The 461,373-nt window shown below is 42.0% G+C and carries 398 protein-coding genes, 1 tRNA gene, 5 pseudogenes and 2 riboswitches (2 of these 406 only partly in view); of the genes and pseudogenes, 273 read left to right on the top strand and 131 right to left on the bottom strand.

What is annotated here, in order from left to right; translation table 11 throughout:
- Together CHJ_RS19385 and CHJ_RS19390 are read right to left on the bottom strand one after the other, a co-directional pair.
- A protein-coding gene (locus tag CHJ_RS19385; RefSeq protein WP_317918686.1) for a D-amino-acid transaminase crosses the window boundary here: on the bottom strand, positions 1-761 show its 5' portion. It extends 97 nt beyond the left edge of the window; the window shows 761 of its 858 coding nt (coding positions 1-761); the start codon lies at positions 759-761; its stop codon lies off the left edge, out of view.
- Positions 762-818: 57 nt separating this feature from the next.
- The gene (locus CHJ_RS19390; RefSeq protein ID WP_317918687.1) at positions 819-1,982 is read right to left on the bottom strand and encodes a benzoate/H(+) symporter BenE family transporter; all 1,164 of its coding nucleotides are present in this window, start codon (positions 1,980-1,982) and stop codon (positions 819-821) included.
- A 99-nt stretch (positions 1,983-2,081) separates the two neighbouring features.
- Between CHJ_RS19390 and CHJ_RS19395 the strand changes: the two genes are divergently transcribed.
- Both CHJ_RS19395 and CHJ_RS19400 read left to right on the top strand, forming a co-directional pair.
- Positions 2,082-2,621 carry a helix-turn-helix domain-containing protein gene (locus CHJ_RS19395; RefSeq protein WP_171751688.1) on the top strand — a complete coding sequence of 180 codons (540 nt, stop codon included), beginning with the start codon at positions 2,082-2,084 and terminating at the stop codon, positions 2,619-2,621.
- A gap of 35 nt (positions 2,622-2,656) precedes the next feature.
- Positions 2,657-2,884: a DUF3820 family protein gene (locus CHJ_RS19400; protein WP_317918688.1), complete on the top strand. Its 228-nt coding sequence runs from the start codon at positions 2,657-2,659 to the stop codon at positions 2,882-2,884.
- Positions 2,885-2,964: 80 nt separating this feature from the next.
- Here CHJ_RS19400 and CHJ_RS19405 read toward each other — a convergent pair whose 3' ends face one another.
- The gene (locus tag CHJ_RS19405; RefSeq protein ID WP_317918689.1) at positions 2,965-3,903 is read right to left on the bottom strand and encodes a LysR substrate-binding domain-containing protein; all 939 of its coding nucleotides are present in this window, start codon (positions 3,901-3,903) and stop codon (positions 2,965-2,967) included.
- A 374-nt stretch (positions 3,904-4,277) separates the two neighbouring features.
- Here CHJ_RS19405 and CHJ_RS19410 point away from each other — a divergent pair, with 374 nt between their 5' ends.
- From CHJ_RS19410 to CHJ_RS19425, 4 genes are all read left to right on the top strand, one after another.
- Complete coding sequence (locus CHJ_RS19410; RefSeq protein WP_317918690.1) at positions 4,278-5,477, top strand: MFS transporter; 1,200 nt, start codon at positions 4,278-4,280, stop codon at positions 5,475-5,477.
- 54 nt (positions 5,478-5,531) lie between these two features.
- A complete protein-coding gene (locus tag CHJ_RS19415) occupies positions 5,532-5,879 on the top strand; it encodes a hypothetical protein (protein WP_317918691.1) in 348 nt (115 codons plus the stop codon).
- Between the two features lie 127 nt (positions 5,880-6,006).
- Positions 6,007-6,651: a HupE/UreJ family protein gene (locus CHJ_RS19420; RefSeq protein ID WP_411861591.1), complete on the top strand. Its 645-nt coding sequence runs from the start codon at positions 6,007-6,009 to the stop codon at positions 6,649-6,651.
- Positions 6,652-6,664: 13 nt separating this feature from the next.
- Positions 6,665-7,315 carry a transmembrane anchor protein gene (locus CHJ_RS19425; protein WP_317918693.1) on the top strand — a complete coding sequence of 217 codons (651 nt, stop codon included), beginning with the start codon at positions 6,665-6,667 and terminating at the stop codon, positions 7,313-7,315.
- A gap of 109 nt (positions 7,316-7,424) precedes the next feature.
- On the opposite strand, the gene CHJ_RS19430 is transcribed toward CHJ_RS19425, so the two are convergent.
- The 6 genes from CHJ_RS19430 to CHJ_RS19455 form a co-directional block, all read right to left on the bottom strand.
- Positions 7,425-8,267 carry a helix-turn-helix domain-containing protein gene (locus CHJ_RS19430; RefSeq protein ID WP_317918694.1) on the bottom strand — a complete coding sequence of 281 codons (843 nt, stop codon included), beginning with the start codon at positions 8,265-8,267 and terminating at the stop codon, positions 7,425-7,427.
- 105 nt (positions 8,268-8,372) lie between these two features.
- Positions 8,373-9,194, bottom strand: coding sequence for a GNAT family N-acetyltransferase (locus tag CHJ_RS19435; protein ID WP_317918695.1), 822 nt, complete (start codon positions 9,192-9,194; stop codon positions 8,373-8,375).
- 579 nt (positions 9,195-9,773) lie between these two features.
- Entirely contained in the window at positions 9,774-10,670 is an 897-nt protein-coding gene (gene pdxY / locus CHJ_RS19440) for a pyridoxal kinase PdxY (protein WP_317918696.1), read from the bottom strand.
- Position 10,671: 1 nt separating this feature from the next.
- Positions 10,672-11,865 (bottom strand): aromatic amino acid transport family protein, encoded by a 1,194-nt coding sequence (locus CHJ_RS19445; RefSeq protein ID WP_171751694.1) that lies wholly within the window; start codon positions 11,863-11,865, stop codon positions 10,672-10,674.
- 85 nt (positions 11,866-11,950) lie between these two features.
- Positions 11,951-13,333, bottom strand: a complete 1,383-nt coding sequence (locus CHJ_RS19450) for a tyrosine phenol-lyase (protein ID WP_171751695.1) — start codon at positions 13,331-13,333, stop codon at positions 11,951-11,953.
- 1,011 nt (positions 13,334-14,344) lie between these two features.
- Entirely contained in the window at positions 14,345-14,554 is a 210-nt protein-coding gene (locus tag CHJ_RS19455) for a cold-shock protein (protein ID WP_171751696.1), read from the bottom strand.
- A gap of 462 nt (positions 14,555-15,016) precedes the next feature.
- Between CHJ_RS19455 and CHJ_RS19460 the strand changes: the two genes are divergently transcribed.
- The 13 genes from CHJ_RS19460 (at position 15,017) to CHJ_RS19520 (ending at position 27,191) form a co-directional block, all read left to right on the top strand.
- Positions 15,017-15,262 (top strand): Rho-binding antiterminator, encoded by a 246-nt coding sequence (locus tag CHJ_RS19460; RefSeq protein WP_317919215.1) that lies wholly within the window; start codon positions 15,017-15,019, stop codon positions 15,260-15,262.
- A 376-nt stretch (positions 15,263-15,638) separates the two neighbouring features.
- Positions 15,639-17,381 carry a gamma-glutamyltransferase gene (gene ggt / locus CHJ_RS19465; protein WP_317918697.1) on the top strand — a complete coding sequence of 581 codons (1,743 nt, stop codon included), beginning with the start codon at positions 15,639-15,641 and terminating at the stop codon, positions 17,379-17,381.
- Between the two features lie 196 nt (positions 17,382-17,577).
- Complete coding sequence (locus tag CHJ_RS19470) at positions 17,578-19,125, top strand: Fic family protein (RefSeq protein WP_317918698.1); 1,548 nt, start codon at positions 17,578-17,580, stop codon at positions 19,123-19,125.
- Between the two features lie 127 nt (positions 19,126-19,252).
- Positions 19,253-19,477: a ParD-like family protein gene (locus CHJ_RS19475; protein WP_171751699.1), complete on the top strand. Its 225-nt coding sequence runs from the start codon at positions 19,253-19,255 to the stop codon at positions 19,475-19,477.
- On the top strand, positions 19,470-20,252 hold the full coding sequence (gene map, locus CHJ_RS19480; RefSeq protein ID WP_317918699.1) for a type I methionyl aminopeptidase: 783 nt from the start codon (positions 19,470-19,472) through the stop codon (positions 20,250-20,252). Before CHJ_RS19475 ends, map begins: the two co-directional genes overlap by 8 nt.
- Before the next feature lie 329 nt (positions 20,253-20,581).
- The gene (locus tag CHJ_RS19485; protein WP_317918700.1) at positions 20,582-20,917 is read left to right on the top strand and encodes a helix-turn-helix domain-containing protein; all 336 of its coding nucleotides are present in this window, start codon (positions 20,582-20,584) and stop codon (positions 20,915-20,917) included.
- Positions 20,910-22,316, top strand: a complete 1,407-nt coding sequence (locus CHJ_RS19490) for a HipA domain-containing protein (protein WP_317918701.1) — start codon at positions 20,910-20,912, stop codon at positions 22,314-22,316. The genes CHJ_RS19485 and CHJ_RS19490 overlap by 8 nt, the downstream gene beginning before the upstream one ends.
- A 106-nt stretch (positions 22,317-22,422) precedes the next feature.
- Positions 22,423-23,016: a TetR/AcrR family transcriptional regulator gene (locus CHJ_RS19495; RefSeq protein ID WP_317918702.1), complete on the top strand. Its 594-nt coding sequence runs from the start codon at positions 22,423-22,425 to the stop codon at positions 23,014-23,016.
- Positions 23,006-23,281: a hypothetical protein gene (locus tag CHJ_RS19500; RefSeq protein WP_317918703.1), complete on the top strand. Its 276-nt coding sequence runs from the start codon at positions 23,006-23,008 to the stop codon at positions 23,279-23,281. The genes CHJ_RS19495 and CHJ_RS19500 overlap by 11 nt, the downstream gene beginning before the upstream one ends.
- Positions 23,282-23,295: 14 nt before the next feature.
- Positions 23,296-24,507, top strand: coding sequence for a B12-binding domain-containing radical SAM protein (locus CHJ_RS19505; RefSeq protein ID WP_317918704.1), 1,212 nt, complete (start codon positions 23,296-23,298; stop codon positions 24,505-24,507).
- A 203-nt stretch (positions 24,508-24,710) separates the two neighbouring features.
- Positions 24,711-25,373: an HAD family hydrolase gene (locus CHJ_RS19510; protein ID WP_317918705.1), complete on the top strand. Its 663-nt coding sequence runs from the start codon at positions 24,711-24,713 to the stop codon at positions 25,371-25,373.
- 528 nt (positions 25,374-25,901) lie between these two features.
- Complete coding sequence (locus tag CHJ_RS19515; protein ID WP_317918706.1) at positions 25,902-26,348, top strand: hypothetical protein; 447 nt, start codon at positions 25,902-25,904, stop codon at positions 26,346-26,348.
- A gap of 144 nt (positions 26,349-26,492) precedes the next feature.
- On the top strand, positions 26,493-27,191 hold the full coding sequence (locus CHJ_RS19520; protein ID WP_317918707.1) for a hypothetical protein: 699 nt from the start codon (positions 26,493-26,495) through the stop codon (positions 27,189-27,191).
- Between the two features lie 457 nt (positions 27,192-27,648).
- Here CHJ_RS19520 and CHJ_RS19525 read toward each other — a convergent pair whose 3' ends face one another.
- Together CHJ_RS19525 and CHJ_RS19530 are read right to left on the bottom strand one after the other, a co-directional pair.
- Positions 27,649-28,305 (bottom strand): hypothetical protein, encoded by a 657-nt coding sequence (locus CHJ_RS19525; RefSeq protein WP_317918708.1) that lies wholly within the window; start codon positions 28,303-28,305, stop codon positions 27,649-27,651.
- A gap of 6 nt (positions 28,306-28,311) precedes the next feature.
- A complete protein-coding gene (locus tag CHJ_RS19530) occupies positions 28,312-29,121 on the bottom strand; it encodes a hypothetical protein (RefSeq protein ID WP_317918709.1) in 810 nt (269 codons plus the stop codon).
- Positions 29,122-29,456: 335 nt separating this feature from the next.
- On the opposite strand from CHJ_RS19530, the gene CHJ_RS19535 reads away from it, so the two are divergent.
- The 4 genes from CHJ_RS19535 to CHJ_RS19550 all read left to right on the top strand — a co-directional run bounded on the left by CHJ_RS19535 (position 29,457) and on the right by CHJ_RS19550 (position 36,076).
- Complete coding sequence (locus tag CHJ_RS19535; protein WP_317918710.1) at positions 29,457-33,632, top strand: esterase/lipase family protein; 4,176 nt, start codon at positions 29,457-29,459, stop codon at positions 33,630-33,632.
- Between the two features lie 530 nt (positions 33,633-34,162).
- Positions 34,163-34,327 carry a hypothetical protein gene (locus tag CHJ_RS19540; RefSeq protein WP_317918711.1) on the top strand — a complete coding sequence of 55 codons (165 nt, stop codon included), beginning with the start codon at positions 34,163-34,165 and terminating at the stop codon, positions 34,325-34,327.
- Positions 34,328-34,855: 528 nt separating this feature from the next.
- Positions 34,856-35,158: a hypothetical protein gene (locus CHJ_RS19545; RefSeq protein WP_317918712.1), complete on the top strand. Its 303-nt coding sequence runs from the start codon at positions 34,856-34,858 to the stop codon at positions 35,156-35,158.
- A gap of 588 nt (positions 35,159-35,746) precedes the next feature.
- Positions 35,747-36,076 (top strand): hypothetical protein, encoded by a 330-nt coding sequence (locus CHJ_RS19550; RefSeq protein WP_317918713.1) that lies wholly within the window; start codon positions 35,747-35,749, stop codon positions 36,074-36,076.
- 284 nt (positions 36,077-36,360) lie between these two features.
- On the opposite strand, the gene CHJ_RS19555 is transcribed toward CHJ_RS19550, so the two are convergent.
- The gene (locus tag CHJ_RS19555; protein ID WP_317918714.1) at positions 36,361-37,263 is read right to left on the bottom strand and encodes a DUF2569 domain-containing protein; all 903 of its coding nucleotides are present in this window, start codon (positions 37,261-37,263) and stop codon (positions 36,361-36,363) included.
- Positions 37,264-37,598: 335 nt separating this feature from the next.
- A pseudogene (locus CHJ_RS19560) lies at positions 37,599-37,799 on the bottom strand (IS110 family transposase); the annotation flags it as partial.
- 99 nt (positions 37,800-37,898) lie between these two features.
- Here CHJ_RS19560 and CHJ_RS19565 point away from each other — a divergent pair.
- Together CHJ_RS19565 and CHJ_RS19570 are read left to right on the top strand one after the other, a co-directional pair.
- Positions 37,899-38,681: a phosphotransferase family protein gene (locus CHJ_RS19565; protein WP_317918715.1), complete on the top strand. Its 783-nt coding sequence runs from the start codon at positions 37,899-37,901 to the stop codon at positions 38,679-38,681.
- 521 nt (positions 38,682-39,202) lie between these two features.
- Complete coding sequence (locus CHJ_RS19570; protein ID WP_317918716.1) at positions 39,203-39,370, top strand: hypothetical protein; 168 nt, start codon at positions 39,203-39,205, stop codon at positions 39,368-39,370.
- Positions 39,371-39,506: 136 nt separating this feature from the next.
- On the opposite strand, the gene CHJ_RS19575 is transcribed toward CHJ_RS19570, so the two are convergent.
- Together CHJ_RS19575 and CHJ_RS19580 are read right to left on the bottom strand one after the other, a co-directional pair.
- Entirely contained in the window at positions 39,507-40,274 is a 768-nt protein-coding gene (locus CHJ_RS19575) for a DUF4344 domain-containing metallopeptidase (protein WP_317918717.1), read from the bottom strand.
- A 313-nt stretch (positions 40,275-40,587) separates the two neighbouring features.
- The gene (locus CHJ_RS19580) at positions 40,588-43,185 is read right to left on the bottom strand and encodes an ExeM/NucH family extracellular endonuclease (protein ID WP_411861573.1); all 2,598 of its coding nucleotides are present in this window, start codon (positions 43,183-43,185) and stop codon (positions 40,588-40,590) included.
- 427 nt (positions 43,186-43,612) lie between these two features.
- Between CHJ_RS19580 and CHJ_RS19585 the strand changes: the two genes are divergently transcribed.
- The 3 genes from CHJ_RS19585 to CHJ_RS19595 are packed head-to-tail and all read left to right on the top strand — an operon-like array spanning position 43,613 to position 45,464.
- Entirely contained in the window at positions 43,613-44,320 is a 708-nt protein-coding gene (locus CHJ_RS19585) for a type 1 glutamine amidotransferase (protein WP_317918718.1), read from the top strand.
- 41 nt (positions 44,321-44,361) lie between these two features.
- Positions 44,362-44,553 (top strand): hypothetical protein, encoded by a 192-nt coding sequence (locus tag CHJ_RS19590; RefSeq protein ID WP_171751715.1) that lies wholly within the window; start codon positions 44,362-44,364, stop codon positions 44,551-44,553.
- The gene (locus CHJ_RS19595; protein WP_317918719.1) at positions 44,550-45,464 is read left to right on the top strand and encodes a M14 family metallocarboxypeptidase; all 915 of its coding nucleotides are present in this window, start codon (positions 44,550-44,552) and stop codon (positions 45,462-45,464) included. Before CHJ_RS19590 ends, CHJ_RS19595 begins: the two co-directional genes overlap by 4 nt.
- A gap of 25 nt (positions 45,465-45,489) precedes the next feature.
- Here the strand turns inward: CHJ_RS19595 and CHJ_RS19600 are convergent, their stop codons facing one another.
- On the bottom strand, positions 45,490-45,831 hold the full coding sequence (locus CHJ_RS19600) for a rhodanese-like domain-containing protein (protein WP_171751781.1): 342 nt from the start codon (positions 45,829-45,831) through the stop codon (positions 45,490-45,492).
- 201 nt (positions 45,832-46,032) lie between these two features.
- Complete coding sequence (locus CHJ_RS19605) at positions 46,033-48,084, bottom strand: alpha-amylase (protein ID WP_317919216.1); 2,052 nt, start codon at positions 48,082-48,084, stop codon at positions 46,033-46,035.
- A 138-nt stretch (positions 48,085-48,222) separates the two neighbouring features.
- Between CHJ_RS19605 and CHJ_RS19610 the strand changes: the two genes are divergently transcribed.
- Positions 48,223-48,837, top strand: coding sequence for a hypothetical protein (locus tag CHJ_RS19610; RefSeq protein ID WP_317918720.1), 615 nt, complete (start codon positions 48,223-48,225; stop codon positions 48,835-48,837).
- A 197-nt stretch (positions 48,838-49,034) separates the two neighbouring features.
- Positions 49,035-49,430 carry a VF530 family DNA-binding protein gene (locus CHJ_RS19615; protein WP_171751718.1) on the top strand — a complete coding sequence of 132 codons (396 nt, stop codon included), beginning with the start codon at positions 49,035-49,037 and terminating at the stop codon, positions 49,428-49,430.
- A gap of 20 nt (positions 49,431-49,450) precedes the next feature.
- Here the strand turns inward: CHJ_RS19615 and CHJ_RS19620 are convergent, their stop codons facing one another.
- On the bottom strand, positions 49,451-51,148 hold the full coding sequence (locus CHJ_RS19620; RefSeq protein ID WP_216613310.1) for a GGDEF and EAL domain-containing protein: 1,698 nt from the start codon (positions 51,146-51,148) through the stop codon (positions 49,451-49,453).
- A 133-nt stretch (positions 51,149-51,281) separates the two neighbouring features.
- A complete protein-coding gene (locus CHJ_RS19625) occupies positions 51,282-52,181 on the bottom strand; it encodes a DMT family transporter (protein WP_171751719.1) in 900 nt (299 codons plus the stop codon).
- 282 nt (positions 52,182-52,463) lie between these two features.
- On the opposite strand from CHJ_RS19625, the gene CHJ_RS19630 reads away from it, so the two are divergent.
- Positions 52,464-53,264, top strand: a complete 801-nt coding sequence (locus CHJ_RS19630; RefSeq protein WP_317918721.1) for an HAD family hydrolase — start codon at positions 52,464-52,466, stop codon at positions 53,262-53,264.
- Positions 53,265-53,349: 85 nt separating this feature from the next.
- On the opposite strand, the gene CHJ_RS19635 is transcribed toward CHJ_RS19630, so the two are convergent.
- Positions 53,350-54,720 (bottom strand): L-serine ammonia-lyase, encoded by a 1,371-nt coding sequence (locus CHJ_RS19635; RefSeq protein ID WP_317918722.1) that lies wholly within the window; start codon positions 54,718-54,720, stop codon positions 53,350-53,352.
- Between the two features lie 12 nt (positions 54,721-54,732).
- Complete coding sequence (locus tag CHJ_RS19640; protein ID WP_317918723.1) at positions 54,733-56,289, bottom strand: sodium:solute symporter family transporter; 1,557 nt, start codon at positions 56,287-56,289, stop codon at positions 54,733-54,735.
- 345 nt (positions 56,290-56,634) lie between these two features.
- Between CHJ_RS19640 and CHJ_RS19645 the strand changes: the two genes are divergently transcribed.
- From CHJ_RS19645 to CHJ_RS19655, 3 genes are all read left to right on the top strand, one after another.
- The gene (locus CHJ_RS19645; protein WP_317918724.1) at positions 56,635-57,933 is read left to right on the top strand and encodes an MFS transporter; all 1,299 of its coding nucleotides are present in this window, start codon (positions 56,635-56,637) and stop codon (positions 57,931-57,933) included.
- Between the two features lie 83 nt (positions 57,934-58,016).
- Complete coding sequence (locus CHJ_RS19650; RefSeq protein ID WP_317918725.1) at positions 58,017-59,033, top strand: nuclear transport factor 2 family protein; 1,017 nt, start codon at positions 58,017-58,019, stop codon at positions 59,031-59,033.
- Between the two features lie 142 nt (positions 59,034-59,175).
- Positions 59,176-60,177 (top strand): LacI family DNA-binding transcriptional regulator, encoded by a 1,002-nt coding sequence (locus CHJ_RS19655; protein WP_317918726.1) that lies wholly within the window; start codon positions 59,176-59,178, stop codon positions 60,175-60,177.
- A 59-nt stretch (positions 60,178-60,236) separates the two neighbouring features.
- Here the strand turns inward: CHJ_RS19655 and CHJ_RS19660 are convergent, their stop codons facing one another.
- Positions 60,237-60,632, bottom strand: a complete 396-nt coding sequence (locus CHJ_RS19660; protein WP_317918727.1) for a helix-turn-helix domain-containing protein — start codon at positions 60,630-60,632, stop codon at positions 60,237-60,239.
- A 105-nt stretch (positions 60,633-60,737) separates the two neighbouring features.
- Between CHJ_RS19660 and CHJ_RS19665 the strand changes: the two genes are divergently transcribed.
- Both CHJ_RS19665 and CHJ_RS19670 read left to right on the top strand, forming a co-directional pair.
- Positions 60,738-61,646 carry an aldo/keto reductase family oxidoreductase gene (locus CHJ_RS19665; RefSeq protein ID WP_317918728.1) on the top strand — a complete coding sequence of 303 codons (909 nt, stop codon included), beginning with the start codon at positions 60,738-60,740 and terminating at the stop codon, positions 61,644-61,646.
- 323 nt (positions 61,647-61,969) lie between these two features.
- Positions 61,970-63,874, top strand: coding sequence for a methyl-accepting chemotaxis protein (locus CHJ_RS19670; protein ID WP_317918729.1), 1,905 nt, complete (start codon positions 61,970-61,972; stop codon positions 63,872-63,874).
- 91 nt (positions 63,875-63,965) lie between these two features.
- On the opposite strand, the gene CHJ_RS19675 is transcribed toward CHJ_RS19670, so the two are convergent.
- Positions 63,966-65,075, bottom strand: coding sequence for an HD-GYP domain-containing protein (locus CHJ_RS19675; RefSeq protein ID WP_171751727.1), 1,110 nt, complete (start codon positions 65,073-65,075; stop codon positions 63,966-63,968).
- Positions 65,076-65,364: 289 nt separating this feature from the next.
- On the opposite strand from CHJ_RS19675, the gene CHJ_RS19680 reads away from it, so the two are divergent.
- Complete coding sequence (locus tag CHJ_RS19680) at positions 65,365-66,510, top strand: efflux RND transporter periplasmic adaptor subunit (RefSeq protein ID WP_317918730.1); 1,146 nt, start codon at positions 65,365-65,367, stop codon at positions 66,508-66,510.
- Position 66,511: 1 nt separating this feature from the next.
- Complete coding sequence (locus tag CHJ_RS19685; RefSeq protein ID WP_317918731.1) at positions 66,512-69,667, top strand: efflux RND transporter permease subunit; 3,156 nt, start codon at positions 66,512-66,514, stop codon at positions 69,665-69,667.
- A 59-nt stretch (positions 69,668-69,726) separates the two neighbouring features.
- Here the strand turns inward: CHJ_RS19685 and CHJ_RS19690 are convergent, their stop codons facing one another.
- Positions 69,727-70,629, bottom strand: a complete 903-nt coding sequence (locus tag CHJ_RS19690; RefSeq protein ID WP_171751730.1) for a chemotaxis protein — start codon at positions 70,627-70,629, stop codon at positions 69,727-69,729.
- Between the two features lie 226 nt (positions 70,630-70,855).
- On the opposite strand from CHJ_RS19690, the gene ppiC reads away from it, so the two are divergent.
- On the top strand, positions 70,856-71,134 hold the full coding sequence (ppiC, locus tag CHJ_RS19695) for a peptidylprolyl isomerase PpiC (protein WP_171751731.1): 279 nt from the start codon (positions 70,856-70,858) through the stop codon (positions 71,132-71,134).
- 104 nt (positions 71,135-71,238) lie between these two features.
- On the opposite strand, the gene CHJ_RS19700 is transcribed toward ppiC, so the two are convergent.
- From CHJ_RS19700 to CHJ_RS19715, 4 genes are all read right to left on the bottom strand, one after another.
- Positions 71,239-71,796: a hypothetical protein gene (locus CHJ_RS19700; protein ID WP_317918732.1), complete on the bottom strand. Its 558-nt coding sequence runs from the start codon at positions 71,794-71,796 to the stop codon at positions 71,239-71,241.
- Positions 71,797-71,802: 6 nt separating this feature from the next.
- Positions 71,803-72,336, bottom strand: a complete 534-nt coding sequence (locus CHJ_RS19705; RefSeq protein WP_317918733.1) for a YaeQ family protein — start codon at positions 72,334-72,336, stop codon at positions 71,803-71,805.
- A gap of 167 nt (positions 72,337-72,503) precedes the next feature.
- A complete protein-coding gene (locus CHJ_RS19710; RefSeq protein ID WP_171751734.1) occupies positions 72,504-72,713 on the bottom strand; it encodes a cold-shock protein in 210 nt (69 codons plus the stop codon).
- Positions 72,714-73,446: 733 nt separating this feature from the next.
- Positions 73,447-73,598: riboswitch (cobalamin riboswitch) on the top strand.
- Between the two features lie 164 nt (positions 73,599-73,762).
- Entirely contained in the window at positions 73,763-73,945 is a 183-nt protein-coding gene (locus tag CHJ_RS19715) for a hypothetical protein (RefSeq protein ID WP_317918734.1), read from the bottom strand.
- A gap of 30 nt (positions 73,946-73,975) precedes the next feature.
- Between CHJ_RS19715 and CHJ_RS19720 the strand changes: the two genes are divergently transcribed.
- The 12 genes from CHJ_RS19720 to CHJ_RS19775 are packed head-to-tail and all read left to right on the top strand — an operon-like array spanning position 73,976 to position 86,245.
- Positions 73,976-75,118 carry a cobalt-precorrin-5B (C(1))-methyltransferase gene (locus CHJ_RS19720; protein ID WP_317918735.1) on the top strand — a complete coding sequence of 381 codons (1,143 nt, stop codon included), beginning with the start codon at positions 73,976-73,978 and terminating at the stop codon, positions 75,116-75,118.
- A gap of 46 nt (positions 75,119-75,164) precedes the next feature.
- The gene (locus CHJ_RS19725; protein WP_171751736.1) at positions 75,165-75,818 is read left to right on the top strand and encodes a precorrin-8X methylmutase; all 654 of its coding nucleotides are present in this window, start codon (positions 75,165-75,167) and stop codon (positions 75,816-75,818) included.
- Complete coding sequence (gene cbiE, locus CHJ_RS19730) at positions 75,815-77,074, top strand: precorrin-6y C5,15-methyltransferase (decarboxylating) subunit CbiE (RefSeq protein ID WP_317918736.1); 1,260 nt, start codon at positions 75,815-75,817, stop codon at positions 77,072-77,074. The genes CHJ_RS19725 and cbiE overlap by 4 nt, the downstream gene beginning before the upstream one ends.
- Positions 77,075-77,100: 26 nt before the next feature.
- Positions 77,101-77,883: a precorrin-2 C(20)-methyltransferase gene (cobI, locus tag CHJ_RS19735; protein WP_317918737.1), complete on the top strand. Its 783-nt coding sequence runs from the start codon at positions 77,101-77,103 to the stop codon at positions 77,881-77,883.
- Position 77,884: 1 nt separating this feature from the next.
- Entirely contained in the window at positions 77,885-79,579 is a 1,695-nt protein-coding gene (locus tag CHJ_RS19740) for a cobalamin biosynthesis protein (protein ID WP_317918738.1), read from the top strand.
- A complete protein-coding gene (gene cobJ, locus CHJ_RS19745; RefSeq protein ID WP_171751739.1) occupies positions 79,572-80,396 on the top strand; it encodes a precorrin-3B C(17)-methyltransferase in 825 nt (274 codons plus the stop codon). The genes CHJ_RS19740 and cobJ overlap by 8 nt, the downstream gene beginning before the upstream one ends.
- On the top strand, positions 80,393-81,193 hold the full coding sequence (gene cobM / locus CHJ_RS19750) for a precorrin-4 C(11)-methyltransferase (protein WP_171751740.1): 801 nt from the start codon (positions 80,393-80,395) through the stop codon (positions 81,191-81,193). Before cobJ ends, cobM begins: the two co-directional genes overlap by 4 nt.
- Positions 81,186-82,583: a uroporphyrinogen-III C-methyltransferase gene (gene cobA / locus CHJ_RS19755; RefSeq protein WP_171751741.1), complete on the top strand. Its 1,398-nt coding sequence runs from the start codon at positions 81,186-81,188 to the stop codon at positions 82,581-82,583. The genes cobM and cobA overlap by 8 nt, the downstream gene beginning before the upstream one ends.
- Positions 82,573-83,550 carry an adenosylcobinamide-phosphate synthase CbiB gene (gene cbiB / locus CHJ_RS19760; protein ID WP_253822019.1) on the top strand — a complete coding sequence of 326 codons (978 nt, stop codon included), beginning with the start codon at positions 82,573-82,575 and terminating at the stop codon, positions 83,548-83,550. The genes cobA and cbiB overlap by 11 nt, the downstream gene beginning before the upstream one ends.
- A complete protein-coding gene (locus tag CHJ_RS19765) occupies positions 83,551-84,660 on the top strand; it encodes a threonine-phosphate decarboxylase (protein WP_317918739.1) in 1,110 nt (369 codons plus the stop codon).
- Positions 84,661-85,233, top strand: coding sequence for a bifunctional adenosylcobinamide kinase/adenosylcobinamide-phosphate guanylyltransferase (gene cobU, locus CHJ_RS19770; RefSeq protein WP_317918740.1), 573 nt, complete (start codon positions 84,661-84,663; stop codon positions 85,231-85,233). It abuts the gene before it with no gap.
- 4 nt (positions 85,234-85,237) lie between these two features.
- Complete coding sequence (locus CHJ_RS19775) at positions 85,238-86,245, top strand: hypothetical protein (protein WP_317918741.1); 1,008 nt, start codon at positions 85,238-85,240, stop codon at positions 86,243-86,245.
- Positions 86,246-86,336: 91 nt separating this feature from the next.
- Here the strand turns inward: CHJ_RS19775 and CHJ_RS19780 are convergent, their stop codons facing one another.
- Positions 86,337-87,224 (bottom strand): LysR family transcriptional regulator, encoded by an 888-nt coding sequence (locus CHJ_RS19780; protein ID WP_317918742.1) that lies wholly within the window; start codon positions 87,222-87,224, stop codon positions 86,337-86,339.
- Between the two features lie 152 nt (positions 87,225-87,376).
- Here CHJ_RS19780 and CHJ_RS19785 point away from each other — a divergent pair, with 152 nt between their 5' ends.
- The 4 genes from CHJ_RS19785 to CHJ_RS19800 all read left to right on the top strand — a co-directional run bounded on the left by CHJ_RS19785 (position 87,377) and on the right by CHJ_RS19800 (position 90,704).
- A complete protein-coding gene (locus CHJ_RS19785; RefSeq protein WP_171751746.1) occupies positions 87,377-88,762 on the top strand; it encodes a reductive dehalogenase in 1,386 nt (461 codons plus the stop codon).
- 15 nt (positions 88,763-88,777) lie between these two features.
- Entirely contained in the window at positions 88,778-89,059 is a 282-nt protein-coding gene (locus CHJ_RS19790) for a tetrachloroethene dehalogenase (RefSeq protein ID WP_171751747.1), read from the top strand.
- 135 nt (positions 89,060-89,194) lie between these two features.
- Positions 89,195-89,980, top strand: a complete 786-nt coding sequence (locus tag CHJ_RS19795; protein WP_171751748.1) for a tetratricopeptide repeat protein — start codon at positions 89,195-89,197, stop codon at positions 89,978-89,980.
- Complete coding sequence (locus CHJ_RS19800) at positions 89,961-90,704, top strand: helix-turn-helix transcriptional regulator (RefSeq protein ID WP_171751749.1); 744 nt, start codon at positions 89,961-89,963, stop codon at positions 90,702-90,704. Before CHJ_RS19795 ends, CHJ_RS19800 begins: the two co-directional genes overlap by 20 nt.
- A 108-nt stretch (positions 90,705-90,812) precedes the next feature.
- Here the strand turns inward: CHJ_RS19800 and fucP are convergent, their stop codons facing one another.
- Complete coding sequence (gene fucP, locus CHJ_RS19805) at positions 90,813-92,111, bottom strand: L-fucose:H+ symporter permease (protein ID WP_317918743.1); 1,299 nt, start codon at positions 92,109-92,111, stop codon at positions 90,813-90,815.
- An 80-nt stretch (positions 92,112-92,191) separates the two neighbouring features.
- Positions 92,192-92,881, bottom strand: coding sequence for a DeoR/GlpR family DNA-binding transcription regulator (locus CHJ_RS19810; protein ID WP_171751751.1), 690 nt, complete (start codon positions 92,879-92,881; stop codon positions 92,192-92,194).
- Positions 92,882-93,284: 403 nt separating this feature from the next.
- Between CHJ_RS19810 and CHJ_RS19815 the strand changes: the two genes are divergently transcribed.
- From CHJ_RS19815 to CHJ_RS19945, 27 genes are all read left to right on the top strand, one after another.
- The gene (locus CHJ_RS19815) at positions 93,285-94,025 is read left to right on the top strand and encodes a DeoR/GlpR family DNA-binding transcription regulator (RefSeq protein ID WP_171751752.1); all 741 of its coding nucleotides are present in this window, start codon (positions 93,285-93,287) and stop codon (positions 94,023-94,025) included.
- Positions 94,026-94,204: 179 nt separating this feature from the next.
- Positions 94,205-95,704, top strand: coding sequence for a sugar ABC transporter ATP-binding protein (locus CHJ_RS19820; RefSeq protein ID WP_317918744.1), 1,500 nt, complete (start codon positions 94,205-94,207; stop codon positions 95,702-95,704).
- A 4-nt stretch (positions 95,705-95,708) separates the two neighbouring features.
- Positions 95,709-96,689, top strand: a complete 981-nt coding sequence (locus tag CHJ_RS19825; RefSeq protein WP_171751754.1) for an ABC transporter permease — start codon at positions 95,709-95,711, stop codon at positions 96,687-96,689.
- Positions 96,690-96,731: 42 nt separating this feature from the next.
- Positions 96,732-97,685: an ABC transporter substrate-binding protein gene (locus tag CHJ_RS19830; RefSeq protein ID WP_171751755.1), complete on the top strand. Its 954-nt coding sequence runs from the start codon at positions 96,732-96,734 to the stop codon at positions 97,683-97,685.
- Positions 97,686-97,904: 219 nt separating this feature from the next.
- Entirely contained in the window at positions 97,905-99,653 is a 1,749-nt protein-coding gene (locus CHJ_RS19835) for an L-fucose isomerase (protein WP_171751756.1), read from the top strand.
- Positions 99,654-99,697: 44 nt separating this feature from the next.
- Positions 99,698-101,113 carry an L-fuculokinase gene (gene fucK / locus CHJ_RS19840; protein ID WP_317918745.1) on the top strand — a complete coding sequence of 472 codons (1,416 nt, stop codon included), beginning with the start codon at positions 99,698-99,700 and terminating at the stop codon, positions 101,111-101,113.
- Between the two features lie 64 nt (positions 101,114-101,177).
- Positions 101,178-101,615 (top strand): L-fucose mutarotase, encoded by a 438-nt coding sequence (gene fucU / locus CHJ_RS19845; protein WP_317918746.1) that lies wholly within the window; start codon positions 101,178-101,180, stop codon positions 101,613-101,615.
- A 2-nt stretch (positions 101,616-101,617) separates the two neighbouring features.
- Positions 101,618-102,268 (top strand): L-fuculose-phosphate aldolase, encoded by a 651-nt coding sequence (locus tag CHJ_RS19850; protein WP_171751759.1) that lies wholly within the window; start codon positions 101,618-101,620, stop codon positions 102,266-102,268.
- Positions 102,269-102,282: 14 nt separating this feature from the next.
- Entirely contained in the window at positions 102,283-103,431 is a 1,149-nt protein-coding gene (gene fucO, locus CHJ_RS19855; RefSeq protein WP_317918747.1) for a lactaldehyde reductase, read from the top strand.
- 280 nt (positions 103,432-103,711) lie between these two features.
- Positions 103,712-104,821, top strand: coding sequence for a [citrate (pro-3S)-lyase] ligase (gene citC / locus CHJ_RS19860; RefSeq protein ID WP_171751761.1), 1,110 nt, complete (start codon positions 103,712-103,714; stop codon positions 104,819-104,821).
- 149 nt (positions 104,822-104,970) lie between these two features.
- Positions 104,971-105,068, top strand: a riboswitch (TPP riboswitch).
- 99 nt (positions 105,069-105,167) lie between these two features.
- Positions 105,168-105,887 (top strand): thiamine phosphate synthase, encoded by a 720-nt coding sequence (gene thiE, locus CHJ_RS19865; protein ID WP_317918748.1) that lies wholly within the window; start codon positions 105,168-105,170, stop codon positions 105,885-105,887.
- Positions 105,874-106,692 carry a HesA/MoeB/ThiF family protein gene (locus tag CHJ_RS19870; protein WP_411861574.1) on the top strand — a complete coding sequence of 273 codons (819 nt, stop codon included), beginning with the start codon at positions 105,874-105,876 and terminating at the stop codon, positions 106,690-106,692. Before thiE ends, CHJ_RS19870 begins: the two co-directional genes overlap by 14 nt.
- Positions 106,680-106,889, top strand: a complete 210-nt coding sequence (gene thiS, locus CHJ_RS19875) for a sulfur carrier protein ThiS (RefSeq protein ID WP_216613312.1) — start codon at positions 106,680-106,682, stop codon at positions 106,887-106,889. The genes CHJ_RS19870 and thiS overlap by 13 nt, the downstream gene beginning before the upstream one ends.
- A gap of 2 nt (positions 106,890-106,891) precedes the next feature.
- Complete coding sequence (locus tag CHJ_RS19880; protein ID WP_171751764.1) at positions 106,892-107,653, top strand: thiazole synthase; 762 nt, start codon at positions 106,892-106,894, stop codon at positions 107,651-107,653.
- A 10-nt stretch (positions 107,654-107,663) separates the two neighbouring features.
- Positions 107,664-108,779, top strand: a complete 1,116-nt coding sequence (gene thiH / locus CHJ_RS19885; RefSeq protein WP_317918749.1) for a 2-iminoacetate synthase ThiH — start codon at positions 107,664-107,666, stop codon at positions 108,777-108,779.
- Between the two features lie 470 nt (positions 108,780-109,249).
- Positions 109,250-109,732: a TadE/TadG family type IV pilus assembly protein gene (locus tag CHJ_RS19890; RefSeq protein ID WP_317919218.1), complete on the top strand. Its 483-nt coding sequence runs from the start codon at positions 109,250-109,252 to the stop codon at positions 109,730-109,732.
- Positions 109,733-109,743: 11 nt separating this feature from the next.
- On the top strand, positions 109,744-110,298 hold the full coding sequence (locus CHJ_RS19895) for a TadE/TadG family type IV pilus assembly protein (protein WP_317918750.1): 555 nt from the start codon (positions 109,744-109,746) through the stop codon (positions 110,296-110,298).
- Positions 110,299-110,347: 49 nt separating this feature from the next.
- Positions 110,348-111,826, top strand: a complete 1,479-nt coding sequence (locus CHJ_RS19900; protein WP_317918751.1) for a vWA domain-containing protein — start codon at positions 110,348-110,350, stop codon at positions 111,824-111,826.
- Positions 111,827-112,230: 404 nt separating this feature from the next.
- A complete protein-coding gene (locus CHJ_RS19905) occupies positions 112,231-113,691 on the top strand; it encodes a cobyric acid synthase (protein WP_317919219.1) in 1,461 nt (486 codons plus the stop codon).
- Positions 113,681-115,030, top strand: coding sequence for a cobyrinate a,c-diamide synthase (locus CHJ_RS19910; protein ID WP_317918752.1), 1,350 nt, complete (start codon positions 113,681-113,683; stop codon positions 115,028-115,030). Before CHJ_RS19905 ends, CHJ_RS19910 begins: the two co-directional genes overlap by 11 nt.
- On the top strand, positions 115,027-115,620 hold the full coding sequence (locus CHJ_RS19915) for a histidine phosphatase family protein (RefSeq protein WP_317918753.1): 594 nt from the start codon (positions 115,027-115,029) through the stop codon (positions 115,618-115,620). The genes CHJ_RS19910 and CHJ_RS19915 overlap by 4 nt, the downstream gene beginning before the upstream one ends.
- Complete coding sequence (locus CHJ_RS19920) at positions 115,602-116,207, top strand: histidine phosphatase family protein (RefSeq protein ID WP_317918754.1); 606 nt, start codon at positions 115,602-115,604, stop codon at positions 116,205-116,207. The genes CHJ_RS19915 and CHJ_RS19920 overlap by 19 nt, the downstream gene beginning before the upstream one ends.
- Positions 116,208-116,219: 12 nt before the next feature.
- The gene (locus tag CHJ_RS19925; RefSeq protein WP_317918755.1) at positions 116,220-116,981 is read left to right on the top strand and encodes an adenosylcobinamide-GDP ribazoletransferase; all 762 of its coding nucleotides are present in this window, start codon (positions 116,220-116,222) and stop codon (positions 116,979-116,981) included.
- 245 nt (positions 116,982-117,226) lie between these two features.
- The gene (locus CHJ_RS19930; RefSeq protein WP_171751774.1) at positions 117,227-118,429 is read left to right on the top strand and encodes a DEAD/DEAH box helicase; all 1,203 of its coding nucleotides are present in this window, start codon (positions 117,227-117,229) and stop codon (positions 118,427-118,429) included.
- A gap of 223 nt (positions 118,430-118,652) precedes the next feature.
- A complete protein-coding gene (locus CHJ_RS19935) occupies positions 118,653-120,248 on the top strand; it encodes an ABC-F family ATPase (protein ID WP_171751775.1) in 1,596 nt (531 codons plus the stop codon).
- Positions 120,249-120,791: 543 nt separating this feature from the next.
- Entirely contained in the window at positions 120,792-122,231 is a 1,440-nt protein-coding gene (locus CHJ_RS19940; RefSeq protein WP_171751776.1) for a glyceraldehyde-3-phosphate dehydrogenase, read from the top strand.
- A gap of 253 nt (positions 122,232-122,484) precedes the next feature.
- Entirely contained in the window at positions 122,485-122,907 is a 423-nt protein-coding gene (locus tag CHJ_RS19945; protein ID WP_317918756.1) for a hypothetical protein, read from the top strand.
- 154 nt (positions 122,908-123,061) lie between these two features.
- Here CHJ_RS19945 and CHJ_RS19950 read toward each other — a convergent pair whose 3' ends face one another.
- Entirely contained in the window at positions 123,062-123,208 is a 147-nt protein-coding gene (locus CHJ_RS19950) for a hypothetical protein (protein ID WP_317918757.1), read from the bottom strand.
- 690 nt (positions 123,209-123,898) lie between these two features.
- On the opposite strand from CHJ_RS19950, the gene CHJ_RS19955 reads away from it, so the two are divergent.
- The 6 genes from CHJ_RS19955 to CHJ_RS19980 all read left to right on the top strand — a co-directional run bounded on the left by CHJ_RS19955 (position 123,899) and on the right by CHJ_RS19980 (position 127,360).
- On the top strand, positions 123,899-124,432 hold the full coding sequence (locus CHJ_RS19955) for a hypothetical protein (RefSeq protein WP_317918758.1): 534 nt from the start codon (positions 123,899-123,901) through the stop codon (positions 124,430-124,432).
- A gap of 272 nt (positions 124,433-124,704) precedes the next feature.
- Positions 124,705-125,007: a hypothetical protein gene (locus CHJ_RS19960; RefSeq protein ID WP_317918759.1), complete on the top strand. Its 303-nt coding sequence runs from the start codon at positions 124,705-124,707 to the stop codon at positions 125,005-125,007.
- Positions 125,008-125,041: 34 nt separating this feature from the next.
- A complete protein-coding gene (locus CHJ_RS19965) occupies positions 125,042-125,518 on the top strand; it encodes a hypothetical protein (protein WP_317918760.1) in 477 nt (158 codons plus the stop codon).
- Positions 125,519-125,634: 116 nt separating this feature from the next.
- The gene (locus CHJ_RS19970; RefSeq protein WP_317918761.1) at positions 125,635-125,901 is read left to right on the top strand and encodes a hypothetical protein; all 267 of its coding nucleotides are present in this window, start codon (positions 125,635-125,637) and stop codon (positions 125,899-125,901) included.
- Between the two features lie 107 nt (positions 125,902-126,008).
- Positions 126,009-126,449 carry a hypothetical protein gene (locus CHJ_RS19975; protein WP_317918762.1) on the top strand — a complete coding sequence of 147 codons (441 nt, stop codon included), beginning with the start codon at positions 126,009-126,011 and terminating at the stop codon, positions 126,447-126,449.
- A 143-nt stretch (positions 126,450-126,592) separates the two neighbouring features.
- Positions 126,593-127,360 carry an FRG domain-containing protein gene (locus CHJ_RS19980; protein WP_317918763.1) on the top strand — a complete coding sequence of 256 codons (768 nt, stop codon included), beginning with the start codon at positions 126,593-126,595 and terminating at the stop codon, positions 127,358-127,360.
- 311 nt (positions 127,361-127,671) lie between these two features.
- Here the strand turns inward: CHJ_RS19980 and CHJ_RS19985 are convergent, their stop codons facing one another.
- Positions 127,672-128,313 (bottom strand): NAD(P)-dependent oxidoreductase, encoded by a 642-nt coding sequence (locus CHJ_RS19985; RefSeq protein ID WP_317918764.1) that lies wholly within the window; start codon positions 128,311-128,313, stop codon positions 127,672-127,674.
- Positions 128,314-128,444: 131 nt separating this feature from the next.
- On the opposite strand from CHJ_RS19985, the gene CHJ_RS19990 reads away from it, so the two are divergent.
- The 7 genes from CHJ_RS19990 (at position 128,445) to CHJ_RS20020 (ending at position 133,707) form a co-directional block, all read left to right on the top strand.
- Positions 128,445-129,389 (top strand): LysR family transcriptional regulator, encoded by a 945-nt coding sequence (locus tag CHJ_RS19990; RefSeq protein WP_317918765.1) that lies wholly within the window; start codon positions 128,445-128,447, stop codon positions 129,387-129,389.
- Positions 129,389-129,898: a hypothetical protein gene (locus CHJ_RS19995; protein ID WP_317918766.1), complete on the top strand. Its 510-nt coding sequence runs from the start codon at positions 129,389-129,391 to the stop codon at positions 129,896-129,898. The genes CHJ_RS19990 and CHJ_RS19995 overlap by 1 nt, the downstream gene beginning before the upstream one ends.
- Before the next feature lie 24 nt (positions 129,899-129,922).
- Positions 129,923-130,174 (top strand): hypothetical protein, encoded by a 252-nt coding sequence (locus CHJ_RS20000; RefSeq protein ID WP_171753922.1) that lies wholly within the window; start codon positions 129,923-129,925, stop codon positions 130,172-130,174.
- Between the two features lie 514 nt (positions 130,175-130,688).
- The gene (locus CHJ_RS20005) at positions 130,689-131,432 is read left to right on the top strand and encodes a hypothetical protein (protein ID WP_317918767.1); all 744 of its coding nucleotides are present in this window, start codon (positions 130,689-130,691) and stop codon (positions 131,430-131,432) included.
- 794 nt (positions 131,433-132,226) lie between these two features.
- Entirely contained in the window at positions 132,227-132,853 is a 627-nt protein-coding gene (locus CHJ_RS20010) for a hypothetical protein (protein ID WP_317918768.1), read from the top strand.
- A 131-nt stretch (positions 132,854-132,984) separates the two neighbouring features.
- Positions 132,985-133,386 (top strand): hypothetical protein, encoded by a 402-nt coding sequence (locus CHJ_RS20015; protein ID WP_317918769.1) that lies wholly within the window; start codon positions 132,985-132,987, stop codon positions 133,384-133,386.
- A 27-nt stretch (positions 133,387-133,413) separates the two neighbouring features.
- Positions 133,414-133,707, top strand: a complete 294-nt coding sequence (locus tag CHJ_RS20020; RefSeq protein ID WP_317918770.1) for a hypothetical protein — start codon at positions 133,414-133,416, stop codon at positions 133,705-133,707.
- A gap of 22 nt (positions 133,708-133,729) precedes the next feature.
- Here the strand turns inward: CHJ_RS20020 and CHJ_RS20025 are convergent.
- From CHJ_RS20025 to CHJ_RS20045, 5 genes and pseudogenes are all read right to left on the bottom strand, one after another.
- Positions 133,730-133,881 (bottom strand): annotated as a pseudogene (locus CHJ_RS20025) (IS110 family transposase); the annotation flags it as partial.
- A gap of 80 nt (positions 133,882-133,961) precedes the next feature.
- Positions 133,962-134,108: a hypothetical protein gene (locus CHJ_RS20030; RefSeq protein WP_171753923.1), complete on the bottom strand. Its 147-nt coding sequence runs from the start codon at positions 134,106-134,108 to the stop codon at positions 133,962-133,964.
- Between the two features lie 450 nt (positions 134,109-134,558).
- Complete coding sequence (locus tag CHJ_RS20035; RefSeq protein WP_317918771.1) at positions 134,559-135,527, bottom strand: DUF2860 domain-containing protein; 969 nt, start codon at positions 135,525-135,527, stop codon at positions 134,559-134,561.
- 189 nt (positions 135,528-135,716) lie between these two features.
- Positions 135,717-136,607, bottom strand: coding sequence for a LysR substrate-binding domain-containing protein (locus tag CHJ_RS20040; RefSeq protein WP_317919220.1), 891 nt, complete (start codon positions 136,605-136,607; stop codon positions 135,717-135,719).
- A gap of 15 nt (positions 136,608-136,622) precedes the next feature.
- Positions 136,623-136,967 (bottom strand): YajD family HNH nuclease, encoded by a 345-nt coding sequence (locus tag CHJ_RS20045; RefSeq protein ID WP_171753929.1) that lies wholly within the window; start codon positions 136,965-136,967, stop codon positions 136,623-136,625.
- A gap of 215 nt (positions 136,968-137,182) precedes the next feature.
- On the opposite strand from CHJ_RS20045, the gene CHJ_RS20050 reads away from it, so the two are divergent.
- On the top strand, positions 137,183-139,276 hold the full coding sequence (locus tag CHJ_RS20050) for a methyl-accepting chemotaxis protein (protein WP_317918772.1): 2,094 nt from the start codon (positions 137,183-137,185) through the stop codon (positions 139,274-139,276).
- A gap of 53 nt (positions 139,277-139,329) precedes the next feature.
- On the opposite strand, the gene CHJ_RS20055 is transcribed toward CHJ_RS20050, so the two are convergent.
- On the bottom strand, positions 139,330-141,342 hold the full coding sequence (locus CHJ_RS20055; protein ID WP_317918773.1) for a hypothetical protein: 2,013 nt from the start codon (positions 141,340-141,342) through the stop codon (positions 139,330-139,332).
- A gap of 163 nt (positions 141,343-141,505) precedes the next feature.
- Between CHJ_RS20055 and CHJ_RS20060 the strand changes: the two genes are divergently transcribed.
- Genes CHJ_RS20060 through dsbD form a run of 18 tightly spaced genes read left to right on the top strand, consistent with a single transcriptional unit; the run spans position 141,506 to position 161,703 of the window.
- Positions 141,506-146,377 (top strand): DUF1566 domain-containing protein, encoded by a 4,872-nt coding sequence (locus tag CHJ_RS20060; protein ID WP_317918774.1) that lies wholly within the window; start codon positions 141,506-141,508, stop codon positions 146,375-146,377.
- 50 nt (positions 146,378-146,427) lie between these two features.
- Positions 146,428-146,607 (top strand): Flp family type IVb pilin, encoded by a 180-nt coding sequence (locus tag CHJ_RS20065; protein WP_317918776.1) that lies wholly within the window; start codon positions 146,428-146,430, stop codon positions 146,605-146,607.
- 51 nt (positions 146,608-146,658) lie between these two features.
- Positions 146,659-147,540 carry a Flp pilus assembly protein CpaB gene (cpaB, locus tag CHJ_RS20070; RefSeq protein WP_317918778.1) on the top strand — a complete coding sequence of 294 codons (882 nt, stop codon included), beginning with the start codon at positions 146,659-146,661 and terminating at the stop codon, positions 147,538-147,540.
- A complete protein-coding gene (locus CHJ_RS20075; RefSeq protein ID WP_317918779.1) occupies positions 147,533-148,930 on the top strand; it encodes a type II and III secretion system protein family protein in 1,398 nt (465 codons plus the stop codon). Before cpaB ends, CHJ_RS20075 begins: the two co-directional genes overlap by 8 nt.
- A gap of 7 nt (positions 148,931-148,937) precedes the next feature.
- Positions 148,938-149,561: a CpaD family pilus assembly lipoprotein gene (locus tag CHJ_RS20080; RefSeq protein ID WP_317918780.1), complete on the top strand. Its 624-nt coding sequence runs from the start codon at positions 148,938-148,940 to the stop codon at positions 149,559-149,561.
- The gene (locus CHJ_RS20085; protein WP_317918781.1) at positions 149,558-150,715 is read left to right on the top strand and encodes a CpaE family protein; all 1,158 of its coding nucleotides are present in this window, start codon (positions 149,558-149,560) and stop codon (positions 150,713-150,715) included. The genes CHJ_RS20080 and CHJ_RS20085 overlap by 4 nt, the downstream gene beginning before the upstream one ends.
- A complete protein-coding gene (locus tag CHJ_RS20090; protein WP_171753937.1) occupies positions 150,715-152,058 on the top strand; it encodes a CpaF family protein in 1,344 nt (447 codons plus the stop codon). The genes CHJ_RS20085 and CHJ_RS20090 overlap by 1 nt, the downstream gene beginning before the upstream one ends.
- The gene (locus CHJ_RS20095) at positions 152,058-152,972 is read left to right on the top strand and encodes a type II secretion system F family protein (RefSeq protein WP_411861592.1); all 915 of its coding nucleotides are present in this window, start codon (positions 152,058-152,060) and stop codon (positions 152,970-152,972) included. Before CHJ_RS20090 ends, CHJ_RS20095 begins: the two co-directional genes overlap by 1 nt.
- Positions 152,969-153,820 carry a type II secretion system F family protein gene (locus CHJ_RS20100; RefSeq protein WP_317918783.1) on the top strand — a complete coding sequence of 284 codons (852 nt, stop codon included), beginning with the start codon at positions 152,969-152,971 and terminating at the stop codon, positions 153,818-153,820. Before CHJ_RS20095 ends, CHJ_RS20100 begins: the two co-directional genes overlap by 4 nt.
- Positions 153,817-154,560 (top strand): tetratricopeptide repeat protein, encoded by a 744-nt coding sequence (locus tag CHJ_RS20105; protein ID WP_317918784.1) that lies wholly within the window; start codon positions 153,817-153,819, stop codon positions 154,558-154,560. Before CHJ_RS20100 ends, CHJ_RS20105 begins: the two co-directional genes overlap by 4 nt.
- Complete coding sequence (locus CHJ_RS20110; protein WP_317918785.1) at positions 154,557-155,003, top strand: TadE/TadG family type IV pilus assembly protein; 447 nt, start codon at positions 154,557-154,559, stop codon at positions 155,001-155,003. The genes CHJ_RS20105 and CHJ_RS20110 overlap by 4 nt, the downstream gene beginning before the upstream one ends.
- Positions 154,990-155,595, top strand: coding sequence for a tight adherence pilus pseudopilin TadF (tadF, locus tag CHJ_RS20115; protein WP_317918787.1), 606 nt, complete (start codon positions 154,990-154,992; stop codon positions 155,593-155,595). The genes CHJ_RS20110 and tadF overlap by 14 nt, the downstream gene beginning before the upstream one ends.
- The gene (locus CHJ_RS20120) at positions 155,592-156,812 is read left to right on the top strand and encodes a Tad domain-containing protein (RefSeq protein ID WP_317918788.1); all 1,221 of its coding nucleotides are present in this window, start codon (positions 155,592-155,594) and stop codon (positions 156,810-156,812) included. The genes tadF and CHJ_RS20120 overlap by 4 nt, the downstream gene beginning before the upstream one ends.
- 31 nt (positions 156,813-156,843) lie before the next feature.
- Complete coding sequence (locus CHJ_RS20125) at positions 156,844-157,308, top strand: TlpA family protein disulfide reductase (RefSeq protein ID WP_317918789.1); 465 nt, start codon at positions 156,844-156,846, stop codon at positions 157,306-157,308.
- Positions 157,308-157,784 carry a DUF4266 domain-containing protein gene (locus CHJ_RS20130; RefSeq protein ID WP_317918790.1) on the top strand — a complete coding sequence of 159 codons (477 nt, stop codon included), beginning with the start codon at positions 157,308-157,310 and terminating at the stop codon, positions 157,782-157,784. The genes CHJ_RS20125 and CHJ_RS20130 overlap by 1 nt, the downstream gene beginning before the upstream one ends.
- Positions 157,785-157,818: 34 nt before the next feature.
- Positions 157,819-159,042 (top strand): DUF3570 domain-containing protein, encoded by a 1,224-nt coding sequence (locus CHJ_RS20135; RefSeq protein ID WP_171753942.1) that lies wholly within the window; start codon positions 157,819-157,821, stop codon positions 159,040-159,042.
- On the top strand, positions 159,032-159,928 hold the full coding sequence (locus CHJ_RS20140) for an FAD:protein FMN transferase (protein ID WP_317918791.1): 897 nt from the start codon (positions 159,032-159,034) through the stop codon (positions 159,926-159,928). Before CHJ_RS20135 ends, CHJ_RS20140 begins: the two co-directional genes overlap by 11 nt.
- Positions 159,925-161,703 carry a protein-disulfide reductase DsbD gene (gene dsbD / locus CHJ_RS20145; protein WP_317918792.1) on the top strand — a complete coding sequence of 593 codons (1,779 nt, stop codon included), beginning with the start codon at positions 159,925-159,927 and terminating at the stop codon, positions 161,701-161,703. Before CHJ_RS20140 ends, dsbD begins: the two co-directional genes overlap by 4 nt.
- 102 nt (positions 161,704-161,805) lie before the next feature.
- Here the strand turns inward: dsbD and CHJ_RS20150 are convergent, their stop codons facing one another.
- On the bottom strand, positions 161,806-163,752 hold the full coding sequence (locus CHJ_RS20150; protein ID WP_317918793.1) for an ATP-binding cassette domain-containing protein: 1,947 nt from the start codon (positions 163,750-163,752) through the stop codon (positions 161,806-161,808).
- Positions 163,753-164,413: 661 nt separating this feature from the next.
- On the opposite strand from CHJ_RS20150, the gene CHJ_RS20155 reads away from it, so the two are divergent.
- The 6 genes from CHJ_RS20155 to CHJ_RS20180 all read left to right on the top strand — a co-directional run bounded on the left by CHJ_RS20155 (position 164,414) and on the right by CHJ_RS20180 (position 200,118).
- Positions 164,414-194,482 carry an Ig-like domain-containing protein gene (locus CHJ_RS20155; RefSeq protein ID WP_317918794.1) on the top strand — a complete coding sequence of 10,023 codons (30,069 nt, stop codon included), beginning with the start codon at positions 164,414-164,416 and terminating at the stop codon, positions 194,480-194,482.
- 125 nt (positions 194,483-194,607) lie between these two features.
- Positions 194,608-196,014: a TolC family protein gene (locus tag CHJ_RS20160; protein ID WP_317918795.1), complete on the top strand. Its 1,407-nt coding sequence runs from the start codon at positions 194,608-194,610 to the stop codon at positions 196,012-196,014.
- A gap of 29 nt (positions 196,015-196,043) precedes the next feature.
- Positions 196,044-197,288: an HlyD family efflux transporter periplasmic adaptor subunit gene (locus CHJ_RS20165; protein WP_171753948.1), complete on the top strand. Its 1,245-nt coding sequence runs from the start codon at positions 196,044-196,046 to the stop codon at positions 197,286-197,288.
- Complete coding sequence (locus tag CHJ_RS20170; protein WP_171753949.1) at positions 197,289-197,723, top strand: hypothetical protein; 435 nt, start codon at positions 197,289-197,291, stop codon at positions 197,721-197,723. It abuts the gene before it with no gap.
- Complete coding sequence (locus CHJ_RS20175; protein ID WP_171753950.1) at positions 197,716-198,159, top strand: hypothetical protein; 444 nt, start codon at positions 197,716-197,718, stop codon at positions 198,157-198,159. The genes CHJ_RS20170 and CHJ_RS20175 overlap by 8 nt, the downstream gene beginning before the upstream one ends.
- Complete coding sequence (locus CHJ_RS20180; protein ID WP_171753951.1) at positions 198,160-200,118, top strand: EAL domain-containing protein; 1,959 nt, start codon at positions 198,160-198,162, stop codon at positions 200,116-200,118. It abuts the gene before it with no gap.
- Positions 200,119-200,238: 120 nt separating this feature from the next.
- Here CHJ_RS20180 and CHJ_RS20185 read toward each other — a convergent pair whose 3' ends face one another.
- The 21 genes from CHJ_RS20185 to CHJ_RS20285 all read right to left on the bottom strand — a co-directional run bounded on the left by CHJ_RS20185 (position 200,239) and on the right by CHJ_RS20285 (position 225,594).
- Positions 200,239-201,039, bottom strand: a complete 801-nt coding sequence (locus tag CHJ_RS20185) for a hypothetical protein (RefSeq protein ID WP_317918796.1) — start codon at positions 201,037-201,039, stop codon at positions 200,239-200,241.
- Positions 201,040-201,285: 246 nt separating this feature from the next.
- The gene (locus CHJ_RS20190; RefSeq protein ID WP_317918797.1) at positions 201,286-201,720 is read right to left on the bottom strand and encodes a hypothetical protein; all 435 of its coding nucleotides are present in this window, start codon (positions 201,718-201,720) and stop codon (positions 201,286-201,288) included.
- 9 nt (positions 201,721-201,729) lie between these two features.
- A complete protein-coding gene (locus CHJ_RS20195; protein ID WP_317918798.1) occupies positions 201,730-203,838 on the bottom strand; it encodes an LruC domain-containing protein in 2,109 nt (702 codons plus the stop codon).
- Positions 203,838-205,097, bottom strand: a complete 1,260-nt coding sequence (locus CHJ_RS20200; RefSeq protein ID WP_317918799.1) for a glycosyltransferase — start codon at positions 205,095-205,097, stop codon at positions 203,838-203,840. Before CHJ_RS20200 ends, CHJ_RS20195 begins: the two co-directional genes overlap by 1 nt.
- Before the next feature lies 1 nt (position 205,098).
- On the bottom strand, positions 205,099-205,737 hold the full coding sequence (locus CHJ_RS20205; protein ID WP_317918800.1) for a sugar transferase: 639 nt from the start codon (positions 205,735-205,737) through the stop codon (positions 205,099-205,101).
- Between the two features lie 12 nt (positions 205,738-205,749).
- On the bottom strand, positions 205,750-206,937 hold the full coding sequence (locus CHJ_RS20210) for a glycosyltransferase family 2 protein (RefSeq protein ID WP_317918801.1): 1,188 nt from the start codon (positions 206,935-206,937) through the stop codon (positions 205,750-205,752).
- Positions 206,934-208,040 carry a glycosyltransferase gene (locus tag CHJ_RS20215; RefSeq protein ID WP_317919221.1) on the bottom strand — a complete coding sequence of 369 codons (1,107 nt, stop codon included), beginning with the start codon at positions 208,038-208,040 and terminating at the stop codon, positions 206,934-206,936. Before CHJ_RS20215 ends, CHJ_RS20210 begins: the two co-directional genes overlap by 4 nt.
- Before the next feature lie 243 nt (positions 208,041-208,283).
- Positions 208,284-209,717: a GumC family protein gene (locus CHJ_RS20220; RefSeq protein ID WP_317918802.1), complete on the bottom strand. Its 1,434-nt coding sequence runs from the start codon at positions 209,715-209,717 to the stop codon at positions 208,284-208,286.
- Positions 209,714-210,841 carry a glycosyltransferase gene (locus tag CHJ_RS20225; protein ID WP_317918803.1) on the bottom strand — a complete coding sequence of 376 codons (1,128 nt, stop codon included), beginning with the start codon at positions 210,839-210,841 and terminating at the stop codon, positions 209,714-209,716. Before CHJ_RS20225 ends, CHJ_RS20220 begins: the two co-directional genes overlap by 4 nt.
- Positions 210,838-211,569 carry an acyltransferase gene (locus CHJ_RS20230; RefSeq protein ID WP_317918804.1) on the bottom strand — a complete coding sequence of 244 codons (732 nt, stop codon included), beginning with the start codon at positions 211,567-211,569 and terminating at the stop codon, positions 210,838-210,840. Before CHJ_RS20230 ends, CHJ_RS20225 begins: the two co-directional genes overlap by 4 nt.
- A 107-nt stretch (positions 211,570-211,676) precedes the next feature.
- On the bottom strand, positions 211,677-213,050 hold the full coding sequence (locus tag CHJ_RS20235) for an O-antigen ligase family protein (protein WP_317918805.1): 1,374 nt from the start codon (positions 213,048-213,050) through the stop codon (positions 211,677-211,679).
- Positions 213,047-214,510, bottom strand: a complete 1,464-nt coding sequence (locus CHJ_RS20240) for a lipopolysaccharide biosynthesis protein (RefSeq protein WP_317918806.1) — start codon at positions 214,508-214,510, stop codon at positions 213,047-213,049. The genes CHJ_RS20235 and CHJ_RS20240 overlap by 4 nt, the downstream gene beginning before the upstream one ends.
- Positions 214,507-215,742, bottom strand: a complete 1,236-nt coding sequence (locus CHJ_RS20245; RefSeq protein ID WP_317918807.1) for a glycosyltransferase family 4 protein — start codon at positions 215,740-215,742, stop codon at positions 214,507-214,509. The genes CHJ_RS20240 and CHJ_RS20245 overlap by 4 nt, the downstream gene beginning before the upstream one ends.
- Before the next feature lie 170 nt (positions 215,743-215,912).
- Positions 215,913-216,953 (bottom strand): glycosyltransferase, encoded by a 1,041-nt coding sequence (locus CHJ_RS20250; protein ID WP_317918808.1) that lies wholly within the window; start codon positions 216,951-216,953, stop codon positions 215,913-215,915.
- A 1-nt stretch (position 216,954) separates the two neighbouring features.
- Complete coding sequence (locus tag CHJ_RS20255; protein ID WP_317918809.1) at positions 216,955-218,421, bottom strand: sigma-54-dependent transcriptional regulator; 1,467 nt, start codon at positions 218,419-218,421, stop codon at positions 216,955-216,957.
- Positions 218,422-218,423: 2 nt separating this feature from the next.
- The gene (locus CHJ_RS20260; RefSeq protein ID WP_317918810.1) at positions 218,424-220,754 is read right to left on the bottom strand and encodes an ATP-binding protein; all 2,331 of its coding nucleotides are present in this window, start codon (positions 220,752-220,754) and stop codon (positions 218,424-218,426) included.
- An 11-nt stretch (positions 220,755-220,765) separates the two neighbouring features.
- The gene (locus tag CHJ_RS20265) at positions 220,766-221,572 is read right to left on the bottom strand and encodes a PhnD/SsuA/transferrin family substrate-binding protein (protein ID WP_317918811.1); all 807 of its coding nucleotides are present in this window, start codon (positions 221,570-221,572) and stop codon (positions 220,766-220,768) included.
- Between the two features lie 90 nt (positions 221,573-221,662).
- Positions 221,663-222,355: a chromosome partitioning protein ParA gene (locus CHJ_RS20270; protein WP_317918812.1), complete on the bottom strand. Its 693-nt coding sequence runs from the start codon at positions 222,353-222,355 to the stop codon at positions 221,663-221,665.
- Complete coding sequence (locus tag CHJ_RS20275) at positions 222,352-224,445, bottom strand: SLBB domain-containing protein (protein ID WP_317918813.1); 2,094 nt, start codon at positions 224,443-224,445, stop codon at positions 222,352-222,354. Before CHJ_RS20275 ends, CHJ_RS20270 begins: the two co-directional genes overlap by 4 nt.
- Positions 224,442-225,251 carry an OmpA family protein gene (locus tag CHJ_RS20280; RefSeq protein ID WP_317918814.1) on the bottom strand — a complete coding sequence of 270 codons (810 nt, stop codon included), beginning with the start codon at positions 225,249-225,251 and terminating at the stop codon, positions 224,442-224,444. The genes CHJ_RS20275 and CHJ_RS20280 overlap by 4 nt, the downstream gene beginning before the upstream one ends.
- Positions 225,252-225,276: 25 nt before the next feature.
- A complete protein-coding gene (locus CHJ_RS20285; RefSeq protein WP_317918815.1) occupies positions 225,277-225,594 on the bottom strand; it encodes an STAS domain-containing protein in 318 nt (105 codons plus the stop codon).
- A gap of 327 nt (positions 225,595-225,921) precedes the next feature.
- On the opposite strand from CHJ_RS20285, the gene CHJ_RS20290 reads away from it, so the two are divergent.
- The 5 genes from CHJ_RS20290 (at position 225,922) to CHJ_RS20310 (ending at position 233,428) form a co-directional block, all read left to right on the top strand.
- Positions 225,922-226,461: a heme NO-binding domain-containing protein gene (locus CHJ_RS20290; RefSeq protein WP_317918816.1), complete on the top strand. Its 540-nt coding sequence runs from the start codon at positions 225,922-225,924 to the stop codon at positions 226,459-226,461.
- Positions 226,462-226,467: 6 nt separating this feature from the next.
- Positions 226,468-228,168 carry a response regulator gene (locus CHJ_RS20295; protein WP_317918817.1) on the top strand — a complete coding sequence of 567 codons (1,701 nt, stop codon included), beginning with the start codon at positions 226,468-226,470 and terminating at the stop codon, positions 228,166-228,168.
- 430 nt (positions 228,169-228,598) lie between these two features.
- Entirely contained in the window at positions 228,599-228,742 is a 144-nt protein-coding gene (locus tag CHJ_RS20300; protein ID WP_171753953.1) for a hypothetical protein, read from the top strand.
- A gap of 532 nt (positions 228,743-229,274) precedes the next feature.
- Positions 229,275-232,028: a cation-translocating P-type ATPase gene (locus CHJ_RS20305; RefSeq protein WP_171753698.1), complete on the top strand. Its 2,754-nt coding sequence runs from the start codon at positions 229,275-229,277 to the stop codon at positions 232,026-232,028.
- A 224-nt stretch (positions 232,029-232,252) separates the two neighbouring features.
- The gene (locus CHJ_RS20310; protein WP_171753697.1) at positions 232,253-233,428 is read left to right on the top strand and encodes a sodium:proton antiporter; all 1,176 of its coding nucleotides are present in this window, start codon (positions 232,253-232,255) and stop codon (positions 233,426-233,428) included.
- A 146-nt stretch (positions 233,429-233,574) separates the two neighbouring features.
- On the opposite strand, the gene CHJ_RS20315 is transcribed toward CHJ_RS20310, so the two are convergent.
- On the bottom strand, positions 233,575-233,949 hold the full coding sequence (locus CHJ_RS20315; protein WP_171753693.1) for a helix-turn-helix domain-containing protein: 375 nt from the start codon (positions 233,947-233,949) through the stop codon (positions 233,575-233,577).
- 89 nt (positions 233,950-234,038) lie between these two features.
- Between CHJ_RS20315 and CHJ_RS20320 the strand changes: the two genes are divergently transcribed.
- On the top strand, positions 234,039-234,521 hold the full coding sequence (locus CHJ_RS20320; RefSeq protein WP_317918818.1) for a DUF2938 domain-containing protein: 483 nt from the start codon (positions 234,039-234,041) through the stop codon (positions 234,519-234,521).
- 234 nt (positions 234,522-234,755) lie between these two features.
- On the opposite strand, the gene CHJ_RS20325 is transcribed toward CHJ_RS20320, so the two are convergent.
- Positions 234,756-235,715: a nitrilase family protein gene (locus CHJ_RS20325; protein ID WP_317918819.1), complete on the bottom strand. Its 960-nt coding sequence runs from the start codon at positions 235,713-235,715 to the stop codon at positions 234,756-234,758.
- 99 nt (positions 235,716-235,814) lie between these two features.
- Between CHJ_RS20325 and CHJ_RS20330 the strand changes: the two genes are divergently transcribed.
- The 4 genes from CHJ_RS20330 (at position 235,815) to CHJ_RS20345 (ending at position 239,426) form a co-directional block, all read left to right on the top strand.
- A complete protein-coding gene (locus CHJ_RS20330; protein WP_317918820.1) occupies positions 235,815-236,675 on the top strand; it encodes a LysR family transcriptional regulator in 861 nt (286 codons plus the stop codon).
- A 546-nt stretch (positions 236,676-237,221) separates the two neighbouring features.
- Positions 237,222-237,512: a hypothetical protein gene (locus tag CHJ_RS20335; RefSeq protein WP_317918821.1), complete on the top strand. Its 291-nt coding sequence runs from the start codon at positions 237,222-237,224 to the stop codon at positions 237,510-237,512.
- Between the two features lie 318 nt (positions 237,513-237,830).
- Positions 237,831-238,499: a hypothetical protein gene (locus CHJ_RS20340; protein ID WP_317918822.1), complete on the top strand. Its 669-nt coding sequence runs from the start codon at positions 237,831-237,833 to the stop codon at positions 238,497-238,499.
- A gap of 240 nt (positions 238,500-238,739) precedes the next feature.
- The gene (locus CHJ_RS20345) at positions 238,740-239,426 is read left to right on the top strand and encodes a hypothetical protein (RefSeq protein WP_317918823.1); all 687 of its coding nucleotides are present in this window, start codon (positions 238,740-238,742) and stop codon (positions 239,424-239,426) included.
- A gap of 297 nt (positions 239,427-239,723) precedes the next feature.
- On the opposite strand, the gene CHJ_RS20350 is transcribed toward CHJ_RS20345, so the two are convergent.
- On the bottom strand, positions 239,724-240,788 hold the full coding sequence (locus CHJ_RS20350; RefSeq protein WP_317918824.1) for a lipase family protein: 1,065 nt from the start codon (positions 240,786-240,788) through the stop codon (positions 239,724-239,726).
- 335 nt (positions 240,789-241,123) lie between these two features.
- Between CHJ_RS20350 and CHJ_RS20355 the strand changes: the two genes are divergently transcribed.
- Positions 241,124-241,498 carry a hypothetical protein gene (locus tag CHJ_RS20355; RefSeq protein ID WP_317918825.1) on the top strand — a complete coding sequence of 125 codons (375 nt, stop codon included), beginning with the start codon at positions 241,124-241,126 and terminating at the stop codon, positions 241,496-241,498.
- Between the two features lie 358 nt (positions 241,499-241,856).
- Here CHJ_RS20355 and CHJ_RS20360 read toward each other — a convergent pair whose 3' ends face one another.
- Positions 241,857-242,591, bottom strand: coding sequence for an alpha/beta hydrolase (locus CHJ_RS20360; protein ID WP_317918826.1), 735 nt, complete (start codon positions 242,589-242,591; stop codon positions 241,857-241,859).
- 439 nt (positions 242,592-243,030) lie between these two features.
- On the opposite strand from CHJ_RS20360, the gene hxsD reads away from it, so the two are divergent.
- From hxsD to citC (CHJ_RS20415), 11 genes and pseudogenes are all read left to right on the top strand, one after another.
- Positions 243,031-243,324, top strand: a complete 294-nt coding sequence (hxsD, locus tag CHJ_RS20365) for a His-Xaa-Ser system protein HxsD (RefSeq protein ID WP_317918827.1) — start codon at positions 243,031-243,033, stop codon at positions 243,322-243,324.
- On the top strand, positions 243,317-244,807 hold the full coding sequence (gene hxsB, locus CHJ_RS20370) for a His-Xaa-Ser system radical SAM maturase HxsB (protein WP_317918828.1): 1,491 nt from the start codon (positions 243,317-243,319) through the stop codon (positions 244,805-244,807). The genes hxsD and hxsB overlap by 8 nt, the downstream gene beginning before the upstream one ends.
- Positions 244,804-246,015, top strand: a complete 1,212-nt coding sequence (hxsC, locus tag CHJ_RS20375) for a His-Xaa-Ser system radical SAM maturase HxsC (RefSeq protein ID WP_317918829.1) — start codon at positions 244,804-244,806, stop codon at positions 246,013-246,015. Before hxsB ends, hxsC begins: the two co-directional genes overlap by 4 nt.
- A complete protein-coding gene (gene hxsA, locus CHJ_RS20380) occupies positions 245,993-246,586 on the top strand; it encodes a His-Xaa-Ser repeat protein HxsA (RefSeq protein ID WP_317918830.1) in 594 nt (197 codons plus the stop codon). Before hxsC ends, hxsA begins: the two co-directional genes overlap by 23 nt.
- A gap of 178 nt (positions 246,587-246,764) precedes the next feature.
- Positions 246,765-248,264 carry an HD domain-containing protein gene (locus tag CHJ_RS20385; RefSeq protein WP_317918831.1) on the top strand — a complete coding sequence of 500 codons (1,500 nt, stop codon included), beginning with the start codon at positions 246,765-246,767 and terminating at the stop codon, positions 248,262-248,264.
- A gap of 158 nt (positions 248,265-248,422) precedes the next feature.
- Complete coding sequence (locus CHJ_RS20390; protein WP_317918832.1) at positions 248,423-249,259, top strand: HNH endonuclease; 837 nt, start codon at positions 248,423-248,425, stop codon at positions 249,257-249,259.
- A gap of 425 nt (positions 249,260-249,684) precedes the next feature.
- Positions 249,685-249,855: a hypothetical protein gene (locus tag CHJ_RS20395; RefSeq protein ID WP_317918833.1), complete on the top strand. Its 171-nt coding sequence runs from the start codon at positions 249,685-249,687 to the stop codon at positions 249,853-249,855.
- Between the two features lie 321 nt (positions 249,856-250,176).
- On the top strand, positions 250,177-251,169 hold the full coding sequence (locus tag CHJ_RS20400) for a Bug family tripartite tricarboxylate transporter substrate binding protein (RefSeq protein ID WP_171753688.1): 993 nt from the start codon (positions 250,177-250,179) through the stop codon (positions 251,167-251,169).
- 104 nt (positions 251,170-251,273) lie between these two features.
- The gene (locus CHJ_RS20405) at positions 251,274-251,768 is read left to right on the top strand and encodes a tripartite tricarboxylate transporter TctB family protein (protein WP_171753687.1); all 495 of its coding nucleotides are present in this window, start codon (positions 251,274-251,276) and stop codon (positions 251,766-251,768) included.
- A gap of 11 nt (positions 251,769-251,779) precedes the next feature.
- On the top strand, positions 251,780-253,285 hold the full coding sequence (locus tag CHJ_RS20410) for a tripartite tricarboxylate transporter permease (protein WP_171753686.1): 1,506 nt from the start codon (positions 251,780-251,782) through the stop codon (positions 253,283-253,285).
- A 206-nt stretch (positions 253,286-253,491) separates the two neighbouring features.
- A pseudogene (gene citC / locus CHJ_RS20415) lies at positions 253,492-254,582 on the top strand ([citrate (pro-3S)-lyase] ligase).
- A 104-nt stretch (positions 254,583-254,686) separates the two neighbouring features.
- Here citC (CHJ_RS20415) and CHJ_RS20420 read toward each other — a convergent pair.
- Positions 254,687-255,223, bottom strand: coding sequence for a citrate lyase holo-[acyl-carrier protein] synthase (locus CHJ_RS20420; protein WP_317918834.1), 537 nt, complete (start codon positions 255,221-255,223; stop codon positions 254,687-254,689).
- A 255-nt stretch (positions 255,224-255,478) separates the two neighbouring features.
- Between CHJ_RS20420 and CHJ_RS20425 the strand changes: the two genes are divergently transcribed.
- The 4 genes from CHJ_RS20425 (at position 255,479) to CHJ_RS20440 (ending at position 260,765) form a co-directional block, all read left to right on the top strand.
- On the top strand, positions 255,479-255,730 hold the full coding sequence (locus tag CHJ_RS20425; protein WP_171753683.1) for an OadG family protein: 252 nt from the start codon (positions 255,479-255,481) through the stop codon (positions 255,728-255,730).
- Positions 255,731-255,748: 18 nt separating this feature from the next.
- Positions 255,749-257,533, top strand: coding sequence for a sodium-extruding oxaloacetate decarboxylase subunit alpha (oadA, locus tag CHJ_RS20430; protein ID WP_317918835.1), 1,785 nt, complete (start codon positions 255,749-255,751; stop codon positions 257,531-257,533).
- Between the two features lie 9 nt (positions 257,534-257,542).
- Positions 257,543-258,847: a sodium ion-translocating decarboxylase subunit beta gene (locus CHJ_RS20435; RefSeq protein WP_317918836.1), complete on the top strand. Its 1,305-nt coding sequence runs from the start codon at positions 257,543-257,545 to the stop codon at positions 258,845-258,847.
- Between the two features lie 292 nt (positions 258,848-259,139).
- The gene (locus CHJ_RS20440; RefSeq protein WP_317918837.1) at positions 259,140-260,765 is read left to right on the top strand and encodes a sensor histidine kinase; all 1,626 of its coding nucleotides are present in this window, start codon (positions 259,140-259,142) and stop codon (positions 260,763-260,765) included.
- A 90-nt stretch (positions 260,766-260,855) separates the two neighbouring features.
- Here the strand turns inward: CHJ_RS20440 and CHJ_RS20445 are convergent, their stop codons facing one another.
- From CHJ_RS20445 to CHJ_RS20460, 4 genes are all read right to left on the bottom strand, one after another.
- Positions 260,856-262,283 carry a ricin-type beta-trefoil lectin domain protein gene (locus CHJ_RS20445; RefSeq protein WP_171753679.1) on the bottom strand — a complete coding sequence of 476 codons (1,428 nt, stop codon included), beginning with the start codon at positions 262,281-262,283 and terminating at the stop codon, positions 260,856-260,858.
- A gap of 97 nt (positions 262,284-262,380) precedes the next feature.
- Entirely contained in the window at positions 262,381-263,211 is an 831-nt protein-coding gene (locus tag CHJ_RS20450) for a phosphatidylinositol-specific phospholipase C domain-containing protein (RefSeq protein WP_317918838.1), read from the bottom strand.
- Between the two features lie 89 nt (positions 263,212-263,300).
- Entirely contained in the window at positions 263,301-264,698 is a 1,398-nt protein-coding gene (locus CHJ_RS20455; protein ID WP_171753677.1) for an MFS transporter, read from the bottom strand.
- A 138-nt stretch (positions 264,699-264,836) separates the two neighbouring features.
- Positions 264,837-265,622, bottom strand: a complete 786-nt coding sequence (locus CHJ_RS20460; protein WP_317918839.1) for an inositol monophosphatase family protein — start codon at positions 265,620-265,622, stop codon at positions 264,837-264,839.
- Positions 265,623-265,878: 256 nt separating this feature from the next.
- Between CHJ_RS20460 and CHJ_RS20465 the strand changes: the two genes are divergently transcribed.
- Positions 265,879-266,703: a MurR/RpiR family transcriptional regulator gene (locus tag CHJ_RS20465; RefSeq protein ID WP_171753675.1), complete on the top strand. Its 825-nt coding sequence runs from the start codon at positions 265,879-265,881 to the stop codon at positions 266,701-266,703.
- 90 nt (positions 266,704-266,793) lie between these two features.
- Here CHJ_RS20465 and CHJ_RS20470 read toward each other — a convergent pair whose 3' ends face one another.
- Entirely contained in the window at positions 266,794-267,960 is a 1,167-nt protein-coding gene (locus tag CHJ_RS20470; protein WP_171753674.1) for an iron-containing alcohol dehydrogenase, read from the bottom strand.
- A gap of 363 nt (positions 267,961-268,323) precedes the next feature.
- On the opposite strand from CHJ_RS20470, the gene CHJ_RS20475 reads away from it, so the two are divergent.
- From CHJ_RS20475 to CHJ_RS20575, 22 genes and pseudogenes are all read left to right on the top strand, one after another.
- On the top strand, positions 268,324-269,697 hold the full coding sequence (locus CHJ_RS20475; protein WP_171753673.1) for a GntP family permease: 1,374 nt from the start codon (positions 268,324-268,326) through the stop codon (positions 269,695-269,697).
- A 168-nt stretch (positions 269,698-269,865) separates the two neighbouring features.
- Positions 269,866-271,773 carry a bifunctional 5-dehydro-2-deoxygluconokinase/5-dehydro-2-deoxyphosphogluconate aldolase gene (locus tag CHJ_RS20480; protein WP_317918840.1) on the top strand — a complete coding sequence of 636 codons (1,908 nt, stop codon included), beginning with the start codon at positions 269,866-269,868 and terminating at the stop codon, positions 271,771-271,773.
- A gap of 19 nt (positions 271,774-271,792) precedes the next feature.
- Entirely contained in the window at positions 271,793-272,683 is an 891-nt protein-coding gene (gene iolE, locus CHJ_RS20485) for a myo-inosose-2 dehydratase (protein ID WP_171753671.1), read from the top strand.
- 77 nt (positions 272,684-272,760) lie between these two features.
- Positions 272,761-274,695, top strand: a complete 1,935-nt coding sequence (iolD, locus tag CHJ_RS20490) for a 3D-(3,5/4)-trihydroxycyclohexane-1,2-dione acylhydrolase (decyclizing) (protein ID WP_171753670.1) — start codon at positions 272,761-272,763, stop codon at positions 274,693-274,695.
- A 174-nt stretch (positions 274,696-274,869) separates the two neighbouring features.
- Positions 274,870-275,697, top strand: coding sequence for a 5-deoxy-glucuronate isomerase (gene iolB, locus CHJ_RS20495; RefSeq protein ID WP_317918841.1), 828 nt, complete (start codon positions 274,870-274,872; stop codon positions 275,695-275,697).
- 38 nt (positions 275,698-275,735) lie between these two features.
- Entirely contained in the window at positions 275,736-276,722 is a 987-nt protein-coding gene (gene iolG, locus CHJ_RS20500) for an inositol 2-dehydrogenase (RefSeq protein ID WP_171753668.1), read from the top strand.
- A gap of 632 nt (positions 276,723-277,354) precedes the next feature.
- On the top strand, positions 277,355-278,986 hold the full coding sequence (locus CHJ_RS20505; RefSeq protein WP_171753667.1) for a sensor histidine kinase: 1,632 nt from the start codon (positions 277,355-277,357) through the stop codon (positions 278,984-278,986).
- Entirely contained in the window at positions 278,987-279,679 is a 693-nt protein-coding gene (locus CHJ_RS20510; RefSeq protein WP_171753666.1) for a response regulator, read from the top strand. It begins immediately after the preceding gene.
- A 439-nt stretch (positions 279,680-280,118) separates the two neighbouring features.
- Positions 280,119-280,412 (top strand): citrate lyase acyl carrier protein, encoded by a 294-nt coding sequence (gene citD / locus CHJ_RS20515; protein ID WP_317918842.1) that lies wholly within the window; start codon positions 280,119-280,121, stop codon positions 280,410-280,412.
- Entirely contained in the window at positions 280,412-281,287 is an 876-nt protein-coding gene (citE, locus tag CHJ_RS20520; protein ID WP_317918843.1) for a citrate (pro-3S)-lyase subunit beta, read from the top strand. The genes citD and citE overlap by 1 nt, the downstream gene beginning before the upstream one ends.
- Before the next feature lie 9 nt (positions 281,288-281,296).
- Positions 281,297-282,829: a citrate lyase subunit alpha gene (gene citF / locus CHJ_RS20525; RefSeq protein WP_411861575.1), complete on the top strand. Its 1,533-nt coding sequence runs from the start codon at positions 281,297-281,299 to the stop codon at positions 282,827-282,829.
- Positions 282,830-282,889: 60 nt separating this feature from the next.
- The gene (gene citX, locus CHJ_RS20530) at positions 282,890-283,378 is read left to right on the top strand and encodes a citrate lyase holo-[acyl-carrier protein] synthase (protein ID WP_317918844.1); all 489 of its coding nucleotides are present in this window, start codon (positions 282,890-282,892) and stop codon (positions 283,376-283,378) included.
- A complete protein-coding gene (gene citG / locus CHJ_RS20535; RefSeq protein WP_317918845.1) occupies positions 283,341-284,273 on the top strand; it encodes a triphosphoribosyl-dephospho-CoA synthase CitG in 933 nt (310 codons plus the stop codon). The genes citX and citG overlap by 38 nt, the downstream gene beginning before the upstream one ends.
- 75 nt (positions 284,274-284,348) lie before the next feature.
- Positions 284,349-285,131: a DUF5718 family protein gene (locus tag CHJ_RS20540; RefSeq protein ID WP_317918846.1), complete on the top strand. Its 783-nt coding sequence runs from the start codon at positions 284,349-284,351 to the stop codon at positions 285,129-285,131.
- A 66-nt stretch (positions 285,132-285,197) separates the two neighbouring features.
- On the top strand, positions 285,198-285,353 hold the full coding sequence (locus CHJ_RS20545; protein WP_411861576.1) for a hypothetical protein: 156 nt from the start codon (positions 285,198-285,200) through the stop codon (positions 285,351-285,353).
- 327 nt (positions 285,354-285,680) lie between these two features.
- Entirely contained in the window at positions 285,681-287,174 is a 1,494-nt protein-coding gene (locus CHJ_RS20550; protein ID WP_317918847.1) for a bifunctional metallophosphatase/5'-nucleotidase, read from the top strand.
- An 11-nt stretch (positions 287,175-287,185) separates the two neighbouring features.
- Positions 287,186-288,895, top strand: coding sequence for a GGDEF domain-containing protein (locus tag CHJ_RS20555; RefSeq protein ID WP_317918848.1), 1,710 nt, complete (start codon positions 287,186-287,188; stop codon positions 288,893-288,895).
- Between the two features lie 27 nt (positions 288,896-288,922).
- A pseudogene (locus CHJ_RS24160) lies at positions 288,923-289,048 on the top strand (ankyrin repeat domain-containing protein); the annotation flags it as partial.
- A 182-nt stretch (positions 289,049-289,230) separates the two neighbouring features.
- On the top strand, positions 289,231-290,757 hold the full coding sequence (locus CHJ_RS20560) for a PTS transporter subunit EIIC (RefSeq protein ID WP_317918849.1): 1,527 nt from the start codon (positions 289,231-289,233) through the stop codon (positions 290,755-290,757).
- A 287-nt stretch (positions 290,758-291,044) separates the two neighbouring features.
- On the top strand, positions 291,045-291,749 hold the full coding sequence (locus tag CHJ_RS20565; RefSeq protein ID WP_171753651.1) for a response regulator transcription factor: 705 nt from the start codon (positions 291,045-291,047) through the stop codon (positions 291,747-291,749).
- The gene (locus CHJ_RS20570) at positions 291,739-293,178 is read left to right on the top strand and encodes an ATP-binding protein (RefSeq protein WP_317918850.1); all 1,440 of its coding nucleotides are present in this window, start codon (positions 291,739-291,741) and stop codon (positions 293,176-293,178) included. Before CHJ_RS20565 ends, CHJ_RS20570 begins: the two co-directional genes overlap by 11 nt.
- 1 nt (position 293,179) lies before the next feature.
- The gene (locus CHJ_RS20575) at positions 293,180-294,418 is read left to right on the top strand and encodes an ABC transporter substrate-binding protein (RefSeq protein WP_317918851.1); all 1,239 of its coding nucleotides are present in this window, start codon (positions 293,180-293,182) and stop codon (positions 294,416-294,418) included.
- A 278-nt stretch (positions 294,419-294,696) separates the two neighbouring features.
- Here CHJ_RS20575 and CHJ_RS20580 read toward each other — a convergent pair whose 3' ends face one another.
- The 7 genes from CHJ_RS20580 to CHJ_RS20610 all read right to left on the bottom strand — a co-directional run bounded on the left by CHJ_RS20580 (position 294,697) and on the right by CHJ_RS20610 (position 303,720).
- Positions 294,697-295,428 (bottom strand): helix-turn-helix transcriptional regulator, encoded by a 732-nt coding sequence (locus CHJ_RS20580; RefSeq protein WP_317918852.1) that lies wholly within the window; start codon positions 295,426-295,428, stop codon positions 294,697-294,699.
- Positions 295,429-295,730: 302 nt separating this feature from the next.
- Positions 295,731-296,045: a hypothetical protein gene (locus CHJ_RS20585; RefSeq protein ID WP_317918853.1), complete on the bottom strand. Its 315-nt coding sequence runs from the start codon at positions 296,043-296,045 to the stop codon at positions 295,731-295,733.
- Positions 296,045-297,658 (bottom strand): 4Fe-4S dicluster domain-containing protein, encoded by a 1,614-nt coding sequence (locus CHJ_RS20590; RefSeq protein WP_317918854.1) that lies wholly within the window; start codon positions 297,656-297,658, stop codon positions 296,045-296,047. The genes CHJ_RS20585 and CHJ_RS20590 overlap by 1 nt, the downstream gene beginning before the upstream one ends.
- A gap of 455 nt (positions 297,659-298,113) precedes the next feature.
- On the bottom strand, positions 298,114-298,611 hold the full coding sequence (locus tag CHJ_RS20595) for a flavodoxin (RefSeq protein WP_317918855.1): 498 nt from the start codon (positions 298,609-298,611) through the stop codon (positions 298,114-298,116).
- A 27-nt stretch (positions 298,612-298,638) separates the two neighbouring features.
- A complete protein-coding gene (nifJ, locus tag CHJ_RS20600; protein ID WP_317918856.1) occupies positions 298,639-302,196 on the bottom strand; it encodes a pyruvate:ferredoxin (flavodoxin) oxidoreductase in 3,558 nt (1,185 codons plus the stop codon).
- Between the two features lie 46 nt (positions 302,197-302,242).
- Positions 302,243-302,464, bottom strand: a complete 222-nt coding sequence (locus CHJ_RS20605; protein WP_317918857.1) for a hypothetical protein — start codon at positions 302,462-302,464, stop codon at positions 302,243-302,245.
- Positions 302,461-303,720: an FMN-binding protein gene (locus tag CHJ_RS20610; protein WP_317918858.1), complete on the bottom strand. Its 1,260-nt coding sequence runs from the start codon at positions 303,718-303,720 to the stop codon at positions 302,461-302,463. The genes CHJ_RS20605 and CHJ_RS20610 overlap by 4 nt, the downstream gene beginning before the upstream one ends.
- Before the next feature lie 238 nt (positions 303,721-303,958).
- Between CHJ_RS20610 and CHJ_RS20615 the strand changes: the two genes are divergently transcribed.
- The 5 genes from CHJ_RS20615 (at position 303,959) to CHJ_RS20635 (ending at position 309,220) form a co-directional block, all read left to right on the top strand.
- Entirely contained in the window at positions 303,959-305,095 is a 1,137-nt protein-coding gene (locus CHJ_RS20615) for a tetratricopeptide repeat protein (RefSeq protein WP_317918859.1), read from the top strand.
- 66 nt (positions 305,096-305,161) lie between these two features.
- Positions 305,162-306,019, top strand: a complete 858-nt coding sequence (locus CHJ_RS20620; RefSeq protein ID WP_317918860.1) for a helix-turn-helix domain-containing protein — start codon at positions 305,162-305,164, stop codon at positions 306,017-306,019.
- Between the two features lie 226 nt (positions 306,020-306,245).
- On the top strand, positions 306,246-307,382 hold the full coding sequence (locus CHJ_RS20625; RefSeq protein ID WP_317919223.1) for a hypothetical protein: 1,137 nt from the start codon (positions 306,246-306,248) through the stop codon (positions 307,380-307,382).
- A 15-nt stretch (positions 307,383-307,397) separates the two neighbouring features.
- On the top strand, positions 307,398-308,912 hold the full coding sequence (locus CHJ_RS20630) for a reductive dehalogenase (protein WP_317918861.1): 1,515 nt from the start codon (positions 307,398-307,400) through the stop codon (positions 308,910-308,912).
- On the top strand, positions 308,912-309,220 hold the full coding sequence (locus CHJ_RS20635; RefSeq protein WP_317918862.1) for a hypothetical protein: 309 nt from the start codon (positions 308,912-308,914) through the stop codon (positions 309,218-309,220). Before CHJ_RS20630 ends, CHJ_RS20635 begins: the two co-directional genes overlap by 1 nt.
- 603 nt (positions 309,221-309,823) lie before the next feature.
- Here CHJ_RS20635 and CHJ_RS20645 read toward each other — a convergent pair.
- Together CHJ_RS20645 and CHJ_RS20650 are read right to left on the bottom strand one after the other, a co-directional pair.
- Positions 309,824-309,898 (bottom strand) — tRNA-Gly (locus tag CHJ_RS20645).
- 250 nt (positions 309,899-310,148) lie between these two features.
- A complete protein-coding gene (locus CHJ_RS20650; protein ID WP_317918863.1) occupies positions 310,149-311,381 on the bottom strand; it encodes a serine/threonine protein kinase in 1,233 nt (410 codons plus the stop codon).
- Positions 311,382-311,827: 446 nt separating this feature from the next.
- Here CHJ_RS20650 and CHJ_RS20655 point away from each other — a divergent pair, with 446 nt between their 5' ends.
- Positions 311,828-312,748, top strand: a complete 921-nt coding sequence (locus CHJ_RS20655) for a helix-turn-helix domain-containing protein (protein ID WP_317918864.1) — start codon at positions 311,828-311,830, stop codon at positions 312,746-312,748.
- 197 nt (positions 312,749-312,945) lie between these two features.
- On the opposite strand, the gene CHJ_RS20660 is transcribed toward CHJ_RS20655, so the two are convergent.
- The 6 genes from CHJ_RS20660 to CHJ_RS20685 form a co-directional block, all read right to left on the bottom strand.
- Positions 312,946-314,406, bottom strand: a complete 1,461-nt coding sequence (locus tag CHJ_RS20660; protein ID WP_171753646.1) for a sodium:solute symporter — start codon at positions 314,404-314,406, stop codon at positions 312,946-312,948.
- Between the two features lie 14 nt (positions 314,407-314,420).
- Positions 314,421-315,362 carry a DMT family transporter gene (locus CHJ_RS20665; protein ID WP_171753645.1) on the bottom strand — a complete coding sequence of 314 codons (942 nt, stop codon included), beginning with the start codon at positions 315,360-315,362 and terminating at the stop codon, positions 314,421-314,423.
- A gap of 3 nt (positions 315,363-315,365) precedes the next feature.
- A complete protein-coding gene (locus CHJ_RS20670) occupies positions 315,366-315,512 on the bottom strand; it encodes a hypothetical protein (RefSeq protein WP_171753644.1) in 147 nt (48 codons plus the stop codon).
- Between the two features lie 709 nt (positions 315,513-316,221).
- Complete coding sequence (locus tag CHJ_RS20675; RefSeq protein WP_171753643.1) at positions 316,222-316,599, bottom strand: RidA family protein; 378 nt, start codon at positions 316,597-316,599, stop codon at positions 316,222-316,224.
- An 80-nt stretch (positions 316,600-316,679) separates the two neighbouring features.
- Positions 316,680-317,975: a serine dehydratase subunit alpha family protein gene (locus tag CHJ_RS20680; RefSeq protein WP_171753642.1), complete on the bottom strand. Its 1,296-nt coding sequence runs from the start codon at positions 317,973-317,975 to the stop codon at positions 316,680-316,682.
- Positions 317,976-318,246: 271 nt separating this feature from the next.
- The gene (locus CHJ_RS20685) at positions 318,247-319,272 is read right to left on the bottom strand and encodes an HD-GYP domain-containing protein (RefSeq protein WP_317918865.1); all 1,026 of its coding nucleotides are present in this window, start codon (positions 319,270-319,272) and stop codon (positions 318,247-318,249) included.
- A gap of 524 nt (positions 319,273-319,796) precedes the next feature.
- Between CHJ_RS20685 and CHJ_RS20690 the strand changes: the two genes are divergently transcribed.
- Together CHJ_RS20690 and CHJ_RS20695 are read left to right on the top strand one after the other, a co-directional pair.
- Positions 319,797-323,498, top strand: a complete 3,702-nt coding sequence (locus tag CHJ_RS20690) for an ATP-binding protein (RefSeq protein WP_317918866.1) — start codon at positions 319,797-319,799, stop codon at positions 323,496-323,498.
- A 36-nt stretch (positions 323,499-323,534) separates the two neighbouring features.
- Positions 323,535-324,149 carry a response regulator transcription factor gene (locus tag CHJ_RS20695; protein ID WP_171753639.1) on the top strand — a complete coding sequence of 205 codons (615 nt, stop codon included), beginning with the start codon at positions 323,535-323,537 and terminating at the stop codon, positions 324,147-324,149.
- 135 nt (positions 324,150-324,284) lie between these two features.
- Here CHJ_RS20695 and CHJ_RS20700 read toward each other — a convergent pair whose 3' ends face one another.
- Positions 324,285-325,973, bottom strand: a complete 1,689-nt coding sequence (locus CHJ_RS20700) for an NAD-dependent malic enzyme (protein WP_171753638.1) — start codon at positions 325,971-325,973, stop codon at positions 324,285-324,287.
- A 546-nt stretch (positions 325,974-326,519) separates the two neighbouring features.
- Here CHJ_RS20700 and CHJ_RS20705 point away from each other — a divergent pair.
- The 11 genes from CHJ_RS20705 (at position 326,520) to CHJ_RS20755 (ending at position 342,168) form a co-directional block, all read left to right on the top strand.
- On the top strand, positions 326,520-327,899 hold the full coding sequence (locus tag CHJ_RS20705) for an SLC13 family permease (RefSeq protein WP_317918867.1): 1,380 nt from the start codon (positions 326,520-326,522) through the stop codon (positions 327,897-327,899).
- A gap of 222 nt (positions 327,900-328,121) precedes the next feature.
- Positions 328,122-329,024: a LysR family transcriptional regulator gene (locus CHJ_RS20710; protein WP_171753636.1), complete on the top strand. Its 903-nt coding sequence runs from the start codon at positions 328,122-328,124 to the stop codon at positions 329,022-329,024.
- 536 nt (positions 329,025-329,560) lie between these two features.
- Positions 329,561-331,051 carry a DASS family sodium-coupled anion symporter gene (locus tag CHJ_RS20715; protein WP_171753635.1) on the top strand — a complete coding sequence of 497 codons (1,491 nt, stop codon included), beginning with the start codon at positions 329,561-329,563 and terminating at the stop codon, positions 331,049-331,051.
- Positions 331,052-331,229: 178 nt separating this feature from the next.
- Positions 331,230-333,074, top strand: coding sequence for a fumarate reductase (quinol) flavoprotein subunit (gene frdA, locus CHJ_RS20720; RefSeq protein ID WP_171755329.1), 1,845 nt, complete (start codon positions 331,230-331,232; stop codon positions 333,072-333,074).
- Positions 333,074-333,814, top strand: coding sequence for a succinate dehydrogenase/fumarate reductase iron-sulfur subunit (locus tag CHJ_RS20725; RefSeq protein WP_171755328.1), 741 nt, complete (start codon positions 333,074-333,076; stop codon positions 333,812-333,814). Before frdA ends, CHJ_RS20725 begins: the two co-directional genes overlap by 1 nt.
- A 3-nt stretch (positions 333,815-333,817) precedes the next feature.
- Complete coding sequence (frdC, locus tag CHJ_RS20730; RefSeq protein WP_171755327.1) at positions 333,818-334,201, top strand: fumarate reductase subunit FrdC; 384 nt, start codon at positions 333,818-333,820, stop codon at positions 334,199-334,201.
- Positions 334,202-334,211: 10 nt separating this feature from the next.
- Positions 334,212-334,574 (top strand): fumarate reductase subunit FrdD, encoded by a 363-nt coding sequence (frdD, locus tag CHJ_RS20735; protein WP_317918868.1) that lies wholly within the window; start codon positions 334,212-334,214, stop codon positions 334,572-334,574.
- 510 nt (positions 334,575-335,084) lie between these two features.
- Positions 335,085-336,530, top strand: coding sequence for an adenylosuccinate lyase family protein (locus tag CHJ_RS20740; RefSeq protein ID WP_317918869.1), 1,446 nt, complete (start codon positions 335,085-335,087; stop codon positions 336,528-336,530).
- A 141-nt stretch (positions 336,531-336,671) separates the two neighbouring features.
- Positions 336,672-338,171 carry a tripartite tricarboxylate transporter permease gene (locus tag CHJ_RS20745; RefSeq protein ID WP_317918870.1) on the top strand — a complete coding sequence of 500 codons (1,500 nt, stop codon included), beginning with the start codon at positions 336,672-336,674 and terminating at the stop codon, positions 338,169-338,171.
- A 196-nt stretch (positions 338,172-338,367) separates the two neighbouring features.
- A complete protein-coding gene (locus CHJ_RS20750; protein WP_317918871.1) occupies positions 338,368-340,068 on the top strand; it encodes a GGDEF domain-containing phosphodiesterase in 1,701 nt (566 codons plus the stop codon).
- A gap of 192 nt (positions 340,069-340,260) precedes the next feature.
- A complete protein-coding gene (locus CHJ_RS20755) occupies positions 340,261-342,168 on the top strand; it encodes a methyl-accepting chemotaxis protein (protein ID WP_317918872.1) in 1,908 nt (635 codons plus the stop codon).
- A gap of 411 nt (positions 342,169-342,579) precedes the next feature.
- Here the strand turns inward: CHJ_RS20755 and CHJ_RS20760 are convergent, their stop codons facing one another.
- Complete coding sequence (locus CHJ_RS20760; RefSeq protein WP_171755154.1) at positions 342,580-343,116, bottom strand: hypothetical protein; 537 nt, start codon at positions 343,114-343,116, stop codon at positions 342,580-342,582.
- A gap of 421 nt (positions 343,117-343,537) precedes the next feature.
- Between CHJ_RS20760 and modA the strand changes: the two genes are divergently transcribed.
- Genes modA through modC form a run of 3 tightly spaced genes read left to right on the top strand, consistent with a single transcriptional unit; the run spans position 343,538 to position 346,133 of the window.
- Entirely contained in the window at positions 343,538-344,290 is a 753-nt protein-coding gene (gene modA / locus CHJ_RS20765; protein WP_171755155.1) for a molybdate ABC transporter substrate-binding protein, read from the top strand.
- A 32-nt stretch (positions 344,291-344,322) separates the two neighbouring features.
- Complete coding sequence (gene modB, locus CHJ_RS20770; RefSeq protein ID WP_317918873.1) at positions 344,323-345,018, top strand: molybdate ABC transporter permease subunit; 696 nt, start codon at positions 344,323-344,325, stop codon at positions 345,016-345,018.
- Complete coding sequence (gene modC, locus CHJ_RS20775; protein WP_317918874.1) at positions 345,015-346,133, top strand: molybdenum ABC transporter ATP-binding protein ModC; 1,119 nt, start codon at positions 345,015-345,017, stop codon at positions 346,131-346,133. Before modB ends, modC begins: the two co-directional genes overlap by 4 nt.
- A 46-nt stretch (positions 346,134-346,179) precedes the next feature.
- Here the strand turns inward: modC and trxC are convergent, their stop codons facing one another.
- On the bottom strand, positions 346,180-346,614 hold the full coding sequence (gene trxC, locus CHJ_RS20780) for a thioredoxin TrxC (RefSeq protein WP_317918875.1): 435 nt from the start codon (positions 346,612-346,614) through the stop codon (positions 346,180-346,182).
- 409 nt (positions 346,615-347,023) lie between these two features.
- Here trxC and CHJ_RS20785 point away from each other — a divergent pair, with 409 nt between their 5' ends.
- Positions 347,024-348,118, top strand: coding sequence for a ketoacyl-ACP synthase III (locus tag CHJ_RS20785; protein ID WP_171755159.1), 1,095 nt, complete (start codon positions 347,024-347,026; stop codon positions 348,116-348,118).
- Positions 348,119-348,247: 129 nt separating this feature from the next.
- On the opposite strand, the gene CHJ_RS20790 is transcribed toward CHJ_RS20785, so the two are convergent.
- The 5 genes from CHJ_RS20790 to CHJ_RS20810 all read right to left on the bottom strand — a co-directional run bounded on the left by CHJ_RS20790 (position 348,248) and on the right by CHJ_RS20810 (position 352,791).
- Positions 348,248-349,669, bottom strand: a complete 1,422-nt coding sequence (locus tag CHJ_RS20790) for a DUF1501 domain-containing protein (RefSeq protein ID WP_317918876.1) — start codon at positions 349,667-349,669, stop codon at positions 348,248-348,250.
- Positions 349,670-349,671: 2 nt separating this feature from the next.
- The gene (locus CHJ_RS20795) at positions 349,672-351,444 is read right to left on the bottom strand and encodes a DUF1800 family protein (RefSeq protein ID WP_317918877.1); all 1,773 of its coding nucleotides are present in this window, start codon (positions 351,442-351,444) and stop codon (positions 349,672-349,674) included.
- 158 nt (positions 351,445-351,602) lie between these two features.
- The gene (locus CHJ_RS20800) at positions 351,603-351,938 is read right to left on the bottom strand and encodes an SMR family transporter (protein WP_171755162.1); all 336 of its coding nucleotides are present in this window, start codon (positions 351,936-351,938) and stop codon (positions 351,603-351,605) included.
- A gap of 2 nt (positions 351,939-351,940) precedes the next feature.
- Positions 351,941-352,453: a GyrI-like domain-containing protein gene (locus tag CHJ_RS20805; protein WP_317919224.1), complete on the bottom strand. Its 513-nt coding sequence runs from the start codon at positions 352,451-352,453 to the stop codon at positions 351,941-351,943.
- Positions 352,351-352,791, bottom strand: a complete 441-nt coding sequence (locus tag CHJ_RS20810; protein WP_317918878.1) for a hypothetical protein — start codon at positions 352,789-352,791, stop codon at positions 352,351-352,353. Before CHJ_RS20810 ends, CHJ_RS20805 begins: the two co-directional genes overlap by 103 nt.
- Before the next feature lie 137 nt (positions 352,792-352,928).
- Between CHJ_RS20810 and CHJ_RS20815 the strand changes: the two genes are divergently transcribed.
- The 3 genes from CHJ_RS20815 to CHJ_RS20825 all read left to right on the top strand — a co-directional run bounded on the left by CHJ_RS20815 (position 352,929) and on the right by CHJ_RS20825 (position 357,489).
- Complete coding sequence (locus CHJ_RS20815) at positions 352,929-353,546, top strand: DsbA family protein (protein WP_317918879.1); 618 nt, start codon at positions 352,929-352,931, stop codon at positions 353,544-353,546.
- Between the two features lie 229 nt (positions 353,547-353,775).
- Entirely contained in the window at positions 353,776-355,326 is a 1,551-nt protein-coding gene (locus CHJ_RS20820) for a PAS domain-containing methyl-accepting chemotaxis protein (protein ID WP_317918880.1), read from the top strand.
- Between the two features lie 273 nt (positions 355,327-355,599).
- Positions 355,600-357,489, top strand: coding sequence for an HD domain-containing phosphohydrolase (locus CHJ_RS20825; RefSeq protein WP_317918881.1), 1,890 nt, complete (start codon positions 355,600-355,602; stop codon positions 357,487-357,489).
- A gap of 7 nt (positions 357,490-357,496) precedes the next feature.
- On the opposite strand, the gene sigZ is transcribed toward CHJ_RS20825, so the two are convergent.
- Together sigZ and CHJ_RS20835 are read right to left on the bottom strand one after the other, a co-directional pair.
- Positions 357,497-358,039, bottom strand: coding sequence for an RNA polymerase sigma factor SigZ (gene sigZ / locus CHJ_RS20830; protein ID WP_317918882.1), 543 nt, complete (start codon positions 358,037-358,039; stop codon positions 357,497-357,499).
- A gap of 76 nt (positions 358,040-358,115) precedes the next feature.
- Positions 358,116-358,811, bottom strand: a complete 696-nt coding sequence (locus tag CHJ_RS20835) for a glutathione S-transferase family protein (RefSeq protein WP_317918883.1) — start codon at positions 358,809-358,811, stop codon at positions 358,116-358,118.
- A 190-nt stretch (positions 358,812-359,001) separates the two neighbouring features.
- On the opposite strand from CHJ_RS20835, the gene CHJ_RS20840 reads away from it, so the two are divergent.
- The gene (locus CHJ_RS20840) at positions 359,002-359,433 is read left to right on the top strand and encodes a DUF3010 family protein (protein WP_317918884.1); all 432 of its coding nucleotides are present in this window, start codon (positions 359,002-359,004) and stop codon (positions 359,431-359,433) included.
- A 62-nt stretch (positions 359,434-359,495) separates the two neighbouring features.
- Here the strand turns inward: CHJ_RS20840 and CHJ_RS20845 are convergent, their stop codons facing one another.
- Both CHJ_RS20845 and CHJ_RS20850 read right to left on the bottom strand, forming a co-directional pair.
- On the bottom strand, positions 359,496-361,199 hold the full coding sequence (locus CHJ_RS20845; protein ID WP_171753553.1) for an FAD-dependent oxidoreductase: 1,704 nt from the start codon (positions 361,197-361,199) through the stop codon (positions 359,496-359,498).
- Between the two features lie 111 nt (positions 361,200-361,310).
- Entirely contained in the window at positions 361,311-361,499 is a 189-nt protein-coding gene (locus CHJ_RS20850; protein WP_171753554.1) for a DUF2892 domain-containing protein, read from the bottom strand.
- Positions 361,500-361,657: 158 nt separating this feature from the next.
- Between CHJ_RS20850 and CHJ_RS20855 the strand changes: the two genes are divergently transcribed.
- The 4 genes from CHJ_RS20855 to agaR (CHJ_RS20870) all read left to right on the top strand — a co-directional run bounded on the left by CHJ_RS20855 (position 361,658) and on the right by agaR (CHJ_RS20870) (position 367,493).
- Positions 361,658-361,966: an ArsR/SmtB family transcription factor gene (locus CHJ_RS20855; protein ID WP_317918885.1), complete on the top strand. Its 309-nt coding sequence runs from the start codon at positions 361,658-361,660 to the stop codon at positions 361,964-361,966.
- A 334-nt stretch (positions 361,967-362,300) separates the two neighbouring features.
- The gene (locus CHJ_RS20860) at positions 362,301-365,618 is read left to right on the top strand and encodes an efflux RND transporter permease subunit (RefSeq protein WP_317918886.1); all 3,318 of its coding nucleotides are present in this window, start codon (positions 362,301-362,303) and stop codon (positions 365,616-365,618) included.
- Entirely contained in the window at positions 365,618-366,670 is a 1,053-nt protein-coding gene (locus tag CHJ_RS20865; RefSeq protein WP_317918887.1) for an efflux RND transporter periplasmic adaptor subunit, read from the top strand. Before CHJ_RS20860 ends, CHJ_RS20865 begins: the two co-directional genes overlap by 1 nt.
- A gap of 55 nt (positions 366,671-366,725) precedes the next feature.
- Positions 366,726-367,493, top strand: coding sequence for a transcriptional repressor AgaR (agaR, locus tag CHJ_RS20870; protein WP_171753631.1), 768 nt, complete (start codon positions 366,726-366,728; stop codon positions 367,491-367,493).
- A 16-nt stretch (positions 367,494-367,509) separates the two neighbouring features.
- On the opposite strand, the gene CHJ_RS20875 is transcribed toward agaR (CHJ_RS20870), so the two are convergent.
- The 3 genes from CHJ_RS20875 to CHJ_RS20885 all read right to left on the bottom strand — a co-directional run bounded on the left by CHJ_RS20875 (position 367,510) and on the right by CHJ_RS20885 (position 370,809).
- Positions 367,510-368,739, bottom strand: a complete 1,230-nt coding sequence (locus CHJ_RS20875) for a DEAD/DEAH box helicase (RefSeq protein ID WP_317918888.1) — start codon at positions 368,737-368,739, stop codon at positions 367,510-367,512.
- Between the two features lie 35 nt (positions 368,740-368,774).
- Positions 368,775-369,251 (bottom strand): DUF1456 family protein, encoded by a 477-nt coding sequence (locus CHJ_RS20880; RefSeq protein WP_317918889.1) that lies wholly within the window; start codon positions 369,249-369,251, stop codon positions 368,775-368,777.
- A 226-nt stretch (positions 369,252-369,477) separates the two neighbouring features.
- Positions 369,478-370,809, bottom strand: coding sequence for an MFS transporter (locus CHJ_RS20885; protein WP_317918890.1), 1,332 nt, complete (start codon positions 370,807-370,809; stop codon positions 369,478-369,480).
- A gap of 213 nt (positions 370,810-371,022) precedes the next feature.
- Here CHJ_RS20885 and CHJ_RS20890 point away from each other — a divergent pair, with 213 nt between their 5' ends.
- The 45 genes and pseudogenes from CHJ_RS20890 to CHJ_RS21105 all read left to right on the top strand — a co-directional run bounded on the left by CHJ_RS20890 (position 371,023) and on the right by CHJ_RS21105 (position 405,641).
- A complete protein-coding gene (locus tag CHJ_RS20890; protein WP_317918891.1) occupies positions 371,023-371,922 on the top strand; it encodes an oxidoreductase in 900 nt (299 codons plus the stop codon).
- A 148-nt stretch (positions 371,923-372,070) separates the two neighbouring features.
- The gene (locus tag CHJ_RS20895) at positions 372,071-372,973 is read left to right on the top strand and encodes a helix-turn-helix domain-containing protein (RefSeq protein WP_317918892.1); all 903 of its coding nucleotides are present in this window, start codon (positions 372,071-372,073) and stop codon (positions 372,971-372,973) included.
- A gap of 105 nt (positions 372,974-373,078) precedes the next feature.
- A complete protein-coding gene (locus CHJ_RS20900) occupies positions 373,079-373,990 on the top strand; it encodes a patatin-like phospholipase family protein (protein WP_317918893.1) in 912 nt (303 codons plus the stop codon).
- A 195-nt stretch (positions 373,991-374,185) separates the two neighbouring features.
- Positions 374,186-375,571, top strand: coding sequence for an MATE family efflux transporter (locus CHJ_RS20905; RefSeq protein WP_317918894.1), 1,386 nt, complete (start codon positions 374,186-374,188; stop codon positions 375,569-375,571).
- Positions 375,572-375,645: 74 nt separating this feature from the next.
- Positions 375,646-376,194, top strand: a complete 549-nt coding sequence (locus CHJ_RS20910) for a DUF2975 domain-containing protein (protein ID WP_317918895.1) — start codon at positions 375,646-375,648, stop codon at positions 376,192-376,194.
- 9 nt (positions 376,195-376,203) lie between these two features.
- The gene (locus CHJ_RS20915) at positions 376,204-376,437 is read left to right on the top strand and encodes a helix-turn-helix domain-containing protein (protein WP_317918896.1); all 234 of its coding nucleotides are present in this window, start codon (positions 376,204-376,206) and stop codon (positions 376,435-376,437) included.
- 92 nt (positions 376,438-376,529) lie between these two features.
- Entirely contained in the window at positions 376,530-376,967 is a 438-nt protein-coding gene (gene soxR, locus CHJ_RS20920; protein ID WP_317918897.1) for a redox-sensitive transcriptional activator SoxR, read from the top strand.
- Positions 376,968-377,513: 546 nt separating this feature from the next.
- Positions 377,514-378,302, top strand: coding sequence for a transcriptional repressor AgaR (gene agaR / locus CHJ_RS20925; protein ID WP_317918898.1), 789 nt, complete (start codon positions 377,514-377,516; stop codon positions 378,300-378,302).
- On the top strand, positions 378,299-379,606 hold the full coding sequence (locus tag CHJ_RS20930) for a D-tagatose-bisphosphate aldolase, class II, non-catalytic subunit (protein WP_317918899.1): 1,308 nt from the start codon (positions 378,299-378,301) through the stop codon (positions 379,604-379,606). The genes agaR (CHJ_RS20925) and CHJ_RS20930 overlap by 4 nt, the downstream gene beginning before the upstream one ends.
- Positions 379,603-380,763: an SIS domain-containing protein gene (locus CHJ_RS20935; RefSeq protein ID WP_317918900.1), complete on the top strand. Its 1,161-nt coding sequence runs from the start codon at positions 379,603-379,605 to the stop codon at positions 380,761-380,763. Before CHJ_RS20930 ends, CHJ_RS20935 begins: the two co-directional genes overlap by 4 nt.
- 25 nt (positions 380,764-380,788) lie before the next feature.
- Complete coding sequence (gene agaV, locus CHJ_RS20940) at positions 380,789-381,262, top strand: PTS N-acetylgalactosamine transporter subunit IIB (RefSeq protein WP_171753566.1); 474 nt, start codon at positions 380,789-380,791, stop codon at positions 381,260-381,262.
- Between the two features lie 17 nt (positions 381,263-381,279).
- Positions 381,280-382,056: a PTS N-acetylgalactosamine transporter subunit IIC gene (agaW, locus tag CHJ_RS20945; RefSeq protein WP_171753567.1), complete on the top strand. Its 777-nt coding sequence runs from the start codon at positions 381,280-381,282 to the stop codon at positions 382,054-382,056.
- Entirely contained in the window at positions 382,046-382,930 is an 885-nt protein-coding gene (gene agaE, locus CHJ_RS20950; RefSeq protein ID WP_171753568.1) for a PTS N-acetylgalactosamine transporter subunit IID, read from the top strand. Before agaW ends, agaE begins: the two co-directional genes overlap by 11 nt.
- A gap of 48 nt (positions 382,931-382,978) precedes the next feature.
- On the top strand, positions 382,979-383,413 hold the full coding sequence (agaF, locus tag CHJ_RS20955; RefSeq protein WP_171753569.1) for a PTS galactosamine/N-acetylgalactosamine transporter subunit IIA: 435 nt from the start codon (positions 382,979-382,981) through the stop codon (positions 383,411-383,413).
- Complete coding sequence (gene nagA / locus CHJ_RS20960) at positions 383,403-384,593, top strand: N-acetylglucosamine-6-phosphate deacetylase (protein ID WP_317918901.1); 1,191 nt, start codon at positions 383,403-383,405, stop codon at positions 384,591-384,593. The genes agaF and nagA overlap by 11 nt, the downstream gene beginning before the upstream one ends.
- On the top strand, positions 384,584-385,438 hold the full coding sequence (locus tag CHJ_RS20965) for a tagatose bisphosphate family class II aldolase (RefSeq protein ID WP_171753571.1): 855 nt from the start codon (positions 384,584-384,586) through the stop codon (positions 385,436-385,438). Before nagA ends, CHJ_RS20965 begins: the two co-directional genes overlap by 10 nt.
- Before the next feature lie 616 nt (positions 385,439-386,054).
- Positions 386,055-388,175 carry an anaerobic ribonucleoside-triphosphate reductase gene (gene nrdD / locus CHJ_RS20970; protein ID WP_171753572.1) on the top strand — a complete coding sequence of 707 codons (2,121 nt, stop codon included), beginning with the start codon at positions 386,055-386,057 and terminating at the stop codon, positions 388,173-388,175.
- A 5-nt stretch (positions 388,176-388,180) separates the two neighbouring features.
- Positions 388,181-388,651, top strand: coding sequence for an anaerobic ribonucleoside-triphosphate reductase-activating protein (nrdG, locus tag CHJ_RS20975; protein WP_317918902.1), 471 nt, complete (start codon positions 388,181-388,183; stop codon positions 388,649-388,651).
- 385 nt (positions 388,652-389,036) lie between these two features.
- Positions 389,037-389,726 (top strand): tetratricopeptide repeat protein, encoded by a 690-nt coding sequence (locus tag CHJ_RS20980; protein ID WP_317918903.1) that lies wholly within the window; start codon positions 389,037-389,039, stop codon positions 389,724-389,726.
- A gap of 182 nt (positions 389,727-389,908) precedes the next feature.
- Positions 389,909-390,268 (top strand): hypothetical protein, encoded by a 360-nt coding sequence (locus tag CHJ_RS20985; RefSeq protein ID WP_317918904.1) that lies wholly within the window; start codon positions 389,909-389,911, stop codon positions 390,266-390,268.
- Between the two features lie 191 nt (positions 390,269-390,459).
- On the top strand, positions 390,460-390,930 hold the full coding sequence (locus CHJ_RS20990; RefSeq protein WP_317918905.1) for an SMI1/KNR4 family protein: 471 nt from the start codon (positions 390,460-390,462) through the stop codon (positions 390,928-390,930).
- A gap of 396 nt (positions 390,931-391,326) precedes the next feature.
- Positions 391,327-391,638 (top strand): IS66 family insertion sequence element accessory protein TnpA, encoded by a 312-nt coding sequence (gene tnpA, locus CHJ_RS20995; RefSeq protein ID WP_317918906.1) that lies wholly within the window; start codon positions 391,327-391,329, stop codon positions 391,636-391,638.
- Positions 391,635-391,988, top strand: a complete 354-nt coding sequence (tnpB, locus tag CHJ_RS21000) for an IS66 family insertion sequence element accessory protein TnpB (protein ID WP_317918907.1) — start codon at positions 391,635-391,637, stop codon at positions 391,986-391,988. The genes tnpA and tnpB overlap by 4 nt, the downstream gene beginning before the upstream one ends.
- 59 nt (positions 391,989-392,047) lie before the next feature.
- Complete coding sequence (tnpC, locus tag CHJ_RS21005; RefSeq protein ID WP_317918908.1) at positions 392,048-393,574, top strand: IS66 family transposase; 1,527 nt, start codon at positions 392,048-392,050, stop codon at positions 393,572-393,574.
- Between the two features lie 119 nt (positions 393,575-393,693).
- Positions 393,694-394,035: a polymorphic toxin type 15 domain-containing protein gene (locus tag CHJ_RS21010; RefSeq protein WP_317918909.1), complete on the top strand. Its 342-nt coding sequence runs from the start codon at positions 393,694-393,696 to the stop codon at positions 394,033-394,035.
- Between the two features lie 4 nt (positions 394,036-394,039).
- Positions 394,040-394,669 carry a GAD-like domain-containing protein gene (locus CHJ_RS21015; RefSeq protein ID WP_317918910.1) on the top strand — a complete coding sequence of 210 codons (630 nt, stop codon included), beginning with the start codon at positions 394,040-394,042 and terminating at the stop codon, positions 394,667-394,669.
- Positions 394,670-394,985: 316 nt separating this feature from the next.
- Entirely contained in the window at positions 394,986-395,291 is a 306-nt protein-coding gene (locus CHJ_RS21020) for a hypothetical protein (protein WP_317918911.1), read from the top strand.
- Positions 395,284-395,814, top strand: a complete 531-nt coding sequence (locus tag CHJ_RS21025; protein ID WP_171753581.1) for a suppressor of fused domain protein — start codon at positions 395,284-395,286, stop codon at positions 395,812-395,814. Before CHJ_RS21020 ends, CHJ_RS21025 begins: the two co-directional genes overlap by 8 nt.
- Positions 395,815-396,316: 502 nt before the next feature.
- A complete protein-coding gene (locus tag CHJ_RS21030) occupies positions 396,317-396,628 on the top strand; it encodes a hypothetical protein (RefSeq protein WP_317918912.1) in 312 nt (103 codons plus the stop codon).
- A 423-nt stretch (positions 396,629-397,051) separates the two neighbouring features.
- Positions 397,052-397,462: a hypothetical protein gene (locus tag CHJ_RS21035; RefSeq protein ID WP_317919225.1), complete on the top strand. Its 411-nt coding sequence runs from the start codon at positions 397,052-397,054 to the stop codon at positions 397,460-397,462.
- On the top strand, positions 397,459-397,926 hold the full coding sequence (locus tag CHJ_RS21040) for a hypothetical protein (RefSeq protein WP_317918913.1): 468 nt from the start codon (positions 397,459-397,461) through the stop codon (positions 397,924-397,926). The genes CHJ_RS21035 and CHJ_RS21040 overlap by 4 nt, the downstream gene beginning before the upstream one ends.
- 197 nt (positions 397,927-398,123) lie before the next feature.
- A pseudogene (locus CHJ_RS24165) lies at positions 398,124-398,222 on the top strand (toxin C-terminal domain-containing protein); the annotation flags it as partial.
- Positions 398,223-398,225: 3 nt separating this feature from the next.
- Positions 398,226-398,648, top strand: a complete 423-nt coding sequence (locus CHJ_RS21045; RefSeq protein ID WP_317918914.1) for a hypothetical protein — start codon at positions 398,226-398,228, stop codon at positions 398,646-398,648.
- The gene (locus tag CHJ_RS21050) at positions 398,641-398,835 is read left to right on the top strand and encodes a hypothetical protein (RefSeq protein WP_317918915.1); all 195 of its coding nucleotides are present in this window, start codon (positions 398,641-398,643) and stop codon (positions 398,833-398,835) included. Before CHJ_RS21045 ends, CHJ_RS21050 begins: the two co-directional genes overlap by 8 nt.
- 96 nt (positions 398,836-398,931) lie before the next feature.
- Entirely contained in the window at positions 398,932-399,891 is a 960-nt protein-coding gene (locus tag CHJ_RS21055) for a transposase (protein ID WP_317918916.1), read from the top strand.
- 466 nt (positions 399,892-400,357) lie between these two features.
- A complete protein-coding gene (locus CHJ_RS21060) occupies positions 400,358-400,795 on the top strand; it encodes an RES family NAD+ phosphorylase (protein WP_317918917.1) in 438 nt (145 codons plus the stop codon).
- The gene (locus CHJ_RS21065) at positions 400,788-401,087 is read left to right on the top strand and encodes an antitoxin Xre/MbcA/ParS toxin-binding domain-containing protein (RefSeq protein ID WP_317918918.1); all 300 of its coding nucleotides are present in this window, start codon (positions 400,788-400,790) and stop codon (positions 401,085-401,087) included. The genes CHJ_RS21060 and CHJ_RS21065 overlap by 8 nt, the downstream gene beginning before the upstream one ends.
- A 464-nt stretch (positions 401,088-401,551) precedes the next feature.
- Positions 401,552-402,481: an RNase A-like domain-containing protein gene (locus CHJ_RS21070; protein ID WP_317918919.1), complete on the top strand. Its 930-nt coding sequence runs from the start codon at positions 401,552-401,554 to the stop codon at positions 402,479-402,481.
- 9 nt (positions 402,482-402,490) lie between these two features.
- Positions 402,491-402,781 (top strand): contact-dependent growth inhibition system immunity protein, encoded by a 291-nt coding sequence (locus tag CHJ_RS21075; RefSeq protein ID WP_317918920.1) that lies wholly within the window; start codon positions 402,491-402,493, stop codon positions 402,779-402,781.
- Between the two features lie 16 nt (positions 402,782-402,797).
- Positions 402,798-402,995 (top strand): hypothetical protein, encoded by a 198-nt coding sequence (locus tag CHJ_RS21080; protein ID WP_317918921.1) that lies wholly within the window; start codon positions 402,798-402,800, stop codon positions 402,993-402,995.
- 133 nt (positions 402,996-403,128) lie between these two features.
- Positions 403,129-403,473 (top strand): hypothetical protein, encoded by a 345-nt coding sequence (locus CHJ_RS21085; RefSeq protein ID WP_317918922.1) that lies wholly within the window; start codon positions 403,129-403,131, stop codon positions 403,471-403,473.
- Positions 403,474-403,795: 322 nt separating this feature from the next.
- Positions 403,796-404,086 (top strand): contact-dependent growth inhibition system immunity protein, encoded by a 291-nt coding sequence (locus CHJ_RS21090; protein WP_317918923.1) that lies wholly within the window; start codon positions 403,796-403,798, stop codon positions 404,084-404,086.
- A 16-nt stretch (positions 404,087-404,102) separates the two neighbouring features.
- The gene (locus tag CHJ_RS21095) at positions 404,103-404,366 is read left to right on the top strand and encodes a hypothetical protein (protein ID WP_317918924.1); all 264 of its coding nucleotides are present in this window, start codon (positions 404,103-404,105) and stop codon (positions 404,364-404,366) included.
- A 172-nt stretch (positions 404,367-404,538) separates the two neighbouring features.
- Positions 404,539-404,802, top strand: coding sequence for a hypothetical protein (locus CHJ_RS21100; RefSeq protein ID WP_317918925.1), 264 nt, complete (start codon positions 404,539-404,541; stop codon positions 404,800-404,802).
- 536 nt (positions 404,803-405,338) lie between these two features.
- Positions 405,339-405,641: a hypothetical protein gene (locus tag CHJ_RS21105; RefSeq protein WP_317918926.1), complete on the top strand. Its 303-nt coding sequence runs from the start codon at positions 405,339-405,341 to the stop codon at positions 405,639-405,641.
- A gap of 275 nt (positions 405,642-405,916) precedes the next feature.
- Here the strand turns inward: CHJ_RS21105 and CHJ_RS21110 are convergent, their stop codons facing one another.
- Entirely contained in the window at positions 405,917-406,063 is a 147-nt protein-coding gene (locus CHJ_RS21110) for a hypothetical protein (protein ID WP_317918927.1), read from the bottom strand.
- A 225-nt stretch (positions 406,064-406,288) separates the two neighbouring features.
- On the opposite strand from CHJ_RS21110, the gene CHJ_RS21115 reads away from it, so the two are divergent.
- Positions 406,289-406,510, top strand: a complete 222-nt coding sequence (locus tag CHJ_RS21115; RefSeq protein ID WP_317918928.1) for a hypothetical protein — start codon at positions 406,289-406,291, stop codon at positions 406,508-406,510.
- A gap of 144 nt (positions 406,511-406,654) precedes the next feature.
- A complete protein-coding gene (locus tag CHJ_RS21120) occupies positions 406,655-408,451 on the top strand; it encodes an ABC transporter ATP-binding protein/permease (RefSeq protein ID WP_317918929.1) in 1,797 nt (598 codons plus the stop codon).
- A gap of 71 nt (positions 408,452-408,522) precedes the next feature.
- Here the strand turns inward: CHJ_RS21120 and CHJ_RS21125 are convergent, their stop codons facing one another.
- The 6 genes from CHJ_RS21125 to CHJ_RS21150 all read right to left on the bottom strand — a co-directional run bounded on the left by CHJ_RS21125 (position 408,523) and on the right by CHJ_RS21150 (position 416,019).
- Positions 408,523-409,827, bottom strand: a complete 1,305-nt coding sequence (locus CHJ_RS21125; RefSeq protein WP_317918930.1) for a TRAP transporter large permease — start codon at positions 409,825-409,827, stop codon at positions 408,523-408,525.
- A 1-nt stretch (position 409,828) separates the two neighbouring features.
- The gene (locus tag CHJ_RS21130) at positions 409,829-410,320 is read right to left on the bottom strand and encodes a TRAP transporter small permease (RefSeq protein WP_171753632.1); all 492 of its coding nucleotides are present in this window, start codon (positions 410,318-410,320) and stop codon (positions 409,829-409,831) included.
- A gap of 82 nt (positions 410,321-410,402) precedes the next feature.
- The gene (locus CHJ_RS21135; protein ID WP_171753587.1) at positions 410,403-411,362 is read right to left on the bottom strand and encodes a TRAP transporter substrate-binding protein; all 960 of its coding nucleotides are present in this window, start codon (positions 411,360-411,362) and stop codon (positions 410,403-410,405) included.
- Between the two features lie 480 nt (positions 411,363-411,842).
- Positions 411,843-412,583 (bottom strand): DNA-binding transcriptional regulator YciT, encoded by a 741-nt coding sequence (locus CHJ_RS21140; protein ID WP_317918931.1) that lies wholly within the window; start codon positions 412,581-412,583, stop codon positions 411,843-411,845.
- 110 nt (positions 412,584-412,693) lie between these two features.
- The gene (locus CHJ_RS21145; protein WP_317918932.1) at positions 412,694-415,117 is read right to left on the bottom strand and encodes a formate C-acetyltransferase/glycerol dehydratase family glycyl radical enzyme; all 2,424 of its coding nucleotides are present in this window, start codon (positions 415,115-415,117) and stop codon (positions 412,694-412,696) included.
- A gap of 2 nt (positions 415,118-415,119) precedes the next feature.
- Complete coding sequence (locus CHJ_RS21150) at positions 415,120-416,019, bottom strand: glycyl-radical enzyme activating protein (RefSeq protein WP_317918933.1); 900 nt, start codon at positions 416,017-416,019, stop codon at positions 415,120-415,122.
- A gap of 201 nt (positions 416,020-416,220) precedes the next feature.
- On the opposite strand from CHJ_RS21150, the gene CHJ_RS21155 reads away from it, so the two are divergent.
- The 3 genes from CHJ_RS21155 to CHJ_RS21165 all read left to right on the top strand — a co-directional run bounded on the left by CHJ_RS21155 (position 416,221) and on the right by CHJ_RS21165 (position 418,959).
- Positions 416,221-416,895, top strand: coding sequence for a fructose-6-phosphate aldolase (locus CHJ_RS21155; RefSeq protein WP_317918934.1), 675 nt, complete (start codon positions 416,221-416,223; stop codon positions 416,893-416,895).
- A 203-nt stretch (positions 416,896-417,098) separates the two neighbouring features.
- The gene (locus CHJ_RS21160; protein ID WP_317918935.1) at positions 417,099-418,280 is read left to right on the top strand and encodes an amino acid aminotransferase; all 1,182 of its coding nucleotides are present in this window, start codon (positions 417,099-417,101) and stop codon (positions 418,278-418,280) included.
- 28 nt (positions 418,281-418,308) lie between these two features.
- A complete protein-coding gene (locus tag CHJ_RS21165; protein ID WP_317918936.1) occupies positions 418,309-418,959 on the top strand; it encodes an ATP-dependent zinc protease in 651 nt (216 codons plus the stop codon).
- 43 nt (positions 418,960-419,002) lie between these two features.
- On the opposite strand, the gene CHJ_RS21170 is transcribed toward CHJ_RS21165, so the two are convergent.
- From CHJ_RS21170 to CHJ_RS21180, 3 genes are all read right to left on the bottom strand, one after another.
- Entirely contained in the window at positions 419,003-419,608 is a 606-nt protein-coding gene (locus tag CHJ_RS21170; protein WP_317918937.1) for a DUF2238 domain-containing protein, read from the bottom strand.
- Positions 419,609-419,785: 177 nt separating this feature from the next.
- Positions 419,786-421,432 (bottom strand): ABC-ATPase domain-containing protein, encoded by a 1,647-nt coding sequence (locus tag CHJ_RS21175; RefSeq protein ID WP_317918938.1) that lies wholly within the window; start codon positions 421,430-421,432, stop codon positions 419,786-419,788.
- A gap of 122 nt (positions 421,433-421,554) precedes the next feature.
- A complete protein-coding gene (locus CHJ_RS21180; RefSeq protein WP_317918939.1) occupies positions 421,555-423,426 on the bottom strand; it encodes a bifunctional diguanylate cyclase/phosphodiesterase in 1,872 nt (623 codons plus the stop codon).
- A gap of 436 nt (positions 423,427-423,862) precedes the next feature.
- Between CHJ_RS21180 and CHJ_RS21185 the strand changes: the two genes are divergently transcribed.
- The gene (locus CHJ_RS21185) at positions 423,863-425,320 is read left to right on the top strand and encodes an aminoacyl-histidine dipeptidase (protein ID WP_317918940.1); all 1,458 of its coding nucleotides are present in this window, start codon (positions 423,863-423,865) and stop codon (positions 425,318-425,320) included.
- A 66-nt stretch (positions 425,321-425,386) separates the two neighbouring features.
- Here the strand turns inward: CHJ_RS21185 and fabV are convergent, their stop codons facing one another.
- The gene (fabV, locus tag CHJ_RS21190) at positions 425,387-426,583 is read right to left on the bottom strand and encodes an enoyl-ACP reductase FabV (RefSeq protein ID WP_317918941.1); all 1,197 of its coding nucleotides are present in this window, start codon (positions 426,581-426,583) and stop codon (positions 425,387-425,389) included.
- A 107-nt stretch (positions 426,584-426,690) separates the two neighbouring features.
- Positions 426,691-427,290, bottom strand: a complete 600-nt coding sequence (gene tesA, locus CHJ_RS21195; RefSeq protein WP_317918942.1) for a multifunctional acyl-CoA thioesterase I/protease I/lysophospholipase L1 — start codon at positions 427,288-427,290, stop codon at positions 426,691-426,693.
- Here tesA and CHJ_RS21200 point away from each other — a divergent pair.
- Both CHJ_RS21200 and CHJ_RS21205 read left to right on the top strand, forming a co-directional pair.
- Complete coding sequence (locus CHJ_RS21200) at positions 427,289-427,963, top strand: ABC transporter ATP-binding protein (protein WP_317918943.1); 675 nt, start codon at positions 427,289-427,291, stop codon at positions 427,961-427,963. The genes tesA and CHJ_RS21200 overlap by 2 nt on opposite strands.
- Positions 427,963-430,407 (top strand): ABC transporter permease, encoded by a 2,445-nt coding sequence (locus CHJ_RS21205; RefSeq protein ID WP_411861577.1) that lies wholly within the window; start codon positions 427,963-427,965, stop codon positions 430,405-430,407. The genes CHJ_RS21200 and CHJ_RS21205 overlap by 1 nt, the downstream gene beginning before the upstream one ends.
- Positions 430,408-430,509: 102 nt before the next feature.
- Here the strand turns inward: CHJ_RS21205 and CHJ_RS21210 are convergent, their stop codons facing one another.
- The 5 genes from CHJ_RS21210 to CHJ_RS21230 form a co-directional block, all read right to left on the bottom strand.
- Positions 430,510-430,824 (bottom strand): hypothetical protein, encoded by a 315-nt coding sequence (locus tag CHJ_RS21210; protein WP_171753601.1) that lies wholly within the window; start codon positions 430,822-430,824, stop codon positions 430,510-430,512.
- A 682-nt stretch (positions 430,825-431,506) separates the two neighbouring features.
- Entirely contained in the window at positions 431,507-432,433 is a 927-nt protein-coding gene (locus tag CHJ_RS21215) for a biotin-dependent carboxyltransferase family protein (RefSeq protein ID WP_317918944.1), read from the bottom strand.
- Positions 432,421-433,125 (bottom strand): 5-oxoprolinase subunit B family protein, encoded by a 705-nt coding sequence (locus CHJ_RS21220; RefSeq protein ID WP_171753603.1) that lies wholly within the window; start codon positions 433,123-433,125, stop codon positions 432,421-432,423. Before CHJ_RS21220 ends, CHJ_RS21215 begins: the two co-directional genes overlap by 13 nt.
- Positions 433,126-433,132: 7 nt before the next feature.
- Positions 433,133-433,876, bottom strand: a complete 744-nt coding sequence (locus CHJ_RS21225; protein WP_317918945.1) for a 5-oxoprolinase subunit PxpA — start codon at positions 433,874-433,876, stop codon at positions 433,133-433,135.
- Between the two features lie 558 nt (positions 433,877-434,434).
- Complete coding sequence (locus CHJ_RS21230) at positions 434,435-437,101, bottom strand: GNAT family N-acetyltransferase (protein ID WP_317918946.1); 2,667 nt, start codon at positions 437,099-437,101, stop codon at positions 434,435-434,437.
- Positions 437,102-437,307: 206 nt separating this feature from the next.
- On the opposite strand from CHJ_RS21230, the gene CHJ_RS21235 reads away from it, so the two are divergent.
- Both CHJ_RS21235 and CHJ_RS21240 read left to right on the top strand, forming a co-directional pair.
- The gene (locus CHJ_RS21235; RefSeq protein ID WP_317918947.1) at positions 437,308-437,880 is read left to right on the top strand and encodes an SPOR domain-containing protein; all 573 of its coding nucleotides are present in this window, start codon (positions 437,308-437,310) and stop codon (positions 437,878-437,880) included.
- A gap of 149 nt (positions 437,881-438,029) precedes the next feature.
- A complete protein-coding gene (locus tag CHJ_RS21240) occupies positions 438,030-439,031 on the top strand; it encodes a D-alanine--D-alanine ligase (protein WP_317918948.1) in 1,002 nt (333 codons plus the stop codon).
- Here CHJ_RS21240 and CHJ_RS21245 read toward each other — a convergent pair.
- Positions 439,015-439,977 (bottom strand): tyrosine-type recombinase/integrase, encoded by a 963-nt coding sequence (locus CHJ_RS21245; RefSeq protein ID WP_317918949.1) that lies wholly within the window; start codon positions 439,975-439,977, stop codon positions 439,015-439,017. The two genes, CHJ_RS21240 and CHJ_RS21245, sit on opposite strands and share 17 nt — an antisense overlap.
- A 105-nt stretch (positions 439,978-440,082) precedes the next feature.
- Here CHJ_RS21245 and CHJ_RS21250 point away from each other — a divergent pair, with 105 nt between their 5' ends.
- The 8 genes from CHJ_RS21250 (at position 440,083) to CHJ_RS21285 (ending at position 443,584) form a co-directional block, all read left to right on the top strand.
- Positions 440,083-440,439, top strand: a complete 357-nt coding sequence (locus CHJ_RS21250) for a DUF3319 domain-containing protein (protein WP_171753609.1) — start codon at positions 440,083-440,085, stop codon at positions 440,437-440,439.
- Positions 440,436-440,747: a stress response translation initiation inhibitor YciH gene (gene yciH / locus CHJ_RS21255; protein ID WP_317918950.1), complete on the top strand. Its 312-nt coding sequence runs from the start codon at positions 440,436-440,438 to the stop codon at positions 440,745-440,747. The genes CHJ_RS21250 and yciH overlap by 4 nt, the downstream gene beginning before the upstream one ends.
- Positions 440,748-441,065: 318 nt before the next feature.
- Positions 441,066-441,941, top strand: a complete 876-nt coding sequence (locus CHJ_RS21260) for an endonuclease/exonuclease/phosphatase family protein (RefSeq protein ID WP_317918951.1) — start codon at positions 441,066-441,068, stop codon at positions 441,939-441,941.
- Positions 441,942-442,096: 155 nt separating this feature from the next.
- Positions 442,097-442,240, top strand: coding sequence for a hypothetical protein (locus CHJ_RS21265; RefSeq protein ID WP_317918952.1), 144 nt, complete (start codon positions 442,097-442,099; stop codon positions 442,238-442,240).
- Positions 442,241-442,243: 3 nt separating this feature from the next.
- Positions 442,244-442,411: a hypothetical protein gene (locus CHJ_RS21270; RefSeq protein WP_317918953.1), complete on the top strand. Its 168-nt coding sequence runs from the start codon at positions 442,244-442,246 to the stop codon at positions 442,409-442,411.
- A gap of 68 nt (positions 442,412-442,479) precedes the next feature.
- Positions 442,480-442,764: a hypothetical protein gene (locus CHJ_RS21275; protein WP_317918954.1), complete on the top strand. Its 285-nt coding sequence runs from the start codon at positions 442,480-442,482 to the stop codon at positions 442,762-442,764.
- A 66-nt stretch (positions 442,765-442,830) separates the two neighbouring features.
- Positions 442,831-443,073, top strand: a complete 243-nt coding sequence (locus tag CHJ_RS21280; RefSeq protein WP_317918955.1) for a hypothetical protein — start codon at positions 442,831-442,833, stop codon at positions 443,071-443,073.
- Between the two features lies 1 nt (position 443,074).
- A complete protein-coding gene (locus CHJ_RS21285) occupies positions 443,075-443,584 on the top strand; it encodes a hypothetical protein (RefSeq protein WP_317918956.1) in 510 nt (169 codons plus the stop codon).
- 43 nt (positions 443,585-443,627) lie between these two features.
- Here CHJ_RS21285 and CHJ_RS24170 read toward each other — a convergent pair whose 3' ends face one another.
- Both CHJ_RS24170 and CHJ_RS21290 read right to left on the bottom strand, forming a co-directional pair.
- Positions 443,628-443,792, bottom strand: coding sequence for a DUF3653 domain-containing protein (locus CHJ_RS24170; protein WP_411861578.1), 165 nt, complete (start codon positions 443,790-443,792; stop codon positions 443,628-443,630).
- 298 nt (positions 443,793-444,090) lie between these two features.
- Positions 444,091-444,459, bottom strand: a complete 369-nt coding sequence (locus tag CHJ_RS21290; protein WP_317918957.1) for a DUF3693 domain-containing protein — start codon at positions 444,457-444,459, stop codon at positions 444,091-444,093.
- A 174-nt stretch (positions 444,460-444,633) separates the two neighbouring features.
- Here CHJ_RS21290 and CHJ_RS21295 point away from each other — a divergent pair, with 174 nt between their 5' ends.
- From CHJ_RS21295 to CHJ_RS21340, 10 genes are all read left to right on the top strand, one after another.
- Positions 444,634-444,990, top strand: coding sequence for a helix-turn-helix transcriptional regulator (locus CHJ_RS21295; protein WP_317918958.1), 357 nt, complete (start codon positions 444,634-444,636; stop codon positions 444,988-444,990).
- A 2-nt stretch (positions 444,991-444,992) separates the two neighbouring features.
- The gene (locus CHJ_RS21300; protein ID WP_317918959.1) at positions 444,993-445,199 is read left to right on the top strand and encodes a hypothetical protein; all 207 of its coding nucleotides are present in this window, start codon (positions 444,993-444,995) and stop codon (positions 445,197-445,199) included.
- Positions 445,199-446,350 carry a replication initiation factor domain-containing protein gene (locus CHJ_RS21305; protein WP_317918960.1) on the top strand — a complete coding sequence of 384 codons (1,152 nt, stop codon included), beginning with the start codon at positions 445,199-445,201 and terminating at the stop codon, positions 446,348-446,350. The genes CHJ_RS21300 and CHJ_RS21305 overlap by 1 nt, the downstream gene beginning before the upstream one ends.
- Complete coding sequence (locus CHJ_RS21310) at positions 446,351-446,698, top strand: DUF1293 family protein (RefSeq protein WP_317919227.1); 348 nt, start codon at positions 446,351-446,353, stop codon at positions 446,696-446,698.
- 130 nt (positions 446,699-446,828) lie between these two features.
- Positions 446,829-447,239 (top strand): hypothetical protein, encoded by a 411-nt coding sequence (locus tag CHJ_RS21315; protein ID WP_317918961.1) that lies wholly within the window; start codon positions 446,829-446,831, stop codon positions 447,237-447,239.
- Between the two features lie 8 nt (positions 447,240-447,247).
- Positions 447,248-447,454: a hypothetical protein gene (locus CHJ_RS21320; protein ID WP_317918962.1), complete on the top strand. Its 207-nt coding sequence runs from the start codon at positions 447,248-447,250 to the stop codon at positions 447,452-447,454.
- Between the two features lie 123 nt (positions 447,455-447,577).
- Complete coding sequence (locus CHJ_RS21325; protein ID WP_317918963.1) at positions 447,578-449,245, top strand: APA family fibronectin-binding glycoprotein; 1,668 nt, start codon at positions 447,578-447,580, stop codon at positions 449,243-449,245.
- 1 nt (position 449,246) lies between these two features.
- Entirely contained in the window at positions 449,247-449,591 is a 345-nt protein-coding gene (locus tag CHJ_RS21330; protein WP_317918964.1) for a DUF2523 domain-containing protein, read from the top strand.
- Between the two features lie 3 nt (positions 449,592-449,594).
- Positions 449,595-450,980 carry a zonular occludens toxin domain-containing protein gene (locus CHJ_RS21335; protein ID WP_317918965.1) on the top strand — a complete coding sequence of 462 codons (1,386 nt, stop codon included), beginning with the start codon at positions 449,595-449,597 and terminating at the stop codon, positions 450,978-450,980.
- A gap of 99 nt (positions 450,981-451,079) precedes the next feature.
- Complete coding sequence (locus tag CHJ_RS21340) at positions 451,080-451,271, top strand: hypothetical protein (RefSeq protein WP_317918966.1); 192 nt, start codon at positions 451,080-451,082, stop codon at positions 451,269-451,271.
- Positions 451,272-451,539: 268 nt separating this feature from the next.
- Here CHJ_RS21340 and CHJ_RS21345 read toward each other — a convergent pair whose 3' ends face one another.
- From CHJ_RS21345 to pntA, 10 genes are all read right to left on the bottom strand, one after another.
- Entirely contained in the window at positions 451,540-451,911 is a 372-nt protein-coding gene (locus CHJ_RS21345) for a regulator (protein ID WP_317918967.1), read from the bottom strand.
- 151 nt (positions 451,912-452,062) lie between these two features.
- The gene (locus CHJ_RS21350) at positions 452,063-452,863 is read right to left on the bottom strand and encodes a substrate-binding periplasmic protein (RefSeq protein WP_317918968.1); all 801 of its coding nucleotides are present in this window, start codon (positions 452,861-452,863) and stop codon (positions 452,063-452,065) included.
- Positions 452,864-453,045: 182 nt separating this feature from the next.
- Positions 453,046-453,402 (bottom strand): c-type cytochrome, encoded by a 357-nt coding sequence (locus CHJ_RS21355; protein ID WP_317918969.1) that lies wholly within the window; start codon positions 453,400-453,402, stop codon positions 453,046-453,048.
- 571 nt (positions 453,403-453,973) lie between these two features.
- Complete coding sequence (locus CHJ_RS21360) at positions 453,974-454,123, bottom strand: YoaH family protein (protein WP_171753614.1); 150 nt, start codon at positions 454,121-454,123, stop codon at positions 453,974-453,976.
- 41 nt (positions 454,124-454,164) lie between these two features.
- Positions 454,165-455,373 (bottom strand): conjugal transfer protein TraF, encoded by a 1,209-nt coding sequence (locus CHJ_RS21365; RefSeq protein ID WP_317918970.1) that lies wholly within the window; start codon positions 455,371-455,373, stop codon positions 454,165-454,167.
- 63 nt (positions 455,374-455,436) lie between these two features.
- Positions 455,437-456,300, bottom strand: a complete 864-nt coding sequence (locus tag CHJ_RS21370) for a DUF2861 family protein (protein WP_317918971.1) — start codon at positions 456,298-456,300, stop codon at positions 455,437-455,439.
- Positions 456,300-456,962, bottom strand: a complete 663-nt coding sequence (gene vxrB, locus CHJ_RS21375; RefSeq protein ID WP_171753617.1) for a response regulator transcription factor VxrB — start codon at positions 456,960-456,962, stop codon at positions 456,300-456,302. Before vxrB ends, CHJ_RS21370 begins: the two co-directional genes overlap by 1 nt.
- A complete protein-coding gene (gene vxrA / locus CHJ_RS21380) occupies positions 456,937-458,382 on the bottom strand; it encodes a sensor histidine kinase VxrA (protein ID WP_171753618.1) in 1,446 nt (481 codons plus the stop codon). The genes vxrB and vxrA overlap by 26 nt, the downstream gene beginning before the upstream one ends.
- Before the next feature lie 355 nt (positions 458,383-458,737).
- Entirely contained in the window at positions 458,738-460,114 is a 1,377-nt protein-coding gene (gene pntB / locus CHJ_RS21385; RefSeq protein WP_171753619.1) for a Re/Si-specific NAD(P)(+) transhydrogenase subunit beta, read from the bottom strand.
- 10 nt (positions 460,115-460,124) lie between these two features.
- A protein-coding gene (pntA, locus tag CHJ_RS21390; RefSeq protein WP_171753620.1) for a Re/Si-specific NAD(P)(+) transhydrogenase subunit alpha crosses the window boundary here: on the bottom strand, positions 460,125-461,373 show its 3' portion. The gene runs 287 nt beyond the window's last position; 1,249 of the gene's 1,536 nt are visible here — the last part of the coding sequence; its start codon lies off the right edge, out of view; the stop codon is at positions 460,125-460,127.

Here is a 461,373-nt window from a genome sequence, read left to right on the forward strand (position 1 = left end):
TCTACCACAGGCCAGACGAACGTTGTCGCCGAGCTAATAAACGCTTCTTTAGCTTTGTACGCTTCTTCTATGGTAAATAGACGTTCTTCTACTGTAAGGTTTAGGCTGTCCGCCAACTTGAGTAAGCTGGCGCGAGTAATACCATGCAGAATGTCGTTGCTGAGAGGGCGAGTCACTAACACATTGTCTTCTGTAACAATGTAGGCATTATTCGACCCTCCTTCCGTGACAAACCCGTTCTCAATAAGCCATGCGTCAGTTACGCCTGCTTCCTTGGCGGCTTGTTTGGCCATACATGCAGCTAAAAGACTGGTGGTTTTTATATCGCGGCGTTTCCAGCGAATATCTTGCAGTGAAATAACGCCAATACCTTTGTCCGCTTGTGGGCAGCGCAAAAGGGCTTTCACTTGCGTAAACATCACCAATGTTGGAGGTGTGTCTGGGTGGTAGCCAAAATCACGATCGCCATCACTGCCACGGGTCAGTTGAAGATAAACGCCACCTTCATTAAGTTGATTTTTTTCAATAAGGTTTTTATGAATGGCCTGCAACTCTTGCTCGTCAACGGGGAGAGTTATGCCAAGTTCACGACATGAGCGGGTAAGACGGGCCATATGTCCTGCACTATCAACCAGCTTGCCATTAATAACAGAGGTCACTTCATAGACCGCATCAGCAAAAAGAAAGCCGCGATCAAATACAGAAACCTTCGCTTCTGATTCAGGGAAATATTGTCCATTTATATATACTGTGCGTTCCATACTGACTTCCTCTTATCGGCGATTAATGCCTTACTTAAAAGCATCGGGCTTATTAAGTCAATGTTTACTTGTTACTGCAAATAGTTTGCTATAGATCGTTCCGCTAATCAGTCCAAGTATTGGTGCACTGATACCGAATAAAGAGACACCTGATGATGCAATAATAAAGGTCAGTACAGCGGCTTCACGATGTTCAGAATGGAGCACCATGGTTTTTAAACACATCACTAAGGTGCCAAAAAGCGCTAAGCCAGCGAGGATTTTGCTAATGGAGTCAGGCAGTATCATAAAAATATCCGCAATGGTCGCCCCAAACACACCGGCCGCAAGATAGAAAATACCGGCCCATATAACCGCTTTATACCTTTGCTTTGTATCTTTATCGACATCATCGTTCATACAAATTGCCGCCGAAATAGCGGCAAGGTTGACACTAAAAACACCAAAAGGAGCGAGTAGAGCATTGATGAATCCGGAACCAATAAATACGGGTGACGTGTTAATGTGATAGCCATGACTTTTGATCATGGCAATACCGGGTAAGTTCTGTGAAAGCATGGTGATGATATACAAAGGGAGCGCAATATTGAGAATGGCTGCTCCATCAAACTGCGCTGACATCCAAATAGGGTAGGGAAGTGTCAGCGACAGTTCAGACTGATCAAATGTGCCGTTAATCATGGTTAAAACGAGTGAGACAATCAGTAGAATCAGCATCGCAAATGTGGGGTAATAACGTTTGGCCAGTAGAAAACTGATGAACATAACGAAAAAGGTCACAGCATCATCATTCACGGGGGAGAATGCGGCCATACAGATAGGGAGTAGAATGGCGGCCAGCATTGCCGTGGCGATCTGAGGAGAAATATTAGTGAGTAGGCGGTTTAGTGGTTTAATTAAACCGGTAATGACAATGAGTATGCCGTTCACAATAAAGGCGCCCACTATCTGCTCAAGTTGATAGCCAGAGACAGCAGTAACCAACATTGCAGCACCAGAAGTAGACCACGCCATTAAGATGGGTGTTTTCAAAAACCAAGAATAGAGTATCGATGTACATCCCATGGCAACACCAAGAGTGAACAACCAGCTAGCGATGTATGAGTCGCTTGCTCCTGATGCTGTCGCGGCTTGGATAACAATAATGATGGAGCTTGTGTATCCCACCACAATGGCGGTAAATCCAGCAGAGATATAACGTAATTGAAAAAGTGATTTCATGGTGTTTTCTTCACTATTAATTAATGGTAGCCTTGTGCGCAATAGCGCACATTGGGTCAGCTTATCATTGTGCGTAATAACGCACAATGGGATTTTGACGTGGAAAATTCAGATTTTAAAGCCAATATAGCCACTCACTTGAAGCAGATAAGAGCGAGCAAAGGGATTAGCTTAGATGCGACAGCGAAACTTACCGGCGTTTCTAAAGCGATGCTGGGCCAAATAGAGCGACAGGAGTCTAGCCCAACCATTGCGAAACTCTGGCAGATCGCCAGCGGATTAAATGTCTCTTTTTCCGCTTTTTTTGCCACGGAACAGTCGCTACGATTAAGCGAAAATACCTTTCCTGACGACCACAATATGCAGGTAAAAACGCTGTTTCCATTCGCTGCGGATACGGCCATGGAGATGTTCGAAATTACCTTAAAGCAGCATCACCAACAGATCTCTTCGCCCCATGCATTTGGCGTGGTTGAACACGTTTGTGTTTTAAGTGGTGAGATAGAGTTATTGATTGAGGGAGAGTGGCAGAGCTTTTCTGAAGGAAAAAGTGTTCGATTCTTTGCCGATCAAGATCATGGCTATCGGGCGGTGAGTGAAACGGTTATATTTCACAATATTGTCTGCTACCCCAAGTAGAATAAATAGGTTTTATCAAACGTTAAGGAAGTGCAGTGTTAGAGAAAGAGAACTTAATAAAATTGGCGCGTATGCAGATGCCGTTTGGAAAGTATGCAGGCCGAGTGCTCATTGATTTGCCTGAAGAGTATTTGCTTTGGTTTGCTCGTAAAGAACAGTTTCCAGAAGGAGAGTTGGGGCAGTTAATGCAGTTGTGTTTGGCACTAAAAGTAGAAGGCTTAGACAGTGTGGTTAAGCCGTTGAAACGCGATTTCTCTAATTAGACAGCATTGTAACTTTTCTATATTTCGTTCTATTCACTGGGTTCGTAATCGGGCATCAACTAACCCTAGAGATTGAAAATTCAATGATTGGATTTAAGTTTCGAAACTTTAGACTGCACCAACGTCTTTACTTTTTCACTCAGCCACACCATTCGAGGGTGAGACTCATCGCGCTTTAGCTTGAGCATATCGACATCGAAGTCAGGTATATCAATAGGTGGTGGGCATAGTGTCAACTGGTCTTGAAATAGATCTGAACGACCTACCATTTCTGCCGTGACAGCGAGTAAGTTTCGCCCATGCAGCATGTGCCTAATAGTAAAAAATCGGGTGGTGCCGAGTACCACATTCCGTTGGACATTCATGTTTTCCAGAGTTTTATCGACTTTAGTGACCAAGGTGTCATCAGCTAAAATTATCATCTGAGGTGTGGCTAAGTAAGTATCAAGTGGAATTGGCAACTGAGTGTTCAGCTTGTTGTTATCAAATATACACCAGTGTTTTTCTCTGTACAGAAAGGTTTTGCTTATACTTTCTGGTAGGTCATGGAATACGCCAATGCACAGATCAATCTCATCTTTCTCCAGCAGTTGTACGCTATTTTGGCTATCCGCAGGTTTAAAGATAATCTTGCTCTTGGGAGACAAACTCTGGATTAAATCAAACAGATCCGGGCCAAATATCTGCTCGGCATAATCCGTCAGGCCTATTTTGAAGGTTCCGTTATAAGCGTCGAAATCAAAATTTTTCCGAGGTAAGACATCTTCACAAAATACCGTAAGAATATGCTCAATTCTTGGGGCTATCTCTCTTGCTCTGTGAGTCGGAACCATACGGTGACCGACTCGTTCAAAAAGAGGATCATTAAGCAGTTCCCTAAGTCGCTTCAGGTTATAGCTCGTCGCGGGCTGTCCTAAGTTTAGATGCTTGGATGCATCGGAAACACTTTCAAACCTCATTATTGCATCAAATGTCAGCAATAAGTTTAGATCGATACCGCGCCAGTTAAGTTCTTTCATGTCTCTCCTTACTGAGTAAGATAATCCTAGATGAAGAAAGTGATAGGTAAAGTATGCATGATTTTTTTGAGCCAGAGGCACATTAATTGATCTATGGCTTTCAAATTGCTAATTGTAGTGAAGCATATTGAAATAACGGGATTTATCAAATCGATCGCTATAATTCTACAAATTAGTCAAACTAATAGTCCGACTTTCTATACTCACTTTTTATCTCTTTCATTGCTCAGCTAACCAAGAATACGTCGTTCTACACGGTGTTCTGTCAATCAATAATATTGATATAAAAAATCAATATGTTCAATTTTACCGATTATTAAGCGATGTCTATACTCGCCGTATTACATACTGAAATCATCAATGAGCAAGTCAAGATGTTGAAGAACAGAAACTACTTACGCTTGCTGCTAGCTCAAATTACCTCATTAACAGGGACAGGTGTCAGCTCGATTTGCTTGGCATTACTCGCTTATGATCTGGCAGAAAGTGAAGTAAGCATGGTGTTAAGTACCATCTTTGCCATAAAAATGCTGACCTACATTTTGCTTGCGCCAGTACTTAGTACCGTTAGTCAAAAGCTACCTGTAGGGAAAACTATGGTTGCGTTGGATCTTGTTCGCGCTGGCGTTTTCGCATTTATGCCTTTTGTTTCAAGCTTATGGGAAGTCTACTTTCTGACTTTTCTGATCAATGCTTGCTCGGCGTGGTTTACCCCTCTGTACCAGTCAACATTGCCCTTAGTTGTTACTGATAAACATGACTACACCAAAGCGTTGAGCTTAAGCCGTCTTGCTTACGATCTTGAACAGCTCGTCAGCCCTTTGTTGGCAGCCTTACTGTTAAGTGTGATTAGTTTTCGACAACTGTTTATTTTTGATGCCGCTACATTTGTTGTATCTGCCATATTGATTCTTTTCTGCATTATTCCCAGCTCGTCGAAAGTTAAGCATCAACCCAACTTATTTATTGTTGCTGGGGTAACTAAAGGGATTTGGAATTATCTGAGTAAGCCGTCACTTAAAGCGTTGTGGATGGCGTATCTTTCCGCCGCGAGTGCATCAGCCATGGTATTAGTGAATACGGTCGTTTATGTACATGACGTATTGGATGGTGGAGAACAGCAAATTGCGTGGGCAATGATGATTGTCGGACTAGGCTCAATGGTGATCGCTTTTAAACTCCCATCATGGCTCAAGTTTACCTCTCCTCAAACGTTCCACTGGGTAGGTATGGCCGCAATTTTTGGTGCATTTCTGCTCGGCTTTTTCACTCCCGGATGGGCTGGTTATATTGTCGTGTGCCTGGCTCTAGGAGTGGGTATGTCTTGTATCCAGACAACATCCGGGCTTCTCATTCGGGAAGCATGCATGGATGAAGAGAGCTCCCCTTATTTCGCAGCACACTTTTCGTTAACGCATTTTTGGTGGTTGATTACCTATTTGAGTGCTGGAGTGAGTGTAAAGTTATTTGGCTTAAGTGCTGGTTATTTGTGTATGGCGACATTTTGTCTTCTCGGTATGGTTGCCTATTATTTTTTCAGCACGTCTTCAACATGCAGTCGAGCGCCTTACTAACCCTATATTGTAATGTTTATGTTGTCTAAAAGGTTTATACAGTCAGTTGGTTTAATGATGCTTGTCATCGTCACGGTGAGTGTCGCTTCATCTGGTTTAAGGATGCTTCGTTCTAATGGCGTAGTGATAATGCCACTGATCGGCTCGGCTTACTCTCATTCAGAAAACCACAATCATTTTTTGGAGGATGGGAAAAAAAATCAACAAGACGCGAGTAATCATACCCATGACAATGTGACGTTAGATGAAGCAGTGAGTATTGCTTTATTAGGCCTAACAGAAACCGAAAACAGTAGGCGAACAAGCGGTTTTCCTATTCGTAAGCCCTTTAAAATTAAGCGCCCTCCCAGAGGTCACCATTCAAGTCGTATTCACACCGCCACCTCCTATGTCGGCGGATAAGTTATTAAGAATGAATGGAGTTGTTATGAATTTACTTTCTTCTGCTGAAGAGAGCAGGTTTTACCGAAGTGCGAGTGTATTTTTACAAAAAGGATGGCTGAGTCTTACCTTGCTAGTACTCACCCTTATGAGTAAAGAAGCATTGGCGCACGCTGTCGCACAAGGTGATAAGGGTTATATACAAGAAATCACAGGGGTCAATATCATCGCGTTTATGTACTTAGGTGCTAAGCATATGGTTAGCGGATATGATCATATCCTGTTTCTGTTTGGAGTGATTTTCTTTCTATACAAGATGAAGCATATCGCTCTCTATGTAAGCCTTTTTGCGGTTGGACATTCGTCAACCATGCTACTCGGGGTCTATTTTGACATTGGTATCAACAGTTACATTATTGATGCCATTATCGGCCTATCTGTTGTGTATAAGGCGATGGATAATCTAGGGGCATTCCAACGCTGGTTTGGCCGTCAACCAAATACCAAATTGGCCACACTGCTGTTTGGTTTTTGCCACGGGTTTGGTTTGTCTTCCAAAATCATTGACTATGATATATCGCCAGATGGTTTGCTTGCTAATCTCGTGGCTTTCAATATTGGTGTTGAAATCGAACAACTTATTGCCCTTGGCACCATCTTGATTGTGATGGGTTTTTGGCGAAGGCATGCCAGCTTTTATCGTCAGGCCTATTCGGTCAATGTCATTATGATGAGCTTAGGCTTTATGCTCATCGGTTATCAGTTAACGGGCTACGTTGTTGCTCAATCGTAAATAGGAATCACTCATGTATAACACAGACATGCCAACACGAGCAGAGCTACCAACAACTAAACAGCTTGTTCGTTCAACTATGATCGCCTTGGTTTCCGCAGTTATGTTACTAGTAACCTTAGTCTTACCTGCAGAATATGCTATCGACCCGACAGGGATGGGGCGGCTACTGGGCCTAACGGATATGGGAGAAATTAAGGAACAATTAGCAGATGAAGCTGCTCGAGATATGGCTCTGACCAAGACGACAGAGATAACGGAAGTCGCTAAAGTTGAACCAGCACCTGCATCTAAATCTACATCTATGTCCATAGAACCGGTAAGCACAGTACCAGTAGAGACAAAGCCGCAGTGGCGAGACAAGATGACGTTAACCTTAAAGCCCGGACAAGGTGCAGAGGTAAAGCTGGAGATGAAGAAAGGTACGGTCGCTGCTTTTCAGTGGCTAGCGAAAGGAGGCGTTGTTAACTACGATACCCATGGTGACGGGAATGGTAACTCGATTAGCTACGAAAAGGGACGTGGTGTTCCTCAAGGTGAAGGGGAGTTAGTTGCTGCGTTTACGGGTAATCATGGTTGGTTCTTTAGAAACCGGAATGACAATACCATTATGGTGATATTGAAAACTAATGGTGAATATGTCCAAATGAAACGAGTGCTTTAATCACTTTTAATTGGCCGCTTCTACAGGCTCTTTGTCTGTAGAAGCGGATTGTTTTTATTCTTAATGGAGAGTGAAAATTTTTTGTTAACGGCCGTGTCGTCTAATCGCTTCAGCTAGAGCTGGAACTCATACCGTAAACGTCTATAGTGAGTCCTCTCTCTTTTTCATAGGTCTTAGGTGTTAACCCTAACTGTTTTTTTAGGTGGCGAATCAGATGAGGTTGGTCACTGAAGCCAAATTCGTACGCGACTGCCACCCAGTCGATATCTTCAGAACCACGTTGGGTGAGATACTCCAGCAGCGCTTCAAGTTTATTCATCGACTGGCACTGTTTTAATGTCAGGCCCGTCACTCGTTGAAAACTTCTCTCTAATGTTCGTTGCGAACAGAAAAGTTGCGCACCTAATTCTGAAATAGTGCTGGTGTCTAACAGTTGAAGCGCTTTTTTAGTGACCTTGCTATATTGATCTTCGCTGGCGTTAGCTATCCACGGAGATAGCAAATTATCCAATTGCTTGCCGCACTGATGAGGGTCATGTCGAGCGAGTTCAATGAGCCTGTTTTCGTCCACATTTAGATGACTAAACTCCTTCGACAGATTGATCTCTTCAACTCCGTCTAGTGTTGTTTCTTTACCGGCAAAGCGCCCCAGTGAATATAACGCACCAATATGAAACTTTATTCCTAAGTGCGCAAAAGGTTTGCAGTGGTCTAATTGAAAGGTTTGTTTGTGTGGGAACAGCCAATGACAACCTATCCCAGTTGCTGAACCCGGCCCTAAATCATAGTGATAGGGTTGATTTGAGGGGGAAATAATCAAATGCGCAGAGGGATCAGGATTGAGTTTTGGGTACTGATAGCTGGTGGCGTTGGCCGTTTTTTCAATTAACCAATAGCAATCAACATACTTGGCAATGTCGGCAGACTTTGATGGCTGTAACCAGTGAATCATATCAGCTTCTTTAGTTTGTTAAGCATTTACCTATTACTATATGTTAGTTTGGAACAATTAGAAACTAAGCCCAAGTCAGGTTAGACAAGGGCTTTGATAACGGTTTTAGTCTCGGTTAAATTCAATTTGAATAATACGATTCTGTGACGTTAGACCTGCGCGTTTGATCGCTTTTTGTGCCCCTAAGTTGCTACTTTCAGTTGAACAGATAGGGGTTAATCCCCGCTCATTGGCAGAGTTCACCAAGCGGTTAAGTACTTGAGTTGCAATACCTTTACCGCGTTGAGATTGAGCGACAATCATGCCTAGATCTGCATATTCAGTCTGATATTCATCAAACAAACGGCACTCACCAGAGGCAAGTAACTCGCCATTACTCCAGTAGCCAAACAGTTCTTTACGGCTGATAAGGTTGGCAAAGTATCCGGATAACCACTCTTCCGGAGCCCCAATATTGGTCGCTGCAAAGGTGACAAAGTCGTCCAGTTGTTGTTGCTCAGCAAGTGTTAGATCGAGCATGGCTTTCTGGGGTTCTGTGCTAAGCGCCTTTTGCTTGTACATCAGTGCATTGACTTTAAATGTTGAGGAGTTATCTAAACAGAGCGACAAGTACTGAGGTTCTGCTGTGCTAACAAACGCACCATTCACACTGCCGATGACCGCACTATTTTGCTCAGCAATCAGGGTAAATAATTCTCGTGGATCTAACTTTGCTTCATCCGTCACAAAGAACTGCAGCATATAGCCATCGCTGTTGATGCAGCAGTATCCGACTAATTTCTCTTGCTCATAAAAACCAAAATGTGCCGACATAGAAGCAAATCCAAAGTGCCACATTCCATCTAATGGTACCGTAGCTTGAGCAAAGTAGAGTTCTTTTAAGTGGCTGATTTCTTGTAAGGTTTCGATTGGCTTAATCTTAAACATCGCTTGTTACCTGATTCATTGATAAATGTAAAAGCGACCACCGTTTGTGAACAAGTACTTCGCTTTGGATGCAACAAGAGTACCCAAATGGCTAGGTGAAAGATTGAATAAAAACGACAGTAATAAACGTTAGAAGACGTTATGGTTAGCCGCCGATGAGTAGAGAATAAATCAGCGGCTAGAGCTTATTCCTTCCTCTGGGAAGATAAGTAGCTGAGAAGAAAGAAAATCGCGGCGGAAGATAGCAGAACAAACCGGTTAATGAAGATAATTAGTTCGTCAGAACCCGTATCTACTGGTAGAGCCAACAACAGGCAGGAGACGCCTGCAGCCAAGAAAGTTAAAGTAAGAATATCTTTTGCAATCATACTCATCATACCTCCGTGCAAACTGGGTATGATGTTAATTTAGCGTATGGATGTGACAACAATATGAACGGATTTAAGATTTTTTTCATTAGAGTTGCCATGAGATTTTCAGTCGAATTTTAGAAGGGAGCCGTCATAAATAACAGGCTCCCTTCGATGATACCGATGCGAGCGGTGCTCTTTTTGCCTCGGTTTGTGGCTCAACTGGTTTTTAGGCAGAATAGTAGTTCCAGCTATGTTTTCCTTTAACACACTCTCCAAGAGGAAAAGATTCGGACGGATCCAGCAAATGATTCTGAGCGGCTATGGTCTGTAACTCCCACTCTTGTGAGAGATAGGTTTCATGTACGATACCGTATACCGCCTCGTTACAGTGCTTAAATGCTTTCACCGCAGACCAACCTTTCATTAGGCCTGCTGTAAACACTGCGGTTATAAGATCTCCAACGCCAACATACGGCTTTTGTGGACTTATTTTGGGTGCATGAGAAATATAGAACTTGTCGTCGTAGGCCAGCATCATAGTAAAATATTTTTTTGAGTCCTCTAACCGGTGTAGGTGTTTTACTAACACAATCCTCGGCCCTTTCGCTAAGGCGGCCTTGCATGCTTTTATGGCATCCGTAACCGAGTAAATTTCCATCTCTACAAATTTGCTCAGTTCATACTGGTTTGGCACGATAACATCAGCCATAGGCATCATCCCATTTACCAGCATCGTTTCGATACCTTTCGCTACCACGCAACCTTTACTTGGGTCGCCCATTACAGGATCGCAAATATACATTGCCGTAGGATTGCGCTCTCTTACTGCGTTGACCAATTCTATTGCTACGTGGCACTGTTTTTCACTGCCTTGGTAACCAGAGATCACGGCGTTACAGTCACGCAGCACATCTATTTTATCTAAACCAACGATGAGATTAGATAAGTGATCAACAGAATGCGCTTCTCCCGTCCAGCCTTCTTCGTATTGCGTATGATTAGAAAACTGAACCGTATTAATGGGCCAAACTTCTAACCCCATTCGTTGTAAAGGAAATACAGCACTGCTGTTCCCTGCATGACCATAAACAACATGACTTTGAATGGAAATAACACCTTTCATATCAAATCACTCCAATGCTAACCAAAAGTTGAGAAACGATAATTAAAACACCTATCGCGACGCTGAGGAGCAGCCCTATCTTTCCTCCTTTAACTCGGTACCAGTTGTGACCATCTGTGTATTGACTGCGCGATTTAATGACCATCGCAACAGGTAAAAAGATGGCAAGAATGACAAGCGCTATGGCGGCGTATCCTAAGGCCATAATAAAGCCCTCAGGATAGAAAAGAGCAAAAGCTAATGGCGGCAGATATGTTAATAAAGCCACGTAGAAGCGATTACCTTGGAAGCGTTTTTTAGTGGTATCAAGTAAGAACTCAAACAGTCCTAAACTGACGCCTAGAAAGGATGTTACTAGCGCAAGATCTGCAAATAGCCCGACAGTTAATGACAAACGGTCGCTATTTAATGTTGCGGATAAAGAGCTAATCAAGTTGCTAAGATTAGAATTGGTGGTGAGTTCTGCTTGGCTAACCACTCCCAATGAACATAAAAGCCAGAACACATAAATTAATAGCGGTACACAAGAGCCAATGTACATGGCTACTTTTAGTTTTTTGGTGTCACCATCTAAATAATTGACAATTGCCGGAATACTGCCGTGAAAGCCAAACGATGTAAATACCACAGGCAATGCCACATAGATTAATCCTATCCCCATAGGGTTACTGGCTAAAAATGTACCGCTAATATTGGGGGCGAGTGAAACAATAACAAATGCCATTGCCAACATCATTAAACCAAACAGTACTCGGTTAACTTTATCCACTAAATGCGTGCCGACGGCGACAATAAGCGCCACGATTATTGCAAAAATAATGGCACCGGCTGTGTGGTTAATATTAATGGAGAATACGTAGGATATTCTGTCGACAAATTGCGAACCGCCACCAGCGATATATGCGGCAGACAAAGAGTAAAATAAAAATAACATGGCGAATCCAGCTAAATATTTTCCGTTTTCGCCTAAAAACTTTTTAGCTAAGGTATGTAATGTAGCATCTTGATTAGCATATTGATGCACTTCTAACATTAATAAAGAAGTGTAAGTCATAAGTGCCCATAATATTAGCATTATAATAGATGCTGTGCTAAAACCTAATCCAGCCGATACTATTGGCAAAGATAGCATTCCCGCACCGATTGATGTTCCTGCAATAATAAGACCACCACCGATTAACTTGGTATTTTTCATAATAGATCTCACGTTACTGAATTAATATTAACTAAAGTTAAATTAGGGATATAAAAAATAGCCCCGTATAAACGGGGCTGTTTTTTTATTTTTGCAGATAATCGAATCGTGCATTGAAGAAGCGCAATTGTTTAGGCTCGTAGACGAACTCTAAACCACGAATATTATGTCTATTTTGGTATAGTTTAATGATGCCATCCGCAACAATATCCATGTGTGCATACGTATATACACGACGAGGAATCGTCAATCGGACCGTTTCAAGTTTTGGAATGTGATTTTTACCTGTTACGACATCACGTCCAGCAGAAACAATACCGCGCTCCATACTCCGCACACCTGTTTCTACATAGATACTTGCCGCCAAGCTTTGCGCGGGGAGTTGATCTTGTTTCAAGTGTGAGCAGAATAGGTGCGCATCCAAGAACACCGCGTGGCCACCTGTAGGTTCAACAATTGGCACACCAGCTGCGCGTAGTTTGTCACCAAGGTAACGAACTTGCTTAATACGGTGCTCAATATACTCATATTGCATCGCTTCACGAAGACCGCGAGCCATAGCTTCCATATCTCGACCAGCTAATCCACCGTATGATGGCATGCCTTCATAAACCACAACCAATTCACGTGCTTCTGAGTAAAGTTCGTCGCTGTTCATACATAAAAAGCCACCAATGTTAACGAGGCAGTCTTTTTTGCCGCTCATGGTACAACCGTCAGCGTAGCTGAACATCTCAAGTACGATCTCTTGGATGCTCTTATCCGCATAGCCTTCTTCTTGTTCTTTAATGTAGAAGGCGTTCTCAACACAGCGTGTCGCATCATAATATACGTCTATGCCATGTCGTTTGGTTAATTCACGAACCGCACGCATATTCGCCATAGATACGGGTTGACCGCCTGCTAAGTTAACCGTTACCGCTAAGCAGATATAAGCAATGTTCTTAGCGCCTTTATCATCAATTAATTTTTGAAGCTTTTTGAGGTCAATATTTCCTTTAAAAGGAATATCTATTGTCGCGTCATGTGCTTCGTCAATAACCACATCAACGAAAGTTGCACCGTTTTTCTCTTGGTGGTAACGAGTGGTAGTAAAGTACATGTTGCCTGCAACATACTGGCCTTGCTTAATGGCCATCATCGAAAGCAGATTCTCCGCGCCTCGACCTTGGTGTGTCGGGATTATATGTTTAAAACCAAATAACTCACGAACGGTAGCTTGTAAGTTGTGGAAGTTATCGCTACCAGCGTAAGCTTCATCACCAAGCATCATGCCTGCCCATTGATTGTCACTCATCGCACTGGTACCACTATCAGTTAGCAAATCAATATAGACATCTTTGGAATTTAAAAGGAAGGTGTTGTATCCCGCCTCTTTCATTTTCTCTAAACGTTCTTCACGTCCGATCATAGATACAGTTTCAACACATTTAATACGGAACGGTTCAGCTGGATATTGGTTTGTCATTTGGAATACTCCATTAGTGATATAGAAGTTATTTACTAGATAAATGGATATTTAAAATTATTGATACCCATTCTCTTTTTCTATTTAAATTCAAATTACTAATTTTGTTAATATCTCCAATGGCTGAAATAAAAGCTGACGTTGTAAACGAAATAAATAGGCGTGAAGATGCCTTGTTATCAAAGTTGATTGATTGAAAAATAACGAATGTTCTATTTTTTAAATGATAAATTTGTAAATAATGACTAAGTTACTCGTGCTGTTTTTTAGGAGGGAATTTTGAACCTCGTCGAATAAATTATTTTTTAAAAGTGATAAGAAAATGATTGTGATTTGCATCTCATATTTTCTTTTTGTGTTATTTAAATCGCATAACTTCATGAAATTTATTGTTTGATTTAAAATAAAATTGATTGCAATGTAAAAAATATTTTACATTCATAAGAAATGTGGAGTTATATATATCTAAATATGTGACGTTATAGTCGTCGAGAAAAGAGATGTTTTAGTGCAGTTTTTCTTTATCTATAAAGTGATAACCTTTTATTTGATTTTTTATTGTTGATAAGTGAATTACAAAATATTACAAATTTAGTATTTCCCTTATAGATAGAACGATTAAATGGATAATGCGCTTCTTTGTGGAAGTGACATCACTATATTCAAGTAACCTCATTATGTTCAATTCTGCGTCAGATAACCTTAAAAGGGGGATGCCATTGCTTCGACTATCTTTCTTGAACTGAAGCGGTTGATACCGTTCAATATCTTGCACCTTGATTCACTTGAGCATATATGACGAGTTGTATTGATCTTATTAAGAGTATTTTTTATGGCTGAGATCGGTATGGCTTGGGTGAATGCAATGAATTTTAGTAGGAGAGTGGTAATCGAATAGTGGATGTTGCTTTGAGTTGTGTTTAGCTTTGAAAGGTAAGGAGAGGGGAGTATGAGAACTATTGAAAAGAATGTGAGTGTTGGCTTTCACCAACACTCAGCACTTTATCTGTATTAGATAGCTTGCACGTTAGCAGCTTGTGGGCCTTTAGGGCCTTCTTCTACAGCGAAAGATACTTTTTGGCCTTCAGCAAGAGTTTTGAAACCTTCTGAAGCGATAGCACGGAAGTGAACGAATACGTCAGGACCGCCGTTGCTTTGAGAAATAAAACCGAAACCTTTAGTTTCGTTGAACCATTTTACTGTACCAGTTGTGTTAGACATAATGTGTCCCTTATAAAAAATTAAAAACATCGCGACGTCGCGAAGCTGCTTTGGCCGAATTATTGCAATGAGACGATGAGACTAGAGGAACACTTAGAACAAAAACAACAACATGGATGAATCTGATTGGCGAACTTTGACTTATTGTTACATTAATAACTCTGAACAACAGAGCGAGACGGATAGTACAGTGTTTTCAGGCAATGTAAAGCACTTAGTGAGATTAGGCTTAACTTAATTTTTTAAGACTCAAACTGCTATATAACCAAGGCGTATGAATCTGCACAATCACCCCTTTCCCTCATTATGGGTTGACTGCCTAATGGTTTAGGTTGGGTGGTGTGCGTTGCTCACCGCTTAACCCAATGTTCGGTAACTCTTTTGAAGTCTAATTTGCAACATAATTGAGTTTGGTCTAGTTTAATTCTCAAGATCTAACTAGGAAGTTCTATGGGAAATTCTATGATTAGTTGTGAGAAATATGATTATATCGAAATTGCGTGTATGCACCGTTACCCGGTGAAGTTGACGATGGAGTCTGGTGTAACGCTGTTTGGTATAGCGCTCGATACAACTCGAAATGAGTCACGACAGGAATGTATGTTGCTCAGTTCAGACGGTAAGGAAATTCTTGCTGTATTGGATGATGTATTGTTGCTTGAGGTTACCGTTAAAAATCCACATTTTGAAAGTGTCAGTTTCAAGTAAGTTCACCTAGATATTTGTCATTTATGTTCAATATGAAGGTAGAGGCGACAATCCCAAATTTAAGTCAAATCACAAGTATCCTTTACCCTTACCACATGTACGATCGAGTACTAACGGGCATCCCAACCGAACCAATGACCAAGTTAATGATGTGAGTGACGAAGCACATTTACTGGCCATTCTGGATACATTGATTAACCCTCTGACATAATTACCACAAGATCACAAAATACGAATTCAAGGCGAATTTTTATTTTTCAAAAGGTTAGAGTAGTTTCCTCAGGCTTTTTTCGCCTGCCCTAAACCTGCGGTAGTAACGGCTTCTCAACAGCCCGTTATCTTGGTTGTCATTCACAGTACAATCACAGGGAATGTTATGATTAAAAAAACAATATTGACGTCTAGTCTGGCCTTAATTTCTCCTTTTTCCATTGCAGCAGATGTTGCAGACAGTGTTGCTCCTGAATTTACCAGTAAAATCAGTCAGAAAAAGAGTGTCATTGCTGATGACTTTATGGTGGCAGCGGCTAATCCCTTTGCCGTTGATGCCGGTTATAAGGTATTGAAAAACGGCGGAACCGCTGCCGATGCGCTGGTAGCAGTGCAAACGGTACTTGGCTTGGTGGAGCCTCAGTCATCAGGGTTGGGAGGCGGTGCATTTCTGGTTTATTACAATGCAGAAAATGGCAAGCTCACTACTTTTGATGGCAGGGAAACGGCTCCTTTAGCGGCTAAGCCAGAACTGTTTCAGGACAGTAACGGTAAACCACTGAAGTTCTATGATGCCGTGGTTGGCGGTCGCTCGGTAGGTACTCCTGGGACGGTGAAACTGATATCTGACATGCATCAGCAGTATGGCAGCAAGCCATGGGCAGAACTGCTGCAACCTGCCATAACATTGGCCGACGGAGGCTTTGCAGTTTCCGAACGTCTCGCTTCCGCCATTGCCCGTGATAAAAAACGCCTTAGTCGTTATCACGATACCCGCTCTTACTTTTTCACCGCGCAGGGACTACCACGCCCAGAAGGCAGTGTGCTGGTGAATAAGCCTTACGCGCAAACCCTGAGAATGTTGGCGGAACAAGGTGAATCGGTTTTCTATTCCGGCCAGATAGCCAAAGACATCGTAGCTAAGGTTACCGGAATCAGTGATAACCCCGGATTTCTGGCAATGGAAGATTTTGCCACTTACAAAGTAAAGGTGAGAGAGGCGGTTTGCGCTGGTTATCATCAGTACGATATCTGCGGTATGGGTCCTCCAAGTTCAGGTGCGCTAACCGTCGGGCAGATACTTGGTATCGCCAGTCACTTTGATCTGAAAGGCATGGGAGCTGACGACCCACAAGCGTGGCAGATCATTGGTGATGCATCCAGACTGGCCTTTGCTGATCGCGGCCGCTATATGGCTGACAGTGATTTTGTGCCAATGCCTCAAGGGCTGCTTGATAAAGTCTATCTGGCTGAACGGGCATCGTTGATCAGTAAAGGCAAAGCATTGACAGAGGTTTCTGCCGGTAATCCGCCGTGGGATAACAAAATAGCGCTGGCCGATGATGACTCCATTGAACTGCCAAGTACCACTCATATTGTGATTGTTGATAAGGCAGGCAATATTATTTCCATGACCAGTACCGTCGAAAATGGTTTTGGCTCAAGGGTGATGAGTAACGGCTTTATCCTCAACAATGAGCTGACGGACTTCTCCTTCTCGTCCCATAAAAATGGTTATCCTGTTGCCAATCGAGTTGAGCCGGGTAAACGTCCGCGTTCTTCAATGGCGCCAACCATTGTAATGGAAAAGGGTAAACCTTATATGGCGGTGGGTTCTCCGGGTGGCTCAAGGATAATCGGTTATGTCGCCCAGACGTTGATTGCGCATTTAGACTGGGGAATGGATATTCAGGACGCCATCAATATGCCGCATCTGGTTAACCGATTTGGTACTTATGACCTTGAGCAGGACAGCGATGCTGTCAGCTTTAAACCAGCACTGGAGAAGATGGGCTTTAAGGTCAATATCCGCGACCTAAACTCCGGCCTGCACGGTGTGGTGTTTAGTGACGGTAAACTGATTGGCGGTGCCGATCCCCGTCGAGAGGGTGTGGTAATGGGGGAGTAAGCTTATAAACATACACTCCCATGTTAGCTTGCATGGGAGTGTATACAGACATCTATAAATGCCTTTGGTCATAAAAATAAGTTTTGTGGGTGCGTAAAAATAAGTAATTAAATCTCGTAAAAGTAAGTTATTGCATCTCGTAAAAGTAAGTAATAAAATCCCATATAAATAAGTAACTGAATGATGAGTAGGCATTATGGCCAAGACAGGAAATCAAAAACTAGCTGAAGCATTAAGACAAGTTTCAACTGTCTCTTCAGGCAATATTGCTAATAGTGCCGATATTGCGCCTAAAGTCCGGACATTGTTAGTTCAGAGTGGCTACCTTAAGCAAATTGTCCGGGGGTGGTATCTGTTTGATGCGGACATGTCTGCCGAGAAAGCCGGTGAGTCTGCACTCTGGTTTGAGTCGATCTGGCACTTTATCGGCTGCTATATGAATGACTCATATGGGGACGATTACTGGCTTAGCCCGGAAGCATCTCTTGACCTTCACACTGCAAACAACGCCATTCCCAAACAGTTAGTTGTATTTACACAAAACGGCAAGCAACGCAATGTATCATTGCCAAACGATATGAGTTTGATGGTTCTCCCAACTAAAACGCTCTCATCCAAAATAGTAGAATATAGTAGCGTGCGAGTCCTGTCTCTCGAATACGCCCTTGCCAGTCTCGCCCCTTCTGTTTATCGCTTAAATCCATTACCGGTGCAAATTGCTATTGGCCAGTCAGATGTAAATGAAGTAGCAGCCGCATTGATTGAATCCACTAATCTTAATTCTGCCAAAAGGTTAGTGGGTGCGTACAAGGAATGCGGCCGCAAAGCAGACTCCAGAAAGCTAAAAACTATGATAGAGGCTGCTGGTTTTGACACAATTCAGTCCGAGAACCCGTTTGATGCCCCACTTATTGATATTGGCAACCATAGTCAGCAAGCACCTGCGGCTATCCGCGTCAGGATGTTATGGGCCAAACTTCGCGACAGTGTAGAAAGTACCTTTAATGAAGTTAAGTTTGGTGACTTCTTCGAAACTCCTTTAAATCAAATCGTTGAGAGTATGGATAAACTCTACGTTTCAGACGCATATCACTCATTATCTATAGAAGGCTATGTCGTTTCTGAAGATCTAATAGAAAAAGTCGCAAAAGGAGAATGGAACGCTGAAACTATAGAGGCTGATAAAAAACATAAGGATGCATTGGCCGCCAGAGGTTACTATGAAGCATTTGAAAAATTAAAAGGGTTAATTGAGGAAGCCCATCAAGATGGTAAAGATAATTTTGATTTGGCCTATCTCCTTGATGTTGGCATTACCGAAGTGTACACCGCGCTATTTTCCCCTTGCGTAACGGCAGGAATAATCAACCCTCAGGATCTCGCTGGCTATCGTAAAGGACCAATCATGATCCGAACCTCTATGCATGTTCCACCGCCAAGCGAAAGTTTGATGGATTGCATGGACGCTCTAAAGCAGCTAATTGTTGAAGAACCAAGTTATGCCGTTAAAGCAGTATTAGGTCATTTTTTCCTAGGGTATATTCATCCTTTCCCTGACGGAAATGGTCGTACGTGTCGGTTTTTAATGAATTTCTGTTTCTTATTAGGAGGCTATCGCTGGACAGTTGTACCAGTAACGGAGCGTGTTAACTACCTGGCTGCTTTGGAATCTGCCTCCATTAATGGGAATTCCCTATCTTTTGCAAAATTCCTTTGCGATTTAATGCCTGATGAAAATGACTGATTTTTATTTTTCCATCCTAACAAGATACTAATTCACTATGGCTGTGTGATTCTCTTTAATAAATCAATGTTGAAGAAATATACATAACGTATACAATACATATACGTTTTATAATATATGTGTACTTATGGGTATCGTAAAAATTTCAGAGAGTCTTCATGAGGAGATTCGAAAAGCTAGTGGTGCCATGCATCGCTCTATCAACTCTCAAGCAGAATTTTGGATCAAGATTGGAATGATGGCAGAGCTGCACCCGAACCTTACATATAACCAGTTAGTTTCAGAGTTAATGTCGTCTGCTTCGGTATCGGCTGAAAATGTTAAAAATAACGAGGCGAAGACGAATGACTAGCCCAGTATCCATCAAAAGCGGTGAAGAAATTGAGCTAATGAGAGAATCTGGAAGATTGCTGGCAAAGGTGTTTACCGCTTTGGACTCTTACATTAAGCCCGGTCTATCGACGATGGATATCAACGACTTCGTTGAAAAATACATCGTTGATGAACTCAACGCCCGACCAGCAAGCAAAGGTCAATATGACTATGAGTTTGTCTTAAACTCATCAATTAACGAGGTTGTATGCCACGGTGTACCGAAAAGAACCCAATTTCTAAAAGCTAAAGATATCGTTAACTTAGATATAACACTGGAGAAGAACGGGTTTATTACTGACTCAAGTAAGACGTATGTAATGCCTGACGCACCTCCTACCGCAAAGCGGCTTGTAAAAGTAACATACGAAGCCATGTGGGAAGGCATTAAGCAAGTAAAGCCAGGAGCTAGGCTTGGTGATATTGGCTATGCAATTCAACGTTATGCCGAATCACATGGATACAGTATTGTAAGAGAATACTGCGGGCATGGTATTGGTCGTGAGATGCATGAAGAACCTCAAGTTCTTCATTATGGTAAACAAAATTCAGGCCTTACCTTAAAAGAGGGCATGACATTTACCATAGAACCAATGGTCAACCAAGGCTCTGCAAAAGTGAAAACCAAAAAAGACGGTTGGACTGTTATAACCAGAGACAAGAAGCTGTCAGCTCAATCTGAGCATACCGTTTTGGTGACAAGTTCCGGTTATGAAGTTCTAACTCTTCGTGATGAAGAAACTCAACAGATGTGAAAGGACAGCTCTATTAACTGAGAAAACCAACATCCGTCAGTAAATTTAAACTCCGGTATACACTCCCACGTAAAACATGGGAGCGATCGATTCCTAATTCAAACAGTTTTGTCCTGCCTGAGCCTTTCGCCAGAAAGGCGAGTTATAAAACGGTTGTGCGAAAGCCAAAGCAACAGAGAAAACAACGCCTATTGAATTAGCAAACCAATCATAAGTGACTTAAATTACACTTATAGGTAATTTCTATACCACCTTCCCAAAAGTGAGTTATAGTGAACTTATATTTTAAGACGAACCTAATAGTAATAAAAGTACATTAAAAGGCACTTATGAAAAAAGGTAAGATGGTAAAAGCGCAACCTATGCCTGATTTGAATACTGAGTTCAGTATGGAAACGCTGGGGAGCGCCATTCGCTCAAAGCGCACCAATAGAGGCTGGCGTATTGATGATCTCGCTTCAAAAGCTAATTTATCTCGTAGGACAGTCATGAAGATAGAAAAAGGTGATACCAGTGTCACCTTTGCCAATGTACTCGTCCTCATGGATATCTTAGGGCTGTCGTTACGACTTATCGACTTGAACCTATTTGTTCGTCCACATAGCCCAGTAACCTCCCAAGATGAAAACAGCGTGATAAGTAATGAGGACGGTTGGTATGAGTAAGTTACAACAATTAGACGTGTTTATCGGTACGAATATCAAAATTGGTCGTTTGATTCTTCCTGTCGGAACAGAAACAGAGTTCTCATTCATCTATGAAGATGAATGGAAACACACTGGTTTCCCTATTTCGCCACATATCCCTTTCGATGATCAGGCTTCACCTCGTAGTATCGAGAACTATCTCAGAAATCTCCTTCCTGAAGGAGAAGCCTTTGAGGAGATGATACAAAATACGACTATCTCCAAAAGTAATACGTTCGGGTTGATTCGTAAGCTTGGTGCGGAAACATCAGGCGCATTATCTTTTCGGGTTCCAGACTCAGAACCTCAGGAAACCAGTTTTAGACCTGTACCTGATGTTGAACTAATAGAACGACTGGAGCGAAATCTGGCGCCATTAGTTTATTGGGACGGCAAGGTTCGCCTTTCGGTTGCCGGAGTTCAAAACAAATTAAACTTACTTAAGCGCGGTGATGAATGGGGATTTGGTGAAGGCAAATTAAGTTCGAACTACATTCTGAAGTTTGAAAGCGGTAAAGCACCGTGTATTGCTGTTAATGAGTTCTTTTGTATGACATTAGCCAAGCTAGCAGGTTTGGATGTCGCTAATGTTGAGTTAACTCGCACTGGAAAGACCAGGACACTGATAATAGAGCGGTTCGATCGTGCCTATATCGAAGCTCGTGATGTCGTTCAACGAAAACATGTGATTGATGCCTGTCAGGCGACTGACTTACCTCCGGGTTACAAATACGAGCGTCAGAATGGAGATGAAGGCGATGGCGTATATATGCGCGATGGCGTTTCTTTCCCCCGCCTACTCAAGATCAAGACCATAGACACGGTAACCACTAACCTAAAGCTTACCCAATGGATGCTCTTTAATCTGGCTACTCTAAACTACGATGCACATGGTAAAAATATTAGCTTTTTCGTGATCCCTAATGGCCTTGAACTGGCTCCTTTTTATGATTTAGTAAACATAGAAGCGATCGCTCAAGAGGGAGTACAACGCAATTCACGAAGCGGTAAACTATCTGCTCATGAGGGTCGTGCCGCCAGTATCCCTCGATATTTTGCAATGTCGATTGGCGATTGGGAAAACGAAGACTTTCAAAATCCACCGAAAGGTAACTTCCAATGCCCTATCACCAGCTATGATTTAGCTGAGTTCGGCGCTCTGCTCGGCTATTCAGGCACCAAAATGGCGTCCATAATGGTAGAAACCGTTGGTGCCATAAAGATTGCCCTGAAGGAAACGATTGGACTTACCGAAGCTCAAGGAATCGATGAAGGAGAGCGCGAACACATAGAACTATGTGTATCACTCATCCAAACAGAATGTGAATACTTGCTAGCACAAGCCGACAGTGTGCCAGAAATGAGCGAACTGCTTTAATGGTAAATGCAGGGGCGTAAGTAATAAATAATCAACTTTGATTATTTACAATCTGAACGTCTTACTATAAATTGTCAATGTTGATTATTTATGGTGTAAGACCACAATGCCACGTCCTAGCCTTAAAGCTGAAAGAACAGAAGCGATTCTGGATGCTGTCGAGAGAGTTGTTATCCGTGACGGTATCAGCGGAACGACACTAGAAAAAATTGCAGAGGAAGCAGGAATGCGTCGTACCCTGCTGCGACACAATATTGGAAACAGAGAGCAGTTGATCGAAGCCTTTCTGGATCGCTTCTTTGCTAAATCCGAAGAACAAACACAGCAAATGCTGGATTATCTTCCGAAAGAAAATCGGGTTACTGCTCTTCTCAACTTTTTGTTTGATGCCGAGTATGCCGATAACCAACTGGCATTAGCAGCATTTGCGATTACCTCCGCAGCAACCAGTGACACCAACATTCAACACCGAATGCGAATCTGGAACAGCAACTTTATAAAAACCATTTCCGACGAGCTTCGCCTATCCTTTAAAGACGCATCAGAAAAAGCATGCTACGAGGTGGCGACTGGGCTCACTGGTATTTATTTCAATTCTGAATCCTTGGTGCCACTTGGAGACATGTCTGAAATTCACGCTGCATCAAAATGTGCCGCTAAGCGATTAGTTTTTACTCTGGAGAAAGACTATGAACAGTAAATATATTCCTAAACGCTGGAAGACCATATTAGCTCTTATATTGGCTGCGTTTGCCTTAAAATTTAATCTGTTGTTTGTCTGGGGGATGTTTTGCTTGTTCTGGGGAGTGGAAAACATCCGCGCAAAAGAAGCTTACTTTGTTGAAAGGATAACCAGAAGGGATGACCCTGTTCTGTACTGGATAATCATCGCAGTCTGGTTAGTGATGGGAGTCTTTTACTTCTATTTAGATGACACTATTTTCAACCTGATGAACCGTGCCTGAAGGAGATAACAACGATGAAAATTTACCTAATTAAAGCCTCGTCCGGCAGTGATTACTCAAAATACAAAGCAGAAACAGGCGGGCCTCCTCAGAACATATTTGCAGCCGCGGCGGCAACACCGAAGCACTATCAGCTTGATATGACCGATGAAACCATTGGAATGACTACCGATTTCGATTCGGATGCAGACTTAGTCGTCATCTTCATGTCTACCCCTGATGCTTATCGTGCTTACGAGATCTCAACCGCTTTCTATGAAAAGGGTAAAACCGTCGTTCTCGGAGGGCTTCACACTCAGTTCAATCAGGATGAAGCGAAAGAGTACGCACACAGCCTGATCATTGGTGAAGTCGAAAATTACTGGCAACAGATGCTAAGCGATTTTGAGCAAGGTCTTCTTAAAGAAAAATACCAGAGCACAGAGCCTGTAGACCTTAGTAAACTAAACCCTTACCCGACCAATATTATTTCCCCTTCAGAGTATGGTTATACATGGTCAGTTGTCGTCACAAGGGGATGCCCGTACAAGTGTAACTTCTGTCTGGTGCACAAATTTTTCAATAAATTTCAATTACGGCCTATTGAGAATATCGTAGCCGAGCTTGAACATATAAAGCAGGAAGGCGTTGAATGGGTTGAGCTCCATTCGGACAACCTGACTCATAACAGAGAGTATGCATTGCAGCTTTTTGAGGCTATTGCTCCTTTAGACATGAAGTTTTATGGTGAGACAACGGTACTTATCGCCAGAGATGAAGAGCTGTTAAAGGCAGCCAAAAAAGCTGGTTTTCAGGCGGTATTACTCGGGATAGAAACTCCTTCAGAAGAGGCGCTTAAATCCCAGAAAAAAGGATTCGTAAAGCCTGCCAAGATGAAAGAATATATAGCGAAGATCAGAGAGCACGGTATAGAAGTCTGGGGCGACTTCCTGTTTGGGTTTGATGAGCATACACCAGAGATATTTAAGCAGACTCAGCAGTTTATCGACGATATTAAGGTAGACAAAGTCATCCCTCACTACATGATCCCATTTCCGGGCTCTGAGGTGTTTACCAAACTGGATAACGATGGCCGGATCCTGACAAAAGACTGGTCAGAATATGATGGCAGCCATGCCGTCTATCAGCCAAAAAATATGACAACAACTGAACTGGAAGAAGGAATCTACTGGATCTGGAAAAAGAACACCGGCTTTATGAATAAGTTTAAAAGCTGGTTTGGGTAACCAAGTAGTAAAACCTGAAAGAAACCTGAAAGGACAGTCATCATTAGCTCCCATATCAGTTAGCATATATGCCGTTGCTAACTAAGTTTTGTCGTATTTGAGCCTTTCTTCAGAAAAGCGAATTAGAGTGGCAAATGCTTAATATGTCTGTCCTCGTAAGCTATTCTTGTAAGCTTCAATTTATGTCGACTAAAGAGGTTCAAATGTACGACACAGTAATCTTTGATTATGGAAACACCTTGTGTCAGATGGGGAGTCTCGCAGATTCTTTGAAAGCCGTTCTTGAAGAAAAGTATGCTGCACAGGTTGGCAGTTCAATAGAACGAAATATTCAAGAGCTGTATGTTCCCACTCAGGTTGAGCAACCAAACTGGATGGAAGTCTGGGAAACGTCATTTAATGAGTACAAACTCGTATTTGATAAGTCGATTGGCTTGAAGCACTTGAATCATTTTGTAGATAGTGGGTGTCTCTATGATTATTCACTTCCACTGCTTGAGGCTCTTCACAAACAAGGAACAACACTCATTTTGCTGTCTAACGTAACTGGGCCGACGGAAGTATTCCAACGTGATTTGAGCGAAAGAGGATTGGCTAAATATTTTAATAGCATCATTTGGTCTTCAGAAATTGGTTTTAGGAAACCAAGCAGTCAAGCCTTTGAGATCGCGCTACAAACTACAGGTAGCTTAGCGTCAAATAGTATTATGGTAGGTGATAGCGAAGTTGCCGATATAGTAGGTGCTCAAACAGTTGGCATTTCTACCATGCTGATTTCAGATGGTAAAGAAACAGAAAGCAGCGCTAATTATGTGGTCAATCGTACCAATATAACGAGTGAACTAATTCGCTTAACAAATCGTTAATCGAGGCTCATACAACTTTCCGCTGTCATTGTGATGCTTAGTGTGTTTGTTCTTGTGAGCTTGTTTGAGAATGAAAAATGGCTTGTTTTGTCAAAAATTCAGTCTCGTTTTGTCGATAGAATATTTAATAAGTTATTGTTAATGAAAGGGTTGATATTACCCTATCCTAGGGTAACGCGCCGTCTCGTTTTTATGTGATGGCAGAATGCGAAATGTGGATATATATGCTTTATTTTTTAGTTACTTATGATAGGTTGTTCGAAAGTTAGGCAAGCAGAAAAACGAGCCTGCCTGTTATTGAGAATGTTAGTTTTCCATTGGAGATTTTTGGTGATCAAAACAATGAAAATCGTAGAGTGCATTTGGTGTTCTGAAAAAATTAAGCGCACAGCGAAAATATGTCATCACTGTAATCGAGAGCAAAAGACAGGTTCTTATAAATCATATCTTACCAATACAACGGTAATTATTTCTTTGTTGTTATCTGTAATATCGCTCTCAACAACCTTTTACAATTTAAGTAAAAGCATGATTGATGAAAAAATAGCAAATATAGAGTTTGATATTTTGACCACGACAGGTGATGCAATAAGTCTACTTATTCGCAATGAAGGGACTGTTCCCGGAGTTGTCACACGAGGCATGATATCCAACTCAATGGAAGGTGGTCCATCAATGGCTTTCACTATACCTATAAAGTCTCCAATCCTAATTAAGTCAGGTGAATATAAGGTCCTTGAAATTTTTCCTTATGGAGGAGTGCCTCAACACTATCCACAAGGTAGCCCAGATGACAAATACAAATGCGAGCTTTCTTTGTGGGTTGTTCAGCTAGGAAAAACAGAAGAATATACCACTAAAAGCTTTGGCTGCTTTCCAAATGAAGTGATGTACGATTTCTTAAATGATGTTAGTCAGCTTAGTGATAGCAAAGGCAGCATGAAAGGGGAGGTAAATACCACCCCAGAAAGCTAACAAAAAATTCAAGCAGATTCGCAACGCTTGGCACTTTTGGTTTGAGTTAGTTTTAGTGTTTACGGCACAATAGGTTAGGTGAGTGGCATCGTTGCTCACTACTTAATTTGGCGTTATGCTATTGTTTTTACTAGGTAGTATCAGTTGAAGAATCTAATAAAAGAACTAATAAAATTGTCAAGAGACTACGAGCTGAGTAAAAACTTCAGTTGGGAGTTGCCGGTAAATTGCCCCTTGGAGTTTCCTGAGGGCATGTCAGGACAGTATGAAAAAAACATTTACCTCAAACATGAATTAAGCAGTAGCTTGCTTGGTGAAGATGCTTTGCAAAATCGGTATTGGGTTATTCGGGACTGGGGAGGTATTCGCTCGCTAAAGAAAAATGAAAGAAATGACGGGTTGATTCAAAAGCTAGATGCCGAACTTGAGCGTGGGACGTTAACAAAGCCTGTATTTTCCATTATATCTTCATTGTCAAAAATTGCTTCTTTCTTGGATCATAAGAAGTACGCAATCTATGACTCAAGAGTTATTTACTCTCTCAACTGGTTGTTATTTAAACATACAGAAGTGATGGAACTTTTCCCTCAACCTTCGGGAAGAAATGCTGATTTATCAAAGTATGAGTTAAATACAATTTTCAATTTGTCTGATAAACCCATCGTTTATAGAAGTTATAAGGTGGCATATCATGATTATTGTGAGCTTCTAAAGGATCTGTCACTGAAAGTCTACGGTACACCTGAGCCATATCTGGTTGAACTACTTTTATTTACAGTGGCTCCCAAGTATATCGTTTCTGATGTTGCTGGTTCATTAACGTTATCTGTAAACAGAGCATAACAAAACCATTAAGTCGGATTCGTAACAGTTGGTTCGGTTCCGCTTCGCTTCAAATCTTAGCCAACTATAACTCACCGTTTTTAACCTGAAAGGACAGTCATCATTAACTCTCATATCAGTTAGCATATATGCCGTTGCTAATTAAGTTTCGTCGTGTTTGAGTCTTTCTCCAGAAAGGCGAGTTAGAATGGAAAATGCTTAATATGTCTGTCCTTGTAAGCTACAGTGTCTGCTGCGTAAAGACTTCACGAACTTGTCTATCAGTAATAAACGCTCTCTAAAGAGAAAGCACACCCATCAAATATAAAAGGGAAATGTGTGACTTTTGTGCTTTGGTTTTGTGTTATCGAGATTTTTTAGGTGTATAACCTCGCAAGATCGTTGCTCAGAGGTTTAAAGGTGCAGTTAGCCAGAGAATGTGTTGTCTCCGGCTAATGAAAATCTTTATTGCAACAGGCTAAACGGCAACTTCTTTAGCGAACAGCAAAGCTTGATCTCGTAACGTTTGAGTTTTATTAATAATTTGTTTAATGCCATCGTCGGTCATTAACTTTGTAATCGGCACCTGAAAACCACCTGACACGATGGGATATCCATCGGCATCTTTAGTTACAATCGGTTCCTCATTAATTTCCACATATTGAGGGTGTGGGCACTGAGACCAAATGTTTCGGTACCAGTTCGTGTCTTGTTCCTCATTTGGGGTAAATATACCGATCTTAATAATAGACTCAGAGTCTTCTGGTCGTTCTTTCAATGATAGAGCATCAATCTGGACGTCATTCATCTCGTTATTATTCACTCCTGTGTCAGAGATCACCCAAAAAGTAATAAGGTATTCGCCTAATCTTAGCTTGTTTATGTCCTCGACTTTTTTAAAAGTGTAATAGGTAGAGAGTGCCGGAAGCATGTCCCATTGCCATTTATTAAATGGATTGGTTGTAAGCTGACTAGGGCGATCAAATTTTTGCGGAAGCCAAAAGTAAAAATCCAACTCTAGTTGTGTTGCGATTTGCTCTATTGTTGGCAGTAGACGTTGATAATAAGCAGCTAAAAATCGGTGAGCTGTTCTTATCTGGGTAAATAATTCATCAGTATTAGTTGCATCACTCATAATGGCTTAATTCCAATTTTTGAAAAACGATAAATCGAACGAAGGTTGCCTTGTTTGTAGTAACGAGGCCATTTGTGGAGAGGGAGTATCAAATAGGCTTTTCGATGATATAAGTGATTTAGCCGTTTCAAGCTCGATTCTGGGCAACGAGTGTTTAGCTAAATCTTCCCATTTAAAAGGAGATACGTTCAGCCCATATAAGCTTAGCGCCTGCAACATATCGTGTATAACTCGTCTGTCCCGTGGACATACGTGGTTGCAATCGCGCTTTTCTATCTCTATCAATTGATTCGTAACTTGCTGCCATGGCAGTGCGACGAGATCTTTGAGTTCTGTAAATTCTTGCATTAATTGCTCTCGGCAGCATGGGATATTAACATACTCGATTCGACCTATAGCAAGGAAGTAAAGCGGCTTATTAGTGCTTTGGTCATCGTTGAGAAATGAGGCGATTTCCTTGTGCCATTGTGTATAGTGCTGGTTACCACCCGCAGGTGGTTTTACTTCTACAATCACATTTGAGCTCGCGAATCTTAACACCAAATCAGGCTCAACTCTGTTAGTACCGTCATCGTGTTCAAAGGTAAAGCTAGGCCAGAACTCTACATCTTCAAAGTCATCAAACGGAGAAGAAGCACTTGTTAACCAAGAACGCAATAGTTCAGCTTGTAGCTGTTGAGATATATAACCAAAGCGGCAAAATACCGCTGCAGTGAGAAGATCTTCTCTGGCCTTATATAACTCGCGCCAACTGACCCTTGAGTCATTTTGCGACTCAATACGACCCGATTTCCCATGTAAAATAGCCTTTAGCATTGTTTCGACTCGGTTATCAGAAATAAATTGGGAAGAGTTTACTAGCTAGTTTCTCTTACATCATCTTGATTTAAAAGAAAATATGTTAATGAACGCACATATTTAGACATTTTCGTGTGTTGCAAGGTCTTGAAGGGATACACATGATAGCAAAAAGTAAATCGACAATATTAAGTACTTCGGAGCCTTAGGTTATCTGGCGCTCAATACTAAAACTGCACAAACAATATCAGGGGTACTTAAGGTGTGTGTCCCCTTTGTTTGCCCTTTGTTTGACCACTAATGTATAGCACTTGGTTTTATCATATGTAACCTATTGAAATAAAAACTATTAGATGATTAACATTTGGGATAAAATTTTAACGATAGTATTTATACCAATAGAGGTTTGCATGGCTGACTTGCGATTGATGTCTGGCGATTCTTTAGCTAGAAAACATGTTGTGTTTATTCATGGATTAGGTGGTAATGCTGAAAGCACATGGCAATCGAATAACTCAGAAAAAGTCTTTTGGCCTAAGTGGTTACTTGAAGATATAAAAGATACATGTATCTGGTCGATTGGTTACGAGGCTCCGAGGTTAACTGTGCGAGATTCGGGAATGGGTCTCCTAGATAGAGCGCAAAATGTACTAGAGACACTCTTAACTGAACAGCAGCTAAGTAAAGGTGAGTTAATACTGGTGGGTCATAGCTTAGGTGGACTGGTTATTAAACAAATGCTTAGATTATCAAGCGATCAGAGTGAGCGTGAAAGTACGGTTGAGTTTGTAAATAGAATCACAGGTGTCGCGTTCTTAGGTTGCCCTCATAGTGGTGCAGATCTAGCACAAAAAGGTAACTCTCTTTTGGGAAGAATATTCCTCAAGCTATTCTTGCATCAACCTTCAGCGGCAACTGCTTCATTAGAGCGAAATGATGCAACACTTCGGGAGTTGAATACTTGGTATCGAGGGTGGTGTAACGATAAAGGAATTAGACATCTAGTTTTGGTTGAAACTAAGCCATATCTGATGTTTGGAAGGATTGTTAAGCCTGATAGCTCAGACCCTAGTTTAAAGGAACGGGCTATTCCGATAGATAGTCATCATATCAATATAAGTAAGCCAACCTCAAAACAAGACGATATATATAAACATATTTTGAAGTTTGTAGCAGAAGATACTTTATCCAAACAAGCCATCTGGTTACGAGCTAATTTTGGGAGGGAGTATAGTGGCTGGGAGGAATACGGCAATTGGGCAAAATGCCCAAAGGGAATTGAGGAAGAATACATATTAGATAAAGCTGTACGCCTTCATAGTTCTTCCTCTACAGAGTTTGAAGGTTTAGTTACAGTTGATGCATTGAATTTGCTCCGTGGGCGCTTACTTAAAGCTGGGGCATCAATACGTTTAGTTGGGCTGTCGGGAGTAGGTAAAACACGTTTCGTTCAAGCACTGTTTGATGAGCGAATCGGAGAAAGTCCTCTTGATAAAGAGGCCGTTTTATATTCAGATATCAGCTTATCCCCTTCACCCATTCCTCGAGTCATAGTAGAGCGGCTTGTTAAAGATAACACCAAATCCATTGTTATAGTGGATAACTGCGCCCCCGATTTACATCGAGAACTAACTAATTTATGTAAAAATAACAACAGCAAAGCTAGTATCTTAACTATTGAGTACGACGTTAGGGAAGATCAGCCAGAGCAAACAGAAGTCTATACGTTAGAGCCAAGTTCTAGTGAGCTTATTGAGGTGATGGTTTCATCAAGATTTCCATATTTGAGTAAACAAACTGCTGGGATAATTGCTGAGTTTTCAGGAGGTAACGCAAGAGTAGCGAATGCGCTTGCTTCTACCGTTGGAAAAGATGAAAACATATCCAGACTAAAAGATGAGGAGCTGTTTAAACGGCTATTTTACCAGCGTCATGATTCTGACACTGGCTTAGATAAAGCCGCTGAGAGCCTTTCATTAGTTTATTCGTTTCAGTTGGAAGCGGAAGATGATTTTAGTGAAGAGCTAAAGTTGCTTGGTGAAATAGTGATGCTTCCTCCTAATGAAATGTATAAGTTTTCCAAAGAGTTAAAGCGACGAAATTTAGCGCAGGAACGTAGTATTTGGATGGCTATATTACCTCACCCAATTGCAAATAGATTAGCCCGCTTAGCATTGCAAAATATCCCACATTCAAATGTATTAAAGTTCATTAATAGCGATACGCAACCTAGATTGCTTAAATCATTTTCACGTCGTATTGGGTATCTAAATGATAGTGAGGAAGCGGTCAAACTATCTTCAATGTGGTTGAAACCTGATGGAGTATTAGACTTACTCTTCGATAAAGGTGAAGGTGATTTATCGATCTCATTATTAGTTAATATTGCTCCAATCATTCCGAATGAAATACTCACTTATCTAGAGCGAAGAGCAGAGTTAGATGCTACTTTCTTAACTCGGAGCAACCCGAAGTACATATCAATTACAAGGCTTCTACGTTCTCTTGCGTATGAGGATGAGCTTTTTAGTCAATGTTTTACTCTGCTTTGTGGTTTTGCATTATCTGAAAAAAAAGGCGAAAACAATAACTCAGTTAGAAGCTTACTTCGTAGTTTATTTCAGCTTTATCTCTCTGGTACACATGCGACGTTGAAACGACGAGTGACTTGTATTAATAGTCTCGTGAATAGTGATAATGAAAGCGAAAGAGAGTTAGGGTATGAGTTGCTTGATAGCAGTTTTAATACCTCACACTTTTCATCAAGTTATGAGTTTGATTTTGGAGCCAAATCAAGAGATTTTGGTTACGAACCTCAAAATCGAAGTGAAGTGCTTTCTTGGTATCATGAATACTTAACGCTACTTCATAATCTTTCTTCGTCAGGTCATGTTATTGATGAGCGTGTAAAAGAAGTTTTTGCAAATCATATCAGAGGGCTATGGCGAATATCTGAGCTGCATGACACACTTGAGTCCATCTCAAAAAGTTTCTGTAGCATTGGAGGTTGGCCACGAGGTTGGTTGGCTTTAGGGGAAATATTGCAGTTCGACGCTAAATCAATGACGAAAGAACACAAAGAGCGACTTGAATTGTTGCAGGCTAATATTGCAGCTACAGATTTAGACAGTAAAATGGATCTATATGTGTTTTCTAAAAACCACAGTTTCTACGGTCTTGATGAAATAGATGAAGAAGGTAAAACTGTAAAACGAGGATATGAAAAAGCTCAAGAGCTAGCAGAAAAACTAGGGACACATGTTGCCCAAGAACATTATGACTATCTTATGAATCAGTTAACTAAGCTCCTGACAATAAGGGATACTAATAATCATCATCTCTTTAGGTTTGGTTATGGTGTCGCGAGAGGAATAAATAATATTGAAAAGGTTTGGGCTGATATGACAATCTGCCTAGAAACGCTAGAAATAAAAAACGTAAACTCAAACTTTATTGGTGGCTTCGTTAGATACATTTACAACAATAACTCAGATAAGGCACAGACTCTTTTAGAGAATTTGCTCAATAACGATAAGCTAAACTATATATTCCCATTGGTACAATTTGATTGCCCCCTAGAAGAAGGGGCGGTGAGTAGGCTTATAACTTCATTAACATATAACACGTCCCCAAGTTGGATGTTCCACAATATGGCATGTGGCAGACGGCATGAATTAATACCTGACTCTGACTTAATAATCATTTTGGATCTACTCTGGTTGCAACCAAACGGTCAAAGTATTGTTATTGAAATACTAACCATGCGGTTTCATGAATTAGAGAAACAAGCCATTTACACACCTAGTGATGATTTGTATAAAAAATGCAGAGAGTTCTTACTAGAACATGACTATAGTCGAGAGCAGCGAGACTCTGGAGGTCGAGATTATTCTTTGACACAAGTAGCTAAAGTATGCTTTTCCAATGATGAGGCTAAAGAAGATGCTAAGGCATTATTCGAAAAGCTATTTGAAGGTATAGCTACTTATAATGTGTATGCTTTTAACTATGGTGAGTTTTTGTCAACGTTGATCAAATTACACCCGACTCAAGCTCTAGATGTATATCTAAAAGATGATGACAGTGTTTCATTTGAAATCAAAACTAGTAGCTTATCTCGAGGTAGCAATCCATTTTCTCGGGTATCCGTTGATAAGGCTATTGCTTGGTGTAAAGAGTCGCCAACATATAGATTTAAAGCACTAGCGTCATTGATTACTCCATATGAAAAGAATGGTGAACACCATAAATTAACCAGCTTAGCAAAGGCGCTAATTGATGAAAGTAATGAGCCTTGTTCCGTGATTGAAGCTTTCGAAAGTGCTGCAATTCCAAGTTCTTGGAGTGGTTCGCGAGCATTTTTAATTGAGCAACGATCTGAAATATTTGAGGAGCTTCTTACTCTTGAGAATCCTGCTGTTGTAGAGAGTGCTGAAAAGGTACTTAACAACCTACAAAAAAGAATAGAGCGAGAAAGAGGTGATGAAGAGTTAGAGTCTAAGCAATCAGAAGAACGGTTTGAATGGTGAACTTAGAGGAATACTAGTTAGCTCTTGTTCATTAGGGAGTTAGCCATATGTTTCCTAATCCAAAAATAGAGTAAAAAATCTAGCTTGCTTTTGTCTAAAAATAACTCGGGAAAGTGCTAGATAGAGTGTGTTCACCAAGCGATTCTGTCGTCCCTCCACTACCACAACCCCCACACTCAATACAGCAAATTAAATTTCAAACCGACCACAACGTATTGACACTTCAACACTAGAAATCATATGCTTACCCCGTACTGGCAAAATCCAGTGCCGGGGGTAGGAGCCCGATTGGAGTTCATACAGGCATATAGATGCCAGCTTTTTGCTGGTTCTTTTATATGCGGCTTTAGCACATCTGCACATAGCTGAAAAGTCTACTTCGGTAGACAGTATTCAGAATTATGGTGGGCTGGGCAGGGCAGCTTCGGCTGACCGTTTCTGTATGAGCGGTACTCCTACCTCTGTTCAGTTCACCACCCGAAGTGTAGGAGCTCCGAGTGGTGAGTAAAACTACTCATACAGGAGTCACTATGACCACATCAGATACTTCTCAGTCTCAAACCGATTTCTACTTACAAGTGGAAGACTTTGTTTTAAATGCTTGTATCGAAAGCACCACCAATGATGCGCTAAGCAATGAAATACGCTTGTTTTTGCTGACGCTGTTAAACCACCATAAACAGCAAGATCAGTGATAAAAAAGCCCTGCCAATTTTGATGGTAGGGCTTAATTTTTTAACTAACGGTTTTAACTTGAGTTAGTTACATTATTTACGATGATGCCACATACCTAAACCAAATAGAAAGCTTTAAAGCGTATGTCTCTCTTTTAGCATTTGCAGTGTTTAAGTTGGCGTTTCGTAATGCAGAACACCCCCATTTCTTGCGCGCGCTTTTACATATTCGAACTCAGCACATCTAATTAACACTCTTCACAGTGGTAATGTAATCTCTAAAAATGGTAACTAAGTTATTGATTATAAGTTGAGCATATAAGTGAAAGGTTGCATTATATGGGTGTAAAATTTGGCAGAGTCGCATAGAAGTCGTTAGGCTTAAGTTGCTAATTAGAAACTAAAAATAATTACTTGTCCAGTCGGAGCCTTAAGGTGTGTGTACTCTTTCGACTGTTGGGTTATTCGATAATTAATAACGCAACAGCACAATAATTATTGAGAGTCTTAAGGAGTGTTCTCTTTAGACTCCAGTCTAGGAGTAAATCAATGGGTATGACTAAAAGACATATGGAAGACGAAGAGTCTAAGTTTAATGTGGCCATAAATATAGCTATACAAGCGGGAGTTCTTCAACGATGCGAGTATTGTGAAAGTACGGTATTTCAGGGCGAAGAAGACATAGAGGATGCTTACAAGTTAGGCAACACCCTATTTACTTCAGGAGAGGTTAGTGATCAATTCGAGTCTAGACGTGAAATGACGGACTCTATCCAAGCTGTAGTGCAGTCTGGGGATCATGCGGCTGACTGTTGTTACCATTGCCATGAAAAAATGTATGGTGATGATTGATTGCAGGTTGGCACTTCAGTGTAAGCTTACAAAGGCTTGAGTCGTATGCGGGGAAACTCGCACGTACGGTTCTTAGATGGCGGTGGTGCAGTAATGTGTTGCTGCTATTTGGTATCGTATGAAATTAAAAATATTAGGTATTAATGCGGGTGTATCATAATTGTTGAATCCATCAAAATGGCGGTACTCCGTACTTTAATTTATCTAAATGATCTCTCATTTGCCAACATTAGTTTCCGCAGACAACAGTGAGTCAGAATGATACTAGGTAGTATTTTTTGTTGAACCACAACAGTTGGCGTTTTGTAACACGGAATTGCCCCTAAACCAGTTAGAAAATTTGCTCGTTTTGTCGGTAGAAGAATTGATAAGCTATTGTTAATAAGAAGGTTTGTGTTATTCATCCCTAAGATAACGCGCTTTGTCAAAAAGTGATAACACGCCGTCTTGTTTTTATGTGATAGCAGAATGCGAAATGCGACGTTTATGCTTTATTTTTTAGAGGTTTATGGTAGGTTTTCTGAAAGTCTCGCAGGCAGAAAAACGAGTCGGCCTGTTATTAAGAATGTTATGTGCTAAGGAGAAATAATGAGCAAAATTAAGATTCTATTAATTAAGTTTGGGAAGGTGGCAGAACCTGATCCAAGGGCTAATCATAAACACATCTCAGAGTTAGTGCGTGAAGAGTTTTCAGTACTAACATGCTACGTTAATAAAATTCCCGAAATTGGAGAGCACTTTGTTGTCGACAGACAAGGGTACGAAGATTTGGTGTTTAATTGTGTCCGTTTTGAGGGCAACGAAATAAAGTCAAAAGTTGATGATCATGAATATGTAATTTTTGCCTCGTGGGTGAGACGCTTTAGTTTTATTGAAGAAGATGACTACAAGCAGCGTTTGCTGGAATTTCGCACATAACAATCAATTCAAGCAGATTCGCAACTCTTGGCAATTTTGGTTTGTGGTCTTGAAGGGACACACACCATAGCAAAAGGTAAATCGACAATATTAAGTACTTCGGAGCCTTAGGTTATCTGGCGCTCAATACTAAAACTGCACAAATAATATCTGGGGTACTTAAGGTGTGTGTCCCCTTTGTTTCAGTGAAGTGACCCCATAAAGTTGGACATTTCTGTTAAGCGGCTTGTAAGGCCTGATTTCGATATTCCATCGGAGTCAGGCATTTTAATAATTACCGTGAACTAAACACAGTCTGAATTTATGATGTCAATAGAAGTTATATGTTTACCTAACTTACCAAAGTAAGAGTAAGATACCGTTACTCCATCTTTCATGAACTCAAGTAGAAAATCACTTGAACATGCCATTTGTAATACGTCTGATCGTAGGTTGTTATTCAAAACATTCGCATCGATCTCTGTTGCATCATAGTTAACAAGCGAATAATGGTACTGGAAATTTTTAAATTCGGCTCGAATAGCGTCTAGTTGGGTTTCTGAATCTATTACTTTTGGTAAGCTTTTATTCGCCTCATTTGCCACTTGTACTAACTTATCTTCGATAGTTACAACTTCTGGTACATGTTTTATATGGGTTAGGTATGCAGAAAACAACGCCACTGAAATACATGCAGTACTAAAAAACGATAGTGATAACTTCCGAAAGCTGTGTTCTTCTACGAACGTGTTTTTTACGCGACGAGATCTAAGCATATAAGGTACCCAGATTGCAGCTGATACTAACGTTACAAAGAAGTTTTTAGTAGTTTCACTATCAAACATAGTCTCGTTTGGAGCAACGGTGCTTACAAGATATGCGTCAAGCGGGATGTATAGCAAACCTATAACTGCAAATACTATATACGTTTTTGGAAAAGTTGATTTTTTAGCAAAGAAAAGAAAGTTTAAATAGATGAAGCCGGAGAATAAAAATATATTAAACGCCAACTCTACGTAAAGCAAAATAGCAAAATCTTTGGAATATGCTGTAGATGTTTGATCAGTTAGAAGATGCCATGTTCCTGCTTCGAATAAACCTGTAAACACTGACAATGTTTCAAAATAAAACCTAAAAGGTGATAATACTAAGCCAATAGCAACTAGAGTTAACCAACCTGATATACCTTTAATTTCTGAAATACTCATAAATTTCCTAAGATGATGTTATTGATGTTATTGATGTTATTGATGTTATTGAATTTTTCGGGAGACTAGGTAAATCTGATTCATATTGCCATGACTTCAATCAACAGATTTTGATGTAAACTTCATGGTTTCGGACTCTCCAATCCAAACTAACAGCATTGTCTCTATAAAGTTCTGGATATGAATATTCGTACTATTCAAAACCACATCGCAGAATCAGCTTAGTGATGATAAATTGACGAAAGTAATCTATATGTGGACAAATTGTGGTATGTCTAAATTTGATAATTATATAAATCAAATACATAAAATTATAAATAAAACCCTGTTCTGAGCTTTTTCAGTTCACGAGACCAATGATGCGCCTCGGAGCAAGCTTCCATTTCGTCAATACACGGTGGAGCATCGGCGAATGTGTCTAAGAGTTTGTTTCTTTTAACTGTTTTGCGTAAGACGCACTTGCCATATGCATCTACGCCATGAATACTGAACACATTCTTGGCAAGATAAACGCCAATAGTTTGAGTGGTAGGCATAGTAACCTAGAGCTTCTAAGCGCTTTCATAGTTAACTATGGCACGCTGTGGCTCGGGTAGAGGGAGTCCATATCATTCGTTATAACGCAGGAGAGATCTGTGAGTAATTCAGACTTGGCTCAAATGGGTTGTTCGACGGTAAAAATAATTGAATTTGGCGGTCAACGCTGCATACAAAAAAGTGATATTTCATCTGTTGAAAGGGATTTTTACGAAACAGTAGCCCCGCAAATCATCCCATTTGGTGTTCAGTGCCCTAAAGTACTTAACCTTACTGGTTCTACTCTAGTCATAGAGTACATCCCTCAAACAGTCTCGATTTCTGAATTGTTCGAATCATTAGAAACATACAAACAGCTAGCAGACCTACACAGTTCTGTGATCGAACAGCCTTTTCAAATTTGCCAACATCAATGGTCTAAAGAAGCTACCTCTCAGGCATTAATGCACCTTAAGTTACCCGATGTTTCAATCGATGCACTTAATCATATTCAAAACTCAGAGCATTCAATATTTAATATGCAGTCTTATATCTCAGGCGACACCAACAACGGCAACTGGGGACGCAGACTTAGCGGTGAATTGGTGCTGTTTGATTGGGAACGATTTGGTTTAGGGTGCCCAACAATAGATTTAGCCCCTTTGGTCATAGGTATGGGCTCAATAGATGCATTTGAATCAATTATCGAACAATATGGCAAAGTTGGCTCTAGTAACTTACCTTCAACTCCTCTGACTAACTTAATTGTCGCGAAAACATGGATAGCTATTGAAGTTATCAATATTCTGGTTGCTAGGGATAAACCTCAAAAATCCAGATACTTAGAGTGGTTTAACAATACGCTACCAGATTGGTTGTACAAAATGGGTAATGCGTTATAACAAATGACTATGGCTGCAATATAGCTGTTTCACCGTTAAAACTAATCGGACTTATCAGTCTCTGTTCGGGTACCCTAGCTCATTTTTTGACCAAAAATAAGATAGGAAAGCGCTAGATAGAGTGTGATCACCAAGCGATTCTGTCGTCCCTCCACTACTACAAAATCCATTCAATTAAAGCAAATTAAAATTCAAACCAACCACAACGTATTGACACTTCAACACTAGAAATCATATGCTTACCCCGCACTGGCAAAATCCAGTGTCGGGTTTAGGACCCCGTTTATCACACAGCATGTAAATACCAACATTACGTTGTTCTTTATGTGCGGCTTTAGCGCATCCAAATTTAATGAAATGGTCTACTTTAACGACCAATGAATGAATTATGGTGAGCTGAGCGGGGCAACCTTCGGGTTGGCCGTTTCGTGTGAGCGGTAGTCCTAACCTTGTTCAGTTCACCACCCAATGATTAGGACCTTTGTGTGGTGATAATAATTAACCCATCACGCGGAGTCACTATGACCACATCAGATACTTCTCAGTCTCATACCGATTTCTACTTACAAGTGGAAGACTTTGTTTTAAATGCTTGTATCGAAAGTACCACCAATGATGCGCTAAGCAATGAAATACGCCTGTTTTTACTGACGCTGTTAAACCACCATAAACAGCAAGATCAGCAATAAAACTAAGTAGTACAGCCAAACCCATGTTTGCTTTTACTTGAAGTGATAAAAAAGTCCTGCCAATTTTGATGGTAGGGCTTATTTTTGTGTGTAAGGTGTCTGTCTTTAAGCTGCTCTTTTTCGGGCTTCTTTAAAACTAATCTATTACTGACAGGTAGTGGTGCCAGTTGTCATTAATTAAGTCAAAATTGAAAACACAATAGTCCTTTCTGTCCTCTAAGTTGTCATTTTCGACTTCATCTAACAAGTATTGGTGCTTCTCAGGATTACTGCCATAAACCAAGCAAAGTGTTGAAAAGTAACGCTGTAAATCAAAGCTGTGTTCACCGGCATACTCACTCATCTGATAGTAATCAGGCAGGTCAGCAGATTCTGATTCAAATGCAAACATATCTCCTGCACTAATTGCTATGTCATCCCCGCTCTCGACATAGTTAAGTAATATAACGGTTGCAAAGTTGTCAACGGCATCCTCTTCTTTTCCAAGCACTGGGATTTTTTGGTCAGCTATATAGGCATGGCCAGCTTCATGCAACAGAGTGTGAAGTAACGTATCGATAGCACCCTCTTTGGCTGACCTTCCATATTGTTCTTCATAACCATTTTTAGTGAAGTAATTCAGAGACTCTAGATAGAATGAGTAAGGGATATAGATGGTGTGCTTGTTAGGATCATAGTAAGGCCCATCAGAGTTCCCATATTGGATATGCAGCGTCTTATTGAATGGAAATAGGGTGTCTGATAAATCAATAATGGTCTGATTTATCTTACTTTCCTTTATCTCTTTAACGGCCTGAATGTCTTGCTGGGATTGGGGTTTTTGCATATCAACCGTTATGCTTTCTTTTGCGTTTGCCAGCCCTACACATAACAAGAAAAGAAGAGCAGTGGTAAATCGTTTCATGGCTAAACCTCTGTTGAGCTTATATTTGTCTTTGGACGCTTTTTAATTTGTGAGAGTTTTATACTATTTCTATCAACATCAATGAGTTAAAGGCGTTTGTTCAATTTGTTTTGTCATCTGATTTTATCGACTAAAACAGAACACGAAGCGCAAGATGTGCGAACCTCAGATTATATACTAACCCTTATACCAACATTGCGTGCTGTATATGTGCGGTTTTAGCGCATTTTTACTTGAAATGATAAAAAGCCCTGCCGTTTTTGATGGCAGGGCTTTATTTTTCAACTAACTGTTGAAAGCTAAGTGAGTTAGGTTATTTGCGGCGACGCCACATACCTAGACCAAATAGCGACAATAGAGCGCCAAGGCCAAGAGAACCACCGTAAATGTTCAGTTCTAGAACTGCTGGATCATGGTCCGATGCACGGAAGTGATCTTGGTACGAAGGTAGGTCACCTTTGTACTTAGTGGTGTAGTCAAACAGTGTTGATTCGCCACCATTGATATGCCAATCCGTTGCATCAACAACTTTGTCTTTTAGGCTATCACTGATCAGTAGGTGATCCAGTGCGCCAACTTCGTCGTTGTATGAGTAACTCCAGCTATCTGGGTGAATCATGGCAACTGCATTGATGTAACCATAGTTTTGAGTGATTACGGCACCTTCGTCACCAAACTGAGGAACACCTGCGATAGATGTGTTACGCGCTGCTTTGATCTCTTTGCCATATTTCTCTTGGCTGTAGTCCGTCAATATCAGCATTGGGTCTTCCATGCCGTATGAGTTCATATCACCTAAGATAACTTTATGACCTTTGATTTTATTTAGAGCATCACCAAGGGCAACAGCGGCAGCTACACGGAAGTTCTCACAAGAACCTTGCTTGTCTGCGTCTTTGCCACCTTGACCACCTTGGTCGATTGGTGCTGCATCTTCCCAACATTTAGAGCCTTTTGACTTAAAGTGGTTAATCGCAACAGTAATTTTCTCTTTGCCGCCTTTCACTTTAAAGGTAGGTGCTAACGTGTCACGCTGGTAGTTTTTACCGTCTTCGATGACTTTGCCATCGGCATCCAATACTTCAGGCGCTTGTTGGCTTGGCATTGGGATTACGCGGCTCTGCTTCAGCTTAACTACTTTCTTACGGTAAATAACACCCGTTGTGATTGAGTCTGTGCCTACTGAGTCAAGTTGGTCTTTTTTACCATCATTGTTTGAGTCGATAGCAACAAATGTATACTGCTTCTTCTTATCAGCGATGTTGGCGTTGATGTGATCAACCAATTGACGAATCGCGGCACCGTCACCAAAACCGTTGTTTTCAATTTCCATCAAGCCGATGATATCAGCGTCTAAACGGATAATGGCATTAACAATTTTCGCTTGCTGAATTTCGAACTCTGCTGCCGACTTAGCACCACGGTTGCTACCAAATTGGTTGCTGTCGCCGCCGTATGGAGAGTTGAAGTAGTTAAGTACGTTAAACGTTGCAATACGTAGGTCACCTTCATCGAGATCTGGTGCGCTAGTACGGTCATCATTGTGTACAAAATTGTATGCATCAAGCTGATTGGTGGCGATAATGCGGTAATCACCATAGCTGTAGCTAATTACACCTTCTAGACCAACCACGGTGTCATCAATACGGATGTAGTCTTCTGTCGAACCATCTTGGTCAATATCAGTACGACCAAACTCAGGGTAGTAAGGTATCTCACCGTTGCCTGCTTTTTGATCCGATTCAACAATCAATCGACGTTGAGCATTTTCTTCTGTTTGAGCTTTCGCTTCTTCAGAGCCAGCAACAAACTGCTGGTTTGGTTGCATGCTGATGCGGCCTTGAGCAAGAACCATATTGTTTCTGCGTGAGCCGTAGTCGTAACCGAATGTACGAGTTACACGCATATCCAACGCTTCAGTCGTTGACACTAACATGCCTTCGTAACGCTCTAAGGTTTCATCAAAGTTGCTATCAGAAGGTAGAATTTCAATGTCGGTAGCGATTGGTGCTGCTTGCTCACCCTGTTTTACCCATTGGTTTGCTTCTGTTTTAAGTTGAGTATGGTTGTAAAATTCTTGAACTTTACCTTTAACACAAACCACATCACCAGGCTTGAACTCAGAGCTAGATAAGTTGGTATGAACAAACAAACCTTCAGAAGTGTTTGGATCATAGTCATTTTCTAGTGCTTGTAGGTAGAACCCTTTGGTTAAACCTGTTGTTACTGCACTAACAACCCCTTTCACGAAGTAGTCTTCAGTCGTAACGAAAGGATAGCCGTTGATAAATGGTGAAGATGAACCTGAACCTTGGATCTCTTGGATAGAGGTGAAAGTTGGTGTTGCACCATCTTGGGTACAGGCAAATGGTTCAGGTAGTTCACCTGCTTCTAGTGATCCTAAGCCAGAGAAATCGTTGATAGGTTTCACTGTCCATTGTGATTCGACATAGCTGCTTGATGGTGTCATTGCGTCTTGGTTACGGACAAGGGTTTTATCCTTACCAAAATCAACATCACCCATAACACCGATAATATCGTGAACAGTGCCATCGGCGTTTAATAAGGCGATTGGGTCATCACCGTTAAAGTTCACAACACCGCCATTGGTTTCATCTGCTTTGGCTTTTAGTTCTGCAGAGGCGCGGCTGTCGGAAGTCACAATCACCAATACATCATTTGCCGCAATAGATTTGCCAGCAAGTGACAGTGTTTGTCCCCATGTACCGCCACCATTACTTGATTTGGCTAAAGTGTATGCGTCAAGAGATTGTGCCGTATCACCGGTATTTGCGATTTCAATGGCTTTATTGTAACCACTACCTTCTACGTATTCGGAGATGATAATGTCAGCCATTGCTGGAGCAGTTAGAGTGGCACCTATCGCTAAAGATAGTGCGCTGAGAGTCATTCGGGTATCCATCTTTTACCTCGTATTCCTTTCGCCATGTATCAGTACATATTGAAAGGTGATTTTTATTACATTAAAAATAACTACATTAAAAATAACCTGCATAGTGTTGGGTATTTCTCTGTTAATCCGAAACAGTTGCGTCATTAATTGGGAGCAACAACGCATTCATATAGTTAATATTTCGTACGAAAACGTATTATCAACAGTAAAGGTTATAAATCAGTTGCATTGTTGTGACATGACAATGAATCCGCAAAGAGTAAATGAGGCTACTTAATGTGATTTCTTGATGATGATCAGATGAATAGCGGTGATAAACAACAAAGTTACGGTGGAGAATATGCAAAAGATGTGATATTTATCGTAAAACTAACTGGTTAACATTTATGTAACACGAGCAGGGCGTTGTAGAGGACGAAGGGTTATGGGGAAAAAGAAGGTCGCCATCTTATTGTGTGATGATCATTATCCAGAAGCGATTGAGCAGTTTGGTGACTATAGTCAAACATTAGCAAAGCTATTTGATGATGGGTTTGAACTGTATGGAAGTTGGAACTGTTATCTTGATGAGTTTCCAACTGCCAATCAGCAGTTAGAGGCCGATATCTGGCTGGTGAGTGGAAGCAAATACAGCGTTAACGATGATGATAGATGGGTTGCTCAGCTAGAGCAATTAGTCAAACAGTTGGACGAGAAAGAGAAGCGACTATTTGGTATCTGCTTCGGCCATCAAATGATCCATAAAGCTCTGGGTGGCAAAGTAGAACAACGGAAAGAGGGGTTTGCCGTGGGGCTGAAACCCGTCTACATTGATGATTTCTCACCACTGCCATTGAGTGGTGAATCACTTCTGTTTATGCATCAAGAAGAGGTCACATCGCTAGGGAAAGGCTTTCGACGAATTGGTTATAGTGAACACTGCGAAAATGCAGTGACCATCGACCAAAAAGGCAACTTAACCGTGCAGTATCACCCTGAGTTTGTCATCGATTTCTTTGCATTATTGTGTCAACGGGTTGAGTTTGATAATAAACAGGCTATTGTGGAAGCTTGTTATCAAGGAAAAGAGCGTTATCATCGTCAAAGCTCCAATTTTATCAAGGCATTAAATCACTATTTATTGTCTGTTTAGGCGAGTAATTTTGGCCAGTAATAACGCCTAGAGAAAATGTAATGAAAAAATGTTGTGGGAATTGCCGACAGTTTATTCGTTCTTCAGGAAAGCCTGTTGACGTATGTGGTGCGTGGGGAAACCCAACCACAGCAAACCGTGTGGCTTGTGATTTTTGGATGGGAATAAAAACGAAAAAGTCAGCCACAACGATTGGCAATGACGTAACGGGCAGTAAAGGGACAGCAGTATGATGCAACATCAATACCCGATAGGCGAACAAGGCACACCATGGGGTGAGGAAGAAATAGCCGCTTGGTTTAAGCAAAATTCGATACACCGCAGTTATCATCAACACGTCGTCAGTGAAATAGAGGCGCTAGCGCAGCAATTTGATGTGCAGCAATACGGCGCGTTAAGCTACCACGAGTCGCGCTATCCGTTGTTTGCTATTCGAAATAAGCAGTGGAACAAAGATAAGCCCGTTGTATTGATAACAGGGGGTGTGCACGGTTATGAAACCAGTGGTGTTCATGGCGCGTTACTGTTTTTGCAGTCTGTTGCAAACCAGTACACAGAGGTATTTAACTTTCTAGTGGTACCTTGTGTTAGCCCTTGGGGTTACGAAACCATTAACCGTTGGAACCCGAATGCGGTTGATCCTAATCGTTCATTTTACTCTAACAGTCCGGCAGAAGAGTCGGCGAATTTGATGAACCTTGTTAGTGGCATCGATGAAGAGATACTGATTCACATTGACCTGCATGAAACAACGGATACGGATGAGAGTGAGTTTAGGCCGGCATTAGCAGCAAGAGATGGCGTTGACTATGTAGCGGGTGAAATACCAGATGGTTTTTATACTGTCGGTGATAGTTTAAAACCTCAAGCTGACTTTCAAAAAGCGGTGATAGAGTCGGTATCGAAGGTGACACACATTGCAGAAGCCGATGCGCAAGGGGAGCTTATTGGCTCGCCTATTGCTCAGTTTGGTGTGATTTATTATCCAATGGAGAGTCTTGGTTTGTGTGGTGGAATGACCGATGCTAAGTACCATACCACGACAGAAGTGTATCCGGACAGCGCTCAGGTAACCGATGATGAATGTAATCAGGCACAGGTCGCTGCTATTACTGGTGCTCTGGATTACGTTTTAGCTCAATAGGTACTGCCAAGCTAAAGGCCAAACGCTAAGGTTTGGCTTTTAGTAATTCTTGCAAGCCGCCACCGTTAAATACACGAGTGTAGCCAACTTGTTTTAAGTAGCGTAGCGCTTGGCCTGAACGGTTGCCACTTCGGCAATACACTACGATCAATCGGTTTTTATCGACATTATTAAATGCAGTGGTTACCGTATTCAATGGGTAATTTATAGCATTATCTAAGTGACCATCGGCAAATTCTTGTGGAGTGCGAACATCCACTAATAAAGCACCTTGATCGATCAGTTGCCATGCCTGTTCGGCACGTTCCGATGCTTGGGCAAAGAATGCACATAGTGATAATACAATGACGGTCAGTTTTTTAAACATCACTCAAATGACTCCGATACTGGTGAAATAAGCGGCAGATTATATAGAAGTATTTACTATAGAATCGCGTGATAGGTCAAAATTTGAATGAATTAACACCATATTTAGATAAAAATTCAGCAGTGAGGTCTATAACTGTTTATTTATCAATTGGTTATATGGTGTCTTTTTGCACGATAATCTGCTGTAAACGATAACCAGCTATTGGCCTATAAAAGCGATCACGACTTTATCGTCATTCAGTATGCGAGAGAATACGTATGCGTTTTCTTGTTCAATGTCATTATGCCTACCGGCTCCAACCGCAGGGTGAGCTTGTCTAAATTGCCCCAGTTTCTGCCAATGTTGAAGCAGTTTCTCCCTCTCTTTATCCAGCTCCCACAGCATGTCTGACCGCGTACCTTGGTGAAAGTCATCAGCGTAAGGGCCAATATTTCGTGCCACTTCGTCACCATAATAGACTTGCACGGCGCCGGGAGTGAGCAGCAGTGCATTTGCGGCGTTTCGTTGCATTTGTAGTGAATTAAAACGACTGAAAAACAGCTCTGTATCGTGGGAAGAGATATAGCTAACCGGAGTAAAATCTTTTTCTTCTGCGATGGTATTCGCGTAGCTCTGGTAAGTGTCCGCCATTTGACTAAAACATGCAGCACCTTTGTCCATTTTCTTTTGCAGATCAAAGTTTATTAATGCATCAAAGCCATCGTCAAAATAGGGGCTGCGATAAGCACTGTGACCCCAAACTTCTCCCATCATCCAAAAGTCATCACCTCTTTTGTTGTTCTGCTGTTGCCACTGTTTAAGTTTTGATGAAGCTTGCTGTTTTAGTCGCTGCCACACTTCTCCTTCCACATGTTTGACGGTATCAACGCGAAAACCGTCAATACCAAAGCGCTTAACCCAATCTGACTGCCACTCAATAAGGTAGTCAGACACGCGGTAATCTTCTCTTGCTACTACGCGTGTTCCCGGGTTGTTTAGCAACCAATTTGGGGGTGTGACTTTTTTGTTTGACTCCGTAATAAAGTCAGGCAGACCGGCCAACGACATAGTAATGTCGCCCGTGCCCGGTTGTTGATAGTTTGGCAGGCTAGTTCTAACCCAATCTTTTCCCCACCAGTTGGCCCAGTTGAGGCTGTTGTAATCGATATTGTTATGGTAGCTATGCCAGTTTTGTCCTGCTTTTGGTGACCAGTCTCGCCATTTTTCAGGTAGCTCTGCCGAGGAAGAGAGAACATCAACCCTATCAAATTGCAGATCGGCAAGAGTCGAGTATCCAGAATGATTGACTACTGCATCGAGTAACACCTTAATGCCTCGCTTGTGCGCCTCTTCGACTAATTTTGCTAAATCATCATCGCGACCAAAGTTTTGGTCAATTTTAGTGAAGTCTCGGGTCCAGTATCCATGATAGGCGTAAAACGGGAAGGAGCCATTAGAGCCGCCGCCAACAAAGCCATGCACCTGTTCAACAATAGGGGATAACCAGATCGCGTCTGTCCCCAAGCTTTTAATGTAGTCTAACTTAGCGGTGACCCCTTTTAAGTCTCCGCCGTGAAAGGTGCCCACTTCATCTTTTCCATCACTGCGGCGACCATAGGCGTGGTCGTTAGTGGTATCGCCATTTTTAAACCTATCCACCATGACAAAATAGATGTTGGCGTTGTTCCAGTTCAGTGGCTGTTTATCTGCTTGCGGTGTTACAAGCTCCAACAGTACTAAACCACCGCTGTCTGGAGAGGGAAGAATAGAAACGTGACCATTAATCACCTCGGCGGTTTGTTGGCTATAAGCATCTCTAACAAGATCGCCATTAGCAAAGGTGTTGGCAACACGGATAGATACTTCGCCACCGGCGTATTGCTGGCACTGAACCTTAGGTATAGGGCGGTTAAATGTTGTTTTACTGCTCTTTTTTGTTTGGCGCTTAATCAATAAAGTGTTGTCTTTGTCGCTGAAATAAAAGGCGTAGTCGCCTTTAAATCTAATATTGAGCTCCAGCTCTGTTGTTGTATTGCAAGCAAGTGAGATCGGCTTATTGAACTTTACTTTTTGTTTTTCGTTAGCAGAGCACTCTCCCTCTACATCCGTCACTGATAACGTATATCGTTGTTTATTTAAGCTAGCTACAACGGCATTTTCTTCAGAAAGCGGGTAACTACGGCTATTGGTTGTTGTTGATATAGCCAGAGTCGCAGCAAACAGTTGATGTGATGATAAAAGCAGTGCAATGACGATAGAGTAGAGTTTCATATTAGTGCCAACGTTCCTATTGATTAGCTGATTACCGATTAACTGAATATTGATAGTATGCTGAGTTGCCAAGCTGAACATCCTTCTCTCTTCTACGCCCCTAAACTGTTAGCTAGCTCATTGTTAAGGCGTAGGAAAGTGAGAATAAAACCGAGTACACTGCCGAAAGCGGTTATTGTTTACAGAGAGAGTGTAATGAAGAGAATTGCCTGTTTACTGCTGTTGTTTGTCGTGACCCCTTTGTATGCCAATGCTTTTACTTCCGGATGGCTTGCCACGGTCATTAGCGAACCAACGGATAAGTTATCTTTGCAGCAGTTACAGCAATCTGCCGATTTATATGATTGTGGTTTAGAAGAAGAGAACCAATCATTTTGCTCCGATACCATTCGTTACTACAGTACGGATGTTGTTGCTCGCTTTGATGTTGAGCAGGGTTGGGTTGATAAAATTGAACTGAGTTGCCCTTTTTCTAATCAAGCCTATACACAACTTCAGCTCAATTTACGTAAAGATGGTTACGTATTGGTGAAAGTGTCGGTAGAAGATAAAGAGTACGACGTTATTGAGCAACTGAAACATAAAACGATGAATCAGGTTAATCGTGACGTTGTTATGTTTATCAACGCCAGCGCATTAGTGAGTCATAAAGTGATGCATTGGCAAAAGAAGGTTGAAGATAAGCAACAAGAGACTCTACAAGTGGCGGTATTTGAAAGTCATTCTGAGGGCATAGCAATAACGATTAAGTAATAACAATTAAGTAATAACGATTAAGTAAAATACGCAAGTAGCTTCAAGCTGCCTGTTTCTGTGATTATCTATCTTGAACTGAACCTGTTGATGCAACGCTAATTTCTGCATCTGAGGTCACTTGGTTACAGAGTACTGGGTATATAAGGTGACACAGTATATAATGCCCCTCCAAAAATCGTTACCGAGGAATAGCAATGCTAGAAGAACAACAAAATAACCCACTTCATGGTCTCAAACTTGAGGAGATGCTGGTGGAGTTAGTGGATCACTACGGTTGGGATATTCTAGACACAGCGATGCGATTTAACTGTTTTCATATGAACCCATCTATTGCTAGCAGTGTGAAATACCTACGTAAAACTGAATGGGCAAGAGAGCGATTGGAAGCTTTCTATTTGTCTCGCTTTAAACGCATGCCAAAACCAACGGCAGAAGAGCGCGAAATTCCGCCAAGAATGCGTACTTTCCCTGTAGATATTAAGCCTCGTGAACCTATGGTACTAACGGTAGAATCGATATTAGACTCGCAAGCTAAAGCGGCTTCAAGTTATAAAGCGAGAACGGCTCGCGGTAAGAACAGAAATAGATAATCGGCATGAATAGACCAGAGCTACTGTTTGCTAGTGGTGTTCTCTTGTAGCAGTTGCTCGGTTTGTTCTCTGTCCATGGGTTTGGCAAATAGATACCCTTGAGCGTAGTGACATCCGAGTTGCTGCAATAGTTTGCTCTGCTCTTCTTCTTCAACTCCTTCAGCAAGTATCTGCACATTTAATACCTTACTGAGCTCGATGATTTGTCGTGTTAACTCTCGATCGATGGTTGTGTTACAAATATTCTCTATCAGTGAGCGATCAACTTTCAGTTTATCCAACGACTGATGGAACTCTTTAATTAAGCTTAATGATGAGTAACCACAGCCAAAATCATCAACCGCAATACTTATTCCCAATTTTTTAACGGCAATAATGTTGTCATTTAGCGCTTTAAGGTTTTTAACGGAAGCTGTTTCGGTGATCTCTAGCTCTATGAGAGAAGTGGGGCATCCTACCTGAGTAATGATGTTTGCCAACCTATCGACAAAAGTACTCATTTCCAGCGTTTTATAAGATAGGTTTATGGCAATTTTAGGCAGGTCAAACTGGGCTGTTTGCCAAGTGACAATTTGACGGCATACATGGGTAATTACCCAGAGATCGAACTCAAAATGCATTCCAATATCTTCTGCAATGCCAACAAAAATATCAGGAGCAACATTGCCTAAACTTGGGTGATTCCATCGTGATAGAGCTTCAAAACCGATAAGTGAACCATCATTGAGATTATATTGTGGCTGATAAAAAACATGAAATAGGCTCTGTTCTATCGCAGTTGGAAACTCATCTATAATCAGTTTGCGAGACAGTATATCTCCGGGAGTTTTAACCGTAGAGAAGCAGTATTTTGAAACACTGTGAGTACTTGATTGAAGCATTGCCGTTTCTGCTGCGATCTCCATGGCATGATAACTTTCATAAAGTGTATTGCGTTCGCTGACACCGATACTAAAAGATTTGCTGATCTGTATGTTGTCTGAAACAGCTAGCGGTGTATCCGCAATGGCACAGAGGTTTTGGCAAATATGCTCAATATAAGATTGAAAGGAGTTAACCGGTAAGTTGTCTTGGTTTTTTACCAAAATACCGAATTTGGCATTATTAAAACGAACCACAAGGCCATATATACCAATGGTCTGTTTGAGTTTTTGGCCGAGCGCTATTAAATAGTCATCACCAATATCAAAGCCATAGCGAAAGTTTATGGTGGAGAAGTTGTCTACGTTAAAAAAAACAATAACGAAGTTGTTTATCGGCGAAGAAGGTAGGTCCATCAAGTAATCCGCTTGAGAGCGAATTGCCCAACCATTAGGTAAATTTGTTATTGGATCGATGGATCTGTTTTCGGTGATCTTAAAGCACAGTTGGTAATGAATACCACTTTCGTCAAGGGAGCGAAGGTGAACTTTTACCGGCATGGGATAGTGGTATTGATTGCTAAAAGTAGCATGAAAAATAAGACTGCTTTTCTCTTGGCTTGCCTGACTTAGTAACTGAACTAACGATGATTGCTCGCGTGGGATAGAAAGCCTATCTTCGATAGGGCAGCCAACCACTTGCAACGGTTTTAGACCAAACTCTTCCGCAAAACTATTGTTGCAGGCCGTCACTAATCCGTTAGATATGACTAAGATAGGTAATAATGTCTCTTCTATCTCATTTAACGTTGAAGCTAGAGCATTTGTCTTTTTCAAAGTCGTTTGGTTTTTTGTCACAGCTAACGCCAGCCCCTTAAGTTTACTTGAGTATGGTATGAAGAGCTTAACACTCGTTCCTATTTAAAATTAGTCAATATTGAGAATTCTTCAATAGCTAATCATCTGTAGAACCTAGAGATTTTTCACTCATTTATCTTAATCGATGAAAAAACTTTATCTTTTGACCAAACACGTTAAACAGGGCTCCCAACACAATCAAACTGCCTCCTAAGTAAGTCCAACCGGATGGGACTTCGCCAAAAAAGATAACCCCCAGAATGATAGAAAAGACAATTTGCACGTACGAGTATGCTGATGCCTTGCCAGCCGCTTGGGTTTGCATGGCTTTGGTTAGCCCAATTTGACCAACTTGTGTGAATATACCAATCAACACCAGAATCAAAGTAATGGACAGGCTAGGCCAAATGAAATTGTCACCGATTAACAGCAGTGAAACCGGTAATGCCACCATTGGGAAATAGAAAATGATGACTGATGGGTCTTCAGTTGTACTCAGTTTACGGACAATGACATACGCTACTGCACTCAAAAATGCGCCGCAAATGGCTATGATGACGCTCATCATTGGAAGAGCAGAGGCGGAGCTTACTGATAATGTGGGTTTTACCATAGTAAACACCCCTAGCAGACATAATACGATGCAGACTAAGGTGGAGAACTGAACGCGTTCTTTTAAGAATAGTACGGCCAAAAGTGCAGTAAATACCGGATGAATATATTGAAGTATTGTCGCTTCTGCTAACGGTAACGTGGTTACCGCGTAGTAGACGCAAATAAGCGCGATGGTTCCAACCACCCCTCTCAACAATAACAAAGGTCGATTGTTTCCCCAGACAGAGATTCTTTTTCTTTTTACATCAATGTAGCTGATGATGAGTGAAACTAACGCTCTAGCGGCAACAATTTCAAATACTGGGATTCCATACTGGCCGACGTATTTTACACAAGCTGACATCAAGGCAAAGCCGAGAGCGGAAAGGATCATAAAGCGAACCCCAGCGGGGAAGGCACTGTATAATTGGTTAAGCATACTGTTTTCTATAAGGTGGTATCGGGCAGACTTTACCACAGTTGGTTACATTAGCGAGATTCTTTTGGCCTTTTATCCATGTTTTTCATTGCTTAGCGAAGCCCTTAGCTGAAGTCACGTTTGCCGCGGTAGTTAACGGTCTTTTTGCGTCCACTTTTATGTTAGTCATGTCATTGCAGTTTTTTTTGCCTCAACTCGTTATAAACAACGTTAATTGCTATATACTTCGATTACTTTTGTGGTTCAGCCCACATTTACTTCATTTATTACCGAGTACCTCGAATGCCTCAACAGAACATCACCTTTATTGCCGCAGATATGGACGGCACATTACTGGATGAGTTTGGTCAGCTTGACCCGAATTTTTTTAATATGTATCAAAAGCTTGAAGACAATGGAATCATATTTGCAGCTGCATCTGGACGTCAGTATTACAGCCTAATGCAGACATTCTCTTCTATACAAGAGCGTATGATGTTTATTGCTGAAAATGGCACCCTGGTGATGCACAAAGGTAAAGAGCTGTATAGCTGCACGATAACCAAAGAGTCGGTTAAAGCGATTGTTGCGGAAGCTCGTTTGATAGAGGGGGCGTACATTGTATTGTGCGGCAAGAAATCGGCTTACATTGAAACGCAACAACCTGAAGCCCTTAAAGAGATTCAGAAGTACTATCATCGCTGTGAGTATGTTGATGACCTGCTATCGGTTGATGATGAGTTTATTAAAGTCGCGATTTGTCATTTCTCAGGCTCTGAAGAGAACCTATTCCCTAGCATAAATGCGAAGTTTTCTCATGATCACCAAGTGGTTGTTAGTGCTAAGGTTTGGCTGGATGTCATGAATGCCGAGGCATCAAAAGGGGCGGCGATTCGTCATTTGCAAAGCACTTTACAGTTTACTCATCAACAGACGATGAGTTTTGGTGACTATTTTAATGACATCGAGATGCTGCAAGCCAGTTATCACTCTTATGCGATGGAAAATGCGCATTCAGAAGTAAAGAAACACGCTCGTTTTTCTGCTCCAAGTAATAAAGACTCTGGTGTGATGAAAGTCATTGAACAGTTATTGCTATCTTAATAGGCACATTTAAAAGCAGTAAACAATGATGTTACAACATGCCAGACAGTAAAAATGATGGTCTGGCATGTTGATTAAATCCATCTTATTCGCAAGGTAGTGCTAGATGAATAAGTGCAAGCCCACCTAACGAAGTTTCGCGATACTTCTTATTCATATCTTTTCCCGTTTTGAACATGGTTTCAATTACTTTATCTAACGAAATTAAACACTTGCTTGTCCTTTTAAGTGCCATTCGTGATGCATTAATTGCCTTCATTGCTCCCATGGCATTCCGCTCTATGCACGGTACCTGAACTAACCCTGCAATCGGATCACAGGTCATACCCAATGAATGTTCCATGGCTATTTCAGCGGCCATGCATACTTGTTCATTGCTGCCTCCTCGTAATGCGGTTAACCCAGCGGCAGCCATCGATGAAGAGACACCAATCTCGCCCTGACAGCCGACTTCTGCACCCGAAATAGAGGCGTTCATTTTGTAAAGCATGCCGATAGCACCAGAGACAGCAATAAAGTCTTCGATCTGTTTGCTTTTAAGAGGACGAATAAATGTGTGGTAGTAGTTGAGAACAGCCGGAATAACACCTGAAGCGCCATTGGTTGGCGAGGTGATAATTTGTCCGCCTGCGGCATTCTCTTCACTTACTGCAAAAGCAAATAGGTTGACCCAATCCATTATTTCCATGGGATCAACTCCGAGAGATTGGTTTGCTTCTAAATGTTTTAGCAGAGCAGGAGCTCGTCTGGTTAAGTGTAAACCACCGTCTAGAATGCCTTCTGTGGTTAAACCGCGTTCAATACAGTGAGACATGATGGTCCAAATTTTGTCGGCCTTTTTTTGAGTGTCCGCTGCGCTACGAAAGGCGAGTTCGTTTCTTAAAACCAAGCTACCTATGCTCAAACCATTCTCTTGTGCTCTTAGCAATAGTTCATCTGCGCTAGTAAATGGCAGCTCAACCTCAATGGTTTGATTGTTTTCTGCGCTTTTTAACTGTTTTTCAGTTGCAATAAATCCGCCGCCAATAGAGAAGTAACTCTCATTGTCGATAAGCCGACCGTCACTATCATAGGCAGATATCGTCATTGCATTTTCATGTAACGGAAGGCTTTCTTTATTGAACACCACATCATTTTCTATATCGAACTCAATCTGGTAAGTATTATTGAGAATCAGTGTTTTGCTTTTAATACATTGCTGTAATTGTTCGTTCGCCGCAGCGATATCTATCGATTCGGGTGTATTTCCTGATAGTCCTAATATAGAAGCACGATCGGTATGGTGACCCTTACCGGTAAGAGAAAGAGAACCATATAGATCCACTTGGATGCGTTTAATGCTTGATAATGAAGCGGCGTTTTTTTCAATAAATTGATGACCAGCAATCATAGGGCCATTGGTGTGCGAACTCGATGGGCCGACACCAATTTTGTAAATGTCAAAAATAGATAACATGTGTTGTGCCTGTTACATAAGAACTGAACTAAGCCAGCTAGGAATGAAAAAGCAAAGGCCGATAGTTATTAAGGCAAAAACTAGCAGCATACTTTGACTGGTAGAAGGTTTAGAGAATAGTGTTTTTTGTTGTTCGATAAATTGCTGCTGTTGTGTGGTATTGCTTCCCCATAGCGCACTCGCAATGATGGCAAAGAGCAAAAAGACGCCAGTACCAATAGGGGCGTACCATGGCCATGCAATGTCGAACAGCCGACAGATAGCGATAGCGATTGTACTGGTGATACTGCCCGCAATAATGCCTTTCTCATTAGCTTTAGAAAAACCTAAACCTAGAACAAATGATCCAAGACGAATACCAACAAATATAGAGGTTAAGCTTGCAATCGTTTTTAACACTGATTCATTGTTGATAGCGCCTAACGCAGGAATAATAACTAAAACAGCAGCGATTAAGCTTAGTTTTCGAGCGATTTTGTCGTAATGATCGGCCGCTTTGTGTGGATTAAAAAAGCGCTTATAGATATCAAAAGTCGCCACTGTCGCAATAGAGTTGTAGGTGGAGTCGAGAGTCGACATTGCTGCTGCCGATAATGCCGACATAATCAAACCAATTACAATTGGGTTTGTATGGTTTAAAACAAAGTCGAGAATAATATTGTTGCTGTTTGCAAACTCTTTACCATCATAAAAAATGAAAAGCAGAACCCCAAGGACGCTGAAGAATAGGTAGATAAAGAATGCACCATAACCACACAGAAGCATCGATTTTTGCGCATTAGCGACATCTTTTGTGGCTAATGTTCTCTGAATGATAAGTTGGTTTGAGCCGTAGACACTTAAGTGCAAAAAAGTGACGGCCGCAATCCCTGACCATAGCGTCGTGTCGTTACTTAATGAGAGATCAAAGTTAACAATATTAAGCTTATCCGGTAAGGCAGATAGTACTTCAGCGGAATATGGGGTAGAGATGTTCATCAGAAGAATGACAAAAATGGCAACACAACCCGTAAACAGAACGATTGACTGCAACATGTCGGTCCAAATTACCGTAGAAATACCACCAGAGTATGTATAAAGAGCTGTGAACAGACTGATGTATATGATGGCTTCAGCGATAGAGACGGGCAGTATTTTGACGAGTATTAGCGATACCGCATAAAGAATAACACCCGCAGAGATACATTGTACCAGTATGAATACAATAGAATTAATGGTTCTAGCGACGACACCAAAGCGTAACTCTAGATACTCGTAAATGGACGTTAATCCTAGTTTGTAAAAAACGGGTATAAAGAAAACCACAGCGAAAAAGATCACGATAGGATAATTTAGGTGGATGATAAATGCTTGCATACCACTAGAGTAAACCCACCCAGGTTGGCCTAAAAACGTCATCGTGCTGATATACGTCGCAAGTATCGATACTCCCGCAGTAAACCAACCAAACTGTTTTCCTCCCGAAGAGAAATCTCCGCCAACTGACTGCCTTACATTGACCCGGTAGCTAATCAATAGCGTGGCTGCGATATACAAGGTCATTATGATAAGGCTTGAATACGTAATCATTTTATTTTTCATCCACCATGAACTGGTGAATAATGGTACAAAATTTTTCCGAATAAGTAACTATTAAAGCTGTTAATTGTAAATATCAATAAATAAATGAGATATAAATCACTCTATATAGAGTTTGGGAGTATGAATTTAGCCATGCATATAAAAATGTGATGATTGTCTCATTGAAGTATAAAATGGGTACGCATTCATTCTCTATTTGAGATTGATCACGGATCTGACAGCTGAGGACTGTGTAATATTCACCCTGTTCGCTGGTGGGAAAGGTTCACTTCTACTGGACCGTACAATTATTGATACTCATATATTTAACTTTAAACAGAGGATTTATCGCTCATGACAGCAAAGAAACACATGAACGAAGTTCCATTAGCTCAAAGGATTGCTGCGTACTTGGCGATTCTTGTGGGTTACTTTTTTTACTGCTACAACTTTGTCATCGTCGATTACGTTCGACCTTATATTGTTGAAGCGTATGACGGTATTACATTAGCTGATACCGCACAGTTCTATACATGGCAGTCAGTTGGGGCACTTATTGGTGCATTCAGTTGCGCGTGGTTTGCATCAAATCTTGGTAAAAAATCAACCCTTATTGCAATCACGGCCCTTAATGGTGGAGCGACCATCATTAATATGATGTTTACCGATTACACAACATGGGCGCTGATGCGTTTCATTATTGGTATTTCGTTAGGCGGTTATTTCACCGTTGCTGTTTCAACCATGATTGGTTTATTTAAGCCAAGTGTTCGGGGAAAACTGACGGCATTTGCATCAAGTATGTTCTCTTTGGCATTAATGGTAATGGGTGCGTATGCAGCGTTTATCTCTGGTATTGATGCCCCTTGGCAAAGCATTATGTGGGTTGGTGGTATCCCTCCATTGGTTGCAGCCGTAGTGATGGTCTTTGTGTTACCAAGTGATAAAAAAGTGATCGCTTATGGAGAAGAAGATAATCAGGGTGACGCCGGACAAGAGATCAAGAAAGGCTCTTGGGGCGAGATGCTAAACTCAAGAAACCGTAAGATCACTCTTACCTGTTTGCTATTAGCTGGCTTAAACTTCTATGGGTATCAATTCTTTGGTGGTTTTGTTACGACATACCTAAAAGAAGTTCGTATGTTTGATGGAACGACAGTCGGCATTATATTTTCAATCTCTGCATTTGGTAGTTTGTTTGGTGCTTGGGTTTGGGGAGCAATTGCGGATAAGTATGGACGTAAAGTTAATGCGTTTGGTTTTATCCTTGCCGGTATTATGGCGTCAATCTTCTTCGTCGCGCCTAGTGATGTAATGATCGGCAGCATCAATATGTTGGCGCTGCTTGGCTTAGTCTACAACTTTGGTCTTTCATCTAGTGCTGTATGGGGCGGATACTTCTCGGAATTATTCCCTGCTCACTTAAGAAGCTTTGGTGCGGCACTGTTCCATGGTGGTCGTATTATCGGAATGTGGGCTCCAATGGTACTGGTATTCATTAAAGACCGTACGGATTTAACCACCGCAATGTGGGGTTCTCCAATCGTTTGGATTGTTGCTGGATTGCTATGGTTCTCGTTACCAGAAACACTGAAAGGTGGCGTGTTCTATAAAAAGAAATCTACCGATAGCCAACCTGTTACAAGTCACTAAAAAATAAGATGCAGCACAGAGTCGCGTTTGTAATGGATGACTGTGCTGCCAATTATTGAAACAACGTATTATTAGGATTACAAATGAGCAAGTACCAAGAAACTAAACGCATCGTCCGTGATTATTTTGATGCTATGGAAAATGCCACAGCAGATAATGTGGCCCAAGTATTAAAAGAGCATACAAGCGAAGACTATTTGTGGCGAGGAGTTTACCCTTTTCGTGAGCAGCACGGAGCAGAAGCAACAGCGGAGAAGTTTTGGACCCCTTTTAAGCGATCAATGACTCGTATGCAGAGACGCCAAGATATCTTCATTGGTGGAACCAATGAGATAAGTGGCGAGCAGTGGGTGATGAGTATGGGTCACTTTATGGGTCTGTTTGATGCTGATTGGCTGGGCGTTCGTGCGACAGGGAAAATGATGAACGTTCGATACGCTGAGTTTTCTTGTGTTGAAAATGGCAAAATTACCAAAACAGGCCTGTTCTTAGATCTGCTAGGAATGATGGATCAAGCTGGCTGTTACCCGCTTCCTCCTTCTACTGGTAAGCATTTTGTCTATCCTGGTCCGCGCAATCATAACGGCTTGCTATTTGATGATGCTGCAGAAGAAGAAGGTGTTAAAACCTTAGCTCTTGTAAACAAAATGGTGGATGATCTAAGTGCGCTAAATGACAGTGGCGCAATGGGCTGCCCTCCAGAAGTTCTTGAAAAGAGCTGGTCAAAAGATATGGTTTGGTATGGCCCTTGTGGAATTGGTGCTTCATACACCATTCCTCGCTATCAACAACAGCACCAGTTACCTTTCCGAAATAACTTGAAAGATAAGAAATTCAATGGCCATGTATGTCGCTTTGCTGAAGGTGATTTTGCCTGCTTCTTTGGCTGGCCTAATCTGTCAAATACGGCAATAGGTGGTTTCTTAGGCATGCCGGGTGGTGAAGTTCGTGCAGATATGCAAGTGGTCGATGTTTATTATCGTGATGGTGATAAGCTATCTGAAAACTGGGTATTAATTGATTTGCCATACTGGTTGAAGCAACAAGGCTTAGATGTCTTTGAGCGTACTCAATCGATAGTGAACCCAAATCTGAGTTAAATTGCAGAGCTTATAAAAATACCCTCGCTAGGAGGGTATTTTTGTTTGATCAATAATCTGCAGACAGAATAGACTTTCTATGAGTGACTGAAGCTTAATCTGTTATAATTTCAGGGTTTATTATAGAACTGATACTTTTATTATGGAAAAGAACATAAATGTAACGTCTAAAGATGTTGCTAAACTGGCTGGTGTTTCACAATCTACGGTTTCTAGGGTGTTTATTAGTGGTAGCTCAACATCTGAAAAAACACGAACTAAAGTGCTAGAGGCTGCAAAAACACTAAATTACCGCCCTAATGCATTTGCTCGTAGTTTAACCACGAATGAATCCAAGTTGATTGGTCTGGTTTTTCCTGATACTGACTATCCAATCCATATGGAAACGTTGCAATTGATCAGTAGTGAACTGCAAAGAAATGGTTACTCAGCGGTGCTCATTCCATGGTTTTTAGATAAGCAAAAACATCATACCATCCCCAATATTTTTCAATATAAAGTCGATGGCGTTATCGCCGCTTCAGCGCAATTTAATACGGCTCTTTATGAAGAGTGTAAAGATTTTAATATTCCAATTGTCCAGTATGCTCGAGTGGAAGAGGGGACCAAATGCAGTTACGCGATCAGTGATAACTACAGTATTGGTCAGCAAGCGGCTCAAGAATTTATCCGTCGTGGGGCCAAAAGTATTGCATACGTAACGGGTCATATCCCGACGGTGACAAACAAAGAGCGAATTAACGGTTTTATTGATGCGGCCGAGAGTTTGGGTTGCAAAGAGGTCGTATTGGCCGAAGCCAATTACGATTACCAATTGGCGCAAGATGAAATTCGTCAATTATTGTCATCAGATAAACGACCAGAGGCGATTTTTTGCGCGACCGATATCATTGCATTCTCTGTGATGGATATTGCGAGATATGAGCTAGGCCTTTCCATTCCTGAGGATTTGCAAATTATCGGAATGGATAACACCCCTCAAGCTGACTGGATGAGTTACCGATTATCTTCTTTCCAGCAAGATTTTGCACGATTAGCTAAAGAAGTAGTAAAAATTGTAGTCGGGCAAATTCAAGATAGTGACAGCAGCATGGTTAAGCTTATGATACCGGCGACGCTGGTGAAGAGAGATACATTAAAATAGCTTTTATGTTTTCTAATAAGCTGCGGCTTTTTGTTTACTTGTAAAGTTGCTGAAACTTTTTAGCCCTGATGGCGGTGAATAAACGCCATCATCCCCTGCTTATCTAAATAACCATCGGCTTTTTTGTGTGCTCTAAGGTACTGATAAGCTGAAATAATAAGTCGATATGATGCTTCTTCTTGTGCGGGGATACTTTGGCTTGTGACTGCCTCATGTGCCATGATATACGCTGGCATATCGACAACTTCCACCTGACGATATAAGTAGCCGCAGCCAGTAGCAAGCCACTCTAATGAACAGTTAGCTTTCATGGCAATTTGGTTGGCTTTGCTTAAGCTTGGCTCGCTTCCCTTGAGGTACTTGCGGATAAGTGCTTCGCTCATGTCTACTCTTCTGGCAAAACCGCTGACACTTTCTTCTCCAATCAACTCTTTTAAACGCTGTGAAAAACTCATAATTTCGTACTCTGGTTCGAACTATCCCCTATTTTGCATTGTGCATGAGTTAAAACAAGCCTAAAGTTGAGCAAAATTGTGGTTTTACTATTAAGGAGTAAATGAATGGTTGCAAAGGTATCAATTGCGCCTCAAGGCCCAGAGTTCTCAGAAATAGTTCAGGGATACTGGAGAATGGCGGAGTGGGGAATGTCTGCTCAGCAGCGTTTGTCATTTTTAAAACAGCATGTTGAGCTGGGAATTTCTACCGTCGATCATGCTGATATTTATGGTAACTATCAGTGTGAGCAGTTGTTTGGTGAGGCGTTGAAAATAGATCCTAGCATTCGCGAGCAGATACAGATAGTGACTAAATGTGATATTCATTTATGCGGAGATAAAACGCCGGAACGAAAAATCAACCATTACGACACTAGTAAAGCTCATATTCTTCAGTCTGTTGATAACTCTTTATCAAGATTAAATGTTGATAATATTGATGTTTTGCTTATACATCGTCCAGATGCCCTGATGGATGCAGATGAAGTCGCAGAGGCGTTTAATCAATTAAGCCGTGCGGGAAAAGTGAATCATTTTGGTGTGTCGAATCACTCTCCAAGCCAGTTTAATTTACTGCAATCTCGTTTGGATAAGCCTTTGGTGACCAATCAAGTAGAGATAAATCCCATCAATTTTGATGTTACCGAAGATGGAACACTGGATCAGTTGCAGCAGTTGAGAACACGACCAATGGCGTGGTCTTGTTTAGCGGGTGGTCGCTTAATCTTAGGAACGTCTCAACAAGAACTTGCCATTCGAGAAGAGCTTGAGGCAATTAGAGGTGAGGTTGGAGCAAGCAGTATTGATCAAGTTATTTATGCTTGGATTCGCCGCTTGCCTTCTCACCCTCTTGTTATCCTTGGTTCTGGAAAAATCGAAAGGGTGAAAGCTGCAGTTGACGCGCTTGATATTGAGCTAACTCGAGAGCAATGGTTCCGTATCTGGGTTGCATCGAAAGGACACGGTGTGCCGTAACCTGCATTAGATTAACTGGTGAACCTATCTTGCCCACTTAATGTGGGCATTTTTATGTCTGGTGGCCCCCCCATTTCTATAGGCGTTATTTAAATGAGTTTAGTATTTAAGTTGCTCATTGTATGAAAAACAAGCAGACGGTTAATTTTTGACATAAACAGTGATTATTATTGCTAACAAACACATTAATACTTCGTCACTTATGTGTATAATCTAATAAACTAAATAACATATTAATAAAAAATCGTTTGATTTATAGATAGTTCTCTTAACGTCACTCTAGCTTTGTCTCAATTTATCCCGATGAATTTTTAAGGTAATTTATGTTAAAACTAAGCTTTAAAGGGGCTCTGCTTGCCTCAATTTCTGTTTTGGTTGCTGTATCAGTGGGAACCGCAAACTATTTGTCTTTTGTTAATGAACGCGATGTTCTTCAAGCAACTATTTATCAAAACACTCAACAAAGAGTAGAAGTAGAAGCCAAGAGAGTAGAGAACTTTATGACGTCTAAGGCGTCAGCTATCCATAATTTGGCAAATGATTATCGAAGTTATCAATACCGTGACAATCATGCAGAGCGAATGATAGTTGCGAGCTTAGGGGCTGGCGTAAGCAATGTTATGGTTGGCATGCAAAATGGTGATGCTTATGTCTCTTCCAATTTTGATGGTTGGATTGATAACAAGAATCCCTCTTCTTATGACCCAAGAAAAAGACCTTGGTATCAGCAGGCACAAAGTACAGGCCAATTAATTTATACAGAAGCTTACAACGATGCTATGACCGGTGAGCTGATGGTTAGCATTGGCGAAACGTTTGGTTCTGGTGTTGTATTGGCGGATGTCTCTTTAGACGTGCTGAACAAAGCGGTTAAAGATATTAATTTGCCAGGTGCAATAGCAATAATCATTAGTGAGGATACCACTGCATTAGCAAGTACCTTAGATATGGTAAACAATGGTGACAAGTTAACCCAATTTTCATCGCTTAATGAAGTGGCGAATAAAGTCGTAGGCCAATCATCATCAATTGTAGAGTATCAGTTAGACGACAGTGACAAGGTTCTGTTTTCAAAGCGTATAGAGTTAGCGGATAAGAACTGGTATCTGCTTATATCGTTAGATAAGAGCGTGGTTTTTGCCTCTATTGAGGAAGCGAAACACGCGGCATTTATTTCCACTATTATTTATCTGTTTGTCAGTATTGTTTTGGCTCTGCTGATCTTAAATCGCCTCTATCGACCAATACTCGCGCTGAAAAAAACGATACAGAGTTTATCCAGTGGCGATGGTGATCTCACCCAGCGTTTGGAGGTGAACTCCGATGATGATCTAGGGCAAATCGCACAAGGTGTAAATGCGTTTATTGAAAATCTACAAAAAATGATGCTAGAGATAGAAGGTTCGACGGTCAAATTACAAAGTGATGTTGCGGCGTTAACCACTCAAACACAGAACAATTCCGAGATACTGTCGCAACATGTCGTAGAGACAGAACAGATCGTAGCCGCGATTGAAGAGATGAACTCGACGGCTGAGTCAGTAGCACATCATGCAGCAGAAACGGCGCAATTTACTTCAGAAGCTTCAACGATGAGTGGTGAATCGTTAGAGGTGGTTAGTGGTGCGCAAGCGAAAGTCTCCTCTTTGGTTGCTGAAGTTGAAGATACCGCCAGTAGCATTAACAATATGAGTGATGAGACGAAGGGAATCAGTTCAATCTTAAGTGTGATTGGTGATATTGCGGAGCAGACGAATTTGCTAGCACTGAATGCAGCAATAGAAGCTGCAAGAGCGGGTGAACAAGGTCGAGGGTTTGCGGTAGTTGCAGACGAGGTTCGTGCTTTAGCAAGTCGTACTCAAATCAGTACCGGTGAAATTGAACAAGCGTTGGAGAGTTTGATTCAAGGTAGCCACTCTGTTTCTGAGTCAATGAATGCCACTAAAAACACCTGTAATGAAACATTTGAGAGTACCGAATTGGTAGGCCAGCGCATTAATGGTCTTACAAGTCATATCACTGAAATCCATGACCTTAGTACTCAAATTGCAACGGCGGCAGAAGAGCAGAGCAGTGTGACGCAAGAGGTGAGCCGTAACATGTCTTCAATTAACGACATGGTGAGTCAGCTCAACGCTAACGGTCAAGAAACCTCACTGCAGACAGAAAATATCGCTGTGATCAATGGGCAGATAACACAAGTGGTTGAGAAGTTTAAACTTAGATAAGAGATCGGTTTTTGAGTTATCAAGCGCCCTTTTTATGGGCGCTTGTATATGGTTTATGCGTAGACTCGCGGCATAACCGATGGCTTAGTGACTAGCTGGTGACAATGGAAGACATTACTTTATTCAGTATTCCTACCCAGTAAGGACAAAACTGGCTGCCGCTCGCGTGAGTAATTTCTTGTAATGCGTGGACGATAGGGCGTTTGCGATGAATTTCCTGAGCACGGTCATGGGTCATCGCTTCGAATGCGTCGACGATGGCGATTATTTTGGCGCCATCAGTAATGTTCTCTTGCGTAAGTCCTTTAGGGTAGCCTTTCCCGTCGACTCTTTCATGATGCTCAAGTATAAACTGCTGTGCTTCTGACCAGTGTGGCATTTCTAGCAATATATTTGCGCCGCGTTGAATGTGTGTTCGTAACCGATTTATTTCTGTTTCTGATAATTTACTAGACTGTCTTAACAGCGCAATAGGCAATAACGACATACCTACATCATGGAGGTATACCGCTGCTCGTAGCTGATTTTCGTCAATTGGTTTGCCCGCGTATTGATTTAATAATAGTGCCAACTTTAACTGACGTCCGCTGCGGCCTTGCCAGTTATCAATTCTCTGTTCAACCGGTCCCATTAAAGAGTGAAAAAATACCAAATCGGGTTCTACCTCTTGTGCCCAGTCAACTCTAAGATCATCAAATTCATGTGTCACCAGCTTGCTTTCGGTATCTTCTGCAAGGGAAGGCTCTAAGATATGTAAGGTTTGAGTTAAAAGAGCAGGGTGATCTTGGATGTTGTCAGATTTTACTTGGGAAACAACCCGTGTTGCTTGAGCATACATATCCGAGTCGTATTCGGCGTATCCGATCTTACCGCAATCATCAACAAAGGCATTCACTTGTTCAAATAGGGTGAGCAATAAATCCGAGATGATACTGTTGTGCTGTATAACCCCTTCTCTCATCATGCCCAATATATCCTCAACGGCAGTGAGTAAAGGTAACAAAGGAGATATTTGAGCAAGACTAATGTCCCCTTTTATGGTGTGTATAGAGCGAAAAAGCTTATCTAACAACTCGCGGCTGTTTGGCTCGTGCCCCAACATTATCAATGTATTAGCACTGTTTTCACAAAGAACATCAACTTCATCAACCACGTCATAAAATAAATCATCATCTAAATTTTGCGGTATGAATATATCCATTCTCAATGCTCTCTTATTGTCTCTATAGTTGGAAAACCGATCATATGAAACGAGGAAATGTAAAAATTAGTATAACGCACACTGATGTTTTTGGATGTGGCGTTACCTCTAACTATTAGCAAATAGTTGATTAGTTAATGATGAGGTACTCATGAAATGGATACATGCTCATTAATATTTTGAAACAATTACAGTGTAAGTCTTGATACAACTCGGACATTGATTAGTGAGAGATATATAAGAATCGGCCTAGAAAGTTATCCTCAATTACTTATTTAATGGTTGTTTAATGAGAAAAAAAACACTTATCGCACTAATCTCTTCAGCTATTGTGTTAACGGGTTGCGGTGAAAGCAATACCGGTAATCATCAATCTATGGCGCCAATGGTTTCTGTTCAGAATGTTGAAGTGAGCAGCTATAACCGCAACAAACAGTATGTTGGCCGAGTCAGTGCCGTTGACGATGTGACGATTACAGCGCAAGTTTCAGGCTATCTTAAATCTCGTCATTTCGTTGAAGGTGAGATGGTAGAAAAGGGCCAATTGCTGTACCAAATAGAGCCTTCGTCATTTGAAGCGCAACTTGCCAGTGCAAAAGCGTCTATAGCGCAGGCTAATGCTAACTTGAAGAAAGCCAATATGGATTTTGAGCGAGCAGAAAATCTGTTACCTAAGGGGAACATTTCCCAGTCCGAGTTTGATGCATTAACGGCGGCAAAGTTAGGCGCAGAAGCACAGGTTGAGGCCAGTGAAGCGCAAGTTAAATTAGCAGAAGTTAACCTCTCTTATACTAAAATCGTCGCGCCATTTGCAGGAAGAATTAGCGAAAGCTACGCCAGCATCGGTGATTTGATTTCACCTTCATCCGGTATCTTGACCAGCATTGTTAATTTAGACCCAATACACACCAACTTTACAATAAGTGAAAGAGAAAGGCTGATGATGGGGATCGAAAATAGCCAAGGTGATGGGTCAGGTGCCGCCGACAGTATTGATGTGGAAATCATTTTAGAAAACCAACAAAAATTGGACCAAGTAGGGCGATTGGATTTTATTGGCAACCGAATTGATTTACAAACAGGTACGCTGGCGATGCGCGCCATCGTTGAAAACCCAGATTACACCTTGCTTCCGGGGCAGCATGTGAAGATCTCTCTTGTTGAAAAAAATGAAATTGAGGTCATTGTTATTCCGAGAAGAGCAGTGCAAACGGATCTACAAGGAGATTTTGTTATGGCACTGAGAGAGGGAAATGTTGTAGAACGAGTTAATGTTTCTCTTGGTGCTCAAACAGACGTTGGCACCATTGTTCAACAAGGGTTACAGCCACAAGATGTGATTATCACTAAAGGACTTCAACGCATTAGAAACGGTATGGAAGTATCGCTAGATAAGGCCTCAATGGAATTATTGTCAAATAAAGAGGAGTCTTAATATGTTGAGTCGCTTTTTTATAAATAGACCAAAGTTTGCTCTGGTTATTTCCATTATTTTAACCTTAGCTGGGGGCATTGCTTTAACTCAACTGCCTGTGGCTGAGTACCCTAAAATCAGTCCTCCCTCTGTGAGTGTGACTGCTTTCTATACTGGAGCAAGTGCAGAAACGGTAGAGCAAGCGATAGCTGACCCTATTGAAACATCGGTAAACGGCGTCGAAGACATGATCTATATGTCTTCGAAAAGTGCGAATGATGGTTCATATAACCTTAACGTGACTTTTGATGTTGGTACAGATCCTGATATGGCTCAGGTTAATGTGCAAAACCGAGTGTCGCAAATAGAGTCTAAGCTGCCTCAAGAAGTGAGAATGGTAGGGGTTACGGTAAAGAAACGTTCTCCCGACCTATTGATGGTACTGAACTTTTACTCTGAAGATGGCCAGTATGACGATCAGTTTTTGGTCAACTACGTCAATCTTAACATCAAAGATCAACTTGCCAGAGTAGAAGGCATTAGTGAAGTTGGTGTGATTGGTGGTGGCGAATACGCCATGCGGGTTTGGCTCGATCCAGAGAAAATGGCCAGCTTAAATTTAACCACGTCAGATGTTTATGCTTCGTTGGCTGAACAGAATGTTCAAGTTGCAGCGGGTAAAATTGGCGCACCACCATACAATAATGCACAAGAAGTACAGTTTAACTTGGTGACAAAAGGAAGGTTAGAGTCTGTTGAAGAATTTGAAAATGTAGTTCTGCGAGCAAACAATGATGGCTCGGCAATTTATCTTAAGGATGTTGCACGCGTAGAGCTTGGAAAGAAATTTTATGATGGCAATGGACAGTTTAGAGGACAAGAAGCCTCAATTGTTACTCTCTCATTGCAATCGGATGCCAATGCGCTAGAAAGTGGCAAAGCGGTGATGGCGCTGCTCGACAATATGAGCGTGAATTTCCCGCAAGGAATGGTGTATGAAACCAGCTATGACACCACGGTTTTTGTTGAGGAGTCGATAAAAGGTGTTGTGAAAACACTGATCGAAGCGATATTGCTCGTTATTGCGGTAACTTATCTGTTTTTAGGTAGTGTCAGAGCGACACTGATTCCGGTTGTTGCGATTCCTGTATCGTTAATCGGCACATTCGCATTTATGTTATTAACGGGTTTTACCATTAATACCGTGACCTTGTTTGGGTTGATTCTTGCTATCGGGATTGTGGTGGATGACGCAATATTGGTCATCGAAAATGTCGATACCACGATGCGAAATGATCCTAAATTAACGCCTGCTCAAGCCACATTAAAAGCAATGAAAGAGGTTACGGGGCCAATTATAACGTCTACCTTGGTGTTACTTGCGGTGTTCTTACCCGTTACCATGTTACCGGGAATCACAGGCATCATGTATCGCCAGTTTGCGCTGACTATCTGTATTTCTGTGGTTATTTCTTCAATTAATGCCTTAACCTTATCTCCTGCAATGTGTTCATTGGTTCTTAAACAAGGAGGAGGCAATACCGCCAACTGGTTTAAAGCCTTTAACCGTGGTTTGGACAAAGTCACTAGTCAGTATGGCAAGGTCGCGGGCTTTTTGGTCAAGAAAACCGTATTACTTGCGGCATTCTTTGCCCTAGCTGTTGCAGCGGTATCGTTCCTAAGTAGCAACACATCAACGGCGTTTGTTCCACAAGAAGATAAAGGCATTTTGCTAGCAAATGTACAGTTACCTGACTCTGCTTCTCTATCGCGAACAGAAGAAGTGAGCGCCAAGTTGATGTCAATAGTCGAGCAAGAGCCGGGTATTGATGGTGTAACGGTTGCCAATGGCTATGCCTTTATGACGGGAGCTGCGGCGTCAAATGGAGCATCGTTGTTTATTAAGCTTAAGAGCTGGCAAGAGAGAAACGATCTGCAAGGTGATCATTCGTCATTTGCTATCTCGCAGCGTATTAATGCCAAAGCCGCTATTGAGATGCCAGAAGCGATGGTATTTGCCATGGGTCCTCCCGCGGTACCGGGAATGGGAGCCGCTTCCGGATTTGAATTTGTACTGGAAGACACTTTAGGTCGTAGCCGTACGGATTTGGCACAAGTTATGGCGGAAGTGATTGAAGAGGCCAATAAGCAACCGGAGATACAGTATACGTTCAGTACCTTTAGAGCCAATGTGCCTCACTATTATCTGGATATTGATCGAGAGAAAGCGAAGCAGTTAGGGGTGTCGCTAGGCGAGATATTCCAAACTTTACAGGGAAATCTAGGTTCCATATATGTGAATGATTTCACTATGTTTGGTAAGAACTTTAGAGTGACAATGCAAGCGGACAGCGAGTACAGAAACAGCATGGAAGAGCTGAGCCGTTTCCACGTTCGTTCAGCGTCTAACGATATGGTACCGCTGAGTACTCTGGTGAGTTACCAGCAAGTGTTTGAGCCCGATGTTGCTTGGCGTTACAACATGTATCGTTCTGCTGTTATTCAGGGACAGCCTGCTGATGGCTACTCCAGTGGTGATGCTATCGCTGCGATGGAAAGAGCGGCAAAAGAGGTACTGCCTCAAGGTTATCAATACGAATGGACAGGCATGGCGTATCAAGAGGTGAAAGCGGGTAACCAAGCTATCTACGCGTTTGCATTGGCTTTGATATTTATTTATCTCTTTATGGTTGCTCAGTACGAAAGTTGGAGTATTCCGATCGCCATTATATTGGTGGTGCCCGTTGCGACTTTGGGGTCCTTTATTGCAATCAATATCGCCGGCATTCCACTTAACCTGTATGCACAAATAGGCTTAGTACTACTCATCGCGTTGGCGGCTAAAAATGCGATTTTGATTGTAGAGTTTGCCAAGAATGAGCGGGAAGAGAACAATATGGCCGTTGAAGATGCAGCCGTAAAAGGTGGAACCTTGCGTTTTCGTGCCGTGAATATGACCTCTTGGTCGTTTATATTGGGTATTACACCATTGATATTTGCGTCAGGGGCAGGGCATATCAGTCAGAACTCGTTAGGAGTATCATTAACAGGTGGGTTGTTATGTGTGTTGCTGGCGGGAACGTTCCTCATTCCCGGTTTCTATGCTTTGATACAGAAGCGGAGAGAGAAAATACATGGTGGCAATACCAAGCTTGTGAAATTGGAAGAAGCAGAATAGTCATAATGAAAAGCCGCGACATAGGTCGCGGCTTTAGTGTGATCAAAACAAGGCTGCTATTAAAGTTCTTTGTTCTCTATCTTCTCTGCGCCACGCAACATCGCTTGTACTAACTCTGTAGCATCAAATTTTTCCAGTGCTTCGTGAGCACCAACTTGGTGCGCTCTATCTGCACTCATTTCACTGGATAATGACGTGTGCAATATACGGTATGTATGAGACAACTGTGGATCATTTTGTACTTCAAATGCCAACTCATAGCCATCTAACCCGGGCATTTCAATGTCACTAACCAGCAGCTCAACTGGATTGTTCTCTTGTGCAAATTTACGCATGAGCTCTAAGGCGTCTAAACCGTTTTTACACACAGAGTAAGAGATATTAATACTGTCCAGAGCATCAGAAAGTTGCTTACGTGCAATACCTGAGTCATCCACGAGCAAAATATTGATAGGTTTTAAACGTTCTCTTTCGACATCTGTCAGGATAGGAATACGAGCTGATGCGTCTTGCGGGTAGATTTTCGACAACAGCAGTTCCACGTCAAGCATCTGAACAATAGAGTCATTGTGTCGAGTGATTCCGGTAACGAAGACATTTCTGCCTGCGGTTTCAGGTGATGGTTCGATAGCGTGCCAATCACAGTCAATGATTTTATCTATACTTCTCACCATAAAAGCAACAACAGTCCGTAAGCAGTCCGTCACGATAAGATAGCTATTCTGATACTCTTCCGCAGGAATGGCTCTAAAGCCGATAGCGGCAGCCATATCAATAACCGGAACAGTTAAATCACGAATAGTCACCGTACCAATAACATGATGATGAGAGTGTGGTATTTGAGTGGTCTTGGTAAACGGGACTATCTCTCTGACTTTTAGGGTTCCTATAGCAAAACTCTGTTGATTTAAAGAGAGTTTAAATAGCAGCATACCTTGGGATTGGTTAGCCTTGCTTTTCATATCAAAATCCTAACTAGTTAGCGAGATCTGTCTGTCGAATAGGGGAATATTAGTGGGTGATTTGATTGTCAATACGATGAATCTTATTAACTCATACCGTATTATCACCTGAATACTAGTATATTCCCTTACATTGGTTATTTGAATACTTTTTATCGGCAATATACTGAAGAAGTTGAGCTAATCCGTTAAAATTACTTAAATTGATTAGATACAGGAAAAAATCATGGCAAGAACTGCTGCTGCTCTCCATATTCTGGTAAAACATGAAGCTCAGGCGAATGACATTTTAAAACAGCTAAAAAAAGGCGCTAAGTTCCATTTACTGGCAAAAAAATACTCCACTTGTCCATCTGGGAAAAAAGGTGGCGATTTGGGGGAGTTTCGTCAAGGTGCAATGGTTCCACAGTTTGATAAAGCGGTGTTTCGTAATGAGGTCTTAACCCCATTTATCGTTAAAACTAAGTTCGGTTATCACGTAGTGAAAACGTTGTGGAAGACATAGTGAGCTAATAATAAAAGAGAAGTGAGATTAGCGTCGCCCTTTGATAGAGCTCCTTACTTAACACGTTGGCGTTTTTAGATAGAACAAAACGGCTACTCGAAAGATCAATTAGCCTTAGTAATGGATTTAACCCAATTGAGTACTTTATTGGACCATTGCGGTGATGGCACCGTTTCTTTGCCGTGATAGAAACTGGCGATAAGCTCTGTGCGGATCTCTTGACTGTGTGCGCGTAGAGCTTTAGACAGGAGTTCTGCGGTCTGGGTTGCATGATCATTCGCCAAGCTAAAGTCCATGTCGAGATTGCCTTGTAGCATCAACCAGAGCTTAGTGATTAACGACAGCTCTATAACTGAATCAGCATTCAGTTTATCAGACTGTTTGCTTCCGACTGCGTTAGCAAACACATCATGCATAGCAGTAATTGCGTCCAGTTGAGATTCTAAAATATGGGTCGCTTCTACATGCTGTTTGGTTAACAGGCCAAGAAGTAATAGCTGAGGATTCTGGTCGCTTTTTTTATTACAAACAGCATCAAAAAAGGCGGCCTGTTTTTCGATAAACTGGGCGAATAACTTGGCTTCTTTATCTGATAGATGAAGTGTATCCACTCCAGCAATTTCAAGTTGCTGCTTTAAACTACTGACGATGATTTCACGCATCAACACTTACTCCTTCAATGTTTGCCACGTTACTTCACACTCACCTTTTGCTGCTGAAATGTAAGCTGAGTTACCCGTAAGCATAACGGAAATATCCATGGTTCTTTCAATCAGCTCTGCAAGTTGCGATATCTCGGAATGATCGAACTGAAAAACTGAAGCATCAAGCATGTTAAGTTTAGCTGAGTTTTGTGTCCACCAAACAGATGATTTGCTATTGAAGCTATAGATAAGCACTTTTTTGGCCAATCGGGTAGATTTCTTTACCCTTTCTGGATCAGGCTCACCAATATCTATCCAAAGTTGTAACTGATCATCAAGTGTCTTACACCAGATATCCGGCTCTTCAATAGTAGATAGGCCTTTAGTGAAGGTAAGCTCAGGAGAGGCATTGAGACAGTACGCAAGTACTCTGGTCATCATTCGTTGGTGAGTCTCTGATGGATGCAGAGCAGTGGTTAAGCTGATTGAATCATAATAATCGCGATTTAAATCGGTAAGGGCGATTCGGAACTTAAAAATGGTCGGTTTTAAAGCCATGGTGGTAGTTTCTCTTAGCTTTGATCTTAAGGAAGATATAGCTTGTTAGTTTGGATGCGACTCAATTTTGCTTCTGCGCATTGGGGACGAGACAGTGAAACAGAGACAAAAAAATAGCCAGTCGTGAAGACTGGCTATAAAATTTTTAGCGATGTATCAAAACCAAATTAAACAGGTTTGATGTTCTCAGCTTGTGGGCCTTTTTGGCCTTGAGTTACAGTGAACTCAACTTTTTGACCTTCAGCAAGAGTACGGAAGCCGTCAGATTGGATTGCGCTGAAATGAGCGAATACGTCTGGGCCGTTTTCTTGTTGAATGAAACCGAAACCTTTAGTTTCGTTAAACCATTTTACTGTACCAGTCACTGTGTTGGACATAGTCTTAATTCCTAATAAAAATTGTGTTGATCCCTTATGGGAAAATTTAGATAGCGCGGAAAAAATAGATTGCTATTTAGTTACAACACGGCGGAGAGTTTTGAGCTGACCAACGACTTACTTGTAAATCCTAAAACAAAAGCTTTTCTTTCTAGCCGTTTGGGAGCTTAAATCAATATCGTAGGAAGTCAACGAATATTAGGTGAACTTTATGTAATTACTGGACTATTTTACAAAAAAGATGCATTTTTTTGATTTAAATAACATTTTTCAATTGTGATTTTGTAATGATTCTCTTCTGAATGTGGCTAATTACAAGCTCATTATTTGGTCAATGAGGCATATTCGCTAATTTTTTGCGGAAAAAGCAGAACAATATAGTCTAGCAACGAGGATAAAGAGTGTTGAAAGATGTAAATGTGACTTTAGCGTAATTGACTCAGGTCACATTCACAAAATGTGGCTTTATCTGCTCATTGTCCATGGGAAAAATAACAGTTAATTATCAAAACCACTGCTAATGTAAGTAATCGTGATGATGTTCACTAAACTAGAAACTTTTCAAAGACTTGAAGAATGTCGCTATTCATTGGATAAAAACTCGCTAGGGTGTTGAACTGTATGGCATTCAGTTTTTAGTTCTATGGTGAAATGCTGCTTATTTATTAATTCCACGTCATTTGCGTGTTAGTAATTTTGATATTAATCAAATTAACTATTTCTGGGCTATGCGACACTTTTTCTTGTCGTTAGTGCATACCTTAGAGATAAGGTTAAAAGTGAATTAGGTGAAAATCCTAAACTGTACCCGCAACTGTAAATGATGTTTTGTCTGTAGTGCAAAATCATCATAAGTCAGAACCTGCTAACAACAAGACACTCCAATAGTCTGGGCGGGATCACTCAGTAATTGAAAATTATTGCCATGGCGCGCATAGATTTATTGGGGATACAAAGTAACTTGATGAAGTTATTTCGCAATAAAATCAGATATCTAGATAACGAAATATCAAGATAGCCATACATTAAGGTAACGATGCAATGGGCAGTCAGGCAATAACCTTCTCTTTTGACATAAATAGAGTGGCAGTATTAAGCAGCTCGTCACTATCTATATCTGTCTGCTGCTCATTTTTTACTAACTTGTTATTCAATGGGTTGTCTTGGTTTTCTCTTTCTAAAATCTGTCTTTTGGCAAAAGCATCATATGGCCATATTTGCGGCCATCCCAATTTTCTTTGTTTAACAAAGCGGTACATCTCGTGGGAAGACTAAAGCGTTCTGCCAGTAAAACAGAGCTACGCGGTGGATACACCACGGGGGCATGTGCAGCAGCGGCAGCGCGAGCGGCAGTGAGATATCTTATTCATGGACAACCATTTAAGGATATTGAAATACAACTGCCAAATAGAGAGTTTGTTACCTTTGCTTTAGCACGCCTCGAAGGGTCGGATGAAGTTATTGCTGGAGTGGTTAAAGACGCTGGCGATGACCCTGATTGTACTCATGGTATTGAAATTCAATGTATTGCTAGAAAAACTAGAGGGAGCGGCATCTCTTTGATTGGCGGTAAAGGCGTTGCGGTCGTTACATTGCCCGGTTTAGAGCTACCAGTGGGGCAACCTGCTATTAATCCGGTACCCAAGCGCAATATTCTAGAGATGGCGGCATTGGAGTGGACGCAAACAGAGAATAATCGCGATATACAGTTTGGATTAGAGCTGGAAATCTGTGTTCCCAAGGGGGAAGAGGTTGCTAAAGAGACCATCAGTGAAAGGCTAGGGTTGATAGGTGGAATATCGATTCTGGGCACCAGAGGAACGGTAAAACCGTACTCCACCTCAGCGTTTTCGGCTTCAGTGAGACAATCGATTCAGATCGCGCAAGCCAATCATCACCATCATGTTGTATTAACCACCGGCAGTCGTTCGGAACAAGCTGCTATGGCATTGCTGCCACAACTTTCAACTATGGCATTTATTCAGGCGGGCGATTTTCTGGGCGTAGGACTCAGAGCATCGAAGCGCTATGCGCTACAAAGAGTCACCATGGTTGCCATGATAGGAAAAATGGCCAAGTTGGTGTCCGGTCGAATGATGACACACGTCTCTGGGCATGCCATAGATTTTACCCGTTTAGCTGATATTGCCAGTGAAGAGGGAATATCTGAGTCACTTTGTAGACAAATTGAACAGGCCAATACTGGTCGACATGTTCTAGACCTATTGAGGGGGAAAGAGCATGGCCACTACTTCACCCGCTTATGTCAGGAAACGCATCAACACGCTATGGCGTATACCACGGATGCACTGCAAATCAACGTGCTACTTATTGATTTTGATGGAAGCTTGTTAGCTTGCTATCCAGAAGAAAGAGTTGATATTGCTGATCGGTTGACGGAATGAGCCGATCGAGTAACGACTCGATAATGATAACTAAGGTAGAAAATAGATGGACAAAATGAAACAGATGACCCGTCAAGGGCGACAAATAGAAGAAGGTTCATTTTCGATTATCGATCGTGAAATTAACGAGATTCATGGCGGGCATAGCTTTCAGGATAATCAATGGCAAGCGGTTAGACGTGCCATTCATACTACTGGTGACTTTGAGTTTTCTTCTCTGTTTCGATTCAGTGAAGGAGCGGTTGAGAAAGGCATAGAAGCCATAAAGGCAGGGTGCCCGATTGTTAGTGATGTCACCATGATCACCAGTGGATTGAGCGCCCAAAGGTTGTCAGTGTATGGCAACAAGACTCACTGTTTTATCGGTGATGATGATGTTATCGCGACAGCGAAAGAACGGGGTGATACGCGTGCCATTTGGTCTATGCGCAAAGCAAGAGATGCTGGGCTATTGGATGGCGCGATTATTGGTATTGGTAATGCGCCTACCGCTCTGTTTGAAGTATTAGAGATGGTGGCGAACAAAGAGATCAATCCTGCTTTGATTATTGGTATTCCTGTTGGGTTTGTTAAAGCGGTAGAGTCAAAACAAGCGTTAATTGAACAAAGTAGCGTAGCGTATATTGCCAGCGTTGGCCGTAAAGGTGGAAGTCCAATTGTCGTCTCAACCATTCATGCGCTATTGGCACAAAGCGTATGATCAGAATAACCGTAGTCGGTGTACCTGAAGATGGATGCATGAGCTTATCCAGCCGAGCGGTGAGCGCGGTTACTCAGGCAAGAGTCGTTGCAGGGCATGCAAGGCATCTAGATTGGTTTCCTCAATACCAAGGTGCATTTTTAGATATGTCACAAGGCTTCTCATCCTGGCTCAGTCAAGTTATCGACGAGAGCGAAGAGGGAGGGGTTGTTGTACTGGCCTCCGGCGACCCACTGTTCTTTGGAATTGGTTCTACACTGCTTAAAAAAGTAGCCAGTGAGGAGCTCGCCTTTATTCCGTCTTCCAGCTCCGCTCAGTTGGCCTTTTCCCGACTGGCTCTTCCTTGGTCTGATGCGCAGTTTTTATCGTTTCATGGTCGAGAACTGCAGGGTGTTGTCAGCCGCTTACAGCAAGGTGATCTGTTCGCAATCTTGACCGACGGTAAGAATACACCGCAAGTAATCGCGCAACACCTTCAAACGTTTAACGAGAATCACTGGCAGTTGTCTGTCTGTGAACAGCTAGGGGGCAGTAGGGAGAAAATTACCACGCTAACCGTCGCGGAATTAGCGAGTTCTACCGAGCCGTTTGATGAGCTAAATATTCTGGTGGCAAAACGTGGTGAACAGACGTACTGGGGAGGGCAGGGACAGTTCTCCGATGACGAGAGCTTTGCTAAGCGTGTCCCGCATAAAGGCTTAATCACCAAGCAGTCAGTGCGACATTTAGTACTCTGCCAGCTGCGACTCAATCGACATCATGTGATGTGGGATATAGGGGCAGGATCGGGATCTGTTGCGATTGAAGCCGCGAAGCAGTGCTGGAAAAAACAGGTATTTGCTGTGGAATGTAACAGTGATTGTTTTGATGCTATTGAGGATAATCTCCACGTTCACGGCACAGATAATCTCCAGTTAGTCAAAGAGAAAGCTCCTCAAGCTCTATTGGAACTCCCTTCACCCAATGCCGTTTTTGTCGGGGGTAGCCGCGGAGAGATGGAGAATATTTTGTCTTTCGTATGGCATAAATTGCTACCAAATGGGCGCTTAGTGGTCTCTGCGGTGACATTAGATACCGTGGCTGAAGTGTATCAGTGGAGTAAGCAGCAAAAACTCAATATGGACGTTCAGTTGGTTAATATCTCACAAACTCAACCGCTTGCTCATTATATGCGGTATCAGGCAGAGAATCCGATTCACCTATTTACATTTACAAAACCAATGTCGCTAGAGCAATCCTCAGCTACAGAAAATTAATATCCGAATAGATTGGAGAGAAAAAGATGAAAACTATTACAAAAGGCCAATTATATTCAGTTGGAGTTGGGACAGGGGACAGTGAGCTTTTAACACTAAAAGCCGCAAGACTGATTCAGCAAGCAGACATTATTGCTATTCCAGAAAAAAATAAAGGTCAAGCTGACTCGTTTGCGTGGGAGATTGTGTCAGGAGCGATCAACGAGTCGGACATAACGGGAGAGAAGTGCTTTTTGCACTTTCCAATGACCCGAGATGCATCGATCAATGTTCCAGCATGGCAAACAGCCGCAAGGGAAATATTTGACCATATTGAGAACGGAAAATCCGTTGTGTTTGTTACTGAAGGGGATCCTTCAGTATTTAGCACTTGGGCTTATATTCAAGAAGAGTTACAACAGTTGGCTCCGCATATTGAGCCGATTATTGTTCCGGGTGTAACTTCAATTACTGCGGTTCCTGCCGCGACTAAAATCCCTCTAGCTGACGGCCAAGAACGCTTTTGTGTGGTTCCCGCGACTTATGGTATCGAGTGTCTTTCTCAGTTGGTGAAGGAGTTTGACACCATTATGTTGATCAAAGCAGGGCGAATGATCCCTGCTCTGATTGCCAAACTAGAAGAATTGGATATTTTAGACTGTGCTACCTATGTCTCTCATGCCAGTTGTGAACAGCAGCAGATCTATAGCAATTTGAAGGAGGTTCCTGAAGGGCACCGCTATTTCTCTATGGTTCAGCTCTCTATTCGTTCTCGTCGAGGCATTCTACGGGGCAATGGTATAGACGGCTCAGTGGCTAAGGTTGACTAGCATGAACATTGCCATATATGCCATTACCAAACATGGCGCTAAGCATGCGCGTCGGTTAAAGCAGGAGTTACCCTATTCTCAGCTGTTTGTCGCAGAAGTAGGGCGGCAGGAAGGAGATCAGTCACAACTGCTTAGTTTTCCTCTTTCGACGTTTGTAGAGCAACAGTTTGCACATTTTGATGCGCATATATTTATTTGCGCCACTGGAATTGTCAGCCGTGTCATTTCGCCATTAATTGTCGATAAGCGAACGGATCCGGCAGTGGTGACTCTTGATGAGCAAGCCAACTTTGCTATCTCGCTGTTATCGGGTCACCGTGGTGGTGCCAATGCATTAACGGAACGAGTGGCACATATCGTGAAGGCGACGGCAGTGATCACAACCGCCTCAGATGTGTCTGAAAGTGTTTCTGTGGATATGTTAGGCGCTCCGTTTGGTTGGCAACTGGACAGTAAAACTGAACAACACATTACGGGTGTCTCTGCTGCGGTGATCAATGATCAGCCGGTTGTTATTGTGCAGCAAGCGGGAGAGAAAAAGTGGTGGAAGTATGACAAACGTATGCCTGCGCACATTGTTTGTCACAATACTGTTGAAGGTATCAATCCCTCTGATTTTCAAGGGGCGATTGTCATTAGCGATCAGCTAGACGTTTCTATCCCAAATTGGCAAAAAGAGTGGGTGTTGTGGCGTCCAAAATCCTTGGTGCTAGGCATAGGATGTGACAGAAATACACCAGCCTCAGTGATCAAAGAGGGTTTAGCGCAGTTTAGCCAGCAGTTTAACCTTAGCCTCGACTCAGTAGCGGCTCTTTCGAGTATCGATCTGAAAAGTGATGAGCAGGGGATTATTACGGTTGCAGAACAGAATCAATGGTCATTTGATACCTTCGCGCCTGCCGTTCTTGATAGTGCGGAAGGCATTGAAAACCCGTCGGAATATGTCAAAAAAGTCACTGGGAGCCAGTCGGTTGCTGAAGCGGCCGCATTAACGCTAAGTAAAACTAACTCGTTAGTGGTTGCGAAGTGGGTGTTTAAGCAGGATGGTTACAACATGACCTTAGCCTGCTGTCGTCGCGAATTTAGTGAGTCTCTTGTTCAGCAGAACAGAAAAAACTGGTTAAACAAAAAACGTCACCATGGGCATGGTGCTAAACCAGAGCCGATAAAACTGAACGCCTATGGAAACGAAGTCGTAGAGGGTTATCAATGTAAACCCAAACATGTAGACCTCAATCGACCCATGCTTTATCACAGTCACCACATTTTACTTTGCGAAGGCGGCCGATGTGCTAAGGCGGGCAGTAAAAATCTCGCTCATGAACTGAGAACGTTATTGAAAGAGATGGGACTTGGTGCCGGAAATAAACGTATCAAAATATCCCGTACCATGTGCGCAGGAGCATGCAGAAATCGAGCAACCATGGTGATATATCAACGTCATGAGCAAGGGCAAGCCGCCATTAATGACGGACTCTGGCTAAAAAATATTGAAGAAATATCAGAAGATAAATGGCGAGTTGTTTTCAATGCTCTGGCTGATAATACGCCATTACATCAACGACTTGGTGATGAGCATTTTGCGGTGATTGCCCCAGCAGAAGAGTTACAGACTACAGCCCAAATTGAAGAGACATCATCGGATAATTCATCGTTAGAAGAGCGTTCAGCACAACAGGAATCAGCAAATGGCTAAATTATTTTTGGTGGGCTTAGGGCCCGGCAGTTTGGAACACATGTCAGTTAAAGCTCAGCAGGTTATTAAGAGTGTTGATGTTGTGGTGGGTTACGGTTTATACGTTAAGTTGATTCAACCTCTGCTTACCGACCAGACATTGGTGCGTAGTGGCATGACAAAAGAGTGGCAAAGGGCGGATAGCGCAATAAAGCAGGTTCAAGAAGGAAAGAATGTCGCACTCGTGTGCTCCGGTGATGCGGGTATGTACGCCATGGCTCCACTGATATTTGAACTTATCTCGTCACAATCATTGGATATTTCAGTTGAAACGGTTCCCGGTATAACCGCAGCCAACGCTTGCGCGTCTTTGGTTGGGGCTCCACTTGGGCATGACAGCTGCACAATTTCCCTGTCCGATTTACTTACGCCGTGGCCTGTGATTATCAAGCGTATAAAAGCGGCCGCGGAAGCGGATTTCGCGATTACTTTTTACAACCCTAGATCGCGGAAACGTCAAAACCATATCGTCGAAGCGAGAGATATCTTATTGCAGCATCGCAGCAAAGAGACACCTGTAGCGGTGGTGAATGCAGCATATAGAGATGAACAGTCGGTTCAGTTATCAACGTTAGAGCATTTCGTTGAGTTAGAGTTTGCCATGAATGCGGCGGTTATTGTTGGTAATAGCAGCAGCTATCGATTTGATGATTGGATAGTGACTCCAAGAGGGTATAACAAAAAATACTCACTAGAAGATGGCGCAACCAAGCAAGGGCAACGTGCGGGACAAGCACTAAAAAATATAGAACAACAAGAAACTGGAGAAGCAGTATGACCGTTTATTTCATTGGAGCAGGCCCCGGAGATCCGGACCTAATTACTGTTAAAGGTGCCAAACTAGTGGAGAGCTGTCCTGTTGTACTCTACACCGGCAGTCTTGTACCTAAAGCGGTTATAGAGAGAGCTAGACCTGATGCGTTGGTTTTAAACTCCGCCGATATGGATTTAGATGCCATTACCGCGGTTTACACCACAGCTCAAAAAGAGGGACATGATGTCGCCCGAGTGCAGACAGGGGATTTGTCCATCTATTCATCACTTGCCGAGCAGACTAGACGCTTAAACGATCTAGGCATTGACTGGAAAGTCATTCCTGGTGTCTCTTCATTTCAAGCGTCCGCTGCGGCCTTGGGACAAGAATTGACCTTACCAGAAGAGTGCCAAACCATCATTCTTTCAAGAGCATCAGGCCGCACTCCTGTACCAGACAAAGAGAACTTAAAATCCTTGGCTGCTCACGAAGCGACCTTATGCCTGTTTTTAAGTGCGACTTTGATCCGCAAAGTGGTCAGAGAGTTAAGTGATGTGTATCCGCAAACTTGGCCGGTAGCGGTGGTGGAGAAGGCGTCTCACCCAGAGCAGCGTATACTTCGTGGTACGCTGGCAGATATCGCAGACAAGATGCATGAAGCCAATATCCGTTCTACCGCCATGATAATCGTGAGCAAGGTTTTTGCTATTGATGACTTTGTCGACTCCAAGCTGTATGACCCAAGCTTTTCTCACGCTTGTCGAAAGGCCACCGTTGCCACGGTAACAGCAGATAAGGAGCAGGAGGTCACTCATGACTAACGGTAAGGTGTACCTTATTGGCGCAGGTCCCGGGGATCCCGCGCTACTGACTTGTAAAGCAAAGCAACTGTTATCGGAATGCGATGTAGTCTGTTATGACAAACTGGTTAGTGCGGCAATCTTAGCCAGCGTTCCTGCTCACGTTAAGTTGCATCAAGTTGGTTATCGTGGTTATCAGAACTGCCATATTAATTATGGAATGCATCCTGATGTGATGGAGTACGCTTTAGCAGGGAAGACGGTTGCGCGTTTAAAAGCGGGTGACCCATGTATATTCGGCCGTACAACGGAAGAGTGTAAAGAGCTGATTGATAACGATATTGCCTATGAAATTGTCCCCGGTATAACCGCAGCACTGGGCGCTGCCGCTTATTCAGGTTTTCCATTAACCAGCGGTGGCGTAGCGTCTAGCGTTACTTTTATTAGTGGTCATCAGCATTTGAAAGCGATGGAGTCATGGAAATCGGAGCAGGATACCGGTGGCACTGTCGTGCTCTATATGGGAGCAAAAAAACTGACAGAGCATGCTAAAAATCTGATTGAGAGTGGTCGTAACCCCAATACCCCTGTGGCACTTATCTCATCCGCCACCAGTGCGGACCATCAATGTATTACGGGTACCTTGGAAAATATTGGTGAACGAGTGAACCGTTCTCCTCAATCGGGACCAGCTTTAGTGGTGATCGGAGACGTTGTTACCCAAGCAGAGCAGTTAGATTGGCGTAAGCATTTGCCATTAGCTGGGCAACGTTTTTTGATATGTGGTCAGCATGAAGATAAGCGGGCATTGAAAAACAGTGGAGCAGAAGTCATTGATATCGACTATTTGCCGACGGACAGTTTTATCGATGCTGAAGAGTTAGCGTTTTTTCAAATCCAAAAAGAGTTGGCATTTGAAGATTTAGCAACGTTTAAATTGTGGTGGCAATCGTTACGAGAAAATCGTTGGGATATTCGCCAGTTCTCTATGCCTATTTGCAGTGATGATAAACATGTGGTGAAAGCTCTGGCGGATCTCGCCATAAATGCTCAGCCCATCAGCAAACAGTCAATGATATTGACCTTAGAGCACAATAAAGTATTTGAGAGCCAGCAAAATTACTATCAAATTGGTCGCCGTCATAGCCAGCCACTAGAGTATGCACTGCCGAATATCGATTGGTTGTTAGTGGATGATATTGCCGTGGCTCAATCCATTGTAGAGCATCATGCTGATGCATTAACTCAAGCAAAAACTGTCCCTTTGAATGAAAACGCAAGGTTGTGGGCAATCGATCAAGGCTTACTGCTTGATGATTCGCAGCATGCCGTTATCAATGAGAGTCGTTTTGAAGAGGGTGACGAGCTATCTACTCGTCAGTTACGGACAAATTGTGCTGATGTTGCTTGATGTAATGAATCCGTCATTAACGGGTGATGTGGCTATTGTCCTCATTGCCATTAGCGTACCTGTTGCTCTTTGGCTGGATAAACTGCTGGGAGAGCCAAGTCGCTATCATCCATTAGTTGGCTTTGGCTGGTGGGCGAGTAAAGTTGAAGATAGTTGTCGAAAGATAACCTTTGTGTCCCCTTTAGTTCAAGGCTGTCTAGCTTGGGTGATTGCTGTGGTTCCATTGGTTGTGATCACTCTGCTGATATCGGTTAAGTTAGCGAACATCCACATTATGCTGTGGTTTGTGTTCAATACACTTATTGGCTATTTGGCACTGGGCGGTACAAGTTTGATTCAACATGCGGATAATATTTATCAGCCGTTAAAAACCGGTGATTTAGAGAGTGCCAGATATCAACTCTCTATGATTGTTAGCCGTAATACCGAGCAGATGAACGAGAAAGAGATCGTCTCTTCTACGGTGGAGTCAGTATTAGAGAACGGCAACGATGCGGTCTTTGCGCCGATGGTATGGATGGTATTGCTCGGTGCTCCGGGCGCGGTGCTGTTAAGGCTAGCAAACACGTTAGATGCCATGTGGGGATATAAAACAGAACACTATTTACTGTTTGGTCGGTGTAGCGCCAAAATCGATGATCTGCTTGGTTGGTTACCTGCAAGGCTAACGGCCATAGTGTACGCCTTTCAAGGGGACATTAAGCAGGGTTTCCATTGCTGGAAGCATCAGGCGAAACAGTGTGCCAGTCCTAATGGTGGCGTTGTGATGACCACGGGAGCGGGCAGTTTAAATATAAAAATAGGTGGGCCCACCTACTACCATGGTGTGTTACATGATAAGAAGGTGATGGGAGTGGGAGAGGTCGCTGACTGGCGAGCCATCTTTAAAGCTAATCAGTTGGTGACGAGAGGAAGCATGACATTGAGTTACATTTGGTTAGTCACAGTATTGGTTGGAGTCTCCTAAATGGCGATGACTCATGGTGGAAATTTGCTTGCCATAGCAAAACAGATGAACAGCGATGTGAGTGAATGGTTGGACTTATCAACGGGTGTCAGCCCCTTTACTTATCCGATGACAGAGATGCCCGAACAGTGCTGGAATCGATTACCTGAACAGAATGATGGCTTAGAGCAAGCGGCGAAGCACTATTATGCTGCCTCAATTGAACCTTTAGTTGTCGCGGGCTCTCAAGCGGCCATTATGGCTTTACCTGCTTGCATCACTAAACAACTTGGTTATTGCGGAGTTATCGCGATTCCTCGGGTGGGTTATAAGGAGCATCAGCATGCTTGGCAATCTTTTCATTATTTTGATCAGGCTTGGCAAATAGAGTTCTATGATGATTATCCTAGCGAACAGCAGATAGAAAGATCGGATGTTGTGTTGATGATTAACCCTAACAACCCAACAGGTGTGCTTCATAGCCAACAACAGATGCAGCAACTTGCTGAAACTATGCAGAGTAAAAACGGCTTTGTAATTGTTGATGAAGCGTTCGGTGACAGTGTTGAAAATGGCTCTCTGTTACCGGTTACTTCTTCGTTTGATCACTGCGTAGTATTGCGCTCTGTCGGCAAATTTTTTGGTCTGGCAGGTGCAAGAGTCGGATTCCTATTTGCTGGTGATAAGTTACTAGAGATTGTGCAAGAGTATTTAGGCCCATGGACGGTAACTGGGCCAAGCCGCTGGGTTGTTCGTCAGGCATTACAAGATACTTCTTGGCAGGTGCAGAACCGGATTCGGTTGAATGAGCAGATGAAGAAGTTACGAAAGCTACTTGAGTTGTACCCTTTAGCTGATCATTTTTCTATCAACCCGTCATCTACAGGAAATAGAGCTCCGGTAGATAGATCGTCTTCAAGAGTAAAATTTAGTGGTACAGATTTATTCACCACGGTTTATCTTGATCAGGCAGAGACTTGCCACCGATTACTGTGCGAGCAAAAAATATTGACCCGATTATGCGATGAGAAAAATGCGATTCGCTTCGGTTTACCTGCAAACCCGCAGCAATGGCAACAGCTAGAAAATGGTTTACAACAAGTCGTGAATAAACGAAAGGAAAGCGCATAAATGGAGATAAGGCCTCATATTGAGTTAGTTTTGGGTGGTGCTCGCTCCGGTAAGAGTGGTTACGCTGAACGTCAAGCTGCGTTGTCCAACAAACCGGTTATCTATATTGCTACTGCCGAAGTAGGTGATAAAGAGATGGCAGAAAGAGTTAAGCACCATCAGCGTCAGCGTCCGGCAGAATGGCAATTAATTGAAGAACCACTTCAACTCGCGCAATCTCTCAAAGACAACAGTACCGAAGATAACTGTATTCTGGTTGACTGCTTAACTTTGTGGTTGAGCAACTGCTTATTTTCAACCACAGAAAAAGAGTGGAGTGAGTGGAAGTTGGAGTTTCTTACGACCTTAGATTCGCTGCCTGGGCAAGTTATCTTAGTCAGCAATGAAGTGGGCTGTGGCATCGTTCCAATGGGAGAAGCAAGCCGTAAATTTGTCGATGAAGCTGGATGGTTGCACCAATCAATTGCCGCTCAAGTTGCTAAAGTTACCTTGGTGACAGCCGGTTTACCTATGTATTTAAAAGATCTGCACTTAAAAGATATGCATTTAAAAGATGAAACTGACAAGGCATAAAAGCATGTGGTTGAATTACTTTACTTTTAACGGTGTTGCTCCCATTAAAGATCTGCATCTTGTTAGTGATGCTGGGGCAGGGGAGGGGTTAATGAAGTATCACCCTACTCGTGATACCGAGTTAATAGCATGTGGACAAGCTAATACCCCTCTGAAGGGGCGTTTTTTGCCTTCACCGTGCTTAACCAACGGTTCTGTTACTCCAGCGATTTTGGTGCATGGCATATTGACTGCTCTGCAAAAGAAAGGCTTTAAGATACGTTTACACTGTTACCAGCTCGGCTTAGATCATCTCCCCGATTTCACCAACAGCAAGCTGGATGATGTGGTGGTTCATCAATGTGAATGTGGCGAAGAACAACAACTGATAAATTCAGTGATGGTGCCCGAGTTAAAGCGAGAAGCGGCCATGAACGAGCAGCATCTCATCGCTGAGTCAGGTATTGGTGGAACCACTTACGCCACTGTCTGGTTAAAGCACTGGTTGAGCAAAGAGATGTTGTTGGCTGGTAGCACTAAAGACCCAATAAAGTTAACCCGAAAAGAGCAACTGATTCGGCAGCTATTATCGAAAACTTGTGACTTTGCAAGGGATGTGTCGCTATTTTTAAATGATAAGTCCCTGTCTGACCCTATTCAGCGGGCAACGTGTGCATTGTTAGCAAATAGATTGCCAGAGATTAATCTTGCTGGGGGAACCATGTTTTTTGCGCCTGTTATTGCTATGCAAACGTCACGGGTGGAGCGGATAAATATTGCGACCACACGATGGATTATGGACTCTACAGACGCTACTTTTTCTGCTCGTTATTTGCCTAAAAACAGTCAATTAGTGACACCTATTGTTGATTTTAATCACTCACGTTATGACGCGATTAGAATGTATGAGAGAGGTTATGTGGTAGAGGGTTGCGGTCTTGGCGCAACATTATGCTATGCAGAACAGCAAGGCCTCTCTTCACAACAGATCATAGCCAGCCTTGATAACGCCGTGGCACATTGGATAGAGTAAAAAACGGAACAAAATATAGTCTGCGCCCATGAGATGATAATGACACTCTATGCGCAGACATACCTTTGTAGCCGATATGGAGTTGTCGTCGTTATGGAAACGACACCTCATTTTGTTCAAAATAGGTCAGTACTGACGAGATAATGACCTCTTCTCCGGGACGCCACCTTGCTAAAATTGGGGTCACAAATCCTTCTTTGCCAAGAGAGCACTGAAACTCTTCGATATCGTTCCACTGTTCGGCAAGTATATGCTTTGGTAAAAATGCCCAGCCCATTTTATTTTCTAGTGCACTCCTAAGTAGATCGAGATCATTAATAATCTTGTTGTTAGATGAAAATATAAATTTTTCATCACTACTTTTATTTTGATACTCATTTGGCAATATTTGAATCTTGCTAAGTAATTGGCTAAGTTCAACTTTTCTTTCACTAAAATAGTCGCGATGGGCGTAAAATCGGTACGGCATTGAACCAATTATTTTCCATTCAATTTCACGTCTTACTTCCGCACTTATATTTTCATCTTCGTTAGGCGTAATAATAATGTCGACCGCTTTCTTAGTAAGCAGATCGGTTGATATATTTGAGCTTAATGAAACGCACTCTATATCTATTCCTTGATGATGGAAGTGTTCCATCAAGCCTTTGATATCTTTCTTGGGCATAACATTATCGTAAGCGAGACGAATGCAGTTGTGGTCTGTATCTGGGTTCGCTTTCTCAACCGTGTTTTGCCAAGTAAATATCTGTCGCGTTAGTAAAATGGATGGCCGGAGTATCTTTTCACCAAATGGGGTCAGGCTGATTTTTCTACCACTTCTATAAAAAAGCTTGTGACCAAGTTCAAATTCGAGTGATTCAATATGTTCTGATATTGTTGCTCGACTTTTATTTAAATGTTGCGCGGCAGTAGAAATATTTAAATATAAGGCGACCTCAACAAAAGAAATAAGTTGATTGTAGTTAAAATCTTTCATTTAGCGTAGGCCTTTTCTGAAAGTGATTATCATTTGTATTCCAATATGTTGGCATTTCCAACATTAACTGATTTCGTTAATAAATAAACGTGGGATATAAATCCATTGCTTAATACACATTATTTATAAATCTTTACAAACGAGATTTTATTATGTCAAAAGAAACTGAAATTGAAAGTACAAATGAAATTAAAGACAACTCCCGTCGTAATTTTTTTAAATTAGGTCTAGGAGCGGCCGCAATTGCAGGTGTCAGTGCAACTGGCGCTTATGCGAGCAATAAAATTGAAAGCCAAAGCCATAAAAACTTCCCTGTACCGATTGATCCTGATGTCTTAAAACCGATGGCTCAGGAAAATTCGGTTTGGGCGTTTGTCAGCAGTAAAGCGCTGGGAGAAAAATACCCAGAGCGAAACCAAAACTTTGCTGGAGGCTGGAATTTTCAAGAAAACATGTTTAGCCCAATGGTGGGTTTGGACAACAGTAAACCGGGGATGCGTCAGTTAGATTTGGCGCTGGAAATTGCCGGTTGGGCTATGAATGATACCTTAGCCGACGGCTCTCCTCGGTTAGCCATTAACTCAGGAGTGTATGGTTGGGAACAGCATGGTTTGATGCCTCACAAATGGCAATTTGAGAGTGGCGAAGACGCCAATCAAAGCATCAAATCGGCCGCAAGGTTGTTAGGCGCTGCACGTTGTGGCATCACCCGCAATCATAAGGTGTGGAACTGGGATCCGTTGTACGACTATGAAGAGGAGCGTGAAGTTTCATGGGATGAGTTTCCGTTTAAGCCTAAAAGCGTCATTGTGGTTTTGGTGGATGAAGACTATGAAGCGTTGGCGACAGCTCCTTCATTTGTTTCGGGCGCTGCAATCGGCATGGGGTACTCAAAAATGGCGACGGTTGCCGGCAGTTTGGCGTCATTCGTACGTGGGTTGGGTTATCAAGCAGTTGCTTCAGGAAACGACCTAGGCAACAGCGTGGCTTATGCGATCGAAGCTGGTTTAGGTGAAGGGGCGAGAAATGGTCACTTAATGGCGCCTCGATTTGGTCCTCGGGTTCGAATTGCCAAAGTCTATACGGATATGGAATTGCCTGAAGAGGCATACGATACGCCAAAAACCTACGGCATCATGGAGTTCTGTCAAAACTGTAAATTGTGTGCGGAGAAGTGTCCTTCTCAAGCAATTACTATGGATGACGAGCCAGGCTGGGAACCAACGTATGAAAATGGCGAAGACCCCAATTATTCATGGCATCACCAGCGTGGGGTGAAGAAATTCTATAACGACGCTAAGAAGTGCTACAAGTACTGGGTAGATAGCGGTACCGATTGTGCTATTTGCTTAACTGCTTGTCCTTGGAACAAGCCTGATTTCTGGCATCACAGATTGATCGATGCATCGAACGCCTATACTGGTGGCCCAATTCATACCTTTATGAAAGTGATGGATGAGCTGTTTGGTTACGGCAATGTGTTTGATGAGCAAGCGGTTCATGATTTCTGGAAAACCGGCAAAGATATAGAAGTGTGATAAGGAGAACTAATTATGATGGCATTGATGTGGTACCTGCTAGGAATGTTAACGGTGGCGGCATTTGTAGGATATAGAAAAATAGCTAGCCAATATAAGTTAAATATCATTGCGACTCTTGGTCTGATTGCTTCTGCCATTGGTATGTGGTTTTGCATTGCATGGTCGTGGGCATCCTTCGTTGAGCGTGAACCTCAGTCAGGGGCAATGGGGCTGATTATGTTTGGTCTAATCTCTATCGCCATATTCGTTGTAACTTGGCGTACCCAGATTGCTCCAAATAAAACCGAAGGTTAGCGTCATCAATAGATGAATCAGCTGTTAATGAACGTGATTTACTCAAGTGATCTCCAGGTTCAGGAAAGAAAAATTCTTGCGAAACAATGATCTAGAGGTTACTTGAGTGTCAAAAGTCAACAAAGTAGATCGCCTATGTCAAAGATAGAAGCACAACAAATGTCAGATAGAGCACTTGATTATTACAAACAAGCCGCTGACCAAATGAAACAAAATAGTCGTTCAGTTAACGTCGCATCCGCGATTGAATTGCTGCATAAGTCCGCTGAGTTAGGTTTAGATGAAGCGAGATATCAGTTAGGTGTGCTCTATGCAGAAGGTCGCTATTGCCAACAAGATCTGAGCATGGCATCTGACTGGTTTACTCTCGCCGCGGAGAGCGGTTTTGTTCCGGCGAAATTTGCTTTGGCGACTCTGTATCGACATGAAGATAAACATCATCAAGCAACGGAACTTCTGATTGAATTAGCCGAACAAGGGGTGATGGAAGCAAAAACAAATCTCGCAGATTGCTACTTAGAAGCGAAAGGCGTGGATAAAGATGTCGCTAAAGGGATAGAGCTATTACAGCAGGCCGCCAATGCGGGGGACCGATTTGCTCAATATCGACTTGGAGTCATCTACTACCAAGGTAAAGAGGTGCCAACAGATTATATTTTTGCCCGAAAAAATATAGTGCTAGCGATGGAGCAAAAATATCTGCCTGCATATTTAGTGATGGGGGCGATGTTAGAGCATGGTTTTGGTATCAATAAGGATGTAATCAAAGCTTATAGCTTGTATTTTTTCTGTGATTATTATGGCATGCCGAATTTGAAAGAGTTATTGAGTGATGTGCTTTTCACGTTGAACGACATAGAGAAACAGCAAGCAAAACAACGTGCTGAGGAGTGGTGCCAAAATGAACCTGCCCCTGTTTAATCACTGGAAAGATGAAACGATAACATTTGATGGTGCAGAGCTAACCAGCTTTGATATTTGGGGAGGCTTGCGAACAGACGATCGCGCGACAACCCAATTCAAAGAAAAAGATTTTCAATACATGACGTTGGTATATTCCACCAAGGATGTTCCCGTTGAGTATGTTTGGCGATGCCCTCCACCTTTTTTAAGTTATAACGACAATAACGTTGAGCGAGCGTTAACAGCAAAGATACCAATACTGCATAACAGTTCGTTAATTGAGAAAGAGCAGCAGGTGGCGCTAAAAAAATTCAGTCGTCGTTTTAATGTTGAATACGAAAACAGCTACTCGATTTTAGTGCCGGTGAGTGATGAGATAGAAGATCGTTGGAAAGCGTCAGTCTGCTTCAGCTTCTCTTCAGAATCGGATTTTAACCCAAGCTTATTTCTGCATCGCTTTCAAGATAAGCTCGTTGCCCTTGCCAATAAGATCTACACCTTGTGGATGGCATTTGAGGGGAAGGGCTTTAATCTATACAAAGTGAGAGGGACATTTTGTGACAATGCAATTCATATCGCAAAAATGATGGCTGAAGGCTTTTCTACCAGAGTAATGGCAGAGAAGTTACATATAAGTCGTTCGGGTGTGGAATACCATATTGAAGCGATGAGACAAATGCTTGGAGCGAAAAACCGAGGGAATTTGATTGCAGAACTGTTCCGCAAAGGCATCATCAGTTAAGACAACCGATTTTGAGATAAATGAGAATGTTCATGTGACATTCTCTAATCGAAACTGTTGATGCTACTCTGAATCCAGCGCTTTAAAAGCACTTGAGTATAGGCCACGCTATACTTTGACTTTATGACCAACGGCAGCGAAATAAATTAAGTAGATAAAGCTCACCAAAGGAACGACAAACGAGGCTTGAATACCGTGAGAGTCAGATATTTGTCCCATAATTGCGGTAAGTAATGCGCCACCAAGAATCGCCATAATAAGCAGACTGCCCCCAAACTTAGAGTCACCGCCAAGATCACGCAAAGATAAACCAAAAATAGTAGGGAACATTAGCGACATACACGCTGAGACGCCAACTAGCGCGTATGCTCCCATCTCACCACCAACGAACATAATTACGGATATAAAGAGTGTGGCGAATGCAGATAATGCGCATAGCAGGTGTTGTGGTTCCATATACTTCATTAAGCCAACACAAACCCAGCGCGAAATAGAGAAAACAATGATTGAAGTGAGTAAATAACTGGATGCTTCTGCTTCTGTACCGCCTACTTCATTCATCACATATCGAATGGTCCATGACCAACAACCAATTTGTGCGCCTACATAAAAAAACTGCGCAATAACGCCGTTGGTGAAGTGGCTACGTTTTATTAGGCGACCAAAAGTCGCGGTTATAGAGTCATGTTTTTTATCGGTAGAGTTGTTGTCAGAAATCTTAGGCATTTTGGTAAACATGACAGCAAGCCAGATACAGACGATAACCGCGGCAACCAATAGATAGGGCGTCATTACGGCGCTAAGTTCTGCTGTTTGAATCTCAGCCAGTTGTTCAGCCGGCATGACTTGGCGCTCTTGATCGGTGGCAGAGTTGAGTTTGGTGAGAATATAGAACTTACCTATCAGTACTCCAGTGATCGAACCGATAGGGTTACAGGCTTGAGCAATATTTAGTCGGCGAGTAGCGGTTTCCTCTGGGCCCATGGCAAGAATATAGGGGTTAGCACTGGTTTCTAGAATAGATAAACCACCAGCCAGAACAAAAAGCGCTATCAAAAACGGCATATACTCCATCGCTTGCGCAGCCGGGTAAAAGAGCAGTGAACCAGCGGCGAATAACCCTAAGCCGAGAAGGACGCCTGCTTTATAACTGTATTTTTGAATAAACAGCGCCGCAGGTAATGCCAGCACAAAATAGGCACCATAAAATGCGGTTTGTACTAAACCAGATTGCATATCTGTTAAAGTAAAAACTTTACGAAACTGTGCAATAAGCACATCGGTCATATTATTTGCTAAGCCCCACATGGCAAAACAGGTGCAAAGTAACCAGAAGGCAATTCGAATTTTTTGAGGAATAACTTCTGCACTATTTTTATAATGTGTGTTGCATAATAGATCCGACATTTTACAATCCTTGAGGTCACTTGAGTATATAAAGTGCATTCTGTTGTAATGTGACGCTTTAATAAATAGTGCTTAACTCACTATATAGCGTCCGTAATGACTAAGTTTATATCTGAATAGTTGCATATTCTAAGGAGGCTTTTTCTATTCAGTTTCGATTTGTCTGCAATTAATATTGATTTATCAGAAACGGATATTAATGTCTTTTTAATATCACAGTTATATTCGTTAGAGTCCCATACACCAGAAGACTCACTAAAACCGACACACGAAATAATGCACAAATCTAAGTTCATTTCTCGCAGATTGTCATTGGCATTTTTTCCATAAAATGCTTTGTATTTTTCGGAGTAATTACCGCCGAGGCTAATGATGCTGATATTACGTTTTTTTTCTAAAGCTAATATTACGTTTATAGAGTTGGTCACAACTGTGCATAAGATATTTGGCATTGCTTGAGCAAATAACCAACTTGAAGAGCTCGCATCAAGCCCAATGACGGCACCTTCTGAAATTTCGCCCATCGCTTCATCAACAAGAAGCTGCTTACTTTCGATGTTGTTCTTTGCTCTATTGTTAAACGAGGTACCAACATCATTTGTTTGTTTAATAGTGGCACCACCATGAACTCGTATTAATAGCTCTTTCTCATCTAAAGCTTTTAAATCTCGTCTAATGGTTTCCACTGATACGTTAAACATATTAGCCAGTTCTTCAACGGTAGCTTCTTGGTTGGTATTAACGTAGTCAACAATTTTTTTCTTGCGCATTACTGCTCCTCTTGTGGGTAAAAGATACTAAACGTATTTGAAATAGAAAACCTAGACAGGAGTCACATTGTGCCCGTTTATGACCGATTGTCAACGAATGCCACAAAAAATGACTGTTGTTGAGTCTTTAGTCTATTTATTATCTCCGAAATCGTGGTTTTACTCCCGATTTTCAAATGAGCATTAGCCGTTTCTCTGTTTTAGCAACTTAACATTAATCAAATCATCAAAAATAGGCCAAATCAGTGCCCGTTTTGCTATTAATGTGCCCGTTACGGGCATTTAATGAGATAAATAACGGTCATAGGTCGCAAAAACAGGCAAAAACGGTCATTTCGTGACGAGAGTCTAAGAAAAACTATAAATAAGATTTTATTATTCTCCCACTTCGAGAGGAAACGAAATGCGAAAAACTAGAATCTGCAAACTACTTAATGAAACGGGTGAAGTAAAAGTCGACGAACTTTCCAACATGTTTGGAGTGTCACTTGAAACAATTAGACGCGACTTAAAATTGCTTGATAAAAAAGGTTTGCTGGTTCGTGTTTATGGTGGAGCAATAAGCAAAGATACTAACGATATTGGAACATCATTTGTAAAACGTGCAAAAAGCAATGTTGGAGACAAACAACAGCTTGTGGAGATGGCGATAAGTCAAATTAATGAGCATTCAGTGATAGGGCTCGACGCAAGTTCTTCAAGTTGGTTATTGGCCCAGTCGCTACCCAATATAGAGTGCACGGTAGTAACTAACTCAATTAACATTATTAATGCACTAGAGAAGAAAACCAATATAGATATTATAAGTTTGGGTGGGAATTATTCTGAGAAATATAAATCGTTCTATGGGTCTATTGCGAGAGAAACATTAGATAAGATGTCACTTGATGTCTGTTTTATTTCCTGTGTTGGTGTCGACTTTAATAGTGGGGTTTGGGATTCTAATGAATATAATCATGAGATTAAAAAGTCATTAATTAAAATTTCAAATAAAGTGGTTCTTATTGCGGATAAATCAAAGGTAAATAAGAGAAGCTTGCTGAAGGTTTGTGATATTAACGCGTTAGACCATTTGATTACTAATTTAAACTTTGCAGAAGATGATGTTATGACGTTAAAAGAAAATAATGTTGTAGTTAACTGATGTCTATATAAATAAAAGATATATATACCTAAAATTTTAGTTTTGGCTGAATATTAAGTGTTCGGTCGAGGGATAATCTTGCCTGAAATATACAAAGCAATATTGAGGAATAAATATGTCAAACGTAACTAAGTTCTCTTTGGATGTGCCCATTGGTGAGGTAAATAAAGGATAATTTTATGAATACTACAATCTTGAAAATGGAAAACATCACCAAAAAATTTCCCGGTGTATTAGCGCTAAATCGCGTCAATTTTAATTTAAGACGTGGGGAAGTTCATGCACTGTTGGGAGAGAACGGCGCAGGTAAATCGACCTTAATGAAAGTGCTGTCCGGTGTCCATGTTCCTAACGAAGGTAAGATTCACTTTGAAGGGGACTATGTGGAGCTTCGCTCTCCTATTGCCGCCCAAAATAAAGGCATCGCCATTATTCACCAAGAATTTAATCTATTTTCTGAACTGACCGTTGCACAAAATATATTTATTGGTCGAGAGTTTCGTGGCGCTAACAAATGGATGCTTGATGAAGCTGCGCAAGAAAAGGCGGCCCAGGAGATTTTAGACAAGTTAAATCTTGATATTAAACCCGACACTTTAGTTGAAAACTTAACAGTGGCGCAACAGCAGATGATTGAGATTGCAAAAGCGCTTTCTGTTAATGCAAAAATCTTAATTATGGATGAGCCAACCGCGGCGCTAACAGAGAGTGAAATAAAAAGCCTGTTTGACGTAACGAATATGCTGAAGGCGCAAGGTGTCGCCATTGTTTACATATCCCATAGGTTAGAAGAGTTGGTGCAGATCGCCGATAGAGCAACGGTGATGCGAGACGGAACCTATATTGGCACCGTTAATTATGCTGAAACCACTATTGATGAACTGATCGCAATGATGGTTGGTCGCGACCTCGGCGATATCTTTCCGAAACGACACAATAAACCGAGTGATGAACTGGTATTAGAGGTTAAGAACTTAAACCGAAAAGGGGTTCTATCTAACATTAATTTCAACCTTAGACGTGGTGAAATTTTAGGGTTTGCCGGGCTTATGGGGGCAGGGCGTACGGAAGTCGCTAGGGCTCTATTTGGTGCCGATCCTATAGACAGCGGTGAAATCACCCTATTTGGAAAACGCGCTGAGATAAAGAACGTTCACTCGGCAATCGACCTCGGTATTGGTTATTTAACTGAAGACAGAAAGAAAGAAGGGTTAGCACTAGGTTTGTCCGTCAATGTCAACACCATGCTCAGTAGTTATAAAGAGTATTCGAATAAGTTTTCGGTGATTGACGAGGCTGCATGTCATGAAGTAAGCCAAGATTTGAAAGATAAATTGAAGATCAAAACCCCTGATTTAGACCAGCTTGCTGGGAATTTGAGTGGCGGTAATCAGCAGAAAATCATTATCGCCAAATGGATCTGTAAAGATACTGAGATTCTTATATTTGACGAGCCAACACGCGGCATTGATGTCGGTGCAAAACTGGAAATCTACGAACTCATAAATACGCTTACCGCGCAAGGTAAATCCATCATCGTTATCTCTTCCGAACTGCCTGAAGTATTAGGTATGTCTGACCGTATCTTGGTGATGCGTAACGGCAAGATCACAGGTGAGTTAGAAGCCGAACGTGCCACTCAAGAAAACATCATGAAATATGCCACTTTAGAAGGATAAGAAAATGTCTACCAATGTAAAACCATCAATCGCTCCAAAAGAAACATTGATAAACAAAGAGCTTCTAATGAAGCTAGCTCCGCTGATTAGCCTAGTGCTATTAATGGTATTTTTTAGTTTTGCTACACCTTACTTTTTGAATGTGTCAAACCTACTGACCGTAGCATTACAAACCGCTGTTATTGGCATCATGGCTATTGGTGTTACTTACGTCATCATCACCTCAGGAATTGACTTATCCCTTGGTTCCGTCATGGCATTTTCTGGTGTGGCAGTTGGATTAGCCGCATCAATAGGTTTGCCGCTATGGATGTGTGTTATTGCCGGAGCGCTAGCGGGCTTGCTATGTGGTTGCTTAAGCGGTTTGTTGGTTACTCGCGCAGCCATTCCACCCTTTATCGCTACCCTAGGTTTGATGATGTCAGTTCGAGGTATCAACCTTGTTTTAACTGATGGTAGAGCTCTTTATTTTCAAGACTACCCAACATTCAGAATGCTGGCGCAAGGTCGCCTGTTCGATCTGATTCCTTACCCTGTTATCTACTTTGCCATCATCGCTCTTATCTCTGCATATATTTTGAAGCGCACAGTGATTGGTCGTTACATCTATGCGGTAGGCAGCAGTGAAGATGCTGCTCACTTATCAGGCATCAAGGTCGACCAAGTCAAAATGTTTGTTTACTCATTTTGCGGGCTGTTAACAGGTGTTGCCGGTGTCATTTTAACGTCTCGACTAAATTCTGGTCAGCCAACGGTTGGTGTTGGGTATGAGTTAGAAGCTATTGCAGCAGTAATTATCGGCGGAACCAGCCTTATGGGTGGTATCGGAACAATTGGCGGAACCATTATCGGTGCGTTGATTATGGGCATCCTCAAAAACGGACTTAACCTAATGGGGGTTTCTCAATTCTGGCAAATGGTTGCAATGGGTATTGTGGTTGTTGCAGCGGTTTATCTAGACACACTAAGAAAGAAAATGAAATAACAATATTAATCCTTTATATCCTATATACACGGAGAAACATCAATGAAGTTTATTAAATTACCACTAATGTTGACACTTGCTGCTATCGGCTTTGGTACAGCGCAAGCAAAAGATGAAATTTATATTCCTGTTGTTAGTAAAGGGTATCAACATGAGTTCTGGCAAACAGTGAAACTTGGATCTGACACTGCTGCGGAAGAGTTAGGCATCAAAACTAGCTTTGTTGGTCCTGCGGATGAAACTCAGATCTCTCAGCAAATTCAGCTGATGGAAGACATGATGGCGAGGAACCCAGAAGCCATTTTACTTGCGGCTTTAGACTCAAATGCATTGGTGCTTCCAGTCGAAGAGGCGAAGTCGAGAGGTATTGAGATTGCCACTTTTGACTCTGGCGTTAATTCAGATATACCAAAGAGTTTCATCGCCACGAACAACATTAAAGCGGGTGGTGACGCGGCAATGGCGTTAGGACAAATGCTTAAAGGTAAAGGCAAGGTTGGTATCGTTGCTCACGTTGCTGGTACGCAAAGTGCGATTGAACGCTCAAATGGCTTTATCGACGCGATGAAAAAATACTATCCAGAAATCAATTTGTTAGAAGTTCAATATAGTGATGGTGACCCGCAAAAATCCATGGATAAAACCATTGATATGTACCGTGCAAATCCTGATTTAGCGGCTGTTTATGCGACTAATGAAGGGGCGACACTGGGTGTTGCAAATGCGATCGATAGCATGAACTTAGCTGGCAAAGTATTGGTTGTGGGTTTTGATAGCACGGAAGGCATTATCAGCTTTTTGAAGGCGGGTACTATCCAAGGTTTTGTTGTACAAGATGCTTATCAAATCGGTTATCAAGGACTAAAAACATTATACGCGGTACTTAAAGGCAAAAACGTACCACCAGTAATGGATATCCCTGTAAAAGTGATTACAGCAGACAATATTGATAGCCCTGAAATGCAAACATTGCTTTATCCGTTCGGTAAAAAATAACCGTTAACGAGTTAATTTTAGAGGCATTAGCGCGAGCCGATGTCTCTAGGATCTGCTCAGTGATATGAATTTTATTAGCTACCTGCCCAGAATGAGTCTGATTCCGCAGACTAAGTGATAGATTTCTGGTCAAGTAGAACTGAAATAACTAGCCATATGGCGTTAATGCAAAATAGTCGCGTTAATGCAGGATTAGAACGTTAATACAGGAATAGAAACATGACAAACCTAGTAAAAGTCGGCATCCGTCCTACCATTGATGGTCGTCGTATGGGTGTACGAGAGTCTTTAGAAGCCCAAACGATGGGCATGGCTGAGCGAGCGGCTGCATTTATTGAAGCCAATCTACGTCACCCTAATGGTGAGAGTGTTCAATGCGTCATTGCAGATACATGCATTGGTGGCGTTGTAGAAGCGGCAGCTTGTGCTGAGAAATTCAAAGGCGAAAATGTTGGCCTGGTCATGACCGTCACTCCTTGCTGGTGTTACGGCACAGAAACCATTGATATGGACCCGCATACACCTAAAGCAATTTGGGGTTTTAATGGCACCGAACGTCCTGGCGCAGTCTACCTCGCGGCGGCAATGGCTGGACATTCTCAAGTGGGATTGCCTGCTTTTTCTATCTACGGTGAAGATGTTCAAGAAGCAGGGGATGAAACTATTCCTGCCGATGTACAACAGAAAATTCTACGTTTTTGTCGCGCTGGTTTAGCGGTAGCAACTATGCGTGGTAAATCCTATCTATCCATGGGATCGGTTTCTATGGGAATTGCCGGTTCGGTGGTTAACCCTGAGTTCTTCCAAAAATACCTTGGAATGCGTAATGAATATGTCGACATGATGGAAATCAAACGTCGATTAGATCGTGAAGTTTACGACAAAGAAGAGCTGGAACTTGCTTTGTCTTGGGTAAAAGAGTGGTGTAAAGAAGGCAAAGATTACAACGGCACACCATTTACCGAAGAGCGTAAAGCGGAAGATTGGGCCACTGTGGTGAAAATGACCATGATTATGCGTGACTTGATGAATGGTAATCCTCGCTTAGCAGAGCTTGGATTTGGTGAAGAGTCACTTGGTCACAACGCAATTTTAGGTGGTTTCCAAGGTCAACGTCATTGGACGGATCATTTACCAAATGGAGATTTCTCCGAAGCGATTCTTAACTCTTCTTTTGACTGGAATGGGATTCGCGAGCCACTCTGCCTAGCGACGGAAAATGACAGCTTGAATGGTGTCAATATGATGTTCGGTAAGCTACTTACCGGCGAGGCGCAGATATTCCATGATGTCCGTACCTATTGGTCTCAAGACGCGGTTGAGCGTGTAACCGGGTATCGTCCTGAGATTGGTTTCCTCCACCTTGTTAACTCGGGTTCTGCTGCCCTTGACGGTGCAGGTAAAGCACGAGATGAGCAGGGCCAACCAGTGATGAAACCGCACTGGCAGTTAACTCAGCAAGATGTGGAAGCGTCGCTAAACGCCACAAAATGGTGCCCAGCCATTGAAGAGTACTTCCGTGGTGGCGGTTTCTCGTCTCAATTTTTAACTGAAGGTGGTATGCCATTTACCATGCACCGTATCAATCTAGTTGATGGCTTAGGCCCGGTGCTGCAAATTGCCGAAGGGCATTCAATAGAACTGCCGGAAGAGGTGCATAACACGCTTAACGAACGTACCAACGCAACATGGCCAACCACTTGGTTTGTCCCTCGTCTTACGGGTGAAGGAGCCTTTAAGAATGTTTATGACGTTATGGCGAACTGGGGCGCTAACCACTGCGTTATAACTTCCGGACACCATGGTGCGGATCTTATTTCGTTAGCCGCTATGCTTCGAATTCCTGTCTCTATGCACAATGTTGATAGCCAAGATATTTTCCGTCCTCATACATGGTCGGCATTTGGCCAAGACGCAGAGGGACAAGATTACCGAGCGTGCAGTAACTTCGGTCCTTTATATAAGTAATTATCTTTTAGCGCCCTATTGGGGCGCTCTCTTGAGGTTTTAATATGTCTATCGCACTTATATTAGATTGTGGTGCTACAAACGTTAGGGCTATTGCTGTTGAGTCATCAGGTCATATTGTGGCTTCTCATCATATTAGCAATGAAACCGTTCAGACAGGCAATGAGCACGTTTGGAATTTTGACGATATCTGGAACAAATTAGTTCAATGTGTTGGCAATGTTACGGCTCAACTACCGGACATGAAGAGGGCGGATATTTCAGCAATCGCGGTCACCACTTTTGGTGTTGATGGCGCACCATTTAATAAAGATGGTCAGCAAATCTATCCCATCATCTCTTGGAAATGCTCGCGAACCATTGCAGTAATGGCACAAGTTGAAGCAGAGATGGATCGTCAAAAGCTCTATTTAGAAAACGGCGTTGGAGATTACTCCTTTAACACTCTTTATAAACTTAGGTGGCTCAAAGAGCATGAACCTGAGGTTTATCAACAGATGGACAAGTTTGTTTTTATCTCTTCAATGATCAACCACAGGCTCACTGGCAAGTTGACTACCGATCGCACCATGGCGGGTACGTCAATGCTGACAAACTTGCAAACGGGTGAATGGAATACAGAGGCGCTTGACTATCTTGGCCTGACGGAAGACCACTTTCCTCCCATGGTGGATGCGGGTGAAGTGATTGGAACGGTTAGTCATGAAATGGCGAAACTGTTCGATGTGCCAGACAGGACGGCGGTTATCTCTGCCGGACATGATACTCAGTTTGCTCTGTTTGGTTCCGGTGTTGAAGAGAATCAACCATTTTTAAGCTCTGGTACATGGGAAATTCTCATGGCGAGAGCCAATAACATGACGCTAAACCCTAGTTATTTAGCTGATGGCCTAACCACGGAACTTGATGCGAAACGGGGCTTGTATAACCCAGCGGTGCAGTGGTTATCCAGTGCGGTTATGGAGTGGGTTTCCAGTACGTATTTTCCGGATCTACAGCAACAGCCTAATAAATACTCGCAAATGATCAAAGAAGGAAGTGCCGTACCGGCGGGATGCAATGGGGTGAAATTTATACCGTCATTTCAACCTAAAAAAGACGATGTCACCGGTGGGCACATCTCTGGACTATCCATCAACACCACGCGGGGAGAGATATATCGCTCTGCGCTAGAAGGACTGGCGAGCAAGCTAAAAGAGAGTTTAGCCACCCTTTCTGAGGTGGGTAAGTTCCAAGTTGACAGCTTAGTAGTAGTAGGCGGGGGATCGAGAAATAGCCTTTGGAATCAAATACGAGCGGATGTACTTGAAGTGCCGATTTTGGTGGTGGATGAACCGGAATGCACCGTAATGGGGGCGGCAATGTACGCGCTGGCAGGAGCGGGCGTATATAAAAGTGCAGATGAAGCGCAAAAGGCGATGAAACCGTCGTTTACTACTGTCACTCCCCGTCAAGGCTGATACGAGTAACGTCATTGTCCCAATAACAATTATTTCCAATATTACAACGAGTTGGAGTAGAAATATGCTTAAAAATATACACCCGGCCATTAGTCCAAAGTTGCTGTCGACACTTTGTGAAATGGGCCATGGTGATGAGATTTTGTTAGCGGATGCGCACTTTCCCGCTAACACATTTAATAACAATGTGATTCGTGCTGATGGCATTAGTGTATCTACGTTGTTAGATGGAATTATTCCTCTTTTTGAACTTGATCAGTATGTCGAATGCCCTCTTGTCATGATGGACGCGGTGGAAGGTGATGAGCTCGATCCATCGGTTGAAAAAAGGTACATGGCGGCGATAAGTCAACATTTAGAAAGTCCGCCAGCACTGGAGCGTGTAGAGCGTTTTAGTTTTTATCAACGTGTAAAAAATTGTTCTGCTGTTGTACTAACCGGAGAGACCGCAAAGTATGGCAACATCATTTTAAAGAAAGGCGTTACGCCAATTAAGGAATAAATATGAACCGTAAACAACTATCTCAAGAAATAATTGATACTTGTCTTGAAATGACACGCCTAGGACTTAACCAAGGCACAGCAGGTAACATCAGTGTTCGTTATGATGATGGCATGCTAATCACTCCAACTGGCATCCAGTACGAGCAACTTACTCCAGACCATATTGTTTATGTTGATGCGGAAGGCAATTTTGAACAGGGTAAGCTTCCATCAAGTGAATGGGCTTTTCACTTAGCTTGTTATCAAGCACGGGAAGAAGCGAATGCGGTGGTTCATAACCATGCCATCAACTGTGCCACTATCTCCATCTTAAATAAGCCGATTCCTGCTATTCACTATATGGTCGCTGTCACTGGAACAACAGAAGTTCCATGTATTCCTTACGCTACATTTGGCAGTGTGGAACTTGCTACGAATGTTGCCAAAGGTATTAAACAGAGCTCAGCCATTCTGTTAGGAAATCATGGTTGTATTGCCACCGGAGATAGCCTTGCAAAAGCACTTTGGGTTGCGCATGAAGTAGAAGTGCTAGCGGAAACCTACGTGAAAATCTTAAGTACAGGTCAAAAGTACGATGTACTTAGTGACGAAAAAATGGCGTTGGTTATTGAGAAATTTAAGTCATACGGCTTACGTGTAGAAGAAAAATAATAGGGGTGGTTAAAATGGCATTTGCATTAAATTTACCAAAATTAAGTTTGTCTGGTGTAGGCGCAGTCGCAGACGCGGTTGACGTGCTTTCTGAACAAGCCGTTAAAAAAGCGATGATTGTTACGGATAATAATCTTATTGAGCTGGGTATCTTGGATTCGCTTTATCAAGCACTAGACGACAAAAGCCTTGAGTATGTAGTCTTTGACAAGGTTACGCCAAACCCAACTGCCACGTTAGTTCGTGACGGAAAGACATTCTATCAAGAGGCTGAATGTGACTGTTTGATCGCGGTTGGCGGCGGCAGCCCAATTGATTGTGCTAAAGCGATCAGAATAGTGACAAGCAACGAAGGGGACATCTGTGACTACAATGGTGTGGGTCTAGTCAAAAATCCCGGTGTATTCTTTGTTGCGATTAATACAACTGCGGGTACCGCGGCTGAGATGACCTCTAACTCGGTCATTACTGACGAAGAAAATGCCGTGAAGATGGTTATCGTTGACGGCAAACAAATTCCCGATGTTGCGGTGAATGATCCGAGCTTAATGGTAGGTCTTCCGGCAAGTGTTACCGCCGCAACGGGTATGGACGCATTGACGCATGCTATTGAGTCTATAGTCACGCCGGGAGCGCATACCTTAACTTTGCCAACAGCACTAGAGTCTGTGCGCTTAATTACCAAATGGCTGCCTGTTGCGGTGAAAGACGGTGCGAATATTGACGCTCGTGGTAAGTTAGCGGATGCACAGTTTTTGGCGGGAATGTCATTTAATAGTGCGGGTTTAGGTGCAGTACATGCACTTGCTCACCAACCGGGTGCGACGCATAACTTACCTCATGGGGTGTGTAACGCGATTTTGTTGCCTGTTATTAGTGAATTTAATGCCAAGACAAACCCTGAACCTTATCGCGCAGTGGCAGAAGCAATGGGCGGTGATACTCGTTTGTTAAACGATATGGATGCGGCGATGTTAGCCATAGAACTGATACGTAAGTTGTCGTCAGAAGTCGGCATTCCAGCCGGTTTCTCTGACTTAGGCATCAAAGAATCAGATAGCCATGCATGGATAGATAAAGCGCTTGCAGATGTTTGTATGGGAGGCAACCCACGTCAGCTTTCTCCTGATGACGTTTCTCTATTGTACTTAACTGCTATGTAAGTACATTTTAAAATGCTCTAAAATGAGTTGTTTTAGCCGTTCCTCGAGCGGCTTTTTTGCTTGTTATGCCATAGAGTTTACTTGAGCATATAAGACGCTTACTAATTTGTGCTTTTTATTATTGGCTTGTCATTTATATAATTCGACGCGAACAAAATCTTGTTAAACAAATACCTTACAATTACTTGACTATATTCCAGCGTAACCATGATTTAAATCATATTTTTAAAACCCATGAAGAGAGACACTTTATCGGTAAGTAGAATATAGAGACAAGCTAGTGTTAGCGACAATTCATTTCGAAAAAATAAAAACCAAAGCAGGTCGAAAACTGGTAATGGTTAATAACTTTTTGAACAGCATGGGACTTGGTATCGATGCTGATGTGGAGTTTTTTGTCTGCGCTTATCACGACAGCGAAATCGTGGCATGTGGTGGTCTTGCGGGGAATACACTGAAGTCCATTGCAGTGAACAATGACTATCAGGGTGAAGGACTTTCTACTAAGCTTCTGTCTCAACTTGTGACTTATGCATATGACCTTGGTCGCTATAATTTATTTATATATACCAAACCCGAAAATTATAAAATGTTTAATAAGGCGGGCTTTTATTTACTTACTTCAGTAAAAGATCGAGTTGTTCTTTTAGAAAATAGTAAAAGTCGCTTAAATAAATATTGTCGTAAGCTTCAATCATTAAAAAGAGCGGGTGGTAAAATTGGCAGTATTGTTATGAATGCCAATCCGTTTACCAATGGACATAGATACTTGGTTGAACATGCAGCAAGTCAATGTGATTGGTTGCACCTTTTTGTGGTGAAAGAGGATAGCTCTTTTTTCACCTATCAAGACAGAGTTAATATGATTGAGGAGGGGGTTTCTGACCTCGACAATGTTATTGTCCATCAAGGGTCCGATTACATCATCTCTCGTGCCACATTTCCAAGTTACTTCTTGAAAGATGATGGCGTTATTAACTATTGCCATACCGCGGTTGATCTACAACTGTTTAGAAGTTTTATCGGGCCATCGTTAGGAATTACCCACCGTTTTGTTGGCACCGAACCTATCTGTAATGTCACCCGCTTTTATAATCAGCAAATGCAGAACTGGTTAACCACACCGTCATTGGATTATGACGCCATTAACTTGATAGAAATTCCACGTAAAGAGATGGAGAACCAACCGATATCTGCTTCACTGGTACGTCATCTTCTATTCAATAATGATTGGAATGAAATTAACAAGTTTGTGCCAGCAACCACCTACAACTATTTGAAAAACTTGTTTAGCGTTGAAGACTCGCTATACAACGAAAGAAAGCGACATTACAGCAGCAAACCTCTCCCCAACTCAGTAGCTACGCCTACATTTACTGCTGCCCTATAATCGTAATTGGTGCTTCCGAGGCATCTTCAGGGCAAGAATCAGATATAGCTATTGGTTAAATATCACTAAGACTTATTGAGCTATTACTATTTGCGCAATGCGGTTAACAAGCGCTTGCGCGGAGTCGATATTGTTTTTATACTCGCAAACGATACTTGTCGGAGTGCCAACTGGCTGAGACCGCATTGCGGGATCCGTTGAACTTGATCAGGCTAACACCTGCGAAAGGAACAAGAGCAAATTCTCTCTATATTGATCTGATACTGTCCGTAATTAAGATCAAACACTTGCTCTGTAAGCACCTATCCGCCAAGCATTTTCCATCATTAATTATTAGGAAATTGCTATGTCGAATGCACGTCAATCTCATTGTTATACCGAACGCGAACTCGCGCCAACTGCACATTGCCCGTTTGCTCCATTAGAAGGAGGAATTGGTAATCTCTATCCTGTGGTTGATCATGTTAACTGGATCGCCAGATTACTCGCGCTCGGGATAAAAACCGTTCAACTTAGAATCAAAGATGAACATCAACCCGATTTAGAAAAACAAATTATTGAGGCGATACGTCTTGGCCGAGAATATAAAGCGCAAGTCTTTATTAATGACTATTGGCCACTGGCCCTCAAACATCACGCTTATGGCGTTCATTTAGGACAGGAAGATCTGGACAGCGCAGATCTTGATGCTCTGAAAACGGCCAATATTCGTTTAGGAGTCTCCACTCGCACTGCTCGCGAGCTGCAGCGAGGCTTAGCAATTCAGCCCAGTTATATTGCTATCGGACATATTTTTCCAACCCCAACCAAACAGATGCCAACCTCACCTCAGGGTGTCGCGACGCTCACTGAACATATCAATACCGTCGCCGGCCGATTTCCTACCGTGGCAATAGGCGGAATTGATCTTTCTAACGTTGCTGCAGTTTGGCAGTCGGGAGTGAGTAGTGTGGCGGTAGTGCGTGCTATCACTCAAGCCAGCGATGTGGAGCAAGCGGTTACTGCCTTTGCCGAGAAGCTGAGTGTCACGAGAGAATCGGTGTCGGGAGCTGATGATGTTAACTGATGAGGCGTTTCTCCGTTATAACCGCCAAATTGCATTGGAAGAGCTGGGGGAAACGGGTCAAGTTGCGTTGCAAAATAGCCGTTTGTTGATCGTTGGGGCTGGAGGGTTAGGCTCTCCTGCTGCTCTGTATTTAGCGGCTGCTGGGATTGGTCATATTGTGATTGCCGATGGCGATAGCGTAGAGAGGTCAAACTTGCAGCGCCAAATCATCTATCGCGATCATCATCAAAATGACAATAAAGCTCGCTGTGCAGCAGAGCAATTGAAGCAACTCAATCCGCTAGTCGCCATACGCCCAGTTCAAACGGCACTGACTGGCCAACAACTGAATATTGAAGTGAGTATGGCGGATATTGTACTTGACTGCAGTGACAACTTTTCCACTCGTTATGCCATTAATAGAGCCTGTTTCGAACAGAAGAAAATCTTGATATCGGCAGCCGCGATTCGTTGGCAAGGACAACTAGTGAGCTTCGATTTTCGTCAACAGCAAGGGCCTTGCTATCACTGTCTTTTTCCGCAACAAGAACAGCAAGATAAACAAGAGAACAGCTGCCGAACGTCCGCCATTTCGGGACCCGTAGTGGGTGTTATGGGTACGATGCAGGCGCTCGAAGCAATAAAAGCCATCACCGATTGCGGAGAGGTGAACTTTGCTCATTTACAGCTGTTTGACGGACTACAAATGAAGTGGCAACGGCTGACGATTTCTCGAGATGTTAACTGCCCGATCTGCGCCACGTCATTTGAACAAGATTTGGATAAAGAACCAAGGATTAATAAGGAAATACCATGTCAACTATAGAAATAAAGGTGAATGACAAGCCTATGTCGATTGCCGAAAATACCTCGATTGAAGCGCTGCTTGCTTTGTTACAGATGCCAAATGGCGCATCTGCTGTCGCGGTCAATCAAGCGATCATTTCTCGCCAGCTCTGGAATGAGACTGTCGTTAACGAAGGTGACCATATCGCCTTATTTCAAGCCATTGCAGGAGGTTAATCATGTTAACAATTGCCGATAAACAGTTTCAGTCTCGTCTATTTACCGGAACGGGAAAATACTCGAACGCCATTAATATGCAAAATTCGATAATTGCCTCTGAATCAGAGTTGGTGACAATGGCATTAAAGCGAGTTGATATCGATGACAAAGAGGATGATATTTTGCAGCCGCTACGCAATGCGGGTGTGAACTTATTACCTAACACCTCCGGTGCGAAAAACGCCAAAGAGGCGATATTTGCCGCGCAGTTGGCCCGAGAAGCTTTGCAAACCAATTGGCTTAAACTGGAAATTCACCCCGATCCAAAATACTTAATGCCTGACCCAATTGAAACACTCGCGGCTGCAGAGCAGCTAGTAAAAGAGGGTTTTATTGTAATGCCGTACTGTCATGCTGATCCGGTCTTATGTAAGCGACTTGAAGAAGTTGGCTGCGCTGCGGTAATGCCACTTGGTTCGCCTATTGGTTCTAACAAAGGATTGGCGTCGCGAGATTTTCTCAGAATTATTATTGATCAGGCGCGAGTTCCCGTGGTGGTGGACGCCGGAATAGGTGCGCCTTCTCATGCGGCGGAAGCGATGGAAATGGGAGCCGATGCGGTGTTAGTCAATACAGCAATTGCTGTTGCTAATGATCCTATCCTCATGGGCAGGGCGTTTAAACTGGCAGTTGAAAGTGGCCGAATGGCGTATAAGGCTGGGTTAGCTGGAACCGCAAACCATGCCATTTCTTCTAGTCCATTGACTGCATTTCTTGATTAAGGGAAATCTGATGAGTTTTTCTGAACATTTTTCCCGAATGGATTGGGATGATATTTGCTTATCAATATATAGCAAGACCGCTAAAGATGTTGAACGAGCATTGAATAAATCTAGGCGAGATTTAGACGATTTTAAGGCACTAATTTCCCCAGCGGCTGAACCTTACTTGGAATCAATGGCACAACAGTCAGCGTTACTGACTCGCCAGCGGTTTGGTAACACTATTGGTTTTTATGTTCCTCTGTATTTATCAAACCTATGTGCCAATGCCTGTAGCTACTGTGGTTTCTCTATGGAAAATCGAATCCGAAGACGCACTCTGAACAGAAAAGAGATAGAGCAAGAGTGTCAGGCGATTAAGCAACTCAACTTCGATTCCGTTTTACTGGTGACAGGCGAGCACGAAACAAAAGTGGGCATGAATTACTTTCGTGAAGTACTACCAGAGATCAAATCGCAATTTAGTTACTTAGCAATGGAAGTTCAGCCTCTGCAGCAGCAAGAGTATGCTGAGTTGAAAGGATTAGGGCTAGATGCTGTGATGGTGTATCAGGAAACTTATAACCCTAGAACCTACGCGGAGCATCATCTACGTGGCAAAAAAATGGATTTTGATTACCGTTTGCAAACACCGGATCGTTTAGCCCGCGCAGGAATTGATAAAATTGGTATTGGAGCCTTGATTGGTCTAGAGGAGTGGCGCACTGACGCATTCCATGTTGCGGCTCACTTGGATTATCTAGAACGTACTTACTGGCAAAGCCGCTACTCCATCTCCTTTCCTCGGTTGCGGCCGTGTGAAGGTGGCGTGAAGATGAAGTCAGAGATGAGTGATCGTCAGCTCGTTCAGTTGATTTGCGCTTACCGATTACTCAACCCTGAAGTAGAGCTGTCTCTATCTACACGGGAATCTCCAGAGTTCAGGGATAATGTGCTGCCATTAGGTGTGACTACGATGTCTGCAGGGTCAAAAACTCAACCGGGCGGATACGCTGAGGATACGCAGCAAGAGCTGGAACAATTTGAAATAAGTGACGAACGCAGTGTCGACCATGTAGCGCAAGCTGTGATGCAACGTGGTTTTCAAGTGGTTTGGAAAGATTGGCATCACGCCTATTCGGGGTAGAGCTGCTGCACTCAATGTTGCTCATTAAGCTCAATATAGCGTGAGGTCACTTGATTATACACGTATTGAGAGTAAAGGTTTATAGCATTAATTTGCAATGAGCAAAAGTAATTAAAGTAACAGTATGTTTTATCTGAATATTTTTATTAATTATATATTCAAGTGACCTTGAAGTTGCTTGAATATAGTGCTTGAAGATAAATAATGATAGAACTTTTCTTTTGAATGTTTTTTTATTCATTGCATTAATTTGGCAGGGATGTCTTATTTCAGCAAAAAGAGTTATTGATTTTTGATATGTAAAGGATGCTATTGATAATTTGGTCTATAATGTATGTGACTAAATGTAAGTTGTATCGAGGTAATTATTAAAATAATAAAAATATAATTATTTAGGTTCAAAGAGTTAATTGTATATAAGGTGGATATAGAGTATGTACACCAAAAGCATTAAGCATAGTAAATACCATATGCAGGGATGCAAGCGACTCACTCATCAGTTCAAAGACAAGCAAAAAGGCAGTGCTCTTATCGAGTTCAGTATTGTGGCGTCGCTGTTCTTTTTTTTGTTGTTCACGGTGATTGATTTTGGTGTATATGGTTATGTAAAACTTACTATGCAGCACGCTGTCAGCGAGGGTGCCCGTTACGCTATTACTGGTTTAGCTGATCTCGATCCAGACACAACCGATGGTGCTGACCGTAAAGAGGCGGTTATCGCTAAAATCAGTCAATCGTCCGATGGGCTGTTCAGTAATGTAATGACAGTAGACAATATTCGAGTATTGGATATCGATGGTAACCCTGTTGCTGGTTTTGGTGATTCGGGAGAGTTGATTGCTATTCATCTCGATTGCACTTGGCCAATAGCCAGTCCATTTTTATATCCTCTTGTGGATGATGGTAAATATAGATTTACAGTGAGTGCTACTGTAAAAAACGAGAATTTTTAGAGGAATATATTATGTCTTCATTCCTAATAACTAAAAATAGAATTCGAGGTTACGCAACAGTAACATTTACTTTAATGCTACCCATATTTTTATTATTTATCTTCGGCTTACATGAAATAGTTCAAATGCTTCATACTCAAAGTGTAATAGTAAATCTCAGCCGAGAAAGTGCCCATTTAATATCCAGAACATCAGACTATACCGAACAAAATATAATGGACGTGGTTGCCACTACGTCTCAATTTGTTGATATGAATTCAGATGGCATTATCTATATTAGTCATGTGGTTGGTCAAACAGGTGATAACCCTTATATCACAGAACAGTTTAAGTGGACTCAAGCGGGCATCGACAAAGCAAGTGAGCTTTGGCCCAGTTGTGCCAGTTGGGTATCTGGTCAATGTGAGCTGCCCAGTGATACGGCAGCACGCGAGCTAACAGGCTTTCCCATTACGATGGAAGACAATGATTCGGTTTATGTAGTTGAAGTGTTTTATACCTATCGGCCTATATTCAGCTTTGTTGTTAATGAAGATGTGACCATAAAACAGGCAACTTATTTGTAAAGTTGTACTTAGACATACTGTAGCGAAATTAATAGTAACGAGATTAACTATGAAAACCATTAATCGCACATACACAAAAAAATTAGCTGGTTTGGTGGAACTGGTCACCATTCTTGCGCTGCCTTTTTTACTCCTCCTTACTGGGCTTGCATTTGATATGGGCAGAGCTTATCTGGTTAAAGCTAAGTTATTTGCTGCCGTAGATGCGGCTGCTATTGCTGCAGCAAGAGCGATTGAAGAAGGGGATGCAGCGGCAAATGCAGCGGCTCAGGCCTACTTTAATGCCAATATAAGTGCAGATTTTCTCGGAAGTACGCCTACTTTAGTTCTACCCAGCTCATACCCGAGCGACAGTGCCGGTAATATTACCATTGATATTAGTGCAAGCGCAGTAATGCCGACCAGTTTACTTAATATGTTTGGTTACGATGATGTCCCTGTTAGTGCGGTAGCTCAAGCAACGAGACGTCCTGTGGATATTGCTTTTGTGGTTGATAATTCGTCGTCGTTAAGAACGGGGTCGCTTGGGGATGTGACCAACGATATTAAACTTCGGTCTAAAGATTTTATTGGTAAGTTTCATGAAAATTTTGATCGAGTGTCATTAATTGCTTATGGCCATGGTGCCGAGGTGCCTCAGGCATTTACAAGCAGCCGAGGATTTAATAGTACGAGCATTAATGGGGCAATCGATGCGTTTCAATTTGACGGATTTACTAACCCTTCTGAAGGCTTTTATCTGGCATTAAAGCAGTTGCGTGAAGTTCCTAATCCAGCGGATCTAAGAGTGATTGTGTTTTTTACCGATGGTGCGCCGAATACTTTTTCCAGTAAGTTCGAACTGACAAATGGTAATGTCTATACAGGATCGTTACGAGCATCTAGCGGAACAAGTGGTACACCACGAGGTTTGTATAAACATGATGAAGTGTATGACACCAATTCAGACTACTCTTGGAGAAGTAGCAGTATCGACGATTACCTCACCGAGCTTCCAACTTATTATAATACTCACGCTAGCGGTTATAGCGGCGATAGTGATGGCTATGTTCCTCAGTATGTTACAAACCCTGCCGGAGATGTTAATGCGCCTAGTGCCAATTCTGATCAACTATTAATAGTAAACAATAACTTATCAGATGGACCTTATAATTCGACTTTGGGTTACCGTCCTGTCACACAGTACGATAGACATTCAGACTCCAGTAATGACTTGTTTAGGAAAGTGAGTCGCATCTCTCGTAACCTATCAGAGGATATGGCTGAGTTGGCTCGAAAAGAGGGTATTTATGTGTTCACTCTTGGATTGGGTTCTCGATTACAACAACAGTCCGGACCCGATAGCGAGTACGGTGAAGATATGTTAATGCGTATGGCAAATGACACTATAATGCTGGACGACACATCGCTCTCTGCTGATTTCCAAGCGGATCAAATTGAAGGTGTTTATTGCCATGCTGTGGATGAAGATGCCCTTGCCCCTTGCTTTGGTGAAATGCTAGAAGTGATTATTAAATTAACCCTTTAGAATGTTGAGGCTTATTAATTAATTCCAACCTATCAACCACCTTAGCAGCTATTTATTTGCTGGGATATACGTTTACAACAAATCCAGATTACACCTATGCAAAATTAAGATAGATCTTTAAAGCCAGCCGCTTACCGTTACTAGAGTGCAGAAGTGTTTCATTATTATGATAAAACTGTGCCCCAACTAGCATTTCTCGCAGTGTAAAAAATCCCAGTTTGTTGCATAGTAAATAGCGTAGAATTGTACTCATACGGTTATGTACCGACTGAGTACTAAATTTTGGTTTCTGAGCTGGATAGATAGCGTTGAAAACCTCTCTCTTGTTTAATTCTAACTCTCGCAAATACACGATTTGCAATCAACTTTGGTGGTTTTAAGTGTTTGAAAAAAATAATTATTTAATGATTCAGGGCACAACATCTGATGCGGGTAAGAGTGTGCTTACTGCTGGTCTATGTCGAGTTTTAGCGCGAAAAAACATCAAGGTTGCGCCATTTAAGCCACAGAATATGGCACTGAATAGTGCTGTAACGATTGACGGTGGTGAAATTGGACGAGCTCAAGCTGTTCAGGCCTATGCTTGTGGTATTGAACCGACAACAGATATGAACCCTATTTTGCTAAAACCAAACACCGATATTGGTGCTCAGGTAATTGTGCATGGTAAAGCGTTAACCGATATGGACGCCCAGACCTACCATGAGTTTAAACCAAAAGTAATGCGTTATGTTATTGAGTCATTTGACCGACTAAAAGAGAACTACCAAGCAGTAATGATAGAAGGGGCAGGTAGCCCGGCAGAGATCAATTTACGAGAGCACGATATTGCTAACATGGGATTTGCTGAAGAAGCCGATGTACCGGTCATTATTGTTGCTGATATTGATAAAGGTGGTGTCTTTGCACACTTATACGGCACATTAGCGTTATTGAGTGAATCAGAGCAGAACCGCATTGCCGGTTTTGTTATTAACCGCTTCCGCGGCGATATTGCCTTGCTTGAGTCCGGATTAGAATGGTTAGAAAATAAGACCGGAAAGCCTGTTATCGGTGTGCTGCCTTATTTACACGGTTTAATGTTAGAGGCAGAAGATGCCATCAATGTTAGTCAATTAAGCAGTGATGAGCCGCAATTAAAAGTGGTGGTTCCTGTGGTGCAAAGAATCAGTAACCATACTGACTTTGATCCCCTGCGTATGCATCCAAATGTTGACCTGATTTTTGTCGGAAAGAACCAGCCATTACCCTCTGCTGATCTTATTATCTTACCGGGTTCAAAAAGCGTCAGAAGCGATCTGGATTTTATTCGACAGCAAGGGTGGGATAAACAGATCGCTAGGCATCTTCGCTTCGGCGGAAAAGTCATGGGAATTTGCGGTGGCTATCAAATGCTTGGTGAATTGCTATCTGATCCATTGGCGATTGAAGGGCCCGCAGGAGAGAGTGTTGGCTTGGGTTACTTACCGATAGAGACCGAGCTAAAAGATGATAAACAGTTGCGACGCGCCAGTGGAACATTGCAACTTCCAGAACAAGAGAAAGTTGACGTGTTTGGTTACGAGATTCATGCGGGTGTGACTAAAGGCATTAGCCATAGTGCTCCATTAGCTTTGGAGTCTGGTTTAGATGGTTGTGTTAGCGATGACGGCTTGGTGTTTGGTTGTTATCTGCATGGTATTTTCGAGTCGGAACCTGCTTGTGCAGCGATACTGCGTTGGGCTGGTTTGGCTGATGCGACAGGTTGTAACTTTGAACAGATGCGTGAAGAGGGTATTAACCGAGTAGCGGATGCAATAGAGCAACATTTGGACTTGGATAAACTATGGCCGAACTTTAGTCAATGGGATCAGCATGATAAGTAAAGTCAGTGAGAGCAAAAATATGACGGCTCATAATACGGTCGCTTGCCCGGCACTTGTTGTGGCTGCACCAAGCTCAGGCAGTGGTAAAACAACCGTTGTCGCAGCGCTAGCTAGACACTTTACTCTGCAAGGTAAAAAAGTTCGCGTGTTCAAAACAGGCCCCGATTTTATCGACCCCAACTTTCTTTCTTTTGCCTCTGGTCACGACGTTTATCAGCTTGATTTCTGGATGTGTGGCGAGTCTCATTGTAAGAAGTTAGTCGCCGAAGCGGCGCAAGATGCGGATTTAATCCTGATTGAAGGGGTGATGGGGATGTTTGATGGCAAGTGTTCAAGTGCTGACATTGCCGCGACTCTTGGTATTCCCGTTTTAGCCGTCATTGATGCAGGTTCAATGGCACAAACTTTTGGCGCCATTGCGTATGGGTTAGCTAACTTTCGTTCAGACATAAAAATGCATGGTGTCGTGGCGAACCGTGTTGGTTCCTCTACCCACGCTGAGATGCTTAAAGAAGCCTTACCTGAAGAGTTGGCGTTTTGTGGTTATCTGCCAAAAAAAATGCAGCTTTCGCTTCCTGAAAGACATTTGGGGTTAGTTCAAGCCCAAGAGATAGAAGATTTAGACGATAAACTCAATCTAGCTGCGGCATTGATAGCAGAAAATAGTGATATACCTCTGCCTGAGCCGATAAGCTTTACTCTTGACGATGAAAATGATGAGAGCGAACGCCAGCTCGCTGGAACGAAAATCGCCATTGCAAAAGACACCGCATTTAGTTTTATCTATCAGGCCAATATTGATCTGTTGAATAAGTTAGGTGCGCAGATCGAGTACTTCTCTCCAATCAAAGGTGACAAATTACCACCGTGTGATGCTATCTATTTGCCGGGTGGGTATCCAGAGCTGTTTATCCAAGAATTAACGGAAAATAAAATATTAAAACAGCAGTTGATCGACCATGTCGAGAGTGACAAGCCACTACTGGCCGAATGTGGTGGTATGCTTTATCTCAATAAGTCTCTTAAAAACCTTAATGAAGATGCCGCAGAACTGTGTGGAATACTTGATGCTCACTCTCAGATGCAATCATCATTAGCGGCGTTAGGTTTAGTTGAAGCCGAGTTTGCAGCAGGAGAGATGTTTAGAGGACACACATTTCATTATTCAAAAACTGAGTCCACACAATCCGTGCTTTGTACCCCTGTGACACAGCGCGGACGACAAACCGATCCCGTCTGGCAGTACAAAAAGCTGGTAGCTTCTTATATTCACTGGTATTTTCCCTCTAACCCTAATTTAACCAGCCAGCTATTTAAAGGCGAAATACCGATAAAATGAGAGTGATATTAGTCCGGCATGGACAAACTGAATGGAATCTGCAAAATCGTATTCAAGGATGGATGGATAGTCCCCTGACAGCACAAGCTCGTAAAGAGACGGAAAATATCGATATAGCCAACCTCCAGCACCCCATAATTTATACCAGTGATCTCGGCAGAGCTTGTAGTACTGCCACTATTCTCGCGAACAAATTTCAAGGGCGAGTAGTGGTCGATTGCCGCTTGCGCGAGCGGCGATTTGGTATATTAGAAGGGTGTGTTATTGATCAAGATATTGAGCTATATCGTGAGTGGGCCGCATACCAACGCCGTTACTCTCATCATATGACTGGAGTTTATCAAGTAGAAAAAGAGCAAGACTTTGAACAGAGAGTTAAGTCCTTTATGGATACATTGCGCTGCCAAGATGCCCGAACGGATGTCGTAATTGTTAGCCATGGCGAATGGCTAAGGGCGTTTCAAAACATGCTTTATCATCTACCTAGCTGGATAAAAGGTAGCGGAATTGTTGAAAACATCACACCCATTGAACTTGCTTGGCAAGAAGCTGATAGAAATGAAGGTGAGAAATGTCAACTACTTACGTAACTTTGTTAAGGCATGGCCTTCCTCTTGGTGAGCACTGTTTTCGTGGTCACACCGACTTTGCTCTAACGGATAAAGGCTTTGAGCAGATGCACCACTCAGTAAGAGACTTAACTGAGATAGAGAGCGTTGTTACCTCGCCACTGAAACGTTGCGCTGATTTTGCTTATCAATTTGCTCAGCAGCACGATGTTTCGGTAGTAGAAGATGAAAAGTGGAAAGAGATAAATTTTGGTGACTGGGATGGCAAAGAAAAACAGGTCATCTGGCAGCAAGATCAACAGGCGTTGAGCCAGTTTTGGAGCGATCCATGGCACTGTACACCTCCCAACGGCGAAACTCTCGAGGCCTATGATCTGCGTATTCACCATGCGTGGCAGAAACTATTGGCTGATCATAAAGGCAAAAGAGTGTTATTGGTAACCCACGGGGGAGTGATAAAACAGTTGTTTAGACAAATCATGCAAATGCCTAAATCTGAACATTATTTGCAGCGAGTTAACATTCCGTATGCTGCATTAGTCAATTTATCTGTTTATCATGATGAAAATGGTAAAGACTGGCCAGAATGGCAATGGCCGCTAACTTGATTAAGAGGATTTATGAACCGTTTTCTATTACGTGAGTGGCAAGTGTTCTTGCTGTCGTTATCTATCTTCACTCGCATCCCAATTTCTATGTCTGTCCCTTATAGCGAAGAGAGAAAAAACGAATCATATAAATACTGTGGCCTTGTTGGCTTTGTTGTCGCACTGCTTACATCCGTAGTTTTTGTCGTTTCTTCCGTCATTTGGCCGACGGAAGTTGCCGTTGTTCTGTCAATGATCTTCAGTGTTTATATCACTGGAGCATTTCATGAAGATGGCTTCGCGGATACCTGTGATGGTTTTGGCGGAGGCTTCACGCCTGAGCGTAAACTGGAAATAATGAAGGACTCCAGAGTTGGCGCTTACGGTGCCGTCGGAATGATCCTTCTGCTACTGCTTAAGTTTTCGATTCTTAGCTCTCTTTCTCATGTGGTTGTTGCTCTTATTGTTGCTCATGTACTGAGCCGATCTTTAGCAGTCAGCTTTATATTTAGCCACGGTTATGTTCGACAAACAGAAGATTCGAAGTTAAAAATAGCCAAGAGCCCAAACAGCAGCAGCGACTTAGCCTATTTATTGATGATAGCTCTACTGGTGTTGGTTGTTTTCACCAGTGCTAAAACGTCCGTGTTGCTCATTATTTCGTTACTGTTATTCCGTTGGATTTGTAGTAAATGGCTAATGCGTCAAGTTGGTGGTTACACTGGCGATGCGTTAGGGGCGATTCAACAGATGAGTGAGATAGTCTGCTACTTGATGTTATTTGTGCTTTTGTAGTCGAACCGCACTCGCAACAAGGTAGCCTATTGCTTCTCGTTACAGCTTGATAAGTCGCTCTAGGCAATTCTGTTTTCATCTATATAGCGCTCTGTGTTCATTCACATAGCGCTTGCTTGTTATTGGTAAGAAAAAAACAGCAATTCATGTATGGCTTTTACTGCTAAACTCCTTAAACTAGCGCCCAACAGCAACCCCATAGATAACTAGCCGTTATTTCGTGACCCATTAAATTGAGAATCCCCATGCCATTTAGCAAATTTGGACTTAGCGAACCGATCCTAAAAGCGATAGCCGACCAAGGTTATGACACGCCAACGAATATTCAAAACAAAGCGATTCCAGTGGTGTTGCGTGGTGAAAATCTTATTGCTGCTGCACAAACAGGTACGGGTAAAACCGCTAGCTTTGTGTTGCCTATATTGCAAAAACTTAGCCAAGGAAAGACACAGAAAAAGAAGCGTTTTCGTGCATTAATTTTGGTTCCAACTCGTGAGTTGGCCATTCAGGTTAACGACAGCATTACGCGTTATGGTAAGCATTTAGATATTCAATCACTCGCTATGTATGGTGGGGTAGATTACCAACCTCAAAAACAAAAGCTTATTGAAGGCATTGATATCTTAGTCGCGACTCCTGGGCGACTGATTGATCTTTATGGGCAACATGCGGTCCATTTTGAAGAAGCAGAGATATTAGTACTGGATGAAGCTGACCGAATGCTAGATATGGGCTTTATTGAAGACATCAATAAAATCATCTCTAGACTGCCTAAGGATATTCAGAACTTACTCTTCTCTGCAACCTTATCTAACCCTGTGCGTGAGCTTGCTCGTACTGCAATTGATGACGCTACCGAGATTGCCATAACCAAACACAGCGCATCGAAAGCGTCGATAAAACAGTGGCTTGTCACGGTGGATAAAGATAAGAAATCTGCACTGTTAAGTCATATTTTACTGGAAGAACGTTGGGCGCAGGCGCTGATTTTTATTGAGACTAAACATGGTGCCGCTAAGTTAGTTTCCCAATTAGAAAAGCGCGGTATTCAAGCTGAAGCTTTTCATAGTGGCCGAAATCAGGCGTCTCGAGCAAGAGTACTAGAAGAGTTTAAATCTGGTAAGGTTAAGTACCTAGTTGCGACAGGTGTTGCGGCGCGTGGTATCGATATCGATGACTTACCATGCGTGATTAATTACGACCTTCCTTTCCCAGCGGATGAATATGTACATCGAATTGGTCGAACCGGCCGTGCAGGAGCATCCGGTGAAGCTTTATCTTTAGTATCGAAAGACAACTTTAAAAACCTATGCATGATCGAGAGTCGATTAGGTCATTTAATTGATCGAGAAACCATTGAAGGTTTTACGCCGAAAAAAGAGGTGCCTATCTCTATCCTGAATTACGTACCTAAGCACAAACGCCTAGATAACCAAGATCCATCATAGTAAATAGCTATCGTTGTTAGTACACGGCTATTTTAGGGTGAGAGAGCACCGTCAAGGTAGTTCGCTTAAGGCGAATAGCCAGTGATGTGGAGATTTTCTGTAACGTTATCACCATAATAAATAGTGATGCTGCTCACGAAAGCTGTTACTATCGCGGGAAATTTGAAAAGCTGGTTTTAGACCAGCTTTTTTGTCTGTTTATGATTACATTTTGGAACCTATCGTGCTAACAACTGCAAACATTGCTATGCAATTTGGCGACAAGCCATTATTCGAAAATATCTCTATTAAATTTGGTAATGGCAACCGTTACGGCTTAATTGGTGCTAATGGTTGTGGTAAATCCACTTTCATGAAAATACTGGGTTCTGAGCTGGAACAATCTGCAGGAACCGTATCGATTGATCCAAATGAACGTATGGCGAAGCTAGGTCAGGATCAATTTGCATTTGAAGAGTATACCGTGGTTGATACGGTCATCATGGGTCATAAAGAGCTTTGGAAAATCAAAGAAGAGCGTGATCATATCTACTCTCTACCTGAGATGTCTGATGAAGATGGAATGAGAGTAGGCGATCTAGAAACAGAGTTTGCCGAAATGGATGGCTATTCCGCAGAAGCGAGAGCAGGAGAGCTATTGCTTGGCTTAGGCATTCCAGAACAGCAGCATTTTGGCCTAATGAGCGAAGTGGCTCCCGGTTTAAAAGTACGTGTTCTTCTGGCTCAAGTGCTATTTGCTGAACCTGATATCATGCTACTTGATGAACCTACCAACAACTTGGACATGCACACCATCGCTTGGCTAGAAGAGACTCTTCTTGCTCGCAACTGCACCATGATCATTATTTCACACGACCGTCACTTCTTAAACTCCGTATGTACGCATATGGCGGACTTAGATTACGGTGAGTTACGTCTTTTCCACGGTAACTACGATGAATACATGATTGCGGCAGAACAAGCGCGTGACCGTCTACATGCTGACAATGCCAAGAAAAAAGCCCAAATGGCAGAACTGCAAACCTTTGTGAGCCGTTTCTCTGCCAATGCCTCAAAAGCGAAGCAAGCGACGTCTCGTCAAAAGCAGCTGGATAAAATTCAGTTAGACGAAGTTAAACCATCAAGTCGTCAGTCTCCATTCATTCGTTTTGATCAAGAGAAAGAGTTGTTCCGCAACGCATTAGAAGTGGAAGGGCTGAAGCAAGGTTACGGTGAAAACATTTTGATCAATGGCGTAGAGCTGATGGTCGAAGTGGGTGAGCGTATTGCTATCATCGGTGAAAACGGTATTGGTAAATCCACCCTGCTTAATACCTTAGCTGGTGAAATGGAGCCAATGAGTGGCTTAGTTAAGTGGTCTGAAAATAGTAACTTAGGCTTTTATGCTCAGGATCACGCGTCAGATTTTGCTGAAGATATGAATTTGCTCGACTGGATGGGACAGTGGAAAAAAGAGGGTGATGACGAACAAGTGGTTCGTGGCATTCTTGGTCGTATGCTATTTTCACAGAATGACATAAAAAAATCCGTTAAAGTTATCTCTGGTGGAGAACAAGGAAGAATGCTGATTGGTAAATTGATCATGCAAAGACCTAATATTCTCCTAATGGATGAGCCAACCAACCACATGGATATGGAATCCATTGAGGCGCTAAACTTAGCGTTAGAGAACTACAAAGGAACCTTGTTCTTTGTCTCTCATGACCGTCAATTTGTCTCCTCTATTGCAACACGTATTATTGAGCTAACTGCTGATGGTGTCGCGGATTTCCATGGAAGCTACGATGAGTATTTAGCAAAACAAGGCTTAACAGGCTAAGTTAATCTGCAGTATTTTTGGTTCTAGCAAGGATTTGCCTGCTAGAACCAAAGTTCTCCTCTCTATACTACTTTAGTCACTATATCTGCAACCTTAGAAATCATACCGCTGTTGTGGAGGTTAATTCTTCTCGGTTTAGCTATTCGCAATTTTTTTATCCATTTTTTGCCAATCAGCGAATGGTCAAACGCTATTTTCTAAGCATTTATTTGATGTCTGTCACGCTAGACTGTTCTCATTATTCAACGCCTTACAATGAAAGTGCGTGCTAGAAAGTTATTGTCGCAAAATAAGTGGCTTACTTCACGAGTTGTCAACACTGCTGTAACCCCTATAAAACAGGCTTTTCCTTGGTTAAATCGCACTATTAACGAGTAATTAACAAGTTAATGGATTTTTGTCTGAGAGTTTTTTTTGCTAGCAGATTAAGTGTTTCGCATTTACAATCCCGCCACATAAAAATTACAAAAATGTCACCCTAACCCCTAAGGCTGCTACAAACCACTTGTCGCAATGCCTACCCATATTGCAAAAGGTCCAAAAATGAGTCCAGAGAAACATCTTCTAGACTGGCAAACCAGCCAAACGATTGCGGAAGCAACAACCCCTATGATTCGCCAACTTTACCGCCAAAATGGAGTAGAAGTACTGCTATTTGGTAAAACCTTGGTGAACGCCTATGTGATAGACGTGATCAAAACTCACCGTTTAGCGCGTCACTATACTGGTACCCCTCTCTCTTTAGATCAAACATCACCATTGATCGCTGCTTTAACTGAGATGACGGAACTGTCTGCTTGCCGAGTGGATATTGGTCAACTGGCACATCAGTATTGGCAACAGCATGAAGATGAAAGTGGCATTAAAGACTTTTTACAAACCGCATTAGCAGACGCGACAACAGGCGCATCAGTGGTCCAACCAAAAGATGTTGTCCTATACGGCTTTGGCCGAATCGGTCGATTGCTTACTCGCTTATTAGTAGAGAAAAGTGGCCCCGGTTACCCGCTGCGTTTAAGAGCTATTGTCGTTCGAGGTGGTAAAGAAGGCGATCTAGAAAAACGAGCCAGCTTGCTGCGTAGAGACTCTGTGCATGGCCAGTTTAATGGCAGCATCATTATAGATAACGAGCGTAAAGCGATAATCGCCAACGGCAATTACATTCAAATCATATACGCCAATAGCCCAGAAGATGTGGACTACACTGCATACGGTATTAATAACGCTCTAGTGGTGGATAACACCGGTGTATGGCGTGATAGTGAAGGCTTAGGCAAACATATCGCCTGCAATGGTGCGGCTAAAGCCTTGCTTACTGCTCCGGGTAAAGGCGATATTAAGAACGTCGTGTTTGGCGTAAACCAAGATGTCATTAAAGCAGAAGATACGATTATTTCTGCGGCAAGCTGTACCACAAATGCCATTACTCCAGTACTTAAAGCCGTGAATGATAAGTATGGTGTTCTGTCTGGCCATATTGAAACCGTGCATTCATTCACCAATGATCAGAATTTGATAGATAACTTCCATAGCGGTGAGCGTCGAGGCCGAAGTGCCTCACTAAACATGGTTCTTACCTCTACGGGAGCGGCAAAAGCGGTTGCCAAAGCACTGCCTGAGTTAGCGGGTAAGTTAACAGGTAACTCTATTCGTGTCCCTACACCAAATGTTTCAATGGCTGTGGCTAACTTGAACTTGCAAAAAGGAACCGATAAAGAAGAGCTAAATGCTTACTTACGCGAGATGGCATTGAATTCTCCTCTTTCCGCTCAGATCGATTACACCGATTCAACCGAAATTGTCTCCAGTGATTTAGTGGGCTCTCGCTATGCGGGTGTGGTTGATGGCGCAGCAACGATTGCTCAAGACAATCGTTGTGTTTTATATATCTGGTATGACAATGAATTTGGTTACAGCTGTCAGGTTGTTCACTGTATGGAACAGATGATGGATGTGCGTTACGAAACGTATCCAAAAAATTAGATAAAAACTCCACAACACCTTTTATTACTATAGGTTTGCATCCTTTATAGTGTCGCCCAACTAAAAAATTAGTTGGGCGTTTTTTCTAGCGTCTCTTTTCTCTACTACCGTCAAATCAATAAATCGCTATCACAATGTTTTATATATGATTTTGTGATAGGTTATATTAAATTAGATTGATATGTGACGATTTGGAAATGTGTTATTTGGACATTTTGTCGTATATGAATTGTTATAGCTCTAGGAAAGTAATATGAAAAAAACGGTAGTTTTATTGTTGGTAACCTTCAACCTATTTGGGTGTACTTCTAAGCGAGAAATTGCAAAAGCTGAATTTGAATCAATTCTGCAAGAGACGGGTTACTTTCATTGCTCTTATGAAGATCTAAAAAGCAAAGATGGAGAATACAAGAAGTCTGTGTCATACAAGGCTTTAGTCTTTGACAAAGTTACTCACCAAGTCGCGGTTCTTAACTTGTTTGAGCCAGTTACCGATGGAGTATTTGAAACATCGAATATTACAGACTCTTTTGTTAGCGGGTATTTTGTAAGAGGTGATAAGGAAAATGGCTTTGATGTGAAATACTACCGCAATACTTCAAACATGAATTTAGATTATATATTCCGTATGTCTGGTTCTGGTAAGTCTGAAGATTGTGACTACATCAACAAATAGAGTTATAACAAGATAATTGCGGACAACAAGGACAGGCATCTCATGAAAAAAATAATATAATTTTTTCTAGCATTTGAAATTTTTGGTATCCAATTGAATTTATTAAAATAGTCATGAAGACAGGCACCTGAAAATGGTGCCTATCTTTTATCTGTTACTCTTCATCCTTATGCTTAAACTGGTTAAGCAATGTCAGCAGAAAAACACGTATTTCGTTATCAATTGGGGTGTTATCGCAGTTTGCGTTAAGGATAAAGTCTTCAACTTGCAGATAGAAATCAGGTTCGTTTTGATGGGCCATCGTGACCTCCTATACGGTAATAAGTTATATCACCGCCCAGAGGTACTAATCTTAGGGTGGTGAACTGAATAGGGTTAGTACTACCGTCGTATAGGAACCGGCGCGCCGAAGCGCCCCTATCCAGCTCACCATAATTCAGTTAGCTGTCTTAAAATCAACAACTCTACTTTCTTTAGGTGTGCTGAAGCCGCACATAAAAAGACCAGCTAAAAATGCTGGTGTTATGCGCCTATACAATAAGACGGTGTACTAATCCCGGCACTGGATTTTGCCAGTGCGGGGTAAGCATATGTTTTATTGAGTTTCTATGTCAATAACTGACTGATGGTTTGCGATAGGTTTAGTGTTTTTACTACTTAAAAGGACAGGCCACGCATCAGAAAAGCTAACAAGGACATCCATCTTAAAAAGCAAACTTTTCATTAAGCAACCCTAGTTGTTTATATACACAGGAAAAGTAGAGTTCAGCTAATGTCCATTTTCTAAAGCGACCGTCTCTTTTTTACTACTACCTTTAAATCAATAGATCGCTATCATAATGTTTTATATATGATTTTGTGATAGGTTGTATTAAATTGGTTTGATATGTGACGATTTAGAAATGTGTTATTTGGACATTTTGTCGTATAAGAATTGTTATAAGCCAGATCTAAATACGAAATTAATCATTATTAAAAGGAACTAGAAATAATGAAGCGTAGCTTGTTTTTTACTTGTGCATTAGGGATTTCGATATTTACACTTGGATGTAAGAGTACCCCAAGCTCTCCACCACTTAACCAACCTATGTCAGCACTTGAGGTAGAGAATACTCATATTGCAATTAAAGCTTTTTATGAAGTTTGTCTAAGTACATCTCCTACCTTTGATAAAGCAGCTAAAAAAGCCAATGAATTTGGTAACTATGATTTTGACGAAGATAGCTTAGAAAATGAAAAAATGTTCATAGGTATTGATGATGACACTGACATAGCTGTTTTTGTTAGAGCGAAAGATGAGTATAGAAAGTGTCAGACAAGTATATCGAGAATTAGAGACAGAGACTCACGAAGTGAGTTTATCCGCTATCTAAGGCATAAGTTTAAAGTTGGCACAGGAACGGATTTACAGATGACATCATTTCCTTTCAGAGTCGATACCACAGATGGCATGTCACTAATATTTTCCCACATAAGTGGTAGTGATGGTGATACATTCTTAATGCTGTCTACAAAATATGATTGATTATTAGTAATTAAAACATAAATGAAGCCTATCGCTTGTTCTTTATTTATTGAACCAAAGGCTTATAACAATCTGTTTAAGAGTGATTCGCAACGCTTGGCATTTTTGCTATGCGTTGCGTTTTGTGTTTAAGGTAGTCTGCGGTGGCATCGGTATTGCGTTGCTCACACCTTAACAGGGCGTTATGTATAGCAAGAAAACGTGTTGCATAAGAAAGGGGAAAGGAGCAAAATCAATAACCCTTTATAAAATAAGATGTTATTAGGTGTAGTATGACAATTGATCCGAAATATGTAACTGGTTCTGAGCAATGGAACGCTGATCGTGCTAATGAGTACCGAAAGGTATTCGGCATTTCAAGCGATAACACATTAGAACTCACGGGTTATTCAAATAACACTCGTCACATGCGAGATGACGATGACTATTCTTTTGTAGAGAAAGATAAAGAGGGAAACGTAGTGGCTCGATATGAAGCTTGGCACCACATGTCGACCCCAAAATCATTTTCAGCTTCTTCTGGTTACAAAAAATTCAGCCCAGAAGGTGAACTGATCGAACAGGTTAGCCGTTAAACATAACAATCAATTAAAGTCGGACTGCTAACCTGTGGCGCTTTTGGTTCCGGTTTGCCGCAGTGTTTACTGTGGCCAGATTGAGTTTCGTGGTGTTAGCAGCCGCTTAACTGGGCGTTATGTAACAAAGAAGAAAGCGATGGAAATCAACGATAAAGTAAAAAAAATAGTAGATAAAGGCACAGAACTAACGGGCTCTGCGATAGGTGCTGCTATTGGATTCTATGCCGGTGGTCCTCTTAGTGCAGCTGCTTTTGGTGTTGTCGGAACGGTTGTAAGCCAAACTTTAACTGAAGTGGCAAACAGAACGCTCTCTAACCGAGAAGAAGTTAGAGTTGGTGCAACTGCACAGCAGGCGATCACTATAATTGAGCTATCCAAAAGTATGGGTAAGAAAATTAGGAACGACGACTTTTTTCCGGAGATGTTAGAAGTGACGCTGAAGAGGTGTTTGAGGGGTGTTTACTTGCATCTAAAAACACGCATGAAGAAAAGAAATCGATCTATTTAGGAAACTTGTTTGCGAATGTTTGCTTCAGAGATGATATTGATAAACATCAATCAAATCGCTTGATACATATAGCAGAGCAGCTAAGTTATAGCCAACTTTGTCTAATAAATATATTCATGAATAAGCAAGAATATAATTTAAGACAAGGCAATTATAGAAACATAAAGACAACATTTAAACAAGTAGTATTGCTGCAAGAAATATATGCCATGGAGCAAAGTGGTATCATGATTATTAAAGATCAACATACGCCAGGTATCACTGATGTCGTCCCAAGTAGAGCGCTGGTACAAGGTGTTGGTGTTGCATTATATGACTTAATGCTGTTGTCTAGCATTTCAAAAGATGAATGTATGGATATTGCTAAACATTTGTCACGGTGATAGTTGTTACATAACAAAGCATTTAAGAGTGATTCGCAACGCTTGGCTGTTTCGCTTCGCTCAAGTATAGCCAAGCGCCGCTCACACCTTAATGCGGCGTTATACGAATGGAGGGAATCGTGCAGCCATTAGAGTTACTAGGTCAAAAATATAATCAGATCAAAGCGCTTGTTGACTGTAGCGAAAGACTAGAAGTATATGACTCCTCAGAGAATAATGATGAGCAGGAGTATTATATTGCTTCCAAGGATGAAACTTGGCAGATGTTACTCAATACAGAAGACTCTGTGGAAACCATTTTCCTGTATATGGATAAAGGCTATAGTGAGTTTATTGGCATTAAACAACAGACATCTCGCGAAATGGTACTTAGCATACTTGGTAAGCCAGATTATATTCAAAATACGGTGACGAAATCATTTATGGGTAAACCGGTTGGTTGCTGGGAGCGATACGATTACGAAAATCATGTCCTGCACATTCAACACTCTGCAAATAATGATACTGTGGAAATCATAACTATCATGTCTCCTACAGTAGCACCATAATTCGTATAACAATAAATTTAAGCAGATTCGCAACGCTTGGCACTTTTGGTTTGAATCAGCTTTAGTGTTCACGGCACAATGGTTTAGGTTAGGTGGTAGCGTTGCTTACTACTTAATATGGCGCTAGCAGCAATGAGGAACATATGCGATTAAGTTGGAATGAATATAAGAATAGAGTGAGCGATAACTTGCTTAGTGGAAAGAGCATCTATCGTGGGCAATCGGATTCAAATTGGAAGCTTACCACTTCTTTGCACAGAACTGGACTTGCTAATAGGCTTCAAGATCTAATTACATACTTTGAGCTTGTAGTTCCTCATGTTCAGGAAAGAGTAGAAGCATGGGATGGCACTAGAAGAGATTTAACGAAGCCTGCTGATATGGCTCAATTTATCGCATTCCTTCAGCACAACGGTTATCCCACCCCATTATTAGACTGGTCTTATTCACCTTATATCGCTGCATTCTTTGCTTTTGATGGCGTGAATCACTTTGACCCTAGTGCCGAGTTTATATCAATCTACGAGTTTAATGCAGCTGATTGGACGACAGAGTTTACGCAAATTTATGACTACAAACATGAAAAAGAGCACGTTAGCGTGCTAACACCTACTATCCGTGGAAATCATAAGCAAATGCTACAACAAGGATTGTTTATGTATACCAATTGCGTAGATGTTGAAGACCATATAAAAAACAATGAATTTGATGGTCAGAGCTACCTAACGAAATATGAAATCCCAGTAGGTGAGCGTACTTTCGCTATACGTGACTTGGCTCTAATGGGGGTTACGATGATGCAACTAGCTCCATCTGTTGAGTCTGTGTGTAAGGCTCACTTTAACGAAGTAAGCACAAGGTTCAGCGTTGGGCTAAAACCCAATATTCAAGATCTATCGAATCACCCATAAAATTACTGCTAACAAGCAATTTAACAGGACAACGCGGACAGGCACCTCATGAAAAAACTAATATAATTTTTCTAGTATATAAAATTCCTGCTATCTAGTTGATTTTATGAGGATATTTATGCGGAACGACAAGGGCAGCCATCTTAATATTTAAGATGCATGTCCTCGTTAAGCTTCGTTGTGCGCGTTGTGCTCGGAATCTTATAAGTAAGCAGATATCTCTATTGAAGCTTTAATTGAAAATGCCAGAGGTTAGTGCCTCTGGCATTTTTGCATAAGCGTCTTCTATTTTATTTGACACTGAATACCTGTTAACTGCTGGTAGCTACGAAGGGCAATTTATTGTGCCAGTCAGGCTTATCCAGTACGTCCAACATAAGATCTGCTAACTGAGCGGTATCGACTTTCATCCCCATAGTTTTAGTATTTGAAAACTGAATACTGCCCGCCAGATTATTAGTAATCATTGGTGGTCGAAAAGTGGTATAAGCAAGCCCCGAAGAGCGCAACAAAGTAATCTCAAGTTCTTTAGCCGGCGTTATTTCCGGTACAGTTAACTTCATTAACCAGCGCATAATATGACGGGAAATCGTAATTTTTTCTCCCGTATATGAAGCACTTGCACCCGCTACATTAACAATTCGGGTTATTCCTTTGGCATTCATTTCATTGATGAGTGACGTCATTGCCTCACCAAACTGCTCTGCCTTAGGCCCCCCTTTTCGTACAGATGGTGGTCCGATTGTGCTGATTACTAAATCGACCCCTTCTAGGGTTTTTGCCTGATCTTGAGGAGAAAAGTAATCGCCGGCGACGATCTCTAGTTTGTCACTGAGTTCACCTAGTTTGTCCGGGCTACGAACCAGTACTCTGACTTCAATTTTTTGCTCGAGGGCTGATGCTACAATTTTTCTTCCTAACATGCCGGTTGCTCCGAATAGCGCGATCTTCATACTTTCTCCTTATTCATCTCTTCAATTACTTAGCTGATGACAAAATTATATTTGGTTCACATCTGCAATGTAACTAGCTACAATTGAAAGCCGCTGTTCCATTAATGCACCAGTAGAAATAGGAGTCAGATGTGGCAACAAATCAATTTGAGTGGGATGACCTACGTGTTTTTCTGGCTATTTATCGAGGGCGCTCAGTTCGCTCAGCTGCCCGTATAATGGAGGTAAGTCATTCAACGATATCTCGCAGGCTTCAGGCGATGGAAGATCAGATGGAGAGAAAACTGTTTTTGCGCCATCAGAACGGTTTTATTCTCACTGAAACGGGTGAGGCTATGGTTGAGCGGGCAGAACGGGTGGAAACTGAGATCCTCAGTATGCAGCGAGAGGTGTTTGGAAAAGATTCGACTCTGGCTGGAGTCATTCGTATCACTGCTATCCCTCAGATTGTTCAACACTTGCTGATGCCATGTGTGAAGGAGTTCTCCCTGCTTTACCCTGAAATTGATCTTCAAATTGATTCCAGTTATCAACTAAGTAATTTAAGCCGGCATGATGCCGATGTTGCTATCAGAGTACAGAAGCAACCGGATGATCATTTAATCGGACGCAGATTACCAGACTTAGCCAGTGCAGTTTATGCGACAGAGAAATACACGAAAGAGCATAGATTTACCGGACAATCTCCCACAGCTCAATGGGTTGGATGGATTGCTAATGGTAAGGAAATGGATAAGTGGCACAATAAGACGCCATTTCGGAACTGCAGTGTAAAGCATCGCATTTATGATCCTGTTTCTCATGTACAAGCGATTAAACACGGATTAGGTTTTTCCATCTTATTTTGTTTTGTCGGTGATAATGAAGAGGATCTAGTTAGGGTGAAAGGGCAGCAACCGCTTAAAAGCTCTCCATGTTGGATATTGAGTCATCCTGATGTTTTTGCCACAGAGAGGGTACGTATTTTCGTGCGATTTCTTCATAACTACTTAACGGAAAGGAAAGCCAGATTAAGTGGTGAAGCAACAACAGGGACAGCCACCTTAATAAACATAACAAATAACGCAGGTGATTAGTGTTTGTAGATAAATATAAGTTAACCAGTCAAAATGAGTTCCTGAAACCAAAATTTAGTGCTTTTACTAAGGCTGAACCATGGACGAAAATGAAATCTGGGCAATATAGTTCGGGTCTTATCACGGTTGTTGATGAAGGTTTTGATGACTCTTTTTTAAGAAGTTGGTCTTGGCTAATAAAAGATAAACCATTACTACTTGCTACAACTGCTTGGGGAGACTTTATTTATGCATGTGGCCGAGAGAAGAAGTTTTTTATTGTTCTAGTTGATCAATTTAGGAAGTTTGCGCTTGGTAATAGCTTATCCGCAGTTTTTGATAAAAATGTCGCTTCTCCTGATTTTATGTTGCAAATACTGAGGCTTAATGAATTTGATAAAGCAATGAAGGTTGTTGGTGAACTTGAGTATGGAGAATGTTATGCCATTGAGCACAAGAGCAATTTGTTGCGTAAGAAAAATATATCTATTTTCCTTGATGTTTTAGGCCAAACGGGCAGACAATTGTAACGTCAATGTTATTAAGGGGTGAGGTTGATTAAAGATTACCCATATAACTTAGCAATTGATGATTTTTCAAAATTTATCAGTCGTGTCGTCAAAGATAAAGTAGTGTTGCAAGAGTTTTTAGAGCTCCTTGAAGATGCGAGAGATAGAAAAACTTTCCCGATGCGAGGTTTACACCAAAAGCTTATGTCGTATAGAAAGGCTAAGGCTGACTACACTACTTTTACTGAAGGTGAGAGGGAAATGATCGAAGATTTGATGTATTTTTGGGGTAGTTGAATTGAATTGCTACGCAGCCTGATCCCCTACCAGATCAGGCTCACCACCTATACAAAATCCGTCCCCAAATCACCTCCTCGATGCCCCTAAATATCAGGGTAAATCAGTATTACAACAACAAACAACAGGGACAGCCACTTTATAAACAAGTTTATTGTGCCTGTCCTGTTAGTTTGATTTGTATCAGTCTGTAAAGGTTAACCGGGTGTGTGCGAGTCACTTTGCTATCATTATGAGTTGCATAATATTCCTTATAAAAATGAAAAGGTCAACAGAACAACGGGGACAACCATCTTAATAGAAACTCCAATCACAGCATTAGCTGAGCACCTCTATACAATGAATTCGCATAAAATTGTTGTTTTTCAATATGTTTCAACTAAATGATAGAAAAAGTATATTAACCTACTTATAACCGAGCAGATGAGAACGGGTTGGCTTGAATCTTTTTTTAGATGCATGTCCTCGCTGTGCTTCTTCAGCTCTGGATCGATGGATTACCGGAAAATGGAAAATGAGTAAATTATTAAGTATGTTATCTATTTTGTTAGATGAGTCATTAGAAGATCTACCTCGAATACGCGAAAATGCTGATAATAAAGAGAATGACTACAATGGTCGACTTTCTAATACATTGGCAGGTTCACTTGAGCGAATAGCTATTTTTCATTATGGTGTGCATTCAGACGCTAGAATCTTTAGGCAGCTTTTACGAGAGTCCTCAGCAGTTAAATTCGATATAGTAAAGCGTTTTGATGCAGGAGAGCCAATTTCAAAGTCATTTGTTTCAATGCTGTTGTATCAAACTCTTTTCAATTCCTTAGCCTCTGGTGATATTGCACTAGCTAATTCGATAGCTAAAGTTGTTGGTGGTAGAGTTGATATAGAAAATGAATTTGACCATCCTTTTGATAGAGCTCTAGGGTATGCGCTTAAGGAAACAGTTTTAGGCTCAAGTGACGCTGTTGATAGGATTAGACTACTAAAGAAAGAAGTAAGTAAGCCGAGTAACAAGAACTTTTCTGGATATGCGGCAGCATTGGAGGCTATCTATAATAAGGATGTTGATGCTTTAGAAACACAGCTATCGAGCATCATATCAGGCCATATAAAATTATGTTCTGGGCAAGGAATCTTTAAAGGGACAAAACATGAGGTACTATGTATTTGGGGAATAGGTTTAGTGGTTTTTGCCAGATCTATAGGTATGCCAATTCACTTTGATGTTCCTTTGCTACCAGAGGCGCTTATTCTCTAACAATAAGGACATATATGGTCACCTCGCTTGATGCAAGGTTTCTTTGTAATTGGTTGCGCTTTTCCATATGCTCTGTCCATAACTACAGGGCTCAACAGTGGTTCACGGTCTTGCGACATATATCTGGCGTCTATGTGGCATAGGTACTATGCCGCGCCCCAATGAGATTCAAATTGACGTCTTATCCTCCTCAACAGCTACATGGTTTCTATAACCGCTGTCCTTGCTATTAACAGGGATACGCATCTAGGAACAACAAGGACAGCCACCTTTGCATAGCTACATGGTTTCTATAACCGCTGTCCTTGCTATTAACAGGGACACGCATCTAGGAACAACAAGGACAGCCACCTTTGCATAACAGCTACCTTAATAATCACAATATGTTTCAACTAAATGATAGAAAAAGTATATTAACCTGCTTATAACTGAGCAGATGAGAACTGGCTGGTTTGAATCTTTTTTAAGATGCATGTCCTCGTTGTGTTTCAAATCAATAAATCGCTATCACAATGTTTTATATATGATTTTGTGATAGGTTATATTAAATTAGATTGATATGCGACGATTTAGAAATGTGTTATTTGGACATTTTGTCTTTAGTTTACTGTTAGTTTAATATGCATCTACGCTATGAAAACTGAATACATTCTTGGCAAGATCAACGCCAATAGTTTGAATGGTAGACATAGTAACCTCCAGTTTATAAGCGTACTCATAGTTAAATATGGCACGCTGTGGCTCGGGTAAAGGGTGCTCATATCATTCGTTTGCAGTCTCAGAGGATTCAATAAATGAAGTCTAGGCATTATTTAATCGGGACACTGGTCATTTTGGTTCTAGTGCTGCCAGTCGCAGTTTATGCTTATCAATTTGGTTTGGGTATTTGGGAAGATCACTCGAAATGGGCAGAGATGGGTTCTGCTTTATCGGGTATCTATTCACCTTTGATTGCTCTTTTTGCGTTTATCATACTGTTCTCACAAGTTAGGCAACAGTTTGTAATGGATACTTTTCAACATGATCTTGAATATATTCGTAAGACTGTCGAAGAAGTTAACTTTTATATTGAAAGGCTAGATTATTACTTAACTGTTGATAGCCAAAACGACCAGCATTTAATTAATTCACTCAGGCAGTTCAACCAAATATCCGAGTCAGAACTTGAGAGCAATTATGTGCGAACTCTAGTTAAAGATTTTGCAATTAAGAACCCTAAATTCTTCAATGTTTGGGGGGCCATCTATCCAAGTTTGAATGGGTTAGCTACAAATGGCACATACCCTTACGAGCACAATTACACTGCAACGTTACTTAAAGTATCTACCGTACTATCATTTGAAGTTTGCGTAGCACTGGATAAAATGTATTTTGTTTTAGGGCAATACAAAAAAGAAGAATTACGTTACTGGCAGGAATGACTGCATAACAAGATAATTGGATTCCCGCTCTGAAACAAAAAACAACGAAACAACAGGGACAGCCACCTTAATAAACAAGTTTATTGTGCCTGTCCTGTTAGTTAATTTGGCGCTAGGGAGCTAGGAGAAATATGTCATATCCTCATTTATCAGAGCAGTCATTTGTACAGTTAATCTCTGATGCGATTCACTTTTATAAGATGTCTATTGAAACTGATGACCCGTATGAAAGTCAGAGGTTCGCCAGATCATCTATTTTGTACTCAACTTTGTCATTAGAGTCAGCGGCTAATTGCTGTTTGTACTCACTTAAGAGTTCAGGTAATTTTATCAACGATCTTGAAAAGACGACCGCATTTGCGAAGTTAGATTTATTCGCGCAGATTAGCGAAAACAAACATATAGATAGGTCACGTGTAGAATTTCAGAGAGTTTCTGAATTAAAAAGAGTACGAGACTCTTTTGTACACCCCAAAAAAGTTAAAATACCTTTAGAGTTTTCTGTAAATGATATGGAAGGTGACTTTAGATAGGTGGGTTTGCATTTTGAGGCGAACCCAATGAAAGGCACTGGCATTGATCGCTCTTCAATGTTTTGGTTTAGTAGTGATGCAAAGTCCGCTTTGTCTGCTGTTTTTAGTTTTTTCGAGTATTACTTTGTAACTTTACTTAATCACGATTCAAAGACTGTAATGGCATTGCTGTCTGATGCGGTTCATATCAATGAAGAAAATGCTTTTCTGTTTCATAATAAAGCACTTGAGAAAGACTTAATGTTTTTAAAGCAACAAAAGATCAAGCAAACATTTTTGAACTTACGTGAGTACAAGCAACTAAATGTAATCGCTCCCTAACCAATGACTATGGCGTTAATAATTAATTTTTCGCAATGTTTTTGTTCCACATGACGCCATTTCTTAACATCGTATTTGAGATCACTACCATCTTGCGAATACATACAGTGATAGCGATCTTTTGGACCTTCCTGCTGCTACAAGTCTTGTGTAAGTTGCCTTAGAGGCGTAGTTACGTCACAGTCAACACGGATACCCACTTTAGGACGGGCAACAGGAACAGGCACCTGACAATGGTGCCTGTCTTTTATCTATTATTCTTCATCCAGATGCTTAAACTGGTTAAGCAATGTCAGCAGAAAAACACGTATCTCGTTATCAATCGGGGTGTTATCGCAGTTTGCGTTAAGGATAAAGTCTTCGACTTGCAGATAGAAATCAGGTTCGTTTTGATGGGCCATGGTGACCTCCGATGGTTCATTTCTAGCTTATATCACCACTCAAAGGTACTAATCAAAGGGTGGTGAACTGAACAAGGTTAGTACTACCGCACCATCGACACGGTCAACCGAAGTTGCCTCGCTCAGTCCACCATAATTCAGTTTATTGTCCATTAGTTAGACAAATTCACCGTGTTCAGGTGTGACAAAGCCGCATATAAAAAAACCAGCATAAAGCTGGCATTTACATGCCGATGGTTAAAAAGCAGGGTACTAATCCCGACACTGGATTTTGCCAGTGCGGGGTAAGCATATGTTTTATTGAGTTTCTATGTCAATAACTGACTGATGGTTTGCGATAGGTTTAGTGTTTTTACTACTTAAAAGGACAGGCAGCGCATCAGAGGCTATGTTTTTGTTCATAGCCTCTGAAACATGCAGTATTTTAAATAAAGAGTTACTTAGCAGGCTCTAGAACATATAGGTTAAACCAACACCAACCATGTATTCACTTTTGTCGTAAAAAGTAATGTTTGAATTTGTTTTATCGTAGCCAACTAGCGCATTGAATCCCCAATCTTCCCAACCAAATACTTCCTGATATTCATAACCCATATTGACGCTGATGCTGTTGTCCTTTTGTGTTTTAGAAAAAACAGGATTTAATGACGCAAACTTTTTATGCGCATAATCTATGTTAAAGGACATAGCGTGTTGGTCGAACTGCCTTAGATAGGTTAGAGATAGGCCATATTCGTCAAAGGACATCGCTTTGCCATCGGCATCAAAATTATGGTACGAAACGCTTGGAGAGAAAAATGACTCTTCACTTATAGGAAGTTCACTGGATAAAGATAGGTAGTAACCTTTACCGTCACGCTGCATCACTTTCTGCTGTGCTGCAGTTAAATGGCTAGCGGACTTTTCATTTTTAATATCTTGATTGTAATAGGCAAAATCCATAGAGATAGGAGAGCCGAACATGTACTCATATTGGAAACGGTAGGTGTTGCCTGAAATATCACTTTTTTTGCGTTTGCCGGTAAATTTATACGGGTCTTCCCACACTTCACCTTTAATAACCGTCGGCAAGTAACCAAAAGAGAGCACCGATTCATCTGCTAGTTCAAAGGAATAGCCAAGCTCTAAAGCAAATATACCTTCGATAATATCGCTACGAGCGTTACCAAAATAGAGTTGATGATCATTGTCATCACCAAAGGTGTAACGTAACTGCCCTAATGCTGAAAAACCTAAATCAGAGTTGGATTTAGCTTGGCTATTTTGTTTAGCCGTCTCATTTTCTGTACTTAGGTTGTTCTTACCGCTGCCATATCCAGTAAGCATACTGACTTCACCGCTTAAACCTTCTTCTCCTAACTCCGCATAGGCAGAGCTGCTAAGGATAATGCCTGCGGCTAATAGATAGATATTTTTCATGTAATTTCTCTGTTAGTTGACCGAGGTGAATAGTTTCTCTTAGATGAGGTGAATGTAGAGTAAATGATATGGAATTTTAATGGTTAATTTGTCAATAGTTGGCAACAGGGTGAAAAGTGATGCAATGATCATTAGTAATAGGGCGCCATTGTGAAATTCGGATCTTCTTTTCGTACATTAAAGTCTGTCTCATACGGTCACTTGAGGGAGGCAGTGTGAAATAAGCCGACTAAGCTGAGGGTTCAAGTATTTCTGTTTATGGTAAACCAAGTAGAATTGTCGCTTCATTTCCACATCGAGTTGAATGGCTTTGACTCTTCCGTCCGCGATTGCCGAGCCAACAGCAAGTTGAGATAAACAGGCGAAGCCTAACCCAACAGATACAGAATTTATAATCGCTTCTGTGGTGTTGAGTTCCACCGACTCGTGCCAATCGGTTAGGTTTGGTGCAATAGAGTGTAAGAAGAACTCACGTGTTCCAGACCCCGGTTCTCGAAGTACCCACGGTTGATTATTTAACTGAGAAATAGAGACTTTCTTTCCATCTGCTAATGGAGATGACGAGGCGGCAATAATAGCCATCTCATCGCCGCTAAATACTTGAGATATTAACTCTGGGTGGGTCGTTGTACCTTCAATAAGACCAGCATCAAGTTCATAATCGAGCAGCTTTTCACAGATTGCGGCGCTATTGGAAATAAACAGTCGATGCAGTTTATCCGGAGCTTGTTTGGCCAAGTCTCCTAATAGGTATGGGGCGACTTGATTGCCTATGGTTTCGCTGGCTCCTATCCGTAGGGACGAGAGAGAGGAGCTCCCTTCTGTGAACAGTGTGCTTATTTCATTTGCACGAGCGATTAGTTCATCAGCCAAGGGTAATAACGTTCTACCTTCGTGATTAAGAATTAATCGATTATTGACACGATCAAACAGCGCAGTCCCAAGCTGTTTTTCCAACTCAGATAAGGCCATGCTCACCGCAGACTTTGATAAACACAAGGCGTTTGCCGCGCAAGTGAGACTTCCGTGCTGAGTAATGGAAAAAAATACATTTAACTGTTTGAGCGAGATGTTCAACAGGCAACCTTTGCAGTGCTATTTCTTTAGCATATTGGCTAAATCAGCGAATGGGTTGTGTGTAGCACCCTGATGATTATCTTCTCCCGGTACTATTTCAGAACCGTATTGATCATGTTCAGTGTATTTGGAGTGCTCGTGGTCATGGCAGTACAAACATAATAGTTCCCAATTGCTGCCATCTTCTGGGTTGTTGGTATGATCATGATCTTTATGATGAACCGTTAATTCACGTAAGTTAGAGTATACAAATTCTCGAGCACAACTTCCGCATACCCAAGGGTACAGTTTTAACGCTTTTTCTCGGTAGCCTTGTTCTTGGCGGCCATAGGCGGCGCTAGTGCCATAATAATCTGATGCCATGGGATTTTCCTCAAATGTTACGTTGACGATTAACTGGCAAAATACTATCACAAAAGATGCCCATATAGAGCCTAGTTACTTCTGATATTGTCAGGTGAAAATGTATTTATTTAAGTTACCCAACAACCAAAACCGGTTTTGGTTGTTGGGCTCTTTATCACAGTTTGATTTATATATGCTTGCTAAAGTATTTGGCGCTGGAATAGGAGGCAATAATGAAATTCAATACGATTCAAGGGCGCATCGGTTTATATATTTTTTTGTGCTCTATGGTGATTTCTATCGTTTTAGTGATGACTTCATTGTTTAGTTCTGAGAGAACACTAGAGCTCACGACGAAGAGTTCCGAGAAGCTAGTTGTTTCTCTTACTGAAGCAAGCGTGAAGTCAGACGCAAAGCGTGTTGCAGGCATGGTAAGCAATGAACTTAAATCGGCACAAAACTATTTAGATTCGTTGACATTGAGCTTTGAATCGATAAAACAAGAGCAGTCTGTTGGTGGCATTGGGCCGATGGAAATCCGACAATTGCTAAATAATATGTTAGTGCAGAGCTTAAAGTCAGACAGCAGTTACATTGCGCTTTACTCTGTATGGCAACCAAATATGTTAGGTGGTGCAGACAAAATTTTCAGACATCAACCCGGTCATAACAAAGCGGGACGATTTGCTCCTTATTGGCATTACCAAGCTGGTGACGTGGCGGTGACCGCGTTAGACAATTTTGATGATGAAACGTCTTCTTCATCAGGCAGTCGCATTGGTGAGTATTATTTATGCCCTCAAGAGAGAGGCACTGCTTGCTTCTTAAAACCGTATAAAAATCATGATAATGGCGGTCAATTGGTCTCGTCTATTTCCTCTCCGATAATGATAGAGGATAAGTTTTACGGTGTTGTTGGTATTGATATGGACATGCGCTTTCTCGATAAGGTTGCTAAAAAAGTGGCTGGAGAGTTGTTTGATGGAAGCGGTATTATTACCATTCTAACCGAAACCGGTTTTGTTTTGGGTGGTAGCGAACAGAAAGAAGTAGGCGATAGTGAAGATGACCAATCCATACTGTCTCAACTAAACCGTGGTGAGACCAATATCTCCATTGCCGATGGCGTGATCACGGCATCATCGCCGATAAAAATAGAGCAGCTTGGGATTAATTGGTCGATTGTGTATCAAATATCAGAAGCTGTGGTATATCGCGATATTGAGCAGCTAGAAGCAAGTATTATTGCGGAGAATGACTCTGCTCGCACAGAGCAGATAATTGTGGCATTAATTGTCACTCTATTGTGCGTTACCTTGACCTATTTATTAGCAGGAAAAATTGTTAAACCTATTCATCAGGCCGTCGAACTGTTGTCCAAGGTCGCGAAAGGTGACTTATCTGTAAGAACTGATCCAAAAACCAATGATGAGACTAGACTGTTAATTAATGCCTGTAATGAGTTTCTAAATAAGACTCAACCTGTAATAAAAGACGTTGCTATGTCATCTAATCAGTTATTAGAAACCTCAAATGCGATATCAAGTGGAGCGATAGAAAATAGACAACGGTTGGATGAGCAACAAACCAGCTTGCAACTGTTGGCTGCGGCCTCGGAAGAGATGGCAAGTACTTCTGAGGAGTTAGCAGAGATCGCCAGCAATTCATCCTCATCGGCAGAAAAAAGCATTAAAGCGATCAAATCGAGTATTGGCACGATGGGACAGCTTAACGATGTGACTGATCAGTTGTCGATGGAAGTCTCTAGTACAAACCAGATTGTGAGTGAATTAAGTGAAAACAGTAAGCAGGTATTTGGTGTTATTAGTGTTATTCAAGGTATTGCGGAACAGACCAATTTATTAGCACTCAATGCTGCTATTGAAGCGGCGCGGGCTGGTGAACAAGGAAGAGGTTTTGCGGTTGTTGCTGATGAAGTGCGCTCGTTAGCTCAAAGAACGCAAGAATCAACCGGTCAAATTGGTTCGATTTTAGAGACGTTACAAACAGAATCCAATAAAGCCGCTAATGCCATGCATATGAGTCTGGAAAAAGTGCAGCTCAATAAAGAACAAGTTGATGAAGTAACCGCTGCTCTTGATTCGATTCACCAAAGTGTTGATACGATTACAGGGTTAAATATGCAAGTTGCTACGGCGGCTCAACAGCAGAACGCCGTTGCTAAAGAGGTGAGTGAAGGTGTCAATAATGTGAGTCAAACGGCAACTCACATAGCAAAAGAGAGTGAACAGACAGAGTCATGGAGTGAAATGCTCACTCAACTGTCGGGCTCACTATCTAAGTCGGTGTCGGTATTTAAAGTGTGATAACCGAATAGAATTAAGCCGATATCTTTTCGTTGATATCGGCTTATCAAAGACTACAGCGATTTATACAAAGAAACCCATTGTCCACGTTCCAACCCGCTAATATCAACGCCCTGTATTGCGTTGGCATTTACTGAATTCGTTGGTCTAAATCTCAGGCTTATGTTATTGAAACTGTCAGCAATCGATGCATCAATGCCAACCTGATCAAGTACATAGCCTAAATTTGTTGAGTCCCAGTTTGAATTTCCTTGAGTTTCCCACTGTTTTAAAAGCTCTTTGGTAACCAGTTGTCCGGCGAGTTTTAAGGTCGGGCCCTCTATATTTTTGAATTGATAGTAATCCAATTTCGCGGCAGAGAGAGTGAGCACCTTGTCTTCCAGTACAAATAGCTTATCCACGGCTGAGCCAGAAAGTGCAAACTGCTTAATCAGTTTTCGCTTAACGTTATCAACCACATAGAGCGACGATGTGGTGGAAATGGCACTCACTTTACCGTCCGGTGATGTGGCCATAAGTTTAATGGCGGCATCTAGCGATAAATCACTTATAGTCGTTGGATCAATCGCCTTCGTGACCCATTGAATGACATTAGTATTCAACCCTAGCAGCAGCTGATTTTCAGCCACGAAAGTGCCCGCAACCACATTCGGCTTATCAAGGGTGGTTTTGTTCAATAGAGTTCTGGAGTCAATAATTTCAGGCATAAATTTTGTGCCGGAGCCTGACGAGGTATCAAGGATCAACACTTCTGTCTCATCAAATGACGTGATGATGCTCGATGAGGCCGTTTTTAACGAATAGCTCACTGCTTTCATCGACAAATCGGTACTGTCTAGCAATTTTAACTCTTTGTTGCCATAGCTGCTGGTGGCCTTTACCGCGAGCAGAGATTTTTGTTGGTAGAGCGGATATAGGGTTTCAAAATTGTCGTTAAAACAGGCTGAACTGGATGTTGGCACAGTAGGTTTAGCGGGAGTAGGAGTGGGGATAACCACACCACTTGCTCCTGCATAGGTATCAATAGCAAAAGCAGTAACACTCTGGCTTGCACTCGTTTGAGCTTTAAGTGGTTCGGCGATACTGGTTAAAAATATGCCGTTACTGCCTTGAACTGTACAAACATCACTTGCCTGTTTTGCTACCGCGCTGGTTGGCTGGTAAACCTTATAGGCTTGAACACTGTTTAAAGCGGGTACAAGCTGAATAATTTGATTTGATTGACCATTTTGATAGCCGGGTAAGTTACCAACGGTTCCTCCTGTGTAGTGGTCATCATCATCATCGTCGTCGTCATCATCGTCATACTTTAGCGCTAATGAAGCGTGTGCTTGTACCGCGATATTTTGATTGCGAGCCATGGTATCAATCTGTTTTACCTCATCAGAGCTGGTAATCAGTACTAGCTGTCCGTTAGCAGGATTAATCTCTGTGGATTTGGCTCCATTTAAGTCGGGCAGCGACTGTGACCCATGAACAACCACGGAACCATCGAGATCCATATGACGAGAAGGCGTTCCGGCCACGTTAATGTTAGTAAGATCAAATGTTTCATTTGCAATCATCAGATCGAGGGCATGTGAGATATTGGCATAGACTGATTGTTTACCGTCATTTTGCGCTTTCTTAAGTGATTTCAACACGATATCTGATTGAGCCTTTGGACCATGCGATGTATCTAAAGTACTGAAATCGATGCCCGCTTTTTCTCCCAGTTTTGTTTGTAGCGACGCTTTTGCGCTTTCTACATTGTTGCCAACGCTTGGGTTAAACAACATTTCACTGTGGATGAGTGTTGTGAAAGGGGTAACGATAGTCATCGCTTCTGAAGCGGTGAGTACTGCTCCTCCATAATTGACCATTTTTGAGTAGCCCGATGTTGATAATAATTGACTCTCATAATCACTACAGCTACCACTCAAATCAGTGTCTGCACATACCGTTGAGTTTTGATATGCATAGGTCGAATGAGTGGGTGAACTTGACTCGTCAGAACCACAACCGGAAACAACTAAAGCACTAGTAATTGACAGTGCCAACTTAGACAGTAAAAAATTTGTTTGCATTTTATAACCAATAATATTGTTCAATATCCAGATTGATAGCATTTAATTCTTCCATTAAAACACTTTACCAAATAAAAGATCAAATGATATTGATAATAATTATCGTTTAGATTAGTATTTGGCGCCTTATCAATGATGAGTTAACTTTTTTTTGGAGTAACTAGTGGCGAAAAATCAATACAAATGGATAGGTGTTTTAGCCGTTTCGACAGCACTAATTGCATGTGGAGGAGCAGAGTCTGATTCTAAGTTAAGTACTCCTGCTAAAGGCTCAAGTGCTAACCAGTTGTCGGGAGTAGTACTTGATGGATATTTGTATAAAGCGAAGATCTGTTTGGACAAAAATGGCAATGCTATTTGTGACTCTGGGGATGGTGAAACTGTCTTGACGGATGCTCAAGGGAAATATCAACTGAGCATTGAAGGCAATACCAGCGGGTATAGTTTGTTGGTCGAAGCTATTCCGGGGCTAACTATTGATATGGATACCCCTAATCAAACCGTTCAATCTGCGTTTACCTTTGAAGTTCCTGCGTCAGTTCCTAATGTAATCAGTCCGTTAACCGCTGTCATTGCAAGTGTGTCCAACAGTAGCAACATCAGTTTTAGTGAAGCCAAACAAGCGGTAGCGTTAGAAATTGGTGTCGATTCTGATTTACTTGATGCCGACTATGCCGCATTAGATACGGCGGAAAGCAAGGAAGTGCATATGCTTGCGCGAGGAGTGACTCGAGTATTGCAAAGTGCGCAAGAGGAGTCGATCAACTTAGGGGTAAGCCAAGAAAATGCCCGTAAAGGTTCAAAATATAAACTGGCGCAACTTGATGTTGCGGCACTAAAGCAAGAAACGGATCGTCTTTCTCATGGTTTACAAAATACCGACCAAGCGCTTGAACAACTGGGCAACCAATATCAAGACCAATTAGCCATTACTCCTGAAGAGATCAAAGGCGATACCATTGTGGCTCGCCCGTTAGCACCAAAAAATGGTCAGGTTAATGACTCAGCAGATACTTTTGACTGGGATTGGGTGCTTGGATTTAGCGATACTAAATTTTACCAATACTCTACCGATAACGGCTTATCTTGGAATCCAGTAACGATTAAACCCGTCTCTGTAGGCAGCCAAGCTATACCCGTTGGCTCAGTACAAGTTCGTATTGCCGCTTCACTACAAAATGATACCCCCGCAGGTGCGGCATTAAAGTCCACAGAAGCTTTCTCGTTAACCAGCGTGCCAGCGGCACCAAGTCAGGTGAATGTTAACAACGCTTTAAACACATTTGATTGGAGTATTGTCGGTAGCTTTAGTGACGCAACGGATTACCAGTACTCCTTAGATAATGGTCAAACTTGGTTGGTGGCAACTCATAATCCTCAAACCATTGCCGACATCGACATTGCGGCAGGTTCGTTGTTGGTTAGAGTTGCAGAAGAGGCTTCAACTGGACGTCCTCACGGATTAGTGGCTCGTTCAACCGATGAAATGACAGTAACGCCTGCTACGCCAGATGCGCCTGTTTTAGACTTTGTTAATGATACGACTAATCTTATTAATTGGCATTGGGCCTCTGGTTATACATTACCAACCGACTATGAGATTTACCTTGGCTCAACATGGCAAGATGTCACGGCTATTCCGTATAACGTTGGTAATAAATTTATTGCCGCTGGTACTATCAAAGTTCGCGTAAAAAGCAACGCTTCAGATGCAAGGCCTGTAGGCAGCGCATTGACCATCAGTACGGATTTTACCCAATCCATTAATCAGCCTGCAGCACCAACATCCGCCATTATTGATGATGCGAACAATACTTTTGCTTGGAGCTATGTCCCTGGCTATTTAAATGCGACTTTGTATGAATACTCGGTAGACAGCGGCTTAACATTTAATTCGGTTACAGCAAACCCGCAATCTATCTTGGATCTTGATTATCCAATTGGCAAAGTCTGCGTTCGAGTTAAATCCAACACGAGCCCTCAGCATGAAGCAGGGGAACCACTTTGTTCAGATAAAGCTTATTCTGTCACACCTTCACAACCGGCAGCTGCAACTAATTTAGTCGTCAATGACGCGCTAGACACATTAAGCTGGACGCTGTTAGCTGAGTACAGCGATGAAAGTGATTATGAAATAAATCCGTTAGGCTCAGGTTGGATGACAGTCAATGCCATTCCTTACCAACTCAGTGATCAAGCTTACCCTATTGGAAGTGTGCAAATTCGGGTAAAAGCAAACCCTATCAATGGTCGTCCTGCCGGTTTAATCGCCAGTAATAGAACCGCGTTAACGAAAAGGCCGTCCGCACCTTCTGCTCCTACAAATCTTGTAACGGACGACGATGCCAACACATTGGATTGGACATTTGTCAGTGGCTTTGATCGAGCGGATCGGTATGAGGTATCACTTAACTCAGGTGCTGTATGGGACCAAGTTGTGAATAAACCTATTGTGATTGGTGATATTGATAAAGAGATTGGTCACATTCAATTAAGAGTTGCGTCGAATCCTGTAAACGGAATGCCAACGGGTGCTACAGCCAGCAATACCACCGCCTTTACTCAAACCCCTAAGCTGCCTGCACCGACCAATGCGGTCATTGTTAATACATTCGACGGTTACAATCCGGTGCAAAGTAATGGATTTAAGTGGGACTATTTAACCACCCAAGTTAATGGTAAGTCAGTGGCATTCAATCAGCCTGAATATTATGAGTTTACTCGTGATCAAGGTTTGACTTGGCTACCGGTTGTCTCTAGACCTCAATATATTGGTAGCGAAGCTTACGACAAATCCGCAGTTGGTATTCGTGTAAAAGAGAATGCCATTTCGGGTCAGCCAAATACTAGTAGTAATGTGTTATGGGCAACGGCGTCCACAAGTCGATTTGTTGCTCAGCAATATGTGCCAATGAAGAGCAAAACGTCGGTGGCAGGATTTAGCTATGATGATTCATGGAACACCTATGACATGAACTGTATCGCTGAATATGATGCTCAGGGCCGTGGCGAACCTACTTTCTGGGCGAGCTCCATTTCCGGTGACGCTGATACCATATTTGCGAAAGTTTCAGCTGCCGATGCTTGTGGAATAACTGGTTGGACATTGCCGAAAATAGCGGAAGTGATCACTTTATCATCACGAGATGCCGGTTCATTACCTTCCAAGCTAGCTTCATCTCTTATGTCTGATAACAGATCAAACATTTGGGCGGATAAAAACGGTGTCGCCGTTACGGTCACAAAGGGTGTTGAAGTGACGCCAAGCCAGTGGTCAACCAAATACGCTTATCCCAAGTGGCGTCTTGCTCCGACTGCGGATCTCGTTGCTGCTATTTACTCGGCTAATGGGGCAATCACTGCTGAGCTATCTACTCAAAATGCAGTTATCAGTAATGCAGAATCGTTCCTAACAACATGGCTGTCGGATAACCAGAATAAAAGCAAGAGCTACACCGTTCTTGAAGCGGAAGCTCAAGCAAAAATTAGCCAACTAGATGCTTTGTCACAACCTTGGTTAGATGAGCAGACAGCGGTGACGAACAAGCTTAAAGAGTTTGATTTTCAGGCCTATATGGCGGGAAACCGTCTAGATGCTCAAAGCCAAAAATTTGTTAGTGACGTAGCAAGCTACAAACAGCAAGTTATCAAGTTGCAGCAGAACATAGCAGGGCTCAACTCGCTGATTGAAGGGGCAAAGTTTGCCCAGAAAATGGCGACAGTGCAGATTAAATCCCAAGCATTAACAGTCGCGACATCGGAACTTAGTTCTGCGTCACTGGCTGCGGAAATACATCAAGCAACGCTCAATCTCTATAACGCTATTTTCGATGTAGAGACTCAATATGCTCAGATACATGGCTTTATTGAAACACTGAATGCGTCAGCCAATAGTTTGGATTCTGGCTTCAGCTCCCTAATTGCGCTCTATCAAAACTTGATTAGTGAGTTGAACATAACAGCAGCAATTCACGATTTAGAACAATCTAAAACCGTTGCTACAGATGGTTTAAAACGCGCAAGCGACAGCGGTTTCACCGTCTCTAAGTCAGATTCGCTTGTGGGTAATCGATTCGCAAAACTTGATGAGCTTGGTCATTACCTACCTAGCAGTGCGACTTTTCAGCAAGGTTGGCGCTGTGTTGAAGATATCAATGAAGTGGGCAAGCGAAGAGTTTGGATGTTACTTAAAGAAGGTAAACCAAACGGTAAAGATGATGTTGCCTACGATGCCTCATCGGCTGGAATAGCCAGTGTGTTGGGATCAGGTGAGTACTTAGCAAGCACCAATACTGACAAGCTTTGCGGTTTTGCAGATTGGACAGTGCCGCATATCGCGCAGCTGCTATCTATCAAAACTAAGGCGGTTGAAGGTTCAAGCTCTAAAGTCACTTTAGACACAGACTTTTTCCCCAATCATCTGGCATTACTGCCTGAATATGACAAATCCTCATGGTCTGGCGGCGTTCGCTTCTATTACTGGACCAATGCTAGCGATCAAAGTCAGCAATATGCTCTCAGCTATGACAGCCAGCAAAACAGCCAAACAACAACTCGTATGGCGACTGATGGCTCGGAAAATAGTGTTGTATTGGCTCGTCTGGTAAGAGAGGAATCTAGCAGTTACGAGCTACTCGACACAAGTGGAACCGTAGTGACAGATCGAACTACAGCGATGTGTGCTCGCGATAAGAACAGCGGTCTTACTTGGCAACTGTTCTCTGTGGCAGACAGCAGTCGATTTAAAAAATACGTCGATGTACAACCGTTGCTAAGCAGCCAAAACAGCAACAGTGTTTGCGGAAAAAGCAGTTGGCGATTCCCTTCTAAGTCAGAGCTTTATGGCTTAATTCCACTCAACAATGATGTATTCAAATTTAATAACGCCACCGGTGGCAGTTACGACTCATACATAACCAGTGACAAAGGGCTTTACGACCGCCCAATTGCGCTGGATATGGAAACCATGAGCGAAACGAACGTCACTACAGCGAGTTATGGTTCAGCGTATTTGTATCGTTTCGTCGCAGACTAATTACTACACCAGCCTCGGGAGGGGCTGTTTTATACCCAGGAGTTTATCCCATGTTTAATAAGAAGAAACAGCGCGGTGCCGCTGCCATTGAATACGCAATATTAGCCGCTGCCATGTCAGTTGTGTTGCTCTATTTTGTCGGCGGAAAAGATGGAAAGTTAACCACAGCGATCAATGGCACCTATGAGGTTGTCATTAAAAAGCTTCAATCGGCTCAGCAGTCTGATTAATGCGTCATTCATTGAACTACCAACAAGTCTAAAGTATTTAAAGGAATAATCATGACGGCAAAGCGACTTATGTTGCTGTCCTTATTGATGTCAGTGGTCGCGTTATTCGTGCTACTGACACAAGATAATAAGGCAACCGCCAGCAGCGTCCAACCAGCTGCTGAGCTCAATAGTAAAGTACTTATCTCTACGCAAACTATTCAGGTGGGTCAGTCATACAGCCCAAATATGTTTCGTTGGAAGGAGCTTCCTAACAGCGAACTGGTGGACTACATCGACTATGTTACACCTGAAGATATAAAGTCAGTGAGCTTGGTATCGGGAATTGCTCGTACAAAATTCACCAAGGGGCAGGTGCTTTCATTAGCAGATATTGTGGAGCCAAAGGGCGGCTATTCTCTGTCGCTAAAGTTGCAAGCAGGTTTTAGAGCGATCTCAGTACCTGTTGATCAAGTTACCGCTAACTCTGGCTTTATTCAGCCTGGTGATAGTGTCGATATTCTCTTGTTGGCATCAAAAGATGGCGAGCTGCAACGTTATGGCAACTCATCACAGGGCTTATACGTCTCTACTATTGTTAGCGGTGTCAGAGTGTTGGCGTTCAACCACACCTTGTCTGCAGAATCATTTCAGCAAGCCAGAGACTCTTATAGTGAAGCGGGAATTCCTGATAACAGCACCGTCTCTTTACAAGTCACACCTGAGCAAGCAAACCAGATTGTACTGGCAAAGCAGCTTGGCAAGTTGACGTTAGCGCTCCGTAGTCAAAGCCAATCTGATGTTGAAGGCATGGCTGAGCAACTGGTTAAAACAGCAACGGTGAACACCATTTCTCCAGATAATGCACAAGTGCTACCTGACGTTGGTTTGGTGGAGTTTAGAGCAGATAAAAAACAGGTAAACAATAAAACGGGAGAAGATGATAATGACTAATTCACGTTTTTTGTCGAGTGTTATTTTACTCTCAAGCCTATTGATTTCATTTGTTTCCTCGGCGGCAGTGTTAAATGTCACCATCAATGAAGCAAAGATGATCTCCTTGCCTGAAAAAGCAAAGTCCATTTTTATTTCTAGTACTCATATTGCTGACTACCAAACATTAACCAACACCAAAATAATGGTATTTGGTAAGAGAGCAGGCAGTGCAACCATCACCGTGTTAAACGAAAATGAGCGCGTTATCTACACCAATCAGGTTCGAGTTACTCACAATAGCCGTGAGTTTAATCGTCTGGTGAAGAGTAAGTTTCCTGAAGCATCGGTGACATCTGAATCCCTTGGTGGCAAGTTATGGTTAAAAGGTCAGGTTCCTTCTCCAATTATGGCGCATCAAATTGTTGCGTTAGCGAAAGGGTATCTGTCGCCAGTGGTCGAAGTAAGTAGCAGCGAATCGAAATCCAATTCGTCAGACGGACAAAGTTCATCGAACACATCATCATCGACATCATCTTCACCAACCACCCCGGAAGATGAGCTGGTGAATCATTTGGTTGTTACCATGCCAACCCAAGTTAATATCCGGGTAAAGATTGCTGAAGTTTCCAAAAATGTCTCCAATAAACTCGGCATCAAATGGGGCTCCATTGCAGACGGTATTGGTCAGTTCTCGTTCTCCAAACTGCCAAATGTGAGCAGTTGGAATAAACCAACTATTTCGGCGTTGATCGATGCATTAGCCACTAACGGTATGATGACTGTCCTCGCAGAACCTAACTTAACGGCAGTGTCAGGGGAAGAAGCGAGCTTTCTTGTCGGTGGAGAAATTCCGTTACCTCTGGTATTTGCCGATACCGCACAGATCGAATATAAGCCATTTGGCGTTAAGTTGGATTTCACGCCTACGGTTCTGAGCTCAAATAAGATCAGTTTAAAAGTAGCTCCTGAAGTAAGTAACACCTCGATTGATGGGCAAACCACTTTAGGTGAAAACACCTATCCCTCATTTGTAACCAGACGTGCGTCGACCACCATTGAATTAGCCAGTGGTCAGAGTTTTGCTCTTGGTGGTTTGCTAAAAACAGAAGAAATTGAGCAGCTACAGAAAGTCCCGTTTATTGGTGAGGTGCCTATTCTTGGTTCACTCTTTCGCTCTACAGAGTTTACTCGTCGAGAGACCGAACTTGTCATTATTGTTACCGCGTATCTGGTTCAGCCAACACGAGCTGACTCCTTGCCACTTCCTACCGATGGTTTAGTTCCGTTAAGCGACTTAGAGCGCTTATTGGCATGGCCTCGAAAACAGGTAACTACATCGCAAAACAAAGCCAGTTATACAGACAATCAAAAACCTCGTCTGTTGGGTGACAACGGATTCTATTACTGAGGCAAGCATGAAACAAACTACATTATTACTGCCGCTATTTTTGGTGGTTGTGGGCTGCGCGCCAACTCCAGTTACACGTGAACCATCGATAGATGTGGTTGCAGTGACGAATACCTTAACCATCAATCTGTCTGGCTCCTCTTTAACGAAGGCGGAGCAACTTGATATCGCCCAATTTATTGAGCGAAAGGGCTTACCGTCAAATTTGATGGTAAAGCTGGAAAGTTATACGCCTAAAGGGAAAAAGCAACTTAATAAAGTGAAAAAACAGCTGCTAGCTAATGGCCTTTATCCATCACAAATCACCATGCTAAATAGCGAGGTGAAAGGGTCTGGTGACATCGCTGTTTTTGTCGAATCTTATCGTGCAAAAGTGCCCAAATGTCATGCCGGAAAAGCCGCTAAAAGTGTTATGTCGAGTTACAAGAGCCAGAATAACTTTGGTTGTGCTAACGCCAGCGCATTAGCACAAATGGTGGCAAATCCAAAAGATCTCATTGTTGGGCAATCTTTGGGAAACACCGAAGGTGAAAAAGCGGTGTCGACTATTGATGGCTATTTATCGCCATCGGTTTCAACTCAGCAAAGCAATCAAAACAACACTAATGGAACAACAGGAGCGGCTCAATGAAACATGTTAGTGACGTAACCGTTTTAATCGCAGCCTCAGAACAACTTGATTCGTTTTCATTCACCCGCACATTGGCTGAGTTCGGCATCGTTGATGTAACCGTCTGTTCTCTTAATGAAGACGATATCATTCGCCAAGTACTGAGAAAAAACATCACAACTCTTTTCTTAGATGTGATGACGGTTGAAATAGTTGAAGCGCAAAAACTCATTCAAAGTATTGTTACCCGTACTAGCAGTAAAGTGTTTGCAATAGGTCAGTCTGAAGAGATCGCCACTTACAGAAATATGCTGTCAGCCGGGGCGAGCGACTACCTTGTGCATCCTGTCGGTCTCGAAATGCTACAACGAATCTCTCTTGTTGCAGAAAAGAGTAATGATGTTCAAAAAGGCAAGATTATCTCTGTTGTTAGCGCGAAGGGAGGCCTTGGTAGCACAACAATTGCAGCGACATTGGCGCAGCTACTTGCCAGACAAAACCAAACCGTTACCAGCGTTGACCTCGACTTCGCGATGGGAGATTTAGATTTACTGCTAAATGTTGAGAGCAATACCGCACTGGTTGAGTTACTGCAGTATCCAGAGCGACTGGAACCGATTTTATTTGAGCGCAGTGGCGTGGAAGTCTCTAAAACGCACACTCTGTTTACCGGTTACCTTCCGCTAGACGGTGCTCCGTTCTGGCCTGAAAAAAGTGCCTTAGAGCAGTTCAATCGATTCTGTTTACAAAGCTCTGAGTATGTTGTTATGGATATCCCAACCTACTCACTGCGCGATCAAGTTGGTCTTCAAGCTTTGAGAACCGCCGATTTACGAATTATTGTGGTTGATGCAACGTTAGGTTCACTTCGCAATGCCAACCAGATACTGAAGCAACTCCAAGCCGAATCTAATTTACAAAATATAATGGTGCTAAATCATACGAAGTCGAACACCGCCTCGCTTATCTCCGTTAATGATGCAAAGAAAGCGTTGGGCGTCTCCATTGATGTTGTTATCCCGTTTGCACCCAATCATTTCATCGAAAAATCAGCACTTGGTCAGCCTGCTTACGTAGGTAATAAAAAAGTAAAAGCAGCCTTTCAGCTATTACTGGAGAAAATTACAGGACAAGCTAATCCAACGCGTCGCCGCTTTTGGAAAAGGGGGGCGTAATGTTTGGAAGCAATAGAAAAATCGAAACATCTCGTATTCCGCATCAATCCTTGATAAAGCAAGCGGAAGACGCGAATCCGAGCATGATTGAGTATTACTACCTTATTCATACGGAGGTGCTCCAAGCTATTGAGCCGTCAGTTGTCGTTACCTTAAGTGCTAAAGAGCTGGAATCTCGCATTTCAGGTTTGGTGACGGATATTGTAAGCAGTAAACAGTTACCTCTTGGCCATAGAGAGGTAGGGGTAGTTGTCGATAAATTACTGAATGAGTTCTTAGGTCTCGGGCCACTGCAACCTTTAATTGATGATGTTGGGATATCCGACATCATGGTCAATGGTCATAAGGAAGTCTATGTAGAACGATCTGGAAAGTTGCAAAAAACAGCGGTTCAATTTAGAAGCGAAGAGCAGTTGCTGAACCTTGCTCGACGAATCGTCAGTAAAGTAGGACGTCGAATTGACGAGTCAACCCCGCTTGTGGACGCCAGACTCGAAGATGGTAGTCGTGTCAATATCATGATTCCTCCTTTGGCACTGGACGGGACTTATATCTCTATCCGAAAGTTCAGCGAAGACAAGTTAACCCTAAGTCAGCTAGAGCAATTTGGCACTCTGTCAAAATCAATGGTCAAGCTGATTGATATTATCGTTCGCTCTAGGCTTAACGTACTTATATCTGGTGGTACAGGTGCGGGTAAAACAACGCTGTTAAATGCAATGTCTTTCAGCATTTCTCCTCAAGAACGCATCATTACCATTGAAGATACCGCTGAACTGCGACTCCAACAGCCTCATGTTGTTCGTGCTGAAACCCGCCCAGCCAATGCAGAAGGCTTAGCTCAGGTAAGTCAGCGTGAGTTAGTGAAAAATGCCCTCCGTATGCGTCCAGACCGAATCATTTTAGGCGAAATTCGCGGAGATGAAGCTTTTGAAATGATGCAGGCAATGAACACCGGACATGATGGTTCATTGTGTACTCTGCACGCCAACTCAGCTTCTGACGCATTGGTTCGTATGGAAAACATGCTGATGATGAGCCAAGCAACTTTGCCGCTGTTTGCTTTGCGCCGCCAGATCTCTGACACCATTGATGTGGTTGTTCAAGTAGACAGAATGCGTGATGGTAAACGAAGAATCATCTCTATAACTGAAGTGATCGGACTGGAAGGTGAACAGTACGTAACACAAGATCTGTTCGCTTTTAAGTCCACAGGCGAAGACATTCAAGGTGATCTCGTTGGGGTGCATGAGAGTGCTAAATGTATGCCGTCGTTCATTGAGAAATGTCGCCATTTCCAGTTGGACTCTCAGTTGCGTCAAGTCATGGAGCTGGAGAGATGATCTACTTTTTCCTATTCTCATTGATGATGATGGCTTCAATTTTTATCTTAAAAATCCATTCGAAGCGCAGTAAGGTCAGAAAACGTCTAGTTGAACTGTCATGTGGGCAGAAAACGCGCACTGCTGAAGCTTCTATCAAGAAAATAATACCGTTTCAAGGCAATAGAAAATATGCACTACTTATTCGCATAGACGGCTTACTTACCTCATCGGATAGAGTGTTCATCGCCTTACTCGCTATCGCTCTACCTGTGGGGGGGTATTTTTCATTTGCTGACATTGCTGTTGAGTTTCAGCTCGCAGGTTCAGTTTCATTGTGGCTGCTATCCGTTTTTGCTCTAGCGACTTATCGAAGGCGCTTGCAGATTGAGGAGTTTGAAACAGGCATAGTTCACGTACTCGGCCTAGTGTCGCGTGCGGTGTCTGCTGGATTGTCTATTCCACAAGCGATAGATCAAGTGGCGCAAACACAGCCGGGGGTGTTAGGAAGAGAATTCAGCCGGATAAGAGATAATTTAGCGCTCGGTTTAAGCCTACGCGTTGCACTTGATGACGCTTGTATTCGCCTACCGTATAGCAGTTTTCGTTATTTCTCCGTCGCTCTGATCTTAAATCAGGCTAACGGTGGTCAGTTGCGAGAAATTCTTCACAGTTTAAGCCGAACCATGCACGACAATCGCGCCATGCGCAAAAAAGTAAAAAGCCTTACTTCAGAACCGAGAATGACCGCGATGTTCCTATCCATTCTGCCTATTGCTTTGCTCAGCATAATGGTGTGGTGGGAGCCCACCATGGTCAGCCCCTTATTTGATTCCGACAGCGGGCAAGGTGTCATGACTTATGTTGGCAGCAGCATTGTTCTGGGGATTCTCTCTCTCAACGCAATGACCCGAAATAAGAGATTCAAATTATGATCTATCTTTCGGTAACTTTATTGACACTAGCCATGGTGCTTATTGTGGTCGCCAATCTCTCTTCATTTAAGAGAGACGTTGTTAGCCGACGGTTGATGTCTATTTCTCACTACTCATATCGGAACAGATCATGGTTGAGTAGCTGGAAGCTTAAAGGCAATAAATCCCGTCGCAGAAAGCTCACTTTGATTGGCTGGCAACAGCCGAATGCTGAAGCGCTATTTGTTGTGTTTCGCTATCTGTTAATGATGTCAGCTGGCCTTGCTTGGTACGTTTCAAATATTGACACTTTCACGCCTTTCTCTCTAGCAGAATGCATTGTTATGGCAATGGTTTCAGGCATCTTGATTGATCGGTTATTGGACTGGAGAGTGAATCAGGTTAGAGCTGAGATCAGTAGAGTCACTCCCGATGCGGTGGATCTGATGGTGGTGTGTGTGGCTTCTGGATTAACGCTTGAAGCTGTATTTCGCTGTGTTGGAGAAGAGATGCGCCCGATTTCTGCCGCCTTATCTCGGGAATGGTTGGTGACCGCAACTGAGATTGCCGTTCTCGATTCACCTCAACAAGCACTGGTGAACTTAGATGAGCGAGTGCAACTGCCAGATATCAAAAATCTAGTGACCACCATGAATCAAGCGCTGCAGTTCGGTACTCCCATTGCTCAGGCGCTCAATTTGATTGCGTCAGACAGTCGTCAATATCACTTATTAGAGCTGGAAGAGTGGGCAGGGAAGATTCCAGCAAAAATGTCTTTACCCCTTGTTGTTCTCATCATGGTGCCGGTTGTTGTAATGATGGTTGCTCCTACTATGTTAAGTCTGTTTAAAACGTTGGGAAGTTTATGAAGAGTGTTTGTTCACTACTATTGCTATTGGCTCTATTTGGCTGTCAGTCCACAAACACTGTGCAGAATGAATATCAGCAAAATCTAAAAGTGGCAGAGCTGGCCCTAACAAATGGCCGCCCCGAAAGTGCCATGGACCTTTATCGTGAGATGCTAAAAGCATCGCCCAGCGATGCTCAGTTGCTGTTACTGATGGGCTCTGCGGCCAATCAATCAGGTCGTTATAACGAGGCCATGCATTACTTAAAGCGTGGTCGTGAGATTCGTCCATCAGGCATTATGCTGAGAGAGCTAGGACGGGCTCAATTGGCTATTGGTGAGCTTGCGGAGGCGATTAATACCCTAGAAATTGCTGCCAAGATGATTCCCAATGATGATGTGGCGTTAAACAGTTTGGGGGTCAGTTACTCACTCAACAAGCAGTACGCCAAAGCGAGAGAGTCTTACCAGCTTGCTATAGAGCATAAACCTTCAAGTATCGAATACCGAAACAACCTTGCCCTTGCATGGATGCTAGATGGCAATCCACAGCAAGCTATCCGAATTTTGTACCCAATATTCCAGCGTGGTGACGCCAGTGAAAAGCTGCGTCTTAATCTCGCATTAGCTTATGCATTAAAGGGGGATAGCGAGTCAGCAAAAGTGATTGCCCGAGACGATTTGTCTCAGCCAGAATTTGCTAATAATAGTCTCTACTATCAAGCCCTTGCGGATAATGTAGATAGAGAGAAAGCGAAATGATACGCCAACAAAAAGGCAGCCAAAGTATTGAGTTTGCCATGGTACTTATTCCCTTTTTGCTGCTCTTTATTGGTTTCTTTGAGATTAGCCGTGTTTTGTTGGTCAGTGCGATTTTTGAGTCAGCGGTCAATGCCGGCGTTCGCGAGGTGCGTGTATTGCCACAGGGTCTTCGTGCGGAGCAGACATTTCGCGATGAAATCGATCAATTTCCCATGCTTGATGTAGATAATCTAACTATTACAGCAACTGGCTATGGCGTTTCTCTAAACGATATCGCCAACGTGGTGCCTGTCCTCAAAAGGGATGCCACTCTGGCTGAGTATCAGATTACCTATAATTATGAGCTGGTGATATTGCCAGGCTTGTCTGACTATTTTTCAGATTCAATCGACGATATGACAGAGTTGAATCGACGGGTATTGGTTAGCTATGACAATAAATAACAGTATGCCAATTGGTAAAATTTCAAATAATTCACCAAGGAATCAAGGAGGTTCAATTGCCATTGAGTTTCCACTTATCGTATTGATCTTCATGATTATCTTATGGGGTTTTGTCGCTGTTTTTCGTCTGTTTTATACACAGATTCAGCTCGATAACGTCACCTACAGTTTAGTTAATGCGGTCTCTACAACGGAATTTGAGAAACCATCTTCATCGGGAAATAGCACCAGCTATTTATCTAGCAATCTATCTGCCCCTTTGTTGACCCTTGCGGATCGGTATCTGCCTGACAATATCAAAGCGAGCAGTATCGGCATTACTTTAGAAAGCTATTTTTACGATACAAAACAGCCAGGCTGGAAGCGTGAACAGGTGAGTTCAGGGATGGGTTGTGAAGTAGAGACGCCGATTGTTCAATTGAATAAACAGCTATGGGTGGTTGGCAGCGAGAAATACAACGCAATTTCAAAGCAGAATTCAAAACTGCTTCAGTTGACACTCTGCGTGAAAGATATATTTGAAGATGAATCCATATTCTCATTGCCGACTGAGCTCTCTAGCTCCTCAGTTTTAATTGGTAAACAGCTATGACCTCCTTTTATCCTCAGCTACCCAGAACAAACCGAATCGCGAGTCGGCAGACAGGTTCTATTACTATCTCATTTTTGGCGATTTTGACACCGGCTTTAATAATGGCTTTCTCAACGCTGATTGTTTCTACCCAGATAATGGTATCGAACAGAGCTGCTCAAGCCGCTGACTCTGCATCACTGGCGTGTGCATTTGCTGACAAAGCAGAACACAAAATGATTCAAGCGTATCAAGATTATTATCAACCAACCTTATTTGGTATTTCACCGTCACAACCGACAAATAGAAAATGCAAAATTAGTATTGGCTATTCGCTGGCGTCGCGTTTGCCTTCGATGACAGATGACAGTTTTACAACAGATGTCGTGGCTTCAGGTGGAAACTTACAGGCTAGAATTGAGCAGTCTCATTCACCTATTCCAACAGAAGTGGTTCTGGTACTGGATATTTCAGGGTCAATGGCAGGCAATATAAGTTCACTCAAGTCCATTTTAACGGACGCATTACGCACCATTGAGAATGACAGTGAACAAGCAAATGCTCTGGGTTCGGTAAGAATATCTATTGTTCCATTTGAGTCTGGAGTCTCGACGACTAAGCCACCTTGGTTAAGCAATGTCTCTTCTGGGGTTTATTGTATAGATGGCTTAGCTTACCAAAACGATACTTTCTCGGCGTCTTTGACGGTGGATAACTTGGCCACTACACACTCTCGTCGAGCGGTTCGGTACGCGTTGGTTGACAACTGGTTATCGGATTGCAGCCCTACCTCTACTTTATTGCCTCTTACCAATCGATATTCAACGGTGCAGAACAAAATTAATAGTTTAGCGGTAAGCGGTGGAACCGCGTCCTACCAAGGATTGATATGGGGGGTTCGTCAGTTGTTACCAAGTTGGCAACAGGCTTGGGGAGTAGAGGTAAATACATCAGCAGAAGTAAGGAAGAAATTGGTGCTACTTACTGATGGTGCAGACAACGATTACCGATTTGATGAGTTAGTAAATGCTGGTTTTTGCAGCAAAGTAATTGATCAATATGACATCGAGATGAACTTCATTGGTTACGGAGTAACTGCTGCTCGAATTGCCCAGTTTCAACAGTGTACAAACGATCCTAAAAAAGTGTTTAGTGCCCAGAATAAAACTCAACTCGATCACTATTTTTCGCAAATTCTGGCCGTGAATTATTCCGCCAAGTTACTGCTTGGCAAATAAATAATCCTAATAATAAATAATGGAGAACAGTATGTTTCAAAGGATTTTTGCTCTTTTAATCTTATCTATTTCTTTGCCGGTATCGGCTTATCAAGAAGGTGACACACTTTCAAAAGAGGTGCTCACTAGACTCAATATAGACTCTAGTGAATTAACCATTGTCGACTTTTTTGCTGAATGGTGTGTCTCCTGTAAAGAGGAGTTACCCGAGGTTAATCAGCTCGCTCATGAGCTAGAAGGGACAGGCGTCTCAATTAAAGGTGTCGATGTGGATGAGAGTGTTGAGGTTGGGTTGCAGTTTCAGAAACAGCTAGGGCTAACATTCCCTGTTGTTAACGACCCTAATCAAGAACTTATCGCCGAGTTTAAACCCATTGGAATGCCTGCTCTGTATTACATCTACCAAGGTCAGGTGCTCAAAATACGTTTTGGTGCTATTAACCATATCCGCGACGTCATCATTGGCGATTTGACCGCAATGGGAGTGCAATTGTGATGGCTAATCGAACGCTAATCTTGAGTGCGCTGGTTTTCTCAAGCTTTGCCCACTCTTCAGTAAAAATCGATTTAAGTGGCTTGGGTAACAAGAGTCAGAAGATGCAAGTCGTCGTTTCACAAAACGGCAATTTTGAAGAAGAAGTTATCTCTAGCAAGGTGTACAGCAGTGCCGGCTCTGACTTAGGTGTGCGCCGAAATATTGAGTTGGTTAAACCACGTAGTGAGCAGTTTCAGCTAGATAAAGATACCGTGATTGAGCCAGAAGAGGAGAGTCCTTCCGCTTTAGCTTTTGTTGATGAGGCCTTGGGTATTGAACAGGTGAAACCATGGGAAAAGGGCACGCTGGCCAAAAAAGAGATGAAGCCCGGTGGCCTTATTCCTGAGTTTGACCTGTTCTCAGAAAAAGTATTTGCCTATAAGCAAGGCTCCGTAGGTGGCAGTGGTGTCGGCGGCGGCGGTTGCGGTTGTAACTAGAGTCAACAGACTTTTATAGATAGTAAGAATTAAAATGAAAAAACTACCAATTACGCTGCTAGGTGCAGCCGCTATGGCGAACAGTGCCATGGCAGAAGATCATATTTCGCAGCATTTTCTTAGCTACAAAGAGTATGACGATAAAGTCTCGGCAAATGATTCGGTCATTTCTATTGAAAAAAGCATTGGGCTGGACTGGACTTTGAATGCCGAGCTAGGCTACGACACCGTATCTGGTGCGTCTCCTTCTTGGGGGCCTACCACACCAATCTCTGGTCCTGCTGATGCGTTGGCGAGAGCACAAAAAACAGAACTTGCACAGAGCAAAACAGATCAGGTTATTCGGTCAGGTTACGATCCACACAGAAGCGGTTACAAAGTTCAAAAATACAGTTTAGAAGATACCCGTAAGTCTGTTGGTTTAAGTGCCACTTATCGTGACAAAAAGCGAAATGAGTGGACCTTGGGTGGCAATATTTCAAAAGAAGATGACTACGAGAGTCTTGGTATTAATGGCAAGGGGCTGGTCTATGCTGATCGGTCAAAAAACCGCTCTTACAGCTTGGGTGGCTCCGCGCTATTCGACCAGACTTTAGCTTTTACTCGATACGCTAATTTTACCAATAGTCAGCAATGGAAAGACATTTTTACCGGTAGCATTGAAGCTGGGCTATCACAAACATTTACTCCTGCTCTCTATGCCGTTTTTACCGGTTACACCGGCTATCGAAAAGGGTATCTAAGTAATCACTATTTAACCGTTCTTCGTGAAATTGATGTTAATGATAATAACCAAATTGACAATGATGAAGTCTTCCTTGGCCAAGATTCCCGACCGGATACTCGCTTGTCAGGTGGCATTAACGTTCAGGCCTTTTATTCGGTTAATGACGATGTGGTTGTTAGGCCGAGGTACAAATGGTTCCAAGATGACTGGGGGGTTAGTTCTCATCAAATTGGCGGAAAAATGTCTTGGCAGCTCAATGAGAAGTTCACGATAGCGCCGGGTTATTTCTGGTACAAACAACAAGGGGCCGATTTTTATAGGGATCCTGAGAGCTCAAACCCGTCATTTGCTGCAACGGGATACGCAACGTCAGACCTTCGTTTAGGTGACTTTACTGCAAATTCCTACGAGATAGGCGCAAGTTACAAAGTTATCAAACAGCTACGACTGAATATTCTTGGGGCATATTATCAACAGAGTAACGGATTTAAAGCACAGTGGTGGGCAATAGGAGCGACCTATGCGTTCTAATGAGCCCTTCGTTCATCGCTTTCAGGCTATGACGGTGCCATGTGAGATTCAGCTGTTTGCATCGACAAAACTGAGTGTGCCTGTGGGGAGTATCGTAGACGATATTATCTTTAATACTCGACGGTTGGAGAGCCGATATAACTTTTATTCAGACAGCTCTTGGTTGAGTCAAAAGGTGAATCAGCGTAACAGCTCCGTGGTGATATTAGATGATGAGTCCTTGGTGATATTTCAGCATCTAGAGACTCTAGCAACCTTGTCTGATGATGTATTCGACACGACGGTTGGTAGCGTAAAAGCCCTGTTGCAGCGAGAGCCCAAGCTCTCTCACCGAGAGGCATTTCAGCGTTTAAAATGGGCGATGGGTAAGCAGAGTTGGACGCTGGAAGAGAACAGGCTGATCATTGAACATCCAGAGACAAAGTTCGATTTAGGCGGTGTAATTAAAGAGTATGCAGTTGATCAAGCGGTTGCGATTGCTAAGTCCTATGGCATAACGTCTATGTTGGTCAATTTTGGCGGCGATATTTTTGCATTGGGTAAAAAACCGGATGGTGCACCATTTAATGTAGCAGTGCTTAACCCGAAGCAGAGTACAAAGCCTTATTTTGCTCTTCCGGTTGAAGATGCTGCGCTGACGACCTCTGCGCATTATCAGCGCCGTTTTCAGTTTGCAGATAAAAACACATCTCATATTTTGTCAGCAACAGAAACCGAGAAAAAAATATTATCTGTTACGGTCGTGGCAAAGACCGTGTTGGAAGCAGGGGCGCTAAGTACCTCACTTACGGTAAAGCCAGCCCTAACCATACCAGAAAATGTCGCCGCTATTTTTATCGATGACCAGCTGACTATTCATCAAGACACGGAGTTTCTATTGCGATGAAGCGTTACTTCATAACTCTATTATTTGTTTTCGTCTCTGCTTTTTCCTTTGCAGAAGAGAGTGATTTTTTACCTGTTGAACAGGCTTTTCCTTTTTCATGGCAGCTCAATGAACAGGGCGCGGTGTTGGTAACATTTGATACCCAACAAGGCTATTACCTCTATAAATCTCGTTTCTCTTTTAAAGGAGATGAAGCTCTGTCCATTTCTCAACCCAGCTATTCATTAGCAGGGGAAGAAAAACAAGATCCATATATGGGCAATGTGGTGGTGTTCCACCAACCGTTGGAAATTACGCTGCCTTATACGGGGGAAGGGACACTGACTGTCAGGTATCAAGGATGTGCGGACAAAGGATTGTGTTACCTGCCTCAGAAGCAGACCATTCAACTACCGCCAAGTTTAGCGCCTAAAACGGAATCACAGAGTGAAAGCTACTTCGATTTCGCAGCACTTAGTACAGATACCTCTACTCTTTCATCATTCTTATCCTCTGCGGGCAAGCCTAAAGCACTGCTTGTGTTTTTCTTGCTTGGTCTCGGTTTATCTTTGACACCCTGTGTTCTGCCTATGATTCCTATTTTAGCTAGCATCATTGGCGGCCAAGAAGCGATGACGGGCAGAAAGGGGGCAGCACTTTCTAGCGCGTATGTTCTCGGCATGGCAACCAGCTATGCGATAACAGGTATCTTGGTTACAACACTAGCAAAAGGCGTTAACTTGCAAGCCGCAATGCAGCAACCTTGGTTACTTAGTATTTTTGCTGCTCTTTTTGTTTTGCTCGCCTTAGCGATGTTCGGATTCTACGAACTTCAGCTACCGGCGGCACTACAGCAGAGACTGAATCAAGGTTCAGACAAGCTCGGCGGAGGAAAAATGGCCAGCGTTTTTGCTATGGGCGCCATCTCTGCTCTTGTTGTTTCGCCATGTGTTAGCGCTCCCTTAGCGGGGACTTTGCTCTATGTTTCAACGACTCAAGACTGGCTATTTGGTGGCGCAACACTGTTTGTTATGGCGCTTGGCATGGGCGTACCCTTGATCGCCATTGGTGCAAGTGGCGGTCGACTTCTGTTACGCAGCGGTGCATGGATGGTCTCGGTGAAACAGATATTTGGTGTACTATTACTGGCGGTCTCAATTGTGCTGTTAAGTCGCTTTATTGATGCGTCTTATACTATGGCGCTGTGGGCACTGCTCGCCATTGGAACCGGGATACATTTTGGCGCATTGGAGTCGGCCAATCCGGGTTGGCCTAGAACCCGAAAACTCATTGCCCTGTTGCCATTGTTCTATGGGTTAATCATGTTGGTGGGCTTAGTAAATGGCGGTAGCGACCCTTTTGACCCGCTGCAAAAGAACAACTCAGTAAATAGTTCTGTCTCTAAACCTTCATTGGCTAACCGTTTCATAAAACTATCCTCCATTGATGAATTGGAAACTACCATTAATGATGCGACAAGCAGTGGTGATAAGGTGCTCATTGATTTGTATGCTGACTGGTGTGTCTCTTGCAAAGTGATAGAAAAGAATGTGTTTGCTGATGAGCAAATACGGCAACAACTGAATGGATGGAAAAAGATTAAGCTCGATGTCACTGACAGTACTTCAGAGCAGATGGCATGGTTAAACAACAAAAACGTTTATGGCCCTCCTGCTATCTTCTTTTATTCGTCAGCTGGTGAGATGGAGTCTGCCCGTATTATGGGAGATATTGATAAGGAAGGATTTAAGATCAAGTTAGCGCAAGCCAACGCTTTGGGTAAAAACGGTCGCTAACTCTTTTTAGTTTAACAATGACCTCGTTTCGAAATGACTTAGCTGCTGAAATGCCCGCCACCAGTTTGGCTGGTGGCGGGAACTTGAGTATGCATGATCCAATTAGGATGGAATTTTAATAATAGAGTTCTTAGTCTGTACCAGCTGCTGTTCTTTAATTTCATAGAGATTAGGCAGCTGATTTAGGGTCACTTTATCGTGAGAGACAACCAGTAATATCGCGTCAGGCGCTTCTTGCTTAATATACTGAAGCAGAGCGCTAACATCCGCGGTTGACAGGTTAGACAGAGCTTCATCAAGTATAATTATCTGTTTACTAGGATCGACGCTCATCAAAATGAGCAGTTTGCGTTTTTGCCCTGTCGACATGGGGATCTGGCTAATATCTCTCTGGAAAACAAATTCATAATCGATAGGCGCATGGGTAAAAATCAAGCTGCATATCTTGGTGATTTTGTTCACGTCGGTGACACCACGCATATAAAAATTGGCATAGACACTGCCGCGAATAAACTCAGAGTTAGGGTCGATAAAGACGACTTGTTTGGCAAATACGTTAGGATCAATATCGGCGCTATTATAGAAATCATTGTACAGAATAGTACCGCTATGTTCGGTATGAGACTGAACAATGGCTGCCATCAATGTTGATTTTCCACACCCGATAGGGCCATAAAATCCGTAGGTATTTCCTTTGGTTAGCTGCAAATTAATATTATTCAGCAGCGGAGACTGTTCGGCGGTGATGTCGACGTTTTTTAAGCTAACATTGGTTATGTTTTCAATATGCAGACCTTTTTGAACAAGCTTAGGTTCAAGGTTGTCCAACAACTCTCCAACAGCGAGCTTTAGGTGGTAGGTTGAGATCAGAACAAAGAAGCTCTTGGTCACAAAGCTGATCACACTTGAGGCCGCTCGGCCATTTAGTATTAGCAAAGCAAATAGGACGTTAAATACGCTGGTGTCGACTTTGGAGGTGTAAAACAGCACGATAAACAGCATGAAACTGGCAACAAATGAACTAACGCGAACAAACTCTTCCCAATTAAAGTTAAAACTGGCTAACTTATGGTCACTATCAAATGATTTCTTACATGAGTTCTCAAAGTTATTGAGCATAGATTGATTGTTCAAAAACCTTAACTGCTTGTTGTTTCGGTAGTAAGAAATACGTTCATTGAGTAGATCTTGTTGAGCCGATTCAAGTTCAATAAACACCTTGTAATTTCGATAACGCATGTAGGTTGCAGCAGCAATGACAACTAGATAAAAGGCAAACAATCCAAGGGCGTAGCTGCCAATAAACAAGAAGAGAAGAGAGATCACCAATAGAAATATGGAGGCGTCCATTATTATGCTGGGCAGGTTATCCCAGATAACTTTTCTATTGGATTCCACCATGCGCATTTTGGTTAAGCTATCTTTCTGTTTAAAGCCCGGCATCAGGGCGAGTAAGTAACGCTCTATTTTGATGGCATTTTTGTCGATTTTTCTTAAATGGACATGCTTTATCATGTGTTTCAGGGCGTACTCGCACCCCCATAAAATTAAAAACGCCAGAGTAACAAAGACAAGCGTGGAAGCTTGGGAGTTAAAAATGAGTCGTGTGTTGAATAAATTGCTGTAAAAGGCAGGAATCAGAACAAATGGAACCGCCGCTAAAAGGAAAAAGTTAATTTTAGGAAAGAGTTGGTAGATAACTTCGACAAATTCACGGGTTTTCAGGCTTTTAGGGTATGCCTCAATAAATACAACTTCTTTACCGATGACATCTGTCATCTCGATCTGTTCATGTCTGTCATTGACTAAGTTGGTGCCCACACGCTGCACGAACGAAGGATTATTATCGGAAATGATAAAGGCTTCAGGCAGGTCATTGACAGAGTTTACCGGTCGTTTTTCTAATGAATAGCTAAATAGAGGATCGATAAACAGCGGTTTAAGTTGCGAGATAAGTTGATCAAGTGTCTCTCCCTCTATGTGTTTAAAGGCTTTCCAATCAAAGCTGGCTTGAGCTTGTTTTACAAGCCGTGTGATAACTGTTTTCATAAAGGTCTCATCGAAAATAACTGCCTGAATACCGAAGTGAGCTCAAGGTTCAGGATTCACAATGGCATCCCTTTTAAGATTATCTGACGCTGAGCAAGCACCTTGAGGTCAATGGCGTATAATAAGTCTCTCTCGTAAATAGCACAATCTAATCTGAAATATTCCTTACCCTTTATTACTTGCACGTAACAATTTGTTTTCAAATCGTCATGTTCAAATAGTTACAATATATTGATTGTTACCGTTACATCATGTTGCATAGGTATAGCTAACAGATTTTATTCTATTTCTGCATATAGCGGAAAGTTATTGATATAATGTTCGGTCTTATATTACGCGGTGTTATAATGCCGTATTAGTGTGTTATTTGTTTTAATTATTAATGGTCGATGGCAATCGTTTTACTGGCATTGCTCGGCTGGATAATGTGTCCTTTTTATCTATATAGATCAATATCTTTTCGTGATTGGCTCATTTTTATGTTATAAGTTCACCTCTGATAAAGTGGATGTTAATGAGTTGTTTTAATTTAGATAACGTGAACGGGTTTTTATATTAAGTTCTGGTGACATTATTAACATTCAGAAATAACCACATTTTTTTTATCATTATTTTATTTTGATTAATTTTTGGGCAAATTAAGCTAGTTGGGTCTGTTACTATGCAAAAAGTTGTAGTTGAATCTATTTCCGATATTAATGTTAAAGGTTTCGACATCGAAATTACCTTGGCGAATGGTGATGTTGAGGTGATTAAAGATGGTGTTGTAGCCGTAGCGCTTGGCGACTTGAGTGTAGAAACTCGAGAAGGCGAGTTCTCTATGAACGATCTTATTAATCAGACGGGAATCAACTTAGAGACAGCGTCGAGTGTTTTTCTAGAAAACCAACTTTATGCAACAGGTGACTCAGTTAAAGGGGACCTCGCTGGTGAAGGAAGTCGTCAAGATGAACTGACAGGTGATGGTGATAAGTCGTTACAAGGCCTTGAGAATGAGCTTGGAATATTAAATAGTGATGGTATATCCAGTGAACTAGAAGATGGAACAACAGATCAAGCTTTTCAAGAAGCATTAAACAAAGCCATTACTCAAGCAGCACTTGAGCGCCAGCAAGCTTTAGCGGAGCAATTTGCCCAGTTGTCTTCGCTACAGTCGACCCTAGATGCCCAAAAACTGGCTATTGAGCAAGAGAGAAAAGAACTAGCAGAAATAGCTCAAGCCCAGCAAGCGGAAAAGGCAGCGGTTGACGCTGAGCGAGAAGACCTATTTGGCTTGGCAGAAGCGATCATTAGTAACAGTGAAATTGACGGCCAGCACAATGTTGAAGACTATATCGTCGAATTAGCAGGTGATGGGGTTGATGTAGAAACAGGATCGGTTGGTGGCGAAAGTATTGGTGGTTCCAGTACCAACACTGTGTTGGTTGATGCTATTGAAGCGTTAATAGAGTCAAAGCAAGATGCTAGTGATGCAGCGGTTGCTAATGCCAGTAACACAAATCCGACTCCAACCACAGGATTACCCAATCAGACAGGCAACTCTTCCGGCTCCTCGACCTCAAGCAGCTCTTCGAGTTCATCTAGCTCTAGCTCGTCTAGTAGCGCAGGAAAAGCCGTGGATGATGGCAGTGGTAAAACCATTGATTCAGAGTCAGCTGCTTACTTAACCCTATTGTTAGAAGGAGAGGATGATTCCGGTAAACTGGGTGATTTTGTTACCAACATTAACACCGACCTCACCTTTAATGGTCAGTCTGAGCCGGGATCTAGGGTTCATTTTGTTGCTACAGACAGCAGTGACATCATTATCTATGAAGAATATGTAACGGCAGATTCAACAGGAAAGTATACGGTAGAGCTTGCTGATGTATACGCCGATGGTAGTTACAAAATTGAAGCAACGACGACATCAAAGTCAGGTGAAGACTTATCCGTCACCGAGCAACTGGTGATCATGACATCCACACCGGAAACACCAACCGTGGTGTTGACGGAAGAGTCGGATACTGCTGCCACCTTTAATGAAAGCACAACTGGACACAGTGATAAAATCTCCTCAGACACAACACCTACCTTTACAGGAACCTCTCAACAAGGCTCAGTTGTTACCTTAACCATCAATGGTGTTGACTATAAATCCTCACCAGTCGGTGAAGACGGCCTCTGGTCGATAACGGTAGCGTTATCAAATGGGGTCGATGATGGGAAGTACTTCTATTCAGTGGTTGCGACTGACCAAGCGGGTAATGTCTCTGAAACCGTTAGTGATGCGTCAACGTATTTTACCCTTGATACTCAAGTAGAGGATACTCAAGGTGCGCTTGCAGCAACATCCGATACAGGTGAATTCCAGAATGATGGCATCACCAGATACAGTGACCAACAGCTAAGCTTTACCGGCACTCTAGAAGAAGGTGCAACAGTTAAACTGGTTATTAATATTGATGGCATTGCCTATACAGTTACGCCAACTGAAAGTCAGTATTCGATGGTTGATGGGAAGCGTGTTTGGACGATTGATAAAGACTCCAGTGATTTTGCTGCGGCATTTATTGACAATGATATTGAGAATAATAGTGATGGCTATAGCTATCACTTTGAATATGAAGATGTTGCCGGCAACGTTTCATCATCACAAGAACAGACGCTAGTTATCGATACATTGGCCCCTTTTGTCACCAGTTTAGGATTGACGGAAAGCACCGATTCTGCCCCTGTTGGTAACACAAATAACCAGCTCGTTAATGACAACATAACTTCAAATCAAAAACCGGTACTACAGGGCACCACTGAAGCAGGTTCTCAAATAACAGTGACGGTGACAGCGAAAGATGGCAGTTATACTCAAAGCTACCAAACCGAGGCTGTTGGTGAGTTGTGGTCTGTTGATCTCACTAAAAATGACAGCAACACAAACTTGGTTAACCTGCTGAATTCAGGTGAGTACGATGTCTCTATCCAAGCCAAAGATGTAGCAGGTAACAGCACAGAAATAAATGATACGTTTACCATTGATACCTCTACCAGCATTGACATAGTTACGCCGCTAGACGACAAGATTAACAGCAACATACATGTTATTACTGGCCGTGCAGAAGAGTCAGCCACAGTGACATTAACCATCAAAGGGTTGGATGACAGTAATAAAGAGATTGAATACACACAACAGCTAACTGTAGCCGCCGATGCGGATGCGGATAATAGCGGCGAATGGCAATTTAACCTCGATCCATCACAGTTATCACTGTCGGGAGAAACGATTGATGGTAACTATAGCTACAGTATTTCTTCGGTTGATATTGCTGGAAATGAAACCTCAACATCCAGTCAAAACTTCGTTTTAGATACTCAGGTTATCCCGTTTACTGCTCAGTTGGATAATGATTCGAATAGTGGCGCATTAGATGATGTGATCACCAAAGATGATACGCCAACCTTTAGTGGTACGGTAGAACCTGAGAGTACCGTCGCGCTGACCATAAATGGTAAAACATACACACTTGCTGCGTCCGATACCAGCGATGGTACATGGTCAATCACCATTCCAGATGCCGATGCTCTACCAAGTGACAATCAGACTCATATTTATACTGTTAAGGCGACCGATCCATTAGGCAATGAGACCACGCTTAATGATAACCAGCAATACAAGGTAACGGTTGATCTTGGCGAGCCAACATTAGCAGGCGGCTTAGACAGTACTAGCGATTCGGCTGTTGTGGGTGATGGCAATACCAATGTGAATAACCCACTATTTTCAGGTTTAGGTGATGCAGGAGATACGGTTACCTTAACCATTCAAAATGTTGACTATCCTGATCTTGCTGCGATCCAGAAACAGGTGATCGTCAATGATGATGGAACATGGCAAATTCGTTTGGATGATGGTGAAAATCCAGATGGTTCCGATGATGGTGAATATGATGGCACCCTTGCCGATGGGAGCTACAGCTACACATTAAATGCGACAGATGTTGCCGGGAACTCTGTGACAACAGCGGCGACTCCGCTATTAATAGATACGCAGAACCCAACACCTTTAACGGGGTCACTGGATGCAACAAGTGATCTTGTCTCCGATGCCGATGGTCAGCTAAGCAAAATACAGGCGATCAAAGGTGATTACACTGATAACGATCTGGACGGCATAACCAGAGATACAACACCTCTGCTCAGTGGCACGGTTGACGCTGACAATATAGAGAGTGTGGTTGTTTTCTTAGATGATCCTAGCAACAGCACGCCAATTACCGCTGAGCTCGACAGAGATGCCGATGGTAAATTGGTTGTTACAACCGATGTGAATGGCAATAAAGTCGTTGCCTGGTCATTGCAACTGGATGCTCAAACCAGCGGTGAGCACACGTTTACTGCGGTGGCAACAGACAAAGCGGGTAACCAGAGCACACTGGCAGAACAGTCATTTACCATCGATCAACAAACTCTCGCTCCAACAGGTGAACTGTTGAGTGAAGCATCCGATTCAGGAGTAAAAGGGGACTTAATCACCAAGGTGCTCACACCTGTTTTCAGTGGTGGTGCAGCAAGCGCAGAAGCGGGTTCTATTTTGCTGTTGGAGATTAACAACCATAAATATGAAACCACGGCTGAAGCAGATGGTAGCTGGACGATTTCTGTTACTGATGCTTTACCGAGTGACGTATCCGATCAGTCATTTACTCTGACACAAATTGATGTGGCAGGTAATACCGCCAGTGTGACCAATACCTTAACGGTAGATACTGAAACTCAAGTTACTGCCCACCTACAAACTGAGGCTGATTTTACCGATGTTCCCGTTGGGTTTGTAAGTTCGGACTCAGGGGTTCAAGGGGATAACTACACCAACATGACGTCTCCTACCTTTACTGGTACGGGAGAAGATGGTGCCAGCATTACCTTTGATATTAATGGTCAAAGCTACTCAACGACGGTGTCTGATGGAAAATGGACCATTGACGTTACAGGTTTAGCGGCGACATCGGTGGATGCTGAAACCGGTGCGCAAGAGTTTGACTATACCGTGACTAGTGAAGATATCGCCGGCAATCAAGCTGAGGTTTCTGGAACGGTAACGGTGGATTCGCAATTGGTCTGGAGTGGTGGGCTGGATTCCAGCATGACCGTCTCCATTGCGGACGACAAAACCTACTTAGGCTCAACAGAAGTGAGTTTTGGTGGCAAGATTGAAACCGGTGGCAGCGTTAAGTTAACGGAGTTCAATGGCGTAACCTTGACTGACGCTATCGATGCCACAGTGAGTGATGATGGCAGTTGGATCATTGACTACGCGAGTGCGACGGCTCTGTTGCAAGGTTTAACCGATAAAACTAACTACACCTACACTCTCCAAGCAACAGATAAGGCGGGTAACTCTGAGACAATTAGCAGTAACTTCACTGTTGAGAAAGCCCTGCCTAAGATCCTTGATATGGATCTGGATAAAGAATCAGAAACAGGTCTGTCAGGTGTAGATGAAGCAACAGATGCCACTTTTAATGACAACATCACCTCAAATCAGTTGCCAAAAATCAGTGGCTTAAGTCAAGTAGGTAACACCATACGTGTGGTGATTACCGACGCTGATGGTAACCCTGTAGGTACGCCAATTGTTACTACAGTCGCTAACACTGATGTGGTTGAGTTAGAAGTCGATGGTGTGACTCAGTCATTTGCGCCATGGTCTATCACCACAGAGCTTGCGTTAACGGATGGCCAATATACTTATACCGCGACAGCAACGGACAGTTCTGGTAATTCTGCTCAAACCAGTACTTCTGTCGATATCGACAATACCGCACCATTAGCGGGTTTAGATATCTCCCCTGATGAGATTTTAACAACAGAGACTCAACCTACTTTTACCGGTCCTGCTGACGCCTCAGGTCAAGATGTCACGTTAGTGATAAAGAATCAGGACGGAACACTCGCTTATAGCGTGACGACACGCTTTGCTGAAGGTGATATCTGGTCAATTAAGCTACCGGAAGAGAGTAAGCTTAGCGACGGCAATTACACTTATACGATAGATTCTCAAGATTTAGCCGGAAATCAGGCTACTCAAGTTGCGGGCAATCTAACGGTGGACACAACCGCTCCCGAGTTTACCGTTGGTCTTGATGACAGCAGCAATACCGGCGTGACCACTGACGAAATCACCTCGCAAAGAGAGCCGATATTTACTGGTGAGATTAATGATCCTAACGCCATCGTTCGCCTTGAGATTGATGGACAAACGTACACAGATGCAACCATAACGCAAAACCCAGATACAGGTAAGTATCACTGGTCAATCGAGGTGACTACACCACTTCGCACTGAAGGGGAGGTTGCCTATACCGTCACTGCAACAGACCAGGCAGGCAATAGCCGCTCTTCTGATGAAGGAGGGGTGCAAAAAAGCATTACACTTGATTTCACTATAGATGATGGTGATCTCACCACTCATTTTGACTCCAAAACTAATGATGCGGGCTCGGCGGATATTTTAACTAATATCGATACTCCGACCTTTAGCGGAACGGGTAATGCTGCTGGCGATAACATTACCATCACCATTACTGGTGTCGATGCATCGGGTAACCCTGTTACTCGTCAATTTGAAGGTATCGAAACGTCAAGCGACGCTGATAGCAATGGAAACTATCCTTGGTCCTATACCATTGCAAATAGTGCTTCCGATAAGCTGGTGAGTGGGGATTACAGCTATACCATTACAGCAACGGATACTGCTGGAAACAGCAAAACTATTGCCGGGGAGAACTTTACCGTTGATCTTGATGCACCTGAATTCAGCGCTCAATTGGATGATGATAAATACAACTCTGATTTAGCAGAAGGTAACCTTCTCTACACTCAAGATGCTACTCCCTATTTTTCTGGACGAGTTGAAGCCGGTAGCACGGTTAAACTTGCTATTGATGGGCAACCAGAACAGCTGGCAACCGTTGATAGTGAAGGAAACTGGCATGTGGAGTTCCCAGCAGATCTCGCGGAAAAAGAGTATAGCTACTCCTTGGTTGCTCAAGACGCGGCAGGAAACTCAAGTGCGATTAATGGCACGCTAAATATTGACCACTCGTTGAACTTTACTGGCGGTTTAGATACCACTTCTGATACGAAAGCGCAGAGCGCCAGCTCAGACTTTAACTTTGATAACTATACCAATGATTCGACCCCGAAATTCTCAGGAACAGGAGATGAAGGAGATACTGTTACGCTGGTGGTTAAGCGAGTTATCTCAGGAGAAGGGACAGACAGCGAAGTAACGGAAGATATAGGCATCTCCTATACCGCGACCATTGATGACAATGACCGTTGGGATATTGATCTACAAGCGCATGGCGAAACGCTAAGCCAAGGTACTTACCGCTATGAACTCACCGCTAAAGATAAGGCGGGTAACAGCTCAACCTTATCTGAACTGATGACAGTGGATACGGAAACCAGTGTCACTGGTGAGGTTGAAGATAGCGAAACGTCAGACACAGGGGTGTCGGCAAGTGATGAAATCAGCCAAAGTACCACGCCTATATTTAAAGGAACCGCAGAGGGTAGCTCAACGGTTACTCTTACCTTACATAATCAAGCGGATGGTGCTGATACCAGTAACGATGTTGTTAAGACGGTTGTGCTTGGTGAGTCTGACAATTCTTGGGTTATCACTTTAAAACAGAGCGACAACTTACTGGATAACGCTACCTACCAGTACAAGATTGTTGCTGAAGACAAAGCGGGAAATATCTCGCCATTGGGTTCCGATAATAGTGGCACTCTTGTCATCGATAATAGTGCGCCAGTTATTACAACGCATGCGGCACTGGATAGTGCGGATGACTCTTCTCCAACTGATGCTAATTTGGTCAATAATCCAACAAATATCGATTTAACCGCTGATGGTATTACCAAAGAAACCTCACCGACTATCTCGGGTGTAGCAGAAAATGGCGTGGCGATTTCAGTACAAGAAGTTGGTGTAGTAGGCGCTACCACCTACACCACCACAGCCGATGCAACCACTGGTGAGTGGCGTGTCGATTTAGCTGAACTTACTGGTGAAGGTGAGCGCATATTCAACGTTACCTATACCGATACTGCTGGCAATAGCACAACGGAAACCGCAACGATAGTGCTTAATAATCAGCACAATGTTAGCGATGATCTATCGGCATCAGACTCTGTTGTGAACGCCGATACAACAGAGATCCATTTGCAAGGCAGCGTTGACGATAATGCCCGAGTATTTGTCTATATCGACGGGAAAAGCACACCGTTTGAAGCAACGGTTGCTAATGGCACATGGCAATTAGATCTCGACAGTAGCGAACTGACGGACAATGGCAGCTATAGCTACCATGTCGAGTCGACCAATATCGCGGGTGTTTTAGCCAGTACGGAAAATCAAACGATTACGGTTGATCGCACCCCAGTAGCAATTACCGCTACGTTGGATGAAAGTACCGATTCAGGCTTTTCTGGTAGCTCCGCATCGGATCTATCTAGTCAGAGTGACGGTGTCACTAATAACTTGAAGCCACTTTTCACCGGCACAACGGATGACAAACAAGCGGTGATTCAGGTGACCATAGGATCGGAAACCATTACCGCCACGCTCACGGATGAAAGTGCTGCTAGTGATACAGGGCCTTGGACTTGGCAGGCTCAGTGGTTAACACCTTTAGCCACCACTACTGACTCGGCAGGTTTATCTTACAATTATACGGTTACTGCCAAAGATGCGGTTGGTAACATTACCACCGCAACCGACAGCTTTACTTTGGATAGCGCCACTAATATTAGTGCCGATTTAGCCAGTAGCCACAGTGAACAGGCGGGCGTAGACCTAGTAGACAGTGGTGAGAATCTTGTTTTCTCTGGCAGCACGGAATATAACGCAGAGATCAATTCTAAAGTTGAACTGGTTATCAAAGATAGCAGTGGGACGGAACATAGCTATAGCGCTATTACCGTCAATCCCGATGGAAGTTGGAGTTATCAATTAACACCGGATCAACGCGCAGAATTAGCGGATGGGCAGTACAGTTATCAGGTCACTGTTACCGATAAGGCGGGTAACACCAGCAGCACAGAAAGTGACACGTTCAAACTCGACAGCCAAGTAGACAGCTTTAGTGCAAAACTTGACTCCGATTCTGGACGCAGCAGTGACTTTACCAGTGATCAGATAACCAATGAGTTACCACTGGTGTTCTCAGGTGTTACTGAGGCAGGTTCAACAGTAGAGTTGATCATCGATGGCTACACTTACCTTGCTAAGTTTGATTCGACAGATCCAAGTAAATGGTCGATTCAAGTCTCCTCTGATTACCTAAAAGCGGGACAAACTCTGCCAGATGGTTATGCATTAAGTGATGGACAGGACTACCCATATAGTTTCAATGTTATTGATGCGGCTGGAAATCTTCTTTCAAGCTCAAATTCCGATATCAGTGATCTACAAGGAAAGGTAACGGTTGATAGCTCGGTTCAGCAGTCCGACATCGCGCATTTAAGCCATGATGCTAGTGTTGATACTGGCTCGCTAGACGCAGATTCACAAAGCGATGGAATTACTCAAAGCCATAACCCACAATTTACTGGTACAACAGAGATAGATGCACAAATAACGGTCACTATTAAATCGTCGGGCACAACCTTGCATAGCTATACCTTCGTAAATAGTGAAGCGGATGCGGCAACAAATGGTCAACTGACGGTGGATGCCTCGGGACAATGGACCTTTACTGTTCCAGATTATTTAGCGGATGGTGACTACGGCTATAGTATTGATATTATAGATAAAACAGGTAATACAGCCGCGACAACAAGCGGTGATATTACTATAGACAATGTTTTGTCTACGCCTGTTTCGGGAGCATTAACTCAACAGACAGATACTGGACGAGCTCTGCTTGATGGCGAAACCTTACAACTGAATAGTGATGGTATTACTTCGGATACAACGCCAGAGTTCTCTGGTGTGGGTGAAGCGGGTGGACAGATTACACTCACCTTTACCGATTATCCGGGCTTAACCTTGCAAACAAGAGTCGCAGCAGACAACAGCTGGACAATTGATAGCAGCGCTAAAAACTATAATGAGTTAGTGGCTCAATTTACCCATGGCAACAGTTATAACTACAGCATTAGTCAAATAGATAAAGCTGGCAATATGACGGTTGAGCCTTATACCGGTTCAGTCACTTTTGACAGTGAGGCGCCAGTTCATAGCAAACTTCAACTGGCATCCAGTGATGATACTGCGGGTGCAGCAGACGGGAAAACGACCGAACAGTTAAAGCAAGATGGTGTGACTAATCATCAAGTTGTTACTATCACTGGTGAGACAGAGCCGGGTTCAAGTATCGATTTAGTGCTTACCAACATCACTGACTTAAACAATCAAGTCACCGAGAGCAAGCACTACACCGCTATTGCTGACAGTAATGGCCAATGGCAGATTACCTTAGATAGCCATGATGACGGCACATATCAATATAAAGTGGTTGCGACAGATCTTGCTGGAAATGAAAACAGCAGTGGTGAAATTGCTACCTTTAAGATAGACACTCAACTTAGCCTACTTGGTGGCGTTGCCGATAGCAGTGCTCAAGGCTGGACGGTGGAAGAGCAACTCACCAACAGCAGCACACCTGTTTTTAAAGGGACAGGCACCGAAGGGGACATCATTACCCTTAGACTGGATGCTGATCATAGCTACACAACCGTGGTGAATAGCGCTGGGGATTGGTCTATTTCTTCAATCGATCTTTCCGATGGTGATGCCGATTACACTGGTGGCACCTATAACTACACCATTTCTGCAACGGATGCGGCAGGCAATAGCACCTTGGCAGTTGATGCCGCTGACAATGTCAACATCAGCAAAGAGATTCATGGCACCATTGAGGTTGATACCCAAGCACCTACGGGGCTCGAAGGGGGAATTGCTGAAGATAGTAGCCATAATTGGTCGGTGGCGAGTTACGTAAATGCCGAGCAGAATGACAGTTGGGTCATCAAAGGCAGCGTTGAACAAGGTACGGAAAAAGTCATTGTTAGCATCCGTGGTAAAGCAGGAACGGACAGTGAAGATTACAACGTTGATAATGTCGAAGCCACGATTGACGCGGATGGCAACTGGATACTGGATCACACAAATATTCCGGCACTGACTGAAGATGGCCAATATGAATATAGCTTTGTCGCGGTTGATGCCGCAGGAAACAGCAGCTCTACAGTAACTCAGAATTTCACTTATGACAGCAGTGTGACGGCGGTGAAATTCACCATTGATGATGACAGCAATAATGACGCTGTTATTAACACCAGCACACCTACCTTTAGTGGCAGTCAGAGTGACGGTACCGCGACTGAGCCAGGGGCTACAGTGGCGATTGTTATTGCCGGAAGTAGTTACCAAACGACAGCAGATGCCAATGGCGACTGGTCGATTACCATCGCCGATAGCGATAAGTTAACGTCCGGAACCGCGACGGCTCTGTCTGTTCCGGCAGGTGAAACCTCAACAGATATTGAGTACACGGTAAAAGTTACCGACAAAGCGGGCAATGAGAGCACACCAGTAACAAAGAGCCTGACACTGGATCAAGCTGTGGTACTTACAGGTAAATTGGATGATGCGAGTAATAGTGGCTCCACGGATGATCAGCTAACCAATGATACTACGCCAAGTTTTAGTGGTTTGGCTGAAGTGGGTGCCGTTGTCTATGTGGCAATTAATGGCAAGGTTTACGCGAGTAACAATGCCGAACACGGCACGATGGACAGTGCGGGTAACTGGACAATTACCCTCCCTCAAAGTGATAAACTCACCGCGCCAGATACAGCGGATGCGAGTGACGTTGCCGAATATGATTATGTCATTTATAGCCAAGATGTATCCGGAAATATCGGTTATCTGAAATCAAATGGCGAGGTGGAGAAGGTTGATTCTATTGCTGATGCTAAAGGGCAAACAACCGAGACACTTTCTATAGACAACAAGAGTGTTGTCGACGGGGATTTAGCCGACAGCGCAGACTCAGCTTATGAGTACTTAACGCCAGATAGCACTACCCATAGTGATATTGAAACTAAAGCGACAAATTTAGAGAGCAATGACGTCACCAACTTGGTGGATAACCTTGTCTTTAGCGGCACAGGGGAGAAGAACAGCACCATTCGTTTCTATTTTAATCGCAGTGATATCCCGGCGGATGCAAGCTCGTCAGATTACATTGAAACTACTACGGACAGTTCAGGTGCGTGGACCATTAGCAACCTAACTGATGCGACTCAGTACGCAGAGAAAATTGCTCAGATTGTTCATAGTAATGGCGATAACTCCTACTCCTACGTGGTTGAAGTGATTGACAGTGCCGGCAATCACCAGACGCAAACAAATACCGTTACCATAGATACCACCAAGCCAGACGTAGGAAGCTTTAGTTTGGATGCAGCTAGTGACAGCAGCCTTGGTAATAGTGGTGAAACTAACGTAACTAACCCCGTTATCTCAGGTATTAATGCTGAGGCCAATAGCTTTGTGCAAGTGACCATTGATGGTCATCTCTATGAAACTCAAAGTGACAGCAGCGGGCGTTGGGACGTGGCCGTACTGCATGATCTGTCGGCAGGACAAGCCGTAGATAAACAGATCGATTATCAGGTCAATGTATTTGATGCCGCGGGTAATAAAGCGGATGAGCAGTCGGGCTCTTTTGTGCTCGATAATGATATCGATGCGGCTATTACTCTTAACGGCAGCAGCAGCTTTTTGTTAGAAAGCAGCGATACCGGCAGCAGTAGCACAGACGGTGTGACTAAGATTACCGATGATCTGCTATTTACTGGTAAAGCGGAAGTCGGAGCAACAGTGACCATTGAGTTTACCGACTCAGATATTGCTTCACAGTCTGTTGTGGTAACAGGTGTTGCTGACGAAAATGGCATGGCACAGTGGACCATTGCCAATATCGATATTGCGGCACGAGATAGTGCTTACAAGTACACCATCACGGCACAAGATGTGGCTGGAAACAGTCATTCAACAGAAGCGGAAGTCTTTATTGATGGAGTGTCACCGGTTGTAACTAAAACCATGACACAGGTTGCCAATACGCCAGAAGATGTGGCCAGTGGCGATATTCACGCCGATAAGACGCTAGCAGACAATATTGTTAATGACACGACACCACTGTTTACCGGTGAAGTGGATGATAAAGATGCGGTAGTAGAGCTCGTTATCCAAGGCATGAGTGTGATTGCTACCATTGATCAAACAGCCAAAGCCAATGGCAAGTATAGTTGGACAGCGCAACTCGCCGATGATCAAATCCTTGATGAAGGGGCTCATAGCTTTACCGTGAGTGTTGAAGACAGCGCAGGAAACAAGACCAATGTTGAATACACTAGCTTAGAAGACAAGGTGGTTATTGATACCAAAGTTGACGATATCGCCGCTCAGTTGGATGCCGTTTCTCAGGCATCAACAGGCAACGCCACCTTAACCATTCAAGATCAACCGACGTTGTCAGGTTCAACTGAAGCCAACGCGGATGTGACACTCTCTATCGACAACCAAACCTACACGACTCAAGCAGATGACAATGGGGATTGGTCGATTCAGATAGGCAGTGGCAGCAACAGTGGCCATCGACTCGATACAGGGTCGTACCCTTACACAGTTTCAGTGAGTGATGTCACCGGAAATACCGACAGTAAAACCTTTACTTCCGACAGTGCGTTGGTGGTGGATCTGGACGTTACCTTTACCGGTAAATTAGACGATGACAGCAACACTTTTAATGCAGACAATCCAGCAACGGATCTTATTACATCGGTAGATACTCCAACCTTTAACGGTACTGTTATTGCAGGAACAGAGGTCTATATTTATGTGGATGGTGTTAGCCAACAGCTTGGAACATTCGGCACTGCTGGGTCAGGAAGCTTAGTCAGTTGGGAAAAAACTTTACCTAGCTCGCTTTCTGAGTCAGATCATACCTTCACGTTATACGCGAAAGATCCAAATGGTCACTGGGTCTACCTTGATGCAGATGGCAACGCCGTTAAAGTCGACAATGCCGAAAGCATTCCGACTAATATTAATACTCTTACAATCGACAAAACGCTAACAGGTTTCTCAGGTGATTATGACTCATCACTAGACACATTCCGAGTCGGTTTTGATGGTGCTGATGATAACTACACATCGGATAATAACCCTGTGTTTGACGGTACGGGTGAAGCGGGTGGAACCGTAGAACTGATATTGCAAAAAGGCGGTTTGCTTCAGGGTAGCGTGATTGTTGAAGTGGATGACTCAGGCAACTGGCTCATCAACAAAGATACATCTGGTCTAAACGCGACATCAGCCAGTTTCCTCAATAATCTGGCTGATGGCAGCTACCAATATAAGCTTGTTTATACGGATATTGCTGGCAATAGCAATGCAAGTACGGCGAGTTTCACCGAGTTGACCATTGATAACGTGGCGAATGTTACGGCCGATGATCTTACCGCTATAACCGATACCGCACCATCGGCAGTAGAGGGCAGCGACCCGCGTAATAGCGACCAATTAACCAAAGTGACGCCAACGCTGCATGGGACATCCGAGCAAGATGCCGCGGTGACCATTACCCTAACTCAAATCGGTGACGATCTATTATCTCCTGCGGTTGAGTTAAACGCTGTTGTTTCCGCGGATGGTCGTTGGACGTTGGATCTAAAAGGCAACGCAGTACTTGATGCTAAAGGCTTGTTAGACGTTGACGGTAATCTTAAAACCGATGGTGAATACCACTACTCGGTTCAGAGTGTTGATAAAGCGGGTAATGTTAGTACCAGCATTGAGAAAAGCTTTGTTTATGATTCCGAATTAACGGATACCGCCAATCAGGGTAGTGAATTTAGCGGTGGATTGGATCAAAGTGTTATCTACGACACTGGCTCATATCAGGACGATGGTAAAACATCACAGCAAAAACCTCTGTTTAGTGGTTATGGTGAAGCGGGTGCCACGGTTTCGCTGCTTCTTCATTTCCCTTCTGGGGCAACAGAAACGATCACCACGGTAGTGAAAAGCAATGGTCAATGGGTGATTAATGCCGAAGCACACGCGGATCAATTTGGTGCTGATGGGCTGGAGTCTGGTCACTATAGCTATGGCTTAACCATTACCGATGATGCAGGGAACAGCAAAACACTGGCAGACCAATCTTTAATCATTGATACCGAGGCTCCTGAACTTACAGATGTTGGTTTGGCGGCAAATTCCGATAGTGGTGAACATAATTCAGATGATCACACTGCGGTAACGAAACCGGTGTTTGAAGGAACGGTGAATGAAGTATCTGACGTTACTTTCACCATTTATCAAAAAGATGGTAACGGGAATGTTATTGATTCCCACGATTACCAGTTAGGTGAAGTGACGGGTGATTGGACGGTAGATCTCGGCACATTAACGGATAGTGATGGCCATCTTTACCAGATGACGGAGTCAGGTAACTACTTTTACAAAGTTACGGCTACCGATCTATCTGGTCATACAACGGAATATAACGAACAATCCGTTCGTTTGGATTTAGATAATAAACTCACAGCGGATCTGGATAACGTTGAAACCTTAACCGCTGATAGCGCACCTGCTATTTCATCGAATAGTGACGGCAGCTCGACCACAACAATCGACCTTGCGGATAAGCAAACCAACAACTCTCTATTGCAGTTTAGTGGTAGCGGTGAAACAGGAGATACCGTGGTGATCACCATCGACGGTATTGGCGAAGTCGCACGTATTGAGCTGACAGATGATACTGACAGTCGCGGTGACGGAACAACACAAGCGTGGTCATTTGACTATGAAACGAATGTAGCCGCGACCAATGCACAGCAATTTACTTACCATATTAGCTCTACTGACTTAGCCGGAAACGTAAAAACCTACCAAGGTGACGTGGAGGTGAATAGAGAAGTCGTCACCACGCTAACCAGCGAGGGGTTAACCGATGAATCGGATTCGTTTGGTGCCAGAGAACTTATAGAAAAATCGGATAATATTACCAACCTTAAACCGGTATTAGAGGGTGAGGTTGATGCCACGGCCAAGTCAGTGACTGTCGACGTGATGGACAAGGATGGTGTTGTGGTTGCTTCAAATGTAGCCGCGACGATCGATGTTGCCAATAGCCGCTGGAGTGTCGAACTCGAAGGGTTAGATTTAGACAATGGCGCCAATGATGGTGAGTACAGCTATACCGTTACTGCGGTTAGTGCAACCAATAACTCGTCTCAAGTTTCTGGTCAATTTGTGCTCGACAATACCATTTCTAATCCCGATTTTTCTGGTGGACCGATCAATATTGATGGTGTTGAAGAAACCGCCAGCGGCGCACCTATTCTTTCGGTAAGCCCTATTTTTGAAGGAGTAGGCGAAACCGGAGCCACGGTTACGTTAGAAATTCTTAAGTTAAACCCATCCAGTGGAGAATATATCTCCTCAGGTAGCACGACCACTCTAATCGCAACGGGAACCAACTGGTCATTCTCTACGGCGGATTACGCAAGTTTGATAGAGAACAGTGGCGACAATGAGTATCAATATAAATTGAGTATTGTCGACGCTGCAGGGAACTCTCAACAGTTAGACAGCGACAAATTCCAATTAAATCTGGATAACCCAGTGGTAGAGTCAATCCGTCTATCTGCGACCAGCGATACAGGTGACTCTACCGCGGATAACTACACCAAAGACACAACGCCACAATTTGAAGGCAAGGTTGATAAAGAAGCGACGGTTACCGTTCGTGTTGAACTGCTGGACGATAGCGATAACCCGACGGGCACCTTCTATATCATTGAAGGTAAAACTGACAGTCATGGCGTATGGGACACCTCAAGTACGGCCGGAAACTGGCAAGTGACTCATGCCCTCTCTTCGGCTGATGATATTACCTTAGTCACGGAAGGAAACTACCGATTCAGCGTGGTGGCAACCGATCTGGCAGGACACACAAGTAACGCAGTGTCAGAAACCTTCACTCTTGATACTCACAACACGTTAACCGCTTCCGTTGAAGCAGACAGTGGCCATTCTGGCTATGTAGAAGAGGGTGTATTGATCACCAATGACGCGTCGCCGATATTCTCCGGTAAAGGAGAAGCAGGAGATGTGGTCACTTTAACCATTCAGGTTAAAGGGGGGACTGAGGCGGAAGTTTATCAACAGACAGCGACCGTTGATGTTGCCGGAAACTGGAGCATTGATGTCAGTAATGCGGGTGGTTCATCGTTTGAACTGCCATCGGATGGAAGTTATGTCTACACCATTGCTTCATCAGATCTCGCCGGCAACGATGCCACCATAACTGGTGAGCTTAGCCTAGATACCGATAACCCAAATAACGTGACCTCTCAAGGGTTAACCGAAGCGTCTGATTCTGGTCGTTCTAATACGGATAATGTGACGAATTTGTCTCCTGTACTGGAAGGTACGGTAGAGAACAGCCAGGGTAGAATGGACGTTGAAATCACCTTGCTAGCAAAAGATGGAAGCGCCTTAGATCTGCCTGTCGGGGTAGGACCAACCTTTACTGCTGAGGTTATTGACGGCAAATGGTCTGTTGCCCTAACCGGTTTGGATATTGATGATGGCAGTAATGATGGTGTTTATAGCTATCAGGTAACTGCAACGGATGGTTTGACACCAACCACCATTACAGAGACAACCACCGGTGAAACGTTAACCTTTACTCTTGATAACAAAGTGGTTCTTGAGTCTGGAGCCGATATTCCAGCGCCAACACTCACTTCGACCCATGCGACCGCGGTTGACGGCACCACCGTTACTGGCGATCAGAGCCTTAATTTTAGTGGTACAGGTGAAGCAGGGGCGACAGTCAGCGTCGAAGTTTATCATGCCACCAGTGGAGAAGTGCTCGCCACCGCAAGCACTACCGTGTCTAGTCAAGCGACTGGCGCCGCGTGGAGTATCGATGATGCCGATTATGATCAGCTTCTTGCGGGTGGTGATTACAAATACAATATCACCATGACAGATATTGCTGGCAACCAAAAGGTCATCGCCAGCGATCAAGCGATCAGCGTAGATCTATCAGGCCCTGAAGTAGAATCATTCAATCTGGTTCATGATGCTGCCAATGATACTGGTGATCATCAAGACGATAACCTAACGAATAATACCTCACCTAAATTCGAAGGGGAGATCAGTGAGAAAGGCTTTGTTACCCTTATTGTTACTCCTGTAGGTGATAACGGCGAGCCCCTAACAGATAGTAAGATTACTAGCGACGCGATAGCAACCGCAGATGATGGTAGCTGGAGTTACACGCTACCAGTAAGCCTGTCTGATAACGGCAAATATCAATACACAGTGATCGCTACAGATTTAGCGGGTCAAACATCAGCAGAATCCAGCGCCAAAGAGTTTGAGTTGGATACGGTTAATACCATGACCGCCACTATGGACTCTGGTGTACAACTTAATGCAGACGAAACTGTTGTCAAAATCTCGGACCAAGAGTGGACCAATCCTGAACGATTGACTAACGATTCAACACCACGGTTCTCTGGGCAGTTAGAAGCGGGTGACAGCTCTATTGAATTAGTGCTGTTCAAAGATGGCAGCAAAGTATTTACCGATCCAATTGTCATTGATGGTGATGCGATACAAGCAGACGGCTCATGGCAGTATGAGATTAAGTCTCTATTGGGTGATGGTGAGTATCGTTATGAGCTAACTTCCATTGATGTTTCTGGTAATAGTAAAACCATTCAAGGTGATTTTGAGCTTAATGTTGCTGGAAACTTGTTAAGTGCTACTGGCTTAACTGATGCCTCAGACTCCGAACCCGCCGTTGCGCCAAAAGCGGCAGAGTCTACTGATAACATCACCAATCTTGATCCTGTTTTAGAAGGGTTTGCCACTAGTGCAGTACGAGTTGAAGTGGTGTTAGTTAGTCGTACGGGGGGGCCTCTGCCTGTTACAACGGTTTATCAAGATACTGACTTAGCCGACGATGGCAAGTGGTCAATCCGTTTAGATGGCCTGGCTGCGAGTAAATTAGATGGTGAATATAGCTATAAAGTGATCGCCTATGACTCAGCGGGAGAAGCGACGGAGCTAAACAGTGGAAATGCTACTGGTTCTGATCAGTTGACCTTTACGATTGATACTGAGTTTACCGGCTCTGCAAGCGCAGACATTAGCCACGATGCCGCCTTTAATAGCGGTATCGCTAGCGACAATATTGTTCAATCCGGTCTGCCTATCTTTAATGGCGAAGCGGAAGCGAACTCTGTTGTTCAACTCACCTTGTATGGAACCGATGGCCAAGCATTAGCGCCGATTGTCACCCGAGCAAATGAGCTGGGTATATGGACGATTGATAGCTCCACCGATGGTTATAGCACCGTTATCCCAACAGACCTCGAAAACGGGACTTATAAGTATCAAGTCAGCATGATCGATACTGCCAACAATGAACATACAATTGATGTGAAAGAGTTCATTGTCGACAACGTTGCAGCAACAGTGACCGTTACAGGTTTAGCGACTGGCAGCGATACAGGCGACTCTAGTTTTGATAACTATACCAACGACAGTACTCCTAGCATTAGTGGTACAGCGAATGAAGCTGGCAGTATAGAACTGACTCTAGAGCGAGTAGAGAACGGAAGCGTAGTAGAAAGTAAAACAGTGACACATGTTGTTACTGGTGGTGGTGACTGGACAATCCCTGTCGCGAGTGATCAGCAATTGGCGGCGGGTGAGTGGCGCTACTCTGTGAAGATGACGGATGTGGCTGGTAATGAGACCAGTCAAGTTACCACTACTGCTGGCGGCGATCCTCTTGCCTTTACTTTGGACTTAGAAAACAACCTCACAGGTAACATTGACGCACCGCGAATAGATTCTAGCAGTGCAGCCTCAGTTACATCGTCTGATGGTTTAACAGTAACCATGGCGGATACTGTTACAAACAACGGTTCCCCACAGTTTACAGGGCAGGCGGAAGCGGGTGATGTGGTCACACTAACCATTAGTTATGGTGGCGCTGAGCAGTATCAAACCACTGTCACTGTGGCTGATGACGCTAATCCACAACAGCTTAAGGATTGGACGATCGATCTCTCTAGCCGTTCAGATTTCGCTGAGTTCGCTGATGAAGGTCAGTACACTTACACCATCACGTCACAAGATGCTGCGGGCAACAGTAAGACCATTCAAGGTACGTTTAACCTTGACTCTGCCGCGAATGTTATCGTTGCATCTGGCCTAACTGACGACTCGGACTCTACCAGTGTTGCTTATGGTGATGGCAATTACATCGCGGCAGAAAACAGCGATAACGTAACTAGCAGCATTCCTGTTCTTGAAGGTTCAATTACTAACCCAGATGGCAGCACCAATGACGCGAAATCACTCAAAGTGGTGGTACTTGATAGCAATGGTGATGTGGTTAACGAGTACCAAGGAACCATTGTTGGCAACAGCTGGACAGCTTCATTAGCCAAAGAGAATATTATCGGAGATGTAGCCGATCCAAAAGAGCTTGTGGAAGGTGACTACACCTATAATGTTATCGCTTACGATACCGCTGGCAATCCATCGGTTGTTAAAGCCCAAGAGTTTGACGGCGACACAGTAAAAGAGAATATGTCTTTTACCATTGATCGTACTGTTGAGAGTGATAGCAGCAAAGGCTATGTACATACCGCTGAGAATGATACCGGAAGCAGCAATTCAGATCATATCAGTAGCAATAGCAAACCGGTATTTAGCGGTTTCGGTGAAGCTGGCGCACTTGTCGTACTGACTATTGTCAATAGCGATCCGCTTGCAGGAGAGAGTGCCAAAGAGTTCACCACTAGAGTGAAAAGTACCGCGGTTGATGGTCACTATAGCTGGAACATCGATACCAGTGATTTTGCGGCGGTAATTGGTAATAACGGTTTGTCGGATGGCAACTACCAATACTCCATTTCAATGATCGACAAAGCGGGTACTGAAACGAGCATTACCCTGGATAACAGCGCCAGTTTTTCCGTGGATAGCACTAAGCCGGAAATCACTCACTTTGATATGGTTTCCGACACAGATGCCATCCCAGATCGTACGGCAAATACTAGCCCGGTATTCAGTGGTGCCATTAGTGATGAAAATGCTTCAATCGTCACGGTAACCATTACAGATAGTAATGGGTTAGAACATAATATTGATGTTGCGGTTGCGAAAGGTGATACCGAGTGGACACTGGATCTGTCGGACTATGATTCTGATCTCTCTACTGTGGGGTCTAACCACGCATCACTTCAACTACCAAGTGGAGAGACGGACTACTCAGTGACGGTTACCGATATTGCCGGTAACAAACGAGTCGCAGAGACAGAAAAAACATTCACCATAGAGACAGACAACAGCTTAACGGGTGTTATGACAACTCCGTCAGACTCTGGTGTGGATGATAGCGCGAACTACACCAACCCAGACAACACCAGTCTCTCTTTCGCAGGTAACGGTGAAAACGGATCTGAGGTCACAATTAGTGTCTATCAGAAAGGCAGTGATACGGCACTGGTTGTCGGTACAGCCACGGTTAGTGGCGGTACTTGGAGTTATACCATTGCAGACGATAGTGTGCTTAACGATGGTACTGAATACACTTATAGCATCTCATCCACCAATGCGTTGGGCGTAACCAAAACCATCAGCAATGATGGTACGGTAGAAACCGTCACCATTAATAATGTAACCAAAGAGCTTAGTAACAGTGCGGCAGAAACGAACTATGGCTTCATAGTTGATAAAACTGGCCCAGAGTTTGATCAGTTTAATGGTTTGACCTTTGATACCGACAGTGCTGCAACTGTGTATGAAACTGAAGAGCAAGCTACCGCGGCACGAAATGACAATATTACTAAATCGGCAACGCCAACATTGGAAGGCACTATTGCCGCGACGGATAACGGCTTAATCGCCAGTGTGCAAGTTCAGTTGTTATCAAAAGACAACAGCGATCTCACCGGTGATGTTAGCTATACAGGTGTGATAGATGGCGTTGACTGGTCGGTGCAACTGCCGGCACTAGCCGATGGAAAATATAGCTATAAAGTAATATTGACCGATCTGGCCGGAAACGTAAGTGAGAGTGATCCTCTGACATTTGAGCGTGATTCTACGGCACCAGATGCAGCCAAAAACGACCTAGGAGTCAGCGAAGATTTCTTAGATCATATCGATGGTGAGGTTAACTCCGGTGAATTAACCGACAATATAACCAATAACCCTAAACCTGTCTTTACTGGGTCAGCGGAAGCTAACTCATCCATTACCATCGAAATTGATGGCGCTGGTAGTTACACCACATCTGCGGATAACTCGGGTCAGTGGAAAATTGACTTGGGTAATGAAGTGGGTGATGGCCTACTCGATGGAACATACAACTATACAGTTAAGGTAGAAGATGTAGCTGGAAACGCTTCAGTCGCCAATGCTGAGGTGGTGATAGACACCAAAGGTCCGGCGAAGCTGACGGCGATATTGGATGTCGACAAGTCTGTAGAAGATGACAGCTGGATTGATAAGTCATTGGTTGACAATGATTCAATCGCCACAACCCAGATCACCGATGGTGATAACAGTTACACCGCACCTATTCTTGGTGACGCCAGTCCAGTGTTTAGCGGTGAAGCCGATAAAGACGCGATTGTTACGGTTACCATCACTAACCTTGCAACCAACGTCTCTACTGACTACACCGCCAGCGTATCAGAACCGTATGATGAAAATGGTGTTGGTATCTGGACATTGAATATTCCGTTGCTGCAAGTGGATAACAAGGGTAAAGCAGAATACAAATATCAAGTGACCGCAACAGATATTGCAGGTAATGGCGCTGAAACCACGAATATTGTGGTGAAGAACCCAACGGTTGACGGGCAACTTGTTGATACTAAGTACTTTGCATTAGATACCGAGACGACCCTGACGGATTATCGTCTATCTGCGCGAAGTGATACCGGTAGTAGCAACAGCGATAAAGTAACCTTTGATACTACGCCATATTTTGATGGTAAAGGGGAAGCTGGTGCGACAATCCATATCGCAATCCTAGATTCTGAGCAAAATGTCGTGACCACAACTGAAACCGTTGTGGCGAGTGATGGTAACTGGCAAGCACAGGTGCAAGATGCATTGGCGCACGGTGTCTATTCTGCACGAATTACCGCAACCGACTTGTTGGGTAACCAGACACAAAGAACCATTGCCGCAATCAATATCGATACTGATAACCCAGATTCCGGAGACTTAACGAACATCGTTCCGCTGGCTAATACCATTGGCGGCGTGACGGCTGAAGAGAATGATGAAGGCAACAGAGACAACACGATAGGCGGTAATACCGTTTATATCAGTGGAGAAGCGAGTACTGAAATTGGTGCGGGCTCTCAAGTTCATGTCTTGGCTTACGAGCTAAACGCGGACGGTTCAATTAAAGCGGGAGGCATCAGCAGTGAATCTACCGCTTCGGTAAGTGGTGATACCGCCGGAACATGGACCGCTCAGTTAAATCTAAATAGCAACTCCAATGACCCTGTGAAATTTGGTTATGACGTCTGGCTGGTAGATGCCGCGGGTAATGATATGGAAGGAACGCGCAAGTCGACTCAAAACGACAGCGACAATCTGGATATCTTTACTATCGACCAACTGCAACTGGCGCTCTCTAATTATGACAATATATCTCAAGGGAATATGGTCAGTGGTCAGTATTACACCCAAGGATCTAATTTTACTGCTAATGGTGTGGTAGAGGACGATGTTGAGTTTGATGACATCACGGTAACGGTAAACGGCGTCAGTTCTGATGATTATGAATTTGCCCTTGGAACTGCATCTAATGGTTCGAAGAGCTGGTCACTAGAGTTTAGAGACCTAGCTCAGGGTGATTACTCGTACACGATCAAAGCGGTTGATTCAAAAGGTATATCTAAAACCATCACCCAATATGTGCACGTAGATACAGAAGCGCCTGCTGCTCCATCGGATATTAAAGTGAATGGCGTTGATCTGGATTCATACTCTGCTGCTCCAGACCTTAACGAGATGACGTTTACAGGTAAAGCGGAAGCCAACTCAACGGTAACGCTGTACTTTACATCTACAGGCAACATAGATGATGCAAAAACGCTAACCGCAAATGTTGGCTCTGATGGAAACTGGAGATTGAGCATAGATGCGAATACCAGCGATGTCCCACTGGGTGAGTTTACCTACAACTTTACCGCCACGGATCGAGCAGGAAACGAGAGTGCGAGAGAAGGTCATCAGGTAGATTATGATAATACCAACCCTATATTTACCGATAACTCGCTTGTTTTAGAAGCAGGAGTCGTCGGCGATGCGCACGATCTTAATCAGAGTGAAGAGTGGTTAATTCGCGGTGCTCAAGGTGAGTTATTGATCTCTGGACAGTTAAGCGATGAGCAGAATAACTTATCCACCCTAACACTGACGGTTGATGGTGGCGGCTCAATGGATGTTGATATTAATAGTGGTAGCTACCGCTATGATCTTTCGACTCTTAACTTAGAAGCTGGTACCCATCAATTAGTGTTAACGGCAACCGACAGTCACGGTAATAAAACTACCCTAAGTAAAACGCTGATTGTTGATGAGCAGATGGAACTGACGGCAGAGTTAGCTGCGACATCAAACGGTGGCAGCAAGGACGACACGTTAACCCACGATACGACCCCAGAGCTAACCGGTGTCACAGATGCTAACGTATCGGTAACCATTGAGATCACCCAACCCGATGGAAGCAAGATAACCAGCTCTGGTATCACGTCTGATGCGAATGGTGTGTGGCGATATACACCATCACAATTGGCTAGTGGAAGTTATGATTATACTGTTTCTGCGACAGATGGTTCGGGTAGAGACTCCTTTACTGCCTCAACATCAGGTGAGTTCAGCATCGATGCGGACAAGCCAGTAATCTCTAATATTGCGGTGTCTGCGCTGTCAGAAGAGGGCAGTGTGATAGCAGATGGCATGACTACGGAAGGGGTTGATAGTAGCACCTTCCATAATCAGGTTCGTATTGCCGGAGACCTCGATGCTCTTAACCTCAACTCACAAGTTGAGATCTATCTGGCTGGTCAATGGCATAGCGTGACATCGGTAGGTAATGATGGCCATTTCTATTATGACTACGGCAAGACGTTAGAAGCATCAGATACTCCTTACGAGTATAAAATCCGAGCAACGGATTCTGCCGGTAATGTCACTACGCTGGATCCAGCCGGTTCGGTTACCATTAGTCCGGTTGAAGTTACCATTGATGCGTCGGGACTAACCGAGATTACCACGGGTCAATTTGCAGGACATTTGGTGGTTAATAACCATATTGAGGAAGACGCCAGTAAGACTATTTCTCTTAGTGGTAAAGCGTTATTAGGTGAGAGCTACACCGTTTACTTAGCGGATATGAGTGGCACCAAGATCGCGGGTAGCACGGAATACAATGGTACAGCGGATGCAGAAACCGGCGAATGGCATCTTGATGCCATTAATATTCAGGGACTAAACCTTGTAGAAGGTGGCGAGTATCAATTTATCATCGAAGCGGGTGGTCGTATTAACTCGGTTCAATTAGTTAAAGATACCGAGACAAGCATTAGCAACTTATCCATTGGTGGCAAAGCTGAAGATGGTGAAGAGTACTTCAATGATTCTGCGCTACAAAATCATATCATTACTGGGCAGGTGGAAGCGGGTGCAACAGTACAGGTTGAGTTAACGCTGCAAGGTGGCGCAACCGTATTGAAAGACGCTACTGTGAGAGCCGATGGAGAGTTTACCTTTAAAGACAACTCGTTAGCGGAAGGTAGTTATTCGTTTAAGGTCATCAGTACCGATGCTGCAGGAAATACCGCAGAGCTCACACCGACGAACAACACCTTTGTCGTGGATAAAACGGCTCCGGATAGTATTGATAGCAGTAATTTGTTAACCACTCGTCCTGATAATAACCCTGACGGTGTGGTCGCAGAAAACAGCTATACCTTCGAAGGTGTTGTTAACCTCAGCGATGTTGCCAACCAGAACAAGGTGATATTAACCGTAGACGGCCAGAGCTATGTGCTGCGCTCTGATGATGCCTCATCAGTTTCAACGGGGGTTAGCTTCAACGAAACTACGGGGGCTTGGTCGTTAACCGTAAATAATCTGTCTGATTCCATACACAGCTACAGCTTGGTGACGCAAGATCAGGCGGGTAACCAGACTCAACTAGTGGATGAAAACTTTACCGTCAAGACGGCGATTAATGATGACGATTTAAGCTATCAACTGGTGAAAGATAACGGCGACGTTATTGCTAAGGACTCGTCAAGTGGCGCGTATCACACCAATGATGCCGAGTTTGACTTGCAGCTCTCTACTCAGAGCAGCAGTGACATCACTGTTGTTGCCAAGCTTTATAAAGCGGGCAGTTCAACGGCAATTGACTCTCATACTGAGATACTGAATCAGGCCGATGGCAATCAAACCATCACCTTTAGTTCTCTTGGGGATACCTCTGGTGAGTACCGTATTGAGTTACAAGTAACAGATGCTTATGGCAACACGACAACCGAGTATGTCACCAACATCGATTACGACAAATTTATCTCTGAACCTACGGTAGATTTAGCGACTGACTCGGATTCTACCGCAGGGGTTGGCATCGAGAATGAGAGCAGTGATTACCGTACCAATATTGCTACCGCGACGGTGAAAGGCAGTGCCGATGCAGGAAGCACTCTATCGCTATGGGTTGGTAGTACGCTTGTTGCCAGCAATATAGTGGTTGCAGATAGTGGCGAGTGGTCGTACACCTTCGCAAACGGTCAGTTAACCGCGAATGCTGAGAATACTATCTCCGTACAAGCAAGAGATGATGCGGGTAACGTATCTGGCAAGGTTGATATGAGTGACACCATCTATCTCGATACTGAGGCACTTGCAGCACCAGACTTTAGTTTCAGCGGGGAAGAGAGTGCTCCGGCAGGCGTTGTTACCACAGATGCCGGCGTGATGACCTCTAAGATCAACACCATTGATATAGAGATAGCCAAAGGCAATGCGTCTGACAACGACAATGCCTCAAGCTGGCAATACTCATTAGATGGCGGGACTAGCTGGATTACCGGAGGTGATAACCAGCAAGTTACGCTTGCCGATGGTCGCTATGAGTTGCAAATACGCCAAATCGATAATGTGGGTAATATCAGTGAGGTGAAGTCACAGCAGATAGTGATAGAGACTCAAGCGCCTGCAGTACCAAGTTTGCAGTGGACAGAAGATACAGGCACAGCTGGTGACAATATTACCCATAATGGTGTACTGGAAGTGGTGGGCATTGAAGCTAGCGCAACGTGGCAATACTCGTTAGATGGCACGAACTGGTTAAGTAGTAACAGCAGTGAAGTGACGGTGTCTGGTAATACCTTGCAGTTGGCGGATGGATTTGATGGTTCAATTCACGTTCGTCAAACAGACTGGAATGGTCAAGTTAGTGGCGTTGCCCAGTTAACGGATATTCAGGTGTTAGCGGATCTATCTGACAGTCTGGCGATAGATATGGCTGATGTAACTAGTGGTTTTATCAATGATAACAGCGTTACGGTAACAGGGTTAACTGGCGGTGCAAACTGGCAGTACACCACTGATGGCGTCACTTGGATTCAGGGCAGCGGCAACACATTTACGCTGGCAGATGATAGTTACAACCTTGCCAATATTCAGGTAAGAGAAGTGGACTCCGCTGGTGTGGGGAGCGCCGTTTCCGCCGGAACGGGTAGTGTCACGGTCGATACGATAAATCCAAACGCAGCGATTATCACACTAGAAAATGATACCGGCACAACAGGAGACAATGAAACCTCAGACGGTACTGTCATTGTCTCTGGTATTGAACCAGCGGCGACTTGGTACTGGTCAAATGACGGTAAAGATAGCAATGCATTAGATAAAGTTTGGACACAGGGATCAGGTGATCGCTTTGAACTGCCGCAAGGGTTTGCGGGTGACGTTGATGTTAAGCAGATTGACGCAGCCGGTAATGAAGCCGTCTCAACACTGCAAGCGATTACAATTAGCTCGCCATTAACTCTGCCAACAGTGACTTGGCCGACGGGCAATGACGCAACCGTGACCGTTTCGGGTATTGGCAGCAATAACTGGATGTATTCGGTAGACGGTGGCACAACGTGGTTTGTGGGCTCGGCAAGTAAAACCTTTGAACTGACCGATGGTGATTACTCTTCACAACAGGTTCAAGTGATTCAAATTGATGACGCGAATAATCGCAGTGACGCGGCCAAATCAACGGTATTTACCATTGATACTGCGGCACCCGATCAAGCCAGTATTTCCATTACGGATACAGGGATTACCGGTGACAATATCACCACCGATAACACCATTCTGCTGTCTGGTTTGGAACAAGGTGCAAGCTGGCGCTATTCAGTAGACGGTGGAGCGAGTTGGACTGCTGGAGGAACAGCGTCTGCTTCCGGTACTGCAAGCTTTGATATTAGCGCCCTTGGTCAGTATAGCGCTGGCCAAATTCAAGTTGAGCAGACTGACGCGGCAGGTAACATTAGCATCACTTCATCAGGCAGCGATATTGATGTACAAGGAGCACTGAATCAGTTATCGATGACTCTACCTGCAATCACGGGTAGTGGCTCGACGACTTCAGCGAATCTAGTGACGGTAAATAACATCGCTGATGGTGCAAGTTGGCAGTATTCAGTAGATGGTGGTGTCTCTTGGCTAACAGGTAGCACTGCGGTTGCAGGAACGGCGACATTTACCTTAGCCGATGGTGACTATTCGGCGGCAGATAGCGTTCAGGTTCGCCAAATGAATTCGGTCCAATCAACGGCTGATATTGCCAATACCGTGGTAACTGCTGGCGAACTGACGGTTGATAGCAGTAAACCTGACTCTCCATTTATCTCATACAACCAGACTGGAGAGAGTGGCCAAACTAATGATACTACGGTCACTATTAGCGGTATCACCGAGACGGAGTGGAGCTACACCATTAATGGTGGTACTGAGCAAACGGCGGTTGTTACCAATGGTATCGCCAGAATTGATTTACCGAGCTCTGATGGGGATTACGTCATTAGTGCAACGCAAACCAATGAAGCGGGTAGCCGTTCATTAACGCCTTCATCAGTGACAGTGACTCTGGATACGGAGTCTCCTGATCTTGCTACCATTGATTACACACAGTCAGGAGCTAGCGGCATAACAGATACGGATGCCTTCACCATCTCTGGTGTGGAAGTTGGAGCAAGTTGGAGATACTCACTGGATAATGGCGCGACATGGAGCAGCTCAGCGATTTGGACAGGTCCTTCACAGTTGATCAGTGGTGAGCTGAGTGAAGGCGCAAACAATATTCAGGTTGCAGTGACCGATAGCGCAGGCAATACCAGCGTAGCGGGTAAAACAGTTATTTACGATGCAACCAATCCTGATGCACTTACGGTTGCCCTTAATAATAGCGGTGTAGATGGCGTGACCTCTGATGGTCAGGTAAATATTGGCAATATTGAGGAAGGCGCGACTTGGTCGTACCGTATCAATGATGGCAGTTGGATCACGGGTGGAACCAACAACTCTAATACAGTCGCGTCAGCTCAATTTATGTTGTCTGAGGCCAACGGTACGATATCCAAGCTTGAAGTTCGTCAAGTGGACAGCTCTGGTCGAGCAACAACCACGGAACTTGCCGGCGTTAATGCGGGTAACACCTTAGTTATTGATACGACTGCACCACTGGTTTCAGTTGAAACCGAAACCAATACCATCTCAGGTCATAGTAATGAAGCCATTACTCTGCATTTTGATATTGATAATGATGGCAGTGTTGATAAGACACTAAATGTTGCTTCGGCTGCTGATTGGAGCATTGACGCTGCGGCATTAGGGCTAACGGGTGATGGCGTAGAAACAAACATCGGCATTAAAGCGACTGATACCGCAGGGAATAGTATAGATAACTTAGACATTCTGCTGAATGTTGATACTCAAGCGCCGACGTTAACCAACTTTGAAGTGAATGATGATGTGGCTGGTGGAAGTAAGACTGATGTGTCAGATGGTACGTGGACTAATGACAATCAGCCAAGCTTTGAAGGAACAACAGAAAATGGTGCCACAGTGACGTTAACCATTGGTAGCGATGAGTATCAAGCGACGGCATCAACGACAGATGGCAGCTGGAGTATTACTCCGGGAACCCCTCTTAGTGATGGTAGCCACAGTTACTCAATCTCAATTACGGATAACGGTGGCAACACATTAGAAAATGCCACAACAGGTTCATTGAGAGTAGACACAACGCCGCCGGAATATAACGCGCTTACTTATAGCGATGATGGTAATGCCGATAGTGGCGCTGTATCGTCTTTAAGTTTTGATGTGACGGATTCGGCAAGTGGTGTTGAAATGAATAGCAGCAATATTAGTGCGCTTTTAGATGGAAGTACCGATCTGCCAGTTTCGTTTAGTGGTGATCAGGCTACGGTGGACACGTCCGGTCATGGTGTCACTCACAATGATGCGAGTCATGATATTGTGATTACCATCACCGATTTAGCGGGTAATGAAACACAAGTGGAAAATGATATCTAAAGGTTAGAATAAGCTCATGCTTAGAGTAATTTATTGCTTTAAGTATTGAGCTAATTTACTATGCGCGCATATTTGCAATATTTATAAATATTAAGAAGTTATTTGTTTAAGGTATGTAAAAACAGATGAAAAATAATAACAGGACAATCAGTTGCATTGCTGTAGATAACAGCAAGATTTGTAAATTGATGTTTGTCTTATGTGGTCTATTTTGTAGTGGGATTGGATATAGCTCTGAACAGATAATTAGTACAGATGTTCAATCTCCTTCTGATACTGATTTTGCACAAAATGTTGCAGTAAATAAGCAAGATTATTTACTTAAGTTTGATGACGTATTTGAACTGGCTCTTGACTCGTCAAAAGAGTATCTCGCACTAAGTAAAGAAGTCGATTCAAAAGTTATTCTGAAAGAAAAAGAAGAGAATTACTTTTATCCGAAAGCGACATTGAATTCTGAAACGACCAAATATTATGGAACGCCTTACCCAAGTGTTGATGAAACTCAAGATTTCATATTTAAGCTAGATTCCAAAATATATGGTAGTGCAGTAGGAGATAAAATCGCTGCCAGTAAAGAAACCTTAGAAGCCGGTAATATTAGTTTAAAAGCACAAGAAATATCTGTTTATTACACCGTGCTTAAATACTTAACAAAAATAGAATTAACCAGAAAGTATGAACAGGTCGCGGAAGGGTATCGCAAAGAGATAGAAACCTATTACTTAAAGCAGGTCAACTCGACTAATGAAGGGGTGTCTACTCAAACCGACGCGATGGAAGCAAAGCTTTCTGTGGCGGAATTTGATGATTCAGTCTACTCGGTTGTGTCAAATATTGAACAGTATTTTAAGCAGCTAAGTGAAGAGACCGGAGTTGAACTTGGTCTCGATGAAGAGGGGGCAGATCAGCGAATCGGCATTGATTATGAACGTCTTAAGCCGTTGTTAGCAAAAGAGATCAATCAGATTAGCCCTGAAGAGTTGATTGCAACTAATGCCGAGTTACAACGTACGCAGAAGAACATGAAATCGTCGCTATATTCTGCGCAGTCTACCCGTGAACGCTTGGTGGTTGAGATCAGTTCAGAGAATCATTTTGTAACCACGGGTGATGTGGGTGGAAATGACTTTGGTGATACCGATAAATCTTATGTACAGTTAAATGTTGAGATTGACCTGTTTAATAATGATATTCAATCTGATCAAGATTCTGCGTTTAAACTCTATCAAGCTGAACGACTACGATTTGATAAGCAGTATAAGCAGTCAATGGATGCATTTAAAACGAGCTTAACTAATTATAATCAGCAAAAAATAAAAAGAGAAAAAACAGCTGAGCAGGTAGAGATATTAGCTGAGTTGATTGAGAATCAGAAAGAAGAAATATATACCGATCAAGTTACTTATAAAGATATTGTAGAGAGTATTGCAAAGTTAAATAAAGCGAATCAAACCTTGCTGGACATTGATTTGAATTTATTTGATACCCTATATGAAATAGGAACTTTAACGTCAGAGAAAATACTTTGAGTGTTTAATTTAGTTGAGTGAATGTATAAATGTTGAAGAATATAGCTAAGAACAGAAATAAATTAATAGTCCTAGGGCTAGCGATTTGTATTGTTATTTATATTCTTCTTTTAAAGCAGATTGAAGTCGTTGCGCCTGGAACAGGTTTAACTGGAATTAAACAGAGTAATGTTTCAGTAAAAGCACCAACGAGCAGTTATATTGTACAACTGATGGTCGCGCAGGGTGATGAAGTTAATAAAGGCGACCCTTTATTAAAATATCGAAATTTAGAAGATGAATACCGTTTAAAACAGACCGGAGAAGAGCTCGATTTGAATGAAAAATTGCTCTCTATTTATCACAATGAACGCTGCTTTTTAACCGGTCCTCAATTTGCTTCTGTGACGAAGGAAAAACTGGCTGAAGATTGTGTCGATCATCAGCCATTAGCCAATGCTGGTGGGTTATATATACTCAGTTTCTATGAGGATTATCTGCAAGAGCAGCAGTACATTCTTAATGTAGAGAAAGAGCGGTATAGAAAAGAGCGTGAGCTACTTAATAAAGAGAATATTTTAACCAAAAAGAAAACAGCATTGCGAAGAGGTAAAGGGGCAACCGTCAGTTTTTATGATGTTGAAACTGAACTTTCTAACGTTAAAACTGAAGTGATCAATTTTCAAATATCGTCTATTGATGCGAAGAAAAAGCTTAATGATAAATTGATGATATTCCAAATGCGTCGCTCTGAGCGCTTATTATCACTAGAAGAACAGATAGACAAAATAAAGCCTTTGATCACTCAAGCAAAATATACAAAAAAATTATTAGAAGAGAAGCAATTAAAATCGGTTATTCGCTCGCCTATTGATGGCAGTATTTTAGAGCTAACTGAGGGGCTATCCACCGATACCTTTATTCAAGAAGCCTCGCCACTGTTTGTGCTCAAGAAAAAGGGCACCTCTCAGCAAGTGGAAGCTAAGTTTGAGTCTCGTTATCGACACTTTCTGAGCATTGGTAGAAAGGTACGCTTAAAAATCAATACCCCCGGTTTTAATGAAATTTTTAATGGCACCATAACGGACCTTAGTTCTGATTCTATTAGCTATGAAGATCAGGGAAGAACAGGTGAGCGATATTATCGTGTCACCATTCAGCCAGATGAAGAGTTTTTGCAACTGTCATTGGAGCTGGGAATGGACGTACAAGTATTTGTGGTCAATGACCAAGTCAGTGTACTTGAGTTTATCTTGAGTGTGTTGCCCAACGATATAAAGTTTGAGGTGTGGTAAGTGATTGGATTTGTCGCGGCAATATCAGCCTCTTTAGCGGTTATTATTCTGGTGGTTATCGCCAGTCTAATCGGCTTTGTTCAGTCGATAATACCGACAACAGGCCTGGTCAAAATCGATGAGCTAACGTATCGCTACAACATGCAAACGCCGTATGTTACCCGTGAGTTGCTTACCGATTTGGTATTAACCGTTGGGGATATGAGTATCAGTGATCGCATTAAGTCGTATCAGACTGGGTGTAATTATGGTTTTAATACCAATGAGTATGAGATGACACGTATCGCGACCTTTAACTATATCGCCACCAATCAGTTTTTTGCAGGCAGTTATCCAGTGGATAACATCAAGGTTGTTTCTCAGCAGGATAAAATGAACAGCTGCTATATCGATATACATATATTTGCCGAGAAAGAGGGAGAGAATAATGAATGACGATACTTTAGCCCCTTTTGTGGATGCGCTATCGTCCGCGCTGATTATGATGGTTTTGGTGAGTATATTTTTTATGCTGCAAACCGCCACTTCTCTCAATTCGGCAGCGAAACAGACATCACTTAACGACTTTCAGGAAAACAAGTACAACCCCATTGTTTACCATGACGTCATGCGATCTAATCTGGATGAACATCAATTTGAGTATCTGGTGAATTTTAAACTGGAACAGAGTTTCATAGATAAGATCAAGAGCCAGTTGCTCGACGCAAAGAAAATCAAAATTACAATTTACAGTCGTGATGACATCAAGAAGAGCACCGTAAATTTAATAAGACTTTTAAAGTATTTACAATTACCACCACATATAAAGGTTGAAACCTCTATGCAACCAACAACAAATGTATTATCTAAAGTGCAATGGGAGATAGACTAAATGTATATCTTTGGCTTAATTCTCTATATTGCGATTCCGGTATTAACTTACACCGTTGAGCCTGCAAGGCTTCTTGTACAGCAGTGTTTCGCTCTTTCACCAGAAATAACGGTGTTAATCACTTTAACGTATTTCTATCCCCTTGCTATTTTTGCCTATAGTTTCATTAAAAAGTACAAGGATGCAGTGCATCTTGCTCACTTTAGAAGTCAGGTAACGCTAGCCTCATCTTTAGCGGTTTCTTTTGGTCTTATCGGTACCTTTATCGGTTTATCGCAGATGATTTCTGGTATTGCTGCTGGTATGGGAGCTGAGGGAGACTTTTCTGAGAAGATGGAAGCGCTGCTTGGTTCTATCGGCGTGGCTCTTGATTCTATGTCTTTTGCTTTTTTAACCTCCATTTTGGGTGTGAGCTGTTCAGTTAGTGTGTTGTTAGCATCTAACTATCTCAACAACTTTTTTGAGAAAGAGTTGGTGCACGGTGAAAACAGCAATGATGAAGAGGAAAAGAATGCTATTAATGGCTTGTCTGAAGGTCAGCAACAGGTTATCAATGAAAACTTTAAGCAGATGCAGAACTCCATAGACAACACCATTGAGCTTATTAATAGCAAAGATAAGGTGTGGACGGATCTGTTTACCCTGCTTGAGAACAACTCCGGCTCAACTGTGGTGCAGTCATTTAGTGATAACTTGGCTGAAAATAACCGTTTGGCTATGAAACAGTCGCAGCAAATTGAGCAGATTTATACTGAGCAGGCAAACGTGCATCAGAAGTTGGAAGCTTCTCTGAATGATTACACTCACTATATGCAGCAGCAAACGCATGCCATGGTGAATGCGATTACCAACATGGCGTCAGAAATTGACCGAATGGGTTATACCATTGAGCAGACAGCAGAAGGTACCAATCGAACACTTAACCAAAATGGTGAAGTATTTGAACGAGTACATGCTTCTTTTAATGAGTTCTTACAAAATACCAATGATTCGTTTAATCAAGCTCTTAGCAGCAACAGTGCCTCGTTTAATGAAGCGTTAAGCAATACTAACAGTTCATTCAATCAAGCGTTAAGCAGTACCAATACTCAGCTGCAAGATGTGTCGGACATCTTGCATGACATACGTATCTCTACTGCGATTCCATTGGAAGAGTCACTACAGGCTGCATTAAGAGATAACGCCTTCAGTTTGGTATTCCAGCCTCAATTTGATCACGCTCAGAGTGTCATTGGTGCTGAGTCTTACATTCGTTGGGTGGAACCCGTAAGAGGACTGATACCTACTGATAAACTGTTTAAGATCGCTCAAGGTGAAGGGGTTGCTGTTCAGTTAGAGTTCTGGGTCATGCGTAATACCATCCAGCAAGTTTCTATCTGGCAACAGAAAGGTATGTGGCAAGAAGAGTCAACGGTATCTATTAATGCTTCGAGTGAATTATTGTTAGCACCGAACTTTATTACAGAAGTAGAGAAGATAGCCAAGCAGTACAACGTAATGCCGGGTTCTATCGCCTTTGAAGTGACTGAAGACGCAATCATGAAAAATGATGCGCAAGCCAAAGATAAGATTCGTCAGCTTCATAATATGGGCATGAAACTTTATATTGATAACTTTGGTACAGGCTACACCAACATATCTCAGCTTAGTGAGTTCCAACCAGATCGTTTAAAACTGGCGCGTTCAATTGTTAATAGCCTTGCAGGTAGTAATCAGTCGGGCATTGCTGTTGTACGTTCAGTTATGTCGCTGGCACAGCAGTTGGGTATTACCGTCTCTGCCGATGGGGTGGAAACAGAAGAGCAGTTTGAGTTATTGAAAGCAGAAGGGTGCAACTTGTTCCAAGGTTGGTACTTTGAAAAACCTCTAGAAGTGGATGCGTTTGAAAACAGACTTGAAATCAAAGACGACTCTGTATCATCACCAGATGGTGACATAGAAGATGCCATTATTGAGTAATGCTGTCTTCGAAACAATCGGATTGATGAGTGACTAAAAAAATGGGCGTGATGCCCATTTTTTTTTATGACTAATGTAGTAACTGGCTCTTTGTGTATCTGGGTGACAGTTAGTTTAAACTCACTGTTCAAGTATCAGCAGTTTTGCCTGTTTTATGGCGAATTGTGCCGCTGACGATTCATCCGGTTGTGCCGCTATATCCACGGCTCTAGGCAGTACCACAAAATAACTGACTGTATCTTGGTTGATTTTATCTTTTCTCATGTTGTCAGAGTCTAACCAGTAGGCCTGTAGACTGATGCTGAGTATTAAGCTGCGACGATGAGCGAAGCGACCAAAGAAGGTGCCTAACTCATGTACGCTACCGAAAGCAGATTCAAGGCTTTTCTCTTCTGCACTTGGCAGGTAGGCGTAAAAGCTCACTCTGTTTCGTCTATCATCGGCATTTACCTCTAAGGGTGAGGTTGTATATTGCCCCGACACAAACGGCATGCTTTCACTGACATCTTCATCTGCAACATAACCTTTACACTCTCTTTTTTCGGCTAACCCCTTCCTAAAGCGGTACTCCGCGCAGGCAAATTCACCCACAACCTTAGACATGACATCAACAAATGTTTGTGAAGCTAACTTATCCGCATTGTATGAAGAGAGAAAATAATGGTTGGGAAATAGATAACTCTTGCTGCTTTTTACATCTTGTAAGTTGTGTAATGGGATAGCGTCGCCGTTCTCAATGGCAGTTAATAAGACATTGGGCTTCTCGCTGACGCTTTCTCCATTCGAAAATAGTTGCGCATAAGCGAAGCGAGGATAGTTGCCCCCTTGGTAGTCGTCAGCATAGCTGGTGCTGCTGTTCGCCATTAGTAAAACAGAAAATACAGAGGGGATGATGTACTTATAAACTAATGATAGTTTCATTATTATTGCCTTAATAAACAGCAGATTAATGTGTGAGCCATGCAGTTAGGTTGCATTTGAAAATGAGTTTAGTTTCATAGAGCATAGTAACTGGTCTAACAAAAATGTGTATTTGCCGTTATCACAAAACGGCCAGCTGGGGCATCAGTAGTGTGTATTTTATCTGCTGTAATCATCCCCAGCGGCCTCAAAGAACTTGTTTTGCCGGCTTTTATTGGCTCCAACGGGTGGAGCCAATGGTCAAGGTTATTCCATCCAAACTTCACTGTTCGAGCTAAACTCCAATACTGTTTGAGATTGACTATTGGAGCTCAGTCCACGAACTTCTGCAATGATAGGCAGTTGCGCATTGCTCAGAGTAAAGCTGAGAGTCGCTTTTCCATCAGTGAGCTCCGTCGTCATTAGCTTACTACTATAAATAGGTTGCAGTGGAATATCTTTGTAATCGGAATAAAGGGACACAAAGCTTCGTTCATTGGCAAATTGCCCCAAATCCACGGTTAGAGTGAGTGTTTCTAAAGTACTGAAGTTGAAGCCATCGGGAATAACCAGTTGGTCCATTGTTGCTGAACTCGTTGTGGTAACTGTGGTTGTTCCGGGACCTGAAGAACTGCCTGAATCACCACCACCTTTACAAGCCACTATCAGAGATAAAAAAGTCATTACAATTAGTGATTTCATTGTTAGCTCCTATGGATTATATGTAGTGAGTTGGTTGGCATTTGTCGCACGATACCACTCTTTAGATCGTTGACCTGCGCTTTCTGCAAATGCCTCAAATTGTGGGTAGCTGGTTACAAGGTCAACTCTCTCTTGAGGCCATTTCCAGCTGCCGGGTATTAATATTGCCCATGGTAGGTTGTTGGCCGTTTTAAAATAGGTATCTGTTGACTCGTCACTGGCGTCAATGCCCAATCCCCATAATTGAGCTCGGTTAAATTTTTCTGTAGGAGCTTGATCCGCTAAATGGACTTCCCATGTTCTGCCCGGTTGGAACGGTAACTCTTCACCATGATAAAAGTGAGGTGTGGCAAAAATAAACGGGTCATAAGGCATTGCTGATAATGAACTGTTGTCTGCGCCATCTTGCAAGTTTATATGCAGCTCAAACACAAATGATGGGTTCTGTTTGCAGTTGTTTCGTGTTCGGAAGTATCGGCAGCTTTTATCCTTAACTAAACTGAGATCTTCAGAGACAATGAAGATAGCTTCATTTGAGTCTGACTCTAAACCACTGTGATTTAATAGCTGACCATTTTGATATTGGCGAGTTGTGACAGTATCTATCGCTTCTCTTGGTAAACCGGAAAGACGAATGGCAAACCCATTGTGATAATCTGCGCCGTAAGCAAGTAACGACCCTCGGATATGGATTTTTTTAACGCCTTGAGCATGCAGTATTTCAGTAATGTGATAGCCAATAACCACATCGTTCATGTCGTAGTCTGCCTTGTGCGGCCAGTTATCTTCGTAGGCGATGGTTGCGGACTGTTGTTCGGATGGAAAATGTCGGATTGTTGATCCGGGCGCCGTGACATACACCTGATAATCTTCTACCTCACCGGAGCGGGCTCCACCAAAGTAAGATAGATTCTGTTGTTGGCTAAAACGAAAGCGCGCCCAAGTGATGCCTTCCTGTGCTGATGCATCAGCAATAAGAAATAAGGTGTTGTTTCCTTGGCTCAACCATTCATCCACGATAACGTGTTCGCCCTCATCGGCAAAGTCACCATCGTGGTTCCAGTCAATCCATGCGGAGAGATAGCCCTCAGTCGAGGCTAGTACATCCAAAGCAACATCTAAGCCTGCGACTACTGAGGATATAAACGTTACTCCAGACTCATCATCTAAGCCGATATTGTCATCACTAAGAGGAGAGATGAGCCCATCTTGCTCTCCATCAGGTTGGTTTTCTCCTAACCATGTAATTCCGTCCAGTTCGTGTCTTGGACCGTTAGATGCGAGGGATGTGTTATAACTATCCGGTGCATCACCAAAGTCAATATTAGAATCTTCGTCAATGACAGGGGCATTTGCACAGCGAGCACCATCATTTTGATTAGAATATGGGCCATCAGAGAACTTAATTGCCTTAACATCGCCGGCAAATATGGCGGATTCATCGGATAGATCTACGCGGTAAATCTGTCCATCCTGATTTCTAGAGACATAGTAATACCCATTAACATCAAAGTATCCTGCGCCGAAAGTGCCCGTTTCTCCTGTATCTCCAATCAAGGTGCTGTTGCCGCTGTTGGTATCAAACTGATAGAGATATCCTGAACCGTTGTCGATACCATAAAGTTTGTTATCAACCGGGTTAAAAGCGAAATCTGTTAGGCTTACGGATGCTTTGGTAGAGATCTGAACAACCTGTAGAACTGCATTGGGGTTAGACGTTAAAGGGCGTAAATCAATTCTAAATAGCCCTTTGCCGCTACGATAAAGGTAATAATATTGATCGAATACATCGCCAACGTAAAAAGTATGCTCGGTTGGTAACCCAGTCGTGTTGAGCGTTTCAGCTTGGAAGTCTTTGCCTAACCTAACAATGCTTCTATTTGTTGTGTCATAACCAAAAATGTACCGGCTTTCAAAATCAAATCCCACACCATTGATATTGGCGTCCAGCCCTGTGTCACTTTGCAAAAGGGTTGTGTTCCCTGTAACGAGATTGGCACCGTAAACCTGAACAGGGGAAGACTGAAACAAGTACGCTTTGCTAGGGCAGGTATCGAAAGGGTTAGCGAGCGAGCGTACTGGCAATAAAATGATAAAGATGAGTAGTAACTTATACATTAGCTTATCTCCTTTAACGAGAAAGTAGCAAGGGCTCTCTGTTTTAGTAGCCGAAGTGCGCTAACCAAAAAGGTATAGCTGAAAGGATAAAAAAGTGAGCTTAGGCTTGGCACTCCCTTACTAGGATGATGGATCACATTTCGATACAGCTTTTCGAATGAGCGAGTATTGTTTGTAACTGAAAATGTCTGTTCTACATGCCGTTTTGCCGTTGTAGCAAGGCGTTGTTGAAGTTGCGGATTGGAGGCAAGTTCTATGACCACATTCGCGATTGAGTTTTCACAATCGTCCCTGTATAGCAGCGCTGAACGCCTATTTTGCAACACTTCAGGAATTCCTCCCCGATAAGGGGCGATAACAGGTAATGGTGCAAGGGCAGCTTCGGCTAGAGCCAAACCAAATGCTTCATTTCTAGCACCACTGATAAAAATATCCGGCCCATTTTGCAGCCAGCGATACACGTCAGGTTGTTCGCCTATGAAATGGATCTGACTTTCAAGTTGTAACTGCTGGCAGAGTTTTTCTAACGCAGCTCTCTCTTCACCATCGCCGATGATTAACAGGTGATACCTGTTTTTGCTGCCGTTAAGGCAATGGATAACTTTTATTAGTTTATCCATGCCTTTGCGGTGAATAAGTGAGCCGACTGAAACCAAAAGAAGATGGTCTTTAGATAAACCTAGAAGCTTCTTAACATCCATCGGGGTTAAGTTGCTGCTTTGTGGCGGGGTACAACCATTAGAGATCACCTTCAGGCTGCTAAACTTAGCGCCTTCTTGACGTAAGCTGCGTCTGATCGCATGACTAACGGTGATAACTAATGGCGCGTGGTAAAGCCCCAGCGTTATCTTATCTTTCCAGCTATAACTGCTGTGTAGTTGTGTGACCATAGGAACATGTGTGAGATAGCTTGCGACGACCATCCACTGGCAAGGGGCACCACTATTGACATGAATTAAATCGATTTTATATTCTTTGATGATCCTGACCGCGTCCGCTATCTGCTTAATCCAGCCATTAAATGTGGTGTCAGGAGTCAGCTCATTGAACAAGAATCGAAATGACGACAAAATGGATTGTTCTGATTCAAGAATGCGCTTATGCAGTGAGGCATTATTGGTCCAGATGATTGGAGTAAATGCTTGCCTATCAATTGAGTCAACGAGGTTAATTAGGCAAACTTCGCTACCACGAATCCAGTTGTCACCGTAGTGAACAAAGAGGATATTGGCCGGCTCAGCAGTTGATGGATAAGACATATCACTGTCCTCTTCCTTGGATAACCACCACAATGGTTCTTACAACAATTTGAAAATCTGTTTTTATCCATAGTAAAAATGAGCACATACAGAGTGAGTAACTATGATCAAAGGCCACTTTTCTTCGCACGTCATCTAGGCAGGTATCATAGCCTTGATTAACTTGAGCTAAGCCGGTGATGCCTGGTAAAACGCCATAGGTTCTTTCGGCAAAAAATGGGATTGCGTCATTGAGTTTTTTATAGAGAACAGGCCGTTCTGGTCGAGGGCCAATTAGCGACATCTCTCCCTTCAGTACATTGATTAGCTGAGGAAGTTCGTCCAGTCGGGTTTTGCGAAGAAACAGACCTATGGGGGTAATTCTAGGGTCGTTAACGGTGGCCCATACGGCTCCTGATTTCGCTTCTGCATCGCAGTACATGGTACGAAACTTAAACATCTCAAAAAGTACCGCTTTTTTCTGGCTGTACTTACCGATTCTAAGCTGTCGATAGATAACTGGACCTATCGACGTGCCTTTAATCAACAAGGCAATGAATGGAAAGAAAGGTGCTGTAATCACTAGAAGAGTTAAAGCGCCGACAATATCGAATGCTCTCTTAGCAATAAACACCGTCTTACTACTATTTTGCGTATTCATAACATAACTTCCTTATTGGTTTACTTTTTGCCAATTTCCATTTGAAAAACCGAAAAGATAACGAACACCGCCGATAAAGTTTGCGAGGTGACCCGACAGTAAACATCGGAGTGCATTGCTGACCCGGCTATTAAAATGAGAACGAAATAGAGTGACGGTGCCTGCCATTAGAACCAGAGCGAGTTGAGCTAGCAGTACAATACTGAAGAACCGGTAGTCCCAGAGATAGAGACAACCACAGACTTCCAGCAATACAAGGTACGGAGTAAGTAATCTCAATCCTTTTCCTGAAAAAAAGACAAAGGCGAGAGCGGGTCGTACAGGGTTAAACAGACTGAGTAGCCTTAGAGTTTGTTGCATATTCCCGGCAGATATACGAATGCGTCTTTTAAAATCATTCTTTAAGGTGGTTGTCTCTTGTTCCACCGCCATTAAATTAGTTTCATAGGCAATCTGATAACCTTGCTTAACAATCTCCATTGGTAAGACAAAATCATCATTAATAGTATCTGGTTGCAAAGGTTGGAATAACTCATGGCGAATAAGATAAAAGGCACCGTGAGCGCCTAAAGTTGCTCCTAGATAAGACTCACCTAGGCTGATGTTATTTTGATACTCCCAGTAGGTACTTTCACCGCTATCTGAGCCACTCGGCATACAGTAATGTGAATTTACCACGCCTATTTTCGGGTTATTGAAGTGATCGGTTGCAACCAACAGGGCGTCTAAAGAGACAAGGGCAGAAACATCGGTTAGTGCAACAATGTCACAGGTTAAAGTGGGAATAACATGGTTAATTATGGCGAGTTTGCCACGGTTTTCACGGTTTTCGATAATCTCGAAACGTACATCTGCGCATATCGCTTCTTGAATCGTCTCTCGCGCAATGTTGGCGGTTGCATCTGTACATCCGTCGCAAACCACCATCACGTTGAGCTTTTTTTTCGGGTAGTCGAGACTAGCAAGATTACGAATTTTATCGGCTATCCAATTCTCTTCGTTATAGGCTGGAACAAGTATCGTGACATGAGGTCGCTGAGCGTCACCTTTACTGTTTTTAAATGAGCGTGTGTTCGCTTTCTCTGGCTGGAAAACCATCCGTTTTGCCAGCCACTTTAATAGCAGAGGATAAAATACGTGGTGATAAACGACCAACATGATACATGTTAACGTCATAATCATTACAAGGTAGTTACTCATGCGACGGCTCCTGTAGCAAGTTCTTCGTAGGCACGAACCATCTGCCGAATATCGTGGCCGTTAACAACAAACTCACGAGGCAGCTTTTTGCTTTTCTGACCGAGCATTTTCATTACACTACCTGCGATATCCGTTATGCTCTCCTTACGTACCAAAGTGCCCGTTTCAGGGCAGATCACTTCTGAACAGGCGCCGACGTCAGATACCATTGATGGGATGTTGCTGGCTTGTGCTTCAAGGGGAGAGAGAGGAAATCCCTCTTTGCGAGAAGGAAGTAGGAATAGGTCCAGACAGTGATAGAAACGAGGCATATTATCAATGTGGCCAAGAAAATGGACTCGGTTATCAACGAATAGCTTTTTACTCAGCGTTTCTAAAGCTTCTCTTTCCGGGCCATCTCCGGCAATGACCAGATGAACCTTTGTCGGTAGCATGGCAAGCGCTTTAATCGCAATATCAAACCCTTTTACTTCTTGTAATCTTCCTGCGCAACCGACAATAAAATTGTCTTGCGGTAAGTTAAATTCCTCGCGGGACAAAGTCTTAGAACCTGGTTTGAATTTTTTGCAGTCAACCCCATTTTTAATCACAACGGAATCTTTATAAGAGAATGTTTGTGCCAGCTTTTTACTGACTTGTGTTGCATCAGCAACGAGGGTCGGTCGCGCCAGTTTAAGTAGCAGTTTTTGCAGTTGCTGATACTTTTTGCTATCCAGATGCCAAACATCATGCTCGGTATGAATGCGGACGGGAACATTGGCAAGTCGAGCTGCGTAGCCTGCGTAAAGTAGAGGGCCAATATGGTGCGTATGAACCACGTCTGGTTTTATATTTCTAAACACTTTAGCCAAGGTGTATGCCAGACTAACATGCACTCCCGGAGGCTTATCCAGAAAAGCGAGCTTATCTGCAAACGGTTTTAAACGTGGCCAGTTCATTAGCGCTTGTTCTTTGGTCCCTTCAAGGCTGACCAGTAGAACGTGATCCTTTGGATTGGCAAATGTGAGTAAATCCAATGCCAGATTTTCAATGCCACCCGGAGCAAGGTGTTGGACAACATGAATCACTTTTCTTTGCTGTGTTGTATTGGTGTAATTGTTCATACCCGTTCCTTGTTTGTAGTGAACTTGATAGCTATGTAGCATGTGCTGTGCCAACTTTAACTTATTGTTTTTTATTAAGATAAATCGGTGATGGTGAATGGTGAGAGATAATTGTCAGAATGAGAATCAAAATACTAAACGAACATAAAGCGATGGTTTTCTAGGGGGGAGATTTACCGCTGGCCGGTGAATTAGACAACCAACGGTAAAATGGATAACGAGAGGTGAAATAGACGAGGTCGTTTATGCTTGATTCAGGTAATTAGGGAAAGTGGCGATAACAGGCAGTTGAGTTGCGTCTTCAAGCTCATCTTTATAACGGAAGCTTGAGTCGAACAGCTCGATAATAATTGAAAGACCAATACCTAAAGCACTACCAGCAATTAAGCCCGCGAGCACATAAACCAACAGTGGCAAGTTGATAGGTGAAACAGGCCTAAATGGCAGGTCTATTATTTTCACTCGCTTATTTTGTTCAAATACGCCTAAAGACCCCGTTAGCTGAGCCATTTCATACCGCTCGACGAGTTCATCATATAGGCGTTGTTTATGTGCTGTATCTCGTTGAAGGTGAGAAAGGGTTTTCGCTTTTTCACTATATCGAAATGTTGTCTGCTGCAGCTCTTCAATCATGTTCTCTAAGCTAAGAGTTTCTGCTTTTAGCGACTCATATTTTGCTCTTGCTAATTGTAGAGAATGGAGCTGTGTAACTAATAGATTAGGCGTTTCGTCACTGCTTGATATGGCCGAGGTACTGGCGATATCCCATAAAGTGTCACTACTGAGTTGCGATGTTGTGGAGTTGATTAAGCGAGAACGATCGGTTTCTAAGCGATATAGCTGCCTCTCTTTACTCTGAACTAGGCTGTGATTATCAGTATATTTTGCTTTTAGTAAGGTTAACTCGCTTTTGGTTTCGATGATCTCTTCTTCGAGTCTACCTACTACGGGGTTCGAGTTAGAGAGTTGCTGATCAATGGAGCCTAAGCTCTTTTCTATACCCGCTAACAGCGCTTGTTTTTCCGCTAAATTTTGCTTTAGTGTCGCTAACCTAGAGAGGTTTTCTTGTTGAAGAGTTGGAGAGATGTCAGGGTGTTGAGTCTGGAATTTTGTTAGAGCCAGTTCAGCGGAGTTTAACGCTTCTCTGCGCTCGTTAATGTGTATAGAGAGAAATTCGCTTGAATCTTTGATCGACGAACGTTCTGGCGCAAGAAGTTGCTCGATAAAATGCTTGCTAACCGATTCTAAAACAGGCTTTATTTCATCGCGATTTTTGGAGGTCAGAGTGATGGAAACAAAATCATTTCCTATCTGCTTTACCGACAAACTATTGGCAAGTTGCCGAACAACTTGTTCTTGCTGCTGAGGACTCATATCGTCATTAATCAGGTTCTGTTCTCGTGCAACAGAGTGGAGAATATGGCGGCTTTTTAGCAGCGTCCGTAATCCGTTTATACGCTCCTTGAAGCCAGTAGACACGGCAATATCTTCAAGAAATGGGTTCATCTTCGCAGTCTCTTGAATCAACATACTGGTATGAGAACGATACTGTTTTGCCGATACATAGCTGACAATGCCTCCGATGATAGGCAGTATCAGCATGGGAATAACAATGACGTATCTTTGTCTCCAAGCTGAACACAGTAGTTTGAACAATCTTAATTTTAATTCGCTCACAATAGCTCCATTAGCCAGCTAGTAAACTGACTTTTATTTTGCCAACTTTGATTACGTACGATCTCAGAGGTGTCTTGGTTTTTGCTATCCACAGCAAGCAGCAGTTGCTGCACAAATTCTTGCTTGTTTGTGGCACTGTAGATATGAGGCATATATGGAGCTAATGCAGGGAAATGGGTACTTACCACCGGACGCCCTGTCGCGAGGTACTCCATTAACTTTAATGGGTTACAGGCATTTATTTGTGCGTTTACCTTAAATGGCATCATGCTCACATCCCAATGTTGGCTGTAAGAGGGGAGCTCATGATGACTTTTCTCTCCCAGATAGATGATATTAGGAAGGTTTGGCAGTGGGTTATGTTGCATCATATCTGGACCGATAAAGATAAATGTCCAGTTGGTTAATTGCGTTGCGACCTGCCGAATCAAGTCGTAATCCAACCAAGAGGATAAACTGCCGTAAAACCCAGCAATGTGATGAGAGGCGTGTTGATTGTTAGGGAGATCTGATGCTCGTTTTACTGGCGTAGAAAAGAGTTCAAAATCAACGCCATGCCTTAACAGGCATGTTTTTGAGGCTGGAAAACGTTGTTCAAGTTCTTCACTCGCCGCCAGTATCAGATCGGCTTTATCGATGAGTTTTAACTCATGTTGCTCTGCGGTTTTATGGTTGACGCCTTCGAGAGCAGAGAAATCGTCACCACAGTAGTAAACAACGGCATGCTCGTTGAGATGACCACAAAGATCCGCTGCTGTCGGTAGAGAAGACCAGAGTATTGGGTTGCTGAGTCCTTCCTTCTCTATATGAGGCATCAACTGGTGGATCATTAAATCTCTGGCCACTCGTCTGCTTAAGTTGGATGATGGTGCTGGAATAGTGAGCAGGTTCACTTCAGTAATGTTGTGGTTGGGTTGCGTCTGATTAGGCAAATCCTTTTGCTTAAGAAACCCAGCAATCTTATTGACCACCCGTTTACCATCACGAAAGCTTAGAGTCGGTTGTCTTAACCCTATGGAGTTGACCCAAAGTACTTTTCGGTCGTTGGCCAAATGACGCACCAAATGTTGTGTGCTGGATGGGTGTCCACCAAGGTCTTCTGCAAATACGATGAGATCCTTCATAAATCCTCCGGCTGGCTTTCTATGAGTGATTTGATAACGCGAGCAGGATTTCCTCCTGCAAGAACAAATGGGGGAAGATCTTTAGTAACGATGCTACCGGCTGCAACTATGGTCCCTTGGCCGATTGTCACCCCCGCCATTACAGAAACATTGCTGGCTAGCCAGACATCGCGTTTGAGGCAAATCTCGCCTATCTGATCATCAGTATCCGCTGCTCCTTCGGCTCTATGTTTGGCATCAATAGGGTGGCCAGGGTAGCCATAGAACCCACTTCTACCGGCGATTCTCACGTTATCTTCTATGATCACCTTTGAACCGACAGCAATGGTTGTTTGCCAGCCTATACCAACGTTATTGCCAATGCGGAGCATTGGAGAACCACTGGCGCTTCGACCCGAAAATGTTGTCTGTCCGGAAATACGACAATCATCACCAATCTCAATATGCAAAGGGCCCGATATATAAGGAACACCAGTATAGAGGTATAGCCGACGACCACATTGCTGAACACGCCCCTTAAAGGCAGGAGTATTTAAGAATACTCGTGTGATTTCGCTTAAGGCGTTTTTAATCGCACTGTATAAGTGATAAAGGGGGATATTAATGATTGCTATTGAAGGGAGCTCAAATCCACGTGTCTTTTTTGCCATATAAAAAAGTTGCCTTATATGGCGGTTTGGATGATCTTTGAGCCAAGTTTTAAAATGAGAAACATTGGTCGCTTGCATATTGACTCCTAGCTTTAGAAACAGTGTGATAGTAATGAAGTACTCTCATACAGTTAATACACACATCATGCCAATTTTTAATGTTTAAATATCAATAAGTTAAAATCCTAGTTGGTTTTATTCTCATTTTGACTTGCAACTTGAGCGACCACAATGGTGAGTGCCGCCAATATGTAGATAGGCCAATTAAACCCTTGAGTAAGAAATGTTCCTGAGACGACAGTGCCGATCAGGCCGGCGTGTACTGCTCTCGCACAGGCGAATATTTTACATTGAGAAGCGAATTGACGATGCTGCAATGTGTCGACGGTTTTAGACGCTAAGCGAATAAGTGACAGTAAGAAAGCGATAAACGCCAATAGTCCGGCAAACCCTGTTTCAGCCAAAATACCAAACCAGGTACTGTGTACCGCGTGGTTTAATCCATCCCAGTGATCACTATAAAAGAAATAGTTGTAATAGAAGTTATTGAGTCCAACCCCGGTTAACGGGTTGTCTAGTGCCATTTTGAACGCGGCGTCCCAAGCGTAAAGTCGTCCCATTGCGGAAGCATCTATGCCTTCTTCCGCGGTGCCTCCGGAAGCGCGGTCGGAAATACCGGCAACAACATACAGTATCAGCATGACCGGAACCGCAATGGCGACCAGCAGCAGTTTTGAACGGATGTAATATCGAACAAATATTCCACCGACGGCAAGAATCCCCAGCAATCCTCCGCGACTTTGAGTCTCAAGAACGGCGGCAAACAGCGCGACGGAAGTTAACAAGGCAATAAGGCGGATAAGAGTGTTGTAGCCTCTGCTTAGAAACAAGCTAATGGCAAAAGCGAAGGGAAACATGAGGACTAAAGCGAGATCATTAGGATCGCCGAGCATGGAGCCTAATTGACGCCCAATAGTCACTCGGTTTCCCTCAACTAAACCGATCCCCGCCTGAGCATTTTGCAGAGCAATAAGTGCAATGATAAGACCGGAGATGACAATAGTGATGGAAGCATATTCTAGTTGGCGCTTTGTGTTTATAACCCATATTATCGCCAAAGACATTAGGATGATTTTCCAGTAAATAGCGTTGAAGAAGCTAATGGCAACGGGCTTGTTAGAAGCAAAAAAGAGTCCTGAAATGACCAGTAGCCAAAAAATACCTAACCAATTTAACGTTGAGGGCCAGTAAGGTTTCAGTTTGCGAGAGATAAACAGGTGCCAACATAAACCGCCAAGTGCGCCTAATGAAAGAAGCAGAGGTATTCTGAGCGAATAAAGAACTGGGATCGCTTCGTGAAGACGAAAAAAGGAGAACACCACAAAAAGAAGAACAAACCAGAATACGTGGTGAATAACCAATAGAACGCCGATTGGCAGTAACGCGAGTATAGGAACAATGGCAGGGTTTGGAACTTTAAACCATAGCAGTGTTAATCCCAGCGTCATTATGAAGGAGACGATGATGGCATTTTTATTAACTGCAGAATGCCCGTTCATAGTTTTAACTGCCGTTGTTTCAGTTTTCTCTGTTTCATCGCTCTACCCTTAACTTCTTTCACTTTTAGTACTAGCTGATTAAGCGAAAACGGTTCAGGCAATAGCCCTGAGTAACAAGCGAAAACCGCCACCAGCAGTGGTGCAACTGTCGCCATTGCCAATCGGTAGAAATCAGCGGTGACTTTTGTCGATAAAACCGCCAAAGAAAAATACCCACTCATCATTACAATAATGGGCAACAGTTTGTAGTTGAGAGGGTAGAGACTTTGGCTCGTGGTGTAGACCGAATAAAGTTTGTAGCTTTGTGCCACTAATAACGCGATAAGTATGCCCCAGATAGAGTAGTTCCAAAGCAGGACGACAAGGATTGCGCCGATACATAATGATTGGATGTTAATGTAGAGTAATCGTTGACTCTGCTGCCGATATAGCAAACCAATATTGACCAACTCAGAAGTCTCTTTCATAACCGCACAAGATAAGGGAAATATTAAGTAGAGAGAGGCATCTGAATAGGGTTCAGGAAGAGCAATTGAGATCAGAAGTGGTCCTGCGAAAAGAAGCGAAGTGGCTAAAATGAAAATCCAGACAATGCCAACATGAGTAATAGAGACCACATAGTGATCACCTTGGTTTTTCAGGCCGCCAAAGCGTTTGCCCATCCACCACATATTAAAAGGCTGAACGAGTATACACATTGCTAAAGCTAACTTGGCACTAATGGCGTAAGCGGCCAGAGAATCAAGGGAAGAGGTTAAAGCAATCAGCCATTTTTCTGCTCCATTGAGACCAAAAGCAATCAACCCTGAAAAAGCGATCGGCAGACTGTATTTTAATGCTTGTCGCGTCCTTGTTTTGTTTGGTAAACGTAACTTGAAATGGCTGGACAGGTGAAAAGCGCAGAGCTGCAATAGATGAGAGATGACTGCGGCCAATAATACGCCCGCGACCCCCATGTTCATATTTAGTACCAAGAGAATAACGACGATTTGCATCACACAGCCACCAATCGTTATGGTCACAAAATGGTTAACTTTATCTTCAATTCGTAACCAGACAAGTGTCATAGAAAGGGGAGCACTAAGTACGACACCACTCACCAATAATGCTATTTCGCTAACGCTAATTTCCGGAAATGAATGAGTAACCAGATTGACCACCAATAAGATGAATGGCAGAAAAAACAAACTACTAAGCCATACGATAGAGTAGAACTCTTCGGCGACGCTTTTCCGTTTTATTGCATCGTCCGACTCGCCGACAAATCGATATAAGGCTTCATACATGGCCAACCCTGTTATCAGCCCGGCAAATGCAGAAATACTTGCTAAGAACTCAAGACGGCCAATCTCATCAACATGCAAGGAGTGGGTGAGGAACGGCAGCATAAACAGTGACGTTGCTTTGGTAAGAAATAAGCCTGTGCTGTACATGGCGATGCTGGAAAAGGTACTGTTCATACACTATTCCTCTGCTCGGTACGGGTTATGCTTTGATGCACGGATGGTGGCGTTTGCGAACCGGTAAATTCGGTGACTATATGGTGATAGCAGATGGAGGCATGATAGTTCTGTGCGAGCTGCTGTCCTGCATGACCAATCTTCTGTATTTTTTGCGGTTGATAGGCAAGCTTTCGCAAGGTGTTTGCGAGTGAGCTAGGATTGTTTGGTTGGTATTTTAAGCAGTGAACACCCTCTTCAAGCGTCTGATCCCAATAGGCATTGTCACTGGGAATGATGACGCAAAGTCCTGCGGCTAAACTTTCCAGTATCGACAAACCAAAGGGTTCCTTTTGGCTTGTGGAAATAAATATGGAGCAACGAGAACGGATTTCATCTAGGTTGGTTGGTTTCTCGTACCAGTGTATTCCTCTATTGGGTTGCGGGGCTGAGACAATTTCTGCACTGGTCTGCTCTGGGCGTATGTAACAGATATGAAACTGAAGTTTCAGTTGGTTACCAATGAGTTTATTTGCAGAAAGGAGTGTGTCTAACCCTTTCCACTTCAGTAGTGACGCTGCCCAGAATATGTGTGTATCAATGTATTCGCATGGCGTCGGCCAACGCTGTTGATTCAGTCCGTTATCAAAAGGAAGCAGGTTCGCTCCTGTCGCGTGGAAGAGAGCGAAATCTCTGGCTGTAGTCGCAGATAGAGAGGCGCTGAAATAGCGCTCAACAGCGGCAATAATGGATGCTTTTGAACTGCGTAAATAGAATACTTTTGTCGCTTTAGTCAGGCAATAACCAATAGAACGAGAGGCAGCTACAGGGCCTTGTATAAGTTGGATCACCTTGTAGTGCGCAATGAACTGACAGAGATAAAGCGCAAGGTCAACGCCGGGGCCAGATATGCCAATTAGTGTAGTGACTTTTTGTTTATTTAAGCGAAGTTTAAACAGGGTAAATAGCAGTATCATCAGCAGTATTATCTGTTTACACCAATAACCTAATCCGCTTGTATTGGCATGAATAAACGTCGGCATAGAGTAGTAAAGAACAGATAAATCTCTATTGCTGGAGTTGTTGTTCCAACTTGTTGTATCACTGGTTAAAACGGAGATATGAACCTTACTTTCTTTACACAGATCGAGCATTTCTCGGGCTGCAATTTTGGAACCCCCAGAATAAGGCACAGGATCAAATAACAGTTTATAGCATGTGGCCTCTGAGTGTTCGGAGTGGTCCTTGTTCATCTTGCTCTCCTTGTCTATGGTCACCAACAAAGGTGATGATCAAATAACTTGGTCGTTATTAAATAGATAGGGAGCAAAGAGGGTGCCAATCTAAGTGGGTTTTAATTATATGATTTTAAAGGAATAAATAGATTGATACTGAAATGAAAAGAAAATTGTCAAATTGAATGTCAAATTGCATGTCGGTAATGATTGAGTATGTCAGGAATGACTTTGTCGGCGGAATAGTGACATTGAATGGTTTCTCTACAATTATCCTGCATGTCTGCTCGCTGTTTGGCGCTCATCGCTATCCATGAATGGAGCGCGTTTACTAATTCCACTTCCGTCTGACATAACCAGCCATTTTGATTTGAAATTATCAGCTTATTGAGTGCGCCCACATCCATGGCAATAACGGGAATCATTCTACCCATCGCTTCCAGCGCTACCATAGGTAAGCCTTCAAACCGTGAAGGAATGACCAGAACTTCTATTTGCGGCCAAACTTCTGACATCTCTTTGTATCCGGCTAAGCAGGTATTGTCTGGCGCGTCCAATTGTAAGGCTTGCCTCATTACTCCCTCTCCATATAAAACGAAGGAGTGTTGAGGAAATTCTTTCGCCAGATTAATGAACCGATCTGGCGCCTTTTCATGACTGAGTCTGCCTGCAAAAGCGATATGTTTGCCTCTATTAGGTAACGGCTCAGGCATGGAGATAAAGTTATTAAGAACAACGGTTTGAGAGGGGATTTTTTTATCGATAGCAGGACTTACAGAGAAACGCAAAGGGCTGATAAAAGCGCTATACCTATCTATAAAGTCATAAACTGCAACCATACCTTTAGGTTGTTCTCCTGCATGATAGGTTACTGCAACGGGGCAAGAAACAAAGAAACTGGCTAACTTACACAGAATACTCGCCTTATAACCGTGAGCGTGAAGAATAGAAGGTCGGTGTTGTTTAATCAGCTTAACAAGTGCAGGAAAGGTACGTTTGTTGTCGAGCAAGTTATCGATTGAGGAGTAAGGTATTCCTTCTCCAACCAGTTTTTCGATAAGTTGACTGTGCTGTTGGTACTGTTTGAGTAAAACAACTCGCACTGATTGCTGGTGGTTATGGAGCCCTTTTGCCAACTCAATAATATGGCTGTCTATGCCGCCGAATATGCGACTATCTGTCAGTAACCAGATCTCTCCGGCGGCTATTTTGGCTCTATTTGGTTGCATGTTATTCCGACTCCCAAGACTGCTTTTTTCGATACACGGTTGAGGGACTGAGTTCCAGCATGACAGCAGCGTTGAGAACATTGCCATCACAATAATCGATAGCTTGTTGTATGGTCTGTTTTTCAATTTCCCACATTGGACGAATAGCCACATCTGGCGCTGGCGATTGTACATTCACGCTGCTGTTACTGAGAATAATCTCTTCTGAAGAGTTTTGCGTGGCTTGCCCGGTGTGAGCGTGGTGTAGCATGGTTTCCTTGAGTGTGTTCTCTTCTTTTGCCACTGGTTTGTGACTTTGTGGCTTAGAAAACTGTGCAGGAAGGTGCTCTGGGCGAACGTATTTCTCGTCGTTGAGGACCACTATATTGCGTATGACATTTTGTAACTCCCGAACGTTACCCGGCCAACGATATTTCTTTAAAATGGTTTCAGTTTCTCGTTTCAGACCGATAAATTTTCTCTTATCTTGTTTGGCGTACTGTTTTAGGAAGTGGTTGGCCAGTTCAATGATGTCGCCATCACGCTCTCTAAGTGGCGGCATCTCGATAGGAATAACGTGAACACGATAATAGAGATCCTCTCGGAAGTTTCCTTTCTCAACTTCCTTCATTGGATCACGATTAGTTGCACAGATGATACGAATATTGACACGACACTCACTGTTGCTTCCTAACGGGGTAAAGGTACCTGTTTGCAAAAAACGCAGTAGCTTCTTCTGCATCTCCAGTTCCATTTCACAAAGCTCATCGAGAAAAAGGGTGCCGTTATTAGCCATCATAGCGGCGCCTTTGCGATCTGTTGTGGCTCCGGTGAATGCGCCTTTTACATGTCCAAAAATCTCACTTTCTAGCAAGTCTCTAGGTATCGCACCACAGTTGATCGCGACAAACGGTTTCTTTTTACGATCGCTTTGCTGGTGTATCGCTTCTGCGCACACCTCTTTACCGGTACCACTTTCGCCACTGATAAATACGCTGGCGGTGGTAGGAGCAACAGCATCAATGGTTTTATACATGGTTTGCATGACAAGGCTGGAGCCAATGAACCCCTGAAATGTCGAACGATCTAGTGACGATTTGAGATCGTCTACTAGGTTCATGAGCTTGGCGTTTTCAAGGTTAACGGCAATGGAGGCTTTTAGTCGCTCGGCTTTTATCGGCTTTTCAAGAAAATCTTTAGCACCACTTTGAATCAGGTTTACCGCAACATCAATTGAGCCATGAGCAGTCGCAATAATAATGGTTGTTGGGAATTGATTTTCTTGTACCCATTCAAGAATTTCTTGTCCTGATATATCCGGCAATTGAAGATCAAGAATGACAAGCTGGGGCAGGTACCACTCAATAAACTGTTTCGCCTCGCGGCCGGTTTCTACGTGGAATAGTTCATAAGGTTCATTTTTTACATACTCCTTATAAAGTATGGCTAGCGACGTTGAGTCTTCTACTAAGAGAACTTTTGTATTCATAGTTATTCCTTGATAGCAGCTTCAAATCCTTTCTCTTTTCTTATATTGAGTTGTGTGAAAGAACGTTCAGCGAGTTCTTTTAATTGTGCCGTTAATGTTAATGCTTGTTCATAATCCTCGTTTTTACAACATGACTCTATTGCTCGGGAAAGTTGTGACAGTGCGTTATTCCCTAAAGCCAGTGCAGAACTACCAAGAGTATGGGCTTCATATTGTAATGTATCAAAATCATTCTCATATGCAGAGGTTAGCATACTAGATGTGTGGTGTTCCGCTTCTATTAGATAATGTTCAATCAGCATGGGCATGACATCCGCGCTAGTGTCTTTAATCATTTGCTGGAGAGTCTGTTCATCAACAATGGTGTCTGTTGTTATTTCAATCTGTTGTTCACTCATTGGCTCTCCTAATGGTTGTGATGACGGGCTCATCAACGGGTCAGATTCTGCTTTTATAGCTGCTGGTTCATCGTGCTCTAGAAGAGACGATGGTTGTTCTACACCTGCAATATATTTATTTAGCATATTGATCATATTAGAGCGCTTTACAGGCTTGGATAGATAGTCGGTCATTCCTACCGCGAGAAACTTTTCTTTATCTCCCGTTAATGCGTGAGCCGTAAAGGCGATGACTTTTAGAGAGGCAATAGTGGGATTGTCTGAGGCTCTTATTCGCCGGCAAGCTTCTAGTCCATCCATCTCTGGCATGGAAATATCCATAAAGACTAAGTCGTAACTACTTTCATTTATTTTTTCCAACGCTTGTATGCCATTGCTGGCAATATCGATCTCTATTCCAAGATGACTGAACATTGTCTTAACGACCAGCTGATTGGCGACGTTGTCTTCCGCCACCAGTATTTTGCTTTTTTTGCACTGAGGAAGGAGAGATGTAGGTTGCACCTGTTCAGTATTTTCACCCTCAGAAGCGACTTGAAACGGAATGGTAAAAGTAAAACGGCTACCTTCATCCACAATGCTGTCGACACTTATGCTGCCGTCCATTAGATCCGTAAGCTGCTTACAAATGGCTAACCCTAATCCGGAGCCTTGGTATCTTCTTGAGTAGGTTTGATCGGCCATGGTGAACTCATCGAACAAGTGGGGCAGTGCGTCCTCTTCTATTCCTATGCCCGTATCGATAACCTGACATTGAACAATGGCGTGCTCTGCGCTGCGTTCCACACAAGACACCTCAATAACGATTTCACCCTGTACGGTAAACTTTAAGGCATTGCCTACCAGATTGAGGATGATCTGCTTGTAACGAGTGTCATCCCCAATGACCCAAACTGGGAGATCATTCTTATTGATTTTAAGTTCTATGCCTTGATTAATGGCGATGGGATGTAATGTTTGATAGATGGTGTCGATGCTTTTTTCTAAGTTAAACGTGTTATGTTCAATAACAAAATTGTTTGCTTCCATTTTGGAGAAATCCAAAATGTTATTAATTAGAGAGAGCATCAACTGCCCAGACTCTTTGGCGGTGTTGATAAGTTTGATCTGCTGTTTGGTTAAATTTGATTGTTCTACCGAAGAGAGCAAACCAATTACCCCGTTCATTGGTGTTCTTATTTCGTGAGACATGGAAGCTAAGAAACGACTCTTTGCTTCATTTGCGTGTTCCGCTTCTTCTCTGGCCTTTTGTTGTTCGCTATAACTCTCTGCTAGATTCCGTGACATTTGATTAAAAGATTCAACAACTTCTCCTAGCTCGTCCTTATAGGGAACCTCAAGCTGGTAACCTGGACCATGCTTGCTAATGATTGTGGTGGCTTTTCTTAGCTTCACTAAATTTCTAGTTAAGTAAGTTCCTAGGATAAAAGAGAACAGCGCGACAAGGGCGACTTCTAAAGAGGCGAGCGCTATGATGGAATTTCTCGCCTGTTTAAGCAGAGAGTCAATGGCAGTGGTTGCGAACCCTATCTCTATCGCGCCATATACAATGTTGTCACTGACGATATCCACTCTGGTGTCATAAATACCGTCGACAACCATATCCAAACTGTGGTCAATACGGTTTTCTTGTTTGAGAAGAGCAGGGTCACCACCGGAAGCTAGCGTTCTCCCGGCGGAGATAATACGCACATAGCGAACATCTTCTAGTTCAATAATGTCGTTAACCAGATCATCAAGAGTCGCAAGATCCATAACCAGAACGGAATCTTTTACCGCATGAGAAAACATAGTAGTGGTCGCGTATGCTCGTTGAATTAGCTGCTTCTCGTTTGAGTTGCCGAGAAATGAAAGGGCACTGAAAATCAGTATAACCAGCAAGATGATTTCTATAGCGGCTATACCGATGATGGTTTTGGTTCTAAAGCTGATCATCTCAATGTCACCTAATCCAATAAATGAATATTGAGTGCACGGACATCATCCCAATCGCTGTTATTTGCTTTTACAAAACCTTTTATTTTCAAAGGCTCGATGAGCATGCGTCCTTCTGGGCTGTCAGCTAAATGGGCAAAAAAGTCATCGATTTTGGCTTTTAACGTCGGCGGAAAGTTTGGATGGGCCGCGATGGCGTGAGGCGTATAACCTTGCGTCGTCCAGATTGGGGTTAACTGATCGCTGATGTTTGGATCTATGGCATTAAATGTTCTTTGGATACCCCCGCCAGCTTTATAAAACCCTCTTTCTACGCCCAAGTATACCGAGTCGTGGGAAGAGACGTATTTTGGCGTGAAGTGAACGCCTCTCTGAGCCAAGTAAGCTCTTGTTAGAATACTGGCGGCAAATGCGGCGGGAGATGGAAAGGCAAGCTCTTGTCCATTAAGCTGATTGACAGACTCAATGCCACTGTCTTTTCTTACCACAATGATGCCTCGAATTTTTTTATCCTTTGCTTTGGCGACGGCTTGATAGCCGGGTTTATCATTGAATACAACGAAGTGGTATGGATTCATGTAAGCTAAATCATATGCTCCTTCATTTACTCTTTTCTCAAATGTAGGTATATCTGTTGCTGTGGTGAACAAGAATTGATGACCGACTTCTTTACTCAACTGCTGCAAAATGGGGGTCCACTGCTTAGCGAGCCTCGTAGCTGACTGTTGGGGCACAACAGCAAATAGATATTGCTCTGCCTTTACCGAAGCGGTTGTGACTATCCATAGAAGAGATACGCCATAAAGCCATGTTCTCATACCAGTCCCTTTGAGTTATTTGTTCTTTTTCAATTGCTTGTCTAATAAATACTAGTTTAATGATCTCGGTTTTGTAAGATTGCAGACCATTTAACTCTGCATATTAATAAACCCGTTATCCTTTACGTGGCTTTTGAGCCAGCTAAGCCAATGGTTAGGAAGCCAAGAGAATCGATTTATTTCCCGCTGGATTTCTTGTGAAAGAGTTGGCTGTAATCGCTGATTTAAAACGGTACCAAGAAGATTAATGTCGCCCAGATTGAGTAGTTTTAGTGCTTTTTGAATCTCTGGTTTAGTTGTTCTTCCGGCGGATACCGAGAGTAGGGTATTGTCACAGGCGGCAGCGACCAGATTGGCGGGAATATTGCCTCTGTTCTGTTGAAGCAGAGGGGATGTGTCCACTACGATACGTTGATACTCTTTAAGCCAGATTTCTAACTGCTGATTGAGAAAAACACCTTTACGCATCTCAAGTAGGCTTGCGGTATCGAGATTGCAGCACAGCCCTTGAAAACAGCGATTTGAGTTTTTCTCGCTGATCAGCGTGATATCACCAGATAGAGAGTGCTGGTCTACTGGCGAAAAAGATGGCCTATGAAGGTTAAGATCAAGCAGGAGCGTTTTATATCCAGCAAGAAGGTAACGCTCTGCAATGGCCATCGCTAGAGACGTTACTCCGGCTTTAGCATGGCAGGCCGTAACACAGAGCGTTTTACAGTGTGCCGTTTCTGCCATTATAAACAGTTGCTCAGTCTCACTATGTAGCGCGGGTATGCTCATCATATTGCTCCTGCTAAAACGATGGTGGTCACCAATTGCAGTACGTCGGTTAAGCCTGCACGAAATTTCTCGGCAAAGCTGTCACTCTCATCTGGGATGAAAATGGTGTCTCCTGCTCTTAGAAGTGGCAGCTGATAGATGTTGGCGGTTTTGCTAAATTCAATCAGGTCAAAGGTTCTGGCTTGATTTTGACAACATGAAACATTCACAATGGTTATCTTCTCTAGATACGCTGTGTTTGAGGGGCCTCCCGCTTGTGCCAGTAAGTCGAGTATGGTCATGGTGTCATCAAACTGGTAACGACCGGGTTTGTTAATCGCGCCCAACACTCGGACGGTCTGTTCTTTAGGTCTTTCCAGCCAGTTACGGTCTTTTTCTGGAATAAAAATGGTGTCGCCAGTGTTGACGTCTGGCAGTAAGCTCTCGTCGCCAGTTTCAAAGTAAAGGGATAAGTTTAGCTTGCTGATTTTCGCATAGCGTTTGTCTCGGTGAGTTACACGGATATTATGAATGTCCGCATCACCAGTGGGTCCATCCGCAGCAGAAAGTATATCGAGGAAATGCATTTCGTTTTTAAAGCGGTAACGTCCGGGAGCATTGACTTGCCCAAATACATAGATCGACCGTTCAGAGCTTTGACGTACCCATTGAGATTTGTTGTCTGATGGATCCTGAGGTAAGTCATGGATTCTGATGATAGCTCCGGTGCTGATCTTTGGAAGCTGTGCGGATGGCGCACCATTTCTAATAAATGCGTCTAAGTCGAACACTTGCATTTCTGATTGACTTGAAGAGGGAATGATCTCTATCTGGCTAGTATCTGCGCGTAAAGTTGGGCCTCCAACGTGAGCAAGAAGATCCATGAAATCCATCTCATCTGCCCATTCGATTCGTCCGGGACGAACCACTTCACCAATCACTCTTACCGCTCGGTTTGGCGACACTTTTAGCCAAGACTTCTCGTTCATATCTGTTTTTTCAGGAACAAAAATAGCATCACCTGCCGAAATTTGTGGTAGTGAGCTGGTTAGTCCTTCGGTGTAGGCGGTGAGATCGAAGTTAACCACACGACCACTCGCTTTTATAATTCGAATCTGTCTAGATTCCGCAAATCGGGTTGGGCCACCAGCGTTGGCAAGAATATCCATGAAAGTGGCTTCTTTTTTACTCTCATAAGCCCCCGGTGCTGCGACCTCTCCCATGACATAAACTACGTTGGCGCCGGATTTAATCTCTTCTTCCTGTTTTGGCACAAAAATAGTGGTTCCGGGCGTTAACCGTGGTAGAAAGTCGTCATTTCCCGTGTCCAGATAGCGCTTAAGGTTGAAAATAGAAGGTTGGCTACCTGCAATAACACGAATTTGCTCGACACTCGCATATCGAGTGACACCGCCAGAGCGCATTAAAACATCAACCAGTGTGATTTCCGGTTTGTAACTGAAGGTACCGGGAGAGTTTACTTCTCCGAATACTTTTATGCCGGTTTTTTGGTCTGAGCTGTCGCCAGAGTTGGCTTGTACTGCTGGATCAAAGTCTTGTTCGATATTGCCAACAAGAGGAGAGGCAGGGACAAACAGGACATCTAACGTTTTCAGCGTTGGCAGCAGCGATGGGTCGCCACTGTCGAGATAATCTTTATAGTTGAACTCTATAAGAGTTTCATTGCGGCGAAGTTGCAATTTATTAAGTTGAGCCCCAGCACGTATTCCGCCAGCGGCATGAAGTGCACTTTGAATCGTCGCATAATGGGGAAGGTTTAACTCTCCCGGACTTTTAACATAGCCCTGAACGGTAATGAGCACCTGTTTCTCTTCAATATAGACATCTGCGCTGGATACATTTCTATAGACACTAGAGAGACGTTCAATGATGAGCTCTTTAGCTTGTAGACTGCTGTATCCCGCGATAAGAACGGGACCAATTTCTGGCAGAGTAATATAGCCTCTACGGTCTACCTGAAACTCTTGGTTAAAATCTTCTTCTCCTGCGAGATTAATTCTAAGCAGGTCGCCGATTTGTACCGGAGCTTGTTCAGAAGCGATGCACTGAAAAGAGAGAATCATTAATAAGATGGATTTAATAATGGTTTTCATTGTTGCTCTCCTTTGCTCGTCGTCTCTGAGTAAACTTCGATGCTGACTCTACGGTTAGTTAGCCTTACACCTGCGCTTTCACCTTCAAAAATTGGGTTGTCAGAACCAACTGAACTGACCTTGATTCTCTGTTTTTCTAAGCCGAATATGGCGAGGTATCGTTCAACTTGCTGAGCACGTTGCAGGGCAAGTTTATTGTTATAGGTTTTATCGCCAGTCGCATCTGCGTGTCCTGTAATCATTAAGCTCAGCTCAGGGCTCTGTTTAAGTGATGCTGCGGCCTCTGCAAGTCGACCCATGTATTTAGGATTGATATCACTTGAGTCAAAGGCGAATTGGTTATCAGCGTTGAGTAGGTTATAGATGTTCTCAATGCTTTCTGTCGAAGAGGCGAGCTGCTCTATGTTGCTTGGTGGGACGCATTTGGCCTGAGTGGTAACGTAGCTGAGATCTTGTTCAAGCTCGCTCAATCTCTTTCTCTGGATGATTAAATCATTAGCCGCGTCTCTATGTAGGCCAGCTTCCAGTTCACGAGCGATTCGATCTTGTCTCATTCGGCTTTGAACAACCGCGGCTGGAAAACACATGTCGGCGCCGTCTTGGATAAGGATATCAAGGTGAAGTTTTGCCAATTGCCAGTCAAACCTCAGTCCATGCTCCGGACCTAATGGTTGATCTGGCATGACAGGAGAAAACCCCGAGGAGGTGTAGTTTTCTGCCATTCCACCTTGACCATGTTCTGGGTAGCTACTGCACCCAGACAATCCAGCCATAAGTAGTATTGGTAATAATGAAAGTAATCTCATGCCATTCTCCTCGTTATCTTTCAGGCTAGTGTTTAGAGTTGATAGGAATCGCGTTACCAATTCTAAGTAGGCTGAAAATTTCCAGAGGTTGACCGGATGCATTGGTAATACGTAAGTGACGTTCTTTTTCGATTAAACGTTTGTAGAAATAGACAATGGCACCAACACCAGACGAATCAAGAAAGGCCACATGCTTCATATCAACTTCGATTTCTGGATGCAGGTCTTCGGACAAAACTTTATCTATATGTGGTAGGGCGGTTTTACTGCCATTTGCATCGAGATCCCCGCTAAGTAATAGGGTTAGGACGGTTTGGCTAGTTTCAATTTTTCTTAGTTCCATGGTAAGTCCTCTTTACGGTTGTGACTTTAAATTAAGTCGTCGATATAAGAGTAAGCAGCATGCATGCCAAAATATAAATTCAATCTATTCAATCAGTTAGGTTGTTGTTGGCTTCGGTTTGGTAAGTTGGTCATGGTGATTCTCAATTTGAGAATCGAATTGACAATAGACAACGGGGTAGTGAACTAGGGCTTTATTATTACAGTAACGTTGAGCAGAGCGATTATGCAAAGAGATGATTAGCGGTTTGTTGACATTTAGGTTTGAAAAATAGTCAGCTATTGCTCATGCTTACTCTAAATACGTTTTTTCCAAAGGGATTGATGAGTGAAGGGAATCATTTTTACAGAGTTCATGCAGTTGGTAGAAGAAAAATTCGGCCTAGAGACGTTAGATAACGTTTTAGATGCTGCGACGGATGAAGGCGTATATACCACTGCGGGGTCCTATGATCACCGTAGCTTGGTTAAGTTGATTATCGCTTTAAGCAACAAAACGGGTATACCCGCAACAGATCTCCAAGAGGTATTTGGAGAGAGTGTGTTTGATAATTTGTATAGCACCATTCCAAATCAAGCGGGACTTAAGGAGTGTCAAACTGCTTTCCAGTTTATTCGTCATGTAGAGGATTATATACACGTAGAAGTAAAGAAACTCTACCCAGACTCTAACCCGCCAAGTTTTGATTTTATTAGTGAAACTGAAACTGAAATGATGTTTGACTATCGAAGTGTTCGCTGCATGAGCCATGTCTGTTTTGGTTTGGTTAAAGGGTGCGCGAGTCATTTCAATGAGCAGATAGTCATCACCATGAATCCGGTCGATGAGGCTGGTAAGCAGGTTCGTTTTTCGCTGGTTAGGAGTTAGGGGCATATGAATGAGTTAGTGCACCTTGAGCGCAAACTCAAGCGTGAATCAGCGGCCAGAAAAGCAGCAGAAAAGCTGCTAGAAGATAAGAGCTTAGAGTTATATCAGCTCAATCAACAGCTTCAGTTAGCCATGAGCCAATTAGAGAAGCGTTCCGCGCAACATCTGCGTAAGCTTGAATTTGAAGAGTACATCGATAAAGTTCTCATCAGTTTTGGCCGCTCTTTTCTTGAGAAAAAACTCAACGAGGTGCAACTGCATTCATTGGTTAGAAGGATTGCCTATAACCCTGTCGTGACGGATGTTCTATTGCATATCAATGTAGAGGTCTTTGATAGCTTGTCATTAAGTGAATATGGCAATTTGGAACTTCAAGGGTGTGAGAATCAGTTATGTAAAATGAGTTGCTGGAATGGAGAACGATTATTCCTACCTATAATGTTTGAAGGTAAACAAGCAGCAGGTTTTGTGTTTGTTGTCGACTCTAGCGAGGTAGACCAAGATACTATCCTGAACAAACTCACCTTAGTTGGAGAGTTAATCAGAGTTGCGTTAATTCGGAGTTTGGTGTGGCAACAAGAAGTGGAATTGCGATTACGTGCCGAAGAGTCTGATAAGGCGACAAAAGAGTTTGTCGCCATGATAAACCATGAGTTAAGAACACCGTTAAATGGAGTATTGGGAAGTGTGGATTTACTTCAACGCACTGCGCTTTCAGAACAACAACAACAGTATTTAGGCAACTTAGTTCAGGGGGGAGAGTTGCTGCGAGTGATCATAAATGACTTGCTCGACTTTAGTAAAATGAATGCAGGGATGATGGAGATTGTACCCAAGCATTTTCTCTGGAGCCGCTTAGAAGAGTCTATTAATGGAATTTTTGCAGCCAAATCTGCCGAAACAAATGTATGTTTCATCATCAGTACCAATAATATCCCTCCTGTGCTATTTGGTGACTTGGACAGAATTAAGCAGATACTGGTTAATTTGATAGGTAATTCATTTAAATTTACAACAGAAGGTGAGGTGAGGCTAAATGCCAGCTGGTCAATGGGCTGTTTAAGCTTCGATGTTGTCGATACTGGAATAGGGGTTCCGGAATCCGCATTAGGTGCGCTGTTTGACGCGTTTGTGCAGGTGGACAGGTCGAGTCGTCGAGCACATGAAGGCTCAGGGCTTGGTTTAGCCATATGTAAAATTTTGACCGAATTGATGGAAGGTGGAATAGAGTGTGAGAGTGAGTTAGGAAAAGGCACGACATTTAAAGTACAGATAGCGATTCCCGAAGGTGATGAGAGTCAGTGTGCTGATGGTTCAATGGCCATTGAGAGTGTGGATATAGATTGGAAAAAACTGAAGATACTCGTTGTGGATGACGCCAGCCTTAACCAAATAATAGTGAAAGAGATGTTAGGAAAAATGGGGATTGAGCCGCATACATGTTGGAACGGGTTAGAAGCAATAAATGCCGTTAGCTCCGTTGACTATGATCTCATCTTTATGGACTGCCGTATGCCGGAAATGGATGGCTTTCAAGCAACACAGCAGCTAAGAAAACAGGGCGTGGCCACACCTATTGTGGCATTAACCGCCAGTTCTACCCTCGAAGAACGGCAAAGGTGTATCGACGTCGGTATGAACGACATACTAATCAAACCCTATACCGCAAATGAACTGAAGCAGACGGTGACTCATTGGGTAGGTTAGCCTATGCAGCAATCAATAAAACTCGCCCTTTGGGAGCACATCAACACGCCCATTTTTGCGGCAGATAATCTTGAAAGGGAATGCCATTCCTTCAATTATCTTTCTTGAACTGAACTTGTTGATGTTGTTCTGAATCCTGCATCTTGAGGTCACTTGAGTATAGATAAGAAAAATAAATTAATATATTAACAGATTGGTTTGTTTTAACTTTATTCTTTAGTTTGAGTTTTAATATTTAATCAAAGATGTCTCGATTAAGATGTTATCGATTTTTATTATGCTTTTTATTTTAACTGTTAGTTCTATGTCATGAAATTTCAACTTAGTTCTATTGCTGACAATAAATTGACAAAATAATCACATTCCTTTGTTAGATTAATTTTAGTAATTAAATATTGATAAATATGTATCGCATAGTTGAGGTGAATATATGAATAAGGTGATTAATGCAATAGGAATGGCAATAATAATTGGTAAATACATGGTTTTTGCGCTTTTAGCAGGTTTAACGATAACGACAGGTGTTAGTGCGGCAGATCCGGCTTTAATGCTGGTATTTGAAGGTAACGATTAAACAAACCTATATTTATAAATAAAAAAGGCAGCCTTATGGCTGCCTTTTTTATTATTCAGACTATTTCTAGGATTATTGTTTAAGAACTTAGTAATATTTCAATTATCTGGATGAATGATTCCTTATGTCTAACTAACCGCATGAATGATTTGGCCTTTAATGGCTGGAAAGCCTCGGAAATACTGAGTTTATAATTCTGTTAGGACGTAATGTTATTTACATTTTGTTTCAATTGTATCGGATCAATTTGGCAATTTAGGTGAAATGCTTGATTTTAATCAATGAATGCTCCTGAACTGCGCTTGTGCTATCCAAATAATAATTACACGAATAATTTTTTTAGTTAATTTAATGGCTGTCCCAAATATTCTTAAATTATATTTCTCTCTCTTTATGGATTGGAGTTCAATTTATTTTGTACTAGTGTGCAAGTATTTATATTGAGTGAGAGAGGAATATCTTTGTTAGTTGCTTGTTATTATTTGCTGTATTGGCAGGTAAGCGGCTGACTTATTTTCTATTGGAGAAAACAATGACAAAAAAATGGTTTATTGAAGAGGTTGATAATACCTTATCTATGATGGGTACAACAGTTGAGCAAGGTTTATCAACAGACGAAGTGAAAGAACGTCAGGCTCAATATGGTGCGAACGAATTAGATGAGCAAGATAAAAAATCCGCGCTTGAACTTTTTTTACATCAGTTCAAAAACCCGCTGATTTTTATTTTGGGAATAGGCGCAATCGTCTCTTTTTTTACTGGCCATATAATTGATGCTGTTGCAATCACAGTAATTATATTTATTAACGCCATTATTGCTTTTTGGCAGGAGTTTAAAGCTCAAAAAGGAATGGAAGCACTGCGTGAAATGGCAGCACCCACCGCGCAAGTGAGACGTAATGGTGAATGGGTTGATGTACAGGCTAAGGAACTGGTTCCCGGTGACATATTAAAAGTTAATACGGGTGACATTCTTGCCGCCGACATTCGCATTATTGAATCGAATAGACTGTCTATCGATGAAGCGGCATTGACCGGAGAGTCCGAGCCTGTTGATAAGTCATCAGCTGCGCTAGAGGATGATCATATTGGTCTTGGCGATCAAGTGAACATGGGCTTTATGACCACTATGGTGACGTCAGGTAGTGGTGTCGGTGTTGTTACCACAATTGGTATGCAGACCGAAGTTGGTCATATTGCCGATATGATGAGCAACACAGAAGAAACAAAAACGCCAATGCAAGAGCGTATGGATACCATTGCTAAGATTTTGATGGTGGCTGCATTGGGCGTTGTTGCGGTAATTTGTGCTATCGGGCTTACTTATGGAATGCCTTGGCTGGAAATTCTTAATACTGGTATTTCACTTTCAGTTGCAGCAATACCTGAAGGATTACCAACGGTTATCTCTATCGTATTAACGATGGGTTCTGCCCGCATGGTCAAGAACAATGCGCTAGCAAAAAGCCTATCAGCAATAGAAACTCTTGGCTCAACAACGGTTATTTGTTCCGATAAAACCGGCACCTTAACCCAAAACCAAATGCAAGTTATGAAAGCCTATGACGCAAGCGGTCGTCAGTGGGAAGTCAGTGGCAAGGGGTTCTCTCCGGAAGGTGAGTTTAAACCTGTGTCACACGCTACAAAAGTGAACGACAGCCCTGAAATGCTACATGGGTTGACGGTAGCAACTTTATGTAATGAAGCGGAATACATTCAAGATGGAGATAACTCACGCGTTCGTGGTAATCCAACTGAGGGTGCGCTCATTGTTGCTGCAAGTAAAGCCGGTCTAAACCAGCAAGAAATTAAAGACAGCGGTATGTTTACCATTGTGGAAAGATACCCATTTGATTCTGCTCGTAAAATGGCGTCTGTCATTGTCCGCTCACAAACGGGACAGCTTTTCCTCGCCATTAAGGGAGCACCAGATGTTGTACTTGGTAAAGCTTCTGCGTTCATGTCTGATGGCGCGATCATTGACCATTGTGCGACATCAACAGACGGAAACCTAGCCCTTGCAACTAATCCTGCAGAAGAGTTAGTGATCAACTACGAAGCAGCAATACATGATTTTGCTGACCAAGCGTTACGTACTCTTGCGGTTGGTTACCGTGAACTGTCCGAAGAAGACCTGAAGAAGGATCCAGAAGAGCTAGAGAAAGACGTTACCATTCTAGGCCTGTTTGGCATCATGGATCCACCACGTCCTGAAGTTCGTGAAGCTATTGATAGCTGTTATGACGCAGGTGTAAGAACAGTAATGATCACCGGTGACCATGCGGTGACAGCGGCAGCGATTGCTCGCGATATCGGCATCATCCGTAGTGAGGAAGATAAGGTCGTAACTGGTAGTGAACTGGATGATATGAGCGATGACGATCTTCGTGAAATCTGTCCACAGGTTGCCGTGTTTGCTCGTGTAACACCAGAGCATAAACTGCGCATCGTACAGGCGCAGCAATACAACAACGAAGTTGCCGCAATGACAGGGGATGGCGTTAATGACGCTCCAGCACTTCGTCGAGCGGATATCGGTGTTGCAATGGGCATCACAGGAACATCGGTGGCTAAAGATTCGGGTGATCTTATTTTACTGGATGACAACTTTAGCACCATTGTGAAAGCGGTTCGCCAAGGGCGTCAGATATTCGATAACCTGCGTAAGTTTATCCGTCAAGCGTTAACCGCTAACGTAGGTGAAGTCTCGGTTATTCTGTTTGCATTTCTGGCAATGGGACCAGAGGCGATTTTGCCACTGACTCCATTAATGATTCTCTGGATTAACCTGGTTTCTGATGGTCTTCCTGCACTTGCTTTAGGTGTTGAGCCTGAAGAGAAAGATTTGATGGAGCGTAAACCTCGTAAACGTAACGAAGGCTTCTTCAGTGATCACCTAGGTACGCGAATTGTGGTACGTGGTTTAGCATTAGGCGGAATGAGTTACCTAGCATTTAGTTGGGCTCTGCAAGCTGGCTATGGCTCGGCGTATGCGCAAACAATGGCATTTATGATGTTGATTTTTGCTCAACTGTGGCACCTGTTTGATTCAAGAACATTCACGTCGCTGTTCCGTAAAAATCCATTCACTAACACCAAGCTGTTAGGTGCGGTTGCTCTATCTGCAACGTTATCACTGAGTGTTATCTACTCTGGTATCGGTCAAGTGATTTTTGGTACTGAAGCATTAAGTGGAACGCATCTTATTGTCGTTATTCTGGTTTCAGCTCTACCAACAATTGTCCTGTCAGGACTGAAAGAGCTAACCAAAACGAAGTTTGTTTAAATTTTAGGGGTGAGAAATCTATCTCACCCCTAAACATAAGTATCACAAGCAAAATAAGGGGTAAACATGAGAGATGAAGATAAGGCGAACAAAACCTTTGCGAAGTTCTTCTTGGGTTATTTTGGTAGTTTGACTTTAATAGCAAGCTGCTCAAGTTAATCCGTCCCGTTTAAACCAAACTACAGCCATTGAATTCAGTGGCTGTTATTTTTCGGAGTAGCTTGATGTATAAAGTACTTATCTATTCTATTTTACTACTGAGTGGGCTGGTAATGTCACAGTTATTGCCCGCTCTTATTGATAGCTACGCTAGCTTTAAGCCCGCTATCCTAGTCCTGACGATGATAGCGCTGAGCTATATCATGATAAACGTTGGGCGTGAGTTCGAAATCAATAAGAATAACCTGAAACAATATGGCTGGGATTATGTGGTTGCAATGACAACCGCCACCTTTCCTTGGCTTGGTGTGACACTCTACTTTCTGTTTGTTCTTTTTCCACAAAGTATGTGGAGCAACGCAGATGTATGGAAAGAGTTATTTATCATAGGCCGTTTTGCTGCCCCTACCTCTGCTGGCGTGCTGTTTGCTATGTTGGCGGCTGCGGGCTTAGGAGCCACTTGGGTTTTTGCTAAGGCAAGAGTGCTGGCAATATTTGATGATCTCGATACCGTGTTATTGATGATCCCTCTCTCTATTCTCGTGATTGGTTGGAATCCGATGATGGGAATTACAGTGGTGCTGATGTTCGCTATGTTGGCGTTAGGTTATTACTATTTGCACCAATGGAAGATTCCGTCTAGTGCTCCAATGCTTTTGATCTATTCGATTGTCATTGCGTTAGCGTGTGAGCTTTTCTATATCAAGTCGAGTGTGCATTTCGAAGTGTTGCTACCCGCATTCGTTCTAGGTTGTTTGATGAAATCTCAACATCAGTCCAAGCGTGACGAAAGCGTATCAACGGCGGTGGCTGGTAGCTTTATGGTTCTTGTAGGGCTTTCTCTTCCGCAGGTGTTTGGTTCGGTAGAGCCCGTTGTGGAATCAACAAGCTTAATAACAACCGTCGACTCTATGGGAATTCGTGAAATTGCGAAACATGTTCTCTGGATCACTCTTATCGCTAACATAGGAAAAATGTTTCCGCTATTTTGTTATAGAAAAGAGGCTAGCCTAAAGGAGCGTTTAGCCCTTTCATTAGCAATGTGTCCGCGAGGAGAAGTGGGAGCAGGTGTTATCATGATCAGCTTAAGCTACGGTTTTGGTGGACCGATTATCACCATCTCAATGTTAGCATTGGCGCTAAACTTGATCATGACAGGTGGGTTCATTCTGGTCGTGAAAAAACTGATTGAGCCAGACCCTATTTCCGTTGCGATAAAACCTTCGCAAACGACCGCTTAAATTAACTTGGGGGAGCTTTCCCCCATTTTCCCCGAATAAAACCCCATCAAATCGGGAAAACATGAATCTACAAAGTGAACTGGTTGGCGTTGCGGATTTCCGGATTGCGAGACTACGGAAACTAACAGTGGGGACAGTCGTCTACTTTAAACTGATTTCATCATTTTCTGGAATGATGGGCACTCTAAGTGAGATGGTTCTGGGCAATTTGCGACATGATTAAGACTATCTCGTATAGCTTGTAACCGTTTAATCTGCGCATCAATTTCTATCGTTTTTTGCGTGAGTAATGCTCGATCGATCGCCAATTCATCGTTTTTATCGAACATCGCTGAGATTTCACTTAGCGACAATCCCGCCATTCGTCCCAAAGAGATAATGCTCAATTTGTTCAATACATTTTGTGCGTACTGCCGCCGAAGCCCTTTTCTACCTATAGGCTGAATAAGCCCAAGCTTTTCATAATATCTCAGTGTTGAAGGTTTTAACCCAGACTCACGAGACACCTCTGCAATATCCATAAAATTCACCCTTGACTTAAAGTCGACTTCAAGTTGTATCATGCTTGCAATCTATCAAATTCTTGAAGAAATACAATAAGGAATATCGCTTGGATATATCAATTTGGTTACAAACAATTCTGGTGGGTATTGGCGCCACTGTAATTATGGATGCATGGGCTTTGTTACAAAAACGACTATTAGGTATTCCATCTCTTAACTACGCACTTGTAGCACGATGGGTAGTTTTAATTCCAAGGGGAAAACTAATGCATCGGCCAATCATGGCTACGCCACCAGTCAAGGGAGAAGTGTTTTTTGGTTGGAGCCTACATTATTTGATAGGCATTGTTTTCGCTTTGATTCTTGTATTACTGATGGGAGAAGCGTGGCTTGCTGATCCAAGTATGATTGTCGCTCTGAACACCGGTATTGTGACCCTGATTTTTCCTTTCTTCATCATCCAACCTTGCCTAGGCTTTGGGATTGCAGCAAGTAAAACGCCCTCTCCGTGGAAGGCTAGGGGATTAAGCTTATTAGCACACAGTTTCTACGGATTAGGCCTATTTGTGACTGCAGTTATCCTAAAGTGAATCCACCTGCCTTTTGAAGGAAATAGCGTTATTTTTTTAAATGATGCTTTTTTCCTTTACTCCATCTATCCATTTGGGAGTTACCCATACTGAAGCAATGGCGGTTTGATACTGCGCAAAATGAGTAAAAGAAACTAACACATCTGGACTTAGTTACATAAAGCGACGGTCCCTTTAAAAAGCTTCGGATTCACAATTGCATATCCATGCTCGCGACTCTACCAGAAACCTAAGTTAGTTCTCATTAGAAAATCTTGCATGGAAAGGTGATAGTTCATTGCCTTGAAGTGTTAGAGGTTGATAAAGCTCAGGTCTGCGACCTCGAATCCAACGTTTACCCGTACACATATCCAACTCTTCTGCCTTTAAATCTGCAATGACCATATCGTTATCAACACTATCTGTTTCAACAAGTGTCTGTCCGTATGGATTTAGTATCATTGCATTTCCAGTTCTGACTTCATCCATATCAACACCCACACCATTACTGAATATTAGAAACATTCCGTTGTCATGAGCGCGTGCTGGTAGCCAACGCATTAGCCATTCACGTCCTTTTGGCCCTTGCATTTCTGCCCGAATAGCCTCGGGATTTTGTTTGCGATTAAACCATAGTTGAGTGTCGATGAGCCCCATAGCATTTGGGCTACGAGAATGACAACCACCAGTTTGATGCGGCGCAATGAGAATATCAGCACCTTTTAACGCGGTTATCCGAACATTCTCGACTAAATTGTTATCCCAGCAGATAAGTACACCAACGCGGCAGCCATGTGGTGTGTCAAATACCGTGTACTCATTGCCACTGGCCATGTATTTGCTCACGAAGGTATGAAGCTTACGATGTTTAGCAACTTTCCCATCAGGCATCGCCATAATGTAACTGTTGTAGAGGTTTCCCGCTTCATCCTTTTCGATTAAGCCTACACCAATACTTATGTCGTATTTTATAGACATATCCGTCAAAACTTGGCTAGTTTCTCCTTGAGGTACAAACTCCGCCAAAGATTGAATGCTTGCTCTACTTAATCGTGAAACGTGCCAGTACCCAGCAACGCACATTTCAGGGAAGACAATAATCTTCACATTTTGCATTGCTGCTTTTTCTACGTAGTGCTCAATAACAGACAAGTTGTACGCCTTGTCATTGGCTCGGTGATTAAATTGTACTGACGCAACACGCACATCTTTCATAAGGGTTTTCCTCTGCTGTTTCGATTTGATGGTGTCAGTATAAAAATCCCGTTACATTCCGTATAATGAAGAATATTCCCAAATCAATGAGATATTGGAATGAATATTGATCAATTGCGTACGTTTTGTCAGTTAGCCGAAGATGGTAATTATCGTGTCGCCTCTGAACATCTGTGCATTACACAGTCGGCCTTAACTAAAAAAATTCAGCGTCTTGAGGCGCATTCAGGAGTTTCTCTGTTTGATAGAGGGAGAAAAGGGGCTTGTTTGACTCAGGCAGGAATGACTCTATTACCTGAAGCCAAGCGCATGATTGCAAGCTTTGAATCCTTCCAAGCTTTAACGGACTTAGTGGCCGAGGGAACAACAGGTTATTTGAACATTGGCTTTGGAATATCCTCCTATCATTTAGCTCCGCAGTACATCGCTCAGTTCAAGCTCATGGCTCCGAATATTCATATCACACTCAACGACATGCCGTCACAACGTCAAGCGAAAGCAATACTTCGTGGTGAACTTCAGCTCGGATTTAATCGGCTTCCAGTTGTGGCGCCATTAAAAGGTATGAAACTGTCTTCTGACCATTTGGTTGTCGCTGTCCATCGAAGTCGAATCATAGATGAAAGCAAGTTGTGGGACTCGTTGCGTCATTTAGATTATTTAAGACTAAATCCATCGCGTGGACAGGGGCTGAACCAGCAGATAAAAGAACTACTTGTGGAGCACAAACAAGTTTTGCAGCCAGTCCAAGAAGCGGATGATATTTTGACGCTTTTAGCTTTAGTTTCTGCGAACCTAGGTTTTACCATTGTCCCCGCCAGTGTTGAACAGATCGCTAATGATAGTGTGGCGTTTATTTCATTACGTGGTGTGAGTGCCAAATGGGATGTAGGCTTAATTTGGAATGAAGATATGGATAACCCTGCCAGAGATAATTTTATTAAACTTATCGAAAAATAGAAGGATAAGTTTTTAGATGTAGTGGTGTTTTCTCTCGCCTTATTTTAAAAACATAACATCAATTTAAATTCTAACTCTATCCAGTTCCTGTTTAACATTATGTAGGGCAGTGCTAGATAGGGCCATAACAGTTGGCGTTTGTTAAGGTGGAAATACTCCTATCGGTGTTACTGTCTATTAATAACTCAGTTCATTTAAGTATGATTTGACTTACATTTTCTTATGCTAATACAGTGTAAGAAAACTTGGTAGATTCAGGTTCGTACTTGCACGACAATTAGATGTTATGAGTATGGTAGGGATTTTCAATGGATAAGGAGTTGGATTGGAGAACTGGACGAAACAAGATTGCTATGATGCCATGACGTTGTTCGTGGATTACTACATTTGTGGCTTTTGTTTCTGAGCCTGTATACTCATAATTAACAATTCAAACCGACCAAACACGTGTGGCACTTTAAGTCTGCGATGAGTTTGGTGTTTAAGGTGATATACAGAAATGGCATTTATCTGTTTTTGGTAGTATTAGTTGGGTGTTAGGGATATATGAATAATAAACTCAGTATTTCGGAAAAAGGACTTTATCGACGAGTTGATGAAATCCTATTTTACCTTTGGGATCCTATTGGTGTTTGTGACATACCAATGGCTCGTGATGAATATCACTCATATCTGCCACAAGTGTTCAAGCTCTTACTTAATGATTCTAAAGATCATGAAATTTCGGCATACCTAATTAAAGTAGAATTAGGTTCCATGGGCTTGTCTACCAATAGTAAAAAAACTCTGGAAGTAGCTAGATTACTAATTGAAACTAAAGAAGCAATGTTGGTCTAATTTCTCATACAAGCGTTATAAGGTAACAAAATTATTTTTCTAATCCGATATGGTTGCTTGAGAGCAATACTCAGAATGCGTTTATGCAACCTTTTTGGGCTGGTTACACTTGGTATTTTTGATAAAAATGGTTTTGTATTTAAGGTTGAATAGCTTTAGGTAGATTAAAAAACGATGTCTAAAGGAGTTTAAATAGACAGTTTTCTTATATTAAACATATAAATACATCCATATCAGTGGATGTATGATGCTAATAATAGTATGGTGCCATTCCTAATTAATTTAGGACACAAAGTGCATAATTCACTAGGAGTGAACATGTTTAAAAAAACCATACTAGGCGTATTTTTGTATGTACATAGCTATAGATCAAACTTGGTAACAGCTTTACTAGTACCTGTATGTCTTTCTATTGGATGGGATGTTCTATGTTCTGATGTGCAAGATACTATGGCTATCATTGGTACTCAATTCATATCTTTGGTAATAGCTTCAATGATATCTCTAAACATACATAGAACGATATTAATAGAAAGCAAACCTACATCAATATGGGCTGGCATTACGTTTGATAAGACGGCTATATGGTTCTTAGGCCACTATTTGGCTCTGACTATTGCTTTTTTGGCTATCGGAGGTTTGGCCTATTTCATGGGACTAGCTGTATTAGCTCTGATGATACCAGCGGTGATTTTAGGGACTCGTCTAGCACTGGTATTCCCTGCAATAGCATTGGGTAAAGGGGTATCTTTCAAGTACTCTTGGCATTTAACAAGTAAATACAAAATGTATATTGCAATGACCGTAATTTTGTTTCCGTTACTGCTGACAATACCATTGATTGTACTTTTACTTCTTTTTGATACCCCTTTCTTTGTTAAAAGTATTATAGGCATGGTGACAACACTACTAACTACAACCGCAATTTCAATTGCTTACAAACTAATCCTAGATGATCTTAAAGCTACAACAAGTCAAAACGCCTAAATGATTTATGTCCAGAAATGAGTCAGAACGGTGCTGATTATCGATTTTTATTGAACCATAACAGTTGGCACTTTGATACGCGAAGCTGTTCCGAATTGATATTACGAATTAGAGAGAGCTCCTCTAGAGAGGCTCTAATATATGACACTGTACTTTAGGTGCCTGTCATTGCAAGCTATGAGATGTAGAGTGTGAGTGTAGTTGTATATTAAACTGATAGATGTAGATAAGGAAAATTGAATGTATAGCCGTATTATTTATGCACTTCTTGTGTTTGTTGTTACTTTCTCAGTGCGGGCGGGCGAACTTGGTCTCTGGGACAGCTTCGTTCCGAAGTCCGATGTCGTAAACGCTGATATTATGACTTTAGGAGCTCCACCTGAGATACAGGAAATTGGAGTTAGAATCCAACAGTCTCTACAAAAAAATTCAGATTGGGCTAACGAGTTTATGTCCAATTTAAAGCCGGGTAGGCCGATGCCATATCATCCGAACTTAGGTGTTAGCGAGTCGGAGTACAAGAAATTCGTCGATGGTGTAAAGACAACACAATTGATTAAAGTCGGCGAAACAAAACTAAATTTCTCTATCAAAGATGACACCGTAGTGCTTGCAGGTCTTTTTGGCCCGTCTAATAGTGACCTTGTAGTATATAACGTCAAGCAAGATACGGTAGTCGTAATGGACTTACCTTTAATCGAGCGTTCTCAAATAAATCAAACTAAGAAAGATTCAGCGACTGGGCGCTGGAAAGGCGAGCAATGGAAAATAGAATCGTTTGTGTCTAATACGAACTTGACGTTTGTCAAATTTGCGATTGGTAAATTTATTGATAGGCCTGAAAGTGTTATTTACGTAGACATAAAAATTATTAATGGTGATGAGCGGGTTAGAAAGTCCTACTTTTACATTCTCAATGGCGGCTGAAACATCTCACAAACCAGTTCAACCAACTGAGCGGAGCGTTGTATGCTCGCATTTTAAAAGAAGCTCAGAGGAGAGAATATAGAGTATGAACATATGAGTGATAGAAGGTTCTATCTCAAAGGTACTAGTATCTTTTGGTGTCTGTTCGCATCGATATAAGTTTGTATTTACTATTTCAGATGCCTGTCCTTGTATGTTGTAATGAGGTGCTGATAATTCAGGCGTGGATCAGCCCATCTAAGGAGAACAAAGAGGTATATCAATGTGTTTTATGTCAACACTGATGTACCTCAAAGCTTAGTTACGTTTTATTGCAACGATTTCGAGTTTTTTTCTATATATACTAATTGAATGATCTGAAAGGAATTTTTTATATGGAAGCTTACCAATTAAGACTGCTTTAAGTCTGAAAAGGAAGGAAACTGAATAAAGTAATTGTACATCTTCATATTCTCCTTTTTTGCAGTTTGTCAGATAACGCATATTTCCACCGTGGATATAGCCGTTAAACTTCTCTAATAAGAACTCTTTTGCCTTAGTACCAATCCATGGAATAAAGCCTACACCAGTGCTTAGAGCCCCGATTGCTACCGCATTCGGCGGTAACATTGTTACTGAGTCTGCTGCATTAACAACCCGGTAAATTGGTGTTTTTATTGTAGAGATCCACTCTTTGTCTCCAACTCTTGGAGCTCCAAATGTATAGCAAGCAGCAATACCATGCTCGAATGTTAATCTTTTTGCTGCGATTGTTGCTAATGCCCCTCCGAGACTGTGGCCGGTGATAAACAGAGGTTTTTTTTCAGTAAGTTCAAGCAGAGCCGTTCTAAGCTCATTTTCCACAGAGCCAAAAGCGTCATGAAAACCTTCATGAACCCGACCGGGAGTCTTACATTTTGTGATCGTAGCTTTAGCATCAGCTTTGATATCATTAAGGCTTGTAGCCTCAGTCCCCCTGAATGCCAATACATAAGAAATAGGAGTCTCTATCAAAATTGCCTGAGTTCCGAGCTGGGTATCAAAAGTGTTTAATAGCTTAGATTCATTTAGTGTGCTCAACTCACTGATTAATTTGTTCTTCTCTTCTTCATGATCCCAAAGAAGCCCTTCTATGGCAGAAATTGCTTTTATAAAGTTTGTGTTTGTAGACTCATCTACAATTTTCTTTAAAGCTTCCTCCAGACCTATTTTTTGTAGCTTGCTTGGTAGTGCCGGATTGAACCGCAGATAAGCTAGCTCAGAAAAGGTTGCCATTAACCATGCTGTCCGGTCGCTATACGCTTGGCGATAACTAGGCAAATCTAGATTCAACAAACTTGCTTTTGTATCTATTTCTGTATTGATTTTATTTAACACACTCATATTCAATAACCTGTTTTGCAAATGATTTCATATTAGAGTGATATTTAACCAGTCATTAAGCATTCTTGCAATTAATGAAGCAAATAAAACACTTAATAAAATGGAGTAAATAAATGCGTATATTAGTAGTCATATTCCTTGTTCTCCTCTGGTTGCGCTCAAGTTCCTACCCAGTCTGTGGAGCTCTCCGTAACGGTAGGGCGTGATATTAGTAACATAAAGCGACTGTCCCTTTAAAAAGCTTCGGATTCACAATTGCATATCCATGCTCGCGACTCTACCAGAAACCTACGTTAAGATGTTTCTATCAAGTTAGTGGCAATTCAAAACTCAAAATGAAATATAAATTAATAAAAGCAATGGCTCACAATTTCACTCACTCGTTTATTGGTGGGTGTAACTACGTAGACGGCGCATTTGTGTTCGAAGATTTATATACTTTAGCGCGGCTTCAACCAGAGAAAAAACTAAGAATTTCATGGCTACCGCAACGAACGGAAGAACTTTTTCGGCTTACACCAAGAGTTAGAAAATCACTGAGTTATTATCGTGATTGGCTACCTCGTCATGCTGCCAGCCACAATATTGAACTGGAACACTTAGTTGAATTTTATACAGAAGTTTATATGGCTAGAAATCATCAGATCTATGTAAAAGCTATAACTATTGATGATAGAGGAAAAATTATAGAACAGTATGTTTATGCGTGAGGAAGGTATAATTTTTTTTGGATTGCGCGGACAGGCGTCTTATTTTATGCAAGCACTACTCACGTACACAGCATTTCTAGGTTTCTTTAAAGCTCACCGGCTGATGGAAAATGGACTTTGCACCCGAGTGAAGTGAGTTTCTAGTCATCAAAGGCTGTGACCACAAATCTTCTGCTTAAGGTGCTTGTCCCTGAAGGGTCCAATGCGGAAAATATCGTCATGAATCAGCGTTAGATGAAAGGTGTAAGGCTGTATTCAAGTACGCAGAAAAAACTGAACGCAACATAATGCGGTTGTCTCTTTAAAGTTCTTTGGAGCAACTCATGCCTTTTTCACCTTTGTATTTCTAATCAACCAATTACGGATTGCATGACTTCTCTGTTAGGTATTTCTTGAGTATTAGTGCAATTTGTTGTTTGAGCCATGTTGGGCCATAGTCTGACATATCGTTATGTCTCGAATTGGGAATAGTAACAATACAACTACCGAAGGTAATACTTTCAGCTTTAGTAGGCAGAACACCTTTGTCTGCGGGATAATCACTACCTCGTATTGATAGTATGTTTATTTCATTGCTTCGGGGTAGCGGTACTCTCCTGTGATCAAGAGTAATTATTGATTTTACGTATGTTTTTGATTCATTTCCTAACCATGATGAGATATCTCCACCGTTAGAGTGGCCTATTAGTAGCAAAGAGTTAAAATCGTATTTGTTGTACAATGGCTGAAGTTTAGTCCTGACAAACTCTAAAGTTTTAGCACCTCTTTTCCAATTTTCACTTCGCGTCTCATAAAGGTTTCCCTCTACAGATAACGGAGGATCTGTTGGTAGCTCATGACCAATAGCGACAACCAAATATCCAAGCTCAACAAGCTGTTGAGACAAAAATTCGTATTTCGTATGGGGGACACCGTATCCAGCGCTGAGAAATGCAACTGGGCATTTGCTGCCTTCAGCACAAGAGTCATGTTTTATTGGTTGAGTTATCTTTATTGGAATGTGTCTGTTTCTAGATTGATCAAAAAGTTCATCGGCATTTACATGACTAATCCAAAATAAAGACATGACCAGTAGTGTTACAATATTTTTCATTACTATTCAGATAGTTAGAAATGTATCATTACATTTCTTGTTATCATAGACAAAGAAGTCATATCTAATGGTTACTTATTCTTTTAGTTTGCGTTAATTCTAGACAAGAGTAGTCCATATCTTTACAAACATTGTCCATTTTCTTGTATTTAGGTACTGCTTATCATAGTGCTTGATGGTGTTTTGGGGTACTTAAAATAATCCGAAGGATAGATTGTAGCTGACGCCCCAAACTTAATTAGGTGTTGAACCACAACAGTTGGCGTTTTCTAATGCGAAAATGCTTCATTCTACGCTGGAGAATTTATACATTACTACTTTGAGACTTATCGTTTTACTTACTTTTTAACTAACTTTAAATTGATCTAGACACTGGCTAGGCATGAAAAAAAGTGTAAGATTTTGTTAATTCAAGAATTTTTAAGGATAATGTCGCAGCATGGATGTTAATTCTTCCCCGCTTTCCTTTGATGCAAAGATATATTCAAAAGATGCTCTTCTTAAAGCTAGCTATGATTTAGCAAAGCAAGCAGTATTTTCTATAAGTATGAAAGGTTCTGATTTTATAGTGTCAATTGAGCCTTCCTGCCTTTCAATCAACTATCATCAACTTTGTAATGAGTTCAGGACAGTCGTTAATGATCATGAACTTAGGCTCAAAATTGATCAACAAACCAGACCAATCAAAGAAACAATTATTAGTGCAGCTTTGAGCGAGGCTGGCGTTGAGTGAAGAAAAATTGAAAAGGTTCAAAGCATATGAAGAGTTTAAGCCAACAGGCTACAGACTATTACCTTTCCGTTTTGAACGCTTGAGTTCATCATCCGTGCTTGCCGTTAATGAAGTAGGTGAGTTTTGTTATCTTACCTCAAAGGAGCTTGTAGAGCTGATAGAGGGAAAATTACCTACAAATGGCGCTTTGTTTCATGAATTGTTGTCGAAGTCGTTCGTTTTTACTGATGGATATTCGTCAATATTTAGAACCTATGCTTCGAAATATAGAGCACGGAAATCTTTTATTAAAGGTGGTCCTGCTCTACATATATTTGTTACGACATTGAGATGTGACAACTCATGTGAATATTGTCAGGTTAGCCGTAAAGGCGAAAATAAACACCAATATGATATGAGTATTAGTGACGCAGAACAGTTCGTTTATCGTATGTTCGAGTCCCCTTCAAATGATCTTACGGTTGAATTTCAGGGGGGGGAATCGTTATTGGCATTCGAACAGTTCAAGTTCATTGTAGAGCTTTGTGAAAAAGTTAATCTGAATGAAAACAAAAATCTTCAGTTCGTCATAACAACCAACTTGCAGTCGATAGATAACGAGAAACTCGCTTTTTGCAAAGAGCATGATGTTCATGTTTCTACTTCTTTAGATGGCCCTGAATGGTTACACAATATCAACAGGCCAAATTCATGCAGAAACAGTTACGAGCTTACCATTAAGGGAATTGATAAGACTAGAACATGGCTTGGTGATGACAAAGTTGCTGCTATGACAACTATTACAAAAGCAAGTCTTGGTGCATCAAAGGCTATTGTTGATGAATATGTAAAACACGGCTTTCATTCTATTTTTTTACGTCCCTTGAACATGTATGGCTTTGCTGTAAAGAAGGAGAATAAAGTCTCTTACACTTCTGAGGAGTTTAATCGATTTTACTTTGAAGCTCTTGCCCATATCATTGACGCTAATAAACAAGGTTACCATTTGGATGAAGTTAATGCGGCGCTCGCATTGAATAACATTTTGACCCCTCGCCCTATGGGTTATGTTGATATGAGATCTCCATGTGGAGATGGTACTGGTGTTCTTGTATATAACTATAATGGCAAAGTTTACCCATCAGATGAATCGAGGATGTTGGTTGAGATGGGAGATGATTCACTTTGTTTGGGCAAAGCAAGTGATTCATATCAATCATTAATGAGTTCTGAGCCAATTAGAAGAATACTAGATGCTGGTGTTGCAGAAGCCCTACCTGGTTGCTCTGATTGTGCTTACCTCCCGTACTGTGGTGTTAATCCAGTTCAAAACTTATCAAGATCTGGAGATATGATAGGTCATCGTAGTTTTAGCTCATTTTGTGATAAGCAAAAATATCTCTATAAACATGTTTTCGAATTGATGAAGGATGAAAGTAATAAGAAGGTATTAATGAGTTGGTTGACAAACCAAGGCAGTGAAATTCTGGAGGGGCAGGAATGAGAGCCTTGCCTTTAAAATTATCAGCCACGTGTCGAAACATTCGTTATCCAAACTTACTAAGAGTTGTTAACTATCAAGATGTTATCGAGCGTGGTTACTTTGGCTCTGACTATTGCCTGATTTATGAGCAAAATGACATCAATATGGACGCAATTTTATCTATGGATTGGGGGGGGATCATCTGCCCAAATGATCAACTTGTTTCTGCTGCTCATGAGCTTCCAGTTATTTGTAATTTGGACTTACCAGATGCTGTAGCGTCTGGCGATATTATTTCAGTTTCTGAATCACGGATAGATATCCTCTACAGAAAAGCAAGTAGCTCCAACATGCTTTTTGTTACAGAGCGCTGCAACCATAACTGTATAATGTGCTCCCAACCGCCAAAAGATGTTGATGATAGTTGGAGAATTGAAGAGAGCAAAGCGATAGTCAATTTAATGGACGATAATGACTCTCAAGTTCTGGGGATCAGTGGTGGTGAACCATCCATATTAGGTGGAAGCTTTGTTGAGCTCATCAAGCATTGTAAAGATTTCATTCCTAATACTTATCTGCATATATTGACTAACGGCACATCATTCTCTGAAAAGAAAGAAGTGGAACGGCTATCTTCACTCAAGCATGAAAAGATTATATGGGGAGTTCCAATTTTTGGGAGTACCCCCCAACTGCATGACTTTCATACTCAAGTTGAAGGTTCCTTTGATCGAACTATTCATGGACTTTATAACCTAGCGTTGTTCAATCAAGTTATTGAGCTTAGAGTTGTTCTCACAAAAATGGTGTTACAAAACATTCAGGATATAGCTGAGTTTGTTCAAAGAAATCTTCCTTTTGTTGACTCTATCGCTTTAATGGGTGTTGAACCAACAGGCTATACCCGCTTAAATCATCAAGTTGTTTGGTGTGACATTGATAGCTATTCAGAACAACTAAAGGATGCCGTAAATCATATGAGGGCATGTTCGGTCAATGTGCTGCTTTATAATTTACCTCTGTGCAAGCTACCAGAAGAGTTACATGATATCGCAGTGCAAAGCATATCTGATTGGAAAAATGTGTTCGTGGATGACTGTTTTCCTTGTTCGAAAAAAGATAAATGCAGTGGTTTTTTTCAATCTATTAACGCAAAGTTCGTAAAAAACACAGTGGTACCATTTATACAAAAAACTGAGAAGGTGTATGATGAAAAAGGGATTATTTAAGTTTTTATCCTCAGTGTTTAATGGGGTTGGGGCTGCTTCGCTACTTCTACAAACAGCTAATGCATCTGAATCGGGAGCGTTGCCTCCTGAGATTTATGGGGCTCAGTTAAATGATGTTGTCACCTTTGATATTTCACTTAACTCAGGTCTAGATAACTTGTATGCAGCACATCGCTCACACCGCTCTCATTCGAGTCATCGTTCTCACTCTAGCCATCGCTCTCATTACTCCTCTCGAACAGGAGGGTATAAAGCGGCTGCACCAACATATACTCCTCCAGTAAGAAGTTCAGTTGCCCCCTCGGTTGATACTGATTTATCAGGTGTAGCTTCACAATCGGTTAATACCCAAAGTAAGAGCAAGAAAGATAGCTCAGATGTATTGAAACAGCTTGTAATGCGTGTTCAATTAGCTCTGTTTAGAAAGGGCTATGATGTTGGTGCTATCGACGGAATAATGGGGCCAAAAACATCAAATGCAATCAAAAAATATCAAAGCTATTGGGGGTTGAAAAAGACGGGTACTATGACGACCGAAGTACTTAATCACTTGAGTATTCGACTTCCTTAGTTGTAGATTTGATTAGGTGTTAGGGTTGGGCATTGTTGGTCTTAGATATCTGACACGTATATCAATCCCAGAACAGAACTTAGGGTGTCAAAAGTGTCTTTTCTAATTAGGTTTAGCCCTAAAATATTAAAAGAAACAAGAGTTGTATAACGTGAACAAATATAATCTAGGGGAAAAGATGAACTTTGATAGAAATTTGTTAGGAAAAATTCTAGATCCAATTCATGGAACAATTATGATCACTGATATTGAACGTCAGGTCATTGGTCATCGCCTTTTTCAAAGGCTAAGAAACGTCAAGCAAAATACGTTTCTGTATAAAGTGTTTCCATCAGCAATGCATAGCCGATTTGAGCATTCTTTAGGAGTAATGCATGTTGCTTACGAGATGTTGAATAATCTACAGCTAAATTCATATCGATATGATGTCAAATATTGCGATGAGATCCTCTTTCGCTATTTAGATCAACTTTCACTTGTAAACATTCAAGAACTAAGAATAGCCGCTTTACTTCACGATATAGGTCATGGGCCAATGTCTCATCAATTTGATTCATTTCTGATGTCTAAAAGTCAGCTTGAGGGAGTGCTAGGCAATGAATATAGTGACGTTTATGATCTAATTCATGCTGAAAATGATGTAGAACATGAACACATTTCTTTAATATTTATTAGAAAAATTATAAAAGATCTATCCTTGGGCGAGTATGTTGACACTGACAATATACTAAAGCTTATTGAAAATAAATATAAAGGTGGGGAAGTATTAGTTGAGATAAATGGAAGTAAATTTGATATTCAGCCATTGTTTACTTCACTTATTTCTTCATGTCCAATTGATGCAGACCGAATGGATTACTTATTAAGAGATAGTTACTTTTCAGGTGTTAAGTGTGGTATTTATAATATTGAGCGTTTGCTGAAGTCTATAGTACCAGTTCTTGATGGTAATCAAATATGTTTAGCATATAAAGAAAGTTGTTTGGACTCAATTTCTGAATTTGTATTTTCACGTTCTAATCTATTTAGTCAGGTATATTTCCATAAAACAAACCGAGCATTTTCTTCAATGCTCGGAAAAGTGTGTGAAATTGCTTTAAGCAAAGGTACAGAACATATTCTTTCGGAGATGTATCAGCTAGAAGAAGGTATGGGACATCATAACTTGGAGCAATTACAAGAGTTTTATTTGGATAATTCTGATGATGAATTTATCAATGTTACAGTTCCGAAGCTTATCGAGGGAAGTCCTGTTGCTGAAAATCTGATTAATGATGTTGTGGATCGAAAACCATGGAAGAAGCTCTATGAATCGAGGCTTTACATTTCAGACCAAGGTATATCATCAAAAGTTGATAAAACGATGATTTCTGATATTAGGCAAAGTTTAAGCTTAGAACTAGAGAAAGTTATTTCTAGAGATGAATTTATCATTGATATTATGAGTGATAATACATTTAAAGATATTGATAAAACAAAAATAAAGCTATTAGTTAAATCTCCAGATGGTTCTTATGAATCTAAGAAAATATCTGAATGTGATGAAAAGCTGGATATGTATCAGTCCATTAGGTACTTCATTCGCGTGTTCATCAAACCTACTGTTCTGGAAATGATAGATGAAAAATTAACGGAGAACTTAGAGAATATAAAAGCAGATGTTTGTGAGATGTATTGATAAATTGTGTCTGTAGTGCGTTATAACAAGAATTTTAGGGTGACTCCCAATGCTGCCATCTTCAGTTCAACGTTAGGTTTTGTATTTATGATACAATGGGTTAGGTTAGGGAATAGTATTGCTCTCCCTTAACGCAGTATTATTTAGTTGGAGAGAATGTGAAATTAATCGAAAGTCATGAACAGTTGGAAAGCAATATTAGAGAGTTTGATAAACTTAGAAAATTTGGAACTAACGAGGAAAAGTCGGAAGTCAATTCTCTGATTAGACGAGGGACTTGCTTCATACCTTATGTTTCAGATGACTGTTTATATTTTGCTCCATCTCGTTTTGTTGGGTACGTGGGTAATACGCTAAAAAAGCATAATGCAAACAACAAAAAAGATGGGCGCTTAACTAATAGAGAAATTAACAATATCTTAGGTACTCGGGCTTTAAGCTATAGTTATCTTGAAAAAGCTTACATTTCATCTTGTGGAGCTTTAGGTTTTGAAGCTAATGCTAGCGGCAATTTTGGAGTACGCCGGAAATATTGGCTCACTACTGACATAGAGGAGTTTTGCATACAAACTCAAGAGGCTGAGATCGGCGACGACCCGAGTTTAGATAGTACAGAAAGAGAACAGTTGATTAAATCGAGAGTTGGACAAGGAAAATTTAGAGACTTATTAATTAAATTCTGGTCAACATGCTGTGTAACTAAGTGTTCTCAACTCAGTTTACTGAGAGCGTCTCATATTAAACCTTGGAGGGATTGTGACAACAAAGAACGTATAGATAGATATAACGGTTTTTTGTTAACTCCAAATTTAGATTTGTTGTTTGACAAAGGTTTTATCTCGTTCGATAAAGCTGGCAATATTATGATTTCTAAGTCGGTTTCTAAGCACGACTTTGAGGCTTTAGGACTAAATGATAGCTTGAGTGTTTCGTTAGTTCCTGAACACGAAAAATACTTATCGTGGCATCGAAAAAATATATATGCCTATACCTAAAACTGCTTAATAAAACGTGTAAAACGGGCTCACAACGCTTGGCGCTTTCAGCTTACGCTGGGAAAAGTATTTATATTACAGTGGATTAGGTAAGCTGGTTGGTATTGCTCACAACTTAACGCAGTGTTACATAGTCACAAAATCAAAATTTGACACCCAACCCCAACTAATCATACTCTTACCCCGCACTGGCAAAATCCAGTGTCGGGATTGGACCCTCGTAGTTGTAACCAAAAGCGCATAATGGCCAGCTTTGCTGGTTTTTTTATGTGTACGCTTAAGCACACCTGAATAATGGTGAGCTGGGCGAGGCAGCGTTATGCTGGCCGCTTCTTTTGGTGCGGTAGGTCCAACCTTGTTCAGTTCGCCACCCAGTGATTGGACCCTCTAAGTGGTGATTTAAACCTTACCAAAAGGAGGTCACTATGACCAAACTATCTCAATCCCAACCCGACCCCGATTTTTACCTTCAAGTTGAAGACTTTATAATTAGCGCTGCTTCTGTTGATATTAATGGCGATCCCGCCTTAAACAACGAAATTGGTATGTTCTTACTTAGCTTGCTTTATCAGCATAAAAAGCAAGAAATGGAATAAGTCATTCGCGACATAAAAGGTAATGCCAGTTAGGTTAATTGACTGGCATTATGCGAACGCTGTTAAAAAAGTGAAAGGTATTTAAGACAAATCCCTCAATGCTAGTCGCTGCATTTCCCGCGCAATAGTGTGCTCAGCCGTTACCCCAAAGACACCTTTCCCATTTAAATCATTTACGTCATTTTCCGCATTAAAGACCAATCTTTTAGAGTTTTAAATCACATAACCTAAAGCGTATTCCTTTGATAATAATTCCATCAATTCGCGAAAGTATTCATCATCGCGTTGATATTAAACTTATAATTAGATGGGATTTATTAAATGAACATGAAACTAAAAAGTGTGATGGTTGGAGCTGCAATGGCTTCTATTGCTGCAATGCCTTTAAGCAATGCAATCGCAAAAGACTACCCGCCAAAAACTTTATCTATGGTTGCGCCGTCTGGTGCTGGTGGCGGTTGGGACTTAACTATCCGCACGGTGGCAAAAACCCTAAAAGATACCAAGTTGGTTGATTCCAACATGCCTGTCACTAACCGTCCTGGTGGTGGTGGTGCGGTTAACCTAGCTTATATGCAGACCAAGGTAGGCAAAGATAATCTTATCTCGGTTTACTCTCCACCAATCTTGCTAACCAATTTAAATGGCTCAAGTAAGTTTGGCTACAAAGATACAACGCCACTAGGCCGTTTGATCACCGATTATGCCGCTTTTGTTGTTTCAAAAGACTCTAAGTACACCTCTATTAATGAAGTGATGGAAGCTCTCAAAAAAGATCCTAAGAGCGTTAAAATTGGTGGTACCTCATCGGCAGGTTCCATGGACCATATCCAATTCTTGATGATTGCTAAAGCAGCAGGTGTACCGAATCTTAATAAAATTGATTACATCTCTTTTCAAGATGGCGGAGCGGTTGCTCAAGTATTGGGAGGTCATATCGATCTCATCTCTACTGGCCTAGGCGATGTAACCTCTCTTGTTAAAAGTGGCAACTTACGCGCTCTCGCTCAAACGGCGGACAAGCGTATTGGCTCTGGCGTAATTGCTGATATTCCAACGGTGAAAGAGCAAGGAATTGATGCGACATTTGAAAACTGGCGTGGTCTGTTTGGTCCTAAAGATATGCCTGAATACGCGGTAACGTTCTGGAACAAGACTCTGAAAGAGATGACTGAAACTCAGGAGTGGTCTGAAGCGCGTACCCGTAACGGTTGGGATGATGCCTATCAGAACAGTGAAGAGTTCACCAAGTTCCTCGCTCAAACAAATGAGCAGTATAAAGAGATCTTACGAGAAGTTTTTTCTAATAAGTAATCGCCATTGTTAATTGTTAACTCTAAAAAGATGAGAGGGCAACCTCTTATCTTTCTATTAAATCATATGTTTTATAACTCTGTTTCAGCTTAAGGATAATTCCTATGGAAAACAAAACTGTTCGTCCGGATTGGGATGCATTCACAGGTTTATTTGGTGTAGGCTTTGGTTTGGTCTACGGCTTTATGGCGTACTCCATGCCCCGCGCTGCGTTCGGTAACCCTTTGGACCCTATCTATTTTCCACTTGGCATTGCAGTCATATCGATATTAATTGGCGCTCTTTTGCTGATTAAAAGTAATTTCAAAGCGTCTGTTATGGCGTACAAAGAATTGATTAACGAAGATGATGTAAAGAAAAACGATCGTCGAAGAATTTTCTACACCTGCATAATTTCAATCGGTTATGCGGTACTTTTTGAGCACTTAGGTTATGTGATTAGCACCTTCCTATTTATGTTCATTATGCTGGGCATAACCAGTGGCAGAGATAAATTGCTCAAGAACGCCATTATTGCGCTTGTCTTCTCTGTGGGTGTTTTCTTCATCTTCTCAACCATGTTGAGTATCAGTCTTCCACCACTACCATTTACTGAATAAGAGAGGCTGTCATGACTGATATTTTTGCTAACTTATTAAATGGCTTTGGCGTTGCGCTACAGCCTTATCACTTACTACTCGTCACCGTTGGCGGGGTTTTGGGTACCATTGTTGGTATGCTTCCGGGTCTTGGCCCTGCAACTGGTGTGGCGGTATTGCTGCCGATGACATTTGCAATGGGACCAACGGCGGCGCTAATTACAATGACCGGCGTATATATTGGAGCCATGTTTGGTGGTTCTCGTAGTTCTATCTTAATCAATACTCCGGGAGATGGTGCGGCTCTGGCGGCGACATTTGACGGCTACCCGATGGCAATGAAAGGACGAGCGGAATCTGCACTCGCGATGTCTGCCATCGCCTCATTGATTGGCGGTACTATTGCCGCCGTACTGATGACGTTACTTGCGGAGCCTGTGGCAAGCTTTGCCTTAAAATTTGGTCCTGCTGAGTATTTCTTGCTTATGGTTGCTGCGCTCTCTATGACGGCGTCTATGTCTAAAGGCAATATGCTCAAAGGCTTTTTGTCTATGGTGGTCGGCTTATCTATTGCAACGATAGGGATCGATGCGCAATCTGGTGTTGAACGCTTTACATTTGGCAATTTAGAGCTTCAGACTGGGGTGGACTTCTTGGTTGTAATTATCGGTATTTATGCGCTTGGTGAAGTATTCAAGAGCTTCCGTTCATTGAGTCAAGGAACCAAAAAAGCACAAACTAAGTTTAAACGCATCTGGATTAGCGACGATGATTGGTCTCGCTCAAAATGGCCAATATTGCGTAGTGCGCCTGTTGGTTTCATCATTGGTTCGTTACCCGGTGCTGGCGGTACGATGGCTTCTCTTATGTGTTACAACAACGAGAAGCAACTGTCGAAAAACAGTGAAGAGTTCGGTAAAGGTGCCATTGAAGGTCTTGCTGCGCCAGAGTCGGCTAATAATGCTGCGTCTATCGGTGCAATGATTCCAATGCTGTCACTTGGTGTTCCGGGTTCTGGTACTACTGCGGTAATGATGGGTGCCTTGTTAATGTTGGGTATTCAGCCGGGTCCGCTATTGTTTACTCAGTATCCGGAAACGGCGTGGGGACTGATTGCAAGTATGTTTGTTGCGAACTTTATTTTGGCTATTGTGAATATTCCGTTAGCGGGTGCATTGGTGAGAGTTCTGGCTATTCCACCAAAAGTACTTTATCCCATTGTTCTTGGTCTAGCGTTTATTGGTTGCTACGCAATCAGTAACTCTGTGGTTGATTTCTACATCCTTGTCATCCTCGGTGTTGCGGGTGTGGTTATGAAGCGTGCCAACATACCTACCGCTCCGATGATTCTGGCGGTGATTGTTGGCGGTACGATGGAGCAGTCATTCCGTCAGGCGTATCGTATTTCGAACCAAGACTTAACCGTGTTTATGAGTTCTAATGTGGCGTTGGCACTTATTGCCGTGACCTTGCTATCTATCGGACTTCCAATGTTAAGTATGATGCGTAAGCGTAACGCGAAAGCACAAGCAGCATAACGTGATAGGTTAAAGCGTTATAGGTTAACTGTCCTTTTTATAAGAGTCAGCCTGATAGGGTTGGCTCTTATGGTTTCTATCGCTATAGGATAAGTTCATAAACGCCATTGAATAAATTGAAACCTTCTAACTATCATGACGCCAGTCATGCTTTTAACTCTTAACATACGGATAATTCGTTTGTTGAACAATAGTGGGAATATCCGGTGTTTGGTACATACAGTTTCGAGAAAGTGATTAACGGCAACAGCAACAAAATGGAGAAGATTACTGCTTTTCTCAGCAGAATGGATCTGGGGGTGGATGTTGATGTCGAATTGTTTGTGGTCGCCTATCAGGGACGTGAGATTGCTGCTTGCGGGGGGCTGGCGGGAAATACCTTAAAATCGATTGCCGTAGACGAGAGTCATCAAGGCCACGGCCTTTCTACCACACTGCTTACCGAACTGGTCACCCATGCGTACGACTTGGGCAGATACAACCTTTTTATTTACACCAAACCTGAGAACTATCAGCTGTTTCATGCGGCTGGTTTTTATCATCTTGCCTCAGTGAAAGGTAGGGTGATTTTGATGGAAAACAGCAAAAACCGGCTGCAAAAGTATTGTGAAACGTTGGCCAAACAGCGGCGAAAAGGCGGGCGAATTGGCAGTATTGTCATGAATGCCAATCCGTTTACTCTCGGGCATCGCTATCTGGTAGAAAAAGCATCCAATGAGTGTGATTGGTTACATCTGTTTGTGGTGAAGGAAGACAGCTCATTTTTTCCTATGCCGACAGGTTAGCGATGATCAAAGCGGGTGTAGAAGAGTTTAGTAATGTCATTGTTCATCCCGGTTCGGATTACATGATCTCTCGAGCGACGTTTCCTAGCTATTTTTTGAAAGACGAAGGGGTGGTTAGCTTTGCTCATACCGCCATTGATATACAGCTGTTCCGCGACTATCTCGCCCCTGCATTGGCGATAACACATCGTTACGTGGGCACAGAGCCTATCTGCAAAGTGACACGGTTTTACAATCAACAGATGCATCAGTGGCTATCGACGTCGACGTTGCAGTCCCCTGCGATCTGTTTAGTTGAGATACCTAGGTGTGAAGAGGGAGAGTTGCCTATCTCTGCTTCTTTGGTTCGTCATTTACTGTTTCAGAACCGCTGGCAAGAGATAGCACAGATAGTGCCAGAGACAACTTACGTTTATTTGAAGAACCTGTTTAGTGAAGACATCTCTCCCTATCAGGAGAAGCGTGCTCATGCAAAAGCCAAACAAGCTTCTTCACTCTCGGTAAATGCCTAGGGTTTGTTGATCTTTCGAGAACAGATTTTGGTCAATCTGAAAGCGGTTAGCATCGAGTTTAGTGATGCAGCTGTAAAGCAGGGAAGTGTTATCAAACTCAACGGTTAAATCGCTTCGCACTGGGTATTAAAATAGTTGCTCAGCATATCGTGCGCTTTTTGATCTCGTTGTGCCTGAGAATGCTTGTTGTAGGTAGCGCAGTATGAGGCGGCTCGGTCACAAATAATGCACTTTCTAGCGGCAAGTTGGCAGGATTTCCTTGAGATAGTCTTACCTTCACCATTCATTACATCAAAGTTAAAAAATGCACCAAGAACATGTTCAGTTTCCAGTTTAATCATGCTTTTTTTAATCTCACTTGCAGAGAGCCCGGCAACGACATATATGGCCTCTGTGGCACATTTTGGTTGAAACACTTTTTCCTTAACGATGGTTCCACCCAGCTTGTTAATTTCAGCAAGAGCCAGCTTCGCGGCTAAAGCGAATATCTGATCACCGGTTGGGTTTTTAAGCATGCCTTGGGGCAAGTAGGTGTTAAGGGTGATTAACGGCAACTGATGCTTAGCAATCCAGCGCTGTTGTAACTCTGCTCTAAGCTGAGCATCTTGGTGTTTGTCGTAGATAGTCATTAACGTTGACATCGTGGTCTCCTTATAACGATAAGAGAAAAATTGTATTGGCAGTGGGCAAATATTAATGAGGAGAGTGGGACATTTTGTTGTGGAGCTTGTGTATTAAATGGCGTTTATGGCGTTAACCCCTTGACGGTAAAGTTTTAAATCATAAACGCCATTTAAGTTGTTTCGCCGTATGTTTTGAATGATGGACTTCACGAAGTGACGCTTCTGCTGTTGGTTATACTCGCCGGACACTAATCACTAGCGAGTTCAAAAATCATGAGTGAAAGTCCGATAATTTTAGAAGGGGTAACTCTAATGCTGCTAGGCATGGGGTTCGTTTTCTTTTTTCTCGTGTTACTAGTCGGTGCAACACGCTTACTTTCTACTGTTGCAAACAAAATTCAGTCCAACATGGATGCCAAAACCACACCATCTAATGTGGTCGAAAACGCATCAGAGGATACGGTTGTCGCCGCGATTTCTGCAGCGCTTCATCACCATAAACAAAAAATCAGTCAACAGGCATAAGATTACAGGGGATTTTAAATGTCCAAATTAGTTAAACCGTTAGGTATCACAGACGTGGTACTTAGGGACGCACACCAGTCACTATTTGCTACACGCATGCGCTTAGATGACATGCTTCCTATCGCGTCTAAACTCGATGAAATCGGTTATTGGTCTCTAGAGTCGTGGGGCGGCGCTACCTTCGATTCCTGCATTCGTTTTATTGGAGAAGATCCTTGGCAACGCCTTCGCGAACTGAAAAAAGCGATGCCAAATACTAAGCAGCAAATGCTGTTCAGAGGGCAAAATATTTTAGGCTATCGCCACTACGCTGACGATGTTGTCGACAAATTTGTAGAGCGTGCAGTGGTCAACGGCATGGACGTTTTCCGTGTGTTTGATGCGCTTAATGATGTACGCAATATGAAGCAAGCCATTCAAGCGGTAAACCGTCAAGGGGCTCATGCACAGGGAACCATTTGTTACACCACTAGCCCAGTGCATACGATGCAATCATGGGTTGATGTGGCTGAACAGTTGGTTGAATGTGGTGTTAATTCAATCGCGTTAAAAGACATGTCTGGCGTGATGTCGCCCTATGAAGCGTATGAACTGGTATCCACCTTAAAGAAACAGTTAGATGTAGAGCTTCATTTACATTGTCACTCTACGGCGGGTATTGCGGATATGACGCTGCTCAAAGCCATTGAAGCAGGGGTTGATCGTGTTGATACAGCGGTTTCCTCCATGAGTGGCACCTACGGCCATCCAGCCACAGAATCCATTGTTGCAGCACTTAAAGGAACGGAGAGAGATACAGGGCTAGATATCGAGAAGATTGAAGCTATTTCGGCGTATTTCCGCGAAGTTCGTAAAAAATATCACGCTTTTGAAGGCCAGCAGAGAGGGTCTGATTCTCGAATCTTGGTGGCACAAGTTCCCGGCGGAATGCTGACCAATATGGAGAGTCAACTGAAGCAGCAAAATGCGTTGCACCGCATTGATGAAGTGCTAGAAGAGATCCCTCGCGTACGAGAAGATCTTGGCTTTATTCCTTTGGTCACACCAACTTCTCAGATAGTAGGCACACAGGCGGTGATTAATATCATGATGGGTGAGCGTTACAAAACCATCACTAAAGAGACGGCGGGTGTGCTTCGTGGAGAGTATGGCCAAACGCCAGCGCCAGTTGAGCGCGAGCTGCAAGAGCGAGTATTAGAGGGCAATCAGCCGATCACTTGCCGCCCTGCGGATCTTATTGAACCTGAAGTGAATTGCTTAATTGAGTCGGTGGAACAGCAGGCGAAAGAGCGTGGAATTACGCTAAGTGAAAACCTCATTGATGATGTTCTTACCGTTGCTCTATTTGATCAAGTTGCTTGGAAGTTCCTTGAAAACAGAAACAACCCTGATGCGTTTGAACCTGTGCCAACCGCAAAAGAGGCGGAGCCTAAAGAAGCGCAATCAAAAGTATCGACTGATCATGCGGTTTATACAGTGAATGTGAACAACAAAGCGTATGTCGTTCAAATCAATGAGGGAGCAGATGCACAAGTACTGGCGGTTGCGGACTCAGCACCGGTGGCTGCACCATCTGCACCATCAGGCAGTGCGGAATCAGTATCGGCTCCTTTAGCTGGAAATATCTGGAAGATACACGCTAAAGCCGGTCAGCAAGTTAAAGAAGGGGACACGTTACTGATTTTAGAAGCGATGAAGATGGAAACCGAAATCAAAGCCGCCCGTGACGGAAAGGTTGAACACTTAGCCGTATCGGAAGGCGATGCTGTGCAAGTGGGCGACGAACTGCTGGCTTTGGTGTAAGGGACGATCATGGAAAGTGCATTAGCTCTTATTAACGACTTTGGTTTCTTACATTTGCAGTGGGGCCAAGCCATCATGATATTGGTGGGAATGGTGCTGCTCTATTTGGCGATAGTCAAACAGTTTGAACCCTTACTGCTGGTTCCCATTGGTTTGGGCGGTATTCTGTCTAACTTGCCCGACGCTAACTTAGCGGTGAACGCTATTGAAGCGGCGATTCTGGCGGGAAAAGCCGATGTAATGCAAGCCTTTGCATCGGTTCTGGAGATTGCGGATACCGCGCCAAAAGCGATTAAACAGGCGGCTGAAATGGCAACCCCTGAGCAGAAGATGACCTTACATCTTCTGGCTGAGCAGTTTAAATACAGTGATGGTATGTTGTATACCTTCTATAGTGTCGCGATTGCATCAGGCGTGGGGCCACTCGTTATCTTTATGGGTGTCGGCGCTATGACGGACTTTGGTCCACTTTTAGCTAACCCTAAAACGTTACTGCTCGGGGCCGCTGCGCAGTTTGGTATCTTCGCAACCGTGTTAGGTGCGTTGGCACTGAGTCAGTTTGGCGTGATGGACTTCAGTGTCGCTCAGGCCGCTGCCATCGGTATTATCGGTGGGGCGGATGGGCCGACTGCAATCTATGTGTCTAGCATGCTGGCACCGGAGTTATTGGGTGCGATTGCTGTCGCGGCATACTCTTATATGGCGTTGGTTCCTATGATCCAGCCGCCGATTATGAGAGCGTTAACTACAGAAGCAGAGCGTAAGATTGAGATGAAACAACTGCGTCAGGTAAGCAAGATCGAGAAGGTCTGCTTTCCATTGATGTTGCTTCTTCTTATTGCGATGCTGTTACCGTCGGCCACACCTCTGTTGGGTATGTTCTGTTTTGGTAACTTGATGCGAGAATGTGGTGTCGTTGAACGTCTATCAGATACTGCTCAGAATGCGTTAATTAACATTGTTACTATATTCCTTGGCTTATCTGTTGGTTCAAAGTTAATGGCTGATAAGTTTCTTCAACCACAAACCTTGGGTATTTTAGCGCTTGGTATCGCCGCCTTCTGTGTTGGTACTGCTGCTGGGTTGTTGATGGCTAAACTAATGAATAAGGTTTTCGAGGATAAGGTGAATCCACTGCTTGGTTCGGCTGGTGTTTCTGCTGTACCAATGGCTGCTCGAGTCTCTAACAAAATTGGTTTGGAAGCGAATCCGCAGAACTTCCTGTTGATGCACGCAATGGGGCCAAATGTGGCAGGCGTTATCGGCTCGGCGGTTGCGGCTGGGGTGATGATTAAGTACGTACTGGGTAGTTAATTGCCATTTCGCTCTATTTTATCGGGAGAACATGTTTCTCCCTTTTGTTGTATTTATGTACCACAGTGATCTCAAAATGTAAGATTCAGAGTGATATCAATGCGTTCTGTTCAAGAAAGATAACTCAAGGAGTGGTATGCTTTGGCAAGGTTATCTGATGCTGAAATGGTGATGTTGATGAGCGGCCAGTAGGCCCGTTTTATGTTTGTTTCCATCTGTTACTGAGAGTTGCCGTAGGTTGGTTATACATTCTTGCTGGGTCAGATACAAAAATAACGAGAAAGGCGTAGGTATGATAGACAGTTCACTTCGATTACTTGAGAAGATTCAGAATAGCGTTTCGTTCAGGAACAAAATATTTATCTTCATTTTGTTCTCTATGGGTCTTCAGTTGATTTTTATTGGGGTAAATTTTCGTAGCGCCGCAGTAGAAACGCTAGAGCATCAGATTGGAATGAGAGCTCTGATTCAAGCGAAAGAGATTGCAAGCGATCCCGCTGTTATAAAACAAGTTAAGGCCAATAACCTCGCTGCGATCGTGCAGTTGATAGAAAGACGCCGACTAACATCGGACGCAAGTTTTATTGTTATCGGGGATAAAGACGGCATCCGTTTATCGCATCCAATTAAAGAAAGAATTGGCTTACCAATGAAAGGGGCGGATAACGAGTCCGCTTTGATAAGGGGCGAGTCTTACATTTCTCATAGCGAAGGTAGCCTTGGTGTTTCAATTCGGGGCAAAGCGGCGCTGAAAGATGTCAATGGAGACGTGATTGGTGTTGTCTCTGTTGGATACCTGCTGGATCAGCTTGATGGTTGGATCATTGATTACGCACAACCGTTGCTATCTGATTTTATTATTATTCTCGTGATTACGCTGGTGGGGGGCTGGTTATTCTCGAACCATATTAAACGTAATATGAATGGCAAAGAGCCCGCTGAAATTGCCTTCGCTTACAATATGCGAAAATCTATCTTGCGATCGGTTTATGAGGGAATTATCGGTTTTGATAAACAAGGAAATATTCTTACTGCTAATATCACCGCTTTAAAAATGCTCGGCACAGAAAAGACGCCGGCGCAGCTAAGAGGTGAGAATGTCACCGACTATATTAATCAAAGTCAGTTTTTGTTCCATACGCCTTATGATGAAAACCTTAAAGATGAGCTTATCAAAGTTAATGATCAGGTATTTATCGCGAATCGAGTGGCCATTTATGATGAAGAAACATTAACAGGCTGGGTGATTAGTTTCCGGAACAAAGAAGACATTAGTCTACTAAATGATGAATTAAGTCAGATCAAACAGTACACAGAGAATCTGCGTGCAACGCGTGATGAGTATGAGAACAAGATCTCAACCATTTCTGGCCTGATTGAAATGGGTGACAGCCAAGCGGCTCTAGAACTTATTTATAACGAAAAGCATCGTAAACAAGAGACCATCGATTTTGTTACTGAACGTATTCACTGTAAACAACTTGCGGGAATCTTGATTGGTAAAGCTGCTCGCGCTCGTGTTCTGGAGCTAGATTTGCAGTTTTCGCCACAATGTAGGTTAGAGAAACTTGGCGAGTCTATCGATGCCAACGAGTTATCTGCGGTCATTGGTAATTTGCTGGATAATGCATTTGAAGCGACCTTAAAGAACCCAGACAGCACAAAAGTCATCACTTTACTGATATCTGACGAAGGGAAAGAGCTGGTGATAGAAGTTCAGGACAACGGTGTTGGAATAAAGCCAGAACTAGCAATGACCATGTTTAGCCGCGGAGTGAGCAATAAAGAAGAGGGTGATGGCAACAAAGGCGTAGGCTTGTACCTTATTAATCGGTATGTCGCGAATGCTGGTGGGGTTATTTTAGTGGATGAAGCGCGACCTCAGGGGACTATCTTTTCTATTTTTATCCCTAAGTAATATGAGTCATCAATGAAAAAGTGCCTGAAGGAAACGTCAGGCACTTTTCATTTCACGTTATAGATATTCGGCTAAGTAATTGAAGCGCGATTACTTCCAACGCCATGTTTGAGTTTTGCCTCCGTGGTAACTCCAAATATGCGCATTTGACCCTTCTATTGACCAGCTACCATTTTTAATGTCAAGCACCCCTTTATCGCCATACAGGCTACGCAAAGTGTTATTTTTGTACTCAGTCCAACGTTGATTAAGTTGGTCGTTACAGTCCCAAATTTTAACCGATGACCCCTTGTTACCTGAACCAGATACCGTTGCACACTTGTTGAAATTGAGTTTGTTACGTAAGTAACCGTCGGGATCTAAATACCAGAGCTGAGAGTCTGCATCGTGGCAGCTCCATTGGTGTAGGTTATTGCCGTTTTCAAGATTGCGATCTTCAATATCTAGACACTTATCTTTGCCATTTTTAAGCCGAGAAAATTTTATATCTGTAGTGAGTGGATAGATCGCACCATAGTTATTTGGAAATAATGTTTTAATGTCGGAATACGAACTATTTTTACGGTACAAATCAATAGCCAAACTGACTTCTGTTACTTTTGATTGACGTTCATAGTAATCAACCATAATGATATTTGGTTCTAAACCCTGATCAATCTCATAGGACATCATCCATTGTGCAAGATAGGGGTTCGATTCATCAGCCAGACTTTTAAGAGTAGTCAGTTTATCGAAAATACCACCAGAACCTAAAACGGTAAGCTGCATCTGACTGACATAAAACTTGTTGGTATTTTGGTGGTTAATGATTTGTGAGTCTTGATGGGCTTTTAAATCGTCAACTGATGCCGCGTTTGCCCATGGAGAGTCAATGCTGCTTTCTCGTGGCCAATAATAATCTGAAGAGGCTAATACCTGGCTTTGATCAGCTAAAGCAATAACATTCCTATTCATATTCCAAGCATCAGAAATTTTGATGTTTGCCGAGTTATAATGAGTACCATTTTTAACTTTGGGGATTAAACGGCTGGAAAATTTATTTAGGAAGTAGTCGTTAAAGCGTTGAACATCTCCGTTATCCGCAAAGTCATTCAACTCTTGGAAGTCTAATATTAGAATTTCTTTGGGGTTATTTTTAGCAAATTCATAGAGAGGGTCTAATACTAACGGCAGATCTTCACCTCGAACAATACCGTGGACAATAATAAACTTATTGGCATCGTCATCATTGGATACTCGTAGGTCGAAGTAACGGATACCGTCTTTAGCTTGCTGACATAAATCTCGGCTTTGTGTTACTGATATTGCTTCCACTGCGGCAATAGATTTGATGGAGAAAGTCCCTGCGTCGTGGCTTCCCGGTATCGCGATGTCACGTAGACGTACATTGCTATCTGCGTTATATATCCGCTCCATCCAGCGGCTATATTCTCCTCCGCCAGTACAAGTTGCAGCCTGAACGGTGGCGCTTAATGTGGATGCCATCAGGGCATAGAGCATTATTCTAATGAGTTTCATAAGATTTCCTTTGTTATTGGTAAATTCTTTATGATCGAATAAAAACTACTAATAAGATGCTCACAATTTTTTGTGAGCATCTTAGATAAATTAAAGTTTATATAAACTCATTTGCATCGATTGTTTTAGCGGCGACACTATCATAGACAAAATCGTAAATAAGAATGCCTACGCCTGAGCTATCTTTAATTTTTTCTATTCTATCTTCTATAATTGGATTAACTAATTCGGCATAAGCAACGGGATTGCCTAAATAACCATTGGTAGCGCTAATATGATTTAATATTAGATCTTTATTATTGTGATTGGATGGAGGTAGTACTTCTTCTATGTCTCTTATTTTATTTTTTAATTTTGGCCCGTCCCAATTATCTTGAAGTATGATGTCATCATTATCATGCCAATTATATGCCCAGCGAACATTGTTAATTGTAGAAATATTGAGTGAGGGGTCACTGCTATCAATAACAATGATTTTACCTCTAGCTTCGCCTACGCTTGGCCAATCATATGTGTTTCTTTCATTTGGTTTTGGTGTGAATATTGAATCGAGATAGTTGGCAATAAACTCTTGAATAATTACCTTGTACTGGTCAAAGTCGTCTTTGTTTTCATTAGCATTTTGAAGACGAATGATAATAAATTCAGAAGGGTTTTTATCTAAAAACGTCACTAGCTCGTCAAACATAGAAGTAGCAGTGATATCACTAATCCATTCACGATGCGCTGCGACTAAATTTCTAGTTATCCTAAAATCAAAAAAGCGAAGCCCGATATTTAGCTGTTCGCTTAGAGATAGACTTTGTGTTTTATAGTATACATCTTCACACATTGAGGTCATGGTATCGTGGCTACCGGGAATGCATAGTTCAGTGATGTATTTGTCATCGCGAATATTTTTTAACCAGTTAGGTATTGTATTGTTCATATTGAATTTGCTCTAAATATAACTGTATATACGTTACTACGAGAGAATAGTAGGCTACTAAGTTGCGGGTAGCCTACTATTTGGGGGTATTATGCTTCTTCAGCTAATACTGGAGTTTCTTCTTCCTCTGCTGCTTCTTTTTTCTTGTTTTGAGAAACCAAGTACCAAGAAAGCATAGAAGAAATTGCGGTAAGTATGGATAGACCGATAAACACCTGACCAATCACATTCGTTGGTGTTAGTATTTCACGAATAACTTCACCTTGAGCATTTACTTCAGGACTAAGAATAATGCTACCTAGGATGAGTGGAGCTAGCAAAGCTGGTAGGTAACCAATCGTGATAGCTAATGACATTGCAGCACTTCTGTTTTTCTTCTTGATACCAGATTCACCGATTGGCGCGTAGTAAACACCACGAATCATGAAGCAGCACGCTGAAGCACATAGCATTAGAACCATAATCGCGTTTTGTGCGAATGGCGCTACAATGTCTTCTGGCACATTGCCTGGAACAAATTCAGTAATAGATGCTGGGTTTGAATAAAATATGAATGCGATGGCCAGTAGAATCATTGATAAAACAAATGACATGAATCGCATGAAGTGAGAAGTAGACTTAAAGACCAGTGTCACTAATACACCTGATAGCAAAGGTAGCATACGCAATGCAATAACAAGTGATGCGAATATAGCCGCAACAGATGCAGACGTTCCGTAACTAGCTTGTAGGAATCTAGCGAAGTACGTACCTGCAGCGATAAAGGTGCCATAGATACAGAATACATTTAAACCCGTGATCCAAACAACAGGGAACTTCGCTACTTTCGCTATACCAGCAAAGGCTTCTTTAGCTGTGCTAGCTGTGTCGTCGTCGTCTTTTACTGTGTCAGTTTTGGAAACGGCAAAGAAAATTAGAATTACTGTACTAAAAATGATAGCTGATGATACATACATCATATTCTGGCTGCTTACTTCGTAGTGAACTAATGCTGCCCAAACTAAGCTCAAAAGAAATGCTAGTACACCACGACCAAACTCAAACATACCGAATGCAACACCTTGGTGCTCTTCTGATGTAGAGATACTTACCGCTTTAAAGTTTGCTGGTTTAAACAGTACTTCACTTAATAACAACATAAAGAAGAAGCAAGCCAATAAAACAGGCATACTTAAACCTGGCGAGTTCATCGCAATAAACAAAGAGATACAGCCAACGCCCGTTGTAGTAAGTAGCATAATGTTACGTACTTTGAAACGATCACCAATCCAACCTAATCCGACGGTACCTAGCAAGATAACTAACCCTTGCATTGAGTATAATTGACCCGCTTCTGCATCGGTAATACCCATTGATACTGGGAAACCTAATGGTAATGAGTTTCGAAGGTCCCAAAACGCATATAATAACTGAGCATTTATGGTAACAAACAGTAATGGAATAAAAGTATGGAGTGAGAATCCAAACTTATTCAGTAATTTAGTCATAGTATATCCTTTAACTATAAAATTAATAATAAAGCAATGTGTAATATTATTTGCTAAATTGAAAAATAAATTATCATGGTGTTTATTAAATGATTAGATGTGACTATTTAAATAAATAAAAACCATGACAAAGAGATATTAGTAAGTGTTACTTAACTTATCATAAATGCCTGGACTGGATGCGAGTACATAATTTCCTTTCGTCATCCAATTAGGATTTGATTTATAATCGTTAGTTACTCCTCCTGCTTCTTTAATAAGCAATAAGCCAGATAGGCAGTCCCATGAATTTAGATGAGGTTCGTAATAACCAATGAGTTTTCCTGCCGCTACATGGGCAAGCATGAGCGCCGCAGAACCATTCCGATAAAACATTCCTCCCATTCGTAGTAGATTGTCTAGAAATGGAATAATTTTTTCTGATGGTATTCTAGTTGAAACGCCTACACCAAACAGTCCTTCATTAAGAGACTCCACCTCATTTACGGTAATTCTTGTTTCGTTCAAATAGGCTCCACAACCTGACATCGAGTGAAATAACTCATCATGTACAGGATCGTAAACTAAGCCAATTTGAGTAATCTTTTGTTCATCAAGAAGTGCAATAGACACGCACCATGAAGGCAAGCCGAATAGAAATGCGCTAGTGCCATCAATTGGGTCTACAACCCAGGTATAGCTAGAGTTGTCTCCAGATAATCCTGACTCTTCACCAAAAATACTGTCTTGAGGATAATGGGTATTGATTTGATTTCGGATGAAGTCCTCTGTAGTTCGATCTGCGACAGTGACCAGATCTTGTCCATCATCATTTTTTCTTTCAATCTTGAGTTGTTCTCTATTCTGAAAGTAATCAAATGCAAGTTTACCTGCTTGCTTTGCCACCTCTTTGATGAAAACGTATCTATTCGTTAAGCTGTCCATTTTTATTCCTGCGGTAAAATCTATGTTTCATAAGATACAGATTTAAGAATAAACATTCTGTGATCGATTTCAAAAACATACGTATATGCAATGAAAGTTCGCCAAAATAGCCCGAATAGGAGGAGAACTTTTAATATTTTACGAAATAAATGAACTAAAATTGCTTTTAACTTGAAATTTACAGACTAATAACTACACTAATACCGTCTAAAAAATACGTGATTGCTCATTAAAGGTTATTAAATAAGAGGACTATATGTTGGTTGCAACTAATTTAATTGAATTGCAAGATCAAATTCGCTCTAGGTATGACGAGTTAAGTAAAAGATTACAAGAAGTGGCGGGTTACATTATAGAGAACCCAAACAGTGTTGCATTTGATACTGTTGCGATTATTGCAGAAAAAGCCGATGTTCCTCCATCTACTTTGATACGTTTTGCTAATGCTTTCGGCTTCACTGGCTTTAATGATATGAAGCAGATTTTCCGAAAAAACATGGTAGAAGAAACAACGAATTACTCGGATAGGGTTCGTCTGTTCGAAGAGCTGGAAGGAGAAGCTCCGTCATTAGAACGACCAGCCGATATCCTTCAAGAATTTGCTCATGCAAATACCAAAGCATTAGCCTGCCTGGCTGCCCAAACGTCAACGGAAGAGCTTGAGAAAGCCGTTAATTTATTAAGTGATGCGGAAAACATATACATAATTGGTATGCAGAAATCTTTTAGCGCCGCTTCATACTTAAATTACGCGTTATTGCATCTAAATAGACGAGCTTCATTAATTGATGGGTTGGGGGGGATGCACCGAGAACAAATGAATGTTGTTGGCCCCAAAGATGTGGTACTTACTATTAGCTTTTCGCCGTACTCAAAAGATACCATTATGCTGAGTGAGTTAGTGGCAAAAGCTGGCGCGAATCATATTGTTATTACAGATAGCCAAATCAGCCCATTAGCAAAATTCAATGATACATTGTTTGTGGTAAAAGAGGCCGAGTTGGCTGGGTTCCGTTCACAGGCTGCATTGCATTGTTTATTGCAAACTCTGGTTGTTTCTCTTGCGTTCAAACAAAAATAGTTAATTTTATTGACGATTAAAAGCATAAAAATCCAATTGAATAATCAGATTTTTATGCTTTTAACTTATTTAGTCGCTATACATTAATGACTACTTATCTAACCAAACTTTTTTATAGAGTTTAATCATTTCATCAACACTTGGTACGCGTGGATTATTGCTAGGAGAGCCGGAAGCAAGTGCTTGTTCTGCCATTATTGGTAACAAGTCGTGAAATCTGTCTGAGTCAATGCCATATTTCTCCATGCTCGGAACCTCTAAATCCTTATTTAAGGATCTCAGTTCTGTAACTAGTTTATTACAAGCAACGCTATTACTATCTTGGATATTGGATACACCCATCGCTCTTGCACAGTCCGCATAGCGAGCTTGCGCATTTTCGATAGAAAACTCAGTAATTACCGGTAAAAGCATGGCATTGGATAAACCATGTGGAACATGAAAAAACGCACCAATTGGACGGCTCATTCCATGGATTAATGCCACTGATGCATTTGAAAATGCAATCCCAGCCAATGTGGATCCCAGCATCAAAGCTTCTCGGCCATCTTCATCTTTAGGGTTTCTGTACACATTTCGTAAGTTTGGTGCGATCAATCTTATTGCGGCTAATGCTTGATGATCGCTAAAGGGGTTGGCTTTTTTACTTACGTAGGATTCGATAGCATGAGTAAGTGCATCCAAACCGCAATCGGCAGTTGTTCTTGTTGGCAAAGATAGTGTTAGGTTGTAATCAATGATTGCCGTATGAGGCATAAAACCATCGCCGGACAATAGCATTTTTTCATCACTTGCATCATCAGTAATAATAGTAAAGCGAGTGGCTTCAGAACCTGTTCCGGCGGTTGTTGGAATGGCAATAATTGGCAAACCCTGCTCTGTCACATCGCGTGGGAACTTATAGTCGCGAGCTTTACCGCCAAATTTTCCAACAATACCGATAGCTTTAGCACTATCAATTGGACTACCGCCACCAACGGCGATAATACAGTCGAAATCCCCTTCCTGAACAATGGTAACGCCAGCCGTAATTGAACTTGCTGTCGGTTCTGGAACGGTGTCTGAAAAAACAGCAGCGTGATAATTGTTCTTTGACAGAATCGCGTCAATTTTATCGATATACCCCAAACTAACCATTATTTTGTCAGTAATAATTAATGGTTTAGAAGCGTTAAGCGCTTTCATTGCTTCGGCAACTTTCTCAATGGAATCTTTGCCGACATGCATGGTTCTAGGCAACACTACTTTAGTGCTCATTACTGTACTCCTGATGATGTTTTACGTTCAAACTAATGAAATGAATATTTCGACATATTACAATGTTGTCGTTATAAATCCAACTCTAAATCGGATTTTTCACCTTGCCGTTAAATTTTACGACAGTTATTCGAGTGTATTTCACTTGTTAATGGTTTATAAGTGATTGCTAATCAGTGTTTTAGATCTTACGTTTATTCATTTGTCTGTTTTCTATACAACTTTTCTGTGTTCAAAAAAAATAGAAATTTTCTTCCAATTTGATGAAACAAATGTTTCAATGCGTGCAGGGTGTTGAATGGAAGCTTATTGGTTAAGGCTAGCATTCTTAAAATTTAAACATTTTAAAATTTGGAGTTAGTTGTGTATTTAGGAATTTTTGGAATATTGCTGTCATTAGTAATGTTGATGTATTTGGCATATAAAGGCATGTCAGTCATTTGGCTTGCGCCCATATTGGCGTTAGTGGCGGCAATGTTCTCAGTTGGCACGCCTTTAATGGCAAGCTTTACAGAAGTATTTATGTCGAGCGCGGCAAATTATGTAAAGTTATATTTTCCGGCGTTCTTGCTTGGTGCAATTTTTGGCAAAGTCATGGATGCTTCAGGCGCTGCAAAAAGTATTGCTGAAGTGATAACGAAAAAGATTGGTGCCACTAACTCTATATTAGCGGTTGTACTCGCAGTGTCAGTATTGACCTATGGTGGCGTATCCATGTTTGTCGTTGTGTTCGCTGTATATCCTATTGCTGCAGACATTTTCCGACGAAACGATGTGCCAAAAAGATTAATACCGGGATCCATTGCACTAGGTTCGTTTACTTACACAATGACCGCGTTACCTGGCTCTCCTCAAATTCAAAATACAATCGCAATGCCCTTTTTCGGTACAACAGCTTACGCCGCTCCCATGCTGGGGATTATCGCATCTGTAGTGATGTTTGGTTTAGGGATGTTGTGGTTGAAACGTCGCGAATCAATAGCAAAAGAAAACGGTGAAGGGTATGGGGTTCATATAGAAAAAAGAAATGAGGCAGATGGCGCAGATCTTCCTTCTGCAACATTAGCCTTTATACCTATTGTAATAGTATTAGCTCTAAATTTTATAATCGTAACATTTTACTACCCCAATATTGATACAAGCTACCTTTCTGATTACGGAGTTACGTTATCTAAAGTAAACGGCATGTGGAGTCTCATCATTGCGCTAACCACAGCGATAGTGGTCGCGATTGCACTATTTCACAAATATATGCCTAACGTAAAACAGATTATCAATGAGGGGAGCCTTGATTCGGTCATGCCAATTATGAATACAGCTGCGGCTGTTGGGTTCGGTAATGTTATTAAGTCATTGGCTGCGTTTGTGGTTATAAAGCAATTGATCTTGGCTATTCCAGGTACACCACTCTTATCATTTGCACTATCAACAAGTTTACTCGCTGGGATCACTGGCTCCGCATCTGGAGGTTTGAGTATTGCGCTTGATGCCTTGGGGCAAACTTATATTCAACAAGCATCTGAGTTAGGTATTAGCTTAGAAGTATTGCACCGTATCGCATCCATAGCATGTGGAGGCTTAGATTCTTTACCGCACAATGGAGCGGTTATTACTTTACTCGCTATTTGTGGAATGACTCATAGAGAATCGTACAAGGATATTTTTGTCTGTACGTTATTTATCCCAATTATAGCCACCGGAGTGACCTTAGTTTTCGCTGTAATGGGGGTCGTTTAACTAGAATGAATCAATTTCAAACAGGGTTAAATTGAAGGTAAAGACGCTCATCAAATAAAAGTTCCAACTTGATCACGATTTGGAATAAATATACTTAATTGCATTGAAATAAAATAAACGTTTCGTATAATGTTTGTTATGAAATAAATAATTGTAAGAGGTTTTAAAGTGGACAGTAAAAAATCTTTAGATTTAATCTGCATGGGCCGCATTGCTGTTGATCTCTATGGTCAACAAATTGGTTCGCGTCTTGAGGATATGGGATCTTTTAGTAAGTATCTTGGAGGCTCCTCAGGTAACGTCGCGTATGGCACAGCAGTTCAAGGACTAAAGTCATCTATGCTAGCGCGCATAGGCGACGAGCATATGGGACGCTTTCTAAAGGAAGAACTCGAAAGTGTTGGCTGTGATACAAGTAATCTAATTAAGGACAGTGAGCGTCTTACTGCTTTAGTTATTCTCGGCATTAAAGACGAAGATACATTCCCATTGATTTTCTATCGCGATAATTGTGCTGATATGGCGATTACAAAAGACGATTTTACAGAAGAATATATTGCGTCTGCTCGTTGTTTAGCTATCACTGGTAGCCACCTCTCTAATCCAAAAACGCGAGAAGCAGTGTTAACGGCGTTGAAATACGCACGTAGAAACGGTGTAAAAACCGCGCTAGATATTGATTACCGTCCTGTTCTTTGGGGATTAACTTCCTTGGGAGATGGTGAAACACGTTTTGTAGAGTCAAGCAAGGTAACAGAAGAGCTCCAAGAAGTTCTTGGCTTGTTTGATGTTATTGTTGGAACAGAAGAAGAGTTCCATATTTCTGGTGGTTCAACCGATACAATTGAAGCACTAAAGAACGTAAGAAAAATCTCAGACGCTGAGTTTGTCTGTAAGCGTGGACCACTAGGTTGTTCCGTGTTTACAGGAGATATCCCAGAAGATTTAGATGATGGGATCACGGTAACAGGTGTTCGAGTAGAAGTGCTTAACGTATTGGGTGCTGGTGATGCGTTTATGTCTGGGCTATTGCGTGGTTACTTGAATGGTGAAAGTTGGCAGAAATCTTGTGCCTATGCTAACGCTTGTGGCGCGTTAGTGGTTTCCCGTCATGGTTGTGCTCCGGCTATGCCAACCAAGGAAGAGCTAGACAATTATTTGACTCGTGCTGAAGATGTGCCACGCCCTGATCTCGATGAAGAATTAAATCATTTACACCGTGTAACAACTCGAAAAACTGAGTGGCAAGAGTTATGCGTTATGGCATTTGACCATAGAATTCAGTTTGTAGAAATGGCGCGTGAAGCTGGTGCGGACTTGAGTCGAATTAAGCCGCTCAAGAAACTGATACTGCAAGCAAGCCGTGAAGTAGAACAAGAAGCAGGAATTCAAGGTAAATCAGGACTTCTTTGTGATAGTACATATGGTCAAGATGTATTGAACGAGGTTACTGGGAGTGGGTGGTGGATTGGCCGTCCTATTGAGCTTCCTGGCTCTAATCCATTAGAACTAGAACATGGCAATATCGGTTCACAGCTTATCGATTGGCCTCTAGAGCATATCGTTAAATGTCTTGTGTTCTTTAATCCTGAAAGTGACTGCCAAGTTCGCCTAGAACAAGAGCGTCAAATTAAAGAAGTGTATCAAGCATGCTGCAAGTCAGGTCATGAGTTGTTGTTGGAAATCATTTTACCCGCTGGTGTTGAAAAAGAAGATGATCTCTATATTCGTGCAATGAAGCGTTTTTATAACCTAGGTGTGAAACCGGATTGGTGGAAATTACCTCCTCTAGCCAGTGAGTCGTGGAGTCAGGTATCTGATCTAATCCAAGAGCGTGATTGCTACTGTCGCGGTGTTGTTATTCTAGGTTTAGACGCCTCTCAAGCAGAGTTAAAATCCGGATTTTCTGCCACAGCAGGACACGATGTTGTTAAAGGCTTTGCTGTAGGAAGAACACTATTTGGTGAGCCTTCTCGTCATTGGTTAGCTAACAAAACAGACGATAAAACATTAATCGAAGATATTAAATCTAACTATCACAATCTCATCACTCTATGGCGCAACCGCGCACTATAGTGAATAAGGAAAAAATATAATGACAATTAAACTTGGTATCAATCCGCTAACTTGGACTAATGATGATTTACCTTCTTTAGGCGCTGAAACATCTTTGGAAACTTGTTTAACAGAGGGTCGTCAAGCTGGATTTGTAGGTTTCGAACTTGGCAATAAGTTTCCAAGAGAAGCCAGCATTTTAGGCCCAATTTTAAACGCTCATGATGTGGAGCTTGTATCTGGCTGGTATTCGTTAGAGCTTCTTACTCGTTCTGTTGAAGAAGAGATTGAAGCAGTGCAACCGCATTTAACTTTACTTCGTGAGCTAGGTGCGAAAGTCATGGTGGTTTGTGAAGTAACGGATTGTATTCATGGTAAGCAAGATACACCTGTTCATCTACGTCCAGAGTTTCCAAAAGATCGTTGGGAAGAGTACGGTAAAAAAATCACAGAGTTTGCTAAATATACTCAAAGCCAAGGTGTGCAAATTGCCTACCATCACCACATGGGTACGGTGATAGAAACTGCGGAAGATGTTGATAATTTGATGTCTAACACCGGTTCTGAAGTCGGTTTATTACTTGATACAGGACATCTAACTTTTGCAGGCGCGGACCCTATTGCTGTAGCTGAACGTTGGGCTAAACGAATTAATCATGTTCACTGTAAAGATATCCGAAAAGATGTACTTGCTGATGTTAAAAATAAGAAGATGAGTTTCTTAAACTCTGTTCTTGATGGTGTTTATACCGTGCCGGGAGATGGTTGCGTTAACTACCCTGAGATTTTCAAAATTCTAAAACAGGAAAACTATCAAGGTTGGTTAGTGGTTGAAGCGGAACAAGATCCTGCGATTGCGAATCCATTAACCTATGCAACACTCGGGTATAACAACCTAGAGAAACTAGCTAAAGATGCGGAATTAATCTAATACGCACTAAGTAGTATAAGCGCCAGGCCCTATGCTGGCGCTTTCTAATAACTTCCAGTTTTTGGAGTGATGTAGTTATGAACACCATACGAATGACAACTGCGCAAGCGCTAGTAAAATTTATGAATCAACAATACGTTGAGTTCGATGGTAAGCAAGATAAGTTTATACATGGTGTATTCACGATTTTTGGACATGGAAACGTAGTCGGTTTAGGCCAAGCATTAGAAGAAGATGCCGGAAGCCTTATTGTACATCAAGGTTGTAATGAGCAAGGCATGGCTCATATTGCAATGGGATTTGCTAAGCAGCACAAACGCAAAAAAATCTACGCGGTAACGTCATCTGTTGGTCCGGGCGCTGCAAATATGGTCACGTCGGCAGCAACGGCAACAGCCAATCGTATACCGGTTTTATTTCTTCCGGGAGATATATTCGCAAGCCGTCAGCCAGATCCCGTGTTACAGCAAGTAGAGCAATTCCATGACTGTTCTATTAGCACTAATGACTGCTTTAAGCCTGTGTCACGTTATTGGGATAGGGTGAATCGTCCTGAACAACTGATGACCGCAATGATCAATGCGATGCGTGTTCTTACGGACCCTGCTGATACGGGCGCGGTGACTATCTGCTTACCTCAAGATGTACAGGGTGAAGCTTATGATTTCCCTGATTACTTTTTCAAGAAACGAGTTCATAGAATAGAACGCCGTCCAGCAACATCAGAAATGATTCGTGACGCTGTAAATCTAATTAAGAGAAAGAAGAAACCAATTCTAGTTTGCGGTGGTGGTGTTCGATATTCAGAAGCACATGGTGTTTTTCAAGAATTTTCTGAGAAATTCAATATTCCATTTGGAGAAACACAAGCTGGGAAAAGTGCCATTGTTGCCAGTCATGAATTAAATCTTGGCGGGATAGGAACAACAGGCTGTTTAGCTGCAAACTTAGTCGCAAAAGACGCAGATTTAGTTATCGGTGTCGGTACACGTTTTACCGATTTTACTACTGCTTCAAAATCATTATTCCAAAATCCTGAAGTGGAATTTTTAACGATTAATACCGCTGAATTTGATGCGTGCAAACTGGATGCAATTTCAGTGGTTGCTGACGCAAAATCGGCGTTAAAAGAGATCGAAAATTTACTTGTTTTAGAAAACTATTTAACTCAATACAAAAATGAAATTGTTGATGCTAAATCTGCATGGGAGCAAGAGTTAGATCGTTTATTTAATATCAAATTTAGCGATGAGTTTACGCCTGAAGTGGATGGTCACTTTGATAGCCAGCTTATTGAGTATCGTGATTCATTAGACACTGAGCTAACTCAGACTCGTATTTTAGGATTACTCGACCAAACGTTGGAAGATAACGCGATTGTTGTTGGGGCTGCTGGTTCGCTACCGGGAGATCTTCAGCGTGTATGGCGACCAAAACATCCTGATACATATCATATGGAATATGGTTACTCATGCATGGGGTATGAAATTGCGGCATCGATTGGTGCGAAGATAGCGAGCCCAGAGCAACCTGTTTATACAATGGTTGGAGATGGTTCCTACATGATGCTTCATTCGGAGTTACAAACCGCAATCCAAGAAGGCATTAAAATCAACGTAATACTGTTTGATAATGCGGCGTTTGGTTGTATTAACAACCTACAAATGAGTCAAGGCATGGGGAGTTATGGGACTGAAAATCGCTTCCGAGATCCAGAAACAGGGAGAATGACAGGCAAGCTTGTACCTGTTGATTTTGCCAAGAATGCCGAAAGTTATGGTTGTAAGAGTTATACCGTGCGCACGGAGGCTGAATTGATAGCTGCTGTTGAAGATGCCAAAAAACAGACGGTATCAACCCTAATTGATATTAAAACTCTGCCTAAAACCATGACCAACGGTTATGAAGCGTGGTGGCGTTGCGGAACGGCACAAGTGGCTAAAAAACAAGAAGTTGTTGATGCTGCCGCAAGCATTAAAGAGGTTTTAGCTACTAAGGCACGTCAATACTAACAAGGTATATCAACCCTCTAAGGTAGGGGGTTGATATGATCGCTATCACACATCAAATAAAATAATTGATTCGCATTTAATTTATTTTGAAATTTATATTTCGCAGTGGTAGTTTGTATCAATAGTTAATTCCAACGAATATTTACCTTATATAACAGTAAGTTTGGGATCTTTATGTCTAAATTATTATCAAAATACGAGTATGTGAACGGTTCCACGCCGACACAAGACATCACACCAGAATCGGCAGGATGGGACTATGTAGGATTTAAAGCTTATGAACTAAATCCTAGCCAATCTTTAAAGTTTGAAGCATCAGATAAAGAAACTTGTGTCGTTATTATTTCTGGTAAAGCGACAGTTCAAACGGATTCAAAATTATTTGAAGAAATTGGCGACAGAATGAGTCCTTTTGAACGCAAAAAGCCTTATGCGGTTTATATTGCGAACAATGAAGCATACACAATCAAATCTCATACCGATCTAGAAATAGCGATCTGTACCGCCCCCGGAAAAGGCAGCCATGAGACTCGTCTTATTGCGCCAGACGACATCGATGCAGAACATCGCGGGGCAGGCGCAAACCAACGCTATGTTCATAATATTCTTCCGGATTATAAAGAAGCAGATAGTCTGCTTGTGGTAGAAGTTTATACGGATGAAGGCTGTACTAGCTCTTATCCAAGCCATAAACATGATGAAGCGACAGAAACAGAAACCTATTTAGAAGAAACGTATTATCACCGTCTGAACCCTTCTCAGGGATTTTGTTTACAACGAGTTTATACCGATGATCGCACACTCGACGAATCTATGGCTGTATATAACAAAGACGTTGTAAAAGCACCTAAAGGCTATCATCCAGTCGCGACCATCGCCGGTTACGATAGTTATTATCTAAATGTAATGGCTGGACCAACGCGTAAATGGTTATTTACTTGGGAAGCCGATCATAATTGGGTGAACTCAGACGAATATGCCAAAAAGCATTTAAAAAAATAGACTCCACAATTATTAACAACAACTTAGAGAATGTAATTATGTTTAATATTGCTTTGTTTGGTGCGGGCCGCATCGGAAAGGTTCATGCACTAAATATTAATAATCACCCTGAAACAAATCTTTATTCTGTTATTGACCCATACCTCGAAGGTGCGCAACAAATTTGTGCGGCCTATGGTGCTAAAGTTCAAACAATTGAACAAGCAATGACAGACCCAGAAATAGATGCTGTTTGTATTGGCTCTGCAACAGATACGCATGCAGACCTAACAATGATGGCGGCGAAAAATGGAAAGGCGATTTTCTGTGAGAAGCCGATCGACCTTTCCCTTGAACGTGTGCGCGAATGTCTTTCTGTTGTTAAGCGATACGAAGTACCAATGCTAGTGGGTTTTAATCGTCGTTTTGACCCTCAGTTCCGTAAAGTAAAAGAGCAGTTTGGCGCTGGTGTAATTGGTAAAGCAGAATCATTGCTCATCACATCTAGAGATCCTTCGCCACCGCCAGCGGAATACAGTGAAGTGTCTGGCGGTATGTTCCGCGATATGACGGTGCATGATTTGGATATGGCACGTTTTATTATTGGTGACGAGCCAGTATCTATTTATGCAAGCGGCAGTTGTGTCGTCGATCCTGCTATTGGTCACGCGGGTGATATTGATACTGCGACAATTATTATCGAATTTAAAAATGGTGCCACAGCAACCATCATGAATAGTCGCCGTTCTGGCTATGGTTATGATCAACGCATGGAACTTCACGGCGAGAAAGGTCTTCTTCAGGCGAATAATATGCTGGAAAGCCTTGTTGAGCACTGGGGTGAAACGGGTTGTAATGCAGAAAAACCACACCCATTCTTCCTTGAGCGTTATGAAGCGGCTTATATTTCAGAATGGAGCCACTTTGTTGATGTGATAGCTAAACGTTGCCAACCAAGCTGTAACGGTGATGACGGTGAGTATGCATTGGTTCTTGCAGAAGCGGCATTAGAATCATTGAAATCTGGAAAAAAAGTATCACTGTAAAAAGTATCTAACCGTATTATTTTGGGTAAAACGTAAAACGTAAAACGTAAAACTTAAGCCACCAAAGACCTTTTTCGAGAGGTCTTTTTTTTGGGCGGAATTAAATCCGATCAGCACAAGAATCAATATTTGATTACTTTCTAATGACGTACGTCCTCAGAACCTCTGCTTCTTTCATTTATATTCATCCAGCTTAGTATCTGTTCGGTAGTATAAAATTTGATTAAATTGACAGAAACGGACAAAAAAAGACATGAATGGACGCGATATTTAATTATAACTTGCTATGGTGCTCTTAGTTATTCTGAGAAATTGAGTTCACTTTTTCTAGATAATGAATGTGATTGGTATAACTCGATATATTTGATGATGGATATTATCTAACCGTTGAGTGAATGGGATGGACAATAATTAAATTCATTAAAACCATTAGGTGCATTAAATACTAGTAAAAATATGAGTCTTGATTGTGGCGTACTGTTTTACTTAAAGAATATGTTAATGATGATAGATATAATATATTCGGTTTTTATATCCGTTATCACACTGTTTAGATTTAGTGGTGAATTATATTATTATTAAAACTATAATTAAGTGGAATATATCAAGAACAGCTAGCTGGGCATCGGGTTATGAATGAAATCTCTCATCAATTGATAAGTAAAGTGAAGTTTGGTTTTTCATTCAGGAAAAAAGTTTTTCTTCTCATTTTTGCTTTGCTAACTCTGCAGCTTGTATTCATGAGCAGTAATTTCCATTCAGCCTTGCTTGATACACTTGAGGATCAGGTCGGAACTCGAGCACTGATTCAGGCGCAGGAAATTGCCAGTGATCCTGAGTTAATTAATGACGTCAGAGTGAGAAATCAGCCAGAGATTAAAAAACTGATCGAGCGTTTAACCAAGATCTCAGATGCCAGTTTTATTGTTGTTGGAGATACAGAAGGCATTCGTCTGGCTCACCCAGTTGAGGATAAAATTGGTTTCCCTATGCAGGGCGGCGATAACGCGGGGGCACTAGAAAGAGGTGAATCTTACGTTTCTATTAGAGAGGGAAGCTTAGGTTACGGTGTTCGAGGCAAAACGCCTATTATTGATTTTGACGGCTCAATCATCGGTGTTGTATCGGTGGGTTACTTACTCAACCGTTTTGATCAATGGCTATTGTTTTATGCAAAACCTTTTGCTTACGACGTGCTTACGGTATTCATTTTGACAATCATCGGTGCGTGGTTTTTTTCTCGTCATATTAAGCGGAAAATGAATGGCATGGAGCCTTCGCAGATAGCGCTGGCCTTATATCTACAAAATTCGATACTGAAATCTGTCTACGAGGGAGTGATTGCCATTGATAAGCAAGGCAAGATTTTGGCGATTAACAAAACAGCGCTTGCGATGTTGGGTATTAATAAACAAGCTAGTGAACTGAAAAATAGCAGTATTCTAGAGTATTTGTCTCAAACGAAAATATTTTTTCAGGAGCCTTTTGATAAAAATATAAAAGATGAGATTGTCTATTTTAATGGAAGTACCTTTATCGCGAATCGTGTTGCTATGATAGAAGCGGATCTTCTTATTGGCTGGGTGGTTAGTTTTAGACGCAAAGATGATATTAACTCATTAACCGCAGAGCTGACGCAAATAAAACAATACACCGATAATTTAAGGGTATTAAGACATGAATACGCAAATAAATTGTCTATGATCTCTGGTCTTATTGAAATTGGTGACAGTGACGCGGCGCTGTTATTAATTAATCAAGAGAACAATAATAATCAAAGATTAATTGACTATATTAGGAAAAACATTAAAAACAACCAAATTGCAGGCTTGTTGTTAGGCAAATATACTCGCTCAAAAGAGTTAGGCTTAGAGCTACAATTTGACCCAACATGTGAGCTATCGGCCTCAACAGAGATGATTGATGTAAATGAGTTGTCGGCAGTAATAGGTAACTTGTTAGACAATGCTTTTGAAGCGTCTCTTAACAACCCGAATAGCAATAAAGTCGTCACATTTTTGATCACAGATGCAGGAAAAGAGTTGGTTATGGAAGTGGCAGATAATGGTACGGGTATTGATCCGGACGTGGCAGATTCCCTGTATCGGCGTGGGGTGACAAGTAAAAAAAAGAGTGAGGGGCATGGCATCGGACTTTATCTTGTTCATCGCTATGTAACAAATGCAGGTGGTATGATTTTGGTTGATGATGCGGAACCCAAAGGAACCATTTTTTCAATTTTTATTCCAAAAAGACGGACATAGATGATGGAATTGATAGACGTAGTAATAGTAGAAGACGAAGTAGGAATCGCTGAGTTACATGCCCAGTTTTTAAGACAGATGTTTCGCTTCAATCCTGTGGGAATAGCTTCTAATCTGAACATGGCGAGAACCATGATTAAGGTTCATAAACCTCAACTTGTCATTTTGGATAACTACTTACCTGATGGGCTGGGTGTCGATCTATTGCGTGAGATTGTCTCGGAAAAGAATGAAAAAAAACCAGATGTTATTCTGGTTACCGCAGCTAGCGAAATGGATACGGTAAAAGATGCCATGCACTGCGGATGCTTTGATTATATTTTAAAACCCATCGCTTACGATCGGTTAAAAGACACCTTAAATCGGTATTTAAAATACTACAGCGCACTCAATGCCTACGACAACATAAGCCAGCGACATGTGGACGACTTATTTAATATCCAAGTGAGAGATAAAACGGCAAAGACGTTACCAAAAGGGATTGGTGAGTTAACTTTAGATAAAATCAAAGAGGTCTTTATCAGAAACGTTGGTACTAGATTTACTGCCGAAAGCTTAGGAGAACAGGTCGGTATCAGTAAAACCACCGCTCGACGTTATCTTGAATACTGTGCTTCTAGTGGATTTTTGCAAGCAGAAAATGAACACGGCAGGGTTGGCCGACCTGAACGAGTGTATTTAAAGTCCAGTTAGTTTCTCCATTTCGGGCTTGCCATTCTTTTATACCGTTTACCGAATGAAGTTAACCCTCATATAAAATAGAGCGTCCTGTAAGGATGCTCTATTATTAGGGTCGGTTGATCCTTCGCGACTATTTCTGAAGCACTAACAATATCTTGCCCCAACCCCTTTCAGACTGAACAACCTCTCTTAGCACACTCTTTTCTGCCCTTTGAATAAAGCCACCTTAAAGTAAAGATTAAATTCATAAAATCCATTAATGATTTTTAACTTGCTGAGAAGCTTGATTGTTGTCGCTAATTCGTCGCGCTTAATACGGAAAATAGACCTGACTTCGGCATTGCAACGGTGAAGCAGTGCTGGGGATATAGACGAATTGGTAAATAGCTTGCCTTTCCGCCTCGAATCAAAATTTTGACCTACTCCAACACACGATTTACGAGGAAATAAAATGATAATCGCTCAGCGATCTTATGCCGGAACGCTGGAGTCCAGTGACCTGTTAGTTGAGGTCTGGCCTTCTGAAAGCAAAACGTTAGAGATAGAAATCACAAGCTCTGTAGAGAAACAGTTTAGTGAACAGATTACACAAGTTGTAGAAGAGACACTCTGCAAAATGGGCGTTGAAGCCGCGTGCGTTACTGTCAATGACAAAGGCGCTCTTGACTGTGTTATCAGAGCTCGAGTACAGGCTGCGGTTATGCGCGCAGCGAAAACAGAACAAATGGCTTGGGGAAACTTGTAATGGCTAAGTTACGTAGAAGCATGCTGTTTGTGCCCGGCTCTAACGCAGCGATGTTAAGCAACTCATTTATTTATACGCCAGATGCCATCATGTTTGATCTGGAAGATTCGGTATCACTTCGGGAGAAAGATACGGCACGCATGTTGGTTTATAACGCTTTGCAACACCCTTTTTATCAAGGAATTGAAACCATTGTCAGGGTGAATGGACTGGATACCAAATTTGGCCGTGAAGATGTTAGAGCGGTGGTAAAAGCAGGAGTCACCGCAGTCCGTTTAGCTAAAACGGACAGTGCTCAAGATGTTATTGATATGGATAAACTAATTTCAGAAGCAGAAGAGCAGTTTGGCCGCGCGCCGCGCAGCACTCGTATGCTTGCCGCTATTGAGTCTGCTATGGGGATCAATAATGCTGTTGAAATTGCTACCGCGTCAGATCGTCTTATTGGTATCGCGCTTGGCGCAGAAGATTATGTACGAGACTTAAGAACGCAGCGTACCCCTGAAGGCACCGAACTATTGTTTGCTCGCTGTTCTATCTTACAAGCAGCACGAGCGGCGGGAATTATGGCCTTCGATACCGTGTATTCCGATGCGAACAATGAACAAGGTTTTCTCAATGAAGCGGAGCATATTAAGTCTCTTGGTTTTGACGGCAAGTCACTCATCAATCCGCGTCAAATAGAATTGTTGCACAACGTTTTTGCTCCTTCTCAGGCTGAAGTCGACCACGCTATCGCCGTTATAGAAGTTGCAGAAGAAGCAGAAGCCCAAGGCTCTGGTGTTGCATCTTTGAACGGGAAAATGGTTGATGGCCCAATCATTGAAAGAGCTCGCTGGACACTTGAACGAGCAAAAACAGGAATTAAAGAGTAGGGCATTGCTATGACAACGATTAAGAATGTATTAAACAGAGAGATTGAAATTCCTGCCAATGGACACCGCAATATGCGACCGTTTAGCGATGCTCATGAGATCACTGCACGAATGGTAGATAAAACCAATAGGCTTGACCGAAAAATGCATGCATCTATCGAAAGTGCGATAGAAAATTGCGGCTTAAAAGATGGCATGACGATTTCATTTCATCACTCATTTCGTGGTGGAGATAAAATCATTAACAAGGTGATGGAAGTTATAGCAGAGATGGGCTTTAAAGACCTGACATTGGCGTCTAGCTCTCTATCAACCATTCATGTGCCTATTGTTGAGCATATAAAAAATGGTGTTGTAGGAAAAATCTATACATCTGGCGTTCGGGGACAGCTTGCTGAGGAGATATCTCGCGGGTTAATGAAACAGCCAATTCAAATTCACTCCCATGGCGGCCGGGTGCATTTAGTTGAAACGGGGGAGCTAAACATAGATGTGGCGTTTATTGGGGTATCAAGCAGTGATGAGTTTGGTAATGCCAATGCGATTGTTGGTCGATCTCGATGCGGCTCTCTAGGTTACGCCAAAGTAGATGCGCAGTATGCCGATAAGGTTATTGTTCTGACGGAAGAGTTGGTTGCTTATCCGAACTCTCCTGCGTCAATTTCGCAAGATCAGGTTGATGCGATCGTGAAAGTAGAAGAAGTTGGCGACGCATCAAAAATTGGTGGCGACGCGACGCGAATGACCAAGAACCCTAGAGAGCTCCTGATTGCAAGAAAGGCCGCTGATGTGATTGAGCACTCAGGTTATTTCTACGATGGATTTACTTTGCAGACAGGATCTGGCGGTGCCTCATTAGCCGTAACGCGTTTCTTAGAAGATAAAATGACCAAACACAATGTCACGGCAAGTTTTGGTTTAGGTGGCATCACTTCTACCATGGTGGCGATGCACGAAAAAGGGTTAATCTCGACTCTATTAGATGTGCAGTCCTTCGACTCAGATGCCGCTGATTCGTTAGCTCGTAATCCAAAACATATTGAGATCTCCGCTAATCAATACGCGAACCCTTCATCATTAGGGGCGACAGTAGAAAGACTTGATGTGGTGATTCTTAGTGCTTTGGAAATTGATGTTGATTTTAATGTGAACGTGATTACCGGTTCTGATGGGGTAATTCGTGGTGCGTCTGGTGGTCATAGTGATACTGCTGCCTCGGCAAATCTGACCATTATCGTCGCGCCTCTTGTAAGAGGGCGCATACCAACGGTAGTCAATTCAGTGTTAAATGTGGTTACACCGGGCTCGCAAATCGATGTGTTAGTCACGGATCATGGTGTTGCCGTTAATCCTAAACGCGAAGAGGTTAAACGCCGTCTTGAAGAGGCAGGTATCGAAACCTTTGATATTAACGCCCTTCAGCAACGTGCAGAGAAGTTAACTGGAAAACCCAAAGCGATAGAGTATTTGGATAATGTTGTAGGCTATGTTCGTTACCGTGATGGTTCTGTTATTGATGTCATCAAACAAGTTAAGGACTAAATATTGTTTGCTGGGCCAAAAGTAACGCTCCAACAGGTACTGGATAATAGGGAACGGCGAGTGAGCCGGCAACAGAAGTGGGTAAAGGACTACTCGCTTCCCCTTATAAGTTTCACCATCAATATGATGGGTGAGATCAAGCGAAACAAGCTTTCACAAATTGCATTTGAGCGTGGCTATATTGCGATTTTAGAAGCTTGCCGCACAGAGAACTTATCTATCATCAGTATCGAAAAGTTTAGCTCGGTCACCGGAGTAGAGCTTTTAATTGCGGTGGAATCGAGCAGCGTAGAAGTGCTGAAGCGACGGATGGTGAACATAGAAGATGAACACCCTTTAGGTCGGTTATTCGATATCGATGTTGTTGATAATAAGGGTGCTGCACTTTCCAGAGACAACCTAAGACTGGCGCGACGACCATGCCTGTTATGTGATAGAGATGCGAAGGTTTGCGCTCGAAGCAGAAACCATGCGTTGTCAGAACTTAAACAAAAAATGAGTGAGATGATAAATGATTGCGAGCAACTCGATCCGCTGGTTACTCAATGATTGCTGTCTATATAGAACGTCATCGAGTGGAAAGTTAAAACTTAATATTACAGAGCTTGTGGGTAATCTGGCTTATCACGCTATGATGCTAGAAGCGCATTTAACGCCCAAGGCGGGGTTGGTGGACTGCGCATCATCGGGCGCTCACCGGGATATGGATATTGGTACCTTTATTGCCAGTTCTGATGCGCTTCGGCCTTATATGAAAAAGTTTGTCAGCGTCGGGATGGAGTTTCATCACTCTTCTCCGGCGGATCTTTTGTTACCCCTTAGAGAAGTCGGCATACAAGCCGAACATGCGATGTTTACCGCTACAAACAATGTGAACACACACAAAGGAATGATATTTACCCTTGGTCTTATATGCGGTGCAGTCGGTTGGTTGCACCAACGCAATGTTCCGTTTAATGCGTCTCAGGTGCGTGAAGTGATTCAATCTTGCTGCGCAACTATTGTGCGAGATGACCTCGAAAAACAGACCGCTAATTTGAAAACCGCGGGAGAACGCATTTTTCATGACTATGGTTTTACAGGCATTCGGGGAGAAGCTGCGTTAGGATACCCCACTATTTTTGATTGTGCTTTGCCGGTTTATGAAGAGCATATAAATAAAGCCTATTCTGAGGAGCAAGCTCTATCTAAAACCTTGCTCTCTTTGATGGCGAATAACAATGACACCAATTTGATAAATAGAGGCGGCATAGAAGGGTTGAATTTTGTAAAAAAAGAAGCTCAGAAATTGCTTGATAGCTTTGCATGTTCGGAGTTCAACTATGATGCTTCTATTTCTAATTTCGACCAGCAATTAATAGCGAAAAATTTAAGTCCAGGCGGAAGTGCCGATTTGTTAGCTGCCACTTGGTTATTAGCACAGCTGAATATCTGTTCAAATTAATGGAATGAGCTCTAGTTCATTACATCACTCCACTCTCTCATTGGTAAACAGTGAGAGTTTTTTATAAGGTTTTAAATGTTAAATAGTATATCGATAGGAATCATTGGCAATTACTTCGGCCATTTAAGTGGCGCAGAGAATGTAAAAGAGCACCCATTACCCAATGGCATATTTGTGATTCATTGTGATCACCCGGAAACGGTTACATCGGGTGTTGAAGCCAAGTATCCGCAGAGCGGAACTGACCTAGATATCGAACCAGAATTTGTTATTCGATTTGCGACTCGCTATCAAAACGGCAGGTTATCTGAATTAACCGCAACACATATGACAATTGGAAATGATTTCACGATTCGTTCGCTGGACGGTTCATCAAAAATCTCACAGAGAAAGGCGTGGGGAGAGAAATCTAAAGGAATTAATTCAACTTGGTGGCAGATGCAGGAGTTCACCAAAGCGAACTACGGCAAAAATTTGAATCTTATCTCCTATATTGAGCGGGATGGTAAGTTTCATTGTGCGACAGAGTTAGTTGATTGTTTGGATACCAAACTCTTTCATGGAGAACTTATCGAGTGGATTATCGAGCGGGTAAATCATCAGCAAGATGAGGGCATGTATGAAGAGATTCATCCTGAGTTTTCAGCGAACAATTTCCCTGAAGAATTAATTCTCTATACCGGTGCGCCAAATTACTCCGGTTGGGGAGAAGAGAACTTTATCGAGACCGGGGATAAGGTCCATATATCGGCATTTAAAACGGATAAATACAGCCCCAGTGAAGTTGAAAAACGGTTGCTTCAGGGGGAACTGGTTAATGATAGCCATATGCTGTCGTTTACTCAGGTAGTGGTTTGAACATACCCAGTGTGATTTTTGTTGTTGATACTGTATATAAGCTTCCCGTTAGAGCAGGGCGCGGTGATGAATCAGGTCAGTTCATCCATTGGCGACCTGAACAAAATTTCAGATAGCAATACCTTGTCGGCTCAGCACTGTTTAGCTGAAGTAGATTCTGTATCCAGTCAGGCCATAGAGATGGATAGCGCGGTCGCGGAGTTTCAGGTGAACAAAGCGTAACTAAACTTCCAGTCTGATTTAACACTCAGTATACCCAAGTAATTAGCGGCCAATTGGCCGCTATATTTTTATCTGAAGAGTATAGAAATGAAGTTATTCATATCTTATTTAGCTAAGTAATTTAACTAAGTAACTTAATTTAAATATTTGTGAGTGGACGAGTGTCAGGTGAGACTTTGAGCTTTAAATGAAATTCATTTGGCAATAACAATCGTGAACAAAATTGAAACTTTTCGATTTCTAGCCTAATGATTAATATTATAACTTTAAAATATGTTAATTATCTTATTGATTGTCTGTGTCGATAGTTTACAAATTAGGTGAGTCATGAATAAAACTTTGTTGCATATTATAGTGGGTATTTTCATTGGGTTCATGTTCTCTTTTAAGACGATTGCAGAAACTGAATTGAATATTATCTATGTTTCGAAAACCGTTGAAGTTGATTCCAGAGAAAGCAAAGTTGGCGGGCTGGCAAATTTACAATCATTAGTTAAAGCAACTCGTCAGGCAAACAAAAATACGCTCTTTCTGCATGGCGGAGACTTTTTGGCAGGTAGCCTTATGTCCTCTTTTGACAGAGGAACTCATATGATCGATCTGCTTAACATGATGGAACCTGATGCGGTCGCTATCAATGAAAGAGAGTTTGCATTTAAAGAGGATGAGCTGTCACTACGTATTCAGGAATCCGCATTTCCCTATATTAATATTAATATCACCGATCCGCTAACCGGAGGGCGATTTGAAAGCACAGAGGAGAGTATGTGCTTTGAGCTGAAAGATATAAAAGCCTGTGTTTTTAGTATCTTAGACCCTTTGGTTATAGAGAACTACCCACCTGACCGAATCTCGGTTGACCCTAGTCTTGACCTTATAGAGGACAAAGCGCGTTCTTTACGTGAACAAGGGGCAGATTTGGTGATTTTGATGGCCAGTAACGAAGAAGATCAACTTAAAAATCTTATTGAGAAAGAGTTGGTTGATATGCTGCTTTACTCAAATTCTCATCAAGATAGTGTTTTGCCTGTAGGTAATGGCTTGCTTGTCAGTCAGGGGACAGAAGATGGGAAAGCGGCCTTGATAAAAGTAAAGTTCGATAACCGCAAGAGAGCTGAATTTGGTGCAGAACTTATCTCTCTCAACAACTTCGAACCCGACCCAGAGTTTTCAAATAAGATTAACTATTACTTGTCTGCTTTGGACGGAATAATGAACACGCCAGTAGGTAAAGTGACCTCTAAGATTACGTCCAGACGAGAAAAAGTACGATCAGAAGAAGTCGCCTTTGGTAATTTGGTAGCAGATGCGCTTCGTGAATATTATAACGCCGATATAGCGCTTGTTAACGGTGGTTCGATAAGAGGGAACAAAGAGTATGCAGCAGGGGCAGAGTTAACCCGCAAAGATATTCAAAGTGAGCTGCCTTTTGATCCTCCTAGTGTTCTGTTTCAGGCTAGCGGACAGGATATCCTTGCTGCTTTAGAAAATGGATTAAGTTTAGTTGAACAGGTTAAGGGGAGGTTTTTGCAAGTATCCGGCATGAAGTTCAGCTGGTGTCCGGATTCTCCGGTAGGGCAGCGTGTCGGCTCGGTGACTATCGGCGGCCAGCCAATAGCACTTGATAAACAATACACTATCGCGACTTCAGAATATTTAGCCAGAGGCGGAGATGGTTTTGTTATGTTTAAAGGCAAGCAGCCGTTAAACAGTAAAAAAGTAAGCTTGATTATGTGGGAACTTGTCAGGGCTTATATTAGTGAAAGAGGCGAAGTGAGCCCGAAAGTTGAAGGTAGAATCAGTCAAATTTGCAGTACCTAATGAGGCGATAGATGTTTCTAAACAAGAAAAAGAATAAGTTAAGGCTGAAATACTCGGGGGTTGAAGGCAAAATAGCCCGAACGAGTGTTTCTCGTACAGTTAGAATTAGCTTGTCTGTCATTACTCTGTCTCTAATTATTATTTCTGGTTTGACTTTAGCGGGTTTGTACAGTTTTAACGGAGCGCTTAATCTTCTGGTTAAAGAGACCATTCCACAGATCGTACTCGATGCATCCAACGCAAGTAAGTTTGATAATTTACTGATCGAGACTGAGCGCTTAGCAGCAGCGAGTTCAGAATCTTCCCGACGTATAGCTTATAAGCGCATTCAGCAGAATAGTATTGATATACGGACTAAGTTTTCAAATGAGGTTACTGTATTTGAAGAGCTGAATAATGAATTGATCATATTAGAACGTGTATTAGCAGACTTAAACCAGCTCATTGCCAGAAAAATAAAAATAAATGAACAAAGTAAAATTAAGGTACTGAGTTTATTTGAACTGATGAAAGATGTGGTTACTTTTAAGAATGACTCAAACTCACATCAAATTACTGAAGCAGATAGAAACGCAATTACTGAGTGGGTGAACACTTCGGTTCATATGCTGAGTTTGGCAGGTGAGTCTAGTACTTTAACCACACTGTATAAATTAAAGCGCATTGAATCGACACTTAAAAATGACGCTGAAAAACTAAAGGAGTCGTCCGGCAAGGTGCCGTTGTTTTACAAAGACGAGATTTTATTGCTGGAGAAAAGAGTTAACGATGAGCTATTAGGTAGAGATGGATTGATTGCCTTAATGCATTCAAGAGTAAAGGTAGCAATCGAGAGCGCCAGCAGAGCCAACTTTGCCAAAAAAGTGGTGAGTGATTTCAAGGCGACACAAACGACACTCTTCAATGAACTCATTGACGATGCGGCAAACACGACAAGTCATTTGAACAGCAATGTTGAAAAGATGACCTCGGTACTAGTTATTCTCTATTTTATACTGCTCTGTTCGATCGCTTGGGTCATCTATTATTTTCACCATAACCTTGTATTGCGTCTAGTAAACCTGAATTCAGCGATTTTGGAACGTATAGCTGGCCGAGAAGCGAATATCACTGAGACGCGTAATGATGAACTAACAGATATGACCAAGAGTTTTATTTATTACGAGAAAGAGGTTATCAAGAGAGAGGCCGCATTAAATGAAGTGGCAATGAAGGATTCACTTACCGGCTTAAGTAACCGTCGTCACTTTATGGAAGTAATGAAAAATGAAGTTGCGCGTTGTACGCGCTATCAAAATAATTTGAGTTTACTAATGTTAGACATCGATTTTTTCAAGAAAATTAATGACACCTACGGTCATTTTTCAGGAGATGTCGTTTTAAAACAGATCGCGGTTTTGCTGACTAAGGAGTTAAGAGAAGTTGATACGGTAGCTCGTCTCGGAGGCGAAGAATTTGCAGTGCTACTACCTGAGACGGAGCGGCAGGAGGCACTGTTGCTCGCAGAGCGAATAAGACGCGCAGTGGACGAATATAGTTTTGAGGATGAAGGAAATAGCATCCACTGCACCATTAGTATTGGGGTATCAGTATGCAGCCGAGGGAACAATTGTTTTGGCGATCTATTGAAAGAAGCCGATAGAGCCCTCTATCAGGCTAAAGAGCAGGGACGAAATCAAGTGTGTTACCGGCAAGCCTGTAATAAAAAAGAAGATGAATGAAGCCTATGTGTCGTTTACGCTAGCTATCAGGGTGCGGGTAAAGTTGTTGATAGGCTTGTCAGTGCCGGAGCCTCTCCTGACCGGAAAAATAACAATGGTTGGACTGCTCTTTTAGAAGCAACCATCCTAGGGAACGGGGCAAAATGTTCCTAGCGGAAAATGCGACGAGAAATACAAAATCAATGTCCCAGAGTCTCAGGTCATAATGTAAAATTTTACTTACAAAACGCCTACAATAATTAACCTTTAACAACATAAATCTCTGTAGCTTTACTAAGGAAATACCTGATCCATCGGGTATAGAAATTCTAACTATTAAGCTACGAGGTGTTCGCATGTCTACAGACGCTAAGACATTACCCACTCAGAATAGGTCAATATTTGCCCTGCTGAAACAAAGCATTACCAAGTTATCTACTGTCGGTCGGGCCTTGATGCTCCCTATCTCTATACTGCCTGCGGCAGGTCTTTTACTGGCCTTTGGTGACAAGTTTGGTATTCCCCTTATGGTTGGGGCCGGTGACGTTATTTTCGGAAATCTACCCCTATTGTTCGCTGTTGGTGCCGCGGTAGGTTTAACTAAAGAGTCTGGTATTGCAGGGCTTGCTGCCGTTGTGGCCATGTTGGTTATGAATATGACCATAGGAGTACACGCAGGAGTGACTCAAGAAATGGCCCTTGGTGGAGGAGCCTACGCTATGGTACTGGGCATACCCAGTTTGCAAATGGGCGTATTTGGCGGCTTAATCGCTGGTATTCTTGCCGCTTCGATGTACAACCGCTTCCATGATATTCAGCTCCCAGCGTTTCTGGGGTTCTTCTCCGGCAAACGATTTGTGCCGATTGTGACAGCTGTCGCTGCATTCCTTCTCGGTTTAATTTTGCCAAGTATCTGGATGTACGTTCAAGCTGGTATTGATGGTTTATCTGCAGTGGTAAATGGTGATAATCAGGCACTTTCTACCTTCATTTTTGGTTTTACTGAGAGAGCGTTGATTCCTTTAGGGCTTCACCATATCTGGTATCCGTCTTTCTGGTTCTCATTTGGTGAATACACCAGTCAGGCAGGAACCGTGGTAAATGGTGACCAGACTATTTGGTTTAAGATGTTAGCTGAAGGTGTTAAGAGTTTTGATTCTGCTACTTATCAGGGTGCTGGTAAATTCATGCAGGGCGAATTTCCTTTAATGCTTTTTGCTCTTCCTGCTGCCTGTCTCGCTATGTATCACGAAGCTAAAACTAACAACCGAAAATACGCTGCCGGTATTCTGTTTTCTGCAGCCCTAACCTGCTTTATTACCGGTATTACTGAGCCAGTAGAATTTACATTTATTTTTGTGTCTCCGTTACTTTATATCTTTAATGCTGTAAGTACTGGCTTTTCATATATGTTGATGTATCTATTGGATGCTCACTTAGCGAAATCATTCTCGGCAGGTTTTATTGACTATATTACTTTAGGTATTATTCCTTCATTGAACGGATTCGATACAAACTATCTTGCAGCTGTATTTGTTGGCGTACCGATGGCGGTTTTATACTACTTTGTATTTCGTTTCGTTATTCGCAAGTTCGATGTACAAACACCGGGACGAACAGAAGAATTAAAAGAAGAGATTTTACTGAGTACAGAACAGATGACTAAGTTGACTTTGGACTTTGTCGGAGGTCGAGAAAACCTGACTTCTGTTGCATCATGCATTACGCGTCTTCGCTTAGAAGTTAAAGATACATCTTTAATTAACGAAAAAGGACTTGAAGATATTGGTGCTATGGGTGTTATTAAGGTCGGGTCAAATGGTATACAAATTGTATTTGGTGACAAGGCTCAGTTTATAGAAGCGTGTATTAATCGTGGATAGTAAATCCACAAATTATTATTCATTATAAAAATTGATTTCAATAAAGCTACGCAATTCGCGTGGCTTTCTCTGCTTTACTAATTAAAAAAATCAACAAAACTTATTACGTTCTTTTTAACTATTTTAGAAAATTGTAAGCAGATGCTTACAAAAATTAGAGTAAAGTGTGATGAATAAAGAGGTAGGTCATAGTAGTTCGAGTTGAATGTCGGCATAGTAACAATGCGGGAAGATAACTGTATAAACCCGCTATGGCTAAAACTTCAGATATAAAAGGATATTCGCGAATGGTTCCAAAAACCATTTTAGTTGTTGATGACAATGAGGAGCTTAGAGATGCTCTTAGTGATTACTTTGGTCGCGCTGGGTTTAAGGTCATAACTGCTGCTGATGGCGAAGAGATGTGGAAGCAATTAGAAACCAACGAACCGAATTTAATTATACTTGATATAATGATGCCCGGAGATGATGGTTTTACCTTATGTGCACAGATTCGCCGTCGTTCTAATGTGCCTGTTATCATGCTAACAGCGGTAACTGAAGAGTCTGATAGAGTGGCTGGCTTAGAGATGGGGGCTGATGACTATATAACAAAATCATTTAGCCCAAGAGAGCTCCTTGCACGAGTAAAAGCAATACTACGAAGGGCAAGTCACAATACTGATGTACCGTTTGCCCGTAAGATTACTTTTGCTGGCTGGACACTAGATACCATTACGCGTCAGTTACTACATGAAGAAAAATCGCCTAGGCAATTATCGGGGGCAGACTTTTCATTACTTACCCTTTTTTTACGCCAACCGAATGCTATTCTTTCTCGAGACGAAATAGCTCAGGCGATCTGGGGTAGAGATGCAGAACCTCTTGAGAGAGGAATTGATGTACAGATCAGTCGGTTACGTAACCATCTAGATGACAGATACCGTGAACTTATAATTACCATTCGTAATAAAGGTTATATGTTAGCGGTAGAAGCCCTGTATGAGTCTTAAAAGAATATTCCCCCAATCCCTTGTTGCTCGTACGAGTTTAATGTTGCTTATGGTGATATTGGTTGCTCAGTTACTAGCGGGTTTAATTTGGTTTCAGCAAAGCGCACAAAAAGAGCAACAGGGTTTAAAGAGCACAGTGAGCAGTCTCGTTCTCAGTGCCTCTTCAACTATCTCATTTTTCAGTTCTCTTCCACTTGAGTATCGTCACCTTGTGTTAAATCAACTGAGGAATATGGGAGGAACACGTTTCTTTGTTTCTCTTAACAGTCGTGAACTTAATGTCACTCCGATTCCTGATTCTGCTCGAAAACAACTTGTTCTAAATGAAGTGAGAAAAGTATTAGAACAAGAGCTTGGTAACGAAAATAATATTACTGTTGAGTTTACTACCCGAGAAGAGCTTAAGGTTTTTAGTTCGGGCATAAATATTGATGATTTACCCCTGTTGTGGGCGCATTACAGTCTATCTTTTGGCGATATAAACCCTCCAATACTGGTGATTCAGATAGAGGTATCTCCTCAGGAGTGGTTTTACTTAGCGGCTGTACTCCCTGCGCCTTATGTGAGTTTGGAAAGTTCATTTATGGACAGCAAACAGATCTTTTTTATGATCTTGTCTGCATTGATGTTGTTGGTGTTTACTTGGCTAGTCATTCGCTCGGAAATCAGGCCCATCAGGAACTTGGCTAAGGCGGCTACTTTAATGGGAAGTAAATTGAGTGTCCCTGAAGTGAAAGAGGAGGGTAGCTCAGAGCTTAAAGCCGCTGTTCACGCTTTTAACAAAATGAATCGGAGAGTGAAGTCTCACCTTCGTGAACGTGAAATGCTGTTTGGGGCGATATCCCATGATCTTAAAACCCCACTTGCCTGTCTGAAATTAAGGACAGAAATGTTGGAAGACGATGTAACCCGAGCCAGATTCGAGAAGCTGCTTAACGAAGTAGATCTAATGGTTAAGGGGGCTCTGCAATGTATACGAGAAACCGATATTCATGAGGATATAGAGTCGATAGATCTCAATGATATTCTTAATATGAGTACCGAGCTTTATAACCGTTATGCAAAAAACGTCACCATAAATGGATATCAAATTAAACCCTATTACGGTAAACCTCTGGCTATAAAACGTTGTATCCAGAATCTTGTTGATAACGGAGTAAAGTACGGTAAAGAAGTCGCAATAGAAGTAGAGGACTCTCCGAGTCAGGTCATTATGACGTTTATCGACCAAGGACCCGGAATTGATAAAAAATTATTGGCAAAGGTATTTGAGCCATATTACAGAGTATCGTCTAACAATCAGGAAGGCAGTGGCCTCGGTTTAACTATTGCACGAAGTATTGCTCGAGCACATGGAGGAGAGGTCACTCTTCACTCCCGCACTGAAGAGCAGCCGTTCGCAGTAAGACTTGTTCTAAGTAGAGATTAAAATGAAAAAAATATTATTTTTCATAATGTTGTTAAGTAATCAAGTTCACGCTAAAGAAGTTGAATTTCTTCACTGGTGGACATCAGATGGTGAGATGGCTGCGTTGGATGTTATGAAGGACGCGGTCAAGGTACTAGGTGATGATTGGAAAAGTACCGCCATTAGAGGTGGAGGCGGAGACACCGCAATGGCGGTATTGCAGGCGCGTGCTATTGCAGGTAACCCACCGACCATGGCTCAAATTGAGGGGCCAGCAATTAAATCTTGGGCAAAAATTGGCTTTCTCACGTCACTTGATGAAATAGCTCAGAAGGAGAAGTGGGATGAACTTATGCTGCCAGCAATTCAGCGAATTAATAAGTACAATGGTGGTTACGTAGCGATTCCAGTTACTGTACACCGAGTAAACTGGCTTTGGGTAAATATGAAATTGTTGAAAGAAGCAGGACTAGACGTGCCCACCACTTGGAATGAATTCATAAGTGTGTCTAAAGTGCTTAATACCAAAGGTATTAAACCGCTTGCTTTGGGCAATGCTCCTTGGCAGATTTCCATGCTTTTTGAGAATATAGCGCTAGGTTTAGGTGGCCCAGACTACTATCAAAAAGCGCTAGTAGATCTTTCCCCAGACGCATTGAATAGTTCAACGACAACCGAAGTTTTATCAGTTTTTCGCCAGATTGGTGATATCAGTAAAAACAGTTTAAAAAAGCAAACGTGGGATGAAGCGACTCACGAACTTTTAAATGACCAAGCTGTTTTTCAGGTATTAGGGGACTGGGTTATTGGTGAGTTGAACACTGAAAAAATTTCTATTCCAGATCATATCGCTTGTTATGTCTCACCACAGACTTCGGGGACATATATCTACAATATGGATAGCTTTGTTATTTTTAATCACAACGCGGGTTCGCTTAAAGCAGATTCAGACAGAATGGCTAAATTGTTGTCCGCTAAAACATTTCAGGAAGAGTTTAGTAAGAAGAAAGGTTCAATTCCTGCCCGGGCCGATGTTTCTCTTTCCAGTTTTAATAGATGTTCTCAGCAATCAAGGCGAGATTTTGATAATGCAGAAGAGAACAATCGGTTGCTCCCAAGCATGACAGATTCCATGGCGGTGGCTCCTGTAGTACAGAATGCCATTATTAATGAGTTGTATCAGTTTTTTAATGATCCAACAAAGCAACCGGAGCAATTGATTTCTAGGCTTATTGCTATCGCTGGCAGCCATTCTGGTTAGGATGCTACTGAACATCTTTAGTAAGTGAAATACAGTGGTGGTAATTGGTGTAAACACAATAACTATTATGTAAGCACATCTATCTTATAAGTATCCGGTACGTTTAGTGTGCCATATTCTTAGTAATTAACGCATTGGTTTTTATACATGGTTAAAACAGCCGAAATCTGCCAAATACATAGAACAAGTCTTGTGAAAAAGTACCTGTTCTAGCCACAAAGAGATAGATAGTATTATTGCAGTCAACACTTATATTTACGATTTACTGCGTGGTTTAATTATATAATACAAAGTGTCTTGGCATTAAATATGAGTTCTACTTTGTTTTTGGCATTTAATAGTGACTTAGCTTTATCAAGATGGTAGTTGACGCCATTTTTCGATATATGGATTTCCTGAGTAATTTCTTCACTGCTTTTTCCTGATGCCGTCAAATCAAGAATTCTTGCCGTTCGGTCTTTTAGCTGCCCGTTATAAAATATAGGGTTAGTTAGTCTGGGGTATTGTCTGGTTAGAAAATAATGAACGACTTTATAATTCGATGAGGTATATAATTTACTTGTTATAGAATATAGTTTTTGTTGTTTTATTGATTTTGAACTCACAAGAAATAGCCCTTGAAATGCATCACTTTTTTCACAGACACAATAGCTATCTAACGATATGATATCGAACTGATTTAGTATCCTTTGAGCGTGTGCTCGGGTATTTAAGTCGACATAAACAGAAGCTGGATCAGCAACTGTCCATTTCAGCATTTCAGCTAAGGAAATTTTTTCATTTCTTCCGGATGTCCAGCGAAGATAGAGTTGCAAAAGAGCTAACATCATGGGCTCTTGGCTGGGGTCGGTACTGTAAACCGGGTAGTTGGAAATATCCTTACGATTGAGTCTTTTATCTTCAAAGTTCTTTGGGGTTACTATATATGTAAAGTCGAAAAAATTATCTTTCTTTAAGAGAGTTAATAGCTCACCTCTCAGAGTGTCTTTGTTATGCGATAGATTATTCATGCGTAACCTTATAACAGTTAGTAATGTATTTTATTATCTAGAATGTCAAATATTAGATTGTTTATAATAAGAAGTTGCTTCATAGGTTAAAGTAATGATTTTTGATATCTTCTAACTGAATTAATAATGAGTATTGACTAGTAATAATAATATTGATTTTTTAATAAATAGAAAGATACATACGAGCCATTGGCAGGTAAGTATTGTCTTTAATTTGAACTTTTGATCGGTACCAACGAAATTCGGGTGTATTGACCCTCCTGTGCGGCCAGAGTATAAGGAGGGCGGAGCCCTCCCGGTGTTTATTTTGCCGTTTGCCGGTTACCTAATATCATAAACAGCTTTAATAAAATTGCGCCGCCAATGACCATGGCAGTACCGACAAAACCAAGGAAATACCATCCTGCATTACCCTCATTCTCACCCAGCAGGGTAAATGCGCCGGCAATGGTTAAAATAAAAGAAAACCACCAGCTACCAGCGAGCAGCCATTTCCACCAGTTCATATGTATATTGAAATCTTCTGCCCATAGTTTTGCACTTTGAAATACAAAAACTTGAACGGCTCCAAGTACCATCCAGAAAATTGGGTCTAAAATTGTAGATTGCGGAAACATTAAAAGCCCTCCCAGTTGCCGTCATAATCCCAGTTTTTGTTGATATCTTTAAAGAACTCTTCCGAACGTAGCCATTCTGGTGGCTGGTGATAGTTAGCCAGTCGCCCGCCGTTGTGTGGCGCAGCATACGCTTCTGCATCCGGGTAATAGAAAAAGTTGTGCTGCATCGCGAGCAATGTTTTTCTGGTTAAGCCTGTTGGATCGCGTGGGTCGGCTTCTTTAACCAAGGCATGAATCCAGTTGTTTCGTCTGGTGTACGGGCAGACGGAGATACAAATCCGGCAACCCAGGTTGTGGTTAGACGGAAGGGAGTTCCACATGCGGAAACAGCTGTCTTGGTTAAATTCGTAGACTTTATAGCCCCGTACAATGGCATCCGGCTCATCCGATTTACTTATGGAACCGCTCGGACATGTTGTTGCACAGATTTTACATTCGATACAAAAATCACGCACGCCGATGTCAATGGGCTTGTCGTATTCAAATTCCAGATCTGTTACAACACAGGCTAAACGAATATTTGGCCCCACTTCAGGAGTGATCAGGCATCCGTTTCTGGACGACTCACCCAAACCGGCCTGTACGGCAATCGGAGGAAGCATCAGTTCATAATCGGCTCCCGGAACATTTGCCCTTGCACTCCAGCCTATGCGGTTTAAGAACACTTCAAGCTTTCCGGTTGCGAATCGCACATTGCTGTAAGCTTCCATAGAGGTGCCATAAACAGGTGCGGCATACATACCGTCCCAGCTCATTGGGATGCCCAGAACAATCACGGATTTCCAGTGTTCGGGAATTTTATCACCCCACTGCGCACCATCATTCTCTGTTCCGCGCATTACGTTCTTATAAACGAAATCGGGGTCAAGTTTTGCTAGGCCGACGAAACTGCAACCGAGCTGATGAGCTACTTTTTTGATCAGTTTTGAAGCATGCTTGGGCGATTTAAACTCCCGTTTCTTCATCACCGGAACAGGTTTACCGTCTTTATCAAGCTTACGTGGTTGTCCGTTTGGATCGCCGCCATAGGTATAGTCATAGACACACTTATAATCGGATACTTCCGGATTTCCTTCTGGTGGCAATGGCCAGTTAATATGGACACCGTTATCTCCATACATGGAAGTCATACAGGCGCTATCGTAGGCATGGGCAATAGCAAATCTGTCGACGTATTTGTGGTGTAATTCTTTTGATTTTGCTTTCTGTTTTAGCGCTTCTAGCATTTCAGGATAGCGTTTCGGGTGCTTCGCATAGTAGTTTACTACCCGTTGGTCAGGGCAGGTATTATATCCAGTGGTCGGATCCCAGCCCTGATGGATAGCATCGTAAACCATTGCTATACGTTTGAATAAAAAATCCTCCCGTTCAGGGCGTTCAGTAGGCCCTGTTTTAATCAGGGTAGGCGCGATATCCACGCGAAATGGTTCGCGGTCAAAAAACATGTCTTTGCCTTCTTGGGTTCTCCCCCAGCCAGTATCTTGATCCGGTTCACTTCCCAGAATAAAACCGGTAGGGGCAGCAACCGCTGCTGTCGCAGCTGCGGCCGAGGCACCACCCATTTTTAAAAAATCCCGCCTTCCTAAGCCGGGCGAATTTTGTTTCTTGGACATCAAATTACTCCTTCTTGATTTTGTTATTGTTTATAGTGCTTATATCCATTTCAGTAATTTTGTTTTCAAAATGAATCCGGTTGCAAAAACCGCTCAAGATATCTCTATGCATTAATAAATGAATTTCCTGTCATTTATGTTCGTTCTACCGGATAGCATTTTCCTTATTAGTGAATGAGTAGAATGGATGCTATTTTTTATTCGTGGATATGATTGACGATGTTTGAGAAGGTCAAAAGGTCGATTTCTTCTCAATACGGGTGTATTTCATGCCTACTTTACTCAATTTGATGTAAATCAACTGGTTACTTGTTTCCGGGAGAGGTGCCTGATGTAGAGGGTAAGCAAAAGAGAAAGTCGTAAAATGAGAGAAGACGGGTCGAATTTATGCGATACAGACAATAATAGTTAGCTTGTATCGCATCTGTTTATTAAGGTTAGACTCGCTGCGCTAATTAGGCTAGTTTGGTTTTTAGAAGACTTGTCCAGAGATCAACCCGTTCTTTAGTTAATGATGGTTGCCTGTCCATATCTAGGGCAAGTCCTATAAACTCGCCATCGTTTTCAGAGCGTGATTCGGTATGCTGATATCCGTTGCTGGGCCAATGACCAATAATGGTTGCACCGGCATCGGTACACACCTCTGCCAGATCGGCCAATGCATCGACAAAGGTATCAGCATATTCAGATTGGTCGCCTAAACCGAACAGAGCGACTCTGGTACTGCTTAAATCGATATCTTCTATTTCATCAAGCACGTAATCCCAGTCCGACTGAAGCTCGCCTTGGTTGACCGTTGGCGTACCCAGAATGATAAGGTCATACTGTTCAAAGTCTTCTACATCGGTATCTGCGATATCCTGAGCTTGAATTTCAAACTTGGTAGCAATAAGTTCTGCAACGGTTTTTGTCGCACCTGAATTGCTGCCAAAAAACACACCTATTTTTTTCATTACTTCTACTCTTTTTTTACTTTAATGTTATTTCCAGTCGGCTAATTGATTAAGCAGGGAGTGCTTATAGATCACTTGTTCCTGCAATGAGTTAACCCCTTCTTGATAGTTTTGTGGATGCATTTTCGCGAGCTGAGCAAATCGGTTTTCCTCTAAGATGAAGGCTTCGATGCTTTCGATGCTTTCGATGCTTTGACCGGATTCCAGCTGCAGAGCTGGTTTATTTCTATGCTTTCGAAGTGGGTTGTACCGATAAAGCGGCCACAACCCCGTATCCACGAGTTGTTTTTGGCGCTCAATACCTTTTGACATGTCTATGCCGTGAGTAATGCAAGATGCATATGCGATGATTAAAGATGGTCCTGGGAAGGCTTCTGCCTCCTGAATGGCTTTGACCGCTTGATTCATGTTTGCGCCGATAGCAATCGTTGCCACATAGGCATTCCCTGACACCATGGTCGTGATACCCAGATCTTTCCCTGCAACCACTTTGCCCTCACTGGCAAATTTGGCAACGGCACCGGTTGGTGTCGCTTTCGATTGCTGGCCTCCGGTGTTCGCGTAAACCTGGTTATTCAGTACAATGATATTGATGTTTTGTCTTCCGGAAAGAACATGGTTTAAACCACCGTAACCAATGTCGAAAGCCCAGCCGTCACCTCCTATAACCCAGACACTTTTACCGATAAGAGCGTCCAGATGTATCGCTTCTAATTTGGTTTTTATACATTGATTGTCCTGAGATACCCTCTTTAACATATCAATATTTTCTTGCTGTTTTGCTATGCCCTTAACTGAAGTATCTGAGCCCAGATTAACAATGCTGGTATACAGATCATCAGGCAGATTATCTGCGAGTTTACTAAGCTGTCTGAGCGCCGTTTCTCGCTGCGCATCAATCGATGCTTTCATGCCCAGGCCGAACTCGGCGTTATCCTCAAATAAGGAATTGGCCCATGCAGGCCCTTTACCTTGTTTGTTTTTTGTAAAAGGCGTTGTGGGCAGATTTCCGCCATAGATAGAGGAGCATCCGGTTGCATTCGCAATCATCATTTGCTCGCCGTATAGCTGGGTTAGTAACTTAATATAAGGTGTTTCTCCGCAGCCAGAACAAGCCCCGGAGAACTCAAAAAGCGGTTGTAGTAATTGGCTGCTTCTGGCGTCAATCCGTTTTATATCTATCGTTTTGAGCTCTGGCAGGGAACAGAAGTATCTGAAGTTCTCCGCTTGTTGGGCAGCGATGTGTTTTTTCTCAACCATTTTAAGTGCTTTTGTGTCAGGAGTAAGGCCAGACGCAGCTGGACACATTTCGACACAAAGCTGACATCCTGTGCAATCTTGCGGTGAGACCTGAAGAGAGAATTTATGTCCCGAAAAATCTCTTAGTTTATAGTCGGTTAGCTTGAAGGATTTAGGGGTATCTTTAAGCGGATATTGGCGGTTCACGACTTTCGTCCGTATGGCCGAATGAGGGCAGACAAGACTACAAATATTGCATTGGGTGCAGGCATCTTCCTCCCAGTCAGGTATCATTCGCGATATATTGCGTTTTTCCCACTGACTTGTGCCAGTGGGCCATGCACCATCGGCGGGAAATACACTAACGGGTAGAAGGTTTCCGCGATTACTTAGCAGTTCAGCCGTTGTATTTCTGACAAATTCTGGTGCGGAACTGAATGGATCGGTGATTGGAGTCGGCTCACCCATTGATCTGTTAGGAGAAGATAACTTCAAAAGCAGGGATTCTGTTTTCTTGACGGCTGTAATATTTGCGTTTACGACTTTCTCTCCTTTGGTGCGATAGGTGTTTTCAATTGCTTTATTTTGCAGCGTAAGCGCTTGTTTATTGTCTATTAGATCGGTAAGCAGAAAGAAAGCGCGCTGCATGATGTTGTTGATACGCCCCTTGATACCACACTCATTCGCCAGCTTAGTGGCGTCAATTACAAATATGGTAAGGTTTTTCTGCTCTATTGCTGACTGCTCATGATGGCTCAGTTTGTCCCACAATTTGTCGGCAGTATAGGGTGCGTTAAATAATATGGTTGCACCTGTTTTTGCATTCAGGAGAATGCGGTTGTTTTTTAGTAAATTAAACTGATGACAACCAATAAAACCAGCTTGTGTAATGAGGTAGGGCGCGTCAATAGGAGTACTGTCAAAGCGTAAATGTGAAATCGTCGTACCGCCTGATTTCTTGGAATCATATTCAAAATATCCCTGGCTAAACCAATCCGTGTTGTTACCGATGATTTTTATGGTGTTCTTGTTCGCTCCGACGGTGCCGTCAGAGCCGAGACCGTAAAACATGGCTGAAAGTTTATACTTTTCTTTAAAGTCGGATGCAGTTGCCAACGGCAGCGAAAGGTGCGTTACGTCGTCTTTAATACCGACGGTAAAGTTGTGGTGAATTTGGTTGTTGTGCAGGGCGTTAAAGACGGATGCAGCATGCACAGGAGTAAATTCTTTTGATGATAATCCGTAACGGCCACCGTAAATGGCGGGTAATGGTTTCCCTTTCAAAGCGTGCCAGCGTTGATATAGAGCGGTTACAATATCCATATACAAGGGCTCACCAATGGCGCCCGGCTCTTTTGTCCGGTCAAGTACGGCGATCTTTTGTATGGTCTTCGGAATCATGTCAAGGCAGTGTTCAACGGAAAAAGGCCTGAATAAATGGACACACAGTACGCCGGTTTTGTTACCTTGCATGTTTAGCTCTTGTGCGGCCTGAACTGCGCTGACTGAGGCCGAACCCATAATGACGAGAAGATCGGTCGCGTCATTTGCTCCGGAGTATTCAAATGGCTGATAAGATCGTCCAGTGAGTGATGCAAACTTTTCCATCATCTCAATAACGATTTTAGGGCAATTATCATAATAAGAGTTTATGGCTTCTCTGGCCTGAAAATAGGTGTCGGGGTTCTGGGACGTCCCTTTGATAGTAGGGGCGTCGGGTGTGAGCCTGCGTTGATAGTTTTCATCAATTATAAGGCGGTCAAGCATGGCCTTGATGATATCGTCGTGAATATACTCGATGTGATTTAGTTCATGAGAAGTTCTGAAACCATCAAAGAAATGCAGGAAAGGAACTCGACTCTTAAGCGTCGCTGCCTGAGCTATTAATGCGAAGTCATGAGCTTGCTGATTGTTATTTCCTGCCAGTATTGCGAATCCTGTCTGGCGCGCTGCCATCACATCTGAATGATCGCAAAAGATGGAAAGCGCGTGTGTCGCGACTGTTCTGGCAGCGACATGAAGTGCAAACGGGTTTAGTTCGCCTGCAATTTTATACATGTTGGGCAGCATCAACAGCAGCCCTTGAGACGAGGTAAAAGAGGTCGCAAGAGAGCCTGACATTAATGCCCCATGAAGCAGCCCAGCAGCACCGCCCTCCGATTGCATTTGATGCACGTGCGGTACGCCGCCAAACACATTCAGTACCTTACTATTACTCCATTGCTCACAATGCTCAGCCATTGGAGAGGATGGCGTGATGGGATATATGCCGATGACGTTATTGCAGCGATATGCCACAGAGGCGGCAGCCTCATTTCCGTCAACGATTTTTGTGTTGTTAATCATTTAGGTTCACCTGAATCCTGCATTTTGAGTTCACTGGGTAAAGTATTTATTCGACGTTGGCTGCATCCGGGTCTTGGGCCCATTGATATATAATGTCAAAGTCTTTTTGCTTCTGTTTTTCCGTGTTGTGTTTTGTTTTTGCTGTGAAAACATATTGTGGTTCAGCGCTTTGTGATTTCGTTAGCGCACCGCTCAGCTCCATCGCCAATGAGAACAAGATGAAAGAGGTCGCGATGATATAAAATAGATATAGAATATTCATTCTCATGACTGGACGTCCTCGGTGTTTGTCGCTGCGGAAGGAGTAGGCGTATAGGTCTTACTTTTCTTATCCGGCATCGCTTTACTTCTTTTTTTGTTGCGTTTTTTTAGAGGCTTTATCAACTGTTTGTACCAATCTTTAAAGAAGAGTATGTAATCTGTCATTGCGTTGATCGGGCATAAGGTTTTGCACCACGGGCGATGAACGACCAGTGACGTAAGCAGAATTAAGATGGTCGGAATAAAGAGGTAGATAGAGCCGACCATACTGAACATGATGCCAAAGGGGGTATAACTAAAAGAGGTCGGGTTACGGAAATAGAGCCCCCCGGCAAGGGTGATAAGGAGAAGAAACCTTGGAAACCATACAAAGACTTTATGTTTTAGGCTAACAGTTTTGGCATTTGTCAGCTTAGATAAACATTGTTGTGTTGTCCCCATAGGGCAGATCATTTGGCAGTAAATGTTTTTGTTAAACAGCAGTATGTAACCGATAGTTAATATGAATAAAATTAAAGGAGTGTAGTTACCCAGTCCGTGAATCCATGAACCAGAAATAAGTATTGAAAGCGTAGATGTTGATATAAGTGATGCAGAATAAAAGCCGAGTACTCCCAAGGCGCTCAGCATCAAAATCCACTGCATTTTTGTTTTATGTTTGCTTACAGATCGACTGACATAGATGGCGGTAATAAACAAAATGATGGCGACAGCGTCGAGAATGCTGACCGTGCTTAACGGGTTATATTTTTCCCTTTTCCGTTGGCCCGAGACCTTCGTTCCGATAAGCTCTATCGAGCTGTTGAACGCATTTAACATGCCGGTCGAGGAGATAGTTGCGCCGCTGACGGCGTCAACGTCGGCTGGTTCATTGGCGCTGAAACTGAAAAATTTATCGACGAAACCGTGTTCGATTACTTTAGTGATATAAGACGAAGTATCTTTTATGGAGAGTATGCTTATTTGGTTTATTTCTCCCTGATTATCTATCCGCACTGCAACTTCTATTTCGCCACCGTAACCAATACCTTGTCCGATTCCCAGCCATGAGACAGAAACGTCATTCTCTAATACCTGATAAAGGTTCTCCTCTACTTTGACTAATGTTTGATTTTCACCGGTAAGCGAATTGAGCGTAGCAAGTTGGTTTTCAGATAATTTTACTCCGCCAAACCACCAGGCAGTAATAAGAATCAATATAGAAACGATTGCAGAAACTTTTTCAGCGGTTTTTGTCTTTTTCTTTTTTGATTTTCTAACCATGGAATACCTGTTTAAAGGAAAGTTTTTTAAATGACTAAGAGAATAATAAATGGCAAATGACTTGCTTAAAGATAAATTAAGACCGTTGAATGGTAGAAATATGCCAGGGATAAAACTGTTTGACTTGTATCAATTAAAACTAAGTTTGATATGTATCAAATTAAAATGCATGGGTGGAAATGTATCGGTGTAGGGGTGAAATATACCTTTTGTGCTTTTATTATTCCGTTAATCTATTATGAATAATATGTTGAAAGTGATAAAAGATATGTACGTAATTAATGATTCTGACTGGTTAGACTCGTTATTTAAATTACTCAGAATAAACGCCACACAACATGAGTGGCAATTAAAATTAGATGAAACATTAAAGGCTTTAGAAAGCGAGATGCAGAATATGATCTCAATATTAGCCTGTAACGAAGAGCAGCTTTATCAGGAAGCGAATAAGCGGGTGACCAGTTTTTTTATCAACGGAATGGCAAAAGATGTTTCGTCACAGGCTAAAGTGGAAGCAAGTGAATTGTTACTCCGCAATAAACAACCGGAGTTAGCATTATCCGTCTTACAACCATTAAATATGGATTCTTCTTCCGGCTATTTGATTAATTTCGGAAGAGCATTAATGCAAATAGGGAGTGCTGAGCAAGCGTATCAATGCTTTATTAATGCGAGTAAGAAAAGCCCGGAGTCTGCGGAGCCTTACTTTCACTTAGGCTTTCATGCATCACTAACGGGCAAACCTGAGCTATCAAAAAGTTATTATAGACAGAGCATAGAAAAAGATGCCGGTCATTTGGGTAGCTTGCAAAACATATCTTACCTCTATTATCAGTTGGAGCAGTTTGAGTTGGCGATCAGATACGCCAATAAAGCACTTGAAGTTGATGAGAAATGTGTCGGCGCGTACCTTGCGATATCGGCTTGTAATAATGCGATGCAATGTTTCTGGGAGAGCCTTGCTAATATACAAACTGCCCGAGATGTCTGTTTAGATAGCATTACAGAGCTGGATGAACTGGAAGCGATAGCCTGTTTCGAACTACAGAAATATCCGAGGGTGATTGAGTTGATCGACCGATACTTGAGTTTAAGACCCGAAGCTACCGATATGAGACTGCTTCGGGGCAGATCGCTTATAGAGCTTGGTAAATATAGTGAAGCACTTGATGATTTAGACAGCTTATTGGCGATAGACCCCTACGAGACAGGAATACTAGAAATGCGTTTTGTAGTGCTGTTTTTTATGGAGCAATGGTCTGAGGCAGAAGTTGCTTACGTTACGCTAATTAAGAATGCACCGGCGTTTAAAACTAAACATAAGGAAAAGCATTCTATACTGAGAAGAAACTTAGCATTGTTGTTAAACTCATAAGATCATAAACCTAGCAGTAATTAGCCCATTTGTTACAGCAAACAATAGTTAATAAGAGTATAAAAAATGATACGCAGTATACCTTTGGACAGTGATGCTCAAGTTATCGGGATTCAAATTGGCACCCTTAGTCAATTGAGAGAGGTGCGTGGCGATGAACTTCTTCGCACGCCTCATCGGGTTGAATTTAATGCATTAATATTTGTTACTGAGGGCAAAGGGTTTCACTATATCGATAACAAAATGTATGTATGTCGTGAGGGCACGCTGTTTTTGCTAAGTCCTCATCAGGTACATAGTTTTGATTCTGATTTTTCTTGGAGAGGTTATATTGTCTCTTTTCAGGATTCGGAAGTGTTTCCTGTTGATAATATGGGCGCGAACTTAAAGCTGGTGAAATCCATACGAAGTGTCGATGTTATCACCGAGGTCCAGGACTTAGTCGCAACCGATTTTCGGCAGCTCTATGAAGAGTGCAGAAATCCGGTTGATATGGTCTCCGGGACTATCCAAAGAAATATTCTTCAGAACATTATGTTCAAAATTTTCTACAGAACCAGTTTTTCTGAAAGTGCGGTAAAGCAGAACAGAGAGTTAAAAGATTATCAACGGTTTAGTGATCATATTGAGCAACATTTCAGAGAACAGCATAATATTAGCGAATATATTGAAGAGTTAGGTACGACGGCCAAGCGACTGAATAATTTATGTAAAAAAGTAAAAGGTGTATCGGCAAAACACATTATAGATGCCAGGCTATTACTGGAAGCCAAAAGATTGATTGGTTACACTAAGATGCCTATTTCAGAAATCGCGTTATCACTCGGATTTCAGGATCCGACAAACTTAACCAAGTTTTTCCGAAGGCATACCAATACATCCCCAACAGAATTCAGAAATATGTCAAAGTTCTTCTCTGAGTAGTTATTACTTCTCTTATTTGCTGGTTTAAAAGCCAGCAGATCTTTCCATTCTTGTAAATCCCTTACTAATTTAAATTTCCAAGTGGTAATACTTTTAAACCCGATATTTTGCTGCCAATCAATTCAAATATTATTTGTTGATCATGGTCATTTTTTATCAGGAAGGCTTCTATTCTATCGTTTAACGGGCGATATATACCTGTTGACCGTAGCGAATGTTTGTGAATATGGCGGAAATAATTCTCAGAGATAAACGCATGATTAGCGAAAAATGGTATGAGTTGTACCAGTATATAAACGACCATATTGATGACCTGCCTTGTGAGAGTGAGATAACAGAAAAATTTAACGAACGGCTTATGTTTATTAGCCGACAGTTTTCTCAGCCGGGACCTTCTGCTTACAAACAGCGCGACTGGCTCGAGCACGAGGCATTTACACAGGTGTTAGGCCGCGTTTTACAGCAGGTTAAACTGACAAAACTACAATTTTACTTCCTGTTTGACACCTTGATGGCGGCGGAACTGAGTCAAACCGCGATGGTGGTAACGAACACGCATGAGTCTTTGCTTAGTCCGCAAGAGTTAAAATGCTGCAGTGGTCGGGTGCATGAGCAGCTCGGCGATCACATGACCGGGCGACAAATGTTTGAAGAAGCTATCGCTATCGATCCAGCCAACCCCACACTTTATCAGTACCTTGGCTTTAACTATTTGTATAGCGGAGAGGCAGAAATGGCTACGGAATGCTTTTTGGAAAGCATTGAAGTGGCACCTGAATTTATTGCCGGTTACCAAAATCTCGCGGGGTTAGCGTATCAGGAAAGTGATTTTGAAAAAGCGCTTAAGTATGCCGAGTTAGTTTTTGAGCGGGATACATCCCTTCCTTCCACCTATATTACCGCAATCAGCAGTTGCCTTGCTTTGGGGCTGAATGGGCAAGCTGATAAATGGGTGGCTTTGGCTTTTGATCATAATGTGGCCGCCATAGAGCTGGTGCGCCTTGCCGGAATTACGGCTCATCAGAATGGCCGGCTGGAAGAAGCTTTAGAAGCGTTAGATCATTACTTGTCTGTTAAAGAGAACAACTTTGATGCTTTTTATATTCGGGCACGAGTTAAAGCAGAGCTTGATCTGTATGAGTCACTGGAAACGGATATTAAACAATTATTGGTTTTTGAGCCTCATGATGAGTGGTGTCTGGAACAGCTTTTTTTGTGCTACTTCCAACGCGAGCAGTGGCTGGATGCGCAACAAATCATGCTGGAGTTAAAGAAATTATCACCACAGTACCAAATCATCCATAAAGAAAAGTTCAACACAATAAATAAAAGAACAAGCTTAAACGTTGTCGAAATAAGCTAATTACTAGGAGCTAATGTGAGTAAACAATTAACAGAGGGCGTAGCAAATTCAACTCGCCGTGATTTTCTTAAACTCGGAGGCGCCGCGGCTGCAACTGCAACAGTGGGGATTGCCGCCGCTACTGGTTTTGTATCCGGACGCGACCCTGATGCAAATGTAGGGTGGGGACGCACAGAAGCTGGTAAAGACATGTTTTTTGAACGCGAACCGTTTCAGGTGGATGTGGCACCGACTTTACGGATGGAGGGGGCGGTGACCCGCCCCGAATGGGGGGACCATTTGTTCAACCGTTTTGGCTCGCTGATGAAATCAATTAAGAAAGGATGGAAACCAACAGAAGACTGGCGTGACATTCCGGATGAGCGGGTACGCACGTATTACGAACAGTATCCTCATCGTTGGGCAGATATGTACGAGTCGTTTTCCGAAAAAATTGAGCATAGCGAAAACATTGAAGCGCATCGTGATCGGCTTGCGTTAGGCTGGGCATATTCCGGTGCCTTTTTGAAGGGGGTTAAGAGTGATTTTCCGCCTAAGCCGAAAGGACACCCGAATGAAGTCGATTTTCAGTGGACAAAGAAAAAGAGGCACGAATTTAAATCGCCAAAGCATGCTTCTGATCTTATTAAGAAGATGGCGTTTAAGTTTGGTATGAGTATCGTTGGTATTACCAAACTCGACCCTAACTTTGTGATTAAAAACCACATGAGGGGAATGCCACAGTGGGATGATAGCATTCCTAAGCATTGGAAGAACGTAATTATATTTGGTGCACCGATGAACTGGGATCCCATGTATGCCGCTATCGGATATTCGACCTCATATGATGCATACTTTCATGCCAAAAATGCTTCTGGTCTGATGGCCGCCTTTTTGGGTGAGCTCGGTTATGCGGCAAGGCCCCAGTACCCCGGTTCAGATTATGAAATTATCGTTCCGCCACTGGCCATTCAGGCTGGTATGGGAGAGGCTGCCAGAAATGGTATTTTGCTGACACCTGAGCTCGGGCCTAACATTCGACCAGCGGCGGTTATCACTGATTTGGATCTGGAGCCGGATAAACCTATCGACATTAAAGTAAGTCACTTTTGTGAGGCGTGTAAGATCTGTGCTGATGCTTGTCCGAGCGGCGCTATAAGTAAGGCTGAAAAACCGGACGCTGTTGTTCGTGGATTTAAAAAGTATGAGTTTAATCAGGATCGCTGCTGGAAAATGTGGCGTCAGGGGCCGAGTGAGATTGCCATGGGGTGCCGTGTTTGTATCGCTGTCTGCCCGTACACAAGAAAGAACAACTGGATTCATGCCATTGTTAAAGAAGCGGATCCGCGAGATCCCACCGGGCTTACAAGAAAGTCGCTTTTGGCAATGCAGCATAACTTCTTCTACTACCCAGAAGCACAAGCCTACCATGGCGATTGGAACGGCGGCCGGTTCGCCAGCTATCATCAGCCACCAGAATGGTTACGCAGTGAGAATTACCTGAAAGTAAATAAAACATGGGAATATGATGGCAACTGGGAGGGCATTTAATGTTTCCTCAATCGACACTACTCGATCCTCTGTTCTGGATGTTACTAGGAGCACTACAAGTACTGGTTTTTGCTGGTGCTAATAAATGGGCCGAGCAGTTTAATCTCGGCATGAACTGGTGGAAGTGGCTCATCGCAGGTGGTTGGTGGTTTTCTCTACTGTTAACTATTGCAGGGGCATTTACTCTGCTTGGTGAAAATGAAGGTCTGGCGGGATGGTATTTTCTTGGTTTCGTTGGCTCGGTACTGATTATATTAGGTGCTATGTTGCTGCGTATTTTTATATATTTAAAAACAAAAGCGGTCTAATGCGCAGCTATTACTCTTCATGTAATCAAATAGTTCATTTACTCTAATTGGTTGTTGTCAAAATGAATCGTCAATTTAGTGCAGATGCTTATAATGCCTATTGGGTCACTGATGTGAGTTTTATCCGCTCACATCAAAGATGCCATTATAGCTACCATGCCTATAAAGATCCTCTAAGTGCCTTAGATATAAAGCAAAGTGTGAATCTGAGAGGCAACAGTTGGTATATAGAGGTGGTTGAATGATTCTTTGGTAGTTTAAGCATGATTGGCTGCTGAAAGTACTTCAGCCTACTCGTGAGTATATGAGAAATGAAGTGGTAGCGTATATGCGCTATCACAACTTAGAGAGACTTCATACTGCTAATGGTGATCTATCACTAATAGAATATGAACACAATTCCTTAAGAGAAGTGTCCGGCTTTACTTGAGAACAACAAAATATAACAAAGTCTAATATTGATATCGTCATAGCCATCATTTGGCCACGGTATCCATTTGAGCATCTTTAGACTGAGTGTTTTGAAAGTGACAGATACACAAAATCACGCAATAAAGCGCTTGGTTTCTAAACGTTCGGAAGGTTAAAGCAAGAAAGGCAACTTGGAGCGTGCAGCGGGAATCGAACCCGCATCATCAGCTTGGAAGGCTGAGGTAATAGCCATTATACGATGCACGCACATCGTGTTGACGGAAGGTATAATGCCATACTATTTGTGAAATGGAAGCGCTAATTTTAGCAAAAGCGATAAAACTCAACTGTTTGGCGGTAATTTAATCAAAGCGTTTAAATTCCATGCAGATAACGGCTAGTTGCTTGTTAAACGTCGGGACGTGATTGGCAAGTTCATCTTGTTTAACCTTGCAGGCATGAAAAAAGGGACAGCTTTTATGCTGTCCCTTTGGATAGAATCAGATAACGAGTTTGATTAGTATTCCCAATGCTCAATACTATGAGCACCAGTAAATTGGTTTGCGAAGTAATCTTCACACTTACCTTCACGCCATACATCCGCTGTTGCACAGTGCAAGCCGCCACCGAAGGCATAAGCGTCACGTAAATCAACAGGGATAACGTTAAAGCCAAGTTGGTCAAACTGTTCCATTTGGCCAGTTTCAGATGCTTCAACACACACAGTTTTATGGTCAAGAATCAAGGTATTCATTGATAACCAAGTACTTGAGTAACATAGTGGTGGTGGGTTGTCCCATGCAGGGCTAACAGCTTCAACAATTTCCCAACCATTCTTCTCAAATATTTCACGTTGTCCTTTAAATAGAGGACGGTGAGGGTTAAGCAGCATCAAGCCTGGGCGAAGTGGGCAGAAGGTCGCATCGATGTGAATCGGATGGTTGTCTTCAAAGCTTAGCGTATGGATACGGAAACCTTGAGGCTCATATTTACGCTTGATCCAGCGAATACCTGCCAAGTTAGTGGTTAAGCCGTGTTGAACGAAGATATCTTTACCTAGACGCATTACATCAGCTGCATCGAAAAGAATATCAGTCTCTTTAGTCGAGTACTCTTTACGTAATGAACGAGCCATTGTCTCTTCATCAGATAATGTTTCATAAGCAGCAACATAATCCATACGGAAACTTTCATCCGCTAGACGAGGACGAGGTGCTTGCTCAATCAGGCAGTTTGGATCTGACTCGAAGTATTCACGTAGTAGATCGACATAAGCCAAATATTCAAAATAACGGCTTCTGAAACTCATTGGTGCCATTAAGATGCTTTTACCCATGGTTAGCAAGCAGTCGCGAGGAGGCATAACACCAAAACCAGAACTAATAGTAAAATCTGGTGTTGTGATTCTATCGTGCCAATCTACCGCTCCCGGGCGGTCAACAACAATACCGCGATCTTCTAACTGTTTTGCAAAGCCGTTTAAGCATTCGTTTGCACGGTCGATACTCTCTTGAGTTCTTCGGCCTGCTTTACTGCCACGCATAGGAGAGTCCGCAGGAATTTTCTCGTTACTTGCTGGACATGCTTCTGGTATGTGTTGGTTATCAGCAATTCCGACAATAACGTGCTTTAGTGGATCAAAGTCGTTATACGATTCAACATGTAAACCGGGACGAACAATTGGAACGCCAGAATCTTTACGTTCTAGAGGCAGAGATGCATTTGGATATAGATCATTTGAAATACTCATGACAAACTCCCTAAGAGTATAAACGTTATGGAAAATAAGAACTGAGTTATATATAAATCACTTACATATAAATTCGATATAAATAAACTTGGAATAACCAAATTAAATTTATTGTTCATTTATTTAATAAATGAGCTGATGTTATTGTTTGCTCAATGGAATCAATATTGCGCTTTTTAAATTTTTATAATAGTTAATTAATGCTTAGGAATAGCGAATTTCTGCTTAGTTTAAAAATACTGGATATCTGCATTGATAATGTAATTATCATTGGTTGTTAGCTTTACTGGCTAAGAGCCGGTTAACCAAGATATGCCATAGTTCAAAATAATGTACTTTAGATTGTGGACAATGCGGATTTTAGTCACGTTTCAAAAAAGGAAGCTTGTTGTCACAGGGGAGAAGAGTAAAACTGTCTGCTGTTGTTGTGTTTGGGAGCGGTAAATTTGAATCAACGAATCATTGCGAATACTCCCGAATTTCATATGTTTGACTTACAGAAAGTAGAAGAATCAAAACATATGATTTTTGGTGCGGATTACATTTTGATCCAACCTAATACTGTTGGTTGTACCTTACATCTCGCCAGTAAAGAGTACCAACTTAAAGATAATCAAGCGGTACTGCTTGCGCCTTTTAATCCATTTCGTTTGTCTGTAAATAAAGAGAGTAAACAGGAGCTTAGTGAAGGCAATAATGTGTTGCATTTCCGTTTGAATGCGCTTGGTCAGACGTTTGTCGATAGTGTTCAGTTTCATCAAATTCGCGATATGCTGGAAAAATCCAAAAGTGGTTTGCTGTTTGATGGGGAGGTGATTTTTCAGGTACGTGAGTTGCTCAATGTGATGGAAAATACCTTTGAGTTCACTCAAGTATTGCACCTGCTTAACTTACTGAATATTCTCGCCACTAATGAGCCAAAACAGAAGTTGCTTGATGAGTGTGTTGAGATAAATAGTACCAAAAGAGCAGAAGATAGACTGCACATTGCACTAGACTTTATTGAAGAAAACTTAGCTGAGCCATTATCGGTTTCTATGGTTTCTAATCAACTGCATATGGCCGAAAGTACCTTCTCACGTTTCTTCCATTCAAATATGGGAACCACCTTTCGTCAATATTTAATTGAACAGCGAGTCAGGCAAGCAGCACGTTATTTAGTGACTACGGATTGGAGCATTGCGCAAATAGGGGCGGAAGTTGGTTTTTCGTCGCTGTCTAATTTTAACTCTAAATTTAAAGGGCTATTAAGAGTTACGCCAAGACAATATAGAGCTGACCATATAGATATGCGAAAAAATATTGATAATTCATTAGTAGTAGAAGGGCAGGTTCAACGGCAATATATAGAAAAGTTTTCTGATTGACCGATATTTTGTCTTTATAAATAGCGATAGATTATATACTCAAGTGACCTCAAGGTGCTTGTTCAGCGAGAATTTATTGGCTGCTGATCAAGGCACTGATTTGAAGGCATAGTTATTCTACGGCAAGAATCAGAGTATACTCAATATAGATAAAGGGAGCAGCGCCTCTTTTCACTGCTCCCTTTTTTATATCCAGATTAACGTAACCGGAGATAATGAGTTACATTCTGGCTCTGGAATCCTTTTGCTATCAATAGATAAGTAATAGATGAAATTATGGTTGAGTAAATGGGCGCTTCAACCCAGCCGAGATCAAACCATAAGAAGAGTATTGCACCGCTAGCAAAGCCAGCAATCATTGAGAATAAAGCTGCGTAGATGTTTCCTTTAATATAACGAGAGAGTAACGTCGGTGCGACCAATGTTGCCATTAATGTTCCTGAGCCAAGTATCGCCAGCATCGATAACATAAAAGGTGGTGCGTAGAGCATACCGACAAACCCCATAAAGCCTAGCCCCCAAACTGCCGATCTATTTAGCAGCAGCAAGTGAGTATCCGCTAATTGACACTTTGGCCAGATCGCTTGTCTCAAATCGTGAGAAACTGATCCGGCAATCGAGTGCAGAACGGAGTTTGCGGTCGACTTCATTGCAAACAGAATGAACAGAGTAATCACAGCCGATACAGTTGGAGTTAAGAATGTCGTTAGAAAAACGGGCATTGCATTGTCAGCGTGTTCTAGTCCGGGCACTTTCACTCTCATGTAAAGCCCAGCTAAAGGTACTAAACTGAGTAAACATGCGATAGGAGTCATGTATGCCGCCATATGATGAAGTTTGGTCGACTTATCCAGCGCCATAAATCTTACCGACATATAAGGTAAAGTGGTGGAATAGATAAAGGCATACGGTAAAACCAGAAATACGTGCCAACCTGTTGAACCATACGGACCTGAATCACTTGGCATAACTAATTGTGGGTCAATGGCATGCAGTGAATCAAACAGCTCAATGGGGGACATATCACTGAAAATGGTAAATACAATAATAAAGGCTGACACACACATACCAAGTACCATAAACGTATCAGTAAATGCCACTGCTGCAAGACCACCAATAGACGTATAAAGAATGATAATGCCGATCATTATTAAAGATGCAGTGGTGTTATCAATGCCGAGCCATTGGCCTGCGAGTAGCCCCAACGCTTTTACCTGCCCAACCAAAAATACCAACAATAATAGAACAGTAATAATGGCGGCAAAAGCTTGCGTTAATCGCTGTATATGTTCAGGGCCACTATGACTTTTTGCGATGTATTCGGGAATGGTTAAGCTGCCCATACTTTGCGCTTTTTGATGTAAAAACCGAGCGCAAAATAGTACCGCGAGAACCATTGCTGGGGCGAAGAAGAAATTCCCCAGCAGTTCAATAGCACCATATTTGTAAGCAACACCTGGGGACCCCATAAATCCCCAGCCAGAAAAGCCTGTTGCTACGATAGTAGCGGCGCCGGTAAACGGGCCTAAACAATTGGCAGCCAAAAGGAACCCACTCTCACTTTCGTCAGACTTCATGATCTTGTTACTGTATAACGCCAGTCCAACCATAATGACAACAGTTAAAATCAGTAATCCCCAATTCAGAGCAGTATCCATGTTAGCGTCCTCAATTAATGGTCTAACTGGGCATCAGTATTTTGTGCTGCCTTTCTTTTTTTACTCATAGTAAAGACGATTTCACCCATACCACCACCGATAACCAATATACCACCTAAGGTTTGCAATGCTGTTAAGCTCTCTCCAAACATCATAATACCGATACCAGCACCAACGACTGTTTCCAAATAGGATACGCAAGCAAGTTCAGCAGCTTTCAAGTGTTTTGCGGCAATCGTTAGCAATGAAAGGGCACCGAATCCGATGAAGAAGCCCATTGAAATTAGCCAAACCCATGAACTAGTATCCATCTCGCTTAGTGAAGGAGGGTTCATTAAGAAGAAGACTGCGATAGCAAGAGCACCAAATAAGAAGTTAAAGAAAGAACGCGAATCAGAGCCAACATCAGTGCGGTAACGGCTAAAGAATAGGTATAAACCATAACCTAACCCTGATGCTAAACCTAACATATCACCAATAAAGTTCTCTTTAGAAAATGATAAAGAAACAGTTAAGCCAGATTGTGGATCATAATTAATGATACCAATAATAAACAAACAACCAATAAATACAGCGGTTAATAGACCCGCGGTTAATTTGGCTATTTTTTCTTTAAGGAAAATAGCCGCTAATATGGTTGAAAATACTGGTCCGGTATAAATTAAAAATACCGCATTTGCTAACGTTGTATATTTGGTAGAAGAAACATAAGCCGCTAGACATAACCCTAAACAAGCACCACTTGCAATAACTGCGGGAGATAGTTTTGTTTGTTTAATTAATGCCCATTTCCCTTGGTAAAGCATAATAGCCAAAATACAGAGTGCACCAACCGTCATTCTAGTAAAAGCAATAACGTCACCACTGGTATTAATATTTCGTGCAAATAAGCCAACACATCCCATTAGGGCTGCTGATACGATCATAGTCGTATAGCCCAACGTTTTTGTATTCATCTGTTACTCCTTAGGAGCGTGATACTTAGCAGAGTCTTCGAGCATCCCGCCATCTGTCGTTTCGTAATGAAAGTAAACAGCAGCGACTAATAACCACAATAGGACATTAGCAATGATAAACGCATCGATTGACCAGTAACCTGTTAGCATCAGTGATCCTTTAATGATTAAATTGATAGACTACGCGGTATGCGTAAGCTACTTGTTGTTTTATTCATCATTAATTAATGGCAAAAAGATAACTAGCAAAAACCTGCTATATAGTTGCTAATTGCTGCGATAAACAAATAAAACAGAGTTTGGCTCGGTATTTTGTGATCTCAATCAATTTGAATTGGAATGAATTTATTATTTAACAGTGAAATATATTGGATTGCATTATAAATGTGATCTGACATAGAAATATTAATCATTATTCTGAATAAACTGTGAGTTAATAACGAATAAATATTCCTATTAATTACTGGTTTTATATTATCTCATTGATTTTATTCATATCTAAAGTTTTGCTAATTAAAAATATAATTTGATGGCTGAATTCAACTGTTATTCAGAAATATAGAGCCACGGCGATGCGTACGGTCTGCGTGAAATGACGATAATCTGTTTGTGATATGTTGCTTTCAGTAAAAAGAATAAAGTAAAACAGTAGAAAATTCGGGAAAGAGAGAAGAGGAAGAGAGCTAGAGATAACAGAGTAAACAAGTTAACAGTAATAAATAACTTTATGAGCGAGTAGTAAAAAAGTCAGCATAATGGCTGACTTTGACGATGATTGTTAGGCTTGAGTCTGATACGAGAAATGAGCGTAATCAAACGATAGTCGCTGCCTAATTATCAATACACATTTACTCGGCAGCTATGATTTAGAAGCAATAACTTCTATTTCAACTTTCGCATCAAGAGGTAACCTAGCCACCTCTACACAACTTCTTGCCGGGCAGTTGTCACCAAAAAACTCACCGTAAACTTGGTTTACCGTTGCAAAATCATTTAGGTCTTTAACAAATACCGTTGTTTTAACGATGTCAGTTTTGCTTAATCCCGCTTGCTTTACGATAGCTTCTACATTGGCAAGAGATTGTTTGGTTTGCTCGGCAACATCTTCAGGCATTTGACCCGTTGCTGGGTTAATTGGCAATTGACCTGAGGTATATAAAGTATTTGCTGTTAATTTGGCTTGCACATAAGGGCCAACTGCTGCTGGTGCGTCGTTGCTAAAAATAGTTTCGTTCATATGCTATGTTCTTATTTATTTTGAATAAAAAGGCCCAGCTCTATCGCTAGGCCAATGGATAATGGGTTTACTATGGAGCGTTATTTATTGACCATGATGTCGAGGATCTGTACATCGGTTTGAGTCATTGAACCGTTGGCAAGAGCGGACAAGTTCTTAATGGTTTTGTCTACATCATTGTCGACGATACCTTCGTTACCTGTCACACGAATATTATCCAACGCCATTAATGCCGATTTTACAGCGGCTCCCGCCGAAGAGGATACTTTCATAGAGCAGCTTGTTTTTGCTCCGTCACAAATAATGCCAGCGATGTCTCCGATCATACTGCATATAGAATGACTGACTTTTTCAAAGTCACCCCCCAATAGCCATGTCATAGCGGCAACAGAACCCATAGAAGCGGTCGTTGCGCCACAAAGAGCTGAGAGCTTGTTTTGATGACTCTTAATGTAAATCGCCATTAGGTGAGACAGCATCAAAGCGCGGATCATTTTTTCTCGGCTAACTTTAAGATGTTCAGCCACCACTACGACAGGCATTGTCGCGGCAATTCCTTGGTTACCAGAGCCAGAGTTGCTCATGGCTGGCTTCATTGCGCCATCCATGCGGGCATCGGAAGCCGCTGAAGTACGAGAAAGAACGTTAGTTAACAGCCCTTCAGACAGTAAGCCTCTTTCGATATTGCGCTGGAAAGTGGCTCCAATCTGTAATCCGTAGTTACCGGTTAACCCTTCTACTGAGAGAGCATCGTTTAAACGGTATGATTGTTCGATAAATTCAATCTGTTCAAGCGGTGCATTTAATGCGTAGTCGTAAATGTCTTCAGCTAATGCGTTGGCTAGGGGATGAGCGTTCTCTTGGTCATCTTCATTGCTAGCGTTTATTGGAGAGTCAGCAATAAATAGAGTCATTCCGTCTTTTTCAATAGACATGATATGCGTATGGCTATCTGCGATGGTAACTGACGCATAATGTTGTTCGTCATGAATGGTTACTTTGGCGTAAATGATATTGCTTACATCGGCAACGCCTACGGTTACCTTATCGCTATCAATCAGTTGCTTCGCTTTTGCGACATCGCCGTCGGTGATATCTTTTAGTACTTCAAGTTCTGCTTTAGAGTTACCGGCAATCGCCCCGACTGCTGCTGCAATAGGTAAACCGACCATGCCTGTACCCGGAACACCTACGCCCATGCCATTTTTCATTAAGTTTGGAGAAATTAAGGCAGAGATACTTTTAGGTTCGCCATCTAGATGCTCCATTGCAATGGCAGCAGCCAGCGCAACAGAAACAGGCTCAGTACATCCTAAAGCAGGTGCGACTTCTTTTTTCACAAGGTTAGTAAAGTCATTCCATAGTTCAGTTTTCATATTATCGGTCCTGACATAATTACGTTGAAGAGATGATGAGTCGGCGTGTAGTTAAGTGATCGCCAACATCTTTCTACTTCATTTATTCAATAACGATAATATACAAAGAAATAGGGAGATGATTTTTGCTTTGTTTACTTTGAATTGAACAATAAAGAGAAAATTATTCTCTTTATTGCGGGTGTCACGATGGTTTTGGTAGTTAAGTCACATTTAAATTGAGTACTTCAATGTTCCCTTCGAGTCAGAAACGACGCAGTTAAATTCGCTATTAATTAATATGCTGTACTTGTTTATCCTCAACATCAGAATGTAATCGAATGATTTCTACAAATTCATCAATATTGTCCACGACAAGAGTGGCAAGTTCAGGGTCGAATTGTTTACCCGATTCTGTTTTAAAAAGTTTAATAACTTTACTCACAGGCCACGCTTCTTTGTAACAACGTTTACTTAGTAAAGCATCAAGCACATCGGCGACGGCAGTAATACGTGACAAAATATCTATCTCCTCTCCCTTCTTACCACAGGGATAGCCATTTCCATCCCAGTGTTCATGATGTTCATAGGCAATTTTTGCTGCAAGTTTCATATAAGGGGAGTGACTGGATTTTAGCATTTTGTAGCCAATGGTGGTGTGACTCTGGATAATGGCAAACTCTTCGACAGTCAGTTTAGCCGGTTTATTCAGAATCATTTCTGGTATGGCAATTTTACCAACGTCATGAAGGGGGCTGACAATTTTTACTACATGTGTTTGATGTTCTGATAAGCCCCTTAATTGCGCTAGTTTTGTGGATATTTTTGCCACTCTTTTTACATGCTGTCCTGTTTCTCCGCTTCGATACTCAATAACCTCACCCAAAAAATAGATGAGCTCTTTTTGTGAGTCGATAATGCTCTGATCCAGTTGCTGCTGGCGTTTTCTTGACTTTTTTTGCTGTATGCCAAACCACAATAGCACGAGAGAAATAATCAGCAGTACAATGGATGTTATGCTGAAAAAACTCATTTCTTTAGAGTAAAAAAACGATGGATTGCTTATATAAACAACCTTATTAAAAAGTTGTGCTAAAAAGCGATCAAGATCTGAGAAAAATGATTGCAGGCTTCGATCAAGTTGAGTGACGAATTTACCAATAAAAAAAGAGCTCGCTTTTCCATTTAATGCAACATTCAATATGCTCGATTTAGCTTCAAATAGAACGTCTTTTGTTGGTGAAGGTAATGGCTCTCCGTTGGTAGGTAGTACAGTAAATGCCAACAATAAAACGTATAAGCGTCTATAAAATTTCATGATTACCACGTTAACAAATCTTGGGGAAAATAATATATAACGAGAGATAACTAAGGTCTTTGCTTGTTTGATGAATCTAACTTGTTTAAGTAAAAGGTGACATTTGAGTAAGAATTTACCTTCAAACTAGTTAATAAATTCTTACATTTTTTTAATTCAAGCTCATAAAATAATCAACTTGTCTACTTCAACTAGCATGTTAATTAAAACTATATGATCGTATTCATATATGTTTGCAATAAAAAAATAATTTGCATGTTTTAATCTAATAAAAATTACAAATGTTACATTTCGTTGCCGGATACTATCTGTCTAATGCTATAAATTAAATGGCATTTTTACATGAAAAAAATGTTGTTCTGACAATTCCCTGCCGTGTTAATTTTGTGTGTGTTTAATTAAATGATATAGTCAATCCGGTATAACATGCTGTTTAGAATAGAGATTGTTCTATGAAAAATTATTATTTGCGCAACAAGTATTTTGTAATAAAATGTGTCGAAATTTTTATCACTGATTGACTAATGAAATCGATAATAATAAGCCTTATATTAATTTTTCTACTTCCAGTTACCTTATCTTTTGCTAGTAATGTTAAGGAGTTGGAGGGAGAGAGAACACTTTCTAAAATTCAAATTAACAGCAGTTACATGCGAGTTGGTTTGATTTTGGATAATGGCTACTCTCAAAACGCAATTAATGTGCTAGGCGATTTATATGGAATAGATGTCGATTATATGTCGTTGTTGAGTCGGTATATTAATGTTGAATTTAGATATTTTTCTTTCGAGAGTGAAAGTTCAGCCTACAAAGCGTTGCTTGCAGATAATATAGATGCAGTTGTCACTTCAAGTTCCTTGTTCAGTGAAGATACTAATTTAGTAAAATCTGATTCAATCTATAAAAGTAATCTGGCTAGTTGGTTTCTTAATCCAGAAAGTAATCAGTCGGATCAAGGTAGAAATAAAGTGGGTTGTATAATAACAAGCCCTTTTTGTAATCGTATAAAAAATAATAGTCAGGTGGTCTATGTAGATAACACAATCAAGGGAATGCGTATGGTGTTAGAAGGAGAGATCGACGGTTTTATAGATAGTTATGCGTTTATTGCTGAATACCTTGATAACTATGATATTAAACAGGGCGAATTAACCATTTTAGACAAAGATGCAACATTATCGACTTATCTAGTGACCGAGCAGGAAAATCGCAATCTGATATCGTTAGTTAATGAGGGAATTCAACGATTTAAACAAGATGGAAGCGACTTAACCGGCACAAAGAATCTGTATCATCAGCATGATCAAAAAATATCTCGCTTGATAAGTTCAATGAATCACCGAAAGGTGTTTCGCTATTCGATAGATGACAATCTTTATCCGCTGTTTTATCGCGACGGACAAGGTAATCTAGCGGGTTATATCTATGATTTTATTAATCTTCTTCAAGCTCGGTCTGGCTTAATATTTGAATATGTTTCAGATGAAGGAAAATCAATATCTGAAATGATAGAAAAAGGTGATATCGACTTTGTCCCTATTGTTAAACCATTTGATGATCTAAATGAAAATATAGTGAGCTCTAAACCATATATAAACGTTAGCTACGTTAAAGTGGAATTAAGGGAAAAAAAAGGAAACAGAGCGAATAATGAAAAGATGGGCGTATTGGTAAGGAACAATATTTTTTCATTCAGAAGAGGGAAAGAAAAATTTGGTAATGATGTACGTATATATTCAGATGCTAAAGAGATGCTAAGTGATTTAGACCAAGGTGTGATAAATACGGTCGTTATGACAAGTCAAATAGCAAAGAGTTTTCTTATTCGCAATGAAGATGATAAGTATAAAATAGATAGTAATGTAGATTATTTGAATAAAATTGGCCAGGTTGCACTAGGAGTATCTGCTAATAACCCTTTGTTATTAAATGCATTAAATAGCGTTATAGATGTAATAGATAATAATGAAATATTATCCTTATTTAACTCATACAAAAAATTTGATCTTGTATATGGGTATGAGAAAAGTTTCATTAACTCAATTGCACTGGTTATTATCGTGTTAGTTCTATCCGTGGCTATCATCACGGTCTTAGTTCTGAGGAACTTGAAGTTACAAGTTAATCTAAGAAAACTGTCTGAGGGTAGGGTCAAGCAACAACTTCTTTGGTTACAAGAAGTAATTAATGAACTTCCTGATATGATCGTTATTCGAGATAGAAATATGAATATCGTCTTAACAAATGAAGAGTACAAAAGAAACAGCTCGTTATTTTCCTCGTTAGCTTATGGTTCAAAGTCAGAAACAAAAGCGCTATTAACTGATGAGCAGGATGTTTATTCAATAATGATCGATAGTTTAGTAATACGTGACACTATTAAGTTTGAACAACCTCATAATCGCATTCAGTACCTTAACTTGATGCATAAAAGTATTGTTAACCCTGTAACTAAAGAGAACTTTATATTATCGAGTTTTCAAGATGTAACGGTATTGAAACAGCAAGAGATAGATCTCATAGAAGCCAACAAAAAAGCAGAGACAGCGATGAATGCTCGCAGTCAGTTTCTTGCCAATATGAGTCATGAACTTCGCACGCCAATAGCCGGAATGTTGGGGTTGTTGGAGCTGTTAAAACAAAAGATCAGCTCGAAAGAGGCACTGTATTTAGTCGATAATATTCATGCATCAAGCAGCAATCTGCAATTACTGGTAAATGATGTGCTTGATTTTTCAAAGATTGAAGCCAATCAGTTCAGTTTAGATGTTTCATCAACCGAAATATACACAGTCATCGGCAGTTTATTGCGCTGTCATCAGGCTGCTGCTAAAGAGAAAAAACTGGCGTTTGAAGTAGAGTGGACGCCGTTTAATATTGAATTTATGGATATTGATACCCTTAGATTTAGTCAGGTAATCAATAACCTAATGTCGAATGCCATTAAGTTTACAGATAAGGGATCTATTCGAGTTTCCATTGCCGTTGAAAACGACTATCTGCATATAGAGATAAAAGACAGTGGCATTGGCATAGAAGCCGATAAGCTATCGAGTATTTTTAAACCGTTTGAACAGGCTGATGGCTCTATAGCACGAAGTTATGGAGGAACAGGATTAGGCCTGTCTATCGTCAATAGTTTAGTCAGTTTATTGCAAGGCGATCTAGAGATAAAAAGTACGGTTAACAAGGGGACGACAGTTTATCTGCGCTTTCCTGTTGTTGCGGCTATTCCGTTCAAAAAACTGCCTTTAAAATGTTCTGTGCGCTACCTCGGGGATAACAAGACGCTCAATTACTGGCTCAATACGTGGGGGTGCGACCCAAGTGTTGCCGAGAACGCCATTCAGCAAGAAACAGCCGATGCAGTTAGCAGCAAGGTAACCATTTCTCACTGCGATGAAGAGATAATTAATGTGACTCATAGTGAGGATGATGAGCATAAACAGCTTCTGCAGATGTCTGAGTCCTGTTTTTATCCGGATTTACTGCTAAATACGCTAAGACAAAAAGAAGTATCAGCAGCAGAAAATACCCTCACGTTTGATGAAAATCGCTCTATTCGAGTATTGGTGGCTGAAGACCACGCGATTAACCGTGTATTGATTGAACAACAGCTAGAAAGACTCGGTGTTCAGTACAAAATAGTGGCTGATGGGGAGCAAGCATATCAAGAGCTGGAAAGGTCGGCGTCACATTATCATGTGCTATTAACTGATTATCACATGCCCAAGTTAGATGGCCTTTCTCTTGCCCATAAAGTTCGTGAACAACTTCCTGAATTTAATGATAAGAAAATAATTGCTATGACGGCAGAAGTTTCAAACCGAATCAACTTGGAAACAGAAGAGGGAGGGTTTGAACAGATCTTATATAAGCCGTACACCCTGCAAGATCTTGCTGAGGTACTGCTAGAAAATGTACCGAGTAAAGCTAAAAAGGAAGTGGATTTCTTATCACTGTTCAGTGACATTTTTTGCCAGACAATGAGTGCCGATATGGAAGTGTTGGCAGCGAGTATTGACGACTATGACGATGCCTTTGTTAAAAAGGTTGTTCATAGAATCAAAGGTGGCGCTATCTCAGTGGGCTTAACAAGCATTTCCGATGAAGCGACAGAAATAGAGTCACTTATAGATCAAGATGTGAATAGAGAGAAAGTAATTAAACAAGTCAGCGTCCTTATGGATGCAATAAGTAAGGAAATAAAAGCGCTTAATCGCTAACCGTATAATTTATTGAATATTTGATGAGGAAAAACCATGTATATTAAAAACAATGGCGTCAACTTTTTAATCGTTGATGATCACCCGTTAGTCTGCGCTGCAATTTCTCATATGCTGAATGAGAAAGAGTATACACATTCTATCTCGGAGGCGAATAATGCCTTGGATGCGATGAAACTGGTGAAAGAGAATAATATCGATTTTATTGTTCTTGATGTTGATTTGGTCGATTCAGATGGTTTTGAATTTTTACGTAGAGCAAAAGCGTATGGTTATGCTGGGAAAGTGTTGTTTGTTTCCGTGCATAATACCACTCTGTACGCCGAAACTGCATATAAGTTAGGGGCCAACGGTTATGTGACCAAAACCGAGGGGATGAATGATATTAGAGAAGCTGTAGAGGCCATCTTAAAGGGTTATAGTGTGTTTAAATCTAATGAATTCAATACTATGTCGGATAAAGAGACCAAACTATCTAAGCGTGAAGCCGTAGTGTTTAACTATCTAATACGTGGGTTGTCCAATAAAGAGATCGCACAAAACCTCTCGCTCAGCTCAAAAACGGTCAGCACTTACAAAGTCAGAATTTTTGATAAGTACAAAGTTAAATCACTGGTCGAGCTGATTAAGATAAAAGATATGGTTGTGTGAAAATGAACCGATATGCGTGGTCATTGCTAAAAAAAGGGTTCTTTTTTTAGGAGAACCCAAGGAAGGGAATTATTTTTATTTATCAAGTGACCTTTAGATCAAGCGCTTCATCTTAAGGTCTTTTGAGTATGTAGCTTAATAAGAAGTGCGCTTGTAATCACGATAGTTGGCGGTCCAGAAATTAGCGACAATTTTATCCATCAACTTCTCGTCGCTGAGTACCGCCGCGTAATTTTGTTCCATGGCTTTTTTAGCAACAGCAAATGCGATTTGAATAGAGACTTCTCTTATTTTTTCTAATGATGGTAAAAGAGCGCCAAAGCCATTGATGGCGAGCGGAGAGCAGTCCGCTAATGCGCGGCTAGATTCCATTAACATTTCATTCGTAATCCGTTTGGCCCCAGATGCCAGAACACCTAAACCAATACCAGGGAATATGTAGCTGTTATTGCATTGAGCAATGGTAATACTTCTATTATCAAGTTGAACCGGATCAAATGGGCTACCTGTTGCAACTAACGCTTTTCCATTGGTCCATTTTAAAATGTCTTCAGGTGTCGCTTCTACTCGGCTAGTAGGGTTAGACAATGGAAATATGATCGGACGTGCACAATGCTTGTGCATCTCTTTAACCACTTCTTCACTAAAGAGTCCTGGCGCACCAGATACTCCTATAAGAACCGTAGCTTTTGCATTTTTCATTACATCTAGCAACGAGTGCTCGTTTGAGTCCGTTTGCCATTTAGTCAGTCGTTGGCGTTTGACGAGCAGTTTTTTCTGAAAGTCGAGTAGATTTGGCATATCGTCGGTTAATAAACCCCATCGATCGACCATATAAATCTGGCTACGAGCTTGTTTATCAGAAATCCCCTCAGACACCATCTGAGCAATAATCGCTTCTGCAATGCCACAGCCTGCGGAGCCCGCACCTAAAAAGGCGATAGTTTGTTGGCTAAGTAGCGTCTTAGCCGCTTTACATGCAGCGATAAGAGAGCCAACGGTAACCGCCGCAGTACCTTGAATATCATCATTAAAACAGCACAACTGGTCTTTATACCGGTTTAATAAAGGCATCGCGTTTTTCTGAGCAAAATCTTCAAACTGCACCAAGGCGTCAGGCCAGCGATTTTTGACTGCTTGAATGAACTTATCGACAAACTTGTCATACTCTTGTCCCGAAATCCTAGGGTGTCGCCATCCCATATACATAGGGTCAGAGAGTCGTTGAGGATTGTTGGTTCCTGCGTCTAAAACAATGGGCAAGGTGTAAGCAGGGCTGATGCCACCACATGCTGTATATAAAGAGAGTTTACCAATCGGGATCCCCATTCCACCAATGCCTTGATCTCCGAGCCCTAAAATCCTTTCTCCGTCAGTAACCACAATAATTTTCACGTTATGTCGAGTAGCATTGTTGAGGATTTCTTCAATTCTATCCCGGTTAGGGTAGGAGATAATCAACCCTCGTGCACGTCTGTAGATGCTAGAAAAACGCTCACAGGCGGTGCCAACCGTAGGGGTATAAATGATCGGCATCATTTCTGAGATATGGTTTTGAACTAATCGATAAAAAAGTGTTTCATTGGTGTCTTGGATATTTCGCAAGTAGACATGGCGATCAATATCATTTTCAAAGCTACTAAATTGTTGGTATGCGCGTTCTGCCTGTTCTTCAATGGTTTCAATCGCATCGGGCAGAAGACCTTCCAAATTGAAGACTGAGCGTTCGTTCTTGGAAAACGCACCGCCCTTATTTAACAGCGGAGATTCTAATAACGCTGGACCAGCATAAGGAATATATAAGGGTTTACGATTCTCGTTCATATTAAACTCTGAAAAATGTGATGTAAAAAGGTAAGGTTTTTATTATTGGTAACTTTCACGAAAGATAAATTAAAACTCAATCTTTAACAATTCAAATAACTGCAATTCTTCTTGCTATTAATGCAAGCTATATTTAAATGTTCTCCAAAAATCCACCTAAAATAGCAAAAATATTGAAGTATAAAAAAGTAAAACTGGCGAGCCGATAATGTGATGAATAGATCTATGTCTCATAAGTAACTATTTAATTCATCAATACTGATTGCTTTTCATTGTGATTAGTGAAGTGACAAAAACGGCGTCGCCAGAGTGAAAAGTGAACTGTAGCAATAAGATAGGGTGATGTTTGGTATGAAGTAATAGCTGATAGTGATGACTGAAAACCATGACTATTGCAAAAATTGAAATGGTTATCCGTTTTATTGTGATTGTTATAACTGTGCTGGTTGATTAATCATGTCGCCGAAAATACATACAGGGATCTATTTATATACCCTACATATTAATGAATAGATCTTATCTACACTATATTCAAAAGGAATGCCTATGTCTGCGCACAGCCTTACTATAAATAACCAAGAACGAACGGGAATAAATAAAAAAACCATAATATTTTTTTTAGATGTATTGCTCTTTATTTTACTACTAAATTTTTTACCATTTGAAGAAAATATAGTAACAGGTTTAAGTCTGTTAATTTTTATTGCGATACTTTGGCTTACTGAAGCGATTGATGTGAGTATGTCAGCAATATTGGTTCCTATTCTAGCGGTTGTTCTTGGGGTTTTTGATACAGCAAAAGCCCTAAGCAGTTTTTCTGATCCAATTATATTTCTGTTCCTCGCCGGATTTGCTTTGGCTGCGGCGCTTCACCGCCAAGGATTAGACCAAGCGATTGCAAATAAGGTCTTAGTCATAGCGAAGGGGCGTATGTCGGTGGCAACGTTAATGTTGTTTGGCGTGACAGCTGTCCTATCTATGTGGATCAGCAACACCGCAACCACGGCAATGATGCTACCTATGGTGCTTGGCATACTGCAAAAGGTAAATGCAGAGAAAGAGAGGAATACCTATGTTTTTGTTTTATTGGGAATAGCGTATTGTGCCAGTATTGGCGGTATTGCTACCATTGTAGGCAGTCCACCAAACGCAATTGCAGCCGCTGAAGTTGGACTGAGCTTTACTGAGTGGATGAGCTATGGCGTGCCGATGACAATTGTGCTGTTGCCATTGTCGGTGTTTATTCTCTATATCAAACTAAAACCTAACCTAAACCACACCTTCGAGATAAAGAGCGATGAGTTAGTGTGGAACAATCAGAAAAAAATCACCTTAGTTATCTTTGTGATTACTGTTTTGCTATGGATGTTCAGTAAACCGATCAATGCCATGTTAGGCGGTGTAAGCAAGTTAGATACTTTAGTTGCGGTGTCAGCAATGATAATGCTTGGCGTATCTAGAGTGGTTGAGTGGAAGGACATTGAGAGATCCACAGACTGGGGCGTTCTGATGTTGTTTGGCGGCGGTATATGTTTAAGCAACGTATTAAAAACCTCTGGTACCAGTCTATTTCTGGCTCATAGTTTGAGTGATTTTTTAAGCTCTGCTGGACTAATGATAACGATAATCTCGGTGGTGGCTTTTGTTGTATTCCTTACTGAATTCGCTAGTAACACTGCTAGTGCAGCGTTATTGGTTCCTGTGTTTGCTTCTATTGCTGAAGCTATGGGTGTATCTCCTGTAATTTTATCCGCGTTAATTGCTGTGTCGGCTTCTTGCGCATTTATGCTACCTGTCGCCACACCGCCCAATGCAATCGTATTTGGTTCTGGGTACATTACTCAGTCTGACATGATGAGAACAGGTTTTATTCTTAACATCGTCTGTATTATCGCTATTAGTATTCTTTCCTATTTATTGTGGTAACAGAGTCATAAATTGCCGATTGCCATTGAGCTAGTGTCACACAACGGCAACACAGAATTGTAGTGTTGCCGTTGTGCTTTACGCTTTATATAGAAAAACTAGCAAAATAGATGATGGTGGTCATGCTGTTAGTAATTGTATACGACGTATTGATCCTGTTTATGATTAACTTAATAGGTATCTCTACCTCTACTATCCAGACATAATATTGAGTAATCCGCGATGAACTTAAAGTCTTTACAAATATTCGCTACCATAATGAAGCAAGGTTCCCTTGCAAAAGCGGCAGATCATCACTGTCTTAGTGAGTCTGCAGCAAGTCGCCAAATTAGCCAACTGGAAGGTCAAATTGGTTTTAAACTGTTTTCAAGGGAAAAAAGAAATTTAAAACCTACTGCTAAAGGTGATGAGTTCTATAAAGAAATTCGCCGTATCTTATACGGACTCGATGAAATCCCCGATATCGTCGAAGATATAAAACGTACTGATAAAACTCAGCTTAGAGTTATTGGTATCCCGAGATTAGTACGCCATATTATCTCTCCTGCGGTGGCGCAGATCTGCCAGCAACATCAAGATGCTAAGATCCATGTTGATATTCAAGCTATGCGCACGCTAGAAAAGTGGGTGGCCGGTTTTCAATTTAATATTGGATTAGGCAGAGTACCGGCTGAACACCCAGCTATAGTGACAAAGACTTTTTGTTCATTGCCGACGGTGGTCATTCTTCCGTATAACCATCCACTATCAAAGCGCTCAGAACTCACGTTGGCTGAGCTTGATGACTTGCCTCTCATTACTTTAATCAATGACACATTTTTAGCACAGAACATAGCCAATCTATTCCATGCAGAAGGTCGACCCATCAAACCTGTGGTAGAGGTCGCCAGCTCATTTCACGCATGCAGCATTGTAGCTTCAGGTTATGGTTTTACATTAGGTGATCCTTTAGCTGCTCATAGTATGGGAGAAAATAGCGTATCAATTGTTCCTTTGAAAACTGATTTTCGATTTGATTTTGCTTTCTTTGAGCCGAAGGATTTCGAATTGAGTGAAGCAACAAAAATATTTAAACAACAAATAGAGGTGGTTTCTAAAGAGTACTGCACTAAATACGGTTATTAACCTCTAACTAATGAATAAAAAATGCTCTTTCTTAAGGGCATTTTTTATATTATGACGACCTCGATATCTCTTATCTAAAAAAGCCTGCCAACGATCACATCGTTCTATTTATTAAATTATATATCATAGCAATTGCAATCCATTTATAGCTACTTAAATAGCAAAAATTTATGCGGTTCTTAATATATGAAATATGCGCTGAATCGCAAAATTATAAATCTATGTTGTAAGTCACAATGTAAATATAAAGTTTTCATCTTTGTAATATACAAAATGACACAAGGTAAGTTGTTATGTAACCTGTTGTTTTTGTTTGCTTTACATTCCATTTATTTTGTGTGGTTATGTTAACGAAATGCTGTGAAAAAGTATAGATGCAAATAGCGCAACTGTACTTGGTTTAATTGAAATTGTTGAAAGTATCACTCGGGTTTATGTTTGCGTTAGATGATATGCATATGTCACTAACAAAAACAAAATAGAAGCCAGTAGCTCTTTTCTGGCGGTTTAATTTATTTAACCTGGATGCTAGAACTATGAATCAGACTGTAGCAAAACCAACACCGGGAAATATACTTCGCAATAGTCAAGATAGCGAACCATTTATTGTCGCGAAAACTATTCCTCTCGCGCTAATTATTATAATTAGCATTGTCATGTGGCAATTTACTCCTCCTGCTGGATTAGAGTTGCCCGCATACCACACAGCCATCATCTTTATTGCAACCATAGCCGCGATTGTGGCGAATGTACTGCCGACAGGTGCAGTAGCAGTAATTAGCCTAGCGGTATACGCAGTAACCAGACCTGGCGGTGAAGCCGGCGCGAAACAAGCAATAATCAGCTCACTAAGCCATTTTGATAACGCCCTTATCTGGTTGATTATTATTGCCTTTATGATAGCGCGAGCATTTACTAAAACAGGACTAGGGCGTCGTATTGCTCTGTTATTGCTAAGTAAATTTGGTAAATCTTCATTAAGAGTCGCGTACTGTCTAGGTATTGCTGATTTTCTTATTGCACCAGCAACACCAAGTAATACAGCTCGATCTGCCATTGTATCGCCTATTGCTGACTCGCTAGCTAAGACCATCAATAAGTCAGATAAAAAACTGGGTAAGTACTTAATCTCGAGCGCCAGTGCGATGAATGATGCGTCTGCTATCGGTTTTCAAACTGGCTTTGCAGGAAACCTTGCGCTAGTAGGCATCGCTTCTACTGTTGCCGGTATTACATTAACCTTCGCGGACTGGGCGCTTTATTTGCTACTTCCTGCGTTATGTTTGCTGCTAGTTACACCTTATGTGCTGTATCGCGTTATTTCACCAGAAACAAAAGAGACACCAGAAGCGCCGGAATTCGCCAAGGGTGAGTTGAAGAAAATGGGTGCGATGACTTTAAGTGAGTGGAAGTTAGTCAGTGTATTTGTTGGACTCATTGTTATGTGGGTTGGCGGAAAAACTTTAGGACTACACTCAACTACGTCGGCATTTGTAGGGCTATCAGCATTGCTGCTAATGGGCGTATTAAGCTGGAATGATATCAAGTCGGAAAAAGGCGCTTGGGATACATTGATCTGGTTTGCTGTACTGATGGGAATGGCGAGTAAGCTAAAAACATTAGGCTTTACGGGCTGGGTGGGTAACCTTGTCTCTGATGCACTAGCTAGTGGCATGGGTGATGCGAGTGCCACTATGTTCTTAGTCGCTATGATGGGTTTCTACCTATTTACAGCTTACTTCTTTGCATCTGGAACCGCTAAGGTTGTGGCACTTGGTCCTGTAATTATTGGCGCGTTGATGGGATTGGGTGTATCACCACTTATTTCTGTATTGGCCGTCGCGGGTATTACAAACCTAGGTTGTAACTTGAGTACTTATAGCCACGCACGTAACCCGTTACTTATTGGCTACGGTTACCATACCGATAGCGAATGGATGAAGACAGGCTTAGTTATTTCCATTAGTGGTGCCATTCTCTTTATGATTGTTGGCCTTATCTGGTGGAATGTACTGGGTATTATGTAACCGATTTTACAAATTCTTATAATAATAAAATACAGACTCATACTTTTGCCGACATTGCCCCAACGACTTTGTCGGCTTTTTTGAGAACACAATATTCGTTGAATAAATATACATACGCTCATTTTGCCGTTTTATATTCATAAGAACCAAAAACAATTAAATACACTGGAGGATAACTGTGAAAACCATAACCACAGATATCGCGGTCATCGGCGCTGGCGGCGCCGGTCTTCGTACTGCTATCGCAGCGGCTGAAGCCAACCCCGATTTAGAGATTGCTCTTATCTCTAAAGTATACCCTATGCGCTCGCACACGGTTGCAGCCGAAGGGGGCTCTGCTGCCGTCATCAAAGATGAAGATAGCTTAGACAACCACTTTAACGACACCGTTGGCGGGGGTGACTGGCTTTGCGAACAAAATGTTGTTGAGTATTTCGTCGAAAATGCCACTCGCGAAATGATTCAAATGGAACAATGGGGTTGCCCATGGAGCCGTAAAGAGAATGGCGACGTCAATGTTCGTCGATTCGGCGGCATGAAGGTAGAGCGTACTTGGTTTGCCGCGGATAAAACCGGCTTCCATATGCTGCACACCTTGTTCCAGACGTCCATCAAATACCAGCAAATCAACCGCTTTGACGAGTATTTCGTGGTGGATTTATTGGTGGAAGAGGACGAAGTACAAGGTCTTATCGCCATTCACATGTCAGAGGGTGAGTTAGTCACCATTAAAGCCAAATCTGTGGTTCTGGCGACAGGCGGTGCGGGTCGTGTTTATAACACCAACACCAATGGTGGCATTGTGACCGGTGATGGTATGGCATTGGCTTATCGCCATGGCGTGCCACTTCGTGACATGGAGTTTGTCCAGTATCACCCAACGGGGTTACCGGGCACCGGCATTTTGATGACCGAAGGGTGTCGTGGCGAAGGGGGCATCATCGTCAATAAAGACGGTTACCGTTACCTACAAGACTACGGCATGGGGCCTGAAACCCCTGTGGGCGAGCCAAAGAACAAATACATGGAGCTGGGACCGCGAGACAAAGTGTCACAAGCGTTCTGGCATGAGCAGCAAAAAGGCAACACCATCGACCACCCTCTGGGTGATGTGGTGCACCTAGACTTGACTCATCTTGGCGAAGAGTATCTGCAAGAGCGTCTGCCTTTCATCTGTGAATTAGCTAAAGCGTACGTTAACGTTGACCCGGCTAAAGAGCCGATTCCAATTCGTCCAACGGTTCACTACACCATGGGCGGCATTGAAACTGACCCAACGTGTGAAACCAAGATTAAAGGTCTGTTTGCCGTGGGTGAATGTGCCTCTTCAGGTTTACATGGTGCTAACCGTCTTGGCTCCAACTCACTGGCTGAGTTTGTGGTGTTTGGTCGTGTTGCCGGTGAGCATGCGGTGAAACGCGCGGAAGCTTTTAAAGGGTGGAATGATGTCTCCATCGCTAAGCAAGTTGACGCCGTTGAAGCGCGTATTCAGGCATTGCTTAATCAGCAAGGGGATGAAAACTGGGCCACCATTCGCACAGAAATGGGCGCCAGCATGGAATCGGGCTGTGGTATCTACCGCCGTGAAGATTTACTGCAAGAGACCATTGCCAAACTGACCGAGCTAAAAGCACGTTATAAAAACATCAGCATCAAAGACAAAGGCAAGGTATTCAATACCGACCTTCTGTACGCCATTGAAATTGGTTATGGACTGGAAGTGGCCGAAGCCATGGCACACTCTGCCATTCTTCGTCGTGAGTCACGTGGTGCGCACCAACGTTTAGATGAAGGCTGTACCGAGCGTGATGATGTGAACTACCTAAAACACTCACTGGCGCATTTCAATGAAGATGCTCCACCAAGCATCGATTACAGTGACGTTATCATCACCAAATCTCAACCGAAAGCCCGTTTGTATGGTGAGGCTGCGGAGAAAGCCGCTGCGCAAGAAGCGCAAGAAGCTCTTGTCGAAAAAGAAAAGACAGAGAAGGCCGCTAACGAAGCACAGGAGCAGAAATAATGTCCACAACTCGTATTCAAAAAATCGACATTCTGCGTTATGACCCTGAGAAAGATGCTCAGCCATACACGCAGACATTTGAAGTACCGTTTGATGACACCATGTCACTGCTGGATGCACTGGGGTACATCAAAGACCACCTAGACAAAGACTTAAGCTATCGCTGGTCTTGTCGTATGGCCATCTGTGGCTCATGCGGCATGATGGTCAATAACTACCCGAAATTGGCGTGTAAGACTTTCTTGCGAGATTACCCAGATGGCCTGCTCATTGAGCCACTGGCAAACTTCCCAATAGAGAAAGATTTGATTGTAGATATGACGCCGTTTATCGAACGTCTTGAAGCGCTCAAACCTTACATCATTGGCAACGACCGAACTCCGGAAGATGGGCCAAACAACCAAACCCCAGAGCAGATGGCAAAATACAAGCAGTTCGCCGCCTGTATTAACTGTGGCTTATGCTACGCCGCTTGTCCGCAATTTGGTTTGAACCCTGAGTTTTTGGGGCCTGCGGCTATCTCCTTAGCGCACCGTTATAACCTCGACAGCCGTGACAACGGCAAAGCTGAGCGAATGGAGCTGCTTAATGGTGAAAACGGCGTATGGGGCTGTACTTTTGTGGGCTTCTGCTCCGAAGTGTGTCCGAAGAACGTCGACCCAGCCGCTGCGGTCAACCAAGGGAAGATAGAGTCGTCCAAAGACTTTGTCATTGCCATGTTAACCCCACAGGAGGACTAAGGAATGAGTAACCGTAAACCTTATGTTCGCACAATGAATGCCACATGGTGGCAAAAAAGCAGCTTCTATCGTTTCTATATGTTACGCGAAGCAACGGTATTGCCGCTGATTTTATTTACCCTGTTCTTAACGTTTGGCTTAGGCAGCTTGGTGAAAGGGCCGGAATCATGGCAGGCGTGGTTAAGCTTTATGAGCAACCCTGTTGTTGTGGCCATCAATATCGTGGCACTGGCGGGCAGTCTTTTCCATGCACACACCTTCTTTGGCATGATGCCTCAGGTAATGCCGATTCGCATTAAAGGTAAGTTGCTGGATAAGAAAGTCATTGTATTGAGCCAGTGGGCGGCTGTTGCAGCCATTTCACTGATTGTACTCATCATCGTATAAGGAGCTTATTGTGGTAGATAAACATCCAAAACGTTCAGACGAGCCGGTATGGTGGGGTCTGTTTGGTGCTGGCGGCAGCTGGTTTGCAATGATAACGCCAGTAACCGTATTGGTACTGGGCATTCTTGTTCCATTAGGGGTGATTGATGCTGAAGCGATGAGTTACGAGCGCGTGGCAAGCTTTGTAAAAAGCTTTTTCGGTGTGCTGTTCTTGATTGCAACGATCTCCTTACCTATGTGGCACTCAATGCACAGATTGCACCACGGTATGCATGACTTAAAAATCCATGCCGGGTTAGCGGGTAAAGTCGTTTGCTATACGACCGCTGGAATTTTCAGTGCGTTATCGATTATTTTGATCTACATGATCTAGCAGTACAGCTTGATCGACTGAAAAAGTAGACTCAATGATGCAAAACAGGCTAGGGCTCGGTTCCTAGCCTGTTTTGTTAGTGACTTTTGTTCATTAAGTGCTCTCTACAACATGAGCAGAAGAATATGGTCAAAAATAGCGAACACAAAGAGCGGTATAATCAATGAAAAAAGATCAACATCCCATTGTTGATTATTTGTCGAATGGGACTCATAAACCCACTGCTTACTCAGTTCTCATTCTCTTCCAAGTCAGGCAAATAAACTTATTATTTATCAGTACATTAGAGTGTTACTTGTGAAATAAGTAACGTGACGCAATGCTGTAAAGTTAACTCTTCCAATTTTTGCAATGGTCCTTCCGTTAATTCAAATTGTTCTAACAGACAGCTTGGTTTAGTTTCAATTCATAATTTGAGTGATTGAAACTCGCTACAAAGTTAACCCAGATTAATATGAGCAATTCAGTTTCAATCACATGGCAATCATTAAATAGTAATGTGAGACAACTATGAAAACGACAATGACCAAAGTAGCACTTGTTGTGCTATGTGCTATATCCACCGCTCCTGCTTCATTTGCTAAATCCACAGAAGCAACAACTTCTCATGAATCTGTCAGCGTATTTGAATCCGCTGTATATGGTGATTTGTTTGGTACTGCAGAAATGCGCTCAGTATTTAGTGACAAGGCTATGGTTAACCAATGGATTAACGTTGAGATGGCGTTAGCGAAATCTCAGTCCAAAGTGGGCATTATTCCTTTATCTGCGTATCAATCGATCAAAGCGGCTGGTGAGAAAGTCACTATAGACTACGCAACCCTTAAAAAGGGCACTAATAAAGTTGGTCGTGGTATCAAGCCGCTACTCAAACAGTTAAAGAAAGCGGGTGACAAAAATGTATCTGGCTACTTACATTTTGGTAGTACGACTCAAGACATCATGGATACCGCAACGGCACTACAAGTGAAAAATGGTAGTGAACTCATTCGCGTAGAAATGGTAGAACTGGCCAATCAAATTGCCGTTCTAGCAGATCAGCACAAGAATACGGTTATGATTGCACGCTCCAATGGACAAGATGCGGTTCCAACGACCTTTGGTTTGCACTTAACAACCTATTTGATGGAGCTGGTTCGAAATATTGATCGACTAGATGAAGCCTCATCTCGTTTGACCGCTCAAATTGGTAGTACGGTTGGAACTTTGGCCCCATATGGCGATAAAGGTCTGGCATTACAAAAAGTGTTTGCTGATGAGTTAGGGTTAGCTGCTCCAATTGCGCCATGGAACCCAAGCAGGGATGTTTTTGCTGAGATGGTTCAAACGTTAGCAATGGTTGATGCTACGTTAGGTCGAGTCGCGGTAGATATTAATAATCTTGGACGCACTCAGATTAATGAAGTTAAAGAGGGTGAGAGCGGGGCAAGTAGTACTATGCCTCAGAAGCGTAACCCTAGAGCATCGGAATTCATGGGTGGATTTAACCGCATGGGTAAGATGTACAATGCGGCATCTTTAGACATTATGAGCCATACCGATACTCGTCAAGGATCGCCTTGGATATTGGAGTGGAGCATTATTCCTGAGTCATTCATGGTGACATCGGCCTCACTTGAAAGAGCACAGCGTATGTTTGCCAAGTTACTGGTTAATGAGCAACAGATGCTAGACAACTTTGCATCAGCCAGCTTCTATTCTATGTCTGAAGCATTGATGAATAAACTCACTGAAAAAGTCGGCCGTTCGGATGCATACTCTATAGTTAAAAAAGCGATTAAAGCCGCGAAACCTGAAGATACATTAAGTGACGTGGCGAATAATAGTGTAGAAATAAATAAGCACTTAACCAGCGAAGAGATTAAAGCAGTATTAAAACCTGAAAACTATTTAGGATCTTCCGCAAAAATTGTTGAACGAAGTGTTGAATTTGTTCAAAACAACTATAAACGTTAATAGTGAAAATAAGTTTTAATTAATACTAACTAAAGCGGATACGAGTTTTGTATCCGCTCTGTTGTTAATAAAAACGACAGTGTATTGATAACAATGTTCAAATCAGGACAAAGCGATCTAGAGATGAGACAGTAATTGAGCATGGATTTAATATCGTTTGATTATACGGCAATGTTGTCGGGATTATTATTGGTACTAGACATTGAGCTGATTATGACCGTGATAGTTGCGGTATGCGTAGGGTTAGTATTTGGAGCCATGCCCGGAATTACTACTTCTCTATGTTTAACACTCTTTTTTCCTATCGCGTTAAGTCTATCAACATCATCCGGCTTTATGCTGCTACTCACCTTGTACTCAAGCACCATTGTAGGTGCCGGTGCAATGGCGATACTGTTCAATATTCCAGGTAACCCGGGAGCGATAGCCTCCACATTTGATGGTTATCCCATGTCATGTAGTGGTAAAAGCTATTTAGCATTAGGGATTCACTTATTTTCTTCTACTGCAGGTAGCCTCATTAGTTGGTTACTGATCTTGGCGTTTTTTGTTCCTTTAAGTTATTTTGCCAGCAAATTAGGCAGTACAGATGTACTGTTTATTACGCTTTTAGTGATTGTGTTAGTCGGTATTATGGGACAAGGTCAACTGATCAAATCATTCTTTTCTGGGCTGCTAGGGCTAATGATTTCGGTCAATAATGTTCCGTTTAATCAAGGGGAACCGGTTGATATTCTGTTTATCACTTATGGTGATACCTTGCCGTTAGTGATTATCTTGGTTGGACTGTTTTCTGCTCCAGAGCTGTACAAACTGTCGAGGAAAAAAACGCTCCTTCAGTCTGAACAGAACTTTGAAGAGACAAGCTATCGACAACTTTTTAATACCAGCAAAATTTTATTCACCAACAAAATGACAGTTACAAGAGCATCTATTACGGGTTTAATTGTCGGTTTATTACCTTCTGCTGGTGCCGCATTATCGTCGATGACGGCTTACTTTATTGAGAAAAAAGCCAACAAAAATCAAGCTAACTTTGGTCACGGAGAGGTGGCTGGGGTTATCGCTCCGGAGAGTGCTAACAACGCTTCAGTTGCCGGTTCCATGTTGGTTTTGTTGCTGCTTGGTATTCCGGGAAGCAACTCTTCTGCGGTTATTTTTGGTTATCTAATCGAGAAGGGAGTACCAATCGGTAATCAATTATATGAGGCTCAGTCTGCGGTAATATATGCGGTTATCTTTGGTGGCATATTGAGTACCATCATTCTGGCTGCGGTTTCGTTTTCTGTTGCACCGTATATCGCAAGATTGGTGAATTTAAACAATCGACTGCTTCTACCTATATTGATATCCCTAGTCTGTTTTAGTGCTTATTTTTATCGCGGCTATATGGGGGACGTTATCATCTTATGTCTTTTTGGTGTGGTTGGTTTTGTGATGAACAAATATAAGTTTCCGGTAATAAGCTTAGTGTTAGGACTGTTTTTAGGTAAGCAGTTCGTTAAAGGCATAGAAGATGTTCAAGCCAGTTTACTTTCGGGGCATTTCTCCCTATTTGATAAGCCTTTTTCCCTTGTTCTCGCTACTATCATTCTGTTTCTTCTTTTCAAACACTGTATCAAGTGGAGACCTAACCGTTAGTACGCTGTCGGCTAATTCCATCAACTAATCCGAACCTAAATATGACCTCTGGCGCAATGCAATGTGGTATTGATTCTATAAATATAATGAGTTTTATTACTAATAGTATTAAACTGTAAAGAGTTTTTAAGTATTCAGTAATATAGTAACGCGTGATATTGATAGAGTTAAAAACATCATGTGGTGACGGAGTAGTATGACAAAACACAGTCCATCAGAAGCACTAGTTCAACGTCTTTTCGGCGTATTTGATGCATCTAATGAAGGCCTCTGGTTTATGAGTGTCGATGGTGAAGTGACTTTCTATAACCCTACCTTTTATAAGCAGTTTGATCTGGATATAGAAAACGCTACATTAGATGATTGGTTGCAGCTCGTTCACCCTCTTGATCGTAAAAAAATGGACAGTGCTGTAAAACAACACTTTGAGTATGAAGAGCGAGTAACGTCTCAGTATAGAATTAAAACTGAAACAGGACGTTATATCTGGATACAAGGGACAGGTGTTGTTAAATCGGACAATGGTCGGGAATATATGGTAGGCAGCCATAAAGACATTTCTGATCAAAAGCTGATGGAAGAGTACCTCTATCAAGCGGCTTATTTTGATAATTTTACCGGCTTATATAACCGCAAAAAGTTAATCGTAGATATAGATGAAACGAATTGCGCCAATAAAACCATCTTGTACATCAGTATTGCCGACATCAAATCTTATATAAACCAATATGGCGACAGTATCCTAGATGATGTCGCCAATCATGTTATTGGCAGTTTTAATGCGTTTTCTAATTATGATTGTCATTTCTATCGAGTGGGCACGGATGAGTTTGCCGTTTTGCTAAATGAAGAGTTAACCGATCAAGAAATCGCTTTGCTCTGTTCAAACTGCATCGAAAAATATCATCAATTGTCGGAAGAAGATGGTTTACTGTACGGCGATGAAATGAGTTTGGGTGTCTATCGTTTTGTACCAAGTGAAATGCCAGCTCAGCGTGTATTACGTTGGGCGTCAAGAACGTGTGAGTATGCAAAAGCTCGCCTAGATCAACGTTGGATTATCTGTGATGACAGTGTTGAATCTAAGGTTGAACGTTATTTCTATATTGAACGTGAACTTAAGCAGGCAATCGCAGCGAAAGCTCTGTCGGTGAAGTATCAACCGATTGTTTCGGTATCTCAGCAAAAGGTGTTGAGTTTTGAGGCTTTGGTACGCTGGAATAGTGACGAGTTAGGTGAAATCTATCCTGATGAATTTATTCCTATCGCGGAGAAAAAAGGGCTGATATTTGATCTTGGTTGCGTAGTGTTAGAGAAAGCTTGTCAGTTTATTAACGCATACAACCAAAGCCATAGTGAACCGATCCGAGTCAATGTGAATGTATCCGTTTTGCAGTTGCTCAATAGTAATTTTATTCAGTCTGTAGAATCGATTATCGCCAAGTTCAATGTGCCAAAGAGTTGGGTCGTATTAGAGTTAACCGAGACGGTTTTGCTTGATGGTGTCGTGAGAGCCAAATCTCAACTGCAAGAATTGCGACAGCTAGGCTATAACATTGCGCTGGATGATTTTGGCGCGGGTTATAGTTCGTTGAACAGCTTCTTTAACCTTCCGCTTGATCAGATCAAAATCGACCGCACTATGACATTAAGCGCGATGGATGCGAATGAGCCATTAGATTATCTTAAATTTCTATTAAAAATGTGCAGCGATAACAGTGTCAGTGTGGTTGTTGAAGGTATAGAAACGGAAGAGATGATAGTGCGATTAGTTGAGGCGGGAATGGATAACTTGCAAGGTTATTGGTTCTCTCGACCCCTTACAGAACAAGATGCCTTAAACTTAGATATTGATTGGCAAAAAATGCGCTTTGCCATTATGAGATTAAGTGAATAACAACTGAATTAGTAATATATAAATAACTAAAGGCTAAAATTGTGATGATTTTAGCCTTTTTTCTATTGAACTTTCAGCTAATGTGCTTCAAGTCGATTTACTCAAAAAATATCAACACATTTACCCCGTGAATTTGTAAAGTAGAAACCTACGTCCATACTTAATAAATGTTGTTATCAATAGGGATTTTTTATGAAGAACATTGGATTTAAGAACTTACTTTTAATGTCTATTCTTGCTTTAGTAGCATTGTCGGTCTCCATTTCGAACTATCTTTCTTATTCTAAGGAATCGGAACTAATCACTAAAATGATTACGCAGTCTACGGCGGGCTATGTACAAAATCAGGCAAAGTTAGTGGAGATACAACTTGGTGAAAAAGTTGGGGCAATTGGTAAGCTTGCTGGTCAGTTTAAAAATAAAAAGATTGAAGGTTCTCCAGAGCAAATTATTGAATTAACGAAAATGGTGGCAAATGCTGCCAACCTTAACAGTGCCGTTATCGCATTTGAAAACGGTGATGCGTATTGGAACCAAGCTACGCCGACATGGCCCAATAATAAATTAGATGGTGATGCAACAGAAAGAGGCTGGTATCAAGCAGCATTTAAATCAAACGGAACCTCAGTAACAGAGCCTTATGGCGGTTCAGATGGCGGTGATTACTGGATCAGTATTGTAGAGAAAACTTTTGGTGGCATGATTTCGGTAGATATGAAGCTGGATTTTCTCAGTGGCATGGTTGAAAAAGCCACGGATATACCGGGTTCAACGGCAATCATCATGAATGCAGATACCACTATTCTTGCTTCCTCTTCTCCTGCATTAAAAGGGGGGCAAAAAGGCAATGCTATTGCGTCACTAAAAGATGTGCTCACCAATACAACTAAGCAAGAGAGTTCTATACAAGAGTATGTGTTAAATGACGTAGAGAAAATGATGTTCTCTGAGCGGATTAAGGTTGGTGATAAAAACTGGTATTTTGTTATTGGTTTAGATAAATCCGTGGCGTTTACCGAGCTTGAAGACGCGAAGGTCGGCGCTATTCTCACCTCTACTATTGCGTCAGTAGTCAGTATTATTTTGGCCTTCTTTGTTATTCAGTTCCTATATCGCCCAATACTTGAGCTGAAGAAAACCATCATTGGTTTGTCTCAAGGAGATGGCGATTTAACGCAACGACTAGAAGTACGAACTAAAGATGATCTTGGCCAAATTGCGGGAGGTGTTAACGAGTTTATCGCCAGTTTGCAGAAAATGTTGCTGGAAATTCAAAGCGCATCAATGCAGTTACAGAGTAATGTTGAAGGGCTGAAAGATAAATCGATGCGCAATGCGTCTATCCTAGAAAGTCATGTTTCAGAAACGGAACAGATTGTTGCCGCAATCGAAGAGATGAATGCCACCGCAGATGCAATGGCAACAGACGCGGCGAATACCGCTCAGTTGACGCAAAAAGCCAATGACGCAAGTGGTATTTCTCAAACGACGGTGCATCAGGCACAAGATACGGTAACCGCGCTTGTTGAGGATGTAGACTCTACGGCAAGTAATGTACAAAACATGAGTGATGAAACCGATGGCATTAATGAAATATTGAGTGTGATTGGTGATATTGCAGAACAAACTAACTTGCTGGCACTAAATGCTGCGATAGAAGCGGCGCGTGCCGGAGAACAGGGGCGAGGTTTTGCCGTTGTTGCCGATGAAGTGCGTAACTTAGCCAGTAGAACCAAAGATAGCACGGAAGAAATTGAAGCGGCTCTGGGCAGTTTGTTAAAAGGAAACCACTCGGTTGTGGAAGCAATGGATAGCACCAAGGAGCGCTGTCAAAAAACCGCTGATGGAATGGGTCAAGTAACAGAAAGTTTAGAAACTATGACTCAGTTTGTTGGCGATATAAACGACTTAAGTACTCAAATTGCGACGGCGGCAGAAGAGCAGAGTAGCGTAACGCAAGAAGTCAGCCGTAATATGTCGGCCATCAGTGAGATTGTTGGAGAGCTGGATACCAATGGTAAAGAGGCTCTGTCGGAATCTGAAAATATTGCCACTGTAAACCACCAGCTAATTGATATTGTTGGTCGCTTTAAACTGTAAGTGACGAAATGTTGACGCTAAGTTCAATTCGCTGGACTTAGCAACATAAAATGCGCCTACACTGATAGCAAATGAATGTACTATCAGTGTAGGCGATGTCATTTTTGTGCTAAAACCCGCCCAATCCACCATTAAGCAAGACTGAAATATCAGGCCATCCCTTCGGTCGTCCTGTTGAAAAGGTATTGATCTCTTATTGCGCCTTTAGTCTCAATAAGCCTTGTATCTCAATCACCTTTCTATCTCGATAAGCATTCTATCTAAATAACTATAAGCATTGCGGCCATGGTAGTGAAATAGCGATTGTGGGTTATGATCTTTAATGGCTGGAGTTATTACTCTAATGGCGTTAAAGAACAAAAAAAAGCAGCGACCAAAATGGCGCTGCTAAAAGCAGTATTATGAAACGGTTTAGTACTGGAATCGGGCTTGCATTCTAATTTGGTTGCCGTATACGCCACCATTTAATATTGAAGCGCCCAATACCAATTGTTGAGTTGAATGAAAACGGCCACCGAGTTCCCAAACGGTGTGACTCTCATCACCGTCAAGTAATTGACCAATTTTGCCATGCATTTCGATACCTTCAATAAACCAAATTCGAGTACCGATGTTGATTTCTGGAAGGATATCTTCTCCTAGAATATTACCGGAATCTTCTTTGACATTATGAAGTAGCATTTGACCTGTCATGTCGGCAAATTGACCCATTGGGCCGTTAAAACCAACACCGGCAGCGATATCGTAGTCCCCATCAAACTTACTTTCAGCTTTGGCAACAAAGTGAGCATTTTCCATAAATTGCATGTTAAACGCGCCACCAAAAGACGTTGGCCCGCCGCCAATATTAATGTCTATAGAGTTGTAGCTAAAGTTATTGGCGTAAGCATTACCGGCAGTCATTGCCAGTGCGGATAATAAAGCGATATGACGAGCTTTGCGAAACATGGAAACTCCATTAAAAAAGTAAACTGATTTATTAATGCAATATATAGGCCAAGTATTATAAATTCGAATGAGTTAAACAAGCATAAGATCGGCTCTAATGCTTTCTTTTTTAATAGATAACGAAGATAGGGAGGTTAACTGCACAGTAATCTCTTCGTGAAAGGTGTTCACCTCACTATGTTCAGTTTGAACCGAGGTGAGATTGGAGCAAAAGATAGCACTAAAATTTGTTTAATGACGGAATTTTGTCGCGACCAGATAGGAAGCTTATAAAAGGTGGTTATAACAATTTGTGGTTAAAGCTTCAGCAAACGGAGAGTAAACTTTAACAAACGCAATAAAAATCGTGAAACTTGCCTAAGTTATTGAACAGATATACATGTTATATTGCGGGATTAGCCATTGTTGTAGCACTGAAATCATGTCTTATATTATTCGTTTCTTTACCATTACATTTGCGATAACTCTCTCTTGTTCACTTTTTGCAGCAGAAAAAATTCGCGTATATGCTGCTGCGTCAATGACTAATGTGGTGAGTGAAGTCATTCAGCGATACAAACAGAGTACAGGCAACGAGGTTGTTGCTATCTATGCGGGTTCGTCTTCTCTGGCCAGACAGATAGAAAAAGGGGCACCCGCAGATATCTATATTTCGGCCAACAGCAAATGGGTCGACTATTTAATAAGCAAAAACTTGGTGATAAATAATCGCAGCGAAGTAATTGCGCATAATCAACTGGTATTGGTCACACCAACCAGCATGGCGCAGTCGCCATTTTCATTAGCTGATGGTGCGGCGTGGCGTGAACTTCTTGCTAATGACCGATTAGCGGTTGGACAAGTAGAGTCAGTTCCTGCCGGTATTTATGCTAAACAGGCGTTAAGCCATCTTGACGTTTGGGATGACGTTAAGGATAGAACAGCGCCTACTAATTCGGTTCGGGTTGCTCTTGCGTTAGTTGAGCGAGCGGAAGCCGTGGTTGGTATCGTCTATAAAACGGATGCATTGATAAGTAAAAAAGTCGATATTCTCTCTACCTTTCCTTCTGACAGCCATACTCCAATAGAGTATCCAATGGTAATATTATCCGATTCTTCTCAAGCGGCAGAGTTTGCCAGCTTTATAACAACTGATGAAGCAAAAGAGATTTTTAATCACTATGGTTTTAACTAGAAGTAGATATTTTCATCGAGCTGGAGTTCACCGTGTCTGAGTTTGAACTACAAGCACTTTATTTAAGTTTAAAAGTAGCAACTACCGCAGTGATCGGGTTGTTACCTATCGGAATATTCTTTGCTTGGTTGCTCGCTAAGAAGCAATTTTTTGCTAAGCAACTGCTCGATAGCCTTATCCATTTACCGTTAGTATTACCTCCCGTTGTTATCGGCTATCTGCTGCTTGTTGTTATGGGAAAACAGGGGGTGATTGGCGGGTTTTTGTCTCACTACTTAGGTATTTCGTTTAGTTTTAGCTGGAAAGGGGCGGCGCTAGCCTCCGCTGTTGTTGCGTTACCCTTAATGGTAAGGGCAATTAGGCTCAGTTTGGAAAGCGTCGATGTTAAGTTAGAGCAAGCGGCAAGAACTTTAGGCGCTTCTTCGTTTAAGGTGTTTTATACCATTACCTTACCACTGACATTGCCCGGTATCGTGACGGGGACGATGTTGTCTTTTGCCAGAAGTTTAGGAGAGTTTGGTGCAACAATTAGCTTTGTGTCCAATATCCCGGGAGAGACCCAAACTTTACCTCTAGCTATGTATACTTTTATTGAAACCCCTGGCGCAGAAGAGAGTGCCGCGAGACTCTGTGTTATCTCTATCATTGTTGCTCTACTCTCTCTATTTGCGTCAGAGTGGCTAACTCGCAGAACACAAAAAAGATTAGGATATGGTAAGTCAAGATGATCGAAATTCGCCTTAAACATCAACTTGGTGATATCAAACTGAACGTGGATGTGACCATTCCTTCTTCTGGAATTACTGCGATCTTTGGTCGCTCTGGATCGGGCAAGACCTCTTTCATTAATGCTATCTCCGGACTGATTACGCCCGATTCAGGAAAAATTGTTCTAAATGAGACGGTGTTATTTGATAGCGATAAAGGACTTAACAGAGCGATTGAAAAGCGCAATTTAGGTTATGTCTTTCAAGACTCTCGTCTGTTTCCTCACTACAGCGTGGAAGGGAATCTACTCTATGGTGTGAAAGGTGAGTTAGATAAAAGCAACTTTAGACACATTATTGAGTTGCTGAACCTTTCTCATCTGTTGTCACGATATCCGGTTGATCTCTCTGGCGGTGAGAAGCAACGGGTTGCCATTGCAAGGGCTCTGCTTTCTACTCCGGATATACTGCTGATGGATGAGCCATTGGCCTCTTTAGACTTGCCACGTAAAAAAGAGGTGATGCCGTTTCTGGAAAAGCTATCAACGGAAGTCAATATCCCAATACTGTATGTCACTCATAGCCTGAGTGAGATATTAAGATTAGCTGACCAAATGATAGTGCTAGATGAAGGGCGGGTTTTAGCCTGTGATCGTTTAGAGAAATTGTGGGGATCAAGTGTATTAAGGCCATGGCAGGCTTTTTCTGAACAGAGTTCTCTGTTTGAAGCGAGAGTCACCAGACATCATAAACAGTATGCCTTATCTGAAGTGTCACTGAATGACCATATTGGTTTGTGGGTGCAGAAAATCGACGGGGAGATAGGTAGCGAAATTCGTCTACAAATTCGAGCGAATGATGTGTCGATAAACTTGCAGCATTCCACAACGACGTCGATTCGGAATATTCTTCCTGCGATCATTAAAAAAATTGAACAACATGATAGTCATGGCAAGCAAAATGTTTCTGTGCAATTAGAGTTACAGACAAACAGTTATTTGTGGGCCAATATTACGCCTTGGGCATTAGACGAACTGGCGTTGCAAGAAGGGCAAAAAGTGTACGCGCAGATTAAAGGGGTAAGCGTTGCTCAACGAGACATGACATTTAAGCCAATGGCTCACCCCGACAATTAATCCGATAACGACCACCAGTTGATATCATCATTTTCAATGACAGGAACTACTTATTTAATGATTGGTTTAACCACTGATCAAACTGACTTTTAGGTAGTGCACCATTAATTGAGTCTACACGCTGGCCATTTACAAACACCATCACGGTAGGAATGCTGCGAATTTGGTATTGTGCCGCCAGTTGCTGTTGAGCTTCGGTATCAATTTTCACAAAACGCATTTCGCCTTTTCGTTCTTCGGCCACTTGGCTAAATACTGGTGCAAATCCCACACAAGGGTTACACCACGGCGCCCAAAAATCGATGACGATGGGAAGTTCACTTTTAAGTAATGACGGTAAATTATCAGTCGTTCCTTCAATCGCTACTCCATCAAACAGTGCCGCTTTACATTTACCACAAGTCGCATGGCTAGAGACTCGTTGCAGAGGAACGCGATTCATTCCTTTGCAAGTAGTACAGCGTGAGTTAAATTGGCTCATTATTGGTTCCTATTTTTGTAGCGTGAATGACGCTGAGAGAGACTAAGCGTAGTTAATCTGTTTACATATACCCATATATAATAACGAATGTAGCCAAAAACAAGTCCGCTGGTTACATCGACCCTACGTTGCTTGTTTTTTATACTGGTGAACCTAACTGGCTGAGCAAAATCGTTTCTGCTCTTACCTGAATGCTTATATCAGCGTATACTCAAGTGACCTCAAGGTGCTACATCAACATGCCCATTTCTGCGTCAGATAATCTTGAAAGGGAATGCCATTCCTTCCATTATCTTTTTTGAACTGAACGTGTTGATGTTGCTCTGAGTCCTGCATCTTGAGGTCATTTGAGTATATAATCATGAACAGAATATGTTTATAAATATAAATTTTACAGTTGAGGAATGGGATGAGTAACTATTTTGCAGAGATAACAGGCTGGGGCAAATGTTTGCCTCCTGCGACGTTGTCTAACGATGACTTGAGTACCTTTATGGAAACGTCCGATGAATGGATTCGTACTCGTACTGGTATTGAAAATCGTCGTATTAGCCATGTTGATACATCCGATCTCGCGACAATAGCCGCAAAACATGCCATAGCATGTGCCGGTATTGAAGCTAAAGACCTTGATATTATCATTATTGCGACCTGTTCTGCTGACTCGTTAATTCCGAACATTGCTTCAAAAGTGCAACAGAATTTGCAAGCAAGTAAAGCCGCTGCATTTGATTTGAATGCCGCTTGTACTGGCTTTGTGTATGGTTTGGAAACGGCAACAAGGCTTATTCAAGCTGGAAGTTACAAACATGCGCTGGTGGTTGGTGCTGAGCATTTATCTTTCTTTATTGATTGGTCAGCTCGCGATACTGCGGTACTGTTTGGTGACGGTGCGGGAGCGGCAGTATTAAGCAGAACAGAGCAGAAAGTCGGTCTGCAACAGGCGCAACTTGGCTGTGACTCTGATGGTCGCGACATCCTTTCTGTGCCTAAGTTTGGTACCTGTATGGAACGTTTTGCAGCGGATAATGGTCATTTTGATTTTAACTTTGAAGGCCGAGACATATTTAAACGCGCGGTTAAAGGAATGGGAACCGCTGCGAGAAGTGTTCTAAAGAGAGCAGAACTCACCACAGAAGATATCGATATACTGATTCCTCATCAAGCTAACTTACGTATTATCCAGACATTGGCAGATCTGGCTGGCATTGATCAATCTAAAGCGTTTGTAAATATTCAACACTATGGCAATACGTCTGCAGCAACGGTTCCAATCGCAATTTGTGAAGCGTTAGAGCAGGGCAGAGTGAAACCTGGCGATAATGTACTTCTTGCTGCATTTGGTGCCGGATTAACCTGGGGTGCGGGATTACTGAAGTGGGGTGAGCGAGTTACGCCAATTAACACTAGCGATGCTCAATTACCGCCTTGTGATAAAACAGCACTAGAGCTCATTGAAGAGCATAAAAACCAATGCTTAAATAAACCAGAAAAGACCAGTTAAACTGGTTGAATCCGTTTGGTTTCATCACATAATGTGTTGTCGCAAAGAAAAGCCGCTTTTAAAAGCGGCTTTTTTGATATTTACTGACTCTCTGAATCACTTTCTATGCAAAAACATATCGTTAATATCTTAACTCTGTTTAATCAATTGATTAAGGTTGTGCTGTTTTGAGCTGGATGAGAAGTTGCTTAAGTTTGGAAACAGTGAGTTTAAGTCCGAGTTATTAACTCCAAACCAAGTTGCCAGCTGGGCGTAGATCTGCTCTATTGGCGTGGTTGGAATTAAAACGCCATCTCCAACATCTAGAGGGTTTCTGTCGCCAAGAACGAGTGATGGGTAGTCGCCGTATATTTTGCCGCCATTCACTTTTTCACCCATGATTAACGTATTTCCACCCCAACCATGATCGGTGCCATTACCGTTAGATGTTAGAGTTCGTCCGAAATCTGAACCCGTAAAGGTAATGACGTTTTGGTCGACCTCTAACTCCTTGAGAGATTGCTGAAACTCCCCTAACGCACGGCTGACTACTTGCAACATTGTGTGATGGTTTTTTAACAGCTCATCGTGGTGATCCCAGCCGATATAGCGTAAGAAAAATGTCTGTTGCTGGTGGCCCAGTTTATCCGCCGCTTTTATGGATGTCGCGACTTGGCGCAGTTGCTGAGAAAGCATGTGCTGGGAAAACGAAGTGGTGATCTCAACTTCTTTTGTGGCATCTTTATATCGCTGATGCTGCGCTTGAGCCTGTTTAGTGATTGATAGGTAGCTCTGTTTAAAAGGATCATTTTTGTAATCCCAGTTGAGGGAGGATTCAAAACTGTCTAGCAATACTTGGTTTAAAGGTGAAGGAGTTTCGTTGACAACTAAACCAACGCTACCTTGGTCGTTAATTGTGTAGCAAGAAGCATCAATACCGTTTTGCATGATGTTGTTTCCTGCTAACGATATTCCCATAGGCACCTGCTTTAGAGCCTTATTTTTCTGTATGGTATCTGCTATGTAACCAAACCATCCTCGGTTGGTTCTCGCATCTGCAATGCCAGATTGCCAATGTTTAAACTGATCCGCATGGGACATTAGTCCCAATGGCAATGCTACTTGATTCGCTTTAAAGGTGGCTTTGGTTGTCGGTTCGACTAATGGACCGGTATTGGCAACAAACGCTAAAGTACCATTTTCAAACAACGCTTTAACTTCTGGCATAGCGTGGTGTACGGCAAACTGTCGACCTTGTGCGTCTTTATAACCATCAAGTGGCAAAAGTTGTTGCTTGGTTAAGGCTAGGTTACTGCGCGTCTGTTTGTAATCGGCATAGTCGTTAGCGCTATGTGGGACCAGCATATTGAAACTGTCGTTACCCCCGTCAAGCATGATGAACACCAACGCTTTGTTATGTTTAGCTATCGGCTTCAGTTTTGGCGTTTTCGTCTCGTTTGTTACGCTGCTATTGGGAGCCGAATAGCTAGGTGCGATACCGGATAACATCAGAGCCGTACCGGCCGATGTTGCTTTGATAAAACGGCGGCGAGAGAGTGAGTTTTTATCCATGACTATGCCTCCAACACGGTAAATTCAGCGGAAATTGACAACATAAACAAAATGGTTTGTACCACCCATTCCGGTTTGTCGGCATAAGCGGCAAAGGCCTGCTTAATTTTGCCTTTTGTAGCAATGTTTGATTGGCCAACCAACAGTACACTCAGTGTCTCAATTAATTGGTCATGCTTCTCTTGCTCTTTTGCCATTTCTATATAGCTACTCAAGTCGAGTTTTAGTCGGTTTTCGCTGTTTTTCTGCAGGGTTTCGATATCGAGCTCTGGAACGTTGAGTATGCCTTGTTGCTGACTAATTTCTGTAGTGACTACCGGAAGGTAGTCGGCAAAAAACCAGTAATACATTAAATTTACATAGGCGATGGATGTGGCAGAGTTATGCAGCTCAAATTCTGGAGCAACTAAGCCCAGTTCTTCGATAGGGCCATGTGGAGTAAAATGAGCATTATAGAAGTTAAAGACCGTAGGGGATGACAACGGGTGCTGGTTTAGTTGGTGCTGAATATCATCGCCAGTTAACCATAAACGTTTTGAGGGATTGTCGACATTTAATGCTCTAAGCAACTGAGTAATACGCAGCACCGGAGATTTCAGTTTCTGTGATTGCACTTGAGTCTGTTTCTCTCTTCGAGCAGAGAGAAAACGTGTTTTGCCCACTGGGTTGTTTAACGGAAAAAGTAAGATCTCTTTGATAACGGCTTTTAAATCGCCCTTTTCACCAAACTTACTTGCTACGGAGGCAACATATTCGGCGCTAGGATTTGAGGTAACCAGTTGATTAATTAACTTTCGCGCTATAAATGGTGCTGCGCTAGGATGAGAAACCAGCTTGTTAACAACCTGACGAATCTCTTGTTTTCCCAACTGGTTAGCTTTGATCTTAATGTGCCCTTGTAACAATGTTTTTGCACCTTGGTCATGATAGTTTTCGTCTACTACCATAGGTTTTGTCATCTCGACAAAAGGAACCGTTTTATAGGTTTTATCTATGCCATCGTCGAAGCCTACCTGATAGCCGTTAAATTCGTCGCTCCAAAATGAGTTATTCCATTCAAACTGATAGCTATCCGCTGTAATACCGGTGAAAACTCGTGCCAGTTGTTTAATGTCTTGATTATCGTATGTCGCGATGGGTTGATTATTGCTGTCTAGCTTACGGCTGCCGTCTTGATTTAACTGGTACAAACCGATAGAAAATAACTGCATGATCTCTCGGGCGTAGTTCTCATCGGGATGAATCGCTGCTGCTGGCCGCGCTTTTTGATTGTTCATATGCGACAGGTAAACACCCATGCAAGGATGCAGAGAGACATCATAGAGGAGATCGGTATAGTTACCGAAAGCGTGTTTATATAATAGGTCGTAGTAACTGGCCATTCCTACCGCGTCTAATTCTAACGACGAGTTATCGGAAATGACCAAAATTTCGCTAAGTGCTAGCGCGACACGTTGACGCAGTAAGTTGTGATCACTTGTCAGTGTAGTTTGCCACCACGCCATGTGAAAATACCACTTATAGGGAAGCGCAGGGTTGTTTCCATCACCGTTGATTGCTGACTCGCCATGTTTTTTAATTAAGTCTGCTTTAAACTGCGTCCAAATCTCTTCGGTAGCACGTTGATAAGTGGCTAATTCAGATAGTGGACGGTCGAGCTCATTATTCAACCATTGAACAATGCCCGACTTGGATACAGATTCGATTAACTTCTGATCTGCCCCTAAGGTCGACTGGGCGAGAAATCGGCTTATGTTTGCATGATGACGTTGCATAGTTCTCTGTTGCTCCCGGTTTTATGTGGATTGTTGGTATTACTGGTTAATATTCGCTGACGTCAGTATTTAGTTTAGGAAATCTGAGCCTGTTGTCGTTGCTAACTGCTTTTGTTGCTAGTTGCTATTGTTGTTAAGTACTATTGCTGCTAAGTACTTTATTGATTGGTACTGGTTATACAGATGCCTACTATTCCCACTGTCGTGACTGCGATGGAGAGCGTTCTCCAGATGGTCACTTGCTCCTTAAATAGCACCATAGCGATGATGGCAACCGCTGGAATGGCGATTCCGAGCCAGAGGGCGAACAAGCTACTTAAGTCGAAGTTAGCCATTGCGCGACCGAGCATCCAAATAGCGATGACAGAACAGAGCCACATAGCTAATCCTAAGTAGCTACTAGGTGGCGCTTTGGTGCTCATTTGTAGAAGCACAATGGAAGCGACTAAAAATATTTCTGAGATGACAAAATGTGTCCAGCCAGCTGGGAACATAGTTATAATTCCTTATGTTGAATAGAGATGAGCAGTTGTGCGCTACCGATACGGTCAATGGTGCTACTGCTAGGGTAAATCTCCATATCATAATTGTAGGACCGATTGAGATTTAGGCTTGGCAACTGCTGCCAAGCATCGTGGGCAATATGAGAAAAATCGCCATTTAATTGGAATGATGCATAGCTCTGCGAAGGGACGGTCAGTGGCTTAAAATCTGAAGCCAAATCATTAAACTCGCTAACTTTGTGGCCAATAAATAGAGATATGGTTCCCTTAGCGTGTTGCGAATAGTCGCTGTAGATAAGATAAATATCATCAGATATCTTATTGTTGATGGCAAAGCGGTGTTTATTTGCTGTAAATGTTTTCCATGCTTTAGCTAAAGACAGTTGGGTTTCGGATTCACTGTTTATGGCGATGGTAGCAAAGTGACCAACAAACAGTTGGCGTTTAGCTTTTTTGATGACGTACTGAGCCGCCGGTTTTTTGTCTGTTCGGCTTGTGCTGCCAATGTACTTTTAGCCTGTATCTCGCGCTTGTCTGTTTGATCTTCATTCGCCAACTCTTCTTTCGATGGCACAGTTGAAGAGCTTGATGTTTTCGTTATTTCCGATGCTTCTCTTACGTCTCTGGTAAGGTTTTTGGCACCGTCTTTAGCCTTAGGCTCTGTTTCTGAGCTGAGTTGTTGATTGTTTTTTGAGGTCTCTGCCTGATCGGGAAAAAAACGGCTTTCTATTCGCTGTTTCGCTAGGCTAAAAGGGTGGCGTTCAGACCATGTAGAAAAAACCATATTAACCACAATAATCAAGCTGGCAGTTAGGACTAAAATGGAGATTGGCAATCGGTTCATAATATAAGCAACATAGTAAAAGCAGTAATAGGATGATCAGTCAATCTAAGCTATGGTTATGTAAGATCTTGTCGCTAGAGTACGGGGACTAAGGTAAAGTTTTGGTTAACGAGAATCGAATGGAGAGAGACCACGCAATGACAAATAAACAGACTTTATACTATGTCTATGATCCTATGTGTTCATGGTGTTGGGGATTTAAGCCAGTGTGGCAGAAAATTCAGCAAGCCATCGCTGATAGCCATAATGTTGTGTATGTGGTTGGCGGGTTAGCGGCAGATAGCGATGAAGTTATGCCTGTTGCTATGCAGCAACAAATAGCGGGGTATTGGAAAAAAATAGAGACCTTGCTTGGAACCGAATTCAATTACGACTTTTGGTCATCAAACTCTCCTCGTCGTTCAACCTATCCAGCATGTCGAGCCATACTCAGCGCTCGCTCTCAAGGAGCCGAGCAGGCAATGAAAAATGCCATTCAGCGGGCTTATTATTTACAAGCAAGAAACCCAAGTGATGATGATGTGTTGTTAGCTATCGCTGAGGAGATTGGGTTAGATGGCGACCAATTTGCCGCTGATTTTTTTGCCGAAAGTACTCAGGCATCTTTATTGGATGAGATTGCTTTTGCACGCTCAATTGGTGGCAACAGTTTTCCATCACTATTTTTGCGTACAGAGCAGAAGACAGTCGAGCTGAGTATAGATTATCAGGATGCCGATGCTGTGCTGAGACAACTTAAAGCTTATGCGAGTTAAAATGCTTTGATTGTTGGATGAAATATCTGGATAAAGAGCGCGTTCTCATAATCTTAGAGACTAGTGTCACAAAGAAGTTACTTGTATATATATAAGGATATCAATTAGTTCTATTGTAATACTAGTTGCTTATTTTAATGCGATTCTACAAATTGAAACGACCCTGATTTTGTTATCTATATTGTCGTTTTCTCGCATGTGTAAGCCGAACTTTTTTTACAGGAGTTAGATGTCGATGACGGATGAAAGAGTCAAGTTTTCTGAAAATGATAGCCTTATTTCAACCACTACTGCCGATAGCCATATCACCTATTGCAATGAAGATTTTTGCCAGATTGCAGGTTATCAGCAAGAAGAACTATTAGATAAACCACATAACGTTATTCGCCATGATGATATGCCCAAGGCGGCATTTGGTCAGCTTTGGCAGTATATCCAGTCTGGCAATAGCTGGATGGGCATAGTTAAAAACAAGTGCAAAAACAGTGGGCACTATTGGGTTTCGGCGTTTGTTACTCCTATTATGGGTAAAGATGGCAAAATCTTTGAATATCAGTCTGTCAGAACTCAACCAAGTGATGAGCAGATCTCTCGTGCAGCTGCACTTTATCAGCGTCTCAAAAAAGGCGATGTTACGATTCGTCGTATTCCGTGGCTTAAAATTATCCTATCTTTATCGGTTGCTCAGATAGTGTTTATTGCCTTGTTAGCCTCAGGTTTCTTATCCAATTACTTAGTTACAGGTGCACTGTTTGTCACTGGTATCGCGCAATTCATCTCAATATTAAAGCTTAATAGCCGTGTTTCATCAGTGAATCGATTAGCTGAGAGCCACTATGATAATCCGTTAATGGAACAGCCATACACCGGACACTGTGATGATGTGTCCAAAGTTGAGTTGGCGATGATGATGAAAAAAGCTGAGCTTAGAGCGGTTACCGCTAGAGCGAATGAGACTTCAGATGGCTTACTAGTGGCTGCGAAGGAAGAGTTTGCAAATAGCCAAGCAATAGACTCAGAGTTAAACGAACAGGACGTGGCAATTGATGCGATGGCGGCATCTGCGGAGCAAATGCTAGGATCCATTAATGAAGTCGCGGAGCAGGCTAAGCAGAGTTCTGAATTTGCGTTAAATGCTCAAAAACAGGCCGATGTCGCGGTGAACACCATTGATGATGCAGTGCTTAATGTTCAATCGTTAAGTGAGCAGTTGGAGCACTCTAAAACGGCGATTAACCAACTTTATGCTGACGTGGATGGTATTGAATCAATTCTTTCTATGATACAGGGCATTGCTGAGCAAACTAATTTGTTGGCGCTGAATGCGGCAATTGAAGCAGCAAGAGCAGGAGAGCACGGTAGAGGGTTTGCAGTGGTAGCGGATGAAGTAAGAGCCTTATCTGCTAAGACAACGTCTTCTATAGAAGAGATCCGCTCAAATATTGAAACACTACAACTGACGGTAAACAAAGCGGGTTCCACTATGGAAAAAGGCATAGAAGCGTCAGTGTATAGCGTAGATAAATCGCAACAGAGTAAAGAAGCATTTCAAACGATCGTTGATGCGTTAGTGAGTATTGGTACACAAAGCGGCAACACCTCCACGGCTATTGTCGAGCAGGTACAAGTAACACAAACCATGACAGAACATGTTTCTAGAATGAAGGAAGCAAACGACACCAATAGAAACTTATCTAATAGTTCTTTAGGGAGAACCAAAGAGCTTGTGGGTAGTTTGGAAAGCTTGCAACGACTGGTCACACAGTTTAGCCACTCTTAGTGGCCTGCAAGTTAATCGACTCGTTTTATGCCGTGTCGTTGGCGAACGCCTTAATTAACAAAAATATTAATAGCATTTACGTAAATAATATAGTCAAATTGGTTTAACTAAATTTGCTTGACTATAATTTTATCGACGGACATAGGCTTAACAGCCGTTCGTCGTGGTGCATTACGAGTGAAGTTGATATTCATTGTTAATAATGTGGTTGAGTTTTAATCATTAAAGCGATACGCCAATTGTTTCATTTGGTATAAGAGGCGATTATATTTTATGCTTGATCATAAACAGCGATATTTAAATAAATTCTTTTCATTAACTCTGTTTATATGGCTGTTTTTTATACCTTTATCTTATGCGGAAAATACAGTTTTACTCTCTGAAAGTGAAAAAGAGTGGATTGAAAAGCATCCCGTTGTTTATTTCAGTGAAAGCCCTTGGGCACCATTGTCGATTGTTAAAGGAGACAAGTTTTCTGGCATACTGGCAGATTATCTAACTGAAATCAGTTTAAGCACAGGTATAAATTTTCAATTTGTACCAGCGATGTCGTGGCCTGAAACACTAAAAAAGTTTAGAGACAATGATGTTTACATCATTCCAGGAGCGGGTAACTCCATTTATGAACAAAGTTTAGGCATGATGAGTCAATCATTTTTGCGGTTTCCTCTCGCCATTGTCACCCGAGACGATGCAGACTACGTTGATAGCTTAGCAACATTATCTGAAGAGGTCGTCACAGTACCCAAGGCTTTTACCAGTCACCAATTTTTGAAACAAAATTACCCGCATTTGCAGGTGATTTTAACGGATACTATTGAAGAGTCGATGGCGTTAGTGAGTTCGGGAAAAGCCGATATTTTTCTTTCTCATATTTCTGTGGCGATTTATAACATCAATAGCCGGTTTACAAATCTTAAAATATCAGGTTTTGCAGAGTTTGAATTTCAACATCATATGTTGATACAAAATGATATGCGCCCATTAGTCTCGATAGTGAATAAAGCGCTCAACAATATTACTGAAAATAAAAAACGTGAAATATATGATGCATGGGTAAAGGTAGAAGTAAAAACCGAAGTGGATTATCGCATCGTTTACATTATTGTCGCCATTAGTGCGGCGGTTATTATTACGATATTTATATTTAGTTGGCGACTTAAATATCTGGTAAGAGAAAGAACAAAGAAATTAAATAAGCTATTAAAACTCTATTCTAATAATGTTATTGCCTCTGAATCAGATAAAAAAGGTAAAATTCGCTATGTTAGCAACGCTTTGTGTGAGATCTCCGGTTATAAAGAGAGTGAGCTATTAAAGGTAAAATATAACCTAGCTCGTCATCCCGATACGAGTAATTCCTTTTATGAGAAAATATGGAATACCATTAATAGTGGTAAAGCGTGGGCAGGGGAGATAAAAAAACGTAGAAAGAACGGCACAGATTATTGGGTTTACGAAGTTATTCATCCAGAGTTTGACATTAATAATAACATTACCGGCTTCAATTCGATTGAACAGGACATCACCGCCCACAAAGAGGTTGAGAGCTTAAGCCATGAAATAGAAGAGACTCAGCGGGAAGTGGTATTTACCATGGGAGCGATCGGCGAAACGCGTTCTAAAGAAACCGGTAATCATGTTAAGCGTGTGGCAGAGTACTCTAAGTTACTGGCTGTGCATTATGGCCTGAGTGAGCAAGATGCAGAGATAGTTAAGCAGGCAAGCCCAATGCATGATATTGGTAAAGTAGCGATTCCCGATAGCATACTCAATAAACCCGGAAAGCTTAATGAAGAAGAGTTTGAAATAATGAAAACTCACGCTGAGATTGGTTATCAAATGCTTAAATCATCAAATAGACCGATATTAAAAGCGGCTGCATTGATTGCCCATCAACATCATGAAAAATATGATGGTAGTGGTTATCCAGCAGGATTAAAGGGCGAACAAATTCATATATATGGCCGGATTATTGCGTTGGCAGATGTGTTTGACGCTTTAGGTAGTGATCGAGTGTATAAAAAAGCGTGGGGAGACTCAGATATTTTTGCATTATTGACGGCTCAAAAAGGCAAACATTTTGATCCACAGCTTATCGATATATTCTTTCAACACTTATCCGATTTTATCGAAGTAAGAGAGAAGTTTCGGGATGTATAAATAGCCATTAACAACCGGAACAACGGTCTTTTTTGCTTTGGTAATCGATGATACTGCCTTGTTTATCAATAGAGAAGGTGCAACATTCATTATATAAATCATACAGTTTGGCACGACTTTTTTGTACTCTAGACTTCAGTGTTGAATAGTTTATCCCTAATTTCTGTGCGTACTGTTTTTGACTTAAGCCTTCTATTTCAATCGCGGTTAATAACTCCGCATCCTCTTTAGCTAACTCATTAATAAATGGAACAATGCACATTGATAGTTGTTGATTAACTTTAGGCTCGCTGTCGTGGTACCAAAGCTCCTTGTCCGTTATATCCGGTTGTTTGTTCTTTTTACGGTTGAAGTCAATAATGGTGTTTTTGGCGATTTGAAATAACCAAGATTTGACCTTTTTACTGTCATGTACTTTAGATAAATTCTGGTAGGTTTTAATCAGAATGTCTTGTAGAAGGTCATCTATATCATCAGGATCAGACACGTTGTTGTGCAGGAAGCCTTTAAGGCTGTTCTGATATTCTGACCAAACTTTTTCTACATTCACAATCGCTTACTCGTCAATATTCAATTTAAATTGGTGATAGATAGGTAAAGCGCTCGTTAGAGCGCTTGTCAAAAAATTAGTTGCAACAGTTGCTCGAACCACATGCGGAAGGTTGAACATCTTTCCCTTGTTTAAGATAAGTATTGGTCAAATAAAAGTCTGAAAACTTTTCTATAAAATCTGAGGAAACCGACCTATCTGCTAGCCCTGTATCTAGAAGATTTTGCTGCCAAGTTTGAGCATTAGGCAAACCACACAAAAAGTCAAAACCAGTGTGTTGTTTTACGATAGCGGCACGGTGCAATAATGGTAACCAAGCAATATCAACATTGCTTATTACGTCAGATTTAAAGAACATTGAGTCATTGGTAAGTTGTTTCTCTACTTTTTCAAACACTGTTCTAAGTTTCGTTTCTCGCTGTTGGAAAGTGTCTTTATCCTTGCTACTCATTGTTCCACACTGCGGCAGATAATTTTTTGACCCAAAATAGCTCCACGCTCTATCTATGGCGCGTTGTTCGTTGGAAACCCTTTGCTCTAATGGGCCATATTCATCTTCGATATATTCAATAATCGCATCAGACTCAAACAAAACAGTACCATTTTCCGTCGTTACAATAGGTACTTGGCCATTAGGTGATATCTCGAGAAACCATTGTGGCTTGTCTTTTAGGTTTATGTATTCAATTTGATAAGGAAGATTTTTGGCTTCAAGAGCAGCCGTGACACGTTGAACAAATGGGCATATTTTAAAGCTTATTACTTTTAACATCTTTCTCTCTCTTTTTAAGGGTGGCTTTGTTTACACTAGTAAGACGAATCAAGGGAAAAAAAGACGAACAAATATCGAAAAATATTTGAATATCTGGCATTAAACTAAAATGGACTTAGCCATTTCTTATGCTGGTACTACGCTGTAACGGATCGTATAATCCTCGGTTACTCAAAGATAAGGTAATGTTATGAAAATTTGTGGTGTTGAAATAAGTGGTAATGATGCAATTGTAAGTTTGCTCCAACTGTCTGATGGGGTATTTACCATTCTTGACTGCCGAGTAGCTAAGGTTTCTATAGGCAACGCAAACGACACTCAAAATATGAGAGACTTTCAGTTTTCTTTTGCTAAATTGATGCAAGATTACCAGATCAACAAAGTGGTGATTCGTCAACGTCAGACAAAAGGGAAATTTGCTGGTGGTGCGGTTGGTTTTAAGTTGGAAGCGGCTATCCAATTAATAGACGATCTATCAGTGGAAGTCATTCCTGCAACTGAAACCAAAGAAGGTTTGAAAAAGAACCCACTCGCGGTACCTTTTAAAGAGACAGGTTTAAAACAGTACCAAGAACCTGCTTTCCTTGTCGGTTATGCGCACATCATGAGTTCTAAGCACTAATGCCAACATAGAAAAGGAGCACCTAAATGCTCCTTTTTTTGCGTTATTGTGCAGATCGCTTGTTATGCTTTAGCCAAAATATAAGTTCGGTATCCACCAATAAGGTTTCTTGCTTGAAAGCCGTTATTTACCAACTGTCTGTAGGCAACGTGGCCACGTAAACCCACCGCACAGTAGATAATGATCTCTTTATCTTTTGGTAGTTCATCCATACGATGGCGTAGGGCATCGACAGGGATGTTTACCGCACCTTCAATAAATCCAGTCGCTTTAAGTTCTCCCGGTGTACGTACATCAAGCAAAAACTGCTGGTCGGTCAGGCTATCCATTTGGTCATAATGAATCGCTTTCGCATCGCCCACTCTTATATTTTGTGCCACAAATGCCGCTTGGTTTATGACATCCTTTGCGCTGCCGAAAGGTGGTGCGTAAGTCAGCTCTAAGTGACGAAGTTGATCTACCGTCATTCCGGCACGTTGTGCTACTGCCATAATATCGATACGTTTATCGACGCCATCTTTACCTGCTGCTTGCGCTCCAAGTATTTTTCCGGTGTATGGACAATAGAGCATCTTAAACGAAACCAACTCTGCTCCCGGATAGTAGCTGGCGTGGCTGGCAGTATGAACATACACTTTTTCGTATGCGGTTCCTTCTGCTTTTAACGATTTCTCATTCTTTCCTGTGGAGGCAATCGCCAAATCGAATATTTTACAGATCGCTGTTCCTTGGGTGCCTTGGTAGCTGTCGTTTTTACCAAGCATGTTATCCGCAGCCATTCGGCCTTGTCGGTTTGCAGGACCGGCCAGTGGAACTAAAGTCGGCTGGCCAGTGACAAAATCTGCCTCTTCGATGGCATCGCCTACCGCGTAGATAGAAGGATCACTGGTTTGTAAATTTTCATTGGTATAAATGCCGCCCAATGCGCCAATTTGTAATCCGGCCTCAGCGGCAAGTTTGGTCTCTGGACGAACGCCAATAGCCATAATAAGAATCTCTGTATCCAGTGATTCACCATTGCTGAGTTGCAGGCTTAAATGCCCTTCGATATGCTGTTTGGTGTCTGTTTCTCCGCTTTCGAGTACAGGGACATGATCGCTGGGAATATACTCCACAGATTGCAAAGCGACACCGAGTTTAAGGTCAACACCTTTCTCTCTGATTTCGGCGTGTGCGAATCCTGCCATTTCGCGATCAACCGGCGTCATAACTTGATCTGCCAACTCTAACAGCGTTGTTTTAATACCCAATTGATGAAAGGCTTCCATCATTTCCAAACCGATAAAGCCACCACCAACCACGGTTGCGTGTTCTGGGCGGTTCATCTGCAAGGTTTTAATGATTTTATCCATGTCAGGGATATTGCGCAGCGAGTGGGTAAGCGGGTTATCAATTCCAGCGATTGGCGGAACAATTGGACCGGCACCGGGGCTAAGCAGCAAAAAGTCATAGCTTTCACTGTACTCGCTATTGTCCAGCTGGTTTTTAATTCGGATCTGTTTCTGTTCTCTATCGATACAAGTCACTTCGCTCATAACGCGAACATCAACATTAAATCTGCTGAGGAAGCTTTCTGGTGTTTGCAGTAATAAATTGCTTCGCTCTGTGATATCTCCACCAATATGGTAAGGCAATCCACAGTTGGCAAATGAGACGAAGGGGCCTCTTTCAAACATGATGATCTCAGCGTCTTCACTTAAACGACGCGCACGCGCAGCAGCGGAAGCGCCACCGGCAACTCCACCTACAATAACAATCTTAGTCATACTGGACTCCGTTATAAAACCTAAAAAAGCCGACAAGTGATCAGGGGCAGTTAACCTGATACTTGTCGTGCTTTTTTAGTGTCTATATTGTCTATCTGTATCGATAATGACTTACGAACTCATGCCCATTTTTTTCAGTATCGATACCGCGGGACAAAACCCGGTAAATGCACTTTGTAATAGGTTTAACCCAACAAACACCGTTAGCCAAACAAAGTTAGCATGTACCGTTGCGGTTAAAATTACTGAGAGTAGTATCATGCTTCCTGCCAAAACTCTTACACCATTTTCAACTGTCATCTTTCTTCTCCTTAACTAGAAAACATGTAAACTATATATGTCTAATTTAGCAAAGTCTAATTAATTTGATAAATAATTAAAATTTACTAATAAAGAGTTGACTAAATTACATGTATTAGTAAAATCTAATTAAGATAAATTTAAAAGTTGAGGCAGTTATGGACGATGCAGTTATGAACATTGAAAAAATGCAAAGTAATGCGACCTATGTTTCTGAACTACTAAAAACCATGGCGCACCCTGAGAGACTGATGGTGTTGTGCCAGTTGATGCAAGAAGAGGTTGGGGCAGGCAAGCTTCAAGAGAACTCATCACTCAGCCAGTCGGCTTTTTCTCAGCATTTAACCGTACTGCGAAAGCAAGGGTTGGTCAAAATAAGAAAAGAGTCTCAGCAGGTTTTCTATTCCTTATCCGATGAACGTGTTGCGGCATTAATTAAGAACTTACATTCAATTTACTGTATTTAACTGCGCTGCTCTGTGACAACTTAGTGGCAGTGGAGAGCAAGGTTACGATGTAACTAATTCTCTACATGAAACAGCTTCTGAGTGAAACAGTAACAATGATTCTGCGACCGCTTTATTAAGGTCATTGCCGGCTAAGTTTGCTGCGATACTCTCGGCATTCAAGATATTTTTCTAGCAATTAAGGCTTGTGATGCATCAGTAATTGACGTGCATCAAGTGGCATCGTTTTGCCAGTCGAAAGTTATTAAACAACAACTAACATTAAGTTGTGTAATTTTACAATATTACCCATGTCTGATTATCGCGATGTGACGAGTAGTAAAAGGAGAACAAGATGACCAAGGAGTTTAAGGGTGGATTCGTTCATAGCGTTATGAACAGTTTTTTCCCGCCAATCCTGATCATTATGGCGCTGGTTGTTGGTGGAGTCTCTCTATGGCTTACGCCAAAAGAGGAAGATCCACAAATCGTGGTTCCCATGGCGGATGTATTAATTAATGCGCCGGGGCTCAGTGCCAAACAGGTGGAAAAACAAGTAACGGAGCCATTGGAAAAGTTGGTTAGCCAAATCGATGGTGTGGAATATGTCTATTCCTCGTCGATGAAAGGCGCAGCTCAAGTGATTGTTCGTTATTACGTGGGCGAAGGTCGTGAAGACGCGCTGGTTAAACTCTATAACAAGCTCTATTCCAATCAGGATCGAATTCCTTCATCGGTAACAAGCTGGGCGGTTAAGCCAATAGAAATTGATGACGTGCCGATTGTCGTCGCAGCGCTTTATTCAAAAAATCCTGAGCAAATCGATCGATACGAACTAAGAAGAATTGCCACACAAGCCACTCAGCGTCTTAAATCGCTGGACAGTACCAATATGGTAGAAGTCATTGGCGGGCAGTCTCGAAATGTTGAAGTAGCGCTAAATAGTGCTGCGATGGCAAGCCGAAAAACCACCATAGACGATTTACAAAACGCCTTTAAGCTTAGCCATCACAAACAGGACTCGGGCTTAATCCATCAGTCTGGAAATGTTTACGCGCTGGAGTCGGGACAATTTTTTACCAAAGCAGAAGAGCTCGGCTCTTTGGTGGTTAATGTTGTTAACGGCAAACCAGTTTACCTGCAAGATGTTGCGTCAATTATCGATGGGCCGGAAGAAGCCTCAAACGATACCTGGTTTCAGTATGGCCCGGCCGCTGAACAGAGTAGCGATGTTTATCCCGCAGTGTTTATCTCGGTAGCGAAACAGAAAGGATCGAATGCGGTAGCAGTAGCAGACAATGTGCTGCAAGAGCTCAATGAATTACAACTTACCCAGTTTCCAGACGAGGTTGGTGTAAGTATTATTCGTAACTATGGCCAAACAGCAGACGATAAAGTATCCAACTTGGTGTCAAGTTTGGGGATCTCTATCCTGACTGTGGTGGTATTTGTTGGCCTGTTTTTGAACTGGCGCAGTGCCTTGGTTGTGGGCATCGCCATTCCAATTAGTTACGGCGCTGCACTTGGTATGGATCTGGCCTTTGGTTATTCCATTAACCGTGTCACTCTGTTTGCGCTTATTCTGGCATTAGGTTTGATCGTTGATGACCCCATTGCCAGTATCGACAATATTGAACGTTATCTAAAACGTAAAGAGTTAACCCGCACCAAAGCGATAGTGTTAGCAATGGCGGAGATACGAAGTGCGTTGTTGATGTCTACCGTTGCTATCGTCATTGTATTTACGCCTATGTTCTTTATTACCGGAATGATGGGCCCTTATATGGCACCCTTAGCGTTTAACGTTCCTATCAGTGTGGTATTTAGTACTATCGTAGCCTTTATGATCACGCCTTGGTTAGCAAGGAAGATACTACGCGCAGCCAATAATAGTGGACATTACGACGTCAAGACGACGCTGCTATATCGATGGTATGAGAAGCTATTGCAACCCATCTTAAAAAGCCGCAGAAATAGTTGGTTGTTTCTAGGCCTTGTTGCTGTGTTATTTGTCGCAGCGGCCATGCTGCCTGCCATGCGTCTAGTGCCACTAAAACTGCTACCTTACGACAACAAAAATGAGTTTCAACTGGTACTAAATATGCCCGAGCAGACCAGTTTTGTTGAAACCTCTAACGTATTAAGAGACTTCTCTGACTACTTGGTGACGGTACCTGAGGTGGTTTCTGTCTCGGCGTTCTCCGCTGTGGCTTCGCCTATGGACTTTAATGGAATGGTACGTCACTACTTTATGCGAAGTTTGCCGAATCAAGGGGAATTGAGGATTGTATTGGCGGAAAAAGATCGTCGCCATCAGCAATCTCATGAAATTGTTACTCGGTTGCGGGCGGATCTAGAGCAGATTGCCGCTAAACATTCAGCGGATATCCAGTTAGTTGAAGTGCCACCCGGGCCGCCAGTTATCGCAACATTAACCGCGGAAGTTTACGGGGCGGAAACCACGCCGTATCAAACGCTGCAAAGTGAGGCGGAGAAGCTGGCGGATAGGTTACGTCGAGAGGAGTTTGTCTCTGAGGTCGATACCTCCATTCAGGGCGATTATCAAACATGGCAATTTATTGTTGATAGAGAGAAGGCCGCGTTGTCTGGTGTCTCTGTATACGATATTAACCAGACCATTTCAGCCGCGAACCAAGGCTTTGTGCTTGCTAATCTGCAAGCGGAAAGAGAGATTGAACCCTTACCAGTAAAAGTGCGTCTGCCTGCAACCAGTAGAGATGACCTCAATAAATTACTTTCTCTCTATGTTCGTGGTCAGCAGGGTATTGTTAAACAGGAAGTACACGGAGCTCTGATAGATGCGCCACAACCGTTGGTGCAATTGTCGGAACTTGGTGAGTTTGTAAAACAGCCTGTTGAACAACCTATTTATCACAAAAACTTAAAACCAGTGGTGTACGTTTATGCCGAGTCGGTAGGGCGTGTTCCCGGTGAGATTGTGGCCGATGTGATTGCCGATTTTAATGGTGAGCAGAGTGACTCTAGAGTGCCTGTTGCACAGAGAAGTTACCTAAACAACGGTGCGGGAGACAGCTGGAGCGTGGCGAACGATATTAATATCGTTTGGAGTGGCGAAGGCGAGTGGAAGATCACAGTCGACGTGTTTATTGACCTAGGCATTGCGTATGGTGCTGCGCTACTTGGTGTGTTTATTGTCATGCTAGTACAAACAGGTCTGCCTGCGGTATCAGGTATCATCATGCTGGCGATTCCTCTTACCGTTATAGGTATCATGCCCGGATTTTGGATTCTTAACGGGCTAGGGGATGAGATTAACGGTTACCCGAACCCTGCGCTGTTTACTGCGACAGCTATGATAGGCATGATCGCGTTGGCGGGGATTGTGGTGCGAAATTCACTGGTATTGATAGAGTTTATTCATCAATCGCTTGCTGAAGGCAAACCGCTGCGTGAGGCATTAATTGAGTCTGGCGCGGTGCGGATGAGGCCAATTCTATTAACCGCAGGTACTACGTTATTGGGGAACATTGTTATTACTTTAGACCCGATATTTAACGGTTTGGCGTGGGCTATCATCTTTGGTATCACTGCATCCACCGTCTTTACTTTGCTGGTCATCCCAGTGGTATACAACCTTGCTTATCAAAATACTCAAGGACACGGATTACCCGTGCTTAAGGAGGAAGAATAATGAATACGTCAAAAACCCTATTAGGTACGGTTCTTTTTGCAATATTAGGTGGTTTGTTTCTGTACATGGCGGGTTATTTTACCGAGAAGCTGCCCCAGCAAAGAGTGATCTCTCAATCTGATTATCCTGAGATGGAAACGGTAAAACTGCAGGCGAAAGCACAACCGATACAGCGTGAATTTACCGGAACGATTGTGGCGGATCAAAAGGCCATTCTGTCAGCCCGTATCACCGCTCGAGTCGCGGAAGTGCTGGTGGATGTGGGCAATGTGGTTAAACAAGGTGATGTCATTATGCGTTTAGACAGTGATGATCTTGACGCACGAGTGAAACAAACGGAACAAGCTCTCTCCTCCGCACAAGCAAGGTTAAATGCCGCCCGAAAAGAGTACAAAAGAGTATCTGAGCTGGTAAACAAGAAGCTGCTCTCTCAAGCAGAGTTTGATCGAGTGGAGAGTGAGTTAAAAACCGCACAAGCCAATTTTAAGCAATCACAAGCTGCTGTCTCTGAAGCAGAAACCACCTTTGGCTTTAGTATGATCACTGCACCATTCGATGGTTTGATCACGCAAAAGAACGTCAACCGAGGTGATACCGCTACTCCGGGTATGCAGCTAGTTAGCATGTACAACCCTGATACTTTGCAACTACAAGCCGATATTTCTGAGTCGCAAATTAAAGAGATCACCTTAGGTTCTTCGTTGCAATATCAATTGCCTACATACGGTATCCATGGTGTTGGAGACGTGGTGGAAATTGCGCCGGCGGCGGACAATACCTCTAGAACGTTTATTATTAAACTGTCACTCAATAGTGATGCTCTTATCTATCCCGGCAGTTTTGGTAAAGTCTCGGTGATGATTGGCGAGCAAGAGCTGTTAACACTGCCTAACAATACCCTCTATCAGGTTGGGCAACTCGATTACGTGAAAGTGGTGAATCAAGGGCTATTACAGACAAGACTGGTGCAGTTAAGTGACCAGAATGTGGTAAGGAAAGGTGTAGTCGCTGGCGATGTTTTAGTGGTTGACCCATTGAAATATGGGCAATAACAGGCTCTAATAGCCATGCAATTAACCACCTGTTATTTACGGACTTGTCACCATGATGAAAACAGCGCAACGTCGCAGCGAGATACTAGATTCAATACAACAAAATGGCTCCGGCGATGTGGAAGAGTTTGTTAAACGCTACGGCGTATCTAGTGTCACTATTCGTCATGATCTCAATCAGCTAGAAAAGCAAGGGTGTGTGGTGCGCTGCTATGGTGGCGCAACCTTAAATAACAGCTTTGCTTTTGATCGTTCGTTGCAAGAGAAGGGTAAAATAAAGGCGGATATTAAAACAAAATTGGCACAAAAAGCAGCGGAGTATATTGAACAAGGGGATACCATTATCCTAGATTCTGGTTCCACTACGGAAAAGATTGCCCATCAACTCTCTTTAGATATGCCGCTGGTTGTTATGACCAATGCCATTAATATCGCCTACCATCTGGCAAGCAGCGAAAGTATCGATGTTATGGTCACAGGTGGAACTATACGTAAAAATGCCTTTTCTCTGCACGGCGAAAATGCCGAAGAGCAACTAAACAAATACCGATTTGATAAGTTGTTTTTGGGCGTTGACGGTTTTGATCTTTCTATGGGCATTACCACGCCTCATAAAGGCGAAGCGCAAGTGAATAGGACCATGTGTCAGGTGGCAAAAACCGTTATTGCCGTTTGTGATTCGAGTAAGTTTAACCGTAAAAGCTTTTGTATTATCGCGACTCTTGATGATATCGACATGCTTATTACTGACAGCGGTATTCCTGATAACTACCTCCACTCGTTGCAAGAACTCGGTATCGACGTTGTCGTTGTGCCGTTATAGCGTTGCGTTTGACAACTTATTTTCGCTTAGCTTTGCCCTGAAACTGTTTGATACTTTTTTTATTATTGGTTCTTCGATTGGCCTGTTTATCTCTGGCAGCACGTTTATTTTCGCCAGTAGACGGCTTATCCGTGACAGGAAAACCATTGAGTTCACTTAACGGAAGCTCGCGCTGAGTTGTGTTTCTTATTGCGGCTAAATAGTCCGCTTCACCATGACAAACGAGAGAAATTGCGGTTCCTTTGTTACCCGCCCTTGCAGTTCGGCCTATTCGGTGCACATATACGTCGGCATTTGATGGCAGCTCAACGTTGATGACGACCGGTAAACTTTCTACATGGATACCGCGAGCCAGCAGATCGGTAGCGATAAGAACATTCACTTTTTGCTGTTTGAACAGATTGAGCGTCGCTTCTCTTTCGCTTTGATCTTTGTTTCCATGCAATGCAGCAGCAGATAGGCCCGCTTTATTCAACTTCTTACAAAGTCCATCTGCGTTATCTTTAGAGCCAATAAATAGCAATACCTGTTGCCAGTTGTGCTGTTTAATTAACGCTATAAGGGCTTTAGTTTTACTGCCTTTGTTGACTAAATAAAGAGTCTCTTCAATGGCTTCTACAGAGCTGGTGGTTGTCTGCGCTTGAATTAAGACCGGATCATTGAGTAATGTCTTAGCCTTGTTTTCCAGCGGTTCAGGGAAGGTAGCAGAAAACATGATGGTTTGACGTTTGCTTGGAAGTTGTTCAATAATTTTTTGAACGTCTGTCCAAAACCCCATATCCAACATTCGGTCTGCTTCATCGAGAATCAATTTGCTTATCTTGTTCGCATCAATGACATTGGCGTTGAATAGTTCAATCAAGCGGCCAGGGGTGGCCACAAGGATTTCAGGCGCAGAAGCGAGTTGAGCTATTTGCTGCTCTTTATCGACCCCACCACAAATGCAAACAGACGTGATATCGGTGTTTTTAGAGATTAAACAGAGTGCATCGTTTACTTGTGTGGCGAGTTCGCGAGTCGGAACCAAAATAAGTGACAGAAAGGAAGAGGTGCTCTGCTTTATCTGTTCTAACAGAGGCAAACCGTAAGCGTATGTTTTGCCGCTACCAGTCTTTGCTATTGCCAGCACATCCTGTTCATCGAGTATCGCAGGAATGGCAGCGGCCTGAATCTCAGTTGGTGTGCGAATTGGATCGGGCAGGGCATCAATAAGTTGCTGGCTTAGGGATAGCTTGGAAAACGGCATAGCTTATATCTTCATCTCTTATTATAAGGTCAGTGTTACGCTTCGTGCTTGTCTTCAGGACGAAGTTGACGCTGAACACCCATCAAAAAGTTACGTAAAACCTGCGCGCCACATTCGCGGTAGTGTTTATTATCTGGTTTACGGAAAAATGCGCTGAGTTCATGCTTGCTTAGTCTAAAATCAACAACCTTTAGCGTCTCAAGTACATCTTCTGCTTTCATATTTAAAGCGATTCTAAGTTTCATAAAGATCATGTTGTTAGTTAGACGACTTTCTGGTTGTGGCTGCTCCCCATCACGCTTGCCACGTTTAGTGTTGATCAACCCATTCAAGAATATGGCTAAATCAGTATCTGTCGCGTCGCAATAGTCGGCTTCTGTGTCCTTTTTCAACCAGTTGGTCACTTGAGTCTTGTTTACTGTGTGGTCTGCTGCTGCAAAGATCTCAACCATCTCTGTATCTTTAAAATCGAACGTATAGCGGATGCGGCGTAAAATATCGTTATTAGTCAAAATAGTTCCTAAATTATAGTATCAACTGTATGGCTTAGACATAGGGCTGTCTAATTGTGGTGCGCACCTTAACACAGCGGAAAAAGCATTGCTCTGTTTCTCTTTGTATCGCCATATATTCAAGTGACCTCAGGATTCAGAGCAACATCAACAAGTTCAGTTAAAGAAAGATAATTGAAGCAATGGCATTCCCTTTCAGGATGTGTATATACGCTCGGTTAAATCGTCAAATAATCGCTTTCTTTCGGTCGCGGAAATAAAATATCGCACTGAGTAGCAAGAACAAAAAAGTAAAATAATAGAAAAACGAAGAGAGAGACGCTAAGAAGTCGATGTTCTGTTCTATCTCTTGTGTGGTGTAGTTTTGAGAGAGTAATTTATAGTAGTAGGCATACAAAATGCCGATTAAACCATAGCCGAGATTAAACATCAGGCCTTTAAAGCTTAAAACGGTGGCTCTGTTGTGCGACTCGGTTTTTTTGTTTAGGTGATAACTGATAAATATATTCATTGTCATGATGATAAAGATCAGCACCAGAGCGGGTATGACTCCGTAAATCGACCAACCTAAGCTAATGCAGTAATAGGTCGCGATAGTGGCTAAGCCCATGACAATAATGAAGCTTTTTGGCGCCATACTTTCCGCTAACCGCCGGCTTTGTCCCGCTAGAATGATTTTGACGATACTGACTCCTGCGCCAATAAAACCAAAATAGAGTATGGGAATATCAATGGCGCGATAATATTGGCTATTCATGGTTAGAAACATCCGGGAGGTATGCTCGAATAGACTGTAGTAGAGCAATATGAACAGCACATAAGGGGTAGATAGTACCCATTTGCCAGTACTTGCCGTCAATTTGAGGCTGGCTATGGTGGTTGCTAACTTACTGCGGTCACTTGGTAAAGGTCGTTTCTCTTCCTTCATATTTATTGCTGCATAAATGGCGATCATGGCTACTATTAAGGTGGCATAAACGGGAATGCGCATGACCTCTTTTGTGCTTTCGGGCGCGGCCAATCCGAATAATTGATAAATGTTAGCCATAAAATTAACATCATACATGGCAGCACCTAATAGGGTGACAAAGATACCAACACTGGATGCGACGCGAAGCTGAATCTGTAGCACCCGTGGCCACACATCTTCTTTTCCTTGCTCTTTGAGTGTGTCATAAGCCAATGCTTCGTCGGCGCCGCTTGCTAACGCCATGGCCAAACCACTTAATATGCGGTTGATCAAAAATACCACGAATACCAGAGAGGGGTTACCGGTTGGTACAACGGCGATCATCGCTATTTCAATAAACATCACTACCGACGACAATATCACCAGCTTTTTGCGTCCTAAGGTGTCGGCAAATGCTCCAGATGGGACTTCAGCAAGAACAATGGTTGTCGCCCAAACCACATTAAGCATGGCGAATTGGGAGAGGGTTAAGCCGTAATCTAAATAGAGTAAGGTAAAAACCGGGTAGTAAAAGCGTGCAAAATAACTGCTTCGAAACATTAAGAAGTAGCGGACATTATCAACTTTAACAATTTCCTTGAGGGTCATTAGTTTCTCAGTATTCTTGAATAGCGCATTATTATCTATATCAGAGCATGGCATTGTTGCAGGAATTTTCAATTGCATTACGTTAATTTTTTACCTAGATATAAGCAGTTACCTGCAAAATCGATAAGTATTTCTGTGAAATGTATAAACATTGCTTAGCTGCTGCTCATACAATTCTAATATCCCCAAGGAATCCATTGATAAGAGTTGAATATGGCAAAGCAGAACTGGAATACAGACATGATTGCTGACCAAACAGGTCGAACTGTGGTTATCACAGGTGCTACCAGTGGTATTGGTAAAGAAACAGCGAAATTACTGGTGAGTAAAAAGGCAAAAGTCATAATTGGAGCGAGGAACCGTATTAAGGCAGAACGTGTAATAGAAGAAATTTGTCAATTATATCCAGAGGCCAATATTCAGTTAAAAGAGCTGGATTTAACCAGCTTAACATCGGTAAATGCATTCGCCGACTCGGTTATTGAGGATATCGATCAGTTGGATCTTCTCATTAATAATGCTGGAATTATGTCATGTCCTTTTTCAACAACAGAGGATGGTTATGAGATTCAAATGGGCACCAATCACCTGAGTCATTTTGTATTAACTGGTCGTTTAATGCCTCTACTGAAGCAGGCTCAAGATTCCCGCATAGTGATTCTTTCTAGTTATGCCCATCACTTTGGAAATATCGATTTGTCGGATCTGAACTGGGAAAAACGCCAATACAGCACCAACAAAGCGTATGCTGATAGTAAGTTAGCTAACCTCTATTTCTTGTATGAGTTAACAAATCGCCTTAAAGATGATGAAAATGCTCCTATTGTTTCTGCTGCCCATCCGGGTTGGACGAAAACTGAGTTGCAGCGCCATGTGAAAGCGTTGGGGCTTCTTAATCACTTGTTTGCTCAAAGCGTAGAGCAAGGTGCTTTGCCAACATTGAGAGCAGCGTTTGACCGTAACGTTCGTTCAGGAGACTTTTATGGCCCCAGTAAGTATTTTGAAATGCACGGTGCACCAGTGAAGGTTAAATCTAGTAAACGATCGCTTGATAAGGTGATTGCGACAAAGTTATGGCAGCAATGCGAAGCGTTAACAGGCGTTCGTTTTTGAACGATGGACTTGAGTGGTCGTGAGGAGACCAAAAAAGAAACTGGGCTAACGCTAGCTCGTGTATTATGACTTTAGTAATTCGGCACTATTTGTATTGATTCATACTGAATAATATGTCGAGATAAGCAGCAAAACGCTAGGAAGATCTATGAACGAAATTGTCAATTTGCGTTCCATTTCGGACGTACATCGAATGTTAGGGATAGGGCGACCTAAGCATCCTCTTGTTATGGTTATCGCCAACCATTGTATTGATATGGATATTGCCGTCGCTAGCTACAGCACAGAAATGTACACGGTTGCCATGAAGGATGGTATGTCCGGAGTCATGAAGTACGGACGAAGTACCTACGACTTCGACGACGGAGTGATGCTCTTTCTGGCCCCCGGTCAGGTTATTACACCGGTTGACTCAGTGATTGATAAACAAACAACTGGCTGGACGCTGTTGTTTCATCCCGATCTGATTAGGCGGACTTCTCTGGGGAAAAAGATTAATCAATACTCATTTTTCTCATACGATGTAAATGAAGCTCTGCATATCTCTGACGGCGAAATTCAGACACTGACAGAATTAGTGAATAAAGTCAGTCGGGAACTAGATCAAAATATAGATAAACATACAGAAAACTTGATTTCCGCAAACATAGAGTTGCTACTGGATTATTGTACGCGTTTTTATGACCGTCAGTTTTATACTCGTACCAATCGAAATACCGACACAGTTGTGGCGTTCGAAAGCCTGTTAAGAGATTATTTTCAAAGAGATGAGAGCTTAGAGAATGGTATCCCCAGTGTGGCTTATTGCGGAAAAGCTCTCGGTATTACGCCAAGTTATCTCAGTGACTTACTTAAAAAAGAAACTGGTAAAACCGCCAGAGAGCACATTCATCTGTTTGTGATAGAGCTTGCTAAAAATAAGCTGTTAGGTTCGAGCGACTCTATAAGTAAGATCGCATTTGATCTTGGTTTTGACTATCCGGCGCACTTTACCAAATTGTTTAAAAAGAACACCGGATACAGTCCATCTAAATTTAGAGTATTAAATTAGTTGAGGTTTTTTAAAGAGCCCTGATATAGAGCTTTATCTTAGAGTATTGCGTTTGGAGTTTGCTGAATAGGCGCTCTTTTAATTTTACATATTAGGTTGGTTGCAATGCAGAAATTATTCTTTTCCTTGGTTATGGTCGTTCTTTTATCAAGTTGTGCGAAAAGCAATAAGTATGGCGAGTTAGGCGTTTATAGCGAAGAAGAACTGCAAAAAACAGTACAGCAATCCAACTCGTTGGGTATTGCCTTTGGTGGTGGTGGCATACGTGGATTTATGCATCTTGGGGTTATGAAAGCGCTGGAAGAGAATGGTATCAGCGCCGATATCGTGACAGGCTCTTCTGCCGGTTCGATTGCAGCAGCCTTGTATGCCAGTGGTTTGCCTTTCCAGCAATTAGAAAGCATTACCAATAATGTCAGTGAGTTAGATCTGGCAGATATCGTGATCTCTTCCCAAGGGGTCATCAATGGTAAAAATATCGCTGAATGGATAAATGACTCTGTTCCACAAACCGATTTGCAGTCTATGCCCGTTGAAATAGGCATAACAGCAACGGATATGAATTTGCGTAAATCAGTGCTAATACGTGAAGGTGATATTGGTCAGGCCGTGCAGACGTCGTCGACCATCCCTGGCGCGTTTATTCCTGTCGAACATAATGGACATATATTGGTGGATGGCGGTATTTTAACTGTTGTTCCAGTTAACTATGCAAGAAAGATGGGGGCTGATTTTGTCATTGCTGTCGATATCTACTGTGGTAATCAACCAGAACCAGAATTAAGTTCAACAAGGATGTTGTTAAGCACGTTCCGATTGCTCAGTTGCACGCTTGCACAAAGTGAAATCGCCAGTGCTGATATTATCATTAGTCCAGATTTTGAACCTGAAAAAAATAGTCTGTTTAGCTCTAAAGAAATGGCGATAGAAGCAGGATACCAAGCGACTCTGGCGGAAATGCCGAACATCATTAAACTGGTAAGTCGAAACGAAACTCATACCCCGCGAACTCTGTGATAGCGATTAGTTGGATATTTCTGACAAATAGCTTTTCACTGAAACTTTTCCGTTCAAAATCAGAAATAGTTCGAGCTAGAATGCACAAATAATGTTGTTACTAAAGAGCAATGTAATGTTCGTTCAACGCAAGGATTGGTCTTAGCGACCAATAACTGTTACCTTGCGTGAGCATTTTAATCTATTGAAGTCATTATGGAAGCAACACTGGAACAACAAAACGGCGCATTAAATGGGCCGATTATTTCGACATTTCTAAAATACTTGCTGCCTTCTATTGTTGGTATGCTGGCGATGAGCTCTGCCTCAATCATTGATGGGATTTTCATCGGAAACTATGTAGGTGTCTCAGCGCTTGCTGCTGTAAATCTGATCATTCCAATACTCTCGGTGCTATTTGGTGTTGGTTTAATGCTGTCCATTGGTGGATCGGTAAGAGCAGGGAAATACCTAGGGGAAAAAAATAGCCTTGCCGCTTCAGCAATATTTAGTAAAACACTTATTGCTGTAACCATTTATGCTTTTGTCATTATAGTCCTAGGCCTTCTGTTTGAATCTTCACTGTTTCGACTTCTTGGGGCGAGTGAGCCATTATTTCCATTAATGAGCGACTATTATCGCGTTATCATGCCGTTTCTTCTGGCGCAATTGATGATGATAGTGCTGTATTTTTTTATTAAGTTAGATGGCTTTCCCTCGCTCGCGTCTGCCGCTCTGGTTATCGGTTCGGTACTTAATATAGCCCTAGATTACTTATTTATTGCGGTGTTTAATTGGGGATTAAGTGGCGCAGCGTGGGCGACAGGTATCTCTCAGTTATTTCCGTTGCTAACGTTAATGACTTACTTTTTCAGTCGCAAGCGGAAGCTTCACTTCTCGATGCAGCAGAAGAATTGGTCAGAAGTCTTTCAAGCGGCTTATAACGGTTTATCTGAGTTCATTAATGAAATCTCAGGGGGAATAATCGCGTTTATTTTTAACTGGATGCTTATATCCCGAGCTGGTGTTGACGGTGTTGCGGCAATTACGGTTCTAAATTATCTATTGATGATCGGTTTCATGGTCTATTTTTCTATCGCTGATACGGCGCAGGTCATGCTCAGTCAGAACTTTGGCGCAAGAAACGAACATAGGCTAAAGCAGTTTCTAGCGATCACATTTTTTATCACCAGTGTGGTGAGTTTAGTTACCATCTTGATTTTGCTGTTTTTCAATGAGTCCCTCATTTATATGTTCCTAGATAAAGAAGGTGCAGAAGTGACGGTGGAAATGGCGATAGAATTCGTTTATTACGTCTGGCCTATGTTTATTTTTGCGGGGGCCAATATGACCATTTCAGGTTATCTTACGGCGATTCATTTACCGTTCCAGTCAGGAGTGGTTTCTCTCTGTCGTAGCCTTATTTTTCCTGCTTCATTGCTAATAATTTTGTTTATGATGTTTGATGATAATCGTTTTGTTACCGCGTTACCCATTGGTGAATGCCTGACGTTTTTGGTTGCTTCTGTTTTCTATATTCGTCATAAACCAGAAAGAGCAATCGCAAAGGATATTTTGATAAACGGAAATAAATTATCGTAAAACGATAAATATATGTTGTTATACGTGTGTTTTGATCTTAGAATCTCTTTGTCAATTCAATAAGGTGAAAGATTATGTCTAAGATTCAAAAGCAAAGTCGACGGGTACGTATACTGTTTCAAAGTCTTTTTGTGCTTACTCCTATTATGGTGTGCTATTTCTGGCTGTTCGTTCAAACACCATACGACTTTCTTAGTACATTAGGTATTATACAAATGAGCTATGAAATAGATTCGCTCACACAGCAACCTCTTTCTTTAACGACTCGACTCCTTGCGGTTACTGCAAGTTTGTCGCTGTGCAGTATTATTATGTATGCTTTGAATGTACTCATTGCTCTATTTCGAAATTATGAACGTAACGAGGTTTTCTCGGCTAGTAACGCCAACTATTATCAAAAGTTAGGTTATTGTTTGTTTTACTGGGTAGCGGCTTCAATAGCGTATGGGGCGGTAATGTCGGTTATTCTATCTTTTAATAATCCACCTGGTGAAAGGGTGTTATCAATTAGCTTTGTAGGGATGGACTTTTTGACACTTGTTTTCGGCTTCATAGTTTTGATCATTTCTTGGGTAATGAAAGAGGGTTACATTCTTGCCGATGAAAATAGTCATACGATTTAAGGGGTCACAATGACGATCTGTATTAACTTAGACATAATGATGGCGAAAAGAAAGATACGTTTAAAAACATTGGCACAAGAAGTTGGGATCACAGAAGCTAATTTATCAGTATTAAAGAATGGCAAAGCAAAAGCGGTTAGGTTATCTACTCTCGATAAATTATGTGAAGTACTAGAGTGCCAGCCCGGTGATATTCTCGAATTTAAAGCCAATGATGATGACAGCACGGTTATAGTTAAATGACGTAAAGGTACTGGCATGAACATCACATTGACGGTCGCCCTTTAGATAAAGCAAAGGAATGCTCTTTATTTATATGGATTAATGGTAATCAAATGATAAGAAGTGATTTTTTAACAATAGGAAAGTTATCTGAACGCAGCGGAGTAGCCGCTTCAGCATTGCGGTTTTATGAGTCTAAAGGCTTAATTGCCTCTATACGAACTAATGGGAATCAGCGACGTTACCTGCCGTCTATGTTACGTCGAATAGCATTAATTCAAGTCGCTCAATCTGTTGGGTTTACTCTGGAAGAGATCACAGAAGAGCTCAGTGAGTTACCCATGAATCGATCCGCCAGCAAAAGTGATTGGGATAGGGTGGCTAAAAAATGGCAAAAAGATTTAGACAGCAAAATATCTCGAATTGAGTCGTTAAAAAACAATCTAACGGGCTGTATTGGTTGTGGTTGCTTAAGTATGGATAAATGCCAACTATTGAACCCTGATGATCAACTTCATAAAGAAGGGCAAGGCGCTCAGCGACTCACTTAAGTTCCTTACTGTTAGTAACACTTACTTCGCAACATTTACTTCGACATTAACCACAGTGTTAGCGACAAACAATACAGAGCTTTGTTAGCCAACAAACTTGATACAGCAAACCACTCTATTTTTCATCAATCCCTAAGTTTCTTCTCCACAGACTTGCTGCGATATCGGCTAGCCGCTCTCTAACTCTTTGCTTCGCAATTACGCCAGCTCTTTTAACCGATAATAATCACCCATAAATACAAAAGTGTGACATTGATCATTTCGAAAGCTGAAATATATAGGCTTCTTTCGTACGGTATTGACCTTTCACTTATTAGTCGCGTTATTTCCTTTTTATTGGCCTCTCGCCGCTTATTTTTTACAAAAACAAGCTTAAAACCTTTCGTTGTTGATCAAATGAAAGGTTTTTACCTTTCATTTTGCACCCTGTTGCACTGTGATCCCCATTGCATCTTTTGCTCTTTGCCGATGTTTAAATAGATACCGTAAGAAAACGAAAGGCTAGTTTCTTACAGTGAAATAAAACAAAAGATATTTGGGGGCAATATGACCAGCACTGAGCGAAGACAAAAGATTGTCGAGTTGATTCGCAAAAACGGAGAAGGAAAAGTCGATGATTTTTCTGCGCGTTTTGCTGTTTCTACCGTCACTATTCGCCACGATTTAAATCTGCTGGAGCAACAAGGCTGCGTTTATCGCTGTTATGGCGGCGCTACTATCAATCCTAATTTCGCTTTTGATCAACCTCTTCATCGCAAAGGTCTACTCAATAAAAGCACCAAAGAGAAGATCGCAATTGTTGCCGCATCAATGATTCAAGATGGCGAGGCCATCATTTTAGACTCTGGATCAACCATTGGTTATATGACCGAGTATTTGGATCGAAAGAAAGATCTGGTGGTTATGACCAACGCGATTAATACCGCTTATCAACTTACCGCGTATGAAAATGTAGACCTGTTTGTTGTGGGCGGAAACCTGCGTCGCTCTTCATGTTCTCTTATTGGTAGCCATGGTGTTCAACAAGTTAAGGACTACCGTTTTGACAAGTTGTTTCTAGGTGTAGATGGGTTTGACTTAGATGCAGGGGTAACCACGCCAAACCAAAATGAAGCACAAGTTAACCGGGCGATGTGTGAAGTCTCTCGTCAGGTTATTGCGGTAACGGACTCTAGTAAATTTGGCCGCAAAAGTTTTTGCATGATTAAAGCTGCAAAAGAGATAGATGTATTAATTACCGATAGCGAGATCCCTGAACATTATCTGCAAACACTAACAGATATGGGTGTTGAGGTGATTCTCGCTGACCAAGTAACGCTTAAGGGAAACAAATGAAAACGTTATTAGATGTTGTTAGTCAACATAAAGAAGGCCGTTCTATAGGTATCTATTCGGTCTGCTCAGCGCATCCAGTCGTCTTGCAAGCTGCATTACAGCAAGCCAAGCAGGACAGTAGCTATGTGTTGATTGAAGCGACATCGAACCAAGTTAACCAGTTTGGCGGTTATACCGGCATGAAACCAGCTGATTTTGTGGCTTTTGTCTACCAGTTGGCTGAACAAGTAGGGGTAGCAAAAGAGTTGGTGTTACTGGGTGGCGATCACCTTGGGCCAAACTGTTGGCAGAACCTTACTGCCGAAGAGGCGATGGCAAACTCTGAACAACTTATCAAAGACTACATTGCTGCTGGATTTAGAAAAATCCACCTTGACTGCTCTATGTCGTGTAGCGATGACCCTGTTCCGTTAACGGATGAGATTGTGGCTCAGCGCGCCGCCAGACTTTGTGACATAGCCGAGTGCAGTTGGAAAACAGCTGGTGGTGAAGCTCCGGTCTACATTATTGGCACAGAAGTTCCGGTTCCAGGTGGGGCACAAGAATCGTTAGAGGACGAACTTGCAATTACAACACCAGAGGCGGCTAAACATACTATTGATGTTCACCGTGCTGCGTTTGAAGAGTTTGGCTTGCAACAGACGTGGCCTCGAGTCATCGGTTTAGTGGTACAGCCGGGTGTCGAGTTTGATCATCACAATGTTATTCATTATCAACCAGAAAAAGCAGTGGCGCTTTCTAAGTTGATTGACGCTTATCCAACAATGGTATTTGAAGCGCACTCTACGGACTATCAGCTCGACAGTTCATACCAAGCACTAGTGCGTGACCATTTCGCTATTTTAAAAGTGGGCCCTGCACTTACTTTTGCACTTCGTGAAGCGCTGTTTGCCCTAGACAAAATAGAGCAAGAGTGGATTGGCAGTGCCGATGCATCCCATTTACGAACCACGCTAGATCAAGTGATGCGTGAGACCCCTGACTATTGGCATTCTTACTACAAGCAAGTAGGGCATCAACAATATTTGGATTGTGCATACAGCTTAAGTGATCGCATTCGATATTACTGGCCGCAAGCGGATGTACAAAAAGCTTACAACAAGCTTGTTGCCAACTTAGCCGCTAACCCTGCACCAATTACGTTATTGAGTCAGTACATGCCTAATCAGGCAAAAGCAGTGGCAGCGGGAGAGATAGAAAACAACCCAGTTAATTTAATAATCAATAAGGTAATGGAAGTTACCAGCGTTTATGCACAGGCCTGCAATCAAGCAGAGAATGAGCATCAGGAGTACACGTTATGAGCAGTTATTTAGACCATGCCGAATCATGGTTGCTAGAAAAAAGAGCAATACACACGGCTAAGGAGATCGAGCAGCAACCTAGGTTGTGGCGCGAGTTAGCCGAGATAATAACGGAGAGTAGAGAGTCGATAGATGCATTTTTGCAGCCACTATTTGCTAAACAGAATCTTCGTATCATTTTAACGGGAGCGGGAACCTCTGCATTTGCAGGTGATGCCATTGCACCGTATTTACAAAAATTTAATCAGTTTAGCGTTGATGCTATTGCCAGTACTGACATTGTTTCAAATCCAGCGCAATATTTGGATGCATCGCGTCCTACTCTGGTTGTTTCCTTTGCTCGTTCTGGCAACAGCCCTGAAAGTGTTGCCGCGGTAAAACTGGCGGATCAGGTTATTGATGATTGTTATCACCTGTTCTTGACCTGTAATCCAGATGGTCAGTTATCTAATCACGCAGACAATAGTTCAAACTCGCTGTGCGTGTTGATGCCAGAAGGATCAAATGATCAAAGTTTTGCAATGACCTCTAGTTTCACCTGCATGACCATGTCTGCGATTGCACTGCTTTCTCCTCACACTAATGAGGAACTGCAACAAAAAGTAGCAACCATCGCCGAGCTATGTCAGTCGCGTATTTCACAGTGGACTTCGATTACCGCTGAGTTGGCAAAGAAGAACTATCAACGGTTAGTGGTTCTGGGCAGCGGTGGATTTGCAGGACTCGCCCGAGAAGCATCCCTTAAATCACTTGAGCTGAGCGCAGGTAAAGTGATGGCGTCTTTTGAATCCTCGCTAGGTTTCCGTCACGGTCCAAAATTCACCATTAATGAGCAAACATTAGTTATTCAACTTTTATCGTCGGATCCATACACACGACAGTACGACATGGATCTGTACAACGAAATCAGCAAAGACGGTCAAGTGCTTAGCTTAGTTGCCCTTACCGAACAAGCCTTTGACGGCGACGCCACCATAGAAATTGGTCGCACTGGCCTAGATGAGGTTTGGTTAAATTTCCCATTCATTATTTTTGCCCAGATGCTGGCGTTCGAAAAGTCCATACAGCTTGGACTTGGTCCGGATAATCCATGCCCAACAGGCGAAGTAAACCGTGTGGTTCAAGGGGTCATTATTCACCCTTACAAGCCACAGTAGAATCCAATTTATAAGGAATAGAACAATGCCAAATATTGTATTGAGTCGAATTGATGAACGCCTAGTGCACGGGCAAGTTGGCGTGCAGTGGGTAGGGTTTGCTGGTGCCAATATCGTTGTCGTCGTTAACGACGAAGTGGCGAATGATGAAATTCAACAAAACTTAATGGAAATGGTATTGGTTGAAGGTATCGCTATCCGTTTTTGGAGCGTACAAAAAACCATAGACACCATACATAAAGCGGCGGATCGTCAAAAGATCTTACTGGTTTGCCGTACACCTAAAGACTTCAGAATGTTGGTAGAAGGCGGAGTGCCTATTAGCAACATTAATGTCGGCAACATGCATTATGCAGACGGCAAAAACCAAATTGCCAAGACAGTATCTGTAGATGCTAACGACATTGAAGAATTCAACAAATTAAAAGCGCTTGGGGTGGCTTGTACTGTACAAGGCGTTCCCACAGAAAGTGCTACTGACATCTTTACTCTACTTTAATCTTAAGGAGCAAAATTATGGAGATAGGATTACTTCAGGCAGCGATGCTTGGCATCCTTGCTTTCTTTGCGGGGCTGGATTTATTTAATGGTCTAACCCACTTTCACCGTCCAGTTGTACTTGGACCTTTGGTCGGCCTGATACTGGGTGATCTTAATACCGGTATCTTGGTTGGTGGTACGTTAGAACTGATCTGGATGGGTCTAGCACCACTTGCCGGAGCTCAGCCACCAAACGTTATTATCGGCACGATCGTAGGGACGACATTTGCGATCACCACTAAAGTAGAGCCGAATGTGGCGGTAGGTGTAGCTGTACCGTTTGCGGTCGCTGTACAAATGGGTATCACCTTACTCTTCTCTGCCATGTCTGCTGTGATGTCACGTTGTGATGACTACGCCGCCAATGCTGACGGTGATGGTATTGAGCGAGTGAACTATTTTGCTTTGGCTGTTTTGGGAACCTTCTACTTTTTGTGTGCTTTTCTTCCAATCTATCTTGGAGCAGAACATGCAGGGGCGATTGTTGAGAAATTACCAAAAGACCTTATTGACGGCCTAGGGGTTGCGGGTGGAATCATGCCAGCAATTGGTTTCGCAGTATTGATGAAAATCATGATGAAGAATGTATATATCCCATATTTCATTCTTGGATTTGTAGCAGCAGCTTGGTTACAACTTCCTATTCTAGCAATTGCGGCAGCGGTTACCGCGATGGCAATTATCGATTTTATGCGCAAATCAGAACCTACTCCAGCAGCGGCACAAGCAGAGGACTTTAACGATGGAATCTAATGTAAGTAATGAAATAGAACTACGCCAAACCAACGCAAATGTTCAACCTGCTCCTGGCGTAAGTGATGACGAATATGAAAACAAGGAAGTCGGTACAGAACTGACTAAATCTGATATCAACAAAATGGCTTGGCGCTCGTTGCTACTGCAAGCATCGTTTAACTATGAACGTATGCAGGCTTCAGGTTGGTTGTACGGTATTTTGCCAGCACTGAAAAAGATTCACCCAAATCAGGCTGACCTTGCTAAATCAATGAAAGGTCATATGGGCTTCTTTAATACACACCCATTCTTGGTCACATTTGTTATGGGCATCGTGTTGGCAATGGAACGTTCTAAACAGAACATCAACAGTATCCAAAGTACTAAAATCGCCGTTGGTGCGCCAATGGGTGGTATCGGTGATGCGATGTTCTGGCTAACTTTGCTGCCTATTTGTGGCGGTATTGGCGCAGACCTTGCCTTGCAAGGCTCCATTATGGGCGCAGTGTTCTTTATGGTTCTGTTTAACGTTGTTCACTTTGGTTTACGTTTTGGTCTTGCACACTACGCATACAAAATGGGTGTAGCAGCAATACCAATGATCAAAGCCAACACCAAGAAAGTGGGTCATGCCGCTTCTATGGTCGGTATGACAGTCATCGGTGCCTTGGTTGCAACCTATGTAAGGCTGGCAACCACCGCAGAAATCACGGCTGGTGACGCTGTGGTGAAATTGCAAGCAGACGTCATTGACAAGCTTATGCCAGCATTTTTACCACTGATATACACCTTAGCGATGTACGCCTTAGTGAAACGTGGCTGGAGTCCTCTACGTCTCATCACTATCACTATGGTTCTAGGTGTTGCAGGCCGCTTTATGGGCATTCTTTAATCGAGACTATCGGGGCTGGTTTATATCAGCCCCAACTAAGGAAATAAAATGATCGCAGTAATTCTTTCAGGCCACGGTGGGTTTGCCTCAGGTTTGGCCAAAGCCATTGCACAGATTGTGGGTGAACAACCGCAGTTTCGTGCTATCGATTTTCCGGTAGAGATGACAACACCTCAGCTAGAACAAGCGATGAAAGAGGCCATGTCAGAAATTGATTCCGCTGAAGGTATTGTTTTTCTAACCGACTTACTAGGTGGAACACCGTTTAGAACAGCTTCTCTATTGAGCCAACAGCGAGACGATATTGAGGTAATTACTGGTACTAATTTGCAAATGGTAGCAGAGATGCTGCTGGAACGTGACGAGCTAAATCTGGTTGAATTTAGAGATCAGGCGTTAGAAGCGGGTCATCGTGGAATGACGTCACTTGCAGAGCAGATGAGTAACAAACAACAACAGGAAATTGAGGCTGATGGCATCTGATATTCGTTATTATCGAGCCGCCAGAATCTTACAAGAGAGAGAGTGGCGAGATAACGCCATTATTGGCATTGATTCACTAGGCGCTATTGCCTCAATAGATGATGCCAAAGGATTTGCTAACTATTATACAGACTTAGGTGATTGCTCATTGATGCCGGGTTTGATCGACTCCCATGTACACGGAGCGATGGGATGCGATGTCATGGACGCGACTCATAGCAGTTTTGTTACAATGTCGCAGTTTTTTGCTCAACAGGGTGTTACCGGCTTTGTGGCAACAACCGTGACGGCCCCTGTAGAAAAGATCAAACGAGCATTAATACAGATAGGCAAAAGTAAAGCTAAGGGTTTATCGGGGGCAGAACTGCTCGGTGGATTTTTAGAAGGACCGTATTTTACTGCAACACATAAAGGTGCTCATCCGGAACAACTATTTAGAGAGTTGGACAATGACGAACTCGATAAGTGGATAGGGTACTCAGATAGCAGTTTGATCGCGATTGCATTGGCACCAGAAAAAAACAATGCACTAAAAGCGATTAAGCACTTAAAGCGCCAAGGTATCAAGGTGATGCTTGCCCATACAGATGCAAGTTATCAACAAGTGACGGGCGCTCTGGATAACGGTGCGGATGGAATAGTTCATTGCTACAACGGCATGAGAGGGCTTCACCACAGAGATCCGGGCGTAGTTGGAGCAGGGTTATGTCACGATAACTGTTATGTGGAGATGATTGCTGACGGTCATCATGTTCACCCTGTGGCTATTGATGTTGCTCATCGTTGTTGCGGAGATAGGCTGACGTTAATTACTGACGCAATGCAGGCTGCGGGCATGCCTGACGGCCAGTACCAGTTGGGTGAGTACAACGTTACGATGTCACAAGGTGTGGTGAGAACGGACTCTGGTAGCCTTGCGGGCAGCAGCTTATTACTTATCGATAGCGTTAAAAACATAGCCGAATGGCTAAAAATACCTTTTGAAGAGGCGTGGTTATTGGCTTCATTAACCCCGGCTCGTTCTCTCAATCTGCACCATCAGTATGGCACCTTGTCGGTTGGCAAAATGGCCTCAATGGTCGCGGTTTCAGATTCTTATCAAATTTTACACACTTGGGTTAATGGTCAAAACGTATTTTCCAATAACTCGCACATTGCTTCGGAGGCAATATGTATCTGATTTCTTCTCGTGAAATGCTAAAACGAGCGCAAGCTGGCGGTTATGCTGTTCCTGCTTTTAATATTCATAACCTTGAAACTGTGCAAGTCATTGTTGAAACGGCATCGGAAATGGGATCTCCGGTGATATTAGCGGGTACGCCGGGAACCTATAGTTATGCTGGCACCGATTACTTAGTGAGCATCTGTAAAGAAGCCGCACACAAACACTCAATGCCATTGGTTTTACACCTTGATCATCACGAAGAGTTTGCTGACATAAAGAGCAAAGTAGACCAAGGCATTCGCTCAGTAATGATTGACGGTTCTCACTTTGCGTTTGATGAAAATATCAAAACTGTGAGGGAAGTAGTGCAATACTGTAACCGTTTTGACGCTAGCGTAGAGGCTGAGTTAGGACGCCTCGGTGGTCAGGAAGACGATCTGATCGTGGATAGCGCTGATGCGCTGATGACAGACCCTTCATCCGCTGCTGAATTTATTCGCTCTACGGGTATCGACTCGTTAGCTGTGGCGATTGGTACCGCTCATGGCATGTATAAAGCAGAACCAAAGCTGGACTTTGATCGCTTAGCTCAAATCCGAAACGTTGTTGATATTCCACTTGTGCTTCATGGCGCATCAGGGGTGCCAGACCAAGCGGTAAGACGCTGCATAGAGCTAGGCATCTGTAAAGTTAATGTGGCTACCGAGCTGAAAATAGCCTTCTCTAACGCCGTTAAACAGCACTTTGCCGAACATCCAGACGCCAACGATCCACGTAAGTACATCGTACCGGGTAAAGAAGCGATGAAGAAAGTGGTTATGGATAAAATCCGCGTGTGCGGCAGTGAAGGAAAAATATAAATAACATTTATTCACCTTCCCCCTATATAGTGGTGAATAAGAGAGGAAAGGAGACTTTCCTCTCGCTTCGTTTTATACCTCTTCTCTTTTTACTCATCTCTATCTTATTCCCTTACAAACATAACGAGCGTTACGGTTTTGATTGCATGGTTTTTGGCTACTTTTCTGTCTCAAAATTTAGACTATCCACAGGCTGATTTTGGCACTAGTGGTCGAGTTTGATCATGCTTGTGTATAAAACGGTCAACTATAGGTTTTTATGAATCAATAATCCCCAAGCATAAATTGTGAGATAAAACACCTACTTTTTACTGCGATATTTATCATTAAAAAAGCTGAGTTAGCGTGAGCGCTTTTGCCAACAGGCTATCAAAAATTTCAACCCCAATTCCTCTATTTTTTATGTTTAATTTTCTTTATTTTGCTAATGGGATCTTAAGCACTAAGATCGATTTGATCTTACCCTTGCCTCTACTTTTATTGATCCAAATCAATACTTTTAAGTAGTGCTTCTCGTTAAATACGTCCACAATATATAGTGTTAGTCAGTTCGGTTTGTACCCTATATGGTGTATTTGTGGGTAATCTGTGGATATATCTAGGGTAAGGAGAAGTAGTGAAAGTAGTCGTAATTAAACGAGATGGTTCTCGGGCCCCATTTACAAGGGATCGCATAGTTGCAGCAGTGGAGAGCGCCTCGACTCACATAGATAATGAAGTGACCATTTATGCTAATAAAGTCGCTGAAGCCGTTGAGTTAAAACTTCTAGATCGCAATGAAGTTGATATTCAAGAAATCCAGACATTAGTTGAGAACGAAATGATGCAAGGCCCATATAAGGGTATGGCTCGTTCTTACATTGAATACCGACACGATCGTGACATTTCTCGTGAGAAGAAAAGTGCGTTAAGTAAAGAAATTCAAGGTCTGATTGAGCAAAGCAACGCAGATTTACTCAACGAGAACGCCAATAAAGATGGCAAAGTGATTCCTACTCAACGTGACTTGCTTGCGGGTATTGTGGCTAAACATTATGCAAAAACACACATTTTGCCACGAGATATCGTACAAGCGCACGACAATGGTGACATTCACTACCATGATCTAGACTACGCACCATTCTTCCCAATGTTTAACTGCATGCTGATTGATCTACGCGGCATGCTCACGCACGGTTTTAAAATGGGTAACGCTGAGATAGACACTCCAAAATCTATCTCTACTGCCACAGCGGTTACCGCACAGATTATTGCTCAAGTTGCTTCGCATATTTATGGCGGAACGACCATCAATGCCATTGATGAGATACTAGAGCCGTACGTAATTGCAAGCTATGAAAAACACTTAAAAATCGCGCAGGAGTGGGATATTCCTAATCCGAAAGAGTTTGCTACCTCGCGCACGGAAAAAGAGTGTTATGACGCATTCCAATCGCTTGAGTACGAAGTTAACACACTACATACTGCCAACGGGCAAACCCCGTTTGTTACATTTGGTTTTGGTCTGGGCACTAGCTGGGCGTCGAAACTGATTCAAGCTTCTATCCTCAAAAATAGAATTGCAGGCTTGGGTAAAAAAGGCAAAACAGCCGTATTCCCGAAACTTGTGTTTGCTATTAAAGATGGCTTAAACCACCAGCCAAGCGATCCGAACTACGATATTAAACGCTTAGCATTAGAGTGTGCATCGAAACGTATGTACCCAGACATTCTTAACTACGACAAAGTAGTTGAAGTTACGGGTTCGTTTAAAACGCCAATGGGCTGCCGTAGTTTCCTTAATCCTTATGAGGAAGAAGGTAAACTGGTACACGACGGTCGTAATAACCTTGGTGTGGTTAGCCTTAACTTGCCGCGCATTGCTATCAAAGCCAAAGGCGACGAGAAGGCATTTTATGCACTGCTGGATGAGAAACTAACGCTAGCAAGAAAAGCATTAGAAACTCGCATAAGCCGACTAGAAACGGTAAAAGCACGAGTGGCTCCTATTCTTTATATGGAAGGCGCATGTGGTGTTCGTCTAAATCCGGATGACTCTATTGCTGAGATCTTCAAGAATGGTCGTGCGTCTATCTCTCTTGGTTATATCGGTGTTCATGAAACGATTAACGCTCTATATGGTAATAGTGAGCACGTTTACGATAACCCTCAATTGTCTGAGAAAGCGTTAGATATTATTCGTCACCTTAAGCAAAAAGTGGATGAGTGGAAAGAAGAGACAGGCTATGCCTTTAGTCTTTACGGTACGCCAAGTGAGAACTTGTGCAGCCGCTTCTGTCGCGTTGATGCCAAAGAGTTTGGTGTTATCGAAGGTGTAACGGACAAAGGTTACTACACCAACAGTTTCCACTTGGATGTAGAAAAATCCGTTAACCCATACGACAAAATTGATTTTGAGATGCCATATCCACAGATCTCAACAGGCGGTTTTATCTGTTATGGAGAGTTCCCTAACATGCAGCGCAATATTGAAGCGTTAGAAAATGTCTGGGATTACAGCTATAGCCGAGTACCTTATTACGGCACCAATACACCAATTGATGAATGCTACGAATGCGGTTACGAAGGTGAGTTTGAATGCACAAGCCGTGGATTCACCTGTCCTAAATGTGGCAACCATGACGCAACAAAAGTATCGGTGACTCGTCGTGTATGTGGCTACTTAGGCAGCCCAGACGCAAGACCCTTTAACTTTGGTAAGCAAGAAGAAGTTAAACGTCGCGTTAAGCATATGTAACTGTAATGAACTATCAAAAATATCATCAAGTAGATGTTGTGAACGGAGAGGGTACTCGCTGTACTCTCTTTGTTTCAGGCTGCGAACATAACTGCCGTGGTTGCTACAACAAATCGACTCAAAATCCTAATTCTGGTCATCTGTTTACTCAAGAGCTTGAAGATCAGATCATCGTTGATTTGCAAGATACACGTATCAAACGTCGTGGACTGTCATTATCTGGTGGTGATCCGCTCTATCCGAGTAATCTTGACGCTATCTACAAATTGGTAACGCGAGTAAAGACAGAATGCCCAGATAAAGATATCTGGCTATGGACAGGCTATGTAATCGACGAACTGTCGGATAAGCAGAAGTCCATTGTAGAACTGGTTGATGTGTTAATTGATGGTAAGTTCGAGCAAGATAACTACGACCCTGCGCTCTTATGGCGAGGCAGTTCTAACCAGATAATTCATCGGTTTAGGTTGGATTAAGCTTTACTTTCTTGTAGAAGTTTCGCAGCTTCAAATTAATGATTGAAATTGAAACGCTGACTTTTTAAGTTGGCGTTTTTTTTTGTAAAAGAGCTAAATCATGAGTTTTCAGTATATCAACCACTAAACCATAGTGTATGGCTAACTGACTGATCTATCATAAGATTATGGTTAGATCTGGATCAATTTAATTTTCGATATGTATAATAAAATTCTCTATGTTGCATATGAGCTATAAATGTAATTTATGTATTCTTGGCGGATTTATATTTAAATTTTGGCGTGGTAGTAGTTAATTATATGAATTCTTCAATAAAATAAAATGCATTTAGGTTCAATTTTATACTTAAATATTACGTAACCATTTATAAAAGGAATAATAAAATTGAGATATTCAGCCATAATATTAAGTTTAGTTATTGTCGGTTGTTCTAGTACAGAATCGCAAAAAATAGAAGATACGACTCCTAGCGCTCTGCTATCTAAGGCTATTTTTTCTATTCAAAATAATAAATCACGAATAGCTATGGAGAAGTATCTTAATCCATTGATAAAGCATTGTAATAGTGAAGTTAAATCTGAAACTGAAAAAGTGTATAGTGCAAGAAGTAAAAAAGAGGAAGATTTCTATAAAAGCAAGACAGATACCAACGGAAGAACGATCAGGGTAATTGATGGGACTTGTGCTGATGCTCACTTTTTTGCGGGATATGTAAATGTCGAATTAAATAACGTTGATACTGCTGAATATTATCTGATAAATGGCCTAAATATATCGCCTCAAAACTCTAGAATATTAAGCGAATTGGGTAATATTTATCAAAATAAAAAATTATGGGATAAAACACTAACAACTTATAAAAAAGCTCAGGTTTCAGCTAAATTATACTCACCAACTAATAGAGCAGATATGGAGTATTCTCGTGCACTAAGAGGAATAGGATTTGTACTGATTGAGCAAGGAAAATTAGATGATGCATCAGCCAAATATCATGAGGCACTAGAGATAAACTCTAAAGATAAAATAGCATTGGCTGAGCTGCGTTATATAGAAAAATTAAAATTAAACAAATGATTTGATAGTAGGTAGTAAGTTCTAGGACAGGCACTTATGCAGGTACTTTAAGAAGTAGTTTTGTTAATGGTGTAAATGGTGTCTGTCCCTTTTAGTGTAGTGATTAACCTAGGTGTTAATTTATATGAACTAACTCATTTAATGATAATTAGTATTAACAAAATATAAATATGGAGATTATAGTGTTTAAAAATAAAACTATCTTTTTATTCGTGTCGGTTGTATTGACTGGGTGTGCGAGCAACTCCGTTTCTTGGGACTCTCTTGAAGAGAATAACACGGGTTCAAATTACTGTTCTACTGCGTTCACCAAGCCAGAGAAGATTAAGTCTTGTTCTGTTGAGTATACAGTTTATTCAAAAGCAAAGCGTGAATGTCAAAAAGATTCAAACCCAGGTTATTGTGTATTAATGGCTGAGTATAGCTGGGATACTTTCAAAGACATGGTTTTAAATGTAGAGCCAACCCAAGAGCATGCAAAAATGTTCCCTATCATGTGCGGTCACAAAGACAAAGCAGTCCAGCCATGTTCGAAACTCTAAGGTAGCTGAAATTAATAGCGAAATTAGAAATTAAAAAATTAATAAGACAGACACAATAAACAAGTTTATTGTGCCTGTCTTGTTAGTTCAAATTGACAGAGCGAATGTTCGACGCAGTTAATGTTCCAGAAGATACGCGAAATGAATACTATAAGGTATTAAATCAATATAACTATAAAAAGTAGAATTAAATGGAAAACTTACTGAACAAGATAAAAAAACTAGATAATTGCGAGGTACTGCCTCCTGTAGGTATGCCTTTAATTGGCCGCCCGATACCTTCAGATATGGAAGAGTTCTACAAACTATGTGGCGGGTTAAAATTATTTAGTAACAAGGATTACGGTATACAAATTGTTGCCCCAAGAGAATTTGTTCTTGCTAATCCAGTTATAGTCGGTGAGCTTTATGAAGAGGATATATCTTCGAGTTGGTATATCGTTGCTAAAGGCGGTTCTGACGAAATAATTAGTATTGATCTAGACCCAACTAGGGTAGGTAGATGCTACGATAGCTTTTATGACACACACGCTGTCGCAGGCTCGTGCGCGATAGTCGCAGGTTCATTTACTGAGCTGTTAAAGAAGCTCATCGAAAATCAAGGTAGATACTGGTATTGGCTAAAAGACGGTTTTGATCATATCGGAGATGCTTACGACTAATTTGAGCAACGAAGGCTTTATCAGTCAGTTTCAGACGCTCCTGAACTAAAAGCTCCTTTAATGACAAAGGATAAATTACATGTCTTTCGACTAAAAGTTTATTGTGCCTGTCCTGTTAATTCAAAAGCGTGTACTCAACTAGAAAAGCAAAGATCTTACGGGAGATCTTACGGCGACAGCCATCTTAATAAACAATCAGTTAAGTTGATCTAAACGACGCCTTGTTATTTCCATAGAAACTCCAATCACAGCATTAGCTGAGCACCTCTATATATACAATAAAATCGCATAAAATTGTTGTTTTTCAATATGTTTCGTAAGCGCGTCATAAACCCCGCATTCTAATCGCTCATCACGAATAATAAGATCAAGCCTCCAACTATGAGGAGATTTGAAATGGGAAAGCGACGCACTAACCAAGAATGGCAAACGCTTATCGAGCAATCTGAATCAAGTTCGTTGTCAATACTAGCCTTTTGCAAGCTCAAGGAGATCAACCCTTCGACGTTTTATGCCAAGCGACAGCAACTCAACAAAATTGAGGTTTCTCAACACTTCGTTAAAGCTGAAATCATCGAGAAGACAACCAAGTATCAATCTCAAATAGCAACGGCTAATATGACACTGCTCGTCAATGATGTTGAGCTGCGTATTCCACAAGGTACGCCAGCGGCCTATCTCGCAGAGCTCATCGGGGCGCTATCATGAAACGCATGCTCAGCGCCCCAGAGATTTATCTCTATCGTGAAAGTGTCGATTTTAGAAAGTCCATCAATGGCCTTGCGGCAATTATCGAAAGTAACACCGACTTGCCCTTGGGAAGCGGCGCACTGTTCCTGTTCACCAATAAACAGCGCGATAAAATCAAAGTGTTGTACTGGGATAAAACAGGCTTTGCGCTTTGGTACAAGCGCCTCGAAAAAGCCAAGTATAAGTGGCCTACAAAAGAGAAAAATGAGGTGTTTATCCTGAGTCAATTTGAGCTTGATAGACTGCTTTCTGGCTTCACGATTATCGGCCACAAACCCGTTCGAATAAACGATTTTACAATGACTTAAACGATAATAAAGCCTTATCCACCAAGCGTTAACGGCATGATTTTAGTATAATAAATGCCATGAAAAAGACGCCAAATATCAACCCAGAAAGTCAAGATGTTGCCGAGCTACAAGCGATGGTGAAAGCGCTGATGGCGTCAGAAAGCCGATTGAAACAAGAGCGACAATCGCTACTTGAACAGCTCAAGCTTGCCTTCGACCGCCAGTTCGCCAAACGCTCGGAGGCGTTAAAACCTTACGATGAATCTCAAGGTGACTTCTTCAACGAAGTGGAATGTGAAGCCGCTAAGGAAGAAGAGGTTGAGGTGACGACCACCACAACGAAGAAACGCGGTAAGCGTAAGCCTCTTCCAAAGACCTTGCCTTGTGAGGTTATCGAACTCGATTTAGACGACCATGAAAAACAGTGCGCTTGCTGCAAGCATAGTCTGCATAAAATCGGTGAAGACCGCAGTGAAAAGCTAGAGTTCACACCCGCCGTACTCAAAGTGCTGGAATATGTTCGTCCTAAGTATGCTTGTCGTCAGTGCGAGCAAACTGAAGACAACAGCCGCATCGTTCAAAAGCCAGCGCCGCAAAGCATTATCCCTAAAAGCTTCGCGACAGAAAGCTTGCTGGCCAATATCATCCTTGGCAAATACCAATACGCGATGCCACTGTATCGCCAAGAGTCGCTGTTTACCCAGTCGGGTATCGAACTGTCACGCACCACTATGGCAAGGTGGGTTATCCAAGTGAGTGAGAAGTTCAAACCACTCTATGCCGCCCTAAAAGAGCACTTACTTCAACAAGTGGTGGTTCAGGCGGATGAAACGCCGCTCAATGTCCTCAAAGAAGATAAGCAGTGTTACATGTGGCTCTACTGCTCGGGTGCTGACTCGCCAGAAGCGGCGTTGCCGAATGTGAAAAACATCGCCTTGTACGACTACCAAAACAGCCGCGCGAGGGCGTGCCCGCTGACCTTCTTAGATGACTATAATGGTTATCTGCAAACGGATGGTTATGCGGCTTATGATGGTCTTCATCAAGTGACGAATGTAGGCTGTCTCGCTCATGCCCGGCGCAAGTTCATGGACGCTAAAAAGCTGCAAGGTAAAGGGAAATCAGGTAAAGCTGACAAGGCACTGGCTAAAATCCAAAAACTCTACGGAATAGAATCACGTTTAAAAGGAGCCTCGGCCGAGAAACGAAAAGCAGAGCGTCAAACGTATGCCAAGCCGATACTGGATGAGCTTTACGAATGGATGACTCACCAACAAGTCATAGAGTCTAGCCCACTGGGTAAAGCGATAAAATACACGCTCGGCCAATGGCCGAAGCTCATCCGCTATATCGATGACGGTCACTTATCGATAGACAATAACCGTGCTGAACGCGCAATAAAACCGTTGGTCATTGGCAGGAAGAACTGGTTGTTCTCGAACACACCAAATGGTGCTAACGCGAGCGCGATGCTTTACAGTATCGTCGAGACAGCGAAAGCGAATGGACTTATCCTCTATGACTACATGGTCAAGTGCATGAAAGAGCTGGCGAAAGCAGAGCCAGATATCGATGCGCTCCTGCCTTGGAACTTCAAACACTAACAATATCGCCCCGTGGGTTCATGGGGCGTTTACTATGTTTCAACTAAATACTAGCAAAAATTTATTAACCTACTTATAACTGAGCAGATGAGAACTGGCTGGTTTGAATCTTTTTTAAGATGCATGTCCTCGTTGTGTTTCTTCAATCATTACAGTTTAAAAACAAACAACTACCTTCTGAACAGCGAGTTTCTGCTAAAGAGCTAAAAGCAGTTGCAAAAGAAAGAGCTAATAAGATTTCAGAAAACTTAGCAGCGTTGCATGAACCTGATATGGTGGCCGGGGGCTGGCATAAAGAAACACCAAGTGCAATGGGTGATGCAACTGTAAATAAGTCGATAGGTGGTAGTTGGAGTAGCGCTAGAATTAACGCAATGGAAGATGCGGCTAAAAAAGCAATAGAAAATGGACAGGGAAGTTCCAAAATGAATGTAAAACTAGAAGTATCAAGAGGGGGCTAATAAGGTGCGTGATGAAGAGTTAGAGCTGTTTATTGAAGAGATGGGAGAGCCCACTTCAATAAAAAAAGTGTCATATGAAGAACTAGAGGCTTATAGAGGAGTTCTACCTAATAAGTTACTAGAGTATTGGCAAGAAGTTGGTTGGAGTAGCTTTGCGAATGGTTTGGTTTGGTTGGTAAATCCAGCGTTATATGATGACTTATTAGAACAGTGGATTGTTGATACAGCATTCGAGAAGATTGATAGATATCACGTGTTTGCTCGTACAGCTTATGGCACTTTGTACGTTATCGGTGAAAAAACTGGTCGTAGTTTTACTATTCATTGCCCTTCACATTTCATTGTAGCTCAGAAAAATAGCATTAAAAGAGTTCAGAAAGATCCAGATTTAACAATACAAAGTTTTTTTGCAATGGCTGATAAGAATGAGTTTGATATCGAAGATATCAATGATAGCTCATTATTCGATCAGGCGCTGATTAAACTTGGTCCATTGAAAGAAAATGAAGTGTACGGATTCGAACCTTCATTGGCTCTTGGAGGGGGACCAAGAGTCGAGTGTGTTGCGAAATTGGATCTAAACATCCATCTACAAATATTACGTCAACTTTCAGCACCTATACTTCCGTTTTAAAGGTGTGCCACTCATCCGAGTGGCGTCCCACCCCCTAGAATCACCTACCAATTCCTCCCACAGAACCCTCTCTCGCACGTAGAAACTGCTCACACCGACGATATCCACAATGAGAGATCTAACGGGGACAGCCATCTTAATAAACAATCAGTTAAGCTGATCTAAACGACGCCTTGTTATTTCCATAGAAACGCCAATCACAGTATCTGCTGAGCACGTCTATACAATGAATTCGCATAAAATTGTTGTTTTTCAATATGTTTCAACTAAATGATAGCAAAAATATATTAACCTACTTATAACTGAGCAGATGAGAATGGGTTGGTTTGAATCTTTTTTAAGATGCATGTCCTCGTTGTGCCTACCATTAACTGGCGAAAAACAATCTAATGGAAAAAGGGATTATCAGTTAGGACACCCTGAAGAAGATCCATGGGTGAAACAACAGGATACCTGGAAGGAGAAAGCAGAAAATAATGAAGATTTTACGAGGAAAGATGTATTGGATAAATATCAGGAAAGAGTAGAAGTTGAATGTGTAAATTGTAATGCTAGTGATGGTGCTAGAATAGGCCAAGAGAGAAAGAAACAGAAAAAAATCGAGAGTAATGAGAATGACTGATATAGCAGCTAATTTGATAAAAGGGCTGGGTAAAGTTCCTGAGAGAGCAGAAAGGTTTTATCTAGAATCCTTCGCAGTTGATGTTCTTATTTTTGAAGATAGGCCCTTTAAAGGTGCAAATTCACTGGTTACAGTTGGAGTTAGCAAACTTGATGATAGACAGGCTGAGCTAGTGGTTGTTTATGACCCAGAATCTCTCAATAAAGATACTGACCTTAGCGGTTTTACTATGACTTATCTTCAGCATTACTTTCTAAACTCGAAAGCCACGTATGGAGACTTGTTTATTAGAAGCCAATCTGTCTTGAATGGTTACGATTTTTCTGGAGTTTACATTACGTCTCCCTCATATTTCCCTGATGATGCATTGCTTGAAACTGATGGATTGAAGTTTCTTTGGTTAGTTTTATTACATGAAAAGGAGGTCGAGTATGCCTGTGATAAGGGTGTGTTAAAGCTAGAGGAATTACTGGAAGACATGGATCCTGATTTAAGTGATTTCCGTAGACCGTCAATGATCTAAAACGCAAGAAAGATAGGCTACTTATATGAGTTGTTGGGGCATAGAGCCAGATCAAAATGATTTTACATTTGATGGGGTAGGAGCCTATATACATTGTATCAGAATCCAACAGGGACATGCATCTTATGAAAAGGAACAACGGGGACAGCCATCTTAATAAACAGCATTAGCTGAGCACCTCTATACAATAAATTCGCATAAAATTGTTGTTTTTCAATATTTTTCAACTAAATGATAGAACAAGTATATTAACCTACTTATAGCTGAGCAGATGAGAACTGGTTGGTTTGATTCTTTTTTAAGATGCATGTCCTCGTTATGAGCTTTACCAAAATCTAATACAGCAGAGGTTGAACATAATGTGTCGTTAGGTAGCGACCAAGTTTTACTAGAAGGCAAAGGTCAAAGGGCAGCAAGGCCAGCAGTGGGCACATGATAATGCAATAGGTGGGGGCAATCAGGTCGTTATAAATGGTGATATAAAAAGAGATGGTGAAGGGAAATGAATGTAAATAAACAGAACGAAAAGATTGTAGATGATATCTTAATGGCCTTTAATGAAGCAGGTTTTGAACGTGAAAGTCTGAGGCTTAAATGCTTTTGGCAAGAACTAAATTCAGGTGAATTAGGAAACAAAATTGAGGCAGCCCAAAGTATAATAGGATATTGCCATCCCAAAGCTTGGGGCGATCTATCGGTAGCAGGGAAATGCAATTCCTATAAGTCTATTCAGGAATGGGATAGAGCTTTGGTAAAGCTGACAAGAATAACCAAGAATCAGTTAAAGCAGCACAAAAGAAATCTACAGGTCTAGCCCATCTTTATTATCGAGAACGTTCTACTTTTTTGTGTAAGCTTAAGCAAGCGCCACTCACCCGAGTGGCGTCCCTATTCCCAGAACCATCCAATCCGCCCACAGAACAATCTTGAATCTAACAAATCTAACAGTAAATCTAACAGGGACATGCATCTTATAAGAGTTGCATCTTATAAGAGTTCGGTTATCAGTTAAGTTGATCTAAACGACACCTTGTTATTTCCAAAGCAACTCCAATCACAGCATTAGCTGAGCACCTCTATACAATAAATTCGCATAAAATTGTTGTTTTTCAATATGTTTAAACTAAATGATAGAAAAAGTATATTAACCTACTTATAACTGAGCAGATGAGAACGGGCTGGCTTGAATCTTTTTTAAGATGCATGTCCTCGTTGTGTTTCAAGTTCTGCAAAAGCTATTAAAAATGCACGTCAACGTGGAGTAAATAGAGCAAAGAGTGAAGAGAGAAAGCTTGTACAGTCAGGACACCCAGGTACAGCAGATAATGGAGGTTGGTCATTAGAAGAAAGAAAACGCATAGCTGAAACGGGACAATACCCAAGTGATACAAGATGGCACCACGTGAATGATGTGAACAGAAATCCAGATTTAGCGGATGTTCCTGATAATGTGATACCCTCGCGAGAAGGAAATGCAGGTCATGTTAAGAAGTATCACCCTAGTGGGACTAGAGCTGGCTCTTCAGGTGAAATGATAGATAGATCTGGTCTAGAGAAAGAGCATATGAATGGTAACTATGTTAATTCATCTGGCACAATTGTGAATCAAGTAGAATCAACAGAAAATATAAACGAGGATGAACAATGAAACTAATGGAATGGCTGCTTGAACATAGACCGGGAGTAGCAACAGAGTTAGATGATCGGTTTGAAATCCAGCATCACTCAGGAGAGCATTCAACCTTGTTTAAGTCACAACAATTAAGAAAAGAAAGGACTTCTTTAAGCGGCTTAGATGATATATACACAAGTTTTGATGGGGCTGACTTGTTTTCAAGTACATTTAAAATAGCGGCAGATAGTGAACCCAAATATATCGGTAAAGTTCGGCTAGTTGATAACCTTGAGCAGTTTCAACAATGGGTTGATGAACTAAAGGTAAGCTTTCCAGAAAAGGTTACTCCTTTTATGTATCAATCAGGTATAGGTGTATATGCGATAGGGGAGACAAGCGGAAAGATCTATGAATGGGATGATGAACTTGAGATGTTATCTGATGAATTTGAAAATATAGAAGATGTATTTTCCGAATGGCTAGATGCGGTTAGTTAAAAGTATGTAAATAATGCTAAAAACCGATAAAATGACAAAAGCCACTCACCCGAGTGGCGTCCTTTCCCAGAACCACCCAATTCATCCACAGAACCCTCTCTCGCCACCAGAAACAGCAAACTCCAACGGTATCACCCATGGAAGAGCAACGGGGACAGCCATCTTAATACTGCGGAGATGGAAATGGGGCTCATAATGGTGGGGTTTGGAAACTGGCCAAATCAACAAAAGAATTAGGCAGTAAACAGACGCGACTTGGGACATTCGACGCTGATCTAAACCAAATCGGAGATTAAAAATTGATTTTAAGTAATTTAATAGAAATATTAGACACTCAGAACTTTGATTTATCAATGAGGGCAAGAGTTCTTAATCTAAGTGAAACAAAATTCTATGCAGATATATTTGGTAACTCAAATGGAAATCCTACTATCTTTGTCTCAGAAGAGAAACCAATACCGAGGGAAAAGAAGTGCGGTGTTTTACTCAATGAGCTAAAGATATGGAAAGAAGAAAGAAGTCGTGAGCATAGGGACGGTACTCTTTATTTATCCGCCATTTTCGAGCATGAAGATGAAAGCTATGACTTTAGGTTTTTTGAGTTAGTGGATGTGATGGAAGAAGGGCTTTGTCTTTGTCTGGTTGGTAGTCTAGAGGAGAATACTTCTCTTAGAGAACATCATGAAGCCATTGACGAAGACATGTTTGATGTCGATGAGTGAGAAGACAATTAAGTTAATGCCTAGAGTCATTAGATATTTTGATAAAACAACAGAAGATTTTGTTGGTGAGATAACACTACCAGAACTGCCATTGGATAAACTCCAGATTCTGTTTGACGGTAAGAGCAACGGGGACAGCCACCTTAGTAAACAACTTTATGAGACCGTTACTACGTCAGTTTCATAAAAATCAGAAATGTCCCGTAACTGCATAATTTTCTTGGGTAACAACAAAGCTAAATCGACTATGTTGGCAAAAACTCATTTCAGGTAGGAGGTGGAAATGACTAGAGCTAGAAACCAACAAGTTTGTTTAGACGCAACACCTTATTATCATTGTGTATCTCGCTGTGTTCGTCGAACATTTTTATGCGGCTATGATGACTATTCGAAGCAAGATTTTGAGCATCGTCGTGGCTGGATAGAGTCGCGTATCAAGATGCTTAGCCAAATCTATTGCATTGATATTTGTGCGTATGCTGTGATGAGCAATCATTATCATTTGGTGGTGCATATCAATAAATCGCAAGCCCTAAAACTAAACGAGTTAGAGGTTGTCGAGCTATGGAGTAAGATGCACTCGCTACCTGTGTTGATTCAACGATGGTTAAAGCAAGAGCTTAAAGGAGAGGCAGAGCACATCGTAGTTCAAGAGATTATCCAAACTTGGCGAGAGCGTTTGTATAGCCTCAGTTGGTTTATGCGTGAGCTTAACTTTGATATTGCTCTGAAAGCCAACCAAGAAGAAAACTGTAAAGGCCATTTTTGGGAAAGTCGCTATAAAAGTCAGGCATTATTAGACGAAAAAGCGCTGTTAGCGGCTATGGCTTACACTGACCTAAATCCTATTAGAGCCGGAATGGCTGATACACCAGAACACTCAGACTATACCTCCGTCAAAGAGCGTTTAAGTGCACTCGCTCATCAACAAACAACAGCTCCTTGTTTGCATCCCTTTATTGGAAACGCAAGTAATGAAATGCTGTCAGGCATTCCGTTTAGATTAATGGATTATATAGAACTGGTTGATTGGACGGGGCGTGAATTTAGAGAAGGAAAAGCGAGCATTTCAAGCCGCCAGCCTCCTTTATTAAAACGTTTAAATATCAACCAAAAGGCGTGGCTAAAGGCGTGTACTCAACTAGAGAAGCAAAGAGCGCTCTGTATAGGAATGAAAGAGAGCATTCAGTGTAATTTATCAAGGCTACATCGACGACGAATGTGCGGTTATCAGTTAAATTAATCTAAACGACACCTTCTTACTCTCATAGAAACTCCGGTCACAGCATCTGCTGAGCACGTCTATACAATAAATTCGCATAAAATTGTTGTTTTTCAATATGTTTCAACTAAATGATAGAACAAGTATATTAACCTACTTATAGCTGAGCAGATGAGAACTGGTTGGTTTGATTCTTTTTTAAGATGCATGTCCTCGTTATGAGCTAAAAATAAAAATATACTGCAACCTGTTCAGTGGGAAGATGTTCCTAGCTGTCGATATGTCTTGGAAGGGGATATTCGAAAACTCCCCGATCTGGAGAAAGCATATTCAGAGTTCAAGATAGAGCTGACAGGAGGTGAGCCATTAGCGCTGAAACTTTTAAGACAAAAAATGGGCAGGAACAATCGTTAACATAGTAAGCAGCTAGCTTCTATAGAACTAAAGGAAACAACGGGGACATCCACCTTAATCAAGTTTGCATGATGTGAAGCCACCAAAAGGAAAAGCTTTTAAAGGCGATGTGTATCGTTATGAAAAGCCTGAATACATAGAAACATTATGGGACCTGCATCCAGGAAATATAAATGCTGATCATCGATATACAAGTCAAGGTCAAGGGGGCGTTTATGCAGGTACTTCTCAGAAAACAGCATTGGATGAGATCAGCCACTATGATCCCAATGCCCAGGATCTTAGGGTAGCCTTAACTAAAGAAGTTAATCTTGAAAATGTGCTGGATTTAACTGACATTAAGGTAAGAAATCAGCTATATGTGTCTCTAGAAGATATTACTAAAAGTGGGGATTATTCAAAGACTCAAGAAATTGGAAAATGGGCTAAACAAAATGGCTATGATGGTATTCTAGCACCTTCAGCACGAAACCCTGAAGGGTCAAATTTGGTGATAATAAAAAATGAATAAACTTCCTGAAGAACTTATATTTTTACATAATAGCTATTTAGGTGATGAGTCATGGAGAAGATATGTTAATAGCTTATCTTTCAACCCTCCCAAGGATTTCAGTTGGTCTGACTCAGAAATACCAGAAGACATTGCGTTCGTATTAATATGTAAAGTCGGTCCCTTAGAGCATTCGAAGAAGTGGCTAAATACAAATATACCAGCGTTGGAAGGTTACAAACCCTTAGATGTTTTAAGTAATTATGAGAGTGGGGAAGAAGTCCTGAGGGCATTATTGATGAGAATGCCTTAAGTATTCGTTAAATCCCAAACCAATAGCCTGAACTTATTATGGTCCAGGCTTACTTTTTAGCGTTGTTCACCCATCCACCCACAGAACCTGCTCTCGCCACCAGAAAGAGATCTAACGGGGACATATATGGTCACCTCGCTTGATGCAAGGTTTCTTTGTTATTAGATCTAACGAGGACAGCCATCTTAATACTAACTTTTTAAGATGCATGTCCTCGTTGTGCTTCGTTGTGCTCTCCCTTGTTATTTCCATAGAAACTCCAGTCACAGTATCTGCTGAGCACTTCTATACAATTAATTCGCATAAAATTGTTGTTTTTCAATATGTTTCAACTAAATAATAGAAAAAGTATATTAACCTACTTATAACTGAGTAGATGAGAACGGGCTGGTTTGAATCTTTTTTAAGATGCATGTCCTCGTTATGAGCTGGTTTGAATCTTTTTTAAGATGCATGTCCTCGTTATGCAGCTAGATAAACAAGGTGTCAGTCCGGAAATCACTAAGTTCTTAGTAAACAATAAGGCTAAGATTAATAACTTCATGATTGGCCCTGATGCAGAACAAAGAGAAGCCTATAAGCGAGCGACTGCCAATGTATTGTCGTTCGGTATTGCTGATATGGTCTTGGAACCTTCTACTAGTGAACGTGTTAATGCAATTAAAGATAACTGGGATACCGCTTATACAGCAGCGGGTGTTCCTTCTGCAGCGGCAGGTGTTGTAGGTATATCTCAACTTGGTCCAGATATAGCACAAGTTTTACTTACGAAAGGTGTAGTGCTCAAGAGTAAGGATGAGCTGGTTGCGGCACTGAAAAGCTGGAAAGTCGATGTTACTGAAGCGACTAAGGCTGGCTTAGATAGTTTGTATAATGAATACAATAAAGCAGTTAAGGTGTTTAAGCCAAAGTCGAGCAGTACTAATACATCAATAGCTGGAAACAAAGCACTAACTTCTAATACAAAGTTAGATGTAGCCGATACAGTTCCAGAAATAAAGACTGAAAGTGGAGGAACTTTAATTTTTCATGAGAATTTAGATGGGCATACAATTAGAAGGCATGTAGGTAGGACAGATGATGAGCTGTTAGCGAGGTTACAAAGTGAACCGGATATTCTTGGTTCTTCTACATATAGTGATCTTAATACGGCACAAAAAGTAGTTGGGAATGTTCTTTCTAGAAATAGTGACTCTATCCAAGATTGGCTACAGAATAGCTCTAAGTCGAGGCTCACACTGAATGAAAGTTTTGATTATGAAATCGGAAGAGTAATATCGAAAGGCGCTGATAGTTCCGTACCTACGAATAAAGCTTTCGTGCTGCTTGTTAAGGATCCGTTAGCACCTAAAGGATATCGAGTTCATACTTCTTTCCCCAAACCAAATAATTAGGATTAAGAGATGAGTAGTGTTTTTAAGTATCTAGTCGAATCATATTTTTATCAAGATTGGCGATATGAATATAATTCATCGAAGGAATTAATCGAGAGCTTTGCTATGTCTGAAGAATTAGACACGGTTACTAAGCTAAAAAATGAACTAATGACATTAAGCTCGACTAGCGTACCTCCTCAGGATTTTATTAATAATCTCGGAGGGAATTTTAGACCCGAATCTGAAGGGCAATCAGTAGAAGAGTGGATATTAATGGTTATCGAGCAGTTAGACAAAAAGAATACGCAGTCAAATTGAGCAATAGGAAACAGTAGTGGATGTTTTTATTTATTTTTCCGAAAGATTAAGTGTAGGTATCGATGTAATTGAGGATACCTTAGATGAAGCTCTAGATGGTATTGGCGAAGTAACAGGTACTGGAACCGGGGAAAAGGGATCAAATATAGATGTAGAGGTGGAAGACATAGTGAGATCTAACAGGGACATGCATCTTATGAAAAAACTAATATAAGTTTTTCGTAGAGATTTTCAATCTTTAATAGCTAATTGAATTTATTAAGATAATTATGAAGATAGGCACCTAAAGGGATCTAACGGGGACAGCCACCTTAATAAACACTGCGAAATCTGGAACTGCTGGAACGGTGCAGTTAGGGCTTGATGTTGGTGTCGGTACCGTATTGGTTAAGGGGACTAAGGTGGTTTCGCTTCCGGATGGGGGACTGGTACCTCATAACAACAGTGTTAAACTTAAAGTTACTCGTGAGTTGATACAAGCTAAGTTGGATAATTTGCCCAATGGGCAGGGTGCTAACTACTATGTTCGTCAAAAAAACGATGGTGGTTATACGGTTGTAAGGAAGGACAAAAGCAAATCCGAAAAGGTTAGTGTAACTAATGAAGGGAATCTTTTCGTACCAATTAAAACTCAATCCAACAGTGAGGATCTAACGAGGACAGCCACCTTAATAAACAACTTTATGATCTAACGGTAACTGATCTAACGGGGACTGCCATCTTAATAAACAATCAGTTAAGCTGATCTAAACGACGCCTTGTTATTTCCATAGAAACGCCAATCACAGTATCTGCTGAGCACGTCTATACAATGAATTCGCATAAAATTGTTGTTTTTCAATATGTTTCAACTAAATGATAGAAAAAGTATATTAACCTACTTATAACTGAGCAGATGAGAACGGGCTGGCTTGAATCTTTTTTAAGATGCATGTCCTCGCTGTGCTTTCGTTAGCACCTAAAGGATATCGAGTTCATACTTCTTTCCCCAAACCAAATAATTAGGATTAAGAGATGAGTAGTGTTTTTAAGTATCTAGTCGAATCATATTTTTATCAAGATTGGCGATATGAATATAATTCATCGAAGGAATTAATCGAGAGCTTTGCTATGTCTGAAGAATTAGACACGGTTACTGAGGTAAAAAATGAACTAATGACATTAAGCTCGACTAGCGTACCTCCTCAGGGTTTTATTAATAATCTCGGAGGGAATTTTAGACCCGTATCTGAAGGGCAATCAGTAGAAGAGTGGATATTAATGGTTATCGAACAGTTAGACAAAAAGAATACGCAGTCAAATTGAGCAATAGGAAACAGTAGTGGATGTTTTTATTTATTTTTCCGAAAGATTAAGTGTAGGTATCGATGTAATAGAGGATACCTTAGAGGAAGCTCTAGATGGTATTGGCGAAGTAACAGGCAGTGGGACCGGGGAAAAGGGATCAAATATAGATGTAGAGGTGGAAGATAGTGAGGACGTTACAAAAGTCATATCGCTAATAAAATCTGTTCTGAAAGAGCTATCGGTTCCTGAAAGCACCACATTAGTAGTTGATAATGTGGAATATAGAATTGTCGATTAAGGGCTAAAATCGTACTCGACCTAACGAGGACAGCCTTCTTAGGATCTAACGAGGACAGCCATCTTAATACTAACTTTTTTAAGATGCATGTCCTCGTTGTGTTTTATAGAGTATTTTAAAAATGATGAAACTAAATAACCTAATATGGCCACACAAGTACATAGGACTGATTATGAGAAACATGATCATGGGTCTAGTCGTTGTCTTATGGGTTGGCTCAATTTATTACCATTTTAGTTATCTAAACACGGTTTCTGCTTTGCATCTAGTAGCACTGTATCTAATTTTTTTAATGTGGTGTTTTTTAAATAATAGAACAATGCCTATTGGCGCCATTTTGGTTGAGTATGAAAAAGATAGCCAAGGAGTTCAGCTTCAGCGATTTATTAAGTTTTTGATTTGTATTGTTGCGTTGTGGTACTGCTTACTCCCATGATAAATTGAAAAATGGTAAATATTCTCTTAGAACTACCCACCAATCCCATGCACAGACACCTCTCTCCCGCACAGAAACAGCGCACACCAACAGTATCCAAGATGAGAATATAAAGTTAATCAAGTTGAATTCTGTCCGTTGTCAGCACGAGGGGCGAACCTGCACATAATGATGGGGATCTAACGAGGACAGCCATCTTAACGACCTAACGAGGACAGCCATCTTAATAACAGCATTAGCTGAGCACGTCTATACAATAAATTCGCATAAAATTGTTGTTTTTCAATATGTTTCAACTAAATGATAGCAAAAATATATTAACCTACTTATAACTGAGCAGATGAGAATGGGTTGGTTTGAATCTTTTTTAAGATGCATGTCCTCGTTATGCACTCGTTATGCACGACGATAAAATTTGTTCGTAGTAACCCTAGTTCTATTCGTCCTGATGTCTTAGATGTTACGTATACGATTGACGGCAAGCAGAAAACTGTTAGTTTTGAAAATGAATCCAATAAAATCCCGGAGATTATTGAGTGATCACTAAAGATATAGAAATTGTTAAAAATATTTTTTCGCTATTGGATGAAGGTATTGTTAATGGATACGATTCTTTCCGATACAAGGTTGAAGTATATGAAGGCTACATGGAGAGCGAGTTGGAAGTAGAATTCAATGGTGAACAATCAACAAGCGCTGACACAAACTATAACAGCGCTGTTTTGTATGATTTCGTTAAGCAATTAAAAAGTAGTGCATTGAGTAGAGGTGAAAACTGGAAGTCTTTTCAGATCTCTTATCAAATTGGTGAAGAAGTGAAAACAAGCTTCAAATACTGAAATACGAGAACTCAGACGCCACTTATCCGAGTGGCGTCCTTTCATGAACCACTTAACTAGTTAACTGGGACCATCCATCTTAATAAACATCTTTATGAGACAGTTATTTCTGCCCCCCCAAAAGTTACAAGTCATTAAAGATCCAACAGGGACATGCATCTTATGAAAAAACTAATATAAGTTTTTTGTAGAGTTTTCTATCTTTAATAGCTAATTGAATTTATTAAGATAATTATGAAGAAAGGCACCTAGAAAAGGTGCCTATCTTTTATCCGTTACTCTTCATCCTGATGCTTAAACTGGTTTAACAACGTCATCAGAAAAACACGTATTTCGTTATCTATTGGGGTGTTCTCGCAGTTTGCGTTGAGGATAAAGTCTTCGACTTGAAGGTAGAAATCAGGTTTGTTTTGATGGGTCATGGTGACTCCTAGTGATGAATTATGTCTAACACCACACAAAGGTTCCAATCTTAGGGTGATGAACTGAACAAGGTTGGAACTACCGCCACACTAGGAAAACGGCGCGCCGAAGCGCCCCTGTCCAGCTCACCATAATTAAGTGTCTGCCTGAATACTAGACAAACTCACTTTCTTCAGGTGTGCTGAAGCCGCACATTAAAAGGCCAGCATAAAAAGCTGGCGACAATGCGCCCAGTGTTAGTCATTGCGGTGTTCCAATCCCGGCACTGGATTTTGCCAGTGCCGGGTAAGCATATGTTTTATCGGGTTTCTATGTCAATAACTGGCTGGTGGTTTGCGATAGGTTTGGTGTTTTTTATCAAATATTTATTAACCACTCGGTCAGTGACCAACAAAACGGTCGCGAGAATAAACGTGCAGCGAATTATGGATGCGCTTTGCTTATAGCCATTTAGGAACTGATGTTGCCTGAAATATCGCCAGATGAGTGGGAATGGATAATATTTTCGAGTAAGGGATTGAAATCGGTCTCTTGAGAGGGCAGATCAAGAGAGTGACATCAAACGCTCAGAGAGCAAAAAAGGGAAATCTATGTCTGAAAACAGTTTCGACGCATCGGAAGTTATCGGCAACAAAGATAATAAACGGCTCTCCATTCTACTGGAGCTTTTACAATTTGTCCGTCCGTATAAATTAAAAATAGCGGCAGCCCTTATCGCACTGGTTTTTACCGCATCGGTGATGCTTTCTGTCGGGCAGGGCGTAAGAGTATTGATCGATGATGGATTTGCCCAGCAATCTTTAGAGCAGCTAAAAAATGCGGTGCTGTTTATCTTTATTGTTACCGTACTGATTGCTGGTGGTACCTTTGCCCGCTTTTATCTGGTGTCGTGGCTAGGTGAAAGGGTGAGTGCAGATATCCGTAAAGCGGTGTTTAATCATGTAATTACCCTTCACCCTAGTTATTTCGAAACCAGCGGCAGCGGTGACATTATGTCGCGGCTGACAACAGACACCACGCTACTTCAAAGTATAATCGGCTCTTCTTTTTCTATGGCGATGCGAAGTGTGTTGATGTTTATTGGCGCATTGGTGATGCTGTTTGCTACCAATATCAAGCTGACCTTGATCGTGCTGGCCTCAGTTCCTTTTATCTTGTTGCCTATTCTAATTTATGGCCGAAGGGTAAGAGCTTTGTCGAGAAAGAGTCAGGATTCAATGTCTGATGTCGGCAGTTATGCCGGAGAAGCGATAGAGCATATTAAAACGGTTCAAAGCTACGTCAGGGAGTCACAGGAGAAGGCCTCTTTTGCTCGTGAAGTTGAGTCGGCCTTTCAGGTGGGCAGAAATCGCATCCAACAAAGGGCAACTTTGATTGCAGGTGTCATCATTATTGTGTTCGGAGCCATAACTGGAATGCTTTGGGTTGGTGGCAGTGATGTTATTTCTGGACAGATGAGTGGTGGTGACCTTGGCGCATTCGTGTTTTATTCCATTCTTGTCGCTTCTTCTTTGGCAACGATTTCTGAAGTGCTGGGAGAGTTACAGCGTGCAGCGGGGGCAACCGAGCGCTTAATTGAGGTGCTTCAGGTTGAGAGCCATATTGTTCCGCCGGTAGAGAATGCCGCCGATGCTTCTGCTCTGAGTGCGGAACTCAGTTTTAATCAGGTTAACTTCTGCTATCCATCTCGTCCTGCACAGCCTGCGCTTGCCAGTCTTTCCCTCAACGCTGAACAAGGTAAAGTCCTTGCGCTGGTCGGCCCTTCAGGGGCAGGAAAAACAACGCTGTTTGAGTTGTTGCAACGATTTTATGATCCTCAATCGGGTTCTATTGAGTTTGGTGGCACGGATATTCGTCAGCTGGAGCCAACGGAACTACGCCGGCAGATGGCGCTGGTTCCCCAACAACCGGCACTGTTTAGTAGCGATGTTATGCACAATATCCGCTATGGCAACCCTGATGCAACGGATGAAGAGGTTGTTGCAGCAGCCAAACAAGCCATGGCGCACGATTTTATTATGCAGTTGCCTGAAGGGTACCGCAGCTTTCTTGGTGAGCGTGGGGTTAGGTTATCCGGTGGTCAGAAACAACGTATCGCCATCGCTAGAGCGATCTTGAAAGATCCTCATATTCTTCTGCTGGATGAAGCCACCAGTGCCTTGGATAGTGAGAGCGAACACCATGTACAAAAAGCGCTTGAACAACTGATGAAAGGTCGCACCACCCTCATCATCGCTCATAGATTGTCGACCATTCAACATGCTGACAAGATAGCCGTGCTGGATCAAGGACAACTGGTGGCAACGGGTAATCATCAAACCTTGATGGAGGAGTGCCAACTCTATCAGCGATTGGTAGAGCTTCAGTTTAAACATATGCAGAACTAATGCTCAAAGAAATGTATAAGCTTAGAAAAAACATCCGTCTTCGCGTGAAAACGGATGTCCAGCCTAAGGGATCAGTTGATTAAACCAAATGCTCTTGGTAATGCCAAACTGATGGATGGAATAAAGGTGATTAGTAATAAGGTAACAATCAACACCGCGCAGAACGGTAATATTGATTTAATCACACTTTCTATTTTAGCCCCACTAACACTACAGCCTACAAAGAGTGCGGTGCCTACTGGAGGGGTGGCGATACCAATGCAAAGGTTAAATATAATCATCATCGCAAAATGAATCGGGTGCATGCCAAGTTGTGTTGCAATAGGCATAAAGATAGGCGTAAAGATCAAAACCGCAGGGGTGAGATCCATAAACATACCGACCACAAGTAAGATGATGTTCATAAGGATGAAAATGATAACAGGATTATCAGAGATAGAGAGCATCCATTCGCTGATCATGCTAGGCAAGCCGGTAAATGCCATTGCCCACGACATAATGGTGGATGCACCGATCAAGAACAGCATAATGCCAGTGATCTCTGCGGTTTCCACACAAATGGTTCTTAACTCTTTTATGCCTAAACTTCGATAGCAGAGTGATAGACCAAATGAATAGAGTACTGCTATACAGGCTCCCTCTGTTGCGGTAAAAATGCCGCCAATGATGCCACCAATAACCACAACAACTAAGCCTAAACTTGGTATCGCACGCCAAGTAATGGTCAGTTTTTCGCGTACAGTTAGCGTAATTGCCGCACTTTTATACCCTTTCTTGCGGGCGATCATGTAAGCGACAACCATACAACTTATACCCATCAGTATTCCTGGTACGTACCCTGCGATAAATAGCGCGGCAATTGAAGTGCCACCACTTACAACAGAGAAAACAATCAGTGAATTACTTGGTGGTATGAGTAAACCTGCGGGGCAGGAAGCAACATTAACCGCGGTAGAATATGACTTGTTGTAGCCTTCTTTTTCTAATTCTGGTTCTAAGGTTTTACCAACTGCGGCTGCGGCAGCAACAGCAGAGCCGGATACCGAACCAAATAACATGTTGGCAAGCACGTTGACATGGGAAAGCGCACCGGGCAGACGACCAACTAATAACTTGGCAAACTGAACCAGTCGAGTTGCGATACCGCCTCGGTTCATAATATTACCCGCCAATATGAAGAATGGGATGGCAAGTAAACTAAAACTGTCTATACCCGTTACGATCTTTTGGCCAGCCGTCATAAAAGCAACATCCATAGGTAGGATGGTGCACATGATCACCAATGAAGACATTGCAATGGCAATTGCAATAGGCACACTAAATGCGATTAGAACTAAGAATAAACACAGCAACCAAAAGCCGATGGAGATATCCATATCACTGTTCCTCTCTTGCTGATTGAACGGGCTTATACACATCGATGGTGCTTAGGGTTAAATAGATAACCATAAGCAGCCCTGTTAGTGGTAAGACTAAATAAACGTACGCCATAGGAATCTGTAACGCTGGCGAGTACTGCATCATGGTTCTCCCCATAAGCAACACTCCGCCTTTAATCATGGCTAAACTGATGAATACAATAGAAATTAAGTTGATAAGTGCATGAAAGTGTTTACGGTATTTGTGGTTAACAGAACCAATAAAGAGCGTTATTGCTAAGTGACCGTTTTTACCAAACAGGTAGCTCGCTCCACTCAAACCAAACCAAATCATGGTGTATCGAGCTAACTCGTCGGTAAATGAACTGGGATCATTCAGCACATAGCGGCTAAATACTTGCCAAGTAACGGTAATCACAAGAGTGACAATCGCGAACCCACAAAATGTGAGAATCGATTTATCTAATATGGCTTTTAGCCGACGCAAAATTGAATGCATCTTTCCTCCACGTCAAAAGTGGTCATATCGCCCTCCGGAAAGGAGGGCAGAAATAAAGGGATTAAATGGCGAGTTACATAGCTTCGATTGAGTTGATGTACTCTTTTAAGACAGGATCTTTCTTAGCGGTTTCAATCATAGGTAGAACCTTTTCGCGGAACTTGCTTGTATCCACCTCGATGAAAGTAACGCCAGATTCTTTTGCAATCTTCATGTTCTTGTCATCTGTTGCAGCCCAGATCTTGATCTCTTCTTCCATAGATTCAAGCGCGGCTTCTTTGACGATTTTTTGTTGTTCTGCAGTTAGTTCATTCCACGCATTTTCAGAGATCATGATAAGGTCAGGTGTCATCATGTGTTGATCCATTGCGTAAAATTTAGCTACTTCAGAGTGCTTCATCTCCACAAGACTAGAAATGTTGTTTTCTGCTGCGTCAATAACCCCTTGCTGCAGTGCTGTATATACTTCAGTAAACGGTACTGGCGTAGCGCGTGCGCCAAGTAGGCGAACCATTTCCATCATAGTTGGAGATTCTGGTACACGAATTTTCAACCCAGCCAGATCTTCAGGAGTATTGATTGGTTTTGCGCTGTAAAAGCTACGGGACCCAGAATCGTAGAGTGTTAGTCCAATAAACCCCTTGCCTTCACTTGATTTGAGGAGTTTCTCAGCAGCTTCACTACGCATGAAAGTGTGCATATGGTTAGAATCACGGAATAGATAAGGGATCGAAATTGCTTTATAAGTGGGTTCGAATGATTCTGCTAATGAGCCGTTAATTTTTGCCATATGCAGAGCGCCTGTTACGACTTGTTCTGCTTGGTCTCGTTCGGATCCTAACATGCCATTAGGGAAGATCTTAACGTTAATATCTCCAGCTGATTTTTCTTTTACTTTATCTGCAAAGATAACCATTCCAGCGTGTGCAGCACTGTCTAAATTCATAGCGTGGCCTAAGGTAAGGGTTTTAGCATTCACGGCAAATGTAGATAGAACAGAGGTGGCGACTAATGTTATCAGAGTTTTCTTCATGTTGTTTTTCCTTGTTTTCACTTTTGTATTATGGGGATAATAACGAGTCCGCTTATTAGTGTGACTGTATTAGCGTATTATTGTATGACAAATAAAATTAGAGGAAATAGATCTGAATCTCATTCTGATTTTTTATGCAATATTTTTAAAAAATTAGCGCTTTACGTCACACTATTTGGGTTGATATTTTTACACAAATGCTATCCATAATGACTGATTTATAAACTGGTTATTTTTAAATATATCAATATATTCAATTGGTTAGGTTTTATGCGATTGTCGAAGAAACTTGAGGCGTATGGTCTGTTTGAGATTTTCTTGGAATGAGTAAAGCTAAATAGATTATGTTGGCCAAATTATCCCCGGAAAGGGAGAATTAAACGGAGATAACGACCGTTAAAGAGAGTATAAGTGGAGGGCTTTTTGTAGAACAGCTGGATACTTGAAAGTTTTTCTCGGAGCCGTTGCCTGTCAGATGTGTTACCCCAATATCACTTCAATGCCTTGTGCTTTAAGGTAAGCAATATCCTCTGCTGGTGCGGCATTATCGGTTAGTAGAATGGAAATCTCGCTAGGATCATTAATGCTAGAAGGGTAGATTTGGCCAAACTTACTTGAGTCAGTTAACACAATATTACGGCGTTTTTTACTGATGATGGTATCCGCTATTTCAACGCGCATCATATCTCTGCTGGTAAAGCCAGTATCTTGATGATAGCCGTCTATCCCTAAAAACGCGGTACTAAAATGGATGTTGGCAATGCAAAGCTTGGTTAAAGGGCCAACTAAGCTCTCTCCTTGATGCTGGTACACGCCACCAAGCAGAATAATATTGGCAGAAGAGTTGCGAATAAGATGGGCGATGTAAGCTGACGGGGTAATAATGGTTACGTCCCCGCGCTCTGCTAGCGTTCTTGCTAACAATGCGTTCGCGCTTCCGCCTTCGATTAATACGGTTTCATTAGGCGCTACAAGGTCAGCCGCTTTGGAAGCAAGGGCCTGTTTAATATCAAATCGCACTTCAAGACGTGAATCTATGTCATCACTCTGTAGCGCGACAGCCGCGCCGTGAACGCGTTTTAAGTATCCCTGTTGCTCAAGAAAATTGAGATCCTGTCTTATGGTGACACCTGATACACCTATTGTCTCGACCAAGTCTGTGACTTGCACGCGTTTGCGTTGGTTTACAATTTGCAGAATTTCATTTTGTCTTGAGTTCACAACATTACTCCAAGTAAAAGATGAGACTATTGTAACGCCTCTTTCTTTCATATGAAAAGGACTTGAAACATAAAACAAACTTTATATAACAAGTCCTCTGCACTTACAGGTTAAATTTCATGCTCTGTTCGAGCAATAATATCGTCCTGAGCATCGGGAGAGAGGGCAGTGAAGAAAGCAGAGTAGCCTGCCACACGAACCACTAAATCACGGTATTGCTCAGGATTTTTCTTTGCTGCGAGCAGAGTATCCCGTGAAATAATGTTGTATTGAACATGCCACCCTTTATGGTGATTAAAGAAAGTTCGAATAAGCATCGAAAGCTTAAGTTTATCTTCCTCAGACTCGACTGCCGCAGGGCTCAATTTTTGGTTTAGTAACACTCCACCAAGGATTTTGTTGGCCGGAATTTTGCCAACCGAGTTATAGACAGCTGTAGGACCTAAGCGATCAGAGCCTGATGCAGGGCTCGCACCTTCAGCAAGTGGCGTGTTGGCTTTACGGCCGTCCGGTGTCGCCATGGTAGATGAGCCAAAAGGCACATTAGCAGAGATGGAGGAGGTTCCCGCATAGTAGCCTCCGCCTATTGGGCCACGACCATGACGAGTATTTACAAAATTCTCTACCTCATCAATATAGATTTGGTAGGCTTCTGCAAGTAGAGAGTCAACCGCGTCATTGTCGTTACCGTACTTAGGGGCAAAGTTTAAAATTCGCTGACGAAGTTGCTCCTGTTGAGATGACTGGAAGTTTTCAGCTAGTGCATTTGCAAGTTCAGGCTGGGTTATCTGCGCGTCGTCGAAGACCATATGTTTGATTGCGGCGAGGCTATTACCGAGGTTGGCAATGCCGACCTGAAGGCCAGAGACCCAGTCATATTTTGCGCCGCCTTCTTTGACGGTTTTACCGCGTTCTAGGCAGTTGTCTACTATCGATGAGCAAAAAATATCGTGCGCTTGCTGTTCAAGAACTGTGTCGACTACGGTATCTATCTCTATGGACTTACGAGTGTAGTAACGCACTTGATCCGCCCAAGACGCCATAACTTCATCAAAGCTATTGAAGTTGCCGTCTGCCAGTGACTTATCATGCGCTAAGAATGTTTTACCAGAGGTGGCGTCTTCACCTTTATTAAGGGCAGCCAACAAAATACGAGCAAAGTTAATAAAGCTCATGCCGGTACAGCGATACCCCCACTTGCCGGGTACGGCAGTCTCAATGCATCCAATAGAGGCATAGTTGTATGCATCTTGCCGTTCGACTCCTAAGTTAATGAACTCTGGAATCACAATCTCATCGTTATTGAATGCTGGCATACCAAAGCCACATTTAATGACGTCGATACAGGCCATCAAAAACTGTTGATTCAAGTTTTGGTGATATCGAACACTTAGATTAGGCTGGGTAGAACGTAATTGACCACAGGATTCTAAAATCACCCAAGAGAGTGGATTAACCGCATCTTCTGCTTCTCCCTTGTTATTGAGTTTTTGACCGCCAATACAGACATTTTGATAAAGAGGCGAGCCTGCAGACGCTTTAGAGTGCGCACCTGAGCGGATCTTGTTTACCTCTAGCAGTTTTAGCCAACAGCTTTGCAGAAGCTCTATCGCGAAACCTTTGTTTATTTCTCCGCGGCTAGTGTCACTGAGATAGTAGTCATTTAAATACTGATCCATTCTTCCGAATGAAAGCGAGTGACCATTAGATTCAAGCTGCAGTATTAGCTGTACGAAATAGCACAGCTGTAGCGCTTGCCAAAAGTTATCAGGTGCGTGATAGGCGACATGGCGGCAGTTATTCGCGATGGTTTCAAGTTCTTCTTTGCGTTTTGCTCGTGTCTCTTTTAACGCCATTTCTGCAGCTAAGGTTGCGTAGCTGGCGATATGTTGCTGGATGGCGGATAGAACGATTTCAGTGGCTTTATAGAACTGCTCTTTCTTTAAGCCATCGAACGTTGCGGTGTCATTGTTGCTGCGGTATTGACGTACTTCGTTGATGAGTCCGTTCATGCCAAGGGATAAGATCTTTTCGTTATCTACCGCTAGGTGTGCATCACCTGAGGTCATATTGCCTTCAGCTTTGATGATGGTGGTGGCAAGAATCGCTTGCTGTTCTTCGCTAAATAGCCCGTAACAGCGATCTTGAACCGTTTTACCTCGCCAATAAGGTGTTAGGGCGTGTATTGTTTCTTTATCTTGGTTACTCACCGCAAAACCGGCTCCCGGTCTGTCAGCAAGTTCATCAATTTCGCTTTCAATCCAACGCACTGTGTATTCAGGGAAAATTGGTGCTGCACGCAGTTTGCTGGCTTGGTTTCCAACTATCAGTTCATCGTTCTTTATCCAAATCGTCCGTGTTTCAAGGTGCTCTTTTAAAGCTAACGCTCTTTGGATGATTATAGGCTTATCTTCATTCGCTTTATAAGCATTGGTATAAGCCTGTGCTCGCTCGGTACAGATAGGAGGGGTAACGATATTAACCAGTTCTGATTTGTGAGATTTGATGCGCTCAGGTAGAAAATGTAACTCCATAATTAACCTCTTACAGTTACGTTAAGTTGAGTGTTCTCTCTTGCGTATAGCTGTGCTCTTTCTAGTAACTCAGGATTGTTGAGTGGTTTGTCAGAACAAAGATAAGGCATATCGAGGAGACGATATTTGTTGATCCCTAGTGTGTGGTAGGGAAGTAAGTGAAGTTCGTTGCAGCTTTCAAGTGAAGCGGCAAAGTTAATGATCTCTTTCAGTTCGTCATCGGTGTCATTGAACTCAGCAACGACAGGAACGCGAATAACGATGCGTTTAGCGATGGAATCTAACTGTTTTAAGTTGTTTTTAATGCGTTTGGCTGAGCCTTTTGCCCAGCTGAAAAATTTTTCATCATCGGTATGTTTTAAGTCCGCAAGCCAGCTGTCTATATGAGGTGCGGTTTGTTGTATGTTTTTCCACGGCACGTGCAGGCAGGTTTCAATGGCGGTCGAGACACCATGTTGTTTAAGTTTTTCTGCTAATACGGAGACCAAACTTGCTTGCATTAAAGGTTCGCCACCAGAAAAAGTGACACCGCCGCCGCTTTGATCGTAGAAAGGTTTGTCTTTCATTAAGGTATCGAACAACTCTTCAGATTTCGACTGTTGACCAACGACAGTAAGGGCTTGAGTAGGGCAGAGATCTTGCAACGCAATGAGTTGCTCTTGATTAAGCATTTGTCGGTTAATAGTAACTTTTCCGTTTAAGCGCTCAATAGCACTGCCTTGATTGCAGCATAAAGAGCAGTCGTTAAGGCAACTGCGCTCATCAAACAAAAGAGAGTACTTTTCACTGCGACTTTCAGGATTTTGGCACCATGGGCAAGCGAGGCTACATCCCTTAAGAAATAAGATTGAACGAATACCGTCACCATCGTGAGTTGAAAATCGTTGAATGTTGAAATGCATGCCTATTACCTTTGTCTCAATGGTTAAATACTAACGATCGCCAAGTTAGCTTATCGTTCATTTCTGATTTGCTTTTATTATATGAAGTTTGTATGCTTTCAAATGAAATTTCAATTGATTTATATCAAGATCTGATTCGATTGTCAGATCTATAGTGATCGAAACAACAAATGGTCTTATTGAATATGAGAGATATTAGAAATGATTGAACTTTACTTAGACACCGCAGATGTAGAACAAACCCAGCGTTTTAATCAATGTTTACCCCTTAAGGGCATTACCACGAATCCGACTATTCTCGCTAAGTCTCAACAAGGCCTTACAGAGACACTAAAAGAGATGCAAAGTGTTTTGGGTGGCACTCCGCGCTTTCATGCTCAAGTAGTGAGTAACACCATTGAAGGTATGGTAGAAGAAGCTCAACAGCTCAATGAGTTGCCCTATGATATTGTGGTTAAAGTGCCTGCTACAGAGAATGGATTAGCGGCGATTAAACGCATTAAAGCACAAGGCATTCAAGTATTAGCAACTGCGATATATTCTGCCCAACAAGGATTTCTCGCAGCACTGTGTGGCGCCGACTATCTAGCGCCATACGTTAACCGAATTGATGCAATGAACGGTAATGGGGTAGAGGTTGTTGCAGATCTGCAACTTCTGCTCGACCAAAATCAGCTTGCGGCAAAAATCTTAGCGGCGAGTTTTAAAAACACGCAACAAGCAATGGAAGTGATGAAACTAGGCATTGAAGCGATTACGCTGCCTGTAGATGTCGCCGCGGCAATGTTTGCCCACCCCGCTGTTGAGCCAGCTGTCGCTCAATTTGATAAAGACTGGAAAGAAGCATTTGGTGACAAGCGTTCATTTGAAAGCTAAGAGAATAACGTAACATTGGATATTTCAAGGTATAAAGAGGCGAATAGTCGCCTCTACTGACATGTTAGCTACTTATCTTATCAACAGCGTTGATGCCTTAAATCAGCGAGTTAAGTTCACTTGCCGCTATAAATCTCTTTTGATCTTGCGCAACTAATGATAACTTGGCTTCAATACTTGAATTGTAAAGGAATGTTACTTTCATGTTCTCAAATCTACCAGTACCACTTCAGGATCCTATCCTTTCTTTATCCGTTGCGTATCGTAACGATCCCCGCTCAGAAAAAGTAGATCTTGGCATCGGCGTATATAAAAACAGCCAAGGCCAAACGCCAATTATGCAGGCGGTTAAAGAAGCACAAATCATACTATCTGAAACTCAAACCAGTAAAGCGTATGTCGGCTTGGCGGGTTGCGAGCAGTTTAATCAATCTATGGTTGATCTATTGCTGTCAGGGACATCAGCAATGGACAGAGTCTCGGCCATTCAAACCCCCGGTGCGAGTGGGGCATTACGCATGCTTGGAGATTTAATTTCCGTAGCGCAACCGGGTACGACCGTTTGGCTAAGTAATCCAAGCTATGTTAACCATAAACCTGTTATGCAGGCTGCGGGCTTAAATGTTCGTCACTATCGTTACTTTAGTGCTGAAACTAAACAAGTTGATACCGCGGCGATGTTAGAGGATATTGCACAAGCTGGCCCCAAAGACGTGGTACTACTGCACGGTTGTTGTCATAACCCGACCGGAGCCGATATTGACTTTGATTGCTGGAAGGCGATTACTGAGCTAAGCCATAAAAATGGTTTCTTACCCTTTATTGATATCGCTTATCAAGGCTTTGGTGACGGTTTGCAAGAAGACGCCAAAGGTCTTAGATATATGGCCGATAACTTGCCTGAGTGCTTAATTACCACTTCTTGTTCGAAAAACTTCGGTCTGTATCGTGAAAGAACCGGCGCGGCGATTGTGATAGGTAATGATAAATCGCAAGCGGATAATGCTAAAGGCAAACTAATGCAGCTTGCCCGAGCTACTTACACCATGCCGCCAGATCATGGTGCCGCGATAGTAAGAACCATACTTTCAAGCGATGCATTAACTCAAACATGGAAAAATGAGTTAGAAACAATGCAGTCCAGATTGGTTAATTTACGAGCAGCACTTTGCAACGAATTCCGCTCAGTTCACAAATCGCAACAGTTTGATTTTATAGAAAGTCACAAAGGTATGTTTACTGTGCTAGGTTTTACTGAAGCACAAATGAGTAAGTTAAGAGAAAGCTACGGTATTTATGGTGTAGGTGACGGTCGAATTAATATTGCAGGCCTGACGGAAAAAGACATCCCTTACGTAGCAGATGCAATTATTAACGTCTTATAAAAACAATAAAAATGGCTTAGGAGTATTTATGATCAGTTATAAATCGACAATATCGGTACTGTTTTGTTTTTCTTTGGTGGCGTGTTCTACAACCAGTGTTCAAACTGACTCAACTGTAGATCCAAAGCCTGCGACTGAAGTTAAAACAGAGCAACCAGTAGTAAATCCTGAACCTGACGTTGTTGTAGAAAAGCCAGTTGAAGTGGTTGAAGAGAAATCTGAACAAAAGCCGCAGCCACTTCCGACTAAAACAGCAGATGGTAAGTTGATTTTAGGTGAACAAGAGTGGGTTTTTATCCCTGGTTTGGATAAAAGTTTTAAAGCCAGAGTGGACACAGGCGCAACCACATCTTCTATTAGCGCAGTAGATATTGTTCGCTTTGAACGTGATGGTAAAGACTGGGTGAAATTTAAAATTGAGCATGACAATATTTCATCGAATGAAATCAGTTTGCCAATTTTGCGTTGGGCTAAAGTAAAACAGTCCGGATCGGAAGAGATACAGAAGCGTCCAGTGGTAACCGCCTGGATAGAAATTGGCGATCTTAAAGATAAAGCGGATTTCACTCTATCGGATAGAAATCACTTAGAATTTCCTGTTCTTTTAGGAAGAAGTTTCTTCCGTGATGTGGCGCTGGTGGATATTGGCCGTAAATTTGTACAACCGAAAAAGAAATAATGATATCCCCGTTAAGCGTATGACTTAGCGGGGATTATTTTATCTATTGGGGCTGTTTGTATTTGATGGCGAACACTATCAATGAAACTATCGCGCCTAATGTGTCACAAAGCATGTCTTTTTGTGCATCCCATATATCTCCCTGAGAACCAAGAAAAGCGATGCCTTCATCTCCTCCGGCAACAGCCGCATACCACCATTCGATGATCTCGTAACCCGCGGCAACACTCATCATTGCAAACAGTCCAAACAGAGCAGAGAGCAACTTGCTGCTGTGACCGTTCTTATAGAGATACTCAGCAATTGGGAAAGCGTAAAGTCCGATAGAGAAGTGGGCTACGCGGTCAAAATTGTTTCTCTCTGAGCCAATCAGTTGGTTAAACCAATCAAAGGGAACTTCTGCAAAAGTGTACTTAGATCCTATGGTGTGCAACACCAGCCAAATAAACATCATAACGTATGCAGTGCGGCTAAAACTAAATTTAGCTGACAGTAGAAGTATGCCTGCCAGTATTAAAACCGCAGGAATAATCTCAGCAAACCAAACGGCTCTGGACAAAGGGTCAACAGCGGAAAACAGTAACACTAACCCATAGAGAGCGGTTAAAAGTTTAACGGTGCCAGTTAAGGGTTTTATTGATGCTGACATAGGGATACTCTCATAAACATATTTTATACGGTATAATTATGAACACTGTACAATTAAGGGCGAAAAATTGCAATCCATAAGCAAATGTTATCAATATACAAAACAATTCTGTATATAAAACAAAGCTATAGATGCAATTCTAAATAGTAGAGAGCTTTCGTTAACTTAGATAAGCGACTAGCGGAACTGCGCTTTTCTCATCCGGTTTAATGTCGCCATCACATCAATGGTTCGTGGTTTAGCTAAATCACCGTACGCTGGCATTGTCGCTTTCCAATCGCCTTGTAAAAGTGACTGAATTGCTTCTGCTGGATCGTTACACCATCCCGGTTGCTGAGCCAGTTGAAACCACAGCCAGCCAATGGCGTTAACCTGATTGGAGGATTCAAGCTGTTCCAACGCTGTGAGGTCAACAAATTCTTTGCCGAAGCGAAGAGAGGAGAGGCCTTTTGCTGAAACTCGAAACTTGCCATCAGCCAGAATCTTCTGCAATGCTGCGGCATTAAGTGAGCGAGATTGAATTGTTTGAAAAGCGTCGCGATTTTCGTGCACCCTTTGGCTAGGGTGAAGCTTGATAATTTCTTGAGCTTTTTCTGATACATCAACCGCTTGATAGTCATGCATCTGGATAACAGTATCAGCCACATCTAGGTAATCACCAGAGCCACCCATAACAATGATCGTTGAGATCCCTTGCTGATCTCTTAGCTGATCAATGCGATCAACTAAAGGGGTGATTGGCTCATCGCCTTTATTAACAAGCGCTTGCATGCGCTCATCACGGATCATAAAGTTGGTGGCAGAGGTATCTTCATCAATAAGAATAGTGCTCACCCCTGATTCCACTGACTCTTGTAACCATGCAGCTTGCGATGTCGAACCAGAAGCATCTTGAGTAGAAAAAGACTCAGTACTCTTATTTTGTGGCAGATGATTAATATAGTTGGAGAGGTTTAATGCATGAACACAACGGCCATCTTCTGCTCGTATTTTCATTGCATCGTGGTTGGTGACGATGCCTTCTCGGCCATCTCCCGGAATATGGTTGTATATGGAGCGTTCAATCGCGTTCAGTAGCGTTGATTTACCGTGAAAGCCACCACCAACGATAACCGTGATGCCTTTGGCGATGCCCATTCCTTTGACCTTGCCATTATTGGGTGTCTCTAACTCTACTTCCAACTCTTTAGGGGATTGAAACGCGACAGCGTCTTTCATTGGAAGGTCACAGTTACCGGCGGATCTTGGTAGTATGCTGCCATTGCTCACAAATGCCGTGAGGTTCTGTTGGTTTAGTTGCTCGCGAAGTGCGTGTTGATCTTCGATAGTTTCGCAGTGGCGAATCAACGCCTCTTTATTTAGCTCGCGTTCAATGGTTGATTTGCGGATCATTTTAGGCAAGTGAAAGGTAAGAATATTCAGCGCTTTCTTAGCCAAAATATTACGCCCTTCGGCAGGCAGATTGACACGAAACCTTAACTCAATGCCGTGTTCGGTAAACAGTACGGCGCTGTTATCTAAAACCGTTTGACCGGTTGTAGCTATGGTCAGGTTATTGTCTTGTTTGGCGAAATCAGAAAATGTACGAGCAATAAAGTCGCGAGCGGCAATCTGGTAAGTTTCAGAACGTTGTTGTAGCCAATCTAAGCCTGTTAAAGACCAAGCACGAGTGGCGCGTAAGCGTGATGCACTCGCGTAGGGGTCACCTTGAACATGGTCTATGTACAGTTGGTAGTCTTCAAAATCATATTGACCTTTAATGGTTTGATAAGCGCGGTAGTTTTGCTTTTCGAGTTTCTTTAGTTTTGAGACTAGGTGATCCATAAATAATCGTACTTCTCTTTGGTAACATTGGCGGGTCCAATGTTATTCGATATTAAGGCGGCGATTATAAAAAACCTTGTTCAATATAGCAAAATTACTTCTAAGGCTAAGCACTATTGGCTTTAGCCTCCTTGAATGCAGTTTTCAAACTCTTTACCTGTCATTGGTTTACCGTATAAGTACCCCTGCGCGTAATCACACCCTTCATTAATGACAAAACGCTCTTGGTCGAGATCTTCTATGCCTTCAATCGTGACGTTAAGGTCGAGCCGTTTGGCGATTTGAACGATGGAGTGAACGATTTCTTTGTCATCTTGATTGTTATTGATGTTTTGGATAAAGCTTTTATCAATTTTAATGCAGTTAAACGGATAAGATTTTAAGTAACTGAAAGAAGCATACCCTGTACCAAAATCGTCCAGAGATAAAGTAACGCCTAGTTGATGCAGTTTGGTTAAGGTCTGTTTGGCAAGATGTTCATTGGAAATTAAACAGCTTTCTGTGATCTCTATTTCTAGGCAACTTGGTGGAAAGTGGTAGCTCTGCAAAAGGTGCTGAAGATGATCGAAAAAGTGTTGGTTCTTCAATTGTATCGACGATACGTTGACGGCAATTTTGAAGTTCTTAAGCTGAGATGCCCATTGCGATGCGTGTTCAATTGCGGAGCGAAGCACAAAATTACCCACTTCGAAAATTAAGCCATTTTGCTCTGCCATTTGAATGAGGTTCTCGTTGGATACATTGCCAAGAATAGGGTGGTTCCAGCGAATCAAGGCTTCGGCACCAATCCAGTTGCCTGATTTTAGTTCAACTTTTGGTTGAAAATAGAGAGTGAGATCGTCGTTACGAACGGCTTGAAGCAAGTAGCTTTCTATTTCGTTTTTGTGTTGCTGTTCTTGGTTGTCTTCATGAGAGTAATAGCTGTAGCATTGTCCTGTCTCTTTACAAGAGAAAGCCGCTTCATTTGCATAAAATAACAGCTGGTTAGCATCGTCGCTATTGTGACTGGTTGCTACCCCTACAAAAGCGTGCAGATGGATCTTCTCTTCTCCAATGACGAATTCTGTGTGTGTTGTGTCCATAATGTGATGACTGAGCTCATCGATAAACGTATTTAACTCGGTTGTTTGAACCGCGATAACCATATTGGCTATGCTGGTTCTCGCTGTCATTGACACAATACTATCAATGTCACCTATTCGCTGACGAAACTCTTTGAGTAAGTGGCTAAGAGACTGTTCGCCAAATCGTTCCTGAATCTTCTTACCATTAGTAAAAATGATATGGAACACAATAAGATGGGTTGACGATACCTTGGTGTCTACTAATAGCTGTTCTGTGCCTTTGGTAAGAGAAAGGTGATTTAAGAAACCAGTGGAAAGATCATGGTTGGTTTGATAGTTGAGCCGCTGTTCAATGGCTTTGCGTTTTTCGATCTCAGACGTCAATGAGTAATTAAGCGTTGCCAGATCCGTTGTGCGTTTGTTGATTCTCTGTTTGAGCTGATCGTTCAGTCTGGTCCATTTATTGTTTTGAAAGATGGTTGTTAGATAGCTCTCTATGGAGTTCTTAAAACAATGTAAGCTTTCGACGGTTAATGGATCAAAAGTGTTAGCCCCATTGGCTGTATTTTTGTCACCGTTGGTGCGGAGTAGACTGAGTACACCAAATAATGAACCATCAGGCCAATAAACAGGTTCTCCTAAATAGGCACTAATGCCATTAGAAGGCGAAAGAGCAGGGCTAGTAAAGGTGACTCGCTCTTGTTTGCGACACGCTGTATTGCAAAAGTCGGTGGCGTTGGCCATGCCGACCCTATATTGATCTGGGTGGTTGGCGCTAATGCAGATAAGTCTATTTTCCGTATCCTTGATATAACGGACAATAAGCGCACAGTCGGCCTGAGCAATTCCAACTAAGGTGTTAACAAAGCGCTGCCAGTGGTCGACAGCCTCGTTTGGTATTTCTATTAATGTGGTATTCACAATCGTCATAAAGCACCTATCCATGTGCATATGGGAATGGCAGCAGATAATGACATAACGTTATACTGCTATTAACATTAGTATATGCTTAAATTTCGTAATGTCAGTGTATAGAAGGGAGTTGTAGCCAAGATTGGGAGTTGGTTGGCCTTATCTGCAAATAATCTCCTCTGCTATTGATATCATTGTAATTTACTGCTAATAGAGTCTAGTTGTACATCACTACGTAGTTGGTTGAAGAATATTATTGTCTTAATCTATAGTGTTATCTTTGCTTATCTCTTTAATATACTGATTTTGTGGTTATAACTATCGTCATAAATACTACTAATATAACATTATGCTAATTGGTGATGTGGTAAGGTGCTGCCTTATCATCGAATCAACTATTTATTTTCAGCAATGTAATCTCAGCAATAAATAGTAACAATATAAAGGACATGTAATGAGTGCAGTCATCGACACATTAAATCAATCCTATGCCTATTCCGTATGGAAGCATTTTCACGCCATAAGCCAAGTCCCTCGTGGATCTGGCAATGAAGCGGGTATTCGTCAATTGCTGATTGATTTTGCCAATGACAATAGCCTTGAATGGAAAACCGATACCATTGGCAACATTGTGATATACAAAGCTGCGTCTCAAGGTCGCGAAGAGAGCCCAGTGACTATACTGCAAAGCCATGTTGATATGGTCAATGAGAAAAACGATTTGAGTCAGCACGACTTTACTAAAGATGCGATCAGTTTTGTTCGAGATGGTGATTGGATAAGAGCGGATGGCACAACTTTGGGGGCTGATGATGGCATTGGTGTCGCGGCAACACTTGCCATACTTGAAGATAATTCGCTGAGTCATGGGGCGTTAGAGGCTTTATTTACCGTAGAAGAAGAGACAACTATGGCTGGCGCTATGGAAGTCGATGCGGCTTTACTAAAAGGCAGACGCCTGATCAATATTGACTCTGAAGATAGTGAAACCTTAACAGTAGGGTGCGCTGGAGGGATTAACCTAGATATTGAACACGAGTATAAAACGGATGCTGTACCGGACGGACACCAGATACAAATAATTACTATCTCCGGACTAAAAGGTGGGCATTCAGGCTGTGATATTCATCTGCAAAGAGGTAATGCAATATTGCTAATGGCACGCGTTATTCGATTGCTGCAGCAATTTAAGCTACGCCTTATCAGTTTAAACGGCGGGACGGTGGATAATGCCATTCCACGTAGCGCAGAAGCAGTATTTGCTATTGCTAGTGATCAGTTACAACCTTTTAGCAATCAGTTTTTATCTGTGGTTAGTGACATTCAAAGTGAATTTAGAAGTGTAGAACCCGACGTGAAGTTTGACTTAGTAGCAACAGAGTCAACGGATCCTGTGATGGATAAGCAACAACAAGAACAGATCATTAAAGCCTTGCACGGATGTATTAATGGCGTGCATCGTAATAGTGATGATTTTGAATCTGTCGTTGAAACATCCAGTAACTTGGGTGTTTACCGACTAGAGAAAGGCAAAATGACAGCGGATTGTTTTATCCGTAGTTTGGTTGACTCTGCAACCGTTAATGCTGGTGAAAGGATTGCTGGGCACTTTGAGTTGTCTGGTGCAAAAGTAACTCGAAGAGGTCTGTTTCCGGGCTGGAAACCTGAGCCTAAGTCAAAACTGCTTGATTCTATGATTGAGAAGTATCGTGCCATAAACGGTAAAGCTCCAAAAGTTGAAGTGATTCATGCGGCATTGGAATGCGGGATTATTGGTTCGGCATTAGGTGGAGCGGATATGGTATCCATTGGTCCGATTATCGAACATCCACACTCTCCAGATGAAAAAGTTCACGTTAGTAGTGTGGACAGTTTTTATCGTTTATTGGTGGCTAGCTTAGCATCGGATTAATAGTAAAACATAATAAAAAGCGCCACTTAGAAAAACTAAGTGGCGCTTTTTTATGTAAGTGAAAAACTATGGCTGAAGTTTCTTTAACGCCTCGATATCAACAGGTTCATCGTAATTTACGCCGTCTAAACCAAAACCATTAAGTTGCAAAAACTCATTTTTATAACCTTGATAATCACCAACTTGCTTAAAGTTGTTGCTATCCATATGGGCCATAATGGTTTTTACTTCTCGCTGAGTATTGGCATCCAATTCGTATTCGTCCATCCTCAGCAGCCGTTGACCGTCAACTGGAACGACGTCTTGGCATAACTTGTCGGCAAACAGTCGCTGCATCTGTTGAATGCAGTTTTCATGGGTTCCCTTTTTCTTCATCACTTTGTATAACGCGAGAATATATGGGGTAAAGGCGGGAATATAAACGCTGGCTTTGGTCACTAACGCTTTACATACCGTCGCATAAGCGCCACCGCCAAACTTTGCTAGCTTTAAGTTGAGAGAGTGACTGGTTTGGTGCAAGTCAACCTTTGCTCTACCCAATGTGCCCTCGTGATATATAGGATAGGTAGCTTGTGGACCAATGTAAGAAAATGCAATAGTTTGACAGCCTTGTGCGACAGAGTCTGAGTTGATTAATGTGTCTATCCACTCTTCCCAGTCTCCACCTCCCATCACTTTTATTGTGTCATCGATCTCTTGTGCTGTAGCGGGGGTCACTTGAGTATCTTGCCAGCTATCATCTTCTAGCAAAATGGTCGCGCCGGATACTGGCTCACCAATGGTTTTAATTGCCGAACGCCATACGCCTTCACCATTTGGCTTTGGTCTTATGCCTGTTGCTAAGCTATAAATGATAAGGTCGACTTCACCTTCAAAGTAGGTCTCGATCGCTTCAACAACACTTTCTCTAACTTGTTTTGAAAACGCGTCGCCAACAATGTTAATTGCGGTTCTTCCGGCGGCTTCAGCTTTCTCTTTAAAGTAAATATTGTTGTACCAACCCGCGCTTCCTACACCTTTATCGGATGGGCCGCGTTCAAAAGAGACACCGATGGTATCTGCTTCGCTTCCACCAAACGTCGCGGCGATACGAGCAGCAAGGCCGAAACCGGATGATGCGCCAAGTATGAGTATTCGTTTAGGACCATTAGTAATAGGTTTGGCTGATTTTACGTAATCAATTTGGCTTTGAACGGCAGCTTTACATCCCTGTGGATGCGCGCTTTTGGCTATAACGCCCTGAATTATCGGCTCTATAATCATTACGTTAATGATCCTTCTATTACAATAAGTTAGCTCAATATATAAGTAATAGTGAGCTAACTCTTTGCGCTAGGGCATTTTTTTACGACTAAACCGTTATTTCTCTGTTAATCCAAATAAAGAGACAAATTGTCCGCAACATAGGAAGCAATCCATGGTTGAGCGACTTCTTCAGGATGGAGCCCATCTTGTTTCATCCATTCGTCTTTGAGTATTATCTGTTCTAAAAAGAAAGGAAGTAGTGGCAGTTGATATTCATTAGCCAGTTTAGGGTAGATGTTACTAAAAGCTTGGCTGTAACGTTTACCGTAATTTGGTGGCACCTGAATCTGCATTAACGCAACTTTTGCCTCGGCTTGTTGACTAATAGTTATGATATGTTGCAGGTTTTTGTTGATAAGGTTGGGGTGAAAACCTCTTAAGCCATCATTGGCTCCAAGTTCAATCAGTACCCATGTAGGTTCATGTTGTTTAAGTAGATCGGGTAATCTATCTAGTCCATTTCCAGTGGTATCCCCAGAAATACTGGCGTTAATGACTGTGTAGTCGAAACCTTTTTGCTCAAGATCTTTCGCTAACAAATTTGGCCAAGCACTCGTTGCTGGCATTTGGTAGCCGGCACTTAAACTATCACCTAACACCAATAATGTGTTACTACTTGCAGTATAAGAAAATAAAATGATTATAAAGGAAATAAATCGAGTCATGCCTAGTCCTATTATCAAAGCGAGTTCATTAGCAAAAGTAGTCTCTACTAATCAAGAGCATTTAACAATCCTTGATGATGTAAATTTAGAAATTAACCAAGGTGAGACGGTGGCGATTGTCGGCTCATCAGGTGCAGGCAAGTCTACATTAATGACACTGTTAGCCGGGTTGGACACTCCGACATCAGGCGAAGTATATCTGCTTGGTAAATCAATTTCGTCACTCAACGACGAGCAGAGAGCGGCCATTAGAAGTGATTCGGTTGGTTTTGTATTCCAAAGTTTTTTATTGATTCCCAGCTTAACCGCGATAGAGAACGTCACTCTACCTTGCCTGTTAAAGGGCGATAAAGAAGATGTTGAGAGAGCGAAAGAGCTGCTGGAATCAGTTGGGCTTTCTCACCGCATAGATCATTTACCTTCGCAATTATCAGGTGGGGAACAACAGAGGGTCGCACTTGCTCGGGCCTTTATGATAAAACCTAAGATACTGTTTGCTGATGAGCCAACGGGTAATCTTGATCAGCAAACCGCGTCGAAAATTATTGAACTGCTGTTTGAGCTAAATAGTGTCCATGGAACGACATTAGTTTTGGTTACTCATGATACGGAGTTAGCTTCTCGCTGCCATAGAACCATACATATGCAAGCTGGTCATTTGGAGGTTAAATAATGGGTGCGATAAATGCGTCTGGTTCAACCGTTAACCAGCGACTGTTTAAGTGGAGTATTGAAGAGATTAGACACGGGCAGCTTTGGCCTATCTCTATTGCTTTAACCTTGATTATTGCCTGTGTATTTGCCTTAACAGCGCTTGCAGAAAGAATGGAACAGGTAGTGCTAAAGCAGGGTAAAGACGCGCTGACTGCCGATTTGGTTTATGTCTCTTCTAATCCTGTTCCTCCTGTGCTGCTCGATACGGTCTCTTCGGAGAACTCATTAGAACAATCCACAATGACTCGTTTCGCTACGATGGCGTTTAGTGATCAGCAAATGCAGTTAGTGACCGTAAAAGCGGTACAAAGTAGCTTTCCATTACGAGGTGAATTGCTGTTAGAGAGTACCGATTCAACCAGTCGTAGTATAAAGCCCGGTGAATTGTGGTTGGACGAAAGGGTTTTTGCACTTTTGGATATAACTAACGGTGACGTTGTCACTATAGGCGATGCGGATTTCGTTGTTTCTGGCAAAATAGCACAAGAACCGGGCATCAGTTTTAATCCGTTTCAGCAAATGCCAACGGTGATGATTCACAACTCTGATATTGAGAAAACCGGTGCGTTAAGGTTAGGAAGTCGAGTTAGATTTAGCCTGTTTTTAACTGGCGAGCAGGAAGCTCTGCAGAAAATAAAAGAGAGTGTGGAGTTAACACCTAGCGATAGGTGGCGTGATCAAGATAGCGGCTCTCGCAGCAATGATATGTTCCAAAGAACAACACAATATCTGTCACTTACCGTGGCTATAGTGATCATTATGGCTGCAACTACCTTGGTTTTAACCTGCCAAAACTATGTTACCGGCAGACGTAAAACAGTCGCTATGTTGAAAAGCCTAGGTGCCAGTAAATCTTGGTTGATCAGATGGCTCTCCATTCAGATTATCTTGCTGTTTGTTATCGGTGTCTCTTTTGGTTTGCTCTTTGGTGTATCACTAGAAGTGCTACTGCGCATCCCATTAACCGACTTATTACCAGATCCTCTACCGGGATATGGCATTACACCCGCGATTACCGCTATTGCCAGTTGTTTATTGATTGGTGTTCCAGCTCTGGGCATTCCTTTGCTGAGTTTGATAAATACCTCTGCGGTTAATGTTATGCAGCCACAACAGCAGAAAAAGAAGTGGACATCATTTCTTCTTATTCTGGTTCCTCTGGTTCCGATGTTGATCGCTTATCGGGAAAATACCTTAGTCTGGATTGTTCTTGGTGGAATCATTGGCTTATTTTTGCTTCTTGGGCTGGTGAGTATTTTAATTATACGTTTGATTAATTACTTGCCGCTGAACACATCAATGAAGCTAGCGGTGAGCCGAATTAGACGATCATCTCTTGCCAGTATGTTTCAGTTTGGTTCGCTAGCGATATCTTTGATGTTATTAGCGGTGATATGGCTCGTCCGTTCTGATTTACTTCAAGATTGGCAACAGACCATTCCTGAAGATGCACCCAATGTATTTGCAATTAATATTGCGCCTTATCAGCAGGAGCAGTATCTACAAGTTATCGATAATAAAAACCTTGAACGGTCGGAAGCGTATCCCATTATTCGTGGACGACTTGCGAAAATTAATGGTCAAGACGCTAAATCGCAACCAGATATCGACAAAGAGAGCGATTCGTTAAGTCGCGAGCTTAACTTTACTTGGTCAAATACGATTCCGGACAGAAATCCGATTATCTCGGGAAGTTGGAGCGAAACCAATGGGGTATCTGTTGAATCTGAAGTTGCCCAAGAGCTAAATATTAAGGTTGGTGATACGCTTGGATTTGTCGTTAACAGCCAAGAGTTTAGCGCCGAAGTTAATAGCATTAGAGAAGTAGAATGGAGAGAGATGAAACCAAACTTCTACTTCATTTTTACACCGGACGTGTTAGAGAAACTGCCTGCTAACTGGATGGTTAGTTTTCGTGTAGACGATAATCAAAGTGATTTTCTTAATCAGCTATCAAGAGATTTTCCTACCGTGAGCTTGATGGATATTCGAGCCATGGGGGATAAGATTCGTGGTTTACTTACTCAAATAATTTGGTCAATTACAGTGCTCGCTGGGTTAGGCGTTGTCGCGGGCGTGTTGCTGATATTTACGCTACTTCGTTTAAGCTTATCGCAAAGACAAGATGAGATTCGTTTATATCGAACTCTCGGAGCGTCGCGTAAACGTATTACTGCGACTATTTGGAGTGAGTATGGCCTAATGGCGGCTACGGCGGGTTTAGTGGCAAGTATGGGAGCGGAACTGAGCGTCAACAGTATTATGACCATGGGCTTCGATTTACAGAGTCAGCTGCATGGTTATTTATGGATATCTCTACCCGTCATTGCATTTGTGGTGTTGGCGCTGGTGGTAAGTACCATGTTAGGTCGCTTGCTTAAACCAATAAGAGGCACTGAATAGCGCCTCTTATAATGACTGTTTAAGTTGTATAACTGTTGGTTGTACAACTTAGATAGTGGTGACCGTCTATCATTGTTGCGGAATCTCTCCCTGTAGCGAAAACTATGCCGCGAGAGGGAAGCAGTAACCTTGGATATGGACAATAACTTGTTCTAAATTAAACAAGTGAGCGTACTCGGAGTTCGTGTAGGCATTGGGTTTGGTATCTCCATTTACCACAGCACGAATAGTGCCTACATTTACGGCTACACTGTCGTTGTCTTGATAATGTGTTTCTATCAATAGATCGATGACTTGTCTTACGTAAGTGGTTTGATCGAGAGGATCAAGGTAGGTAACGCCTAACTGTTCACTGTCTGTTGTTAGCTTAAAAGGTTTACCTTGAAACAGATAATCAATCTCAATTGCTACATTCATCTTACTACGTCCATGTTCTATAAGCCTGACTACAATTATTAGCTCATGAAGCCAGTTTGTGGTGTTAGCTAGATCATACTTTAAGCAATATAATGAAAAGTTAATATAAGTGAGCAACAAAACTCCCTGAAACTATATTCTGCTATTTCAATAACAAACACAATTATCAATAACTGTTAAGAATTTTAGTGGTATAAACGACATATATACCTTTATTTATGTGGGGTTATACGTTGAGAGAGTAAGAACAACTAGCGGGAAAACCGTTTTTACTTTTTGAGGTTATACAGTGAGGAGTGCGAGTTATCCACAATTTCGGTGGATAAAGTTTGGGATAACTTTCTTGCTATATTTACGTGCTATTCTGTACACCGCGCTACTCTTCTTCTGCGGGATTTTGGTTATACACAAAAGCCATTTTTCAAACTTATGAGTAAAATGAGTCAAGTATTTTTATGCAATATTTCTATGTTTTTTTTATACAAATATCAGAACATAATGCCAGTGATTAACCTCAACAAAATGACAACGCGGAAGTGTAACTATCTATGGCAAAGGCAATAAATTTTGTTGCTGCTATGTAGCTGTAAAAAAAGCTAACGTTTCTAAGTTAGCTTTTTTAAAACATACGAGCACAAGGTGACGCATAAATCATCACCCGCAAGATCTATTCAATCATGGTTTAGTAACCAAAACGACGCGCCCATGAACACCATATATCTTGTAAGTGGCGTCTGTTACCACGGATAAACTTGATCTCTTGCCCCGGCTTGGCCTGTGCTAATCTTGGATGATCGATACGGGCCAGTACGCCAATCTTCGGATATCCACCCAATGTTTGCCTATCGTTTAATAAAACGATGGGTTGGCCATCTGGTGGTATCTGAATAGAGCCGAGTGCGATTCCTTCCGAAATCACGCCATTAGAAGGGGGCGTGATGGGTTTACCATCTAATCGGTAGCCCATACGATCGCAAGATGGCCCCACGCGATATATTTGGTTGTAGAATGCCCGTTTTTGATCTTTGGCAAACTGATTTGCTTGGTATGACTCTAAAACCCGTAATCTAAGGGGCAGATTATAGTCTGGAGTAAAGCGAAAGGTGAGTTGTTGGCTTTGTTGTTTATGTTTGGTTTTACTATAAGAAATCTCATCACCGGCTGCGAGTGCGGAACCATCTTGATGTAAGCCACCAAGTTGTTCTCTTATAACCGTTGCACTGCTTCCTAAGTGATCTGGTACTTCAAATCCGCCGGATACCGCTAAGTATGCACGTAATCCATTAATTGGCAGACCAAATGTTAATCTTTGTCCTTTGTAAGCATAAAAAGAGCTCCAATTGGTGACAGGTTTGTCGTCCAATTTAGCTTGTAAATCTCCGCCACAAATTGCCAACATACAGTTTTCACTAAACTCAAACTCTGCCTGACCCAAGGTAATTTCGATTGTTGAACAGTTAGGTCGATTACCAAGCAAGTAATTTGACCAGCAGTACGCATATTCATCCAGTGGACCACCTTGAGTCACCCCCAATGGGGCAATGCCATAGCGACCAAAATCTTGGATTAAACTGAGTTGGCCGGGTTTGTGTACAATCAAACGTGCCATAGTTGACCTCCCAGCTGCAAAAATTGTTCTCTCTCTATCGCTTCAAACTGAACCGTATCGCCAATGCGTAGCGGAGAGAGCTCTTCGGAATCGGCATCAAATAAACAGGTAGGGCAGTTTCCAATGATGTTCCATCCCCCTGGTGTTTCTGAGGGGTACACGGCGGTTTGGTTATCTGCAATACCAACACTGCCTTTAATTACTTTTAGCCTAGGCGTCGCGAGACGGGGTTTTGCTAGTGTTTCGTTCAACCCTGACAGAAACCCAAAACCTGGACTAAAGCCAATAGCACAGACTTTGTAGCTAGTTTGTGTATGAAGCTTAATCAGTTGTTGCTTGGTTATGTTTTTTTCTTTTAGTAAACCGGCAAGATCGGGAGCTACATCATCGTGGTAGTAAACGGGCAGTGTGATCAGTTTGGATTCGACGTTGCTTTGATAGTTGTCAACTTGGTGAATGATATGAGCTAGCCCAAGTAACATCTCCTCTTCAGGAGTTCGATAAGGTAGGTAGTCAATCAGCAAAGTTGTATAAGATGGTGTGAGATTCATTATGCTGTTTGCATAATCAGCGTAGATCAACTCTGACACCAAATTAATAAAGTGGGGAAGTTCTGACTGTATTTGGTCTGAAAATCGAATCAATATGGATGATTCGCAGACCGCTTCAATAGAAACTTTGTCGTATAGCATGTTTACCTCATCGCGTTGTTAACGCTTCTTTTAGCTTACGTACAACCGCTATAGATGCGTCGTTATCACCATGTATACATATGGTATCGGCCTGAATGGCAAGTTTTTGACCCGAAATTGTTGTTACGCTGCTATATTTTGCGATTTGCATGGTTTGATAGTAGATATCATCCGGGTTTTTAAGTACCGCTTTAGGGTGATTTCTTGCGGCTAAGAAGCCCGTGTCTTGATACGTTCGGTCGGCAAAGGCCTCAAATAAAATAGGGACGTTATATTGATCTGCGATATCAATATAAAAAGCGTTATTTTTTGTGGCGAGAATCATTAAGGGAATAGAATATATTGAGGCCGCTTTAACAATGGCAGTGAAAATAGTGGGATCTTTCATCATGTCATTATAAAGAGCGCCATGAGGCTTAATGTAATCTACCTTGCTGTTGTGTAGCCGACATAATGAGTCTAGTGCACCAACTTGGTATAACACAGCGTGAGTTATTTGCTGCTCGGTATAGTTTAAGCTTCGGCGACCAAATCCGGGTATATCGTAATAACTAGGGTGTGCACCGATGGAAACATTATGAGCCAAAGCTAGTTTGATGGTGTCTGCCATTATGCATGGATCTGATGCATGAAAGCCGCACGCTATATTGGCCATATCTAGCCATGGCATAACGTCACTGTCGGCACCTAATGTCCAAATGCCATAACTTTCACCCATATCACAATTTAGCGTTAGTTTTTCAGTACCCATTTATAAAACGCCTATTTATTTAATCAAAAAGAGCATCTAATGTTTATCAGTATGGCATATTGCGCAGTTCTATTTCACTATCGCCAATTTTTCATTTTTAATCAATGTTATAGATAAAACTTGGTGGGAAAAGTGTGCAGTGACGGTTATAAATAACTAATAACGGAAATTTCTAATATTCATATATTAAATATTTGATCTACTCAGTTATTGATTAACATCTATTTTTGTACAAAAAAACAACATTTAACTGTTAGTTTCTATCACTCACTGTTAAGATCTAGAAGACTTTTGATTTTATACTTTTTGGGGGAATCTAATTTTGGAATTAGTGTTGATTATTACATTTATTGTTGCAGCAGCGGTGATGGTTAAAAAAGAGATGAGCAAAAAGTAGCAAGTGGCTGCTGATTGCAAATTTATTTATTGAGATATTTATTTAAGCCTAGATGTTGATTTAGATAAGACAGTGTTTCGTAGTGAAGAAATTCTATAAAGGCCGCATTAGCGGCCTTTGTCGTATATTGAAGTAAACAAGCTATTTAGCCACAGAGTTGGCTAGTTTAAAGGTAACAACATATCTGCGGTTCCATCTGCAAACTCTATCTCTAGTTCAAAGCCCAGTTTTTGAGCAAGTGTGATCATACCTCTGTTGGTTGGCATGGTCATTCCAGACATCTGCTTTGTTCCTTTATTTTTACAGTAGCGAATAATACGTTCCATCAGTATTCGACCTAAACCACACCCTTTATGATCTGACCTGATCAATATGGCAAATTCTGCGTCTATATTTTCAGGATCTATCAACGCTCTGGATTCACCAAGAATCTCTCCTTGCTGAGTGACGGCTACAAAGGCGATTTCTCTGTCAAAATCGATTTGAGTTAGGTTTGCTAATGCTTCATGGTTAAACTCTCCGACATCACTGAAAAATCGTTTATAGAGGTCTTCCTTAGACACATGGCTTAAAAATGTCGCGTGGGTGGGTTCATCTTCCGGCAATATAGGTCTTAGTAACACCTCTTCGCCAGATTTGAGCGTGACGTGTTCTTCAAGCTCTACCGGATAAGGGCGAATCGCGAGTCTTTTATGGGCGTCGCCGGTAAAAGGACGCAGTTTGAGATCGGCGTCTAATACGGTTAACGATTTCTCAACCGCAAGTAACGGGTGGATATCCAGTTCATGAATTTGTGGGTTATCTATAACCATCTGTGACAATCGAACCAAAAACTCACACAGTTCATCAATATCGATGTTCATCGCTTGCTGAGAACGAATTTTATGTCCCTTTATGGCGCGAATAATAAGATAGCGAGCGAGTGCCATATTTAGAGGAAGAATGGCAACGGCTGCATCTATACTTTCGTCCCATTCTGAACCACCTTCGCCTAGCATAATGACAGGACCGAAAATCTCATCGGTTTTGATTTTTACTCGTAACTCATAAGTACCAACTCTGCTGGCCATGGCTTGAATTATCAGACCTTTAACAGATGCCGCGGGGTAATTGAGTTGCACTCCATCTAAGATGGATTGCGCTGCACTTTGCACTTCAGCTGGGTTACGTTGGTTCAATACAACGCCGTTAACATCAGACTTGTGGGCGATATCAGGGGAGCGTAATTTGACCGCTACAGGGTAACCGATTTGATCTGCAATCTGCACGGCTTCACTTGGTTCATACGCTATCCATGTATCCAAAACGGTAAAATTGTAAAGCTGTAATAGTGGAGTGATCTGGTGTGTGTCCAGTGTGACTTCATTGGCACCGGTTTTTTTTGTTACCCATTCTTGTGCCAGTTTTACACTGGATTCGTCGATCTGCTCAGACGTAGTCGGAGTTTCCATCAATTGCTTTTGATTTCTTCTGTATTCAACTAAGTGCATGTAAGCCACAACGGCGCTTTCGGGTGTTCGATATGTCGGAATGCCGGATTGTGTAAACAGCGAGCGGGCGTCTCGGGTCGTTTTCTCTCCACTCCAGTTAGTTAGAATGTTAAAACGTTTATGGCGAGGGTGTGCTTTTACGCAGTCAATGACGGCCTGCGCGGTTTCTGTTGAGTGAGCGATGGCTGAAGGCGAGTGCATGATTAATAGCGCATCAACATCATCGCTGTCTAACAGCGTGTTTATCGTATCGACGTAACGCTTTTGGTCGGCATCTCCAACCATATCAATAGGGTTACTCTGTGACCAAGAGGCTGGCAGTTTGCTATTTAATGACTCAATAGTTTCGTTACTTAACGTGGCTAGCTTTCCACCCCATTGCAGTAGTGTGTCCACTGCCATAATAGAAGGGCCGCCGCCATTGGTTACTATGCCTAATCGTTCTCCTCGCAAAGGAACTGAGTGAGTGAGAGTTTCTACTGCTGCGAACAGTTCGTGAGTATTGTTTACTCTTAGCATTCCCGTACGTCGGATTGCCGAGTCGTATATCACGTCTAGAGTATCGCTGCCGCCTGTGTGACGTATGGCCGCTTCTCTACCGGCGTGAGTTTTTCCCCCCTTTAGTACTAAGATACGTCGGTTACGTGAAGCGGCCCGCGCCGCAGACATAAATCGTCGAGCGTCTTTAATTGAATCGATATAGAGAAGTATGGCGTTGGTTTTGCTATCGGTACATAAGTGATCCAGCAGCTCTGCTACATCAATATCACTGCCGTTACCAATAGAAATAAAGGAAGAGAATCCGATGTTTTTGTCATTAGCCCAATCAAGAATAGTTGTGCAAACGGCAGCGGATTGGGAAATAAAGGCGATGTTGCCTTTGGATGCGGAAACCGGAGAGAAAGAGGCATTAAAATTTTGCCATGGCAAAATGATACCGAGACTGTTGGCACCAAGTACTCGTATTCCATGTTCTTTTGCAATTTCTAAACACTCTTGTTCGACGGTTTTTCCATTTTCAGTCGCAAGGTGCATATCTGAAGACAATACAATCGCGCATGAGACTCTCTTTTCTGCTAGTTGCAGAAAGATCTCTTTATTTCTACTGGCGTGAGTACAGAGGATAGCTACATCTGGAATGATTGGCAGTGAGTCGATATTTTTGTAGGCTAATACGCCGCAAACGGCTTTATATTTTGGCGTTACGGGCATGATTGCCCCTTGGAACTCACCAGCCAATAGGTTTTTCATTACCACTTCACCGGCTCGAAAGGAACGGTTAGATGCACCTATTACTGCAACTGACGTGGGCTTTAACAGTTTGGCGATATTATTCATAGATACCTCAGCGATACTCTTGTTATTGAATAGTAATCGATAATGAAATTTTTGTTTGCGATTTGAACAAGGTAGCGAAGGATCTTGCTTTATAACGTGTGTTAGCTCACACCAATATTTTCTAAATGTTAAATAGCCCCTTGATTATATGGGATTCGAAAGGCATGATGCGGATAAGAATATAACTGACTATATACAAACCGTTTATGAAAAAAATCTCGATACTTAGCCTCTCTATGTTGTTAGCAGCTTGTTCTACAGGTAATTACACTACAGATGTAACTACTGATAGTTTTAGAGAAGACTATAAACCGCAAGCCGTTGCGGAAACGACAGTTGCACCTAATATGACTGAAGAAGTTGTTGAGCAGCAGCCAATGGCGAGCTCTCAAAAAAATATGGTTAATGTTAGTCGCACAGAGCCAATGGCCAAACCTGCACCTAAAACAAGAAACGTTAAGATTATCGCGCCTACCAAAAAACAGGTAGAGTCATTTAAGCGATATGGATTTACTATTCAGGTTATCGCAGTTGATAGTGCAGTTAAAGCTGAGCAATTAGCCAAGAAGTTACCTCAAGGTCACTCTGTTTGGGAAAACTACAAGCAAGTGAATGGCACTGATTGGTATACCTTGCTGTATGGTGACTACCAGACGCGCTATGAAGCTAAAGCCGCTATTGAGACTTTGCCGAAGATGTTTAAAGATTTGAAACCTTTCGTAAAAAGTCTGGATGACGTGAAAAACTCACCATATCCTAAACTGAAAAAAATAAGATAAGAAAAGGACCGTAAGGTCCTTTTTTTTGACCAAAATACAGGCAACCAACCATGATGTTCAAGCAAATGATGAGTTTTTGCTGTACCTATTAAGCTAATTGGTTATGATTGATTGCATTAACATCGTCATGATTCACGGAATAACAATTAATGGCTAAATCAACAATTCTACTTTTATGTGGTGGCGGATCGTCTGAACACGAAGTATCTCTAGTGTCTGCCTCGTATCTTTCTCAGCAATTGAAACAACATGATGACTTTGATGTTATTCAAGTTGAGATCACTAAAGACGCATGGAAACTAGATAATGTTGAGGTGATGCTGGATATTAATACTCGCTCGTTAGTGTCAAAAGAGAATAGCCTACACATTGATTATATTGTTCCTTGTATCCATGGCTACCCGGGAGAAACGGGAGACTTGCAATCAATGTTTGAGTTGTCAGGTATTCCTTATCTTGGCTGTGGACCTGAAGCGAGTAAGAACAGTTTTAATAAAATCACTTCCAAGCTTTGGTACGATGCGCTAGGCATCCCAAATACACCGTACCTTTTCCTCACCGATGATAGCAGTGAGTCTATAGATAAAGCGCTAGCGGCATTCGATCGCTGGGGAAATCTATTTGTGAAGGCCGCGAGTCAAGGCTCGTCAGTAGGCTGTTACAATGTCACTGATAGAGAAGGCGTTGTAGCTGCAGTTAAATCGGCATTTTTCTATTCAAATCAAGTGTTAATTGAAAAGGCGCTCAAACCTAGAGAGCTTGAAGTCGCAGCATACGAATATAATGGTGCCCTGCATATTACTCCTCCAGGAGAGGTTATTGCCCCTGACGGTGCATTTTATAGCTATGAAGAGAAATACAGTTCAGACAGTCATTCACACACTGAGATAGAAGCAAAAAGGGTTGATGATGCGATTTTGCAAAAAATTCAACACTATTCGCAATTGGTGTTTACTCGAATGGCGTTAAAAGATTTATCCCGAATCGATTTCTTCCTGACCGAGCAAGGGGAGTTGTATCTCAATGAGGTGAATACGTTCCCGGGAATGACGCCTATCTCAATGTTTCCTAAAATGTTAGAGAACAATGGCCCTGAGTTTAGTGAGTTTCTTGCTTCGGCTATTCGCCAATCAATTAATCCCAAGGTTTAATTGACTTAAATTTTGCCATTTCTCCTTGTGCGGTGTTTGACTTTTGTAAGTATTGAGCAGGCATCGCTGGGCTTAACCAGCGCCCGTAATCTTGAATATCACGCAGGTTGTAACCTCTCTTCTCCAATTCTTGAGCCGCACCAACCCGAGCCGACTGTCCTGTAAAGCGGTGTTGATAGGGGAGATCGAGTAAGTCACTTGCCCGTCTTAAAATACGATAGATGGATGAGTCATCTAATTTGTCTAGCCCAATATTTCCGTGCCTGTCAATTCGTCTAAATAGATAACCGGAAGAACCCGTCATAAACTTAGTCCATCTAGTTAAAGCTTTCTCTGCTGCTTTCGAAAGAACATACTCGGTAGTATCAATTTTTAATGAAGTTAGATTCTCTCTATAGCAAACATTATCTAGGGTGAGGTTCTTAAGTTCGGAGCGCTTTAAAGCACACTCAAACATAACGTGGTAAATCGACAAATCTCGGATATTCCGTAATGTAGTATTTCCACTTAACAAACGATCTAATTCTACTAAATGTTCTCTACTCATTGGAGAAGCTTGCGTGGCATCACCATGTTTATTTAGACGAAGTTGTTGCAGGGTAAATCGTATTTGTCTGTGATTTGTAGGGGAGGGAAATCCATGCCATTGATGGATGTTTGAAATTGTGATGCTGTAACGTCGTAAGGTGGAGAATTTACGTTTAGCAGACTCACTTTCTAGAAATAACCGGACCGCTGTTATAGATGTAGGCAAGGCCGATACGTGTTTGGCATCACAAAAAGAAACAAATCTATTCCAGTCCGTTGTCATCGCTAACTCTGAACTTCTTGAATAACTTGAGTGAGTTAACTTAGTTATGTCATCCGGCAAAACCAGAGACAGAAAGCGTTTCACGCTTATAGTACGTTCCTGTTCATCGGTAATTATCGGTATGTGTTTCTTCATTCTTATGCACTATAACTAATTAATTAGAATTCGATAATACACTTGAATCTTAGCCAAATACAATTATATTATGTAAAGAACTAACTAATAATAGAAAGAAATCAGATGGCGACGACATTTCATAGAGGTTATTGCATACAGTCTGGCTCAGATAAAGACGTATGGCACGTTAGGGTTAAGAATCATGTTCTTTCTGGCGCATTACCTGCGGTTAAGAAATCATTAGATTGGTGGTGTGATACTGCCACCCTTATAGATCCTAAAGAGTTTGCTTCTCTTGTTCCTCAGAAAGATGAAGAACTGAACGAGCAGCAAGAAGATTACAACGGCCATTTACTTAAGAGCGATAGTGGAGCTAAGAATAGTTGGTATTGCTTTTTTAATGGTAAACTAGTCAAAGGCTCTAAAAACGCCATTAAAAAACATATTGACCAGAATGAACCAAAAAGAAGTATTCAATGACATTAGTATATTCCACAGAAACCGGAAGAATTAAACCAGAAGAACAGAAACAACAGAGAGCCAAAGGGGATGGTGTCGTTAGAATACAGCGCCAAACCAAAGGTCGTAAAGGAAAAGGGGTATGTATTGTATCCGGTCTTGATTTGGATGATGCTCCACTAAAGCTACTAGCAGCAGAACTTAAGAAAGTGTGTGGCTGTGGCGGTGCCGTAAAAGAAGGCATGATTGAAATCCAAGGTGATAATCGAGAGAAAATCAAAGTTCATCTAGAAAAAAAAGGATTGACCGTAAAACTTGCCGGAGGTTAATTTAACCTTTTCTTTTCCTTATTTGTTGCCCTTGCGAGTCATATCACATCTATATGTGAAAGGTTATTAATATTAGTTTTAATGGCCTTGTTTCATTTCTATACAATTATCACTATTTTAAACCATAAATTACTTTTCACGCCTTTCATTTTTATCTCAATGAAAGGCGTTTTTAATCTATTCAATTATAAATCAAATGTGATATCTAGCGTTTAACAGATTATTTAGTCAATTATAATTTGTTCGGAATTCAAGTGTAAGTTATTAAATATTCACTTATTTAATGTATTTCGAACTACTTATAATTAAGGGTACTGAATGAAAAATTTACTTAGCAGAGTTATGTTTATTTTTTCAATGGTTATATTAAGTGTAAATGCCAATGAAAAACTCGACTTTCTTACCCCAATTAAAGGGGGCGTTCAAGACAAAGTTTACAACAAGAACTTTCCAAAGCTCACAGTCTCAACCTTTAACATAGCCGCCGGTAGAGTAGGGAAACTTGAAAAAATCGCTGAAGGAATTACAGCATTGAACTCTGATATTACCGCTATTGTTGAGATAGACGACAAAACCAACCGAAGCGGTAAAGTAGATCAACTCAAGCTATTAAAAAATAAAACCAGTTTATATGGTCAGTTTGCTAAAACCATTGACTTTGATGATGGTGAATATGGTGTGGCCATTATGTCAAAATATCCGATTGGAAAAACAGAGATAATAAATATACCTTCCGATGCGGAACAAGTCGTATTATTTGCTGCTGAAATTAAGGTTCCAACATTTGATTCACCGATTATATTTATTAATGCGCATTTTGATTGGTATGCCGATCCAGCATTAAGAATCAAACAAGCTTATGCGGTTAATGATTATATTTTAGGTAATAGCAACAGTATTTTTGAAAATATAAGCAGCAGAGTGGTCATTTTAGCCGGTGATTTCAATGCCGTTCCTGGCTCAGAACCAATAGAAGAGCTAAGCAAGTATTGGACATTAGTGAATCAACAAGGGCTTGATATCAAGACATGGCCAACTGATAACCCCATTGTGGCTATTGACCATATTTTTACGTCAAACGCTCAAAAGTGGAAAACAGAACAGCTATCTATCCCTCAAAATAACAAAGCTTACTGGAAAAACTTAAGTGATCATCTACCCGTTACCGCCAAGCTAACGCTATTGGAACAATAGGGAGAAGAATCAAAATCTTTCTTGCATAAATAATCTATGACGGAGTTACTCCAATATCTAACCAGTATTGGATTGCCTCCGTCGATTATCTTCTTTATCTGGATCATCTGGAAAATAGATAAACGACTAACCATCTTAGAAACAAAGGTTAAGTAATGGCGATACCAACACAATTCGGGGTAAACGTGGCAACACCGCAACCCTTAGAAGTAAAACTCGATATCAGTGAGCGCACTATGGCAACCGTAGGTTTTGTGGTTATCATCGGTGCGCTTTTAATCAAACGACTTAAAAGTTAAGTAATGTCAGGTAAATCATTAACTGTAAAACAAGCGGGACGCAAAGGCGGGAACGCAACCAAACGCAAATGGAAAACCAACAAGAAATTTGCTGCGGCTATGAGAAAGAAACTTAGTGCTGCTGGTAAAAAAAGTGCGAGAGTACGCAAAACAATCCAAATGAAGAAATAGATATAGAACCCTTTGATTCTGTGGGTATTTAGGAGATATCATTAAGGCATAATTTGAAGGGAAACATTATGACAGTCGATTTTAGTGATATTCACAACAAAATAGGTAGTTCTTTTCTAGAACTGACTCAATCAATAAAACAAAATGAAAATGATGAAGAAATAACTGCAAAATTTAATTGTCTCGTTGATATCTTCGTACAAATAGGAAGTTATACTCCGGTATCATGGGGTTATAATCAAACGTTCCAGTGGTGGGGCTATTTAAGTGATATTGGTAATTCAAAGTACGCTAGTTCATTTATTTCAATACTAAGAGAAAAATTAAAAACTGCCACAAGCTCTACTGAATAACCCTTAGAATTTTTAAAATTAGAACTTTCAGTCGCAACATGCAGTGACAATGAATTATATTTACAAATGGCCAAAAAGGAATATGAAAAATACCCGCTAAACCTCGAATTTAGTCATACTTATGCACATATGCTCTGTTTGGCTGAATCGACTTTGGAAAATAAATATAAAGGAATAAAATTATATAAAAGATATATTGAAGAAAATAAGCCTCACTTGGCAGAAGAAACAATTAAATTAGCTTACAATGCCGAAGTAGTGCTCTTTCGACATCTACAAAATTCAGGGAAAGTTGAAGAGGCAGATTAGATTGTTAGAGTCTATAAGAGCATGTCCAGAGTATAGAAAAACCGCATTTTATAATAATAATACACTTACAATCAGGGAAATATATAATGAAAGAAAACATTTACGAGAAGTTACAGATTCTTTAAAGAATGAACTTAAAGCTAAGATGGATGACTATGAAAAAGAGCATAATAAAAGCAGTTTTCAACAGTTAGTATTATTTACAGCAGTAATTACCTTCGTGATTACTGCTGCAACTAGTGCTACAAGCGCACAGTTTGACGTGCGAACTCTATCTTCTATAGGACTGATATTGATAATATTTGTAACAACAGCATCTTTATTTAATGACAAGCCTAATAAATTTTTATTAGATTATAGAATATATATATTAATGATTTTCATATTATCAATTATATTAATTAACTTTTCCCCCGCAATCAATAATTATAGTAATTCAAAAAAATGCCTATTAAACTGTAATGTAGTTATAGAGATACCAAACACACCATTTGTTAAATTAGATAAATGAATATTAAAATAACCTCTCCCCTTTTATAAAACTGGGGGAGGAGTTATTTCTTAAACAAAAATCGTCTTTTATTTCTCATCAGCAAAGAATAACTATCATTACTGTTAATCATTTTTGGTATGTTAAGCTCCATAGCTCTAAACTCTCGACCTGAAGGTGTAATTAAAGTGTCGCCACGGACTTTAAAACCACTTAGAATCGAACTCATATAGCAATATTTCACTTAGTTGACGGTTTAAAACACCGCATTTGTAAAGTTCTTCGTTAAATTGAATGCGTTGTAACTGCTTTTTCATGTGATCTACCTCAAAAAAACCATCAAAAATTAAAGTTTGATGATTTTGAGCATTGGACCGCTTACTTTAGGGCAAATGCTCAAAATCCGAGGTAGTATTCATTTTGTTAATAAGAAACCTAGCTGATGCATGTGCTAGTTGTAAGTTAGGAAAAGCGCAATAAACTTAATAAACAGGGGATTAATGACAACGCTAACTTAGATATCCTATTTAACATAACATACATAATGCGTAGTTGAACGATCGTTCAATAGATTGGTATTGAGCTATCCCAAACACCGCTAAAGCCATTGAAATGCTTGATAAACCTAGCCCGTTATACTTTTTTGCTATGCCTTCCCATAGTGCTTTTACTGTCGGATTATCGTTTTTATCAGCATGTACACCTAGTAAAGCCACTTCTTTCTCTATTCCTGAGCCTTCTGCTAAAAAAATTGCTTCTTCATCAGATAGATAGCGTATTCCAGTTCTTATTTTACTTATTTTATTAGGCTGTAGGTTCAAGTCATGTGCTATTTGCTTATCTTGTATGTAGTTTTTAGCCTTTTTATAGGCGTCTAACAGTTCATTCGCGTACATATCTAAAGCTCCTTTTTCTTACATTGTAGCCGTTCACATTCGATTTTTCGCACTTTACAAGTTCGATCTATCGGATTTATAGTTCCGATAAATCGAATTTGACTGCCTTGGGTGTCGACCCTTGAAGCCGCTGCCCTTGGTGGTCATTCCTTTCAATCGTTCAAGGTGGTTGCTGTGTCGCTAGGTCAAGTAATTAAAAATCGTCGTCTTGAGTTAAATATGAAGCAAGAAACTTTAGCTCATGATGTGGGTGTCACTGTTCAAACCATCATGAAGTGGGAAAAAGGAAAATCGGAGCCTACCGCATCTAAAGTTGTTTTGTTGTCGACTTACCTTTCTTTGTCTTGTCAGGAAATTTGTATCGGTCGTATTTTTCAAACTGACGTCGATAAAATTGATTTCCTTCGTTGCGCTAGTTTCTATCAAAAACAATTGACTCACGTTGATTTTTTATTGTCTCTTTATGAGTTTATCGATGATAAACAAGACTTTATGTCTCTTACTACACCAACAAATGTGAGTGGTAAGTGATCATGAATATTCAACCAGTGAAAGTCTTTTTTGATTTGATGCCAGACAACACGGTTTCAGTGTTGGTTCAAGGCTCTGCTGAATGGGATTTGATGTACTCATATCAAAATATGGTGTCTTGGTGCGAGTCTGAGTTCCTAGATTTTGAACTGGTTGATATCACCAACACAACATATTTAGAGCGTATTTCTTTAGGGGTATTTGAATAATGAGTGCTGCTAAAAAACTACTTTCAACCTTTGAGCCTAAAGACTCGGTACATGTGGATTATCTTTGTTTCACATTCAAACTTAAAGATTTGCGACACTGTCACAAAGCATTATCACGCGATGCTGACGACTCTAATTTTCGTTTTAAGAAAGAAAAATCCCTGTTAAAACGTCATGCTACCGCGCCTCGTTTTCCGTCTCCGCCTGAGTTCAATCCTATGCTGGCAAAGAGTTCAGAAGATATTGAGGCTTTAACTGCTTTCTATCATAACCAGTGTCAGCTCTATCTAGAAGATTGCCTTAAAATCTTTGCTAATCAGATATTGGGTTTGTCGTTGTCTGCGCCTCGTGGTCTTAGTTTTAATTTTTACACCGATTCAATGAAACTTACGTCTCCAAACGGTGATGACTTCTGCGGATTTGTAGGGATAGGCGGTAATGAGGATACAGTGCATTTTCAGATAAATGGCACTGGCTGTAAGCACTTGTTTGAGCGGCGTCCACCTTGGTCGGTTCATGATTGGCTCTCTAATGTATTGGGTGTCACCACCCTAGCCCGTGTTGATTTGGCTTATGATGATTTTGATGGGATATTCGATTGTGATTATGCCATGAAAGCCGTGTATGACGATGCGTTTAGAACTGCTGTTCGTGGTCGTTCTCCTTCCGTTGAACCTGACAACAGGTTTACTATTGATTTTAAGACAGGCAACAAGATTTTTAGCAAAGAACAACTTCTTGTTGGCTCTCGTTCCTCTCGCGTTTACTGGCGTATCTACAACAAAGCACTTGAGCAAAATCTGGCTGAATCTGGCTTGATTTGGTATCGCTCAGAAGCTGAACTTAAAAAATGGGATGTTGATGTACTGCTAGACCCTTGCGGGGCGTTCGCGGCCATTAATGATTTCTCTGCGTCTATCTCAACCGCAAAACCCTTTAATACTAAGCGTCAGCCCACTAAACATGCAGCTTTAGACCTTCTAAATCAGACTTACTGGCTGAAGCGTCAATATGGAAAAATCCTGAACTCTTTACTTGCGTCCGTAAATGGCGACGTTGAAAAAGCACTAGGTATGGTCATTCGTGACGGTACTTCTTTCACTCTCCCCGATACTCACGGGGCACTAATTAATCATATTTTGGAGACTTAAATTATGGCTTCTTTATTCGTTCTTGGTATCGATATTACTTGGAATCAATTTTCAGGAGAACAAGCGAACTTAAACATTGCTCGCCCAATGCGTGAAGTGTCAACGGATAACTATAAGCGTCGAACTATAGGCGAATCTGGTGACGTAAACCCGAAGTATGACCAAGTTATTCGAGTTGATCATCAATACGCCTTAAAACTTGAGCGTTGCGCTGCATTAGTTCCACGCCGTGAATATGAAATGGTGTTTGATATCGATTTAGATAATCCATTAGGCGGTGCAATCGTTAAGGAGCTAATTCCTGTAGACGATGATATCAAAGCACACTTTAAAAACTGCATGAAGTAATTACGGAGTGTTTCATGGATAGCTACCATTATTTTTTGTCCTTCGTCCTGTGTATCGATGTGGCGTTAATCGTAGCTTTCTTTTGGACTGTTTTTACCTTTTTAAATCTTTTGTTTTTTGGCGATGAGTAATGGCGACTATACGTTCTCGTGATTTTAAATGCGTACGATTAAATACCAATGGTGTTTATTACGTTACGAACAAAAGTTGTGAGGCCTATGCATTACATTATTCGATTTATGACCGTTTAACAGATAAGCCGATTATTGGCGAATGTTGGAAAGCTGATGGTGATTATTATTGGTATACAAAGACCGTTTGCACTGCTCATATTTATACCAAAGAACAAAGAGATAACATTTTAAACGGTGGTACTGGTGAAACGTCGACAGAACAACCCGTTGACCCTAACCCAAATACTGACAACAGCGGAATTCAAATAGACTCTGGTTTATACACCACGATCACAAGTTTTTTGCTGCTGTCTTTTGTCACTGGCCATATCACTGGCCGTATTGTTAAAACCTTAAATAAAGCATAGGTACTTTTATGAAACATTTTAAAACTGTTAAAAAATTTGGTCTTGGCGCTTCACTAATGGGGGTTGCTGGCGCGGCATCTGCTGACACTGCAACGGCTATTACTGATGCAATCTCAACAGGTTCGACTAACTATGGTGCTGTTGTCGCTGGCGTTATCTCTGTTGCGGCACTTGGTTTTGGTTTAAGCCTAATTGTTCGCTCACTTTCTAAGTAGTGGACGCTCAAACACTCGGTGAGCTCGTTACTATTGCCTTAGCAATATCTGGTGCAGTCACCTTTACTACTGGTTTTTATACTGGTGTTAATGCGTCCTAAGTGGCGCATTTTTTTGGGCTGAATGATGAAAAAACTTACTTTCTTATTTCTGTTACTAATTTCATTTGATTCTATTTCTGGTAATTATTGGCGTATTTCTAGAAGTGGTGATGCTCGTTCAGATGCTATTTTTGCTACTTGTAACGGAATTGAATTTGATAAATGGATAGATGTTAATCAGGCTGCTGATTGTTTCGTTGGCAAATGGACTGGGTTTAATGGTGATATATTACGCTGGAAAGGTAACTCATTATCTTTAGATGATGTATTAAAAGCGAATGGCAATAAGACACTAACCTTTCATTACAGCATTACTTCTTCTGATGGTGGTGAACGATATAGAAATATTTTTACTAAAGTTGTTGCCTTTAAAACAGTTTGTCAAAAAACTCATTACGTTGATAGCAATGGTCAATGTAAATTAAAAATAGATAAGTGTCCTGTTGGGGAAATAATCAATGCAGACGGTGTAACTTGCACTCCAATTTGTGAAATTGTCTCTACTCGTTCAGACGGTAGACGTGCAAAGAAATGGCTAAAATTTGATACTAGGGTGTTTGGTCACCGTCCTAAGAAATTCTGTAGGGGTACAGGTGAAGTAGGTTGCGAGTTAATCAGTGATGGTATTTATATTCAACCTAATCCCGATGTAAACCCTTACGCTGAGGGGTATTTCGAATATTCTACAAAATCATGTAAAGTGTCTGAAATTGGTAATTATTATGGCGGTCAAAATCCTGACCCTACTAATCCTGTAGACCCTAACAATCCTGACCCTAATAATCCTGACCCTAATAACCCTGACCCTAATAATCCTGATCCTAATAATCCTGATCCTAATAATCCAGACCCTAACAATCCCGACCCTAATAAGCCTAGTGAGCCAATTGATTACGCTCGTATTGATGCCATGTTTGAAAAGAATAATCAGATATTAAAGGGTTTGGAAGCTGAGCAAAAAGCTAACAATTTGGCTTTGTCTTCTACTGGTACGCTTTTACTCACTGAAATGTCAAAAACTCCCACATTACTAGAGTCTATTAAAGCTAAGGTTGATGATACCGTATTACGTATTGGGAGAATGGATACTAACGTTAAAAATGCTCAAGTAGCTAATGAACGCAGTATTAACTCAATGAAAAACCGATTAGATACAAGCATTAGATTGAATAAAGAAAATATTGATGCTGGAATTGCTGTTACAAATAACCTTAAAAAATCAGTTGATGGTTTAAAGAAAACTGTAACGGGTAACTTAAAAGCCATTCGAAATGATATTAAAAAGTTAGGCAATGGCAATGGTGGCGGTGATATGAGTGGCGTTATTGATGCGTTAACCGTTAAAGGAAAACATACTCCAAATGGTTTAATCGCGTTTGGTGACACTGATGCTAATGGTTCGGGTTACTTTATATCGTCTGAAATGATGCAAGGTATCAAGACTGAAATAGCTGATTTAGAGGAGCAATATAATAAGCTTATTACAGATAAGAAGGGCTTTTTTGATATCGCTTCTAATTTAAATGGTGGTAGCTCTGAGGAGCATACAATTGATTTAACTGTCGCTGGTCGTCAAGTTAGTCAAAAAAGTGCTGTATTTGGAGCACTTCAAGCTAATGCTGGAATTATTGCGGCTGCTATTTACTTGATTGCTGCCATTCTTGGCGTGTTAATAATAGCGAGGTTATAGAATGCAAGAGCTATATAATTTAGTTGGTTATATATCAGATGTTGGAAATACCGTATTTGATTTTTTTCAATCTATCCCTGATATGTTTACGCAGTTGTTAACCTACATAAATTACCTATTCATCAAGGTGAAAATCTATTTTCTTATCAAGTCTATTGAAATGTCATTTCGAGTGGCGCAACTGTTGTTAGAAGATATTGGTTTTAACTTGTTGGTTGAAACAGCTTTCAACGCCCTACCTTCTGAACTTCGTTATTACGCTCATTTGTTTGGAATACCAAAGGCTTTAACTCTTGTTGGTAATTGTGTGGGTACAGCGTTAGTTATGCGTATATCGAGGGTTTAAACAATGGCTATTACTATAAGAACAGGGGCAAACGGTAGCTATAAAAGTGCTTATGTTGCCTATTTTGTTATTCTTCCGGCTTTGCGCTCTGGTCGTTGTGTTGTTACTAATTTTGAAGGTATGCAACCTCTAGAAAAGATTGAAGAGTTGTTTGATGAGAAATTTCCAGAAACAACCAAGCTCATTCGTATATCTAGCCGTAATGTTAAAGGGCTGGATTTATGGCGGTATTGGTATTGTTGGTGTCCGCTTAATGCTTTAATTGTCATAGATGAATGTCAGGACATATTTAGTAAAAACACTGGCTTTAAGATGGAGAAATTTAACTATAAGCCAGTTTCAGAGTTTAAAGATAGCTTGCCTGATGGATATGAAAACTTTTTCAATTCTCGTCATGTTCCGGTAGATATGGACAATTTACAGCCTTGCGATATTGATGACACGGGTGCTGCTGAATACGATGACCAGGGCAGGATAATTTATCCTACTACTTTCAATGAAGGATTTATGCGTCATAGAAAGTTTAACTGGGATATTGAGCTTTTAAGTCCCGATTGGAAGCAAATTGATAGTAACGTTAAGGCATGTGCTGAGGAGTGTTTTTTTCATAAGAATAGGGATGGTCTTAAACTCTTTGCGCGTAAACCATATATTTTTAAACACTCTAAGACCGTTGCTACTCCGGCCATTCCTGAAAAGCGAGATGTAAACCTGACCTCGGTTAAAGTCCCGCTTGATGCTCACTTGCTTTATAAGTCGACGGGGACGGGTTTAACCACTAAATCAGGTGGTACGAACTTACTATTAAAATCACCTAAATTTCTATTTGCTGTAACAGCCATCATATTATCAGTGGGGTATTTTATTTATGCGGTTACCGATATTTATAATCGTAATACTGAGACGGATACGCAATCGCAAGAAGTCGAACAGGTTGAACAATCTAATGTTTCAAGCGAAAACGAGAGTAGCGAAAGTTCTCAAGATGGTCGGATTCTATGTGATGGCCGGAATAGTGATCAAGATTGTGAGCAAAGCAGCGATAATGCTTTTTATCTAAATGATGTGCCCACTTTTTTAGATATAGCTGATTTAAGCACTGTTTACGTAACGTCTAGAGTTGTTAAATATGGTGGTGTTGGCGAGTATCCTATAGAGGTTAATCTTTCGCTAGAAGTTTCGACAATCAATGGTGGTCAATTCTATCTCTCTGAGCGTTATTTGGATTATCTTAATGTTACTTATCAGTTTATCGATGATTGCATGTTGCTACTAACTAAAGGTGATCAGAATGCGCTTATCGGTTGTCCTAATTCTGGCGGGTCCACTTCTTCTGTTCAGGTCAACAACGATATCGAGATAAGCGCAGCGAATACACTGGGTATTTAAAGAATCGATTTGAGCAAGGCGAAATATAAGGAGCAACGCGAACATATTTCACCTTGTTTGAATCCGACAACTGAAAGGCGTCAGTAAGGAGTGTGTACCATGACCAGAAACGCCAGATACGAAAAAGCAATGAAGGACAAAGGTTTAAAGAAAATCACGCTATGGGTGCCTGTTGATAGAGAATCGGATATCAAACAGGCGGCTTCTGTGATGTGCGAGAATGAAACGTATACTATCGGAGTCCTGAAAGATATCGAGACGGGGCAAGCCGTTTCAATGCATAGAAATTAATAGCCGTCACCAGTGACGGTTTCCCCTTCTCTTCTGAGAGTATTCGCAAGCGTAGCGCGCCAGTGTTTGAGCGAAAGCGAGTCATAACCTAACTACTTTTCTAAACCTCTCCTCTCCCCTTATATCGCTATATCCGCCCTTCTGTGTTTTTCGACGACGAGACTGAGGAGGAGAAAATAAGCAGAAGGAGCGCGAGACATCGAAAACCCCCGTCCTGTATTACGGGGGTAAATTCCACCTAAACTTAACCTTTCCGCAGAAAGTCGTATTAACCTTTATCTATTCTTGATAAGGCTCTAGCTAGTTTTAATAACTTAGTTGATGTTTTGATTTCTAAATCTGAACTGATTTCTAATAGGGCTATTCCTATCAAAAGTTCGTTAGGTGTGATTTTTCTTCCAGTTGGTATTTCTAATTTCTCCCCTACCATTTTGAATTGATCCCATTCTTTGGAATGATGCAATTTTCTGCTTTTTGATAGCTTCATTAGCCTTTTGCATTCTGGCGGTATTGTTTTTCCCTTGTCCCAATTCTTGACGGTCGTCACACTTTTAAAACAAAGCTCTGCGGTCTCTTCTAACGTTAAATTGCACTTATAAAAACGAAAAATGAAATTTTTAGTCATTTCGTTGTACTTCATTTATAAATCTCTCAAATATGAAAGATTCATAAGATACTAATTTATATGCAATATTTAACATAAGGCGACATAATGCGTACTTCAAGCTTGGAGGTTGTATAATTGAGAAACTTTTCCTGTATATGGTCTTTCTAAACTTATTACTATGAAGTTACATATAAGAAAGGTATATTTTTCGATATGTCTCGTCACGCTTCATTTCGAGCATTATCTTATCAATACTCTCAACAAATTCGCGTGTTATATTCTTCTTGTTGAAAAGTAAGTAATTAGGCATAGTTAAAATGATCATGTCCTGGTCGATTTGGGTTGGAGATTGCACAATGTCGATTAGGTTGATTAAATCATTTTCTTTTAAATAACGCATAACTGGCAAATAATCACCTACAAACATGTCTATTCGGCCTCCTAGCAACATATCAACACTTTGTTTTGTAGAGTTCGTATATTCAATACCAAAAAATTTATTACTCTCTAGAGCGTCACTAAATGTACCAGTTCCATAGAAGTATCCAGCTCTAACTCCTATGGAATACGTTACAGTGTTACTAAAATCTGGGTTTACAGAAACATCAGAATCTTTTTTCTTAAATAGCACATATCGTTGGCTGATAAGTTCAGTCTTAGTATAGGTTCCCCACTCTTCACGAGCTTTACTTTTGGCTGCATTGAACAGCAAATCTCGCTTACCGCATTTAACTGAGTGGAGAGCTCTCTTCCATGGATAGAACTTGAACTCTACTTCGGTAGCATTGCTCGATCTTCTAAAAGCTTCCTTAATTATATCGATAGCAATACCTTTAGCTTCACCATCTACGGTATATACATAAGGCGCATATTCTAATGTAGAGGCTCTAATTATGTTAGGCACAGATGTAGCGCCAATTCTATTAGACAGAAGGCATAAAAATAGAGATGCACTAGCAATATTAATGACTTTTAGAATTTTCATGCATCACCGAAAATTAGTATTAAAATCAATTTAATATAGTTCATTTTCTATAAATTATTGTATGGCAACATCTAAAAATGCGAAGTACGTAAAGCTACACATCGACTTTTTTTTGTTTAATTAATATTTGTGACCTTGTCACGTAGTGTTGATATCAAAGTATCGATGTCGGGATCGTAAGACTATTGAATCGATTCGATATAGGCAAAAATATCGATAGCATCTTGCTTCGTCAGTACATTATTGAATGCTGGCATGCCCTTTTCAACTTTACCCGCTAAAACCTTACCTGCGAGCTGATCGGTAGACTTAAATGGATTATTTATCTTGTTAGGTAAGTTTGCCGGTCTTTTTGCTAACGACGCTGCAGCAACCCCATCGCCTTGCCCTTTAGTACCATGACAAGCAAGACAGAACTGCTGGTACTTCTGTTTACCGTTTGCTGTATCTCCGTTAATTGTACTTTGAGAAGCCGCAAACAGGCTGAAGAACAAGAGTGCAATAAGCGTGATTGAAATAGTATAAAGTTTAATTTTCATTTGTTTCTTCCAACATTAGTTTTTCACCCATCATAAGAATGAGTGATGAACTACCAATGAACACACTATTCAGACTCCTCTCTTTTTTGCTCATACAACTAATAACGAGGAGCTTACAGATCGAAAAGTTAGCAACTACATGACTCTGTTATAAGCCTTAGCAATTAGTTTGTCGTCATTCCCATAGCAAGGATTAATCGTAATCAGTCACTATCAGACCGCCCAAGCATGGTATTCCCGAAAGGAATAGTAAGCGCTCGCTTATTTTTCTTTTAAAATTCCAATCAGCACGATCCACTGGTTGCAAAATCAGCATGACAGTTTCCTGTAATTTAGTTACAAAACACCTTGTATTGATCTATTCTTAAGCTTAAAAATAAGAGTCATACTCATTCTAAGTTGTTAATATTAAGGGGATAACGCCATAAGATTTCGTATAAAGCTCAGGTTGTTTTTGGGGAATTTAGGAGAGTATCTCTGAAAGGTAAATTGTTCGGTGTTATTTAATTTAGTTATAGTGCGCTAATGTCAAAAAGATAAAGCTTGATTGCAGACCAAACAAGCTCTTAAATTATTCTTGGTTAGATTTTTCTTCTCTGATTTTCTGAGCGACTATTTTGATGGCTTCTGCAGTGCTTATCCCCTGCTTCATCAATTCTTGAATTTGCTCTACAGCCGCTTGTTGTTCTTGGTGTGATAGTGGTGGAATATCGTCAAACATAAAAAGCCCCTCATAATTGAGGGGCGACTATAAAGTGTTTATCAATAAGTGGCAAGGAAGTTCACATAGCCTCCCATCGCATCCGCGTTGGTGTAGGCAACAGCTACGTCGAGTTCAAATAATCCTAAAGGTGAGATGCCTACCCCTCCGGTAACTGTCCCTTCACTGTCGCTATATGCGAGATTCTTTCTGTAACCACCTCGTAACTGTAGCTGACGCATTACATCGATTTCCATACCAACTCGAATCCATTGGGTATTGTCAGCAAACTTATCAAACTTCTCATCTTCGTTTATATCGTAATCGACACTAAACGAAAAGTAGTCTGCAACAAATCCTGCACCAACGGTATATTGAGGACGAATCTGATAAGCAAAGTCAGTAGTAATAGTGTTTTCTGCACTACTGAGCTGGCTAGTTAATACCGTGGTGATTTTATCAGTAGCTACGTCACGAGAGATCAAATTGGTACCGCTAATACCGATGCGGAAAGGACCATAAAACCATAGCGCCCCAACATCAATATTAAACATCGCTTCAGATGTACTGTTTTTCAGAATATCTTTGATGTCGTATTTTTGGACCGATGCTGTATAAACGTAAGTATTGATTCGTTGGATTTTTGGAGAGATACCAAAAGACATGTGTTGGCCAAACACCGTTTGATATTTGGCGAGCGTTAAACCCGCTTCCAGTACGCCAATGGAAACGACGTTCATTGCACTGAGTTCAGCATTTTGTGCAGCGTTAATTGGACTTGCTAGCACACTTGAATCATAGATTTCAGGAGAAACAAAAGCCTCAGTATAGGCTTTTGCAAACCCAGTCATAGATAAAAAAGAGTTTGGGATACCAAAGGCCGCAGACAATCCCGCTTCCACCTTAGCGTGGTCTCCTTTCATTTCCGTCAATAAATTATTAATCTCTGCTTCTGTTGCAGGCGTTATCGCTCCGGGGTTACCGTAATCTATACCGTCAATAATATCTGCTAAGTCTTTGGCGTTATCCTGTAACTGATCTTGATCGCTATACATCAAGCCGACAGCTGGTAGTAGCATACCCACATCATCATTACGTCGATAAATCGCTGCAAGAGCAGGGTTATAGAAGGGCGAGGTTAAATAGGTTCCAGCAACAACACCAACACCACCCATAGCTTCACCACGAGCATCAACAGAATAGTTAGCTGCAACTGAAAGGGATGAAGACAAAGCGAGTGCAGTTGCTATCGAATAGCGAAGTTTGTTCATAATAAATAGCCTAGATATATTCCTTTAATGCTTTATCGGCAAGTTTGATATTATCTTTATCAGTTATTCTGCAGATATGTCGTATGTTTTGCTTATTACTTGCTGATCTTCGATTACTATCGCCCCTTGCCATCTTTTTTGGGTAATAGAAACGGCCAATACGTATCGATCTGGCGTGAGTTTGCCTAAAGGCAGTGACGTAGGATAATCTGTTTCATACTCCTGATACCAAACTCTCTTGTATTCGCCATCCAAATAGTCGTATAACGCAACGGTAAGAACTGGAAGCGCGCAATACGGATTGAGCAAACCAAACTTATCGACAGCCCAACTATCCTTGGTATCCCAACGAACAATCTCTTTCGACTTTGATTCTCCCATTACGACCCAGCTATTCCACTGCTCTCCATTGACGTTCTCAATTTCTATTCGATATAGCCCCGGACCAAGTCTTTGGCTCAATGCATAACGAGCATGGTAGATAAACTCTCCATTAGACGATACTTGTTCAAAATCTGTTTCTGGAGAAATATCCGTGTCGGACCACTGACTAAAACGTATAGATTTAATTTCAACCGATGCTTGGCTTTCAATAATAAGCTTAGACGTAATTCGGCCAGGACTTTGTAAAGATTGACGTCTAATTACGATATTACTAATCCAGCTTGCTAACGGCTCTGAGGTTAAACTCTTCCCGCAATCGGGCTCTAAAGATTTAAGGAGCAGTTCGTTTAAGTGATTATCAACATAATCATCTCTGTTGGTTTGCCACACCTGAATCAGAGCAGAAAAGCTTGCTTGCAAGTCATTTTCAAGCAACATTTTATGAGCCTGACTAAGCGGAGTTTGGTTATCAAACCACGCATTAGCCGTGCTGGTTAACATGCTTGATAGCAGTAATATCAGTAATGAGACGTACTTAATCATTATGACTTCATCTTATAACCAACGCCACGTAGAGTTTCTATCTCTACACCTGGAAGTTTTTGTCGTAGCTGCAAAATATGCGTATCTACCGTTCTGGTCGTTGGGAAATGGTTATAGCCCCAAACATGGTCTAACAACTCGTCTCTAGTAAACACTCTACCAAGGTTACTTGCCAAGAATAGAAGCAGGTCAAACTCGGTACGGGTTAGTGTTATCGCTTCTTGTTGGTAAAAAACTTCACGCGTTGCTTTATCTATTACCAAACAATCCGTAGTAACTTGATTACTCTGTTCTTCATTTTCCTCGTCTGGAGAGCGAAGTTGAGCGCGGATTCTTGCAAACAACTCAGCCTCAGCAAAAGGTTTAGTTAGATAATCATTTGCGCCGGCATCTAACCCGGACACTTTATCTTTAATCGTCACCAGTGCAGTCAGTAAAATCACCGGAACATTCTTAATTTCTTTCCACTTTGCTAGACGAGTGACAGAGTCACCATCGGGTAATTGACGATCTAGTATAACGAGATCTGCTTTTTCCCATAACGGATCAACCTCAGCGAGAGTCTCTGCATGGAAACACTCATAACCTGCTTGTTCTAGGCTAACTAGTAGTCCATCTGCTAAATTTTTATCATCTTCAACGAGTAGCAATGTCTGTTTCACAAGGTATCTCCAATTTAAATGTAGTGGGCGGGCCGCCAAGAGTCAGTTCGCCGCCCATTCTTCCTACCATAGATTCAACAATAGTTAACCCTAGCCCTAATCCGGCTTTGCTAACAAAAGGTTTCTTTAGCGTACGCCAATCTTTTTTACTCAGATTTCCTTTGTCCATGACAAAGAAGGTAATCTGTTTCTCTTTTACTTCAATTTTCAATGTAATCGGCTGAACGCCATACTTAATTGCGTTATTTATTAAATTATCTAAGCAAGTACCTAGCCAATAAATATTCACTTTAGCGGCGGTATCTCGGTTTATTTCTACATGAATCTTTACTTTAGATTCTTCGTATCGATACATCATCCACTCTTCGATAGATGGTATCCATTCTGTCGCCATACTTTGGTTGCCAGATTGTAGATAATCTTTACTCGCTTCCGCCAGTTGTCTTAGCCGGCGTGTGTCTTCACATAATCGTCTAAACTCATCATAAACCGATTCAGGAAGGCTTTCGAACTCACGTCTAAACCCTTCTACGGTCATTGATAAACTCGCGATTGGTGTTCTTAACTCGTGCGTCAAAATCTGTAGAACCAGCATCCTGCTCTTTAGCTCTTGTCGTTTAGTGTTCCAACGGTAACCCGCCCAACCAAATACCAAGGCGATATTGATGATTACCAAGGCGATCATACTATTGAGTAGAAGATCCGATTTATCTTCTAACTCAAAACAGAGATTGCCCCGTCGCACAAAACACGACTTGTCACTGTCAGTCAGTGTATATTTTAGTTGTGATTCACTCGCATTGTCCTGCCAAACACGCTGCGGGAAAATATAGTACTTATCCCCTCGCCTCAACCACAAGTTGTCATTTTCAACGAACATTCTTTCACTAGCAATAAGCGCGTTGATCGCACTGAAAGGCATTCTTTGCAAACGGCCAAGTAAGGTATTATCTGTTGAAAGTGGTCTCTCTAAAATGTGCATGTAAGGCTGCAAGTCATCAAAGCTTTCTGGATTTAGTTTGCCGTAGCGATAGGCATAACTTCCGCCCCCCGGATGAATAAGTCCAGTACGAGCAAACCACTTCACCGGTAATGGCGTTCCTTTACATATTGTCCTTACAAAGACTAATGGCTCGGTTACCAATGGGCTTAAAGGCAATTGTCCTGTGCAGTTTTGTTCCAGAATGTAGAGTTGTTGAAGATCTTTAAGGGGATAATTAGCGGTTTGCGGTAGCATGAACTCCGGCGCAATCAACTTGTTGGGAAAGTCACTTTGTAGATTTCGAACGTCGTAGTGTTCGTTGGCCTGCGAGTAATCAAACAGATTAACAAACTCATCAATTCTTTCAGGCAGCGAAGAGCCCCATACATTCAACGGTGCTATCAATAAAGCGCTATAAATTAATTTACGTATTAACAAACGATTTTGCCAACTGTTTTATTCAAAAGTAAATATTCTATTCAACGGTAAAATATTATCGTTATTGCTAAACAATATAGCGTATAACTAGTGGAAATCACATAACTCTCAAGAAGATAGCGACATTTATAGCAAAAAAGTTAGATCCTTGTACGCAACGGATTGGTTTTACCACGTAGCGTGAGAGTTTATTGTTTTTTTCAGTACAGATTTTATTCAATCTAGAAACAGTTTGAACAAGGTATCAGGAGAGCAATTAACCCAATCTCCTAACCATAAATAAATGCTGCTCACTTTATGTGAACAGCACTTCTAAATTGCTTACTGTTTCTCTTAATTTATAGCAAACATGCCGCTATAGATGAGAAGAAATTTGTACGCACGACTCTTTTGCATCACCAAACAGCATTTGAGTATTCTCTTTGAAGAACAATGGATTTTGCACCCCGGCATAACCTGGGTTCATTGAGCGTTTAAAGACAATAACATTTTGCGCATTCCAAACTTCCAATACAGGCATACCTGCGATTGGGCTATTTGGATCGTCTAGTGCTGCTGGGTTAACCGTATCATTTGCACCGATAACTAAGATGGTATCCGTTTCAGGAAGATCATCATTAATTTCGTCCATTTCTAAAACGATGTCATATGGTACTTTTGCTTCCGCTAACAATACGTTCATGTGACCCGGTAACCTTCCCGCTACTGGGTGGATACCGAAACGAACATTAACACCTTGAGCTCTCAGTTTTTCCGTAATTTCATGAACCGGATACTGAGCTTGAGCTACTGCCATGCCGTACCCCGGAGTTATTACAACTGACTTAGAGTTCTTCAGCATTTCAGCCACTTCTTCTGCACTGGTTTCGCGGTGTTCACCGTACTCAGTGTCGTTACTGATCACAACTTCCTGTCCAAAACCACCTGCAATAACAGAGATAAATGAACGGTTCATTGCCTTACACATGATGTAAGAAAGTATCGCACCGGACGAACCAACCAAGGCACCCGTTACAATCAATAGATCGTTAGCTAACATAAAGCCAGCCGCCGCCGCTGCCCAACCTGAATAGGAGTTAAGCATTGAGACAACAACAGGCATGTCCGCGCCACCAATAGATGCAACCAGATGGTAACCAAATACGAAAGCAATTAGCGTCATTATAATTAACGCAAACATGCTACCTTGGGCACTAACAAACATGAACATTAACAAGAGCGAAGCAACCACCGCTGCTAGGTTCCATTTATGCTTATGTGGAATGCTAAGTGGAGAAGAAGAGATCACACCTCGTAATTTACAAAATGCGACAATAGAACCGGTAAAGGTAACCGCACCAATAAATACACCAAGGAACACTTCAACTAAGTGAATGTTCAGAAGCGCTGGGTCAGTAATCATACCGTGATCTAGGTAGCTATTGTAACCAACTAAAACCGCAGCTAGACCCACAAAGCTGTGCAGTATTGCGACCAGCTCAGGCATCTCTGTCATTTCAACTTTTCTAGCGTAATGGATACCGATGCCACCACCAATAACCATTGCGACTAATATCCAGCCAACAGCAGATGAACTTGGTGATAGAATTGTCGCCACCAACGCAATCGCCATACCAGCAATACCGTAGTAGTTACCTGATCTTGCTGATTCTTGCTTAGACAGCCCCGCTAGACTCATTATAAAGAGAACCGCAGCAACAATGTATGCGGCTTGTACTAATCCTGCAGACATGTAAATCTCCTTAGTCTTTACGGAACATTTCAAGCATACGCTTGGTGACGGTAAAACCACCAAATATGTTTATGCTTGCAATTAACACGGCAATGAACGACAGAATGGAGACAGCAGTATTGCCCTGCCCAATCTGCAACAATGCACCAACCACAATAATGCCAGAGATAGCATTAGTTACTGACATGAGTGGAGTATGCAACGCATGAGTCACGTTCCAAACCACGTAATATCCAACAACACAGGCCAATACAAATACGGTAAAGTGCGATAAGAACTCAGCAGGGGCAACGCTAGCAACCCACGCAAATGCCCCAATAGCAGCGGCAATACCAACCACTTTTTTCAACGGAGATGCAGGCTCTTCTACAACTTCTACCGCAGGTTTAGCTGGCTCAGCTTGAGGTTTTGGTTGCGCCGATACCTGAATAGGAGGAGCAGGCCAAGTAACTTCACCCTCTTTAACGACTGTCACACCGCGTAAAACAACATCTTCAAAATCGATGTTGATGTTGCCATCTTTCTCTTTACACAGCAGCTTCATCAAGTTGACAAGGTTTGTAGCGTATAGCTGAGATGACTGAGTCGGAAGACGGCCAACCATATCGGTGTAACCAATAATTTTTACACCGTTGTCAGTGGTGATAACTTTATCCGCGATCGTATAATCACAGTTACCGCCATTTGCAGCGGCGAGATCAACAATCACGCTTCCTGCTTTCATGCTGTCAACCATTTCCTTGGTAATCAGCTTAGGCGCAGGGCGACCTGGAATAAGCGCAGTGGTAACAATAATATCAACGTCTTTTGCTTGTTCAGCATAAAGCTCAGCTGCTTTTTTGTTGAACTCATCTGACATTTCTTTAGCGTAACCATCGCCGGCACCACTGTTTTCTTCGAAATCAACTTCGAGGAACTCAGCGCCCATTGACTGTACTTGCTCTTTTACTTCAGGACGAACGTCAAATGCACGAACAACCGCACCTAAGCTACCAGCAGCACCAATTGCCGCGAGTCCAGCAACACCAGCCCCAGCCACAAGTACTTTCGCTGGTGGAACTTTGCCCGCAGCCGTAATTTGACCTGTGAAGAAACGTCCAAACTCATGCGCCGCTTCAACAACTGCACGATAGCCTGCAATATTTGCCATAGAACTCAACGCATCCAACGCTTGAGCTCGAGAAATACGTGGCACTGAGTCCATTGCCATTACATTGATGTTTTTGCTTGAAAGCTTTTCCATCAAATCAGGGTTTTGT

Source organism: Vibrio sp. MACH09 (assembly GCF_033238805.1).
Taxonomy (GTDB): domain Bacteria; phylum Pseudomonadota; class Gammaproteobacteria; order Enterobacterales; family Vibrionaceae; genus Vibrio.

What these genes read in the sequence shown, in the direction of transcription:
- CHJ_RS19390 (WP_317918687.1), bottom strand. Translation starts at nt 1,982, where the DNA reads ATGAAATCACTTTTTCAATTACGTTATATCTCTGCTGGATTTACCGCC.
- CHJ_RS19405 (WP_317918689.1), bottom strand. Translation starts at nt 3,903, where the DNA reads ATGAAAGAACTTAACTGGCGCGGTATCGATCTAAACTTATTGCTGACA.
- CHJ_RS19410 (WP_317918690.1), top strand. Translation starts at nt 4,278, where the DNA reads ATGTTGAAGAACAGAAACTACTTACGCTTGCTGCTAGCTCAAATTACC.
- CHJ_RS19415 (WP_317918691.1), top strand. Translation starts at nt 5,532, where the DNA reads ATGATGCTTGTCATCGTCACGGTGAGTGTCGCTTCATCTGGTTTAAGG.
- CHJ_RS19420 (WP_411861591.1), top strand. Translation starts at nt 6,007, where the DNA reads ATGAGTAAAGAAGCATTGGCGCACGCTGTCGCACAAGGTGATAAGGGT.
- CHJ_RS19425 (WP_317918693.1), top strand. Translation starts at nt 6,665, where the DNA reads ATGTATAACACAGACATGCCAACACGAGCAGAGCTACCAACAACTAAA.
- CHJ_RS19430 (WP_317918694.1), bottom strand. Translation starts at nt 8,267, where the DNA reads ATGATTCACTGGTTACAGCCATCAAAGTCTGCCGACATTGCCAAGTAT.
- CHJ_RS19435 (WP_317918695.1), bottom strand. Translation starts at nt 9,194, where the DNA reads ATGTTTAAGATTAAGCCAATCGAAACCTTACAAGAAATCAGCCACTTA.
- pdxY (WP_317918696.1), bottom strand. Translation starts at nt 10,670, where the DNA reads ATGAAAGGTGTTATTTCCATTCAAAGTCATGTTGTTTATGGTCATGCA.
- CHJ_RS19445 (WP_171751694.1), bottom strand. Translation starts at nt 11,865, where the DNA reads ATGAAAAATACCAAGTTAATCGGTGGTGGTCTTATTATTGCAGGAACA.
- CHJ_RS19450 (WP_171751695.1), bottom strand. Translation starts at nt 13,333, where the DNA reads ATGACAAACCAATATCCAGCTGAACCGTTCCGTATTAAATGTGTTGAA.
- CHJ_RS19455 (WP_171751696.1), bottom strand. Translation starts at nt 14,554, where the DNA reads ATGTCTAACACAACTGGTACAGTAAAATGGTTCAACGAAACTAAAGGT.
- CHJ_RS19460 (WP_317919215.1), top strand. Translation starts at nt 15,017, where the DNA reads ATGATTAGTTGTGAGAAATATGATTATATCGAAATTGCGTGTATGCAC.
- ggt (WP_317918697.1), top strand. Translation starts at nt 15,639, where the DNA reads ATGATTAAAAAAACAATATTGACGTCTAGTCTGGCCTTAATTTCTCCT.
- CHJ_RS19470 (WP_317918698.1), top strand. Translation starts at nt 17,578, where the DNA reads ATGGCCAAGACAGGAAATCAAAAACTAGCTGAAGCATTAAGACAAGTT.
- CHJ_RS19475 (WP_171751699.1), top strand. Translation starts at nt 19,253, where the DNA reads ATGGGTATCGTAAAAATTTCAGAGAGTCTTCATGAGGAGATTCGAAAA.
- map (WP_317918699.1), top strand. Translation starts at nt 19,470, where the DNA reads ATGACTAGCCCAGTATCCATCAAAAGCGGTGAAGAAATTGAGCTAATG.
- CHJ_RS19485 (WP_317918700.1), top strand. Translation starts at nt 20,582, where the DNA reads ATGAAAAAAGGTAAGATGGTAAAAGCGCAACCTATGCCTGATTTGAAT.
- CHJ_RS19490 (WP_317918701.1), top strand. Translation starts at nt 20,910, where the DNA reads ATGAGTAAGTTACAACAATTAGACGTGTTTATCGGTACGAATATCAAA.
- CHJ_RS19495 (WP_317918702.1), top strand. Translation starts at nt 22,423, where the DNA reads ATGCCACGTCCTAGCCTTAAAGCTGAAAGAACAGAAGCGATTCTGGAT.
- CHJ_RS19500 (WP_317918703.1), top strand. Translation starts at nt 23,006, where the DNA reads ATGAACAGTAAATATATTCCTAAACGCTGGAAGACCATATTAGCTCTT.
- CHJ_RS19505 (WP_317918704.1), top strand. Translation starts at nt 23,296, where the DNA reads ATGAAAATTTACCTAATTAAAGCCTCGTCCGGCAGTGATTACTCAAAA.
- CHJ_RS19510 (WP_317918705.1), top strand. Translation starts at nt 24,711, where the DNA reads ATGTACGACACAGTAATCTTTGATTATGGAAACACCTTGTGTCAGATG.
- CHJ_RS19515 (WP_317918706.1), top strand. Translation starts at nt 25,902, where the DNA reads ATGATTGATGAAAAAATAGCAAATATAGAGTTTGATATTTTGACCACG.
- CHJ_RS19525 (WP_317918708.1), bottom strand. Translation starts at nt 28,305, where the DNA reads ATGAGTGATGCAACTAATACTGATGAATTATTTACCCAGATAAGAACA.
- CHJ_RS19530 (WP_317918709.1), bottom strand. Translation starts at nt 29,121, where the DNA reads ATGCTAAAGGCTATTTTACATGGGAAATCGGGTCGTATTGAGTCGCAA.
- CHJ_RS19535 (WP_317918710.1), top strand. Translation starts at nt 29,457, where the DNA reads ATGATTAACATTTGGGATAAAATTTTAACGATAGTATTTATACCAATA.
- CHJ_RS19540 (WP_317918711.1), top strand. Translation starts at nt 34,163, where the DNA reads ATGACCACATCAGATACTTCTCAGTCTCAAACCGATTTCTACTTACAA.
- CHJ_RS19545 (WP_317918712.1), top strand. Translation starts at nt 34,856, where the DNA reads ATGGGTATGACTAAAAGACATATGGAAGACGAAGAGTCTAAGTTTAAT.
- CHJ_RS19550 (WP_317918713.1), top strand. Translation starts at nt 35,747, where the DNA reads ATGAGCAAAATTAAGATTCTATTAATTAAGTTTGGGAAGGTGGCAGAA.
- CHJ_RS19555 (WP_317918714.1), bottom strand. Translation starts at nt 37,263, where the DNA reads ATGAGTATTTCAGAAATTAAAGGTATATCAGGTTGGTTAACTCTAGTT.
- CHJ_RS19570 (WP_317918716.1), top strand. Translation starts at nt 39,203, where the DNA reads ATGACCACATCAGATACTTCTCAGTCTCATACCGATTTCTACTTACAA.
- CHJ_RS19575 (WP_317918717.1), bottom strand. Translation starts at nt 40,274, where the DNA reads ATGAAACGATTTACCACTGCTCTTCTTTTCTTGTTATGTGTAGGGCTG.
- CHJ_RS19580 (WP_411861573.1), bottom strand. Translation starts at nt 43,185, where the DNA reads ATGACTCTCAGCGCACTATCTTTAGCGATAGGTGCCACTCTAACTGCT.
- CHJ_RS19585 (WP_317918718.1), top strand. Translation starts at nt 43,613, where the DNA reads ATGGGGAAAAAGAAGGTCGCCATCTTATTGTGTGATGATCATTATCCA.
- CHJ_RS19590 (WP_171751715.1), top strand. Translation starts at nt 44,362, where the DNA reads ATGAAAAAATGTTGTGGGAATTGCCGACAGTTTATTCGTTCTTCAGGA.
- CHJ_RS19595 (WP_317918719.1), top strand. Translation starts at nt 44,550, where the DNA reads ATGATGCAACATCAATACCCGATAGGCGAACAAGGCACACCATGGGGT.
- CHJ_RS19600 (WP_171751781.1), bottom strand. Translation starts at nt 45,831, where the DNA reads ATGTTTAAAAAACTGACCGTCATTGTATTATCACTATGTGCATTCTTT.
- CHJ_RS19605 (WP_317919216.1), bottom strand. Translation starts at nt 48,084, where the DNA reads ATGAAACTCTACTCTATCGTCATTGCACTGCTTTTATCATCACATCAA.
- CHJ_RS19615 (WP_171751718.1), top strand. Translation starts at nt 49,035, where the DNA reads ATGCTAGAAGAACAACAAAATAACCCACTTCATGGTCTCAAACTTGAG.
- CHJ_RS19625 (WP_171751719.1), bottom strand. Translation starts at nt 52,181, where the DNA reads ATGCTTAACCAATTATACAGTGCCTTCCCCGCTGGGGTTCGCTTTATG.
- CHJ_RS19630 (WP_317918721.1), top strand. Translation starts at nt 52,464, where the DNA reads ATGCCTCAACAGAACATCACCTTTATTGCCGCAGATATGGACGGCACA.
- CHJ_RS19635 (WP_317918722.1), bottom strand. Translation starts at nt 54,720, where the DNA reads ATGTTATCTATTTTTGACATTTACAAAATTGGTGTCGGCCCATCGAGT.
- CHJ_RS19640 (WP_317918723.1), bottom strand. Translation starts at nt 56,289, where the DNA reads ATGATTACGTATTCAAGCCTTATCATAATGACCTTGTATATCGCAGCC.
- CHJ_RS19645 (WP_317918724.1), top strand. Translation starts at nt 56,635, where the DNA reads ATGACAGCAAAGAAACACATGAACGAAGTTCCATTAGCTCAAAGGATT.
- CHJ_RS19650 (WP_317918725.1), top strand. Translation starts at nt 58,017, where the DNA reads ATGAGCAAGTACCAAGAAACTAAACGCATCGTCCGTGATTATTTTGAT.
- CHJ_RS19655 (WP_317918726.1), top strand. Translation starts at nt 59,176, where the DNA reads ATGGAAAAGAACATAAATGTAACGTCTAAAGATGTTGCTAAACTGGCT.
- CHJ_RS19660 (WP_317918727.1), bottom strand. Translation starts at nt 60,632, where the DNA reads ATGAGTTTTTCACAGCGTTTAAAAGAGTTGATTGGAGAAGAAAGTGTC.
- CHJ_RS19665 (WP_317918728.1), top strand. Translation starts at nt 60,738, where the DNA reads ATGGTTGCAAAGGTATCAATTGCGCCTCAAGGCCCAGAGTTCTCAGAA.
- CHJ_RS19670 (WP_317918729.1), top strand. Translation starts at nt 61,970, where the DNA reads ATGTTAAAACTAAGCTTTAAAGGGGCTCTGCTTGCCTCAATTTCTGTT.
- CHJ_RS19675 (WP_171751727.1), bottom strand. Translation starts at nt 65,075, where the DNA reads ATGGATATATTCATACCGCAAAATTTAGATGATGATTTATTTTATGAC.
- CHJ_RS19680 (WP_317918730.1), top strand. Translation starts at nt 65,365, where the DNA reads ATGAGAAAAAAAACACTTATCGCACTAATCTCTTCAGCTATTGTGTTA.
- CHJ_RS19685 (WP_317918731.1), top strand. Translation starts at nt 66,512, where the DNA reads ATGTTGAGTCGCTTTTTTATAAATAGACCAAAGTTTGCTCTGGTTATT.
- CHJ_RS19690 (WP_171751730.1), bottom strand. Translation starts at nt 70,629, where the DNA reads ATGAAAAGCAAGGCTAACCAATCCCAAGGTATGCTGCTATTTAAACTC.
- ppiC (WP_171751731.1), top strand. Translation starts at nt 70,856, where the DNA reads ATGGCAAGAACTGCTGCTGCTCTCCATATTCTGGTAAAACATGAAGCT.
- CHJ_RS19700 (WP_317918732.1), bottom strand. Translation starts at nt 71,796, where the DNA reads ATGCGTGAAATCATCGTCAGTAGTTTAAAGCAGCAACTTGAAATTGCT.
- CHJ_RS19705 (WP_317918733.1), bottom strand. Translation starts at nt 72,336, where the DNA reads ATGGCTTTAAAACCGACCATTTTTAAGTTCCGAATCGCCCTTACCGAT.
- CHJ_RS19710 (WP_171751734.1), bottom strand. Translation starts at nt 72,713, where the DNA reads ATGTCCAACACAGTGACTGGTACAGTAAAATGGTTTAACGAAACTAAA.
- CHJ_RS19725 (WP_171751736.1), top strand. Translation starts at nt 75,165, where the DNA reads ATGGACAAAATGAAACAGATGACCCGTCAAGGGCGACAAATAGAAGAA.
- cbiE (WP_317918736.1), top strand. Translation starts at nt 75,815, where the DNA reads ATGATCAGAATAACCGTAGTCGGTGTACCTGAAGATGGATGCATGAGC.
- cobI (WP_317918737.1), top strand. Translation starts at nt 77,101, where the DNA reads ATGAAAACTATTACAAAAGGCCAATTATATTCAGTTGGAGTTGGGACA.
- CHJ_RS19740 (WP_317918738.1), top strand. Translation starts at nt 77,885, where the DNA reads ATGAACATTGCCATATATGCCATTACCAAACATGGCGCTAAGCATGCG.
- cobJ (WP_171751739.1), top strand. Translation starts at nt 79,572, where the DNA reads ATGGCTAAATTATTTTTGGTGGGCTTAGGGCCCGGCAGTTTGGAACAC.
- cobM (WP_171751740.1), top strand. Translation starts at nt 80,393, where the DNA reads ATGACCGTTTATTTCATTGGAGCAGGCCCCGGAGATCCGGACCTAATT.
- cobA (WP_171751741.1), top strand. Translation starts at nt 81,186, where the DNA reads ATGACTAACGGTAAGGTGTACCTTATTGGCGCAGGTCCCGGGGATCCC.
- cbiB (WP_253822019.1), top strand. Translation starts at nt 82,573, where the DNA reads ATGTTGCTTGATGTAATGAATCCGTCATTAACGGGTGATGTGGCTATT.
- CHJ_RS19765 (WP_317918739.1), top strand. Translation starts at nt 83,551, where the DNA reads ATGGCGATGACTCATGGTGGAAATTTGCTTGCCATAGCAAAACAGATG.
- cobU (WP_317918740.1), top strand. Translation starts at nt 84,661, where the DNA reads ATGGAGATAAGGCCTCATATTGAGTTAGTTTTGGGTGGTGCTCGCTCC.
- CHJ_RS19775 (WP_317918741.1), top strand. Translation starts at nt 85,238, where the DNA reads ATGTGGTTGAATTACTTTACTTTTAACGGTGTTGCTCCCATTAAAGAT.
- CHJ_RS19780 (WP_317918742.1), bottom strand. Translation starts at nt 87,224, where the DNA reads ATGAAAGATTTTAACTACAATCAACTTATTTCTTTTGTTGAGGTCGCC.
- CHJ_RS19785 (WP_171751746.1), top strand. Translation starts at nt 87,377, where the DNA reads ATGTCAAAAGAAACTGAAATTGAAAGTACAAATGAAATTAAAGACAAC.
- CHJ_RS19790 (WP_171751747.1), top strand. Translation starts at nt 88,778, where the DNA reads ATGATGGCATTGATGTGGTACCTGCTAGGAATGTTAACGGTGGCGGCA.
- CHJ_RS19795 (WP_171751748.1), top strand. Translation starts at nt 89,195, where the DNA reads ATGTCAAAGATAGAAGCACAACAAATGTCAGATAGAGCACTTGATTAT.
- CHJ_RS19800 (WP_171751749.1), top strand. Translation starts at nt 89,961, where the DNA reads ATGAACCTGCCCCTGTTTAATCACTGGAAAGATGAAACGATAACATTT.
- fucP (WP_317918743.1), bottom strand. Translation starts at nt 92,111, where the DNA reads ATGTCGGATCTATTATGCAACACACATTATAAAAATAGTGCAGAAGTT.
- CHJ_RS19810 (WP_171751751.1), bottom strand. Translation starts at nt 92,881, where the DNA reads ATGCGCAAGAAAAAAATTGTTGACTACGTTAATACCAACCAAGAAGCT.
- CHJ_RS19815 (WP_171751752.1), top strand. Translation starts at nt 93,285, where the DNA reads ATGCGAAAAACTAGAATCTGCAAACTACTTAATGAAACGGGTGAAGTA.
- CHJ_RS19820 (WP_317918744.1), top strand. Translation starts at nt 94,205, where the DNA reads ATGAATACTACAATCTTGAAAATGGAAAACATCACCAAAAAATTTCCC.
- CHJ_RS19825 (WP_171751754.1), top strand. Translation starts at nt 95,709, where the DNA reads ATGTCTACCAATGTAAAACCATCAATCGCTCCAAAAGAAACATTGATA.
- CHJ_RS19830 (WP_171751755.1), top strand. Translation starts at nt 96,732, where the DNA reads ATGAAGTTTATTAAATTACCACTAATGTTGACACTTGCTGCTATCGGC.
- CHJ_RS19835 (WP_171751756.1), top strand. Translation starts at nt 97,905, where the DNA reads ATGACAAACCTAGTAAAAGTCGGCATCCGTCCTACCATTGATGGTCGT.
- fucK (WP_317918745.1), top strand. Translation starts at nt 99,698, where the DNA reads ATGTCTATCGCACTTATATTAGATTGTGGTGCTACAAACGTTAGGGCT.
- fucU (WP_317918746.1), top strand. Translation starts at nt 101,178, where the DNA reads ATGCTTAAAAATATACACCCGGCCATTAGTCCAAAGTTGCTGTCGACA.
- CHJ_RS19850 (WP_171751759.1), top strand. Translation starts at nt 101,618, where the DNA reads ATGAACCGTAAACAACTATCTCAAGAAATAATTGATACTTGTCTTGAA.
- fucO (WP_317918747.1), top strand. Translation starts at nt 102,283, where the DNA reads ATGGCATTTGCATTAAATTTACCAAAATTAAGTTTGTCTGGTGTAGGC.
- thiE (WP_317918748.1), top strand. Translation starts at nt 105,168, where the DNA reads ATGTCGAATGCACGTCAATCTCATTGTTATACCGAACGCGAACTCGCG.
- CHJ_RS19870 (WP_411861574.1), top strand. Translation starts at nt 105,874, where the DNA reads ATGATGTTAACTGATGAGGCGTTTCTCCGTTATAACCGCCAAATTGCA.
- thiS (WP_216613312.1), top strand. Translation starts at nt 106,680, where the DNA reads ATGTCAACTATAGAAATAAAGGTGAATGACAAGCCTATGTCGATTGCC.
- CHJ_RS19880 (WP_171751764.1), top strand. Translation starts at nt 106,892, where the DNA reads ATGTTAACAATTGCCGATAAACAGTTTCAGTCTCGTCTATTTACCGGA.
- thiH (WP_317918749.1), top strand. Translation starts at nt 107,664, where the DNA reads ATGAGTTTTTCTGAACATTTTTCCCGAATGGATTGGGATGATATTTGC.
- CHJ_RS19890 (WP_317919218.1), top strand. Translation starts at nt 109,250, where the DNA reads ATGCAGGGATGCAAGCGACTCACTCATCAGTTCAAAGACAAGCAAAAA.
- CHJ_RS19895 (WP_317918750.1), top strand. Translation starts at nt 109,744, where the DNA reads ATGTCTTCATTCCTAATAACTAAAAATAGAATTCGAGGTTACGCAACA.
- CHJ_RS19900 (WP_317918751.1), top strand. Translation starts at nt 110,348, where the DNA reads ATGAAAACCATTAATCGCACATACACAAAAAAATTAGCTGGTTTGGTG.
- CHJ_RS19905 (WP_317919219.1), top strand. Translation starts at nt 112,231, where the DNA reads ATGATTCAGGGCACAACATCTGATGCGGGTAAGAGTGTGCTTACTGCT.
- CHJ_RS19910 (WP_317918752.1), top strand. Translation starts at nt 113,681, where the DNA reads ATGATAAGTAAAGTCAGTGAGAGCAAAAATATGACGGCTCATAATACG.
- CHJ_RS19915 (WP_317918753.1), top strand. Translation starts at nt 115,027, where the DNA reads ATGAGAGTGATATTAGTCCGGCATGGACAAACTGAATGGAATCTGCAA.
- CHJ_RS19920 (WP_317918754.1), top strand. Translation starts at nt 115,602, where the DNA reads ATGTCAACTACTTACGTAACTTTGTTAAGGCATGGCCTTCCTCTTGGT.
- CHJ_RS19925 (WP_317918755.1), top strand. Translation starts at nt 116,220, where the DNA reads ATGAACCGTTTTCTATTACGTGAGTGGCAAGTGTTCTTGCTGTCGTTA.
- CHJ_RS19930 (WP_171751774.1), top strand. Translation starts at nt 117,227, where the DNA reads ATGCCATTTAGCAAATTTGGACTTAGCGAACCGATCCTAAAAGCGATA.
- CHJ_RS19940 (WP_171751776.1), top strand. Translation starts at nt 120,792, where the DNA reads ATGAGTCCAGAGAAACATCTTCTAGACTGGCAAACCAGCCAAACGATT.
- CHJ_RS19945 (WP_317918756.1), top strand. Translation starts at nt 122,485, where the DNA reads ATGAAAAAAACGGTAGTTTTATTGTTGGTAACCTTCAACCTATTTGGG.
- CHJ_RS19950 (WP_317918757.1), bottom strand. Translation starts at nt 123,208, where the DNA reads ATGGCCCATCAAAACGAACCTGATTTCTATCTGCAAGTTGAAGACTTT.
- CHJ_RS19955 (WP_317918758.1), top strand. Translation starts at nt 123,899, where the DNA reads ATGAAGCGTAGCTTGTTTTTTACTTGTGCATTAGGGATTTCGATATTT.
- CHJ_RS19960 (WP_317918759.1), top strand. Translation starts at nt 124,705, where the DNA reads ATGACAATTGATCCGAAATATGTAACTGGTTCTGAGCAATGGAACGCT.
- CHJ_RS19970 (WP_317918761.1), top strand. Translation starts at nt 125,635, where the DNA reads ATGAATAAGCAAGAATATAATTTAAGACAAGGCAATTATAGAAACATA.
- CHJ_RS19975 (WP_317918762.1), top strand. Translation starts at nt 126,009, where the DNA reads ATGGAGGGAATCGTGCAGCCATTAGAGTTACTAGGTCAAAAATATAAT.
- CHJ_RS19980 (WP_317918763.1), top strand. Translation starts at nt 126,593, where the DNA reads ATGCGATTAAGTTGGAATGAATATAAGAATAGAGTGAGCGATAACTTG.
- CHJ_RS19985 (WP_317918764.1), bottom strand. Translation starts at nt 128,313, where the DNA reads ATGAAGATCGCGCTATTCGGAGCAACCGGCATGTTAGGAAGAAAAATT.
- CHJ_RS20005 (WP_317918767.1), top strand. Translation starts at nt 130,689, where the DNA reads ATGAGTAAATTATTAAGTATGTTATCTATTTTGTTAGATGAGTCATTA.
- CHJ_RS20010 (WP_317918768.1), top strand. Translation starts at nt 132,227, where the DNA reads ATGAAGTCTAGGCATTATTTAATCGGGACACTGGTCATTTTGGTTCTA.
- CHJ_RS20015 (WP_317918769.1), top strand. Translation starts at nt 132,985, where the DNA reads ATGTCATATCCTCATTTATCAGAGCAGTCATTTGTACAGTTAATCTCT.
- CHJ_RS20020 (WP_317918770.1), top strand. Translation starts at nt 133,414, where the DNA reads ATGAAAGGCACTGGCATTGATCGCTCTTCAATGTTTTGGTTTAGTAGT.
- CHJ_RS20030 (WP_171753923.1), bottom strand. Translation starts at nt 134,108, where the DNA reads ATGGCCCATCAAAACGAACCTGATTTCTATCTGCAAGTCGAAGACTTT.
- CHJ_RS20035 (WP_317918771.1), bottom strand. Translation starts at nt 135,527, where the DNA reads ATGAAAAATATCTATCTATTAGCCGCAGGCATTATCCTTAGCAGCTCT.
- CHJ_RS20045 (WP_171753929.1), bottom strand. Translation starts at nt 136,967, where the DNA reads ATGGCATCAGATTATTATGGCACTAGCGCCGCCTATGGCCGCCAAGAA.
- CHJ_RS20050 (WP_317918772.1), top strand. Translation starts at nt 137,183, where the DNA reads ATGAAATTCAATACGATTCAAGGGCGCATCGGTTTATATATTTTTTTG.
- CHJ_RS20055 (WP_317918773.1), bottom strand. Translation starts at nt 141,342, where the DNA reads ATGCAAACAAATTTTTTACTGTCTAAGTTGGCACTGTCAATTACTAGT.
- CHJ_RS20065 (WP_317918776.1), top strand. Translation starts at nt 146,428, where the DNA reads ATGTTTAATAAGAAGAAACAGCGCGGTGCCGCTGCCATTGAATACGCA.
- cpaB (WP_317918778.1), top strand. Translation starts at nt 146,659, where the DNA reads ATGACGGCAAAGCGACTTATGTTGCTGTCCTTATTGATGTCAGTGGTC.
- CHJ_RS20075 (WP_317918779.1), top strand. Translation starts at nt 147,533, where the DNA reads ATGACTAATTCACGTTTTTTGTCGAGTGTTATTTTACTCTCAAGCCTA.
- CHJ_RS20080 (WP_317918780.1), top strand. Translation starts at nt 148,938, where the DNA reads ATGAAACAAACTACATTATTACTGCCGCTATTTTTGGTGGTTGTGGGC.
- CHJ_RS20085 (WP_317918781.1), top strand. Translation starts at nt 149,558, where the DNA reads ATGAAACATGTTAGTGACGTAACCGTTTTAATCGCAGCCTCAGAACAA.
- CHJ_RS20090 (WP_171753937.1), top strand. Translation starts at nt 150,715, where the DNA reads ATGTTTGGAAGCAATAGAAAAATCGAAACATCTCGTATTCCGCATCAA.
- CHJ_RS20100 (WP_317918783.1), top strand. Translation starts at nt 152,969, where the DNA reads ATGATCTATCTTTCGGTAACTTTATTGACACTAGCCATGGTGCTTATT.
- CHJ_RS20105 (WP_317918784.1), top strand. Translation starts at nt 153,817, where the DNA reads ATGAAGAGTGTTTGTTCACTACTATTGCTATTGGCTCTATTTGGCTGT.
- CHJ_RS20110 (WP_317918785.1), top strand. Translation starts at nt 154,557, where the DNA reads ATGATACGCCAACAAAAAGGCAGCCAAAGTATTGAGTTTGCCATGGTA.
- tadF (WP_317918787.1), top strand. Translation starts at nt 154,990, where the DNA reads ATGACAATAAATAACAGTATGCCAATTGGTAAAATTTCAAATAATTCA.
- CHJ_RS20120 (WP_317918788.1), top strand. Translation starts at nt 155,592, where the DNA reads ATGACCTCCTTTTATCCTCAGCTACCCAGAACAAACCGAATCGCGAGT.
- CHJ_RS20125 (WP_317918789.1), top strand. Translation starts at nt 156,844, where the DNA reads ATGTTTCAAAGGATTTTTGCTCTTTTAATCTTATCTATTTCTTTGCCG.
- CHJ_RS20130 (WP_317918790.1), top strand. Translation starts at nt 157,308, where the DNA reads ATGGCTAATCGAACGCTAATCTTGAGTGCGCTGGTTTTCTCAAGCTTT.
- CHJ_RS20135 (WP_171753942.1), top strand. Translation starts at nt 157,819, where the DNA reads ATGAAAAAACTACCAATTACGCTGCTAGGTGCAGCCGCTATGGCGAAC.
- CHJ_RS20140 (WP_317918791.1), top strand. Translation starts at nt 159,032, where the DNA reads ATGCGTTCTAATGAGCCCTTCGTTCATCGCTTTCAGGCTATGACGGTG.
- dsbD (WP_317918792.1), top strand. Translation starts at nt 159,925, where the DNA reads ATGAAGCGTTACTTCATAACTCTATTATTTGTTTTCGTCTCTGCTTTT.
- CHJ_RS20150 (WP_317918793.1), bottom strand. Translation starts at nt 163,752, where the DNA reads ATGAAAACAGTTATCACACGGCTTGTAAAACAAGCTCAAGCCAGCTTT.
- CHJ_RS20155 (WP_317918794.1), top strand. Translation starts at nt 164,414, where the DNA reads ATGCAAAAAGTTGTAGTTGAATCTATTTCCGATATTAATGTTAAAGGT.
- CHJ_RS20160 (WP_317918795.1), top strand. Translation starts at nt 194,608, where the DNA reads ATGAAAAATAATAACAGGACAATCAGTTGCATTGCTGTAGATAACAGC.
- CHJ_RS20165 (WP_171753948.1), top strand. Translation starts at nt 196,044, where the DNA reads ATGTTGAAGAATATAGCTAAGAACAGAAATAAATTAATAGTCCTAGGG.
- CHJ_RS20175 (WP_171753950.1), top strand. Translation starts at nt 197,716, where the DNA reads ATGAATGACGATACTTTAGCCCCTTTTGTGGATGCGCTATCGTCCGCG.
- CHJ_RS20180 (WP_171753951.1), top strand. Translation starts at nt 198,160, where the DNA reads ATGTATATCTTTGGCTTAATTCTCTATATTGCGATTCCGGTATTAACT.
- CHJ_RS20185 (WP_317918796.1), bottom strand. Translation starts at nt 201,039, where the DNA reads ATGAAACTATCATTAGTTTATAAGTACATCATCCCCTCTGTATTTTCT.
- CHJ_RS20190 (WP_317918797.1), bottom strand. Translation starts at nt 201,720, where the DNA reads ATGAAATCACTAATTGTAATGACTTTTTTATCTCTGATAGTGGCTTGT.
- CHJ_RS20195 (WP_317918798.1), bottom strand. Translation starts at nt 203,838, where the DNA reads ATGTATAAGTTACTACTCATCTTTATCATTTTATTGCCAGTACGCTCG.
- CHJ_RS20200 (WP_317918799.1), bottom strand. Translation starts at nt 205,097, where the DNA reads ATGTCTTATCCATCAACTGCTGAGCCGGCCAATATCCTCTTTGTTCAC.
- CHJ_RS20205 (WP_317918800.1), bottom strand. Translation starts at nt 205,737, where the DNA reads ATGAATACGCAAAATAGTAGTAAGACGGTGTTTATTGCTAAGAGAGCA.
- CHJ_RS20210 (WP_317918801.1), bottom strand. Translation starts at nt 206,937, where the DNA reads ATGAGTAACTACCTTGTAATGATTATGACGTTAACATGTATCATGTTG.
- CHJ_RS20215 (WP_317919221.1), bottom strand. Translation starts at nt 208,040, where the DNA reads ATGAACAATTACACCAATACAACACAGCAAAGAAAAGTGATTCATGTT.
- CHJ_RS20225 (WP_317918803.1), bottom strand. Translation starts at nt 210,841, where the DNA reads ATGAAGGATCTCATCGTATTTGCAGAAGACCTTGGTGGACACCCATCC.
- CHJ_RS20230 (WP_317918804.1), bottom strand. Translation starts at nt 211,569, where the DNA reads ATGCAAGCGACCAATGTTTCTCATTTTAAAACTTGGCTCAAAGATCAT.
- CHJ_RS20235 (WP_317918805.1), bottom strand. Translation starts at nt 213,050, where the DNA reads ATGAACGGGCATTCTGCAGTTAATAAAAATGCCATCATCGTCTCCTTC.
- CHJ_RS20240 (WP_317918806.1), bottom strand. Translation starts at nt 214,510, where the DNA reads ATGAACAGTACCTTTTCCAGCATCGCCATGTACAGCACAGGCTTATTT.
- CHJ_RS20245 (WP_317918807.1), bottom strand. Translation starts at nt 215,742, where the DNA reads ATGAACAAGGACCACTCCGAACACTCAGAGGCCACATGCTATAAACTG.
- CHJ_RS20250 (WP_317918808.1), bottom strand. Translation starts at nt 216,953, where the DNA reads ATGCAACCAAATAGAGCCAAAATAGCCGCCGGAGAGATCTGGTTACTG.
- CHJ_RS20255 (WP_317918809.1), bottom strand. Translation starts at nt 218,421, where the DNA reads ATGAATACAAAAGTTCTCTTAGTAGAAGACTCAACGTCGCTAGCCATA.
- CHJ_RS20260 (WP_317918810.1), bottom strand. Translation starts at nt 220,754, where the DNA reads ATGATCAGCTTTAGAACCAAAACCATCATCGGTATAGCCGCTATAGAA.
- CHJ_RS20265 (WP_317918811.1), bottom strand. Translation starts at nt 221,572, where the DNA reads ATGAGAACATGGCTTTATGGCGTATCTCTTCTATGGATAGTCACAACC.
- CHJ_RS20270 (WP_317918812.1), bottom strand. Translation starts at nt 222,355, where the DNA reads ATGATGAGCATACCCGCGCTACATAGTGAGACTGAGCAACTGTTTATA.
- CHJ_RS20275 (WP_317918813.1), bottom strand. Translation starts at nt 224,445, where the DNA reads ATGAAAACCATTATTAAATCCATCTTATTAATGATTCTCTCTTTTCAG.
- CHJ_RS20280 (WP_317918814.1), bottom strand. Translation starts at nt 225,251, where the DNA reads ATGAGATTACTTTCATTATTACCAATACTACTTATGGCTGGATTGTCT.
- CHJ_RS20285 (WP_317918815.1), bottom strand. Translation starts at nt 225,594, where the DNA reads ATGGAACTAAGAAAAATTGAAACTAGCCAAACCGTCCTAACCCTATTA.
- CHJ_RS20295 (WP_317918817.1), top strand. Translation starts at nt 226,468, where the DNA reads ATGAATGAGTTAGTGCACCTTGAGCGCAAACTCAAGCGTGAATCAGCG.
- CHJ_RS20300 (WP_171753953.1), top strand. Translation starts at nt 228,599, where the DNA reads ATGAATAAGGTGATTAATGCAATAGGAATGGCAATAATAATTGGTAAA.
- CHJ_RS20305 (WP_171753698.1), top strand. Translation starts at nt 229,275, where the DNA reads ATGACAAAAAAATGGTTTATTGAAGAGGTTGATAATACCTTATCTATG.
- CHJ_RS20310 (WP_171753697.1), top strand. Translation starts at nt 232,253, where the DNA reads ATGTATAAAGTACTTATCTATTCTATTTTACTACTGAGTGGGCTGGTA.
- CHJ_RS20315 (WP_171753693.1), bottom strand. Translation starts at nt 233,949, where the DNA reads ATGGATATTGCAGAGGTGTCTCGTGAGTCTGGGTTAAAACCTTCAACA.
- CHJ_RS20325 (WP_317918819.1), bottom strand. Translation starts at nt 235,715, where the DNA reads ATGAAAGATGTGCGTGTTGCGTCAGTACAATTTAATCACCGAGCCAAT.
- CHJ_RS20330 (WP_317918820.1), top strand. Translation starts at nt 235,815, where the DNA reads ATGAATATTGATCAATTGCGTACGTTTTGTCAGTTAGCCGAAGATGGT.
- CHJ_RS20335 (WP_317918821.1), top strand. Translation starts at nt 237,222, where the DNA reads ATGAATAATAAACTCAGTATTTCGGAAAAAGGACTTTATCGACGAGTT.
- CHJ_RS20340 (WP_317918822.1), top strand. Translation starts at nt 237,831, where the DNA reads ATGTTTAAAAAAACCATACTAGGCGTATTTTTGTATGTACATAGCTAT.
- CHJ_RS20345 (WP_317918823.1), top strand. Translation starts at nt 238,740, where the DNA reads ATGTATAGCCGTATTATTTATGCACTTCTTGTGTTTGTTGTTACTTTC.
- CHJ_RS20350 (WP_317918824.1), bottom strand. Translation starts at nt 240,788, where the DNA reads ATGAGTGTGTTAAATAAAATCAATACAGAAATAGATACAAAAGCAAGT.
- CHJ_RS20355 (WP_317918825.1), top strand. Translation starts at nt 241,124, where the DNA reads ATGAAATATAAATTAATAAAAGCAATGGCTCACAATTTCACTCACTCG.
- CHJ_RS20360 (WP_317918826.1), bottom strand. Translation starts at nt 242,591, where the DNA reads ATGAAAAATATTGTAACACTACTGGTCATGTCTTTATTTTGGATTAGT.
- hxsD (WP_317918827.1), top strand. Translation starts at nt 243,031, where the DNA reads ATGGATGTTAATTCTTCCCCGCTTTCCTTTGATGCAAAGATATATTCA.
- hxsC (WP_317918829.1), top strand. Translation starts at nt 244,804, where the DNA reads ATGAGAGCCTTGCCTTTAAAATTATCAGCCACGTGTCGAAACATTCGT.
- hxsA (WP_317918830.1), top strand. Translation starts at nt 245,993, where the DNA reads ATGATGAAAAAGGGATTATTTAAGTTTTTATCCTCAGTGTTTAATGGG.
- CHJ_RS20385 (WP_317918831.1), top strand. Translation starts at nt 246,765, where the DNA reads ATGAACTTTGATAGAAATTTGTTAGGAAAAATTCTAGATCCAATTCAT.
- CHJ_RS20395 (WP_317918833.1), top strand. Translation starts at nt 249,685, where the DNA reads ATGACCAAACTATCTCAATCCCAACCCGACCCCGATTTTTACCTTCAA.
- CHJ_RS20400 (WP_171753688.1), top strand. Translation starts at nt 250,177, where the DNA reads ATGAACATGAAACTAAAAAGTGTGATGGTTGGAGCTGCAATGGCTTCT.
- CHJ_RS20405 (WP_171753687.1), top strand. Translation starts at nt 251,274, where the DNA reads ATGGAAAACAAAACTGTTCGTCCGGATTGGGATGCATTCACAGGTTTA.
- CHJ_RS20410 (WP_171753686.1), top strand. Translation starts at nt 251,780, where the DNA reads ATGACTGATATTTTTGCTAACTTATTAAATGGCTTTGGCGTTGCGCTA.
- CHJ_RS20420 (WP_317918834.1), bottom strand. Translation starts at nt 255,223, where the DNA reads ATGTCAACGTTAATGACTATCTACGACAAACACCAAGATGCTCAGCTT.
- CHJ_RS20425 (WP_171753683.1), top strand. Translation starts at nt 255,479, where the DNA reads ATGAGTGAAAGTCCGATAATTTTAGAAGGGGTAACTCTAATGCTGCTA.
- oadA (WP_317918835.1), top strand. Translation starts at nt 255,749, where the DNA reads ATGTCCAAATTAGTTAAACCGTTAGGTATCACAGACGTGGTACTTAGG.
- CHJ_RS20435 (WP_317918836.1), top strand. Translation starts at nt 257,543, where the DNA reads ATGGAAAGTGCATTAGCTCTTATTAACGACTTTGGTTTCTTACATTTG.
- CHJ_RS20440 (WP_317918837.1), top strand. Translation starts at nt 259,140, where the DNA reads ATGATAGACAGTTCACTTCGATTACTTGAGAAGATTCAGAATAGCGTT.
- CHJ_RS20445 (WP_171753679.1), bottom strand. Translation starts at nt 262,283, where the DNA reads ATGAAACTCATTAGAATAATGCTCTATGCCCTGATGGCATCCACATTA.
- CHJ_RS20450 (WP_317918838.1), bottom strand. Translation starts at nt 263,211, where the DNA reads ATGAACAATACAATACCTAACTGGTTAAAAAATATTCGCGATGACAAA.
- CHJ_RS20455 (WP_171753677.1), bottom strand. Translation starts at nt 264,698, where the DNA reads ATGACTAAATTACTGAATAAGTTTGGATTCTCACTCCATACTTTTATT.
- CHJ_RS20460 (WP_317918839.1), bottom strand. Translation starts at nt 265,622, where the DNA reads ATGGACAGCTTAACGAATAGATACGTTTTCATCAAAGAGGTGGCAAAG.
- CHJ_RS20465 (WP_171753675.1), top strand. Translation starts at nt 265,879, where the DNA reads ATGTTGGTTGCAACTAATTTAATTGAATTGCAAGATCAAATTCGCTCT.
- CHJ_RS20470 (WP_171753674.1), bottom strand. Translation starts at nt 267,960, where the DNA reads ATGAGCACTAAAGTAGTGTTGCCTAGAACCATGCATGTCGGCAAAGAT.
- iolE (WP_171753671.1), top strand. Translation starts at nt 271,793, where the DNA reads ATGACAATTAAACTTGGTATCAATCCGCTAACTTGGACTAATGATGAT.
- iolD (WP_171753670.1), top strand. Translation starts at nt 272,761, where the DNA reads ATGAACACCATACGAATGACAACTGCGCAAGCGCTAGTAAAATTTATG.
- iolB (WP_317918841.1), top strand. Translation starts at nt 274,870, where the DNA reads ATGTCTAAATTATTATCAAAATACGAGTATGTGAACGGTTCCACGCCG.
- iolG (WP_171753668.1), top strand. Translation starts at nt 275,736, where the DNA reads ATGTTTAATATTGCTTTGTTTGGTGCGGGCCGCATCGGAAAGGTTCAT.
- CHJ_RS20505 (WP_171753667.1), top strand. Translation starts at nt 277,355, where the DNA reads ATGAATGAAATCTCTCATCAATTGATAAGTAAAGTGAAGTTTGGTTTT.
- CHJ_RS20510 (WP_171753666.1), top strand. Translation starts at nt 278,987, where the DNA reads ATGATGGAATTGATAGACGTAGTAATAGTAGAAGACGAAGTAGGAATC.
- citD (WP_317918842.1), top strand. Translation starts at nt 280,119, where the DNA reads ATGATAATCGCTCAGCGATCTTATGCCGGAACGCTGGAGTCCAGTGAC.
- citE (WP_317918843.1), top strand. Translation starts at nt 280,412, where the DNA reads ATGGCTAAGTTACGTAGAAGCATGCTGTTTGTGCCCGGCTCTAACGCA.
- citF (WP_411861575.1), top strand. Translation starts at nt 281,297, where the DNA reads ATGACAACGATTAAGAATGTATTAAACAGAGAGATTGAAATTCCTGCC.
- citG (WP_317918845.1), top strand. Translation starts at nt 283,341, where the DNA reads ATGATTGCGAGCAACTCGATCCGCTGGTTACTCAATGATTGCTGTCTA.
- CHJ_RS20540 (WP_317918846.1), top strand. Translation starts at nt 284,349, where the DNA reads ATGTTAAATAGTATATCGATAGGAATCATTGGCAATTACTTCGGCCAT.
- CHJ_RS20545 (WP_411861576.1), top strand. Translation starts at nt 285,198, where the DNA reads ATGAATCAGGTCAGTTCATCCATTGGCGACCTGAACAAAATTTCAGAT.
- CHJ_RS20550 (WP_317918847.1), top strand. Translation starts at nt 285,681, where the DNA reads ATGAATAAAACTTTGTTGCATATTATAGTGGGTATTTTCATTGGGTTC.
- CHJ_RS20555 (WP_317918848.1), top strand. Translation starts at nt 287,186, where the DNA reads ATGTTTCTAAACAAGAAAAAGAATAAGTTAAGGCTGAAATACTCGGGG.
- CHJ_RS20560 (WP_317918849.1), top strand. Translation starts at nt 289,231, where the DNA reads ATGTCTACAGACGCTAAGACATTACCCACTCAGAATAGGTCAATATTT.
- CHJ_RS20565 (WP_171753651.1), top strand. Translation starts at nt 291,045, where the DNA reads ATGGTTCCAAAAACCATTTTAGTTGTTGATGACAATGAGGAGCTTAGA.
- CHJ_RS20570 (WP_317918850.1), top strand. Translation starts at nt 291,739, where the DNA reads ATGAGTCTTAAAAGAATATTCCCCCAATCCCTTGTTGCTCGTACGAGT.
- CHJ_RS20575 (WP_317918851.1), top strand. Translation starts at nt 293,180, where the DNA reads ATGAAAAAAATATTATTTTTCATAATGTTGTTAAGTAATCAAGTTCAC.
- CHJ_RS20580 (WP_317918852.1), bottom strand. Translation starts at nt 295,428, where the DNA reads ATGAATAATCTATCGCATAACAAAGACACTCTGAGAGGTGAGCTATTA.
- CHJ_RS20585 (WP_317918853.1), bottom strand. Translation starts at nt 296,045, where the DNA reads ATGTTTCCGCAATCTACAATTTTAGACCCAATTTTCTGGATGGTACTT.
- CHJ_RS20590 (WP_317918854.1), bottom strand. Translation starts at nt 297,658, where the DNA reads ATGTCCAAGAAACAAAATTCGCCCGGCTTAGGAAGGCGGGATTTTTTA.
- CHJ_RS20595 (WP_317918855.1), bottom strand. Translation starts at nt 298,611, where the DNA reads ATGAAAAAAATAGGTGTGTTTTTTGGCAGCAATTCAGGTGCGACAAAA.
- nifJ (WP_317918856.1), bottom strand. Translation starts at nt 302,196, where the DNA reads ATGATTAACAACACAAAAATCGTTGACGGAAATGAGGCTGCCGCCTCT.
- CHJ_RS20605 (WP_317918857.1), bottom strand. Translation starts at nt 302,464, where the DNA reads ATGAGAATGAATATTCTATATCTATTTTATATCATCGCGACCTCTTTC.
- CHJ_RS20610 (WP_317918858.1), bottom strand. Translation starts at nt 303,720, where the DNA reads ATGGTTAGAAAATCAAAAAAGAAAAAGACAAAAACCGCTGAAAAAGTT.
- CHJ_RS20615 (WP_317918859.1), top strand. Translation starts at nt 303,959, where the DNA reads ATGAATAATATGTTGAAAGTGATAAAAGATATGTACGTAATTAATGAT.
- CHJ_RS20620 (WP_317918860.1), top strand. Translation starts at nt 305,162, where the DNA reads ATGATACGCAGTATACCTTTGGACAGTGATGCTCAAGTTATCGGGATT.
- CHJ_RS20625 (WP_317919223.1), top strand. Translation starts at nt 306,246, where the DNA reads ATGGCGGAAATAATTCTCAGAGATAAACGCATGATTAGCGAAAAATGG.
- CHJ_RS20635 (WP_317918862.1), top strand. Translation starts at nt 308,912, where the DNA reads ATGTTTCCTCAATCGACACTACTCGATCCTCTGTTCTGGATGTTACTA.
- CHJ_RS20650 (WP_317918863.1), bottom strand. Translation starts at nt 311,381, where the DNA reads ATGAGTATTTCAAATGATCTATATCCAAATGCATCTCTGCCTCTAGAA.
- CHJ_RS20660 (WP_171753646.1), bottom strand. Translation starts at nt 314,406, where the DNA reads ATGGATACTGCTCTGAATTGGGGATTACTGATTTTAACTGTTGTCATT.
- CHJ_RS20665 (WP_171753645.1), bottom strand. Translation starts at nt 315,362, where the DNA reads ATGAATACAAAAACGTTGGGCTATACGACTATGATCGTATCAGCAGCC.
- CHJ_RS20670 (WP_171753644.1), bottom strand. Translation starts at nt 315,512, where the DNA reads ATGCTAACAGGTTACTGGTCAATCGATGCGTTTATCATTGCTAATGTC.
- CHJ_RS20675 (WP_171753643.1), bottom strand. Translation starts at nt 316,599, where the DNA reads ATGAACGAAACTATTTTTAGCAACGACGCACCAGCAGCAGTTGGCCCT.
- CHJ_RS20680 (WP_171753642.1), bottom strand. Translation starts at nt 317,975, where the DNA reads ATGAAAACTGAACTATGGAATGACTTTACTAACCTTGTGAAAAAAGAA.
- CHJ_RS20685 (WP_317918865.1), bottom strand. Translation starts at nt 319,272, where the DNA reads ATGAAATTTTATAGACGCTTATACGTTTTATTGTTGGCATTTACTGTA.
- CHJ_RS20690 (WP_317918866.1), top strand. Translation starts at nt 319,797, where the DNA reads ATGAAATCGATAATAATAAGCCTTATATTAATTTTTCTACTTCCAGTT.
- CHJ_RS20695 (WP_171753639.1), top strand. Translation starts at nt 323,535, where the DNA reads ATGTATATTAAAAACAATGGCGTCAACTTTTTAATCGTTGATGATCAC.
- CHJ_RS20700 (WP_171753638.1), bottom strand. Translation starts at nt 325,973, where the DNA reads ATGAACGAGAATCGTAAACCCTTATATATTCCTTATGCTGGTCCAGCG.
- CHJ_RS20705 (WP_317918867.1), top strand. Translation starts at nt 326,520, where the DNA reads ATGTCTGCGCACAGCCTTACTATAAATAACCAAGAACGAACGGGAATA.
- CHJ_RS20710 (WP_171753636.1), top strand. Translation starts at nt 328,122, where the DNA reads ATGAACTTAAAGTCTTTACAAATATTCGCTACCATAATGAAGCAAGGT.
- CHJ_RS20715 (WP_171753635.1), top strand. Translation starts at nt 329,561, where the DNA reads ATGAATCAGACTGTAGCAAAACCAACACCGGGAAATATACTTCGCAAT.
- CHJ_RS20725 (WP_171755328.1), top strand. Translation starts at nt 333,074, where the DNA reads ATGTCCACAACTCGTATTCAAAAAATCGACATTCTGCGTTATGACCCT.
- frdC (WP_171755327.1), top strand. Translation starts at nt 333,818, where the DNA reads ATGAGTAACCGTAAACCTTATGTTCGCACAATGAATGCCACATGGTGG.
- CHJ_RS20740 (WP_317918869.1), top strand. Translation starts at nt 335,085, where the DNA reads ATGAAAACGACAATGACCAAAGTAGCACTTGTTGTGCTATGTGCTATA.
- CHJ_RS20745 (WP_317918870.1), top strand. Translation starts at nt 336,672, where the DNA reads ATGGATTTAATATCGTTTGATTATACGGCAATGTTGTCGGGATTATTA.
- CHJ_RS20750 (WP_317918871.1), top strand. Translation starts at nt 338,368, where the DNA reads ATGACAAAACACAGTCCATCAGAAGCACTAGTTCAACGTCTTTTCGGC.
- CHJ_RS20755 (WP_317918872.1), top strand. Translation starts at nt 340,261, where the DNA reads ATGAAGAACATTGGATTTAAGAACTTACTTTTAATGTCTATTCTTGCT.
- CHJ_RS20760 (WP_171755154.1), bottom strand. Translation starts at nt 343,116, where the DNA reads ATGTTTCGCAAAGCTCGTCATATCGCTTTATTATCCGCACTGGCAATG.
- modA (WP_171755155.1), top strand. Translation starts at nt 343,538, where the DNA reads ATGTCTTATATTATTCGTTTCTTTACCATTACATTTGCGATAACTCTC.
- modC (WP_317918874.1), top strand. Translation starts at nt 345,015, where the DNA reads ATGATCGAAATTCGCCTTAAACATCAACTTGGTGATATCAAACTGAAC.
- trxC (WP_317918875.1), bottom strand. Translation starts at nt 346,614, where the DNA reads ATGAGCCAATTTAACTCACGCTGTACTACTTGCAAAGGAATGAATCGC.
- CHJ_RS20785 (WP_171755159.1), top strand. Translation starts at nt 347,024, where the DNA reads ATGAGTAACTATTTTGCAGAGATAACAGGCTGGGGCAAATGTTTGCCT.
- CHJ_RS20790 (WP_317918876.1), bottom strand. Translation starts at nt 349,669, where the DNA reads ATGGATAAAAACTCACTCTCTCGCCGCCGTTTTATCAAAGCAACATCG.
- CHJ_RS20795 (WP_317918877.1), bottom strand. Translation starts at nt 351,444, where the DNA reads ATGCAACGTCATCATGCAAACATAAGCCGATTTCTCGCCCAGTCGACC.
- CHJ_RS20800 (WP_171755162.1), bottom strand. Translation starts at nt 351,938, where the DNA reads ATGTTCCCAGCTGGCTGGACACATTTTGTCATCTCAGAAATATTTTTA.
- CHJ_RS20810 (WP_317918878.1), bottom strand. Translation starts at nt 352,791, where the DNA reads ATGAACCGATTGCCAATCTCCATTTTAGTCCTAACTGCCAGCTTGATT.
- CHJ_RS20815 (WP_317918879.1), top strand. Translation starts at nt 352,929, where the DNA reads ATGACAAATAAACAGACTTTATACTATGTCTATGATCCTATGTGTTCA.
- CHJ_RS20820 (WP_317918880.1), top strand. Translation starts at nt 353,776, where the DNA reads ATGTCGATGACGGATGAAAGAGTCAAGTTTTCTGAAAATGATAGCCTT.
- CHJ_RS20825 (WP_317918881.1), top strand. Translation starts at nt 355,600, where the DNA reads ATGCTTGATCATAAACAGCGATATTTAAATAAATTCTTTTCATTAACT.
- CHJ_RS20835 (WP_317918883.1), bottom strand. Translation starts at nt 358,811, where the DNA reads ATGTTAAAAGTAATAAGCTTTAAAATATGCCCATTTGTTCAACGTGTC.
- CHJ_RS20840 (WP_317918884.1), top strand. Translation starts at nt 359,002, where the DNA reads ATGAAAATTTGTGGTGTTGAAATAAGTGGTAATGATGCAATTGTAAGT.
- CHJ_RS20845 (WP_171753553.1), bottom strand. Translation starts at nt 361,199, where the DNA reads ATGACTAAGATTGTTATTGTAGGTGGAGTTGCCGGTGGCGCTTCCGCT.
- CHJ_RS20850 (WP_171753554.1), bottom strand. Translation starts at nt 361,499, where the DNA reads ATGACAGTTGAAAATGGTGTAAGAGTTTTGGCAGGAAGCATGATACTA.
- CHJ_RS20855 (WP_317918885.1), top strand. Translation starts at nt 361,658, where the DNA reads ATGGACGATGCAGTTATGAACATTGAAAAAATGCAAAGTAATGCGACC.
- CHJ_RS20860 (WP_317918886.1), top strand. Translation starts at nt 362,301, where the DNA reads ATGACCAAGGAGTTTAAGGGTGGATTCGTTCATAGCGTTATGAACAGT.
- CHJ_RS20865 (WP_317918887.1), top strand. Translation starts at nt 365,618, where the DNA reads ATGAATACGTCAAAAACCCTATTAGGTACGGTTCTTTTTGCAATATTA.
- agaR (WP_171753631.1), top strand. Translation starts at nt 366,726, where the DNA reads ATGAAAACAGCGCAACGTCGCAGCGAGATACTAGATTCAATACAACAA.
- CHJ_RS20875 (WP_317918888.1), bottom strand. Translation starts at nt 368,739, where the DNA reads ATGCCGTTTTCCAAGCTATCCCTAAGCCAGCAACTTATTGATGCCCTG.
- CHJ_RS20885 (WP_317918890.1), bottom strand. Translation starts at nt 370,809, where the DNA reads ATGACCCTCAAGGAAATTGTTAAAGTTGATAATGTCCGCTACTTCTTA.
- CHJ_RS20890 (WP_317918891.1), top strand. Translation starts at nt 371,023, where the DNA reads ATGGCAAAGCAGAACTGGAATACAGACATGATTGCTGACCAAACAGGT.
- CHJ_RS20895 (WP_317918892.1), top strand. Translation starts at nt 372,071, where the DNA reads ATGAACGAAATTGTCAATTTGCGTTCCATTTCGGACGTACATCGAATG.
- CHJ_RS20900 (WP_317918893.1), top strand. Translation starts at nt 373,079, where the DNA reads ATGCAGAAATTATTCTTTTCCTTGGTTATGGTCGTTCTTTTATCAAGT.
- CHJ_RS20905 (WP_317918894.1), top strand. Translation starts at nt 374,186, where the DNA reads ATGGAAGCAACACTGGAACAACAAAACGGCGCATTAAATGGGCCGATT.
- CHJ_RS20910 (WP_317918895.1), top strand. Translation starts at nt 375,646, where the DNA reads ATGTCTAAGATTCAAAAGCAAAGTCGACGGGTACGTATACTGTTTCAA.
- CHJ_RS20915 (WP_317918896.1), top strand. Translation starts at nt 376,204, where the DNA reads ATGACGATCTGTATTAACTTAGACATAATGATGGCGAAAAGAAAGATA.
- soxR (WP_317918897.1), top strand. Translation starts at nt 376,530, where the DNA reads ATGATAAGAAGTGATTTTTTAACAATAGGAAAGTTATCTGAACGCAGC.
- agaR (WP_317918898.1), top strand. Translation starts at nt 377,514, where the DNA reads ATGACCAGCACTGAGCGAAGACAAAAGATTGTCGAGTTGATTCGCAAA.
- CHJ_RS20930 (WP_317918899.1), top strand. Translation starts at nt 378,299, where the DNA reads ATGAAAACGTTATTAGATGTTGTTAGTCAACATAAAGAAGGCCGTTCT.
- CHJ_RS20935 (WP_317918900.1), top strand. Translation starts at nt 379,603, where the DNA reads ATGAGCAGTTATTTAGACCATGCCGAATCATGGTTGCTAGAAAAAAGA.
- agaV (WP_171753566.1), top strand. Translation starts at nt 380,789, where the DNA reads ATGCCAAATATTGTATTGAGTCGAATTGATGAACGCCTAGTGCACGGG.
- agaW (WP_171753567.1), top strand. Translation starts at nt 381,280, where the DNA reads ATGGAGATAGGATTACTTCAGGCAGCGATGCTTGGCATCCTTGCTTTC.
- agaE (WP_171753568.1), top strand. Translation starts at nt 382,046, where the DNA reads ATGGAATCTAATGTAAGTAATGAAATAGAACTACGCCAAACCAACGCA.
- agaF (WP_171753569.1), top strand. Translation starts at nt 382,979, where the DNA reads ATGATCGCAGTAATTCTTTCAGGCCACGGTGGGTTTGCCTCAGGTTTG.
- nagA (WP_317918901.1), top strand. Translation starts at nt 383,403, where the DNA reads ATGGCATCTGATATTCGTTATTATCGAGCCGCCAGAATCTTACAAGAG.
- CHJ_RS20965 (WP_171753571.1), top strand. Translation starts at nt 384,584, where the DNA reads ATGTATCTGATTTCTTCTCGTGAAATGCTAAAACGAGCGCAAGCTGGC.
- nrdG (WP_317918902.1), top strand. Translation starts at nt 388,181, where the DNA reads ATGAACTATCAAAAATATCATCAAGTAGATGTTGTGAACGGAGAGGGT.
- CHJ_RS20990 (WP_317918905.1), top strand. Translation starts at nt 390,460, where the DNA reads ATGGAAAACTTACTGAACAAGATAAAAAAACTAGATAATTGCGAGGTA.
- tnpA (WP_317918906.1), top strand. Translation starts at nt 391,327, where the DNA reads ATGGGAAAGCGACGCACTAACCAAGAATGGCAAACGCTTATCGAGCAA.
- tnpB (WP_317918907.1), top strand. Translation starts at nt 391,635, where the DNA reads ATGAAACGCATGCTCAGCGCCCCAGAGATTTATCTCTATCGTGAAAGT.
- tnpC (WP_317918908.1), top strand. Translation starts at nt 392,048, where the DNA reads ATGAAAAAGACGCCAAATATCAACCCAGAAAGTCAAGATGTTGCCGAG.
- CHJ_RS21010 (WP_317918909.1), top strand. Translation starts at nt 393,694, where the DNA reads ATGCATGTCCTCGTTGTGTTTCTTCAATCATTACAGTTTAAAAACAAA.
- CHJ_RS21020 (WP_317918911.1), top strand. Translation starts at nt 394,986, where the DNA reads ATGGGTTGGTTTGAATCTTTTTTAAGATGCATGTCCTCGTTGTGCCTA.
- CHJ_RS21025 (WP_171753581.1), top strand. Translation starts at nt 395,284, where the DNA reads ATGACTGATATAGCAGCTAATTTGATAAAAGGGCTGGGTAAAGTTCCT.
- CHJ_RS21030 (WP_317918912.1), top strand. Translation starts at nt 396,317, where the DNA reads ATGAATGTAAATAAACAGAACGAAAAGATTGTAGATGATATCTTAATG.
- CHJ_RS21040 (WP_317918913.1), top strand. Translation starts at nt 397,459, where the DNA reads ATGAAACTAATGGAATGGCTGCTTGAACATAGACCGGGAGTAGCAACA.
- CHJ_RS21050 (WP_317918915.1), top strand. Translation starts at nt 398,641, where the DNA reads ATGAGTGAGAAGACAATTAAGTTAATGCCTAGAGTCATTAGATATTTT.
- CHJ_RS21055 (WP_317918916.1), top strand. Translation starts at nt 398,932, where the DNA reads ATGACTAGAGCTAGAAACCAACAAGTTTGTTTAGACGCAACACCTTAT.
- CHJ_RS21065 (WP_317918918.1), top strand. Translation starts at nt 400,788, where the DNA reads ATGAATAAACTTCCTGAAGAACTTATATTTTTACATAATAGCTATTTA.
- CHJ_RS21070 (WP_317918919.1), top strand. Translation starts at nt 401,552, where the DNA reads ATGCAGCTAGATAAACAAGGTGTCAGTCCGGAAATCACTAAGTTCTTA.
- CHJ_RS21075 (WP_317918920.1), top strand. Translation starts at nt 402,491, where the DNA reads ATGAGTAGTGTTTTTAAGTATCTAGTCGAATCATATTTTTATCAAGAT.
- CHJ_RS21090 (WP_317918923.1), top strand. Translation starts at nt 403,796, where the DNA reads ATGAGTAGTGTTTTTAAGTATCTAGTCGAATCATATTTTTATCAAGAT.
- CHJ_RS21100 (WP_317918925.1), top strand. Translation starts at nt 404,539, where the DNA reads ATGAGAAACATGATCATGGGTCTAGTCGTTGTCTTATGGGTTGGCTCA.
- CHJ_RS21110 (WP_317918927.1), bottom strand. Translation starts at nt 406,063, where the DNA reads ATGACCCATCAAAACAAACCTGATTTCTACCTTCAAGTCGAAGACTTT.
- CHJ_RS21115 (WP_317918928.1), top strand. Translation starts at nt 406,289, where the DNA reads ATGCGCCCAGTGTTAGTCATTGCGGTGTTCCAATCCCGGCACTGGATT.
- CHJ_RS21120 (WP_317918929.1), top strand. Translation starts at nt 406,655, where the DNA reads ATGTCTGAAAACAGTTTCGACGCATCGGAAGTTATCGGCAACAAAGAT.
- CHJ_RS21125 (WP_317918930.1), bottom strand. Translation starts at nt 409,827, where the DNA reads ATGGATATCTCCATCGGCTTTTGGTTGCTGTGTTTATTCTTAGTTCTA.
- CHJ_RS21135 (WP_171753587.1), bottom strand. Translation starts at nt 411,362, where the DNA reads ATGAAGAAAACTCTGATAACATTAGTCGCCACCTCTGTTCTATCTACA.
- CHJ_RS21145 (WP_317918932.1), bottom strand. Translation starts at nt 415,117, where the DNA reads ATGGAGTTACATTTTCTACCTGAGCGCATCAAATCTCACAAATCAGAA.
- CHJ_RS21150 (WP_317918933.1), bottom strand. Translation starts at nt 416,019, where the DNA reads ATGCATTTCAACATTCAACGATTTTCAACTCACGATGGTGACGGTATT.
- CHJ_RS21155 (WP_317918934.1), top strand. Translation starts at nt 416,221, where the DNA reads ATGATTGAACTTTACTTAGACACCGCAGATGTAGAACAAACCCAGCGT.
- CHJ_RS21160 (WP_317918935.1), top strand. Translation starts at nt 417,099, where the DNA reads ATGTTCTCAAATCTACCAGTACCACTTCAGGATCCTATCCTTTCTTTA.
- CHJ_RS21165 (WP_317918936.1), top strand. Translation starts at nt 418,309, where the DNA reads ATGATCAGTTATAAATCGACAATATCGGTACTGTTTTGTTTTTCTTTG.
- CHJ_RS21170 (WP_317918937.1), bottom strand. Translation starts at nt 419,608, where the DNA reads ATGTCAGCATCAATAAAACCCTTAACTGGCACCGTTAAACTTTTAACC.
- CHJ_RS21175 (WP_317918938.1), bottom strand. Translation starts at nt 421,432, where the DNA reads ATGGATCACCTAGTCTCAAAACTAAAGAAACTCGAAAAGCAAAACTAC.
- CHJ_RS21180 (WP_317918939.1), bottom strand. Translation starts at nt 423,426, where the DNA reads ATGACGATTGTGAATACCACATTAATAGAAATACCAAACGAGGCTGTC.
- CHJ_RS21185 (WP_317918940.1), top strand. Translation starts at nt 423,863, where the DNA reads ATGAGTGCAGTCATCGACACATTAAATCAATCCTATGCCTATTCCGTA.
- fabV (WP_317918941.1), bottom strand. Translation starts at nt 426,583, where the DNA reads ATGATTATAGAGCCGATAATTCAGGGCGTTATAGCCAAAAGCGCGCAT.
- CHJ_RS21200 (WP_317918943.1), top strand. Translation starts at nt 427,289, where the DNA reads ATGCCTAGTCCTATTATCAAAGCGAGTTCATTAGCAAAAGTAGTCTCT.
- tesA (WP_317918942.1), bottom strand. Translation starts at nt 427,290, where the DNA reads ATGACTCGATTTATTTCCTTTATAATCATTTTATTTTCTTATACTGCA.
- CHJ_RS21205 (WP_411861577.1), top strand. Translation starts at nt 427,963, where the DNA reads ATGGGTGCGATAAATGCGTCTGGTTCAACCGTTAACCAGCGACTGTTT.
- CHJ_RS21210 (WP_171753601.1), bottom strand. Translation starts at nt 430,824, where the DNA reads ATGAATGTAGCAATTGAGATTGATTATCTGTTTCAAGGTAAACCTTTT.
- CHJ_RS21215 (WP_317918944.1), bottom strand. Translation starts at nt 432,433, where the DNA reads ATGGCACGTTTGATTGTACACAAACCCGGCCAACTCAGTTTAATCCAA.
- CHJ_RS21220 (WP_171753603.1), bottom strand. Translation starts at nt 433,125, where the DNA reads ATGCTATACGACAAAGTTTCTATTGAAGCGGTCTGCGAATCATCCATA.
- CHJ_RS21225 (WP_317918945.1), bottom strand. Translation starts at nt 433,876, where the DNA reads ATGGGTACTGAAAAACTAACGCTAAATTGTGATATGGGTGAAAGTTAT.
- CHJ_RS21230 (WP_317918946.1), bottom strand. Translation starts at nt 437,101, where the DNA reads ATGAATAATATCGCCAAACTGTTAAAGCCCACGTCAGTTGCAGTAATA.
- CHJ_RS21235 (WP_317918947.1), top strand. Translation starts at nt 437,308, where the DNA reads ATGAAAAAAATCTCGATACTTAGCCTCTCTATGTTGTTAGCAGCTTGT.
- CHJ_RS21240 (WP_317918948.1), top strand. Translation starts at nt 438,030, where the DNA reads ATGGCTAAATCAACAATTCTACTTTTATGTGGTGGCGGATCGTCTGAA.
- CHJ_RS21245 (WP_317918949.1), bottom strand. Translation starts at nt 439,977, where the DNA reads ATGAAGAAACACATACCGATAATTACCGATGAACAGGAACGTACTATA.
- CHJ_RS21250 (WP_171753609.1), top strand. Translation starts at nt 440,083, where the DNA reads ATGGCGACGACATTTCATAGAGGTTATTGCATACAGTCTGGCTCAGAT.
- yciH (WP_317918950.1), top strand. Translation starts at nt 440,436, where the DNA reads ATGACATTAGTATATTCCACAGAAACCGGAAGAATTAAACCAGAAGAA.
- CHJ_RS21260 (WP_317918951.1), top strand. Translation starts at nt 441,066, where the DNA reads ATGAAAAATTTACTTAGCAGAGTTATGTTTATTTTTTCAATGGTTATA.
- CHJ_RS21265 (WP_317918952.1), top strand. Translation starts at nt 442,097, where the DNA reads ATGGCGATACCAACACAATTCGGGGTAAACGTGGCAACACCGCAACCC.
- CHJ_RS21270 (WP_317918953.1), top strand. Translation starts at nt 442,244, where the DNA reads ATGTCAGGTAAATCATTAACTGTAAAACAAGCGGGACGCAAAGGCGGG.
- CHJ_RS21275 (WP_317918954.1), top strand. Translation starts at nt 442,480, where the DNA reads ATGACAGTCGATTTTAGTGATATTCACAACAAAATAGGTAGTTCTTTT.
- CHJ_RS21280 (WP_317918955.1), top strand. Translation starts at nt 442,831, where the DNA reads ATGGCCAAAAAGGAATATGAAAAATACCCGCTAAACCTCGAATTTAGT.
- CHJ_RS24170 (WP_411861578.1), bottom strand. Translation starts at nt 443,792, where the DNA reads ATGAGTTCGATTCTAAGTGGTTTTAAAGTCCGTGGCGACACTTTAATT.
- CHJ_RS21290 (WP_317918957.1), bottom strand. Translation starts at nt 444,459, where the DNA reads ATGTACGCGAATGAACTGTTAGACGCCTATAAAAAGGCTAAAAACTAC.
- CHJ_RS21300 (WP_317918959.1), top strand. Translation starts at nt 444,993, where the DNA reads ATGAATATTCAACCAGTGAAAGTCTTTTTTGATTTGATGCCAGACAAC.
- CHJ_RS21305 (WP_317918960.1), top strand. Translation starts at nt 445,199, where the DNA reads ATGAGTGCTGCTAAAAAACTACTTTCAACCTTTGAGCCTAAAGACTCG.
- CHJ_RS21315 (WP_317918961.1), top strand. Translation starts at nt 446,829, where the DNA reads ATGGCGACTATACGTTCTCGTGATTTTAAATGCGTACGATTAAATACC.
- CHJ_RS21320 (WP_317918962.1), top strand. Translation starts at nt 447,248, where the DNA reads ATGAAACATTTTAAAACTGTTAAAAAATTTGGTCTTGGCGCTTCACTA.
- CHJ_RS21325 (WP_317918963.1), top strand. Translation starts at nt 447,578, where the DNA reads ATGATGAAAAAACTTACTTTCTTATTTCTGTTACTAATTTCATTTGAT.
- CHJ_RS21330 (WP_317918964.1), top strand. Translation starts at nt 449,247, where the DNA reads ATGCAAGAGCTATATAATTTAGTTGGTTATATATCAGATGTTGGAAAT.
- CHJ_RS21335 (WP_317918965.1), top strand. Translation starts at nt 449,595, where the DNA reads ATGGCTATTACTATAAGAACAGGGGCAAACGGTAGCTATAAAAGTGCT.
- CHJ_RS21340 (WP_317918966.1), top strand. Translation starts at nt 451,080, where the DNA reads ATGACCAGAAACGCCAGATACGAAAAAGCAATGAAGGACAAAGGTTTA.
- CHJ_RS21345 (WP_317918967.1), bottom strand. Translation starts at nt 451,911, where the DNA reads ATGAAGTACAACGAAATGACTAAAAATTTCATTTTTCGTTTTTATAAG.
- CHJ_RS21350 (WP_317918968.1), bottom strand. Translation starts at nt 452,863, where the DNA reads ATGAAAATTCTAAAAGTCATTAATATTGCTAGTGCATCTCTATTTTTA.
- CHJ_RS21355 (WP_317918969.1), bottom strand. Translation starts at nt 453,402, where the DNA reads ATGAAAATTAAACTTTATACTATTTCAATCACGCTTATTGCACTCTTG.
- CHJ_RS21360 (WP_171753614.1), bottom strand. Translation starts at nt 454,123, where the DNA reads ATGTTTGACGATATTCCACCACTATCACACCAAGAACAACAAGCGGCT.
- CHJ_RS21365 (WP_317918970.1), bottom strand. Translation starts at nt 455,373, where the DNA reads ATGAACAAACTTCGCTATTCGATAGCAACTGCACTCGCTTTGTCTTCA.
- CHJ_RS21370 (WP_317918971.1), bottom strand. Translation starts at nt 456,300, where the DNA reads ATGATTAAGTACGTCTCATTACTGATATTACTGCTATCAAGCATGTTA.
- pntB (WP_171753619.1), bottom strand. Translation starts at nt 460,114, where the DNA reads ATGTCTGCAGGATTAGTACAAGCCGCATACATTGTTGCTGCGGTTCTC.